Source organism: Acinetobacter sp. N1-1, from assembly GCF_056711485.1.
The window spans coordinates 1,153,432-1,614,804 of the sequence record NZ_JBWXUO010000012.1 but is presented as its reverse complement, the minus strand read 5'-3'; the positions used below and the strand labels follow the sequence as shown (position 1 = coordinate 1,614,804).

420 protein-coding genes, 9 tRNA genes, 1 other RNA gene and 8 pseudogenes (2 of these 438 cut by a window edge) are annotated in these 461,373 nt (G+C 35.8%); 201 read left to right on the top strand and 237 right to left on the bottom strand.

Going from position 1 to position 461,373, the window contains the following annotated elements:
* Nucleotides 1–19, top strand: the end of a protein-coding gene (locus AC1MPL_RS07965; RefSeq protein WP_479765259.1) for a GNAT family N-acetyltransferase. The gene continues 695 nt to the left of window position 1, outside the view; 19 of the gene's 714 nt are visible here — the last part of the coding sequence; the start codon falls outside the window, past its left edge; it ends in the stop codon at nt 17–19.
* 43 nt (nt 20–62) lie between these two features.
* On the opposite strand, the gene AC1MPL_RS07960 is transcribed toward AC1MPL_RS07965, so the two are convergent.
* The 11 genes from AC1MPL_RS07960 to AC1MPL_RS07910 form a co-directional block, all read right to left on the bottom strand.
* Nucleotides 63–827, bottom strand: coding sequence for an OmpA family protein (locus tag AC1MPL_RS07960; protein ID WP_479765257.1), 765 nt, complete (start codon nt 825–827; stop codon nt 63–65).
* 17 nt (nt 828–844) lie between these two features.
* Entirely contained in the window at nt 845–1,798 is a 954-nt protein-coding gene (gene tagF, locus AC1MPL_RS07955; protein WP_479765255.1) for a type VI secretion system-associated protein TagF, read from the bottom strand.
* Between the two features lies 1 nt (nt 1,799).
* Complete coding sequence (gene tssM, locus AC1MPL_RS07950; protein WP_479765253.1) at nt 1,800–5,549, bottom strand: type VI secretion system membrane subunit TssM; 3,750 nt, start codon at nt 5,547–5,549, stop codon at nt 1,800–1,802.
* Between the two features lie 21 nt (nt 5,550–5,570).
* Nucleotides 5,571–6,971: a hypothetical protein gene (locus AC1MPL_RS07945; RefSeq protein WP_479765252.1), complete on the bottom strand. Its 1,401-nt coding sequence runs from the start codon at nt 6,969–6,971 to the stop codon at nt 5,571–5,573.
* Complete coding sequence (gene tssG, locus AC1MPL_RS07940) at nt 6,965–7,969, bottom strand: type VI secretion system baseplate subunit TssG (protein WP_479765249.1); 1,005 nt, start codon at nt 7,967–7,969, stop codon at nt 6,965–6,967. Before tssG ends, AC1MPL_RS07945 begins: the two co-directional genes overlap by 7 nt.
* Complete coding sequence (gene tssF / locus AC1MPL_RS07935) at nt 7,933–9,741, bottom strand: type VI secretion system baseplate subunit TssF (protein WP_479765247.1); 1,809 nt, start codon at nt 9,739–9,741, stop codon at nt 7,933–7,935. The genes tssG and tssF overlap by 37 nt, the downstream gene beginning before the upstream one ends.
* A gap of 13 nt (nt 9,742–9,754) precedes the next feature.
* The gene (tssE, locus tag AC1MPL_RS07930; RefSeq protein WP_479765245.1) at nt 9,755–10,228 is read right to left on the bottom strand and encodes a type VI secretion system baseplate subunit TssE; all 474 of its coding nucleotides are present in this window, start codon (nt 10,226–10,228) and stop codon (nt 9,755–9,757) included.
* Between the two features lie 62 nt (nt 10,229–10,290).
* Nucleotides 10,291–10,794, bottom strand: a complete 504-nt coding sequence (locus AC1MPL_RS07925; RefSeq protein ID WP_479765243.1) for an Hcp family type VI secretion system effector — start codon at nt 10,792–10,794, stop codon at nt 10,291–10,293.
* A gap of 37 nt (nt 10,795–10,831) precedes the next feature.
* Nucleotides 10,832–12,313 (bottom strand): type VI secretion system contractile sheath large subunit, encoded by a 1,482-nt coding sequence (gene tssC, locus AC1MPL_RS07920; protein ID WP_479765241.1) that lies wholly within the window; start codon nt 12,311–12,313, stop codon nt 10,832–10,834.
* Nucleotides 12,306–12,815: a type VI secretion system contractile sheath small subunit gene (tssB, locus tag AC1MPL_RS07915; protein WP_479765239.1), complete on the bottom strand. Its 510-nt coding sequence runs from the start codon at nt 12,813–12,815 to the stop codon at nt 12,306–12,308. The genes tssC and tssB overlap by 8 nt, the downstream gene beginning before the upstream one ends.
* Nucleotides 12,816–12,831: 16 nt before the next feature.
* Nucleotides 12,832–13,410: a hypothetical protein gene (locus AC1MPL_RS07910; RefSeq protein ID WP_479765237.1), complete on the bottom strand. Its 579-nt coding sequence runs from the start codon at nt 13,408–13,410 to the stop codon at nt 12,832–12,834.
* A gap of 328 nt (nt 13,411–13,738) precedes the next feature.
* Between AC1MPL_RS07910 and tssH the strand changes: the two genes are divergently transcribed.
* The 8 genes and pseudogenes from tssH (at nt 13,739) to AC1MPL_RS07870 (ending at nt 26,286) form a co-directional block, all read left to right on the top strand.
* Nucleotides 13,739–16,384 carry a type VI secretion system ATPase TssH gene (tssH, locus tag AC1MPL_RS07905; RefSeq protein WP_479765235.1) on the top strand — a complete coding sequence of 882 codons (2,646 nt, stop codon included), beginning with the start codon at nt 13,739–13,741 and terminating at the stop codon, nt 16,382–16,384.
* 1 nt (nt 16,385) lies between these two features.
* Nucleotides 16,386–17,477 (top strand): type VI secretion system protein TssA, encoded by a 1,092-nt coding sequence (gene tssA / locus AC1MPL_RS07900; protein WP_479765233.1) that lies wholly within the window; start codon nt 16,386–16,388, stop codon nt 17,475–17,477.
* Between the two features lie 20 nt (nt 17,478–17,497).
* Nucleotides 17,498–18,862, top strand: a complete 1,365-nt coding sequence (gene tssK, locus AC1MPL_RS07895) for a type VI secretion system baseplate subunit TssK (RefSeq protein ID WP_479765231.1) — start codon at nt 17,498–17,500, stop codon at nt 18,860–18,862.
* A 9-nt stretch (nt 18,863–18,871) separates the two neighbouring features.
* Complete coding sequence (icmH, locus tag AC1MPL_RS07890; protein WP_479765229.1) at nt 18,872–19,675, top strand: type IVB secretion system protein IcmH/DotU; 804 nt, start codon at nt 18,872–18,874, stop codon at nt 19,673–19,675.
* Between the two features lie 130 nt (nt 19,676–19,805).
* Nucleotides 19,806–20,714, top strand: coding sequence for a M15 family metallopeptidase (locus tag AC1MPL_RS07885; RefSeq protein WP_479765228.1), 909 nt, complete (start codon nt 19,806–19,808; stop codon nt 20,712–20,714).
* A gap of 3 nt (nt 20,715–20,717) precedes the next feature.
* Entirely contained in the window at nt 20,718–21,794 is a 1,077-nt protein-coding gene (locus AC1MPL_RS07880) for a T6SS immunity protein Tli4 family protein (protein ID WP_479765227.1), read from the top strand.
* On the top strand, nt 21,787–23,484 hold the full coding sequence (locus tag AC1MPL_RS07875; protein WP_479765226.1) for an esterase/lipase family protein: 1,698 nt from the start codon (nt 21,787–21,789) through the stop codon (nt 23,482–23,484). Before AC1MPL_RS07880 ends, AC1MPL_RS07875 begins: the two co-directional genes overlap by 8 nt.
* A 63-nt stretch (nt 23,485–23,547) precedes the next feature.
* Nucleotides 23,548–26,286: pseudogene (locus AC1MPL_RS07870) on the top strand (type VI secretion system Vgr family protein).
* A 522-nt stretch (nt 26,287–26,808) separates the two neighbouring features.
* Here AC1MPL_RS07870 and AC1MPL_RS07865 read toward each other — a convergent pair.
* Nucleotides 26,809–28,275 (bottom strand): amino acid permease, encoded by a 1,467-nt coding sequence (locus AC1MPL_RS07865; protein WP_479765225.1) that lies wholly within the window; start codon nt 28,273–28,275, stop codon nt 26,809–26,811.
* A 669-nt stretch (nt 28,276–28,944) separates the two neighbouring features.
* Here AC1MPL_RS07865 and AC1MPL_RS07860 point away from each other — a divergent pair.
* The 4 genes from AC1MPL_RS07860 to AC1MPL_RS07845 all read left to right on the top strand — a co-directional run bounded on the left by AC1MPL_RS07860 (nt 28,945) and on the right by AC1MPL_RS07845 (nt 32,794).
* Nucleotides 28,945–29,235 carry an ArsR/SmtB family transcription factor gene (locus tag AC1MPL_RS07860; protein WP_479766194.1) on the top strand — a complete coding sequence of 97 codons (291 nt, stop codon included), beginning with the start codon at nt 28,945–28,947 and terminating at the stop codon, nt 29,233–29,235.
* A gap of 337 nt (nt 29,236–29,572) precedes the next feature.
* Nucleotides 29,573–30,775 carry a serine/threonine transporter SstT gene (gene sstT, locus AC1MPL_RS07855; RefSeq protein ID WP_479765224.1) on the top strand — a complete coding sequence of 401 codons (1,203 nt, stop codon included), beginning with the start codon at nt 29,573–29,575 and terminating at the stop codon, nt 30,773–30,775.
* A gap of 153 nt (nt 30,776–30,928) precedes the next feature.
* Nucleotides 30,929–31,465 (top strand): DUF2058 domain-containing protein, encoded by a 537-nt coding sequence (locus AC1MPL_RS07850; protein ID WP_479765223.1) that lies wholly within the window; start codon nt 30,929–30,931, stop codon nt 31,463–31,465.
* Nucleotides 31,466–31,579: 114 nt separating this feature from the next.
* The gene (locus AC1MPL_RS07845) at nt 31,580–32,794 is read left to right on the top strand and encodes a mechanosensitive ion channel family protein (RefSeq protein WP_479765222.1); all 1,215 of its coding nucleotides are present in this window, start codon (nt 31,580–31,582) and stop codon (nt 32,792–32,794) included.
* Nucleotides 32,795–33,087: 293 nt separating this feature from the next.
* Here the strand turns inward: AC1MPL_RS07845 and AC1MPL_RS07840 are convergent, their stop codons facing one another.
* Nucleotides 33,088–34,260: a lactonase family protein gene (locus AC1MPL_RS07840; RefSeq protein WP_479765221.1), complete on the bottom strand. Its 1,173-nt coding sequence runs from the start codon at nt 34,258–34,260 to the stop codon at nt 33,088–33,090.
* Nucleotides 34,261–34,595: 335 nt separating this feature from the next.
* On the opposite strand from AC1MPL_RS07840, the gene gcvH reads away from it, so the two are divergent.
* The gene (gene gcvH / locus AC1MPL_RS07835; RefSeq protein WP_479765220.1) at nt 34,596–34,970 is read left to right on the top strand and encodes a glycine cleavage system protein GcvH; all 375 of its coding nucleotides are present in this window, start codon (nt 34,596–34,598) and stop codon (nt 34,968–34,970) included.
* Nucleotides 34,971–35,011: 41 nt separating this feature from the next.
* On the opposite strand, the gene AC1MPL_RS07830 is transcribed toward gcvH, so the two are convergent.
* The 3 genes from AC1MPL_RS07830 to AC1MPL_RS07820 all read right to left on the bottom strand — a co-directional run bounded on the left by AC1MPL_RS07830 (nt 35,012) and on the right by AC1MPL_RS07820 (nt 38,714).
* Nucleotides 35,012–36,040 carry a 3-deoxy-7-phosphoheptulonate synthase gene (locus AC1MPL_RS07830; protein WP_479765219.1) on the bottom strand — a complete coding sequence of 343 codons (1,029 nt, stop codon included), beginning with the start codon at nt 36,038–36,040 and terminating at the stop codon, nt 35,012–35,014.
* A gap of 401 nt (nt 36,041–36,441) precedes the next feature.
* Nucleotides 36,442–38,313, bottom strand: coding sequence for a SurA N-terminal domain-containing protein (locus AC1MPL_RS07825; RefSeq protein ID WP_479765218.1), 1,872 nt, complete (start codon nt 38,311–38,313; stop codon nt 36,442–36,444).
* A gap of 128 nt (nt 38,314–38,441) precedes the next feature.
* A complete protein-coding gene (locus tag AC1MPL_RS07820) occupies nt 38,442–38,714 on the bottom strand; it encodes an HU family DNA-binding protein (RefSeq protein WP_195770755.1) in 273 nt (90 codons plus the stop codon).
* An 878-nt stretch (nt 38,715–39,592) separates the two neighbouring features.
* Here AC1MPL_RS07820 and AC1MPL_RS07815 point away from each other — a divergent pair.
* The 8 genes from AC1MPL_RS07815 (at nt 39,593) to fdx (ending at nt 45,682) form a co-directional block, all read left to right on the top strand.
* Nucleotides 39,593–40,240 (top strand): hypothetical protein, encoded by a 648-nt coding sequence (locus AC1MPL_RS07815; protein WP_479765217.1) that lies wholly within the window; start codon nt 39,593–39,595, stop codon nt 40,238–40,240.
* Nucleotides 40,241–40,356: 116 nt separating this feature from the next.
* Nucleotides 40,357–40,830, top strand: coding sequence for an Rrf2 family transcriptional regulator (locus AC1MPL_RS07810; RefSeq protein ID WP_479765216.1), 474 nt, complete (start codon nt 40,357–40,359; stop codon nt 40,828–40,830).
* 1 nt (nt 40,831) lies between these two features.
* A complete protein-coding gene (locus AC1MPL_RS07805; protein WP_479765215.1) occupies nt 40,832–42,049 on the top strand; it encodes an IscS subfamily cysteine desulfurase in 1,218 nt (405 codons plus the stop codon).
* A gap of 58 nt (nt 42,050–42,107) precedes the next feature.
* The gene (gene iscU, locus AC1MPL_RS07800; RefSeq protein WP_479765214.1) at nt 42,108–42,494 is read left to right on the top strand and encodes a Fe-S cluster assembly scaffold IscU; all 387 of its coding nucleotides are present in this window, start codon (nt 42,108–42,110) and stop codon (nt 42,492–42,494) included.
* Between the two features lie 18 nt (nt 42,495–42,512).
* Complete coding sequence (gene iscA, locus AC1MPL_RS07795; RefSeq protein WP_479765213.1) at nt 42,513–42,833, top strand: iron-sulfur cluster assembly protein IscA; 321 nt, start codon at nt 42,513–42,515, stop codon at nt 42,831–42,833.
* 79 nt (nt 42,834–42,912) lie between these two features.
* A complete protein-coding gene (gene hscB, locus AC1MPL_RS07790; RefSeq protein ID WP_479765212.1) occupies nt 42,913–43,425 on the top strand; it encodes a Fe-S protein assembly co-chaperone HscB in 513 nt (170 codons plus the stop codon).
* 38 nt (nt 43,426–43,463) lie between these two features.
* Entirely contained in the window at nt 43,464–45,335 is a 1,872-nt protein-coding gene (gene hscA / locus AC1MPL_RS07785; RefSeq protein ID WP_479765211.1) for a Fe-S protein assembly chaperone HscA, read from the top strand.
* Nucleotides 45,336–45,343: 8 nt separating this feature from the next.
* The gene (gene fdx, locus AC1MPL_RS07780) at nt 45,344–45,682 is read left to right on the top strand and encodes an ISC system 2Fe-2S type ferredoxin (protein ID WP_479765210.1); all 339 of its coding nucleotides are present in this window, start codon (nt 45,344–45,346) and stop codon (nt 45,680–45,682) included.
* Nucleotides 45,683–45,701: 19 nt separating this feature from the next.
* On the opposite strand, the gene AC1MPL_RS07775 is transcribed toward fdx, so the two are convergent.
* From AC1MPL_RS07775 to mfd, 3 genes are all read right to left on the bottom strand, one after another.
* Nucleotides 45,702–47,150, bottom strand: a complete 1,449-nt coding sequence (locus AC1MPL_RS07775) for an adenylate/guanylate cyclase domain-containing protein (protein ID WP_479765209.1) — start codon at nt 47,148–47,150, stop codon at nt 45,702–45,704.
* A 48-nt stretch (nt 47,151–47,198) separates the two neighbouring features.
* Nucleotides 47,199–47,633: an HIT domain-containing protein gene (locus AC1MPL_RS07770; RefSeq protein ID WP_479765208.1), complete on the bottom strand. Its 435-nt coding sequence runs from the start codon at nt 47,631–47,633 to the stop codon at nt 47,199–47,201.
* Nucleotides 47,634–47,762: 129 nt separating this feature from the next.
* Entirely contained in the window at nt 47,763–51,227 is a 3,465-nt protein-coding gene (gene mfd, locus AC1MPL_RS07765; RefSeq protein ID WP_479766192.1) for a transcription-repair coupling factor, read from the bottom strand.
* A gap of 392 nt (nt 51,228–51,619) precedes the next feature.
* Here mfd and rpsT point away from each other — a divergent pair, with 392 nt between their 5' ends.
* Nucleotides 51,620–51,889 (top strand): 30S ribosomal protein S20, encoded by a 270-nt coding sequence (rpsT, locus tag AC1MPL_RS07760; RefSeq protein ID WP_023271974.1) that lies wholly within the window; start codon nt 51,620–51,622, stop codon nt 51,887–51,889.
* Nucleotides 51,890–51,913: 24 nt separating this feature from the next.
* Here rpsT and AC1MPL_RS07755 read toward each other — a convergent pair whose 3' ends face one another.
* Both AC1MPL_RS07755 and AC1MPL_RS07750 read right to left on the bottom strand, forming a co-directional pair.
* Nucleotides 51,914–52,651, bottom strand: a complete 738-nt coding sequence (locus AC1MPL_RS07755) for a histidine phosphatase family protein (RefSeq protein ID WP_479765207.1) — start codon at nt 52,649–52,651, stop codon at nt 51,914–51,916.
* Between the two features lie 51 nt (nt 52,652–52,702).
* Complete coding sequence (locus AC1MPL_RS07750) at nt 52,703–53,575, bottom strand: 3'(2'),5'-bisphosphate nucleotidase CysQ family protein (RefSeq protein WP_479765206.1); 873 nt, start codon at nt 53,573–53,575, stop codon at nt 52,703–52,705.
* A gap of 184 nt (nt 53,576–53,759) precedes the next feature.
* Between AC1MPL_RS07750 and AC1MPL_RS07745 the strand changes: the two genes are divergently transcribed.
* The 3 genes from AC1MPL_RS07745 to AC1MPL_RS07735 all read left to right on the top strand — a co-directional run bounded on the left by AC1MPL_RS07745 (nt 53,760) and on the right by AC1MPL_RS07735 (nt 55,929).
* Complete coding sequence (locus tag AC1MPL_RS07745; RefSeq protein ID WP_479765205.1) at nt 53,760–54,206, top strand: RNA-binding S4 domain-containing protein; 447 nt, start codon at nt 53,760–53,762, stop codon at nt 54,204–54,206.
* A 143-nt stretch (nt 54,207–54,349) separates the two neighbouring features.
* Nucleotides 54,350–55,384, top strand: coding sequence for a recombinase RecA (gene recA / locus AC1MPL_RS07740; protein ID WP_479765204.1), 1,035 nt, complete (start codon nt 54,350–54,352; stop codon nt 55,382–55,384).
* Between the two features lie 68 nt (nt 55,385–55,452).
* Nucleotides 55,453–55,929, top strand: coding sequence for a regulatory protein RecX (locus AC1MPL_RS07735; RefSeq protein WP_479765203.1), 477 nt, complete (start codon nt 55,453–55,455; stop codon nt 55,927–55,929).
* Between the two features lie 12 nt (nt 55,930–55,941).
* Here AC1MPL_RS07735 and ffs read toward each other — a convergent pair.
* Nucleotides 55,942–56,038: signal recognition particle sRNA small type (gene ffs, locus AC1MPL_RS07730), an RNA gene on the bottom strand.
* A gap of 214 nt (nt 56,039–56,252) precedes the next feature.
* Between ffs and AC1MPL_RS07725 the strand changes: the two genes are divergently transcribed.
* Entirely contained in the window at nt 56,253–57,116 is an 864-nt protein-coding gene (locus tag AC1MPL_RS07725; RefSeq protein ID WP_479765202.1) for a YbgF trimerization domain-containing protein, read from the top strand.
* Nucleotides 57,117–57,169: 53 nt separating this feature from the next.
* On the opposite strand, the gene lpxA is transcribed toward AC1MPL_RS07725, so the two are convergent.
* The 12 genes from lpxA to rimO form a co-directional block, all read right to left on the bottom strand.
* A complete protein-coding gene (gene lpxA / locus AC1MPL_RS07720; protein ID WP_479765201.1) occupies nt 57,170–57,958 on the bottom strand; it encodes an acyl-ACP--UDP-N-acetylglucosamine O-acyltransferase in 789 nt (262 codons plus the stop codon).
* A 7-nt stretch (nt 57,959–57,965) separates the two neighbouring features.
* Nucleotides 57,966–58,445, bottom strand: a complete 480-nt coding sequence (gene fabZ / locus AC1MPL_RS07715) for a 3-hydroxyacyl-ACP dehydratase FabZ (RefSeq protein ID WP_479765200.1) — start codon at nt 58,443–58,445, stop codon at nt 57,966–57,968.
* 1 nt (nt 58,446) lies between these two features.
* Complete coding sequence (gene lpxD / locus AC1MPL_RS07710; protein WP_479765199.1) at nt 58,447–59,517, bottom strand: UDP-3-O-(3-hydroxymyristoyl)glucosamine N-acyltransferase; 1,071 nt, start codon at nt 59,515–59,517, stop codon at nt 58,447–58,449.
* A gap of 3 nt (nt 59,518–59,520) precedes the next feature.
* Entirely contained in the window at nt 59,521–60,009 is a 489-nt protein-coding gene (locus AC1MPL_RS07705; RefSeq protein ID WP_479765198.1) for an OmpH/Skp family outer membrane protein, read from the bottom strand.
* A gap of 43 nt (nt 60,010–60,052) precedes the next feature.
* Nucleotides 60,053–62,485: an outer membrane protein assembly factor BamA gene (gene bamA / locus AC1MPL_RS07700; protein WP_479765197.1), complete on the bottom strand. Its 2,433-nt coding sequence runs from the start codon at nt 62,483–62,485 to the stop codon at nt 60,053–60,055.
* A 40-nt stretch (nt 62,486–62,525) separates the two neighbouring features.
* Nucleotides 62,526–63,881 carry an RIP metalloprotease RseP gene (gene rseP, locus AC1MPL_RS07695; RefSeq protein WP_479765196.1) on the bottom strand — a complete coding sequence of 452 codons (1,356 nt, stop codon included), beginning with the start codon at nt 63,879–63,881 and terminating at the stop codon, nt 62,526–62,528.
* Nucleotides 63,882–63,884: 3 nt separating this feature from the next.
* The gene (gene ispC / locus AC1MPL_RS07690) at nt 63,885–65,084 is read right to left on the bottom strand and encodes a 1-deoxy-D-xylulose-5-phosphate reductoisomerase (RefSeq protein WP_479765195.1); all 1,200 of its coding nucleotides are present in this window, start codon (nt 65,082–65,084) and stop codon (nt 63,885–63,887) included.
* Nucleotides 65,084–65,908 carry a phosphatidate cytidylyltransferase gene (locus AC1MPL_RS07685; protein WP_479765194.1) on the bottom strand — a complete coding sequence of 275 codons (825 nt, stop codon included), beginning with the start codon at nt 65,906–65,908 and terminating at the stop codon, nt 65,084–65,086. The genes ispC and AC1MPL_RS07685 overlap by 1 nt, the downstream gene beginning before the upstream one ends.
* A gap of 3 nt (nt 65,909–65,911) precedes the next feature.
* A complete protein-coding gene (gene uppS, locus AC1MPL_RS07680) occupies nt 65,912–66,661 on the bottom strand; it encodes a polyprenyl diphosphate synthase (protein WP_479765193.1) in 750 nt (249 codons plus the stop codon).
* Between the two features lie 3 nt (nt 66,662–66,664).
* On the bottom strand, nt 66,665–67,219 hold the full coding sequence (frr, locus tag AC1MPL_RS07675; protein WP_479765192.1) for a ribosome recycling factor: 555 nt from the start codon (nt 67,217–67,219) through the stop codon (nt 66,665–66,667).
* 75 nt (nt 67,220–67,294) lie between these two features.
* Nucleotides 67,295–68,023 carry a UMP kinase gene (gene pyrH, locus AC1MPL_RS07670; protein WP_023271957.1) on the bottom strand — a complete coding sequence of 243 codons (729 nt, stop codon included), beginning with the start codon at nt 68,021–68,023 and terminating at the stop codon, nt 67,295–67,297.
* Nucleotides 68,024–68,053: 30 nt separating this feature from the next.
* A complete protein-coding gene (rimO, locus tag AC1MPL_RS07665) occupies nt 68,054–69,397 on the bottom strand; it encodes a 30S ribosomal protein S12 methylthiotransferase RimO (protein WP_479765191.1) in 1,344 nt (447 codons plus the stop codon).
* Nucleotides 69,398–69,749: 352 nt separating this feature from the next.
* Between rimO and glnL the strand changes: the two genes are divergently transcribed.
* From glnL to proP, 6 genes are all read left to right on the top strand, one after another.
* Entirely contained in the window at nt 69,750–70,850 is a 1,101-nt protein-coding gene (glnL, locus tag AC1MPL_RS07660) for a nitrogen regulation protein NR(II) (RefSeq protein ID WP_479765190.1), read from the top strand.
* A 1-nt stretch (nt 70,851) separates the two neighbouring features.
* On the top strand, nt 70,852–72,324 hold the full coding sequence (glnG, locus tag AC1MPL_RS07655) for a nitrogen regulation protein NR(I) (RefSeq protein ID WP_479765189.1): 1,473 nt from the start codon (nt 70,852–70,854) through the stop codon (nt 72,322–72,324).
* 107 nt (nt 72,325–72,431) lie between these two features.
* Nucleotides 72,432–73,244, top strand: coding sequence for a hypothetical protein (locus tag AC1MPL_RS07650; protein ID WP_479765188.1), 813 nt, complete (start codon nt 72,432–72,434; stop codon nt 73,242–73,244).
* 112 nt (nt 73,245–73,356) lie between these two features.
* On the top strand, nt 73,357–74,010 hold the full coding sequence (locus AC1MPL_RS07645) for a TetR/AcrR family transcriptional regulator (protein ID WP_479765187.1): 654 nt from the start codon (nt 73,357–73,359) through the stop codon (nt 74,008–74,010).
* 103 nt (nt 74,011–74,113) lie between these two features.
* Nucleotides 74,114–75,028, top strand: a complete 915-nt coding sequence (argF, locus tag AC1MPL_RS07640; RefSeq protein WP_479765186.1) for an ornithine carbamoyltransferase — start codon at nt 74,114–74,116, stop codon at nt 75,026–75,028.
* A gap of 404 nt (nt 75,029–75,432) precedes the next feature.
* Complete coding sequence (gene proP / locus AC1MPL_RS07635) at nt 75,433–76,911, top strand: glycine betaine/L-proline transporter ProP (protein WP_479765185.1); 1,479 nt, start codon at nt 75,433–75,435, stop codon at nt 76,909–76,911.
* Between the two features lie 43 nt (nt 76,912–76,954).
* On the opposite strand, the gene hrpA is transcribed toward proP, so the two are convergent.
* Nucleotides 76,955–80,806, bottom strand: coding sequence for an ATP-dependent RNA helicase HrpA (hrpA, locus tag AC1MPL_RS07630; protein WP_479765184.1), 3,852 nt, complete (start codon nt 80,804–80,806; stop codon nt 76,955–76,957).
* Between the two features lie 297 nt (nt 80,807–81,103).
* Here hrpA and ahpC point away from each other — a divergent pair, with 297 nt between their 5' ends.
* Nucleotides 81,104–81,667, top strand: a complete 564-nt coding sequence (ahpC, locus tag AC1MPL_RS07625) for an alkyl hydroperoxide reductase subunit C (RefSeq protein ID WP_479765183.1) — start codon at nt 81,104–81,106, stop codon at nt 81,665–81,667.
* Between the two features lie 74 nt (nt 81,668–81,741).
* Nucleotides 81,742–82,065: a DUF7709 family protein gene (locus AC1MPL_RS07620; protein ID WP_479765182.1), complete on the top strand. Its 324-nt coding sequence runs from the start codon at nt 81,742–81,744 to the stop codon at nt 82,063–82,065.
* A gap of 45 nt (nt 82,066–82,110) precedes the next feature.
* On the opposite strand, the gene aceI is transcribed toward AC1MPL_RS07620, so the two are convergent.
* The gene (gene aceI / locus AC1MPL_RS07615; RefSeq protein ID WP_479765181.1) at nt 82,111–82,527 is read right to left on the bottom strand and encodes a chlorhexidine efflux PACE transporter AceI; all 417 of its coding nucleotides are present in this window, start codon (nt 82,525–82,527) and stop codon (nt 82,111–82,113) included.
* A 93-nt stretch (nt 82,528–82,620) separates the two neighbouring features.
* Here aceI and AC1MPL_RS07610 point away from each other — a divergent pair, with 93 nt between their 5' ends.
* The 3 genes from AC1MPL_RS07610 to leuE all read left to right on the top strand — a co-directional run bounded on the left by AC1MPL_RS07610 (nt 82,621) and on the right by leuE (nt 85,282).
* Complete coding sequence (locus tag AC1MPL_RS07610) at nt 82,621–83,508, top strand: LysR family transcriptional regulator (protein ID WP_479765180.1); 888 nt, start codon at nt 82,621–82,623, stop codon at nt 83,506–83,508.
* A gap of 78 nt (nt 83,509–83,586) precedes the next feature.
* Entirely contained in the window at nt 83,587–84,567 is a 981-nt protein-coding gene (tal, locus tag AC1MPL_RS07605; protein ID WP_479765179.1) for a transaldolase, read from the top strand.
* Between the two features lie 58 nt (nt 84,568–84,625).
* Nucleotides 84,626–85,282, top strand: coding sequence for a leucine efflux protein LeuE (gene leuE, locus AC1MPL_RS07600; RefSeq protein WP_479765178.1), 657 nt, complete (start codon nt 84,626–84,628; stop codon nt 85,280–85,282).
* 28 nt (nt 85,283–85,310) lie between these two features.
* On the opposite strand, the gene AC1MPL_RS07595 is transcribed toward leuE, so the two are convergent.
* Nucleotides 85,311–86,534: an MFS transporter gene (locus tag AC1MPL_RS07595; protein ID WP_479765177.1), complete on the bottom strand. Its 1,224-nt coding sequence runs from the start codon at nt 86,532–86,534 to the stop codon at nt 85,311–85,313.
* Between the two features lie 104 nt (nt 86,535–86,638).
* Between AC1MPL_RS07595 and AC1MPL_RS07590 the strand changes: the two genes are divergently transcribed.
* On the top strand, nt 86,639–87,538 hold the full coding sequence (locus tag AC1MPL_RS07590) for a LysR family transcriptional regulator (protein WP_479765176.1): 900 nt from the start codon (nt 86,639–86,641) through the stop codon (nt 87,536–87,538).
* 4 nt (nt 87,539–87,542) lie between these two features.
* Here the strand turns inward: AC1MPL_RS07590 and AC1MPL_RS07585 are convergent, their stop codons facing one another.
* Nucleotides 87,543–87,848, bottom strand: coding sequence for a TM2 domain-containing protein (locus tag AC1MPL_RS07585; RefSeq protein WP_479765175.1), 306 nt, complete (start codon nt 87,846–87,848; stop codon nt 87,543–87,545).
* Nucleotides 87,849–87,915: 67 nt separating this feature from the next.
* Nucleotides 87,916–90,525, bottom strand: a complete 2,610-nt coding sequence (gene pepN, locus AC1MPL_RS07580) for an aminopeptidase N (RefSeq protein WP_479765174.1) — start codon at nt 90,523–90,525, stop codon at nt 87,916–87,918.
* A 221-nt stretch (nt 90,526–90,746) separates the two neighbouring features.
* Between pepN and AC1MPL_RS07575 the strand changes: the two genes are divergently transcribed.
* Both AC1MPL_RS07575 and thiM read left to right on the top strand, forming a co-directional pair.
* Complete coding sequence (locus AC1MPL_RS07575) at nt 90,747–91,907, top strand: hypothetical protein (protein WP_479766190.1); 1,161 nt, start codon at nt 90,747–90,749, stop codon at nt 91,905–91,907.
* 26 nt (nt 91,908–91,933) lie between these two features.
* Nucleotides 91,934–92,749 carry a hydroxyethylthiazole kinase gene (thiM, locus tag AC1MPL_RS07570; protein WP_479765173.1) on the top strand — a complete coding sequence of 272 codons (816 nt, stop codon included), beginning with the start codon at nt 91,934–91,936 and terminating at the stop codon, nt 92,747–92,749.
* Nucleotides 92,750–92,796: 47 nt separating this feature from the next.
* Here the strand turns inward: thiM and AC1MPL_RS07565 are convergent, their stop codons facing one another.
* The 4 genes from AC1MPL_RS07565 to cysD form a co-directional block, all read right to left on the bottom strand.
* Nucleotides 92,797–94,980, bottom strand: a complete 2,184-nt coding sequence (locus tag AC1MPL_RS07565; RefSeq protein WP_479766188.1) for a TonB-dependent siderophore receptor — start codon at nt 94,978–94,980, stop codon at nt 92,797–92,799.
* An 89-nt stretch (nt 94,981–95,069) separates the two neighbouring features.
* Nucleotides 95,070–95,444 carry a 5-carboxymethyl-2-hydroxymuconate Delta-isomerase gene (locus AC1MPL_RS07560; RefSeq protein WP_479765172.1) on the bottom strand — a complete coding sequence of 125 codons (375 nt, stop codon included), beginning with the start codon at nt 95,442–95,444 and terminating at the stop codon, nt 95,070–95,072.
* Nucleotides 95,445–95,508: 64 nt separating this feature from the next.
* Nucleotides 95,509–97,131 (bottom strand): sulfate adenylyltransferase subunit CysN, encoded by a 1,623-nt coding sequence (gene cysN / locus AC1MPL_RS07555; RefSeq protein WP_479765171.1) that lies wholly within the window; start codon nt 97,129–97,131, stop codon nt 95,509–95,511.
* 17 nt (nt 97,132–97,148) lie between these two features.
* Nucleotides 97,149–98,057, bottom strand: a complete 909-nt coding sequence (cysD, locus tag AC1MPL_RS07550) for a sulfate adenylyltransferase subunit CysD (RefSeq protein ID WP_237412801.1) — start codon at nt 98,055–98,057, stop codon at nt 97,149–97,151.
* Nucleotides 98,058–98,292: 235 nt separating this feature from the next.
* On the opposite strand from cysD, the gene nfsB reads away from it, so the two are divergent.
* Entirely contained in the window at nt 98,293–98,931 is a 639-nt protein-coding gene (gene nfsB, locus AC1MPL_RS07545) for an oxygen-insensitive NAD(P)H nitroreductase (protein ID WP_479765170.1), read from the top strand.
* A gap of 42 nt (nt 98,932–98,973) precedes the next feature.
* Here the strand turns inward: nfsB and AC1MPL_RS07540 are convergent, their stop codons facing one another.
* From AC1MPL_RS07540 to AC1MPL_RS07525, 4 genes are all read right to left on the bottom strand, one after another.
* Nucleotides 98,974–99,831, bottom strand: a complete 858-nt coding sequence (locus AC1MPL_RS07540; RefSeq protein WP_479765169.1) for an EamA family transporter — start codon at nt 99,829–99,831, stop codon at nt 98,974–98,976.
* 68 nt (nt 99,832–99,899) lie between these two features.
* Nucleotides 99,900–100,901 (bottom strand): class II fructose-bisphosphate aldolase, encoded by a 1,002-nt coding sequence (gene fba / locus AC1MPL_RS07535; protein ID WP_479765168.1) that lies wholly within the window; start codon nt 100,899–100,901, stop codon nt 99,900–99,902.
* A gap of 121 nt (nt 100,902–101,022) precedes the next feature.
* Nucleotides 101,023–101,235, bottom strand: a complete 213-nt coding sequence (locus AC1MPL_RS07530) for a hypothetical protein (RefSeq protein ID WP_479765167.1) — start codon at nt 101,233–101,235, stop codon at nt 101,023–101,025.
* Nucleotides 101,236–101,256: 21 nt separating this feature from the next.
* Nucleotides 101,257–102,441, bottom strand: a complete 1,185-nt coding sequence (locus tag AC1MPL_RS07525) for a phosphoglycerate kinase (protein ID WP_479765166.1) — start codon at nt 102,439–102,441, stop codon at nt 101,257–101,259.
* Between the two features lie 143 nt (nt 102,442–102,584).
* On the opposite strand from AC1MPL_RS07525, the gene AC1MPL_RS07520 reads away from it, so the two are divergent.
* From AC1MPL_RS07520 to AC1MPL_RS07510, 3 genes are read left to right on the top strand one after another with little or no spacing between them, the layout of a single operon-like run.
* Nucleotides 102,585–102,971: a DUF2237 family protein gene (locus tag AC1MPL_RS07520; protein WP_479765165.1), complete on the top strand. Its 387-nt coding sequence runs from the start codon at nt 102,585–102,587 to the stop codon at nt 102,969–102,971.
* Nucleotides 102,968–103,558, top strand: coding sequence for a Maf family protein (locus tag AC1MPL_RS07515; protein WP_479765164.1), 591 nt, complete (start codon nt 102,968–102,970; stop codon nt 103,556–103,558). The genes AC1MPL_RS07520 and AC1MPL_RS07515 overlap by 4 nt, the downstream gene beginning before the upstream one ends.
* Nucleotides 103,559–103,573: 15 nt before the next feature.
* Nucleotides 103,574–104,743, top strand: coding sequence for a ribosomal protein uL16 3-hydroxylase (locus tag AC1MPL_RS07510; RefSeq protein WP_479765163.1), 1,170 nt, complete (start codon nt 103,574–103,576; stop codon nt 104,741–104,743).
* A gap of 46 nt (nt 104,744–104,789) precedes the next feature.
* On the opposite strand, the gene AC1MPL_RS07505 is transcribed toward AC1MPL_RS07510, so the two are convergent.
* The 6 genes from AC1MPL_RS07505 to AC1MPL_RS07480 all read right to left on the bottom strand — a co-directional run bounded on the left by AC1MPL_RS07505 (nt 104,790) and on the right by AC1MPL_RS07480 (nt 111,594).
* On the bottom strand, nt 104,790–105,818 hold the full coding sequence (locus AC1MPL_RS07505) for an alpha/beta hydrolase (RefSeq protein WP_479765162.1): 1,029 nt from the start codon (nt 105,816–105,818) through the stop codon (nt 104,790–104,792).
* Nucleotides 105,818–106,930, bottom strand: a complete 1,113-nt coding sequence (locus tag AC1MPL_RS07500) for an ElyC/SanA/YdcF family protein (RefSeq protein WP_479765161.1) — start codon at nt 106,928–106,930, stop codon at nt 105,818–105,820. Before AC1MPL_RS07500 ends, AC1MPL_RS07505 begins: the two co-directional genes overlap by 1 nt.
* Before the next feature lie 12 nt (nt 106,931–106,942).
* Nucleotides 106,943–107,971, bottom strand: a complete 1,029-nt coding sequence (gene murB / locus AC1MPL_RS07495; RefSeq protein WP_479765160.1) for a UDP-N-acetylmuramate dehydrogenase — start codon at nt 107,969–107,971, stop codon at nt 106,943–106,945.
* An 8-nt stretch (nt 107,972–107,979) separates the two neighbouring features.
* The gene (locus AC1MPL_RS07490) at nt 107,980–108,489 is read right to left on the bottom strand and encodes a low molecular weight protein-tyrosine-phosphatase (protein ID WP_479766186.1); all 510 of its coding nucleotides are present in this window, start codon (nt 108,487–108,489) and stop codon (nt 107,980–107,982) included.
* Between the two features lie 65 nt (nt 108,490–108,554).
* The gene (dnaX, locus tag AC1MPL_RS07485; protein ID WP_479765159.1) at nt 108,555–110,597 is read right to left on the bottom strand and encodes a DNA polymerase III subunit gamma/tau; all 2,043 of its coding nucleotides are present in this window, start codon (nt 110,595–110,597) and stop codon (nt 108,555–108,557) included.
* A gap of 139 nt (nt 110,598–110,736) precedes the next feature.
* Nucleotides 110,737–111,594, bottom strand: a complete 858-nt coding sequence (locus AC1MPL_RS07480; RefSeq protein WP_479765158.1) for a hypothetical protein — start codon at nt 111,592–111,594, stop codon at nt 110,737–110,739.
* Between the two features lie 478 nt (nt 111,595–112,072).
* On the opposite strand from AC1MPL_RS07480, the gene AC1MPL_RS07475 reads away from it, so the two are divergent.
* From AC1MPL_RS07475 to AC1MPL_RS07460, 4 genes are all read left to right on the top strand, one after another.
* Nucleotides 112,073–114,106 carry a type I secretion C-terminal target domain-containing protein gene (locus AC1MPL_RS07475; protein WP_479765157.1) on the top strand — a complete coding sequence of 678 codons (2,034 nt, stop codon included), beginning with the start codon at nt 112,073–112,075 and terminating at the stop codon, nt 114,104–114,106.
* Between the two features lie 195 nt (nt 114,107–114,301).
* On the top strand, nt 114,302–115,738 hold the full coding sequence (locus AC1MPL_RS07470; protein ID WP_479765156.1) for a TolC family protein: 1,437 nt from the start codon (nt 114,302–114,304) through the stop codon (nt 115,736–115,738).
* Nucleotides 115,735–117,867, top strand: coding sequence for a type I secretion system permease/ATPase (locus AC1MPL_RS07465; RefSeq protein WP_479765155.1), 2,133 nt, complete (start codon nt 115,735–115,737; stop codon nt 117,865–117,867). The genes AC1MPL_RS07470 and AC1MPL_RS07465 overlap by 4 nt, the downstream gene beginning before the upstream one ends.
* Nucleotides 117,864–119,099: an HlyD family type I secretion periplasmic adaptor subunit gene (locus AC1MPL_RS07460; protein ID WP_479765154.1), complete on the top strand. Its 1,236-nt coding sequence runs from the start codon at nt 117,864–117,866 to the stop codon at nt 119,097–119,099. The genes AC1MPL_RS07465 and AC1MPL_RS07460 overlap by 4 nt, the downstream gene beginning before the upstream one ends.
* Before the next feature lie 48 nt (nt 119,100–119,147).
* Here AC1MPL_RS07460 and proC read toward each other — a convergent pair whose 3' ends face one another.
* From proC to AC1MPL_RS07445, 3 genes are all read right to left on the bottom strand, one after another.
* Entirely contained in the window at nt 119,148–119,981 is an 834-nt protein-coding gene (proC, locus tag AC1MPL_RS07455) for a pyrroline-5-carboxylate reductase (protein WP_479765153.1), read from the bottom strand.
* A 63-nt stretch (nt 119,982–120,044) separates the two neighbouring features.
* On the bottom strand, nt 120,045–120,356 hold the full coding sequence (locus tag AC1MPL_RS07450) for a hypothetical protein (RefSeq protein ID WP_479765152.1): 312 nt from the start codon (nt 120,354–120,356) through the stop codon (nt 120,045–120,047).
* A gap of 113 nt (nt 120,357–120,469) precedes the next feature.
* Complete coding sequence (locus AC1MPL_RS07445; protein WP_479765151.1) at nt 120,470–120,943, bottom strand: winged helix-turn-helix transcriptional regulator; 474 nt, start codon at nt 120,941–120,943, stop codon at nt 120,470–120,472.
* A gap of 139 nt (nt 120,944–121,082) precedes the next feature.
* Here AC1MPL_RS07445 and AC1MPL_RS07440 point away from each other — a divergent pair, with 139 nt between their 5' ends.
* The 7 genes from AC1MPL_RS07440 to AC1MPL_RS07410 all read left to right on the top strand — a co-directional run bounded on the left by AC1MPL_RS07440 (nt 121,083) and on the right by AC1MPL_RS07410 (nt 128,688).
* Nucleotides 121,083–122,342: a D-amino acid dehydrogenase gene (locus AC1MPL_RS07440; RefSeq protein WP_479765150.1), complete on the top strand. Its 1,260-nt coding sequence runs from the start codon at nt 121,083–121,085 to the stop codon at nt 122,340–122,342.
* A 23-nt stretch (nt 122,343–122,365) separates the two neighbouring features.
* Nucleotides 122,366–123,484 carry an alanine racemase gene (gene alr, locus AC1MPL_RS07435; RefSeq protein WP_479765149.1) on the top strand — a complete coding sequence of 373 codons (1,119 nt, stop codon included), beginning with the start codon at nt 122,366–122,368 and terminating at the stop codon, nt 123,482–123,484.
* Between the two features lie 221 nt (nt 123,485–123,705).
* A complete protein-coding gene (locus tag AC1MPL_RS07430) occupies nt 123,706–124,254 on the top strand; it encodes a lytic transglycosylase domain-containing protein (protein WP_479765148.1) in 549 nt (182 codons plus the stop codon).
* A 169-nt stretch (nt 124,255–124,423) separates the two neighbouring features.
* Nucleotides 124,424–125,404 (top strand): bile acid:sodium symporter family protein, encoded by a 981-nt coding sequence (locus AC1MPL_RS07425; RefSeq protein ID WP_479765147.1) that lies wholly within the window; start codon nt 124,424–124,426, stop codon nt 125,402–125,404.
* Nucleotides 125,405–125,580: 176 nt separating this feature from the next.
* Nucleotides 125,581–126,114, top strand: coding sequence for a hypothetical protein (locus tag AC1MPL_RS07420; RefSeq protein WP_479765146.1), 534 nt, complete (start codon nt 125,581–125,583; stop codon nt 126,112–126,114).
* Nucleotides 126,115–126,218: 104 nt separating this feature from the next.
* On the top strand, nt 126,219–126,854 hold the full coding sequence (locus AC1MPL_RS07415) for an alpha/beta hydrolase (protein ID WP_479765145.1): 636 nt from the start codon (nt 126,219–126,221) through the stop codon (nt 126,852–126,854).
* Between the two features lie 910 nt (nt 126,855–127,764).
* Nucleotides 127,765–128,688, top strand: a complete 924-nt coding sequence (locus tag AC1MPL_RS07410) for a CysB family HTH-type transcriptional regulator (RefSeq protein WP_479765144.1) — start codon at nt 127,765–127,767, stop codon at nt 128,686–128,688.
* Nucleotides 128,689–128,735: 47 nt separating this feature from the next.
* Here AC1MPL_RS07410 and AC1MPL_RS07405 read toward each other — a convergent pair whose 3' ends face one another.
* The 4 genes from AC1MPL_RS07405 to AC1MPL_RS07390 form a co-directional block, all read right to left on the bottom strand.
* Nucleotides 128,736–129,776, bottom strand: coding sequence for a type II asparaginase (locus AC1MPL_RS07405; RefSeq protein ID WP_479765143.1), 1,041 nt, complete (start codon nt 129,774–129,776; stop codon nt 128,736–128,738).
* A 203-nt stretch (nt 129,777–129,979) separates the two neighbouring features.
* Nucleotides 129,980–130,252, bottom strand: coding sequence for a hypothetical protein (locus tag AC1MPL_RS07400; RefSeq protein ID WP_479765142.1), 273 nt, complete (start codon nt 130,250–130,252; stop codon nt 129,980–129,982).
* Nucleotides 130,253–130,716: 464 nt separating this feature from the next.
* Nucleotides 130,717–131,577 (bottom strand): MetQ/NlpA family ABC transporter substrate-binding protein, encoded by an 861-nt coding sequence (locus tag AC1MPL_RS07395; protein WP_479765141.1) that lies wholly within the window; start codon nt 131,575–131,577, stop codon nt 130,717–130,719.
* A gap of 13 nt (nt 131,578–131,590) precedes the next feature.
* Entirely contained in the window at nt 131,591–132,625 is a 1,035-nt protein-coding gene (locus AC1MPL_RS07390; RefSeq protein WP_479765140.1) for an isopenicillin N synthase family dioxygenase, read from the bottom strand.
* A 482-nt stretch (nt 132,626–133,107) separates the two neighbouring features.
* On the opposite strand from AC1MPL_RS07390, the gene AC1MPL_RS07385 reads away from it, so the two are divergent.
* The 4 genes from AC1MPL_RS07385 to AC1MPL_RS07370 all read left to right on the top strand — a co-directional run bounded on the left by AC1MPL_RS07385 (nt 133,108) and on the right by AC1MPL_RS07370 (nt 136,588).
* Nucleotides 133,108–134,517 carry a COG3014 family protein gene (locus AC1MPL_RS07385; protein WP_479765139.1) on the top strand — a complete coding sequence of 470 codons (1,410 nt, stop codon included), beginning with the start codon at nt 133,108–133,110 and terminating at the stop codon, nt 134,515–134,517.
* Between the two features lie 22 nt (nt 134,518–134,539).
* A complete protein-coding gene (locus tag AC1MPL_RS07380; protein WP_237411547.1) occupies nt 134,540–134,938 on the top strand; it encodes a DUF1425 domain-containing protein in 399 nt (132 codons plus the stop codon).
* 12 nt (nt 134,939–134,950) lie between these two features.
* The gene (gene lpoB / locus AC1MPL_RS07375; RefSeq protein ID WP_479765138.1) at nt 134,951–135,550 is read left to right on the top strand and encodes a penicillin-binding protein activator LpoB; all 600 of its coding nucleotides are present in this window, start codon (nt 134,951–134,953) and stop codon (nt 135,548–135,550) included.
* 63 nt (nt 135,551–135,613) lie between these two features.
* Nucleotides 135,614–136,588, top strand: a complete 975-nt coding sequence (locus AC1MPL_RS07370) for a CsgG/HfaB family protein (RefSeq protein ID WP_479765137.1) — start codon at nt 135,614–135,616, stop codon at nt 136,586–136,588.
* A gap of 47 nt (nt 136,589–136,635) precedes the next feature.
* On the opposite strand, the gene AC1MPL_RS07365 is transcribed toward AC1MPL_RS07370, so the two are convergent.
* Entirely contained in the window at nt 136,636–137,403 is a 768-nt protein-coding gene (locus AC1MPL_RS07365) for a DeoR/GlpR family DNA-binding transcription regulator (protein WP_479765136.1), read from the bottom strand.
* A gap of 89 nt (nt 137,404–137,492) precedes the next feature.
* On the opposite strand from AC1MPL_RS07365, the gene AC1MPL_RS07360 reads away from it, so the two are divergent.
* The 5 genes from AC1MPL_RS07360 (at nt 137,493) to AC1MPL_RS07340 (ending at nt 141,935) form a co-directional block, all read left to right on the top strand.
* Entirely contained in the window at nt 137,493–138,125 is a 633-nt protein-coding gene (locus AC1MPL_RS07360; protein WP_479765135.1) for a TIGR00725 family protein, read from the top strand.
* Nucleotides 138,126–138,197: 72 nt separating this feature from the next.
* Complete coding sequence (locus AC1MPL_RS07355) at nt 138,198–138,977, top strand: ABC transporter permease (protein ID WP_479765134.1); 780 nt, start codon at nt 138,198–138,200, stop codon at nt 138,975–138,977.
* Nucleotides 138,974–139,990: an ABC transporter ATP-binding protein gene (locus tag AC1MPL_RS07350; protein WP_479765133.1), complete on the top strand. Its 1,017-nt coding sequence runs from the start codon at nt 138,974–138,976 to the stop codon at nt 139,988–139,990. Before AC1MPL_RS07355 ends, AC1MPL_RS07350 begins: the two co-directional genes overlap by 4 nt.
* Nucleotides 139,991–140,000: 10 nt before the next feature.
* On the top strand, nt 140,001–141,080 hold the full coding sequence (locus AC1MPL_RS07345) for an extracellular solute-binding protein (RefSeq protein WP_479765132.1): 1,080 nt from the start codon (nt 140,001–140,003) through the stop codon (nt 141,078–141,080).
* Nucleotides 141,081–141,110: 30 nt separating this feature from the next.
* Complete coding sequence (locus tag AC1MPL_RS07340) at nt 141,111–141,935, top strand: ABC transporter permease (RefSeq protein WP_479765131.1); 825 nt, start codon at nt 141,111–141,113, stop codon at nt 141,933–141,935.
* A 111-nt stretch (nt 141,936–142,046) separates the two neighbouring features.
* Here the strand turns inward: AC1MPL_RS07340 and AC1MPL_RS07335 are convergent.
* A protein-coding gene (locus AC1MPL_RS07335; protein WP_479764079.1) for an IS3 family transposase occupies nt 142,047–143,212 on the bottom strand; the annotation gives its coding sequence in 2 pieces (ribosomal slippage) (nt 142,047–142,954 and nt 142,954–143,212; 1,167 coding nt in all).
* A 529-nt stretch (nt 143,213–143,741) separates the two neighbouring features.
* Between AC1MPL_RS07335 and AC1MPL_RS07330 the strand changes: the two genes are divergently transcribed.
* From AC1MPL_RS07330 to AC1MPL_RS07310, 5 genes are all read left to right on the top strand, one after another.
* Nucleotides 143,742–145,322 carry a type I restriction-modification system subunit M gene (locus AC1MPL_RS07330; protein ID WP_479765130.1) on the top strand — a complete coding sequence of 527 codons (1,581 nt, stop codon included), beginning with the start codon at nt 143,742–143,744 and terminating at the stop codon, nt 145,320–145,322.
* Nucleotides 145,319–146,506 (top strand): restriction endonuclease subunit S, encoded by a 1,188-nt coding sequence (locus tag AC1MPL_RS07325; RefSeq protein ID WP_479765129.1) that lies wholly within the window; start codon nt 145,319–145,321, stop codon nt 146,504–146,506. The genes AC1MPL_RS07330 and AC1MPL_RS07325 overlap by 4 nt, the downstream gene beginning before the upstream one ends.
* Nucleotides 146,507–146,516: 10 nt before the next feature.
* Nucleotides 146,517–147,800 carry a GIY-YIG nuclease family protein gene (locus AC1MPL_RS07320; protein ID WP_479765128.1) on the top strand — a complete coding sequence of 428 codons (1,284 nt, stop codon included), beginning with the start codon at nt 146,517–146,519 and terminating at the stop codon, nt 147,798–147,800.
* 22 nt (nt 147,801–147,822) lie between these two features.
* Nucleotides 147,823–150,693 (top strand): type I restriction endonuclease subunit R, encoded by a 2,871-nt coding sequence (locus AC1MPL_RS07315; RefSeq protein ID WP_479765127.1) that lies wholly within the window; start codon nt 147,823–147,825, stop codon nt 150,691–150,693.
* Nucleotides 150,694–151,358: 665 nt separating this feature from the next.
* Entirely contained in the window at nt 151,359–151,502 is a 144-nt protein-coding gene (locus AC1MPL_RS07310) for a hypothetical protein (RefSeq protein ID WP_479765126.1), read from the top strand.
* 227 nt (nt 151,503–151,729) lie between these two features.
* Here the strand turns inward: AC1MPL_RS07310 and AC1MPL_RS07305 are convergent.
* Nucleotides 151,730–151,806, bottom strand: a tRNA-Ile gene (locus AC1MPL_RS07305).
* A 163-nt stretch (nt 151,807–151,969) separates the two neighbouring features.
* Between AC1MPL_RS07305 and AC1MPL_RS07300 the strand changes: the two genes are divergently transcribed.
* A complete protein-coding gene (locus AC1MPL_RS07300; protein WP_479765125.1) occupies nt 151,970–153,205 on the top strand; it encodes a tyrosine-type recombinase/integrase in 1,236 nt (411 codons plus the stop codon).
* Nucleotides 153,206–153,383: 178 nt separating this feature from the next.
* Here AC1MPL_RS07300 and AC1MPL_RS07295 read toward each other — a convergent pair whose 3' ends face one another.
* Nucleotides 153,384–155,345, bottom strand: a complete 1,962-nt coding sequence (locus tag AC1MPL_RS07295) for an ATP-binding protein (RefSeq protein WP_479765124.1) — start codon at nt 155,343–155,345, stop codon at nt 153,384–153,386.
* 125 nt (nt 155,346–155,470) lie between these two features.
* On the opposite strand from AC1MPL_RS07295, the gene AC1MPL_RS07290 reads away from it, so the two are divergent.
* Nucleotides 155,471–155,854, top strand: coding sequence for a hypothetical protein (locus AC1MPL_RS07290; RefSeq protein WP_479765123.1), 384 nt, complete (start codon nt 155,471–155,473; stop codon nt 155,852–155,854).
* Nucleotides 155,855–156,045: 191 nt separating this feature from the next.
* Here the strand turns inward: AC1MPL_RS07290 and AC1MPL_RS07285 are convergent, their stop codons facing one another.
* From AC1MPL_RS07285 to AC1MPL_RS07175, 23 genes and pseudogenes are all read right to left on the bottom strand, one after another.
* Nucleotides 156,046–156,336 carry a hypothetical protein gene (locus AC1MPL_RS07285; protein WP_479765122.1) on the bottom strand — a complete coding sequence of 97 codons (291 nt, stop codon included), beginning with the start codon at nt 156,334–156,336 and terminating at the stop codon, nt 156,046–156,048.
* Between the two features lie 5 nt (nt 156,337–156,341).
* Entirely contained in the window at nt 156,342–157,094 is a 753-nt protein-coding gene (locus AC1MPL_RS07280) for a peptidoglycan recognition protein family protein (protein WP_479765121.1), read from the bottom strand.
* A complete protein-coding gene (locus tag AC1MPL_RS07275) occupies nt 157,094–157,612 on the bottom strand; it encodes a PAAR domain-containing protein (RefSeq protein WP_479765120.1) in 519 nt (172 codons plus the stop codon). Before AC1MPL_RS07275 ends, AC1MPL_RS07280 begins: the two co-directional genes overlap by 1 nt.
* 207 nt (nt 157,613–157,819) lie before the next feature.
* Nucleotides 157,820–158,206, bottom strand: a complete 387-nt coding sequence (locus AC1MPL_RS07270; RefSeq protein ID WP_479765119.1) for a hypothetical protein — start codon at nt 158,204–158,206, stop codon at nt 157,820–157,822.
* The gene (locus tag AC1MPL_RS07265; protein WP_479765118.1) at nt 158,203–158,715 is read right to left on the bottom strand and encodes a glycoside hydrolase family protein; all 513 of its coding nucleotides are present in this window, start codon (nt 158,713–158,715) and stop codon (nt 158,203–158,205) included. The genes AC1MPL_RS07270 and AC1MPL_RS07265 overlap by 4 nt, the downstream gene beginning before the upstream one ends.
* The gene (locus AC1MPL_RS07260; protein WP_479765117.1) at nt 158,699–158,986 is read right to left on the bottom strand and encodes a phage holin family protein; all 288 of its coding nucleotides are present in this window, start codon (nt 158,984–158,986) and stop codon (nt 158,699–158,701) included. Before AC1MPL_RS07260 ends, AC1MPL_RS07265 begins: the two co-directional genes overlap by 17 nt.
* A gap of 73 nt (nt 158,987–159,059) precedes the next feature.
* Nucleotides 159,060–159,953 (bottom strand): hypothetical protein, encoded by an 894-nt coding sequence (locus AC1MPL_RS07255; protein WP_479765116.1) that lies wholly within the window; start codon nt 159,951–159,953, stop codon nt 159,060–159,062.
* Entirely contained in the window at nt 159,954–160,346 is a 393-nt protein-coding gene (locus AC1MPL_RS07250; protein WP_479765115.1) for a hypothetical protein, read from the bottom strand.
* Nucleotides 160,347–161,761: 1,415 nt separating this feature from the next.
* Nucleotides 161,762–164,660: pseudogene (locus AC1MPL_RS07245) on the bottom strand (TipJ family phage tail tip protein); the annotation flags it as partial.
* A gap of 53 nt (nt 164,661–164,713) precedes the next feature.
* On the bottom strand, nt 164,714–165,292 hold the full coding sequence (locus AC1MPL_RS07240; RefSeq protein WP_479765114.1) for a tail assembly protein: 579 nt from the start codon (nt 165,290–165,292) through the stop codon (nt 164,714–164,716).
* Nucleotides 165,285–166,043 carry a C40 family peptidase gene (locus AC1MPL_RS07235; RefSeq protein ID WP_479765113.1) on the bottom strand — a complete coding sequence of 253 codons (759 nt, stop codon included), beginning with the start codon at nt 166,041–166,043 and terminating at the stop codon, nt 165,285–165,287. Before AC1MPL_RS07235 ends, AC1MPL_RS07240 begins: the two co-directional genes overlap by 8 nt.
* 1 nt (nt 166,044) lies before the next feature.
* The gene (locus tag AC1MPL_RS07230) at nt 166,045–166,851 is read right to left on the bottom strand and encodes a phage minor tail protein L (RefSeq protein ID WP_479765112.1); all 807 of its coding nucleotides are present in this window, start codon (nt 166,849–166,851) and stop codon (nt 166,045–166,047) included.
* 29 nt (nt 166,852–166,880) lie between these two features.
* Nucleotides 166,881–167,774, bottom strand: a complete 894-nt coding sequence (locus AC1MPL_RS07225) for a pyocin knob domain-containing protein (protein ID WP_479765111.1) — start codon at nt 167,772–167,774, stop codon at nt 166,881–166,883.
* Between the two features lie 60 nt (nt 167,775–167,834).
* Nucleotides 167,835–168,173 (bottom strand): phage tail protein, encoded by a 339-nt coding sequence (locus AC1MPL_RS07220; RefSeq protein ID WP_479765110.1) that lies wholly within the window; start codon nt 168,171–168,173, stop codon nt 167,835–167,837.
* On the bottom strand, nt 168,173–168,502 hold the full coding sequence (locus AC1MPL_RS07215; RefSeq protein WP_479765109.1) for a hypothetical protein: 330 nt from the start codon (nt 168,500–168,502) through the stop codon (nt 168,173–168,175). Before AC1MPL_RS07215 ends, AC1MPL_RS07220 begins: the two co-directional genes overlap by 1 nt.
* A gap of 25 nt (nt 168,503–168,527) precedes the next feature.
* Nucleotides 168,528–172,325, bottom strand: a complete 3,798-nt coding sequence (locus AC1MPL_RS07210; protein WP_479765108.1) for a tape measure protein — start codon at nt 172,323–172,325, stop codon at nt 168,528–168,530.
* A gap of 72 nt (nt 172,326–172,397) precedes the next feature.
* Nucleotides 172,398–172,742 (bottom strand): hypothetical protein, encoded by a 345-nt coding sequence (locus tag AC1MPL_RS07205; RefSeq protein WP_479765107.1) that lies wholly within the window; start codon nt 172,740–172,742, stop codon nt 172,398–172,400.
* Nucleotides 172,743–172,826: 84 nt separating this feature from the next.
* Nucleotides 172,827–173,414 carry a hypothetical protein gene (locus tag AC1MPL_RS07200; RefSeq protein WP_479765106.1) on the bottom strand — a complete coding sequence of 196 codons (588 nt, stop codon included), beginning with the start codon at nt 173,412–173,414 and terminating at the stop codon, nt 172,827–172,829.
* A 123-nt stretch (nt 173,415–173,537) separates the two neighbouring features.
* The gene (locus AC1MPL_RS07195; RefSeq protein ID WP_479765105.1) at nt 173,538–173,792 is read right to left on the bottom strand and encodes a hypothetical protein; all 255 of its coding nucleotides are present in this window, start codon (nt 173,790–173,792) and stop codon (nt 173,538–173,540) included.
* A 136-nt stretch (nt 173,793–173,928) separates the two neighbouring features.
* Entirely contained in the window at nt 173,929–174,429 is a 501-nt protein-coding gene (locus AC1MPL_RS07190) for a peptidase associated/transthyretin-like domain-containing protein (protein WP_479765104.1), read from the bottom strand.
* 61 nt (nt 174,430–174,490) lie between these two features.
* The gene (locus AC1MPL_RS07185; protein WP_479765103.1) at nt 174,491–174,730 is read right to left on the bottom strand and encodes a hypothetical protein; all 240 of its coding nucleotides are present in this window, start codon (nt 174,728–174,730) and stop codon (nt 174,491–174,493) included.
* Nucleotides 174,731–174,762: 32 nt separating this feature from the next.
* A complete protein-coding gene (locus tag AC1MPL_RS07180; RefSeq protein WP_237413910.1) occupies nt 174,763–175,206 on the bottom strand; it encodes a hypothetical protein in 444 nt (147 codons plus the stop codon).
* Nucleotides 175,207–175,209: 3 nt separating this feature from the next.
* Nucleotides 175,210–176,139, bottom strand: coding sequence for a phage tail tube protein (locus AC1MPL_RS07175; protein ID WP_479765102.1), 930 nt, complete (start codon nt 176,137–176,139; stop codon nt 175,210–175,212).
* 123 nt (nt 176,140–176,262) lie between these two features.
* Here AC1MPL_RS07175 and AC1MPL_RS07170 point away from each other — a divergent pair.
* A pseudogene (locus AC1MPL_RS07170) lies at nt 176,263–176,440 on the top strand (DUF4236 domain-containing protein); the annotation flags it as partial.
* Nucleotides 176,441–176,698: 258 nt separating this feature from the next.
* Here the strand turns inward: AC1MPL_RS07170 and AC1MPL_RS07165 are convergent.
* The 29 genes from AC1MPL_RS07165 to AC1MPL_RS07025 form a co-directional block, all read right to left on the bottom strand.
* Nucleotides 176,699–177,094 (bottom strand): hypothetical protein, encoded by a 396-nt coding sequence (locus tag AC1MPL_RS07165; RefSeq protein ID WP_479765101.1) that lies wholly within the window; start codon nt 177,092–177,094, stop codon nt 176,699–176,701.
* The gene (locus AC1MPL_RS07160) at nt 177,091–177,510 is read right to left on the bottom strand and encodes a hypothetical protein (RefSeq protein ID WP_479766184.1); all 420 of its coding nucleotides are present in this window, start codon (nt 177,508–177,510) and stop codon (nt 177,091–177,093) included. Before AC1MPL_RS07160 ends, AC1MPL_RS07165 begins: the two co-directional genes overlap by 4 nt.
* A gap of 2 nt (nt 177,511–177,512) precedes the next feature.
* Nucleotides 177,513–177,887 (bottom strand): glutamate 5-kinase, encoded by a 375-nt coding sequence (locus AC1MPL_RS07155; RefSeq protein WP_479765100.1) that lies wholly within the window; start codon nt 177,885–177,887, stop codon nt 177,513–177,515.
* Nucleotides 177,888–177,889: 2 nt separating this feature from the next.
* The gene (locus tag AC1MPL_RS07150; protein ID WP_479765099.1) at nt 177,890–178,267 is read right to left on the bottom strand and encodes a hypothetical protein; all 378 of its coding nucleotides are present in this window, start codon (nt 178,265–178,267) and stop codon (nt 177,890–177,892) included.
* A gap of 4 nt (nt 178,268–178,271) precedes the next feature.
* Nucleotides 178,272–178,715 (bottom strand): hypothetical protein, encoded by a 444-nt coding sequence (locus AC1MPL_RS07145; RefSeq protein WP_479765098.1) that lies wholly within the window; start codon nt 178,713–178,715, stop codon nt 178,272–178,274.
* 43 nt (nt 178,716–178,758) lie between these two features.
* Nucleotides 178,759–179,715 (bottom strand): major capsid protein, encoded by a 957-nt coding sequence (locus AC1MPL_RS07140; protein ID WP_479765097.1) that lies wholly within the window; start codon nt 179,713–179,715, stop codon nt 178,759–178,761.
* A 20-nt stretch (nt 179,716–179,735) separates the two neighbouring features.
* On the bottom strand, nt 179,736–180,497 hold the full coding sequence (locus AC1MPL_RS07135; protein ID WP_479765096.1) for a DUF6651 domain-containing protein: 762 nt from the start codon (nt 180,495–180,497) through the stop codon (nt 179,736–179,738).
* A gap of 109 nt (nt 180,498–180,606) precedes the next feature.
* The gene (locus AC1MPL_RS07130; protein ID WP_479765095.1) at nt 180,607–181,287 is read right to left on the bottom strand and encodes a BTB/POZ domain-containing protein; all 681 of its coding nucleotides are present in this window, start codon (nt 181,285–181,287) and stop codon (nt 180,607–180,609) included.
* 30 nt (nt 181,288–181,317) lie between these two features.
* Nucleotides 181,318–182,355, bottom strand: a complete 1,038-nt coding sequence (locus tag AC1MPL_RS07125; RefSeq protein ID WP_479765094.1) for a minor capsid protein — start codon at nt 182,353–182,355, stop codon at nt 181,318–181,320.
* Nucleotides 182,333–183,787 carry a DUF4055 domain-containing protein gene (locus AC1MPL_RS07120; RefSeq protein ID WP_479765093.1) on the bottom strand — a complete coding sequence of 485 codons (1,455 nt, stop codon included), beginning with the start codon at nt 183,785–183,787 and terminating at the stop codon, nt 182,333–182,335. Before AC1MPL_RS07120 ends, AC1MPL_RS07125 begins: the two co-directional genes overlap by 23 nt.
* Nucleotides 183,784–185,034, bottom strand: a complete 1,251-nt coding sequence (locus tag AC1MPL_RS07115) for a phage terminase large subunit family protein (protein ID WP_479765092.1) — start codon at nt 185,032–185,034, stop codon at nt 183,784–183,786. The genes AC1MPL_RS07120 and AC1MPL_RS07115 overlap by 4 nt, the downstream gene beginning before the upstream one ends.
* On the bottom strand, nt 185,024–185,491 hold the full coding sequence (locus AC1MPL_RS07110) for a terminase small subunit (protein WP_479765091.1): 468 nt from the start codon (nt 185,489–185,491) through the stop codon (nt 185,024–185,026). Before AC1MPL_RS07110 ends, AC1MPL_RS07115 begins: the two co-directional genes overlap by 11 nt.
* Before the next feature lie 61 nt (nt 185,492–185,552).
* A complete protein-coding gene (locus tag AC1MPL_RS07105; RefSeq protein WP_479765090.1) occupies nt 185,553–185,873 on the bottom strand; it encodes a hypothetical protein in 321 nt (106 codons plus the stop codon).
* Nucleotides 185,874–185,923: 50 nt separating this feature from the next.
* A complete protein-coding gene (locus tag AC1MPL_RS07100) occupies nt 185,924–186,412 on the bottom strand; it encodes a hypothetical protein (protein ID WP_479765089.1) in 489 nt (162 codons plus the stop codon).
* Nucleotides 186,413–186,440: 28 nt separating this feature from the next.
* The gene (locus tag AC1MPL_RS07095) at nt 186,441–186,602 is read right to left on the bottom strand and encodes a hypothetical protein (protein ID WP_195772394.1); all 162 of its coding nucleotides are present in this window, start codon (nt 186,600–186,602) and stop codon (nt 186,441–186,443) included.
* The gene (locus AC1MPL_RS07090; protein WP_479765088.1) at nt 186,602–186,877 is read right to left on the bottom strand and encodes a DUF968 domain-containing protein; all 276 of its coding nucleotides are present in this window, start codon (nt 186,875–186,877) and stop codon (nt 186,602–186,604) included. The genes AC1MPL_RS07095 and AC1MPL_RS07090 overlap by 1 nt, the downstream gene beginning before the upstream one ends.
* A gap of 25 nt (nt 186,878–186,902) precedes the next feature.
* On the bottom strand, nt 186,903–187,118 hold the full coding sequence (locus AC1MPL_RS07085; protein WP_237413141.1) for a hypothetical protein: 216 nt from the start codon (nt 187,116–187,118) through the stop codon (nt 186,903–186,905).
* 61 nt (nt 187,119–187,179) lie between these two features.
* Entirely contained in the window at nt 187,180–187,353 is a 174-nt protein-coding gene (locus AC1MPL_RS07080; protein ID WP_479765087.1) for a hypothetical protein, read from the bottom strand.
* A gap of 96 nt (nt 187,354–187,449) precedes the next feature.
* Nucleotides 187,450–188,121: a hypothetical protein gene (locus AC1MPL_RS07075; RefSeq protein ID WP_479765086.1), complete on the bottom strand. Its 672-nt coding sequence runs from the start codon at nt 188,119–188,121 to the stop codon at nt 187,450–187,452.
* 654 nt (nt 188,122–188,775) lie between these two features.
* Nucleotides 188,776–189,330 (bottom strand): hypothetical protein, encoded by a 555-nt coding sequence (locus AC1MPL_RS07070; protein ID WP_479765085.1) that lies wholly within the window; start codon nt 189,328–189,330, stop codon nt 188,776–188,778.
* A 9-nt stretch (nt 189,331–189,339) separates the two neighbouring features.
* Entirely contained in the window at nt 189,340–189,624 is a 285-nt protein-coding gene (locus AC1MPL_RS07065) for a PDDEXK family nuclease (RefSeq protein ID WP_479765084.1), read from the bottom strand.
* Nucleotides 189,617–189,943: a hypothetical protein gene (locus AC1MPL_RS07060; RefSeq protein ID WP_479765083.1), complete on the bottom strand. Its 327-nt coding sequence runs from the start codon at nt 189,941–189,943 to the stop codon at nt 189,617–189,619. The genes AC1MPL_RS07065 and AC1MPL_RS07060 overlap by 8 nt, the downstream gene beginning before the upstream one ends.
* 2 nt (nt 189,944–189,945) lie before the next feature.
* Nucleotides 189,946–190,161: a hypothetical protein gene (locus AC1MPL_RS07055; protein ID WP_237413988.1), complete on the bottom strand. Its 216-nt coding sequence runs from the start codon at nt 190,159–190,161 to the stop codon at nt 189,946–189,948.
* Nucleotides 190,158–190,337 (bottom strand): hypothetical protein, encoded by a 180-nt coding sequence (locus tag AC1MPL_RS07050; protein ID WP_479765082.1) that lies wholly within the window; start codon nt 190,335–190,337, stop codon nt 190,158–190,160. Before AC1MPL_RS07050 ends, AC1MPL_RS07055 begins: the two co-directional genes overlap by 4 nt.
* Complete coding sequence (locus AC1MPL_RS07045; protein ID WP_237413989.1) at nt 190,334–190,546, bottom strand: hypothetical protein; 213 nt, start codon at nt 190,544–190,546, stop codon at nt 190,334–190,336. The genes AC1MPL_RS07050 and AC1MPL_RS07045 overlap by 4 nt, the downstream gene beginning before the upstream one ends.
* Complete coding sequence (locus AC1MPL_RS07040) at nt 190,543–191,283, bottom strand: ATP-binding protein (RefSeq protein WP_479765081.1); 741 nt, start codon at nt 191,281–191,283, stop codon at nt 190,543–190,545. The genes AC1MPL_RS07045 and AC1MPL_RS07040 overlap by 4 nt, the downstream gene beginning before the upstream one ends.
* A 5-nt stretch (nt 191,284–191,288) precedes the next feature.
* Nucleotides 191,289–192,227, bottom strand: a complete 939-nt coding sequence (locus tag AC1MPL_RS07035; protein WP_479765080.1) for a hypothetical protein — start codon at nt 192,225–192,227, stop codon at nt 191,289–191,291.
* Between the two features lie 50 nt (nt 192,228–192,277).
* The gene (locus AC1MPL_RS07030; protein ID WP_479765079.1) at nt 192,278–192,565 is read right to left on the bottom strand and encodes a hypothetical protein; all 288 of its coding nucleotides are present in this window, start codon (nt 192,563–192,565) and stop codon (nt 192,278–192,280) included.
* 23 nt (nt 192,566–192,588) lie between these two features.
* On the bottom strand, nt 192,589–192,837 hold the full coding sequence (locus AC1MPL_RS07025) for a helix-turn-helix domain-containing protein (RefSeq protein WP_196337979.1): 249 nt from the start codon (nt 192,835–192,837) through the stop codon (nt 192,589–192,591).
* Between the two features lie 114 nt (nt 192,838–192,951).
* Between AC1MPL_RS07025 and AC1MPL_RS07020 the strand changes: the two genes are divergently transcribed.
* The 11 genes from AC1MPL_RS07020 to AC1MPL_RS06970 all read left to right on the top strand — a co-directional run bounded on the left by AC1MPL_RS07020 (nt 192,952) and on the right by AC1MPL_RS06970 (nt 198,809).
* Nucleotides 192,952–193,659, top strand: a complete 708-nt coding sequence (locus AC1MPL_RS07020; RefSeq protein ID WP_479765078.1) for a LexA family protein — start codon at nt 192,952–192,954, stop codon at nt 193,657–193,659.
* Between the two features lie 251 nt (nt 193,660–193,910).
* Nucleotides 193,911–194,099: a hypothetical protein gene (locus AC1MPL_RS07015; protein WP_479765077.1), complete on the top strand. Its 189-nt coding sequence runs from the start codon at nt 193,911–193,913 to the stop codon at nt 194,097–194,099.
* A gap of 15 nt (nt 194,100–194,114) precedes the next feature.
* Entirely contained in the window at nt 194,115–194,702 is a 588-nt protein-coding gene (locus AC1MPL_RS07010; RefSeq protein WP_479765076.1) for a hypothetical protein, read from the top strand.
* On the top strand, nt 194,686–194,916 hold the full coding sequence (locus AC1MPL_RS07005) for an ABC-three component system middle component 6 (RefSeq protein ID WP_479765075.1): 231 nt from the start codon (nt 194,686–194,688) through the stop codon (nt 194,914–194,916). Before AC1MPL_RS07010 ends, AC1MPL_RS07005 begins: the two co-directional genes overlap by 17 nt.
* A complete protein-coding gene (locus tag AC1MPL_RS07000) occupies nt 194,906–196,642 on the top strand; it encodes a DUF2326 domain-containing protein (RefSeq protein ID WP_479765074.1) in 1,737 nt (578 codons plus the stop codon). Before AC1MPL_RS07005 ends, AC1MPL_RS07000 begins: the two co-directional genes overlap by 11 nt.
* A gap of 206 nt (nt 196,643–196,848) precedes the next feature.
* A complete protein-coding gene (locus tag AC1MPL_RS06995; RefSeq protein ID WP_479765073.1) occupies nt 196,849–197,010 on the top strand; it encodes a hypothetical protein in 162 nt (53 codons plus the stop codon).
* Nucleotides 197,010–197,219, top strand: a complete 210-nt coding sequence (locus tag AC1MPL_RS06990) for a hypothetical protein (RefSeq protein ID WP_479765072.1) — start codon at nt 197,010–197,012, stop codon at nt 197,217–197,219. Before AC1MPL_RS06995 ends, AC1MPL_RS06990 begins: the two co-directional genes overlap by 1 nt.
* The gene (locus tag AC1MPL_RS06985; protein WP_479765071.1) at nt 197,216–197,587 is read left to right on the top strand and encodes a hypothetical protein; all 372 of its coding nucleotides are present in this window, start codon (nt 197,216–197,218) and stop codon (nt 197,585–197,587) included. Before AC1MPL_RS06990 ends, AC1MPL_RS06985 begins: the two co-directional genes overlap by 4 nt.
* A gap of 2 nt (nt 197,588–197,589) precedes the next feature.
* Entirely contained in the window at nt 197,590–198,165 is a 576-nt protein-coding gene (locus tag AC1MPL_RS06980) for an ERF family protein (RefSeq protein WP_479765070.1), read from the top strand.
* A 101-nt stretch (nt 198,166–198,266) separates the two neighbouring features.
* Nucleotides 198,267–198,503: a hypothetical protein gene (locus AC1MPL_RS06975; RefSeq protein WP_479765069.1), complete on the top strand. Its 237-nt coding sequence runs from the start codon at nt 198,267–198,269 to the stop codon at nt 198,501–198,503.
* A gap of 36 nt (nt 198,504–198,539) precedes the next feature.
* A complete protein-coding gene (locus tag AC1MPL_RS06970; protein ID WP_023272330.1) occupies nt 198,540–198,809 on the top strand; it encodes a hypothetical protein in 270 nt (89 codons plus the stop codon).
* A gap of 680 nt (nt 198,810–199,489) precedes the next feature.
* Here the strand turns inward: AC1MPL_RS06970 and AC1MPL_RS06965 are convergent.
* The 4 genes from AC1MPL_RS06965 to AC1MPL_RS06950 all read right to left on the bottom strand — a co-directional run bounded on the left by AC1MPL_RS06965 (nt 199,490) and on the right by AC1MPL_RS06950 (nt 202,391).
* Complete coding sequence (locus tag AC1MPL_RS06965; RefSeq protein ID WP_479765068.1) at nt 199,490–199,876, bottom strand: hypothetical protein; 387 nt, start codon at nt 199,874–199,876, stop codon at nt 199,490–199,492.
* Nucleotides 199,877–200,005: 129 nt separating this feature from the next.
* A complete protein-coding gene (locus tag AC1MPL_RS06960) occupies nt 200,006–200,755 on the bottom strand; it encodes a YebC/PmpR family DNA-binding transcriptional regulator (RefSeq protein ID WP_479765067.1) in 750 nt (249 codons plus the stop codon).
* A 139-nt stretch (nt 200,756–200,894) separates the two neighbouring features.
* On the bottom strand, nt 200,895–201,416 hold the full coding sequence (locus AC1MPL_RS06955) for a DinB family protein (RefSeq protein ID WP_479765066.1): 522 nt from the start codon (nt 201,414–201,416) through the stop codon (nt 200,895–200,897).
* A 27-nt stretch (nt 201,417–201,443) separates the two neighbouring features.
* Complete coding sequence (locus tag AC1MPL_RS06950) at nt 201,444–202,391, bottom strand: 2-hydroxyacid dehydrogenase (RefSeq protein WP_479765065.1); 948 nt, start codon at nt 202,389–202,391, stop codon at nt 201,444–201,446.
* 234 nt (nt 202,392–202,625) lie between these two features.
* Here AC1MPL_RS06950 and mutS point away from each other — a divergent pair, with 234 nt between their 5' ends.
* Complete coding sequence (gene mutS, locus AC1MPL_RS06945) at nt 202,626–205,232, top strand: DNA mismatch repair protein MutS (protein ID WP_479766182.1); 2,607 nt, start codon at nt 202,626–202,628, stop codon at nt 205,230–205,232.
* Between the two features lie 170 nt (nt 205,233–205,402).
* Here the strand turns inward: mutS and AC1MPL_RS06940 are convergent, their stop codons facing one another.
* Complete coding sequence (locus tag AC1MPL_RS06940; protein WP_479765064.1) at nt 205,403–205,657, bottom strand: hypothetical protein; 255 nt, start codon at nt 205,655–205,657, stop codon at nt 205,403–205,405.
* Between the two features lie 366 nt (nt 205,658–206,023).
* Here AC1MPL_RS06940 and fdxA point away from each other — a divergent pair, with 366 nt between their 5' ends.
* The 4 genes from fdxA (at nt 206,024) to AC1MPL_RS06920 (ending at nt 208,161) form a co-directional block, all read left to right on the top strand.
* Complete coding sequence (gene fdxA, locus AC1MPL_RS06935) at nt 206,024–206,347, top strand: ferredoxin FdxA (RefSeq protein WP_023272338.1); 324 nt, start codon at nt 206,024–206,026, stop codon at nt 206,345–206,347.
* Nucleotides 206,348–206,464: 117 nt separating this feature from the next.
* Nucleotides 206,465–207,145 (top strand): D-Ala-D-Ala carboxypeptidase family metallohydrolase, encoded by a 681-nt coding sequence (locus AC1MPL_RS06930; protein WP_479765063.1) that lies wholly within the window; start codon nt 206,465–206,467, stop codon nt 207,143–207,145.
* Between the two features lie 71 nt (nt 207,146–207,216).
* Nucleotides 207,217–207,522 (top strand): Rieske (2Fe-2S) protein, encoded by a 306-nt coding sequence (locus tag AC1MPL_RS06925; protein ID WP_479766180.1) that lies wholly within the window; start codon nt 207,217–207,219, stop codon nt 207,520–207,522.
* A gap of 9 nt (nt 207,523–207,531) precedes the next feature.
* Nucleotides 207,532–208,161 (top strand): OB-fold-containig protein, encoded by a 630-nt coding sequence (locus AC1MPL_RS06920; RefSeq protein WP_479765062.1) that lies wholly within the window; start codon nt 207,532–207,534, stop codon nt 208,159–208,161.
* Here AC1MPL_RS06920 and AC1MPL_RS06915 read toward each other — a convergent pair whose 3' ends face one another.
* Nucleotides 208,162–209,508 (bottom strand): nucleobase:cation symporter-2 family protein, encoded by a 1,347-nt coding sequence (locus AC1MPL_RS06915; protein WP_479765061.1) that lies wholly within the window; start codon nt 209,506–209,508, stop codon nt 208,162–208,164.
* A 164-nt stretch (nt 209,509–209,672) separates the two neighbouring features.
* Here AC1MPL_RS06915 and AC1MPL_RS06910 point away from each other — a divergent pair, with 164 nt between their 5' ends.
* Complete coding sequence (locus AC1MPL_RS06910; protein ID WP_479765060.1) at nt 209,673–210,212, top strand: lecithin retinol acyltransferase family protein; 540 nt, start codon at nt 209,673–209,675, stop codon at nt 210,210–210,212.
* A gap of 46 nt (nt 210,213–210,258) precedes the next feature.
* On the opposite strand, the gene AC1MPL_RS06905 is transcribed toward AC1MPL_RS06910, so the two are convergent.
* Complete coding sequence (locus AC1MPL_RS06905; protein ID WP_479765059.1) at nt 210,259–211,983, bottom strand: glutamine--tRNA ligase/YqeY domain fusion protein; 1,725 nt, start codon at nt 211,981–211,983, stop codon at nt 210,259–210,261.
* A gap of 169 nt (nt 211,984–212,152) precedes the next feature.
* On the opposite strand from AC1MPL_RS06905, the gene AC1MPL_RS06900 reads away from it, so the two are divergent.
* The 3 genes from AC1MPL_RS06900 (at nt 212,153) to AC1MPL_RS06890 (ending at nt 214,768) form a co-directional block, all read left to right on the top strand.
* Entirely contained in the window at nt 212,153–212,662 is a 510-nt protein-coding gene (locus AC1MPL_RS06900) for a peptidylprolyl isomerase (RefSeq protein WP_195771907.1), read from the top strand.
* A 17-nt stretch (nt 212,663–212,679) separates the two neighbouring features.
* A complete protein-coding gene (locus AC1MPL_RS06895; RefSeq protein ID WP_479765058.1) occupies nt 212,680–213,396 on the top strand; it encodes a UDP-2,3-diacylglucosamine diphosphatase in 717 nt (238 codons plus the stop codon).
* Between the two features lie 76 nt (nt 213,397–213,472).
* On the top strand, nt 213,473–214,768 hold the full coding sequence (locus AC1MPL_RS06890; protein WP_479765057.1) for an HAD family hydrolase: 1,296 nt from the start codon (nt 213,473–213,475) through the stop codon (nt 214,766–214,768).
* 64 nt (nt 214,769–214,832) lie between these two features.
* Here AC1MPL_RS06890 and gabP read toward each other — a convergent pair whose 3' ends face one another.
* The 3 genes from gabP to AC1MPL_RS06875 form a co-directional block, all read right to left on the bottom strand.
* Complete coding sequence (gene gabP / locus AC1MPL_RS06885) at nt 214,833–216,233, bottom strand: GABA permease (RefSeq protein ID WP_479765056.1); 1,401 nt, start codon at nt 216,231–216,233, stop codon at nt 214,833–214,835.
* Between the two features lie 413 nt (nt 216,234–216,646).
* Complete coding sequence (gene grxB / locus AC1MPL_RS06880) at nt 216,647–217,282, bottom strand: glutaredoxin 2 (protein ID WP_479765055.1); 636 nt, start codon at nt 217,280–217,282, stop codon at nt 216,647–216,649.
* Between the two features lie 258 nt (nt 217,283–217,540).
* Entirely contained in the window at nt 217,541–219,253 is a 1,713-nt protein-coding gene (locus AC1MPL_RS06875) for an AAA family ATPase (protein ID WP_479765054.1), read from the bottom strand.
* Between the two features lie 173 nt (nt 219,254–219,426).
* On the opposite strand from AC1MPL_RS06875, the gene AC1MPL_RS06870 reads away from it, so the two are divergent.
* Complete coding sequence (locus AC1MPL_RS06870; protein WP_479765053.1) at nt 219,427–220,131, top strand: glutamine amidotransferase; 705 nt, start codon at nt 219,427–219,429, stop codon at nt 220,129–220,131.
* 248 nt (nt 220,132–220,379) lie between these two features.
* On the opposite strand, the gene AC1MPL_RS06865 is transcribed toward AC1MPL_RS06870, so the two are convergent.
* Complete coding sequence (locus AC1MPL_RS06865; protein ID WP_479765052.1) at nt 220,380–220,958, bottom strand: YceI family protein; 579 nt, start codon at nt 220,956–220,958, stop codon at nt 220,380–220,382.
* 209 nt (nt 220,959–221,167) lie between these two features.
* Between AC1MPL_RS06865 and trmB the strand changes: the two genes are divergently transcribed.
* Nucleotides 221,168–221,884, top strand: a complete 717-nt coding sequence (gene trmB, locus AC1MPL_RS06860) for a tRNA (guanosine(46)-N7)-methyltransferase TrmB (RefSeq protein ID WP_479765051.1) — start codon at nt 221,168–221,170, stop codon at nt 221,882–221,884.
* Between the two features lie 32 nt (nt 221,885–221,916).
* On the opposite strand, the gene AC1MPL_RS06855 is transcribed toward trmB, so the two are convergent.
* From AC1MPL_RS06855 to surE, 5 genes are all read right to left on the bottom strand, one after another.
* Entirely contained in the window at nt 221,917–222,705 is a 789-nt protein-coding gene (locus AC1MPL_RS06855; RefSeq protein ID WP_479765050.1) for a Rossmann-like and DUF2520 domain-containing protein, read from the bottom strand.
* A 56-nt stretch (nt 222,706–222,761) separates the two neighbouring features.
* A complete protein-coding gene (gene grxD / locus AC1MPL_RS06850) occupies nt 222,762–223,103 on the bottom strand; it encodes a Grx4 family monothiol glutaredoxin (protein ID WP_023272355.1) in 342 nt (113 codons plus the stop codon).
* Nucleotides 223,104–223,303: 200 nt separating this feature from the next.
* On the bottom strand, nt 223,304–224,212 hold the full coding sequence (locus tag AC1MPL_RS06845; protein WP_479765049.1) for a LysR family transcriptional regulator: 909 nt from the start codon (nt 224,210–224,212) through the stop codon (nt 223,304–223,306).
* Nucleotides 224,213–224,285: 73 nt separating this feature from the next.
* Nucleotides 224,286–225,107 carry a peptidoglycan DD-metalloendopeptidase family protein gene (locus AC1MPL_RS06840; RefSeq protein WP_479765048.1) on the bottom strand — a complete coding sequence of 274 codons (822 nt, stop codon included), beginning with the start codon at nt 225,105–225,107 and terminating at the stop codon, nt 224,286–224,288.
* A 110-nt stretch (nt 225,108–225,217) separates the two neighbouring features.
* On the bottom strand, nt 225,218–225,988 hold the full coding sequence (gene surE, locus AC1MPL_RS06835) for a 5'/3'-nucleotidase SurE (protein WP_479765047.1): 771 nt from the start codon (nt 225,986–225,988) through the stop codon (nt 225,218–225,220).
* 398 nt (nt 225,989–226,386) lie between these two features.
* On the opposite strand from surE, the gene AC1MPL_RS06830 reads away from it, so the two are divergent.
* The 7 genes from AC1MPL_RS06830 to AC1MPL_RS06800 all read left to right on the top strand — a co-directional run bounded on the left by AC1MPL_RS06830 (nt 226,387) and on the right by AC1MPL_RS06800 (nt 234,457).
* Nucleotides 226,387–226,809, top strand: coding sequence for an MCR_0457 family protein (locus AC1MPL_RS06830; protein WP_479765046.1), 423 nt, complete (start codon nt 226,387–226,389; stop codon nt 226,807–226,809).
* 108 nt (nt 226,810–226,917) lie between these two features.
* The gene (dacC, locus tag AC1MPL_RS06825; RefSeq protein ID WP_479765045.1) at nt 226,918–228,066 is read left to right on the top strand and encodes a D-alanyl-D-alanine carboxypeptidase PBP5/6; all 1,149 of its coding nucleotides are present in this window, start codon (nt 226,918–226,920) and stop codon (nt 228,064–228,066) included.
* A gap of 94 nt (nt 228,067–228,160) precedes the next feature.
* The gene (locus AC1MPL_RS06820; protein ID WP_479765044.1) at nt 228,161–228,652 is read left to right on the top strand and encodes an NUDIX hydrolase; all 492 of its coding nucleotides are present in this window, start codon (nt 228,161–228,163) and stop codon (nt 228,650–228,652) included.
* A 4-nt stretch (nt 228,653–228,656) separates the two neighbouring features.
* On the top strand, nt 228,657–229,790 hold the full coding sequence (gene mnmA / locus AC1MPL_RS06815; RefSeq protein WP_479765043.1) for a tRNA 2-thiouridine(34) synthase MnmA: 1,134 nt from the start codon (nt 228,657–228,659) through the stop codon (nt 229,788–229,790).
* A gap of 21 nt (nt 229,791–229,811) precedes the next feature.
* Nucleotides 229,812–230,558, top strand: coding sequence for a DUF489 family protein (locus tag AC1MPL_RS06810; protein WP_479765042.1), 747 nt, complete (start codon nt 229,812–229,814; stop codon nt 230,556–230,558).
* A 39-nt stretch (nt 230,559–230,597) separates the two neighbouring features.
* Nucleotides 230,598–231,989: an adenylosuccinate lyase gene (purB, locus tag AC1MPL_RS06805; RefSeq protein ID WP_479765041.1), complete on the top strand. Its 1,392-nt coding sequence runs from the start codon at nt 230,598–230,600 to the stop codon at nt 231,987–231,989.
* Between the two features lie 1,349 nt (nt 231,990–233,338).
* Nucleotides 233,339–234,457, top strand: a complete 1,119-nt coding sequence (locus AC1MPL_RS06800; protein WP_479765040.1) for an aldose epimerase family protein — start codon at nt 233,339–233,341, stop codon at nt 234,455–234,457.
* Here the strand turns inward: AC1MPL_RS06800 and AC1MPL_RS06795 are convergent.
* Nucleotides 234,408–235,573 (bottom strand): IS3 family transposase gene (locus AC1MPL_RS06795; protein WP_479764079.1). Its coding sequence is split into 2 segments (ribosomal slippage): nt 234,408–235,315 and nt 235,315–235,573, totalling 1,167 coding nucleotides; the frame shifts between segments, so codons are not numbered across the junction. The genes AC1MPL_RS06800 and AC1MPL_RS06795 overlap by 50 nt on opposite strands.
* A 65-nt stretch (nt 235,574–235,638) precedes the next feature.
* On the opposite strand from AC1MPL_RS06795, the pseudogene AC1MPL_RS06790 reads away from it, so the two are divergent.
* Nucleotides 235,639–235,767 (top strand): annotated as a pseudogene (locus AC1MPL_RS06790) (aldose epimerase family protein); the annotation flags it as partial.
* Between the two features lie 197 nt (nt 235,768–235,964).
* On the top strand, nt 235,965–236,660 hold the full coding sequence (locus AC1MPL_RS06785) for a pirin family protein (protein ID WP_479765039.1): 696 nt from the start codon (nt 235,965–235,967) through the stop codon (nt 236,658–236,660).
* A gap of 571 nt (nt 236,661–237,231) precedes the next feature.
* On the opposite strand, the gene AC1MPL_RS06780 is transcribed toward AC1MPL_RS06785, so the two are convergent.
* Together AC1MPL_RS06780 and AC1MPL_RS06775 are read right to left on the bottom strand one after the other, a co-directional pair.
* Nucleotides 237,232–237,579 (bottom strand): hypothetical protein, encoded by a 348-nt coding sequence (locus tag AC1MPL_RS06780; protein ID WP_479765038.1) that lies wholly within the window; start codon nt 237,577–237,579, stop codon nt 237,232–237,234.
* A gap of 141 nt (nt 237,580–237,720) precedes the next feature.
* Nucleotides 237,721–237,810, bottom strand: a tRNA-Ser gene (locus AC1MPL_RS06775).
* A gap of 586 nt (nt 237,811–238,396) precedes the next feature.
* Here AC1MPL_RS06775 and AC1MPL_RS06770 point away from each other — a divergent pair.
* Nucleotides 238,397–239,527 carry a transglycosylase SLT domain-containing protein gene (locus AC1MPL_RS06770; RefSeq protein ID WP_479765037.1) on the top strand — a complete coding sequence of 377 codons (1,131 nt, stop codon included), beginning with the start codon at nt 238,397–238,399 and terminating at the stop codon, nt 239,525–239,527.
* Nucleotides 239,528–239,559: 32 nt separating this feature from the next.
* On the opposite strand, the gene AC1MPL_RS06765 is transcribed toward AC1MPL_RS06770, so the two are convergent.
* Nucleotides 239,560–239,946 (bottom strand): SCP2 sterol-binding domain-containing protein, encoded by a 387-nt coding sequence (locus tag AC1MPL_RS06765; RefSeq protein ID WP_479765036.1) that lies wholly within the window; start codon nt 239,944–239,946, stop codon nt 239,560–239,562.
* Between the two features lie 139 nt (nt 239,947–240,085).
* A complete protein-coding gene (ttcA, locus tag AC1MPL_RS06760; protein ID WP_479765035.1) occupies nt 240,086–240,991 on the bottom strand; it encodes a tRNA 2-thiocytidine(32) synthetase TtcA in 906 nt (301 codons plus the stop codon).
* Nucleotides 240,992–241,775: 784 nt separating this feature from the next.
* On the opposite strand from ttcA, the gene AC1MPL_RS06755 reads away from it, so the two are divergent.
* The 4 genes from AC1MPL_RS06755 (at nt 241,776) to htpX (ending at nt 245,579) form a co-directional block, all read left to right on the top strand.
* A complete protein-coding gene (locus AC1MPL_RS06755) occupies nt 241,776–243,224 on the top strand; it encodes a mannitol dehydrogenase family protein (protein WP_479765034.1) in 1,449 nt (482 codons plus the stop codon).
* Nucleotides 243,217–243,630, top strand: coding sequence for a SemiSWEET family sugar transporter (locus AC1MPL_RS06750; protein WP_479765033.1), 414 nt, complete (start codon nt 243,217–243,219; stop codon nt 243,628–243,630). Before AC1MPL_RS06755 ends, AC1MPL_RS06750 begins: the two co-directional genes overlap by 8 nt.
* Nucleotides 243,631–243,761: 131 nt before the next feature.
* Complete coding sequence (locus AC1MPL_RS06745; RefSeq protein WP_479765032.1) at nt 243,762–244,550, top strand: lytic transglycosylase domain-containing protein; 789 nt, start codon at nt 243,762–243,764, stop codon at nt 244,548–244,550.
* 123 nt (nt 244,551–244,673) lie between these two features.
* Complete coding sequence (gene htpX, locus AC1MPL_RS06740) at nt 244,674–245,579, top strand: protease HtpX (protein ID WP_479765031.1); 906 nt, start codon at nt 244,674–244,676, stop codon at nt 245,577–245,579.
* 663 nt (nt 245,580–246,242) lie between these two features.
* On the opposite strand, the gene groL is transcribed toward htpX, so the two are convergent.
* From groL to AC1MPL_RS06725, 3 genes are all read right to left on the bottom strand, one after another.
* A complete protein-coding gene (gene groL / locus AC1MPL_RS06735; RefSeq protein ID WP_479765030.1) occupies nt 246,243–247,880 on the bottom strand; it encodes a chaperonin GroEL in 1,638 nt (545 codons plus the stop codon).
* Between the two features lie 57 nt (nt 247,881–247,937).
* Nucleotides 247,938–248,228, bottom strand: coding sequence for a co-chaperone GroES (locus AC1MPL_RS06730; protein ID WP_237410863.1), 291 nt, complete (start codon nt 248,226–248,228; stop codon nt 247,938–247,940).
* Nucleotides 248,229–248,417: 189 nt separating this feature from the next.
* Nucleotides 248,418–249,182, bottom strand: a complete 765-nt coding sequence (locus tag AC1MPL_RS06725) for a metallophosphoesterase family protein (protein WP_479765029.1) — start codon at nt 249,180–249,182, stop codon at nt 248,418–248,420.
* Between the two features lie 413 nt (nt 249,183–249,595).
* Here AC1MPL_RS06725 and AC1MPL_RS06720 point away from each other — a divergent pair, with 413 nt between their 5' ends.
* Entirely contained in the window at nt 249,596–251,431 is a 1,836-nt protein-coding gene (locus AC1MPL_RS06720) for a phosphoenolpyruvate carboxykinase (GTP) (protein WP_479765028.1), read from the top strand.
* Between the two features lie 129 nt (nt 251,432–251,560).
* Nucleotides 251,561–251,989: a hypothetical protein gene (locus AC1MPL_RS06715; protein WP_479765027.1), complete on the top strand. Its 429-nt coding sequence runs from the start codon at nt 251,561–251,563 to the stop codon at nt 251,987–251,989.
* 43 nt (nt 251,990–252,032) lie between these two features.
* Here AC1MPL_RS06715 and folD read toward each other — a convergent pair whose 3' ends face one another.
* On the bottom strand, nt 252,033–252,881 hold the full coding sequence (gene folD, locus AC1MPL_RS06710) for a bifunctional methylenetetrahydrofolate dehydrogenase/methenyltetrahydrofolate cyclohydrolase FolD (protein WP_479765026.1): 849 nt from the start codon (nt 252,879–252,881) through the stop codon (nt 252,033–252,035).
* A 152-nt stretch (nt 252,882–253,033) separates the two neighbouring features.
* Here folD and AC1MPL_RS06705 point away from each other — a divergent pair.
* Both AC1MPL_RS06705 and AC1MPL_RS06700 read left to right on the top strand, forming a co-directional pair.
* Nucleotides 253,034–253,107: transfer RNA gene (locus AC1MPL_RS06705), tRNA-Cys, on the top strand.
* 11 nt (nt 253,108–253,118) lie between these two features.
* Nucleotides 253,119–253,204, top strand: a tRNA-Leu gene (locus tag AC1MPL_RS06700).
* A gap of 132 nt (nt 253,205–253,336) precedes the next feature.
* On the opposite strand, the gene AC1MPL_RS06695 is transcribed toward AC1MPL_RS06700, so the two are convergent.
* A complete protein-coding gene (locus tag AC1MPL_RS06695) occupies nt 253,337–254,170 on the bottom strand; it encodes an undecaprenyl-diphosphate phosphatase (RefSeq protein WP_479765025.1) in 834 nt (277 codons plus the stop codon).
* A gap of 255 nt (nt 254,171–254,425) precedes the next feature.
* Between AC1MPL_RS06695 and AC1MPL_RS06690 the strand changes: the two genes are divergently transcribed.
* From AC1MPL_RS06690 to lon, 5 genes are all read left to right on the top strand, one after another.
* A tRNA-Leu gene (locus AC1MPL_RS06690) sits at nt 254,426–254,510 on the top strand.
* Nucleotides 254,511–254,884: 374 nt separating this feature from the next.
* Nucleotides 254,885–254,970 (top strand) — tRNA-Leu (locus AC1MPL_RS06685).
* Between the two features lie 194 nt (nt 254,971–255,164).
* The gene (locus AC1MPL_RS06680; RefSeq protein WP_479765024.1) at nt 255,165–255,746 is read left to right on the top strand and encodes a hypothetical protein; all 582 of its coding nucleotides are present in this window, start codon (nt 255,165–255,167) and stop codon (nt 255,744–255,746) included.
* A gap of 70 nt (nt 255,747–255,816) precedes the next feature.
* Complete coding sequence (locus tag AC1MPL_RS06675; RefSeq protein WP_479765023.1) at nt 255,817–256,410, top strand: 5-formyltetrahydrofolate cyclo-ligase; 594 nt, start codon at nt 255,817–255,819, stop codon at nt 256,408–256,410.
* A 127-nt stretch (nt 256,411–256,537) separates the two neighbouring features.
* Nucleotides 256,538–258,967, top strand: coding sequence for an endopeptidase La (gene lon / locus AC1MPL_RS06670; RefSeq protein WP_479765022.1), 2,430 nt, complete (start codon nt 256,538–256,540; stop codon nt 258,965–258,967).
* 40 nt (nt 258,968–259,007) lie between these two features.
* Here lon and AC1MPL_RS06665 read toward each other — a convergent pair whose 3' ends face one another.
* Complete coding sequence (locus tag AC1MPL_RS06665; protein ID WP_479765021.1) at nt 259,008–259,427, bottom strand: RcnB family protein; 420 nt, start codon at nt 259,425–259,427, stop codon at nt 259,008–259,010.
* A gap of 482 nt (nt 259,428–259,909) precedes the next feature.
* Between AC1MPL_RS06665 and rlmH the strand changes: the two genes are divergently transcribed.
* The 6 genes and pseudogenes from rlmH (at nt 259,910) to AC1MPL_RS06635 (ending at nt 264,969) form a co-directional block, all read left to right on the top strand.
* Entirely contained in the window at nt 259,910–260,389 is a 480-nt protein-coding gene (rlmH, locus tag AC1MPL_RS06660) for a 23S rRNA (pseudouridine(1915)-N(3))-methyltransferase RlmH (protein WP_479765020.1), read from the top strand.
* A gap of 25 nt (nt 260,390–260,414) precedes the next feature.
* Nucleotides 260,415–261,200, top strand: a complete 786-nt coding sequence (locus AC1MPL_RS06655) for a dioxygenase family protein (protein WP_479765019.1) — start codon at nt 260,415–260,417, stop codon at nt 261,198–261,200.
* Between the two features lie 372 nt (nt 261,201–261,572).
* Nucleotides 261,573–262,802, top strand: a pseudogene (gene trhP / locus AC1MPL_RS06650) (prephenate-dependent tRNA uridine(34) hydroxylase TrhP); the annotation flags it as partial.
* 95 nt (nt 262,803–262,897) lie between these two features.
* Nucleotides 262,898–264,063, top strand: a protein-coding gene (locus AC1MPL_RS06645; RefSeq protein WP_479764079.1) for an IS3 family transposase whose coding sequence is annotated in 2 segments (ribosomal slippage) — nt 262,898–263,156 and nt 263,156–264,063 — 1,167 coding nt in all. Because the reading frame shifts where the segments join, the coding sequence is not laid out codon by codon here.
* A gap of 124 nt (nt 264,064–264,187) precedes the next feature.
* Nucleotides 264,188–264,436, top strand: coding sequence for a YfhL family 4Fe-4S dicluster ferredoxin (locus tag AC1MPL_RS06640; RefSeq protein WP_479765018.1), 249 nt, complete (start codon nt 264,188–264,190; stop codon nt 264,434–264,436).
* Between the two features lie 68 nt (nt 264,437–264,504).
* Entirely contained in the window at nt 264,505–264,969 is a 465-nt protein-coding gene (locus tag AC1MPL_RS06635) for a GIY-YIG nuclease family protein (protein WP_479765017.1), read from the top strand.
* Between the two features lie 41 nt (nt 264,970–265,010).
* Here the strand turns inward: AC1MPL_RS06635 and ahpF are convergent, their stop codons facing one another.
* The 5 genes from ahpF to AC1MPL_RS06610 all read right to left on the bottom strand — a co-directional run bounded on the left by ahpF (nt 265,011) and on the right by AC1MPL_RS06610 (nt 269,538).
* Nucleotides 265,011–266,576: an alkyl hydroperoxide reductase subunit F gene (gene ahpF / locus AC1MPL_RS06630; RefSeq protein WP_479765016.1), complete on the bottom strand. Its 1,566-nt coding sequence runs from the start codon at nt 266,574–266,576 to the stop codon at nt 265,011–265,013.
* Between the two features lie 200 nt (nt 266,577–266,776).
* Entirely contained in the window at nt 266,777–267,370 is a 594-nt protein-coding gene (locus AC1MPL_RS06625; protein ID WP_479765015.1) for a nitroreductase family protein, read from the bottom strand.
* A gap of 182 nt (nt 267,371–267,552) precedes the next feature.
* Entirely contained in the window at nt 267,553–268,665 is a 1,113-nt protein-coding gene (gene ftsY / locus AC1MPL_RS06620) for a signal recognition particle-docking protein FtsY (RefSeq protein ID WP_479765014.1), read from the bottom strand.
* A gap of 80 nt (nt 268,666–268,745) precedes the next feature.
* Nucleotides 268,746–269,072 (bottom strand): hypothetical protein, encoded by a 327-nt coding sequence (locus AC1MPL_RS06615; RefSeq protein ID WP_479765013.1) that lies wholly within the window; start codon nt 269,070–269,072, stop codon nt 268,746–268,748.
* A 94-nt stretch (nt 269,073–269,166) separates the two neighbouring features.
* Nucleotides 269,167–269,538 (bottom strand): hypothetical protein, encoded by a 372-nt coding sequence (locus tag AC1MPL_RS06610; RefSeq protein WP_479765012.1) that lies wholly within the window; start codon nt 269,536–269,538, stop codon nt 269,167–269,169.
* Nucleotides 269,539–269,779: 241 nt separating this feature from the next.
* Here AC1MPL_RS06610 and AC1MPL_RS06605 point away from each other — a divergent pair, with 241 nt between their 5' ends.
* A complete protein-coding gene (locus AC1MPL_RS06605) occupies nt 269,780–270,013 on the top strand; it encodes a hypothetical protein (protein ID WP_479765011.1) in 234 nt (77 codons plus the stop codon).
* Between the two features lie 56 nt (nt 270,014–270,069).
* On the opposite strand, the gene AC1MPL_RS06600 is transcribed toward AC1MPL_RS06605, so the two are convergent.
* The 6 genes from AC1MPL_RS06600 to AC1MPL_RS06575 form a co-directional block, all read right to left on the bottom strand.
* Nucleotides 270,070–270,468, bottom strand: a complete 399-nt coding sequence (locus AC1MPL_RS06600) for a hypothetical protein (protein ID WP_479765010.1) — start codon at nt 270,466–270,468, stop codon at nt 270,070–270,072.
* Complete coding sequence (locus tag AC1MPL_RS06595) at nt 270,434–270,739, bottom strand: YcgL domain-containing protein (protein ID WP_479765009.1); 306 nt, start codon at nt 270,737–270,739, stop codon at nt 270,434–270,436. Before AC1MPL_RS06595 ends, AC1MPL_RS06600 begins: the two co-directional genes overlap by 35 nt.
* A gap of 59 nt (nt 270,740–270,798) precedes the next feature.
* The gene (locus AC1MPL_RS06590) at nt 270,799–271,944 is read right to left on the bottom strand and encodes a ribonuclease D (RefSeq protein WP_479765008.1); all 1,146 of its coding nucleotides are present in this window, start codon (nt 271,942–271,944) and stop codon (nt 270,799–270,801) included.
* A gap of 207 nt (nt 271,945–272,151) precedes the next feature.
* Nucleotides 272,152–272,748 carry a recombination mediator RecR gene (gene recR / locus AC1MPL_RS06585; protein WP_479765007.1) on the bottom strand — a complete coding sequence of 199 codons (597 nt, stop codon included), beginning with the start codon at nt 272,746–272,748 and terminating at the stop codon, nt 272,152–272,154.
* 16 nt (nt 272,749–272,764) lie between these two features.
* Nucleotides 272,765–273,094, bottom strand: a complete 330-nt coding sequence (locus tag AC1MPL_RS06580) for a YbaB/EbfC family nucleoid-associated protein (protein WP_023272422.1) — start codon at nt 273,092–273,094, stop codon at nt 272,765–272,767.
* Between the two features lie 18 nt (nt 273,095–273,112).
* Nucleotides 273,113–274,300 carry an O-succinylhomoserine sulfhydrylase gene (locus AC1MPL_RS06575; RefSeq protein ID WP_479765006.1) on the bottom strand — a complete coding sequence of 396 codons (1,188 nt, stop codon included), beginning with the start codon at nt 274,298–274,300 and terminating at the stop codon, nt 273,113–273,115.
* Between the two features lie 230 nt (nt 274,301–274,530).
* On the opposite strand from AC1MPL_RS06575, the gene AC1MPL_RS06570 reads away from it, so the two are divergent.
* The 3 genes from AC1MPL_RS06570 (at nt 274,531) to AC1MPL_RS06560 (ending at nt 276,284) form a co-directional block, all read left to right on the top strand.
* On the top strand, nt 274,531–275,403 hold the full coding sequence (locus AC1MPL_RS06570) for an NAD(P)-dependent oxidoreductase (protein ID WP_479765005.1): 873 nt from the start codon (nt 274,531–274,533) through the stop codon (nt 275,401–275,403).
* Between the two features lie 80 nt (nt 275,404–275,483).
* Nucleotides 275,484–275,753: a YARHG domain-containing protein gene (locus AC1MPL_RS06565; RefSeq protein WP_479765004.1), complete on the top strand. Its 270-nt coding sequence runs from the start codon at nt 275,484–275,486 to the stop codon at nt 275,751–275,753.
* Between the two features lie 102 nt (nt 275,754–275,855).
* The gene (locus tag AC1MPL_RS06560) at nt 275,856–276,284 is read left to right on the top strand and encodes an HIT family protein (protein ID WP_479765003.1); all 429 of its coding nucleotides are present in this window, start codon (nt 275,856–275,858) and stop codon (nt 276,282–276,284) included.
* Nucleotides 276,285–276,534: 250 nt separating this feature from the next.
* Here the strand turns inward: AC1MPL_RS06560 and AC1MPL_RS06555 are convergent, their stop codons facing one another.
* Genes AC1MPL_RS06555 through AC1MPL_RS06545 form a run of 3 tightly spaced genes read right to left on the bottom strand, consistent with a single transcriptional unit; the run spans nt 276,535 to nt 278,963 of the window.
* Nucleotides 276,535–277,671 carry an MFS transporter gene (locus AC1MPL_RS06555; protein ID WP_479765002.1) on the bottom strand — a complete coding sequence of 379 codons (1,137 nt, stop codon included), beginning with the start codon at nt 277,669–277,671 and terminating at the stop codon, nt 276,535–276,537.
* Nucleotides 277,672–277,675: 4 nt separating this feature from the next.
* Nucleotides 277,676–277,975, bottom strand: coding sequence for an ArsR/SmtB family transcription factor (locus AC1MPL_RS06550; protein ID WP_479765001.1), 300 nt, complete (start codon nt 277,973–277,975; stop codon nt 277,676–277,678).
* 58 nt (nt 277,976–278,033) lie between these two features.
* A complete protein-coding gene (locus AC1MPL_RS06545; protein ID WP_479765000.1) occupies nt 278,034–278,963 on the bottom strand; it encodes a LysR family transcriptional regulator in 930 nt (309 codons plus the stop codon).
* Nucleotides 278,964–279,166: 203 nt separating this feature from the next.
* Between AC1MPL_RS06545 and AC1MPL_RS06540 the strand changes: the two genes are divergently transcribed.
* Nucleotides 279,167–279,799, top strand: coding sequence for a LysE family translocator (locus AC1MPL_RS06540; RefSeq protein ID WP_479764999.1), 633 nt, complete (start codon nt 279,167–279,169; stop codon nt 279,797–279,799).
* 53 nt (nt 279,800–279,852) lie between these two features.
* Nucleotides 279,853–281,145 carry a C4-dicarboxylate transporter DctA gene (gene dctA, locus AC1MPL_RS06535; RefSeq protein ID WP_479764998.1) on the top strand — a complete coding sequence of 431 codons (1,293 nt, stop codon included), beginning with the start codon at nt 279,853–279,855 and terminating at the stop codon, nt 281,143–281,145.
* 37 nt (nt 281,146–281,182) lie between these two features.
* Here dctA and AC1MPL_RS06530 read toward each other — a convergent pair whose 3' ends face one another.
* Nucleotides 281,183–281,785, bottom strand: a complete 603-nt coding sequence (locus tag AC1MPL_RS06530; RefSeq protein ID WP_479764997.1) for a YidB family protein — start codon at nt 281,783–281,785, stop codon at nt 281,183–281,185.
* 420 nt (nt 281,786–282,205) lie between these two features.
* On the bottom strand, nt 282,206–282,673 hold the full coding sequence (locus AC1MPL_RS06525) for a DUF6231 family protein (RefSeq protein ID WP_479764996.1): 468 nt from the start codon (nt 282,671–282,673) through the stop codon (nt 282,206–282,208).
* A 36-nt stretch (nt 282,674–282,709) separates the two neighbouring features.
* Here AC1MPL_RS06525 and AC1MPL_RS06520 point away from each other — a divergent pair, with 36 nt between their 5' ends.
* Complete coding sequence (locus AC1MPL_RS06520) at nt 282,710–283,585, top strand: DUF2797 domain-containing protein (protein WP_479764995.1); 876 nt, start codon at nt 282,710–282,712, stop codon at nt 283,583–283,585.
* Between the two features lie 3 nt (nt 283,586–283,588).
* Here the strand turns inward: AC1MPL_RS06520 and lpxB are convergent, their stop codons facing one another.
* The gene (gene lpxB / locus AC1MPL_RS06515; protein WP_479764994.1) at nt 283,589–284,764 is read right to left on the bottom strand and encodes a lipid-A-disaccharide synthase; all 1,176 of its coding nucleotides are present in this window, start codon (nt 284,762–284,764) and stop codon (nt 283,589–283,591) included.
* A gap of 152 nt (nt 284,765–284,916) precedes the next feature.
* Here lpxB and AC1MPL_RS06510 point away from each other — a divergent pair, with 152 nt between their 5' ends.
* The 4 genes from AC1MPL_RS06510 to AC1MPL_RS06495 all read left to right on the top strand — a co-directional run bounded on the left by AC1MPL_RS06510 (nt 284,917) and on the right by AC1MPL_RS06495 (nt 289,846).
* On the top strand, nt 284,917–286,998 hold the full coding sequence (locus tag AC1MPL_RS06510; protein WP_479764993.1) for a TonB-dependent siderophore receptor: 2,082 nt from the start codon (nt 284,917–284,919) through the stop codon (nt 286,996–286,998).
* Nucleotides 286,999–287,190: 192 nt separating this feature from the next.
* A complete protein-coding gene (locus AC1MPL_RS06505; protein ID WP_479764992.1) occupies nt 287,191–288,063 on the top strand; it encodes a sulfite exporter TauE/SafE family protein in 873 nt (290 codons plus the stop codon).
* Between the two features lie 111 nt (nt 288,064–288,174).
* Nucleotides 288,175–289,266, top strand: a complete 1,092-nt coding sequence (locus tag AC1MPL_RS06500) for a 3-deoxy-7-phosphoheptulonate synthase (RefSeq protein WP_479764991.1) — start codon at nt 288,175–288,177, stop codon at nt 289,264–289,266.
* Between the two features lie 52 nt (nt 289,267–289,318).
* The gene (locus AC1MPL_RS06495; protein ID WP_479764990.1) at nt 289,319–289,846 is read left to right on the top strand and encodes a protein tyrosine phosphatase family protein; all 528 of its coding nucleotides are present in this window, start codon (nt 289,319–289,321) and stop codon (nt 289,844–289,846) included.
* Here AC1MPL_RS06495 and ispF read toward each other — a convergent pair.
* Entirely contained in the window at nt 289,840–290,325 is a 486-nt protein-coding gene (gene ispF, locus AC1MPL_RS06490) for a 2-C-methyl-D-erythritol 2,4-cyclodiphosphate synthase (protein ID WP_479764989.1), read from the bottom strand. The genes AC1MPL_RS06495 and ispF overlap by 7 nt on opposite strands.
* Before the next feature lie 92 nt (nt 290,326–290,417).
* On the opposite strand from ispF, the gene AC1MPL_RS06485 reads away from it, so the two are divergent.
* Nucleotides 290,418–291,065: an A1S_1983 family putative colistin resistance protein gene (locus AC1MPL_RS06485; protein WP_479764988.1), complete on the top strand. Its 648-nt coding sequence runs from the start codon at nt 290,418–290,420 to the stop codon at nt 291,063–291,065.
* Here AC1MPL_RS06485 and ispD read toward each other — a convergent pair whose 3' ends face one another.
* Genes ispD through AC1MPL_RS06460 form a run of 5 tightly spaced genes read right to left on the bottom strand, consistent with a single transcriptional unit; the run spans nt 291,066 to nt 296,000 of the window.
* Nucleotides 291,066–291,782 (bottom strand): 2-C-methyl-D-erythritol 4-phosphate cytidylyltransferase, encoded by a 717-nt coding sequence (ispD, locus tag AC1MPL_RS06480; RefSeq protein ID WP_479764987.1) that lies wholly within the window; start codon nt 291,780–291,782, stop codon nt 291,066–291,068.
* Entirely contained in the window at nt 291,751–292,149 is a 399-nt protein-coding gene (locus AC1MPL_RS06475; RefSeq protein WP_479764986.1) for a septum formation initiator family protein, read from the bottom strand. Before AC1MPL_RS06475 ends, ispD begins: the two co-directional genes overlap by 32 nt.
* Before the next feature lie 5 nt (nt 292,150–292,154).
* Entirely contained in the window at nt 292,155–293,444 is a 1,290-nt protein-coding gene (eno, locus tag AC1MPL_RS06470; protein WP_237413325.1) for a phosphopyruvate hydratase, read from the bottom strand.
* Nucleotides 293,445–293,484: 40 nt separating this feature from the next.
* The gene (kdsA, locus tag AC1MPL_RS06465) at nt 293,485–294,342 is read right to left on the bottom strand and encodes a 3-deoxy-8-phosphooctulonate synthase (protein WP_479764985.1); all 858 of its coding nucleotides are present in this window, start codon (nt 294,340–294,342) and stop codon (nt 293,485–293,487) included.
* Nucleotides 294,343–294,362: 20 nt separating this feature from the next.
* On the bottom strand, nt 294,363–296,000 hold the full coding sequence (locus tag AC1MPL_RS06460) for a CTP synthase (RefSeq protein WP_479764984.1): 1,638 nt from the start codon (nt 295,998–296,000) through the stop codon (nt 294,363–294,365).
* A 222-nt stretch (nt 296,001–296,222) separates the two neighbouring features.
* Between AC1MPL_RS06460 and AC1MPL_RS06455 the strand changes: the two genes are divergently transcribed.
* A complete protein-coding gene (locus AC1MPL_RS06455; protein ID WP_479764983.1) occupies nt 296,223–296,747 on the top strand; it encodes an internalin in 525 nt (174 codons plus the stop codon).
* A 56-nt stretch (nt 296,748–296,803) separates the two neighbouring features.
* Here AC1MPL_RS06455 and aspA read toward each other — a convergent pair whose 3' ends face one another.
* Nucleotides 296,804–298,249 (bottom strand): aspartate ammonia-lyase, encoded by a 1,446-nt coding sequence (aspA, locus tag AC1MPL_RS06450; RefSeq protein ID WP_479764982.1) that lies wholly within the window; start codon nt 298,247–298,249, stop codon nt 296,804–296,806.
* Nucleotides 298,250–298,536: 287 nt separating this feature from the next.
* On the bottom strand, nt 298,537–299,037 hold the full coding sequence (locus tag AC1MPL_RS06445) for an Lrp/AsnC family transcriptional regulator (RefSeq protein ID WP_479764981.1): 501 nt from the start codon (nt 299,035–299,037) through the stop codon (nt 298,537–298,539).
* A gap of 114 nt (nt 299,038–299,151) precedes the next feature.
* Between AC1MPL_RS06445 and putA the strand changes: the two genes are divergently transcribed.
* From putA to AC1MPL_RS06390, 11 genes are all read left to right on the top strand, one after another.
* A complete protein-coding gene (gene putA / locus AC1MPL_RS06440; protein ID WP_479764980.1) occupies nt 299,152–302,904 on the top strand; it encodes a trifunctional transcriptional regulator/proline dehydrogenase/L-glutamate gamma-semialdehyde dehydrogenase in 3,753 nt (1,250 codons plus the stop codon).
* A 106-nt stretch (nt 302,905–303,010) separates the two neighbouring features.
* Nucleotides 303,011–304,096, top strand: coding sequence for a tRNA (uridine(54)-C5)-methyltransferase TrmA (trmA, locus tag AC1MPL_RS06435; RefSeq protein WP_479764979.1), 1,086 nt, complete (start codon nt 303,011–303,013; stop codon nt 304,094–304,096).
* A 308-nt stretch (nt 304,097–304,404) separates the two neighbouring features.
* Entirely contained in the window at nt 304,405–304,632 is a 228-nt protein-coding gene (locus AC1MPL_RS06430; protein ID WP_479764978.1) for a hypothetical protein, read from the top strand.
* 120 nt (nt 304,633–304,752) lie between these two features.
* Nucleotides 304,753–305,655 carry a 50S ribosomal protein L11 methyltransferase gene (prmA, locus tag AC1MPL_RS06425; protein WP_479764977.1) on the top strand — a complete coding sequence of 301 codons (903 nt, stop codon included), beginning with the start codon at nt 304,753–304,755 and terminating at the stop codon, nt 305,653–305,655.
* 6 nt (nt 305,656–305,661) lie between these two features.
* Nucleotides 305,662–306,111 carry an MJ0042-type zinc finger domain-containing protein gene (locus AC1MPL_RS06420; protein ID WP_479764976.1) on the top strand — a complete coding sequence of 150 codons (450 nt, stop codon included), beginning with the start codon at nt 305,662–305,664 and terminating at the stop codon, nt 306,109–306,111.
* Between the two features lie 723 nt (nt 306,112–306,834).
* On the top strand, nt 306,835–307,104 hold the full coding sequence (gene fis / locus AC1MPL_RS06415) for a DNA-binding transcriptional regulator Fis (protein ID WP_005014868.1): 270 nt from the start codon (nt 306,835–306,837) through the stop codon (nt 307,102–307,104).
* 73 nt (nt 307,105–307,177) lie between these two features.
* On the top strand, nt 307,178–308,755 hold the full coding sequence (gene purH / locus AC1MPL_RS06410) for a bifunctional phosphoribosylaminoimidazolecarboxamide formyltransferase/IMP cyclohydrolase (protein WP_479764975.1): 1,578 nt from the start codon (nt 307,178–307,180) through the stop codon (nt 308,753–308,755).
* Nucleotides 308,756–308,836: 81 nt separating this feature from the next.
* Complete coding sequence (gene purD / locus AC1MPL_RS06405) at nt 308,837–310,126, top strand: phosphoribosylamine--glycine ligase (protein WP_479764974.1); 1,290 nt, start codon at nt 308,837–308,839, stop codon at nt 310,124–310,126.
* 407 nt (nt 310,127–310,533) lie between these two features.
* Nucleotides 310,534–311,409 (top strand): MetQ/NlpA family ABC transporter substrate-binding protein, encoded by an 876-nt coding sequence (locus AC1MPL_RS06400; protein WP_479764973.1) that lies wholly within the window; start codon nt 310,534–310,536, stop codon nt 311,407–311,409.
* Between the two features lie 74 nt (nt 311,410–311,483).
* Nucleotides 311,484–312,512 (top strand): methionine ABC transporter ATP-binding protein, encoded by a 1,029-nt coding sequence (locus tag AC1MPL_RS06395; RefSeq protein WP_479764972.1) that lies wholly within the window; start codon nt 311,484–311,486, stop codon nt 312,510–312,512.
* The gene (locus tag AC1MPL_RS06390; RefSeq protein WP_479764971.1) at nt 312,509–313,204 is read left to right on the top strand and encodes a methionine ABC transporter permease; all 696 of its coding nucleotides are present in this window, start codon (nt 312,509–312,511) and stop codon (nt 313,202–313,204) included. The genes AC1MPL_RS06395 and AC1MPL_RS06390 overlap by 4 nt, the downstream gene beginning before the upstream one ends.
* Nucleotides 313,205–313,239: 35 nt before the next feature.
* Here AC1MPL_RS06390 and AC1MPL_RS06385 read toward each other — a convergent pair whose 3' ends face one another.
* Entirely contained in the window at nt 313,240–313,896 is a 657-nt protein-coding gene (locus tag AC1MPL_RS06385) for a hypothetical protein (protein WP_479764970.1), read from the bottom strand.
* Between the two features lie 368 nt (nt 313,897–314,264).
* Here AC1MPL_RS06385 and dapD point away from each other — a divergent pair, with 368 nt between their 5' ends.
* The 5 genes from dapD (at nt 314,265) to AC1MPL_RS06360 (ending at nt 317,528) form a co-directional block, all read left to right on the top strand.
* Complete coding sequence (gene dapD / locus AC1MPL_RS06380; RefSeq protein WP_479764969.1) at nt 314,265–315,086, top strand: 2,3,4,5-tetrahydropyridine-2,6-dicarboxylate N-succinyltransferase; 822 nt, start codon at nt 314,265–314,267, stop codon at nt 315,084–315,086.
* Nucleotides 315,087–315,159: 73 nt separating this feature from the next.
* Complete coding sequence (gene queE / locus AC1MPL_RS06375) at nt 315,160–315,873, top strand: 7-carboxy-7-deazaguanine synthase QueE (protein ID WP_479764968.1); 714 nt, start codon at nt 315,160–315,162, stop codon at nt 315,871–315,873.
* A gap of 40 nt (nt 315,874–315,913) precedes the next feature.
* Nucleotides 315,914–316,582: a 7-cyano-7-deazaguanine synthase QueC gene (gene queC / locus AC1MPL_RS06370; RefSeq protein WP_479764967.1), complete on the top strand. Its 669-nt coding sequence runs from the start codon at nt 315,914–315,916 to the stop codon at nt 316,580–316,582.
* A 13-nt stretch (nt 316,583–316,595) separates the two neighbouring features.
* A complete protein-coding gene (locus tag AC1MPL_RS06365) occupies nt 316,596–316,997 on the top strand; it encodes a hypothetical protein (RefSeq protein WP_479764966.1) in 402 nt (133 codons plus the stop codon).
* Between the two features lie 63 nt (nt 316,998–317,060).
* On the top strand, nt 317,061–317,528 hold the full coding sequence (locus AC1MPL_RS06360; RefSeq protein ID WP_479764965.1) for a peroxiredoxin: 468 nt from the start codon (nt 317,061–317,063) through the stop codon (nt 317,526–317,528).
* Nucleotides 317,529–317,537: 9 nt separating this feature from the next.
* Here AC1MPL_RS06360 and AC1MPL_RS06355 read toward each other — a convergent pair whose 3' ends face one another.
* The 9 genes from AC1MPL_RS06355 to AC1MPL_RS06315 form a co-directional block, all read right to left on the bottom strand.
* Nucleotides 317,538–318,104 (bottom strand): YceI family protein, encoded by a 567-nt coding sequence (locus AC1MPL_RS06355; RefSeq protein ID WP_479764964.1) that lies wholly within the window; start codon nt 318,102–318,104, stop codon nt 317,538–317,540.
* Nucleotides 318,105–318,148: 44 nt separating this feature from the next.
* Nucleotides 318,149–318,703: a nicotinate-nicotinamide nucleotide adenylyltransferase gene (locus tag AC1MPL_RS06350; RefSeq protein WP_479766178.1), complete on the bottom strand. Its 555-nt coding sequence runs from the start codon at nt 318,701–318,703 to the stop codon at nt 318,149–318,151.
* Between the two features lie 61 nt (nt 318,704–318,764).
* Nucleotides 318,765–319,088 carry an NGG1p interacting factor NIF3 gene (locus AC1MPL_RS06345; RefSeq protein WP_479764963.1) on the bottom strand — a complete coding sequence of 108 codons (324 nt, stop codon included), beginning with the start codon at nt 319,086–319,088 and terminating at the stop codon, nt 318,765–318,767.
* A gap of 72 nt (nt 319,089–319,160) precedes the next feature.
* Entirely contained in the window at nt 319,161–320,048 is an 888-nt protein-coding gene (pstB, locus tag AC1MPL_RS06340; RefSeq protein ID WP_479764962.1) for a phosphate ABC transporter ATP-binding protein PstB, read from the bottom strand.
* Nucleotides 320,049–320,063: 15 nt separating this feature from the next.
* Complete coding sequence (gene pstA, locus AC1MPL_RS06335) at nt 320,064–321,431, bottom strand: phosphate ABC transporter permease PstA (RefSeq protein ID WP_479764961.1); 1,368 nt, start codon at nt 321,429–321,431, stop codon at nt 320,064–320,066.
* A gap of 14 nt (nt 321,432–321,445) precedes the next feature.
* A complete protein-coding gene (gene pstC / locus AC1MPL_RS06330; protein ID WP_479764960.1) occupies nt 321,446–322,825 on the bottom strand; it encodes a phosphate ABC transporter permease subunit PstC in 1,380 nt (459 codons plus the stop codon).
* Nucleotides 322,826–322,905: 80 nt separating this feature from the next.
* Entirely contained in the window at nt 322,906–323,937 is a 1,032-nt protein-coding gene (locus AC1MPL_RS06325; RefSeq protein ID WP_479764959.1) for a substrate-binding domain-containing protein, read from the bottom strand.
* Nucleotides 323,938–324,182: 245 nt separating this feature from the next.
* The gene (locus tag AC1MPL_RS06320; RefSeq protein WP_479764958.1) at nt 324,183–325,700 is read right to left on the bottom strand and encodes a pyridoxal phosphate-dependent decarboxylase family protein; all 1,518 of its coding nucleotides are present in this window, start codon (nt 325,698–325,700) and stop codon (nt 324,183–324,185) included.
* A gap of 3 nt (nt 325,701–325,703) precedes the next feature.
* Complete coding sequence (locus AC1MPL_RS06315; RefSeq protein WP_479764957.1) at nt 325,704–327,080, bottom strand: diaminobutyrate--2-oxoglutarate transaminase; 1,377 nt, start codon at nt 327,078–327,080, stop codon at nt 325,704–325,706.
* A 454-nt stretch (nt 327,081–327,534) separates the two neighbouring features.
* On the opposite strand from AC1MPL_RS06315, the gene AC1MPL_RS06310 reads away from it, so the two are divergent.
* A complete protein-coding gene (locus AC1MPL_RS06310) occupies nt 327,535–328,236 on the top strand; it encodes an SIMPL domain-containing protein (protein WP_479764956.1) in 702 nt (233 codons plus the stop codon).
* A 76-nt stretch (nt 328,237–328,312) separates the two neighbouring features.
* Here the strand turns inward: AC1MPL_RS06310 and AC1MPL_RS06305 are convergent, their stop codons facing one another.
* Nucleotides 328,313–328,750, bottom strand: a complete 438-nt coding sequence (locus AC1MPL_RS06305; protein ID WP_479764955.1) for an Ivy family c-type lysozyme inhibitor — start codon at nt 328,748–328,750, stop codon at nt 328,313–328,315.
* Between the two features lie 198 nt (nt 328,751–328,948).
* Between AC1MPL_RS06305 and AC1MPL_RS06300 the strand changes: the two genes are divergently transcribed.
* The gene (locus AC1MPL_RS06300; RefSeq protein ID WP_479764954.1) at nt 328,949–329,284 is read left to right on the top strand and encodes a hypothetical protein; all 336 of its coding nucleotides are present in this window, start codon (nt 328,949–328,951) and stop codon (nt 329,282–329,284) included.
* Between the two features lie 33 nt (nt 329,285–329,317).
* On the opposite strand, the gene AC1MPL_RS06295 is transcribed toward AC1MPL_RS06300, so the two are convergent.
* Both AC1MPL_RS06295 and AC1MPL_RS06290 read right to left on the bottom strand, forming a co-directional pair.
* Nucleotides 329,318–330,412 (bottom strand): fatty acid desaturase family protein, encoded by a 1,095-nt coding sequence (locus tag AC1MPL_RS06295; RefSeq protein WP_479764953.1) that lies wholly within the window; start codon nt 330,410–330,412, stop codon nt 329,318–329,320.
* A gap of 12 nt (nt 330,413–330,424) precedes the next feature.
* Nucleotides 330,425–331,498 carry a flavin reductase family protein gene (locus AC1MPL_RS06290; RefSeq protein WP_479764952.1) on the bottom strand — a complete coding sequence of 358 codons (1,074 nt, stop codon included), beginning with the start codon at nt 331,496–331,498 and terminating at the stop codon, nt 330,425–330,427.
* 155 nt (nt 331,499–331,653) lie between these two features.
* On the opposite strand from AC1MPL_RS06290, the gene fabR reads away from it, so the two are divergent.
* Together fabR and AC1MPL_RS06280 are read left to right on the top strand one after the other, a co-directional pair.
* Entirely contained in the window at nt 331,654–332,337 is a 684-nt protein-coding gene (fabR, locus tag AC1MPL_RS06285; protein ID WP_479766176.1) for an HTH-type transcriptional repressor FabR, read from the top strand.
* A gap of 89 nt (nt 332,338–332,426) precedes the next feature.
* Entirely contained in the window at nt 332,427–333,440 is a 1,014-nt protein-coding gene (locus AC1MPL_RS06280) for an AI-2E family transporter (RefSeq protein WP_479764951.1), read from the top strand.
* Nucleotides 333,441–333,484: 44 nt separating this feature from the next.
* On the opposite strand, the gene rapA is transcribed toward AC1MPL_RS06280, so the two are convergent.
* From rapA to betT, 7 genes and pseudogenes are all read right to left on the bottom strand, one after another.
* Nucleotides 333,485–336,319: an RNA polymerase-associated protein RapA gene (gene rapA / locus AC1MPL_RS06275; RefSeq protein WP_479764950.1), complete on the bottom strand. Its 2,835-nt coding sequence runs from the start codon at nt 336,317–336,319 to the stop codon at nt 333,485–333,487.
* A 113-nt stretch (nt 336,320–336,432) separates the two neighbouring features.
* Nucleotides 336,433–337,077, bottom strand: coding sequence for an RluA family pseudouridine synthase (locus AC1MPL_RS06270; protein ID WP_479764949.1), 645 nt, complete (start codon nt 337,075–337,077; stop codon nt 336,433–336,435).
* Between the two features lie 206 nt (nt 337,078–337,283).
* Nucleotides 337,284–337,373: transfer RNA gene (locus AC1MPL_RS06265), tRNA-Ser, on the bottom strand.
* Between the two features lie 111 nt (nt 337,374–337,484).
* On the bottom strand, nt 337,485–338,786 hold the full coding sequence (tcuC, locus tag AC1MPL_RS06260; protein WP_479764948.1) for a tricarballylate/proton symporter TcuC: 1,302 nt from the start codon (nt 338,784–338,786) through the stop codon (nt 337,485–337,487).
* Nucleotides 338,787–338,962: 176 nt separating this feature from the next.
* Nucleotides 338,963–339,385 carry a DoxX family protein gene (locus tag AC1MPL_RS06255; protein WP_479764947.1) on the bottom strand — a complete coding sequence of 141 codons (423 nt, stop codon included), beginning with the start codon at nt 339,383–339,385 and terminating at the stop codon, nt 338,963–338,965.
* A gap of 154 nt (nt 339,386–339,539) precedes the next feature.
* The gene (locus AC1MPL_RS06250) at nt 339,540–340,163 is read right to left on the bottom strand and encodes a MarC family protein (protein WP_479764946.1); all 624 of its coding nucleotides are present in this window, start codon (nt 340,161–340,163) and stop codon (nt 339,540–339,542) included.
* A 22-nt stretch (nt 340,164–340,185) separates the two neighbouring features.
* Nucleotides 340,186–342,263, bottom strand: a pseudogene (gene betT, locus AC1MPL_RS06245) (choline BCCT transporter BetT).
* 642 nt (nt 342,264–342,905) lie between these two features.
* On the opposite strand from betT, the gene betI reads away from it, so the two are divergent.
* The 3 genes from betI (at nt 342,906) to betA (ending at nt 346,762) form a co-directional block, all read left to right on the top strand.
* A complete protein-coding gene (gene betI, locus AC1MPL_RS06240; RefSeq protein ID WP_479764945.1) occupies nt 342,906–343,514 on the top strand; it encodes a transcriptional regulator BetI in 609 nt (202 codons plus the stop codon).
* Entirely contained in the window at nt 343,511–344,980 is a 1,470-nt protein-coding gene (gene betB / locus AC1MPL_RS06235) for a betaine-aldehyde dehydrogenase (protein ID WP_479764944.1), read from the top strand. Before betI ends, betB begins: the two co-directional genes overlap by 4 nt.
* A 75-nt stretch (nt 344,981–345,055) precedes the next feature.
* Nucleotides 345,056–346,762 (top strand): choline dehydrogenase, encoded by a 1,707-nt coding sequence (gene betA / locus AC1MPL_RS06230; protein ID WP_479764943.1) that lies wholly within the window; start codon nt 345,056–345,058, stop codon nt 346,760–346,762.
* Nucleotides 346,763–346,825: 63 nt separating this feature from the next.
* Here betA and AC1MPL_RS06225 read toward each other — a convergent pair whose 3' ends face one another.
* From AC1MPL_RS06225 to AC1MPL_RS06215, 3 genes are all read right to left on the bottom strand, one after another.
* Nucleotides 346,826–348,025 carry an amino acid aminotransferase gene (locus tag AC1MPL_RS06225; RefSeq protein ID WP_479764942.1) on the bottom strand — a complete coding sequence of 400 codons (1,200 nt, stop codon included), beginning with the start codon at nt 348,023–348,025 and terminating at the stop codon, nt 346,826–346,828.
* 128 nt (nt 348,026–348,153) lie between these two features.
* Nucleotides 348,154–348,567, bottom strand: coding sequence for a Cu(I)-responsive transcriptional regulator (gene cueR / locus AC1MPL_RS06220; RefSeq protein WP_479764941.1), 414 nt, complete (start codon nt 348,565–348,567; stop codon nt 348,154–348,156).
* A gap of 15 nt (nt 348,568–348,582) precedes the next feature.
* A complete protein-coding gene (locus tag AC1MPL_RS06215; protein ID WP_479764940.1) occupies nt 348,583–351,264 on the bottom strand; it encodes a heavy metal translocating P-type ATPase in 2,682 nt (893 codons plus the stop codon).
* A 133-nt stretch (nt 351,265–351,397) separates the two neighbouring features.
* On the opposite strand from AC1MPL_RS06215, the gene AC1MPL_RS06210 reads away from it, so the two are divergent.
* Nucleotides 351,398–351,592 (top strand): heavy-metal-associated domain-containing protein, encoded by a 195-nt coding sequence (locus AC1MPL_RS06210; RefSeq protein ID WP_479764939.1) that lies wholly within the window; start codon nt 351,398–351,400, stop codon nt 351,590–351,592.
* 263 nt (nt 351,593–351,855) lie between these two features.
* The gene (locus AC1MPL_RS06205; protein WP_479764938.1) at nt 351,856–354,264 is read left to right on the top strand and encodes a membrane-bound PQQ-dependent dehydrogenase, glucose/quinate/shikimate family; all 2,409 of its coding nucleotides are present in this window, start codon (nt 351,856–351,858) and stop codon (nt 354,262–354,264) included.
* A 55-nt stretch (nt 354,265–354,319) separates the two neighbouring features.
* On the opposite strand, the gene AC1MPL_RS06200 is transcribed toward AC1MPL_RS06205, so the two are convergent.
* The 3 genes from AC1MPL_RS06200 to AC1MPL_RS06190 all read right to left on the bottom strand — a co-directional run bounded on the left by AC1MPL_RS06200 (nt 354,320) and on the right by AC1MPL_RS06190 (nt 357,723).
* Nucleotides 354,320–355,819, bottom strand: a complete 1,500-nt coding sequence (locus AC1MPL_RS06200) for a cation:proton antiporter (RefSeq protein ID WP_479764937.1) — start codon at nt 355,817–355,819, stop codon at nt 354,320–354,322.
* 73 nt (nt 355,820–355,892) lie between these two features.
* On the bottom strand, nt 355,893–356,792 hold the full coding sequence (ypfJ, locus tag AC1MPL_RS06195) for a KPN_02809 family neutral zinc metallopeptidase (protein ID WP_479764936.1): 900 nt from the start codon (nt 356,790–356,792) through the stop codon (nt 355,893–355,895).
* Nucleotides 356,793–356,814: 22 nt separating this feature from the next.
* Nucleotides 356,815–357,723: a DUF808 domain-containing protein gene (locus AC1MPL_RS06190; RefSeq protein ID WP_479764935.1), complete on the bottom strand. Its 909-nt coding sequence runs from the start codon at nt 357,721–357,723 to the stop codon at nt 356,815–356,817.
* A gap of 195 nt (nt 357,724–357,918) precedes the next feature.
* Here AC1MPL_RS06190 and trpS point away from each other — a divergent pair, with 195 nt between their 5' ends.
* On the top strand, nt 357,919–358,932 hold the full coding sequence (gene trpS / locus AC1MPL_RS06185; protein ID WP_479764934.1) for a tryptophan--tRNA ligase: 1,014 nt from the start codon (nt 357,919–357,921) through the stop codon (nt 358,930–358,932).
* Nucleotides 358,933–359,185: 253 nt separating this feature from the next.
* Here the strand turns inward: trpS and lpdA are convergent, their stop codons facing one another.
* From lpdA to sdhC, 7 genes are all read right to left on the bottom strand, one after another.
* The gene (gene lpdA / locus AC1MPL_RS06180; protein ID WP_479764933.1) at nt 359,186–360,619 is read right to left on the bottom strand and encodes a dihydrolipoyl dehydrogenase; all 1,434 of its coding nucleotides are present in this window, start codon (nt 360,617–360,619) and stop codon (nt 359,186–359,188) included.
* A 73-nt stretch (nt 360,620–360,692) separates the two neighbouring features.
* The gene (odhB, locus tag AC1MPL_RS06175) at nt 360,693–361,913 is read right to left on the bottom strand and encodes a 2-oxoglutarate dehydrogenase complex dihydrolipoyllysine-residue succinyltransferase (RefSeq protein WP_479764932.1); all 1,221 of its coding nucleotides are present in this window, start codon (nt 361,911–361,913) and stop codon (nt 360,693–360,695) included.
* Between the two features lie 17 nt (nt 361,914–361,930).
* Nucleotides 361,931–364,753 (bottom strand): 2-oxoglutarate dehydrogenase E1 component, encoded by a 2,823-nt coding sequence (locus tag AC1MPL_RS06170; protein ID WP_479764931.1) that lies wholly within the window; start codon nt 364,751–364,753, stop codon nt 361,931–361,933.
* A 558-nt stretch (nt 364,754–365,311) separates the two neighbouring features.
* A complete protein-coding gene (locus AC1MPL_RS06165; RefSeq protein ID WP_023272505.1) occupies nt 365,312–366,022 on the bottom strand; it encodes a succinate dehydrogenase iron-sulfur subunit in 711 nt (236 codons plus the stop codon).
* 13 nt (nt 366,023–366,035) lie between these two features.
* A complete protein-coding gene (locus AC1MPL_RS06160; RefSeq protein WP_479764930.1) occupies nt 366,036–367,931 on the bottom strand; it encodes an FAD-dependent oxidoreductase in 1,896 nt (631 codons plus the stop codon).
* A gap of 16 nt (nt 367,932–367,947) precedes the next feature.
* On the bottom strand, nt 367,948–368,316 hold the full coding sequence (gene sdhD / locus AC1MPL_RS06155) for a succinate dehydrogenase, hydrophobic membrane anchor protein (RefSeq protein WP_479764929.1): 369 nt from the start codon (nt 368,314–368,316) through the stop codon (nt 367,948–367,950).
* Nucleotides 368,316–368,717 carry a succinate dehydrogenase, cytochrome b556 subunit gene (gene sdhC, locus AC1MPL_RS06150; RefSeq protein ID WP_479764928.1) on the bottom strand — a complete coding sequence of 134 codons (402 nt, stop codon included), beginning with the start codon at nt 368,715–368,717 and terminating at the stop codon, nt 368,316–368,318. The genes sdhD and sdhC overlap by 1 nt, the downstream gene beginning before the upstream one ends.
* A gap of 805 nt (nt 368,718–369,522) precedes the next feature.
* Between sdhC and gltA the strand changes: the two genes are divergently transcribed.
* Entirely contained in the window at nt 369,523–370,797 is a 1,275-nt protein-coding gene (gltA, locus tag AC1MPL_RS06145) for a citrate synthase (RefSeq protein ID WP_479764927.1), read from the top strand.
* A gap of 56 nt (nt 370,798–370,853) precedes the next feature.
* Here the strand turns inward: gltA and ftn are convergent, their stop codons facing one another.
* The 4 genes from ftn to smc form a co-directional block, all read right to left on the bottom strand.
* Nucleotides 370,854–371,318 carry a heteropolymeric bacterioferritin subunit Ftn gene (gene ftn / locus AC1MPL_RS06140; protein WP_023272510.1) on the bottom strand — a complete coding sequence of 155 codons (465 nt, stop codon included), beginning with the start codon at nt 371,316–371,318 and terminating at the stop codon, nt 370,854–370,856.
* Nucleotides 371,319–371,561: 243 nt separating this feature from the next.
* Entirely contained in the window at nt 371,562–373,610 is a 2,049-nt protein-coding gene (ligA, locus tag AC1MPL_RS06135) for an NAD-dependent DNA ligase LigA (protein WP_479764926.1), read from the bottom strand.
* A 55-nt stretch (nt 373,611–373,665) separates the two neighbouring features.
* Nucleotides 373,666–374,697: a cell division protein ZipA C-terminal FtsZ-binding domain-containing protein gene (locus AC1MPL_RS06130; RefSeq protein WP_479764925.1), complete on the bottom strand. Its 1,032-nt coding sequence runs from the start codon at nt 374,695–374,697 to the stop codon at nt 373,666–373,668.
* Nucleotide 374,698: 1 nt separating this feature from the next.
* The gene (smc, locus tag AC1MPL_RS06125) at nt 374,699–378,157 is read right to left on the bottom strand and encodes a chromosome segregation protein SMC (RefSeq protein WP_479764924.1); all 3,459 of its coding nucleotides are present in this window, start codon (nt 378,155–378,157) and stop codon (nt 374,699–374,701) included.
* A 229-nt stretch (nt 378,158–378,386) separates the two neighbouring features.
* On the opposite strand from smc, the gene AC1MPL_RS06120 reads away from it, so the two are divergent.
* Nucleotides 378,387–378,905, top strand: coding sequence for an alpha/beta fold hydrolase (locus AC1MPL_RS06120; protein ID WP_479764923.1), 519 nt, complete (start codon nt 378,387–378,389; stop codon nt 378,903–378,905).
* A gap of 14 nt (nt 378,906–378,919) precedes the next feature.
* Here AC1MPL_RS06120 and AC1MPL_RS06115 read toward each other — a convergent pair whose 3' ends face one another.
* The 4 genes from AC1MPL_RS06115 to AC1MPL_RS06100 all read right to left on the bottom strand — a co-directional run bounded on the left by AC1MPL_RS06115 (nt 378,920) and on the right by AC1MPL_RS06100 (nt 381,495).
* Nucleotides 378,920–379,987: an omptin family outer membrane protease gene (locus AC1MPL_RS06115; protein WP_479764922.1), complete on the bottom strand. Its 1,068-nt coding sequence runs from the start codon at nt 379,985–379,987 to the stop codon at nt 378,920–378,922.
* Nucleotides 379,988–380,087: 100 nt separating this feature from the next.
* Nucleotides 380,088–380,582 (bottom strand): BLUF domain-containing protein, encoded by a 495-nt coding sequence (locus AC1MPL_RS06110; protein ID WP_479764921.1) that lies wholly within the window; start codon nt 380,580–380,582, stop codon nt 380,088–380,090.
* A 111-nt stretch (nt 380,583–380,693) separates the two neighbouring features.
* On the bottom strand, nt 380,694–381,221 hold the full coding sequence (locus tag AC1MPL_RS06105; RefSeq protein ID WP_479764920.1) for a YecA/YgfB family protein: 528 nt from the start codon (nt 381,219–381,221) through the stop codon (nt 380,694–380,696).
* Nucleotides 381,222–381,291: 70 nt separating this feature from the next.
* Nucleotides 381,292–381,495: a PA3496 family putative envelope integrity protein gene (locus AC1MPL_RS06100; RefSeq protein ID WP_479764919.1), complete on the bottom strand. Its 204-nt coding sequence runs from the start codon at nt 381,493–381,495 to the stop codon at nt 381,292–381,294.
* 277 nt (nt 381,496–381,772) lie between these two features.
* Here AC1MPL_RS06100 and rpoD point away from each other — a divergent pair, with 277 nt between their 5' ends.
* The 6 genes from rpoD to AC1MPL_RS06070 all read left to right on the top strand — a co-directional run bounded on the left by rpoD (nt 381,773) and on the right by AC1MPL_RS06070 (nt 388,190).
* Nucleotides 381,773–383,719, top strand: coding sequence for an RNA polymerase sigma factor RpoD (rpoD, locus tag AC1MPL_RS06095; RefSeq protein ID WP_479764918.1), 1,947 nt, complete (start codon nt 381,773–381,775; stop codon nt 383,717–383,719).
* A 100-nt stretch (nt 383,720–383,819) separates the two neighbouring features.
* Nucleotides 383,820–384,107 carry a YbeD family protein gene (locus AC1MPL_RS06090; RefSeq protein ID WP_479764917.1) on the top strand — a complete coding sequence of 96 codons (288 nt, stop codon included), beginning with the start codon at nt 383,820–383,822 and terminating at the stop codon, nt 384,105–384,107.
* 57 nt (nt 384,108–384,164) lie between these two features.
* Nucleotides 384,165–384,839: a lipoyl(octanoyl) transferase LipB gene (lipB, locus tag AC1MPL_RS06085; protein WP_479764916.1), complete on the top strand. Its 675-nt coding sequence runs from the start codon at nt 384,165–384,167 to the stop codon at nt 384,837–384,839.
* Nucleotides 384,840–384,848: 9 nt separating this feature from the next.
* A complete protein-coding gene (locus tag AC1MPL_RS06080) occupies nt 384,849–385,373 on the top strand; it encodes a hypothetical protein (RefSeq protein ID WP_479764915.1) in 525 nt (174 codons plus the stop codon).
* A 5-nt stretch (nt 385,374–385,378) separates the two neighbouring features.
* Nucleotides 385,379–386,563: an iron-containing alcohol dehydrogenase gene (locus AC1MPL_RS06075; RefSeq protein ID WP_479764914.1), complete on the top strand. Its 1,185-nt coding sequence runs from the start codon at nt 385,379–385,381 to the stop codon at nt 386,561–386,563.
* 220 nt (nt 386,564–386,783) lie between these two features.
* Entirely contained in the window at nt 386,784–388,190 is a 1,407-nt protein-coding gene (locus AC1MPL_RS06070) for an APC family permease (RefSeq protein ID WP_479764913.1), read from the top strand.
* Between the two features lie 171 nt (nt 388,191–388,361).
* On the opposite strand, the gene AC1MPL_RS06065 is transcribed toward AC1MPL_RS06070, so the two are convergent.
* The 7 genes and pseudogenes from AC1MPL_RS06065 to lolA form a co-directional block, all read right to left on the bottom strand.
* Nucleotides 388,362–389,527 (bottom strand): IS3 family transposase gene (locus AC1MPL_RS06065; protein ID WP_479764079.1). Its coding sequence is split into 2 segments (ribosomal slippage): nt 388,362–389,269 and nt 389,269–389,527, totalling 1,167 coding nucleotides; the frame shifts between segments, so codons are not numbered across the junction.
* Between the two features lie 317 nt (nt 389,528–389,844).
* Nucleotides 389,845–397,680: pseudogene (locus AC1MPL_RS06060) on the bottom strand (YadA-like family protein); the annotation flags it as partial.
* Nucleotides 397,681–398,916: 1,236 nt separating this feature from the next.
* Nucleotides 398,917–399,390 carry a tRNA (cytidine(34)-2'-O)-methyltransferase gene (locus tag AC1MPL_RS06055; protein WP_479764912.1) on the bottom strand — a complete coding sequence of 158 codons (474 nt, stop codon included), beginning with the start codon at nt 399,388–399,390 and terminating at the stop codon, nt 398,917–398,919.
* A 36-nt stretch (nt 399,391–399,426) separates the two neighbouring features.
* Nucleotides 399,427–400,800, bottom strand: a complete 1,374-nt coding sequence (gene cysG, locus AC1MPL_RS06050; protein ID WP_479764911.1) for a siroheme synthase CysG — start codon at nt 400,798–400,800, stop codon at nt 399,427–399,429.
* Between the two features lie 56 nt (nt 400,801–400,856).
* A complete protein-coding gene (gene serS, locus AC1MPL_RS06045; protein WP_479764910.1) occupies nt 400,857–402,128 on the bottom strand; it encodes a serine--tRNA ligase in 1,272 nt (423 codons plus the stop codon).
* A 122-nt stretch (nt 402,129–402,250) separates the two neighbouring features.
* On the bottom strand, nt 402,251–403,045 hold the full coding sequence (locus tag AC1MPL_RS06040) for an RsiV family protein (RefSeq protein WP_479764909.1): 795 nt from the start codon (nt 403,043–403,045) through the stop codon (nt 402,251–402,253).
* Between the two features lie 108 nt (nt 403,046–403,153).
* On the bottom strand, nt 403,154–403,852 hold the full coding sequence (gene lolA, locus AC1MPL_RS06035) for an outer membrane lipoprotein periplasmic chaperone LolA (protein ID WP_479764908.1): 699 nt from the start codon (nt 403,850–403,852) through the stop codon (nt 403,154–403,156).
* Nucleotides 403,853–404,127: 275 nt separating this feature from the next.
* Here lolA and pstS point away from each other — a divergent pair, with 275 nt between their 5' ends.
* Complete coding sequence (gene pstS, locus AC1MPL_RS06030) at nt 404,128–405,153, top strand: phosphate ABC transporter substrate-binding protein PstS (protein WP_479764907.1); 1,026 nt, start codon at nt 404,128–404,130, stop codon at nt 405,151–405,153.
* Nucleotides 405,154–405,215: 62 nt separating this feature from the next.
* Here the strand turns inward: pstS and rpmA are convergent, their stop codons facing one another.
* Entirely contained in the window at nt 405,216–405,473 is a 258-nt protein-coding gene (gene rpmA, locus AC1MPL_RS06025; RefSeq protein WP_023272535.1) for a 50S ribosomal protein L27, read from the bottom strand.
* A gap of 18 nt (nt 405,474–405,491) precedes the next feature.
* Nucleotides 405,492–405,803 carry a 50S ribosomal protein L21 gene (gene rplU, locus AC1MPL_RS06020; RefSeq protein WP_023272536.1) on the bottom strand — a complete coding sequence of 104 codons (312 nt, stop codon included), beginning with the start codon at nt 405,801–405,803 and terminating at the stop codon, nt 405,492–405,494.
* A 357-nt stretch (nt 405,804–406,160) separates the two neighbouring features.
* Here rplU and sdsA point away from each other — a divergent pair, with 357 nt between their 5' ends.
* From sdsA to adeC, 5 genes are all read left to right on the top strand, one after another.
* On the top strand, nt 406,161–407,138 hold the full coding sequence (gene sdsA / locus AC1MPL_RS06015; protein WP_479764906.1) for an All-trans-nonaprenyl-diphosphate synthase: 978 nt from the start codon (nt 406,161–406,163) through the stop codon (nt 407,136–407,138).
* Between the two features lie 14 nt (nt 407,139–407,152).
* Nucleotides 407,153–409,210, top strand: coding sequence for a site-specific recombinase (locus AC1MPL_RS06010; protein WP_479764905.1), 2,058 nt, complete (start codon nt 407,153–407,155; stop codon nt 409,208–409,210).
* A 659-nt stretch (nt 409,211–409,869) separates the two neighbouring features.
* The gene (locus AC1MPL_RS06005; protein ID WP_479764904.1) at nt 409,870–411,090 is read left to right on the top strand and encodes an efflux RND transporter periplasmic adaptor subunit; all 1,221 of its coding nucleotides are present in this window, start codon (nt 409,870–409,872) and stop codon (nt 411,088–411,090) included.
* Nucleotides 411,091–411,096: 6 nt separating this feature from the next.
* The gene (locus AC1MPL_RS06000) at nt 411,097–414,273 is read left to right on the top strand and encodes an efflux RND transporter permease subunit (RefSeq protein ID WP_479764903.1); all 3,177 of its coding nucleotides are present in this window, start codon (nt 411,097–411,099) and stop codon (nt 414,271–414,273) included.
* Nucleotides 414,273–415,739: an AdeC/AdeK/OprM family multidrug efflux complex outer membrane factor gene (gene adeC, locus AC1MPL_RS05995; protein ID WP_479766174.1), complete on the top strand. Its 1,467-nt coding sequence runs from the start codon at nt 414,273–414,275 to the stop codon at nt 415,737–415,739. The genes AC1MPL_RS06000 and adeC overlap by 1 nt, the downstream gene beginning before the upstream one ends.
* Before the next feature lie 39 nt (nt 415,740–415,778).
* Here the strand turns inward: adeC and AC1MPL_RS05990 are convergent, their stop codons facing one another.
* Nucleotides 415,779–416,462 carry a hypothetical protein gene (locus AC1MPL_RS05990; protein WP_479764902.1) on the bottom strand — a complete coding sequence of 228 codons (684 nt, stop codon included), beginning with the start codon at nt 416,460–416,462 and terminating at the stop codon, nt 415,779–415,781.
* Between the two features lie 146 nt (nt 416,463–416,608).
* Between AC1MPL_RS05990 and AC1MPL_RS05985 the strand changes: the two genes are divergently transcribed.
* Complete coding sequence (locus AC1MPL_RS05985) at nt 416,609–419,512, top strand: valine--tRNA ligase (RefSeq protein WP_479764901.1); 2,904 nt, start codon at nt 416,609–416,611, stop codon at nt 419,510–419,512.
* Nucleotides 419,513–419,551: 39 nt separating this feature from the next.
* Here AC1MPL_RS05985 and AC1MPL_RS05980 read toward each other — a convergent pair whose 3' ends face one another.
* The 5 genes from AC1MPL_RS05980 to AC1MPL_RS05960 all read right to left on the bottom strand — a co-directional run bounded on the left by AC1MPL_RS05980 (nt 419,552) and on the right by AC1MPL_RS05960 (nt 425,212).
* Nucleotides 419,552–419,911 carry a YidH family protein gene (locus AC1MPL_RS05980; protein ID WP_479764900.1) on the bottom strand — a complete coding sequence of 120 codons (360 nt, stop codon included), beginning with the start codon at nt 419,909–419,911 and terminating at the stop codon, nt 419,552–419,554.
* 11 nt (nt 419,912–419,922) lie between these two features.
* Entirely contained in the window at nt 419,923–421,266 is a 1,344-nt protein-coding gene (locus AC1MPL_RS05975; RefSeq protein ID WP_479764899.1) for an ATP-binding protein, read from the bottom strand.
* A 15-nt stretch (nt 421,267–421,281) separates the two neighbouring features.
* Nucleotides 421,282–421,959: a response regulator transcription factor gene (locus tag AC1MPL_RS05970; protein WP_479764898.1), complete on the bottom strand. Its 678-nt coding sequence runs from the start codon at nt 421,957–421,959 to the stop codon at nt 421,282–421,284.
* A 19-nt stretch (nt 421,960–421,978) separates the two neighbouring features.
* Nucleotides 421,979–423,625, bottom strand: a complete 1,647-nt coding sequence (locus tag AC1MPL_RS05965) for a phosphoethanolamine transferase (RefSeq protein WP_479764897.1) — start codon at nt 423,623–423,625, stop codon at nt 421,979–421,981.
* A 180-nt stretch (nt 423,626–423,805) separates the two neighbouring features.
* A complete protein-coding gene (locus tag AC1MPL_RS05960) occupies nt 423,806–425,212 on the bottom strand; it encodes a DcaP family trimeric outer membrane transporter (RefSeq protein ID WP_479764896.1) in 1,407 nt (468 codons plus the stop codon).
* Nucleotides 425,213–425,738: 526 nt separating this feature from the next.
* On the opposite strand from AC1MPL_RS05960, the gene AC1MPL_RS05955 reads away from it, so the two are divergent.
* From AC1MPL_RS05955 to AC1MPL_RS05935, 5 genes are all read left to right on the top strand, one after another.
* Nucleotides 425,739–426,026: a lysophospholipid acyltransferase family protein gene (locus AC1MPL_RS05955; RefSeq protein WP_479764895.1), complete on the top strand. Its 288-nt coding sequence runs from the start codon at nt 425,739–425,741 to the stop codon at nt 426,024–426,026.
* A 61-nt stretch (nt 426,027–426,087) separates the two neighbouring features.
* Nucleotides 426,088–426,339 (top strand): lysophospholipid acyltransferase family protein, encoded by a 252-nt coding sequence (locus tag AC1MPL_RS05950; RefSeq protein WP_479764894.1) that lies wholly within the window; start codon nt 426,088–426,090, stop codon nt 426,337–426,339.
* A gap of 118 nt (nt 426,340–426,457) precedes the next feature.
* Nucleotides 426,458–427,324: a patatin-like phospholipase family protein gene (locus AC1MPL_RS05945; protein ID WP_479766172.1), complete on the top strand. Its 867-nt coding sequence runs from the start codon at nt 426,458–426,460 to the stop codon at nt 427,322–427,324.
* Nucleotides 427,325–427,425: 101 nt separating this feature from the next.
* The gene (locus AC1MPL_RS05940) at nt 427,426–427,905 is read left to right on the top strand and encodes an NfeD family protein (RefSeq protein ID WP_479764893.1); all 480 of its coding nucleotides are present in this window, start codon (nt 427,426–427,428) and stop codon (nt 427,903–427,905) included.
* 8 nt (nt 427,906–427,913) lie between these two features.
* Nucleotides 427,914–428,765, top strand: a complete 852-nt coding sequence (locus tag AC1MPL_RS05935; RefSeq protein ID WP_479764892.1) for an SPFH domain-containing protein — start codon at nt 427,914–427,916, stop codon at nt 428,763–428,765.
* Here the strand turns inward: AC1MPL_RS05935 and AC1MPL_RS05930 are convergent.
* Complete coding sequence (locus AC1MPL_RS05930) at nt 428,762–429,676, bottom strand: polyprenyl synthetase family protein (RefSeq protein ID WP_479764891.1); 915 nt, start codon at nt 429,674–429,676, stop codon at nt 428,762–428,764. The genes AC1MPL_RS05935 and AC1MPL_RS05930 overlap by 4 nt on opposite strands.
* Nucleotides 429,677–429,697: 21 nt before the next feature.
* Nucleotides 429,698–430,042 (bottom strand): zinc ribbon domain-containing protein YjdM, encoded by a 345-nt coding sequence (locus AC1MPL_RS05925; protein WP_479764890.1) that lies wholly within the window; start codon nt 430,040–430,042, stop codon nt 429,698–429,700.
* A gap of 223 nt (nt 430,043–430,265) precedes the next feature.
* On the opposite strand from AC1MPL_RS05925, the gene AC1MPL_RS05920 reads away from it, so the two are divergent.
* The 3 genes from AC1MPL_RS05920 to AC1MPL_RS05910 all read left to right on the top strand — a co-directional run bounded on the left by AC1MPL_RS05920 (nt 430,266) and on the right by AC1MPL_RS05910 (nt 433,176).
* Entirely contained in the window at nt 430,266–431,618 is a 1,353-nt protein-coding gene (locus AC1MPL_RS05920; RefSeq protein ID WP_479766170.1) for an amino acid permease, read from the top strand.
* A 55-nt stretch (nt 431,619–431,673) separates the two neighbouring features.
* Nucleotides 431,674–433,026 (top strand): amino acid permease, encoded by a 1,353-nt coding sequence (locus AC1MPL_RS05915; RefSeq protein ID WP_479764889.1) that lies wholly within the window; start codon nt 431,674–431,676, stop codon nt 433,024–433,026.
* A gap of 74 nt (nt 433,027–433,100) precedes the next feature.
* Nucleotides 433,101–433,176 (top strand) — tRNA-Arg (locus AC1MPL_RS05910).
* Between the two features lies 1 nt (nt 433,177).
* On the opposite strand, the gene AC1MPL_RS05905 is transcribed toward AC1MPL_RS05910, so the two are convergent.
* The 3 genes from AC1MPL_RS05905 to AC1MPL_RS05895 all read right to left on the bottom strand — a co-directional run bounded on the left by AC1MPL_RS05905 (nt 433,178) and on the right by AC1MPL_RS05895 (nt 435,732).
* Complete coding sequence (locus AC1MPL_RS05905; protein WP_479764888.1) at nt 433,178–433,789, bottom strand: HAD family hydrolase; 612 nt, start codon at nt 433,787–433,789, stop codon at nt 433,178–433,180.
* Between the two features lie 95 nt (nt 433,790–433,884).
* Nucleotides 433,885–435,072, bottom strand: a complete 1,188-nt coding sequence (locus AC1MPL_RS05900) for a sugar transporter (protein WP_479764887.1) — start codon at nt 435,070–435,072, stop codon at nt 433,885–433,887.
* Nucleotides 435,073–435,204: 132 nt separating this feature from the next.
* On the bottom strand, nt 435,205–435,732 hold the full coding sequence (locus tag AC1MPL_RS05895; RefSeq protein WP_479764886.1) for a GNAT family N-acetyltransferase: 528 nt from the start codon (nt 435,730–435,732) through the stop codon (nt 435,205–435,207).
* Between the two features lie 223 nt (nt 435,733–435,955).
* Here AC1MPL_RS05895 and AC1MPL_RS05890 point away from each other — a divergent pair, with 223 nt between their 5' ends.
* The gene (locus AC1MPL_RS05890; protein ID WP_479764885.1) at nt 435,956–436,687 is read left to right on the top strand and encodes a phosphoadenylyl-sulfate reductase; all 732 of its coding nucleotides are present in this window, start codon (nt 435,956–435,958) and stop codon (nt 436,685–436,687) included.
* A 136-nt stretch (nt 436,688–436,823) separates the two neighbouring features.
* Complete coding sequence (locus AC1MPL_RS05885) at nt 436,824–438,179, top strand: WS/DGAT/MGAT family O-acyltransferase (RefSeq protein WP_479764884.1); 1,356 nt, start codon at nt 436,824–436,826, stop codon at nt 438,177–438,179.
* Nucleotides 438,180–438,241: 62 nt separating this feature from the next.
* Here AC1MPL_RS05885 and AC1MPL_RS05880 read toward each other — a convergent pair whose 3' ends face one another.
* The 6 genes from AC1MPL_RS05880 to AC1MPL_RS05855 form a co-directional block, all read right to left on the bottom strand.
* A complete protein-coding gene (locus AC1MPL_RS05880) occupies nt 438,242–438,421 on the bottom strand; it encodes a PA1571 family protein (protein WP_479764883.1) in 180 nt (59 codons plus the stop codon).
* Nucleotides 438,422–438,549: 128 nt separating this feature from the next.
* Nucleotides 438,550–440,004, bottom strand: a complete 1,455-nt coding sequence (gene rng, locus AC1MPL_RS05875; protein ID WP_479764882.1) for a ribonuclease G — start codon at nt 440,002–440,004, stop codon at nt 438,550–438,552.
* Nucleotides 440,005–440,044: 40 nt separating this feature from the next.
* Nucleotides 440,045–440,611 carry a Maf family nucleotide pyrophosphatase gene (locus AC1MPL_RS05870; protein WP_479764881.1) on the bottom strand — a complete coding sequence of 189 codons (567 nt, stop codon included), beginning with the start codon at nt 440,609–440,611 and terminating at the stop codon, nt 440,045–440,047.
* The gene (mreD, locus tag AC1MPL_RS05865) at nt 440,599–441,090 is read right to left on the bottom strand and encodes a rod shape-determining protein MreD (protein ID WP_479764880.1); all 492 of its coding nucleotides are present in this window, start codon (nt 441,088–441,090) and stop codon (nt 440,599–440,601) included. Before mreD ends, AC1MPL_RS05870 begins: the two co-directional genes overlap by 13 nt.
* Nucleotides 441,077–441,934 (bottom strand): rod shape-determining protein MreC, encoded by an 858-nt coding sequence (mreC, locus tag AC1MPL_RS05860; RefSeq protein WP_479764879.1) that lies wholly within the window; start codon nt 441,932–441,934, stop codon nt 441,077–441,079. The genes mreD and mreC overlap by 14 nt, the downstream gene beginning before the upstream one ends.
* Nucleotides 441,935–441,956: 22 nt before the next feature.
* Nucleotides 441,957–443,003, bottom strand: a complete 1,047-nt coding sequence (locus tag AC1MPL_RS05855; RefSeq protein ID WP_479764878.1) for a rod shape-determining protein — start codon at nt 443,001–443,003, stop codon at nt 441,957–441,959.
* Nucleotides 443,004–443,134: 131 nt separating this feature from the next.
* On the opposite strand from AC1MPL_RS05855, the gene gatC reads away from it, so the two are divergent.
* The 6 genes and pseudogenes from gatC to AC1MPL_RS05825 all read left to right on the top strand — a co-directional run bounded on the left by gatC (nt 443,135) and on the right by AC1MPL_RS05825 (nt 448,397).
* Complete coding sequence (gene gatC / locus AC1MPL_RS05850) at nt 443,135–443,446, top strand: Asp-tRNA(Asn)/Glu-tRNA(Gln) amidotransferase subunit GatC (RefSeq protein WP_479764877.1); 312 nt, start codon at nt 443,135–443,137, stop codon at nt 443,444–443,446.
* 35 nt (nt 443,447–443,481) lie between these two features.
* Nucleotides 443,482–444,960, top strand: coding sequence for an Asp-tRNA(Asn)/Glu-tRNA(Gln) amidotransferase subunit GatA (gatA, locus tag AC1MPL_RS05845; RefSeq protein WP_479764876.1), 1,479 nt, complete (start codon nt 443,482–443,484; stop codon nt 444,958–444,960).
* On the top strand, nt 444,960–446,414 hold the full coding sequence (gene gatB, locus AC1MPL_RS05840) for an Asp-tRNA(Asn)/Glu-tRNA(Gln) amidotransferase subunit GatB (RefSeq protein WP_479764875.1): 1,455 nt from the start codon (nt 444,960–444,962) through the stop codon (nt 446,412–446,414). Before gatA ends, gatB begins: the two co-directional genes overlap by 1 nt.
* A gap of 78 nt (nt 446,415–446,492) precedes the next feature.
* Nucleotides 446,493–446,795: pseudogene (locus AC1MPL_RS05835) on the top strand (phospholipase D family protein); the annotation flags it as partial.
* Between the two features lie 64 nt (nt 446,796–446,859).
* Nucleotides 446,860–448,025, top strand: a protein-coding gene (locus AC1MPL_RS05830; RefSeq protein ID WP_479764079.1) for an IS3 family transposase whose coding sequence is annotated in 2 segments (ribosomal slippage) — nt 446,860–447,118 and nt 447,118–448,025 — 1,167 coding nt in all. Because the reading frame shifts where the segments join, the coding sequence is not laid out codon by codon here.
* Between the two features lie 21 nt (nt 448,026–448,046).
* Entirely contained in the window at nt 448,047–448,397 is a 351-nt protein-coding gene (locus AC1MPL_RS05825; protein WP_479766168.1) for a roadblock/LC7 domain-containing protein, read from the top strand.
* 923 nt (nt 448,398–449,320) lie between these two features.
* Here the strand turns inward: AC1MPL_RS05825 and sbmA are convergent.
* The gene (gene sbmA / locus AC1MPL_RS05820; RefSeq protein WP_479764874.1) at nt 449,321–450,514 is read right to left on the bottom strand and encodes a peptide antibiotic transporter SbmA; all 1,194 of its coding nucleotides are present in this window, start codon (nt 450,512–450,514) and stop codon (nt 449,321–449,323) included.
* Nucleotides 450,515–451,018: 504 nt separating this feature from the next.
* On the opposite strand from sbmA, the gene lpxO reads away from it, so the two are divergent.
* From lpxO to AC1MPL_RS05795, 5 genes are all read left to right on the top strand, one after another.
* Nucleotides 451,019–451,924: a lipid A hydroxylase LpxO gene (gene lpxO, locus AC1MPL_RS05815; protein ID WP_479764873.1), complete on the top strand. Its 906-nt coding sequence runs from the start codon at nt 451,019–451,021 to the stop codon at nt 451,922–451,924.
* Nucleotides 451,925–452,124: 200 nt separating this feature from the next.
* Entirely contained in the window at nt 452,125–453,483 is a 1,359-nt protein-coding gene (gene argG, locus AC1MPL_RS05810) for an argininosuccinate synthase (protein WP_479766167.1), read from the top strand.
* A 145-nt stretch (nt 453,484–453,628) separates the two neighbouring features.
* Nucleotides 453,629–454,663 carry a dihydroorotase gene (gene pyrC / locus AC1MPL_RS05805; RefSeq protein ID WP_479764872.1) on the top strand — a complete coding sequence of 345 codons (1,035 nt, stop codon included), beginning with the start codon at nt 453,629–453,631 and terminating at the stop codon, nt 454,661–454,663.
* Complete coding sequence (rnt, locus tag AC1MPL_RS05800; protein ID WP_479764871.1) at nt 454,648–455,310, top strand: ribonuclease T; 663 nt, start codon at nt 454,648–454,650, stop codon at nt 455,308–455,310. The genes pyrC and rnt overlap by 16 nt, the downstream gene beginning before the upstream one ends.
* A 19-nt stretch (nt 455,311–455,329) precedes the next feature.
* A tRNA-Glu gene (locus tag AC1MPL_RS05795) sits at nt 455,330–455,405 on the top strand.
* 71 nt (nt 455,406–455,476) lie between these two features.
* Here the strand turns inward: AC1MPL_RS05795 and AC1MPL_RS05790 are convergent.
* On the bottom strand, nt 455,477–458,395 hold the full coding sequence (locus AC1MPL_RS05790; protein ID WP_479764870.1) for a lytic transglycosylase: 2,919 nt from the start codon (nt 458,393–458,395) through the stop codon (nt 455,477–455,479).
* 202 nt (nt 458,396–458,597) lie between these two features.
* Between AC1MPL_RS05790 and dnaQ the strand changes: the two genes are divergently transcribed.
* Together dnaQ and AC1MPL_RS05780 are read left to right on the top strand one after the other, a co-directional pair.
* Nucleotides 458,598–459,938: a DNA polymerase III subunit epsilon gene (gene dnaQ / locus AC1MPL_RS05785; protein WP_479764869.1), complete on the top strand. Its 1,341-nt coding sequence runs from the start codon at nt 458,598–458,600 to the stop codon at nt 459,936–459,938.
* Nucleotides 459,939–460,107: 169 nt separating this feature from the next.
* Nucleotides 460,108–461,373, top strand: the 5' portion of a protein-coding gene (locus AC1MPL_RS05780; RefSeq protein ID WP_479764868.1) for a hypothetical protein. The gene runs 369 nt beyond the window's last position; the window shows 1,266 of its 1,635 coding nt (coding positions 1–1,266); the start codon lies at nt 460,108–460,110; its stop codon lies off the right edge, out of view.

The following is a 461,373-nucleotide window of genomic DNA, read 5'->3' as shown; positions in this document are numbered from 1 at the left end:
TGATCAGAAAAATTTATAGTTTTTGATATGTCCTACACGTAATAGTGTGTATGACATACAAGCTATATAACCTCAAACTCTATACGTCTATTTTTCTTACGACCCTCTGCAGTTGTATTATCTGCCACTGGTTTTTCTGGTCCTAATCCATGCGCACTTAAACTTGATGAATTAATCCCCTTTGAAATCAGATACTTTTTAACTGATTCAGCACGATCATAGCTTAATAGCGTATTTTTCTTTAAATCACCTGAGCTATCGGTATGCCCAATAATTTTAATATTCTTACCATTTAGTTTTTGTAGAGCCAATGCCATTTCATCTAAAATTCGCTGTCCTGTTACAGTTAAAATAGCGCTACCAGATTCAAACTCAATAATTCGATTTTTTAATGCATCATCAACAATTTTTTGCTCTTTCACATCTATAGATAAATTTGAATTAAAATCAAACATTGGATCTATAATAGACTGAAAAGCTGTCCGAATAGCTTTATCATTTTGATCAGATATTTTACCTGTCAACTCAACATATGTACCTTGAACCATGAGTTGCCCCTGTTTCACTTTTTTAAGATCAGTATTAATTAATTTTTCAACAGCACTTGTCCATTCACTGGGTACAGATACCGATCTCACCTCAATTTGATCAACTACCTGATCATTTCCATATACACTATGTAATTTATCTAGCACTGTTTTTTTACTGGCTTCGTTAGGTACAACACCCTCAATAATAATTGGCTGTGTATGACCGAATTGGGTTACCCCTAAGCTTGCAATCATAATACAATTGGTAATTACTGACTTTAACATCAATCTGTTCATTTTTTTTCAGCCATATCTTATATAAATATCTGCATAAACATTTTTATGCCTTGTCTTAAACTCATCTGACGATCACACAAAGCTTGTTTTAATCGAACTAACCCAATATTTTGGTCGAGATACTGCTCAATCCATGCTGTATCTTTTAAAGTAACCCATCGTGATGTTGAAAAATCCTGAATTAATATGTCGCTTAATGCACGAATGTCTGTTCCCTGAAAGCCAAATAATAATACTGGGCTTTCTTGATGTAGAACTCCTATAAGAACATCCGTATTTTGTTTACCGATAAACTGATTAATGAGACCAACCCAAAAAGCCGAAATTTCATATTTATATGTGTCATTGAAAATTGGAATCACCAACACTTTATTCAACTTACCCGTTCCATGCTGAATAACAGGTTGTAATAGAAGTCCAAGTGCGATCATCATTTGTGCAAGCTCAGCCATACTCATATTCATGAGTTTTGCAAATGAATAGACAGTATGTTCATCTAAAAAGTCAGTATGACTGTGCGCAGTAAAAACCTCTATCTGTGTATTCAGATCAGCCAAACGCTCCAATAATTCTGTTGAGTTTGTTGCTTTGCGCAGTGAGATATTTTCTCGAAGCAAATTCAAAAGTACCTGTTTATAAGCATATGGTGCATATAACATGTTCTCTAGAGGTGATTGCACCTCTAGAAACTGCCCAAGAACCATAGGAAACTTTCTACCCGAACTGTCTTCACTCGCCACTAAATTTGCAACTAAAAAGTTCTTACCTTGAGGATTTGCAATAAAGAAATCTAAAGGTGCAAGGTTATTATAACGTACTGAAAAATAATCTGATTTTATGCAGATATCCAATGCTTGAGTAATCCATTGATCAATTGTTTGAGTTAATGCATTTTGACCTTTACTCTTTATAAAATCTCCACGAGATGGATTTTTTCCATAATAAAATGGTGTCGAGATTAAAGTTTGCATATTACTTTGCTCCTGCCATTGACTGTGCAGAAACCACTCTTGCAACTTTATTCGCCGTTACTTGATCAACAAGTTTTAATCCTGCATAACCACGCCCAGAACCTACATTACTGGTTGTATTCCCACTAATTAAACGGAAGTTTAATTTCACATAAAGCTCTGAGTTTTTAGGGTTTGCCCAAGTCATTTCCATAACACCGTCATGTTGATTACGTTGAGCAGAATCAATTAATCGATTAATCCCATATTCACCCGGTGCATCAAAAATAGTATGTACTTTTCCTTCAAGATCAACCACTGTGATACGCACACCCGGTGTTGAACCTGGATTTGGCCAAACAAAACTTACCCATTGTTGAATCCCATTTTCATAGAACATACGTTGACCATCTATGTCTAACGTATACGATAAAAGTGTTGGATTCTGTAAAGGATAAAATTGGAAGTTAGATTGATTAGCTGCAACAGGTGCCTGATTAATTCCGCCCGTAGCAACACCATTTGCAGGTGCAACGTAACTTTGGAAGTTCGCAATAAATTGTGGATTTAAATTAACCCCTAAATCTTTCCAAGTTTTAGATGAAATAACATAACCACGGCGTACAATTAATGAGTCTAATGTTTCTTTTACAAAACGTGCAATACTGCCATTTTCTCCAAATATTTGACCAATTTCCGCACTGGTTGCCTGAATATTTGCTGTGCCATTAAATGGATACTTCTTCGCCAAGTTCTGATTAAATGGCTGAACGATCTGTAAATTCCATAGTTTATTAACCTCATTTTGAGCAGGTGTAAGTAAGCTCTCAAAACACTGTATAAATGGACTCACGATAATTTTATGCACAATTTGTTGATTTTGTGAGTTAAGGCCAACTGTTAATTTTTCATCCATATTTTTTTGAACTGAATTAAAAATAGAATTCTGATCATTTAATGTTTGACTCACTGTCATTAAAGCATTTGGCCCAATGTCTCCAGTATTCTTAAGGTTATTAAACTTACTCCGTACCTGTGCCAAATTGTTTAAATAATCATCTAGCAATGACTTGTTTTGCTGATCATCACGTTTTCTCACAAATTCATAAAAGAACGTAAACTCTTGAGAAATATAACCTTGTGGTTGTTGGGCAACCTCACGTGCAACTACGTTAGAACTTGTTTGATTAAGCACTGTGCGTTTAAACCATGCGACAAATCCTGTTTGAGGTGTCGCGAGTTCAGCCTGAACCACAGGATTATCCCAACTCGTTTCCTGAGCAATTTTTTCCATTAAAATACGGATTGGACTACGCTTTTGCTCTCCCAAAACATCTATAAATTGAACAGCAGTCGTAAAGTCATCTGTTTTCGCATAATGAACCTCACCTAAGAATTTTCTCCACTCATTCACATAATCCTGTTTATACAATTGTACCAATTGCTTTTGAATTTGGTCTGGACTACCACTTAGAGTGAGATCATCTGCACGTACACTATTTAAAACCCAATCTTTAGTATCGGTTGGTTTATTTGCAGCTTCATCAATTGCTTTAGAAACATACTCTTCCCATGCCTTTTGCGTAAAAGCACCTGATAACTCATAACCACCAAAAATTGTTTTTTTATTGTCGTTCCCAACAATTTGCGCAATAGTTAACGGAGGAAAACGAACAGCAGCACGTGTTTTAATTTGGCTATAAACACGATTGATCGCTGGTGTTGCTTGTACAACTGAAATAAGTAATTGACGTGTCTGATCTATCAAATGTGGATTAGACTGTAAAACAGGAAAATGCTTATCTGTAGATAATGTGATTAAGTAACTGAGTACTTGTTCTGCTTTTTGAGTCGTTTCTGCTTTAGGCGCACTACCCTTATTCTCATCTAACCACGATCTCCAAAATCGAGTAATCTGATCACTCAAATGTGTAGGATCAATATATTGAGGATTCCCCATCATAATATAAAGTTTAAGCGCATTATAAATATCTTGAGGGTCTGTTTCAGATGGGTCTAATGATTGTTTAGCTTGAGTTACTTGTGGTGCTTCAGTATGTTTAAGTAATGTATCTTCTTTCCCTTTTACACGTTTTAAATAGTCTTCAACTCTTTCATTGGTTGGTTGCAAGATAATCTTTTGAATACCCTTTAAGTATTCAATTTTCACTTTTTCATATAGCTTTTCGCCTTGGTATAGACCAAAAGAAAACTTATAAGAAGATTGCTGATTTAAATCATCTAATTGCTGTAGTCTATTTTGTAGAATCAATAATGCATCAAGTTGAGTAGGTAAATCTCTACTAGATACTTTTTCTATTTTTTCAACTTTATTAAAATCTGCCTGAACATCTGCAATCAATTGTTGATTGTTTTTATAAGACCAAACCCAAAGCCCAAGTATAGTAGAAACTGCCAGTAATCCAACAATAAATAAAATATGCCTTTGGCGCTTTCTATTCGAGTTAATATGCTGTTTTACAAGATTCTTATCTTTAAGCACAACCTCAGAGAAAAGACTTTTCAAAAAGTAACCATGCGTTTGTAAGCCCGCTTTATTGCGATTTATACTTTCGCCTAAAGCAACACGCTGTAATTGAAAATCTTCTGAAATTTTGTCTGTCATTGGACTTTCAATATGGCCATCTTGTAATGCACTTGTAAAGTAAAAGCCACGGAATACAGGTTTGAATTGGTATGGATTATCTTCAAATAAAGCACCAATAAATGATTTTAAAGCAGGTTTAATCATTTTAAATTCAAGTGGAAAGGTCATTACACTTGGTGAAACATTATCTGCATGTCTGCGACTTAGATGCGTTGTACTTAAGTTCTTTAACCCATCATGCAAAATCGTATAATGCTCATCGAATAATTGCATTGCGTTTTGAGACGATTCTGCATCATAAGCCAATGTTGCCCCCCAAACCTGATCGAACTCTTTGCCTTCATAACATTCAAAGAACTCTGTGAAGCCAGCAATAAGATCCATTTTTGTAAATACCACATAAATTGGTACAATTACTTCTAGACGTTCGGTAATATCTTGAATACGGGCACGTAGATTTTTCGCAAGTTGCAATGATTTTTCAGGACTTTGACTAACCAGTTCAGCAACACTGACCACCACTAATAATCCATTAATCGGTGCTTTAGAACGATTTTTCTTTAATAAACCAAGGAAATCTAACCACTCTTCTTTATCTTCGGCATAAATTGAATAACGTCCTGCCGTATCTAATAAAATTCCATCAGTAGAAAAAAACCAATCGCAATTTTTTGTACCGCTTTGTCCAGAAGAAATGGCTTGCTGATGCTTTTCTTCGAATGGAAAATTTAACCCAGAGTTATATATTGCAGAACTTTTTCCAGCAGCAGGATTACCAATTACCATATACCATGGAAGCTCATATAAGGCAGCATTTCCACTTTTATCACCTAGCTTAGATTTACGAATCAACTGAATAGATTCCTTCATCTGTTGCTGAATTTGTGCCAACTCTTCTTTGTCTTTGGACTTGCTATATTCTTTTTCTGTTTCATTTTGAATAATGTTTGAAAGGTCTTCCCCTTTAGCAATATTTCTTCGACGATCAATCAACCAATAAATGCCGTAACCAATTAAACCTAAAAGATAAAGCCCCAATAACAGCCAAAAAATACGGCGTGGTAAAACACTATAAGAAGATATAAGTGAAATAAATAATGAAAGTGCAATAATTGCCTTTGGATTAGTGATGTACTGCCAAAGGTATCCTAAAATTGTGTACATTTTACTCTCGTGAAAATTGGGTTAAATATGTTCGTGATCGTCTTCAGGTTTTGGTTTAATCACAACCTGAACCTCTGGCAGATCTAGACTGTAAAAAAAACCAGTAAGGGTATGAGGTATGTGTAACCCCGCGAGAAATCCAAAAACTTTTGATAGTTGCTCAGTACTGCCTAAGCTGAATTTGGTATAGATCAAATGATGAATCTCAATAGGCGTACTTTCAAAGTTCTTAATGACTTTTTTATTGGCCTTAGGTGTTCTCATATCATCAGGGATAATTACAAAAGGTTCATCCTCTTCATACTGAGATAAATCAGTAAGATGAAATGTACTTAATGTTTGAGCCAAGTCTTTTTGCTCAAGCTGAATAAAGACTTGCTTTAAAACTGGTATATTTTCAAATACTATTGACGCAGAAGATATACAACAACTCCCAATAAACTCAGATGGTATGTAATCTGCACCAACAGACATTACTCCGTCCAATGTGTCTTGATCAATCTCAGACTCTACAGCCAAAATAAAAGAAATCTCACTTAAATCTTGTGTGTTTGATTGGCATAATTCCACTAACTTGTGATAAGCAGAGCGTTCACTGCAATAGTGATACTCAATATTGATTTGTTCAGATAAGATACCCAACTCGTCTAAATAGCTTTCACACATTTCCGTTGTTGCGAGCTCATTCCACGAATGTTGAAGTGTTGATGGAAGAAGTATCAATAAGTTTAATTGATCTAATTTTTGGACTTTTTCTGCGATAGGCTCTTCAATATCTTCGGAAGCATCATAGTCTTCACCGATCCAAGCAGGATGCATTTTGTATTGATATGCCAATTGAGTATCATAAAAAAGTGCAGACTCCTTCAATTGTTTTGCAATTGAAGAAAATATATTACGATTTTCTTTGAAATGCGCAGTGATTAGATTCATCATTCTAACTTGTAAAGGTAAAACATCTAAATGTTGTTCAGCGACATCTTCAAAATATGTTTCATCTATACGGTAACTGAGTAAACGTTCTCCATCGTGTCCAATAAGATCTTTATCTAGATCTGGTGCTACACCTTTAGCTATTTTTGCGACTAATTCTTCATTACTTCCCAATTGGCTGAGAAGTGAAGCTGAATATATATTTAATTCGATTTGCTCTACTTCTGTTTTAGGCAATGGTTCATTGGCTTCAACCGCATTTTTCGCCTCATTCTGAGCGATTTCTTCTTTTTGCTTCTTATGTTGATACCATTTCCAAGCCAAATAAGGCATTAAGACCAAACATGAAATACCTAAAGGTATACATAGAAAATAAATAAGAATATCTTTTGCTGTCGGATCAAAATGCAAATCCCTCCAGTAAAAAACCATAAGTAGTGCTGTGGCCGTAAAAATACTTAATACCGTACTTAAAATAATTTTTAACATTCAACATCACCCAACAAGGTATAACATGTTTCCTCATTGTCAGAAAAGTGATCTGCCATTAAGGAAGCTCCCCAACCTAAGCCAATCGAATCCGTCATATTCAGTTGCAGTGGTTTAATCGACTGTTGGTCTAAAATCAGTCGAAGATCTACCTTCAACGTTGGACTACACCACTGCTGTAAAATACTTTTAAGTTTTAGACTCTGTGCTTTAGACGGGAGATAATCTAAATAATCTTCATAGCTCAAAGGTCCAATCGTAATTTCAACCTTATCGCCAATTTGGGTAATGTATTCACCACAAAATGTATTCACACCTAATTGCATATGGCTATTTTTAGAACTAAGTATGGTTCTTTGATCTTTTTCTAACCGAAACTGCTCTTCTACAAACTCTTTCACATCTATAGATGGATGAAAAATAGCTTTTAGAACCTTATTCAGTGCATGTGAGTTATTATTCTGTCCCTGCATTAACCCTGAAAATTCAGCAAAATAATGCTCAAATTGAGCTTTCTTATCTTCATCTTTTACGGTATAACCATTTAATGCATGTACAATATTAAGATAATGATTTTCTTCATTAATCTCATATTTTATAGGTAAGTTATATGCCAAACTTGCATCGATATATTGTGATACCAACTTATGGTTAAATAATCCGATAAACTTTTGTGCTTCATTTCGATACGCTCGAGGAGCCTGTCTAATCTTATTTGTATAAACATAAGGAAAAGCGCCCTGTATACCTGTTAAGCCCACCATAAGATTGATAAGCTCAATTTTAGAATCGGAAATTTTTAAACTTTCAATTTCTGAAGTCGGAAATTTCAAATTCAATGAGCTTTCAAATTGAAATGCATCTGCCCAAAACCTATGTTGTTTCACATAGGGAGTATTTCTCATTAATCGTACAGACTGTATCAACTCAAAACTGGTTGAGTGATGAAATAATTCGTCAATTACAGAAGATTCTTGCCACCAGCGCTCTGTATGCATTGGTATAACTCCTGACTAGAATTCTGATCAATCACCACAACTTCAACGAAGCTGTTCATCTGTACTTTTAAATTAAAAATCTCACTTAAAAGCTGACTAAAAATATAGAGACTATGTCCTCGGAATACAGATGCATCGACGGTAATACATGCTTTAATTCCACGAACAAATATTGGAAAGGGATTTACACCCATCATTCGACTGGTAGTTTTAAATTCGGTACTTTTAATCGAATCTATGAGTAAAAAGTTATCCTGTGTCTTAGGTAAATTATAAAGTTGTAGTAACTCTCTAATTTGATTAGTAGCGTTATCTCCCATAATCGCCAACATATTTAAAGATAAATGGGAAATGACACGCCACTGCTCTTGTTTAGTTTGTTGAAAATGATGTGTTTTTGAAGGTCTTTTTAAGGCAAAAGCACGGCGTGCAATTGCAGTATCATTCAAATTAAAAATATTGTTACTTGCAACTAAAACCTCATGTGGTAGGTCACCATTCGAGCACAGTAAAGTTGCACTCATAAAATCAGACCTTACCTCATCTGGATTAAGTTGTTTTGAGATAATTGAGTACGTATTTTCAATTTTTTTACCATAACTTTGTTTTTGGTTTAGCGTATAAAAAAACTGATTACCGTCGTCGGCATAATGACTTAGTGCAAAAAATGGTAATACTGGTAAAGCAACTTCATTTTTATTCGTTTTCTCGCGAATCATCGTCATATTTAAAACAGAATATAATTTATAACATTCTGGGTGATGAACATCCGTAACTAATGGATATTCTAATTTTTTATGATTAATCTTCTGAGGTTCAGCCTTTTTCTCGAATAAATTGACAATTGGTGTGGTAAATAACTTAAAGTTTTCCGTACTTAAATCTGAGTAACTATGAACAATCGCCTCGTCATTCAAATTAAGATTTAAATGAATTTGTATTTGAAAAGAACTCTTACCTAGTGGTAGATTTTTTAAAAAATCTAGGTTCATATTGATGTAATTAAACTTTTCAGGAAAGCAAAAATACTCCATTAACAATCTATATGCATGATGCGTATATTGGTCGACAGGCAATAAGCTTTCTGACTCTGAAAAACCCATGACTTCAAATGGGTTTTGAATTGAAATAATTTTGTGATCTATTTTTAAGCTAAAATGCGTACCTGTACGGAATATACCATCAAGCACATGTAAGGCAAAATTAGAAATCGTATCTAAGTAAATAGGTAATTTCTTTTCTTTTAGCCAAATATGGGGCTGATTAAATAATTCAAACCCTAAAGTAAGCGTTGCATTATGTTCGGCCGTTCTATGCTGTCCAGGATTCGTACTAAACTGAATTGTATTTAATTGAACAGGCAGTAAATCTACCTGTGTACTAGTAATAAACTCACACTGTATTCCATTTAAGCTTCTTGACTTCAATAAAGTCTTTGCTGGTATTTCGCTGGCTTCCGTCAGCTGTTTTATTTTATTTTTATCTTCAAAACTTACAATACTGCATGAAGGAAAATGTCTCAAATATTGAGGAAACATAATTTCAAACAAAGATTTCGTAAACATGTCATAACTGTCAGCAAGTTTCTTATCCATTCTTGCTGCAATTAATGAGAAAGACTGAATGAGCCTTTCAATATGCGGATCATCTATTTGCTCTTGATTTAAAGATAGCCTTTGAGCAATTTTAGGATATTTTTCAGCAAATACTCTTGATTGTTGGCCAAACTCTTGTAACTGCTTTTCATAATAAGGCAATAAATCTTCAATCATGTTTTTTCCTGTATTATCCTTTCGCAGAAATTACATATTGTTGAGTAACAGCATTTAGTAATGCATCAAAAACAATGGGTTCGCACAATGGATGTACATTCAGGTATGCCTGAATACTTAAACATAATGAACCTACATTATTTCTATCCATTAGCATTTCAACTTGAATATTACGTAATCTCGGCTCGTGTGCAGCAATAGATTCTTCAATAGAAAAACAAATTTTGTCTCTATCTTTTGGATTGGCAGTAGACAGCCCCACAAAGTCAATAATGCCAAATTGAGCTATTGATGATTTTGCTAATGGAAAATCTTCAAGATCCTGACTTAATCTAATCATGCGATTATTTAATAAGTCTTCCAAATCTGTAGCAATCGATTCTCTAAGCTCTTGTAAAGACAGACCATGAAGTTCATCCGTTTGAGGAATTAATCGGTCAAACAAAGTTGGTCTAAATCCAAATGGAAATAATTGATCTGAGTTCATTTTAAATTCTAAAAAAGAGCAAACCGAAAACAACGAATTGCTTCCGATTTGCTGTCTCATTATTATGCAGTGTAAGATGCGGTGTTATTCGAAAGCGACCACTTCTTCGTGACCGCTCCTTTCGCTGTACCATTAATATCTTGCTGGTTATATGTCCATTCAACCGCAGCATATTTCAGTCCAAATGACTCAGTTGGAACCCCTTCTTTGTCTACAACAGGGTTCACACTTGAAACAAGAACGTGCTTGAGTTTAATTTGAAGATATTTAATACGCTTATCGCCATTTGCACGATAAAAATCGATTTGAACTTCGTCGAATGTATAACCTGCAGAGCATGCTTCCCATAGCTTAGGACTTGTTGCATCTAAATCTTTTACAAACACCATATCTGAATGTTCTACACGTTCAGCTGTATGACCACCTACACTAGATGATGTTGCAGATTTAGGTTGACGAATATTATGAACCCAAGAATTTACCTCTAACCAACCTTTATGCTCAGAGTCTCTTGACTCACCGTCAACTTTATATTTACCGCGAAATTCAATATATATATCTTTCATATCAATACCTTTTATAATAAAAAATGTTACCTTCTAATTAGTTAGAAGACTGAGGTAACTCGGTGACAAGTCTTAATGAAACGGAAAGTTCATCCAACTGGAAATGCGGTCTTAAAAATACAACTGACTTGTAATGACCCGGTTCTGCTGGATTTTCTACAACTTTTACAGATGCTTCACGTAATGGAAATTGTGCTTTTGCTTCTTGGGATGCGCCATCATCTAAAAGTACGTATTGTGCAAGCCACTCGTTTAAAAATGCCTCTACATTTCCAGCAGATGCAAAGCTTCCCACTTTATCTCGCATCATGGCTTTTAAATAATGGGCAATACGAGAAACTGCCATAATGTATTGAATTTGGCTTGACAATGCTGAGTTCGCATTTGCAGCATCATTGTCATATTTTTTTGCTTTTTGAGTCGATTGAGCGCCAAAGAACGCCGCATAATCTGTATTTTTACAATGTACTAGAGGAATAAACCCTAAATCACTCAGTTCTTTCTCACGACGGTCAGTAATCGCAACTTCCGTTGGACATTTAAAAGTAACTTCTCCATCGCTTGTTTTAAATGTATGTACTGGTAAGCCTTCAACTAGTCCACCACCTTCAACACCACGGATAGCAGCACACCATCCATGTTTATCAAAGGCATCAGTGAGTCGTGTTCCAAAGGCATATGCCGCATTCATCCACAAGTATTCATCATGGTTTTGACCTGAAACTTGCTCGACGAAATTAAATCCATCTGTTTGAATACCATCTTTCGGATCGTAAGGTAAACGACCAAGTACTCTTGGCATTGCCAAAGCCACATAACGAGAATCATCACTTTCTCTGAAAGAGCGCCACTGTACGTATTCAGCAGTTTCAAAGATTTTAGATACATCACGTGGACGATCGATATCTGTAAAAGACTCTAAGCCTAAAATGTTAGGACTCGCAGCAGAAATAAATGGTGCATGTGCAGCAGCAGCTACATGTGACATTTGCTCAAGTAGATAAATATCTGCAGGCGTGCGATCAAACTCAAAGTCTCCTATCAGAGTCGCATAAGGCGCGCCACCAAATGATCCGTACTCTTCTTCATATACTTTTTTAAATAAAGTACTTTGATCAAAGTCTGTTGCGCTTTGAAAATCTTTAATTAATTCTTTTTTCGTTGTATTTAAAATACGAATTTTAATTAAAGGATTCGAAGGTGACTCTTGACAGAAATAATATAAACCACGCCACGTAGACTCAACCTTTTGAAATTCAGGGTTATGCATGATCTTACTCAATTGTTTTGAGATCATTGCATCAATTTCAGCAATACGCTTATCTAATGCAAGCGTCATGTTATCGGAAATTGTTACCGTACCTGCCATGACTTCTTTAGCAAGCTCACCAATCAGACTTTTTGCACGTGTATGCTCTTCATCACTACGTGCAATATGGCTTTGCTCTACGATAGAGTCTAATAAATTAGTACTCTCCTGATAGTTCGCAGTATTTTCGCTCAGTGATGTATTACTCATCGTCTACTCCAGCTTCTTTGCTTAACTGCTGTAGCTGTGCAGTGTTTTTAAGAACATCATCCAATAAGTCTTCAAGCTTTTCACTATTCGAAATTTTGTTACGCAAATCCGTTAACTTTTCACGTGCATCTACAAGTTTTTTTAATGGATCAATTTGCTGTGCAATATTCTCTGGTCTAAAGTCATCCATCGATTTAAATGTTAAATCGACCCCCATCGAACCGCCTTCTTCAGAAATGGTATTTTCTACACCAAATGTAGCGCGTGGTGCTAAAGAGGTCATTACCTCATCAATATTTTCTAGATCTACATTAATAAACTTTTTATCTTTCAGCTTTATCTTTTCAACTTGCGATGCTGCGGAAAAATCTCCCATTACACCTACGACAAAAGGTAATTCTTTGACTTCTTTGCCATCTCCAACTTCCACATCATATGTTAGTTGTACTCGAGGTGGTCGAACTCGTTGTAATTTCTTTTGAGCACTTTCTCTTTTAGCCACGTTTAACTCCCCAGCTTTAATTTAGTGTTGCGAATGGATTGCTGCTTGGTAAAGCAGGTTGTGAATCGACTGGTTTAGTAGTGACTTGCTTAACTTTCACTGGTTTAGCAATATGTGTTTCTTGTCTTCTCTGTCTTACAACAGGTTTTACATCAGACTTCACCTCTTCTTTTAGTACAGAAGCAGGTTTGGCTGCATTAATGCTAGCAACTAACTCTTTTCCAGCCGGATAAGTTGATTCTGATGCAAGGTATCGCATCTCTTGATTTCTCATTTGCTGAATCGAATCATTGGCAATTTTTGTAGCCGCCATAAATTTAACGTCAGTTAAAGTATTGCTGTGGACATTCAGGGATTCTAAATAGTTCACTAACTCCAATGCTTTGAACGCTTTATCAATTTGATAGAAACGCTCTGCCGCCAGTACTAAATAGGCATTCTTTTGCTGGTCTTCATTATTTTTGTCACAGACCTGAGCATACTTACTTAGTAGGATTTGATCTGTTTCCCCAACTACCAAAGGGTTATTTTTTAGACATTTTCTTTTTAAGGTAATTTCATTATTGTCTTCTGCATGAACATAGGTTATCCCCATACATCCGACGGCAAACAAAGATAGAATAAATGCTTTTTTCAAGGTAATTCCCCATACCTATAGTGACAATATCAAAATGACTGCCAACTTCCTTAAAAGAATGTCTTATAGGAAATGACACAAATATACAAAACAAACAAAAATGCCAATTTGTTCACATTTTAATTCATTTTATCACACTTTTAAACAATTTTAATGTAAAATAAAACACAATTCGTATATTTAATTTATTACATGATTCATTTTTTATTTAGAGAGTAAATAAAATAATTTATGAAGCAGACTAAATTAACCAGCTCAAGTGCTTTAGATTTCAGTGGGAATTGATGTGAACAGTTTAAAAGTTTTAATTACAAAGCTATCTGCACCAACACGTGCAGCTTTAGAAAAGTCAGCCAACTATTGTATATCACAACAAAATTTTGAAATTGAAATTGAACATCTCTTTTGTGAGTTGCTTCGAGATACATCTATTGACCTACATTTATTACTTACAAAATCTAAAGTTTCTTCAAATACACTACTTAATGACATTCATCAGAGTATTTCTGGCTTACCCAAAGGCAATACAAGAACACCTATTTTTGCAACTTCTATTATTCGTTTATTAGAACAAGCTTGGTTAATTGCTTCGGTAGATCAAAATCCTATTATACGTAGTAGTCATCTACTCATCGCTCTTCTTACAGCCGATGATCTTTATCAAATTGCTATAAGAGCATCTAAGCTTTTTCAAAACATTCCTATCAATACGATTAAGCATACTTTTATCGAAGTATGTAAAGGAAGTACTGAAGACATTCATTCGCCTGAACAAGAATTATCAACAGAACCTAAAAATCAACATCAAGTAGATGCTTCTGCTTTGGCTAAATACACAATTAATCTTACTAAAAAAGCACAAGATGGTGGCATTGACCCTGTTATTGGTCGTGAGTATGAAGTACGTTTAATGCTAGATATTCTAATGCGTCGTCGTCAGAATAATCCTATCCTTACTGGTGAACCGGGTGTGGGTAAAACTGCAGTTGTCGAAGGTCTTGCATTAAAAATTGCTCACAATGACGTGCCTGATGCATTAAAAAATGTTCAGTTACACACATTGGATTTAGGGCTATTACAAGCAGGTGCAAGTGTAAAAGGTGAATTTGAAAATAGGCTGAAACAAATTATTCAAGAAGTACAAAGTGCTGAATATCCTATTATTCTATTTATTGATGAAGCACATACCCTTATTGGTGCAGGTGGACAAGCAGGACAAAATGATGCTGCTAATTTACTTAAACCAGCACTTGCACGTGGTGAGCTAAGAACGATTGCAGCCACAACTTGGGCTGAATACAAGCAATACTTTGAAAAAGATGCCGCTTTAAGTAGACGTTTCCAAGTTGTCAAAGTTGAAGAACCTTCTGAAGACGTTGCAATTGATATGCTACGCGCCATGATCCCAGTTATGGAACAACACTTTAATATTAAAATTGATGATGATGCGATTATTACTGCTGTTAAATCATCTAAACGCTATATTACAGGTCGTCAACTTCCCGACAAAGCGATTAGTGTATTAGATACTGCTGCTGCCCGTGTTGCATTATCACAAAACGCTCAACCCGCAAAGCTTGATCAACTTCATGCAAAATTACATAATTTGGGCTTAGAGCTTCAAATTTTGCAAGATGAACAAAAACAAAATCCGATTCATAATGATCGTATTAAAAACATTGAATCTGAGATTCAACAACTAAATGCTGAAATTGAAGCGACTCGAAGCCAATGGCAACATGAGCTAGACACATTAAATAAAATTAATGAATTACAAACCGATGTCAATGGTAACCATAGTCAAGAAATTGCTCAACTCCGTCAAACATTAAACTTACAACAGCATGAACCTTTAGTATTTGAACGTGTAAATAGCACTATTATTAACCAAATCATTTCAGACTGGACAGGAATACCTGTCGGAAAAATGGTAAATGATGAAATTAAGCAAATTCTTACCCTAGAAGACAAATTAGAAGAACGTGTAATGGGGCAAAACTATGCCTTAGAAAAGCTTGCTCAAGGGATCAAAACTTCTAGAGCAAAACTAGAAGATCCTAATAAACCTCAGGGTGTCTTTTTACTGGTCGGCCCAAGTGGAGTAGGAAAAACAGAAACAGCACTTGCTTTAGCCAATGAACTCTACGGTGGAGAGTCTCATCTTATTACAATTAATATGTCTGAGTATCAAGAAGCGCATACTGTATCATCTTTAAAAGGTTCACCTCCAGGATACGTTGGATATGGTCAAGGTGGTGTTCTTACAGAAGCAGTACGCCGTAATCCTTATAGTGTTATTTTGCTTGATGAAATTGAAAAGGCTCATAACGATGTTCAAGAGCTATTTTATCAAGTCTTTGATAAAGGTACGCTAGAAGACGGCGAAGGACGTATTATCGATTTCAAAAATACAATTATTCTTTTAACCTCAAATGTGGGGTCAAGTACAACTATGCAGGCATGTATTAATCGGCCTGTTGAAGAGTGGCCAGATGCAGATACACTTATTGCTCAACTTAAACCTAATTTATATCAACAATTTAAACCTGCATTTTTAGGACGTATGCAAATTGTTCCATACTTCCCACTACACGATGATTTATTGGTTCGCATTATCGAACATAAACTGAACAAGATTATTCAGCGAATTGAAAGCCAGTATCAAACACAGGTCGAATATAGCGATGAACTGACAGAACTTCTGCTCAGTCGCTGTACTGAAGTCGACAGTGGTGCAAGAAACATTGACAACATTTTAAACTCATCAGTTTTACCTGCCATTGCAACTAAACTTTTAGTTGCTTTAAGTGAACAAAAACTTCCAAAAACCATTTTAATTGATGTAGATGAGGACACCATCATCTATAAATTAGACGATAAAAAAAAGCCTCAAGCCAAGAAAGTAAAACGTAAAGTTGCAGGAGATGAGTAATATGCAAAATATCGATTTAGCTCCCCTACTTCAACCTATTTCTCCTGAAAACCCATGTGGGGACGATCATTCTTTTTCAAATGACTTTCACGAGCTCAAAAAAGCACAAGTAGAAGATGACCCATTACTTGATTTAGGTGAGTGGGTTACGGAACCTAAACAAGCCGACTGGTCTTTCGTTTCCACAAAAACTGTAGAGTTGTTGACCAATACCACGAAAGATATTCGTCTACTTACTTGGCTTTCTTCAGCTTGGGCAAATATTTACGGATTTAGTGGCATTACCCAAAGCCTTGAGTTGTCACATCGAATGCTCGAACAATATTGGTCTAACATTCACCCCCTGATTGAAGATGAAGATTTAGACCAACGTCTCGGTCTATTACAAGGGCTTGTCAGTCAAATTCCACTAGCATTTAAAAAGCAACCCTTAGTTAATACAGCACCTTTTTACTCAATTATTGATTATGAGAAAATGTTGCATCAGCAAAATGCTTTCCTTAAAAATCCTGACAATTTTGAACATGATGAACATAGCAAAGACTTAGAGCTATTTGAAAAATCATTGGCTACCATGTCACACGATGAGCAACTGAGTAATTATCAAGATTTTCTAAAAGCACTCGAGCACTGGGAAATTTTAAAAGTAGTTCTTGATCAATTCATGGGTTTAGATGCACCAAGTTTTGCACAAATTGACTCCCAATTGGAAAGTGTCAAAACAATGCTTTCAAAAGTATATAAAACTGAGCAAATGCAAACACAATGCATTACAGAAAATAATGATACGCCTACTTTCGGCAACGAAGAAGTAAGACCTCAAGCTATTTCACAACAGCAACCAACTTTTGGGGCATTTCAACCTTCACCACAAAGTCACTTAGAAAATCGGGAACAAGCTATTGCCGCGCTTTTAAAAATAGCGGAGTACTTTAAGACAAATGAACCTCATAGTCCTGTGAGCTATATGCTTCAAAAAACCATTAAATGGAGCAAAATGCCACTACACGAATGGCTCACTCATGTCATTAAAGATGATCATCATCTTGGATCACTTCAAGATATGTTAGATATTCCTCGCGATTCTTATTAATTATTGTATTGGTTATAGCTATGTTTAAAGCGCAAAAAGTCTTATGGGGCGAAGGTTTATTTTTACGTCCTCAACACTTTCAAGTTCAAGATACATATCATGAACAACATCTTAACTACACTATTCGTTCAACTATTCCATTTTCATATGGAATACAAACACTCGTATTTGACCAAAATCAACTAAATTTAAGTATTTTGGCTTTAGAACGTATAGAAATAATTTGGCAAGATGGAGAGGTATATTCTGCACCTATGCAAGATCTTCTTCCAGAACCATTGCTATTAGATGATCTTCATTTAAAAGGAGATATGTATATCTATTTGGCATTACCTATTTTACAAGCCAACAAACAAAATGTTGCCTATGAAGAAACAAATCAACCACATCGTTATTATTCACACTTAACAGATACGCACGATATTTTTACAAATGCGCCACCTTCGCAGATTACTTTATTGCGTCGTCGGGCAGAGTTTAAATTACTCGATATAGATGTTCACCCAAGTGAAGTACTTGATGGCTTTATTTATATGCCTATTGGTAAAATTAAACCTCAAAGTGGTGGTAATTTAGAGTTAGACCCTACATTTATTCCGCCTATTTTGCATATAAAATCGAATAATCACCTTCAAACCAATTTAAAGAAAACGTTAAATGTTATCAAAGCTAAAATTAAAACCATTCAGACCAATAATAGAGAAAATGAACAAAAGATTGTTGAGTTTCGTTCTGGAGATATCGTTTCTTTTTGGCTGATTAATGCATTAAATACAGCCTACGCAACGTTAAACCATATTTCATTAAATCCACAAATCCATCCAGAACGATTATTTAGTGAATTGTTACGTCTAACTGGCTCTTTACTTACCTTTACAACAGCATATGAGGTTGATCAACTCCCACACTATAATCATCATCAATTGCACAATAGCTTTTATCAATTAGATGTTATTTTAAGAGAGTTATTAGATACGATTATATCAAGTCGTTATATAAATATTGCCTTGAAAGAAAATAGACCATCTTATTGGGTAGGTAGTCTAGAAAGCGATAAAATTACCAAAGATTCAAGATTATATATTGCTGTTTCAAGTACGGCTATCCAAACCCACGAACTCATCCGAACCATACCTTTACGCTTTAAAGTCGGCAACACCACAGATGTTGAAAAACGTGTTATTGCCGCACTTCCAGCAATTCCTCTACATCATTTGGTGCAAGTCCCTACAGCAATTCCTGTACGTTCAGGCATCAGCTACTTTGAAATAGAACCACACGACGAATTGTATAAAGACATGTTAGCAGCACAGTCTATCTGTATTTATGTTCCTAAAGGTTTTGACGACATTAGTATAGAACTGATTGCCGTGACCAATCACTAAAAGGAAGAGATGAATATGCAAAATAGTACACCATCCTTGTTTGATGATGGTCAGATTGGTACGGGTACGGAATATACTCAGAATATTCCGTCTACCATCTCTCGTAATTTAATAGACTTACTTTACGATGGTTTTTATCTGGTTTTCTTAATTCGAAATGGCTATATATCACATCAACCTGAACAATTTAGATTCAAAGTTATACAGCTACTTGAAAAATTTGAACATCACGCAAAAAAACTAGATTACGCAAGCCAAGATATACAAGATGCCAAATATGCATTTTGTGCATTGATTGATGAAACCATTGCGATTCAACAGGATAGTTCATTTTTTGACTTACAAAACTTTTGGCTAAATGACCCATTGCAACTTAAATTTTTTGGTAATCAACTTGCTGGAGGACATTTTTTTGAAATACTAGAACAGTTACGTATGCATGGTAAAGAAAGATTAGAAGCACTAGAAGTATTTCATTACTGCCTATTGCTTGGTTTTCAAGGTAAATACCGCATAGCATCTCAAGACAGTATTAACCATATTATTTCTAGAACTGGAGACGAAATTGATTTTCTGCGAGGGAAAAAGCATGAGTTTTCACCATTTGCCGCCCTACCTGACCAAGTAAGAAATATTTTACACAATGAGCTTCCATTTATTTGGATACTAGTCTTATTACTTGTATTTTCAATCCTTTCATTTGCAGGTTTAAAATTTACACTAAATAAGCAAAGTACAAATGCTTTAACGCCTTATCAAAATGTCATTAGCACACCAGTTGAACTGGCACATATTACAATACATCTTCCTTAGGCATAGTGAAATATGCCATGAAGCTTATCTATATGAACGTATTTCCAACTTTAAGAAAGGTATTCTTTAAAATGCCTTTCTTTTTCATAACTTTCCATTTGATCAATCATTGTTTCAGTCTAACAAGCACATGATTACATTTATTATTATTAGTTTTATTACTTTGGTCTGTATTCTTAGCTTACTGTTATTTCCAGATCTTCGACAAAAAATTCTCTCTACACGTTTAGATTTTTTACCTCAGAGTAAAAAGATTTATCAACAGTGTCTTCAGTTTATCGGACAATTGAATCAAGCAACCACATCCAATAAGCTTCAAACCCATTGGTATTTACAACAATGGTGGATTTTAATTGCTGGATTTTTTCTTATTCTCAGTATTCTTGTTTTTGTTATCACCCGACCGGTAGATACGATACATACCGAAGCAAGCTATTTAAAGAATGTAGATCCTCAAGTATATGCTTTACTCAATGGTGAAATGCTTACACCACCACCAGAAGTAGATGATCAACTGGTTGATGCAGCAATTGTACAAGCAATGCAAATTGAAAAAAGTTATCAAAATACCAATGCACATGTCACTTTTGACAGCTTTACCGCAGGTAAAACACTGATTGATCGTAAATGGGAACATATAAACCCACGATTTAAACAGCGACTACTGATGGTGTTTAAGATTATGAAAGAAAAATATAACTATGAACTAGTACTGCTTGAAGGTTACCGCAGCCCAGAAAGACAAAATATGCTTTCAAGCAATATGAATACAACGCACGCTCAAGCCTATCAAAGCTATCATCAATTTGGTTTAGCGGCAGATATTGCTTTTAAGAAAGATGGAAAAGTTTTAATTTCTGAAAAAGACCCTTGGACATGGCAGGCTTATCAGACTTATGGCGATGTTGCCGAATCAGTTGGACTCACATGGGGTGGCCGTTGGAAAAATCTTCACGACTATGGACATAGCGAATACCGTATGCCTGGACTTCAAAAAACTGCTGAAATGGCTGAAAAATTGACAAATGAGGTTGAGTAATAGATGAAAATTAAACATTTAACGCTCTGCTTCATGGCAATACTCTCTCTCACTGCGTGTTCAAATGAGCAAAAACAGCAAAAAGGTATTCAACCTATGAATTTTGATAAACCTAAAACCGTATGCTTCGGTAGTGTTGAATTAGATGTACCACAAGAAACAACAGTATATATAGGAAGGTTTAACTACAACAGCAGTACGTTTACGATAAATACCGATATTCAAAGCTATGCTGAATATCAAAAGTTTATTGCCAACCGTATTCAAGAATTTAAAAGCCAACCGCATGAAACAGAAGGTACGTTACTCAGTAAAGAAATGTCGGGCCCAACTAAAGACGATAGAGGACGCAGTAATAGCCATATTATTATATTTAGAAATAATAAGTATGAAGATGGTATATATGATATCGAAGCCTATATATATATTAGACCCGGAACAATGTTGGTTCTTAAAAGTGGCGCAAGTACAGACTTACTGAGTGGTGCATTAAAGGATTTAGACTATAACCTCAAAAATACACACCCACGTACTGCCGAAAATCACAACCAACCAGGGTACTGTTGGGGAGACTTCTTTATTTTCGATGATATGACCTTAAATCATGTTTGGGGTGGCGGAAAAATAACTTTTGAATTTCCAAGCTACCCTCAAGTACGCATGGCAATGGAGCATCGTGTTCGACTCGAGTCAGATGAACCCCTTATTCAACTTATTAAAAAACGTACTGCTCAAATACCTGTTCTTGCCAAAGCCTATTTTAAATACGATAACCTGAGAGAGCAGGAAAAAACCATCCATGGCTTTGCGGGTGAAGAGTATATTGATCATATATCTAGACGTGGATACTTCGAAAGAGGTTATGAAGATGGTGCTTGGCAATATTTAGGCGACCTGAAGAACAATAATGACCCATTTATTCAATTAGAACTTGAAAGTGCAATACAACAAGGGAATGATCAACATTTAAACTCGACAGTAAGCCAAAAATCGGTACTGCGCTTGTACGATTTTATTCGCGATAGTATTCGGCTCTCTAAACCTAACCAAAAACGTGTACAGGAGCATACTCATGAGTAAGAGTACAATTCGTCCATCTTCGGTAACTAGCCCAAGTTGTAATAAGCTTGGTACACCTGTGGAAATACAAAACCCAGACACCATACCTATTGTTTTTATACCCGGCATTATGGGTTCTAATATTAGAACTAATGAGAATCCCAAAACACCTGTATGGAAACTCGAAAATACTCAATTAGATTTATTATTTGGTTCAGTAAATACTAAAAGAAAAAAAACACCTGCTCAGTTAGAGGCAGAGCTTAACCCACTTACAACAGAGGTAGACGATACTGGAGAAATTAATATTAATTATAAAAATTTAGATTATCAAACACTAAAAAAACGTGGTTGGGGCACAGTGCATTGGGGAAGTTATGGAGATATTTTAGTCTACTTACAAAATAAATTAAATGATGTGCATCTAGAAGAAAGACACTCTGTTTCTGCAAAATATGGGAGACTTAACTCATTTACTGAAGTTTCAGAATGGAGTCGTTTATTAAACACTGACGAGGTAAAAAATTGGGGAGCAACCTCTTCTTTACAATCTATAACTGCTTCTGAAATTGAGCATTTAAAAAAATTCCATTTCCCCGTATATGCCAAAGGCTATAACTGGCTACAATCGAATGAGGATGGCGCACAGAACATTGCAAAAGAACTAGATAAGATTAAAAAAGAATGGGGAGATAAGTTTCATAAATTTATTATTGTTACGCATTCTATGGGTGGGCTACTTACCCGTCGCTTGGTACAACTTAGAGAGGCAGATATTGCAGGTGTGGTACATGGCGTTATGCCTGCAGAAGGAGCTTCTTTAGCATATAGACGCATAGTTTCGGGATGTGGAGATGCAGGATTACTCCCCTCTTTTGTCATGGGTCCCCATACCGAACACACCACAGCAGTGATTGCTAACTCGCCAGGTAGCTTAGAGCTACTCCCTACCCCACGCTACAACCAAGGCAAACCTTGGCTATTTTTAAAAGGTAAAGACAGCAACCAAAACAATTATACGGTTACCCTACCTAAACAAGACCCATATAGCGAAATTTATAAGTCAGATCGGGTATGGTGGGAAATGGTTAAAGAAGACTTCATTGACCCTGCAAAGATTGTAAAGGTAGAAAACAATCAAAGATTAAAAGATGTTTATTTTAGAAAAATTGATGCAGTAAGTGATTTTCATAACCAAATCTCAGACCACTATCATCCATGTAGTTATGTTTACTATGGCCACGACAAAAAAAACAAAAGTTTTGAATGTTTAACTTGGACACTGAGCCAACCCGTAACAGGCTTAAATGAAATACAGTTGCACTATTTACCCCCTGCTAACGCACAACAGCATGCAACAAATCTTAATAAAAAATCCGAAGCAATTTTAGATAGCTTTGAGCAACACAAAAAACTTCCAAGTCTAACTGATATTGATGTTGGTAAAGAGAACGATGGTACACGTTACATTGCGCTGAGTAATGGCGAGCTGGCTCACTTTTCTATTTCCTCTTCCGACTCTTTTGGCGACGGCACCGTACCGCACGTATCTGCCAATGCACCACAAGGTAAAAAAGGCGTACAGCAGGTATTTCGTATAGAAGGTTTCGACCATCAAGGTTCTTATAACAACGCACATGTTCGACGCTCGGTTCTCTACTCTATTGTTAAAATTATTCATACAAACAATATTCAGCCGAAGTATCGATAATTTTTTTATTGCTTTTAGTTAATTATGCATATGCCATATCTTATGTAAATATAGGTCACAGTCATGTTAGATCCAGATACTATTTTCAATACCTTAGACAAACTTGGGTTTGGTATTCAAAATCATGCGATCCGAATTCAATTTTCAGATATTGAACTCAATGCTCAAGTCATGTTGCAACATATTAATGGTCAGCATCGTATTAACAATGGTTTGTCTGCCGAATTAATTTGTTTATCTAAAAATCCATTTCTATCTTTAAAACAATTTATTGGTTGTAGGGTTGCTGTCGATCAAGTTACAGATAAAAATGAGCTTATAAGAACTACTGGCATTATTACAGGTGCAAGTCAGGGCAAAAGCGACGGTGGAATGGCAGTTTATCGTCTGACTTTACAAGATGCGACAAGCTTATGGCATAAAAGAAGAAACAGCCGTGTTTTTGTAAGTAAAAGTGTGCCCGAAATTATTCAAATTTTATTTAAAGAATGGCAGTCAAAAAGTACGTTGTTTGCTTCTAGCTTATTACTAGATATAAGCGGACTAACCAAAACATATGACATCAGACCATTTGTCATGCAGTACAATGAAACAGACTATGACTTTATTACCCGTATTCTGCGAGAAGAAACAATTTGTTGGTTGGTCGATGAAAGTAACCCTTTCGGTATAGCTTCCCGACAAATTGAAGCACAGCAACTCAAATTAATTGATGAAAATAATCAATTTCAATCATTAAAAAGAAGAAATATTCGCTACCATAACAGAAGCCAAGCTACTGAAAAATTTGATTGCATTACTAGCTTTACCTCGCAACGAGAATTACAGCCTACCTCAACTTATATCCAACGTTGGCAGGCAGATGAGTTATTACAAGAAGATGGTAGCGGTAGTGTTTTAAGTGCGCATGTACATAGCCAACAACTCGACAATGTATCACTTAGCTTAGAACAAGCTTGGTCTATATCTCCAGCTTGGGTGTCGGATTTAAAAGGAGAAGATCAGGCAACGTCTTCAACACATAAACAAATTGAGAAAACCAATCAGCATTTTTCTCAGCTACATGAGTTGCAATCTAAGTATTTTACTGCTCATAGCAGTGTACGAGATGCGCAAGTGGGCTATTGGTTTAAGTTGGAAAATCATCCTGAATTAAATTGGCAACATGCCGAACACGATAAAGAGTTTCTAATTTTAAATAAAAAATTCTATAACCAAAATAATTTACCTACCGATATTCAAGATCAATTAGATCACTTATTAAAACTTAGTCATTGGCATATCACGAAAGACCGCCAAGAAGAGCGCCAGTTTAGCAAATTAACAGTCATTCGACGCCACATTCCTGTAGTTCCTGAATATAATCCTCTAGTTCATCGCCCTACTGCTCATATACAGCGTGCAATTGTGGTTGGAACTGATAATGAAGAAATTTATGTAGATGAATGGGGTCGTATTAAAGTGCATTTCTTATTTACACGTCCTGAAGATCATGCACATGATGGAGGTGCAGGTTCTAATAATACCGATACTGACTCTGCATGGGTCGATGTCCTCACACCTTGGGCAGGTGAAGGTCATGGTGTGCGTTTCCTTCCTCGTAAAGGAGAAATCGTAGCTATAGATTTTTTTGAGGGGAATATCGATCGTCCATTTGTTATTGGACGTTTACATGAGGCACATCGCTCTCCTACTCAGTTTGACACTATAGGAAAACTTCCCGATACGAAAAAACTTAGCGGTATACGTTCAAAAGAGGTTTTAGGTCAAGGATTTAACCAACTTAGATTTGACGACACGACTGGGCAAATTAGTGCACAAATTCAAAGTAGTCATAGTAGTTCTCAATTAAACTTAGGCCTTTTAAGTCATCCTAAATAAAATTCGGAAAGTGAAAGTCGTGGTGATGGTTTTGAACTTCGTACAGACGCTTGGGGGGCGATTCGTGCATCTAAAGGAATACTATTTACCACTGAAGGAGATGGGCAAGCCTTAGGTGCACAACTGTCTAGAGATAAAATCAAAAAAAATATTGAGTTCCATACAAAATTTGATGAACATTTTAAAGAATTAGCGAAAGCTTACGATATTGATGAACCAGATTTAGAAACACAAACACAATTAAATGAAAAATTAAATCAATATGACAAAAATACTGAAGGATTAATGGCACTGCATAGTGAGTCAGGTATTCTTATTGATAGTCAACAAGGTACATTTGTATCTTCTAAGAAAAATATTGATATGAGTACATCTGAAAATTTACAGTTTTTTACTGAAAAAAATTGGATTGCAAAAGCACTAGATAAAATTAGTATTTTTGCAAAACATGCAAGTATAAAAATCAAATCTGGAGAAGGAGATGTTGATATAAGCTCGCAAAAATCTAATATAAATATTTCCTCTCGAAAAAAGTTACATGCATATGCACTAGAAGACCTATTGCATCTTGAAAGTGGAAAAGGGATTCTTATCAATGCTCAAGATGCTTATATCAAAATAGATGGAGGCAATATTGAAATAGGTTGTCCAGGTAAACTTGAGCTTAAAGGAGCACAAGTAAAAGTCTCTCAGGGAAGTACGCTATCTAGCCAACTACCTACGATGCCTGAACATAAAACAACCTATGATGAACATTTTATATTACATTATCCAGACGGTACACCTGCAAAAAATGTCAAATATAGAATGACAGGTGAAGATGGACAGGTCCATGAAGGAGTTTCTGATGAAAGTGGTAAGACCAATATATATAGCAAAGATACAATAAGTGCTATTAGCTTGGAAATTTTACAATCCTAATACAACTATCTATTAATAGATAGAGTGTCCTACATGCTGTTATATATAGGACACTTTCTTACAATGAATAACGAAATTTTATGTTTATTCTACTATCTATAAAAGTATCATAAAACCACTTACAATGTGGAAAAACATCTGAAAGACTGACTAACCCATACATATGTCTTTTAAATAGCATTTAAATTAGAGTTCTAGATAGGTAGTTACAGAATTTGACATACTTATTTCTCTAATAATGCTTTTTTACACAAACTTAAACTATTCATAACTATAAGTTTTTATCCTGACTTTAACCAAATGAAAGGAAATCGTTATGGCTCCATGATAAACTTAATTTTGATTTTACTTAGCAATTCTGCATTAAATTTAATGCAAAAAATATCCAAGAAAAGCCGTTTTTGACAACCAATATACTACAAAGTCTAAGTCTCTTTTCTAGCTATTTCTTATCCTTAACTCAGGCTAAATAAATCTTAATCATTAAAAAAAGCCCTTTATAAGGGCTTTTTTAGAAATTATTTACTCACGATCAATACGTTTACCATGTTCAAGAATCCAAGAACGCTCAACATCTTTTTTGCTACGATACCTATAAGCCATATAAAGACCACCAAACCAAAGAGGTGAACAGTACAAAGCAATTCTAGTATCATGATCCAAACTCAGAACAATTGTTACAAATAAAAGAAATACCAAGCATAGCCATGACATAAAAATACCTGCTGGCATTTTATAACTAGATTTTTCATGAAGATGTGGTACTTTTTTACGATATGCAAGATATGAAACCAACATCATTCCATATACAAATATAACAAGAACAGTTGTTAATGATGAAAAAATGGTAAAAGCTGTCATTACATTTGGGATAATAAACAACATACTTGTACCAACAATAATACACCCCATTGAAAATAAAAGACTATTTACAGGTACTTTACCTTTAGAAAGTTTTTTGAAATATTCTGGTGCATCACGCTCAACAGATAAACCATACATCATACGGCTTGTTGCAAAAATACCACTGTTCGCAGATGACATTGCAGAGGTTGTTACAACAAAATTAACCAGAGTAGCTGCAATTGGTAAACCAATGAGTGTGAACATATGCACAAATGGGCTTTGACTTGGACTAACTTGTGCCCAAGAAGTCACTGAAATAATACAAACTAAAGCACCCACATAAAATAGTATAATTCTTATAGGAATTGAATTAATTGCCTTAGGCAATGTCTTACTTGGATCTTTAGTTTCAGCTGCGGTTGTACCGACAAGCTCTATACCAATAAAAGCAAATACTGCAATTTGGAAACCTGCTAAAAATCCAGAGAAACCATGAGGAAAAATAGATCCAGTTTCAATTATATGAGATAAAGAAGCTTTTACACCATTAGGAGAAGTAAAACCTGTTGCTATTAAATAAATACCAACCAATAGGAAAGTAACAATTGCCAGAATTTTAATCAGTGCAAACCAGAACTCTGTTTCCCCAAACATCTTAACAGTCAGTAAGTTTAGTATCGTTAATGTGCTTACTGTAATAAAGGCAGGTATCCATGCAGATAAGTTAGGGAACCAAAACTGAAAATAACCTCCAATCACAATAATATCTGCAATAGCAGTTATAATCCATAACATCCAATACGACCACCCCATAAAGAAGCCTGCCCATGGACCTAAATAAGCAGTTGCAAAATCTGCAAATGATTTATAGTTTGTATTTGATAATAATAGTTCCCCCATTGCACGCATAATAAAATAAAAGAAAAAACCAATAATCATATAGGTTAGAACAATTGAGGTTCCTGACAAACTCAAGGTCTTACCAGTACCCATAAATAATCCAGTACCAATAGCTCCACCAATAGCAAGTAATTGAATATGGCGATTCGTTAAGGAACGCTGTAGTTTCTCTTCCTCCTTATCAAAGTGTCCACCAAATAAATCACCTTTTATATCAACTGGTCGTTCTGTATCTTTATTCATACATGTTACCCCTTACATACCTACTAAATTAGGTTAAATATTTAAATACTGTATACCTAAAGCAATATTCATACCAAAAACCAAAAACCAAAAACCAAAAACCAAAAACCAAAAACCAAAAACCAAAAACCAAAAACCAAAAACCAAAAACCAAAAACCAAAAACCAAAAACCAAAAACCAAAAACCAAAAACCAAAAACCAAAAACCAAAAACCAAAAACCAAAAACCAAAAACCAAAAACCAAAAACCAAAAACCAAAAACCAAAAAGTGTTAACTTTTGTAAATTAATTATCAAATTATTGATTTAATTTTACACTTAAAATTAAGATAGAGCTAAATAAAATTAAAATAATTGTTTAACTTCAAAAAGTTAAGTAAAAGATGAAAATTATAATATTTTTTTAATATTTATATAATTAATGTCTAAGTAATATATAATATCAAATCAAATTAACTACCCCACAATAAAAAATATTTATAAAAATCATAATTTTATATGCTTTTATGCCAAAATAATTATCAAAATAAATATATCATATATTATAAAAAATATAATTTTATAACCTAAGTATATTAAATCCATTTTTTATACATAGATCTTTTGTATATTGTTTTCTATAGTCCAAACAAAGAAATAAAAGGTTTAAAAATGGAAGCAACATTAGATATGAGCATGAATGTCATCCGTAACCAGTCAGATGATATCGTTGTAATGCTAAAATCACTTGCAAACAAAGACCGTTTAGTTATTTTAAGCCACTTACTTGTAGAGGAGCTGAACGTTTCTGAAATTGAAGAGAAAACAAAAATTTTACAGCCAACCCTATCTCAACAATTAATGATTTTACGTAAAAATGGAGTTGTTGCGACAAGACGCGCTGGTAAACAAATATATTATTCTATAAAAGATCAACGTTTTAATACTATTTTAAATCGTTTCTCACAGTTCTATCAATAAACCTCTAATAGAGAGATACAGATACTAGAAAACTGAGTATCTCTCTTTTTTCAAATCTACTAATTTTCAATGTCTACAAATTAAAATATATATTTATTTAAATTATACCTACATTTCTATATATAATAATCTGCCTTAAAATAGTGCATAAATATTTTATTTCGCATAATTACGCACAAAAACCAAACAAATCATTTTAATTTGATTGAAATATATCTATTTTCTGAGTAAAAGTATTCTTCCTAATACTGTTCTCCGTTTACCGTTAGATAGAAGTCTCCAATATCAGCATTAGCTTGCTACTTTTTGGTGCTGTGAAGACTTAAAAGGCTCCTTTATGCTGTCAGCTCTTAAACGATTAAGCTTAGTGACTCGAATTATTATTGCAATTATTCTAGGTGTCATTATTGCATTTCTATTTCCTGATATTGCACCTTATTTTAGCTTGCTTGGTGATGTCTTCATCAAAGCACTAAAATCAGTTGCACCTATTCTTGTTTTCGTTCTCGTTATTTCATCTATTACCAACTTTCAAGCAACTCAAAGTGCTAAAAACTTCAAACCAATTATGGTGATGTATACCATTGGTATGTTACTTTCAGCATTTAGTGCGGTTGTTGCCGATAAACTTTTCCCAACCTCCCTTATTTTGCATCTTGCGGCAGATCAGAGTATACAGCCACCTGGTAGTATCAGCATTATCCTAAAGAATTTAGTATTAAGCTTTGTATCTAATCCAGTTGTTGCATTAAGTGAAGCAAATTTTATTGGGATTCTTGCATGGGCAATTATCTTAGGACTTGCATTCCGTCACAGTTCTCACACAACAAAAACTTTTATTCACGATACCTCCGCTGCAATAAATAAAGTTATTAAACTTGTTATTTCGTTCGCACCAATTGGTATTTTTGGACTAGTTACTGTTACTTTTGCATCTGCTGGTGTTGACACATTTAAAAGTTACTCACATCTACTCGGTGTATTACTGGGTACAATGTTCTTTGTAGCTTTTGTAATCAACCCTATTATTGTAGGTATTGTAATCAAAGGGAATCCATATCCTCTTGTTTTTAAATGCCTAAAAGAAAGTGGAATTACAGCATTTTTCACAAGAAGCTCAGCTGCAAATATTCCAGTCAATTTAGACCTTGCACGTCGTTGTGGCGTAGATGAATCAACAACCAATGTTGTTGTGCCTCTTGGCTCTACAATTAATATGTGTGGTGCAGCTGTAACAATTACAACACTCACTCTGGCAACTGTAAATACACTAGGAATTCATGTCGATTTCTCTACAATGCTTATTTTATGTATTGTATCTAGTATCTCAGCATGTGGTGCTTCTGGTGTTGCAGGTGGTTCATTACTCCTTGTACCTGTGGCATGTGGTCTATTTGGTATCTCATCTGAAGTTGCAATGCAAGTTGTTGCAATTGGTATGGTCATTAGTGTTATTCAAGATTCTACTGAAACAGCATTAAATTCATCTACTGATGTTCTATTTGTCATAGCTGCTGATCAAGGCTATAAAGATAAATAATCCATATCATTTACGGCGTAATTAACTTACGCCGTATTTATTAAAAACAAATTGTGCATGCTCACCTTTCTTTATTATTACTCATCCTTATTCGGTGCTATTATTACCCTTTGAAAGCTTCAATTTTTAAATGAAAATTTTTTTGGGTTAATTATGGTTAAGAATGCACTTCAAGCTCAGTTACTTAAAGCAGGTCTCGTAGACAACAAAAAAGCTAAGAAGCTGAGTAAACAAGCTCAGCATGAGCAAAGAACAGGACAAAGCAATAAAGATGAGATTAAAGCACAAATAGCTCAAAATCAGCTGTCTAAACAAGAAAAAGACCTAACATTAAATGCAAAGAAACAAAAAGAAATAGAAGCAAAAACACTAAAATCTAATATACAGCAAATGATACAACAACATAAAGTGAAGGAAACTGATGGAAACATTAACTACCAGTTCATTGATGAGAATAAAGTAAAGAAAATTTATATTCATCAACAAGCCTATAATGCACTTGTATCAGGCAGTCTTGTAATTGCAAAAGATGCTTCAAGTTATGCTCTTTTACCAAAAGCACTTGCAGAGCGCATAGAGCAAAAATTAGAAGGTTTTATTATTTGGAATAAATCCAATCAAAATACAAAAACGACCGATGAAGAAGATCCATATGCTGCATATGTCATTCCTGATGATTTAATGTGGTAAGTCCTCACCTAATCACATCACTTACAGAGAATATACTGTAAGTGATGTTCATTTCTAAGATAAGAATTAAAATAGATTAATACTACTGAGCAGGTTTACAGGCGGATATTTAAATTGAAAGACATCTCAAAGTTTTTAGAAGATCTATTCGGTTGGACAGATAAATTTCCTTGGTTAGATATGGTTATTGGGCTAATTACACTTATTCTTACTGCATATATTGCCAATTTCATTGCAAAAAAAGTTGTGGTTCAAGGTATCCGAAAAATTTTAATGAAATTACCTTCAGCCAAAAACTCTGCGTTAGCACATCATCATGTCATTCATAGATTTGCCAATATTGTCCCTGCACTCATTATTATGAATGGAATTGACTCTGTACCAAACTTATCCGAAAAGATTGTTCATTTAATTCAAATGATTGCTCAGACTTCACTCTTCCTAAGTATTACCCTAACAATTAGTGAGATTCTAAACGTATTTAACACAATATATCAAAAGAATCCAAATGCAAAAAACAAACCCATTAAAGGTTATTTACAACTTATAAAACTGATGATTTTTGTAGTCTGCGCCTTAATGATTTTAGGTACATTTCTTAAAAAAGATGTATTTAATCTGTTGGCGGGTTTTGGTGCAATGGCCACCGTTCTTATGTTAGTTTTTCAAAATACAATATTATCATTAGTTGCCAGCGTACAAATCGCATCGTACGACATGATACGTATTGGTGATTGGATTGAAATGCCATCACTCAATGCTGATGGTGATGTTATAGACATGTCACTACATACTGTGACAGTACAAAATTTTGATAAAACAATTACGACTATTCCAACAAATAAATTAGTAACAGATACTTTTCGGAATTGGCGTAGTGTTAGAAATGCAGGTGTACGCCGTATAAAAAGATCTATTTATATAGACCAAAGCAGTATTAAATTTATGTCTACCGAAGAAATGAGTAAGCTTAAAGACTTTTTACTATTAAATAATTACCTAAATAAAAAAGAAACTGAAATTACAGCTTTCAACCATACACTTATGAATCAGTCTAAATATAACCAACGACGTTTAACAAACCTAGGTACGTTTAGAGCATATATCGACTTTTACTTAAAACAAAAAGATGGAATTGCAAAAGATGAGTTAATACTTGTCAGACAAATGCAACCAACAAGTGTTGGTTTACCACTCGAAGTATATGCATTCACAAATACTACTGTATGGCTTGAATATGAAACAATACAATCAGATATCTTTGATCATCTAATTGCTATTTTACCTGAATTCAATCTGAAAATTTATCAGGCCTCCAATATCAGTTAAATTTTAAACTGTATTGTATATAAGACTGCCTTTGCTTGAAATCAGGTTTTTAAAAAATTATTTGATTTAGTAAAGCACGGTTTCAACAAATTTTTAAAATACCTAATATATTCATGGTTTCTTAAGCATTAGAAGTTGCATTTTTTATAAAGAGGTAACAAACCATCCATAGCATCATATTTCGATTGCTGAATATGACGCTATGGATTATGTGAATGTATTCTACTTAGTCTATTGTATAAACTCAAAATAAGAAATATTGAAGTTTATATATAATTTATTTATAAAGTAACTTATGGAATAAACTTAATATCTGTAGGTTGACCAATTTGTAAAGCTATACGAGTTGGAGTTAATGCACCAGTTTCTTTATTTCTCTTAAATTCACTTACCGTATGAGAATGCACATTAGATATAAGTAGATATTCTCCTGTTTTATCCATCGAGAATGCTCTTGGCTCTACACCACCACTCGCATAACGCCCAACAAGAGTAAGCTTTCCAGTAGTATTATCTACTCTATACGTTACAATTTCATTTACATCTTTACGATTCCCAACATATAGAAACTTATAATCTGGTGAGAATATTAATCCTGAAGCACTTTTTTGAGACTCGTGATCTTTTTTAGCTAATAGTTCTTTCTGAATTTGAACCATTTTTTTGCCATTTTTTTCAAAAACAACAACTTCCGCATTCATCTCAGAAGTTACATAAGCAAATTTTCCATTTTTAGAAAACAGCATATGTCGAGGACCACTACCCTTTGCAAAAATTAAATCCAACGTTGGATCAGCACGCAATGGTAACTTATCATTTGCGTTATATTCATATGCACGAACTATATCTGCTCCTAAATCTGCAGCATAAAGTACTTTACCATCTGGTGAGAAAGTGACTGAATGTGCATGTCCTGAATTTTGACGCCCCACAACAACATTACTACCGTCAATAAATTTAATATTCTGAACTGCATCACCTAAAGCACCATTTGGCAATATAGGAAGCACTGTTATACCTGATTTTTTTGGCCCAACCGAATAGTTTGCAACAAACAGGAATTTACCATCATTAGAAAGCGTCGAATGAGTTGGATGGTCACCAAGACTTTTCACATGGTTAATCTCTGCTAACTTCCCATTACTTCCCACAGACACAGCACTTACAGTACCGTCCGCTTTTTCATTTGTTACATACGCAAATTTATGGTCTTTCGAAAAAGTGATCCAAGAAGGATCTTGCATTTTTAATTCACTCAAAGGAAGTAGAGTTCCATCTCTATTCAATTTCACTGTATAAATTCCCTGACTTGCAAAATCAGCTGATAATTTCGAATTATCAGGCATACCTGACCAAGTACCTACTAGAAATTTTTGTTCTGGAACCATAGTCTTATTCTCTGCAAACGATATATTGCTATATAACAATGGTACACATAAACTTAATGCCACTACAAACTTATTCATTTTTTGAATCATAATAAAGCCCTGATAAGCTACTTAATTAAAGAATTTTTATATAAAATAAGTACATCTAAGATATTTTATACAAATATCATAGTTTTTTATTTACAAATGAACAATACTTTAATGCTTAAAATTAATATTTTTTTAAGGAAAATTAATTCTATAATTTAAATAATCTACCCAATTTTTCTGTAGCCTATATTATACAAATATATATAATTTTTTATTAATATTATTCGCATCAGTACAAACTATTTTTTTATCTATTATCAAAATAATGCAATTAAATATAAAATTATATAAGATAAGTCAATAACTCCCTTTAGGAAACTTAAATGAATCATCCCAATAATCTAAAATATGCACCAACACATGAGTGGGTAAAAATTGATGGTGATCTTGTAGTCACAGGAATTTCTGACCATGCACAAGATGCGCTAGGAGATCTTGTTTATATTGAAATGCCAAATGTAGGATCACATTTATCAGCAAAGATACAAGCAGGCGTTGTAGAGTCTGTAAAAACAGCATCTGATATTCACATGCCAATTTCAGGTACTATTGTTGAAATAAACACAACATTAGAAGATGACCCTGATTTTATTAATGATGATCCATATGGGAAAGGTTGGATTTACAAAATAAAACCTGACAATATTAATGATATTGATGAGCTATTATCTAGTGAAGCATATCAGGCGGGGCTTTAAAATATTTAAAAGTACAGGAATCATCCTGTACTTTTATATTTTTATTTTGCCAACATTGAAGCAATCAATACTGTCATTTTTTCGGTTTTATCCCAACCTAAGCATCCATCAGTTATAGATTGACCATATACCATATCTGAAGTAATTTTTTGCGCACCGTCAACCAAATGACTTTCCACCATCACACCCCTTACATCAGTTAAATGGCGTTCTTCAATAATCTGCTTTAATATAGCAGGCTGTTTAAGTGGGTCTTTACCACTATTTCCATGGCTGCAATCAACAATAAAGGTCGGAAGCTCTCCTTTAATACCTGATTTAATTTTACCAATTGATTCGGCATCATAGTTGGAGCCAGTATTAGAGCCTCTTAAAATAATATGGGGGTATGGGTTTCCATGACTATGTTTCAATACTGGCTTTCCTGTTTGCCCAAGTGCAAAAAAGTCATGTTCTGCAGCAGCAGACTGTATTGCATCTAACGCAATTTTAGCAGACCCATCAGTACCATTTTTAAATCCTACGGCGAAAGGCAAACTACTTGCAATCTCACGATGAATTTGGGATTCAGATGTTCTTGCACCTATAGCACCCCAAGTAATTAGATCATCAAAATAGCCTGTCACCATTGGGTTTAAAATTTCACTTGCTACGGGAATACCTTGTCTAATTAGTTCAATATATAATGCTCTAGATTTTTCAATACCCTGTGCTAAATCAGCACTACCATCCAATGATGGATCATACAAGAAACCTTTCCACCCTACTGTCGTTCTTGGTTTTTCAATATATGCCCGCATCACAATAAAAACTTGATCTTTCACTTGTTCTTGTAATTTTTTTAACTTCTGTGCATATTCAATCACAGCTTGAGGGTCATGAATTGAGCAAGGCCCCATAATAAGCAGTAATCGCTTATCATGTCCTGCCAAAATATTTTCTACAATCTTTCTGTGATTAAAAACTTGATGTTGTAGTTCTGACTCTAAAATGAGTTTCTTTTTTAATTTTTCAGGTGTTATAAGTTCTAGTTCTTGCTGATTAAAATTTGGTAAAACTAAAGTATTCATTGCTTTTTCCTTTAGGGCATTTCGCCCAATTCTATTTTTTTAACAATCGTCTTTGATGTAAATTTTCCACGCCAAAACCAAACCAATATTGACCAAAGAAATATGTATTAAAGTAATTCATCATCTTAATTTCCTAAAAATATTCGTAAAAAAAACCTGATTGGTGGTTGCCAATCAGGTTATAAATTCGATGGGCAACCTACTTATTTTGCCCACATGCGTATAGGGCAACTATCTAAAGTACCAAAAATACGCGTATGTAAAAGTAGGTTGCTGAAATAACATTGCTATTCTTTCTAAATTAAAAACGGCTTAGATTTAAAATAGCGTATTTTAAATGACATAGCAATCGTTTATATCCCATGATAATAAAAAAATGCCTCATCTGAGGCATTTTTTTATTATTTAATTTTTGCATTTGACTTTAAATAGTCAACATATGCAGCCATTTCTTGTTCACCACGTGCTTGTTGATACACTTGTTTCACTTGTTGTAGCTGTTCAGGTGTTAATTTCTTAACTGCATCTTGATCAACATGAGATACTGCAACTACGAGTAACTCATTTGGCAATACTGTTGTTCCAACAGACCACATATCTGCTTTTGGTACAGGCAATGTAAATGCAACATCTGCAATTTCTTTCTTCAAGTTCTGACGTGTAAAAATACCTGCTTTTTCAAATTTCAGAGTGCTATTTTTAGCCAATACTTGTTTTGCAGGCTCTGATGCAAACTGTTGTAAAGCCGCTGATATTTTTGCTTTTGCTTCATCTGAAGCTTTTTGGTTAATTAATTTTGCTTTTACTTCATCTTTCACTTGAGCTAAAGCTTGAACACCTTCAGGGTAATAATTACGTACTTTTACCCAAATTGTTTCACCATTATTTAAAGCAATGCTTGTAGAGACATTTCTATCGCCATTTTTCACATCATCATTAAATATTTTTGCTTTAACAGCAGTATTACTTAAGTATGGATCTTTTGTCCATAAACTTACATGATGGGCTGTTTCAATATGCGCTTCTTTAACTTGCTGAGTCACAACATCTAATGCATCTGCACTAATAACCGTATCGTTTAGATTATTTACAGTATCTGTATATACATTATTCGCTTTAGTTTTTAACACATCAGCACGCAGTTTCTCTTTCATATTATCAAAAGATGCTATTGTAGGTGCATCAGACTGTACTTCAATAATATGATAACCAAAATGAGTTTTTATAGGTTGTGATACTTGACCATTTTTCGCAACCTTAACAGCATCATCAAACTCGGTAGAGCCTAATGTACCTGGTTGATAATTCGCAAGTAGTCCACCCTGTGCTTTCGATGTAGGGTCTTCTGAGTACTGTTTTGCTGCATCTGCAAAAGAAAGACCAGCTTTAATTTTTCCTTCAACTTCATTAATCAATTTAAGTGCATCGGCATCAGAACGATTGTCTTCTGTAACCAGAATATGACGTACATGTTTAGTCACATTTGCTTTTTGTGCATCAACATATTGTGTATATGCTTGTTGTAACTCTGCATCAGTCACTTGCTGCTGATTTGCAGTAAACATTGATGGTTTTAAAATGACATAATCAACATCTACAGAAGCACTACGTCTAAAGTCATTTAAATGTTGCTCATAATACTTTTCAATTTCTGCATCATTCACAGAAATAGCTTTTTTATAATCATCTAGCTTAATACTCGCAAGATACAGCTCTCGTTGTTCAGCTTGTAAGTTTGCAAAGTAATTAATATCTGCATTACTTACAATTGCATAATTAGAGATCGTTCCAGATAACATTTTTAATGCATGGTCTTGGCGTAGATTTGCAATAAGCATATCTTTTGTAATACCCCTATTTTTAAGGTAATTACCAAACAACTCATTGCTAAACTTTCCATTTACTTGAAAATCAGGAAGTTGAGCTAGCATTTGCACAAACTGTGCATCACTCATACTAATATCTAATTTTTTTGCTTGCTGTAAAAGGAGTGTTTTTGCAATTAGTGTATTTAAAGCAGCCTCTTGAATTGCATGCGTATTCAACAGAGACTCATCTCCCTGAACATATTGCAAATACTGTTGGCGATATGCTTTCATTAACTCATCAAGATCTTTATTTGTAATATCCTGACCATTTACTTTCTTAGCTACATCACCTTTTGAGGAACTACCAAAGTAACCTTCTATACCAACCAATGCAACGGGTGCTAGAAAAAGTACCAATAAAACCTTCCCTAACCAACCCCTAATGAGTTTACGAAACGAGTCCATAAATATTCCAATATTTTATTTTCGTGCAATTCTAACTGAAATCTATAAATGAATGAATGTATTCGCTTATATTTTTAATACCATCAATAAAAAACGCGCCATAGGGCGCGCTTTTTCTTCTACTGCAATTATGCAACAGCGTCTTTCAAGCCCTTACCAGCTTTAAAGCTTGGCACTTTGCTTGCCTTAATTTGTAGCTCTTCACCCGTTTTTGGGTTACGACCTGTGCGAGCTGCACGCTCTTTAACATTAAATGTACCAAAACCAACAAGAGTTACAGTATCACCATCTTTTAGAGCTTCCGTGATTGACGCAATAGTGGCATCCAATGCTTTACCTGCATCAGTCTTAGATAATCCCCCTTTTGCTGCAATTGCATCAATTAATTCTGATTTATTCATGAAGATTACATCCTCTAATTTCGTTTGTTTAAGATTTAAGGGTTTATATATCTTACCGTAGTGCATTTATAGCAATGCTTTGGGGGGAAACGCAATACTGATTAATTGCTTTTATTGGATTTTCATTTCAAAAAACCTAAAAAGCACCAAAATATTGACATCCAACCGATAAAAAGTATATTTCTTAGCCAAAAACTAATATCATAAATTTACCAAACTATTAAATAGTACTAGAAGTTAAATATATATGGATCATGTTCTCATTTAATATGGCTACTTAGATCTGACCTAGATCACCTGTTGGAAAAATTCTCATTCTAATAGCATGGTATTTTTATTAAGTTATAAAATCTTACTATTCTATTAAGAAGTTTATATATGAAGCAGATTATCAATCTTTATCTGTGTATAAAATTTTCTTCATCTTTAACACTGTGAACCATATATCATAATAATGATACATTGCCGATATTAAATCATTTAATCTCTACTATGATTACTTAACTAAAACACATTCATTATTGAAATATTTTTTGCAATATATAAAAGACACCAGTGGTAAGCGATATAAGAAATATTCAAATTATCTAGCAGAATATATAACGTATCGGCTTTATCCTATAGATAAATTGATCGTTGCTCATATCATAAAGCTTAGATTTCGACCAATCTTATGTTTACAATGTCCAAATAGTCATCATCAATTGTTTAATCATTTTTCAACAGCTTGCTATCTAATCTATTTTCATTTATTTTGTCATTACATATTGCCTAGATTAGAATTAGAGCTATCTAAACTTATGCCTTATTCAAATAAGGATATAGAAATAAATCACTTATAAACTCTAATTCACTCGCTTAATTAAAGGTCTTTTAAAATGAGTAGATCGCAACAACAAAGGAAAAAACCACCTCATTTGTTGCTAAACTTAACAATGATCATTTTAGAAACATTTTATAGTTTCATATTTAATAATGATAAACTTGTTCAAAAACAAGCAAAAATCTTTATAGAGGATAACCTTATTCTCAAAGTAAATTGCTATATCCCCTATACTGATTTTTATGTACATTTCACAAATAAAGGCATACTTTTTAATACAGCTAAACCTGAAGAAGCCATTAACTTAGAAATTAGCAGTACCATTTTTAGTTATTTTCAAGCGCTGGTTTTAGGAAACTATAAAAGTATGCGTAGTATTAAAATATATGGTGACGTAAAATATAAAGATCAAATGCGAGATCTACTCTTACAGCTATCTCTTCCAAAAATTGCAAGCGACTGGAAAAACTGGTTACCTATTTCACATTTTCAAACAGATATTACCTCGTCAAAAACACGCGTATCAGACCTGTTAAACAAAATAGATTATCAACGTACAAAAATTGATAATTTGCAAGTTGCAATTAAGCAACACAAAAATCAAATACATCAACTTAAAACAAAACAGAGGCATCTAAATATATTATATATAAGTATTATTATAGGTTTATGTATGGTTTTAATGTACAATTGGTTTTATTAATTCATATAACTTAAATAAATCGTCAAAATTCGATTAAGTTGATGTATTAAAAACTTGACTATTTTAGTCAGGATTCATAAAATTTAAATATCTTATCTAAACATGTGTATCGGGTCATGCGCTTAACTACTCGCGGTCGCTACGCAGTGACTGCACTTCTTGATTTAGCTTTACAGTCACCTAAAGACACTATTACACTTGCAGAAATTGCAACACGTCAAACTATTTCTGTTGCCTATCTTGAGCAGCTATTTGCCAAACTAAAACGCAATGGCCTTGTCTCTAGTGTCCGCGGTGCAAATGGTGGTTACCACCTTGCAAAAGGTGCTGACGATATTACAATTTTAGAAATTATAGAAGCCGTAAATGAAACCGTCGATGCAACACGTTGCGACCATAAGGGAAACTGCCAAAATGGTGCAATGTGTTTAACACATGATTTATGGCAAGGTCTCTCACACCATATTGCCGATTATTTAGCAAAAATCACACTTGCTGATCTCATTTCTCAAAAAAATGTACAAACAGTGGCGCTGCGCCAAAATTCAGTGAATCGCGATTCAGCCCTATTATCGGTTACAGGTATTTAACATGAAACGTCCAATTTATCTTGATTATGCAGCAACAACGCCAGTAGACCCGCAAGTTGCTGAACGCATGATGGAATGCTTAACTTTCGATGGTACTTTTGGTAACCCTGCATCTCGCTCTCATGCCTATGGATGGCAAGCAGAAGAAAAAGCGGAATACGCTCGCGAGCAGGTCGCAAACCTTGTTAAAGCCGATCCACGTGAAATTGTTTGGACTTCTGGTGCAACTGAAGCAGATAACCTAGCACTTAAAGGCATTGCTCAATTTTACAGCTCAAAAGGCAAGCACATTGTTACAAGTAAAATTGAACATAAAGCAATTTTAGATACATGCCGAGAGCTTGAAGCAGAAGGTTTTGAAATTACTTATATTGAACCACAACCACAAACAGGTCTTATTACTCCTGAAATGGTTGAAGAAGTATTACGTCCAGATACTATTCTTGTTTCATTAATGATGGTAAACAATGAAATTGGTACAGTGACAGACGTTGCTGCTATTGGTGAAATTACACGTAAGAATAAAATATTTTTCCATGTAGATGCCGCTCAAGCAGCTGGAAAAGTTGAAATTGATTTAAGCACCATGAATGTTGACCTTATGAGCTTTTCAGGTCATAAAATTTATGGACCTAAAGGTATAGGTGCACTTTATGTACGCCGCAAACCACGCGTACGCTTAAAAGCACAAATGCATGGTGGTGGTCATGAAAGAGGTATGCGCTCAGGTACACTAGCAACACACCAAATCGTTGGTATGGGTGAAGCTTTTGAATTGGCTGGAAAGAATCTAGTTTCTGAACAAACTCGCCTACGTACTCTACGCGACAAACTATGGAATGGTCTACAAGACCTAGAACAAGTTTTTCTTAATGGTCATCCAGTTTACAATGTTGCAAACTACTTAAATGTAAGTTTCAACTTTGTTGAAGGTGAGTCATTAATGATGGCGCTTAAAGATATTGCTGTTTCTAGTGGTTCTGCATGTACTTCTGCGACTCTTGAACCTTCTTATGTATTGAGAGCGCTTGGTCTATCTGATGAATTAGCACATAGTTCAATTCGCTTTAGCTTTGGTAAATATACAACTGAAGAAGATATCGACCATGTAATCACAGTAACTAAAGCTGCAGTAGAAAAACTTCGTGAACTTTCTCCTCTTTGGGATATGTACAAAGATGGAGTTGATCTTTCAACGGTTGAATGGGCTGAACACTAAGTTCTGCCTTCATAATTTAATATAGAACTCAGGTACGTCCCAGGTTTGGAGAAGTCTCATGGCATATAGCGAAAAAGTAATTGATCATTACGAAAATCCTCGTAACGTTGGCGTATTAGATAAAAATGCGAACAATGTTGGTACTGGTATGGTGGGTGCACCTGCATGTGGTGATGTAATGCGTCTACAAATTCAAGTTGATGACAATGGTATTATTGAAGAAGCACGCTTTAAAACTTATGGCTGTGGTTCTGCAATTGCTTCTAGCTCTTTAGTTACAGAATGGCTAAAAGGAAAAACACTTGATCAAGCTCAGGCAATTAAAAATATTGATATTGCAAACGAACTTGCTCTACCTCCTGTAAAAGTACACTGCTCTGTACTTGCAGAAGATGCAATTAAAGCTGCAATTGATGACTATCGTACAAAAAAATCAAGTATTTAAACCATATCTGGAGTTTTCATGATCCATTTAACTGAAAGTGCGGCAACCCATATTCGCAATTTTTTAGAAAATCGTGGTAAGGGTGAAGGTATTCGCATTGGCGTGAAAACTTCCGGTTGCTCAGGTCTTGCCTATGTACTCGAATTTGTAGATGAAATTGAGTCACATGATCAAATCTTTGAGCAACATGGTGTTAAAGTATTCGTAGACCCAAAAAGTTTAGTATACCTAGATGGTCTAGAAATGGATTATGCGAAAAATGGTCTAAATGAAGGCTTCGAATTTAGCAATCCAAATCAAAAGGGTGAATGTGGTTGCGGTGAATCTTTTACTGTTTAGTTACATCCTTTCACTATTTTAAAATCAATAAAACTGTGACATACCGTTTTATTGATTTTTTCATCGTAGAATCATTGCTATGAATTATTTTGAATTATTCAATCTGCCTGTAGAACTTTCAATTAATTTAGCTCAGCTAAAAGCAACTGCGCTACAACTACAGCAACAATATCATCCAGATCGCGCTGAAGATAAAGACAAAGCACTGATTCAATCTAGTGAAATAAATCATGCTTATAAAGTACTTTCTCAGGTAGACAGTCGAGCAGCTTATTTACTTTCTTTAAAGAAAGAAGATCATGACTTAGATCAATCTATACGTGACTTATTTTTCTTGCAAGAAGCATTAGAGCTCAGAGAAGATTTAGAAAATGCAACTTCAGAAAAGCAAATTCTAGCTGTTAAAAATCAGGTTAATCAAGCGATTGAGAGTTTGACAACAGCATTTCAAGGTGACTACCACGACGAACAGTGGGATAGTGCTAGAGAAAATGTCAGAAAACTTCAATTTTTTCAGCGTGTCTTAAATGATACAAATAAAGCTGAAGAAAAATTATTTGATGATCAATTTGATCTTAACGATGATTTTTAAAATTTAATATCATAAAAATTTATTAAGGATTGTATTCAATGGCGCTCTTGCAAATTGCAGAACCCGGACAGTCAAGTGAACCACACCAGCATCGTGTTGCAATAGGTATCGATTTAGGAACAACACATTCTTTAGTTGCTGCCGTACGCTCAGGTGAAGCCAAAGTTTTGCAAGATGAACAAGATCGCGTATTGCTTCCATCTATTGTTCATTATGCTCAACAGCCAAACCAAATACAGTATGGTGATGATGCAAAATCTTTTCTGTTAACAGATCCTCAAAATACAATTGTATCTGTTAAAAGATTTATGGGACGCTCTAAAGCTGATATCAAGTTTCAACATCCCTATACTCTTCTTGGTTCAGATCATGAAATGCCAACATTTCAGACAACTTCTGGTGAAAAAACACCTGTAGAAATATCCGCAGATATTCTTAACCAACTCAGAATTAGAGCTGAAAAAACCTTAGAACACCCATTAAATGGTGCTGTTATTACCGTTCCTGCATATTTTGATGAAGCACAGCGCCAAGCAACACGAGATGCTGCAGAATTGGCAGGTCTCAAGGTTTTAAGATTACTAAATGAGCCTACAGCAGCAGCAGTTGCATATGGTCTAGATAAAGACTCAAATCTGGCAATTGATCAAAACTATGTGATCTATGATTTAGGCGGTGGAACGTTTGATGTATCAGTTCTAAGATTTAGTCAAGGTGTATTTGAAGTCTTAGCGACTGGCGGTCACACGGCTTTAGGTGGAGATGATTTAGATCGACTCATTGTAAAATGGTTCAAAGAACAATTACAAATAGAAGAGCTTAACAACGAACAGTATGCCAATTTTATACTTTCTGCAAAAACTGCTAAAGAAAAGTTATCAGATGATCATACTGTAAATATTTCTTTAGAAAATAAAGAAATTATATTAGATAGAGCAACTTTTGAAAGTATTATCCAAACTGCCTTAGATAGAACAATACATGTCTGTAAGCGTGTATTAAGAGATGCAAAACTTACCATTGATGACATTCAAAACGTTGTTCTAGTTGGTGGCTCTACTCGTTCTTACGCCGTACAACAAGCAGTGGCAGAAGTATTTCAACAAGAACCTCTATGCACAATTAATCCAGATGAAGTCGTTGCAATTGGTGCTGCCATTACCGCTAATCAATTAGTCGGCAACAATAAAGATGGTTCACTTTTATTGGATGTTACTCCACTCTCGCTTGGTTTAGAAACAATGGGAGGGCTTGTAGAACGTTTGGTTTCACGAAATACAGCAATTCCAGTCGCTCGTCGTCAAGAATTTACAACATATAAAGATGGCCAAACAGCCATGCTTATTCATGTTGTTCAAGGTGAGCGCGACCTTGTAGAACATTGCAGGTCTTTAGGACGATTTGTTTTACACGATATTCCACCAATGACGGCTGGCCAAGCACGTATTGAAGTTACATTTCAAGTTGATGCTGATGGTTTACTTTCTGTTTCTGCAAAAGAAACAACTTCAGGTGTTCAAGCAAAAATAGATATTAAACCATCTTATGGTTTGTCTGATAAAGATATGGAACGCCTGTTGGTTGAGGGTTTCCAACATGCGGAAGAAGACAAAAATTTACGTCATTTACAGGAAACTAAAGTTGAAGCAAAAAGAGAACTAGAAGCACTCACTCAAGCTCTAATTGTAGACTCTGACTTACTTAACCAAAGTCAGAAAGAGAAGCTAGATCACGCTCAACAGCATTTAACTAAGACACTAGAAACCACAGATATAAAAGATATTGAACAAGCGATCGAAACGCTTAAACTATATAGCGATGAATTTGCTGCTTTGCGAATGAATCGTCATATCGACAAAGCCTTATCAGGCACAAAACTCGATGATTGGTCAAACTCAAGCTCTGAATAGGTAACCATATGCCACGTATTAAAGTTCTTCCTCATGCACAATTTTGTCCAGAAGGTGCAGAGTTTGAAGTTGAAAAAAGTAGTAACTTATGTTCAAGTTTATTACAAAACGGAATCAAAATTGAACATGCATGTGATATGTCTTGTGCTTGTACTACATGCCATGTTGTTATTCGTCGTGGGTTTGATAACTTAGATGAAATGAATGATGTTGAAGCTGATTTATTGGATCGCGCTTGGGGATTAGAACCTGACTCAAGACTTTCTTGTCAGGTTATTGTAGAAGATGAAGATTTAGAAGTTGAAATTCCTAAATATACTATTAACCATGCTTCGGAAAATCATTAAAAAAAAATCTACTCCCATACTATTCGGTATGGGGGTCAACTATTTGATCTTCTACTCTTAAGCGCGCAACACCTTTTTCAGTCGTTATACTTTTCTGATTTTCTATTCGTGTAATTGCTTTTTCCAATACAGTAACTAAATTATCATACTCATAGTGCTGAACTTCTTCTAAATTTAATAATAAATGAAATCCTTTATATTCATAATCAAACCATTTTTGTGTCTGTGATTTTATTCCTGTATATTTATCTAGCACTTGCCATGTATCTGTACTATTTTGTAAGCCTTTTAATTTAATAGACTGTTTAGGGATACAAATAAACTCATCTTTAATTAAATTATAAGTAGAATCTGCAATTAAAATTTCATCAATATCTGCAACACCCTGTAGTCTAGATGCTAGATTAACATCGTGACCAATAACAGTATATGACATCCTATAATCTGAACCATAATTTCCAACATGACAATAGCCAGTACTTACCCCCATACGTATATGTAGTTCAGGAAATCCCATTTTAAGCCATCTTTCCCGTAAGACATGCATTTGTTGACGCATACTAATTGCCATTTCGATGCAGTTTTTGGCATCTTTCTCAATACCATTACTATGTGGATCACCAAAAAATATAAGTACACCGTCACCAATAAATTTATCTAAAGTTGCTTCATATTTTTTTGCAATTTCAGTCATATGACTTAAATAGTCATTTAAAACAAATGCTAAATCATCAGGAATAAGTTTCTCTGATAACTCCGTAAACCCTTGAATATCTGAAAAAAATATTGTCATTTTTTTTCTTTTATACTCAATTTTTGCTTGTGTTTGCCCGCTCATAATTGATTGCCACAATTGATTAGGCGCATAACGACTCAATTGGGTAGAAAATTGAACATAGCGATTCATTTGTTCTTGATAGTAGTCTTTTGTATATTCTAAATAATGAATATATTGCTTATTAAAATAAAATCCTGAACCTAAATAAAGTAAAAAACAAACTAAACTATAAATTACTAATCTTAAGCTATCTAATTCAAAATAGTTTTCAAATCCAAAGAAAAAAATTGCATTTAAATAAATGACTATTAATGAAGCAATCAGTGCGCAACTGTAAGTAAAGAAGGATATTCTTGTTAAGCTCTTCACACACCAAAGTGTCGTAAATATTAAAGAACTAAATACAATAGAAAAATGTGTTGCAGTTAATGCAGCAGCAATAATTATTGCATCTAAAACAAAGAGAATCTGCCTCGCATAAAACTCATTAAACTCGTATTTAATATAGAAAAATAGTTTTAGTGATAATGGAAAAATAATGAGAGAAAGAATAGCTACAATTAAGTGCTGTAACCGCAGTGGTACAGAAAAATAATAAAGCAAGACACCTAAGGATAGCAATAAATATGCCATCAACCGATATAAGCTCTCAACAATAAAGCGGTTATTTATAATACGGTCAAATGACATTTTATTGCTGCCCTCTCACAACAGCGCTTTTCATTTAATTTATTAAGCTTAATCCATGCGCCAATCAAATGGCATATCGCCTTGTCCTCTCAGCGCAAGCATAAGTGTTTGGCGCATATGTGTAAGTACTTCATTATTATAAGGTACAGCTTCTTGACCCCATACAGGGTTCGGCCAAGCTGTATCATTTTGATAGCGCACGACATGATGAAAATGGAGTTGAGGAACGATATTACCTAATGCAGCAACATTCATTTTATCGGCACGAAATACACGTGAAAGCTGGCTAGATAACCAACTAGATTCGCGCAAGAATTGTTCTTGATCAGCTTGGCTTAACTCGTATAACTCTGTTACACCAGGAACACGAGGAATAAGCACTAGCCAAGGAAACTGCATATCATTCATTAAACGACATGTTGATAAAGGAAAGTCACCAACAAAGAAAGTATCTTGGGCTAACTGTGGATGCAGACTAAACATATCTTTATAAATTATCAAAATGAAAGTAAGTTAATCTTATCATATAGAATTTCTCATGAATATGAAGCAATTTCATTTGTATACACATTTAAATATATGTGAAGCCCTTTTCAGCACTTATTTGTTTTCTTAACGTGCAATATCTGAGGACAACTGCTTAAAGACATCCTTAATAAATTGAATTCGCTGATTATACTCTGAAAAATTCACCATAAGTTTAATACGCTGCCCACCATCCATACGGAAAAAATTTGGCTTATTTTGGATCATCTGAATAATACTAATCGCTTGAATAGGCGTATCTTGAGAAAATTCAATATAACCGCCGTGCATACTCATATCAATTTTAGTTACACCCAAGGATTCAGCTTCCAGACGTATCTCATGCACACTAAATAGTTGCTTTACTGTTTCAGGTAATAATCCGAAACGATCTATCAATTCCATCCGAATATTATTTAACTTTTCAGAACTATTTGTATTACTAATACGTTTATAAAACATTAAACGCTGATGTACATCACCTAAATAGCTATCAGGAATCAAGGCTGGCATATGCAGGTTAATTTCAGCAGTTAAGCTTAATGGCGCATCAAAGTTTGGTGTGCGTCCTTTCTGAATTGCCTTGGTTGCCTTTTCAAGCATTTCCATATAAAGACTATAACCAATCGCTTGCATTGAGCCACTCTGTTTTTCACCAAGTAACTCGCCTGCTCCACGAATTTCTAAATCTTCTGTCGCAAGCATAAAGCCTGCACCAAGATTTGATGCACGTTGAATTGCATCTAAACGCTTTTCAGCATCACCTTTTAAGCCTTTTATTGAAGGCACAAGTAAATATGCATATGCTTGATGGTGCGAACGTCCGACACGACCACGTAATTGATGCAACTGTGCTAAACCAAGCTTATCTGCGCGCTCAATAATAATTGTATTTGCATTTGGTACATCAATTCCCGTTTCTACAATCGTTGAGCAAACCAATACATTATAAGATTTATGATAAAACTGCTGCATCACATGCTCAAGCTCACGCTCACGCATTTGCCCATGCGCAACTGCAACACGAGCTTCAGGAATTAAATTACGAAGATTTTCTGCAGTTCGTTCAATAGTGTCTACTTCATTATGTAAGAAATAAACTTGCCCACCCCTCAGTAATTCACGCAATACCGCTTCTTTTATCGTTGCATCTGTCTCTTCCTGCACAAATGTCTTCACAGCTAAACGCCTAGCAGGTGGAGTCGCAATAATAGATAAGTCGCGCATACCACTAAATGACATATTCAATGTTCTTGGAATTGGTGTTGCCGTAAGCGTAAGCATATCCACATCTGCACGCATCGCTTTAATACGCTCTTTGTCACGAACACCAAATCGATGTTCTTCATCAACCACCATAAGGCCAAGGTCTTTAAATTTAATGTTCTCTTGTAAAATTTTATGTGTACCAATCACAATATCAACTTTACCCTCAGCCAAGTCTTCAATAACTTTTTGATGCGTTTTATTTGAACCAAACCTAGAAAGTACTTCAATGCGTATTGGCCAATCTGCAAATCTGTCTTTAAAAGACTCAAAATGTTGCTGCGCTAAAAGCGTTGTGGGTACAAGTACAGCCACTTGCTTATTATTTTGCACTGCCACAAAAGCGCCTCGCATAGCCACTTCTGTTTTACCAAAACCAACATCACCGCACACCAAACGATCCATTGGTTTAGCCTGTTGCATATCATGCAAAGTTGTTTCAATGGCATTTGCCTGATCTAAAGTTTCTTCATACGCAAAACCATTCGCAAACTGGCGATATAAAGACTCATCTAACTCAAAAGCAAAACTTGGCTTTGCCTGACGACGTGCTTGAACATGTAATAGCTCTGCTGCTACATCATGTATTTGTTCTAATGCCTTTCTTTTCGCTTTACTCCATGTATCTGTACCAATCTTATGAAGTGGTGCTAAATCGGGATCTCCACTGCTATAACGACTAATCAAATGCAAATTTGAAACAGGTACATAAACTTTTGCTTCGCCTGCATAATTCAATTGCAAAAATTCATGTTCTTGATTATCTATCTCTAAAGTGATTAATCCAGCATAACGTCCAACCCCATGATCAATATGAACAATAGGAGAACCAATATTCAATTCTGTCAAACTTTTAACTAGAAATTCTTCAGAGACCTCTTGCTGTCGTTTGCGACGCTGCTGCACAATTCGCTGTTCATAAAGCTGATTTTCAGAAATAATTGCAATATTTTTAGGTAAATCTAACCCCCTATCTAAGGGTGCATGTGTAATTGCAATTTTAGATGAATCACCGATAAATTCATTAAAAGAAATGACGTTTTTGATTTCACCAAAAATCCTTCTTAAAGAGTCTTTTAAAGACTCTCGACGACCTGCACTTTCAGCAACCAAAAGAACCCGTGATGATGTTTGATCAATAAAATTTTGAAGATGATAAAAAGGCTGATCTTGCCTTATATCTACAGGTAATTTTTGAGGCTGCAATGTCTCAAAGTTGACTACTCCAGCTTTGGGTTCACGCTTTTCTTCCGTAAATAAAATACGTCGGAATTGATTTAACTTCTCAAGCGTTTGAACAGGTTGAAGAAACAAATCCTCAGGAGGTAGAATGGGCTGGTCAATATTATGTCGACGATCTTCATACCGACGATAAACTTCTTTCCAAAACTGTGCTAAATCAGTATCTATTGACTCATTTGTAATGACAATAGCATTACTTGGTAAGTACGATGAAACATACCCTTGTTCGTTCATTACTTCTTTATCAAAAAATAAAGGAAGATAAAACTCTATGCCTGATGAAACAATGCCCTCTAATACATCTTTATAAATTAGGTTTTTTTTAGGATTTGCACGCGGAAAAGCTTCTGCATAACGATCTCTAAATGTGGAACGCGCATCTTTTAGAGGAAATTCTTTTGCAGGAAGGATTTGAAATTTTTCAAGCTGCTGTGTTGTTCTCTGCGTTTCTGGATCAAAAAATTTCAGAGTTTCTACTTCATTATCAAATAAATCTATTCGAATAGGTGATGTTTGCCCAGATGCATAAATATCCATGATACTTCCACGAACAGCAAACTCTCCATGATCATATACGGTATCTACTAAATTATATCCTGCTTGAATTAAATTCTTCTTTTGTTGTTCTAAGTCTAATCTTTGTCCTACACGAATATCAAAATGCTCACCTAACACCCAAAATGGCGGGGCAATTCGTTGTGTAAATGTTGCCGCTGTCATCAGCAATATACCAGTTGATGGCATATTCGATAAAATTGCTAAACGCTCCGAAACAATATCTTGATGTGGGGACAAGCGATCATAAGGTAAAATTTCCCAATCAGGAAATGTGACTGCCTTTTGACCATAAAACTCCAACTCACTCTCAAGTTGAGCAAGATGTTGATTATTTTTTGCAATAACTACAAATAACTGCTTTGGCTGATGCACCGCCATCTCTTTAAATAGCAGTGTACTTGACGAGCCAAATAGCCCCCCTAACCAACGTTTTTCATGTTGTTTAAATTTTGTGAGGTTTAGTTCTTCAATTTCTTTTTTAAAAATAGACATGGAATCAAGATTTAATCTGCATTTCATCATTTATAATTTTACTATAATTTTTGAAATACGTCTTAATTTTAGTAAGATGAATTAAACTTAGGCTATTTAAAATAAAGCTCACCATCATAAATAAGTAAATATTTGATGCTATCGTATTAAAAATTAAGCATCTAACTCTCATTCATGAAAATAATTACAATATAATGTTGTTTTTTTAGTCGAGTATTTTATAATTTGCATATCCTCTAAAAAATTCAGCAACCCCTTATAAGGGTTGACTTCATTGCGATGTTTCATCACAATATCGCACTTGTTTACGGGCTGGTTAAACAGTATTGAATTCTATTCAATATTATGCAGCCCGCCCAGACCAATCTAATTCAAGGAGTGCAAGAGTGGCAAACTCTGCTCAGGCTAAAAAACGTGCGCGTCAAAACGTTAAAGCGCGCAAACACAACGCAAGCTTACGTTCTATGGTTCGTACGTACATCAAACGTACTTTAAGTGCTATTGCTGCTGGTGACTATGCTGTTGCTTCAGATGCTTACAAACAAGCAGTTCCTGTAATCGACCGTATGGCTGACAAAGGCATTATCCACAAAAATAAAGCTGCTCGCCATAAGAGCCGCTTAAATACACAAGTTAAAGCTTTAGCTGCTAACTAAGTTGTATAAAAAAAAGCCCCTAAGTTAGGGGCTTTTTTTATAGGCTCTAATTTCTTCTACTGAAATACACCCCTTTTCCCCACGCCATATCCAATATATAAGACACGTATCAAATGAGCTTCCCTCAAACCAAATAAATACACCTTCCATCATATCTGGCCAATCACATTCTATTAAGTGAGTTTTTTTTGTAATAAATGCCAATATTGCAGCTAAAATTGTATCATGTGTTACTGCGAGTGCTAACTCGGCTTTATCCATTGGATGTTGGTTATATAGCAATTCTAAAATATCACACACACCAATCGATGCATATTTCATTCCTGGAAGTTCATTATTTATAAATCCATTAATAAACCCCAATGCTCCCTTTTCTTGAAAGAATGGTGAGGCTTTTCCAATATCTACAACTAAACTGCCAGGTTCTACAAGCAAACCTTGTGAAACCACTTCTACTTGTATCATACTTTGTCTATTTTCTTTAGCTCCTTCAATCATCAATGATGCCGTATCTAGACAACGCTCAATAGGACTAGAAATACATGAAACAATCTGCCGTTGAGTTATTCTAGATAAGAAAGTGCCCCATGCTTTTGCAAGTTGACAACCATCCTGTGTCAGTTGCAAATCATAGCCTGCCAGCCCCTTTCTTGTTGTAACATCACGTATTGAATGGCGTGTAAACAAGGTGACCGGTATATTATTTTCAGGTAATAACTCAATCGCTTGCAACATTGTTGGTGGCAGCAAAGTTAAAGACATAATAAGAATTCATCACTTTTTATTATAAAACTATAGTTAAAACATATTTTTTCATCTGTGCAAAGCATCTAATGCAAAAAATGCAATTTCATGTAATTTACTATTTCTAAATGCAATAAACCCCTGATTTAGTAAACTAGACCGTTGATTATATGTAAAGGCTTCTGAATTTAAGCTATATAATCCACCACCTATACATTCTAAAAGATATTGCCCTGCACTAGTATCCCATTCAAAAGTTGGATGAAATCTTGGATAGATATCAACTTCACCTTCAAGCATCAAACAAAATTTATATGCACTCCCACACTGTACAATTTCAACAGAATAATTTTTCGCTATTTCGTCAAAATAGGATTGATACAAACTAACTTGCATACTTTCCTTCTGTTTTTTTTTGCCTTGACTGACTGCAACTTTAAGTAAAGTATGATCATCATAAATCTTATCTGAAAAAACAAACCATTCTTGTGTATTATATGAATATTTAAAAACCTTTCCCTCAATTGAAGCAATATATATTGAGTCATACATTGGTGCCATAATCGCTGAAAATATAGTCTTTCCATCAACCACGCGACTTAAATTAATCGTAAATTGATCTCTCTTTTCTAGAAATTCTTTTGTACCATCTAAAGGATCTAATAGCCAAAACTCGCGCCACTTCTCTCTTTCATTATGTATTCCTTCCTCAGAAAGAAGAGGAATATTTGGCGTCCATAATTTTAACTTAGAAGAAATAACTTGATGAGAACAAATATCTGCTTCCGTTACAGGAGAATTGTCAGATTTAATATCAATATGAATATCTTGATATTTACAATAATGAAGATATACCTTTTTTATTACATGACTAGCTTCTTCAAGTAGTTCCGCAACTTTTAAAATAGTTATATCTTGTGGTTGACCTGTAGCTATGAACATAATTTAAGACCATATTATCATTTAAATATAGTTTATCTAATAAAACTCAATTATTTCGATGGAAACAAAAAATTATACATATGATTACTCTGAATCTATCGTTATAACCATAATTCTTATTTGATTAGAACGTCAATAATTGGTAAATATTAATAAAGTCATTCACCGCTGTTATAGGAAACATATGAAGCAAAGTGTCTCACCCAAAGAACTAGAGCATATGCGTATAGATAAATGGCTATGGGCTGCAAGATTCTTTAAAACACGATCTGTTGCAAAAGCTGCCATAGAGGGTGGTAAAGTACATCATGCTTCTGAGCGCGTTAAAGTATCTAAAGAAATTAGAGTTGGCATGGAGCTTACAATACAACAAGGTAAAGATAAGAAGACTGTTACAGTTAAAAATCTTTCCAACACACGTGGTCCCGCATCTATTGCACAACAACTTTATGAAGAAACACCTCTAAGTATTTCACGTCGTGAGCTTATTTCTGCACAAAGAAAGCTAGACAACCTTGCAAAACCTGAAAGTCGTCCTGACAAACGAGACCGTAGAAAAATCCATCAATTTAAAGAAGATAATTCTCAAAGCTACCATGAGCAGTGGAGCTATCATCACGACACTCACTAAGACGACATAGTATGTCGCAATGCAGATAAATCAATCTAGTGAAAAGCCTTAAAATCTGTCACTATAGTTAGATAGAAATTAGAACAACAAACTGAAATCAGATTGTTTGCTGTTCATGATATATCGTGTTTAGAGGTTATAAGATGGACGAAAACAAAAGTAAAGCGTTAAATGCAGCTTTAGGACAAATTGAAAAACAGTTTGGCAAAAATACTGTAATGCGTTTAGGTAGCAATACCGTACAAGCAGTTGAAGCAATTTCGACAGGGTCATTACAATTAGATATAGCCTTAGGCATTGGTGGTTTACCTAAAGGTCGTATTGTTGAAATTTATGGACCTGAATCATCAGGTAAAACAACAATGACGCTTCAAGCAATTGCTGAGTGTCAAAAAGCTGGTGGTACTTGTGCTTTTATTGATGCGGAGCATGCACTAGATCCACAATATGCACGTAAGCTTGGTGTAGATATAGATAACCTTCTCGTTTCACAGCCAGACCACGGTGAACAAGCACTAGAAATTGCAGACATGCTTGTTCGCTCAGGTGCTGTAGATCTTATTGTTGTTGACTCTGTGGCTGCACTTACACCTCGTGCTGAAATTGAAGGTGAAATGGGTGACTCCCATATGGGACTACAAGCTCGCTTAATGAGCCAAGCTTTACGTAAAATTACAGGCAATGCAAAACGCTCAAACTGTATGGTTATTTTTATTAACCAAATTCGTATGAAAATTGGTGTCATGTTTGGTAGCCCAGAAACAACGACTGGTGGTAATGCATTGAAGTTCTATGCCTCAGTTCGCTTAGATATTCGTCGTGCTGGGCAGGTTAAAGAAGGCGATGAAATTATTGGCTCAGAAACCAAAATTAAAGTTGTTAAAAATAAGATGGCACCTCCTTTCCGAGAAGCATTATTTCAAATTCTTTATGGTAAAGGTGTCAATCATTTAGGTGAAGTTATTGACCTTGCAGTTCAGCAAGACATCATTCAAAAAGCAGGTGCTTGGTACTCTTATCAAGGCAGTAAAATTGGGCAAGGTAAAAATAATGTCATTAGATATTTAGAAGAGAATCTTGCAATTGTAGAAGAGGTTGAGAAACAAATTCGCTCACAGCTGCTAGTGACTCAAAAGCCTGTAGAAACAGAGCAAGACCAAGATATAATAGACGCGTAAATCTACACAATTACTCTAGTTATAGCTACTATAACTAGAGAGATCCTCATATATATTTATTTTTCTATATGCAATACAAAACAAAGCCTCAAAAAACACTTACAGGCGCTCGCCTACGCTCATATGCTTATGCTCTATTAACGAGGAGAGAATTCTCTAAGACCGAACTCACAAACAAGCTACTTGAATATGCACAAGATGATCAAGAAGTAATTAAATTTATCCAAGAATTGCAGGAATATGGATATCAAAGTGACCAAAGAGCTGCTGAACAAGTTCTTAGAAGTCAAATATATAAAGGTCAAGGCCCTCATAGAATAAAACAGAAGCTACAACAAAGGGCTCTTGATACATCTTACATTGATGAACAAATTCAGGAAACTGACTGGTTTAATGAAGCATATAAACTAAAAGTTCGTAAATTTGGAGATAATGTAGAAAAAGATATGAAAAAAAGAGCCAAACAGATTAGATTCTTACAGTATAGAGGGTATGATTTAGATATGATATTTAAAGTTGTTGATTTTAGCGATTGTAATAATTAGATTTGGAGGTAATCCTACTAGCAAAAACTCGGCACATTGCAGATCTGCTACCGTTGCTACCTTCCGGTCCTGGCGGGGTTCACAGAGTACAATTGCGAGATAACCAGTAGGATCACCATCACAAGGACTAGTATAGTGATTTTTAGCTTACATGCAAGTACACTCCAAACATATTGATTATTAATAAAACAAATATAATAAAAAATAAAATCAAGTGCTTACTTTTAAACCACTATCATAAAAATGCTGAAAGTTTGTAAATACTTATTGCTTTATATCTTATAAAATTGATAAATATACCTAAGTCTTTTTTGGGTCTTAATATGAATTTTTCTAAATATAGTTATAGTCTTCTTCCTTTAATATTCACATCTTTAGTTTATGCAGCACCTATCGAAAGTGTAAGCTTAAGTCAGGTAGCTACCTCTACAGCACAAACACAAAATATATCAGATTCATCTACTACCCCAGAAAATATAGCTATTCCTGCAAATTTGAATTGGCAACTCATGCAACAGAATCAAAAGCTTGATGAGGAGGTTAGAAGATTAAGAGGGGCTTTAGAAGAAGATGAGCACACTATACAACAATTAAAAAAAGATCTTGATAGTCATTATTCCAACCTAGACCAACGCTTACAAATTGTCGAGCAGCGTTTAGATGCCGATGAGAAAGCAGCAGCTTCAGAACCAGCTCCAACAGATAGTAGTGCTTCAGAACCAACTACACAAGATCAGAGTAAAACCCCTAATTCACAATCAAAAAGCAATAGCACACCACAAAAAAAAACTGATATAAATACAGATAATCAAGAAAAACTAATGAGTGAAAAAGATGCATATACTCTTGCATTAACAGCATATAAACAAGGTGGAGCAAAACAAGCCATTTCTCCTATGGAGAAGTTCATTAAAAACTATCCAAATAGTGTATATATTGCTAATGCTCATTTTTGGCTAGCAGAGTTTAATCTAGCTATAGAACCTGCTAACTATGCAACAGCTAAGCAAAACTATGAAATAGTTGCAAAACAATACCCTCAGTCAGAGAAGGCATCCAGAGCGCTGTATCAACTCTATAGTATTGCTAAAGAAGTAGATCATAATGCTGTTTCTGCAAAACTATATAAACAGCAAATAGTAACAAAGTATCCAAAGTCCAAAGAAGCAGGCTATTTAAAATCGTAAACAAAAAAAGCTAAACTAGATCATAGTTTAGCTTTTTTTACTTTATATAAGTGTTATCTTATAATTCCACGCTTAGACTGCTCTAAAGAATCTAATAATAGCTGAGCTTCTTTTACATTTGGTAGAATTGTTTCACGAATTGCATCAATTGCTTCTTTGGTAGTAAGCCCATCTTTATAAATTAGTTTAAAGCAATTACGCAAACCACTTATAACTTCTTTAGACCAACCACGACGTCTCATGCCTTCTAAATTTAATCCAAATGCATGTGCGGGGTTTCCAGAAACCATCATATATGCAGGAATATCCTTTAGAATAAGTGATGATGCACCTATCATACTATACGAGTCTATCTTACAAAATTGATGAATACCTGAGTTACCACCAATCACAACATAATCGCCAATATGAACATGACCAGCAACGCCAACATTGTTGGCAAATATATTATGGTCGCCAACCTGACAATCATGCGCAATATGGGTATTTACCATAAGTAAGTTATGACTACCTATTTTTGTCAAACTTTGATCTTGTATAGTTCCACGGTGCAGACTTGAGTGTTCACGAATGATATTATGATCACCAATTTCCAACCAAGTTTCTTCACCTTTATATTTTAGGTCTTGACAAACTTCGCCAACACTTGCAAATTGAAAAATTTCATTATAGGAACCAATACGAGTATACCCGCCAACAACAACATGTGAGTGAAGCTTTGTTCCCGAACCAATTGTAACATGAGGACCAATAATACAATATGGTCCTATTTTAACATCTGCTGAAATTACAGCAGATGAATCAATTATAGCGGTGGGGTGAATATATTCAGTATTGCTCATGCCTGCTCTATATTTTCTGATGAGAGATAATAATTTCAGCTGTTGTTGCAACAACGCCATCTACAGATGCTGTACAGCTATACTTATAGATACCACGCTTTTGCATTACAAGCTCTGACTTAAGAACTAATTGGTCACCAGCAACCACTTGCTTTTTAAATCGAATTTTTTCTGCACCCGCAAAAAGAAAGAGTGAACCTGGCGCTGGCTTCACATCATTCATTACAAAACCTAAAATACCTGAAATCTGTGCCAAGGCCTCAATAATTAGAACACCAGGCATAATTGGATATTCAGGAAAATGACCTTGTAAAAACTCTTCATTAATTGAAACATTTTTATAGCCAACAATACCATTATCAGTAATTTCAACAACACGATCGACCAATAGAAATGGATAACGATGTGGTAAATATTCACGAATTTGCTGAATATTCATTGGCAATTCAGGTTTATTTTGACTTGTTGTTTGAGATTCTGTGACCATATTACTTACGCATCTTTAAAGTTGATTCAATAGACTCAATTTGAGTCTGTATATGATCTAATCGTTTGATTACTTTAGTCAATGGCACATCTGCTAATTGTCTTAATCTAACAATTGTTCTACGCCACTGCCCACTTTCAAATAATCCAGTTCCTGATGAATATGTTCCTGCCTCAAAAATGCTTTTTGTGACCATTGACATTCCAGTTAATGTCACATTATCTGCAATTTTGATGTGCCCTGCAATACCACAAGCGCCTGCAAATATACAATTTTTGCCAATTATAGTACTTCCAGCAATACCTGTTTTCGCCGCAATAGCAGTATTTTCACCAACTTGAACATTATGTGCAATTTGCACAAGGTTATCAATAATGACTCCATCACTTAAAATTGTATCATCTAACGCACCACGATCTATACTGCAATTTGACCCAATTCTGACTCTATTACCAATGTGAACAGACCCAAGTTGTGCAATTCTATGCCATGTCCCTTGATATGGTGCAAATCCAAACCCTTCTCCACCAATCACTGTATTCGCATGAATACGTACATCATTACCAACTTTAGAGAATCCTGTTAAAATCACATGAGAGTCAATAAAACAGTTCTTACCAACTTCCACACCTACATCTAACTTAGTATGCGACTCAATAACTGTTGCATCACCAACGACGCAATTCTCCTCAATAACCACATAATGACCAATATACGCTGTATCTGAAATAATTGCAGATGGATGAATTTTGGCAGTATTTTCTATCCCTACATTATTTTTCTTTAACTCGAAGGCATGTGTTAGTGTAGCAAATGCAAGATAGGGATTTTGTACAATAATAAAGTTAGAAATATGAGAAAGCTTATCTTTTAACTCAGATGTAATAATAAGTACACCTGCTTTCGAAGTTTTTGCTTGCTCTAAATATTTATCGCCATTCACAAAAGAAATATTATTTTCATTTGCAAGCTCTAAACTTGATAACCCATTGACGATAAACTCTGGTTCGCCAACTAACTCACCTTGAACAAGATGAGCTAGTTGTTGTAATTGATATTGCTTTTGATTCATTGATTATCTAATTGCATTAACCTTTTGAATCATTTTATCAGTTAAATCGTTGTTATTGTCATATGCAAGTGCAGCATTTTTATTTAAAACAACATCTAAATTACCATCTTTACGTAATTGCTCAGCTGCCTGTTGCACACGAGAAGTAAATGTTTGGCTTGTACTTTGTGATGTCGCTTGTACTTTTTGCTGGATACTCTGCTCAAGTGAGTTAATTTCATTAACCTTTGACTCATACTGAGCTTTCAACTGTTGTACTTCTGCTGGCTTTGCATTCGCTGCTTTTTCTTGTAAATCTTGAATTTCTTTATTTAATTGCTCGGCACGTGCTGTACTTGGTTTCACTGATTGTTGAAGTGAAGTGTTTTGTTGTTTCAGATAGTTACTATTATCTACAACACGTTGCATATCCACAACACCATAACCCGCAGCATTTGCCATTGTTGCAACCGTACTACTTGCCATTAAAAAAGCAGTCACTAATTTTTTCATTTGTATTTCCTTTTAAAGTTAAATTATAAAATAGGCGTACTTCTTAGAAAGTACGACCAATTTGGAATTGTACATTTTGCGTATTATCACCATCTTTTTTATTCAATGGATAAGCATAACTAATGGAAAGTGGTCCAATCATTGTATTCCATGTTAGTCCAATACCTGCGCTATAACGCAAATTGCTTAGATCAAAACCATAGTTATCTTTACAATATTGTTTGCCATTTACGCTTGTTGTTCCATCATAAAAATCTGATGTATTCTTACATTCAGTATCAAATGTTTGCCCCCCCTCAACAAAGAGAACAGGTCTTACATTTTGTGCCCAATCACCTTTTGATGGAACTGGAAGAATTAATTCAGAACCAAATTGTACAAGTGCATTACCACCAATTGGATCTTTATTAGAATCAGAAGTTTTTGTTTTACTATAATACTCACCAGGATAGCGAGGACCTAAAGTATTATCTTCATATCCACGTACTGATCCCCAGCCGCCAGCATAAAAGTTTTTCCAGAATGGTAAGTCATGACCATAACCTACTTTACCATATGCACGTGCACCAAAGCCTTTTCCTATAGGGAAAAAGACTTGACCGCTATATGTAAGTTTTTGGTATTCAGAATCACTACCTGGTAAAGCAACTTCTAAGTTAATTGCGTGCAATTGACCTGAAGTTGGAAACATTGGACGATCCAATGTATTAAATGACCAACCTAAATTTGCTAAATAGTTTAGGTATGTTCCAGAGTAAATAGAAACACCCGTTGTAGAGTCAGTACTTTCGCTACCACCATGATTTTTCAAATAAGCTCCATATGCTGTAGAGCCGTAAATATCAGTAGTAACTTTATTATTTTCTAAACCAAGAGAACCACTAATACTTTGATTTTCGTCAATTGGATATGAAAGACTCGCACTTGCACCAACAGCTTTAGAGTAGTAGTCACTTACATGATAGTCTTCATAAGGTTTTGTTTCACGATAGTATACGTTGTAACCAGCACTTATACCGTCAATCGTGAAGTATGGGTCTGTAACCGAAAGATTATAGTATGTAGAGTATGAAGACTTTGTAAAGTCCAGCCCAACACTATTACCTGTACCAAGAAAGTTAGACTGACTAATACCTGCTTGATAAGTAATACCACCACTTTGTGAGTAGCCAATCGCAAGCGTACTTGTACCTGAATGCTGCTCTTCAACATTTACATCTAAATCAACTTGATCAGGAACATTAGGAATACGTACAGGCTTAATATCTACGGTTTTAAAGTATCCAGTTCTTTGTAAACGTAGCTTTGAAAGGTCTATTTTTTCATTACTTGCAAGAGCACCTTCCATTTGTCTCATTTCACGACGTAAAACAGTATCAGCTGTTTTTGTATTACCCATAAAATTAATACGACGAATTGTTACTTGTTGCCCTGGATTAATATAGTAAACAACATTCACAACTTTGTTATCATTATCAATTTGTGGCACAACATTTACTTGTGCAAAATAATACCCGGCATTGCCATATTTTTTGAGTAATAGATTTTTAACAGCATCAATTTTTTCTTGTGAGTATACTTCACCCTCTTTGTATACTTGCAATGTTTTCAATTCTTCAGGCTTAAATAATGTATCACCTAAAAACTTTGTTGTCCCAACTTTAAATTGCTGACCCTCAGTAATAGATACATTTACAAAAATCTTTTGTTTATCATCATTAATATTTAAATCTGATGAATTGACTTCAAAGTTAACGTATCCATTATTTAAGTAAAGTGCTCGTAATGCATCTAAACTTGCTGTCATTCTTTCTCGAGCAAAATGATCATTTCTTGTTAAAATTGAATACCAAGCACTCTCTTTTAATGCAAATGCTTGCTTAACATCGTCATCGCTAAAAACCTTATTACCAACAACATTCACTTCAACAACTTTAGCAGCTTTACCTTCAATAAAGTTTAAAGTTAAATCTACACGATTATTTGGTCTTGCTGTACGGTCAATCGTTACTTTCGCATTATAACGACCTTGTTGTATATATTGCTGTTCTAACTCAGTTTCAATATTTTGTAATAGAGATGGTTTTAAGACTTCGCCCTCTGCAAGTCCCATTTTCTTCAGACCATCTTGTAAAGCCTCTTTAGGAATAAGCTTATTCCCCTTAAAGTCAACCTTAGCAATAACTGGTCGCTCAGCAACTTTGAATAGTAAAGTCCCATCGTTTTGTTGCACTGCTTTTATATCATCAAAAAGCCCTGTGTCATATAAAGTATGTATTGCACTGTTTAAAGTTGCTTCATTAACACGATCACCGCTTTTAATCGGCAACATACTAGATACATTGGCAGGTATCAAGCGTACTAGACCATCAAACTTTATATCACGTGCAATAAAGCCATCTGCTGCATAAACTTGTTGTACTGCCGCCATTGCACTAATAAGTGCCAAAGGCATAAAAAGATGTGTGTGACGCATGCCTATTTTTTTCCACTAAGTTGAATATTTGTTAATCCTGTTATAAACGCATAAAATCATTAAATAAAGCAAGGATCATCATGCTACCAAGCAACACCATACCGATTTTAAGACCGATTAACTGTACTTGTTCTGAAACAGGTTTGCCTCTAATTGCTTCTATAAAATAATAAACTAAATGCCCGCCATCAAGCATTGGTATAGGTAATAAATTTAAAACACCTAAACTAACACTCATTAACGCCATAAATGAGATAAATGTTTGCCATCCCATTTCAGCACTTTGTCCTGCTACCTTAGCAATTGTAATCGGGCCAGACAAGTTTTCTAGGCCAATTAAACCACGAATCATTTTTACAACAGAATTAAGCATCATGCCTGATATTTCTGTCGTTTTATTTATTGCTTTCGTAAACGCTTGCACAGGCGTGTATTTTATAACCTGCTTATAGTCATCAGGAATTATTAATTTCCCTATATGACTTTGAACACCAAGCATACCAACCACATTACCCATATCATCTCTTTTACCTTGAGGCATAACCTGTAAGTTAAGAAGACTACCTTGACGTAACACTTGAATATCTAATAATTTTTCAGGTGATTTTTTAACAATATCAACAACATCAAACCAGTCTGGCGTAAGTGTATGATCAATAGATACTATGCGATCATTCACTTGCATTCCTTGAAGTTTTGCTGCTCCACCTTCACTAAGACTAGAAATAATTGGATCAATTTTTGGTCTATATGGTAGAAAACCTAAAGTTTCTATGGATGATACAGATTGATTTTGTAGAAAATGTGAAATAGATAAGTTATATAATTTTAATTTACCATTGTGTTCGGCCTGAATTTGTATTGTGCCATTTTCACCTGCACGACGTACAAGTGCAAAATTCAATCCTTCCCATGTCGATACTGCTGCTCCATCTACAGAAACAATTTGATCGCCAGCCATCAGACCAGCAATAGCAGCTGATGTATTTGGAATTACTTTACCTATTTTAGTATTTAGCTGTTCTTGTGTAGGTAAAAATAACACCCAAAATAGTAAAATTGCAAAAATTAAATTAATGAGTGGTCCAGCTAAAACAATCGCTATACGCTTCCAAGGAGACTGCCTATTAAATGCGTATGGTAAATCCTCTGTAGAAACCTGCCCCTCTCTCTCATCTAGCATTTTTACATAACCACCTAGAGGAAGTGCAGATAGTTTATATTCAATTTTAGTTTTTTTTGATGTCCACTTAAATAATGTTGGCCCAAAACCAATGGAATAAACCAAAACTTTAACGCCTAAACGTCTAGCTGCCCAATAATGACCAAATTCATGAATTGCAATGAGTGGTCCTAAAAGAAGAATTGCTGCTAAAACAATAAAAACCACATTCACTACTTATTTTCCCATTTTTTTAACATATGATTGTGCAATATCACGCGCACGATTATCGGCATCTAAAATAATTTCTAGTGAATCAGCTTGAGAATTTTCTAACGAGCTGAGTGTCTGCTCTACTACATTCGAAATATTTGTAAAACTAATTCTATCTTTTAAAAATGCATCCACTGCGATTTCGTTCGCTGCATTTAGTATTGCAGGCGCCAAACCACCTGCTTGCATAGACTCACGAGCAAGTCTTAATGCTGGAAATTTTTTTATATCTGGTGCTTGAAAATCTAGTTTATTATTCACAAATAAATCTAAAGGTGGAACACCTGCATCTATCCTTTTAGGCCATGCTAATGCATGTGCAATTGGTGTACACATATCTGGGTTTCCCATTTGTGCAATAGTAGAACCATCAATATATTGAACCATAGAATGAATAATACTTTGAGGATGCACAACCACTGTAACAAACTGTTCTGAAATTGCAAATAAATGACATGCCTCTATTAATTCCAGACCTTTATTCATTAACGTTGCTGAGTCTATAGAAATTTTTTGTCCCATAGACCAATTAGGATGTTTGCAAGCCTGAACAGGTGTAACAGTTGATAACTCAGCAAATGGTGTATTTAAAAATGGGCCACCCGAAGCAGTTAATAAAATACGTGAGATACCCAGTTTAGGTTCACCATTATTATTTTCAACACTCATATATGTTTCAGGTAAGCATTGAAAAATTGCATTATGTTCGGAGTCTACTGGTAGCAAGAGCGCATTATTGTTTTTTGCTTCTTGCATCATAATATCACCAGACATTACCAATGCTTCTTTATTCGCTAAAAGAACTCGCTTACCTGCTTTAACCGCTGAAAGTGTTGGTATTAAACCTGCAGCACCAACGATGGCAGCCATAACAATATCTACATTGCTATGTGAGGCTACTTTTATTAATCCTTCTTCCCCTGTAAGAATTTCTATATTGTCTAACTGATGCAGCTTTAATAATTGGTATAACTCAGATTTTTTAGCTTCAGGTACAACTGCAACTTTAGGTGAAAATTTCTTACATATATCGACTAAATTATGCATTTGGTTATATGCAGTAACTGCAAAAACCTCATATTTATTTGAGTTTTTTTCAATCACTTTTAATGTACTCTGACCTATAGAGCCTGTTGCGCCTAATATACAAACTGATTGTTTCATTACAAATCAACCCCAATAAGCTTTAACAAATACACGCCCACTGCAAAAATAGGTGCAGCTGCTAGTAATGAATCTATGCGGTCTAGAACACCGCCGTGGCCTGGTAAAATTGTCCCAGAATCTTTTACACCAACACGACGCTTTATCATTGACTCAAATAAATCGCCCAAAACAGAGCCAAGTACTGTAACAACTGAAAGTAAAAGAAATAAAATATGATCTCGTAAACTTAAATGTAAATAATGCAATTGAACAATCATTACAATGATGACTGAGGTACAAATTCCACCAATGAGTCCTTCAACTGACTTATTTGGGCTAACATTCGGCACCATTTTACGGTGTCCAAGTTTACGACCAACAAAATATGCACCGCTATCTGCTCCCCATACTAGAAGGAACAAATACATTAACCACCAAGGAGAATTCAGCCAAACATAGTAAATTGATGTTACTGCAGCAGAAATAAGTACAAAACCAACAATATTTAATCCTTTATTATACCAACCATCAAATTTAGGATAATTTTTTATACAATAAATGCTTAATAACCAGATACAAACGGCAAGACACCATAAGAGAAAAGCAATATCTCTAAAATAAAGTGTTAGACCTGCTACTAGCAACATACCGACTGCATAACAGTAGGTAAAAATAGAATTGTCTTTTTGCTGATGCTTAGGCATAAACTTACACCATTCATACCCACCAACTGACGCCGCAATTAACATTAAAGCAAGCATCGGATAATGGGATGAGGTTGCAAACATACAACTCAAAACAACAGCAACCAAGACCAATGCGGTTTTTATCCGCTCAAACATGAATTAATTCTCAATTTTATCTTGTTGGATTTGTTCAGAAGTTTTACCAAATCTGCGCTCTCTCTCTGAAAACACATCAAAAGCCTTTTGTAACTCTTGAACATTAAACTCTGGCCACAATACCTTTGTAAAATACAATTCGGCATAAGCCAACTGCCAGAGTAAGAAATTAGAAATACGATAATCCCCGCCTGTTCGAATTAACAAGTCAACAGGTGGTAAATTTCCCAACGAAACATACTGACCAAATAAGTCAGCATCAATTTGATCGACACTCACTTTTTTATTCAGAACATCTTGCGCTATTCTTTTAGCACTATCTGCAATATCCCAATGGCCACCATAGCTAATCGCAATAGATAAGGTCATTTTAGTGAAATGTGCAGTTCTTTCTTCAGCTTCTGCAAAAAGTGCCTGTAAGTGTGGCGATAAATAAGACCTATCACCAATGAAACGCAAAGAAATCTCAAATTTAATCATTCGAGGAATTTGCTCATGAATTGTTTGCTCAAGCAAAAACATAAGCAAGTCGACTTCAGCCTGAGGTCTTTTCCAGTTTTCACTTGAAAAGGCAAAAACCGTGAGCGCTTGAACACCAACTTTACGACAATATTCAACAATTGGATCTAAAATTGTTTTACCTTCTTTATGGCCATCGCCTTTAGGTAAATGATTTTTTTTAGCAAAACGATTGTTGCCATCCATAATGATGGCAACATGTTGAGGTAAATGAATGTCTTCAAGCGTTGTCATTCATTAAACCTTCAATAATTCAGCTTCTTTATCTGCTAGGCGCTTATCAACTTCAGCAACATATTTATCTGTGATCTTTTGAATATCGTCACCTGCACGGCGCTCATCATCTTCAGAAATTTCTTTTTCTTTTAATAATGCTTTTACATCACCAAGTACATCACGACGGATATTACGTATCGCAACTTTTGCACCTTCAGCTTCACTACGTGCAACCTTTTGCATATCACGACGCGTTTCTTCAGTAAGCGCTGGTAATGGCACACGAATAGCATCTGCTGTAATTGGGTTTAAGCCAAGATCGCTTTCACGAATTGCTTTATCAATTGTAGAGACCATTTGACGCTCAAAAGGCTGTACCAAAAGCGTACGTGAATCTTCAGCAACTACGTTAGCAACTTGGTTTAAAGGAACATCTGAACCATAGTAAGATACCATTACACTATTTAAAATAGATGGGTGCGCGCGACCTGTACGTACTTTAGCAAAACCTTGCTCCAAAGCTTCAATAGACTTCTGCATACGTTGTTCGCTATCTTTTTTAAGATCGTTAATCATATGATCTTCCTTAAACTATTTAAAATATAAAACTAAAATTAATATTAGTATAAAGAGCTTTTGACCGCACGTACATTATTTCGTAACGTGAGTACCCTCTTTTTCACCCATAACAACAGAAAGTAGTGCACCTGATTTATTCATATCAAATACATGTAGTTGTGCACTATGATCACGGCACAAACAAATTGCCGTTAAATCCATTACACCAAGCTTTTCATCAAGCACTTGATCAAAAGTAAGGTGATCATACTTCACAGCATCATCATATTTACTTGGATCTTTATTATATACACCATCAACTTTCGTTGCTTTTAGAATTAGATTAGCTTCAATCTCAATCCCACGAAGACATGCTGCTGTATCTGTTGTAAAGAAAGGATTTCCTGTTCCTGCAACAAATACACAGACTTCACCATTATTTAGATGACGAATCGCATCACGGCTTGAGTATGGCTCAACAACCGTACCAATAGACAATGCAGACATTAAGCGTGTCTTAATATTACGGCGAACAAGTGCATCACGTAATGCCAAACCATTCATTACGGTCGCTAGCATTCCCATCTGATCGCCTGTTACACGTCCAACAAGTCCGTCTTTCTGTAATTGGCTACCACGATATAAATTTCCACCACCAACAACAATACCAACTTGAACACCTAAACCAACTAAATGTGCAATCGAGAGTGACATTTGATCAAGCACTTGAGCATCAATCCCCATATCACGATTGCCTGACAATGCTTCACCTGAAAGTTTTAATAAGATTCGCGAATAACGCGGACTATTTGTATCTGCCACTATACTTCTCCCAAACTCATGAATTTTGTACTAGTTCTTTTGAATCTCAATTAGCTTTGCAAATAAATCATATTCATCTGCTGCTGTAATTTCGACTTTTAGCCAATCGCCAACTTTTACCTGACTCTTATCTATGTCTTCGACAAAAACATTACCATCAATTTCTGGTGCATCTGCATATGAACGTGCAACAGCAACAGGATAATCTTCTTCTAAACTATCTACTAACACCGTCATTTGCTGACCAACGCGTTGTTGTAGTTTTGCCGCTGAAATTTCTTGTTGAACCTGCATAAAACGTTCATAACGGTCTTGTTTTATTTCTTCAGGCACATGATCTGGTAGATCATTTGCAGTAGCACCTTCTACTGGTGAATATGTGAAGCAACCGACGCGGTCTAATTGAGCCACTTTCAACCAATCTAGAAGCATTTGAAAATCTTCTTCTGTCTCACCAGGAAAACCTACAACAAATGTTGAGCGAATAACAAGCTCAGGACATTTCTCACGCCATACTTTCAAACGTTCTAATGTATTTTCACTATGCGCAGGACGCTTCATTAACTTTAATATGCGTGGACTTGCATGCTGAAAAGGAATGTCAAGATATGGAAGGATCTTACCAGCTGCCATCAAATCAATTACAGCATCGACATGTGGATATGGATATACATAATGTAATCTAACCCATATTCCAAGTTGACCTAAAGCCTCACACATATCATAAAATTTTGTTTTTACGGGCTGACCATTCCAAAAATCAAGCTTGTATTTTGTATCTACACCATACGCAGATGTATCTTGTGAGATTACTAGAACTTCTTTTACACCAGATCGTTTTAAAGCTGCTGCTTCTTCTAAGACAGAACCTACTGGTCTAGACACTAGGTCGCCACGCATACTTGGAATAATACAAAAAGTACAACGATGGTTACATCCTTCAGATATTTTAAGGTATGCATAATGTTTAGGGGTTAAGCGAATACCCTGTTCTGGAACAAGGTCAATAAAAGGATTATGCTTTGGTGGTGCAGGAACATATTCATGTACAGCTTCCATTACATCCTGATAAGCTGCAGCACCTGTCACTTTGAGTACATTTGGATGCATCTGACGAATTTTATCTTCATCTTTACCTAAGCACCCTGTAACAATTACTCGGCCATTTTCGCTCATGGCTTCACCAATTGCATCTAACGACTCTTGTACTGCTGACTCAATGAATCCACAAGTATTTACAACAACTAAATCAGCACCATCATAATCTGATGCTACTTGATAACCTTCAGTACGCAACTGGGTTAAAATACGCTCAGAATCTACCAATGCCTTAGGACAACCTAAAGAAACAAAACCGACTTTGGGGGACTTCATGAAACTCTGCACTCCACTAGAATGCACGTATTGTATGACTTTTCATGTCATAAGCATAGGTTTAAAAACTATAGATTTTGAATTGCACTAAAATATTACAAAATTTTGTACAAAAAATATATCGCACCAATATTGTGCATAGTAAAATACTCAGAGTTAATGCTCCTCTATTTGTGCACTAAACGAATATTATTCATATTATTATTGCACTAAAAATTCATTTATAACCACAAAAAGTTGGCTCAAATATTGCATTAACATATTCATTAAATCAATTATTTAGTATTCCACAATAGAGATAAAAGCAAGTCTACATGGTAATACGCACCATTTATAATCAGGATTATTAAACATGAACAGTACGCAAGTTATTGACTACCGAATGCTTGTAGATAGCCTTACAACAGCCGTATTACTTGTTGACGATAATCTAAATATATTTTACTTAAATTCTTCATGTGAAGCATTGTTCGACATCAGTCTATTGCGAGCATCAGGTATGTCTGTAGTGCAACTTTTAGAAACACCTACAGACCTATTTAATACCAGAGATGCTCTTACAAAGACACTATTACAAGGACAGGCATATACACGTAGAGAAGCGATTATTAATGTAAATTTCAATGATATACATGTCGACTACTCAGTTTCTCAAGTACAATCTTCTAAAAATACTCCACCTTTTTTAATTATTGAACTTACGCCAATTGAACGAATACTAAAAATCACAAAAGACGAAAACCTTATTCAACAACATCAAGTCACACGCCAACTAATTCGTGGCGTTGCACATGAAATTAAAAATCCACTTGGTGGAATAAGAGGTGCAACCCAACTCCTTGCAAGAAGTTTAAAAGATAATAAATATCAAGAGTTTACAGATATTATTATTAGTGAAGTAGACAGATTGAGAGTTCTTGCCGATACCATGCTTGGTTCTAGACAACTTCCAAGCTATATCGATGTAAATATTCACGAGCCTATTGAAAGAGTACGATCACTTATAAACAATCAAACAAAAAAGAAAGTGAAAATTATTCGTGACTACGACCTGTCTTTGCCGAGTGTAAAAGCAGATCGTGACCAACTTATTCAAGTCATACTTAATATCAGTATTAACGCCGTGCAAGCAATTCTAGAAAATAAAAGCTTTTTTCAAGCCCAAGAAATAATGCCAACGATAATATTCAGAACCCGTATACAAAGACTCGTCACTATTAATAGTGTTTTACATAGGTCGGCTATACGTATCGATATTGAAGATAATGGTCCAGGCATTCCTGAAGATATTTTAGAATCTGTTTTTTATCCACTTGTAACCAAAAGAGCGAATGGTACAGGTCTTGGTCTTAGTATTGCACAAAACATTATGCACCAACATAACGGCATGATTGACTGCCAATCTATTGTTGGCAAAACAACCTTTAGTCTATATTTACCTTGGGAGTCATAACATGACACAGAAAAAAATTTGGGTCATTGACGATGATCGTGCGATGCGTTGGGTTTTAGAAAAAACTTTCAAAGAAGAAGGTTTCGATGTCACCAGTTTTGAAGATGCTCAAAGCGCTTTAGACCACTTACTTATAAACCTTCCCGACGTCATTCTCACAGACATACGTATGCCTGGCATTGATGGTTTAACTTTTTTAGGAAAAGTAAAAAATAGTCACCCAGAGCTTCCTGTCATTATTATGACCGCCCATTCAGACCTTGAGTCAGCAGTATCAAGTTATCAAACAGGTGCTTTTGAGTACTTACCAAAACCTTTCGATATTGATGAAGCTTTAGCCCTAGTTAACCGTGCAATACTACATCTTGAGAAAATTCAAAATCAGGAAACAATAAAAGCGAGTTCGCCATTACAATCGACCGAAATTATTGGTGAATCGCCGGCAATGCAGGAAGTTTTTAGAGCCATTGGCAGACTTTCACAATCGCATATTACCGTACTAATCAATGGCGAATCAGGGACAGGGAAAGAGCTCGTTGCACATGCTCTACATCGCCACTCACCTCGTAAAGTAAAGCCTTTTATTGCACTTAATATGGCAGCGATTCCAAAAGATCTTATTGAAACAGAGCTTTTTGGTCATGAAAAAGGAGCTTTTACAGGTGCCAATACCCAGCGCCAAGGACGTTTTGAACAAGCAAATGGTGGAACACTATTCTTAGATGAAATTGGTGACATGCCATTTGAAACACAGACTCGACTTTTACGTGTCTTGGCTGATGGAGAGTTTTACCGTGTCGGTGGGCATATTCCTGTTAGAGTAGATGTACGTATTGTTGCTGCAACACACCAAAATTTAGAAAAGTTAGTCAAAGATGGTCGATTTCGCGAAGACTTATACCATCGTTTGAATGTAATTCGCATACACATACCCAAACTTGCACACCGTAGCGAAGATATTCCCATGCTTGCACAACACTTTCTGATTCAAGCAGGAAAAGAACTGAGCGTAAGCCCGAAAATTCTTCGTTCCGAAACAATTTCTTATATGCAAAAGCTTAGCTGGCCTGGAAATGTCAGACAGCTCGAAAATATTTGTCGTTGGCTTACAGTTATGATTACAGGGCGCGAAGTATATCCTGATGATCTACCAAGTGAGTTAAAGCAAAAACTGCCAAAAACAAATATCCACTCTCCAGAATCCAATGAAAATCTCGTAGACTTAAATAACAAAAATTGGGAGGACCTTTTAAGCCAATGGGCTTTAGAACAACTTAACCATGGCGAAATGAAAATCTTAGATATCGCTGTGCCAATTTTTGAAAAAACACTGATTAATTCAGCACTTAGTCAAACTAAAGGAAGAAAACGCCATGCTGCCGAACTTCTAGGTTGGGGTAGAAATACACTTACTCGTAAACTTAAAGAGCTAGGTATGGAAACATCTGATGAAGATGAAGAAAACATCTGTTAAATAACTAAAAATATGGGTACTTACAAATCAACTGTAAGTACCCTAGATTCACCATATAAAAACTGATATAAATAGTAATAATTATCATTTGCAATGGCAAGTTACTCATGGGTGCATTTCAAAATTTTAAACAAATTATAAAAAAGCAAGAGTTAGATATTCAGAAGCTTTATAATCAAGCATGTATTCTCATTCAAAATAGTTCTTTTAACGATGCTGAAGAAAATTTAAAAAAAATACAATCAATTTCAAATAAAGACACACGTTGGATGAGGGGCTTTGGTCACCTTTTCCATTACAAAGGTAATCCAACACTTTCATATCATTGGTATATGCAAGCAGCACAGCACAACGACGACCTCTCATTTTATCACTTAGGTCAAATTGAGTTTGACCGCCACAATTACACACTTGCAAAACATTATCTTCAGTGCTCTATTGATTTAGGTAATAGCTTAGCACTCGTATTAATTGGTAAAATTTTCCTGTATGAGTATCAGCTCAATCAAGCAATTACCTACCTACAACAAGCAATATTATGCAATCATAATGATGCTCTTATTCCTCTGGGACAAACATATATTTTATTGAAACAATACACAAAAGCTGAAAAGTATCTAACCCAAGCCTGCCATTTAGAAATCGAGTCTTCAGCTCACTATTTTGCAAAATTAAATCAGCATATAAACCAACTAGAACTTGCAAAAAACTGGTATATCTACTCTTTCCAAACCGAAAAAAACATATCTTCCCTAGACTCATTTGGACAAATTTTATGTACTGAAGGAAATATTTTAGATGGTGAAACTATTTTATCTATTACCCATAAACTAGAGGAAAACACCCCCTTATCTGATATAGAAATTACTGTTTTAAATAAAATTATGGGAACAGACACACACTTAAAGATTAATTTCTAAACAACCATTTACACTGTAAACCAACTACTCATATGAATAGCACATTTTATCTCGACAGAGTTTGCTATAATTAGCAACCAATACAGTATGTCTAACTATTTTCCATTTTATTATGTCAGACCCTAAAGAATGCTATTTCAATGAGCAACCTCATACAAAACGAGGCCAAGAACGCTGCACTGCTTTCTTAGAAACAGCAACGGATCTCTTTATGGAGAAAGGCTTTGATTCGGTTTCACTAGATGACATCGTACAACATGCTGGCGGGTCAAAAGCATCCTTGTATAAGTTTTTTGGCAACAAAGAAAGACTTTTCACTGCCATTTGCGATCATCGTCGAGATATTTTTCTGAAAGAAATTTATATGAATACCGATAACGAAGGATTAGACATTAAAACCTTTTTGGCAACCATTTTAAAAAATTTTCATCGCCATCTTGTAAAACCTAATAATTCAAAATTCTTTCGCTTAATGCTAGAAAGAACAAAACATAACCCCGAGCTTGCAACATATTTATATACACGTGGACCAGAAAAAATACTAAACAATATATCTGAGTATTTAAAAAGAGCAACTCAGCAAGGTCTCATCGTATGTGACCATCCAACAGCTTCTGCTCAAACTTTCTTGGGCTGCTTATGGAATTTTAAATGGAAAATAATTATTGGCGCGCCAATCCATGAAACATCAGAAGAATTAGATCAATATATTGAATACTATATAAACCTGTTTTTAAAATCGCATGAATATAAAGAAAGTTTTTGAGTTTTTATAAGCATTTAGTATATATTCAAAGATCACCTTTTCTTTTAACACACAATAACATAACTACATTTACTATAAACAAGTGTAGTTATGTGGAGTAATCATGGCTCTACGTCATTTCTTAACTTTACGTGACTTATCTTCTGCAGAGCTAGAACAAATTATTGAACGCGCGCAGGAGCTAAAAAAAATACAACATGCCAATCAAGTCTACCAACCTTTTAAAGGCAAGGTACTTGGTATGATCTTTGAGAAATCGAGTACGCGTACTCGTGTTTCTTTTGAGGCGGGTATGAGTCAATTTGGGGGCAGTGCCATTTTCCTATCGTCAAGAGATACTCAGCTTGGACGTGGAGAACCCATCGAAGACTCAGCACGTGTCATATCGAGCATGCTAGATATTGTAATGATACGTACTTTCGGACATGACATTGTTGAGCGTTTTGCATCTTATTCTAAAGTACCTGTCATTAATGCACTAACAGATGATCATCACCCTTGCCAACTCCTTGCCGATATACAAACTTTTGTAGAACATCGTGGAAGCATTAAAGGAAAAACTGTTGCTTGGATTGGTGATGGAAACAATATGTGTAACTCTTACATAGAAGCTGCACATATGTGGGGTTTCAAATTAAAAATTGCTTCACCAAAAGGCTATGAGCCTAAATCTGAATTTTTAACCGATTTCTCTCATTGTGTTGAACTTGTAGATTCTGCTGAACAGGCAGCTACTAATGCTGACCTTATTGTTACAGACGTTTGGGCATCTATGGGACAAGAAGAAGAGCAAAAAATTCGAGAGAAAGCTTTTGCTAACTATCAAGTCAATGAAAAACTGTTAGAGATTGCAAAACCTGAATGCTTATTTATGCACTGCCTACCTGCTCACAGAGGCGAAGAAATTTCTGAAACCATGTTAGACCATAAGAGCTCTGTTGTTTGGGATGAAGCAGAAAATCGCTTACATGCACAAAAAGCACTGATGGAGTTCTTACTTAATGAGAACTTTAAATAAGTTATAACCCATTAGACTAAAGTACTCTTGATAATTTTATATTAAGAGTACTTAATGACCTTAAAACCAAGGTAGCACTAAGTTCATAACAATTATATAAATAAATTATACAAAAATCAAACAAATATACAAAAAAAAACATTATTACCACAGTAAACACATAAAGTTCAAACATTATAAGAAGATCTTTTTTGTAGAATTATAAGTTCTTGAATTTTTTTCGCTTTTTAACGTGCTAAGAAAAAATACATGCTAACTTCGGTTTCAAATGCACCTATTTTCTCTTGTCATGTGAAAATCTTCATCTTTCAATTGAATTGTTTTTAGCTTAATGTTTAGAGTGAAAAATTACTCAAAATTAAAGCAATTATAAACAATTCTCACAGTAAACTTGGAATAATTACATGCGTGGATTTAGAAAGAAAAACAGGCCTGTAGATATTGATGATATTAGTATTGTCGATCAATCAAAATCTAAACAGGCAATCATTGCGGCAGCTTTAGGTAATGCCATTGAATGGTTTGACTTTGGTGTATATGGGTATGTTGCATACATTTTAGGTAAAGTCTTTTTCCCCCATGCAAGCCCTAGTATTCAATTAATTGCAGCTCTTGCAACATTCTCTGTACCATTCCTGTTCAGACCTCTAGGCGGTATAATTTTTGGTAGATTAGGCGACAAATATGGTCGTCAGAAAGTCTTATCAACAACTATTATCCTAATGACTCTAAGTACCTGTGCAATTGGTCTATTGCCAGGCTACGAAACCATTGGTATTTGGGCTCCAATACTACTACTTGTAATCAAAGTATTACAAGGTATTTCTGTTGGCGGCGAATACTCTGGTGCTGTAATTTTTGTTGCGGAGTATGCCCCTGACCGTAAACGTGGCTTTATGGGCAGCTGGCTGGATTTCGGCTCAATTGCAGGTTTCTTACTGGGTGCAGGCACAGTATCTCTACTAACGATAGTCATGGGTGCTGAGAAATTTAATGATTGGGGTTGGCGTATTCCATTTATCATATCTCTTCCACTTGGTTTAGTAGGCATGTACTTACGTCATGCATTAGAAGAGACTCCAGCCTACCAACAACATAGTGAATCGGACCAAAAGCAGAAGAAGTTTTCATTTAAAGAGCTACTCGCTACTCATAAGCGCAGCTTACTTCTTTGTATTGGTCTTGTTCTATGTACAAATGTTACGTACTACATGGTACTTACTTACCTACCAAGTTACTTTACACACAACCTTCATTACGATGAAGCTCAAGGTAATTTAATTATTATTGCTGTAATGATTGGTATGTTGTTTGTACAGCCTCTTATTGGTTGGTTAAGTGACAAGTGGGGACGCCGTCCATTTATCTTTATCGGCAGTCTTGCTTTAATCTTCTTATCTTACCCTGCATTTAAATTATTAGATTCTCATGAATCTTCATTAATTTTCTCAGGCTTAATTATCTTAGCACTTGCACTAAATATGCTTATCGGAGTAATGGCATCAACGCTTCCTGCTCTATTCCCTACAGCTATTCGTTTTAGTGCACTCGCAATTGCATTCAACATATCTATTGTTATTGCAGGTTTAACACCAACACTTACTGCAACACTTGTTGAAGCAAGTGGTAATTTAATGATTCCAGCATTCTACCTCATGGTATTTGGTGTAGTTGGTATTATTACTGCAATTAACCTTAAAGAAACAGCAAATAAACCTTTATTTGGTGCTGCTCCACTCGCAACAAGTGAAGAAGAAGCTGCTGAACTTTTAGAAGAGTTCCACGGTACGATTGAAGAACGTATTGAAAAAATTGACGAAAAAATTCTGGCATTACAGAAGAAACGTCAAAATTTAGCAGACAAACACCCAGAAATTGATTAATAAACCGATAAAAAAGGCCGTCAAATGACGGCCTTTTTTATCATTATAGAGAAAGCTCTTCCCACATTTTTTGTAACCTTTTGGGTGAAATAGGTTGTTTTGTTTTCATTGGTTGCGAGAATAAAGAAATTCTAAACTCTTCAACCATTTTATAAAATTCATATAATCGTGCATCATCTTTAAATTTAAAGAGCTTTTCCATCCATGGATCAACCTGATCGACTGCATCTAAATCACGATTTAAATTGTTCGGAAGACGCTCTAATCTTAACTCCAATGCTTGTAAATAGCGTGGAAATTCTTGCCATAAATGCTTAGGCTGTTTATAAGCAAAATTATCTAAACACATAAGTGCAAGCTGATCTTCAACATCATCCATACTTACACCGAACACGGCTTCATCTAAACCTAACAATTGACGGCGTATTGTTTGCCAACTAACATAAATATTGTTAAACATTTTTAAGATGTCTTGCCCTTCCAATAAAAAGTTCTTTTTCACTTTTTGCTGTAAGGTGTTAAATGCTTTTAGATCTTTAGGCAATACATCAATACACTGATCAAGCGTTGCATAGATCAACATATTTTCAAGCTGTGCTTTATTATCCAACGAGGAGTATGCAAGCAATAAAGGCTTACCAATTTGCTTTTTGAGCTGGCGAATCATATCCCCTAATTGCATATGCAATAAACGGATAACCCCTTGTTTATGCTGCTTCTCAGCTTCATGGAGATCATTGAAAGTTTGTACTACAACTCCACTTTCATCTTTAAGCTCTAACTTCCTAAAATCTTTTGTTGGAAAAAGCGCCTGATATTGCTTAACAATAACACCTGTTACTTTTTTCTCTGACTCAAACTGAAAAGCTTCAGGAAAGATACTAAACTCGCCTTTCACTTGTGTAACTGGCTGTTTAGATTCTATACGACAACGTGCTTTAAGCTCAGTAATATTTCTACCCTTTTCTATAAGCCGACCCTTAGCATCAGTTACATAAACAAAAGGCAATAAATATTGATCAATACGCTCAAAAGAAAAGTCTTGCTCTGTAATTTGCTCACCACGTAATACAAATGCCAAATACTTAAAGATATGTTCCCTTAAATGTCGCTCATCAATACCCTTTATAAGCTTTTCAGCTGTTGTTGGAATGGGCACAATATTACGGCGTTTTTCTTTTGGTAGCGTCTTTAATAAAGCTTCAACAAGTGTCCTACGCCATCCAGGTATACCCCATGACCAAATATTTTCATTAATTTGTGGTAGTGCCTGTATAGGAACTTTAACAACTGCACCGTCTTCATCATGACTTGGGTCAAAACGGTATACAGTCGATAAACGTAACTCTCCATTTCTTAAATAATCAGGAAACTGCTGTGTTGTTGGCTTATCATCTAACCAGAGTGTATCTTCATCCACAAATAAATAGCGTGGGTTCTGAGCATCTACTGTTGCAAGCCAATCTTCAAAACTTCGTCTGCTCGCAACCTCTTCAGGTACTTTACTTACATAAAACTGATAAATGGTTTCGTCATCAACAACAAGGTCACGGCGGCGTAGTTTATCCTCAACACGTTCAACTTCTTCAAGCTTTAATAAATTATGCTTTAAGAATGGCGGTGTAATCCCTAAATGTCCTGTCGTCAAAGCATCTCTTAAAAAGATGTCATGCGCAGCTTTTTGGTCTATTTTTTCGAAATTAACCAAACGTTTTGGTTCCACAATTAGACCAAATAATGTAATTTGTGCATACGCATTTACAATACCTGTCTTCTTCGACCAGTGTGGCTCAAAGTAGTGATACTTTAGTAAATCCCTTGCTCCAAGTAAAATCCATTCAGGTTCAATTTTCGCAAGCGTTCTTAAATAAACTTGTGAAGTTTCAACCATCTCAAAAGCCATTAACCAAGATGCGCCCGCTTTATGTAACGCACTTGCAGGAAAAATACGTGCTTTTTGTTGGCGAACAGCCATGTAAACATTTCTTTCATCGGTTTTATTAGCAACAAAAGATAGTAACCCTGTAAGTAAAGCTCGATGTAAGTTTTCATAGCTTGCAGGCTTTTCATTAAAAGATAATTTTAATCCTTCAGCCAATTCAACCAACTGCTTATAAGTTTGCTTCCATTCTCTTAAACGCAACCAACTTAGAAAATGTTGTCTTGCAAATTGACGGCGTTTATTTTCACTCATTTGGTCACGGTTTGACTCAAGTACATCCCATAGCTTTAAATAAAATAAGAAATCTGAATCTGCTTCTTTAAACAAAGCATGTTTTTGGTCTGCTTGTGTTTGCTTGTCAGCTGGTCTTTCACGCGGATCTTGTACAGCCAATGCACTCACAATAATGAGAATTTCTTTCAAAACACCAAAATGTGCACCACCAACAATCATTCTTGCAAGTCTGGGGTCGATCGGCATACGTGCCATCATTTGACCCACACGTGTCAGCTCACCTTTTTTATCATTAAATGCACTGAGTTCAATTAAAAGTTTTCGCCCATCATTCACTAAGCGATGATCTGGTGGCTCAATAAAGTCAAAGTCTTCTAAACTACCCAAACCTAAACTCTGCATTTGTAAAATAACAGATGCAAGGTTAGTTCTCTTAATTTCTGGTTCTGTAAACTCAGGACGGCTTAAAAAATCTTCTTCACTATATAAGCGAATACAAACACCCGCAGCAATACGACCACAACGCCCTTTACGCTGATTTGCAGCCGCCTGTGACACTGCTTCAATAGGCAGTCTTTGAACACGTGAACGATAGTTATAACGAGAAATTCGAGCAAAACCACTATCAATAACATAACGAATGTTAGGTACAGTAAGTGCTGTTTCTGCAACGTTTGTCGCAATAATAATTCGTCGACCACGACCACTTGGATTAAATATCTTTTGTTGTTCAGAAAGTGCTAAACGAGCATATAAAGGTAAAATCTCTGTATGTCTTGGGCCATACTTCTGTAATGTTTCTTGTAGTTCACGAATTTCTTGTTCAGTACTTGCAAATATAAGAATGTCGGCATGTTCAGGATGCCCTGATTTTTCTGCATCTTTAAAACATTCTTCTACGGCTTGTACAACAGCACGTGGTAAGTTTTCTTCAAAGTCATCAAATTCATCATCATCACTCCCTCCAATCGATAAATCTGATATTGGACGATAACGAACTTCAACAGGGTAACTTCTGCCTTCAACTTCAAAAATAGGTGCATGATTAAAGTATTGACTAAAACGGTTCACATCAAGTGTTGCCGATGTAATAATGACTTTAAGGTCTGGGCGCTTTGGTAAAAGTTGTTTTAAATAACCCATGACAAAGTCAATATTTAGTGAACGCTCATGCGCTTCATCAATAATAATCGTGTCATATTTCGTTAAAAAGCGATCATGTCCCAACTCGGCAAGTAAAATACCATCTGTCATTAATCGACAGATCGAATCCGATGAACCTTGCTCATTAAAACGCACTTTAAAACTAATTGATTGCCCTAAAGTTTCTCCTACTTCTTCAGCAATACGTTGTGAAACACTTCTTGCTGCCAAACGACGTGGCTGAGTATGACCAATCATACCTGTAAGACCACGACCTGCTAACATTGCAATTTGTGGAAGCTGAGTGGTTTTTCCAGAGCCTGTTTCACCTGCAACAATAATGACTTGATTTTCTTGTATTGCAGTAATTAACTTATCTGCATATTGCGTTACAGGTAATTCTTGGTTTAATTTTATCTGAGGTAAACGCTCAACTCTTTTTTGAACAATAGCATTCGATTTTTCAAATAACTCCTGATACTGCTGAGCATTTTTTGTTTTACCTTGACTCAACCGATTTAAACGATGCCGATCACGCGCCATAACCATTTGATCTACATTTAAATCTATTCTCACAGAGTACTTTTCCTAAATCTAAAAATGAAGAGGATCATTTTACGCAAATCTAAGACCGATAGAAAGAATTACAAATTAAAAGTTTTCTTTCTTTAGACTTGAAATAAACCGTCATAAACGCTATTTATAATAGTAAGTCAGATAAAATGATTGTGTATGTGGAAATAAAGTATATCTACCCAAAATCTAATTTTCCGATTATGGGTATTTAAAAATACTATTTCCTCAATGAGATATTTTTTCTTATTCTATTCTTATACATAAACAAGTACTCATATCCACTAATCGGAGCATATAATGAGCTTAATTAACACTGAAGTTAAACCATTTAAAGCAACAGCATATAAAAACGGTCAGTTTATCGAAATTTCAGAAGCAGATGTAAAAGGCAAATGGTCTGTATTCTTCTTCTATCCTGCAGACTTCACATTTGTTTGCCCAACAGAGTTAGGCGATCTTGCAGACAACTATGCTGAATTCCAAAAGCTTGGTGTTGAAATTTATGGCGTATCTACAGATACTCACTTCACACACAAAGCTTGGCACGATTCTTCTGAAGAAATCAAAAAAATCGAATACCCAATGGTAGGCGATCCAACATGGACACTTGCTAAAAACTTCGAAGTTCTTATCGAAGGTGAAGGTATTGCTGACCGTGGTACATTCGTTGTAGACCCTGAAGGTAAAATCCAAATCGTTGAAATTAACGCTGGTGGTATTGGTCGTGATGCTCAAGAACTTCTTCGTAAAGTTAAAGCAGCTCAATACGTTCACGCTCACCCAGGTGAAGTTTGCCCAGCAAAATGGAAAGAAGGTGAAGCTACACTTTCTCCATCAATCGATCTAGTTGGTAAAATCTAATTTTATTTCAATATAACGATTGAGAAGGTAGTCACATTTTGTGACTACCTTTTTTATATCTAAAATAAAAAATTATGGATAATCTCATGGATACCAATCAAAAATTATCAGAAGTGAATCAAAAAGTCTTACAAGAAAGTCAGAGCTTTCCAACAGTTAAATTAAAAGATGGTACACCTGTACAAACAGGAACTGTTGCAGCATTGCTATATAATATTCAGCTTTATAATCAAGGAGAACGAGGGCAAATTGAGGATGAGCTTAGACTTGCCATCCCTACACTTTTTAAAATTGGTTTTTTTGATTTATTTACACCAAATGAATGGATTTCATCAGATAATTTAGGAAGAAGTTTTGTAGGTCATGCTGCACAAGCATATTTAGTCACTCAATCTTAGTATACAAGCCAACAATTCTTCTGTTGGCTTTAATATAAATACAACCTATTCACCTATAAGCATACGGCGCTCAATAATGTCATAGCACCATTGAAAGATAAATGTATAAACTAAAATACATAATGTCATCGCTAAATCTAGAAAAAATGCCTCAAGGAGTGATATTTTTAAGGCATAAGCAACCATTGGTATGGTCGCCAACATTAACCCTCCCTCAAAACCAACTGCATGTAAAATACGTACAGGAATCGTTCTATTAAACTGATATTTCTCTTCAAGACCTTCAAATATATAATTAAATATCATATTCCATACAACTGAAGTCACTGCCATAGCAACACCTAATATACCTGTCACGTCCAATGGCATATCTAAAACAGTACTTAAAGCCACTGCAATAATGACCAAGAGAATAATTTCATAACTTAATGCATGAATTAACCTTCGTTTTGAAATAAACATATAAATCATCTTTAATAACCTAGAATATGATCTATTTTATTTTTATAATAATGATAGTTCTAGTTAGAACCTTTCAATAATTTTGATAGATATATGAATATTAACCAAGAACAACTCTCAATCTTTAAAACAGTCATGGAAACAGGTTCTTTCTCAGCTGCTGCAAGAAAGCTAGGAAAAGTTCCTTCTGCTGTCAGTATGTCTATTTCAAATTTAGAAATAGACTTAAATATTCAACTGTTTAAAAGAGTCGGTAGAGAACCTGTTCCAACGCAAGAGGCCAAACATTTATATAAAAAAACAGCAAACTTACTCATTGAAATTAACCAATGGAAACAATATGCACTTGCTTTAGGTACAGGTCTTGAACCATCTTTCAATATTGTTATTGCATCTGAGCTTATCCATACCCAATGGATCAAATACATACAAATACTAGAGCAGCAGTTCCCAACACTAGAAATTAATATATTTTCTGCACCTCAAGAAGATGCTATGAAAATGCTCATGCAGAATGAAGTACAATTTGCATTACTCTTTGAAAGAGAAATTCTTGATCACAGAGAATCTTTTGTTGAATTATTCTCAGAAACAATTACACCAGTAAGCGCCCAAAACCATCCCCTTTGTACCCTTCAGCAAATCACATTAGAAAAATTATCTCAGTATCGACAAATTGTAGTCACAAGTCGCGATAAAACAATTAAACCTGAACTTGTTTTTTCTAAAGATTATTGGCGCACAGACCACTACCATTTAGCACTCTCGCTCATAGAACAGAAACTGGGCTGGGGATTTTTACCGCAAGCATTTTTAGAAAGTTTAACTCAAAAAAAAGCGCATACTTTAGTACCACTTAATTTAATTGATTTCACGCCAAACCTGCGCTACTTTATTGATCTCGTATGGAACAAAGAAACAAGTAAAGGTTTAGCAGGTCAATATTTAATTAACTATGCAAGACAACAGCGTAATAAATAAAAACATTGCAATAGATGTAACAAAATATTGGTCTAGATATGTTATATATAGACAAAATAGACGTAAGAAGTGAATCTAATGACTAAATCTACTTTAGAACAAATTAAAGCGCTTACAACTATTGTTGTAGACAGTGGCGACCTTACAGCAATTAAGAAGTTTAAACCGCTTGATGCAACAACAAATCCATCACTTATTACTGCGGCTGCCTCTCAACCTGAAAATTTAGAGCTGATAGAAAGTTCATATGCCCAAGCTGTTCGAGAAGGCTATACATCAGATGAACGCATTGAACGCACAATTGATATTTTAACAGTGAAACTTGGTGTTGAAATCCTTAAAATTATCGATGGTCGTGTTTCAACTGAAGTTGATGCAAGTTTGTCTTATGATACTGAAGCCACAGTTGCAAAAGCCAAAGAGCTTTTAGCACTTTATAGTAGCTATGGTATTTCATCAGACCGTATTCTTATTAAAATTGCTTCAACTTGGCAAGGTATTCAAGCTGCAAAAGCTTTAGAAGCTGAAGGTATTCACTGTAACTTGACACTCCTTTTTGGATTACATCAAGCACGTGCATGCGCAGATGCTAATATCACGCTCATATCTCCATTCGTTGGTCGTATCCTAGACTGGTATAAAAAAGCTGATAAAGTGGATAACTATCCAATCGAACAAGATCCAGGTGTCCTATCTGTAAAAAGAATTTTTGAATACTATAAATCTCAAAATATTAAAACAGAAATTATGGGTGCAAGCTTCCGTAGTACAGCACAAGTGGTTGCGCTTGCAGGTTGTGACCTGTTAACTATTTCTCCAAATATTTTGGCAAGCCTTGAAAGCGAAACTACAGAAATTTCTTCTCAGTTAAATCAAGATATAGTGAAAGTAGAAAGAGAAGCTGCGATTTCTAAAGAAGAATTTAAAGCTCAAATTGAAAAAGATTTAATGGCTTTCCAACTGCTACAATCTGGCATTGATGGTTTTATTAAAGCAAGAGAACAGCTTAGTGCTTTACTACACCAATCTTTAGGCAATAGTGCAGAAATTAAAGGTTAACTTTTACTTACTAGAGGTCTATATTATGACCTCTAGTTTTCTCTTTTGAGTATCAACCGTGCTCGGCATTATAAATTTACCTACCTTTATTATTGGAACAGTTCTAATTATATTATTACCTGGTCCAAACTCTTTTTATGTACTTTCTGTTGCATCTAAATATGGTGTAAAAGCTGCTTACAGAGCCAGTTTTGGCGTAATTTGTGGTGATTTCATACTTATTCTGGCGACAATTTTTGGCGCAGCTTCCGCATTACATACATTTCCATTGGCTTTTTTAGCTCTTAAAGGTTGTGGTGCAATTTACTTGTCTTATTTAGGCTCTAAACTTATTCGCCATGCATACCAAACATGGAAAAGCCGTCACCAAAAGGTCTCAAAAGAACCTCTTGTATTTGGTGAAAAAGTTGAAAAAATCACACCATACAGAACAGCATTAACCATTAGCTTATTAAACCCTAAAGCAATTTTATTTTTCTTATCATTTTTCATTCAATTTGTAGACCCAAAAAGTGAATCTCCATTTTTAAGTTTTTTAGTACTCGCATTTATCTTAGAAGTAATTAGTTTAAGCTACCTCACTCTTATTATATTTTCAGGTATTAAACTTTCACAATACTTTTCACAACATTTAAGATTGACCAGTATTACCGTTCTTTTTGTTGGCTTATTATTTATTGGTTTTGGTATAAAACTGGCCACATCTACAATTTAATAAATTGAGAGTAACTTCATGCTATCTTCTATAATCTAATTTTCTGATTTAAGGTCAGTAATGTGGCAACAACAATTAAAATAAGTGCCAAGATAACAACAGCACTCCAACCACCATATTGCCAAGCATAACCACCTAATGAACCAACAATACTCGATCCTAAATAATAAAATAATAAATATAGTGATGTTGCATGCCCTTTAAGAGACTTTGCATTTGCACCCACATTACTGCTTGCAATTGAATGCGCAATAAAGAAGCCTGTGGTCACAAAAGCAACCCCAATAATAATTGCAAATAAGTTCATACTTAGCGTAAATAATGTACCAATAAACATGAGTACAAAACCAAAACGCATAATAATTTGGCGACCAAGTTTTTCTACAAGACCACCTGCAACCGATGAAGAAATAATACCAAAGCTGTAAGATAAAAAGATAAGACTAATCTGCGTTTGATTCAACGTATAAGGCTGTGCCGACAATCTAAATGTGATGTAATTGAATAGAGTTACAAAAATACTGGTAAGCAAGAAGCCTATACCATAAACCTTTAATAGCTGAGGATTATTTAAATGTGTTTTCCAAGCATTAATATGAAAAGAAAAATTAACTCCTTTTTTGGCAACAAAATTTTTGGAGGCAGGCAATAATTTTAAAAATCCAAATGCAGAGATCAAGCAAAGTACACCTAATATTGACATTGCCATGCGCCATGAAAAGTATTCGGTAAGTAATCCCATACCGACTCTTCCCATCATTCCACCAAATGCTGTTCCTGCAATATAGAGCCCCATTGTTTTTGCTAAATGCTTAGGATTAATTTCTTCTGCAATCCAAGCCATTGCAACAGCAGGAACCCCACCCAAAATAAATCCCTCTATCGCACGTTCAATGAGTAGTAAATGCCAACTTGAGGACATCGCACACAAGATATTTAAAACTGCTGCTAAGCTCATAGAGCAGAACATTAACCCTTTACGTCCAAGTGCTTGTGAAAATGCACTTGAGAGAACTATTGAAAAAGCCAATAATCCTGTCGTTAGGGACAGTGCAAGCGCACTCGTTCCAGGTGTCACATGAAATGTTTGTGTAAATGCAGGCAATAGAGGCTGCACACAATAGATGAGAGAAAAACTTGCAAAGCCCAAAAGAAATAGTGCAATCCCCGCCTTTTGAAAAGATTTAGTACCAAAACTGATACCTAAATAATCTTCTTGCACCAAAGGCGTCGCATCTGCTTGCGCTTTCATTTGAATAACCTAAATATAAACTTATTGTTGAGTATTATTTAGATTAGCAAGCTAATAGATATATGTATAATATATAATACTATAATAGGCTATATATAAAAAATATGGACTTACGACATATAAAATATTTTATTGCTGTTGCTGAAGAACAAAGCTTCTCAAAAGCTGCACAAAGACTAAATATGAGCCAGCCACCTTTAAGCATGCAAATCAAACAGCTTGAAGAGGAAGTGGGTACTGAATTGTTTTATAGAACATCACAAGGGGTATCGCTTACGCCTTCAGGAAAAGTTTTTCTAAAATCTGTATTACCCATACAAAATCAAATTCACCATGCCATTCGACAAACACAAAGCACAGCAAATGGTAATATGGGAGAATTACGGCTAGGCTTTACAGGCACAGCAATTTTAAACCCCCTAATTCCTAAAGCTATTAAAGCTTTTCAAGAACAATACCCTGCTGTCAATCTCATTTTAACAGAGGCAAACTCTCTTCTTCTCATTGAAGCAATATTACATAATGAGCTTGATATTGCTGTTATTCGACCACCAAAAACTCACTTTAATGGGGTTTATATACAGCATCTAATTGAAGAACGCCTTGTTGCAGTACTTCCAAAAAACTATTTACTCTCTGATGGAAAGTTAAATTCTTTAGAAGCACTTAAAAATGAACGGTTTATTGTTTCACCATATGAAGTGAGTGCGGGATTATTTGAAGCGACGGTACATGCTTGCCAGCAAAGCGGCTTTGAACCTAAATTTGGCCCAAGCGCGCCACAAATTGTTTCAATACTCTCACTTGTTGCAGCAAATATTGGGGTTTCTCTTGTACCCGAATCGACACAACAGCTAAATATTAAAGGAATTCAGTATCAAACACTCGATCCCAAAATTTCTAAAATTGGCTTAGGACTCGCATACAAAGTAGACCATCACTCTCAACCTGCCATTAACTTTTCTAGCATTCTTCACTCACTTTTACACCGTAAATTGAAATGAATGCTTATCCATACTTACGGGTAAATTGCTCATCAGAAGAACATAGGTAAATAATTCCTTCAATAAATGCGACAAATGAAGGCAAAAATGTCCAACAAAAAATAAGATACAAAAAACCCTGACCCACTCTCCCTAAATAAAATTTGTGGATACCAAAGCCACCGAGAAGAAATGCCAGTAAGGCGGCTACCAATTTATTCTTTTCCCCTATAACAGGTGGATTGGTCTGACGTACACCACATTTAGGGCAAATTTCAGCACGCGCATCTATAGACTGACTACATGCAAAACAAAATTTTGTCTGATTCATAAAAATACTTACTCAAAATAAAAAGCATTGTGCAGTATTAAACTGCACAATGCTTATTCTATATAAATTACACAGCTAACATACTATTTAATGTTTCTACAACATTTTTAGACTTCACGTTTACTTTTAGTGCTGTCAACGCATCTTTAACCTCAGTTCGTTTTGGCTCTGCCAATGTATACCAACGTGAAAGCACCTGAAGTAAACGTGAACCAACAATTGGGTTCTTTTCATCTAAGTATTTTGCAAGATCGATAAAATGAGCTACACCATAGCCCCACGCATTTACAGGGTTGCTATTTAAACCACCACTTACCGCACGAATACGGTTTGGTGTACCCAAATCATAATCACGATGCGATGTCAGATACTCAATCGTTTCTTTAGTGGCTGTTGGATTCGCTGCTTGCAACATAAACCACTGATCTAATGCAAGTGGTTCATCCTTAAAACGAGTATAAAAGGTTTTTAATGCTTCTTCCGCTTGCGGAGCATCATTCCAAACCAATACTTTTAATGCACCTAAACGCTCAGACATGTTTGATGTGGTATTAAATTGATGTTTTGCTAATTCAAATACTGCTTCATCACCTTGACGAGCCATATAACTAAGCATGATATTTTTTAGCGCACGCTCACCCATTGCCTGAGAAAACTCAGATTGCAACTCAGGATTTAGGCTTAAATACGTTTCTTTAAAGAACCCACCCAGTGCTTTTGCAAATGCATTCAAAAGTGCATTACGCTTTTCTTGAATGACTTCAGGCTGATAGTTTTCATCAATACGACTTGCTAAATAACTTTCTGATGGCACATCCAGTAAGCGAGATGCCAATAAAGGATCTTTTTCAACAATTGCTGGCAATGTATTTTTCAATGCCTGAATGTATGGTTCTGCGACATGATCATCTAATAAAATACGCTCAAGTAGTGTTTGTGTCGCTTGCCACTGGTTAAATCCATTGGTTTCATGCTCAATCAGGAAAGCCAACGCATCATCTGTATAGTCAAAATCTAAATTTACAGGTGCTGAAAAGTTACGTAACAATGATACAACAGGCTCATTTGTTATATTTTTAAATGTGATTGTTGCTTCTTCAGTATCAAACAGATATACGCCGTCTTTTACTTTGTTTTCTACAAGACCGTCAGCATCAAGTATAAACTGCTCACCTGTCTCTGTATTAAACAATGCAAGTGCAACAGGTATCGGTAGCGCTTTAAGCTGAGGATACTTGTCATTTTTTCTAAGTGACTGTTTAAATTTAAGCGTATAAGTTTGATGTTCTGCATCATAATTATGGCTAACGTGTAGCTTAGGCGTACCTGGCTGGTTATACCAACGTAGAAATGCCGACACATCTACACCTGAACCTGCGGATAATGCAGAAATCCAGTCTTCCACAGTGACTGCTTGCCCATCATAACGGCTAAAATACTCATCTGTACCTTGACGATACTTTTCTTTACCCAGTAAGGTCGCCATCATTCTGTTAATTTCAGCACCTTTTTCATATACAGTTGCCGTATAGAAATTATTAATCTCTACAAAGTGATCAGGTCGTGGTGGATGAGATAATGGACCTGCATCTTCAGGAAATTGATGAGATTTTAATATAGATACATCATCAATACGCTGTACTGCTGCCGACTGTAAATCTTCGGAAAAAGATTGATCACGAAATACTGTTAAACCCTCTTTCAAACAAAGTTGGAACCAATCACGGCAAGTAATACGGTTTCCTGTCCAATTATGAAAATATTCGTGTGCAATAACTGACTGTACACGCATAATCGCGCCATCAGTTGTATATTCTTCATCTGCTAATACGCATGAGGTATTAAAGATATTTAAACCTTTATTTTCCATTGCCCCCATATTAAACTGACTAACCGCAACGATCATATAATTATCTAAATCATACGGACGACCATAATGCTCTTCATCCCAACGCATAGAGTGCTTAAGTGCTTCCATAGCGATTTTACATTTTGGAATATCTTTTTCTATTGCATAGATCTCTAACGCAACATCTCTCCCTTCAGACGTCACATAATGGTCTTTTAGTACTGCAAGATCACCAATCACACATGCAAATAAATAACTCGGTTTTTTAGTTGGATCTTCCCAAATTGCATAATGGCGTGATTCATTCACTTCGCCTTTTTCAAGTAAATTACCATTTGCTAAAAGAACGGGATACTTTTTATCTGCTTCAACACGTGTTGTAAATACAGAAAGAACATCAGGACGATCTGGATAAAAGGTGATTTTTCGGAAACCTTCAGGCTCATTTTGAGTTACAAACAGATCTCCCGCCTGATAAAGCCCCTCAAGCATTGTATTTTTTTCAGGATGAATAATAACTCTCGTTTTAATCACTGCTATATCAGGTACATCAATAAGTGTGAGTTGCTCTGTATCAAGTTGATATTGCTCACTGGTAAAGACCTGATCATTCACTTTAATTTCAGTCAACTCAAGATCACGTCCTAGAAGGACAAGATCACCTTCCGTTTGGCGCTGTACATTTAAAACACTATCTACAATGGTATAATCTTGAAAGACTTGAATATCTAAATGAACTGAATCCACTAAAAATGTAGGTTTCTTATAATCTTTTAAATATACAGTTTGATCTGCACTTTCAACCGTTGGATTTGCAGCTATATTCATCTTTTATCCCTACGTTATTCATCATTTAACACAATTTAAAATTAATATTGGGCAATCATCTGTATTTTTCAAATGAAAAATGAGGTTTTTACAAATACTTCACTCAATCTAATAAAAATTAGGCATTTAGTAGATTTAAGCACATTCAGAAACAGAAGTTTTTAACTTCTATGCTTAAGATTTGTATAATGATAGACCATTTTGAAAAATTGAGCCTACGTGTGTTTATTCAAATCATTAAAAAACAGTTAGATAGCAGTACATTGTGTCCACTGTGTCATGCTGCAATGTATTGGGTAGATGCAGAGCAATTTGATACCGATCTCAACTTTCATCAATGTAGCCATTGCGAACATCGTGTTTTCCAAAATAGTTCTTTCAGTTGCCACTGTGAAGCATGTACTCAAAAGCGCAAAAAAATGCTTAAAGAAACACGCTTACAAGAAGTGAGAAAGTTTCGTAAAAAAGATATTGAAGCGCCATCACTTCACCAACTCTCTTTTGTCAAAAAGTTATTTTTGTTGGCACTTTTAGATGACTATGCCCGGGAAGATGCACAGCATGACGAATATATTTATTGGGACAAGATCAAATATAGTCCAATTTCACCTAACATTCCCTTTCAACAGCAAATTGTAAAACAGCTAGAAAAAGAAGGAATTTTAGTTCGTAAAAATATAAAAGATGAAGATACCAATATTTATTACATTAATATACGTTTAGACGGTTATGCTGAACCGAGTTTATTTAGCATTGCCCAGCAACTTCGTTTTTGGTTTTATGAGGATTTAAGTCAAGGTGTACCTTTCCAAGACAGTAACGAAGTTAAAGATGCTATTTATCTCATGTTATATCAAGAGATTATGCAGTTTACAATAGCTGTTTGTCGCACTTGGCAAGTGCAAATCTCAGGACATAAATCTTTTCAAATCCTTTGCTATCGCCTACTCGACCACCTTGCTGTTGAACAAATTTTTTATCTTATTCATACAGCTCTTGCTTACTTAAATGAACAGAAAGCATTACAACCCCGTAATGATGGCTTTATTAATACTCATAAACTTAAAAAAACAATTATACAATACCGTGAAAATGCATTAAAAAATAAATGGGAAACACCAAACTTTCCACGCCCTGATCATTTACCTTTTAATAGAATGGGAGAAATTCTTTATTTCAAATTTTTAAATTACGACCAACGTATATTAAGCCAACCGATATGGCATTTATGGCAAAAAGTTTCTCCTAGACTCAGCTTTTACTCAGACAAACGCTGTATGCACTGTGGCTCTAACGATTTAGAAGTTGAGTATGATGCAGGAGATTACGTCTCTTTACGCTGTAGAAAGTGTAAACAACAAGATCACTATTTTACACAATAATTTTTTCATTTAGAGCAAATCGAATAATGATGCAAGTAAGTACCTTAATAGACCAAGTGGTTTTTGCATGGCAAGAATTACAGCAAAAATCACCACTTATTCAATGTATTACAAATAAAGTTGCAAGCAACTATGCTGCCAATGTACTCTTGGCATGTGGTGCATCGCCTGCGATGATTGATAATCCTTATGAAGCAGAGAGTTTTACACGTATTATTGGTGCATTAAGCATTAACCTAGGGACTCCTTCTTCTGAGCAAATGCAGGCAATGAAAATCTCCGCAGCAACAGCACATAAAGAAGGTATTCCATGGGTACTTGACCCAGTTGGTTATAGCCCTGTGCTCAAATGGCGAAGTGATATGGTCGACTCACTACTCACTTTTATGCCAAGCGTAATTCGGGGAAATGCTTCAGAGATTAGTACACTTGCAGGTGAGCAAAATATTTCTAAGGGTGTAGATAGCATATTAAATAGTCAAGATGTCTATCAGCATGCTAGAGTACTTCTTAAGCATAGTGAATGTATTGCAATTTCAGGACCATCAGACTTTATTTTATCTCAAAAATCAAACCAAGTAATTGAAATTAAAGGTGGCTCAATATTACAACCTAAAATTACAGCAACAGGCTGTTCACTAGGAGCATTAATTGCAGCATATTGTGCCGTTGCACCCATACATATTGCAACTATTGCCGCACATGTACACTTTGCAATTGCAGGAAAGCTCGCTTATGAAAGAGCACCTACTTTGGGTCAGTTTAATGTGGCTTTTATCGATGAACTATTCACTTTAAATGCTGATAAGATTAAACAGCATATAGATATTCAGATACACTAAGATATTACATAGAACGGCGCATTTAGAATATACGCCGTTCTTTCATTTTAAAAATGTATGGTTGCAGATAGCTGGGCAGTTCTTGGGTTACCTAAGAATAAATAGTCATCGCCCATAAATTCACCAACATCACGCCAATACTTGGTATTCATCACATTATTAATATTCAAACGAATATCTGTTTCATAACCTGCAACCGGTAAGTGGTATGCTGCACCTGCATTAAAAATACTATAGCCTGCAACTTTTACAGTTCCCGCTCTGTTTGCATACTTGCTTGAGCTCGCCTGAATACCTGCCAATAATCTTAATTGATCATTCAATACAGGCAATTTATACGATAAATAGCCACTAAAACGCCATGTCGGACTATTTTGTACCTGATGCCCTACATAACTTAAATCAGATACATTATCTAATCTTGCTCGAATATAACTTAAACTCGTCAGCATATCTAAACGATCTGTTATAGCACCATTTAATGTAAGCTCTACACCTTGGTTATGCTGTTTTCCTTCTTGTACAAAAACTAATTTACTCGTATCTGAAGGCATAGATATTGTGTATTGATTATCTTGTTTTAAATCGAATACGGCTGCTGTAAGCAAAAACTGTTGTATTTGCTGTTTAAGACCAATTTCATATTGCGTAGAGTTTTTTGGTAAAAGTGTCTGTCCTTTATTAGTTGTATACAATGGTGCTTCCCCACCATCTGACAAACCTTTGGCATAACTGGTATAAATCGTTGTATTTTCAAATGGTTGATACATTAAAGCCGCTTGTGGTAAAAACTTACTTAAATGTGTATTTCGTGCAAGTACAGCATCCTCATTAAAACTCTGCTCATCTAGATGAAGCCATTTTGTACCCAATAATACAGACCACTGATTATTTAGATTTACTAGGTCAGAAACAAAAATACTTTGTTGATGGCTTTTTAAAGCAGTATATCGACCATCTAAAACTGTTGGTACAGGTGAAAAACCTACTGTATCTGTATAAATATTGGTTGTACCAATATAACTCCCTTTTTCTTTATCCAAATAAACCACTTTATTGCGCTGTCGATTTTTATTGGTTTCTGCAACTTCTGTACGTAGGTTATGCTTCAAGAATCCAGTTTCAAATTCACCATTTAAATGTAGTTTAAATTGGTCTGTGACTCGCGCATCATTTGGATCACGATAGTCGTAAATATCATAATTACCATTTTGGTCAAAGGTATTTCCTAAACCTGTATATTGACATGTTTCTGCATAACAGCCATAAGGAAATGTTGAATAGTCATCAATTACAACACGACTATGCGATGCTGTTAGGCTCATATTCCATTGAGAATTAAAAGTATAACGATAAGTAATATCTGTATTTAAACTTTTATTTGTTACAGGATTACTCCAACTTTGATAACCCAATAATCTCGACCAATCGACGTTTTGTGGTATTTCTTTTCCATCTAGAAGTTGATACCCAGGTACAGAACGCTGCTTTTGTGACTGAGCTTCTAAGTTAAACTCAAGTTTAGACTTATCATTGATATTCCAATCTAACGCCACAGAACCAAAGTAACGCTGACCATTTGCATGATCAACATATGGTTTAATATCTTCATGAGCAAGATTAATTCGATAACCAACCTGATGGTTTTTTCCAACAAATCCACCTAAGTCTGTCGAAACTGTCTTATCTCCGTATTGATCTAAATCAAATGTTAAGGTATGTACATCCGCAGGACGTTTTGTCACAAAGTTAATTATACCGCCAGGTGTAGACATACCACTCTGTAAGGCAGAAATTCCCTTTAAAATTTCTACACTTTGCTTATTGTCTAATGCAATATTTTGTTCACCACGAACCACATTACCATTAATTAAATAACTAGATGCTGTATCAAGTGCAAAACCACGAACCATAAAGTTTGGGTAATAACCTATCGCGGCATAACCATCTCCAACACTAGCATCATTTTTAACTACATCTGTTAAAAGTTTTGCATGCTGGTCCATAAGTACCGCACTGGTAATTGAGGAAATAGATGCAGGAATTTGGTTAATTTTCTGACCATCATAGCCAGTAATTTCTGTTGAAGAAGCACGATATGTAGAAGATGGTTCGCTTTTAAGTGTAATTATAGATAACTGTTCAACATCTGCTGCATTTGCATGACTCATTGTAATTGAGCCTATTGAAACCAAAGCGCATCCCCATAAATGCCAATGCATTTTTTGCATAACATGCTTCATAAATCGTGCCTAAAAGGAATTTTTACAATATTATATCATAAATTTAATTGATTCAATTCAGCGTTACTACTTGAAATTTAGGAGTTGGATATTGCAAACTTTTTATATGTTTCTCTGTTCATTTCCACAACTTCTATAGAAATATGAATTTTTTTAATCAAATCTTTATGCATAAGTGACTGATTATCTTTAATAGTTTTAAGCAATGCTTCATTTAGTTTTTGTAATTGCGCTGTTGTTCTACCCGTAAGAACACACACTTTTAGATGTATAAACGCATCTTTTTCACGGCCATCCCCAATAAGGAACTCATCAAACTGAATTGCTCTAGACTTTATATCATGTTTATATTCAAATAATTTTGAGTCAAATAAAACTTGATGCAGTTCAAGAAGTAACTCTTGAGTATCTATGTCTAGATTCCCTGTATATTCTAAAGTAAGATTTGGCATATTTATTTAATCCTTAGTATTTTTTAATAAAAAGCCCAACATGTGTTGGGCTCTCTTAAAAATTTTATAACTGCACAAAACTTTTAATTTTAATGACTAGATCATCGAGTTGATCTAAATCTATAAAGACATCAGCATCCTCTTTTTGTGACTCGCCAACAATGAGTAGAATACCTGTTTCTTTTAACAGTTTAATTTCATGTTTACTTAGGCTATCATTAGCAAAAGAAACAATACCATCCGTAAGTAAAACACGCTCTAACTCTAGCTTATGAGAAAAAGCATTTTTGGAGATTGCAACAACAGCAGGCTTTTGTCCCAATCTTGCAGCACGTTCGTCTACACTGACTGCACGTTTGATATCACTCAATTGTGCAGTATCTTCAATCATTGCCGCACCAACAGTTACGTTGGTTAAACGATCAATAAAAATAAAGCTACCTGTAAAGCGGCTGTCTTTATAATCATCAAATACAATTGGACGGTCAAACTCTACTGTTACATCTGCAATACCATTCAGTGCAAGCGCTTCAGCAACTTGCCCTTGCTCTAAGGTATTTACATCAATTGTATGATTAATCACACTCACTTTTGCAGGTACACTTTGAGTACCTACTTTCACATTATACAGCTTCCCTACAACAAGGGGCTGTTCAGCCATCCAGACCACAGTTGCTTTTACAGCACGTGATTGCTGAGGTAACGCACTTGGATGAGCAATTAAGTCACCACGGCTCACATCAATTTCATCTTGAAGTGTAAGTGTAACTGCTTGACCAACCACTGCATCTTCTAAATTGCCATCATATGTGACAATTTCTTTAACACGACTACGTTTACCCGAAGGCAATACTACAATTTCGTCATTTACAGCAACACGACCAAGTGCAATTGTACCTGCAAAACCACGAAAATCTAAATTTGGGCGGTTCACATACTGTACTGGAAATCTAAAATCTTGATGTTCAGTTTCACGCTTAATATCAATCGTTTCTAAGATTTTCATTAGCGTTTGACCTTGATACCAAGGTGTATACTCAGAGGCATTGACAACATTATCGCCATTGAGTGCAGAAATTGGCACAAAATGGATATTGGTCGGCTGACGATTGCCTAAATGCGTAATAAATTCTTCATAATCTTGACGAATTTGATTGAATTTTTCTTCAGAAAACTCAATTAAATCCATTTTGTTAATTGCAACAACAATATTACGGATACCCAATAACGCAGAAATAAACGTGTGACGGCGTGTTTGTGTCTGCACACCATAACGTGCATCTATCAAAATAACAGCAAGATCACATGTCGATGCGCCCGTTGCCATATTACGCGTGTACTGCTCATGCCCTGGTGTATCAGCAATAATAAACTTACGCTTATCTGTTGAAAAATAACGATATGCAACATCAATGGTAATACCTTGCTCGCGCTCTGCTTGCAAACCATCAACAAGTAACGCAAGGTCTACTTTCTCGCCCTGTGTACCCGATTTTTTACTATCACGTTTTACTGCCTCCAATTGATCTTCATAGATCATTTTAGAGTCATGCAGTAAGCGACCAATTAATGTACTTTTACCATCATCAACATTACCGCATGTTAAAAAGCGGAGAAGATCTTTTTGCTCATGTTGTTTTAAGTATGCCAAAATATCCTGGCTAATGAGCTCGGATTGATGAGACATGTATTTACTCCACTAAATTAGAAATAACCTTCTTGCTTTTTCTTTTCCATTGACCCTGCTTCATCATGGTCAATCATACGGCCTTGTCGTTCTGAGCTTGTTGTAAGTAGCATCTCTTGAATAATCTCTGGCAAAGTATCTGCTGTAGACTGCACTGCACCTGTTAAAGGATAACAGCCTAATGTACGAAAACGTACCGATCTCATTTCAGGTACTTCACCTGCTCGCAATGGGAAACGCTCATCATCAATCATAATAAGCGTACCATCACGTTCTACGACAGGACGTTTCGCAGAGAAATAAAGTGGTACAATTGGAATTTGCTCAAGATAAATATATTGCCAAATATCTAACTCTGTCCAGTTAGATAAAGGAAATACACGGATACTCTCGCCTTTATTCACTTTACCATTGTAGATATTCCACAATTCTGGACGTTGGTTTTTAGGATCCCAACGGTGTTTATTGTCACGGAATGAATAAACACGCTCTTTCGCACGCGACTTTTCTTCGTCACGGCGCGCACCACCAAATGCTGCATCAAACTGATACTTATCCAAAGCTTGCTTTAAGGCTTGCGTTTTCATAATGTCAGTATATTTAGAACTACCGTGGTCGAATGGGTTAATATTTTGTGCCATTCCCTCAAGGTTTTTATGTTCGATCAATTCAAGACCATGTTTCTGTACCATGTCATCACGGAACTTAATCATGTCCTTAAATTTCCATCCTGTATTAACATGCATTAATGGAAATGGAAGCTTGGCAGGGTAAAAGGCTTTCATTGCCAAATGTAACATCACCGCAGAGTCTTTACCGATAGAGTAAAGCATAACGGGATTTTCAAATTCCGCAGCCACTTCTCGAATAATATGAATACTTTCAGCTTCAAGCTGTTTAAGGTGAGTTAATCTTTCCTCAGTCATTGATATACCCAGCTAAACGGAAATTTTAAGGCAAACATATTAGCATGCTTAATCAGAGCACGTATGTGTATGTCTAATGACGATTTTTGAATAACTAAATCATTTTTTCTACTTTAGAAAATTTTTCAGTTTTAAGCTGAGAAACAATAAGTATATGAATTGTAAAATGATCTTTTTATTCAAAATGAAGTGTCTATACTAAATTTAACTCTTTATACCACTTTGGTGCGTTCACATGGATATACTTAAAGTTGCACAAACTCGCTACACAACAAAAGCATATGATCCAGAAAAAAAGATTCCAAAACACACTTTAAATAAACTCCTAGAAATACTTCAACTTACCCCATCATCTGTAAATATTCAGCCTTGGCATTTTTTTGTGATTGAAAGTGATGAGGCAAAAGCACGTGTTGCAAAAACAATGCCAGGGAACTTCAGTTATAATGCAACAAAAGTCTTAGAGTCATCTCATAGTATTGTGTTCTGTACTAAAACAGATATTAGCCATGAACATTTAGATGCTTTGCTTAAAGCTGACGATGCTGTCGGTCGTTTTAAAGATGAGGAAACTCGGACTTCACAAGCAGCACTACGTGCAGGATATGTTAAGAAGAAATCTATTCCCGACTGGCTCATTCGACAAACTTATATTGCACTTGGACAGTTCTTACTTGGCGTTGCCGCTGAAGGTATAGATTCAACGGCGATGGAAGGTTTTGATACAGAAGCTTTTGATCAAGAATTTTCATTAAAAGAAAAAGGCTTACAAAGCTTAGTCGTTGTTTCATTAGGTTATCGAAATGAAAATGACTTCAATGCAACACTTAAGAAGTCACGCTTACCGCACGATACTGTCTTTACACATTTGTAAGCGATAGACTGAGTGACTACAGAATAGTGTGTCACTCTCTCACTACATTGCATTCATTAAAAACAATACTGCACCTAAAGCTAAAAATAGACTCAACAGCATTTTAAGGTTAACTTTTTCTTTAAATAACACAATACCACTTAAAACACCGAATATGACCACAAAAATATTCATTGACGCAAAGACAATTGCCGGTGAGCTTTTCAACGCAATATGTGCATTTACATATAAAGCAATATTTGTAAAATTCAATACTCCAAGGAATAGACCCGCACAAATATTCTTTCTTTTCCAAAGGGCACTTTTTTGCTTAATCAATCCATAAATTAATGAAAAAATAAACGCTGTAATAAATATTAAGTTTAAGCTTTGGGCAAACCCTTGCCCTAGACTACTATTATACTTGAGTAAAATATCTACAAGTGCATACCCACCCCATACACTTAGTAATGAAAATACTGCCTTTTTATGAATTACTTTATTATCAATATTTCCGCGGCTTAAAATGAGTAAACTCACTGCAACTAAGCCAAGTACCACACCAAATATTTTAGATGTTGAAAATTGTTCATGAAATATAAAATATGCTGCGATGATAGATAGTATGGCAGATAACCGTTGCGCAATTTCTGTTTTTACAATACCTGCATAGGTCAAAGCACACGATAACGCTAAGAAAATACTTGGCAATACAATACCAAGTACAGCAATAAGCCACCAAGGAACTTGTTCAATGTGTATATTAGCTAAGGCAGGTTTAAACCATAAAAAACATAGAATACTGGCACAGGCATAATTCCACACAACCATTGCAAGCGAATTAAACCCTGCTCTTGTTAAATGTTTCAGTAAAACTGAAACTGCAACGCTACATAGTGCTGCAAATAAAATAAAGATCAATATGCTATCCCCATAAATGAATAAAGCTCACCTTTGTGAGCCTTATCTTAATCTGAAATGATAAATAATTAGTAGCGTTCAACCATCTTTTCTAATGAAATTGGGCGAATTTTGTTTGCATTTCCAGCTGTTCCAAATGCCTCATAACGGCTAATACATACTTCTTTCATCGCATCAATCGTTTTTGCAAAATACTTACGTGGATCAAACTCTGCTGGGTTTTCTGCAATAAACTGACGAATTGCACCTGTAGATGCTAGACGTAAATCTGTATCAATATTAATTTTACGCACACCATGCTTAATTGCATCAACGAGTTGATCAACTGGCACACCATACGTTTCGCCAATTGCACCACCATGTGCATTAATTACTTGCAACCATTCTTGAGGAACAGAGCTAGAACCATGCATAACCAAATGAGTATTTGGCAATGCTGCATGAATTTCTCTAATACGTTCAATCGCTAAAATATCACCTGTAGGTGGACGTGTGAATTTGTATGCACCGTGGGAAGTACCTACAGCAATCGCAAGAGCATCGACATTAGTATCTGCAACAAATTTTTTTGCTTCATCAACAGAAGTGAGAAGTTGACCATGATCTTCATCAGTTTGTTTTTCTAAACTTCCTAAACAACCAATTTCGCCCTCTACTGAAACACCACATGCATGTGCCATTTCAACGACTTGACGTGTTACTTGTACATTGTAGTCATAACTTGTTGGCGTTTTACCATCTGTATTTAACGAACCATCCATCATTACAGAGCTAAAGCCTAACTGAATTGAACGCTGACACACCGCAGGGCTTACACCATGGTCTTGGTGCATTACAATTGGAATGTGTGGCCATTCTTCAATTGCTGCTGCAATGAGATGACGTAAAAATGCTGACCCCGCATATTTTCTCGCACCCGCAGATACCTGCACAATAACAGGTGAATTTGTTGCATCTGCTGCAAGCATAATTGCACGCATTTGCTCTAAATTGTTTACATTGAATGCTGGAACACCATAACTATGCTCTGCTGCATGATCTAATAACTGACGTAACGATACTAAAGCCATAACTCTCTCCCCAATTTGCGTGCGGTATTCTACATGCCAACTAGAAACAAAACTGTACTTTAAATAGTCGAGTCTATAAAAAACCCCGCAATTGCGGGGTTTTTCTTAGAATTATATTAATTTATTGTGCTTTTGCGGGAACATCTGTATTTTTTGAATCTAATACAGGCTTATCTATCGCATCTATTTTAGCTTGCTGCTCTGGGCTCGTTTCTGAAGAAACTGCCGATGTAGTTGTACTATTTTCAGTCGCTGCATGATTTTCACTTTTACTACATGCAGTAAATGTACCTAATGTCACTAACCCAAGTGCAATAATAAGTAACTGTTTCAAAAAATATTCCTTTTAACTTAATTAAGCCCGATCAATTAAAGCAGCAACAGCAGGTAGCGTTTTGCCTTCTACAAACTCTAAGAACGCACCGCCACCTGTTGAAATATAACTAATATGAGAAGCCACATTATATTTATCAATTGCAGCTAAAGTATCGCCACCGCCTGCAATTGAAAATGCATCACTTTGAGCAACTGCCAATGACAATGCTTTTGTTCCTTCTCCGAATTGATCAACTTCAAACACACCTACAGGCCCATTCCATAAAATGGTTTTTGCTCCTTGCAACAATTTTGCAAATGTCGCAGCAGTTTCAGGCCCAACATCAAGAATCATATCAGTATCTTGCACATCAGCAACTTTTTTCACAACTGCGTGGCTATTACTTACAAAAGCCATAAAGTCCTCACCAATATTCGATGCATCAGCAACAATAACATCAGTTGGTAAAGGTACATTTACTTTTGCAGCAATTTTTTTCGCTGTATCTACCAAATCTGCTTCATACAATGATTTACCAACGTTAAATCCAGCAGCAGCCAAGAAAGTATTAGCAATACCACCACCCACGATAAGCTGATCACACACCGTAGAAAGTGAGTTTAAGACATCTAACTTTGTAGAAACTTTAGAACCTGCAACAATTGCAACCATTGGTTTTGCAGGAGTCTTTAATGCACGACCTAAAGCATCCAACTCAGTCGCAAGTAATGGCCCTGCAACTGCAAGCGGTGCTTTGCGTGCAACACCTTCCGTAGATGCTTCAGCACGGTGGGCTGTTCCAAAAGCATCCATAACAAATACATCGCACAATGCTGCATACTTTTCTGCAAGCTCCGGTGCATTTTTCTTTTCGCCATGGTTAAAACGAACATTTTCAAGCAGTACAACTTGTCCTGTTTTGACATCTACCCCATTCAAATAATCAGTTTCTAGTTGAACGGTCTGACCTAAAGCATCTGAAAGATATTTTGCAACAGGTGCTAAAGATTGCTCAGCCTTTGGCTCACCCTCTACAGGACGGCCTAAATGAGAACATACAATGACTGCTGCACCTTTTTCTAATGCCAACTTAATTGTTGGTAATGCTGCTCTTAAACGAGCATCACTTGTAATTACTCCATTTTTTACAGGTACATTTAAGTCTTCACGAATAAGGACACGCTTTCCTTGTAAATCAAGATCCGTCATACGCTGAAACGTCATTTTATTGCTCCCTTGTGTTATTCAGTATTTTCAATAACAATATCTTAGACGAAGATATTTAACAACATTAGCTTCTTTAGTATAAGAGATGTAGAAAACTAATTTTGTTTACTCACAAATTCACCTATTAAATCAGAATATTTATGTCTATTCATCCAGATCCTAAAATTAATCGCTTAAACATATTTGGCGAACCACTTGCAAGCTGTTGCTTTGATCCGATCACAGGCTATTTTCGTAATGGTTTTTGTCATACTGCACCTACAGATCTCGGTCAACATACTGTATGCGCACAAATGACATCAGATTTTCTAAATTTTTCTCAGAAAATTGGTAATGACTTAACTACCCCATTGCCTGAGCTAGATTTTCCAGGGCTAAAGCCTGGTGATTTTTGGTGTATTTGTGTAGAACGCTGGGTAGAAGCGTATGAACTTGGTCATGCACCAAAATTAAAACTACATGCTTGTCATCAATCTATACTTAGCTATGTCCCTCTGCATGTTTTAATGGAATATTCTGTTTCATGACAAAAAAAATTATTCTTGCTTCAAGTAGCCAAACTCGTAAATCGTTGATGGATAGATTACTTTTGCCATATCAAAGTATTAGCCCTGATATAGATGAAATACCCAAAGGTGAAGTACATGCAAATGAGCTTGCCAAACGCCTTGCTTTTGATAAAGCCGCTGTTATTGCAAAAGACCACCCTGAAGCAATTGTAATTGGCTCTGACCAAGTTGCATGGCATGCGGAAACACCTCATTTATTTTTAGGCAAACCTAAAGATAAATCCCACGCGATTACTCAACTACAACAGCACTCAGGAAAAATATTACGTTTTAGTACAGGTTTAAGCGTTCAATGCTCAGCTCTAAATCAAAACTCCACACTTGTTGCACATTATGAAGTAAAATTTAGAGAACTTTCTCTCGCAGAAATAGAGCGTTATATTGAAAAAGACCAACCATTTCACTGTGCAGGTAGCTTTAAATGTGAAAGCTTAGGTATTTCATTATTTGAACGTATGGTAGGTGAAGACCAGACTACACTCATGGGACTTCCACTTATTCAGCTTACTCAAATATTGCGCCAACTCAATTTTCAAATTCCTTAAATTACAAGGGCTCAAATGTCACAACCTCTTACTGTCTTAGGCAATATTACCGCAGAACAATTTCTTCGTGAATATTGGCAAAAAAAACCGCTTCTTGTACGGCAGGCTATTCCTGAAATTGCAACTTTTCTTGAACCTGAAGATATTCAATCTCTTGCTTTAGAAGATACTGTTACTGCTCGCCTGATTCAGCAAACAGGAAAAAATCATGATCAATGGCAAGTAAAATCTTCTCCGCTTGAAGAAAAGGATTTTAAAAACCTCCCTCCCTATTGGACACTTCTCGTTCAAGCTGTAGACCACTATTCAATGGACTTGGCAGAATTATGGAAGAAATTCCACTTTATCCCTCAATGGCGTAGAGATGATATTATGGTTTCCTATGCGCCTAAAGGTGGCTCGGTAGGTAAACACTTTGACTTTTATGATGTATTTTTAGTTCAAGGATCTGGACACCGTCGTTGGCAGTTGGGGCAACACTGTAATGAAAATACTCAATTTATTGAGGGTCAACCACTTAAACTGCTACCCGAGATGGATATTAATTTTGATGAAGTGCTTGCACCGGGTGATTTGCTCTATGTGCCACCGGGTCTATCGCATTACGGCGTTGCGGAAGATGACTGCTTAACGTACTCATTTGGTTTTCGCATGCCCAATCTGGCAGGTGTAATTGATCGCGTAAGTGACCAATTTGCAGACAATGATCATCTCAAAAATCCAATTCAAGACATAGTTCGTGAGCATTCAAATGCAATTGGTGAAATAACGGCTGAAGAAAGACAATCAATAAAAAAACATCTTCTTGAAAGGCTTATGACTACTGATCATTTTGACCATGCAATTATGGCATTAATGTCTGAACCTAAATATCCAGACAATATTCCTGAGTCAGATGAAATTGAGCTAGAAGACCTCAATGATTTGTTAGATACAGATTACTCCATCCAACTTGAGCCTGCTTCTCGTCTACTCTATTTAGAACAAGAAAATACGCTAAAGTTTTGGGCTAATGGTGAGTCCCTCAATATAGCAATTGAAACTGCACCTATTCTCAAGAAAATTGCAGATGGAGATATCATTTACTTTAGTGAAGAAGTTTTCAACACGAGTACGATGCTTGAAGATATATTACCTCTCATTAATGATGCAATATTAATGCTTACTTCGCCTGAACAAGAATAAAAACCAAAGCCATTGCCATTTTTATAACTACTATGGAAATGGCATATTAGTAATAATGACTACTCGATTTGGCATGTAAGAATGCAGGAATAAGACCTGTTAAAGCAGCACGTATATCTTCACGCTCATTAATGAGTTGATGAGATCCTTCTTCTAAAATAAGTAGTGTCTGCAATCTAAATTTTTTTCTAACAAATTCAATATTATATCGCCAATCTACAGTCTGATCCAAAGCACCTTGTGCCATCCATACAGGAATGCGACATGATGGACGACTCTCCATAACTGGCATCCATTTAGACATTGCTAAAATCCAATTCATTCCCATCATTTTAGGCTGTAGAGGGTCTTTTAAACGTACAAACCTCAGAAACTCTGGATTATGATTATTTCTTCTAAAATGTCTTGGTACTTGTTTTTTTATTCTACGAATAATCCCCAACCCCAAAGGATTATGCCACCATGCAGACTTTGCAGGTCGCAATAAAGGAGAAAGTAATAATACTCTATCTACAATCGGGTTTTTTCTTTGCTCTGCATATGCCAATATATGATGCATCAAAATTGCGCCACCTGTACTTTGACCAATGCCAAGCCATGGTTTAACAAGTTGAGGAGCATTTTTTGAATAACGATAAACCGCATGCAATACATCTTGATAATGATCAAAATTCTCAATATTTGCAGGTGATCCACTACTTAAACCATGTCCAGGTAAATCAAAAGTAAGTACACTAAATTTTTGAGATAGTATTTCTTCAATAATAGGTTGATAAATTCCACTATGTTCTAAATAACCATGCAGCAAAAATATTGTGCCACGGCTTTCCCTACCTTTAGGCTGAAATACCTGAGTATGCAATTTAAATCGTTCTGTCTGAATATATCCCTGCCAATAGTAACAATCTAACAAGTCCAATCCATATAACTTTTGATATGAATACAACTCACCCTCAGGCTTATATGGTTTATATAAATTAAGCCCTTGTAACTGATGAGGTGTTGTTTCCCGATTTGGTATGGGTAAATTAAGTTGCTTCAGAGCTGTTGGTGTTAAAAATGGTGTCTCTGGCATTAAGGCACCTCACGACAATCATTTGTACCCAAAATAACATCTCTCATGCTTGCCAATAACTCGTAGTTTGCACGTCGGCTATGATCATAATTTGATAAAGCAGGCTTCCAATTGGTTAAAGCTGTTGGCATTGGTGCATCTACAGGAATGGTCGCGATTCCATTTTGAGCAAAAAGTCGACGTGTTCGTGGCATATGATATTCATCTGTCACTAACATGATTTGTGGTGCACCACCTTTTTTTTGCAAAAGTAATGAGCTGAACCTTGAGTTCTCACAGGTATTCATACTTCTATTTTCAAGCAATTTTGCATCCACACCATGGTCTTTCAACCAAATTTGCATATATGGTGCTTCAACTCCACTCAGTACAATAGGTAGGTGACTTTTTTGTTCAATTTCTAATGTTTTTTCCAAACGCAACCTTGTATAGCTATTCACCACAATCTTATGTGCTATACGATCAAAGGTTAACCCACCCCCCAACACCACGATTGCAGAAGGCTTTGAGGCATCTGCTTTTTGCTCATCCCTTACACTATTTACTTGCTGTAAATCTTGTGAAACTTGCTGACTAATTGGTTCTTTATCATTCACCTTTACAGGATATGTTGTTAAAAATTGGCTATATTTCTGCATTAAGATATTAGTATCTAAATCATTTAAATTAGCAATATCGTGCACAGCCTTTAATTCAGGTTCTGATGAGGATTTATCTTCGGCTGTTACAGGCTCACTTATACTATCCTCTGTATCATCTTCATCTTCCTTTTTCTGAAGCTCTTGTTCTAATACTTTATATCTTGCTTCAACTAAATTTAAGTTAGCTGCATCTTGTCTTTGTGCAGTTTCTTGTAGAATTTTTAAATATGCTTGACGGGCAATCCATAAATGTGACCCCGGTTCTAAATCATCATGTTCACTCAGTGCAGCAATTTGCTGGCTTTTTGCTGCAACCATATTTACTTCTATAGGTACAAAAGAGTTGAGTAAAAATAAAATACTTTTTGAATAAAATGGCGTATAAATAAATACAATGAAAGCTGTGAGAAGTACTGCCAGTACCGCGATCATTTTCACTAACCTTACCATAAAAGGTTGTTTTTTTGCCATATTCTCGTCCATTTACAAATGGCCTAATCCATTTTCCTCAAAGATTATTGGTTCGGGCTCTAATAATATATTAAATTTTTGTTGCACATCATTTTGAACAGCAATATAGGTTGCTTTAACTTCTTCCAAATTTGCATCTGAATAATTCACTAAAACCAATGCTTGTTTAGCAAACATTCCAACTTTACCTAAACATTTTCCTTTCCATCCAGCCTGATCTATCAACCAACCTGCAGCGAGCTTAACACACCCATCCATGTGTTTATAATGTGGCATGTTTGGAAATTGTTCATGCATTTGTAGAAACTGCTCATAACTAACTATAGGGTTTTTGAAAAAGCTACCAACATTTGGATATTGTTTAGGATCAGGCAGTTTAGAGCGGCGAATACGAATTACTTGATTTTGTAAATTTATTGGTGTTTTATCATCACCAACGGCTAATGCTAAATCACCATAACCTAACTTCAAATCAATATTTTTTTTCAGTTTAAATACAACTGAAACAATAATATACCTTTTTTGATTCTGCTTAAAAATACTATTTCGGTACTCAAAATAACATTCATTACGAGATAGAGTCAGAAACTCTTTTTCAATACAATCATATACAAAAACATACGAAATGAACTCGCCTACTTCCACACCATATGCACCAATATTTTGCACAGGTGCAGCCCCTACCTTACCAGGAATTAAAGCTAAATTTTGTAGCCCATACCAGCCCTGCTGCGTTGAGTATAAGACAAAATCATGCCAATTTTGACCTGCACCAACTTGGACAAGTACATCTGTTTCATCTTCTTCAATACACTGTATACCTTGGATATTGATATACAAAACACATGCATTTAAATATTCAGGCAATAATATATTGCTACCACCTGATAATACAACAACCTCTGCATTTTCTTTCTTAGCAAACTGTAAAGCATCAATTAAATCTGTTTGAGTATTAATTTCAATAAAATATGCAGCAACAGCACTTAAACTTAATGTATTAAATCTTTTAAGTTGAAAATTATATTTAATATTTAACATTAAAATATCTATCCAATGTGATGTTGCTGAAAGTAACCAGCCCAAGCACGACTTGCCGATTCACACTGATCTAGTACATTTTCAAATCCTGCACCGCCACCATAATATGGATCTGCAATTGCTACATTATATTGAGACTTATCTTCTCTTGTCATCATAGCCAATTCAGCTTTTAATACAGATGCACCAAACTCTTTTTCTGCAATATTTTTAAGCTGTTCAATTTGATATAAGTTATCTTCATCCATTGCTAATATAAGATCAAATTTAGTAAAGTCTCGTGTCGTAAGCTGTCTTCCACGTAAAGCAGAAAGGTGATAACCACGCTTTTGTGCATGTAATTGACTACGACTATCTGGTGCATCTCCAATATGGTAATTACTTGTACCTGCCGAATCGACAATAATTTTTAAGTTGTTCTTTTCAACAGCATGTCGCAGTACAACCTCTGCTGTAGGAGATCGGCAGATATTACCTAAACAAACACACAAAATACGATAGGGTTCTTTATAAGTCATCATGATTTCAACATCTTACTTTCATTTATTCACAGTATATATATGATTTAACTAATAAATATTAATTATATTTCATTTTTTAGATGAATATTGTGAACATCAGCATCAAAAGTTTCAAGTAGAGACCTTACAACTGGCTCTTCTCTGAGCATAACCTCTGCACGTTTATGTGCTTTTTCCTTTCTCTCATGCTGTAATATGAATGGTGTCACCTCTGATATCTCTTCATATCTCACAGTTAAACTAGTATTTCCCCACGTTGTTTTAAGTGCATGTTCCAAATTATATTGCTGTTGCTTTAATAATTGCTCATACTCTTGAGGAATATGGAAGACGCAAGTACCATTAATTTCACCTGACATCAATCCATATTGCGCAAGCTCTTGTACAGCAGGAGATAATTCACTTTTCCTAAACCAATACTCCCACTTTTCCACATTCCACTCACCTTCCAATATTTGCTTTGGTAAGCTTAAAATTTCTTGTGGAGTTAAAAAAGATTCAGATTCAGATTCAGATTCAGATTCAGATTCAGATTCAGATTCAGATTCAGATTCAGATTCAGATTCAGATTCAGATTCAGATTCAGATTCAGATTCAGATTCAGATTCAGATTCAGATTCAGATTCAGATTCAGATTCAGATTCAGATTCAGATTCAGATTCAGATTCAGATTCAGATTCAGATGATGTGTGACTTCCGATAAATTGTATATCATTTCCATCTAGTGAAAATGGAAAAACATCATCTGTATTATCTAGTTTTATATTATCTAACTCTTTATGACTTGATGGCACATCTACAGCAATCAAGCTATGTTGATCACTTACATTAAAGTTAATAATAGTAGTATTTTCTTCTAAATTTGACTGCTCAGATATTTCATCTACACTTCCAATCTCTTCAGAAGCAAGTACCTCTGTATTAGACGACTTTATTTTTGGATCGATGATATGTTGAATTGAATCTTCTGGCGTTAAATCAGTATCATTACTTTCTATAACAACAGGTCTCTCATGTACAGCTAAAGGCTTAAAAGCAAGCATTCGCAATACACACATTTCAAAACCTTGCTCTTGTGTCACTGACCATGAAATTTCAGAGCGCCCTTTACTTGCAATTTGATAATACAACTGTAAATCTTGTGCTGAAATTAAGTGCGCTAGTTTCTTAATCTTTAAATTAATTTCATGACTGTATTTTAAACTTAAGTCCGGCAAGTACTGTATAAGTGCCAATTCATGTAATGTAGAGACCAACTGATCTAGAACTAAGCTCACATCTAATGCTTGCTTTCTAAATTGCAATAATAATTGAGATACCTGTTGGCTTTTATTCTGATGGATAGCTTCAATTAAATCATAAATAATTGATTTATCAATTAAGCCCAGCATATCTTTTACATCTTGCTGTGTAACTTTTCCTTGTCCATAGGCAATTGCCTGATCAGTTAAAGACAAAGAATCTCGTAAAGATCCTTGTGCAGCTTCTGCTATTTGCCATAATGCTTCAGATTCATATTGTATTTGTTCTTTTGCAAGAATATTGGTCAGATGTTCACTAATTTCTGTAATATCTAAAGGACGCAACGTAAATTGTAAACAACGTGAAACTACTGTAATTGGTAGTTTCTGAGGGTCTGTTGTTGCGAATAAAAATTTCACATGAGAAGGTGGTTCTTCTAAAGTTTTAAGTAGAGCATTGAATGAGTGTGTAGATAACATATGCACTTCATCGATCAAATAGACTTTGAATCGACCTTGAGTGGGTGCATACGGAACGTTATCTAATAGTTCTCTTGTATCTTCTACTCTTGTTCTTGATGCAGCATCAATTTCTATAAGATCAATAAATCGACCTTCATTAACTGCACAACACGTATCACAGACCTCACAAGGTGTTGAAGTTACACCCGTTTCACAATTTAAGCACTTGGCTAAAATTCTCGCAATAGTGGTTTTACCAACACCACGGGTACCTGTAAATAAATAAGCATGATGCAAACGACCACGCTCTAAAGCACTCGTTAAAGCTCTAGATACATGGTTTTGTCCGACCAATTCATTAAAGTTACGTGGACGATATTTTCTTGCTAGAACCTGATACATGTATGCTCCCTTTTCCCCCATCAAGCATACTGTTTTTTGAGTCAATAGTGAATGGAATACCTATTTGATTAACTTAAATTCAATCAACTTATTGAAATTTTATTCATATTGGAATACCTAATATTTAAAACTAGGCCATCTAGGTATTTACAATAATTTCACCAACAACATACTGTGTTCCTTGTTCTTCATCTTTTACACAGAATTCAGTTACTTCTGCATTTTTACTCCAAGTTAAAAGCTGTAAAGACGATGGAAGTGATAATGGTTTTTTAAACTGAGTATATATTTGATAATTCGTTGGTAAATCTAAACTTGCTAAAACACGTGCCTTCAACCACAGGTCATGTACTATCATTTCCGAATAACCAAATACTTTTGCACTCCATGAATGTAAATAAGCAGGATGAATTACTCCTGAAATTTGAGCATACTTTCTTCCAATATTTTTCGGCACATACCACTGTTTCACCAATTTTTTAGGCAGAATTCTATCAAAAGCGTTATTTTTTATCTTTAACTGGGAGATGTCTTGCTTTTTACATTCAATAATATAATTACTTTCACATTCTAAAACAGTTTTATCATTAGCTTGCACAACTGTTTTATACAAAAATTGATTTTGGGATAGAAAGCTAAATTGGCATGACATTCTATATCGTTGGTTGGCAAAGAGAGAACATCTTTGTTCCATCTTATGAGAAATATGTACTAAATCGCTTATAGAAAAAGAAAAACTTTCATTTCCAATCATTTGATTCTGAAGTATTTCGGATAACATTGAGAAATAAACTGAGGGAATAAATTTACTGTTTTCAAAACCACAGATTTTTTTATACGCAACTAAGTTCTTAGCATCAATATAAAAATCATCTACTATATATTTAACATTTTTATTGTCTACTATTGATACTTTACTTTTTTTAAAATTATTTTTTAAAACAATTGGATATATTAAATAAGGTTTTGGGAACCATTTAAAGTAACAAACTTTCATTATTAAAAGCCATATTATTATAGGTTTAACTTACCCTATATAGTAAGTTAATTTAGGCAAAATGGAAAACATACCTTCTGATTAATTTAATTAACATAGATTTAAAGCTCTTACCCATCAAGTAGTATTCATTTAAATTAATATACTAAATTTTTCATAATCATCTAAAATATAGATTTTATTTTAGATGAGCAACTAACTATAGTCAATCTTGCTTTATATTACCCTGCAACAATCTGAATATTTTTATAATAATCATTCTTATATTAATATTAGAAATTCTACTTTTAAACTGATTTAGTTTAAATAAGCATTCTCATACTATTACAGACTTATAGAAGTATTTTATATATTACTAAATATAATACAAACATATTAATTGATTACTTTTAGACCAAAAAATCCACACAATTATAAACTTATCTGTATAATATTTTTTTATATTTTATTTTTTATATATTTCCTAGGAAGTTTACCAGTGAATCAGCTTAAAATTGTTACGAATAATGGATATAAACAGAATTTTGACCTTTCTCAAGTAAAACATATTAACAAAACTAATGAGGGGTTAAAACTTCAACTATCTAATGGCGACACCATATTAGTAACAAATGAACAAGCCTATAAACTAGATATTATTAAAAATGGTAACACAATTACACAATTAACACCAGAATCAACATTAGAGGAGGTTAAAGAAGCTGAAAACACTATATATCAAGGAGAAATAAGTAGTGATTCTTGGTTATCTACACATCAAACAACGGTATATACTTGTGGTGCACTTGGCGGAATTGGTGCTTTAGCAATTGGTTTAGGTGGTGCAAGCTCCCACAAAACAATTACCAATAATTCAGGTACACAACAAAAACCAACCGAATCAAATTCAACTAACTCTCAAGAAAGTAACAGTTCAAACACTCAAAAGCCAACTGAATCAAATTCAAATAACTCTCAAGAAAGTAACAGTTCAAGCGCTCAAAAGCCAACTGAATCAAATTCAAATAACTCTCAAGAAAGTAACAGTTCAAACACTCAAAAGCCAACTGAATCAAATTCAACTAACTCTCAAGAAAATAATAGTTCAAGCGCTCAAAAGCCAACCGAATCAAATTCAAATAACTCTCAAGAAAATAACAGTTCAAGCGCTCAAAAGCCAACCGAATCAAATTCAAATAACTCTCAAGAAAGTAACAGTTCAAACACTCAAAAGCCAACTGAATCAAATTCAAATAACTCTCAAGAAAGTAACAGTTCAAGCGCTCAAAAGCCAACTGAATCAAATTCAAATAACTCTCAAGAAAGTAACAGTTCAAACACTCAAAAGCCAACTGAATCAAATTCAACTAACTCGCAAGAGAATCAGAATTCAGAAAATCAAGACCAAAGTGATTTATCGAATGAAGATACTGATGATGAAACTATAACTTATGATGAGATAAAAACATTACACATTTTTCATGCTAATTTAACTATTGATGGTAAAACTTTATTTGGCATGGCAAAGCCCAAAACATCTTTCAAAGTTTTATCAGAAGATGGAAAAATTATTAAAACGGTTTATGTTGGGACAGATGGCATCTTTAAAGTAGATCTAGGATCTGTACACTCAAGTATCAAACTAGATGTTAAAGATAGCTCAAACATTTGGGACAATAAAGTAGTAACATCTGAAATAGATGGTATTTCTAGTATAGACTCCTCAACATTTGCTTTTTTTGATGTAAATTCTACAACTGGTGGTTTAAATCAGTCCTACGTCCAATCCAAAATAATTGGAAACCTATATAATAGTTTTGGTGACAACCATAATACCGATCAATATACATCTATGGTACAAAATGGCAAATATGCAATTACATTAAATGATCAGACTCTAACTTTAAATGCAAATGATAAAAACATTAAAACTATAGAACAACAACTTTCACATGGCAAACTCACTGTACAGTCTGATGGTTTCTTTTATTACGAAGCTAGTAAAGAAACTACGAGCAAAATAGGAACAAGCAATGAACTACAACCTCTATTAAATGTAAAAATTACAGATTTAGAAACAAATAAATTAGTTCATTCAGATACAACTCGATTTGACTTTCATGCAAGTAAGTCAATATTAGGTAGTAATGAAAAAGATACTTTCACTGTTGATGGACAAGGTGACGATTATAGTCTGTGGTTAGGAACTAATGCAGATACGCTTGTAATAAAAAATAGTCATCAAATTAAAGGATACTCCCAAAATGATATCTTTTGGGAAGATTTTAATATTAATGAAGGTGACAAAATTGATCTTCATGAACTATTACCTGAAGGTCTTACTGAAAAGAATCTTGCTGATTACATAAGTGTAAACCTTTCAACATCTGGTAAAGATACGATCATACATATTGATACTAATAACCAACATGATAAAAATGTTACTTATGACTCACCTCATTATGTAGTTTCATTAGAAAATACAAAAACCTCATTAGATGAATTATTAGACCACCACGCGCTAGTTTACTAAAAAACTATCCAATATTGATAAGTGTGTAGACACTTATCAATATTTGTATTACACCCATCATACAAAACGAACTTATTCTATATAAATAGTACATAAGATTTGTTCCAATCTATTCAATATATAATGATCACATCTAAATACTTCATCCCTTTTAGCCTCATTCTCCCTATAGTCTACGTCCATGCAGACTCAACAATGAGTTGGAAAGATATACATTCTTCTAGCCTGATCCAACCTCAGCCCAATGATGACTATAAAAAAATAAATATGGGTAAACTATCCCAGTTTACATTCGAACCGGATAAACAACTGCAAGAAAATACAAACCTGCCAATTGTTGGACGTTCTAATTCCTCAAGTACAGATTATTTATCAGATCATCTCATCAAAAATGCACCACCACAGCAGATGAGTATTCAACAGGCTGTTATTCTGGCTGTACAACGTAATCCGACAATCAGTCAATCATTAGCAACGCTTGCTGAACAAAATTCAAATATCGACTATGCAAGAACAGGATATTACCCACAACTCTCTGCAGGTCTAACCACAGGAAACTTTAATTCATCGAGCCGTGGACAACAAGTTTATACCCTTAAAGCGACCCAACTTCTTTATGACTTTGGCAAAGTTAAATCAAGCGTAGACTTACAAAAAGCAAAACTCATTACAGAACAAGCCAGCACCTTGGCTTCAATTGATGATATTGCCACAGAAACCAGTCGTAATATATTGGCACTTTTATATTATCGTCACCTAGTTTCAATTGCACAGCAACAAATAATAGGCATGCAACGACTCTATGAAATTGCCCTTTTACGCTCAAAAGCAGGTATTAGTAGTAAAGCCGATCCAGTACAAGCAGAAAGCTACGTCACCTATGCACAATCTTATTTAATTTCACAGCAAAGCAATGTACGCCAAACCGAACAAAAACTAAAAACACTTCTTGGCATTGATGTTTCACAGACACAATTTAATTTACCCACAAATATGATTCAACAGGCAGGTTTATATGAGCCAATTACATTTAATAGCATTCCTAAAATGATTGAATCCCAAGCAGAAATTAATGTTGCTGCTGCACAGAAAAAGCAAATACAAAAAAGTATTTATCCAACAATTTCTTTAGTTGGTGATGTGAACACTGCGGTAAATGGGACGAACCCAGATACAGGAAAGCATAACGGTACAGACTCTACAATTTATTTATCAGTGAGTAGTAATTTTTACCAAGGTGGGCAAACAAAAATTCAACAACAATCTGCTAGCTATGCTGAAGATGCTGCACGAGCAAAACTCAACGCAACCTACCTAGATATTTTAGATACAGCTAGAACATCTAAAGCGATTATTGACAATACACAGCAACAAATTGCCTTCCTCAATAGTCGAGAAGAATCAACAAAACAAACCCGTGAACTTTATGAAGATCAATATAAATTGGGAACTCGCTCAATTCTAGACCTTGTTTCTGCGGAGCAATCTTATCACAGCGCACAAATGGATAAAGCACAAGCCATTTATAGTATTGATGACACACTTGCAAAATACATTAATGCCACAGGCAAAGCACGTGAACTTTATCAAATTAACAACATGAATATTCAGGGGGTTGAGCTTCAGCCATGAGTCAAAATACAAACCAACAACAATGGCTACATGCATTAATGATGATTGCTCATCACTATCGTATTGATATTGCAGAAGAGAGTCTTCGCTTAGAGTTACAATGGAATCAACCCGAAAATAAAGATGAAGTGATTTCTTTAGCCACAAAACAACTTGGCTTAACATCAAAAAAATTAAATTTATCTCAAACCGAGTTTAGCCCTTGGCTTTTACCCTTAGTGGTTGAACTTGATCATACACAAGTCGCTGTCATTGAAAAATTAGATGCAGAAGGAAATGTATTGGTTCGCTTTAGTTCAGATCAGGGCTTAGCGCAAACACTATCTTTCAATGAATTAAAACAGCATGCGACTGCTTTATATATTTTTAGACCTGAACATGCCGTGCAAGATGTTCGTGTTGATGAATATATTAAACCTTTTGAAAAGAATTGGTTTTGGAAGATCGTACTTACCGATTGGAAACGCTATCTTGATATTATGTTGGCTTCTTTAATTGCCAATATTCTTGCCTTGGCGGCCATTGTCTTTTCTATGAATGTCTATGACCGTGTTATTCCAGCACAATCTTATCCTACGCTTTGGGTACTGGCAAGTGGTGTACTCATTGCAGCAATCTTTGAGCTGACATTACGGATGTGTAGAACCTACCTGTCAGACAAAATTGGTAAACAAGCTGACTTACGTGTTTCAGACCGTGTATACGGACATGCATTACGCATTAAAAATAAATATCGTCCCAAATCCACAGGCTCTTTTATTTCACAAATTAGAGAGCTTGAAAGTATCCGAGAAATGATTACATCCACGACCATAGGTGCGATTGCTGATCTTCCATTTTTCTTTTTCTTTTTAATTATTCTTTGCTTTATTGGTAGCCATGTTTTTTGGGTTGTCGTCTTTGTTGTTCCTTTAATGATTTTACCTGCAATTTTATATCAAAAGAAATTACAAATTTTAGCAAATGAAGGAATGCGTGAAAGCTCCATTCGTAATGCAATGTTAGTTGAGTCTGTACAAAATATTGAAGATATTAAACTTTTACGTGCTGAAGCAAGATTTCAAAATCAATGGAATCATATGAATGAAACTGCCGCAGACATTAGTATGCGTCAACGTAAAATTACTGGTTTTTTAACTTCATGGACAATGCAAATCCAAAACTTGACTTATGTTCTAGTTATCTTAGTTGGATGCTTTGCCGTCATATCAGGAGATATGACAACAGGTGCTTTGGTTGCATGCTCCATCCTTTCTTCTCGTATGCTCGGCCCTATTTCAAATATCAATAATATTTTATTGAAATGGCAAAATGCAAAGGTTGCAAAAAATGGTTTAGATGAACTCATGAAAAAACCCGTTGATCATCCAGAACGTGCTCAGCTCATTCATAAAACCGCACTATTTGGTCATTACGAGCTAAATCATGCCATGTTTAGATATGCAGAAGATGCTGCTGAACCAACACTTGCAATTAAAAAGCTAACTATTCGTGCAGGAGAGAAAATTGCGATCTTAGGTCGAAATGGTGCGGGCAAATCATCTTTACTCCAACTCTTATCAGGAATGCAGTTCATTGACTCAGGACAACTTACACTAGATGGTTTAGATATGACCCTCTTAGACCCTGATGATGTACGTCGAGATATGGGATTGTTAAACCAACACTCACAACTCTTCTTTGGTACAATTCGTGAAAACTTAACCTTAGGTGCTCCCCTTTCTTCAGATGAAGAAATTATTAAAGCACTCCAATTAACCAATGCTTTAAATTTTGTGCTTGAAAAAAAAGAAGGTCTAGATCATTTGGTTCTAGAAGGTGGTCTTGGCTTTTCAGGTGGTCAGAAACAAGCACTTTTACTCACCCGACTCATCTTAAAAAACCCACATATTGTTCTGCTTGATGAACCAACAGCCTCTATTGATGATGTATCTGAAAAAGTGTTAATTGAAAACTTAAAAAAATGGATTAGTCATAAAACTTTAATTGTTGCAACTCATCGTCAACCAATCCTTCAACTTGTTGATCGTGTTTTAGTCGTTCATCATGGAAAAATTGTTCAAGATATCCCCAAACATGAACTCTTTCTCAATCAGAATAAACCTTTAACAGAGGGAAATCCGTCATGAGTGATCATCAAAAGAATGAGATTCAACAGGTTTCTCCAAATATAGGTCTACCTACTCAACCACAGCAAAAGCAAAAATCATTTAAACTACAAAGTTCTCATACTCCACGCTACTCTATCGTGATTTGGGTGGTTGCTTTGCTTATTATTGTGTTTGTCGTGTGGGCAGCCAATTTTAAACTTGAGGAAGTCTCAACAGGAACAGGTAAAGTAGTACCATCGTCTAAAGACCAAATCATTCAATCTTTGGATGGTGGTGTCATTACTAAACTTGATGTAAAAGAAGGTGATATTGTTGAGAAAGGACAAATATTAGCTCAACTTGACCCAACACGTTTTGAATCGCAAGTGGGAGAAAGCCGTTCTAAGTTGCTTGCCTCTCAAGCAAAAGCGGCACGACTCACGGCAGAAGTAAATGGTACACCGTTAAAATTCCCAGCAGATGTGATGGCAAACCCAAATCTTGTACATGCAGAAACGGCTTTGTATCATTCACGACGTGAAGACTTAGAACAAACGCTTAAAGGACTTTCACAAGCCTTACAGCTTTCTCAAAATCAGCTGGCGATGACTGCTCCTTTGGTTGCTCGTGGTGCTGCTTCTGAAGTTGAAGTGCTTAAAATTAAGCAAGATATTAATAACTTCCAAAGTCAAATGAATGACAAACGCAATACATACTATGTCAAAGCACGTGAAGATTTAGCACAAGCCAATGCAGATATTCAATCATTACAACAAGTTATTAATGGGCGTGATGATGCTGTAAAACGTTCTATTTTTAGAGCGCCTCTACATGGCATAGTTAAAGAGTTAGATGTCAATACCATTGGCGGAGTTGTTCCTCAAAATGGGAAAATTATGACAATTGTACCTTTAGATGAACAACTATTAATTGAAGCACGAATTTCTCCACGAGATATTGCATTTATTCACCCAGATCAACGTGCTCTAGTGAAAATTACTGCCTATGATTATTCTATCTATGGCGGGCTTGAAGGAAAAGTAGTAATTATCTCACCCGATACAATCCGTGATGAAGTAAAACAAGATCAGTTCTATTATCGTGTTTATATTCGAACTAATTCTGACAAGCTCGTTAATAAGTTAGGGCATACATTCCCAATTACACCTGGTATGGTTGCAACTGTAGATATTCAAACAGGGCAAAAAACCGTCTTAGAGTATTTATTAAAACCATTTAATAAAGCCAAAGAGGCTTTACGAGAAAGATAAAATTATTTTAATAAAAGAGAGTCAGAGGACTCTCTTTTATTTATATTTTTAATCTTTCAAGAAATTTTTTTCCATTACGCCTGCACGATCAATAGCTGCTTGCATTGCTTCATCAACCGTATCATAAATACCATTTTTCTCAAATACATTTACAGCTTCAATTGTTGTACCGCCTTTAGAGGTTACATTATTTCTTAACTGCAAGAAAGGAATCTCTTTTTCATGCTCTGCAAGTTTCACGACTCCCTTGGCAGTTTGTAAAATAAGTTCTCTAGCCTGCTCAGGTTCAAACCCTAAAGCTTCTGCTTTTCGTTGCATTGCATCTAAAAACAAAAAGAAATAACCTGGTGCACTACCTGAAATTGCAATAATATTATTAATTTCATGTTCTTGCTCAACCCAAATCGTCTTACCTACCGCACCCATTAAAGTTTCTGCAAACTTTTTATCTTCTTCAGATACAAGTGCAGCAGCAAATAAACCGCTTACACCCTCACCAACTAATGACGGAGTATTTGGCATTACACGAATAATTTTTAAATCATCGCGATTTAGTACTTTTTTATAAAATTGGACTTGTGTTCCGGCAGCAATCGTCAAAAACAATTTGTTAGATAAATCTACCTTTTGTTGAATTGGGGTACATACTTCTTTCATTAACTGAGGTTTAACAGCTAAGATAATGACATCTGCATCACTTACTGCCTGTATATTATCTGATGTTGTATGCACACCGTATGCTTCATGCAGTCTTTTTTTGGTTTCTTCACTTGGTACAGAAACAGTAATGCTCTGCTTGTCATAACCAGAAGCAATTAAGCCTGAAATTATGGCAGATGCCATATTACCACCACCAATGAAAGCGACACTACGTTGGCTCATCTTATAATCTCCATGTAATTTAAATACTTATATAATATATCTATAAACAGTAATATTATGCCCTTAACTTTCAGAACACATTCCTTTATATTTACTGGCAAAACTCTCAATAGCCACTTTCTTTTGTTGCTCATCATTAACAGCAGGTACAGCAAAAGCATCCTTTACCAATTGAAGAAATAAGTCTTTTTGCTTAGAATCTTCTATATGCGTTACTTGTTGTTTAAGCTGCTCATATTGCGTTCCATTTTGGCGTAATTTCATTACACCTTCTGCAGCATTCATTAAATGTTCACAGCTTGATTTTGTTACTGTCTCTGCATGAGAGACCATACTTCCCAAAGCAATACAAAACCCAAATACAATCTTTTTCATAACCAATCATCATCACAACAAGAAAACTTAGCCATCGTATCAATACAAGCTTATAATCTACATAAAGGTTTGTTTATTTCTGTTTCTTTTATCTGCAAAAGCGTATATTTTAATCAAAACTTACGTTTCAAGTCTAAATAAAGTGTTTCTTTTATTTCTTCCATAACAATATAACTATGTGATGAAGCAGATGCAGGTAACTTTTTAAGAATATCTGCCAATAAACGGCGATATGCACCCATTTCTTTCAATCTAGCTTTGACCAAATAATCAAACTCACCTGAAATAAGATGGCATTCTAGCACTTCTGGAATTTCCGACAGATTCATAGCAATACTATCAAATACATCCCCAGACTTTGCAGATAGCTTAATTTCCAAAAACACTAGTAAACTACGCTCAACATATGCAGGATCTAAACGTGCATAATATCCTTTAATTACACCATCTCTCTCCAATCGCTTTACTCTTTCTGAGCAAGGTGTTGTCGATAAATTCACTTTAGAAGCTAACTCACTAATCGCAATACGACCATCTTTTTGCAGAATATCAAGAATCATATAATCCGTACGATCAAGCTTACGCATATAATTGCCTTACATTTACAATATCCATATTAAAAATTATGGAATAAACTGAATTATAGGTTTAAAAATAGTGAAATAAACTAGACTATTGTCAATATACTAGAAAAAATCACAAAGAATGAGCCATAATGGAGTAGATATGCATGTCATCATTTTAGGCAGTGGAGTCATAGGTGTTACAAGTGCTTACTACCTTGCAAAACAAGGAGCAAAAGTTACTGTATTTGATCGTCAACCTAGACCTGCAAAAGAAACAAGCTTTGCAAATGCAGGTCAGATATCTCCTGGCTACTCTACTCCTTGGGCTGCACCTGGTATTCCACTTAAGGCCTTTAAATGGATGTTTCAAAAACATGCACCTCTAGCTATCGGGCTAGATGGCAGTCTTTGGCAGCTTCAGTGGATGGCGAAAATGCTCGAAAACTGCAACCCTAAAAGCTATGCAATTAATAAAGAACGAATGACTCGTGTTGCAGAATATAGTAGAGACTGTTTAAGAGATTTACGCCATAAAACAGGAATCCAATATGAAAACCGCGCCAAAGGTACATTACAAGTTTTCCGACATATGGCTCAACTAGAGGCAGTACAACGCGACATTCAGGTATTAAAAGAATGCAATGTTGATCACCAACTTCTAGATAACCAACAGCTAGCAAATATCGAGCCAGCATTAGCATTTGCCAAAGACAAACTCGTAGGTGGACTTCATTTACCTAATGATGAAACAGGAGATTGTTATTTATTTACCAATGCATTAGCGAAACTCGCAATGGAGAGTGGTGTCACATTCAAGTTTAATCAAAATGTTGAGCAACTTATTGTTGAAAGCAATGAAATTAAAGGTGTAATTGTTGATGGTCAAACATATACAGCAGATAAATATATCCTTGCATTTGGTAGCTATTCACGGCGCTTTTTAGAACCATTGGGTCTTGATATTCCTGTTTATCCTGTAAAAGGATACTCTTTAACACTACCTATTATAGACTCTAAATTTGCACCACAATCTACAGTACTCGATGAAACATATAAAATAGCAATTACTCGCTTTGAACAACGTGTTCGAGTAGGTGGAATGGCTGAATTAAATGGATTTAACCTAAAACTTAATCTAAAAAGAAGAAATACTTTAGAGATGGTTACACAAGACCTTTTCCCATGTGGTAATACAGAACATGCAACATTTTGGACTGGGTTAAGACCCATGACGCCTGACGGTACGCCCATTATTGGTGCAACAAAGTATAATAATTTATTTCTAAATACGGGACATGGTACTCTAGGCTGGACAATGGCATGTGGGTCAGGAAAGTTAATTAGCGATATTGTGCTCAATCAAACACCCGATATCTCTATAGAAGGGTTATCATTACAGCGCTATCAACACTTTGCTTGATCTGATTTGGAAGGAAACATCTCATGCCTCGCCCAATACAGGCTATTATTCACCATCATGCACTTACACATAATTTAAATATTGCACGAAAACTAACGCATCCCAATAGCAAATTATTTGCAGTTGTGAAAGCAAATGCTTATGGACATGGTATAGAAAATATATATCGTGCTTTTAAAAATGCAGATGGATTTGCGTTATTAGATATTGATGAGGCCATTCGTCTTCGATCACTTGGTTGGGAGGGTGAAATTTTACTTTTAGAAGGTCTTTTTAATGAAAGTGACCTCATGGCATGCGATACATACAACCTTAGCTTTACAGTTCACAGCCCTCACCAACTCAAATGGCTAGAAAATTATCAAGAAAGTGCGCAGTTTAAAGTTTTTTTAAAAATGAATAGTGGCATGAACCGTTTAGGCTTTAAGCCACAAGCATACAAAATGGCATGGAAATCTATTTCACAATTATCTCATGTTGTTGATGTTACACATATGATGCATTTTTCTGATGCTGATGGTGAACGCTTAGGCAAAGATGGTATTGAATATCAGATGATAACTTTCCAAGAAACAATACAAGATATACCAGGATTATGCTCTTTAAGTAACAGCGCTGCATTATTACGCCATCATGCAGAAATACATTCAGACTATGTACGGGCTGGTATTTTACTATATGGCAGTTCACCCGACTATCCATCACACACCGCAGATGATTGGAATCTTAAACCAACCATGAGCTTACGTAGTGAGATTATTGCAATTCAAGAAATCAATGAAAAAGACAGTGTGGGATATGGTTCACGGTACATTGCCGACCATCCAATGAAAATTGGTATTGTTGCATGTGGCTATGCAGATGGCTACCAACGCATCTCGCCATCTGGTACACCCATTTTGGTAAATGGGCAACGTACTCAACTCATTGGAAGAGTCAGTATGGATATGCTAGCCGTAGATTTAACACATATTAAAGATGCAGAAATAGGTAGTGAGGTTGTCTTGTGGGGTATTTCATCTTGTGGGGTAACACTTTCAATTGATGAAATCGCAGAAAAATCAAATACGCTTGCCTATGAACTCATGTGTGCTGTTACATCGAGAGTACCTTTTTCTATTGAAAAAAAAAGCCACGTCTAGGAAACGTGGCTGTCCTAAAAAAGGACATAAAAGTGATAAAATAGTCACAAAATTAATATAAAATACCTAAAAAGTCAATATAAATCATTACTGCTATATAATCAGTCAGAAACTATTATTTTGTACATAATTGGTGATAAAAAATTGACGATAGTAATCCTGTATTTTATGATCTGCATCATTTCAAAATGTTTGGCTTATAGATTGCCGCTATAAAAAGCATGAATATACTCAAAAAAAATAAAACTTGTAGTTATTTAACTATTGCTATTTTTAGTATTATTAGTGGCTGTAGTAGTCTAGGGCCACATAGTGGTTCTATAGCAACGCGCTCTTTTCGATTATCGCAAGCAATTCAAACTGCATACTACGTTCCTGCATATAAAGCAGACCGTTTATCTCCAATTATTATACAAAGTGCAGATAGATATAATGTTCCACCTGAACTGATAGCAGCAACTATTAAACAAGAATCAGGTTACCGTACAGGGCTAAGATCTGGTGGTGGTGCAGTAGGATTAACTCAAATTATTCCAAGTTATTGGGCTTCAAGGTGTCCAGGCGATTTAACAAATGACTATACTAATATTCAATGTAATGCATATATTTTAGCAAACTATCATGATATCTCAGGTAGTTGGTTTAAAGCTTCTGCATATTATAATGTGGGTCCAGCAGGTTATAAATCTAGCTTTTGGACACGCCACAAAGGAAAAAAATACGCAAGATCTGTAAGGAATTATAAGAAAATTCTTAAAAAAGCACTTTAATATAAAATTTATAATTGGCTTATTTTTTAGAATTGAGCAAACGTATGCTCAAGACATGATGGCGTATTTCTGACAAAGATTAATATATTTTTAATACATATCCTTAAAATCGGAATATGATTGATGGCAAATCTTGCATTAAACCCGAATAAAGGAATACAAACACTCCATGGCTCGACCAAAATTTCTACCTGATAATTTCAGCTTAATGATTGTAGGTATGCTTCTTCTTGCAACATTTTTTCCTATTCATGGACAAGCTGCTCAGTTTTTCAGTCATCTAACAGATCTAGCAATTGCACTTCTCTTCTTTCTTCACGGTGCAAAACTTTCACGAGAGGCAGTGATTGAAGGCTTTACCCATTGGCGGTTACACCTTATCATTTTTGCAGCGACTTTTGTTTTATTTCCAATTATTGGCTTTATCCTAAAACCAATAATTGAGCCACTACTCGGACAACAACTTTATTTAGGCATTTTATATTTATGCTTACTACCATCTACAGTACAGTCATCTATCGCTTTTACATCTATTGCAAAAGGAAATGTCCCTGCCGCATTATGTAGTGCTTCTGCCTCTAATATATTAGGTATGTTTATTACACCATTTCTAGTTGGCATTTTTATCACCCAAAATACTACAACAGGTCAGCATAGCTCTAATTTAGGGTCTGCATTAAATATCATTTTATTACTATTTGTTCCTTTTATTCTTGGTCAACTCTTTCGTACAAAAATGATCCCCTTCCTCACTAAATATAAATCTAGTGTAAAAATGGTAGATCAAGGATCAATCTTAATGGTTGTTTACTCTGCATTCAGTGCTGCAGTAAATGAGGGTATTTGGCATCAAGTTTCAATCATGACACTTATCTATTTAGTGCTTACATGTTCAGGCTTACTTGCTATTGTAATGCTACTTATTCGTTTCGGCAGTAAGAAATTTGGCTTTAATGAAGCCGATCAAATTACAATCTTATTTTGCGGCTCAAAAAAAACTCTTGCTAGTGGCGTACCTATGGCAAAAATCTTATTTGCAGGTCAGCCCTTTGGTCTTATTTTACTACCACTCATGCTATTTCATCAAATTCAGCTTATTACATGTGGAATTTTGGCAAATCATTTTGCAAAAAAAAGGGATAATTCTTAGCTAATACATACAGTGATGTTTGAGTAAACATAAAACTTTCTCAAACATCATGCAATACACGTAAAACCCTTATCTATTTTATTCATATCAAAATTATTTTTTATTATTTTTTATGCTTACTTATCGGCGGTATTCTTCTTTTTAGCATTAGATCTAATATCACCTAGGAAAGCAAAATGCCATTAAATCAAATTAAAGCTGGGCTTTTCACAAAAATACATAAGACTCCATCATTCCATTTTAAAGAGAATACTTTCTCAAGTATTTCTTATGTACCAACAAGTGAAACTAATAGCGATATAAATAGATCCTACGGCGATTATTGGAAGCAAAAAACTGAAATTTATGGTGGCTCAGGAAAGAAGGTACGCGCCGTAATTGATGAAATCAATACATCTACAAAAACAAAAGGTTCTCTTAATTGGCAGCAGTATCAACATCGTTCAATCAATATTCTTTTAATTATTAAGGACAATCTAAAAAAAATTAGTCGTGCATATACCAAATTATTCAGCTTAGATACATGTGGAGCAACCGTAACATTCGTAGAGCATGGTATGAGTGATATATTTATTACATGGCAACATGAGGCTTACAAACAACCAAATAAATTTAAGAGTTCAATTTTTGCAAATCCATCTGTTGCTGTTATAGCTAAGAATATTGAGCAAACTAACTGTCACTCACCTAAAAACCTCTTCACTCCATAACTCTTTATCAAGAGTTGGATAGTTTATCTAAATTTCAAAAACTTCATTGTAATCAGATTATTAAAATAGACCAACAACGCTCTAAATCATAGGAGAAACTTAAAATGAACACAACAATACATAATATTATTGTCCCTGGTGTTGGTGGTAGCAATGAGCATCATTGGCAGTCATTGCTTGAACAACGTTTAACAAATTGCACACGTGTACAGCAAGATTGGCAACAACCTATTTTGAACAATTGGATTGAACAATGGTTTAAAACCATTAACACCTTAGACAATAAAGCTTCATTACAAATTATTGCACATAGTTTTGGGTGCTTGACGAGTATTGCAGCACTAAGTAAATACCCAGAAATTGCTTCACGTGTAAAAAATCTTATTCTTGTTGCACCTGCAAATCCTGCTCGTTTTAGTGAAGCAGGTTTTAGTCAAAATAGTGCAAACAGCTACTTCGAAACCTTTAAAGAACTCAAACTATCTGTACCAACAAAAATGTTTATCAGCGAAAATGATCCTTGGCTAAATTATGCTGATGCAATATATTTTGCAGCACGTTGGCATGCTCCAACAGTGAATTTAGGTCAAGTTGGACATATTAATGTTGACTCTGGTTTTGGAGCTTTTCCTGAGCTTATGCCTCATCTTTTACTCAATTCTAAAGAACGAGTATTTGGATACACATCATCTTTATTAAAAAATACTCAACGCCAATATGTAGCACAATCAGGTTTATGAAATCTTATAATTTTATACGTAATAACCAAACCGCGTCTTGGTTAAGAAAAATTTTATACTTTACTGACACTAGATGGATAAATACATAAAATGATTTATATTTTTTCAAGGCATAGCACTAATTACTTAAGCTGAAATTTTAGTGATTCTTATGCGCTAGAAGTTACGGAAAAACAATACTTTAAACGAATGCATTTAGGCTAAATAGTTTTATAAGCCAATAATGTAAAAAATTCATATCAGAGAAACATAGGCTTTAAAAATACATGGTCTTTATTAGTAAAATTGCTATCGATTTAAAAGTTCATTCCAAAGTAACATCTTCATTAGATATAAAAACTTTTAAACATATTCATAAGTTCATACAACTCGATTTTCTAGCTCATTTTGCTAGCAACCAGAGCCAATTTATTTCTATTCCATTATTTATAATAAAACTATTTGATAAATTAGATGTAAAAGTTAGAAACGATCTTATTAAATGGTTAACCAATTTACATGATAAATCACATATTACTTCCATTTTTATAGCACATGACTACACTAATAAGAAGTGTTTGAAGTCACTACTGAGATTATTGTAATGATTAAATGAAATATTAAGCAAATCGCCTCAATATATAACCTTATGAAAATTTACCCCATTTATTCTTGATCTTATAGATCAAGTAAATAAATTTGAAGAGACTAAACAGAATGGAGTGAAGCCTTGGTTAAGATCAATTATCTTTACTATTGTATACGTAAAAAAGCTATTTTATTGCTTTTACTAGACCGCATGAATTCGACATCTATAATGTATTCCAATAAAAGAAATTTTTCGTCTTTACGTCTGGATATTTGCTGAACATTTACATATTTTTTGAGACACCCCAAATATTTGCTTAAAGTGAGTGAGAGTAAAAAAATAATGAACTTCCAACAACTACGTATCATTAGAGAAACTGTACGTCAGAATTTCAATTTGACAGAAGCATCTGCAGCATTATTTACATCACAGTCAGGTGTAAGTAAACATATTAAAGACTTAGAAGACGAGCTTGGTGTACAACTATTTATTCGTAAAGGTAAAAGACTATTGGGGCTTACTGAACCTGGTCAAGCGTTGCTAAGTGTGGTTGAGCGTATGCTTATTGATGCAGATAACATTAAACGTCTTGCCGATGAATTTAATAAAATTGACGAAGGAACACTCACAATAGCAACGACGCATACTCAAGCACGATACGTACTCCCGCCTATTGTAAATTTATTTAAAAAACAATTTCCAAAAGTACATCTGGTTTTACAGCAAGCAAGTCCTGCTGAAATTGTAGAGATGCTCCTGCAAGGACAAGCAGATATTGGAATTGCGACAGAATCTTTAACGGCTGAAGAAAACCTTGCAGGTCTTCCATACTATACATGGCAACACAGCATAATTACTCAACCTGACCATCCATTAACTCAAGTAGATAAAATAACATTAGAAGAATTAGCCAAATATCCAATTGTTACTTACCACGAAGGATTCACAGGCCGATCCAAAATAGATCAGGCTTTTAAAGATGCAGGAATTGATGCAGATATCGTAATGTCAGCTTTAGATACAGATGTTATTAAAACTTATGTTGAGCTAGGTATGGGTATTGGTATCATAAATAGCATTGCCTACGATAACAAACGCGATATACACCTCTCACAGGTTAAAACATCATTATTCGATATAAATACAACATGGATTGCCGTACGTAAAGGTCACTTACTTCGAGGTTATGGGTACGAGTTCATCTCTCTATGCTCACCTGATGCAAATATTATTGAACTTAAAAAAGCTGCATACCCTGAAGAGTAAAATAAAAAAGCCCAAATCATTTTGGGCTTTTTTATCACATAATATGTTTAATATTGATTAAAGTATTGTTGAATCTGTGTAGGATCATTGGTTTTTGTAAGTGCTGTCATCAGTAATATACGTGATTTAGCAGGATTTAATGTACCAGAAACTAAACCCGGTTCAGAGCTATCTACAGGTACACTACCGCCACCTGTACGTGATGATCTTACAACAACAATTCCTGCTTTTTCTGCTTTCTTAATACCCGCATCACTACGTACAGAGACAGATCCTGCACCAGTTCCCGCATATACAATTCCTTTTACATGATGCTCAATCGCAGCATCATACATATATTCAGGATCATCTTGATAACCATAAATAATTACAACAGATGGTAAAGCATCAAGATTACGTACATCAAATACAGATTGTGTCGTATGTTTTTTCTCTACACGGTTATTATATTCGATATGACCATCAATAATCGTACCTAAATAGCCTTCTTCAGGTGCTTTAAATGTATCAAGTGAATTGGCATTTGTTTTTGTCATAAAACGTGCTGCACCAATTTTATCATTAAGCACAACAAGAACACCTCGACCTTTAGACTGCTGGTCAGAAGCAACTGTAACCGCTTCTAATAAGTTCATTGGTCCATCTGCACTAATTGCAGTTGCAGGTCGCATCGCCGCCGTAAATATAACAGGCTTATCACTTTTTACTGTTAAGTTTAAGAAGTACGGCGTTTCATCTAAAGTATCTGTACCATGTGTAATTACAACACCATCAACATCTTTTTGTGCCAATAGCTCATTTACACGCTTAGATAACTTTAATATGACATCACTTGTCATATTTTCACTACCAATATTTGTAACTTGCTCACCTGTTACGTGTGCAATTTTATTGACCTCAGGCACAGCATTAATTAAATTCTGAACACCAATTGCACCTGGTTTATAACCCGTTGTTTGAGTATTACTTGCTGCTGAACCTGCAATCGTTCCACCTGTTGCTAAAATAACAATATTCGGCAACTTATCTGCAAATGTAGTACCACTCACCACAAGTAGTGCTGTAACAAGGAAAGCTTTTAATTTCATTCTAAATCCTTAAAACAAGGTTAAATAATCTGCATACATTACGCGTCTAACAAACGTCATATATTTGTCATATTCATAGATACTAATGTTTTAAAATTGAATATACAAAGAAATCTGTCTTATACCTAAGTCTAATACAGTGATATCTCTAATAAAAAAGCGACTAGAAACCAATCTAATCGCTTTTTAAAATATCTTTCCTATTAGAAACGATATCTTAAAGTAAACTGAGCATTGACTGGATCACCAATGAGCGCTCCTGTACTCGATAGACCATGGGCAGAAATATAATAATGTCGATCAAATACATTATTTAAGTTTACACTCGCATCATAACGCTCACTTGTATAACCAACTGCTGCATTCATAATTGCATAACCAGGTAATCTGAGTGCATTATCTGGCGCTGCATACTGGTAGGTTTGTGCTTTACCACCTAATGCTGCGTACCAATGATCATTCAATTTATATTTCACTCATACATTCGCAGAGTTTTTGGGAGTAAGTGCTGCTCTTGCACCCACAGGGATAAAGGCAATCTGGTTTTTATTTCAAGTAAGTACTATATTTTTTAAATGAAGTTTAAAAAATATAGTCATTGCCTTGTGTTAGCTCTCATATTTTGTATTTTAAATTAGAGGATTGACAAAAGCAGCAAGCATTACCATCAACAAGAGTAGCTGCTTCTTGCCCCCCTTACTGCCTGCATATGCAGAAAATATAATAGAAACCGCGCCAAATCATCTATTATTATTTGCGTAATATCAGTATGTATATGAGTTACCCTAGAACTTTTAAATCGGCTTATTGTGATTCATTTCTACCGTAATATTACTCTTGTTTAATTTTTCTATCAGCTTTTTTGCAACTTTTTCTGTCCTACTAGTAACGAATAAATGACCCATGGTTTCTCCTTACCTCTACCAACAATAATTTAGATTTAATTAGGTAAATCACTGATAGGTTTATTTATATCTACTTTTGTACCCGCAAAATTCTTTTGAATATATTGTTCTACAAACAGTTGATGGTATAAAACACCTAACTTTTTAAATGTTTTATCATTTAAACGTGACCTATTTACTACCAAGACATTGATATTTTGTGCTGTATTATCACTTACATTTTCATGAACTAGAGATTGTGTCAATACATTTAAGCCACCGTCTAAAGCTACCGTATTCCCTATAGCAGCAAGATCTACATCCCCTAGTACACGTGGAATCGTTGACCCTTCTACAAGCTTAATTACCAGATGCTTAGGATTACTTGTAATACTTTCAATATCTCCTGTAATAGAGTTAAAATTGTCCGAAAGCTTAATCAATTTTGCTTGCTCCAATAATCTAAGAGCACGTGCTGTATTTGCGGCATCATTGGGAATAGCAACAACAGCTTTTTCAGGTAAACTTTTCAAACTATTATATTTTTTCGAATATAAACCCATTGGCTCCAAATAAGTTGTTGCAATAGCTACAAGCTGATTATGATTAAGTTGATTAAATGCTTTTAAATACCCCCAAGACTGAAATGCATTTACATCAATTTCATTATCTAAAGTCGCTCTATTCAATGCAACACCATCATTAATTTCTTTAACTTTAATATTCAAGCCTAAATGTTTAGCCTCATCAGATTGAGCAATATACTTCCAAATCTGTGCATCTGAACCTGTAGTCCCCAAAGTAATTACCTGACCTTTCTCCTCAAACACCGTAGTATTTTTCTTAAAATAACTAGAGCAACTTACCACAAAAAATACTGAAATAATGGCGAGTAATATCCACTTATTATTTTTCATATGATTCACCAATTTATTTTCTATTTAGTTGATTATAAATTTCAGGATAGAATTTTTTAGTCACTCCCAAATGAGACCTAAAACGGCTTTTCATATTGTTTTCTGCTACATTACGAAGTAATGGATTATTAGGATCACTAGTCGGCCCTTTGGCAAGTGCCTTCAAATGTGCCGGTAAATTCAAGATAGGAACATCACCTGAAAAAATATTTGGTGAAATAAAATAAGCAATTGAATAACGATCTTTATACCTTGGTGACACTACTCTATGTGTATTTGCAACTAAATATCCATTTGTTGCTAACTCTAGAGTTTCACCGACATTTACGATAAGCGCACCCTCAATATGTGGAACATCTATCCATTTATCATGAATAAGTACCTGAAGACCACCAACTTCATCTTGTAGTAATAGAGTAAGAAGGTTTGTATCCTTATGTGCTCCAACACCTTGTGCACTTTTTTGAATATTAACCTTTGGATAATGAATGAGTTTAAGAGACTCATTTGGACTATGAGCAATAAACTCATCTAAAACATTCTCTTTTAAACCAAGTGCCAACATAAAAGCATGTAGTAAATCAATAGAAATTTTTCTAGAATCTTTCAACCAATTCTCAACAACCTCTTTAAACTCAGGCCACTGATTTGGCCATTGATTCGGCCCTTGCAATCTTATCCATATAGGTTGCCCCTTTCTCAACTGAATTGCTTGGCATTCTGGTCCAATATCTATTTGCTCTCTTTCATCTGGAATATTTTGTGTATTTTCACCATTTATTTTTGTATAACCTCGAAAATGCGGAGAATTTTCAATGGAAATCTCATCTTTTTCTTTTTGATCTAATTTAAAAAATTGATGTGTATATTTTTTAATTTCATTGATTCTACTTAAATTTAATCCATGACCTACTAAGTAAAAAAAACCATAATTACGTGCTAAATACTGTAATTTACTTAAAAAATCTTGTCTTTTATCTAATTCATGGAATTGACTAATATCTAAGATAGGTAGCTTATTGGAATCAAATTCATATATTGTACTCATTATTTTTTATCTCGCATATTTATACAATAAATAAGATTACAGTTGGTTTCTATTTTTCAAAAATAATAAAAATGAAATTGCTTATAAATTTAATATATTTAATTTAATACAGTTCTTTAAAAAATATTAACCCATATATTTTTTTATAAAGAATATAGAGCAATTTAAAAAATTATAAATCAATGAAAAATATAGAAATATATTTTAAATTATTACAATTACTGAGTCAGGCATCACAAAAATAGTAAAAACAACAACCAAAAACTCATTAAAAAACACTTCCATTATATAAAAAACAAAATTCTATAAAAAAAATATTATCTAGTTTTTCATTTTAATAAATTTCAAAATATTTCATTTAAAATAAATACGATATAAAAGACTAAATATTAAATTTCATTAATTTACATAAATTAACACTTGAAAAAATATATTATCTCATTAGAATTAGCACACAGCTAAAGTATAACAAGTTGAATCAGATGGTTTTTTCTAAATACATTAAATTTACAAGTAGTATTTTACTTACAATCTTCTTAACAAACCATTTACATGCAAGTACATTTAAAACATATACAGATGATAGTAATAGTTTTCGTAGTGTTCTAAATGAAAATGATGTAAACCAATTACCTGATAAATTGAAAGATAAAGACAGTGGAAAAGATGCTGTTTTATATATTTTAGAAAGAGCGCGTATTTACCAAGTAAATCAACAATATCAAGAAAGTTTGGATACATATAAAAAAGCTTTTGAACTTATTGAAAAACAAAATAATCGGGCAAAATTTAGTGTTTCTCGTGTAGGATTTAAAGCACTTTCTATGATGAGCAATGACTCTGTTGTTCCCTACCTTGTACCACCTTATGAACAAGTACTTGCTCATATCTCACAAGCAAAAAATTATATTTTTCTCAAAGATATAGAAAATGCTGGTGTTGAAATGCGTATTGCGCAACAAATACAGCGTGAAATAGAGCTTGATCATGAGAAAGAGCTTGCACGAAAAGAAGAAAAAATGAAATCAAAAATGTCTTCTAACAATACCAAAAGTGAAGATGATGATATAGAAGATGCTAAGGCACCATCTCAACTGAATGATGCACTTTCAGGACTTGATACAATTGCAGGAAAAATTAAAAATACATATCAAAATAGTTATGCATTTTATATGGCTGCAAATGTATGGGAAGCTCTTGGCGAATTTAATGATGCACTTGTAGATTATAAAAAAGCATATGAGCTTCAACCTGATGAGCAAATTGCTCAAGATATTAAGCGTGTAGATCAACTTAATTTACAAAAGACATCTGCAACCACACCTGTTGTTATTTTTATTGAACAAGGACTTGTTCCACAAAAAATTGAACACAAACTCACAGTTCCTGTACCAAATGGTCTGATTAATATTGCATATGCAACATATGAGCCTAAAACATACCAAACACCTCAAACCATAAGTATCTCGCTAAACAACCACAAAGTACAAAATAGTTATGTGATGAGTGATATTGGTGCATTGGCTGTTAAACAACTTAAAGAACATACCTTATCTACTGTATCAAGTCAGGTTGCTAGAGCAACAACAAAATATATTGCACAACAACAGCTTGGCCAACAACTTGGAACTTTAGGTCAAATTGCAGGTAATTTACTCAATGCGTCTACAGAGCATGCAGACTTGCGCTCTTGGTCAACGCTTCCAAGTAACACGCAAGTTGCTCGTTTAAACTTAGCACCTGGTACATATAGTTTACAACTTGACCGCTTCGATAATTCTGCAAGCATTCCCCTTACTGTACAAGCAGGAATGAATCAGCCTATTTTTGTCTATGCTTATGATGTAAATAATAAAATTTCAATTTCAAGTAGTAACCTTGTAAAACCTTAATATTTAAATGGCAACTTAAACTATGAAACTACTAAAAGTACTCATTCCTAGCCTATTCGTTTTTGGGTTAACCGCATGTACAGCACCGAACTCGCTATCTACTCAAACACAGAGTAATGGTTCGATGTCTATTCAAACAAAAACCAATAATCCTGTGCTATTAACAGAAATTGGAATAGATCGCATTAATACTGTAGATGTTGGAAACCTTAAAAAGGTTGCTATTGCAATTAAAAATCAGCGATTCAACGACAAACATTTTTTCTACAAAATTGTTTGGGTAGATGCTCAAGGTATTGAAGTTAATCCTGAAGGATCTATTTGGAAACCCATTGACTTAACTGGTCGTGAGATTAAAAGTGTTCAATCTCTTGCACCAAATCCATCAGCTGTAGACACAGTAATTTATTTAAAGAAATAAGTGAGATTTAAAATGAAATTAAAAGCTTTTGCTGGAATTGTTATTGGAACAGCACTTTTAGGCGGTTGTGCAACAACTGGAAATGTAAGTTATGGAGATGCTCAATCCGTTGAAACACTTACCAAAGATTTTGGTTCAACTGATTTACAAATGATTGCCAACAAAATGGTTGACGATATGTTGAGCTTCCCACCTATCGTACAAATGACTCAAAATCGCCGCCCTGTTATGTTTGTTGATCGCATCAAAAACAAAACTCAAGAGCATATTGATACAGAGTCAATTACAGATACAATTCAAAGCAAACTTATCAATTCTGGAAAATTCCGCTTTGTAGATATGACAGCTGCAAATGCAATGGCAGAACAAATTGCATACCAAAAACAAAGTGGCATGGTAAACCAAGCAACGTCTGTACGTGCAGGTGGTCAAATTGGTGCTGAATATATGCTAAACGGCAACCTCTCTAGCATTGTTAAAAATGCTGGTGGAAAAAGTGATGTTTATTACAAATTTACTTTAAAGCTTCAAAACCTACAAACTGGTATTGTTGAATGGACAAACGAAAAAGAAATTCGCAAATCATCTAAACGCCCAGCTTTCGGTCTTTAATTTCTATATCTTCAAGATGGTTTCTTAAAGCCATCTTGACCTCTCTCTTATACTTTATAAATTATGAAAAAACTTTTATCTACTTTATTTATTTTATTGGGGCTAACCACATCTGCTTTCGCATCTCTCAAAGAAGTTGCAAAGGAAACGACTGGTTCAGGTCCTACACAACAACAAGCAATTGCTGAAGCTCTCCTCACAGCAGTTCAATCTGTAAATGGTACAACTGTTGCTTCTCGTGTGGACTACCAAGAAACTGTTTCCATGTCTGTAAGCAAAAGCCATTGGAGCTATAAAAGCTCAACTTCGCCTGTATTTAGTGTAGATACAACAGGGTCAGGTGCTGTAAATCGTTATCAAGTACTTAGTCTAAGTGGCTCTCAAGGTAACTATCACGCACATGTACGCTCTTATATCAATAAATTTGAGTCTAATGTACAAGATCAAAATATGAGGCGTATAGCTATTTTACCATTCCGCGTAACAAGTGGAGCTGACTACGATAGTGATTTCAGCAGTGAACTTGCCGATCTTGTTGGTACATATCTTACTCAGTCTGGTCAATTAAGTGTATTAGATCGTCAATACATTTCTGAAATGCAATCTGAAAATAACTTTTTGAATTGGGATGGTGCTCCACAAGAGCTTGCACGTATTGGTCAAAAAGTTGGCGTTGATTATTTAGTCGTTGGTAAAATTACACAACTTGGAGAAGCAACAAATAGCCACCAGATGTATGGACTCAATAAAAATGCACAACAGGTACGCTTGACATGGCGTGTGATTGAGGCAAATACCAGTAAAGTTGTGGCAGCAGGAAACTTAAATAAAACAATTTCACAATTCTCAGGACAAAATCTCGTTTCAGGAGAAACAAAAACAACTGCCGATGTAGTTGCCCAAGAAGTCTACCAAGACATATTAGTTGGTTTAAAACTCAAAGCGAAGAAAGATACCGTTTCTGGTAATAATCCTGTAGATACTTCTCCAGGCTATTCAATGACTCCTGGTTCTAGTGACAAGCCTGTTCAATGGTAACCTGAATTAAAAAAAGAGAGCGTTAAGCTCTCTTTTTTATTTTATGATCAATGAGATTTAGCAATAATGAGACAAACATTATTTTTCTCAAGCATATCCATATATTCCGCATTAGGCTCTTTATCTGTAACTAAATAATCAAAGTCTGCAATTTGTGCAACTATTTTTACACCTGTTTTCTTAAACTTATCCGAGCTCAATAATAAAAACTTTGTTGTTGATGCCTTCATCATCGACTTCTTAACTTCTACTTTTTCAATATCAAAGTCTAAAACTCTACCCGCCACATCTATACCTGAAGCTGCAATCAAAGCAACATCGGCAAAATAAGCTTTAATTTGTCTATAAGTTTCATCACCTGTAACAGCACCATCATTACCTCGAATCACACCTCCCATTACAACAACCATATGCTGATCTTGCTTTGCTAAAATAAGTGCTGCAGATAAATTGTGGGTAAGTATTTGCTTTGGTAAAGCATGAACAAAAGTATGTGCGACTTGATCACATGTCGTTCCTGTATCTAAAAAAACACTTTCCACATGATTAATTTTTTCTAAAACTGCCTCTGCAATAGACTTTTTTTCTTGAACCATATGTGATGACTTAAATTTATAACCAAGCCTAACATCATCAACATGTAACAAACTTACACCGCCATGAAACCGCTGTAGCAAATTATCATCACATAACTTTTTTATATCTCTTCTTATGGTCGGTTGTGAATATCCCAACTGTTCAGCCAATGTTTCAATAGAAGTATAGCCATTATTTTTTACTAAATCGAGCAACTGTTGATGCCTAAGCTTTGACACAATAATTTCCTTAAATTGTCATAATGATCATTTATGATCAAAATTATAAATCTATATGATTACATCTTAATTATTTGAGTGAAATAACTGTGTGCTTTAAATTTACTGTAAACCCAACAAGTCATGAAATATTACGCAATCAGCATTCAACACAAATACGTGTTGTAGAAATAGATAACACACTTACTCAGAAGATTCAAAGCTGTCAAAATGATCAAGATATCCTAAACCTAATTAAAAGCTACCCTTCATCTTTCCAAATACCACCTATTGGTGTAATTGGCCCCAAAGAAGCAACTCCTGAAGAATATAAATTTGCAGAAAAACTTGGCGAATCCCTTGCTCAACTTGGTATAACTGTCATTTGCGGTGGACGAAATGGTGTTATGGAAGCTGTATGTAAAGGTGTTTATATGCAAGATGGTACAAGTATTGGACTTATTCCTAGTGACCACTGGAAAGATGCAAATAAATATGTAAAACAAATAATTACTACAAATATGGGCCCGACTAGGAACTCTTTAATTGCACTTTCAGCATTTAGCTTAATTGCAGTTGGCGGTGGTCTTGGTACGCTCAGTGAAATTGCATACGGATTACATTACGACAAGCCGGTTATCGTCACAGATACAGCACCTTATGTAGACGGCGTCATCGTACTTAATAATATTTCAGCAATTATATCGCAAGTTTTAGCAATCTTGCTGAATGCAAAAGAATGATCAAAAAACTTTCATTTTTTTGTAATAGAAAATCACTATGATCAATATCAATCAATTTAATCAAATTCGATCATGAAAAAAGTAACCTACATTTACTTGATCTATCTATTTTTACCGATTGCCTTACTTATTCTAGGGTCATTTGGTCAGAACTGGACAAACACACTCCTACCCAGTGGTTTTACAACGCAATGGTACTTAGAAATTTGGGATTCAGTGGTTTATAAACGTGCGCTATCAACAAGTCTTATTGTCTGTTTAAGTGCATGTATACTCAATTTTTTAATTATTACACCGTTAGTTTACCAGTTACAAACCAGTGAAAATAAATCAGCTTTAAAAGTAACGCGCTTATTAGCTTTACTCCCTATCGCTGTGCCAGAGCTTATTCTAGCATTTGGCTTTGTTTTATTTTTCAGTCAGGAAAGTACACCTTGGTTAGGTTCTACATGGCTACTAATCATTGGTCATTGGATTATTACTTTTCCTTACTTTTACTTTAGCGTGACTTCAGATATCTCTCGTTCACCCCTTATTTCTTTAAATAAAGTTGCCCAATCTTTTGGAGCAAATGAGTTTACACGCTTTAGAACAGTCTTTTTACCATTAGCATCTAAATCTATTTTTTCAGGATTAGTTACTGTTGCTGCAATTTCATTAGGGGAATTTCAGCTTAGTAATTTAATCGCTGGATTTATGAATAGAACTTACCCAACGTTGTTATTACAAGCCTTTTATGGCGCAACGGGTCTGGCTTGTGCTGCTACTGTCATTTTATTACTTATGGCAGTCACGATGTCCTTGCTATCTGCTTGGCAACCTTGGAATAAACGTAAGAGTTTTGAATCATGATAGAATTTCGTTCGGTATCTTTTACCTATCCTAATAGTCAATCGGGTGTAAAAGATATTTCTTTATCGGTAGATACAGGTGACCTCGTTGCAATTTTAGGAAAAAGTGGATGTGGAAAAACCACATTATTAAAATTGCTCGCAGGTTTTGAATATCCTAATCACGGAGAGATTTGGATCAATCAAAAAAATCAGGAAAATCTATCCTGTGCAGATCGAAAACTAGGGATTGTTTTTCAAGACTATGCACTCTTCCCACATTATACAGTCGAACAAAATATTGCATATCCTCTAAAAATTAACCGAGCTAAGAATATTCCGACAAAAGTTAAGACTATGATTGAACTTGTAGGCTTAGGAGGAATGTCACATAAATATCCACATCAACTTTCAGGTGGCCAAAGACAACGTGTGGCTTTAGCAAGAGCATTAATTTTTGAACCTACAGCGCTACTGCTTGATGAACCTCTTTCAGCATTAGATGCTTCTTTGCGTGATGAAATGCGTACAGAAATAAAACGCATTCAGAAAGAGTTAAATATCACAACTTTCTTAATTACGCATGACCAAGAAGAAGCAATGACTATGGCTGACCAAGTTGCTGTAATGTCAGATGGTCAAATTCAGCAATGTGCTTCACCTTTAGAAATTTATCACCATCCTAACTCTACCGCTGTTGCCAAATTTGTGGGTAAAGCAAATATCCTTAAAGGTAAAATAATTTCAAATACTACCGTCCTAACAGATCTTGGTACATTAGAGATTTCACCCACCACACGCACATTAAATGAACATGTAGATCTTCTTATTCGACCAGAAAAATTTCTAATCAACCCAAATACAGAAGAAAAAAATGTGCTTTCAGTAACGAAGGTATTGAACTCCCAGTTTCTTGGAAATTTTACAGAATATACCGCTGAAATAAGCCAAAACTCTATCAAACTTCATACACCTTTCCCTTGCAATACAATCAATCATATTGCAGTTCCACCACAGTCTATACATATTATTTAAGGATAAGACGATGAAATCTACATTACTTAAAGTAATGCTTAGCAGTGCACTATTTATGTCTTCTGTCAGTGTTTTTGCCGCCCCCCTAGAAGGTGGTGAGCTTTATCCTCACGAGCAACAGCAATATGAAAAAGCACAAAAAGAAGGTCTTGTCGTATCTTTTGATACAGGACCAACTTGGGCAAACTGGAACAGTTTATTTACTGGTTTTAAACAGCGCTACCCAGGTGTAGACATTGTTTATAATGACTTAGGTTCAGCTGCAACAGTCGTGGCTTTAGACAAGTCAAAACATCGTCCACAAGCAGATACAGCCTATTACTTTGGTGCATCAGGTATAGATGCAATGAATAAAGGGTTAGTAACGTCTTATAAACCAAATAACTTCGACAAAATTCCAGCAGTATTTAAAGATGCAAATGGTCAGTGGTTTACTGTTCACTCTCTCACAGTTGCTATTCTAGTAAATAAAAAATTAGTAAAGCATATTCCTCAGTCATGGGCTGACCTACAAAAACCAGAATATAAAAATAGTATTGTATATCAAGATCCTCGCACAACAGGTCAAGGGCAAGTTGTGGTTCTTGCGGCAAATATGAGTCAAGGGGGAAGTATGAAAAATATTAACCCAGGCGCTGAATATTTTGGAAAATTACAAAAATCAGGCAACGTCTTACGTGTTGTTGGTACAACGCCTTATGCACAGTTCTTAAAGGGTGAAATTCCTATTTGGATTGGTTATGAAAATGATGGTTTTAAAGCCATGACTAAAGATGGCATGGGTGATGATGTTGCCGTTGTTATTCCTAAAGAAGTTTCTCTTGCAGCGCCATACGCAATGTCACTTGTGAAAAATGGTCCGAATCCTGAAGCTGCAAAACTATGGGCAAATTATGTTATGTCTCCAAAAGGACAGGCACTTTTTGCTGAAGGCTTTGTACGCCCAGTTGTTGCAAATACACCTTTACCTGAAAGTGTAAAAAACAAGCTTGTAACTGCCCCACAAATTAAGCCATTAGATTTAAAAGCTGCGGCTGAAATTAAGCCAGAGTTAGATAAGCGCTGGGCTTCTGCTGTTCTTTCAAAATAACCATCACATTATCATTTTAGGAGCGCCATTGTGAAACAAACAACATGGAAAAAGTGGCTTATAACTTTACCTGCATGCCTTGGGTATTTACTTTTCTTTATGTTACCAATGGTGTTCATTTTTTATGAACCATTACATGCACCTGTCGAAACATTTAATAGAATGATTTCAGATAGCTACTTACTTAATAGCATCTCTGGCAGTCTTATACTATCAATATCAGCTTCTTTTGTTTCATTAGTCATCTCATTATTTATTGCTTTTTATCTCAGTCACTGTACCGACCGAGTTCGACAAATTCTAAGTATTATGATTTCTCTACCACTCGTATTTAGTGGTCTAATTGTGGCATATGGTTTTATTTTAGCGTTTGGTCGCGCAGGGTTTATCACCAAAACACTAGGTTTAGTCGGCATCCCTGAAGCATCTTTTGGTAACCTTATATTTACGCCCGTTGGTTTAGGTATGGCATATTGTTATTACCTCATTCCACGAGCAGTGTTTATACTACTCCCAGTCTTTCAAAGTTTTGACTGGCAACAAATTAAAGTTTCTCAAAGTTTTGGAGCTTCGAAATTACAGAGCTATCGTTTTATTTTATTTCCACAAATTTTACCTGCAATGGTAACATCATTATGTGTCATGTGTTCTGTTGCACTCGGTGCCTATGGTACTGCTCTTGCTCTTTCAGGCACACAGCTAAATATATTACCCCTCACGCTATACAGCAAAATATCTGATGGTGGAACAGATTTTCCTGTGGTAGGTATGCTTTCTATTATTCTTATAGCCTTATGTCTTATATTTACATTTATTGCAGAAATTATTCAAAATAAATATACAGAAAAACAGTAAGTTTCAAGAGTTTTATACCATATTTTAAATTCCCTGCTTCAGATGACGCTTTGCTCTGATGCAGGAATTTGATGTGTGCTGAATTATCAGGAGACTTTCACTTGGGAGATTTTAGGCAGCCAACTTGCAAAAGTCCTCTGCCATTTGATTTGGTGTCTTAAAATCCAAACCTTTTTGAATTCTTCGTTGATTATAAAATAACTCTATGTATTTTGTAATCTCCGCTTTGGCTTCTTCCCTCGTTTTATAGCTATGATGATGCACCAATTCGTTTTTGAGTATGCCCCAGAAGCTTTCAATCGGTGCATTATCGTAACAATCGCCACGCTTGCTCATTGAACCCTGAAAGCCACATTTTTCAAGTAAGTTTCGATATTCATGACCGCAATATTGGCTGCCTCTGTCTGAATGCACAATGAGGTCCTTAGTTGGTTTTTGATTGCGAATAGCCATATTCAATGCATCACAAACAAGCTTGGCTGTCATACGCTCATTTAAGCTGTAGCCAACCACTTGTTTCGTGTAAAGGTCTTTTACAGCTGCTAAGTACAACCAGCCTTCAGTTGTCCATATATACGTAATATCACTCGACCACGCTTGATTTGGTTTAATCATTGAGAATTGTTGTTCAAGCAAATTTGGATAGATCGCTCGGTTATGGTCACTGTTCGTTGTTCTTTTGAAACGCTTGTGGCGCTTACAATACAGCTGATTTAACTTTTTTATCTGACGAACGGCATAGGCACTAATTTTTACGCCCTGAGCCTGTAAATGCTTGGTTAAACGAATATAGCCATAGCTCTGTTTCGTTTCCTCATGTGCTATTTTGACCAAAATTGCTTGTTGATTTCGCTGAATTGATTGTTTACTCACACCTTGTTTTAGCCAATCATAAAAGCATGAAACTGATACGTGAAGTAAGCGAGCCATCAAAATAATAGGAAATAAGTGTCTTTGCGATTTCATATAGGCGTACCTTACTGACTTTCTTTGGCAAAGTACGCTGCTGCCTTTTTTAGAAATTCACGTTCCATTTCGGCTGTTTTAAGCTGCTGTTTAAGTTTTTTATTTTCTTCGAGTAAAGCATTTAGATCAGGTGAATACTGTTTTGTACCGGCTAAAGTCCCTGCCTTTGCCTTTGTATTCCAGTTCGAAAGGGTTTGCATGGAAATGCCGAGTTCTCTAGCTGTTTGGGATACATTGCCTTGATTGGCTTCTATTGCTTTGATCGCTTCAGCTTTAAATTCTGCCGTATACGTCTTGTGTTTCTTGCTCATGGTAAACTCCTGATGAGTATGTATAGTTTACCAAGTTAAACCCTCCTGTTTTTTCAGCAGACATCAATTTATGCAAATCTGTCTTTAAATACCAATTTAAATAAAACAGATAAAATGGGATTCTAGGTCAAAATAGTTTTATTACATAGCTCTATAAAAGTCATATTTAGCCTTATACTTCTTAGGTGAAAAAACCATACTCTACTATTAAGCCATATATAATTATGATTATTTAATACCTTGCACTTAAAGAATAACTTGTAAGATTGAACATACTTTTTTCTAATCATTTATATTTCACATTTCTTGTATTTTTGAATAATAAATACATTCTAAACCACCAAACATATGGTCAAGTTTGAGATAACACTTCGTCATAATTTAAATACCTTGGTTATTTTTTCATAGAAATAATAACTTTCTTTCTAAGAGCGACAAAAGCTGTCGTTTTCGACCACTAAAACAACTACAGACCTTTAATTTTTTTGTACAATAGACCAAATTTAGAATGATTAGAGAAGCGTTACCTATGTCTCAAGCCCAACTACAAGAACTTAAAAAGCATCTTTGGAATATTGCCAATGATCTTCGTGGCACGATGGGTGCAGATGAGTTTCGAGACTACATTTTAGGATTCATTTTTTATAAGTACCTTTCTGAAAAAACCGTTAACTTTGCCAATGCTCTACTGCAAGAAGAAGGCATTAATGAGCAGTATTACCAACTTGATGAAAATAACGCTGAGCATTTAGAGTTTATTGAAGCCATTCAAGACAATGCCATTGAAGATGTTGGTTTTGCACTTGCACCGAAACAACTGTTTCATACACTTGCTGAACGTGGTCGTCAGGCAGATGGCTTTATTCTTGATGATTTAACCAATACATTTAAAGCCATTGAACAGAGTACCGCAGGTACAGATTCAGAAAATGACTTCGCAAATTTGTTTGAAGATTTAGATCTCAACTCAACAAAACTAGGAAGTAATGCGACAGATCGAAATACTTTAGTCACTAAAGTTCTCTCTCATTTAGATAAAATTGATTTCGATTTAAGTAATACCGAATCTGATGTTTTAGGTGATGCTTACGAGTACTTAATTGGTGAGTTTGCCAGTGGTGCAGGTAAAAAAGCAGGTGAATTTTATACACCGCAAGCCGTTTCAACCTTACTTGCTAAAATTGTTACCGATGGTAAAACACAACTGCGTTCAGTATACGACCCAACATGTGGTTCAGGTTCTTTACTTTTGCGTGTAAAACGTGAAGTGAAAGATGTCGATATGATTTACGGTCAAGAGATGAATCGTACAACATATAACTTGGCACGTATGAACATGATTCTTCATGATGTGCATTTTTCTAAATTTGATATTAAGCAAGACAATACCCTGACACGACCACAGCATTTAAACCAAAAGTTTGAAGCTGTTGTCGCAAATCCTCCCTTCTCTGCCCATTGGTCGGCCGATCCTTTGTTTTTACAAGATGATCGTTTTTCACCTTACGGTAAACTTGCCCCAAAAACCAAAGCAGATATGGCTTTTGTTCAGCATATGCTGTATCAACTCGATGAAGATGGCACAATGGCAGTGGTTCTTCCACATGGTGTATTGTTCCGAGGCTCAAGTGAAGGTACGATTCGTCAGCACCTCATTGAAAAAATGAATGTGATTGATGCCGTGATTGGTCTTCCTTCAAACATCTTTTATGGTACAAGCATTCCAACCTGCGTACTCGTGTTAAAGAAAAACCGAATCAACGATGATAATATTTTATTTATTGATGCCAGCAATGAGTTTGAAAAACAAAAAACACAGAACTACTTAAACCCTGAGCATATTGCAAAAATTGTTGGTGGCTACAGTACACGTAAAAATGTAGACAAGTTTGCACACGTGGCAACATTGCAAGAAATTCAAGACAACAACTTTAATTTAAATATTCCTCGTTATGTAGATACCTTTGAGGCAGAGGCAGAGATTGATTTAGCAGACATTGCCAAGCAACTACAAGAATTAGAGCAACAAAGCCAAGCAACCGACCAAAGCATTAATGCATTTTGTGCAGAATTAGGGGTTGATTCACCATTTGCGGAGGTGAAGTCATGAGTACGCCTAAATTAAGATTTAAGGAGTTTAGTGGGGATTGGGAGAGTAAGAAGTTAGGTGATGTTGGTGAAAATATAATAGGTTTAACTTATTCACCTACAGATATTGTATTAGATGGAACGGGAATATTAGTTTTACGTTCATCAAACATTAAAAATGGACGTTTAGATAAAACTGATTCTGTACGGGTAAAAATGACCTTAAAAAATAAATTAATTATTAAGCCAAATGATATTTTAATTTGTACTAGAAATGGTAGTCAGAGACTTATCGGTAAAAGTGTAATAATTAGTGACAAAGAAAAAATGACTTTTGGGGCATTTATGTCGGTTTATAGGAGTAATTATAATAAATATATTGCATATTTATTACAAACAACTTGGTTCTTTGAACAGGTACAAATGAATCTTGGTGCACGAATTAATCAAATAACAACAGGCACGTTAAATAACTTTACTTTTAGCTTCCCTACTCTTCCAGAACAAAACAAAATCGCTACCTTTCTCACCGCAGTAGATGAAAAAATTAACCAACTGAGCCAAAAGCAAGAACTGCTCAGCCAATACAAAAAAGGCATGATGCAGAAGCTATTTAGCCAACAGATTCGCTTTAAAGCAGATGATGGGAGTGAGTTTGGGGAGTGGAAAATAGTAAGTCTAAGAAATTTTATAGAAGAATCAAAGGATAAGTCTAAATATCAAGATGAGTATGAGGTATTTACTTCATCGAGAAAGGGTTTAGTAAAACAAAAAGATTATTTTGAAGGGAGTAGATTAATAGATCGCAAAAATATTGGATTTAATGTTATTAAACCTAATGAAATTACCTATCGCTCACGTAGTGATGATGGCCTATTTTTTTTCAACTTAAATGTTTTAAACACTATTGGCATTATTAGCACATATTACCCTGTCTTCACAATGAGAAATGGAGATAATCGTTTTTTTATAGAAATACTAAATTTTTATAAATGTGAGTATATTAAATATGCAGTTGGTACATCTCAACTAGTATTATCATTAAATGAATTGAGAAAAGTTAAATTTCAAATTCCAACCCTCCCCGAACAAACCAAAATCGCTAACTTCTTATCAGCTATCGACCAAAAAATAGACCTCACTACCCAACAACTCGAACAAGCCAAACAATGGAAAAAAGGCTTGCTACAACAAATGTTTGTCTAGGATTTAGAAAATGGCACATGGTAAAAGCGTTAAACTGTTCTTGGTCGATGGTACACCAAACGGCATTCTCACCGCAGAAATTATAAATTGGACAGGTCATATTCTTTCTGCACCACGCAGTAAATTAAAAGATCTGATACAACGAGAAGAATGCCAACAAAGTACAGGTATTTACTTTCTAGTCGGCTCTGATGAAAGTAATTCTACCCTCTCTCTGGTCTATATTGGTGAGTCTGACAACATTGCTCAGCGTTTAGCACAGCACAATCGAACAGAAGAAAGTGGTGGTAAAGACTTTTGGAATAAAGTGTGTGTGGTCACAGGCAAAGATCAAAATATTACTAAAGCCCATATCAAATACTTAGAAAGTCGTTTAATAGATATTGCCCTTTCAAATGGTCAATGTCAGCTTAAAAATGGTACAGCACACATCTACAATAGACTACCTGAATCAGATATTGCAGATATGGAGTATTTTTTAGAGCAAATACAAGTCATTTTGCCTGTTTTAGGTTATGAGTTTTTGAAAGAACAAAAACGACCAAGCGAACTTAAAACATCAACCATCACCCCACCTACACCTCAAGTACATGAAAATAGCTACCCTTCTGAAGTAGAGAGCTTAGTAGAGCAACCTGCTGAATTTTACCTTAGTGTAAGAGGAGTTGAAGCAAGAGCTAAGGTTATAGATGGTGAGTTTTATGTACTCAAAGGCTCACAAGTTAGGCAAGATATCAGTCAATCAGAAAATAGCTATATGCAAACGCTTAGACCAAGTTTGCTAGATAATGAAACTATTGATTCATCTGCATTTACTTTCACCAAAGACTACTTATTTAATAGCCCATCAGCAGCAGGTTCTGTTATTTTAGGTCGGTCTTGTAATGGACGTAAAGAGTGGAAACAGGTCGGCACAGACTTAACTTTTGGTGAATGGCAAGAAGATCAGGTCAATGGCGAGTATGAAGAAATCCTTCATCTTGAAACTAAAACTTCACAAATACAAAACCTTTACCATCAGTTTAAAGACGCATTTCTAAATTTAAATGTTGGTTTAGATATAGTCATTAAAAAGAAATACATTGCTTTTAAAAAGAATGATTTCAATGTCGTGACCATGTATGTATTCCCATCAAAAATTCATATTAATCTTCAACAACGAGAAGGTATCTTAAAAGATGAATCGGGGCTTTTAGAATACAATACAGCACAAAAACATCCCTTTTACACGGCAACAAGTAATAATGACCTTGAATACATTACAAACATTGTAAAAAAACTTGCTGACTTTTAATCTGAGAATATAGATAACAAACATGACTACACAAAGCGAATACCAACTCGAAAATCAACTATTAGAACAACTCAATCAACTTCATTACGAACGTGTCAGCATTCATAACGAAGCCCAACTGATGAGCAATCTAAAACTACAGTTAGAACGAGCTAATGGTATTCCAACTTTGTCTGATACCGAGTGGAAACAAGTCTTTAACCAAATTAGTCAAGGCAATGTTTTCGAGCGTGCAACTAAACTGCGCAACAAACTTCCGATCAAACTAGATGATGGCACAAGTCGCCATATCGACCTACTATTTAAAGAACCCCATAAAAATAGATTTCAAGTTACCAACCAAGTGACCATTGACCCTAAGTATGACAATAAACGAACCTACCGTTTTGACGTTACTTTATTGGTGAATGGTTTACCACTAGTTCAAATTGAACTCAAAAAACGTGGTATGGAAATGGCTGAAGCCTTTAACCAAATACAACGCTACAAACGAGAAACGTACCATACAGGCTATGGATTATTTAATTTTGTACAACTTTTCATTATGAGTAACGGCGTAAATACACGTTACTTTGCACATGGTACAACCAACGATGCCTTTGCCTTTCCTTGGACAGACAGCAAAAATAAACAGATTAATGACATTTCAGCATTTACAAGCAGTTTCTTAACACCTGATTTTTTAACAAAGATGCTTAATGAATACATGGTCTTGCTTAAAGATGCCCAAGTATTAATGGCACTACGCCCTTATCAAATTTATGCTGTACAACAAATTACGCAACAAGTTAAATACAGTAACAAAAACGGCTACATTTGGCATACGACAGGATCAGGTAAGACACTAACCTCATTTAAAGCCAGTCAAATTATTATGAACATACCTGAGGTTGAAAAAGTACTGTTTGTGGTAGACCGCAATGACTTAGATACACAAACAGCCAAAGAGTTTAATGCGTTTCAGCCTGACTGTGTTGATCAAATTAAAAACACAAAGAAACTCATCGAACAAATAAACTTACCGCATGACAAGCTAATTGTGACTACCATTCAAAAGCTCAACAATGCCATTGGAAAAGACAAATACAGCCAAGAGATTGAACATTTACGCGACAAAAAAGTTGTATTCATTTTTGATGAATGCCACCGTAGCCAATTTGGTGAAACTCACCTAAAAATTAAAAAGTTCTTTCAAAAAGCCCAAATGTTTGGTTTTACAGGTACACCCATTTTAGATGACAATGCAAAAACAATAGCAGGATTAAAACTCACCACAAGTCATCTGTTTGATGAACTATTACACCAATACGTCATTGTAGATGCCATTCGAGATAAAAATGTACTCCCCTTTCAAATTGACTACCGTGGAAAATACAGTTTAAAAACTCATTCATCACATCAATCTATAGATCAGGTTGAAGGCATAGATACACAAGAGTTATTGGAAGACCCAAAACGCTTAGAACAAATTGCACAGTATATTTTAGATACCCACGATACAAAAACCAAAAAACGTGAATTTACAGCCATGTTCTGTGTCAGTTCAGTAGACACCCTCATAGAATACTACGACATCTTTGAACGCTTACAAACTCAAAAGCAACAACAAGATGCTGAACATGGGCGTTTGTTTAAACCTCTCACCATTGCCACCATTTTCTCATACGCAGCCAACGAAGCTGTCAACGATGATGCAAATGGTTTACTAGATGAAGAAAATACTGACATTCCAAGTACAGTCAATCCATCTAAACGAGATAAGCTCGACCATTACATTGCCCAATATAACCAACAGTTTAAAACCAATTACAACTCAGGTGATCAGTTCTACGATTACTATAGAGATATTGCTAAACGTGTCAAAAATTGTGAAGTTGACATATTACTGGTAGTGAACATGTTCCTTACAGGCTTTGACTCAAAACGGCTTAATACTTTGTATGTAGACAAAAACTTAAAGCATCATGGACTCATACAGGCTTTTTCACGTACTAACCGCGTGTTTAACAGCAACAAACCCTTTGGCAATATCATTTGTTTCAGAAACCTAAAACAAGCCACAGACGAAGCACTTAAAATTTTCTCTAACAAAGAAACACCTCAAGTGGTTTTAGTCCCTGAATTTGCAGAGATTCAGCACAACTATGAAACTTCGGTTCAAAAGCTATATGACTTAACACCCAACTGCCAAGACGTAGATGATTTACTGACAGAAGACGATCAACTAGAGTTCATTAAAGCCTTTCGTGAAGTCATGCGTACTAATGCTCAATTAGAAACCTTTGTCGAATACAATCAAGACAATACAACCTTAGACAAACAAAGCTTTGCTGATTTTGCATCAAAGTACAAAGATTTGTGTCATCAAGTCCGTAAAACATCAAGCAAAGAGAAAGTATCTGTTTTAGATGAAGTTGATTTTCAACTTGAACTATTACACAGTGACCGCATTAACGTGGGATACATCATCAACTTACTACAACTTGCAGTTGATAACCCAAATGTAGAGAAAAGACAGCAATATCAAGCTGAGGTCAATGACCTTATTGAAGGTGAAGTGAGTCTACATGACAAACAAGACTTAATTAAAAAGTTTATCGATCAAAACATCCCTAAACTCATTACAGGGCAAAAGGTCGAAGATGCCTTTAAGTCTTTCTGGGATATAGAAAAAGAGCAAGCCTACCAACACATTTGTAAAGAAGAAAACCTAAAAGCCGATGAATTTAAGAAAGTACTCGAACAGTACGAGTATACAAAAAGAATGCCTGAGCGTAATGACATCTCAAAATTACCAACTAAACCACCAAAGCTAAAAGAACGGCAGTCTGTATTAACCAATTTAGTCAGTAAGACAAAATCATTCATTGAAAAGTTCTATAAAGGACTATAATACATCGCCCTTGCCCCCATTGTGGGTAAAAGGGCATAACAATGTAGTTAAAGTAATGCACCAATATTAGAAAAGTACTAGTAATTTCTTTTACTGATCAAAAAGGTGTAACAAATATTGTGAGATTAAAGCATGAAATGTTTTACTTATTACACCTGTGATTGAGAAACATACTGAAAATAGCGTTATGAAACTTTCGGTTCGTTCACAAAATGATGTCATAGAGATTGTAAGTATTCTTAAGGTAGAGCCTAAAGCATTAATTGATGGAATCAAAGCAAAACAGTATAAAGAAATAGATGATAGATAGCGGATGACTTGCACGTCATAATACATAGCTTTCGCCTGTAACCTTTCTATTTGGAAACTACTGCCCTAACAAGGTATGAACGAGTATAAAACATCATAACCTTTAAGATCAACAATCAAAATACTGATTGATAAATGAAAGTCTGTGTCTACACATTTAAATGAAATCTGTAAGTTGACCATACGATCGCAAATAACTTTTAACCAGTTAATGAAGGTTAAGTTACTTGGGTAAGACTGAGTGCAGTGCCAAATGTAAATGTGGCAAAAATTTGTATCAAACTGAATAGCTTAGGCTCTATAAATACAACTGTAAAATATTTTGTGCTACAGATAGGTTAGGTATACCTTTTGAAATGAGAACAGTGAATACACCAAATAATGAAACGTTGGTTTATTCAGTAGCCTTTTACGATAAAGAAGTAAGTAAAACCACTAAGGATTCAGACTTTCCGACAGGTATGTTAAATGGTAAACATACCATTTATGCCCGCCCATAAGATTAACTATATAGAGGGAGATATTGATACTTTATTTTGCACTAAATAGATTAAGCATAAAAATCGTTAGAATTTAAGGTTTAGTGCAAAATAACTGTAAAAAAATGGTGCAAAATGAAATGTAAAAGAGTGCAAAATAAATCGGCAACTTACAGAATAAAGCATAAAAACTGGATATCTAGAGACTAAAAAACCTCATAACTCAATCAGTTACGAGGTTTAATAATTGGTGGGCCCACCGTGACTCGAACACGGGACCAACGGATTATGAGTCCGCTGCTCTAACCAACTGAGCTATAGGCCCTTAAGCGTTTCAACTACTTGTATTTACAAGATTTCGCTATGAAAGGTATACTATCCAAACTTAATACGCTTTGCAAGCTTTTTTTATCAAGTAGACGCATAGTAGACTATAAAATATATTGCTATATGTTGTAATATATTGCAAAACATGGGAATTCTACAACATGAGCACATCAAGAGTAAAGTTAACCAAGTCTTTTATTGATAGTCTCACATTAGAACCAGCCATTTATAGAGATAGTGAACTTATCGGTTTTGCCCTTCGAGTAAATACATCTTATAAAACTTATATTGTAGAAAAAAAGGTAAATGGAAAGTCTACTCGGTCTACTTTGGGTATACATGGCCAAATTACTCTTGCTCAAGCTCGTGTACTTGCACAAGAAGTTTTAGTGCAAATGTCTAAAGGTATTAATCCCAACGAGCAAAAAAGACAACAAAGAGCTGACATAGAAAATCAAGATAATTTAGTTAGGCAACAGCCTACCCTACAAATTGCTTTTGAAGCTTATATAAATGAAAGGGCTTTAAAGGATCGTACGCTTTCTGATTATGAAATAGTTTTAAACAAATACCTTGCCGATTGGAAAGATTTAAAACTTGCCTCTATTACTAGAACTATGATTCAACAACGTCACCAAGAGTTATCTACAAACTCTAAGGCTCAGGCTAATATGGCTATGCGCGTCTTTAGAGCTATTTATAACTTTTCTGTTGAACATTACCTTGATGATAAAGAAGAACCCATTCTACCCTTAATCAATCCAGTAAATACTCTAAATGCTAAACGTGCATGGAATAAGATTAAAAGACGTAAAACTTATATCAATGAAGATAAACTACCTGATTGGGTTAATGCAGTTTTAGCATACAAAGATCGTGGTCAAGTCTTAGAAACGAATAAAGATTTTTTACTTACATTGATTTTGACAGGATTTCGTAGAAATGAGTGTGAGTCTATAGCTTGGGCAGATGTAGATTTAAAATATGGTTTTATTACTTCTGTTGATCCTAAAAATGGAGAACCACATACTTTGCCTATGGGAGATTTTCTTTGGGAATTAATGCGGAAAAGAAAAAGACATATTGTAGATAGTAAATGGGTGTTCCCTTCTGCTAAATCCGTCTCTGGTCACATTACAAATATTTCTAAAGTACGTGCAAAAATCAATAAGTCTTGTGGTATTCAGTTCACTTTCCATGATCTGCGTAGAACGTTCGGATCTATTGCTGAAAGCTTAGACTACGGAAAATATACCATTAAGAAGTTACTTAATCATCGCGAAGAAGATGAGCGTGATGTGACTGCTGGATATGTACAGGTCAGCGATAAGAAGCTACGTGAAGCTATGAATGAAATTGAAGGGTTAATACTTAGTAAGAGACAGTATCTAGATTAATAATTTTAAAACTATTTCAAGTAAATATAAAAACCCTACTCCAAAAGTGAGATTTTTATATTTCCTATAGATACCCTTAATTATAGAGACCAATTCTTCAAGTAAAATATTCTTTGCCTTAGCTTTAATTTAATAAATACGAAGTGTTGGAAACAAACAGGATAAATTTTTCATAGTTTCAGCTAGGATAGTTTATTCCTTCAATATATTCCGGAAAGTGCTTATTTATATATTCGAAACTTGAGACAGCTTTTGCTTTATAGTTAAGCCTTTCTTGAAAGAATTGCAATCTAGCTTTGCATTCATCAAAAATTTCAGCCCAAGTTTTCACTAAAATTTCATAATTATCTTTTTTATTTAAGATACCATTTTCAATATCAGTATATCTTGTAGCTAGACTCACATCCCTTTCTAAGCTGATAGCAATGAAAGTCCACTTAGCCTTAGTTTTACTAAATCTAGCATCACTCATTATTGCATCTGAATAATCTAAAATTTGCTCTATTTCTTTTCTGCCTATTTTTACACTAGGTCTTTTCAATTCAATAATCAGATGATGTGCAGAATTTGGTTTGTTCTGTCTTGTCGCTTTAGAGAGCATTAAATCAACTATGCCCTGGTTTTTTGTAGGATGTTCTACAGATTCTAAAATATCAACATCTTCTGATAGAACTTTTTTGTGCTGCTTTAAACATTCTGTAAGAGATTGATCATCTACAGAGATAAAGAACTCATCACCAAATATCCAACAATTATTTACTAATAATCTATGTAGCTGGGAACGCTCTTTTAAATGTTTCTTACCACTCTTATCATTAATAATATTTTCTAAGCCGTTGATAAAATTTAATCGATCTGCTACCACCTTCGAAGCATTTATAATTGAAGATAATGTAGTATTTTTTAAAAGGTCAACAAAATCCTGTCTTTCTTCTGAAGTTAGGGTTAGAACCTCTTCCATAATAATTCTTAAATTATCAGGACAGCTTTCTAATGCCTGTTTGAGAAGCTTGAATTGAAATTTTTTATTTTTATAGCTAGTTTTATTAAAATTATCAATATGATAAGATACACTTGAAGCTAGAATATTAAATATTTGGCGTTCAACAGCCTCAACAACATTATTTGGATTTTCTGTACTATATGGGTATATATCATCTTTTTTCCACTTTGCAACTAAATTTTGATTCTCGAAATTTTCAAGCTCCCTAAAATACGCTTTAATTTTTTGCTCTGCTAAAGATAAATTACTCATTACTGATGAATTCATATTAGAAAATTCAATCTGCTGAGTATTTAATAAATTTAAGATTGCTTCACTTTTTATATAAGCCGTATAGTTCCTATTGGGATATGACTTTAGCTCTACTAAACTATAAGGAAAACCATGATTACAGCATAGATAACCATTATTCTTTATTTTCTTATTCCATTCAGTCACCTCCAACATAGTGCTATATTTCTTACCATCCACTTCAATACAATCTAATGGAAACTCTTTAGTGCTAAGAATACTCTCTTTAGGATCTAATTTTTTACCATTTATATTTATACAGATTCCCTCATACTCATGTAGATAAAAAGAAAAAATTTCATTTAATTTATATATTCCCTGCTTACTAATTTTTTTTAGACTTTTCGGAATATTTACAATTTCAACACGTACTCCTGTATTTGTATTACTAACTTCTTTGGGCTCACTGAATTTGACCTCAGATGGTCTATTTAAATCCATTTGAATAGAATAACTAAATTTCTTATTAGTTTCATTATCTTCAAATATAATATTCCAAGTAACTAATGCACCAATCGAGAGGGCTTTTAATCGACCTTTTCCTTCTTTCCCATGTAAAAATCTTGAATATAGGTCTGTTTTTAACTTATTTTTCTTTTTTGACCCACCAAGGTTTTTGAAAACTTCCTTCGCATCAAAAAAACTAATACCTGTTCCATCGTCCACTATAGAAACTGTATCTATAACTCCAATAACATTTTCTTTTACAGAAAGGTATACATTAAGTGCATCCGCATCTAACGAATTCCAAATTAGTTCTACAACCGCCTCTACTAGACTAGTTTTCCCTAGTTTACTAATTAAATCATCCTGAATAGTCAATTGACGTGAGTGTATGAATTCCATAATATGTAAATGAATTAAAGTACCACAGGTAGCATATATTATATTTTCTTAATTGACTAAGATTTATTAGCAATTAACCTCATAGCATTAATTAAACTATCTCACTTTTAACAAAAGGCTTTTGGATGCACAATAAATATTTTGAAGTATCTTCATCGGTTATTACTTCTCATAACTCATTTGTTTGTAGAACAATAAGTAATAATGCAGCTACTTTGACCTACAAGTGTAATTTTTTAGGTAGAGAGCTAATTGAACTGACTATTCTAAGTAACTCAGGTAATGGAAAGTTTGAAAAATCTCCAATAGCAGGGGATCTATTAAAAAAAGCTGTTACAAAAAGCTCTGCTTTTCTTTCCGCTAAAAAGTTAATCTCTAAAGAGAATAATAGTTTTTCCAAAAATAATAATACACCAGCATTTTTATGCGCGATTCTACTTGATCTTGGAATTTTAGAAACAGATAACTCTTTATCACACCCCAATCCTCCAAAATTTAAATTAAAATAGTATCAGTTGAAGCCTTTAGTCAGGGTTTTCTCTCCACATCAGCTTCGTGCCCATCAGCTCTTTCTGCCACTTTTCGATATTCTGCGACACATTGATCGAATACGTTTGAGAGCTTTTAGGCATATTTTTAATAGATGTTGCTAAAAATGTTTTTTAACTAAAATAATTTTTAGATCTAAAATCATGCCAAACTAATATCTAAATAGATTTTCACATTGTTTAATATCTGTTAAGTCATAGCGGTAATAGCATAAGTTTCTGAAATCAATTTTACTATCTTCATCTAAAAGATCGTATTCAAAAAAATCACACTCGCCACACTTCACCCAATTTCGAAAAATAAATAAACTTGTTGGGTGTTTTTTTATAAAAAAACTATATTCATAACCTTCTTCTCTGCCAATAATTTCATTACCAACAAAAAAATAGAATAATGGGGAAAGTAAAAGTACAGTTAAAATAACATATTTAAACTTTTTCATTCATATCACTTATGAGGGTAATTAGATTTAGAGGGTGCAACAAAGCCAAAAGTCTTTCTCATATTTTTGACTAACTTCATCCCTTCTGTACCAGGACAAGCTCGCCCTTCTTTATTTGCTAGGACTTGAAATTCTCGATGCCCACCTAGAATATCAATCGCAAAATACTTTGTTAATGCTGATAATAATGCAATTAAAGCCTTTTCTTGTGGTTGGCTTACGGTCTCATAACTAGTATCAAACTGATCAAAAACCAAGCTCTTTAAGTTTTTAACTTTTTGTATAAAACTTTTACTTTTATATTCCTGCTCATATGCTTCTCCACGATGGCTTAAATCCTCTAACATTACAATGCCAATCACTTTAGTATTACCATTGTCTATATGTGAGCCTTTCCAACGAATATCCAATAGCTCATATACTGTGCCATCACAAGCAATCGCATAGTGATAAGTTAATTGTTTAAATTTATCACGATCAATTTCTTCAATTTTTTTAAGTAGTTCTTGAGCATCTGAATTACAAGCAAAGCTATTGCCTGCATGGTGAAGTGCGATGGATTTATACATCCATTCTTTTTTCACTTTTTCAGGTGGTTTTGCTCCCCACTCAGAGCCTTCAACTACGCGCACTTGCTGTTTCTTGATGAAATTGAGAACCGCCGATCTCGTAGCCGCACGATCATCAACCTGAACCTCAGTAGGGATACACTTACCTGCTGATGCTCTAATAGAGGTTGTAAAACGATCCATATTCATTAGTGAATATCCTCATGTTTGACAACATCACCTTTTGGAGAGGTAAACAAAAAATTAATACTTACTTTTTCATCCGGTTGAGCATTGATAACTTCAGTCAGTCCATTTTCATCTGTTTTACCATAAATTTTTTGCCCACTTTCAAGCGTTAGAACATAGTTTTTATTCTTTATGGGTTCATTGGTATGTTTATCCGCACATTTAAATTGTGCTGTATGTTTTTGAATAGCTTGGGTATTGTTTTGAGAGCTATTTCCACTATCACCAGCAACATGAGTTTGTTGAGGTAATATCTTTGCACCACAAGTTAATTTATCACCTTCATAAGCAACAGGCTGGCCAAACATGATCATATGATCATGGCTTTTAACAACGGTAGACCAACATTTACACTTTGGACAATAGTGTCCATCTCCAGCTCTTACAAAGGGTTTCCCCTCTTGAAATACAGTTGAGAGTGTTGATGGAATCACCCCTCCATGATCTGTGGGAGCATTATGTATTGCAAAACCTTTCATATGTGTAATATGTCACATAAATATATATATAATATAAATATATCACAATTAAATAATCATTAGCTATGCAAACTGACTGCTCTTGCTAATGCTATATGCTTATCTTTACACTCATTATATTTATTAACCGTATCCACCGACCAAAGAATCCATGCCTTGCCTGTATTTTCATCTAATGTTTGAAGATTAGGGCAAGGCTGTAATAAGTTACTTGGTATCTGTACTGGTGGTTTGACTTGATTTGATGAGATCATTGAGCTGCACCCGACCATCGTCATCGATACACACATTACGATAGACAGGGCGATCAATGTATTTATTGATTGTCCTTGTGACATATTCAACTTTCGTTGTTTGCTCAGCTTTAAGTTTTTCATAGTCTGCACTCACCTTATTCATTTCAATTTGCTGTTGTTGAGCAGCTTCTAAATATTTTTGTTTTTGTTCCTGTATATAAGCAATATGCTCTTGCTTCTGTTTTTCGATCACTTCATCTTTATGATTCAAAATCATAAGTAAGCACAGGATTAAAAAAGCGAGTAATGCAATGAAGCACTCTCGCCAGTACTTTAGAGCCAGTAATAGATAGGTCATTGGTTTGCCTCCATGCATTTCTCATAACGGTTGTTTTGACGTACATACACGCCATAGCAGTTGTTGGATCGAATTGAACAATCACGCCCTGCCACGTATTTATATTTCAGAAGTGCTTTACAGGCTTGAATGTAATTGCCTTGAAGTAGATTTGTTCTGATCGATGACTGGTTGAATGTACCGATGCCAAATTGGTACACGAAATTAATGTAAGCGTCATACTCACTTTGAGCGAGTTTCACGTGCGGAATGGAGTGCTTGAATTGCTTCTCTACTTTTGAGATATGGTCTTTTAAGTAGTAGTCGGCAGTCTGTCTTGAGATGGGTTTGTCATGCATCGTGACTGCTTTACCATTCGGATAAACCGTGGTGCCGTGACCAATAGTCGGAACATCACCCTGTGTTGGACGAACAGGTTTTGATGTGAACCCTTCATCTGTTCGTACACCATAGAACAGGGCGCTTGATGCGGTGAGTAATGCAACAGCGACTTTATTTCTTGTATTCATTGAGTTCTGCCTTCTTTTTTAGTAATTCAAGTTGATGTAATTCTTCGGCTCTTCGGTCTTCTTTGTATTTGTAGTACCAGTTCATCAGGAAGCTAAAAACGGTAAAAGAGAGACTTAATAATGCGATTGAGATACCGATCTTTGCCACAATATCCAGTTGTGTAACCGCTGAAACAAGACTTGCACCTGTTGTTGTTATTCCTCCGGTTACTGTGGTTTTATTTGTAAATACTGTGTTTGCTGTATCTACAATCTGTTGCTTATCCGCCATTTTTCCCTCTAGTTTTTGTTAATTTTTAGGTATAAAAAAAGCACCTCGAAAGGTGCTTAGATAGGTTGATTATTTAAGGTGTTAAGGTGGTTATCCCTTCAGGAAAAGGACAATAGATCAAGGTCTCAAAAAACTGATTAAAGCTTGAATTGGTGTCTGAATAACTCACCACATGTTCAGCTTTAATATCAATCTTGAGCGTATTTGAACTGACGGTGAGTGTTGGATAGTAAAAGGTAAAATCAGCACTGACACCACCACGATTAATTTGTGATGCGCCATAATATGGCAATGGGCTTTTACAGCTAATAAATAGAAAGTCAGCATTTAAATTTGCTGGCAACGTCACTGAATAAGAACCAGCAATGCTTACACCACTCCCTACTTTAATTCCACCTGATAGAGTTTTTACATGCTGTAAGTAACCCTTAGTGCCATCGAATAAGAGTTTGCTTTGTGCATTAAAAACCAATATGCCACTCTTCGCAGGAATCAATGGTGCTGTGGTATATAAGGCAATCAAGGCTTCAAAATTCTGCATATTTGCATATAAAATGATTTGAATCTCATAATATCCATCATCACTTTTATACACACCAAGTTCGGCTTGTTTGAAATCGGAGCCGGTTGCCATTTTGAATCTTGGCTTCACATTTACGTGATAGACCGCACCTGATGTGATGGGCTTGATGAAAGCAAGGATATTGTCTGCAAACTGTCGAACCGTATCATCTGTGGTATCCATATCTATACCAATGCTTCGGAAGTCCTTAAACTTTAAGAAGCTATAAACACTGCGGTATTTTAGATATTTCTGATAATCAAGCCGAACAAAGGTATCACCAACCACTGTGCCTGTTTGAGTCAAATTATTAATACGATATTTCCCTAAGAATTTAGGGCACTCAAATTGATCATCAATGGCAACCTCACCACTGGCACCATTGACTTGAAAATAGGTCGTCATTTATGCCCCTCGATAGCCAACAACAAGCAATTGCATACTATTCCTCATGATCGGATCAGGAATATCAACGGTACTCATATTGCTTTCACGATAGTTCGCAACTAAAGTCACACGCCAATTACTATTGCCTAAATCTTCCATGTAGAAGTTTACACTTGGTAAATAACGTAAGTTTGTGACACTACTGCCCGATCCCATGCTAAATCCTGGATCACCTTGCAAATAAAACGTAGGATTTTTAATATTTGGATCAATACTAAAATCATATGAGGCTTTATCCCCAGTACGATTTTTATTGGGCAGTTGGATTTTAGTTGCGATATAAGAAATCGCTAAATCAAATTCAAGTGGTGAGAATAACTCACCACCAATATTGCAAACCAGTTTATCCATTACCAAATCCCCATTTTTACACGTGTAACACCATTCGTATCTTTCACTTCAATACTTGTACCCTGAATCGTCATCGTGCCTTTATCATTAGATGTCGTAAATGTACCTAGGTCCGCAGAAAGCGCACTCAGCTTCTGTACATAAATTTTACTGGCATCAATCTGGTCGATATAAGCACTATCCAAATACAAGCCTTTTGGAATCACTGTACCGTTGGCCAATGTCGTGGATGTAGAGCGATATACAAAAGCATATGCTGGTGTTTGATCATCAGCGGTTACAGGTGGTGCAATTGCAAAACTATTGGCGCGCCAAATCGCATCTACAGTTTTACTATTATTTTCAACACTCACACCACCAATCACATTGCCCGATTCAATTTTTAGACTTGCCCTTGCGGTTAGACCATCAATAGACGTTTGCTGTGATTGAATCGATGCTGTGTTATTGCCAACAGTAGTTTGTAAAGTATTTACAGACTGAGCCGTTGCTGAATTACTATTTGCTACCGTGCTCACTTCTTGCTTAATTGCAGCAATACTTTTCTGTAAATCTGTGCCCACTTGTGCCTGTAGTGTGGTGATTTGCTGACTTAAAGCACTATCCGCATTTGCACGTGCAGTTTGTTCTGATTGAATCAATGCAGCATTGTTGGCCACACTTGCTTGAGTCACATCAATACGTTGACCGAGTGCACTATCTGCATCCGCTTGAGCAGATTGAATACTCCACGATGAAGCCTGATTACTCATGCTATCAGCTGTAAGCGTTGTACTATCTGCCGTAATTGGCGTGACTTTGGCATATACACCATCTAATTTCTCAGACTGTGCTTTTTGCTGTGTGGTCAGTGTATTGATTGAAAGCGTCGCCCCTGCCACCGCCTTATCATTTTGTGACTTATAATCACTCAATGCTTTAGCATTGGCTGTATCTGCATCCACACGTGCATTTTGCTCTTGCACAATTGAAGCAGCATTGCCATCTGTTTTAGCAGAAATCGTATCAAGGCGTTGGCCAAGTGCTGTATCAGCATTGGCACGTGTGGTTGATTCAGTCGTGATTAAAGCCTTGGCATTGTCTGCTGTGCTTTGTGCTGTATTGATTTGCTGTGTCAGTGTCGTATCTGCATCACTTCGTGCTTTTGCCTCCTGTTGAATTAACGATGCATTGTTTGCCGTACTGGCTGTCACGGTATCAATACGTGTTGCAAGTGCTGAATCTGCATTGGCACGTGCAGTTTGTTCAGACTGGATTAAGGCTTTGTTATCGGCAACACTGGCTTGCGTTACATCAATACGCTGACTTAGCGCATTATCCCCATCTGCAATAGCCGATTGTACTGTCCAACTAGATGCTTGATTACTGGTGCTATCTGCCGTGAATGAGGTTGAGTCAGCCGTAATTGGCGTGACTTTGGCATACACACCATCTAACTTTTTAGCCGTTGCCGTTTGTGCTGTTGTGACCAAATCAATGGAGGTTTGTGCAGATGCAAGACTCTGATCTGTACTCGATTTATAGGTCGTCACCGTATTTAAAATACTTTCATCAGCATTCTTACGTGCAGTCTGTTCCTCGGTCAAACCATCATTCAAAGTGCTGATTGCAGTAGCACGTTGCTTGCCTTCCTGATCAAGAGAATCTTGTAAATTCTGTACGTCATTGGCACGATCTTGAGCTTCTTGCTGTGCTTTGGATAAAGCACTGTCAGCCGTTTGCTGTACCTCATTCACTTTATTGATGATGTTGCCCACATCACCATTTAACCCTGCCACCGTATCAATTTTATCAATCTTGGCTTTCAAATCTTTATCAAGCTGTGAATCAGTAATTTGACCTGAAAGCGCATCTAAAATATCAGCCGTTTGTGCGGTGGATGTACCACTTACCCAATCTGACCAATCGCCTGTATTACCAATCCGATCAATTAAACGTGCACGATACCAAAGGGTTAAATTGCCTGATAATCCTTGCTGTTGCATGCTTGTGGTTGGATAAGCATACGAACCTAAAGACTGAACATTTGCCCCATTGGATGTACTCGAATATTGGATTTCTGTATAAGCCGTGTCGAGTGCTCCCACACTTGGAAAGCCCCACTGCACTTTCATACCAAACATCGTGCCTGTGGCTTGAAGGTATGCCAATTTTGGTGGTTTACCTTGCTTGCCTGAAATTGCAGTCAGAGTCGAAGTGGTTGCCAATGATGCAGCATCAAATGCCGAATATGCAGTAATCCGTGCCATATAGTTACCCGCATACACTCCTGCAACTTCAACAGAAGTATTACCAGTCAGTGGCATCTTAATCCAAGAACCATTATCTTTTTTCCACTCAACAAGATACTTCACTGCATAGTCTGCTTTATCCCAAGCAATCACCATGGTGGCAACATTAATGCCTTGTTGTACTTGGTCATACGATGAAACCTGAACATTTTGTACCGCAGCTTGTGTACTCGGGTTCACAATAGATACAGGTGCAGTAGTATCTACATACGCACCATTATCAATGGCATCATACTTATCTGCATTGTATTCAAGGGCTGAAATGGAGAACTGATGCTCTTCATCTTGTTTAACTGTCAACACACGAAACTTACGTGTTGCAAGGATACTTGAGTCAATACTCCATACATTTTGTACAGCTATCAACCCTTGATCAAAAGGCTGTGTCAGGGTAATGACTGCACCATTTACATTGGCAATATAACGTGTGGTGGCTTGCCCTTGCTCACTATTGACTAAGAACTTATCGCCATTAATTGCAGTCACTTCACGATCTAGGGTGATGGTTTTTAAATCATCTGCAATGGCTTTAATTCGTCCACCAATAAACCGCCCTGCATAGTCATTGTCTGCAACTGCAATCACTTTACCCGGTACAGGGATATGACCGTCTAAACCGACTTTGAAATTGACGGTTTGAGTTTCGAGCTGTTCAGATTTTAAAGCCCAATGCCCTGCACGTTGAGCCTGACCACGTGAGGTACACCCCCATGCTTCAATATCAACACTGTTAATCCCATTTTTGGCAATCGCATTTTCATCACGAATCACTTCATATTCTGTTTTATAGCGATTGTCCGGATTAGACCATGCCACTTTCGCTACGGTATGACGATCTCGTGCACGTGTACCTGAATATTCAAACTTACCGTCAATCACATTGGCATTGGTATAGTTAAAAAATACATCTTGTGGGATATCTGCATCACAGATAATCGCATCACCATCCCAGTAGCTAATGGCTCGAAATACCCCTGCCAATTTACTTAAAATAGAATAAGCATCTTCGGCAGATTGAATATAGATATTGCAAGTAAAGCGTGGCTCTTGACCACCTTGGCCATCACTGACCATTTCATCACAATACTGCCCTAAACGATATAAACTCGCCTTATCAAGCATATTGTCTGTAATGCGCTCACCAAGGCCATAACGTTTGGCAGTACATAAATCAAAGTAAATCCATGCTGGATTGTTTGAATAGACGCGCTGAAATGAGCCGTCCCAAATGCCTGTATACGTTCGTTTGACAGGATCATAGTTACTTGGCACCCGAATCTTTAAACCTTTCACTTCCGCTGAAACTTGCACCACACTTGAGAAGTTTTGTGCATCGTACTGTAGACCAAGCAATGCAGTATTGGGATAACGAAACTTGGCATCAATCACTTCTGCATACGATGCGACATACATTTGGTCGGTCACATAGTCTGAATTTGCCGGGGGGCGTAATTCGTCTAACACGTACATTCCAACCACTTGTTGCTTGCGGTAAGTTAATCCGATGGGCACGTTCATAGTTTGATGAAGTCTTATCACTGACCTGTGTATTAAGCATCTCAACATACGGACCACCATCTGTAGAGATATCAATTGCATATTGAATGGTGACACCAGTCACATCACCATTACTGGCATTGGTCGTTCTGAGTGCGCCCCAACGCAAACGCACACGAACTGCATCAATGTCTAAATTGGTAATTGAGCGAATCCAAGGGTTAGTTTTTAGCTCCACCCCTGCTTCAATATCATTGGAAGTTTCAGGAAATCCCTCAATATAGGTTTGATCATTGGTCCCTGGTCTAAAGTCAGCCGTCACATTCTTATAGTTATCATTTCCCTTGCTGTCTTGCAAAGGTGTATCTGATAAAAAGATCGACTGTAAACCATTCGCCAAACCCTCAATTTCACCTTCAGATATACCAAGCAAATATTTAATATAGGTTTTTGATTGTGCGGAATCATTGGCGACCACCGCTTGGCGTGTACTGCCTGATCCAGCTTTAGCACCTTGTACTTTCATTGAATTTTCCCAATAAAAAAGGCGCTCTATGCGCCCAATCATTTCGTATTTATTTACAGCATATCTTCAGGATATTGCCCTGCACTAATCACAAAGCCACCCACTTCGCGCTGGCCATATAGAATCGGTACTGGATTGCCTTGAGCGACTGTGGTGACAGCAGAGCCAAAGCCATAGTTGGATTTATTCGCATCATTGGAGTCTGAAGCATTCACTTTTGGCATTAGCATTGAAGTTACACCACCAATCGCCATACCTGCCCCTGCGCCAATCAGTGCTGTTTGTGCCAGTGAGCTCATGCCTAAAAATGCAGGGTTCCATATTGCAAGACCAATCATCACCGCACCAAGTACCGTTTGTAATGCACCCCCTGCACCTTCCACAATGGGTACAATACGAATCAACTCAGCGTTGTTCTGCATACCGAGTTCTTCTTCAGCCAAGGTTTTACGCTTATCAATAAAGATTGCAAAACGTAATCCTTGTTTATGTGCATTTAAAAAGAACTGTTCAAGACCTTGAATCTGCACCGCAAGTAAACGCATACCCTCTTGTACTGAATTGACTTGCAAGCGCCATTCTTTACCGAACTTCTCACGTAACACGCCATGAAAGCGAATGGTCTTATACATGCATCACCTCTTTATGCCTTAGCACTTTTACGGTTCGCTCTAACCAATTCGGACCATAGATTTCACGCTTTGAACTTTGATTATATGGGTGATGTAAAAACAAGCTATTGCCATGACATGGTTCGGTTGTTTCACTTTTCAACTGCCATTGATCACCTAGCCAAATGAGTGCGTGATTTGGGTGTTCAGTGCGTCCTACATTGCACAGCAGCACATCACCATATTGTGGTTCACTCACCTCAACAAAGCCTGTCTTGGCATAGTTATCTAGATATAGTGAGGCATGGTCTTTGGCTTCCCACCAACAATCATCACGTTCAAAGTCAAGCAGCTCAATCCCCATCTCACGACTGTAAAAATCACGAATCAATGCATAACAGTCTTGCCAACCGTGGTGATACAAACGTCCAACGAGAGGCGCTTGATAGCCACATGGCGCATGTGCTTGAATATCGACTTCTGGATAGGCACAGATCAACCAAGTCTTACCGTGCTGTTCGATCTGATGCTTATCCAATGCTGAAGCCACCGCTGTACCATCAGGATGACTATGTACATAAGCCTCAATCTCACCCTGATCTTCTAATCGAGCTAATCCTTTTGGATCCATTTCAAAATGTTCACGTGGATGTTTAGATATATTCTCTAAACGAATAAACTCACCTTGAATCACCACACCACACATTTCATCGGGATAAGCATCACGACTCGCAACAATGATTTGCTGTCTCAGACTTTCAGAAATATTCATATTACTTTCCTATCAGGCTTGATGCAGCAAAACCGCCAAAATTGGCTTGATTGTTTCTCGACTTACATGCTTTCAAATTGCCTATACAACTGTCTTGGCTTGGATCAGTCGTTGGTTCATTCTTATCGGTAAAATACTGCATCCCTGTATATTGGCACTCTTCACCACGATAACCATCAATCGCCCATTGGCAATAACCTGTAATATTGCGTACAGGGATTTTTAAGCCTTCAAAGTCAATCGGGTTAGACAGCTCAAACGCCACAGTTTGAATGTTCTCAGAAGTCTTTTGCTCGATGTACCACACTTGTGTTTTGGATTCATTTACATCGGCATTGGGGTTGCTCTGACTAAAGTTTTCACTATCTAAGTATTTCGCAAAGGTACGAATGACTTTGAGCTTTGCTCCGACAAAATCTTGAAACTTTAAGCAATAAGCAGAAACTGCACCCTGTACCCCATTAATATTATTGGCCATTGTGAGTGTGGGTGTAGAGGCTTTACCTGTTGAACTCATTTCTAAGCCATCAACTTGTAGGGCCATCGGCTCATACGTCTGACCATTAAATACAATATTGCGATACCACACTTGCTCAGTGCCAGTATCAAAAACCTTATCTGCATGTAATGTGGTGGAATCAGCGGTGATATTGGTATGGTCTACTGTTGCATAGATACGTTGCCAATCCTGATAAGAAATATGGCCATGAAATCTAAGCACTCCAGCACCTAAACTCGTGGCATCTAGTTCAAACAGTGTAATCAGCCCATCAACATAGAGCTTTTGTACATCAGAAGCTAAAGACATGATTGACTCCCATTAAAAAAGCCACTCGGTTAAGAAGTGGCTTCAGGTGTTGGTTGTTGTTCGGTGACTGGATAATCATTGAAACGTAAATCAACCCAACGATCTGTTGGAATATCCATTGGGTTGTCATGATCTGCAACAATCGATGCAGTATCCATATCAAATTTCTTTTTATAAGTTTTAACCGAAATATCTTTATTCTCTAGCTGTGTATATTCAACAAAAACCAAGATATTGCCGTTTAAATCTTTTGGTGTTTCGATATACCAACCATCATCATCACGCAGACCAGTTGTGTTTTTAACGAGATAATTACCCACACCAAGTTTCTCAAAAGTAATTGGCTGACCAACCGCTTCATTAATCAGTTCAACCTTATCTGCATACAAACGAACGACTGGTGAAGATGGTTTTAAATAGCCATTGCCGTCTACAGTTGTATTGGCACTACAATATATTTTTTTCCAATCAGAAAAAGTTCCATCCATATACTTTCTAAAGTAAAGATTGAATGAAGTGTTAGATGAACCATGCTCTAAATAAATTTGAAATGCACGATTCCATTGTTGCGGTCGAAAAGATAATAAATGTCCTGCACTTCCTTCTGGACAATCAGATGCATTGGCAACAAATGTAAAGCGTGCATCTTTAATGTTATTTGGACTGACTGGCCCATCTATTGCTCTTAAATAACTATCATTACTACTATTTACACCAAGATTAACCCTTGCTGTCGCAGCATCACCAGCACCAGTACCACCCTTAGTGATAGGCAATGCACTTGGTAAATTACCACTCGCATCTGCCCCAAGCTGACTATATAACTCACTGTCATTTTGATTCAGCTTATTAAATGCTGAACGTGCAGCATCACCTGAACCATCATTGGCATTTGCACCAATATTTACGTTTTGCTTCGCCATATCGACTCCAAAATTTAGACATAAAAAAAGCACCTTTCGGTGCACTCAATTGATTTGATTTTAAAACTGCTGTTTAAATGTGGTTGAGATTCGCCACACACTACCGCCTAAACATGTTGGTGTGTAACTCGTATCTGTTTTAACTCGGACAGTGCCATCTAGTGGTGATTCCCATAGAAATGAATCTGCCCCTTGATGGTCATCAAAGAATGCCTTAATCGCGATAATCTCATCTTTCAAAGCCGTTCTTTGATAATTCCACTGCCCTTTTTTATTATTCAATCCAATAGACGCATGTTGCTCATATCCGTCACCGAAAACATTTGAAGCCACGTTAAAGGTTTGGGTATTTGAGTTGCCATCTAAATCAGATTTGAATGTGAATTGTCTGTCGCTCATTAGGATAATAAGCCCCCTTGCCATTTTTCATCACGTATTACTTTTCGTACCGCATCACGGACTATTGTTCGTATATTGGATGTTTTTACTTCAATAGAATGTAGTGCTAAAAATTCGTCATGACTTAGAACTACAAGCTCTTTGTTATTTTTCTCAATAATCCAGTCACCAAAGTGGATTATTGCATTGAAGTCATTACGTCTATAAGAGATGGTTATTTTTTGTGGTGTACGGGTTCCAACATAGCTGATCTGACCACCAAGTAGACTCAACACTTCGTCATCATTACCAACCATTCCAATTGGGTTCTTAAATTGAATTACCTTCATAGTATTCTCCAGATCATAAAAAAGGCTATTTACTCAGTAGCCCTCCTTGTCGTTGTTCTTGCCGAATGACTGTACGTACAACATTTCCAATCATTTGCCCTAGCTGTTTTTGGTTATCTGTACTTGCCCCTGATGTTGTCACACCTGAATCAGCCACACTCACAGAGATATTCACATCACCTTGTGATTGACTACTATTGCTACTCAACTGACTCGAAATTGAGCTAGAAGCACCACCTACAACACCACCATCGGAATAGCCACGAATACCCTTTCGGATTCCTTCAACGGCAGACACACCGCCTAGTCGAGCAATATCAGCTTGTGAAAATACAACCTCACCTTTATGCACCACACCTGCAGGTTCAAACACGCCACCATCACCAGTGTAACCACCGCTTGAGAAGCCTGCTATGGTCTGAGCTGCAATCATCCCAACGTTAGCCATCCCCATTCCAAGAACGACGCTAGCTGCTGTTTCTTTACTGACAACATCTAAATACCACTCACTACCCATAATTTGAGAGTATGCTTGAAAAGCATTGATCGTAGCGGAAGCAATGGCAAAAGCCTGTTGCATTGCGAACATAGTTTTATATACTCCACTTTGTTCACCAGCTTTATCTTTGATAATGCTTGTCATACTAGACCAAGCAGTAGATGTAGAAGATACTAATGAGTTCAAGGAAGAAAGCTGTTTTTGCATTACTTCATTTGAGGCATTATCACGATCTTTTGCGCCTTGTAATGCAATGGCTGTTCTTTGGTCCTCAAAAGCCTGTTCAACTTTCAATATCTCAGCATGCTTTTCATCAGGGCCAAGTGATGTGTCCCTAGCTATAGCACCATTCATCTTAGTTTGATCATCATAAGATTTATTTGTAGAGTCAATTTCAATCTTATTAATTTGTTTGAGCCTACCTTGTAAATCCACAGGTTTAGTAAACTCAACAATCGCATCTATATTTTTTCTAGCATCTTGAGATATTTGCGATATTTGAGCATTGAATTCAGCGATCTTAGCTTGTTGTGCCTCCTTAAATTTTGTTAAATCATAGGCATACTGAGCATCAATACCTTTTTTAGCAATTTGCTTCTGCTTCTCCGTTAAATCTACTGAAGCATCAATGGTTGCTTTCTTTACATTTGCATCCATCTCAAGTTTTTTCTGCCCAACCCAAGACCAACCATTTACAGATTGCTCAAATTGTAGATCGTTTAGCTTCTTCTGATTCTGAAATTGCGCTTCAGATTGCTCTAACTTTTCTTTTTTCTCAGCACCAGTATAGGTCAAACTAATATCACGAAGCTCTTTATCGTGATCTTGTTGCAACTTTTGATCTTTGGTGTAGAACTTTTCGGCAAGTTGGAGTTTGATTTCATAAAGCTTATCTTCATCTGCACCAAGCTTACTAATGTCAAGATCACTTGAATCACCATTTTTATTAACTATATTGGCTAACTGATCTCGATAGTTTTGCTCCTTTGCTTTCGCACCTTCTGCCTTACTTGCACCAATTTTATTGCCGTTATAATCCCACCTAACGTAATTGGTTCCAATGATCTTAGACAATTCAGATTGGCTCAATGAGTCATTAGTTAGGGCGTTCTTAGTCTGCTTATATGAACCATTTGTTGTGATTTCACGGATTGCAAATTTTGCTTGTGCATCAATAGCACTCTGATTGTTTTTAATCGTGCCATCATCATTCAATAAATCTTTTGAACGTAATTCACGTATAAGATCAGTTGCTCTATCTCCTTGATACGAAAACATACCAACATTTGTTTTTTTATTATTCGCATCAGTATGAGAACCAAACAAATATTTGTCATTAAAGTCATTTTCACGACCAACCTGTGCAGCCATTGCAAGAGCTTGGTTTTTTCCTAGACCAGCTTTTAAAAAAGCTTGATAGATTTGATAACCTCGAGCAAGTTGCTCATTTGCACTGAGATCAAGAACAGCTTGACGCTCTTTTTCTTTTGTTAGTTCTTTAGCAGCCTTGGCATTGTCATCTTGGCTATTTTTGAGCTTTTCTTGAAGTTCAAACTGCTTGGCAACAATATCGTTTTGCTCTTTGGTTAGAGACTGTGTGAAAGGAATTTTATTATCTTCCCTGAACTTCAAAATGTAATCATTAAAACGTTCACCGCGCTCAGTACCACCATTCAGCTTTTCATTATTTAACTGATACTGAGTTTTTAAATTCTGAGTATCTGTTAGCTTTTTCAAGTCACGTATTTTTTGGTTATACATTTCTTGGTTTGCTGCTGCTTGTCGTGCTGCCTCAGAACTTTGATCCATTCCTGTTTTTAATGAATCTAGTTTACCCTTAACATCTAGAAGCGTTTTGCTTGTATCAGTGTACTGGTCATATAAATCACTTAATTTCTCAATTTGATCAGGCGTAACTGTTGGAATCTTATTTAATTCTCTTAAAGCTTCACCTTTACTGATAATGCCTTGTCGAACCTTGTTAGAGATTTCAACAACCTGATAGTTTTCTTTATTGCTGTTTTGAATATCAATAACTTGAGCATTGTACTGACCAGACAGCTCTTTCATCTTTTTAGCTAAATCACCGTAGGTCTTACCTAAATCTTCTTGTGCACCTCGCTTTTGTGCACCTTGTAATTTAAGTAAATCTGCTGTGGTCTGTTGAGCATATTTAGAATTTTCTATCAATGCTTGGGTTGACTGATTGGTATTGTCTCTCATCAAAAGATAAGCTGCTGCCGCACCTGCAACCGTTACGCCTAAACCTACAGGGCCGCCAAGTACACCTATTAATGAGCGCCCAACTGTAAGGGCTGTCATTTTTGCTGCGTTATTTGCAAGTACAGCACGTGTTTCAGCATTCCAAGTAATAATGCTTGTGCCTATAGCAATAGTTTGCTTGACGATTTGTGCCGTAATCATGCCCATAAGCGCAGATATACCAAGCGTAGCAAAGGTATTGAAATTGGTTGCAATAAATTGAATACCATCTGCAAGTGCTTTTGCACTACCGCTTGCCTTACCTGTTTCACCTACAAACTTTGTGACTTCATTACTTAATACTGTAAATGACTGACCAAGCGTTGGTGATGTCTTAGCAAAAAGTTGATCTACAGATGCTTTAGATTTATCAAGTGCTTTAACGATTGCTTCAGAGGTAATTGCACCTGTTGCAGCAACAGTACGTAGCTGACCAACTGTAATTCCCATACCTTGAGCAACAGCTTTTGCAAGTCCGGGAGCCTGTTCAAGAACAGAGTTTAAATCTTCACCACGCAATGCGCCTGCTGATAAGGCTTGGTTGAACTGAACCAATGCTGCTTCAGATGCCATTGCACTAGATCCACTAATCGCAATCGCTTTAGATACGGTCTCAGTAATTTGTGCTGTATGTTGCATCGTTAAACCAAGCACTTTTGCATTGTTTGCAAAGCCTTGATATACCTGTGCAGCACTTTCCCAAGATTGATGTGTATTCTGAGCAATTTTAAAGGTATCAGTCATTGCCTGATTTAGCTCAGATTGACTTTTCGTTACTAGCTTTAGTCTGTTTTGTAGCCCTGTATACACATCTGATTTTTGAATCGCTTCAGATATAGAGAGATACCCACCCATAACCACTGCAAGCTTTTTTGCAGATGCAGTAAGTGCACCCACACCTTGGCTTGATTTATTGGCATTCTCACCAAAAGTTTTAACAGCCTTACTCGCATCATCACCACTTTTGGTTGTTTCTTTTAAGGCAGCAGCTAAAGCTTCCGCATTTTTTTGGGCATTTTCACCACTAATCTCAATAACCAAACGGCTTTTAGCTTCTGCCATGAGTTGTATCTCCAAATTTTAGGCAATAAAAAACCCACCGTTTGGTGGGTTTTATTAATCATGTAATATAGTTTAGTCATCTTTCATGACTTTAACGCATCTTAAGTACTTCTGATTTGCAAACTCATTAACAGCATTTTTCTTCGCTTCCTCTGTTTCCCATCTCGGCTCAGCATATGCACTATAGACGATATTTCTATAGTAATCTTTTAACGAATCTCTAATATTGGGAAAGTCATTAATAAAGTGAATATCATTAGAAATACTCCCATCTGTTTGACGCGATTCCATAATTGTACGGGCAAAGTCTGCCATGCCACTACAAAATTTATCAATACGTTCCTCGTCTACTTTTGTTCCAGCGAAAGCATTACTAACAGCAAGAGAAATTAAACACCCTAAAATTATTTTTTTCATATTCACTCCTGATTATTAAAGCAAATATAATTTATTGGGCAATAAAAAACCACCCATAAGGGGTGGCCTTTATAATCTTAAATATTAGAAATTATATCTAAGACCCACATTATAAGTGACTCCATTAAAATCACCTGCTTTGTCATTATAATGATTAATTCCACCATTAGATGAACAAGTACCACGACCTGTACTATTTGACTGTGTACCATTATTACATGTCGTTGGCTTAGTTACTTCCCATAGGAATTTATAACCAAGACCACCATATACAGAAAATTGTTGTGTCAGACTATAACCTGCTTCCAAACCAACAGGTAAAGTAATGAAGTTTACATTGTTCTGTAAAGCTGAACTACTTGCAGTCGCAAAACCTAAGCCTAATGTACCTAAAAGATAAAATTCATCATTTGCGATAAAGTTATACTGAGCACCACCAGCAATATCAAAGTAATCAACATCATTTTTATTTGCATGTTGATACTGTGTTTTAGCCCATAATCCATGATTTGTGGGATTGCTAGATATTCCTAAGCCAATACCACTCAGGTTTGATTTACCATTATTATCTTGAGATTTAGCATTAATACCAGTGTATTCAAGTGATACTGATGCAGCGTTGGCAAAAGAAGCTAGCGCTATTAATGATAATCCAGCTATTATTTTATTCATTATGTAACTCTTTGTTAAATTTCGCCCAAAATATAACAACAATGTGAATATATAGTAAAGAAATATTCTTTTAAATTTTGAATAAAAAAACCACCCGAAGGTGGTCTTTTTTAATAGCTTGACTTAATAACTCGGAACGCGTGTTCCCTCTTCTCCAGTATAAGGATTTGTATTTCCTATGCTGCTATAGTTATCTCTTTGAGTATTATTTTCCGAACTACGATGATATGGCTCAACATATGTTCCATTGCTGCGTGTATAACCTGATACTTCAGTATCATGACTACCATAAGAGTAGCCACTATAAGAAGATCCATTACGAGCAAATGAAGCTGTTGTTATTACACTTAAAATAGTGATCAGTAGTATTTTTTTCATTGTTAAGACCATTCATATAATGAGAAGCAAACTTAGCATTCTAATCTTAAATTAAATATTTTCTTTCCTAATATTTATAGTGCTTATGATTAAATAAAAAAATCCCTCATTTGAGGGATTTTTTTATTTAAAATTCTTATTTTAAAAGATTAGCACGTGCCATTATTTCTTGAGGAACATCCTGTTTTAAAACAACAGTTAGAGACTTTGTATTGGCAGTCGTTTTAACATTATTTGCCTCTAAAACAGCATTAACATCTTCAGGGCTTAAGCTATACATTGCACCTGTTAATGGATCCACAATTAATAGACCAATCAGACCACCAAATAATAAGTTTGCTACATACCAACCACTCACACCACCAGTAACCATAACAGTTTTTGTCTCATAACCATCTTTCGAGAAAGTTACCTGATACTGTTCTGATTTAAAGTAACCAGCTCCTTTTTTTAACGTAACTGTTGCTGGAGTTTGACCTGTATGAATCTTTTCACCACTACGGTTAGTAATTGTAATTTTAGAGTTATCTGGTACTGATTTAAATGACAACGTTTGAGTTGATCCTGAAATAATACTTGCACAGCCAGTAAAGCATAATGTTGTTGAAATTAGAGAAGCTGTTAAAAAACGTTTCATTTAATACTATCCATTCATAATATACATTAATTATCATATATTATAAGCATTGTTACAAATTTTACAATTTACCTCTACAATCTTTTAAAAACCTATCATCTAAAGCAAAAATACCCTCTACAAATACCACCGTTTCAATATCACAGCCATATACCTGAAAGTACGCCTGAATATCTTGTAGTGATAGATCAAGAGGTATTGCTTCGATATAACGACGTGAACGAGAAATAATGTTAAACGCACCTAGAATATAAGATGCGGTAAAACTTGGTTTGATTGGCTCAGGAGCTTTAAGCCCCAAAGCCTCACGTTGTTTTCTTTGGTGCTCAGTCGTTATTCCGTACTTTCGTTGCTCGTAGAGTCTGAGGACTTTCCCACTTCTTCAGCCAGTGTAGTTGTACGATCCTTTTCAAGCTCAAATGCTTTATTGATAACAAATGTCGCTATCTCTAATGACTCTTGCGTTTGTGTACATAGAATCTCAGCATTTTTAGCACTGTATTCAAATGGCTTGTTCGGCTCTGCATCGATACCAGTCCAACCAAGCAATAGATGTGAGATTGCACGATTAAAGGCTAACTTAGAACCTTCTGCCGTATCATCTGTAATTGCTTTGGCACCTTGCAACTCTTGTTCAGCTTGCATGTTATTTAGTTCAAGTGCACGGTTAAATGATGGCTTATTTGAACTAGCAATGAGCAGTCGAACCCCATCTTTATAGTCATACCAAACTTGTGAGAACTCAGCTTTAGGCGGTTGTTCAATCTTGATTAGCATGTATTAACCTCCTGTTTTAGCTAACGTACGTGTGATGGTTGGTGACACTTTGATATGGTTATAGTTGATACTGACGTTAATCATATCTTCTGCACCACCATCAGGGTGATTGGCTTCTGCAACTTCAAGCTGTGGGAAATCAAAGGTGTACTTATTCCCTTTTGGATCTGCAATTTCAAAGTGTACTGGCATCGTTGCGCGAGTTTTGATGTAATCGATGTAAGTCGCTGATTGAGCAGAAAATGAATACGACGTATTAAGAGTAATATCGATCATCTTTTCTAAATACGTTTGAGCAGATAGTTTCTGGTTACCAATACAACGGATTGCTTCAAGGTTGTTATTAATGGTCAATTCAGCAGATTGTAGACAAGCTGTACCCACAACACTTTGACCATTTACAGTCAATGCACCTACATTCAAAGCCGATACAATGACAGAATCAGCAACAGGTTGAGGGTTGGTGACTGGATTTGCTGAGGCACGTTCAAAGTCAGTACCCATCAAGTTAAACTTCGTTGAAATCTTACCTGTGGTTTGAATACTGAGTGTTGCTTGATTAAAGCGTACACCACGGTAAATAAAGACCTGACCAATATCATCAAAGACTTTGACGAAGGTAAATGTTTTACGTGTATTACCACCGAAATTTAGTACGTCACTGTTCCAATCATTCATTGCCACGGCTGACAAGAACTCATCGAATAGACCCACAGACAATTCGACTTCTAACGTACCTGTAATTTCTGATTCAGTGGCCATACCGCCTTGACGGAATCGTGTTTCCACAACACTGTCAGATTTTGCAGTAGTGACATTCTCAGTCAGACCATCATTAACACGACGTACGGTTTTCCAAACTGGTGTGCTTGGGGTTGTGCCCGGTGTATCTTCGGCACAGTAGTAGAGTTTAATACGAGCACCTGAGCTCATGGCATTCTCCAAGATTTAGACGTAAAAAAACCGCTAGATGCGGCAATAAAAGTTTTGTAGCGTATCAAGTTATTTTCTTACATTTACTGCTATGCTATTTGAGGCAAATACAAGGAAAATAAAATGGGATTTAGGTACAGAAAATCATTAAAAATAGCTCCCGGACTAAAGGTAAATATTGGGAAAAATGGTTTTACAAGCGTATCGATTGGAAAGAAAGGCGCTTCAGTAAATATTAATAAGAAAGGAACTCGCTCAACAATTGGCATACCTGGAAGCGGATTGTCTTACAGCTCATATAAGCCTCACTCACAAAATCATAATAAGGTCGATAATCCACCTAAACGACCTAGCCTCTTAAAAATACTATTCACACTAGTATTTATTTTCTTTATGGGCTTGATTGTAATTGGGCTATTTTCAAATAAGAGTGATACTTCTATAAATAAAAATATCAATACACAAACATCTAATGACCAAGGTATTGCTAATAGCCAAAATCCAAATGATACTTTAAGTATTAAAACCTCTATACATCAAAAAACAGATTAAATATCTATTAGTTAATACGATAAGGCACCCGAATATATCGCAGGATGAAATCTGTATTTTCATCCTGCACGACTTCGCCATTTAAACTTTCAAGCTGCTCTACTTGGTAATACTCCAAATGACTTAACCAAGCATCAACCAGACTATTCAATGCATTTAAACCTGTGTTTGGTCGTGCATAGCATGTAATTTGAATGATTGATGTTCTGCGTGTCTGTGGGGCATCTGCAATGCCACTTATCAGCGATTGGCTTGCAAGAATATCAACTGAACACCACAGACCACTTGTTGGCACTGTAAATGGCTGTTTGCTTTGTGGGTATAAGATACGGCTTTGATCTATGCCAGTGAATTGACTCACACGCTCAAGTAAAGCGGTATGAGCCTGTGTGAGTGTCATCATTTATATTTCTCTTGTACGAGTTGGAATGTAAGACCGTATAAGCCTTGGGGTGCTTTCTTTGAATAACCATTAATTGTTTTAACTGTTTCAGGCTTTTCAGTGAATGTACCGTATTCAATCTTCATTGCCTGTGGTGCATTGGTTTGAATATATACCGTGGTAAATGGCACAAGACCGTTAAGTTTAGAAATCCCTTTCGAGATGGTTGATTGTCCAGTCTTATCGGCATTGTTAGGGTTATAGTTGTAATCAGGTTGTCCAATACTCAGATTATGAGAGCCACGAAATATGCCCTTATCTACAGGTGATTGGTAAATCACACCTGTTAAAGCAGTTAAGGCAATCGCTCGTTGTCTTTCAGTGAAATCAGATTCGATCATTTTTGAAAATTCACTCGGATCTAATGTCCAGCCCATAATCACACCTTCCTCAACTGAACTTTCCAAATACTGTCCGTTGGGTCGGCACCAATATTGATAATCTTAAAATTACCCTTACTGGTTACCCAAACATCGTTTATTTGAGGTTCTGCCGTGACTTCATTTTGCAGAACTGTAGCCTTTGCATCGTCCGCCTGATAATCGTTTGGCTTTACTAAATCTTTTTGGTACGAGCCAAACAATACCCCACGACCTTGATACGTTACGGTTTGTTCACCTTCATATTGTTCAGTGACAGGATTGTATTTGCCTGAGTAAGTCACTTTTGAACAGGTAAAGGTATTTATGGCATCAGCCAAATCATCATTAAAAGCTTCTGCTAGTTCTGATTGAATATCATCACGAATACCCATGATTAGTTCCTTGTCATTGGAATAGTGAACATTGGCTTTCTGATCTGCTCCGCATCAATTAACGCTAATGCAATCTGTTCAAACTTAGAAACTTTACGACTATTTTCAGCAAAGGTTTTGGCAACACTTGTTCCTGTTTGTGCAGATACTGTTTTACTTAAAACCTTTTCGGCCTGACCTGAATATAGATCCCCTGATAGAACTCCCTTAATGATTTCAGATGCAGCAACTTTTAAATTGTCGGAAATCACCTTCGGCTCAAAACCAATTTGATTTTTCATCCAAGTATTTGCAAGTAGAACTAAACGAGCTTTATCACTGTCCGGTGCAAAGCTCATTCCTAAAATATTGTTTGCATCATCAATTGAGATAAAGCCCATACTTTTAACCCTGCAATAGCGTAATCAGTTCATCTTTTAATGCACCTGACTTAAATTCGATACCCTTTGATGCGAGTAGTGCCTTTAAGTCATCAATTTTTAAATCGTTGTAATTCGCACTTTCAAGCAAAGCAACTCTCGCCTTCATAGCATCAACATCATTCTGAAAAGTCACAAATTCAGACTGAGCCATTACCAGTTGTTGTTCTGTCTCCTGTAACTTTTTGGATACTGCATCAAACTGTTCAAGTGGTACAAATCCGTCTGTATCAAAAGTAGGTACTGTATTCTTATACTGCTCAGGCACATCACCACCGACCTCATCGCATACTTCCACTGTATCTGAGGCATGACAAGCGGATGCTTTACGCAGTAACCAACCTTCTGATTGTTTTTCTGCGATATGTTCTGGTGAGAAATCATCGGTAAACCAAAGTTTCTTTTTCATTCTTCATATTACCCATTAAAAAAGCCCCTTTCGGGGCAATGTATTACTTCGACTTAACCAAAACACCTGCAGTATCTTTAATACTTGAGGCTGTTAAATCCCAATTGGTTGGCGTTGCAATTGCTGTATCACTTGGTGATTTACCACCATTGGCTTGATCCCACGCATAACCTTTCACACCAACGTTATAAGACCATTCAGCTTGATAAGTATATTTGAGGTTTTCACCACCTGTTGTTGGTACCAATTCAGCATTAAAGTCTTGATTATCACTAATCACCAATGCACCTTCAACAAGACCAAGAGTGTTGTAATAGGTATTTGCACTTGCAGTGGTTGATAGTGCTGGAGAATCTGTCACAACGAATACACGGCCAAATGGATCTCGTACAACATTGATACCATCGTAAGAGAACAAGCGCTCCGTATTGGTTAATGCATTATCAAATAAGTTATGCATTGTTGTTGAGTGAAGAATCCAAGAGCGTAAAGCACCTGAACGGTCTCCCATGCGTGAAGCACCTTTATTTAACAGTCGGAAGCTTGGATCAGATGTACCATCACCTTCTACAGCTGTAGTATTTCCTGAGATAGCCGATGCTGCACCCGACAAACCAGCATTTAACATATCGCCTAGTTTTGCCTTAGCAAGTTGCTCACCAATCATGAGTGCAGCCAATTCAGGATTTTGTTGTACCCATAGATATTGCTGCTTTTCATACTCGATAGGCGGTGTTCCTGCTGCTACTTTCACTGCAACATTTAACAGCTGTTCTAACTTTTTGGCTTGTACTGTACCATCACCATAGGCATTACGACGACGCACTAAACCGCTAATGTTTTTAAATGATGCTTCAATATCGAAATCACCATTCGTTGCTTTGTTTAATAGAACAATTGAGCCTTGTGAGCTTTCATTAAACTTATCTACATCTTGAGCAATCGTTTCAGTCATTGCAAGATAAGTTTGTTTATTAAATACTTGTAAATCAAAAGGCATTTGCCTTCTCCTTCATTCAATTATTGGTTTTCTGTCGCTTGCTTGAGATAAGCAACTTTTTCATCTTTCGTTTTGCATTCGCTTAATGATTTTGGTCCATGAGATTTACTCCCCTGACCACTAAAACCGCCACCTGATGACTGATTGCCTTTAAGAATTGAGTCCTTATATTGGTATCCACCCACTAAGGTTTCTAATGCTTCATCAAAGCCTGCAATTTCGCCTGGGCGAGTACGTGAATAGAGCTTTTGACCATTTGCGTCATAACCCACCACTTTTCCATCTTCAATTTTGAAGTTATTGCCAAAAGTGGCTTGAATCATGTCAGTAGGAATCGCGATATTGTCTTGAATAAACTTAGATCGGGCGAAACCACCACCGATTAACTCTTGGTGTAATTGGTTCTGTACTTGATCTCGTTCTTTTGTGAGTTGTTGAAGTTGAGGTTCATACGTTTGTTTTAGTGCTTCTGTGAGTTCAGTTTTCACTTTCTCAATTTCACCTGCATCCACAAGCTTTTTAGCATCAAGATTTTGAACGGTTTGTAAGGCTTGTTTTGCCTTGCTTGCATCTAAGCCTTCAAATGCTTTGAGTGATGTTTCTGCCTGTTCTTTGGCTTCACGATGGTTTTTTACTTCCGCATTCAATTGGCCAATTTTTGCAACTGTCTGCACAGCATCAAAACCAACCTCTTTGCCATCATCATGCACATAAACAGGCAAACCTTGATCACTTAAGACCGCATATGATTTACCTTCAATTTCAACTGTTTTGATTTTCATGGGTTATCCAACCTTTACTATTTAATGAGTTTCCACTCGGTTCGCTGTTGGCATCCGCTTTCAGCAGGCATAAAAAAACCACCCGAAGGTGGTGATATATATTTAGAATTTAAGATCTACTTACTTTTAAAGTTTTTTCCATGAATCGAGTTAAAAATCGGTCTTTTAAAAACCAAGCGAAAACTTTTAACCCTAAAAGAACTATTAGCAGCATAAGACTTATAGCAAGCAAGACTAAGACCAACTGAATACTTTTTTCCTTACTTATAATTTTTATAAAATCCAATGAATAAATTAAAACGCCATAACTGAGGCCTATTATTAATAAATAAATAACTAATCCTATCCACATTTTCTTAGAGGATCTTTTAATAAAGTCTGCATCGATTGTCTCTAAAGGCTCAAACTGTTTAGTTTCAGCATTAAACTTTAATTTTTTATTGCATTCTTTATATAGCCAAACAATATCAGTAACATTTTCATAAGCATGTAAAGCCTGCAAAATTGGTAATGTTTGACCCTTAAGCTTTAGGAGTTGCTCATATTCTAATTTTAATAAGTCATATTCAAATATAGCTCTTTCTGATTCTGTTAATAAATTAGAATCTAGCATTTTTTTCAGCTGTTTCTTATATTTCTCTCTTTCTCTTATTCCCCACAGATCTTTGATCAGCTCAGCATTCTTAACTTTTGCATAGAATGCCAAAAAACCTAAAATTCCAAAAGATAATATATATGCCAGTGACCACCAAGAATTTAGACTGTTAATAACCCCATTAATATCAAACATTCTGCGACCCTAATAAAAACTGCCAATATATTAGGAGTTATCTAAAATCTCTAGCTCTTTCAACGTAAAAACTTGCCCCGACAACGGATCAACAAACTTGTCTAAGCTGTACTTACCATCTTTATATAACCTATACCGTGCAGGTCCTAACCAGTTCTTTTGAAACGCTTCATCTTGTTTATTAAACCATTCCTTAAATGATGTATTGCTATCCACTGTTTTAATGTCTTTACCATTATTTGATGGACGTTGCCCTATCGTTTCACCCGATTCATCTACACCAACCAAAATAGACCTACAATGGGGATGTAAAGGTGGCTTTCGTATATCAGGGGCTCCAACTTTCCAAATCGTGCCATCAAGACTCGCACATATTTTTGATGTTCTGCTATCAAGTACAGATACAAACTTAAGATACTTCGCACCAAGCGCTTCAAACGTACTAACGTATGTAACATTGGAGACATGGCTTCTTGCTGTCCTTACCATGGCATCAATACTATTTCTCGACTGATTCAGTAATCCATCTTGATAGTTAAACTGCTTTGTACCTCGTATACGTTGCATTATTTGCTGATTCATCTGTCCTTGGTTAATCCCATCACGGATAACATTTTCAACCTTTAGCCTTGTATCATCTGCAATCTTACTAAATAGCGAATCAACCAAGGTACCACCCGTTAAGGGCGTATTTTGAACCTGACTCATTAAAGCTTTTCCATCTGCCTTAATTACCTGATCTTCAAACTTTCTTGCAATATACTGTGCCTCATAGATTGCTAATGCTGTCGCACTAACATTAAAACCATCAAGTAAGACTGCACTTAACTTTTGTTGCCATTCTTGGATTAGAGTTTGAATGTCTTTTAGGTTATTGGTGGTGTACTGACCTGACATTAATGCCGTCTTTTCGGCATCACTTAAATCATCAAGTAAATCTCTTAATTGTGAAAGCATCTGACTCGTATTGCTATCAAATGCCTTTAACAATGTCACGACTTCACTTGAAGACAGACGATATAGATATGCTTGATGTTGTATTAGATCATTGAGATTGTCCTGATCCATTGCTTACTCCATTAGGCTGATAACCACCAAGTGGCGCATTGACCTGTTCTTCTTCAAGCAATGCTTGTACTTCTTCCCAAGAATAATCAGGCACTACACCAGTACGCTGATACTCATACCAACCTTTGTACGGATAGCGATTGGATAAACACGCTTCCCATAACTGCTTGGCACGTTCAGGATCAAACTGAGGTTTACTAAAATCTTGATCGATACTAAACATGAGGTCTTCGCTATTTGGCAACATAAACCGAGCTATCCACCCCAATGCTTGTGTAAATGCACTACTGATATTGACTGTACATAAAGATAAAACTGAATGCTGCACAGCATCATCATTATTGGCTTGTGTTGCTGTCTTTGTTGCAGAGCCTTGTTCAATTAGACGTGCACCAATTTCCTTCATTTGCTCCCATTTCTTATCCATAGCAGTTTGCGACAGTGTATTTGGTTGTGCTTGAACCATTTCAATCTTTGTGGGAAACGCATTTTTACAGCCGATATATAAACCATCTTTTTTAATGAGCTCATACATATCCTCAGTAACATCAGGCATTGAAAATTGAGGTTGTCCTACAAAATAAACCGACTCTTGAAAGTCTGCCGAATCTTGGTAATGAGCAAGGTTTAAATCGACTAGCTCTAATAAAGGCGGATTATCTAAAGCTGTTGAATTATCTATAGCACCAATAAAAGTAAATGGAATATAGCTCCATGTATTACCGTTATAGTCTGTTGGCGTGTACTTCTCTTGAGGTGAGAATAGACTGTCATCAGTGCTTTTATAAAGCTGCACAGTAAAGACATATTGGCCATTTAAGTTTTCAAGACGCAATACTCTGTACTGGGATGATGTAGTCATCTCAAAATCATCATTCTCACGTACAGTCACTGTTTCTTTGATAACAACCAATGAAAGCTTTTGCTGATTTCCCACCATGACTGTATCCCAATTGATTACAGCAACAGCAGGTAGAACATGCATCATGGCATAAGCGTTCTTTTGCTTATCATCTTGGCGTGTTTTAGACGGCTCAACTTGAGGAAAGTCTACATATAACGCACAACGATAATGCTTCAATAAATAACGTAAGGCGGTCTGTGTCAGTTGATAGACACTCATACCTTGCCCATTGGCATTTATATCTAAGTAATCGAGTTCATTGGGTCTTTGGAAATCTGGGAGTTTTGCGTATGCAGCACCAACCAAACTACCTAATGTTTTTCCTGTCACACCATAGAAAACTGCATGTTCAAGATACGTCTTATATTGTTGTTGCGCTTCAACTGATGTGTCTTGCTTGTTATGTCTAGAAAGGTAGGTTTCACCTTTCTTTTTAACTTGGCTTTGCCCCTGACAAACATCATCAACCTTAACCCATATTGGTAGGTTAGCAATATAGTCAGGATGCGGAAATGAAACGTCTGTCATCGTGCAAATCCTATTTTTAATGAAGTGAGTTTCTTAACAATCGGGAATCGTTTAACAACGTAGTAACCAAACGCATCTAAGGCATGATCAAAACCACCTTCTTTATCAGGCATACCATGCTTGTCATACGCCTGTTGTTCTAATGCCTCTGTAAGATTTGGACACTTATCCGTATTTACAAATAATCGTCTTTCGCCTTGAGCATTTAGGATCATGGCATTACATGCATTCAATCTGTCCTTAATTGCAGGGTTTGTACCGTCAACAACCAATGAGAAGCCTGCTTGTCTTAAAATGCTGTGGTCAGATTCACTACTGTTCTTAGATGATTTCGCTTGCCCTGCTGCATCTGGATAAATCGTAATATGATGATTGGGATATCTTGTTTTGATTAACTCAGCCATTGCAGGCGTATCCCGAACATTAATCAATTCATCTACCACATAAGGCAAACCATCACGAACCACAAAAACCACTGCTGCCATCTTTAATACGTTGAAGTCCATACCGATATGCAATGGCTCTTTATCGACGATACTGACATCACTGTGATTCAATGTGCGATTAAACTCAGGATACACAGCACCACTAGTTAAGTTGACAAAACGACCTTCTAAATAAGCATCTAGCAACTGTGGTGAATAGGACTCTCTTAAACCCTCAATATAGCTTTCAGGTAAATACGGATTAGATCGCGTTGGTGCTCTATAAAGTACATATTTGCTACTGGCTTTCTTTTCCCAGCGTTCATAACAGAATCTAAATCCTTCAGGTGTTGTTCCCACTGCACAAGTATTTGCAATCTTATTTGGCTTACGTTGACGGCATCGAGCTATGATCTTGTTCCATGCATTCTGAGCATGTTCAGTTTTTAAAGTATCTAGCTCATCAATGACAGCATCTGCAATTTCAAAACCTACAATCGAGTCGGCATTCTCCATACTGCGACAAACAATCTCGCCATACCCAGCAATATAAAAAACCTTTTCAGCCTTGTTCAGCTTAAAACTAAGTCCACATTCTCTAAGCAATTCAGAGATACGTGGAAATGCAATCAATCGAATAAGGTCATGTGTCGGTGCAAAATAGCCTTGGTTGAGTTTGGGATAAGTTAGCTTTTGTATAATCAGGCGCTTGAATAGACTTTCTGATTTCCCTGCACCAAAACCACCAACAAATAATGGATATTGAGCTGTACTAAATACAAAGTCATCTTGTGGAGCAGTGAGTGTGAAGTCAATTTGCATCTTTCCCCACCCTAACAATGTTTATCTGGACTGTATTGTCGCCATCTTCATTATTTTCTGCTTCGATTTTAGCAATCTCTAATTCATGCTTTTTAGCAACTAATTTTGAAATCCGATCTAAGCCAAGTATTTTAGCTTTTCCCATTGTTGCTGCAATCATCACATTAGCTTGGGGTCTGCGTGTTTCATCACCTTTAGCGGCAAGTCGAGCTTGTTCTAATTCATCAAGTAGCATATCAACTGTGATGTTATGTCTTACTTGGTGATGTGTTCTTATTTGCTTCAACCTTACCGTAATCTTACCGTTCTTTAGCAATTCACTTGCTTTGGTATTTACTGTGCCCTCACTCATTGAATCCGCATCGTAGGCTTGTCGATACGCCTCCGAAGCGTTCCCCAATTCAATATAGAGTTGGCAAAATTGTTCTTGCTTCGGAGTTAATTTTAACTCCGTCATGTTTCTATCCTGCAGATGTTAAAAAACCACCTCGAAAGGTGGCTTATTGAAAAATAAAAATCTAATCCAAATTAAAACCAACTGGATCTGATAAGTCCCAATATTCACTATTGGCAAGCTTCTCTTTTAAATGCTCTTTATTTATTTCATCAATATGCACATAAAAGAATCTTGTTTCGCCTTCTTTGCTTAGCATCATTAAATTATATCGCTCTAGGTTGTCTTCAACTTTACGCATACCCATATGTATTGCTCTTGGGAAGCTTGAATTATTTGTAACCTTTTTATCAAAAGCAACCCAATCTAAAGGATTCGAGCGAAGCTCATCTTGTACATTAACCACCTTTCCTTCGTATGGGCCACCAAGCCAACCTATTCTCATGTTTTTATAATCTCTTGTTTGAATGAGCTTTGATAATGAACCCAACTAGACTAACTTTCAACCACCCACATCAAATCATCAGGTGTTTCTAAATATCTCCCCTGCACCACACAAAAGTCATGAATGCTATTTAAGTACTCACTCATCTGAGCAACACTTGCTTTAGTCGTACTAGTCATCCGAATAACATGCTGAGCTATTGCTTCATACTCTTCTTGCTCATTCTTTTTAAGCTGCTTAATCGCCTGACACATCTCAGCAAATTCAGCATCATCCCTATTATATATCCCTATGAGAAACTTCTTCTTAAAATAGAAATGCTCTGAGTCTTTATCAGATCCAATATGCTTGGACCACTCATTAAGCCATTTCCAGTACAGTCTATTTTGTGCTGCACTTCGATCTTCTTGTTTAGTTGATACTTTAACAATGAGAGGTGTCTTATTTTCTAAAGCTTCCTCTCTATTTCTGCTTAAGCAGTCTTGAACTCGTAACTGGTCAGTATGAGACTTGATGACGAATGTTTGTTTTAGATCCATCGTCATTTCCCCACGTTTAGTTACCCAGTTACTTGTCTTCTAATTGTTGCTTCACGATCTTATAAGGTACGCCACGAAATAGGATAGTTTTCCCATTTTCAGCAGACTCTCTAAAATCTGCATAGCAATACGTAAAACCCACAAAGAACGCTATAGCAAGTAAAAATAAAACACCCAATACTTCTAACATTAGAAAATCTCACTCTCGTCCATTACTAACATACGATTCGTCTTAGCCAACATCTGTTCAAACCACAACTTCGACTCATCGCGTTTCATGCTTGAGTACGTGTCGAATTCGTAATGGCATTTATGGCAAAGCGGTATCGTGTATTCATCACTAGCCTTAATACCTCGACCTTTCCCATGCTCAGTAAAATTGCTATGTGCTGCTTGGGAGTAAGGACCACCACACTTCACACAAGGCAATGATCTAACCGCGTTTAAACGTTGATTACTTCGCATAGTTGCTCGTCCTTGAGCTGTTGGATTAAAGAAACTTAATCGCAAGTGTTAAAAGTTCAGACTTAGCATCAGGGCCTAGTAGATCAACACCGTGCTGAATGAAGTTGTATGCTGCTTCTAAATCTTCAACACCTTTTTTAATTACGCCTTCCGCTTCTGTTGCGATAGTCGTAATTGTACTTTCTGCAGATTGTTCTGTTGTTGGTTGTGCTGTTTGTGGTTGTTGCTCTAAATCAGTCATGATGACTTCCTTTTGTTGGGGTTTAAAAAACTGTATGAAGAATGCGAATATGCTGAATATCTTAGTGAGCATTGATCTGTTCTCTAATGTTCGCTATGCACTTCTTGAAATAAGTAATCTTCTTATCTGTATGAATTAAATCGTCATAGCCCATTAATTCACGAGATAAGCTTTGGTATTTGTTGAGTTCTACTTGGTATTTTTTTAAGTGCTTACGTGCTTCTATGATGTTCATAAGCACTCCTTTACTATTGAGTGAGACAGATTGTTAGTGACAATAAAAAACCACATTGCCAAAACTGAAAATGTGGTTATTAAATTCAAATTATCTTTAAAAAGCGCTTTCTATTTCTTCACAAAATTTTTTAATTGCTTGTCTAGGCTTAGTATAAATGACTTTGCTTTTGTCTTCTTCATAGCCAAAATCCAAATGTTTTATTCTATTATGCAATTTAGTTTTCTCTAATGTTAAAGTTAGTTGTTTATTTAGAGGGTTTTCATCATGAATATCAAGCAAGGGACTAATCTGTTGTACATAATATTTATAGTCCTTAAAAATGTTTGTCATAGATGCTGATTTTTCGTAAACATTTTGCGTACCATCTTTTTCTATTAAAAAATAACTTAATAGTATTTCATAATAGATGTCATCATATAATGAATTGTAATTTAAGATTTCTTTGCCAAATTTATCCATTACTTGACTTGTAAACTTTATACGTTCTTGATGATCACCTTTCTCGCCAATACTTTCATAAAGTCTATGTATTTTTTGGATTGAACGCTCATATTTAATATAAGTATGAAATACCTTTTCAGTCCTTTCTTTGCACTTTTTTATTTTTTCATTTTTTTCAGCAGTCTGATTCTTTTGGCCTTCTTGCCATTTCCAAACATATATACCAAAGATTAATGTCATGGGAGTTGTTAATGGTGAAATAAAACCGCTGAAATTATTTATCAACAAGACCATAATGATCACTATATAGGCTATATAACCCATAATCACTATACCTAACGAACATTTTAATTGAATCCAATCAGTTATCTTTTCCATCTATTTTTATTGATAAAAATGCATTATCTCAATTATACATTAATTAAAAAACCGCACTACCAAAACTGATAGTACGGTTAAGCTAGCCTTAGCATTCGACATATTAGCTCGGCCAACTGCTAATACACCGCTACTCACAATCACATAAACCTAACATGCACGGCCTGCTTTACTTGCTTTCGTTCCTTTATGGTCGGGCGTACCAATAGCCCTAGTTTGGGGTTTTACTCGATGGCATGTTCTGTAGGTGGTAAACCTACAGGCAATAAAAAAGCCCAACAATTGAATGTCAGGCTTTTGTTGTTGATGGCAAGTTGCGAACCTTGCTTGCGGTTATTTCAGTAACACTTTTCGGATTTCATCTGCCATACGTATCAAGGTACGCATCTTCGTATAGCTGTTACCATGCACCACTAAATTCATGTGTCGTCAATTCGACTAACTAGTACCTACTAGATTAAACTCGCTGTGCCTCTCTAAACCGAAGTTTAGACCTCCAAGAAACCCTGTATCGCCTACAGGATGCATCAACAAAAATAGTCAAACCAAAGTAAGACCATCTTAGTAAAACTATACCTTAGTTTCCGATAAATTGGAAACTTAATTTTTTGCTTCTTTTATTGTTTCTTTTTTATACTTACCCATGACTTCATTGGCTTCTTCGATTGCACTTTCCATAGCTAAAACCATAAGCTCCTCATAAGGCTTCCATGTTTTTCTATACACATCAGTATCCATTTGAAAACTACGAATACCTGAATAGAATAATCGTGCTTTTATTGTCTTGTAGGATTCATCCATTTCAGGATCTAAAGCAAAATCAATTACCATTCGAGCAATCAACCATGCCATGTGATACATCGCTATACCTTGTGGCTCTCTCTTCTTATCCTGTGTCGCATTTAAGATCATCACATTCGCCAAATGATTACGCACATATTCATAATCACTCTGCGACTTATACCCAAATAACACCAGCGAAGCCACCGACTTAGCAAGTTGTGTTTCAATCTTAGCAATTACGCCAAGTCGGTCTTGATAATCCAAAGGTTTTGCTCCTGTACCGTGTATGTTTGGCTCAAAGTTTGGAGATGAAGCAGTCAACCCCTTCATATACCACTCAAAGTTTTCAAATTTTTCAGCAACTGCGTTCATCTCTAACCCTTATCCTTTTTGTATTACTGTTATTGCTTGATCTACACTCTCAACCACGTAAACCCGACCACGCCATGTTTCATGCCATACCACCTGATCAGGCGTTAGCTTTCTACTTGATTTTGGCTTACTTCCATCCTTCACTTCGAGTAGGTAGTTATTGTTCCGAAACCCACACAACAAATCGGGACAACCTCGCCCCACCGAGTGCAAGTGTTCTACTGTGCACCCGATCTGACGTAATGCCTGAACAATCTCTGTTTGATTGGCATCGACTTTGGCAGCTCTACGCATCTTTATCGCCTTGTAGTGCTTTTTCTAATTCAGCGATTGAGTATTGAATTTCCGTACATTCATCCCATGTATTCAGATTTTCAAATTCACTTAAGACTTCTTTTTTTCCCTTAATGATGTTTCGAACTGCATCAACTTGTTTCTGCAATACATCAAGTTTCTTTTGCTTATCCTGCCAAACGAACCAAGCTCCATTTACAAACTGCTCAGAAAAATCCGAGCCACCTATACTTTCAAAAATCCCATGATCTTCGTTATATCTATATTCATTAGTAAGCCCATATTCATCTAAAAACTGTGCTTGGTCATGTTTATTCATGTCTACTTACCCTCACATGCGTAAGTCGTGCCACGAACCATATAGGTTTTTTGGACTTTACAGATGTTAATAACATTTTCTCTTTCTTGATCTTGCAGGGCTTTAAATCGCTCCTCACCACGTTCATGACTAATAACAACTATGGGAATTGTGAAAATAAAAAGAGTTACACACAAAATTTCACCAATATACTCATTAAGAAACTCATTCGCTTTCATTCCCCACACCCCACTAGCACTTCTTCCAACTCAGTTAATGAAACGCTACTTTCACAACGTATATCGTCATAACAACGCTTCTCTGCATCGTAATAAACTGCCCACTGAGGTGCTGCTTTAGCGATTCGAGATGCTCTTGCAACTCCCTGTGATTGGATAAAATCTACTGCTTTCATACAACACCTACTTGTTGTGCTTGAGCTTTAATTACCTTTCTCAATTCAGCTCTTTGATCACTGAGTTCTTTTGCCTTGATACAAAACTCACATCTGCATTTATGCTTCTTGTAAGCTGTGACAGTCCCATGTTTTATCTCTTGCTTGTAAGTAAGTCCAAATAGATCTTCACACCAATCAACGGTTTGTTGGTCATTCTTATTTTTCATGCACTCAACCTCGCATCTGCCCAATTACACTCAACTTGAATCAACCCATCATGCTGTAAACGAGACCACAGACGATCCCCTAAGCTGTTTCTCAATTCAGCCAATGTGAAGTTAGAAATAATCATTGTTGGTCTCTTTGCGTCATAGCGTGAGTACAGAACTTTGTGCACCAGTTGCAATCTTGATTCATGCTGATCATGCAATCCATACTCATCAATGATTAACAAGTCGTACTCTGTATAGCGATAAATGGCACTAGCTTCGCTGTCATCGGCTTTTTTCCATGCGTTTGATACATCGGTAGCCATGTCTTCAGAAGTGATGTATCTCGCGTATTTTTTGTTGTTCATCACGTTTCTTGCAACAGCACATGCAAGGTGTGTTTTCCCTGTCCCTGTTCTACCGGTCATCACAAGGTTTTTACTTCCACCTGAGATAATCGTCCTCGCAAAATTTAAACATTCAACTTTGGAAATTCGCTGACCATCGTTCGTGATGTTGTAATTTTTGAAACCGCAATCTGCATGTCGAGTTGGAAGCATGGCACTTGCAAAGTGTTTTTCACGAATGCTGTGATCAACCTGATCTTGGTGTTTTTTGTTCCCAACCTGAACCGACTCGATACAGCAAGATTTACACACCGTACGACCACCAATCTGAATTTTTGATTCGTTGTGTTTCACGCAATATTCCGAAGTCTTTTGGAAATCAAGCTGAAAGCGATGTTGTGTATTCAAGGCGTTCACTCCATGTCTCCTAGCTCAAGATCGTCCACAGCAGGTGCGTATTGTTTTACTTCACCCCATGCATCGTTGACGTTGCGAGATTTGCTTGTCGGTTTGTTTTCGTGAGCAACAGGATTGGTTTTTGAGTTCTTGATCCAGTTCAACCAAGTCGTCATCCATTTTTGTGGTGTTTGCTTGCTAGCCGATAGTGACCATTGGCAGAGTTTGTTGAGTTCAGCCTTGAGGTGTTGTTCAGAGAATTCAGGAAATGAGATTTTTGCTTGAGCTAAAAAATCACTTCCGATTTTGTGTTGCTTGCTGAGGTCTTCAAGTGAGTAAAATTTTAGGTCGTCGTTGTGGTATTTCACGAACTGCAACAGAGCGATGTTTTGAGCTTGAAATTCCTCGCGCGCTTCCTCCTCATTTTGTTTAATATTTTTATTTAAATATATTTGTTTAACAGGGTGACATGCCATGTCACTAGTGGTGGGTACATGGCATGTTACTGGTGTAGTATCATCGTATGTACCTAGTGCATCGCATGTACTAGGTACATCGTGTGTTACCACTTCAACAGGAATTCTTTGCTCAAAAGTAAGCTCATATACACTACTTTTACCTCTCTGTTTGGTGATAGAAATCAGCCCAAATTTAGCCAATTCTGTCATGTATTTTCTTACCGTACGCTTGTCACCAATACCAGTAATTTTCATTACTAATGCCTCACCAAGAGCACTCGCTTCTTTATGAAATCCTGCGATATGACGGTTAAGAAGCACTAAACATTTCAATGCATGACCATCAAGCACAGCAAGATAACCTTCATCACAAATAAAATTTGGTAAAGGCGCGAATCCTTCAGATTTGTTTTGCACCGCTTTACGCTCTTTTTTTCTTGGGAAAGAAACTACTTCGCCTTGAGGTTGTTGTAGTTCTTGTGCTAAATTACTTTGCATATTTAATTTCTCTTACCGTGAAGTTGAATTGAAAAGCCTGATCTAGTACATCAGGCTTTTTTATTGCGTTCTTTCCGTACGGATTGTTTACTTTGTTCAAATAATTCAAAGCGTTCTCTAGGTACTCCCGATACTTCCGCCATAAGATTCTTATCATCTTCACAACGTTCCATATCTTCTATGGCTAACCAACGTAAATACTGGCTATTTGACCAGTGGCGCTCATACGCTTCTCTTGCAATATGCTCTGCAACTTCTTCAGGTAGATGTGTAGGCATACAAACTGACTTCTTTTTACTCTTAACTACTTCTTCAGTTAAGTTGCTTCGACTTCTCATGTGTTATTCCAATCTAGTTTTGTTTAAGCAATTAGCGGCTGGCTTCGCAAATATCCAAAATCAACACCTGGGCAAAGCTCACTACATGAGATTTTTCCCTTACTTGCTTTTTCAATTTCAATTGCTAAACCTGCACCACATTTTTTATTTACATAAATAACTTGGTTTAAGTTTCCAACAGTTGTTCCACACTTTTCAGCAAATACTTTTCGATCGTTAGGTGTCATGTTTGCAAGATAATTTTTGAGGTTTTCTATGTTCGTAAAATGCATGTTGTTTCTCCATTACATTATTTAGTAAATACTAAATTTAACAAACAAAGAAGTCAAGATTAATTTAGCAAATACGAATTTACTTTTTACTAAAAACTATATGAAATACTAATCATGGATATCATCGCTTTAAGACGCAGAAATTTGCGCGCAGTTATAGATACTGCTATCAATTCAGGGAAATCTAAATCAGATGCAGCCTTCTGTGAGCACTTTGATTTAAACCCTAGTCATATCTCTCAACTTGTTAAAGGTCATGGAAGTTTTGGTGAAAGAGCTGCTAGAAATTTAGAAAAGAAAATTGGATTGGAAGTAGGCTTCTTGGATAAAGAAAACACTCCATCAACTGAAATAGAAAAATTAGATAACAACATAGTTCCAGTAACATCAAAATTATTGCCAGTACTCTCTTGGGTACAAGCAGGTACGATGACTTCTGTTGAGACAGTAAATAGATTAGAAATTAGTGACTGGTTACCACCTTTAAGCATGGATGATCCTGAAGAGTGTTTTTATTTAAGAGTTGTTGGCATTAGTAATTTCCCAACATACATGGAAGGCGATTACATTCTTATAAACCCCACTCTATGCGCCTCAGAGCTTATCTCAGGCGATCTAATTGTTGTTCGCCACAATACTGATGCCACATTTAAAAAATTAGTTATAGAGACGGATGGGCGCAAATACTTACAAGCACTTAACCCTAATTTTCAACCGAATATTATTGAATTTGAAGAAGGTGCTGAGTTAGTTGGTTTAGTGATTGATGCATTCAGACCACTAGGTGGTTCAAGATCAAAAAGAGAAAGAAAAATTAATTAACTATCAGAGGGTTTATGAAAAATTTAGCTTTAAGAATTGATACATTTATAGCACTAGGCTGTTCAAGACCAAAACGTGATAGAAAAAGTTGAAAAACTGTCTAAATTGTTGGTGATATCTATCTCATGGTTATTTAAACGATCAAAAATGCTATTGAAGACTTCGAATAATGGCCAGTATATCTTCTTTGGATTTTTGGTGAGTTTGGGAATAGTACTTAATAACTTAATTTTTTTTAGAGGGCCAGAGTTATGGATTTTAATTTTTCACATCAAGAAATTGCCACGATGATTGGTGGTTTCATTGCACTTGGTATCGCACTACTGGCTTTTTACAAAAAAGGTGGCACCAACCATTCAATCAAAAATATTGGCGACAATAACAATATTGTTAATGGTAATGGCGATATCAAAACCAAAAATAATAAAAATACTAAGTAGAAAAGGATTATTGATATGAGTTTCGGTAAAAACAACCACAGAACAGGGAATATAGGAAATAGTAATGTTGTTGTTAACGGTGACGGAACTATCAATATCTACAGCGAAAAAAAAGTATTAAACGAAACTATACTTTTTAAAGTCTTAGATAGAATCACAGATCTTATAGAAAATACACAAATTGTGCCCAATCCCTGTCATAATCTTCCATATGATATCAAAGATAAAATTGTTTACAACGAAATTGATTGTTATGCAAGAGACCGAGATATTTATGAAGATGGAATGTATTGTGTAATCATACGATTAAATGAAATTGAAGGTAACTCTGATGGCAATATCAAATTAAAGCTCTTCAACTATGTCAATAGTATTTTTCGCAATATCAGAAATAGAAATCCTGATTACTCATCAACTAAAATTGTTTTCAGTGTAGAAGATAGGATTAAAGAACATCTAAAAAATGAGGATCAACAATCTTTCCTATCCCCTGAAGACTTAACTTATGTAGAACATATCGTGTATTATGTTTTTGCATCGTGTAAGATTTTCGATAAACCACCCCAAGCATTTATAGATACAAATAATGTTAATTCTGAATGAGACTAGACCTAGCATTTCTTTGTATTTTCTAGGTAGTAAATTAATTCGCCTAATGACTTCAAATAGGGATAAATATTTTTATCTTATGGACTTGTATGAGCTTTTTAACAAGAAAAACCCTATCCCTTTTAATAGATTTATGCTCACTCTGGATTGGTTGTATGCTGTAGGTTTTATTAATATGTCTCCTGAAGGTAAAATTTATGTATCTTAAAAATATTGTAATTACTAAAAATACAGGAGAAGAAATTCAGAATATAACTTTTTACAAGGGCTTAAATATTGTATTAGGTTGTACTGATGGATCATCAGATACTAATAACTTAGGAAAAACAACTTTAATTAGATGTATTAATTTCTGTCTTGCTGGAAAGTTTGAAGAGTTTTTTAAAGATCCCGAGAACACGCATATTGAAAATACATGCGTCAAAAATTTTTTAATAGACAATGAAATTTCTTTTAAATTAAGTTTCTGTGTAGATTTGGATAAAGCTACGCCTGAACGAGACTTTTATGTTTGTAGAAAAGTTGTTAAAGATAACTCGCCAAGAAGAAAAAAGAATTTTTTTAAAGTTATAAATTATTTTAATAACACTAAAGAGATTGAAGAGGATGAATATAAAGAACGATTATATCTAAATCTTTTTGGTAGAGTGTCTCCTGAACCTTCTTTTAGGAATCTAATTACTAAATTTGTTCGTAAAGACAGCCTACAAATAGAAAATATTTTAAGATATTTAGGTAGATATATTAATAACGATGCATATTCAATACTCCAATTTCGCCTATTTGGTCTTCAGGATCTAGAGGTAATGGATGAAAAAGTTCAAGTTGATAAAGAATTAAAGCAATTAGAGAGTAATCAATCATCTTTAAAAAGTATGTTGCCTGAAGGTTTAAGACAACGAATAGATTTATTACAAAGCGAATTAGATGAAAAGCAAGCTTTGAGCAATTCTTATCAAATCAGAGAACAGTATAATGTTGATGAAGATGAACTAAACAACCTAAATAATCAACTTCAGAAAATAGATTCAACAATTAATAATTTGATTGCCAACAAATTAACTTTAGAAAAACGTTTTGGAAGTTTGGAAGATAGTAAATTTGATGATAACTCGCAAAATATTGCATATATGTATGAAGAAGCCAAACTTTTAAATGTAAGTTTGGAGCAAGAATTCGAATCCACAGTAAAGTTCCATAACACAATGTTGGATAACGAAGCGAAATACCTTAAAAAACGTATTCAGCATTTAGAAATAGAACTTGATAATCTAGGAAAACTACGGAGCAACATCGCAGAACAATATAATATGCTATTGAAACAACTCGGTGCGCAGGGTGCTTTAGCTGAATACGCTAAGTTAAATGATAGTATTATCAAACTTTCGACAAAGATTGCTAACGATGAAGCACTTTTGATTAGATTAGAAGAAGCTGAGACAAGAATATCAGAACTAAATAAAGTTAGAGATGGTTTGATTGAAAAATTACATACGAGCTTAACTGAGTTTGAAACAAAGAATATATATTTATTTAACCAATATTTCGCCAAGTTCTCGCAGCAGCTTTATGAGGAAAAATGGTATATCGCTTTTGTGCAGGATAATGGAAAATATAAATTTGATGTGAAAGTTATAGAATCAAATACAGGAAGTGGAAAAAAACAAGCATTAGTTGCTGCTTTTGATATTGCCTATATGGCTTTTATTAAAGATAGTCGAATTAATTTACCTTTTCCGAACTTTGCTACACAGGATAAAATTGAGATTATTGATTCACGAAAACTTCTAAAGTTATCTGAATTAATTTTAGAAGCAGATGGTCAAATGATTGCTCCCGCTATTATTGATAAATTTGAAAGTTTTCCAAAAGAAGAATTTAAAGGTAAAATTATTCTAAAGTTAGACTGCAATAATAGATTCTTTGGCATCTAGTTCAAAAATAACCTCCATTCAGCCCTGCACTATGCGGGGCTTTCTTTTAGGTATATTACCAAACACTAAATAATAAAAGTAAATAAATTTAGTAAACACTATTGACATAGTATTTAGTAAATACTAAATTATATCTCATCCAGACAACAAAAAGCCCACGTCAGTCGTCAAACAAATCGTGGGCTTTCCATCGGAACGAGGTAATTATGCAACAGAACAATCTAGCAAATCAACAGCGATTAGTTAAAAAGCTAATCCGCAATCAAAACAAGAAGTTATTTAAAAAGCGTCTGATTGAGGATGCTAAAACTCTAACGGCCTTCTCTATTTTGGTTTCTATCGCTGTGTTTTTGGGAGTGAATTTCTAATGAATGTTCAAGACTCTCAAGCACAACACGTTCTTAACGTATTCAAAAACGATACGTGGCAAGAAAAACAAGCCGTTGTCGAAACACTCTACATGCTTGGTCACTTAACCAATGCTGAGCATACCAAGCTCACCCAAGAATCGATGCACATTAAAGACCAGGTGCGTCAACAAGAAGAAGCTGAACTATTTGGTGAGGTCTACGCATGAAAATGTATCTAGTGACTACTGCATTCACAGGCTATGAATTTATCAAAGCTGTAAAAGAGAATGGGAACTTCAAAAACCTAGATGGTGAGGTTATCCCTAAATCACACATTCAATCACTTGATGTTGTTACTCCCGATCAAGCTGAGTTTGAGCTTACATATAGAAAATACGAGCTTCATGTAGATTTTCATAAGCATGACAACTTGGTTTATGGAAATCCTAAGACACAGGCTATCTATAGTTTATGGCGTAATGCAAAAGGATTACCTGTTTCAGATCCGAATTATATTCGTGTTTCCCAAGAGTTGGCTGAGAGATCTACTCAAAAACCTGAAATCTACTCATCAAGAAAATATAAAGGGGATTAATCATGAGTCTTCAAGTAATACAAAATGAATTAAAAGCCCCAAAGTCAAAATATAACAGCTTTGGAAAGTATAACTATCGTTCTTGCGAGGACATTCTAGAGGCTGTAAAACCTTTACTTGCGAAGCATAACTGCAATTTATTTATTTCAGATACATCTAAAGAGCTATGTGGTGTGCCTGTAATTATTGCAACTGTGACGTTTATTGATTCTGATGGTAAGCAAACCGTTGTCACTGCTGAGGCTGCTGTTGATCTTACGAAGAAAGGTATGGATAACGCTCAAACATTCGGTACTTCAAGCTCATATGCTCGTAAGTATGCATTAAATGGACTATTCCTTATTGATGATACTAAGGATGCAGATACTGATGAATATGTACATCAGACAAGGGTTAATCAAAAAAATATAGCGCCTAATCCACCACAAAAACAACCAATCAATCAAAAAGCTTTTGATGAGGCGTGTTCTGCTGTTTCTAGTGGTCAATTCACTGTTCAGCAAGTTGAAAGAAAGTATTTTTTGACTGATCAACAGCGCAATCACCTTCAATCGCTTGCTAAAACAGTTACTACATAAATGAAATTTGAATACTGCTTCCACTGTAAGCAACTCATGCAAGCAGATACGAAAGGTCGATGTATCGCTTGTTATACATATATTGTTTTTAGGAAATGAGTATGAGGCACAAACAGAAAATTGAGGCATTTTTTAATATTTGCTTAGAAACAGTACAAGCTGTGAAAAACAATCCTGTTTGTACTTCTCAATTGGTATCAGATGCAACTGGTGTATCTAAAAGATGTGCTCAGAGGTACTTAGTTACATTAGAAAAATTAAACATCGTACGAAAGGTTGGAACTACTGAATATAGATGGTTCTTAACCGAAAAAGGCGAAAAGATTTTTAGAAATTAGGTAGGAATATTGGAATGATTGATTTAGAGAAAGATCATGGCTAAACGTTTAAACAAACTAGATCGAATGACATCTGAAGAAAAAGTGGCTGAAAGTTTACGTTTTTGGGAAGCTGGCAATGATGCACTCTTCCCTCCTGAAACAATCGCTATTGTATTAGGTATGTCATTAGCTTGGTTACAAGCAAAACGATGCAATGGTGGAGGAATTAGTTTTATCAAACCGAATGGAAATAAGATTATTTATTATCAGAAGTCAGATGTAATTAGTTTCATTAAAAGAAATAAGTTGGCAAATACAGCTTAATCAAAAAGGGGGTTTAGCCCCCTTTAATTTTGCCCAAAAATTACAAAATCAAGTAGACTCTGAGTAGACCAATCCGAGTAGACCGTGAGTAGACTTAGGGCATGTTGTAATATAGGGTAATCTATTGCGATATATTGCGATGTATAATTGAATATTAATAAAAACAGTGGTTTATATGATAAAAATAAGAGGAATTGTATGTTTTTTCTTGCTTTTTTGAGGAGGCTTATAGAATTATGAGTCCGCTGCTCTAACCAACTGAGCTATAGGCCCTAATTTTATATCTAATCTAGCCATAAAATCAATATTGGCAATATTGATTAAGTTATCTCAAAAAAACAAGAGCATAGACCATAAAATATTACGATTAATTATCATTTGAATATATTTTACCCAAATTTTTCTTATAAAAATAAATGTACTGTACGAGTCGCTGTTTGAGCAAACCAGTAAATTAGAAAAACAATTACGAGTACCGAACTAGATGTTACAAATAGCTCTATTTTAGACATAGTATTCACCATTCTTATTTTTATTGCTTATGTACAAATACTAAACCATTTTTACACAAGATACAAATAAATAAAATTATTTACCAATTATATTATAATAAAAACAATTAAGAAGATCTAAATCTCAGAAAACAACAATAAATTTATTTGTTATAAAAATAGTAAACATTATTTTATATTTCTAAGTTGAGCAACATTAATCATCAATTTGCCATCTTTCTCTATTTGCTGACCAACTATTTGTAGCTTCACACCATTATATAAACTTCCATAGGGAGCTAAGCTCGGGTCAATATAAGCATACAAAATTCTAAAGTGATCGTTCAATACATAAACATTATTATCTAGCACATAATCAATCTTTGCATTTAGTTTTACAATACTCCCTACTGGAAGTCTACTGGCTTTTAAAACACTAACAGATTTCTTATGTAGTGCCAGTGCCCTTACCTCATCTTGACTGTACTGATCTTTTTCTACAATGGAGGACTCTGCAAAAACAGTAGAGCTATTAAAAGAAATTAGAATGATAGGTAGTATTAATTTTTTGAACATTTTTATCTCCTTTTTTATCATTATTACTAAAATATATAACGAATACTTTATTGTTTTTGTTATTTAAATTTTACTCTTACGTATAAAAAATGGCGACCAATACTGTCGCCATTTTCTGTGTTTTAATACTTAAGCATCAAGCTGCTCAAGTATCTCATCAGGAATTTCTACATTTGTATAAACATTCTGAACATCATCTAAATCCTCAAACATATCAATCATTTTCATGATTTGTTTTGCTTGATCTACATCAGTAATTTCAGCTTTTGTTGATGGACTCATAACAACTTCAGCATTATCAGACTTTAATCCTGCTGTTGTAAGCGCATCTTGAACTTCACCAAATGTTTCAGGTGTAGTAATCACAAGAATACCATCTTCTGTGATTTCAATATCTTCCGCACCTGCCTCTAATGCAACTTCCATAATCTTTTCTTCCAAAGATACATCTTCAAAAGAAATTTCACCACGTTTTGTAAACAGATAAGCAACAGAACCAGATGTACCTAAATTACCATTTGTTTTGGTAAAACAGTGACGTACATCAGGCACTGTACGATTTAGGTTGTCTGTCATTGTTTCTACTAAAACAGCAACACCACCCACACCATAACCTTCATAAGTTACTTCTTTTAAATCTTCGTTATCTTCACCACCTGCACCGCGCTGAATTGCACGGTTGATAGTATCGCGTGTCATATTTACAGAAAGTGCTTTCTCTACAACAGCACGTAATCGTGGATTTGCTTGTGGATCTGGCCCACCTAATTTCGCTGCTGTCACAAGTTCACGAATATACTTAGTAAAAACTTTACCGCGGCTTGCATCTTGTTTTGCTTTACGATGCTTAATATTGGCCCACTTAGAATGACCCGCCATGCAAAATGCTCCTAAAAGATTGGTCTTTTATGCAATATAAAAAGTTTGGCAATTCTAACATAAGCACGAATGTTAGAAAAATAGTCACTTTCACTTTAATTATAAATTGTAAAAAGAACCACGCCACAGTGTTTAAATACTATACATAATTCAGAGTCTTAGATTCTTCAACTAGCATATAAACCAAATCTAATTCAGGGCAAGGATAGCCCATTATAGTCAATGCTGCTGTGATTTGCCCCCGATGATGTGTACTATGCTGAAATACATGCAGCAATACATCTTCATAAGGCAAACTCATAAGCTTGCCTGCAGAGGTTATATAATCAAGTTGATTTGGAAATCTATTATCTTGAAATTGTGCCAAAAATATAACCCAATTATGTGATTTTTGGTTCAGCTGATTTAAAAGTTCTTTTTTATCCGTTTCAATAATACTATTCAGCTTTAAGCCGTCGGATATTGACAGTTTTTCAAATCGACTATACCAAAGATAATGTTCACCGACGAGTACATGGTTTAACGTGCCACAAATGCTATTAAAAAATAATCCACATGGTCGTGAAAAATCACTTTCTGAGACATTCAGCAATGCTTCAGTCAATTTTTTAGTTGCCCAAACATTATAGCGTGCTAACACCTCAAATTGCTTCATATCCATGTAGAAATATTTTAACCTCAAATCTATTTATAATGGTGTAACTAATGGTTCTTTATTAAAAAAATGAATCAAGTTTTCGCAAACAAGTTCCGCCATCGCCAAACGCGTTTCATGCGTCCCACTTGCATAGTGCGGTGTAAGTACAACATTATCCATTTTAAATAATGGGCTTTCTGTGCATGGTTCTGTTTCAAATACATCCAAACCCGCACCAGCTATTTTTTTGTCTTTTAAACTTTTAATCAATGCCTTTTCATCAATAACCGAACCACGTGCAATATTAATAAGATATGCAGTAGGTTTCATTTTTTCTAAAATACTCGCATTAATAATATGTTGTGTTTCACCCGTACTTGGTAGCGCTAAAATGAGAAAATCTGCTTGCTTTGCCAACTCTTCCAATGTTGCGATATATTGATAATCCACATGATTTTTTTGAGTACGGTTGTGGTAAATAATTTTCATCCCAGCTGCTTCAGCACGCTTCGCGATAGCCTCACCAATATTCCCCATACCTAAAATGCCACATACTTTTTTTGAGATACTCGTTGTTAAAGGAAATGATGCTGTCCACTGCCCTGTTTTCACATAAGTATTTGCTTGAATAAGTTGTCTTGCAACAGCATATGTCAACATCATTGCAGTATCTGCAACACAATCATTTAATACATTTGGCGTATTGGTCACTTGTATACCACGCTGCTTGGCATAATCAACCTCTATACTGTCATACCCAACACCAAAACTTGCAATGACCTGAAGCTTTGGTAAAGCATTTATCATTTCTTTAGACATTCCAACACTATTACTTGTTGCAACAGCAATAACCTCTTCGCCTTTGTCTTTTAAAAACTCTTCTTTATTGTCGATATAGGCCAGTTCATAAATTTTTGAAAAAGATTTCTTTAGTAAATTTAGAAATATATCTGACTGTTTACCTAGCACTAAAACTGTTGCTTCTATTGGTTGATCCATTCCTTTCTCACTTATACTTTCAATTTATTTTATATACATACTAATCTAACGTAACTTGCTATACCTGACCTTAATATTTTTTAAGCAACAGATAAAAAGACGCTGTACAACATGCTTGGATTTATTCAAAATGAAGATGTTTTAAAATTCTAAATTCTCCTACTTTCTCAAATGTAAGGCGTTCGTGTGTCCAACTTAGATCAGATCATACAAAATATCTCATCCCATACTCCAATGATGCAACAATATATCAACGTAAAAATGGAGCATCCAAACAGCCTATTGTTCTATCGTATGGGAGATTTTTACGAACTATTTTTTGACGATGCAAAGAAAGCAGCCAAACTTCTAGGGATTACTTTGACCCATCGTGGAAAAAGTAACGGCGACCCTATTCCCATGGCAGGCGTGCCTTTTCATGCAGCAGAAGGTTACCTTGCACGCCTTGTAAAAAAGGGGGAAACCGTTGTTATTTGTGAACAAGTTGGTGAGGTTACAGGCAAAGGGCCTGTAGAGAGAAAAGTTGTTCGAATTATTACACCAGGTACACTTACAGATGATGCGTTACTCAATAGTACACAAAACTCTAATCTTGTCTCTTTAAGCATACAGCAGAACCAAATTGGTATTGCACTTCTCGATTTAAGTGCAGGTATTTTTAAAGTTCAACAACAAGAATTTAAACCTGAAATGCTCACCATCGAGTTAGCACGTTTAATGCCAAGTGAAATCTTAATTAACGAAGATTTAGTCGATCAAAATATCATTGAAATAATAAAAAAACAGTTAGAGTGCCCCATTACTAAGCGCCCAAATGTCGACTTTAACCAGAAAAATGCAGATAAAACATTATGCGACCAGTTTAATGTGTCTACCCTTGCAGGTTTTGGTATTGATCATCTACCTCTTTCTAAGTCTGCTGCTGCTGCACTCATTCACTATGCAAAAGAAACACAAAAAACTGCTCTACCGCATATTAGAAATATTACACTTGAGCAAAGCCAAGACTTTATTGCATTAGATCCTGTTACACGGCGCAATTTAGAAATTATCGACCCTCTCTTTGAACATGGCACATCACTTTTCAATTTAATTAATGACTGCCAAACTGCAATGGGTAGCCGACTACTCGGCCGCACACTCATGCAACCCGTTCGAGATTGTGCCATTTTAGAGGCACGCCTAGAAGCCACAAGTCAGATTTTAGAAGGCTATTATGAGTCTCCTATTCGTCTCGTACTTAAGGAAATAGGCGATATTGAACGTGTTCTTAGTCGCGTTGCTTTAGGCTCTGCTCGCCCTAGAGATTTAGTGCAACTTAGACAAGCTTGTGCTCAAATTCCTGACTTGCATAAGTCAATTGCACCATTACTTCAACAAAAAGACTCGCCTAAGCTACTTGAACAACTCAATGATGATTTAGGTGATGTACATGCACTACATCAACATTTAAGTGTAGCAATTGTAGAAAACCCACCTGTTTTACTACGTGATGGCAATGTAATCGCTGAAGGTTTCGATGCCGAGCTTGATGAGTTAAGACAAATTCGTGACCATGCTGGACAATTTCTCATAGATTTAGAAATTAAAGAAAGACAAGAAACAGGAATAAATACACTTAAAATCGGTTACAACCGCGTAAGTGGTTACTACATTGAACTAACAAGATCACAGGCAGAACAAGCTCCGAGCCACTATATCCGTCGTCAAACACTAAAAAATGTTGAGCGTTATATTACTCCTGAACTCAAAGGTTTTGAAGATAAAGTTTTATCGAGTGAATCTCGTGCACTCGCGCGAGAAAAAATGCTATTTGAACGGCTTTTGGAACAATTACGCGCAAATATTGCAGAATTGCAGATTATGAGTAGTGCTATTGCACAAATAGATGTACTCACTAACTTTGCACATCAAGCACGCATACGTCATTGGGCACGTCCCGACTTTAGTCCGGAGGTTGGTGTTCATATTATTGCAGGCCGACACCCAGTTGTTGAAGCATTAAGTAAAACACCTTTTACACCAAACAGTACACAGCTCAATGCTCAGCATCGTCTTGCAATTATTACTGGGCCAAATATGGGCGGTAAATCGACATTTATGCGACAAACTGCACTGATTAGCTTATTGGCATATTGCGGTAGTTTCGTACCCGCAGAAAGTGCAACACTTGGACCTATCGACCGAATTTTCACACGCATTGGTTCTGCCGATGACCTGTCTACAGGCAAATCGACCTTTATGGTAGAAATGACAGAAACATCTCAAATTTTGCACCATGCCACACAACAATCTCTTGTTCTAATGGATGAAGTTGGACGTGGAACAAGCACCTATGATGGTTTATCCCTCGCATGGGCTTGCGTGCTTGATTTATCTAAACGAATTAAATGTTTATGCTTATTTGCAACACATTATTTTGAGCTCACAGAACTTGGGCATGAAAGCATGATTGATAACTACCATGTGACTGCCAAAGAACTCAATGGGAATCTGATTCTTCTACATAAAGTACAAGCAGGTCCTGCAAGCCAAAGTCATGGTCTACAAGTTGCAAAGTTAGCAGGAATTCCTTCAGGTGTAATTAAAGAAGCTCAAAAACGATTAAAAATTTTGGAAAAGCAACAAATTTCTTCACCAAATACGGTGATACAAAGCGATCTATTTTCACAAGAAAAAGATTTCGCAGAATCACCTATTATAGAAACTATTGAAAAAGTTGTAGAAGTTATTCAACCCTCAATAGTTGAAGACAAACTATCTAATATAGACATTGATGATCTGACCCCACGTCAAGCATTAGAGCACCTTTATCAACTTAAATCACTGCTGAAGTCTTAAAAATTTTTAAGGCATATCCTCATTTGGATTTAGACCAAATGAGGATACGAACTCGATGTATTGAATTAAAATGCCACGTAGATTAATAAATAGTATAGATTCAAAGCTCAATGCAAAAAATATTATCGACTAAACTAATTCCTTTCCATATTAAAACACCTAGACTAGTACTATTTAACTCGTAAAATTTCTACAAGCCTATTTTGTATATGGCTAATTGCATTTGCATACCCCTGATCGTACATCTCTGAGCTTTGCCTCCAAAACTCCCAATGCTCAATATATTCGCTTTCTAACTCTTTAATTAATTTTTGTACTTTTTGAACTTTATGTTTATTTACATCTTTTGCAATATTCGGTTTGTGCCCACCACGTTTTGCATTCTTCATTTGTTTTTGATAATTGAGTTCTGCTTTAATATTCATTCTACCTTCCGTATGTCTTATACACAGTTGAAAGTTCAATTAAAATCAACTTCATTCTCAGGATTACGCATATTTTTGAAAAAAATATGACAAATAAAAGAAAAATTTATGACAAGCCAAAGTGAAATACCGTATTTAATAAATTTAGATCAATGTCTTATCTTGTAGTTTTACTTAGCATAACCATTATAAATAAAATGCATAACTATTGATATTAATTCTCATTATCAGTAAAAATTATATAGAAACGGGTATTTCATAGATTTAAATAATTAATATCAATAAAAGGAATTGTTACTTGACCCATTTTTTGCCTACAATATAGAAATTAAAGATGAACACCAAATTTTTTAGGTAGCTGTCGCTATGGCCTTTGTTGTCACTGAAAACTGTATTAAATGTAAATATCAAGATTGCGTTGAAGTATGTCCTGTCGACTGCTTCTACGAAGGTCCTAACTTCCTTGTCATTCACCCAGATGAGTGTATTGACTGTGCATTATGTGAACCAGAATGCCCTGCAAATGCAATATTTTCAGAAGATGAATTGCCTGCAGGACAAGAAGTCTTTATTGAGCTGAATGCTGAACTTGCTGAAAAATGGCCAAACATCACAGAAATTGGTGAACAGCCAGAAGACCGTGAGGAATGGAATGGTAAAACAGATAAGCTTCAATACTTGGAAAAATAAAAAAAAAGATCAGCAATGGCTGATCTTTTTTTATTTAAAATTACTTAATTTAAATACCTTATTTAGAGCTATAACCGTACAATAATTTTATAAATAAAATAGTTGAAATTATGGTCTATGTATAATCTTCAAAAATTTAAAAGAACTCTTTTAGCATTCGCTTGTGTAATTTCAGGAACATCTATTTTTGCAAAAACACCTGCTCCACTTATTGTGACAAGCATTCCTAACTATTATTTCACTAAAAAAATCCCATCCTCTTATTTTTTATGGGTTTCACACAACCATCACCTACAAAAAGTAAAAGCTTATGAAGATTTCCTCCGAAAAAATAATGTAAATAATATCGTTCCTACGTTTGAGCTATTAAGAACAGCACGAGATTGGAAACAATGCGGGAGAGAAGAATACCTTATTCCCCCTAAAGAGCTTTGGAAAAATCAAGTACCAACACTCAAAGTATTTAGATATCTAACAGCAACAAAAGCATTGACTAATTTCGAGGTAACATCTGCTTATCGTGACTTTAAAATGAATCGCTGTGCAGGTGGTGCAGTTTCTTCCCGCCATATTCTTAATGCTGCAATGGACTTTCGTATTGGGCCTGAGCATCCTACAGCAAAAGATTATATACATATCGAAAAAACCAAATTTAAATTATGTCAATTTTGGAAGCAATATGGACCTGAGCTAAAAATGGGTCTAGGAACATATTCATCAGGACAAATTCATATTGATACACAGGGCTATCGAACATGGGGACCTGACCATACTCAGTCATCTTCTATCTGTCTTTAATCTTATCTTATATGTTAAAATACACATTCAACTACAACAAGGAATGTGGTGGAAGAATGCTAAAAATATGTATGACTGATGATATCCCTGAACGAGAAGCACGTACATTTGATAACGAAACTCTAGGCACATTTTTTATTACCCAACGTAATGGACAATTTTTTGCGTATAAAAACATTTGCCCACACTTACAAGTAGAGCTTGAAATTTTAGAAAATCAATTTTTAGATCAAGATCAAGAATTTATTCAATGTTCAACACACGGCGCATTATTTAGAGTGGAAACAGGAGAATGTATTTTTGGCCCCTGCTTAGGTGAGGCACTCACCTCAATTCCCATTCAAATTCACTCAGATGGTGGTATTTATCTCGCGTAAGTATATATAATGAACAATAGCTTAGATAACTTTCTACAAAGCCCAGAACTAATTCCATTTCATTTATGTGTAATTACATTTGTTTTACTGAGTGTCTTTGAAACACTCGGTTTATATATTGGAATATCGCCATTTCGCTTTCTAAAACGGCTCATTCCTTTTCGTCCTAATAATCCACTTTTACAAATCAAGTTTTCTAGAACACTTATTGTTATTTTCTTTCTCATTAATTTTAGTTTTGCAGGCTACTTTTTCCAATTTGCTTATTATGCTTATGAGCAAGCATTTGCTTCCAGTATATATGTACTTATTCCAACGCTAATTATTGCACTTTTCTTCACTATTTTTATGATTCACTGCCTAGATCAGGTAATCAAACCTAAATTTATTCATAGAGAACTCAATTTAATTGGCCGCTTAGCAACCATTTCGACAAACAGTACAAATCCTAAAATCACCGCTCAAGCGAGAGTAAGAGATGAATACGGTCAAATTCACTATGTAACTGTTTGCTCAGAATTTGGAGAGATCCCCTTACATACACAGGTTATCCTTATTCGTAAAAAAGATAATCTCTATATAGTTAAGAAAATAATTGAATCTAACTACTTATTAGATCATGAAATCTTTCCTAAATAATTACTTATGAGTAATTAGAGATGGTTTAACCCTAGTAATGGATCTTTTAACAACTAAATGATTAAAGAAGATGTTTAATACCACAGCAACTACACATGTAATGCTAATCCCTGAATGGAACATCATTTGAACCCATTTAGGAAAATGAATAAAAAAATCATGATTAATCATGGGAATCATGCCAGCAGAAAGTGCAACAGCAACGATTATTAAATTCTTTTGATCGCTGAATTCTACTTGAGCAAGTGTACGAATTCCACTTGCAGCAACAGAACCAAATAATACAATGCCCGCGCCACCTAAAACAGGTGTAGGTATTGCAGCAATAAAACGCCCCATAACAGGGAATAATCCGAGTAAAATAAGAATTGCACCGCCTGATGCCACCACAAAACGACTTTTTACACCAGTAATCGCGACCAAGCCTACATTTTGGGCGAATGCACTTTGCATGAATGTTCCAAAAAAGGGGGCGATTGCAGATGAAAGCATATCTGCACGCAAACCATTAGCAATACGTTGTTGAGCGACCTCACTCCCTACAATTTCCCCCACTGCTAAAATATCTGCGGTGGTTTCTGTTAGTGTAACAATCATAACAATACACATCGCAATAATTGCAGGAATATTGAATATAGGCAAACCAAATGAAAATAGACTTGGAATAGCAATCCACTGCCCGTCTAAAACTTGCGAGAAATTACAATATCCGAGTAAATATGCGACAATTGTTCCTATAACAATTGACAGTAATATAGCAACCCGACGTAATTCAATAGAACCAAAGCGACTAAATAATAATAAAATACATAATGTGAAAGCAGCTAATCCTAAATTAGACAAACTTCCCCAATTTGCTAATTTATTATTTCCACCCATTATCCAATTTAGTGCAACAGGTAATAAAGAAAAGCCAATAATCGTAATTACACTTCCCGTAACTACAGGTGGAAAAAATCTTATAATCCGAGAAAAAAATGGTGCAATGACCAAGCCAATAAGTGAGCTTGCCAATACTGCACCTAGAATCGCTTGAAAACCTCCGCCTGTTGTCCCAATAGCAATCATACTAGCTACACCTGCAAATGAAACACCTTGAACAAGGGGTAGTTTTGCACCAAACCACCTCATACCAAGTGTTTGCAATAGTGTTGCAAACCCACCAACAAATAAAGAAGCAGTAATTAACATGCCTATTTCAATATGACTTAAACCAATTGCTGAACCAACGATAAGTGGTGGTGCAACGATTCCACCATACATAGTCAAAACATGTTGTAAACCATAGGCTATACTCTTATTTAAGCCTAGATATTCATCTTCATAAGCGATTTTACTCTGCTTCATAACCTTTTCCTTGTTATTTCTTCAATATAAATAAAAATAAGCAAGGCATATGCCAAGTTATACTTTAAAACGTCTTTTATTAGGCATTTATAATGAAACACTTAGAAAACTAAATAATTTTGTTATAATCATCTCGCTTTCATATAGATACTTTTGTTTCTGCTATGAGAAAAAAACAAAATCAATCCTTAAACATTCCAATCGGTTCACACCTTTTGGTAAAACATTTTGGCTATACACATCATGGCATTTATGCAGGTAAAGGTCGTGTGATTCACTATTCTGGATTTGCGCATTTTTTTAGAAAGCGTCCTATAGAAATTACAAAACTTGAAAAATTTTCACATCACAAACCTCTTCACATTCGTACCTATAAAAACCCCAAATTTAAAGGTCGTGCAGTTGTTCGACGGATGCGTTTACGTATGAATGAAAACCACTATCACCTCATCATGAATAACTGTGAGCATCTGTGCTCATGGGCAATTACAGGAATCGAAGATAGCCCTCAAGTAGAAAAGATGATGCGTCGCCTAACCACTATTGGCTATATCAGCTCTCTTATGAGTTATATGAATGGTATTTTTATTACTGTTGCCACTGCTAGCTTTGCATTGGTCTTATACATTAATAAAAAACTAAAAGACAAAGCAAAAATGGAAGGTCCTATTTACCTCTTTTTAAAGCAAATGAACAAAAAATAAAGCCCTCATCATCCTGAAATAATGAGGGCTTATCTACTTACTAAAATTATTTAGCTGGTTTAAAGCTATCTCGCAAATCTAAAATACGGTTAAACACAGGCTTTTCAGTAGAGTGATCATAACGATCTGCTACAAAGTAACCTTCACGCTCAAACTGAAAACGCTCTTCATTTTTTGCTTGTGCTAAAGCAGGCTCAATTATCGCTTGTACAATTTTTAATGAATCTTGATTCAAGTTCGCTAAGAAATCATCACCCACCTCAGGATCGGCTTCAGTGAACAAACGATCATAAATACGTACTTCCGCAGGAAGACCATGATCTGCAGATACCCAGTGAATTACACCCTTCACTTTGCGACCTTCAGGCTTTTTACCTAATGTATCAGCATCAATCGAACATTTAAGCTCAATCACTTCACCATTGGCATCTTTAATCACTTCATCACACTTAATGACATAAGCATGACGCAATCTTACTTCACCTTCAGGCGTAAGGCGTTTAAAGCCTTTTGGTGGAACTTCTTCAAAGTCTGAACGATCAATATAAATTTCTGATGTGAGTGGAATTGTACGATCACCCATATCTACATTTGGATGACGTGCATGTACTAAATCCATCGCTTCAGGCAAGTTAGTCAACGTCACTTTAAGTGGGTTCAGCACTGCCATACCACGTGCAGCTGTATTTTCTAATGACTGACGAATACAGAATTCAAGCATTGCAACATCAACAATACCATCCGTTTTTGAAACACCCACACGCTTACAGAAATCACGCAAACCTTCAGGAGTAAAACCACGACGGCGCATACCTACAACAGTTGGCATACGAGGGTCATCCCAACCATTTACATGATTTCCTTCAACCAAACGGCGAAGCTTACGCTTAGAGGTAATTGTATAATCAACATTTAAACGAGATGATTCATACTGACGTGGTACTGCATCTGAATGTACTTTTGCGACAACCCAATCATAGAATGCACGGTGATCTTGAAACTCCAACGTACATAATGAATGAGTTACACCTTCAATAGCATCTGATAACGGATGTGCATAATCATACATTGGATAAATTTTCCATTTATCACCTGTTTGATGATGTGATGCATGTAAAACACGATATAAAATCGGATCACGCATATGTACATTTGGACTTGCCATATCAATTTTAGCACGTAATACAGCTTGTCCTTCACCATAACCACCATCACGCATTTTTTCAAAACGTGATAAGTTTTCTTCTACTGTTACATCTCTGTAAGGCGAATTTTTACCAGCTTCGACAAAATTACCACGATTCAGCTTAATTTCTTCAGGTGATTGTAAATCGACATACGCATCACCTTGCTTAATCAGTTGAACGGCCCATGTATATAGCTGATCAAAATATTTTGATGCGTAACGTGCTTCGCCATCCCATTGGAAACCTAACCACTTCACATCATTTTCAATACCTGTTACATACTCTTGTTCTTCTGCATCAGGGTTTGTATCATCAAAACGTAAATTACATACGCCTTTAAATTCTTCAGCAACACCAAAATTTAGACAAATTGCTTTTACATGACCAATATGTAAATAGCCATTTGGCTCAGGTGGGAAACGCGTAACGACTGAGCTTGTACGACCTTGTGCTAAATCATCAGTGATCACTTGACGTACAAAATCTAAGCCGGGCTGTTGTTCTTGCTGCACAGAATCAGTAGAGGCTTGACTGTTTTGTGTCGGGTGATTTGGCAGATCTGAAACAACATCATTTGGCTTCATAATAGATAATTCACTTCTATAAAGTTAAATTTTGACTGAATGAAACGTTATCTTAACTTTTTTTATAAGATAATTAACGTTTATACTTGCTATCTAGTTTACAGTTTGCTTATGCTTCTCTCAACCAAAAACCCATGGCTAATTTAGTCCATGTATAGGAGATATAAATATGAGCCTGCCTCAAGTTGAATTAAATACAAATAAAGGACGTATTGTTCTTGAGTTAAATAGCGAAAAAGCACCAAAAACTGTTGCAAATTTTTTAGAATATGTACGTGATGGTTTTTATGATGGCGTAATTTTTCACCGTGTAATTGATGGCTTCATGGTACAAGGCGGTGGCTTTGACGAAAACTTCAAAGAAAAAGTAACACGTGATTCTATTGAAAACGAAGCTGACAATGGCTTAAGCAACGATGTAGGTACAGTTGCTATGGCACGTACTCAAGCACCTCACTCTGCTTCTGCACAGTTTTTCATCAATGTTAAAAATAACAGCTTCTTAAACCACAGCGGAAAAACAACACAAGGTTGGGGCTATGCTGTATTTGGTAAAGTTGTTGAAGGTATGGATATTGTGAACGAAATTAAAAATGTTCGCACTGGAAATCGTGGCTACCATGCAGACGTACCATTAGAAAATGTTGTGATTGAATCTGCTAAAATTATCGCTGAATAATTTTAATTGAGCATCAAGTGACTTATCTGTTTATCTCAGATTTACACTTATCTCAAAATCACCCTCGACTTGTTCGAGGGTTTTTCGCATTACTTCAGCACTACCAAAATAAAAATACCCAACTTTATATCTTGGGCGACTGGTTTAATGCATGGATTGGTGATGATGATACCTCTCCATGGTTAGAGGAAATTGTTCAACAGCTTAAATGCTTTACCCAAGCAGGTAATACAATTTATTTTCAAGTAGGCAACCGCGATTTTGCACTTGGACAAAAATTCTTAGATCAGTTTTCAGGTCATTTATTACCCGACACATACACACTCACGATCGATCATAAAAAATACCGTTTAGAACATGGTGATTCGCTATGTACCGATGATATTTCCTATCAGCGCTTTAAAAAAATTATTCGAAACCCTCTACTCCTTGGATTACTTAAAAGAACGCCCTTAAACTTCCGCAAAAAACTTGCCAATGGCTTTCGTAAAAAAAGCACATCATCACAACAAGAAAAAAGTTATGATATTATGGATGTAAACCCTAATGCAGTGAGTCAAGCCTTAGAAAATAACCATATTCTCATACATGGACATACGCACCGCCCCGCACAGTATAATGATCAGAGCAAACAACGTATTGTTCTTGGAGACTGGAGAGAGATAACTGGTGAAGCTCAAATTCTAGAGATTTCAGACCAAGGGCAACAGCTTTTCTATATATGGAAATTTTAACTTTCATATTAATCATAATGTCATAGTGATTTTTTATATTAATGCGCTTATTCCATAGAAAAATTTATTACGCAATATGAGCACTTTTAAAAAATCTCTTTCTTTAGCCATTGCTTTAAGTACAATCATTCCTTTAACAACGCATGCACAAGAAACAAAAGCTGAACCTACATATACTCAAAACACAAAACTTTTGGCAGAAGGACACTGGGATCAGTTTAACCGACAACAAATAAATTCACTTATTCTAAAATACGGTAAACAAAGCCCAAACTACAACCCTGCCAAACCTTCTTACATTGTTGCAGATTTTGATAACACATCTGTGTTCTTAGACATTGAAGAAGCAACTCTGATTTACCAACTAGAACACCTTCTATTTAAAGTGACACCTGAACAACTCAACAATATTATCCGTAAAAATATCAGTGATAAAGACTTTGTCGCTGACTATAACAATGCTCAAGGACAATCTGTAAATATTGAGAAAGTTGCGCCTGACATTATTGAAAGTTATACGTGGCTATATCATCATTACAAAGGCTTAAAAGGTACAGAAACACTCGAACAAGTCCGCCAAAATCCAAACTATAGTAATTTTATTACAAAAATGCGTTACCTTTATGCTGCTATCGGTGACACATTTGAACATGAAGTGTCATACCCTTGGGTAACCTATCTATTTACAGGATTCAAAGCACCTGAAGTTAGAGATATGGTTAAACATACCGTAGAGTGGCAAAAGCAACAAAAAATTGAACCTGTAAAGTGGACTTCTCCTGAATCACTTTCAGGTAAAGCAGGTGTTGTTTCAATTAGCTGGGAAAATGGCTTACGTCCATACAAAGAAATGCAAAATTTATTTGCAACATTCCAAGAAAATGGCATTCAAGTTTATGTATGCTCTGCATCATTTATTGATGTAGTTAAAGAAATTGTTTCTAACCCTCGTATTGGCTACGGCGTAAATGAAAATCATGTACTTGCAATGGAACTAGAACGTGATTCTCAAGGCAAAATTTTACCTGAATTTAGAAAAGGATACTTCCAAACTCAAGGTATTGGTAAAAGCCAAATGATTAAAAAGTTCTTAGTCAGTAAATATGGTTATGGTCCTATATTCATTGCAGGTGACAGTGAAGGCGATCAAAACATGATGCAAGACTTTAAAGAAACCGAGAAAGTACTCATTGTAAACCGTCTAAGAAAGCCAACAACAGATATTGGACGCTTTTCTAAGCTTGCTGTCGATACATATGGTCAAGACAATGCCAAATATCTACTACAAGGTAGAGATGCAAATACTGGCGAGTTTGTGCCATCGTATAAGAGTATTTCTTATGGCTCTACAACACCAAAAGCTTTAAAATAAATAAAAAATGGCATGAGGTGGAGTATATCCTCATGCCATAATAACTTGCTACAACGACTTATTATTATAAATGATCTTGTGCTGTATTATATTTCATAGACTTTTTTGTACGGTGTTTTTTTGAAACAATTACACCTGAAATCACAACAAATAAAGATAATATTCCAGTTGAGGTAATCTCATGTACATGCTTTGGATCGAAAGCCATAATACCTAAAGCTGCAACAATAAATAAAATAACAGCCCAAGTTAAATATGGATACAACCACATTTTCATACGAATTGGCTGACCTGATTGTATTAATTTTTTTCTCATTCTTAATTGAGAAAATGCAATAACTAAATATACAAGTAATGCAATTGCACCAGAGCTATCTAATAAAAAGTTAAATACTTCTGCAGGTGCAGCATAGTTTGCAAAGGTACAAATAAAAGCCACAGAAGTAGATAACAATACCGCATACACTGGTGTTTGCTTGCTATTCAATTTTTGTACAAAATGAGGCGCATCTCCACGTTGTGATAGTGAAAACACCATACGTGATGCTGTATATAATGCTGAGTTCAAGCAACTCGTTACAGCAGTTAATACTACAATATCAACAATGAGTTTTGCATGTGGAATATTCAATAATTGTAAAACAGCTTGATAGGAACCAATTTTTGCTAATGTTGGATCATTCCAAGGCACTAAGCTAATAACAATAAAAATTGAAACTAAATAAAATAGACCAATTCTCCAAATAACAGAGTTAGTCGCTTTTGTAATTTGCGTTTCAGGATCTTTCGACTCACTTGCCGCAATCGTTACAATTTCCGACCCCATAAAAGAGAACATTGTTGTAAGTAATGCACCTAATACTGCACCCCAACCATTTGGTAAGAAACCACCATGATCGTATAAATGTTGTACGCCACCTACCGAAGGATTCGAAGAAAATCCAAAAATTGCCGCGCATCCCAATACAATAAATATAATAATTGAACCGACTTTAATGGTTGCTAACCAAAATTCAAACTCACCATAGTTTTTCACACTAAATAGATTAGTTACTGTAAGAGCTATTGTTATAAGAAAAGCCAATAACCAAACAGGTGCATCAGGTATCCATGAATGTAAAATTGTCGCTGCTGCATTGGCTTCAAATGGAATAACAAGTACCCAAAACCACCAATATAACCAACCAATAGTAAAACCTGCCCATTTTCCAATAGAGCGATCTGCATATGTGGAAAAAGAACCACTATCGGGTTGTGCAACTGCCATTTCCGACAGCATACGCATAACAAGTACAACCAATGTACCTGCTACCAAATAGGATATTAAAACAGCAGGACCTGCTGCTGCAATTGCGTGTCCAGATCCAACAAATAAGCCTGCTCCTATCGCTCCTGCAATAGAAAGCATCGTAACATGCCTATTTTTAAGGCCCTGTGAAAGATTGTTCGACTTTTCTTGTGTCATAAACACACCTAATTATCTTCTTAAATATTTGAAATTTTCACTACTCATCTACATAAAAGAATGCATATATAATGCCAATCTTAGTTTTAACGCAATAATCTGAGATGAAATGGCGATTTCCTGTTTAAATATACTTTTTCTTTCCTTAGAAATATTAGAAAAGCTCAGGTGTCTCCTTCTTTTATTACATAAGCATTACAATACGCTGTTTTTCACTTTGGTCAACAAATCGAAACAAAGAATATTTTTATTTTTTTAATTAACATTCAATAACTTATATTTTAGTAAAACTAAAGTATATAGATACTCTAATAAAAAGATACGTCCATTTTATGTGCAAATTATAATAAAAGCGCTATTTCTGTGCAAAAAAACCAGCATCTTAATGCTGGTTTTGAAATATCTATTTAATATTATATTGCCTGATCAAATAATAAATTTACTTTCGCTGCTGTCGCAATTCTATTCATATAGTGTTTGGTATGATATTGAAAATCTAGACCCTTCACGATACTTAAACAACGTAACCACGGGAAAATAATAAAATCAGTTATATTAATCTCCGTATGATCTTGAATTAATATTTCGATTTTTTTTAATTTTTCATTCATAGAAACAATATCTTGTGCACTTTCAGAGAAAATCTGATCTAAATCTCCAAAAGAAGCTGTTTCTCTTTCAATAAATGCTTGTCTTGCCTCAGGGGTTGAAATCTCTTTAAAATCACTACGTGTAAAACGCGGTACAATTAATCTAAAAATTAGATTTGAGCTATCTTTCACCCAAGCCTGAACCTTTGGATCAATGTTACCTGTTGCATATGCAGGTAGCGTTAGACTATCTAGATAATGCACAATATCTAAACTTTCAGTCATATATTGACCATCTGTCTTCTGTAATATAGGCACAACCTTTTTACCTACAAGATAAGTCGGCGTTTCACTATCGCCTTCCATAATAATACTGTACTGAATTGGCAAGTTTTTAAAACCTGCGATCATACGCGTTCTTAAACAAAATGGGCAATGCTCATAAATATATAATCTCATCTATCTTTATCCTTCCACTCTTATCTTTCTATTTCCTATTATTCATTACCACTTATAAAAATATCCAACATATAAGATGAAAAATCTAAGGCAATTTCAGATAATTTTTTTATTTGTAGCATTTAGGAAAATTAAATGACTTTCAAAATAAATCATTTCAATAAAATATATAAAATACAGCATACGCTTTCGTAGTAAACCTGTATAAATATTTTCTGTTACAGGTTTGCCATATCATGTAATTTGAAGATATAAAACTTACTCTATAAATAGTAAAGCCAAACGAACTTGGTCATATCCCATACGTGGTTGAGTTGCCTCAACAATGGGGCGCAATCTAATTGAACCATCATCATTAAAGTTTTCAGCACGTTTAGTACGTTGTAGCTTTTTATAAATTTTACGCACCTGTTCCACTACTTCATCTCCAGGATGAACCACAGAAATATCTAGCCCTTCTTTTTGTAACTTCCCTAAATGGTTAATAATCGTTGCAGGTGTTAAATGTCTTTCTTGAGCAATATCTTGAATCTCATACCCATCTTCAAAAAGCGCTTTTGTTTCCTCTAACGTTGCTGCACCATAACTTTTTTGTGCTTGTCCCTGCCCTAATCTTCGTTGGTTACGCTCAATCTCTTTTTCATTTAGTGTTCCACCACAATGACGAATAAATGCTTTATGTTGTACTGTGAGATCAACATGTTCAAAGTTATCTTCTGCTTCTTGCGAAAGTTCTTGAAAACGGCGATCTGCTTTTATTGCTAACGTATCTAAAGCCAGCGCTTCATCATTAAAGCCCAACAAACGTAACCCATCTAAAGACTTTAAACGAGATAAAGCCACATAACCTTGCCCTTTTTCAAAAGTATGTTTTAAATTAATTTCGGCAGCATCTAAAGTCATACCTTGGCTTTTATGAATTGTAATTGCCCAAGCAAGCCTTAAAGGAACTTGTTGAAAACTCGCAATAACTTTTCCTTCATCATTTTCCACAGACCATGTTTCAGGTGGAACAATAAGTGTCGTGCCATCTGTTAACGTGACTTTTGGTAACAAACCAAACTCATCATCATCTTCAAAACCAACCACTTCACCTAAGCTACCGTTAATATAGCCCATGTCAAAATTGTTTTTTACAAACATAACTTTAGCATGTTTCTTTAGACTTAATGCTTCAGGGGCACGTACAGAAGATTTGAGAGTTTCGATCAGTTTTGCATTACCATCTAGCGTTGCCGTGAATTCATGTGATTTACCATCTAAATCACTTAAATGCTCGGTATTTAAGCTATCTACATCCATATTATGTGTATAAAGACGTGTAAAAGTTTCACCAATATCTTGCTTTGTGGTCGACATCAATGCTTGATAATGCTGATCTGTTAAATTCTGTGCTCGAATAGCATTTAATATCTGATCTAATATTGCATCTTCTTGTCGATGTTGCTCTGTCAAATAACAGATTCTAAATTTTGCTTCTACCCATGCATCTGACATGAAACAAAACTTATCTCTATTTTTTTCACCATTTCTACCCACAGGTGGCAACTGAAAGAAGTCACCAGCAACAATTACCTGAACGCCCCCGAAAGCATCATCAGTTTCTTTAAAATACTTTAAAACTTGATTCACCAGATTCAGTTGCTTTGCATGCAACATTGAAATTTCATCTATGACAAGGACTTGTGCACTTTCCAAGTGTTCTTTTAAATATTTACGTTCTTTCATACGTTTTAGATCATCATCAGATAAATGATCTTTAATACCAATGCCTGCCCAAGTATGAATAGTCATACCATTCATATGTGTTGCTGCAATTCCTGTAGAGGCTGTAATTGCAACTGTCACTTTTCGAGCTTTCAAATATTGAATATATTGATTTAACGTATATGTCTTGCCAGCACCTGCTGACCCCGTCAAAAACACATTTTCACCAGCTTTTAACAGTTTCAATGCAGTTTCTTGCTTCATAAGACCATGTTCTAAAAATGAATGCTATAGCCTAACTATTTTTGATGAAAATGTTAAGTTTCCATCTCCAATTTTAACCACTATCTTATTTCAAAACTTGTAAAAAAATTGATTTATTCAAGAATAATGCTAGTCTAATCATCTATTTTTCTTTGATTATCACAGGTCATACCATGCAAAATTTTGCTAAAACAATTTACGCAATTCAACATCTTGCATTTGAAGACCTTGGTTCACTTGAAGATGTCTTTTATCAGAAAGGTTATCGCATTCGTTATTTTGAAGCGGGAGTCGATGACTTGGCTAAGGCTTTGAACTACGATGGTCTTACAGTTATTTTAGGCGGGCCCATTAGCGTCAATGATGTTAAAGATTATCCATTTTTACAACAAGAAATAGACCTACTCAAAAAACGTTTAGATGATAATAAACCAACTTTAGGTATCTGTTTAGGTGCACAGCTTATTGCTAAGGCACTTGGTGCAAATGTTTATGCAGGCGATATAAAAGAAATCGGTTGGAGTACTCTTAGCCTTCCATATCTAGACCAAAATATATTATCTCCTCTTTTAGACATTCCTGTTTTACATTGGCACGGCGATACTTTTGATCTGCCTCAAAATACTAAACATTTAGCCAGTTCAGATGATTACCCAAATCAAGGGTTTCAATTTAAAAATGCGCTTGCCTTACAGTTCCACTTAGAAGTAGATGATGAACATTTGGAAAAATGGCTCATTGGACATACTTGTGAGCTAAGACAAGCAAATATTAATATTAAAAAATTAAGAGAAGACAATAAAAAGTATGCCCCTCAACTGATGCAAGCTTCAAAATACGTTATACAGAACTATTTAAAACAAATTGAAACTGCGTAATCATATCTTAGCTGTAATGACCTACTATAGATAACCCCTGATCTATATAGGTCAAAATATAATAAAATATCAATAATAAAAGAATTATTATTTCCATTTTCCTCTGTAAACGTATTTTGTGATTGAGAACAAAAACTTGTATTTCTTAAACAAGCAAAGCCCCTACAAAATATTTTGGCTCGATTCTTCTCACTTTTTATATAAAAGCAAATCGCTTAGCTTCAACTAAGCCAAGCGACTTTTATATTTTATTTTAAAACAGATGCTTCAGTTGTAATATTTACAGTGATCTTATCACTCACATTAGGGATATATTTTCCGATACCAAATGCAGAACGGTCAAAAGATGTTGATGCATTAAATCCAATTGATGGTACTTTCTTCATTGGGTGAATACCTTCTTTATTTAGTACTGCATCAAGTACAACTGGTTTCGTTGTACCCTTAACCGTTAAATCACCAAAGATTTTAAAATGCTTCTTATCTTTGGTTTCTACACGTGTACTTTTAAATATGATATTTGGGTATTGTGCTGCATTAAACCAAGCTGCTTCTTGAAACTCTTTATCTAAAGCTGGAACATTGGTATTTACACTGCTTACAGGAATAATCACATTGACTGAAGACTTTTCAGGTTGTACATCATCCACATTGATTTCACCTTGAATATCTGAAAAGTTGGCTGTTGGGGTAGAAAAGCCAAAATGATTCCAAGAAAACAAAGTTGCCGTATGTTCAGGGTCTATTTTATATGTGGTTGGTAATGCAAAAGTTGTGACACTTACAACTACTAAAAAAGTTCCTAAAGCAAATTTTTTACTAATCATGGTTATTTTTATTCCAGTAATAAGCCGTTGCTTTTATCTTAAAGATATAAAATCTCAGAATACACTGCAATTTATGAAACATTTTGTACTAAAAATAGAACAATTTATAGATATCTTCGTTATTTTAAGATTATTTAGCTAATCAATTTGACTTACTCGTCCTAGTACTTAAAATAGCATTTTTCTTATATTGTAATGATTCCAAAGTTATGAATAACGATCAACTTGAACCTCAAATTGTCGACCTAGATAATTTGCACGAGCATCGTGAGATTGTGACATTTATGCGCCGTTCATCTCCGCTAAATACTTCACAACGTGCCGCTTTAGAGCAGTATCGTGACCTGATTTTGGAATATCCTGTCGGCGATTTACGCCAACACTTTGAACATCCTGAACGCCCACTCACTGTAGAAATTGGTTTTGGCATGGGTCGTTCTTTAGTTCTTATGGCAAAAGCAAATCCTGAACGCAATTATGTTGGTATTGAAGTACATGTACCAGGTATTGCTCAATGTGTTTACGAAGCAGGTATAGCTGAAGTTAGCAACCTAAAAGTATTAGATGCGGATGCTATTAAAGTACTTAAAGAAATGCCTGACAACAGCATTGACTGTATTCAACTTTACTTCCCTGATCCTTGGCAGAAAAAACGTCATTTTAAACGCCGCTTTGTTGCACATGAACGTATGGAACTTGTAGAAAGTAAACTAATGCTTAATGGTACATTCCACAGTGCAACAGACTGGGAACCATATGCTGAATGGATGTTAGATGTACTAGATAACCGTCCAAATCTTGAAAATATGGCAGGTAAAGGAAATAGCTACCCTCGTCCTGAATGGCGTCCACTTACTAAGTTTGAACGTCGTGGTTTAGAGTCAGGCCACAAGATTAACGACTTTATTTTCAAAAAGATCAGATAAATTATATACAAGCCCGAAAATTCGGGCTTTTTTTAACACTTCTTATTATGACGCTTTTGTATTTGTTCACTCATTAACTCATATACTTTTAAAAACTCATATTGCTCATTTTTTTGTAGCAGGCTTTCTTGTAATGCCAATATATTTGCATCATGGCGTACAGCAGGTCCTGTTTGAACAGTTTGAGGGAGAAAGTGAGTCGCTTTATTTGCAGTTTCTAATATCAGCGGATACAACAGCTTAAAGTCGACACCTTGTTGTTCAACAATTTGTTGAGATATGTCATAACAATAATTGCTAAAGTTACATGCAAATACAGCAGCTAAATGTAAACTTAAACGCTGTTCTGAATTATACAAGTAAACTTCTTTAGAAATTTCAGCAGCCACGCTTTTTAAAGTCACCATATCTCTATGATCATTGGCTTCAATAAAAATAGGTGTTGTTTTCCAGTCGACCTTCTTTTCAAAGCTGAATGTTTGTAATGGATAAAAAACACCTGAACGGCGATAATACTTTTCTAAAACCTTTAAGTGCGTACTTCCCGAAGTATGTACAATACATGTATCTACAAACCCACACGCAACCAATGCCTGAATGACCGGTTCAATTGCTTGATCTTTTACCGCAATAATAACGAGCTCTACAGCCTTATCTAACAACGAATATGAATCTACTGGCTTAGCAAGCACTTGGTCTGCTAATGTTTGCGCATTTTGCAAATTAGGACTGAATATATCAACAACTTCATGACCTATTTTAAACAATCCTGTTGCAAGCTGTGTAGCGACTTTACCCGAACCAATTAAACTAATACGCATTTTTTTATACCCCTATAAAGGAAAAGCGCCATTATTGGCGCTTTTCCTTTTAAAAATTATGCCTCTGGTGCAGGGCTATTTTCTTCGATAAGTGGTTTAAGTTCACCACTTTGGAACATTTCTAAAATAATATCACTGCCACCAATTAACTCACCTGCAACCCATAGTTGTGGAAATGTTGGCCAGTTTGCAATTTTAGGCAATGTTGCACGAATATCTTGGTTCTCTAAAATATTTACATAAGCAAATGGACGACCAATTTGGCTTAATGCTTCTACAGCACGCGCAGAAAAACCACACTGTGGAAATTGCGGTGTACCTTTCATATAAAGTAATACAGCATGTTTTGCAATTTGCTCGCGTATTAATGCTTCAGTATCTCGTGCTTGTTCAGTCATAGATAAATCCTCAATTATTTGCGCGTATTATACCTAAAAGTTTTTAATATCGCTTGTCTGACTATCTTATATTGTATAAGCCTTTTGATTAAACAGATACCTATACAGATCTTATTTACAGTGATACCGTTGTTTTTTTAGCCATCACATCGTTTTTTATACTAAATAGCCTTTCAAAATACTATCTTTTATAATCAATACTACAAAGTAAAAACATACTGAAAGTAATGTGTTAGAACATTTAAACAGCGTTGTAATTTTTTATTGGCTTTCCAGTCTTGTTGTTGAGGAAGTGCATATAAACAAAGTAAATCCATTTTCCATTCAGGTAAAATTTGAATTAACTCTCTCTTCAATAGTTCTTCTTGAACATTTATAGATAAGGTGCGTGCCACTCCAAAGCTTTTTTTACACAATGTTGTAACCACTGATGCATCATAACTACTCAGCTTCACTGGCATATGAATCGTAACATCTTCATTATTCTTTTTCATATTAATATACTCGCACTGCGGTATTGACTTCATATTTATAAGTGTGTATTCAAGCAAATCTTGTGGCTGAAGAACTTCTATATTTTTATTCAAATACATTGGCGAAGCCACCAATACTTGACGAAATGATGCCAAATAAACTTTTTCTATAGAGTTTTTAATATTGTCATTATCTAGCCTAATAACTAAATCAATATCATTATTATTTGGTAAATTATTCAAATTACTCTGTGTTTCAATAATAATATCTAGCTTCTGATGTGTAGCCATCCAATCAGATAATGCAGGAATAATATATGTCGTTGCTAACTCTGGTGTTGTAAGAATTTTTAAAGAACCCGTTAAATTATATTTAAGTTCAAGTAAGTTTTTTTTTGCACACTCTGCTGCGGAAAGCATTTGCTTGCAACTTTGAAAAAATACTTTCCCCTCCTCTGTTAAACTTATTCTACGTGTTGAACGACGTAATAATGTTACTTCCAAAGCCTGTTCTAACGTACGAATTTGTTGACTTACTGCACTTGTTGTAATGCCAAGCCTTTTTGCAGCCCCACTAAAAGACCCTTGCTCAACAACACAAGAGAATACCCCCATAGCACGTAATTGGTCATACATATTTTAAATCACTTCAACAATCTAAACTTATAATAAAAAACCCGCCATAAGCGGGATTCTTATTTTTCTAATTTTAGTTTACTGGAATAATCCGTGCAGGGTCTATTGCTTTACCATCTGCTCTCACTTGAAACTCTAACATCACACGATCTGCACCAGAATTACCCATTTCAGCAATTTGTTGACCTGCTTTCACATATGCACCACTTTTTACAAGCATTTTGCTATTGTGTGCATATGCTGTGATATAACCATTACTATGCTTAATAAGCACCAGATTACCAAACTCTTTTAAGCCATCATCTGCATACACTACTTGACCATCAGCAGCAGCATAAATTGGGTCACCAACTTGCCCACCGTAACGTATACCTTTGATATTATTTGTAGGATTATATGTTGCAATTAATGTATTATTAGAAGGTTTTACCCATCGTAAACCACCAATTGTAGAAGTTGTTTGTGTTTGTATTGGAGGCGTTTTAGGTTGTACTACGGTTGAATTTACTTGCGACGGCAAGGGAATACTTTGTGTCTGAATTGGTGGGGCACTTGGTCTAGATACAACAGGGGCAGACGTTGATACTGAAGTAACCACACCACTACCTTTTAGCTTTAAAGACTGACCAACAAAAATTGTATAAGGAGCAGGAATTCCATTTATTTGTGCAACTGTTAAATAATTTACTCCATAACGTGCTGCTATACCGCTCAGCGTATCTCCAGACTTTACAGTATAAAGGTTTGGAGCAGGCAATGCGCGCATAGTCATTACCTGTGGCTTCGATGCACATCCTGTAAAAGCAAATACAGACAAAGTTAAGCAAGACATAAGTAAAGGCTTAAATATTTCTTTATGAATATTTCGGGTAAACTGCTCTTTTAACATCCGCATTGACGTCCCTCTCTATCTTAATGGCTAATTAGTTTTATAATTTGCTAAGATTAACAAAAAAACACTGCAATACAATTAATTTATTTTTTGTCGTCCTATAAAACACACATTTAATCTCTTATTTGTGCTTCAAGTTGATCTAGTATGTCATAATTTGTGGCATCCATCTGAATAGGTGTAATACTAACATACCCATGATTTACTGCATAAAAATCTGATACACTACTACCACTATCTCTCATCGGCTCTAAAACTGCTTCGCCAGAGAGTCCAATCCAATATACATGGTGGCCTCTTGGGTTAACCTGACTCGTAATCGGCTTAGATTGCATTCTACGACCCTGATAAGTCACTAAAGCCCCCTTAAGCTCTTCAGCTTCAGGAATATTGATATTTAAAATATGGCGTTCAGGAACTTGAGGCAACCCTTTTACAATAAAGTCATGTACCCATTTTGCTGCAGCTCTAAAGTTTTCTATTGATAAATAATGACTTGCATCTTTTCCAACCAAAGAAACTGCAATAGCAGGTTGGCGCATTAACCTTCCTTCAAAAGCCGCACCAATTGTCCCTGAGTACAAAACATCATCACCTAAATTAGCACCACTATTAATACCACTAACGACTAAATCAAAATCAAAATCGAAAAGTCCATTCATAGACAAATAAACACAATCTGCAGGCGTACCATTTACAGCCCACACATCAGGCATAATTTCAATAGGTCTTAATGGTCGATCTAAAGTTAAAGCACTCGAAAACCCACTTCGCTCAGACTCAGGTGCAACAATAATCACCCGACCTAATGGTTTTAATGCCTGTGCCAATGCCTGAATACCTGGTGCAAAAACACCATCATCGTTTGCAACTAATATATTCAATTTGTACATCCCTTAATTTTTCTAACTTATGTTTTTAAAATTGTTGACTTACTATAAGTATAACAACCCGACTTTTATTTTATATTTAAAATATTAATAGTTTAGGTCAGTAACTCACACTTATTTCATATATAACTTAAAATATAATAAAAAATCATTTCATTTAGAGCTATTTTTATTAGAACTTAATATTTTAGAAAAATTAGTATACCAATCCTATAATTTTTAGGAATGTTTTATTTCATTCAATTATTAAATAAGTGAAGCATACGATTAACGCATCGTTGCACATTTATTTCTTTATAACTATACACCTTTTATACAGTTTATTTCTTTTATTATTAAAAAAAGTGTTTAACATCTTAAGTATGTTGAAAAAAATGATTGTCTAAAAACTTATGATCACATCTTATGTAAGTAAACGCCTCGCCACAGCATTGGTTGCAAGTCTTCTTATGGTTTCTGTTCCAACACTTGCTAGTGCAAAAGAAAAAAAATCAACAGACAACTCAACAAATATTGATGTTACGCCAAATCAAGGCGGTGTTACGCAAGAAGAACTTGCCGCAATTTATGTTCTTTCCGAGCTTTGCCCTAGCTATGGCTTTAAAAAAGATCCTGCTTATCAGGCAGGTTATAGTGAACTTGTTAAAGAAAATATGCCAGGCATACAAAATCCTGTGCATGCTTTAGAAATTAGAGCGAAACAAAAAGATTTTAAACCATTCTTAATCCAAGCCCGCGAAGATGCGAAAAGGGCTGGTGAAATCCAAAACAAAGAAATTTGTAAAGAAATTACAACACTTAGTAAAGGTTCATAACCTCTTTACAATACACAGTAAAATAAGTGAGTACTGTATATAGCAGTTCACTTATCTTTATCCTAAAATATGAATTCAAATAGACGCTAACCATTGGAATGACCCTAAATGAGCAGAAAAAGTACCTTTGCTGCACTTCTACTTTTACCTTCATTTACTTTTGCAGCAACTGTCTTATCTTCGCCACCAGAATTAGATAACAAGTCGTATGTCTTGATGGACTACCAAACGGGTCAAATTTTAGCAGCGAAAAATGAGAACGAAAAACTCGCACCTGCATCTATGACAAAAATGATGACAAGTTACATCGTCGAGCAAAAACTTCTAAAAGGACAGTTAACAGAAAATGAAAATGTCCGTATGAATGAAGATGCATGGTGTCGTGGGAACAGATCAGAATCTTGTATGTTTGTACCCTTAAATGGCACTGCAACCGTCATGCAAATGTTGCGTGGTATTATTATTCAATCGGGTAATGATGCGGCAAAAGCAATGGCTGAACATATTGCAGGAAATGAAGGTACGTTTGCATATATGATGAACCAAGAAGCAAAACGTATTGGTATGGTTAATACAAATTTTGTTAACTCTACTGGTTTACCTGCAGATGGTCACTACTCTACTGCAAAAGATATGGCAGTATTGGCACAGCACATTATTCATGACAGTGCAAAATATTATCCTATTTACTCTGAAAAAGAATTCACTTTCAATAATATTAAACAGGGTAACCGCAATCCACTTTTATATACAGACCCAACTGTAGATGGTTTAAAAACAGGTCATACAGATGAAGCTGGCTACTGCTTAACAACATCAAGTAAACGTGGCCCAATGCGATTAATCACCGTAATTTTTGGTGCGCCAACAATTAATGCTCGTGCAAATCAAACACGAGAACTACTCGCTTGGGGTTATGCAAACTACGAAACGGTAAAAGTTAAATCTTCTGATCAGCCACTGAAAAATGTAAAAGTTTGGTTTGGTACAAAAAATGAAGTACCTGTAGGTCTTGCAGAAGACTTTAGTGTAACTATGCCAAAAGGTCAGGCAAGTGACATTAAAACAGATTTACAAATCTCTCAATCTATTAATGCCCCACTACAGCAAGGTCAGATTGTTGGTAAATTGGTTGCGTCTTTAGATGGTAAAGTGATTTCTGAAAAACCTGTTGTTGCGCTTGAAGCTGTGGAAGAAGCTGGTTTCTTCTCAAGAATGATCGACCACATTAAACAATTCTTTAGTAATTTGTTCTAAACTTAAAATTATTTTAAGTTTTCGACAACAAACATAGCATCATGTATCTAAATTGCGTAAAATACGTTTTTTGACTCATGATGCTTTTTTCTTTATGGCAAATGACTGGACTGCACACGTTACTGTTGCTACGGTAATTCAAGAATCAAACCAATATCTGTTTGTAGAAGAACATTCAGAAGGTTTTGTGCACACAGTATTTAACCAACCTGCTGGACATGTTGAATGTGGTGAAACGCTAATAGATGCTGCAATCCGAGAGACTTTAGAAGAAACAGGTCACTTGGTTGAAATTGATTATCTTATTGGTATTTATACATATCGCCCACCCATGGCACCAAATAAAACTTTCTTTCGTTTTTGTTTTGCTGCACATATTGTACAAGAGGCTGTTTCGGATACACTAGATCCAGACATTATCCAAACAATATGGCTTTCCTCAGAAGCATTAGACCATTCAGCACGCGCACGTAGTCCATTGGTCAACCAAGCCATTAAAGATTTTGAAGCAGGAAAAAAATATCCTCTTTCCATGATTCATGAACATCCTTTTACTCCCCTTTTAACTCCAAATTTGGATGCCTAGTCCTATGCAACAACGCGTCATCGTCGGTATGTCTGGTGGTGTAGACTCTTCAGTTTCTGCCGCTTTATTACTTCAACAAGGATACCAAGTTGAAGGTCTTTTCATGAAAAACTGGGAAGAAGATGATGGAACAGAATACTGCACAGCACTTGAAGACCTTGCCGATGCTCAAGCCGTCGCTGACAAATTGGGTATTAAATTACATACAGCAAATTTTGCAATGGAATATTGGGATCGTGTATTTGAGCACTTCCTTGCTGAATATGCGGCAGGCCGTACACCAAACCCAGATATTTTATGTAACAAGGAAATTAAATTTAGAGCATTTATAGACCATGCTTTAACCCTAGGTGCAGATTTTATTGCAACAGGTCACTATACCCGTCGTGGGCAGACACAACAAAATACCAAGGGTGATACCTATGCACCTCTTTTACGTGGCTTAGATCAAAATAAAGATCAAAGTTACTTCCTCCATGCCGTACATGGACGTGAAATTAATAAGACACTCTTTCCTGTAGGCGAAATTGAAAAGCCTGAAGTACGTCGTATTGCCGAAGAACTTGGTCTTGCAACTGCTAAGAAAAAAGATTCAACAGGTATTTGTTTCATTGGTGAGCGTCGCTTTAATGATTTTTTAAAACAGTATTTACCTGCACAGCCCGGTAAAATTGTATTAGAAAATGGTGAAGAAGTTGGTGAACATCATGGGTTAATGTACTATACCCTAGGTCAACGTGGTGGCATTGGTTTAGGTGGTATGAAAAATGCGCAAGAAGGTGCATGGTTCGTATTACATAAAGACATTGAAGGTAATCGACTTGTTGTTGGTCAAGGTCATGATCATCCTCTCATGCAAAGTACCAAACTTTGGAGTAAAGATATTGACTGGGTTGCTGGGGAACAATTAATTCCACCAGAAGGTTTTCGTTGTACTGCGAAAACACGTTATCGTCAACCTGACCAAACTTGTACTGTATTTATCGATCAAAACATGAAAAATGGTATTTATGTCATTTTTGATGAACCTCAGCGTGCGGTTACTCCCGGACAAAGTGTGGTCTTTTACACAGATGAAATTTGTTTAGGCGGTGGAGTTATTCATTATACAGATGCTCCTAAGCCTAGTTTTCTATAAAGTAAAGAGGAATGATAAGGCATGGTTGATGTTCCCTTTCAACAGCCTAAAGACTTAACCCATCGTCAAAATAGATTATTGGCATTGGCTGGCGTTTTTCAAGCGGCTCAGCTTACCCATATGACTGCAATGACAGGGTTAGGTCGAGTTAATGACAGTGGCAACTTCTATTTTGAGCAGCTTATTAAAGCAAGCCTGAATATTCGACCAACACAGTCACCCCATGAAAGAAGCCTAAAAACATTAGACTTCTTTCATGAAATTAATGACCTTATGCTCGGCCTCAAAAATTTAGAAGAAAGCATTCATACACCATTTAACAAAAGAACTATTCGTAAAATTCCTAAGATGCCCGTTGCAAAATTACCAACGAGCTATGCCCTTTCATTATTACAACTCGAAAAAAAGGTGTATCAAAACCCTGAATACGTCAAAATTATTACGCAAACACAAGAAAAAATATTAAAGCAGCTTTCTTTTTTCGATCAAAATTACATACATCCAAGCATTATTGCCAATCTAGCACAAGCATATCTTGATACAGCCGCTCAAATTGAACCCCGCATATTAGTACGTGGCAATGCAGATGCATTTAAAGACAGTCAGCATACCAATCGTATTCGTGCATCTCTCTTTACAGGCTTACAGATGGCACACCTATGGCGTCAAGTCGGTGGTCGATCTATACAGCTTGTTCTCGGGAAATATAAGCTCGTTCGAGACCTACATACAATCGCACGTACACAATTTAAACTTTTAGAGAAGTAACCACTTTTTAGGTGTTTGCACCATTTCAAAGGAAACCTTATGAACGCTTTAACCGCTCTTTCACCATTAGATGGACGTTATGCAAGTAAATGTGATGCTTTACGTCCTTACTTATCTGAGTATGGTCTTATTCATGCACGTGTTACTGTTGAAATTCGTTGGTTGCAAGCACTTGCAAAACACAATGAAATTACTGAAGTAAAAGAATTTAGTGATTCAACAAACCAATTTTTAGATGCAATTGTTTCTGATTTTTCAGAAAATGATGCTTTACGCATTAAAGAAATTGAGCGTACAACAAACCATGATGTAAAAGCTGTAGAATATTTCCTAAAAGAGAAAATTGCGCATCTTGATGAGTTAAAAGACTCAGGTGAATTCATTCACTTTGCATGTACTTCTGAAGATATTAACAACTTGTCACATGCACTTATGCTAAAACAAGGACGTGATGTTCTTCTTGAATCAATGAAGCAAATTCTAGCGTCAATTTCTAACTTGGCGAAAACGCATGCTGCACAACCAATGCTTTCTCGCACGCATGGTCAAACTGCAAGTCCAACAACACTTGGTAAAGAGTTTGCAAATGTTGCATATCGTCTAGCACGTCAGATCAAACAATTTGAAAATGTAGAATTGCTTGGTAAAATCAATGGTGCTGTAGGTAACTATAATGCTCACCTTTCAGCATATCCAGATATCAACTGGGAAGTTCATTCACAAGCATTTGTAGAATCTCTTGGTTTAAGCTTTAACCCATATACTACTCAAATTGAACCACATGACTATATGGCAGAACTATTCGATGCCCTACGTCGTTTTAACACCATCTTAATTGACTTCAACCGTGATGTTTGGGGTTATATTTCTCTAGGTTACTTTAAACAACGCCTAAAAGAAGGTGAAGTTGGTTCATCAACAATGCCGCATAAAGTAAACCCAATTGACTTTGAAAATTCAGAAGGCAATTTAGGTATTGCAAATGCTGTTCTTGCTCATCTTGGCGAGAAATTACCTATTTCACGTTGGCAACGTGACCTCACAGATTCAACTGTACTCCGTAATATGGGTGTTGGTTTTGCACAAAGCCTAATTGCATTTGAAGCATGCTTAAAAGGTGTTGGTAAATTAGAGTTAAATGCTCAACGTCTATTAGAAGACCTAAACCAAGCACAAGAAGTTCTTGCTGAACCTATCCAAACAGTTATGCGTCGTTATAACGTTGAAAAGCCATATGAGAAGCTTAAGGCTCTTACTCGTGGTCAAGCCATGACACGTGAAATGATGGTTAACTTTGTAAATGGAACAGAGCTTACTCAAGTTCCTGCTGATGAGCGTGCTCGCCTTGCAGAGTTAACACCTGCAACTTACACAGGCAATGCATCTCAACAAGCAGAACAAATTGAAAACCACATTAAAAACATTAAATAATTAAGTCGCTTTTACATAAAGCCGAGTGATTTTCCACTCGGCTTTATAACCAATTTAGCTTTAATTAATAGACATTTTGCAGAATAAATTCAAATATTTTATTAGCTAGTTTTTTAGTATAGATTTATAAGATACTTGCTCAGTTAATTGTTTAAAATTTATGTTAAATCTACTTTGTATAAGAACTTAATACATAAAACCAAATTACGAAACTAGTTTGTATTTTAGATAATTTTTACAAGAAATTTAACACAAAATTAGAAATATTCCTGAGTGTAGATCAAAAAACATGTCAAAGAACATCAAAATTAAGCCTGTCTAAATCAATGACAACCATCATCTTATTTCATAAATGTTAAAATTATGCCAAGTTATTTACAATCCCTAATAATATTCTTCCATCAAGTTAAGGACCAAAATACAGGTGTCAGCATCATTTATTCGACAAAATTACGATCTATCACAATTTAAGAATTCAGAGGTATCGTGTTTTTAAAGATATAGTTAAGAGAGGTACAAGTAGTATAGGTCGGCTTTATTGATTTAATTTACATCTAATTCTGACTTCAAAAAATATGCATGACACAGCAATTATAGCGCAATGACTACATGAACTAAAATGGGTGAATTACTCGATGATAAGGACTATCCGAGTAAAGCAAAAAATGAATTCTTAGCCTCAAGAGAATTAAATTTGATCCCCAAAACGTCGAAATATGAAATAAAACAAGTCTGTGAATGCTATTGATAAAAGTATTAATTTCACAGCATAGACTGATTAAAATAGTAAATGATCAACTTAAAAACTTACACTATATTAAACTTTATAGCGCATATGATAGTTAGGGTTTCGCATGTTAACTGAATCCAAATAAACGTAAATCTCAACGAATGATTCAAATTTTACGTGTTAACATAAAACTCCTTTTAGATAATTTAATCGTTCTAGATGTATAGCTCAAATATTTTTTATGTAATAGTTAGCACCACTCATATTAATTTTTATGTATTTCAATAAAGAATAAGCACTTAAACTTGTATACTATATAATCTATCAATTAAAATATAAATGTTTTTGTTATTCCAAAATTAAACAATATATGACCTATTTTTATAGTTAAAATTTAACCAAAATTACCACAAGTTGTTAATATAATTATATTTTTAATTTAAAAAACTATATTGTATTTAGTGAGAGATCTATACATACGAATTATTTTATACACTATTGTAAAAATATTGTTAATATAGCCAAACTATTAAACGAATTTGGAATCGTTTAAACACTTTAAAAGAAATTATAGTGTGAATAATTAATAGATTATATGGATGTTTAAAAGGATCATTTAATGAAAGCGAAAAATATCTTTCTTGCAGGATTTGCAGGACTGACTCTCTGTGCAACTGCCAGTGCAGCAACACTTACGAGCCAACCCTACGGCACAACTAAAAATGGACAAGCCGTAGAACAATATACCATGACTAATAAAAATGGCGTTTCTGTGTCATTTATTAGTTTTGGTGGTGTAATTACACATATCATTACCCCTGATGCTAAAGGCAAAAAAGAAAATATTGTTTTAGGTTTCGACAACTTACATGGATATGAAGTTACAGATACTAAAGAAGGTATTCACTTTGGTGCGCTTATTGGTCGCTATGCTAACCGTATTGGAAATGGAGAGTTTACTTTAGATAATAAGACATATCATTTAGAAAAAAATAATGGACCTAATACACTACATAGTGGGAATCCAGGTTATGACAAACGTGTTTGGCAGGTAGAGCCAACCATTAAAAATGGTTCAATAGTCCAAGCTGTTTTAAAACTGACAAGTCCTGACGGTGACCAAGGCTTCCCTGGAAAATTAAACGTTGAAGTCATTTATAGTTTATCTGACAACAATGAGTTTAAAATTGAATACAAAGCAACAACAGATAAACCAACTGTTATTAATCTAACAAACCATAGTTATTTTAACCTCGCTGGTGTTAAGAACAGCCCTTATGGCGTGTTAGACAACATTGTACAACTTAACTCAGACTATACACTCCTTACAGATGAGAACTCACTACCAACAGGAAAACTTGCATCTGTAGTTGGTACACCATTCGACTTTAGAAAACCTAAAGTAATTTCTAAAGATATCCGTGATGGTAATCAACAATTGGCATATGGCTATGGTTATGATCAAACTTGGGTACTTAAACAAGACAACTCAAATACCTTACAAAAGGCTGCTTTGGTTATAGATCCAAAATCGAAACGTACATTAGAAATTTCAACCACTCAACCAAGTATTCAGTTCTATACAGCAAACCACTTACTTGGAAATGTAATTGGTGCAAATAATACACTTTACCGTCAAGGCGATGTGATGTGTGCTGAATTATCAGGAGACTTTCACTTGGGAGATTTTAGGCAGCCAACTTGCAAAAGTCCTCTGCCATTTGATTTGGTGTCTTAAAATCCAAACCTTTTTGAATTCTTCGTTGATTATAAAATAACTCTATGTATTTTGTAATCTCCGCTTTGGCTTCTTCCCTCGTTTTATAGCTATGATGATGCACCAATTCGTTTTTGAGTATGCCCCAGAAGCTTTCAATCGGTGCATTATCGTAACAATCGCCACGCTTGCTCATTGAACCCTGAAAGCCACATTTTTCAAGTAAGTTTCGATATTCATGACCGCAATATTGGCTGCCTCTGTCTGAATGCACAATGAGGTCCTTAGTTGGTTTTTGATTGCGAATAGCCATATTCAATGCATCACAAACAAGCTTGGCTGTCATACGCTCATTTAAGCTGTAGCCAACCACTTGTTTCGTGTAAAGGTCTTTTACAGCTGCTAAGTACAACCAGCCTTCAGTTGTCCATATATACGTAATATCACTCGACCACGCTTGATTTGGTTTAATCATTGAGAATTGTTGTTCAAGCAAATTTGGATAGATCGCTCGGTTATGGTCACTGTTCGTTGTTCTTTTGAAACGCTTGTGGCGCTTACAATACAGCTGATTTAACTTTTTTATCTGACGAACGGCATAGGCACTAATTTTTACGCCCTGAGCCTGTAAATGCTTGGTTAAACGAATATAGCCATAGCTCTGTTTCGTTTCCTCATGTGCTATTTTGACCAAAATTGCTTGTTGATTTCGCTGAATTGATTGTTTACTCACACCTTGTTTTAGCCAATCATAAAAGCATGAAACTGATACGTGAAGTAAGCGAGCCATCAAAATAATAGGAAATAAGTGTCTTTGCGATTTCATATAGGCGTACCTTACTGACTTTCTTTGGCAAAGTACGCTGCTGCCTTTTTTAGAAATTCACGTTCCATTTCGGCTGTTTTAAGCTGCTGTTTAAGTTTTTTATTTTCTTCGAGTAAAGCATTTAGATCAGGTGAATACTGTTTTGTACCGGCTAAAGTCCCTGCCTTTGCCTTTGTATTCCAGTTCGAAAGGGTTTGCATGGAAATGCCGAGTTCTCTAGCTGTTTGGGATACATTGCCTTGATTGGCTTCTATTGCTTTGATCGCTTCAGCTTTAAATTCTGCCGTATACGTCTTGTGTTTCTTGCTCATGGTAAACTCCTGATGAGTATGTATAGTTTACCAAGTTAAACCCTCCTGTTTTTTCAGCAGACATCAATGCTTTTGCACTTGAAACGCAACATTATCCAGATAGTCCCAATAAACCGAACTTCCCCTCTACACGTTTAAACCCAGGTCAAACGTATGACAATATAACTATCTTTAAATTTGGTATTGCCAAATAATTTGATAAAAAGCCAATGATGAGCTATAAAAAATAGCTCTCATTGGTATCGGTATCTATACGTCATTTTTCCTAGTAAAATTATCACTCATTGCTACCCTACAAATAGAACAATACGTTTTATACATGTTATTTAAATAAATGATGAAAAATATAAAATAGACTATAAGAAATCAGTGATAAAATATAGGATATCTCATGAAAATGTATTTACATCGCAATGAAAATCGCGGACATGTCCAAGCAGATTGGTTAAATACATATCATAGCTTTTCATTTGGTAGCTGGTATGATCCACGTTTTATGGGTATCAGTGCCCTACGCGTCATTAATGACGATACTATAGCACCACATAATGGCTTTGGGACTCACCCACATGACAATATGGAAATCCTTACTTGTGTCTTATCAGGTACTGTAACTCATAAAGACAGTATGGGTAATGAAGGACATATTCATGCCGGAGAATGGCAATTAATGAGCGCAGGTACAGGTGTTCGCCATAGTGAAATAAATAATCAAGATATCCCTGTTCATCTATTACAAATATGGATTCAGCCAAATATACATGATGCAGAGCCAACATATCAGCAGATTAAACAAGATCCTCGTAAGCAACCTAATCAATGGCATCTTATTGTAGGACCTAACCAAACGGCACCTATGCATATCCGTCAAGATGCTGAGGTTAAAACAACCTATCTTACCCAAAATAATCAGTTACCTATTGCCACGACACAAGGTTTAAACTATGTTCATATCATCTCAGGTAAAGTAATAATAAATAATGAAGTTGTAAGTGCTGGTGATGCACTTACTTTTTCTGAAAAATTTGATGTCACAGCATTAGAAGACAGCCAAATGATTTGGTTTGATTTACCTAAAGTACAATAATACCTTATATAAGTAGGAGATATATTTTCCTACTTATTAAATTAAATCTTACAATCAAAGCTAGCTATGGCTAGAATTATTATAATTTTAAATATTTATCTCTTATGCTGATCAATCATTATTTTTAGAAATATGACAATTGAGTACTTTTGATTTATAGAAATAAATCTAGAGCATAAATATTCAATCAATTTTTTTGGGCGTAACATCAGATAAACAATTGTTCATTTATTAGACAGATGTAAGCATACAAAAGAATTTTATACTCACGTGGTAGCCAAATTATTGAATTTACAAACGAAAAATATTCATACTTGATTAATCGAATATGAATCCGAAACATTTATAAGCAATAAAGTTTCATACTCACTATTGAGTTTTGTTAGCGGTCTTTGCGAAAAATATTTTTATAGCTGCTATGACACTCTATAGTTTGATGTGATTCTTAATTGTCTGCTCACATCAGATAACAACTGATCTAGTCTTTGTTTATTGCACATACATAGTCTACTGTTACTGTTTTCATTTCTTGTCTTACTTTCATCTCATCTCTTAATATTTGGTCTTCTTGTTATATGTGTTGTTTATAGTTTTCTTTGGCGATTTTTATATTTTCTCTTGTTTCTATAAATCTTTTGTCCTCTTTTGAGAGTTGTATCATTGCTTTAGCTTTGTATGTTTGATCAAGTAATTCTATAAATTCACGTGTTAGTCTTCTTTTCTCACAAATTAGTTCGATTTTTTTACTTGCTGTAGATTCATTTATTTCCAATTCTAGTTTCTTAATTTTTGTTCTTATTATGTTTATCTCATTATTATTTTTTAATAGAAATTCATCTAGTTTACTTTGTTTTTCCGCATGAGATATTGCTGTTGCAATACTAACAAGTATTACTAATAAAAAAGCTTTTTTATTCATTTGTTTTTTACTTTCTAATATACATACAACTATTCGGAGATGATTACTGCCTGCCATTTTAATAAATACAGTTATCTTAAATATTAAAAATAAGAGAATAAAAAAATCCGTGAGACTACTGTCTCACGGATTTTTAAAATTTGGCGGAAGCGGTGAGATTCGAACTCACGGAGGGGGTAAACCCTCGTCGGTTTTCAAGACCGGTGCATTAAACCGCTCTGCCACGCTTCCAATGGTGGCTATAATATAAATATTTTTTTATTTTAGCAACTCTATTTTTAAAAATAATAATTAAGTGAATAAAAATAATACGATATAGTGATTTAGATAGGTAAATAAGCATACAAACCTAACCATATATTCTACAAATACAGCGTAATCTAGTCTTTTAATATCTTATACTAAATAAAACATACATAACATATAAACATTTTTTGTTTTCAATATAACTAGGCCTAAAAAACCTTTACGTTTACAAAATATTTTTTAATTACTTTTTTAACGTTAAATATCAGTAAAAACGTATATTTAGCTAAAACAATCGCATATATCGATCAATAAGTATATTTATCATGCATTTGACTTTTCTTTACTATCTCTTTATTATTCACTGTTCAATTTAACTGTATTTTTTTTAACCTATATTTACGATTTGTTACAGACATTTCTAAAAAGTGTAGGTTCTATTGTTAACTTATGCCATTACTTTAAATGGTGATATCCCCTCTATTTTTTAAATTGCTCTTTTTAGCAATCACTTTGATCATATTTATTTTTATTTGGTCATGGGGATACTACTTCCTATTGCGGAGCTAATATGCAAAGTAAGTCAGTAGCTATTACGAGGCGCTTGCGCCTTAAATTTAAATCTAACTCTCTCCCTATACGTTTTTCTATTATTGCAGCAGCAATGCTCCCCCTCTTACCTTTACATGCATTGACTGCTACTAAAAAGGATAAAACACAGTATGCTAACGTTATAGACCATAATAAACTTACGGTCGTTGCTGTCAAAAATCCTAGTACAGTATTTGATAATGGACAAAATCTACATGGTTTTGGTTATGATCTTATGCGTAACTATGCAAAAAGTTTAAATGTTCAGCTAGATTTCAAGGTTGTTAATGACAACTCTGCTGCTTTAGATTTAGTTGCACAAGGGAAAGCAAATATTGCTTTAACCAATGCCTCTATGTCCTCTATCGAAGAAAAAAATCTAAGTTTTTTCTCTGCAACATGTGGCAATTTTAATGCACTTTCACAAAATGGTTTAGATACCAACATTAACTTAGTTGTTAATAATGCGGAAGATCCAATTGCACAAACTGCAAGTGGTTTTACTTGCGAAGCAAAAAATGATGGTTCAATCGACCAGCTTGCTTCATTTTACAATCACAATATTGTTGAACCTACAGCATGGGAAACTATTGAGCGTGACTTAAAAGCAAGAATGCCTATTTATAAAGCAAGCTTCCAACAAGAAGCAGATAAATACAACTTAGATTGGCAATTTTTAGCTGCAATGGGTTATCAAGAATCTTATCTAAAATCAGATTCTGTTTCACCAACTGGCGTCCGTGGTTTAATGATGCTTACAAGCAGCACAGCAAAAGCTATGGGTGTAACCAACCGAAATGATCCAAGACAAAGTATTCAAGGTGGTGCAAAATATTTAGATCAACTGCTTGAGCAGTATGAAAATATTCCTTATCCAGACCGTGCTTGGTATGCACTTACTGCATACAATATGGGGCCTGGAGCAGTTTCAATTATCCAAAGTAAGATAGAAAAGCAAGGCAAAAATCCTCAAGAATGGATGAATTTATATAGCTATTTGCAAAAAAATCAAAATACAAATGCTCGCTATAAACAGGCACTACAATATGTCACACGTATTCGTGCATATTTAGAACATATTCAACAATCAAACCAGCCGATTGAAGTTTAGAATAAGAAAAGGCGAACTTAGTTCGCCTTTTCTTATAATGTATGTTTCAAAATTTCTTTAAATAATGACTTTTGTTCAGGACTAGGTTTTGCCGTCTGCAAAGCCATTAGCTGAGACATATCACCTTGTACTTTTATTTTTCCTGTCATAAATGCTTGCATTGCTGCCGTCATGTCGAACTCTAAAAAAACTCGTCTTAAAGTATTCGAATCCATATTTAATGTAGTTTTTGCATTTTCTGCTAAACCTTTTCTAAACTTACCACCTGCAAGAGCTAATTCAGTATTTTCAACTGCGCCATCATTTACAATTAAATTTATTGCTAAACTCTGCAATGCAGGTGATAGATTTAGATTCCCAGCTTGCTCTGTTAACTCATCAACTTTGGAAAACCATGCGTCTGTTAAAAATGCTGGCATTTTTATTCCTCTAAATGTCTATTCATGCGATATCAAGAATAATATCTAATATTTTAAAATACAGGATTTTTATTTATCGTCACAACTTAAATGAGAAGACATATCATAAGTTACAATATGTCTCTTATAAAAATTGAGATTATTCTACTGCAAATCCAAGATTAACAACGTCTAAACGTTTTTTCATCTCTTCAGTATCTTTTAAATCAAACTCTCGCTCTTCATCTAGCTTTTCAAAATCAAAAAGATCTCTGTCGGCAAGTTGCGATGGTGAGACATTCTGTAACGCACCAAAAATACTATGCAAACGTTTCGGATATTCTTTATCCCATTCTCTTAACATATTATTTAACATAGCACGCTGTAAGTTTTCTTGCGAACCACATAAATTACATGGAATAATTGGGAATTTACGCATTTCTGCATATTTAATAATGTCTTTTTCTTCCACATATGCAAGAGGACGGATAAGAATATTTTTCTTATCTGAAGACAAAAGTTTCGGTGGCATTGCCTTTAAGCTACCACCATGAAAAAGGTTTAAAAAGAATGTCGCAATAATGTCATCACGATGATGCCCTAGAGCTACCTTTGTTGCACCAATCTCTTGAGCAAACCCATAAAGCGAGCCACGGCGTAAACGAGAGCATACAGCGCAATATGTTTTTCCTTCAGGAGTCAGACGCTTTGTAATACTATATGTATCTTTCTCTAAAATATAATAAGGAATATTATTGGCTTCTAAATATGCTGGTAATACATCCTCTGGAAAACCTGGTTGCTTCTGATCTAGATTTACAGCAATCACATCAAAATTAACAGGCGCTACACGCTTAAAATTTAAGAGTATATCTAATAAGGTATAGCTATCCTTTCCACCAGAAATACATACCATTACCTTGTCACCTTCTTCGATCATTTTATAATCACGAATAGCATGGCCAACCTGACGGCGTAACTTCTTGAGCAATCGATAATAAGATGAACTGGTTGGTAGCTCTGGCTTAAAATTAAATCCTTGCTGGGACTCAATTGGAGAGTACATAGACGATACAAACCCTAAAAAAAATATCGCACGATTTTATATTATTCTTGTCCAATACGCATTAGCTCATTGCTAATTATTACGATAATTTTCTTAAATTTGAGCCAGATATTTATAAAAATAAACTCTTAATCTAATTTATTAAATTTCATCAAAATTTAATAATATTTAAAGTATAATTTTCTAGATATTACTTCTATTTATAGCAATAGATTTCATATCTGAAAGCTTTAATATAGTTTTCCACAAAACCTGTGGATAAGTTTGTGGATTCTATAGGTATTGACAAAAGTTTCCCTTCTCACTGTAAGGCTTTCGATCAAATTGATTATTTTTTAATCTAAAAAAAATATCAATTAAAAACAAAAACTTATGCAAGTCAATAGTGCTGTATAAAAAAAATTATATTATTTTTTTTCATTATTCTTTAGCTATTTTTCTTGATTTTTTACCTGAGTACTGTTACATAAAAAGTATATTTTTTTCTATAACACACTTGCGAAAAGATCAAATTTATTACAACATTGTTACTAAATCTAACAAATTTTTTGTTACATATAATTTATTTTTAGATTAAACAAGATAAATACAAGTACATGATATAATTAAATTTATTTAAAAATAAAGTTAATTATTCTTTATTATAAAGACATAAAAACTTCTACTTAAAACTCTATAATCCGCAATCATTCAACCTATATACGACTTAAGATAGCATTTCACCATCAAATCTTATGGTAAGCTAAAAAACAAGCAGAAAAACCTTAATAAGGAAGGAGTAAGTTTGAATAAGCAATTGCTTAAGTCCGACTCACCGAGTTTATGGTTGCATTTAGGGGCTAGTGCTTTTTTTAGAGCACATCAAGCGTATTACTTAAATAAGCTACACCAACTTGGTGATTCATCATGGGAAATGCACTTAGCGAATATTCGTAACAGTCACTCTCAAAAGATACTAGAACGACTGAAAAGCCAAAATGGTTTTTATACTTTAGAAATTATTTCACCTCATGGTCATATTGAATATGAGCCAGTTCATAGTTTAAAAAACATTATTTTGTGGAATCCTCAAATTTCTAATATTGTAGAAGTTGGTATTCATTCAAATACTAAAATTATTTCTTTTACAGTTACAGAAAGTGGATATTTCCTTACTGATCAAGGTCATCTAAACCTCTCCCACCCTGATATTCAAAATGATTTAAATAGTCATAATGAAATACAAACTCTTTATGGTGCGTTATACCTAATTTTGCATCAACGTATGCAACAACTTGGACAGCAAGGTGCTATCACATTGCTTAGTTGCGATAACCTTAGAAATAATGGGGACAGTTTTAAAACAGGCCTTCTCGATTTTATTAAAGCCAAGAAAGATGATCTATTATTTTTATGGGTAACCCAATATGTTTCAACACCAACCAGTATGGTAGATCGAATTACACCTAAATTTGATGCTAGCATTCATACTCGTATGCAAGCTGTAGGTTTATCAGCTGACCTAGAGCCTTTAACCTGTGAACACTATACACGCTGGGTAGTTCAGGATAATTTTATTCATGGAAGACCTAAATTAGAACGTGTTGGTGTTGAGTTTGTTAAAGATGTTGCACCATATGAAGAAGCGAAAATTCGCCTTTTAAATGCAAGTCACAGTGGAATTGCATGGATGGGTGCATTAATCAATAAAGTATTTATTCATGAAACATTAGATAACACCTATATAAAAATGCTGATTAAAGAATATGCGGAAAAAGACGTTGCTACAGCTTTAGAAATGCATGATATTGAAATTGATACTGCATTAGAAATTGCAACCATCTTAGAGCGTTTTAAAAATCCTTATGTAAAAGATACAGTTGCACGTGTTTCTTCTGACAGTATTTCTAAACTACACGGCTTTATCGTACCAACGATTAAAGATAGATTTTCTCAAGATCAAATACCAACAGCTGCACTTAAAATTGTTGCACTTTATTTTTTATTCTTAGAGAAACACTATACCCAACAGCTCAATTTTACATATGAAGATCAAGTATTTGACACAATAGATTTAAGTGAAATCTTTACTCATGCGATACCTGAAAAAGCATTTGTAGAAACAGAAGTACTTTTTGGCTCACTCACGACACAGCCTAAATTTCGTGAAAATTTAATTAGAGCAATTTTAGAAGTGAAAAACTACTTTGCTCTGCCTAGGCAGAGTAATAATGAGGAACTTAAAAATGAATAGTCAGTATAAAAAAGATATAGCTATTATCCTTGCGACAATTATTACAGTTGCAATCGCAGTTGCCATTCTTTATCAATGGCCTGTTGCTCTTGGTGCGCTTGCAGCATGGGTTACAACTGGATCTTTTTTCCTGCAAGTCATTCACATGATGCGCAAAAAAGATACTACAGGTGTATCTTTAGGAATGTATGCTGCTCTATTTTTTGGTGTAACTAGCTGGACATTTTATGGTTATAAAATGCATGATATTCCTGTCATGACAGCAAATGGACTTACTGCTATTTTAGCACTTACCGTTATTGTACTAAAGCTATATAATGAACGTCCTATTAGACAAAAAGTTGCTAAGAAACGTCTTATGACCAAGTCTAAAATGCGTGCAACTATGAAACAACAGATTGGTTAATACATATTAGTACTAATGATGTTATAAATTTAAATAAAGCTTATAACATCATTAGCAACTAAGTTTTATCTTGCTTTTAGAGGCTAAATTGCTAAAAATCTCTTTTCTATCCTATCTTCTTGAAAAATTAAATGCAGATATTTAAGATCATTCTACCTATATCTTTTTATATAGGTTTAAATACGTTCACACATGCTGGTCATATTTATACTTATGAAGATAATGATGGGTCTTATTTATTTACTAACCAACCTCAAGCAAATAAAAATCTTACAGCTGTTAAAGTAACATACTATCCTGACAGTAATATTCACTCATACCGAAATTGGGGTAGATCAGAAGCCTCCGTACTTCCAACATTCAGTAAAAATAAAAATAGTTTTGATGATATTATTTCTACCTCAGCACAACAGCATGGTATTCCTGCAGGTTTAATTAAAGCAATTATGCATACAGAGTCAGGTTTTAATATACATGCAACATCGCCAGTTGGCGCACAAGGCCTAATGCAACTGATGCCATCAACAGCTAAACGCTTCCATGTTAAAAATAGCTATGACCCAAATGAAAATATACATGGTGCAGCTCAATATTTAAGTACACTTCTAAAAAGATTTAATGGTAATACTCCTCTTGTCCTCGCTGCATATAATGCAGGAGAAGGCAATGTACAGAAATATGGCGGTGTTCCTCCTTTTAAAGAAACAAAAGATTATATAAAACGTGTACTCGATAGATATCATAATTTGTATCGTTCAGAACTAATACTTACAACCAAAGAAAGTATACAAAGCAGTCACCTTAATACCTCTAGCTCTATATCGCCATCTGTTGCACAAATAAATCCTAATCAGAAACATGAGTATAAAATTATTCAGTTATCTGATGGTACTTATACGTCTGTGACAGTACACAATTAAAGTCAATCCTTTATCATTTATGTAATCCCCACTTGAATTTTCAAATATCAAACTACATATTACGAAGAAGACTCGCAGGTTTTTGGCTGAGTTTCTATTTTTAATTATAAGAGGATATGCTCAATGATGCGGATTGGTTTGTTTTTGCTAACCAACCTCGCGGTACTGGTTGTCGCTGGTCTTATTTTGTCAGTATTAGGGGTCGGAAGTTACCATGGTGCTCGTGGTTTAAACTTAGGCAACTTACTTGTGATGTGCTTCGTCTTTGGTATGGTTGGTTCTTTAATTTCGCTATTCATGTCTAAATGGATGGCAAAAAATACAACTGGCACAGAGCTAATTAACCCAAATGCACCACGTAACCAAGCTGAGGCATGGTTACTACAAACGGTTGCTGAACTTTCTCAACGCGCTGGAATTGCAATGCCTGAAGTAGGTGTTTTTCCATCATACCAATCAAATGCTTTTGCTACAGGCTGGAATAAGAACGATGCTCTCGTCGCCGTTTCAAGTGGCATACTTGAAAACATGAGCCAAGACGAATTGCGTGCTGTTATTGGACATGAGATTGGACATATCGCAAATGGTGATATGGTTACAATGTCATTAGTACAAGGCGTCGTCAATACATTTGTAATGTTCTTTGCTCGGGTTGTCGGTGATTTTATTGACCGTAATATATTCGGTCGTGAAGAAGGTGATCCACCAGGTATCGCCTATTTTGTAATTACAATGATACTTGATCTTGTTTTTGGATTTCTTGCAAATACAATTATCATGTGGTTCTCAAGATATCGTGAGTATCGTGCAGATGAAGCTGGTGCGCAACTTGCTGGTAAACAAGCCATGATTAATGCTTTATTGCGCTTACAAGCAGAAAGTAATGTTCCGGACCAAATGCCAAAAGAAATGAAGGCACTTGCTATTACTGAAGGTAAGACTGAAGGATTTAGCTTTGCAGCACTTTTTCAAAGTCATCCAAATATTAACGATCGTATTCAAGCATTGCAAAATTACAATTGCCCATAATATAAAATAGTTAAAGGCCTCCATAACTTGGGGGCTTTATTAATTTTTTTGCAAAAAAAAGCCATACTCTGTCAGTAGGAGTATGACCCAAAGTAGGAAATTACAGCATAATTCCTATGCATCATAGGTTAAAAAGAATAACTTAAAAAAAACTTAATTTATTTCTATTTTTTAATAAGATTGATATTTAAATGAAAAATAGAATAAATAGATATAAAAATAACTTCGCTGGGCCTATAACCATGAAGAGAATAGAAAAGATTATATATTTAATAGTACTTATACACCGATTTTAGACAGAGTTGTGGATATTCGAGCCTCTAAAAATTACAAATAGTTCTGCTCAAAAGCCTCAGGGATTAACTACTTGTACAATGTCTGTTTTCTTAACTCGATTGTAGTAAATTTCAATATACTCAAACAAGACTGTATTAGGCTCCTTTCTTATAGAAAATATACTGTCATATACAGTATTCCCCTTTTAGAAAATGGATTGCTTAAATCACTTAACTACGACTAATGGTTATATCTATAGAAAAGGCCGCTAATTAGCGACCTTCTTTTTTTACTACAAAAACATTTGTGAGTAAGATTGTGAATAGCTATTCATCAATAATTAAATTAAATACTATAATTTAACTACTTAAATAGAAAATGAGTGGCTTACATCATACCGCCCATACCACCCATACCGCCCATATCAGGTGCAGCAGCAGGTTTTTCTTCAGGAATTTCTGTAATCATTGCCTCAGTAGTAAGCATTAAGCCAGCAACAGATGCCGCATGCTCAAGTGCAGAACGCGTTACTTTCGCAGGGTCTAAAATACCCATTTCGATCATATCGCCATATTCACCAGTTGCAGCGTTGTAACCATAGTTACCTTCACCTTGCTTAATTGCATTAATTACAACAGAAGGTTCATCTCCTGCATTCGCAACAATTTGACGTAAAGGCGCTTCAATCGCACGGCGTAGAATATTAATACCCGCTGTCTGATCTTCATTTTCACCTGTTAAACCATCAAGCGCGTTTACAGCACGTACAAGGGCAACACCACCACCTGCAACAACACCTTCTTCAACCGCTGCACGTGTTGCATGTAAAGCATCATCCACACGGTCTTTTTTCTCTTTCATTTCAACTTCAGTTGCTGCACCAATTTTAATAACAGCAACACCACCAGCAAGTTTAGCAACACGTTCTTGCAGCTTCTCACGGTCATATTCAGAAGTTGATTCTTCAATTTGCGCACGAATTTGTTGAACACGCTCATCAATCATTGCAGCATTACCTGCACCATCAACAATTACTGTGTTCTCTTTAGATACAGTCACTTTATGTGCAGTACCTAAATCTTCTAAAGATGCCTTCTCTAAAGACATGCCCACTTCTTCAGAAATAACATTTGCACCTGTTAAAATTGCAATATCTTGTAGCATTGCTTTACGACGATCACCAAAGCCAGGTGCTTTCACTGCACATACTTTAATAATACCGCGCATGTTGTTTACAACAAGTGTTGCAAGCGCTTCGCCTTCAACATCTTCAGCAATAATTAATAAAGGCTTACCTGTTTTAGCAACAGCCTCTAAAGTTGTGATTAACTCACGAATATTACTAATTTTTTTATCAACAAGAAGGATAAATGGATTTTCTAATTCAGCAGTTAGAGTTTCTTGCTTATTAGAGAAATATGGGCTGAGGTAACCACGGTCAAACTGCATACCTTCAACAACATCAAGAGAGTCTTCAAAACCTGAACCCTCTTCAACAGTAATCACACCTTCTTTACCCACTTTTTCCATTGCTTGAGCAATTAATTTGCCCACAGTATGGTCAGAGTTTGCAGAAATTGAACCAACTTGCTCAATTGCTTTAAAGTCATTTGCAGGGGTTGAGTTCTTACGAATGTTCTCAACTGCAACTTTAACAGCAATATCAATACCGCGTTTTAAGTCCATTGGGTTCATACCTGCAGTTACAGATTTAACACCCTCATTTACAATTGCTTGAGCAAGTACGGTTGCTGTAGTTGTACCATCACCTGCAACATCATTTGTTTTTGAAGACACTTCACGTACAAGTTGCGCACCCATGTTTTCAAATTTATCTTTTAATGTAATTTCTTTTGCAACAGTTACACCATCTTTTGTAATGTGTGGTGCACCAAAAGAACGGTCGATTACAACATTACGACCTTTAGGGCCTAAAGTTACCTTTACAGCATCTGCAAGGATATTTACACCTGCAATCATTTTTGAGCGTGCTGAATCACCAAATTTTACGTCTTTAGCTGACATTGTATTACTCCAAAATCTTTTATTTATTTCATCTGATACTTACAAAAGTTTGTCTACTTAGCCTTCTAGAACAGCTAAGATGTCAGACTCTTTCATAATCAATAATTCTTCACCATCAACTTTAACTGTCGTACCTGCGTAAGTACCAAATAGTACTTTATCGCCTACTTTCACATCTAAAGCACGAACACCATTTTCAGTAATTTGACCATTACCAACAGCAATTACCTCACCCTCAGATGGTTTTTCTGCTGCTGAACCAGGTAGTAAAATACCGCCTGCTGTTTTTGTTTCTTCTTCAACACGGCGAATAACGACACGATCATGTAATGGGCGAATGTTGCTCATATGTAAAACTCCATCAGACTAAGTCTTGTTTCAAAAATTAATAGTAGTGTTTTCAGTATGATTTATACCACTATTAACATATTGTTCCGATGCCATTTTTTTGGGGGTTTAAATAAAACCTTCAAGGGCAAAAATTAAAAATAAATATCTTTTGCATTTTTTTTAATCACTTCATGTATTCTTATATCTTTAATGAGTTTCTCTCAAAGTAAACTCTTTAGATATTTCATCAAATATATAATGTTGAATAGAACCATCTTTAAAAAGAACATTAAAACCATTTGGTTCATTTTTTCGTAATCGCCATGAAGTTGCTGTTCCTGCATGAATATCAAAAATAGGACCTGCACGTAATTGATATACTTGGGTCAAGTTATACACCCCCATTAAGTGTAAGTGACCATGTAATAAACCAAATAATCCATATTTAGACCATTGCTCTAATGCAAACCGCCCTCTATTAGGACAATCTCCTAAACCATGTCCTTTTTCTTGTGCAACATAAAATGGTTGGTGCACTACAACAAGCTTTAATTTATTTTCAGGAGCATGCTTTAACTTTTGTGAAACTTCATCAACTTGTGCTAACGAAATATGACCTTTAGTATGATGATGGCGGCGAATACTATTCACCCCAATTAAATAAAAGTTCTCCGTTTCTAAAGTGTCCTCAAGTTCTCCAAAAAATGTTTTATAACTATGAAAAGGGCTAAAAAATCGCTGCCAAACATGATAAAGCGGAATATCATGATTACCAGGGACTACCAAATAAGGAATACTAAGCCCATCTAGAAATTTTTTACAATTTAAAAATTGAATAATTCTCGCTCTTTGTGTGAGATCACCACTCACAGCAACAACCTCGATACGATATTGCTCACAAAATTTTTTAATTGCTAATAAACATTCTTGTTTTTCTGTCCCAAAATGTAAATCGGATAAATGAAGTAGCATAATGCACCATTAATATTAATAATTTCGTCCTGAATGTGCTCCATTTTTCTATAAACATCATATAGAGTCTGAGCGTCTTATTACTATTACTTTAATAAGTATATAACTATCATTTAAAGGAAATATTAAAAACAAAATATGTGTTTTATATAAATATTTGTTAGCACCAATCACCCCCATAAGCAACTGATTTATATTAATATTTAAAAAATAAATGAAATTAATCTATGTATTTATAATAAAAATGTAACGTCCATTATAATCTTAACCTATTGTTTTAAATACTTATTTATTTCACTTATGTATAGACCCAATTCGAAATAAACAATTTTTATATATTAATTTCCTATACTAGATATGCTCTAATATTTACACAGAAAAACACCTCTATTTATATTTAAGGTATAAGCACAATGCAATTAAATACACCTAAGTTCGTTAACCATCCAGAATTAATCACTTGGGTGGAAGAAATTGCTAAACTTACAAAACCTGCAAACATTGAATGGTGCGATGGTAGTGAAGAAGAATACAACCATCTGATTCAACAGATGATTTCTAATGGTACCATGCAAACACTGAATGAGGAAAAACATCCTGGTTCATATCTTGCTAACTCAGATCCATCAGATGTAGCTCGCGTGGAAGACCGTACTTTCATCTGCAGCAATAATAAAGAAGATGCTGGCGCAACAAACAACTGGGAAGACCCAACAATTATGCGTGGCAAGCTTTCAAAACTATTCGATGGCTGTATGAAAGGTCGTACAATGTACATTGTCCCTTTTTCGATGGGACCTCTTGGCAGCCACATTGCACACATTGGTATCGAAATTACAGATTCACCATATGTCGTTGTAAGTATGCGTAAAATGGCACGTATGGGAAAAGCTGTATATGACGTACTAGGTACAAATGGTCATTTTATTCCATGTGTACATAGTGTAGGCATGCCTCTCCTATCAAATGAGAAGGATGTTGCATGGCCATGCAATAAAGAAAAATATATTGTTCATTATCCTGAAACACGCGAAATTTGGTCTTTTGGCTCTGGATATGGGGGCAATGCACTACTTGGTAAAAAATGCCTTGCATTACGTATCGCATCTGTAATGGGACGTGAACAAGGTTGGCTTGCAGAACATATGCTTATTCTGGGCATCACTAATCCAGAAGGTAAAAAACACTATATCGCTGCTGCATTTCCATCTGCATGTGGTAAAACCAACTTTGCAATGCTCATTCCACCAAAAGAATATAACGGTTGGAAAATAGAAACTGTTGGAGATGACATTGCTTGGATTAAACCAAGTGAAGATGGCCAACTTTATGCCATTAACCCTGAAGCTGGTTTCTTTGGCGTTGCACCTGGTACAAATACAAAAACCAACCCTAATTGCATGGCGACTTTGCATAAAGATGTCATCTATACCAATGTTGCTGTATCCGATACAGGCGAAGTATGGTGGGAAGGTCTCACAAAAGAAGTTCCCAACAACCTTACAAACTGGAAAGGTCAACCTCATCAAAATGATGAAAAAGCTGCACACCCAAATGCACGCTTTACTGTTGCTGCATCACAATGTCCATCCATTGATGCTGACTGGGAAAATCCAGCAGGTGTTCCAATCTCTGCTTTCATTTTTGGTGGTCGAAGAGCAGATACAATTCCTTTAGTATCCGAAGCTTTTGACTGGGTAGATGGTGTATATAAAGCGGCGACAATGGGTTCAGAAACAACAGCTGCTGCAGTGGGTCAACAAGGTGTTGTACGCCGTGACCCTTTCGCCATGTTACCTTTCACAGGTTATAACATGGCTGATTACTTCAATCACTGGTTACAAATTGGTGAAGACTTACATGCGAAAGCAACAGCTCGTGGCAATCAGCCTCCTAAAATTTTTAATGTAAACTGGTTCCGCCGTGATGAGCAAGGTAATTTCATTTGGCCTGGTTTTGGTCAAAACATGCGTGTATTAGAATGGATTATTAATCGTTGTGATGGTCAAGCAAATGCAACAGAAACACCTATTGGTCTAGTTCCTGAATATAAAGACATTAACTGGACTGGAGTTGACTTTTCACTAGAAAAATTTGAACAGATAACAGATCTAGATGAAGAATTATGGGTTCAAGAACTTGAAAGTCACTATGCCTTATTTGAAAAATTAGGTAATCGTTTACCTAAAGCATTATCAGATAGACAACAGCAGCTTTTAAAAAGATTTAAAGAAGATATATATGCATAATTAATAGCTTTATATCCCTTTATATATGGCCACATTATTGTGGCCATTTTTATAAAATGCCTATAGAAAAACTAAAACTTTCAGCTTAATATGACATGCATTAAACACAAAAATAGAAATGGATCATACATGATGAAAAAGGTACTTTTATTTATTGGTATTGCTACAGTCGGTCTAACTCTAACTGCATGTCAAAATACTCCTCAGAAATATAATGGTAATGCAGGTTATACAATAGAAAGTAAAACAAACAATACTGCAATTATTAGTTATACTTTAGCTGTTCAACCAAACCATGCACTTAACCAAACAAAATTAGAAAATACATGTAAAAAGGCATTAACAGAAACTTTAAACTATAGCGTAAAAATTCTAAGTACAGATGAAATTATAAACCCTGCCAATACACCTCAAAAGACAGGCATAAACATTGGGCATAGCCAAACAACTTTTGGTCTTGCAAATACGAGTGCTGAAAATAACAATGCATCACGCACAGCACTTGGCATACACCCAAATACACTTACTGTTGTTCGCTATGAATGCACACCTAGATAATAAAAAAGCACAGCTAAGCTGTGCTTTTTTATATTTTCATCTATTAACCTAATGCTTTTTCTGCGGCTTCCACAGTTTGGCGAATTAGTGTTGTAATGGTCATTGGACCCACACCACCTGGTACAGGTGTATAAGCAGAAGCAACGTCTTCAATCCCTACAAGCTGGATATCGCCTACACCGCCATTTTCACGCGGATGAAAACCCGCATCAACAACAACAGCACCTTTTTTAATCCAATCTTTTTTAATAAGTTCAGCCTTACCTACCGCACCTACAACGATATCAGCCTGCTTCACAAGATCAGATAAATTTTGAGTACGAGAATGGCAAATCGTTACCGTAGCATTCGCTTGTAGAAGCATCATTGCCATTGGCTTACCTAAAATTGAAGAACGTCCCACAACGACAGCATGCTTACCTGAAATTTCAATATTATTTTCTTTAAGAATAGTCATAATTCCCGCTGGTGTTGCAGAGCCATATGCTGACTCACCCATTGCCATATGACCAAACCCTAAACAAGTCACACCATCAACATCTTTTTCTAAACGGATTGCATCAAAACATGCACGTTCATCAATTTGCGCAGGCACAGGATGTTGTAGAAGAATACCATGTACATCAGGATTGGCATTTAGTTTTTCAATTTCCGCAAGTAACTCTTCAGTTGTTGTTTGTTCAGACAATTCAATTTTTAATGAATCCATACCAACACGGCGGCATGCATTCCCTTTCATACGCACATAAGTAGCAGATGCACCATCATCACCAACTAAAATTGTTGCTAATATAGGAGTACGACCCGTTTTTGCCTTTAATACCTCAACTCTTTCTAGTAAATTACTTTCAATTGTTTTTGCTAAAGCCTTTCCATCTAAAACAAGTGCCACAGTGCATCTCCAAGATCATTTTTAAACTAATTTCGTAATAATACATGATTATTTTAGCAATTTTACTTTATATGCCGAATTTATGAACATATATTCATAGTTATCTATTGTGTTTTTTCAAAAGGTTGCTAATATGTGCATCACCAAGACATGGCGGGGTGGCAGAGTGGTCATGCAGCGGACTGCAACTCCGTGTACGCCGGTTCGATTCCGACCTCCGCCTCCAATCTTGGTAAAGCCCGGGTGGTGAAATAGGTAGACACAGGGGATTTAAAATCCCCCGCCCACAAAGCGTGCCGGTTCGAGTCCGGCCCCGGGCACCATTCTAAATAACATTAGAATAGTGTAAAAAGAAAACCAGCTTGAAGCTGGTTTTTTTGTATTTATACTTTAAGTAAAATATAAAAATGGGCTGTAATCATACAACCCACTCCTTTTTAAGCCAAAACAAAATATTAAGATACAATAAGTACAACTACTGCAAAGCACATACAATAAATCCCAAACAAGTGCCAGCGTCCACTCTCAAGCCACGATGACAACCACTTTAATGCAGCTAAGCCCGCAATAAAGCTTGCAATCATCCCTACTAAACTTGGAAAGATGAAATGACTAATCTGTACATGTGCTGCACCTTGGGTATGTAATAAACGTACAAACTCTTTAATAATAATGACAGGTGTGAGTACGACTGCAAGAGCAAAACTAAATTCTTCAACTTTCTGACGCGATAAACCTAATAATAAACCTGTCGAAATAGTTGCGCCCGATCTAGAAAAACCACGAAATGGAAGACAAAGTGCTTGAACCGCACCAATAATAGATGCCTTCTTTAAATCTAGTTCATGCTTTTGATCTTGCTTCAAACGAGAGGATAAAATAATAATAATCCCTGAAGCAAATAAGGCTGCTGCCATTAACTTTGAATTACTAAATAAATGCTCGATCTCAAAACTATCTGCATTACCAAAAAATACATGCTTAATAAAAGATTGTAATGCCAACCCAAGAAAACCCGTCACTGCAGTTGCAGCAATAATATAAAGCGCTTGTTTTTTGAAATTATCTACTGATGAAAAATATGTTTGCTTCCATGATTTCCAAAAGTAAACAATTACAGCAAACATTGTTCCTGTATGTAGCATGACAAGTAAAAAGGTCATTTCAGGAGCAGATGGATCAAAACCCATTAACTTTTCAGCAAGAATCACATGTGATGAACTCGATACTGGCAATAGCTCTGCAAGACCTTGAATAATTGCAAGTAAAATGACATGGACTAAATTCATAAAACGCTCTTTTTAACATTATTGCTGTTTTATACGAGGAATTTCTTATAAATAGATTAAAAAATCTAAATCATTTCACACCTGAAACAATATCTATGCTTTGACTTAGATATTTCTATTATAAATAATATGTTACAGCAAAAGATAAGTTTGCTCTTATTTCAGACAATCGCCTTATATTTGCATAAAACATCATCAACAAAAAGTATAATTACTTGCTATTACCTACATAATTCACTAACATCACTTCCACATGCCCGGGTGGTGAAATAGGTAGACACAGGGGATTTAAAATCCCCCGCCCACAAAGCGTGCCGGTTCGAGTCCGGCCCGGGCACCATTCTAAATAACATTAGAATGGTGTAAGAAGAAAACCAGCTTTAAGCTGGTTTTTTTATTTGTACTTCTATTTCCCAACCTTAAAATTAAAAAATTCTCAAGCTTTCCGACTCAACTGAAAATGTATTTTCTTCAATAATATTTATTATGTTTCATATAAATTATACATAAAAAAACTGCCTCAAAAGTTGCCAGCAGTAAGATTATTCTCTCTAAATATGCTAGAACAATTTATGCAAATCATAACTTGTAGTAATACACATACTTCATATAAACAAAAGCAGCATAAATTATTTTTTAATTTTGTATAAAATACCTACATTTAAAATAAAAAATCTTGATCTTTTTAAATGTTTTATCTATTATTGCGCACATGCCCGGGTGGTGAAATAGGTAGACACAGGGGATTTAAAATCCCCCGCCCACAAAGCGTGCCGGTTCGAGTCCGGCCCCGGGCACCATTCTAAATAACATTAGAATGGTGTAAAAAGAAAACCAGCTTAAAGCTGGTTTTTTTGTATCTATAAGTTAACAAATCCATACAAGTGAATATATTTTTTATAAAAATAAATGAAATACCAAAATACAAGAACTTACCATCATAATCTGGAAAGTGATATATTGTCCTCATATTAAATTTAACACTTGGTGTCTTATGAAAAAATTAATACTTGCAACATTATGTGCATCATCTATTATGCTCGTCGCTTGCGCAAAAAAGCCAGATGCGACACCACAAGCTGAACAGCAAACACAGCAAACACAGCAAACACAGCAAGTAGCTACCACTCCTGCAAGTTTTACTCATGACAATGTTGCAGATATCAAAACTGACCTAAAAGCTATCCAAGAACTATCGAATAAAAAAGCACAAGAAGGTGTTAAATTCCAAGAAGAAGCTATGGAAGTTGCTAAGTCTGGCAAAGAGGAACAAATTCAAGCAATGGTTGGAAAAATGAAGATGTTTGTCGACAGCTTTAATAATGAACTAAGTGCTTTAAATCTAAAAAGTGCAGAAGTAAATGACCTACGTATTAAAATGATAGAGTCTAATAGTTATGGCCTACAACTTGCACAAGAAAGTGTTGCAAAGACACCTGACGAAAAGAAAATGAATGACTTACAAAAACAGGCTACTGATGTTCAACAGCAAATGCTTGATATTATGCAAAAAATTCAAGCAAAAGTTGGAGCTTTAAAACAAACAGCTTCTGAAGTAAAAGCAACCAAATCTTAAAAGCTTCTTATTTGTGTAGCGTATTATATGTGCGCTACACATTTCTTTAACTACTTGCAAATAACATATTATGCAGCCACTTTCTATCCTACGTAAAACACTTCGAAAAAAAAGAAAAAGTTTGAATCAATTTGAGCAAGCTCAAGCTGAGGTGGCATGTTTACATCAAATTATACATAGCCATTTATTGCATCATGCACAACATATTGGACTTTATTTAGATGCATTTGGAGAAATTCAAACTCGCCTTCTTTTACTCTATTGTTTCAAAAAAAGAAAAAAAGTTTATTTACCTAGAGTCTGTACAATGAACCAATGCTTGTACTGGGTAAAAATATCAAGAAAACAATATTTAAACCATCGCTTTAGTAAACATAAACTTGGAATGTATGAACCTCAAAATGGTATAGGTATCCAAGCTAAAGGTTTAGATATTATTTTTATGCCACTGCTGGCATGTGATTTATTAGGTACACGATTAGGTATGGGAGGTGGTTTTTATGACAGAACACTTGCACAGACCCCAAAAAAACCATACCGTATTGGTTTAGCACATGATTTTCAAGTCTTAGAAACACCTATTCTACGTAGATCATGGGATCAACCCTTAGATGCATTATTTACACCCTCAAAATACTATCAATTCACATATAATTTAAGATAAGAGCTGTTTTTTTCAACAAATCCCAACTTTTTTAGTCTTTTTTATTTTTTTAGCCCTTGTAATTTAAAAAAAGTACATCACTATAAAATATTATGGCAACAATGTTGTCACTCATTAGGAGTGCCCCATGACTGAACAAATTCTGAATAATGAAAGTTCTCAGGAACTTACAAATATTCCAAACACATTACCTCTTTTAGCGTTACGTGATGTGGTTGTATATCCACACATGCAAATCGCGCTTTTTGTTGGTCGTGAAAAATCGATAAAAGCTGTTGATGTGGCGCGTAACAGTGACAATTTAGTATTTGTGGTTGCACAAAAAGATTCTCTTACAGAAGATATTGATCAAGAAAACTTATATCAATATGGTACTGTTGCGAAAATTGTCCAAGTCGTTAACCATGAAAATGACGAAAACTGCATTAAAGTTTTGATCGAAGGTTTATACCGCTCAAAATTAGAAAAAATTTCAGAGCAAGAAAGTCATTTCACAGCAGAGCATGCGCTTAGCCCAATACACGTTGGACTAGATAAAGAAACACAAGCAGATCGTTTACAAGAATTGCAAGGTCTATTTGCGCAATATGCTGAAGCAAAATTACGTAATGCGCGCGAGTTAATTGCTGCTGCAAATAAAATAGATGATTTATTACAATTACTATTTTTTGTTGCGACTCGTGTACCACTAAATATTGCTGTTAAACAGACCTTCCTAGAAGAAGATTTATTCGAAGCACATCTTAAAGAGCTTATGACTTACCTTCTTCAGCAATCTGAAGAACAGCAAATTGAGCAAAACTTGCATGAAAATGTAAAACGCCAAATGGAAAAGAATCAGCGTGAATACTTTCTAAATGAAAAAATGAAAGTCATTCAGCGTGAATTATCCGACATGAATGGCGGTGCTGAAGATGAAATCGCCGAATTGGAAAAGCGACTTGCTGAAGCAGATCTGCCTGAGCATGTGCGTAAAAAAGCCGAAGTTGAATTTAGAAAACTCAAGGCAATGCAACCTGCATCAAGTGAAGCTGCTGTTGTCCGTAACTACTTAGATGTTATTTTAGATACGCCTTGGAATACAGCAAGTAAAGTAAGTATTAACCTAACCAAAGCACAAGAAATTCTAGATAAAGACCATTATGGCTTAGACGAAGTTAAAGCACGTATCGTTGAATATCTCGCAGTTCAATCACGTGTGAAAAAACTACGTGGCCCAATTCTTTGTTTAGTTGGCCCTCCTGGTGTGGGTAAAACATCACTTGGTGAATCTATTGCAAAAGCGACAGGTCGTGAGTTTGTACGCATGGCTTTAGGTGGTGTACGTGATGAAGCAGAAATTCGTGGACACCGTCGCACCTATATTGGTGCTATGCCAGGTAAAATTGTGCAATCTTTAACAAAATCAGGAGTTAAGAATCCTTTATTCTTACTCGATGAAATTGATAAAATGGCACAAGATTATCGTGGTGATCCAGCATCGGCTTTACTTGAGGTACTAGATCCATCACAAAATAGTAAATTTAATGACCACTATTTAGACTTGGACTTAGACTTATCTGAAGTTATGTTTATTTGTACTGCAAATAGCATGAATATTCCTGAAGCATTACTTGACCGTATGGAAGTTATTCGCTTACCAGGATATACCGAAGAAGAGAAAGTAAATATTGCATCTCGTTATTTAGTACCAAAAGCGATTAAAGATAATGGCTTACGTGCTAAAGAACTTTCTGTACATGAAGAAGCAATTCAAGATATTGTTCGTCGTTATACACGCGAAGCAGGTGTTCGTAGCTTAGAGCGTGAAATTTCAAAAATTGCACGTAAAGTTGTTAAAGAAGCTGTAAGTAAAAAAGCGAAAAACTTGCATATTGATGTAACAAATCAAAACTTACCTGACTACTTAGGCGTACATAAGTTTGATTATGGTATTGCTGAAGAAAAAGCACAGATTGGTCGTGTCAATGGTCTTGCTTGGACATCGGTAGGTGGCGAGCTTTTAACGATTGAAGTCGCTGCTGTGAAAGGCAAAGGTAAGTTCATTACTACGGGTTCACTTGGCGATGTAATGAAAGAATCTATTACTGCTGCAATGACCGTTGTAAGAACACGTGCAGATGAGCTTGGTATCGAGTCTACCCGCTTTGAAGAAACAGATGTTCATGTTCACTTACCTGAAGGTGCAACACCTAAAGATGGTCCATCAGCAGGTTTAGCATTAACAACTGCTCTTGTATCTGCTTTTACAGGTATACCTATTCGTGCAGATATTGCAATGACAGGCGAAACGTCTTTACGTGGTCATGCATTACGTATTGGTGGGCTAAAAGAAAAACTTCTTGCAGCACATCGTGGTGGTATCCAACTTGTATTTATCCCACAAGAGAATGTTCGTGATTTAGCTGAAATTCCTGACAATGTAAAAGAAGGGTTAGAAATCAAAGCAGTCAAAACAATTGATGATGTCTTACCGCTTGCATTAACAGAAATGCCTAAACCGCTACCAACACCTTTGGTCAAACCAGTTACTGAAAATAAGGTAACTCGTCACTAATTGTAAGTATAAAAAAAGCCACTCATAAGAGTGGCTTTTTTTAATGATGTAATAAAATACTAGTAATAATACCTGTTGCAGCAGCAACTAAAATATATTGGCCATTTACATGTAACCAACGATGTCCACTTGGTGGTGGTGGTAGACCATTATCTTGCCAATTATTTACACGATAATTCGGCCCTCTATATGATCTTGGCACATACCCTCCTCTTTTCCATCTGCCACCTTCTGGCGCATGGTAATATTGAGGATACTGACTAATATCAGGATTATCTCTTGCATCTTGTTGTGGTCCATGACGATGAGGACCATCATTTGAAATAGGAGGTTGTCCACCTTGAGGACCACCATCACGACCTGGACCATTATCCCATGGCTCAGCAGATACAATACCACTCATTAATGTACTCGTACATAATATTGCGGCACCGATTAAACGTTTATTAAATTTTAACATTTCAATGCTCTTTTAACTTTTCATAGATAGATTAGTAATAAATATAAGAGTTTCGATGAATAGTAATATGAAGCACTGTAAACAATTAAGTAAGAAATGTATCATTTGCAAATATTTTATAAAAATATCTAGTGGTGTCTAAAGGGTTATGATAAATAAGAGAATTAGCAATAGAATACTTTAAAAAATACTGCAATAAGTGCCTATATATTCGGTTAATAAGAATGATCTCTCTAATAAAATTTATAAAATCGAAGTTAAATAGAATTTTGTCATTAGTGATATTTGTCTAGTGAGTAATTACTAAGAGATCTTTGAAACAATAAATAACCAATAGCTATAAGATCAGGGATAATCCCTCAAATATCTACAATATTTTATAAGGTATGATTCAATGATATTTCATTTTTATTATCTAAATATTTATGATTTTCTCATTCTCAAGTTATAATTATTGGCTTTTTAATAAATAATTTTTACTTATGAAAATCCGTATTCTTACCATTGGTCAAAAAATGCCTGCGTGGGTGCTTACAGGAGTGAATGACTACCTAAAGCGTATTCAGCCTTTTGTACAAACTCAATTTATTGAAATACCTATGGCTAAACGAGGAAAAAATGATTCTGAGGCAGATATTTTTAAGTATTGTCAAACGGAAGGTGAAGCAATTCTAGCAGCGCTAAAACCAAATGAAATTTTGATTGCTCTTGAAGTCAATGGTAAAGAGTTGAGTACAGAAAAACTTGCTGAAACAATGAAAGAATGGATGCTCGAAGGGCAAGATATTGCTCTAGCAATTGGTGGACCTGATGGCCTGAGTCACCAAGTTCGACAAGCAGCCAAGTGGCATTGGTCACTATCTAAACTTACATTACCTCACCCACTTGTTCGTGTAATGCTTATTGAACAACTTTATCGTGCAATGAGTATTAACCATAACCATCCATACCATCGTGCTTAAGTTTAAACGTATTTAAAGGATAACTATGACTTTAAAGATACAGCAAACGCTTCCAGGTTTATTTATTTCTCATGGTTCGCCTATGCTTGCCCTAAACCCTGAGCAAGTTGGACCTGCATTACATCGCTTGAGCATCAATCTTCCAAAGCCAAATGCAATTATTATTATGTCTGCACACTGGGAAAGCGACACTTTGGAGGTTAGTACTTCAACTAGACCTGAAACTTGGCACGATTTTCGTGGCTTTCCAGCAGAGCTTTATGATATTCGCTATCCTGCATCTGGAAGTATTGAACTGTCAGAGCGTCTTTTAGAAATTTTTGCGAATGCAAATATTCACGCAAATGCAAATAGCACTAGACCTCGCGACCATGGTGTATGGATGCCACTACTTCATATGTACCCTGAAGCAGATGTTCCTGTTATTGAAATATCATTACCCATGAAAAACAGTGCTGAAGATATTTACAAAATCGGTCAAACTTTAGCTCAGCTACGTCAGGAACAAATATTATTGATTGGTTCAGGTAGTATTACACATAACCTTTCTGAGCTCTCATGGAACAGTCTTCAACTAGAAACTCCTACTTGGGCTTCTAGTTTCAGAAATTACATTGTTCAAAAACTACAGCAGCATGACTTTGAAACTGTTTTAAATTGGAAAAATCTACCATATTTAGAAAAGAACCATCCAACCATTGAGCACCTAGCACCTTTATTTTTTTCAATGGGTACAGGACATAGGTTTAATATTGTTCATAGTAGTTTCTCTATGGGCTCTCTAGGTATGGATATTTACAGATTCGACTAAAATAGATTTTTTCAATCGCATAACAATATCGTCTAAAACATTACTTTAACCATAGGTATGAAATGAAATATTTTCAGCGATAAAATTCAATATCAAGATATTGATATGCTAGCCCACTCTCTTCTCTATCGTGCAAATAGAAAGTTAATACCTTAACTCAGTACGTACTATCACAATATCTCAATCATTTTAAAAAATTTATACCATAGGAATATGAGCTCTAGGATTATTCACTTTTATGAATCCAAATAAAACATCATCAAAAGATATCTATGTATCGTATTCATAAATCCCGACAAATTTACTTGGTTGAGTCCATTACACAGACCACATAAAATAATCCCTTATTTTTTATAAGACTTTATTTTTATCATGAGAACAGAACTATTATCTCCCGCAGGCTCATTAAAAAATATGCGCTATGCTTTTGCATATGGTGCAGATGCCGTTTATGCAGGACAACCTCGTTACAGTCTTCGAGTCAGGAATAATGAATTTGACCATGAAACACTAGAAATTGGTATTAATGAAGCACATCAACAAGGAAAAAAATTCTATGTGGTTGTAAATATTCAACCACATAATAGTAAACTCAAGAACTTTATTGAGCATATCAAACCTATTATTGCTATGCAGCCCGATGCACTAATTATGTCTGATCCTGGCTTAATTATGCTTGTACGTGAGCATTTCCCCACAATAGACATTCATTTATCTGTACAAGCAAATGCGATTAACTGGGCAACTGTTAAATTTTGGAAAAATTATGGTTTAACACGAGTTATATTATCTCGTGAACTATCGGTAGAAGAAATTGAAGAAATTAAGAAATATGTTCCTGATATTGAACTAGAAGTTTTTGTACACGGGGCATTATGTATGGCATATTCAGGACGATGTATGCTTTCAGGATATATGAACAAACGTGATGCAAATCAAGGAGCTTGTACCAATGCATGCCGTTGGGAATATAATGTACTCGATGCAAAAGAAGACCTTTTAGGTGAGCTTATTCCAACAAAAGAAATAAAAAGCCCTCCTACACACTCAGCTTTATTGCAACATACCAATGAAGATATGTTCTCTGCCGAAGAAGATGAACATGGCACATATTTCATGAACTCAAAGGATTTACGTGCAGTTCAGCATGTAGAAAAGCTCACTCATATAGGTATTGCATCACTAAAAATTGAAGGTCGCACTAAATCACATTTTTATTGTGCTAGAACTTCCCAAATTTATAGAAAAGCTATTGATGATGCAATTACAGGTCAGCCATTTGACCAAAACTTAATGTACCAACTAGAAGGGCTGGCAAATAGAGGCTATACCGAAGGATTTTTAAGACGCCACGTACATAGCGAATATCAAAACTATAAAAATGGCTCATCAAACTCTGACTATCAACAATTCTGTGGTGAAATTATCCAATATGAGGATGGTTATCTTACTGTAGATGTTAAGAATAATTTTATTGTTGGTGACTCACTTGAGCTAATGACTCCTCAGGGAAATATTGTATTTACATTAAATAAATTATTTAATCAAAAACTTCAACCCATTGAAAGTGCAAAGGGTTCAGGACATATTGTAAAAATACCTAGTCCTATTGCAAACTTAGATGCTCAATTTGATGTCTGCTGAAAAAACAGGAGGGTTTAACTTGGTAAACTATACATACTCATCAGGAGTTTACCATGAGCAAGAAACACAAGACGTATACGGCAGAATTTAAAGCTGAAGCGATCAAAGCAATAGAAGCCAATCAAGGCAATGTATCCCAAACAGCTAGAGAACTCGGCATTTCCATGCAAACCCTTTCGAACTGGAATACAAAGGCAAAGGCAGGGACTTTAGCCGGTACAAAACAGTATTCACCTGATCTAAATGCTTTACTCGAAGAAAATAAAAAACTTAAACAGCAGCTTAAAACAGCCGAAATGGAACGTGAATTTCTAAAAAAGGCAGCAGCGTACTTTGCCAAAGAAAGTCAGTAAGGTACGCCTATATGAAATCGCAAAGACACTTATTTCCTATTATTTTGATGGCTCGCTTACTTCACGTATCAGTTTCATGCTTTTATGATTGGCTAAAACAAGGTGTGAGTAAACAATCAATTCAGCGAAATCAACAAGCAATTTTGGTCAAAATAGCACATGAGGAAACGAAACAGAGCTATGGCTATATTCGTTTAACCAAGCATTTACAGGCTCAGGGCGTAAAAATTAGTGCCTATGCCGTTCGTCAGATAAAAAAGTTAAATCAGCTGTATTGTAAGCGCCACAAGCGTTTCAAAAGAACAACGAACAGTGACCATAACCGAGCGATCTATCCAAATTTGCTTGAACAACAATTCTCAATGATTAAACCAAATCAAGCGTGGTCGAGTGATATTACGTATATATGGACAACTGAAGGCTGGTTGTACTTAGCAGCTGTAAAAGACCTTTACACGAAACAAGTGGTTGGCTACAGCTTAAATGAGCGTATGACAGCCAAGCTTGTTTGTGATGCATTGAATATGGCTATTCGCAATCAAAAACCAACTAAGGACCTCATTGTGCATTCAGACAGAGGCAGCCAATATTGCGGTCATGAATATCGAAACTTACTTGAAAAATGTGGCTTTCAGGGTTCAATGAGCAAGCGTGGCGATTGTTACGATAATGCACCGATTGAAAGCTTCTGGGGCATACTCAAAAACGAATTGGTGCATCATCATAGCTATAAAACGAGGGAAGAAGCCAAAGCGGAGATTACAAAATACATAGAGTTATTTTATAATCAACGAAGAATTCAAAAAGGTTTGGATTTTAAGACACCAAATCAAATGGCAGAGGACTTTTGCAAGTTGGCTGCCTAAAATCTCCCAAGTGAAAGTCTCCTGATAATTCAGCACACATCAATTTGCTCTTCTCATTCGAAACATACCAAATCGTACACAAGATTTACCTAAATCTTCTTTAGCATATGAAATAAATTAGACTATGGCACTAACAATTACCAATGATTGTATTAACTGTGATATGTGCTTACCTGAGTGTCCAAATAATGCAATTTCGGAAGGAAAAAATATTTATGAAATTGAAGTTAAATACTGTACCGAATGTGTTGGCTTTTATGAAAACCCGACATGTGTCGCAGTATGCCCTATTCGCTGTATTTTACCGCATCCAGCATATAGAGAAACAAAGGAGGAGTTGATGATCAAATTTAGATCACTTAATACTGTATAAGCCTTTAACTTCTAAGTCCTTCTAGGTTATTTATGCATATAATCATAAAAATTTAATGAAGGTTATATATGAATATCACTTTAGACTGGCATGAACCTATTACGTTAGGCAGTTCATCTACTCTACTAAAAAATCTAAAAACATTTGATTTCTCAATACTTCCAGAAATTGCAGGTGTATATATTTTTTTTCGAGAATATGGTGATTATAAAGAGGCTTTATATGTAGGTCGTTCTGAAAACATTCGTAACCGCATGAAAGCACATTTTAATAGTATTAAACTTGTAGATGGTCTTATTAATACCAAAGTTGGCCAAAAGAAACTAGCTTTTGCTGAAGTCATTACAAGAGGTCACTTAAGTAAAGCACTTGCTCAAGCAGAAAAAGGGCTAATCAATGAGCTAGATAGTTTAGACCATCCTCTTTTGAACCATCAATTAATGAAAGATCAATATGATTATATAGTATCTAAAGGTGCGGTCATTGATATTATAGACACTGAAATTTCAGTATTTTGCTCAAATAAAAACTAAAAAAAGAGCTAAAGAAATATCTTTAGCTCTGTTGAAGTAACTTAGTTTCCTGAACGGATAATATAGTCAAATGCAGATAATGCTGCTTTTGCACCCTCACCAGTAGCAATAATAATTTGCTTATAAGGCACAGTCGTACAATCACCTGCTGCAAATACACCTTTTACATTTGTTTCATTACGCTCATTTATAACAATCTCACCACGTTTTGACAACTCTACAGCACTATCTTTCAAAAAGTCTGTATTTGGCAATAATCCAATTTGTACAAATATTCCTGCTAAATTTACTGTATGTAACTCATTAGTCGTACGATCTTTATATTTTAGACCTGTAACTTGTGCACCATCACCAATTACTTCTGTAGTTTGCGCACTCATAATCACTGTTGAATTAGGTAAGCTATGTAATTTATTTTGCAATACTTGATCTGCAAGTAAATGATCACTAAATTCAATCAGTGTTACATGCTCAACGATACCAGCCAAATCAATCGCTGCTTCAACACCCGAGTTACCACCACCAATAACAGCAACGTGTTTTCCTTTAAATAGTGGACCATCACAATGTGGGCAATATGCAACACCACGTGTGCGGTATTCTTTCTCACCAGGTACATTTAACTCTCTCCAACGCGCACCTGTTGAAAGAATAACTGATTTTGACTCTAGCTTTGCACCATTTTCTAGCTCAACCGAAACAAGACCATTTTCTGTTTGATCTGCACCAATAATTTGGCTTACACGTTGTAGATTCATAATATCTACATTGTACTCACGCACGTGTTTTTCCATATCACTTGTAAATTGTGGACCAACCGTACGCTGAACCGTCGTAAAGTTTTCAATATCCATGGTATCCATAACCTGACCACCAAAGCGTTCAGCAACAATACCTGTTTTTATCCCTTTACGAGCTGCATATATTGCAGAAGTACCGCCTGCTGGTCCACCACCAACAACAAGTACATCAAATGCTTCTTTTGCATTTAATTTTTCAGCTTCTTTCTCTGCCGAATTCGTATCAAGCTTAGCAACAATTTCTTCAAGCGTCATACGACCCTGACCAATATGTTCGTTGTTTTGGAAAACCATTGGTACGGCCATAATTTTTCTTTCTTCTACTTCATCTTGGAAGAAAGAACCATCAATCATCGTTGCTGTTGTATTTGGGTTATAAATAGCAATTAAGTTTAAAGCTTGAACTACATCTGGACAGTTATGGCAAGTTAGAGACACGAATACATCAAAATTTGCTTTTAAGTTTAAGCCCTTAATTTGATTTAAAATCTCATCTGACACTTTTGGCGCATAACCAGAAACTTGTAATAATGCTAGAATAAGAGATGTAAATTCATGTCCCATTGGCAAGCCTGCAAAATATACACGTGGCTCTTCACCAGTTTTTGCAATACCAAAACTTGGACGACGAATGTTCTGACCATCTAAACGAACAGTTACTTGATCAGAAAGTTCAGCGACTTCTGTCACAAGCTCTTTAATTTTAATGGCTTTATCTGATTCATCTAACGATGCAACCAATTCAATTGGGCTTTCTAAACGTTCTAAATAAGATTTTAACTGTGCTTTAATATTTTGGTCTAACATTATTTAGTCTCCAGTGGAGTAATTTTTAACTAAGATAATCATATCTAGAATATAACAATAGTTAAAACAGAATATTCACATAGATACAATCGTTTTTTCAAATTAATACTTAAATTACAAGTATCAATATATACTTTTTTATAGCAACCAAATAAAAAACCAAGCATATTTAATATACTTGGCTCTTAGCTTATATCATTTTATTTAAATGTTTTAAAACGTGCATCATCTTCCATAAACTCTTTTTCAACTGCTGGTGCTTCTATTGAACCGAATACAAGCTGTGCACGTAATTTCCAGGTTGAAGGTACTTCAAATACTTTTGCTGTTTCTTCATCTATAATAGGATTATAATGCTGTAAAGAAGCACCAATGCTTTCTTCAGAAAGTGCAGTCCATACTGCAAACTGCGCAATAGCACTTGAATGTTCTGACCAAATTGGAAAATTATCGGCATACGCAGCGAACTGCTCTTGAAGCCCTTTTACAATATCTTGATCTTCATAAAAAAGAACTGTTCCTTTACCAGCTGCAAAGCTACTAATCTTTTTATTTGTACCCTCAAATCCAGCTTCAGGTACGATTTTACGCAGAGTTTCTCTTACAATTTCCCAAAACTTTTTGTGTGAGTCATCAAATAAAATGACTGCTCTTGAAGACTGAGAGTTAAATGCAGAAGGACTTAAACGAATGGCTTTTTTAATTAATATTTCTAATTCTTCATTAGACTGTTGAATATGATTACCAACTGCATAAATCGTACGACGTTTTTCAATTTCTTGAATAAATGACATTATTTTCTCCACACGATACTTTATTTAATTAAATAAACTTATTTATTAATACTATTTTATAAGGAAGTTAAGTTATAAATATATGATACTCTGTCAACACAGTGTCCTATTTTTGCAATAATGAAATAAAAAAGCGCCAATTTATCATTGACGCTTTTTAAATAATCAAATTTTCAATCTAGTTATTTCTCAGTTTCAAACAGTGCCGCCACAAAAGATTTTGCAGAAAAGGGACGTAAATCATCAATCTTTTCCCCCACACCAATAAAACGAATTGGCACATGTGTACGGCTTGCAATATTAAAGAGCACACCGCCTTTTGCAGTACCATCTAACTTGGTAATTGTAATCCCTGTAAGACCAACTGCTTGGTCAAACTCTTGTACCTGATTAATCGCATTTTGACCTGTGCCAGCATCAACAACTAACATAATTTCATGTGGCGCGGTTGGATCCACTTTTTGCATCACACGTTTTACTTTCTTTAGCTCTTCCATTAAATTGCTTTTATTATGTAAACGACCTGCTGTATCTGCAATTAAAACATCTACACCTTTAGCTCGCGCACTCTCAAAAGCATCATAAATCACTGAAGCACTATCTGCACCATGCCCCTGAGCAACCACAGGAATTTCATTACGCTCACCCCAGATTTGAAGTTGCTCTGTTGCTGCTGCACGGAAAGTATCCCCTGCTGCAAGCATCACCTTTTTCCCTTCACCTTGTAACTTTTTAGCAAGCTTACCAATTGTTGTTGTTTTACCAACCCCATTTACACCCACCATTAAAATTACATAAGGATTCTTTTGTGTATCAATTTCTAATGCTTCAACACGTGGTGCTAACAAATCAACAAGTTCTTCTTGTAGCGCTTTATATAAAGAATGAGAATAAATTAAATCGCCACGCGCCGTACGCTCAGTTAAATTGCTAATAATTCTTTTTGTAGCATCTACACCAATATCTGCAACAAGAAGTTGCTCTTCTACTTCCTCTAATAACTCATCATCAATTTCTTTACCACCAATTAAAATATTCACCATACCATCAGCGAAACTTTTTCTTGTCTTAGTTAAGCCTTCTTTCATACGACTAAAAAAGCCACCTTTTGGCTTTTCTTCAGGCTCTATACTTTTAGGCTGATTCGAAGTATTTTCTAGCGCATGGCTAGATTCAGATTCTTTTGTATCTACAATTGGGACATCAACAGCAGGTAAGTTGGGTAATGTCACATCATCATCACCAATATCTGCATCAATTAGAAACTTATTAGACACATTATTTTGCTCGTGCATGCTGATCCCTTGAAAAACAGTGCATTATTTAAAAAGAAAATTTTAACATAATTTTAAAAGAACCGCCCACTCAATCTACTTTAACGCCCTTCAGCGGGATAGATTTTAATATTTGCAATTTCAAACTGATACGCTCTGACTAAGCGAAAATAATCACTTTTTTGGATATTTTCTTGTGTAAGTAGTTGATACGCCATTGCCTGCGTCTGAGGATATAGCGTTTGTCCAGCTATAGCTTTCACTTGACGATACTGCTCATCTGTTACAGAACTGCATAAAAGAAATAGGCAAAATAGTAAAACACCCAAAATAGTGAGTACAACGCCCCAGCAAACGTAAATGTCAAAGGATAGATGACTATATGATTTTTTCTTTAAAATACTAAAAAATTTTTTAAATTTATGCATGACCAACCTCAATTCAACATAAGTTTAAGGTGATCATGCATACAGTACAATAGCTTAAATCATATAATAAACGAAAATATGATTGTTATATGGTTTAGGTAGTTGGAACAATATGGTGAACAAAAACAAAATATAATACAACAGCTAAACAAGCTAAAATTATCATAAGTAATAAAGGATTCACTCCTTTTTCATGATGATGGTCTTCCTCATTACCTTCTACTACAGAAAGCTGTTTTAGCTCCCCATTGTAAATATCATAGAATTGCTTTTGGCTGTTCATATCTAATACTTTTGTAAAAGACAAGATATTTGCACGCTGGGTAAGACCTATATTTCCAACGTTATCATTTTTATGGTATACTGCTTCGTGTAACTGCTTTCTATGAAACTTAGCAAGTGCTTTTACTTGGTTTGTATTAATCGGAAGATCAAAGTCAAATCCGTCTATTGTATATGTATTCATTTTTATAATCCTCTGTTGCCATATTAAAACTAACGTATTTTTTTAATCTTTTAACCTTAGTATACACCCCTTTTTTCTGTTTAGGGTACTGTTCAGATAAACCTGAAAAATTATCATCAACATATCTAACAATTGACAAAATACAATTAATGTAATATTAATTTAACAAATTAAAGTTAAATTATTAAATACTTGGACTTGTGAGAAGTCCTTAAATCATAATGAAAATAAGGAGCTTAATATGATTCAACAACTCTCTCAACACGATCTAGAAACTGTATATGCAACTGCTGTACATACGATCCAATCGCAAATGAACTTTTCAGATGCGGTGAATGACTTAGAAAATGCTGCACGTGCAGGCCATGGGAAAGCTGCTTTATTTTTAGCAGAGCTATACAATCAGGGCTTTCGTGTAGAACGTGATAGCTATAAAGCCCAATATTGGCAAAAGATGGCAACCATGGTTGCTTAATAAAACGTCACCTAGGTGGCGTTTTTTTTGATTTATTTTTCTAATTTAAATACTTCTTATTTTCTTTTTTCTAGAAATTTCAACAAGAAAAATCCAACAATAAATCCTAGCCCAATAACAAATAAAATTGAAGCCAAGTTTATCCATATAAGTGCCTGATCTTTTGTAACTACACCAAATAAGAGTCCAAAAATCGCAGGTGACAATAATGCATTTGTCCCTTCTGAAACTGTTGGTGTAAAAAAGAATGCAAACAATATAAGTGTAGATATCGAACAAAACCGTGAATACGGTTTTGTTATCAGATACCAACAAAGTAAAATAAGAAATGCGCCAATGCCGTAGACACTAATTGCAATCATCTCTTCTGGGAATACATCAAGTAAAGAAAGTACCTGATGTAATATCCCAATGTTTTCACTAGGCACCGCGCAAGCCCTCAGGTGCAACCGCATTCGGGTTAATTAGACCCTCAGGTGGCATTTGCAGAAAGAAACCTTTGGTTTCTAGTGAATCTATCACATGTAAAACATTTGCACGAGCCAGTTTTCGCCCCTCACTTAACTCTAAATGCATTACAAAAGTTGCTCTACCAAATGCTTGACGTACAGCTTCAGGAACAGCCTCTAAGGGATCATGCCCTTCAGTTTTTTTTGCCTCAGGCTGAGATGTAACGTAAATATACATTTCATCTTTTTTACTTGAACGATAAATATCACAGTGCATAAATAGTGCTCTTCATCTTTTAAATATAGAATTTGGTATTTATTGTATCTGAAATTTCTTTATTTGCGTATTTTCATTTGCTGTGTCAAATTTAATTTATCTGTCTGTAATATTTCGAGTAATGGTTTAACTAATAATGGGTAACGCCAACCCGTTAAATAACAAGATAGATGATCTATTTCTTGATGATGAAAAACAACATAATGGTACAACTCATTAAGCCATTTCTTTCGCATAAGAACTGCGCGAGGAACTTCTGTTTCCTGTGCAATACGGTCAATAAGCTCATCAACTTGCTCTGCAACGTCTTTAGAAATTTGTTTTACAGGTCGTGCAAGGCTTAAAGGCCATAAATCTTTTTCAGGTAAAAACTTCAAAAGATCTAAAATAACCTTACCATATTCACGAATAATATTAGGACGCATGCCTTTTATATTTGAAAGCTGAAATTGGTTTTTAGGATTTTTTTCTACAAGCTCAATCATTACATTATTTTTAAGCACAAAGCTTCTTGGAATATTAAGTGCTTTAACAAGTTGTTCACGCCAAACACTTAATTGCTGTAACTGCATCAACTGACGGCGAGAGTGCCTATAATTACCCACATCTTTGTATAGTTCATCTGTAGGGGTTTCTAAACTAATTTCATACGCTAAACTTCGACAATCTTCTTCCACATATTCCAGTAATTTTTTATCTTGCAAATCCTGTTTTATCTTTTCTGCCAATATAGGTAGAAACTCTACGTCATTCGCCGCATAACAAAGTTGCTCTTGGCTTAATGGTCTTGCGGTCCAATCTGAGCGTGTATGATCTTTTTCTATTTCAATATTTAAATAGAGCTGCAATGCATTTTGATAACTCACTTGTAACCCATGCCCTAAAAATGACATTGCTAACTGAGTATCAAACACATTATTAAGCGGTTTTATTTTTGAGTAATGATAATATAAGTCAATATCTTCACTACAAGCATGAAAGATATTTTGCTTTGCTTTTTTTAATTTTGTCCAAAATTCTGTTAGATCTAAATTAACGCCATCCAATAAATAGACGTTCCCACTTACATTAATTTGAAATAGGCCCAACTTTGGCCAAAGTGTATCAACTTTCACAAATTCACTATCTAGTGCATAAGTTAAAGTCTGCTCCATCTCACTTAAAATATGAGATAGTTCATTTTGTTTCTGAATAAGTTGATACATACCGCTGTCTATTACCTAGCTATTAATGAGTATATTTCAATTGAACCACTGTCTTTTTTACTTCTAACGTAGAAAAATGTTTGAGGTACAATCAAATTGTGCATTAGTTTATTCTTTTATACATTAAAAAATTCTTTTTTCATTCTGTGATATACAAAAATCTCATGCCTTTGTATATTTTTTAATAAATGATCATTTAAATTAATATTATTTAAACAGCATACGCTGATGCACAGCTTGGCTTAATGTATGACTATCGACGTACTCTAGCTCACCACCCTGTGGAACCCCCTGTGCAATACGAGACATACGTACAGGCAAATGTTTACATGCTTCTAATAAATAATGTGCTGTCGCTTGCCCCTCTACAGTCGCATTAGTTGCAAGTATAACCTCCTGTATTTTGCCTTCACTTAAGCGATGAATAAAACGAGGAATACCTATTTCATCTGGTCCAACACCATCTAATGGAGACAAATGCCCGCCCAATACATGATATTTCCCATTAAAGCTACCTGTTTGTTCAATTGCCATAACATCCGCTGGCGACTCAACAACACAAATAACGGTTTCATCACGATGATGTGATGCGCAAATATCACAAACCCTATTTTCTGTCAAAGAGTTACAAACTTCACAACTATGAATATGTTGAGCAGCTTCACTCAAAGCATTTGCTAATAGCATAGCACTCTCACGATTTTTCATCATAAGATGCAATGCCATGCGCTGAGCCGACTTTGGCCCAACACTTGGCAAACGGCGTAATGCGTGTACTAAGTCATCAAATTTATGACTAAACATGCATAACCCCTCTCAATTAAAATAGGCCTGCAAGACCAGGTGGAAGCCCTGTACCTGAATTAGCATCTTTCATTTTTGCTTCCGAAATTTCTTCCGCTTGACGAGATGCATCATTCATTGCAGCTGCAATTAAGTCTTCAACCATATCTGCATCATCCTGTAAAAGTTCAGGATTAATTTCAATACGTTTCACTACATGACGACAAGTCATCGTAACTTTTACCAAACCACCACCAGCTTCTGCATGAACTTCTGTTTGTGCAAGTTCTTCTTTTGCTTTTTTCGCATTCGCTTCAACATCTTTTTGCATGCGTTGCGCTTGCTGCATCAGCATATTAATATTCATACCAAAAGCTCCAAACTTTTAAATCAAATCTAAACCACGAGATAAGTCACGAATAATATCATGAATATCTTCTAAACCAACAGAAAGTCGAATCAAGCCATCACTAATTCCTGCCGCTTGCTGTGCTTCTTTTGATAATTTTCCATGTGTTGTCGTTGCAGGATGGGTAATGGTCGATTTCACATCGCCTAAATTACCTGTAATAGAAATGAACTGCGTACTATCGATAACTTTCCATGCAGCATCTTTTCCACCTTTCACTTCAAATGAAACAATGCCACCAAAACCTGATTGCTGTACTTTAGCTAACTCATGACCAGGATGGCTTTCAAGACCCGAGTAATATACTCGTTCTACTTTTTCATGCTTTTCTAGCCAGTTTGCAACTGCTTGTGCGCCCTCACAGTGGGCTTTCATTCGTAACTTTAATGTCTCTAAGCCTTTTAGAAAAACCCATGCATTAAATGGACTCATAGAGGGTCCTAATGTACGAACCACACCAAAAATTTCTTCTAATAAATCATGGTTTCCAACAACTGCACCACCTAAAGCTCGTCCTTGCCCATCAATATATTTAGTTGCTGAGTACACAACTAAATCTGCACCAAATTTAATTGGCTGCTGTAAAACAGGCGTACAAAATGTATTATCTACGACTAGAAGTGAATTATTTTGGTGTGCAATTTCAGCAATTGCTGCCATATCTCCAATCATCGCCAATGGGTTTGATGGTGACTCTAAGAAGAAGAGCTTTGTATTCTCACGAACTGCTGATTTCCATTGGGTCAAATCAGTTAAGTCAACATAAGTTACTTCAACACCAAACTTTGTAATGTAGCGATCAAACAAGCCAACAATAGAGCCAAAAATATCTCTTGAGCATACAACATGATCACCTGCCTTTAGATAAGCCATCATAATTGCCAAGATAGCCCCCATGCCTGAGCCTGTTGCAACAGCACGTTCACCACCATCTAATGCAGCCAGTCTTTTTTCAAACATACTAACTGTCGGGTTGGTAAAACGAGAGTAAATATTTCCTTTTTCTCTACCCTGAAACTTATCAGCCGCTTCCTGTGCATTTTTATAAACAAAAGATGAAGTTAAAAAGATTGGCTCTCCATGCTCACCTTCATGTGTACGAGTATGCCCAGTTCTAATTGCTAAAGTATCCAGTTGAAATTGGTCATATTCTTCTTGGTTCATAGCATTTCACTCATGTTATTCACTTATATTCCATTCATTGTGAGTGCCAACTTATAAACTGGTCAAGTAAAAAAAAAGAAACGACTCATTAACTCAAAAAATTTCATGTTTATAAGTGTAAAAATGAAAAAAACTATAAAACTTCGTTTATGATTGTTGAAAAACACCCAATTCAGTAGACTGAAAATATAACTTTTAAATCAATTACAATCAAAACATCAGAGGTAGCTATGACACAAATTGTTTCTTTTATTGGACTTGGTGCAATGGGTTATCGCATGGCAGCACATTTACCAAAGCATTTCTCGAAAGTACTCGTATGGAATAGAACCTCAAAGAAAGCTGAAGAACATGCCACAACATATGGTACACAGGCCGTCACCTTACAAGAAGCTGTGCAAGCAGATATTATCTTTTCATGTTTGCCTACAAGTGCAGATGTAGAAAATCTTATTCAGCCTTTAAATATCAAATCAGGTGCAATTTGGATAGACTGTACTAGCGGCGTTTCTGAAAGTGCTAAAAAGCTAGAAATTCAATTAAAAGAAAAAAATATTGTGTACTTGGATGCACCTGTCAGTGGACAGACGATTGGTGCAGAGAATGCAACACTTACATTTATGGTTGGTGGCAACATAGATGCTTTTGAAAAAGCATTACCTGCAATGCAAGCACTAGGGAAACTTATAAAACACGTTGGCGACTCAGGTGCAGGATTTGCAGTTAAAGCTGTCAACAATATGCTAATGGCCGTACATTTATGTGCTGCATGTGAAGGAGCTTCCACATTAAAATCTCACGGCGTAAATCTACAAGAAGCTTTTGAGTGTATTAATGCTTCAAGTGGGCAAAGTACTGTCACTTCTTCTGTGTTACCACAACGTATTTTTAATCGTAGTTTCCCAAATACTTTTGCCTTGCCTCTCCTTGCTAAAGATACAGGCATTGCTTTAGACCTCGTACAAAGTGCTAAGCTTTCAGCACCAGTTATTGCGGCCTCACAAAGTTTAATTCAAGCTGCAAGTAATCTTGTAGACCCGAATAGTGACTTCTCGAACGTTGCAAAAATGTATGAAATGCTCAATAAAGTGACTATTGAATAAAGCACTTGATTTTGCGTATTCTTTACCCATATAAATAGCATGTGTTATAAAGCACAATTCATTTGTTTGAGGAAACGCTCATGAAAAAGTTATCTGCTGTACTTACTGCAACTGTGCTTAGCTCACTTGGCACATATGCATTTGCAGCACCTGCAACTCAGGCGTGTCAGAAACTACAAGATGACTATAATCTTATTTATGCAGCAAAAGGGTTCTGTTTTAAAGATAATGAAGCAATAGCAAAATATGGCAATGATAATTGCTACACAACTAAACCTAAATTTTCTGAGCGTGAACAAGCACGTTTAGACCAAATTAAAACGCAACAAAAATCACTTAACTGCGATTAATACTATTTTAAAGGTTCACTGCAATGTGGTGAACCAAGACTTTCCCTTCCCCCCTTATATCGTATACTCTATTGTTTTAACCTTATAATTAAGTGCTAAAACATGCCTACACATTACGATACTCAAAATATATTTGCTAAAATACTTCGTGGCGAAATTCCTGCAATTAAAGTTTATGAAGATGATCGTACACTCGCATTTATGGATATTATGCCTCAGGCTGCAGGACATACACTTGTTATTCCTAAAGCAGAAGCTGTGACTTTATTAGACCTCTCTGCAGACGATGCTGCCTATACTATCCAAATAGTACAAAAAATCGCTAAAGCTATTGAAAAAGCATTAAGTAAATCTGGTATTGTTCTTATGCAGCTATCTGGTGAAAGCGCAGGTCAAACCGTCCCACATATACACTTTCATCTCATTCCAAGCTCTATACATGAGTTACGCAAGCACGCTACTGAAATGGGAGATCAAGAAGAAATAAAAGCGATTGCTGAAAAAATTAAGTTGGCTTTAGAGCAAATATAATCTTGGTAGGTTGAAGCTTTGCCTATAAATATAAGGAAAAGCTTCAAAATTCCTTTAGTATTTAAACTTCAAGTGGATTAACTAACATAGTAACCTTATTGTTTTACACCTACTACATATTACGTATTTGCTTAGAAGACTATTCTTACATCTGTACCAATATACCAACCAGATAACTAACCCACTAGATACTAGTAAATCGTTTTATCTAAAGCTTTCTACCTATAGATTTTATTTAATAAAAAATTAGTTATATACCATCAACTCCCATATCTCTGTGGCGGCAATGTATATATAAAGTTAATCCTAAAACAAGGATTAAGATAATTGGTAATTCTTGTAACCATTGCATATATGCAATAAAAGAAGCCAATGCTGTACCCAATGCACCGCCCAAATAATTTAAAGAAGAATTTAAAGCCAATATATTCTGATGAGATATTTTTGAAATGGATGTTAAGCGATGCTGTTGAGGAGCAATACTAGACCAACCTGCATATCCCCATATAAAACAAGCAAAAACTATAAGCTGCCATTGCCCTGAAAATAATAAAATAAAACTTATGATAAGAAGAAATAGAACCAATATTGTCATTGTCTGACTTGAGATATAATTATCCAATAACTTTCCAACCGAAAATGCACCAATACACCCTCCAATTCCCCACAACCACATTGCATAAATATCAACTTTCATGAGACCTTGAATAAATAATAGCTGACCTAAATAGCTGTACAGTCCAAGTGATGTAAACCCAGTCAAAAATGTCACCATTAAAATAGGAACGGTCTTAGAATTAATTATATTCTTACTAAATATTGATGCTCTAGTAGTGATCAATGGAATACTTGAGCGGTTCAATAACAATGCCAATAGACCTACACTTGATAGTCCAATAATACAAAGAATTGTAGTTTTCCATGTATATATCTGAGACAGCCATAAGCCAAATGGAACTCCGAAAGCAGTTCCAACACTCAATCCTGCAAGTACAATTGCTATTGCCTGACCTTTATTTTCCTCACCACTCAATTTAATGGCTGTTGCAAAAGCAAGTGGTGAAAAAATACCTGCTCCTACACCAGCGACTAGGCGACCTAATATAAATACAGAGAATGAGGTTGCACAAACTGTAAAAATATTACCAACAATAAAGACACTAACTGCCAATTGTAACAAATAAGAAGTATAGATACGCTGAAAAAGCTTTCCAAAAATTGGCGTACTTAATGCATAAGCGAGTGTAAATATAGCAATGCCTAAACCGACCTGTTCAGGATGACTTCCTATACTTTGTGCAATAGATGGGAGTAATCCTGAAAGTACATAAGCATCTAACCCTAAAGCACAATTCATTAGGCAAAGAAACCAAAGCTTTTTAAACATGCTTCTACTCCTTTAACAGAAGTAGCATTAACTCAGGATACTTCTGTTCAAAGGTTTCTTTACGAATAGAAATCCAACAATTTCTACCTTCAGGTTGAGTATAAGTAAGCCCTGCTTCTCTGAGCGTTTTTGTATGATGTGTAAGTGTCGACTTTGGAATATTAGGCACTAATTCCAGACTATTCATTTTATCAACACAGAGTAATTTCTTAATAATTTCTAAGCGTATCGGGTCACTTAATGCAAAAAGAACTTGGCTTAATACAAGTTCATCTAATTTAGGATGATTATAAATACGTGCCATATTATTATTCCAAAATACTCGAACAATAATACTGTTCCATTTTTATCGAACATACAAGCTATTTTTCTAAAACAGGTTCAAGTGCCAATTTCTCCGACAAAAATTGAAGTAAAACACGAAGTTTAATAGGTATATAACGTGTAGGCGGATATAAAAACCATGCGTCACCACTATAATATGTTTCAAAATACCATTCAGGAAGGACATGAACGAGCTCACCTGTTGCTAATGCATTTTTCGCAACAAAATAAGGTAAACTCGCAATACCTAAGTGCTGTAATGTTGCACTAAGTCGAATACTCGTATGGTTTGCAAAGTATCTTCCCTTCACATTCACAGTCACCATTTTATGATTTTTGACAAATTTCCATTTTGCATCAATTGGTTGCTCTCCCAAACAAATGCACTGATGCTCTTTCAAATCATGAGGATGCTCAATAGGTGAATGTGTTTTGATATAATATGGTGTCGCAACAATTACATGATCAATCGGCAAAAGCTTTTTACCCATTAAAGCACCCGAAGGAGACTTTGTAATGCGAATTGCTGCATCTACATTGTCATCAATAAAATCAATATAACGATCTTCCAACAACATTTGCACATTAATTTGCGGATATTTCTCTAAGAACTCGGGTAAGTGTGGATGAATTAAATAATGTCCAATCGCCTTAGGCACACTAATACGTACCGTACCATAAGGTTCATCATTAAATTTTCCAGAGCTTTCCATCACAGCTTCAGATGCATTCACCATATCTAAACAATGTGCATAAATATGCTTACCACCCTCGCTCAATCTTAATTTTCGAGTTGTTCTATGCAATAGCCGTGTTGCTAATACTTTCTCCAACCGAGAAACAGCACGACTCACTGCAGACGGCGTTTGACCAATTTGACGGGCTGTTTCAGAAAAACTTCCTGTTTCAACAACTTTTACAAATACAGCCATCTCTTGCAAGAGGTTCATACTTCTATTTGTGCTCATGAGACAAAAATGTTTTGATTTTTAGATAGATTATCACGAGTCATATTCTCTTATACACTCTATATATCTAATGTAGAGAGTATTCATATGTATATTTATTTTATTAAACAAGGTCTTATAAAAAATCTATCTCATATTTCTAAATAGCAATTCAATAGAACATTATAAAAACTTCTTACCTTTATTTATTGTAGAGCATAACCATGTGGCTTCATGAATTCCTTATCTTAGCATGCGTACATTTTCTAGCTGTCATTTTACCAGGACCAGACTTTGGGCTAATCGTACGCCAAAGTATTCGATATGGCCGAAAAATGGCTTGTATTAGTGCGATTGGTATCGGTTGCGGTATATCTGTGCATGTTTTTTATACACTTATTGGGCTTAGTTTTCTTATTAAGCAAACACCTTGGCTGTTATTTACATTAAAAATTCTAGGTGCTTGCTATCTTTTATACTTAGGTATTTTATTTATACGTAGCTCTCCTACACCCCAAGTTGCGATTCAAGAAAATAAACCTCTAGACTCGCAAGAAATGAGCAGATGGCGTGCATTTTACTTAGGCTTTATTACCAATGCACTTAACCCTAAAGCGACGCTCTTCTTTTTATCTATTTTCACAACACTCATTAATCCATCAACACCACTGATTATTCAAACATTTTATGGTGTTTGGATGTGTAGCATTAATGCGCTTTGGTTTGTTTTCGTGAGTTTTATTTTTTCTAATACAAAGGTAAGAACTGCATTTCTCAATCAAGGAAAACTTTTTGAGCGTATTATGGGCATTATTTTTATTGTTATTGCCACAAAGCTCATTTTTAGCCAAATTTAATTTTGGAATAGTTATTGCATCTATTCTCAATAAATATCAGATTGGGAATAGATATGCTACAACTACTCAAGAAAAACCTATTTTTACAGGTCGTCATTGCATTAATACTTGGTATTTTTTTAGGTATTACAGCCCATCCATTTGCCTTGAGCCTAAAGCCACTTGGTGATGGCTTTATATCCCTCATCAAGATGCTCATTGCACCTATTGTTTTTTGTGTCATTACCCTTGGCATTTATGGTGCAGGTGATATTAAAAAAATGGGCCGTGTAGGCACAAAAACTATTCTTTACTTTGAAATTATTTCAACAATTGCACTGGTACTTGGCATTGCTATAGCTTACATATTTAAGCCTGGTGCAAATATGAATATTCAACTCACAAGCTTACATAGTAATGACTTGAATACCTATGTTCAACGCGCACAGCACTTACAATCTATTCCTGATTTTTTTCTACACCTTATTCCAAATACAATCTTTGATGCATTTACCAAAGGCGATATTTTACAAGTACTCATTATCGCTGTTTTATTTGGCGTAAGCATGCTACTTGTACCCCAAAATATTGCAATGCCAACGAAAGCATTCATTGAGTCTATTTCTGAAATTTTATTTAAAATGATGGGTCTGATTATTCGTTTAGCACCTTTTGGTGTACTTGGATCTGTTGCGTATACCACAGCTCAATTTGGTTTAGACTCTCTATTTAAATTAAGCTATCTCATCATACTTTTTTATATTACATGTACGATTTTCATTGTCTGTATTCTTGGCTCTATTTTAAAAATTTCAGGTTTAAATATTTTTAAATTTCTTCATTATTTTAAAGAAGAACTTCTCATTGTATTAGGTACAGCCTCATCGGATGCTGTACTGCCACAAATCATGCAAAAATTAAAAAATCTAGGTATTAAAGACAGCACAGTAGGACTTGTCATTCCTACAGGCTATTCCTTTAACTTAGATGGCTTCTCAATTTATTTAACCCTTGGTGTTATTTTTATTGCGCAAGCTTGCAATATAGACCTCAGCCTATCTCACCTACTACTTATACTTTTTGTATCCCTACTTACATCAAAAGGTGCACATGGTGTTCCTGGTTCAGCAATTGTTATTCTTGCAGCAACCCTTTCAATTATTCCAGATATTCCAACCATTGGGCTTGTATTATTACTTTCCATAGATTGGTTTATTGGTATTGTAAGAGCAATTACCAATCTTATTGGAAACTGCGTGGCAACTGTTTTCATTGCAACATGGGAAAAAGATATTGACCTTACAAAAGCCAAAGATGTTTTAAAAACACATCCCAAAAGTTCAGCAATCCCGATTATACAGAAATAAAAAAGGTGGCCTAAGCCACCTTTTTTATTTTATTAAATTACTTCAAAAAACCTGAAACCATACCTAACACTTTTTGAATATCATCATTTGCTTCTTGATTATTGGTTTGCTCACCTTTTGGTGTTAAAGCATTAATAATTTGTGGTAATACTGTACCAATTGCACCATAAACATCTTGCTTATCTGTTTGAGTTTGCTCTGCAACCTGCTCTACTTCTTTGTCGTTAAACAAATTTTGTACATGGTCACTTGCGACATCTGAATGCTCAGACGTTGATGGATCGACCCAGTTTTGTACTTGGCTTGTCAAACCAGAACCACGTAATTTATCCAAAGCTGCTTGTAATCCACCTTGTTGTTGAATCCAAGAAAGAATTAAAGGAACAACAGCAAATAAAAGTGATTGTGCACCAGAGGAACTATTACCTTGTTCACTTCCAGTATTTGAACCACCAGTTAGTGATCCCAAAACACTTCCAAGCATTCCACCTAAACCACCACTAGATGAATTACTTTGGTTGCTACCAAGTTGCCCCAAAACTGAACCTAGCATACCTCCAAGCCCTGAACTATCTTGACTCGATTGCCCACCCAATGCTTGTTTTGCTAAACTTTCCACAATGCTTGTTAAATCAGTCATTTATAACCTCTACAACTTATAGTTAGATGTTGAAATATTATCGTATTTTACAATAAGCTTCTGTTGTTTTTTGATATAGGTAACAACTGTAACTTAAATAAAATGTATTTCTTGTTTAGATAAATTTATATCGTTTATATTTTAGAGATTACAATAATATTTAAAAAAATCATAGTCATACATATAAAATAAAGTAGAAATCAAGCTCAATAAATAAAAAAAAGATGAATACACAACTAAGTTGTCAAAGTTTCCAATAAAGTTCAAAAGTACTATAGAACCTTTCTTACTTTTAACTCTTGTTCTAGGAACTATAAGCACAAATAACTTTAGATACATATATTTTTGGTAAAGCAAATGTACCCTTCAACTCAAATAATTTCTTTAGAAATATTGACTTATCTTATTATAAATAACGAATTACCAACGAAATTTATTCCAATTCTCTGGGTTGGCCCAAAACTTTGAATTGAGCCAATCTGGAGTATTTTTATAGCTTAAAATATTAAACTGCCAAATCGTTTGATGTGAATTTTGAAATGGATTATCAGCGATTTGTGTTAACCCCAAAGATCGCATAAAAACATCATCTTCTTGCGGTGCAATAACAACAACATGCTTTGCCCATAAATCACGCAGCTTTACAATAATCTGACCACGCTCTAATTGAGAGTAGCGATCTAGATCATCACTAAAAACCACAAAACCCAAATCATAACGCTGTGTAAATGGCAGACTTAAAATTTCAGATGCGTTAAAATACTGCCATTGTATTTTTTTATTCAAATCATATTGGGCAATATCTTGCCCAATACATAATGCAGTTTTTAATGACTGTATCCGAGTTAAATCGTCTAGCAAAGAAGCAATGACATTTTGCTCACTCATAAACTGCACCCTTTAAAATCTTAGCGAGAATTTTGTATGGAATTTCAAGGCATTTGCCGTAAAATGCATGCTGATTTAGCCAACCACAGTATTACACCACATGATACAGAGCAGGCAAATGTTGAATATACCTTTATTTTAGATAACTCAAAAGTAGATATACCCTTTTCAGTCGGTCAGCATATAGAAATATCTTGGACAGGAAATATCTATTGCACATCATGTGGAAAAAAAACACCTAAATCTTACTCCCAAGGTCACTGCTTTAAATGTTTTAAAACAAAAGCGGAATGTGACATGTGCATTATGAAGCCTGAAACGTGTCATTACCATATGGGTACATGCCGAGAAGAAGATTTTGCACAACGTATTTGCTTTCAGCCGCATATTGTTTATCTTGCAAACTCAAGCGCGCTTAAAGTCGGTATTACACGTCTTGGTCAAATGCCAACACGCTGGCTTGACCAAGGTGCGACCCAAGCACTTCCTATTATGAAAGTAGGTTCTCGTCGTTTATCTGGTCACTTAGAAACAATGTTTGCCGAACAAGTTGCCGATAAAACAGATTGGCGAAAACTTCTGAAAGGTGAAGCAGAACCTCTCAACCTGATACAAACACGAGATGAATTACTTGGAGAGTTCCAAGATCAAATTGAAGAAATCAGCGATGAATTTTCTTTAAATATAGAGTTTGATGAAGATGTTAAAATTCTTGCAAATGAAAAACAGCGTGAATTTATTTACCCTGTGCAAACCTATCCAACGAAAATAAAATCACATAACTTAGATAAGACCCCTATTATTGGAGGAGTCTTACAAGGTATTAAAGGTCAATATTTAATCTTTGACACAGGTGTCATTAATATTCGCAAATATACAGGCTATGAACTTAAACTTCATTTCTCACTTTAATTTTCAATGCTTTACTAGGTTTAGAATAGCTTGCACAGGATCTTCAGTATTGCCTGAAATAAGCTGTTTATGTGCTGTTAGATGTTGCATTTTCTGAATTTGTGCAGTTTCTTGGTTCACTAATTTTTTGAGCGCTTGTGCAAGACTTTCTGCCGTTGCATTTTCTTGTACAAGCTCCTCAATTACTTTTTTCCCTGCAATAATATTAGGTAATGAAAAGTAAGGAATTTTCACCATTCTTTTTGCAATCTGATATGTAAACCAATTTAACTTATAAAATGTGACCATCGGTTTATGGAGTAGCATTCCTTCAAGTGTTGCTGTTCCTGAAGCAAGTGCCACAATATCACTCGCTGCCATGACCTGCCGACCTATTTTTGACTCTGTATGTGTATTATCTAAGATATGTACTTTATTCTGAAAATCTAATGAATATGTAGATAGCACCTCTTTAATTTGTCCTTTTCTCTTTTCATTAATTGCGGGCACTAAATACTCATAATTTGGATAATCTCTTTCCAAAATTTCCGCCGCACCAAATACCAATGGCGCTAAACGCTCAACCTCACCACGGCGACTTCCGGGTAATAATGCAATATAGTCAGTTTCTGTATTTAAGTTTAAATCTACTTTAGCACCAGATACATCATTTTCTAGAGGCATATTTTTCGCAAGCGGATGTCCAACAAAAATTGCAGGAACTGCATGCTTTATATAAAACTGTTTTTCAAATGGAAATAAACACAAAACCAAGTCAATCGTTTTTTGAATGCCTAAAACGCGCTTTTGTCGCCATGCCCAGACAGATGGGCTGACATATTGAACTGTCTTAATTGGTAGATTATTTTGCTTAATTTTCTTAGAAAGGCGTAAATTAAAATCAGGTGCATCAATACCAACAAATACATCTACAGGATCTTTTTTCCATTTTTCAACTAAACCATCACGTATAGCAAATAAGGCCTTTAGGTCTTTTAAAACTTCTACAATACCCATCACAGATAAAGTTTCCATAGGAAAAAAACTTTGAAAGCCTTCCGCAATCATTTGTGGTCCACCTACTCCTTCAAATATGGCTTCAATACCTTGTGATTTAAATTGGCGTATAAGCTCAGCACCTAAAGTATCGCCTGAAACCTCACCAACCACCATACCTATTCTTAAAGGCTGCTTTTGCACAAATGTTATTCCCTTATCGTATTCTCTCACTATTATACGCATTCGGTATAAGACATAAAGTCACCCTTTTTAAATAAAAAAGATATTGATAATCATTATTGATTGAATAATAAAAAAATATATAATCATGTTTTATTTTTGGTGAAATTATAATGACCAAACACTTACTTTATACTTGTATTATTAGCTGTATATACAATACTGCTTTTGCAGATAATCAGACTCTCCCAACTATTTCGGTACAATCCCAATCGAACACGCAAAGATATTCTGACAACCAATCAAGTACAGCAACCCGTACAAGTACACCAATTCAAGATACACCTCAAGAGATTGTAGTCATCAACAAACATATCTTAAATGATATTCAAGCAACACGATTATCAGATGGCTTAGATATTGCAGGTATTGGACGTGGTAATAATTTTGGTGGACAAGGTCTAACCACATATACTGTTCGTGGTTTTACAAGTGGTGAATATTTTAAAAATGGTTTTCCAATTAATCGTGGCTACCCTAATTCACCCGATAGCGATACAATTGAACGCATTGATATTATTAAAGGCCCTGCTGCAACATTATATGGTCGAACAGATCCGGGAGGTACACTAAATATTGTGAGCAAAACCCCTCAGAATAAGCAGTCTACAGAACTTAGCGCGCTTATAGACAGTGAAGGATTATTTAGAAGTACCATAGATACAACAGGACCTATAAGTCAAACTTTTAGTTACCGTTTAAATGCAATGTCTGAAACAGGTGACACCTATAGAGATGATGTTAAAACAAAAAGATGGGATATTTCCCCTGTTCTGCAATGGCAACCTTCCGATCAAACAAAAGTCATACTTGAGGCTGACTTTCTAAGAAACCAACATCCATTAGATCGAGGCTTTACAAGATACTCAGGACAGAGTAAGACAAACTTTGATCCAAGCACGTACTGGTGGAAGTCTGGCAAAAATAGAAATAACTTAACCAATAACAACGATATGCTACAGCTACGTTTAGAACAAGCACTAAGTCCAAACTGGAAACTCAATATTGGTGGACAATATTTAAAAGGTGACTTACAAGGTTATGCTGTAGAAGCATATGGTTTGAAAGCAAATACCAATGGTAACGTCATTACACGTAACTACAATTGGCGTCATTTATCATGGGAAGATAAAGATTTCCAAGCGAGTGTTACAGGTCAATTTAACTTTCTTAACATGCAACATACACTTATTACAGGAATCGAGCTTGAAGAGTATGACTACAGCTCTTTAATTATTCGCTCTCCTACCAGTGCTAATTTTGATTTAAATATAAATCAGCCAGCTCTAGGTCAAACACTTCCTGCACTGACAAATGTCACAACACGTGATCATGAAAATTTACGCAGTCAGGCATACTTCGTTCAAGATCAAATTTCTCTATCTTCACAGTTAAAAGCATTATTAGGTCTGCGCTACGAAACATACAAAGATAAATATACAGATTTTCTAACATCTTCAGGCTGGATGGCAAATGAAGATGCGCTTATCCCTCGCTTAGGTTTTATTTATACGCCAAATGATGACTTCAGCATCTATACAAGTGTAAGTAAGTCATTTAAGCCGAATATAGGTGCCGATCGCTTTGGTAAAGGGTTCGCTCCTGAAACAGGTATTTCATATGAAATAGGTTCTAAATGGAAAATTATTCCCAATCGATTAAATATAGATGCAACAGTATATTACACAAAGAAAAATAATGTACTTACTCTAGACCCAGCAGATACAACCAAATCCATTGCAGCAGGTGAAGTTTCTAGCAAAGGGATTGATTTAAATATTATAGGGCAAATTACAGATGCACTTAAAATTATTGGAAATTATGCCTATGTAGATGCTTCCGTAGTTAAAGATAATACTCTGAAGAAAGGAACGCGCCTTGCAAACATTCCTAAAAACACTCTAAATATTTTAGCAATGTATGACATTCAATCAGGACAATTCAGTGGATTAAGTTTAGGGGTGAATCAACACTTCATAGACCGAAGAAAAGGGGTCACTTCAAATACAAGCTATGATATGCCCGCTTACGCCACTACAGATTTAATTGCAATATATAAAGCAACTGAGAATTTAAAGTTTAGTTTCAATATCAGAAATATTTTTGATAAAAACTATGATAGCAGCTCATTTAATATGTATGTCTATCCTGGACAAGGCAGAAATGCACAGCTTGGTATCACCTATAAATTTTAACTTCATCTATACCTCATATACTTAAAGCAATATGAGGTATATTTAAAAATTCGTTGTGGTCCCTTACTTTTAAATAATAAATAATTCTCATTTGCTTTTTAGTTTTTAAGATAAGTAAATGAATAATCAAGACAACTTAACTCCAAAAAAAGTCATAAGATATGCATATTTTAAGATACTGGCATAATCACAATGTATGACGCGCTTCAATTTATATTTGCAGGGATGGTCGTTGGCTTTTGTGTCGGCATTACAGGTGTGGGTGGCGGATCCCTAATGACACCTATGCTTATAGGTCTATTTAAAATAGAACCACATATTGCTATTGGTACAGACCTTATTTACGCTTCTATTTCCAAATTTTGTGGCTCTTTAGTACATGCAAAAAAATTAAATGTAGTTTGGCCAATTGTACTTTGGCTATCGCTTGGTAGTATCCCAGCATCATTTGCAACGCATTGGGTACTTGAACACTATCTTAGCCAATCAACAGTCTATAAATCAGTGCTAACAATGGTACTTGGTTTTATGCTCACACTTACAGGTGTTTCAATTATTTTTCGAAATAAAATTGAAAACTTTTTCAAACGGTTTCATGGTAACAACAATGAAGCTCACCCTGTTGAAATTACAAGTAAAAAAAGAATTTACATTATTTTAATGGGCGTGGTTCTTGGAGTGTTTGTCACGTTGTCCTCTGTAGGTGCAGGTGCATTTGGTGTTATGGCACTCATCTTACTTTTCCCTAACTTACCTATGATCCGTATTATAGGTTCAGATGTTGTACATGCTGTATGCCTAACCTTTGTTGCAGGACTTGCACATATGAGTTCTGGTAACGTAGATTTTCATCTACTTGGTTGGCTCTTGGTTGGTTCTATACCATCTATTATTATAGGCACCCTTATTAGTAGCAAAATGCCCGAACAATTTATTCGTAAAATTTTAGGTATTACACTTTTACTATTAGGCATCAACTTTATGCTGCATCCAACAAAAACTAAACCTGTACAACATACAGCACCACAACAAACTACCATCATTAAAAATCAACATTCAACTTAACTAATAAGCTCATGTACTTAACTATTTAAGACACAACAATTATATTTGTCTTTTTAATACATGAGCTTTATAGTTTAAAATTATTCTTAACCTTCAAGATCACTAACGGCAATGAATACTGAACAACAAAATTCGACTACCCTAAATGATATTGACGACGTCAATGTTAGTAGCATGCAACCACTTATCACCCCAGCTCAACTCAAAGCTGAACTACCTTTATCAAGCAAAGCACACGAAACCGTGCTAAAAGGTCGAGAACAAGTTCGTAAAATTCTAGATGGCGAAGATAAGCGCATATTTGTAGTCATTGGTCCTTGTTCTATTCACGATCCAAAAGCTGCACATGAATATGCTGACCGCCTAAAAGCACTCAGCGAAAAAGTAAAAGATACACTTTATATTATTATGCGTGTGTACTTTGAGAAACCAAGAACAACTGTAGGTTGGAAAGGTCTAATCAATGACCCTAATATGGATGATTCGTTCGATATTGAAAAAGGCTTACGTATCGGTCGTCAACTTTTGTTAGATTTAAATGAAAAAGGGCTTCCTTGTGCAACAGAAGCACTCGACCCTAACTCACCGCAGTATTTACAAGATCTCATTTCATGGTCAGCTATTGGTGCACGTACAACAGAAAGCCAAACTCACCGTGAAATGTCTTCAGGACTTTCTTCACCTGTTGGCTTTAAAAATGGTACTGATGGTAGCTTCACTGTTGCTATTAATGCAATGCAAGCTGTAAAACACGGTCATAATTTCCTAGGTTTGAACAATGACGGACAAGTTTCTATCATTCGTACACGTGGAAACCAATATGGACATGTTGTGCTACGTGGTGGCAATGGTAAACCTAACTATGATGCAACATCTGTTGCTGCAGCTGAAGATGCACTCACAAAAGCAAAAGTTGCACATCACATTATGATTGATGCAAGCCATGCAAATTCAAATAAAGATCCATACTTACAGCCATTGGTTTTAAAAAATGTAACAGAACAAATCCAAAATGGTAACCGCTCTATTATTGGCCTAATGGTAGAAAGTCACCTTAAAGGTGGGCGTCAGGACATCCCTCAAAACCTATGTGATCTTGAATATGGAAAATCTGTTACTGACGGTTGTATTGATTGGGACACGACAGAAAAAGTGCTTTTGGAAATGCATCAAGCATTAAAAGATGTTTTACCAAAACGATAATATCATGCACACTATACGCCATCTATGATGGCGTTTTTTATATAAAATACTTATGAATAATCTTGAAAATGCATTGTGCCAGATTCCAAAATTTCAGTATGTTCACGAACATTTATTTTCTTCAGGACAACCAACAGAGAGTCAGCTACAACAAATTAAAGAATACGGTATAAATACTATTGTAAATCTTGCACTAAGTGATTCATCTAACCACTTAAATAATGAAGATAAAATTTGTCTAGGTTTAGGACTAAATTATATTCAACTTCCACTTTCATGGGATATGCCAAATACTGACCAAGCTTTATTTGCATTAGACACCATCGACTTTCTTGTTCGCGAACAGATGGTCTGGATACATTGCTCACAAAACAAACGTGCAAGTGCTTTAATGTTTTTATATCGACAATACTATATGAATCTTGATATTTCGATTGCACAACCATATCTAGAACAGATTTGGGAACCAAATGAAACATGGACTGGCTTAATCCATAGTGTTGCTCTACAACTTAAAGGAAGAAAAGCAACACAAGAATTACAGCAAGAATTACAGCACAATAATGAAGCTACTTATTGATGTTCAATAAGTACTGTTGCGGTTGCTAAGATTCCTTCTTGGCGACCTGTAAATCCTAACTTTTCTGTGGTTGTTGCCTTAATGCTAATTTGAGAAACATCAACACCTAATACACTCGCAATACTTTCACGCATTTCTAAATTATATTTGGCTAGTTTTGGTCGCTCACATGCAACTGTAATATCCGCATTGCCTAGCACATACCCTCTATCTTTAATAAGCTGATAAACATGCTTCAATAGCACCCGACTGTCTGCCCCTTTAAAATTAGGATCTGTATCTGGAAAATGTTGCCCTATATCTCCTAGTGCTAACGCACCCAATAAGGCATCACTTAAAGCATGCAAAACAACATCACCATCTGAATGGGCTTTTAAACCCTGTGTATGCGGTATTTTTAAACCTGCCAATGTCACAAAACTACCTGCTTCAAAAGCATGAACATCTATACCCTGACCAATTTTAATTTTTGCAACCAATGTAAAAATTCCTTTCTTCTAAAATGATATCTTGTCTTTTTACTCAATATTTCGCTATATTAACGTGAGTACTATATAACTAAGTATAAGCGATGATGTCGTTGCACAACTCTCCCCTCACAAAAAATATACTCTTACTCTCGATTGCAATTATGCCAAATATTGCGCTAGCTAATTTTTCACAATCTGAAATATGCCAGCATATCGAGCCTAAGAAACCATTATTTTGCCAAGATAAATTCCAAGAAGACCGAGATAATTTAACTACACTTTTTAGAAACACACAAAAAAGTACAAATGCACCGCTAAAGTTAGTTAATGATACGCAAAAACTTTGGCTAAAGCGTATTTATAACTGTAAAGAGAAAACATGTATTACTCATGAAATTTCTTTACGTACAGATGAACTGAACACTTATGCTTCACTCAACCAAAGCCTAACTCAACACTTTTTTCAGTATTCACATGGAAAGATCACTTCACCCAACCATTATTTACAAATACACCAATTAGATCAAAAAAGAGTTAAAATAGAAGGGTTTGCTTATAACTCAAAACACCATCATAAAGGGAAATTCTATTTAACTGCATATGCAACCAATACAGCAAATCCAATTACATTAAAAAATACCGAAGATCGATGCATATACAATATTAAAATATATAAAGCTTTACTTACATTGAATAGTCAGCAAGTTGAATGTCGTCAGTATTCTGGAATATATCGCTTGTATGATTAACTATGAATTGCATGCACGAAGAACAAGTTCTGCAAACTGTAAATCTTCTGGATAAGTAACTTTGATATTATCTGATCGACCTTGTACCACATGTACTTCCAGATTAGCCAACTCTAAAGCACTCGCTTCATCTGTTACAGTAAAACCAGCATTTAAAGCCTGCTCCAAAGCAAATATCAATGTACCTAATCGTGCCATTTGAGGTGTCTGTGCTTGCCATAGCTGACTACGATCGACAGTTTTATTAATCGTATCGCTGCTATCTACACGTTTTAGTGTATCTCTCACAGGTGTTGCTAAAATTGCACTCACGTCAAACTTCAATACATGATTGACTAAATCTACTAGACTTTGCTGTGAAACACACGGTCTTGCTGCATCATGAACAAGCACATAATCATTTTCATCTGCTATTGAGCGTAAGTAATATAAAGCATTTAAAACTGAATAAACCCTTTCTTTTCCACCATCACAAAAGTGTATTCTGAGATCATCATCAAACTGTTGTACTTTAGCAAAATCATCAGCAGGATTAACAGCCAACACACAACCAGCCAAGGGTAAACTAAATAAAGCATTCACACTATGTTGCAATACCGTCTTTTCTTGAATCATTTGATATTGTTTTAATGCTGTTTTAGAAAAACGGCTTCCAGAGCCTGCAGCAGGCACAACTGCCCAAATTTTAGTGGAGGTCTGGGCTATCTTCATCTTCATTATCTAAGTTTTTATTTTCAGGGGATACAATATAGTTTTCTTGCACTTGTGGTGATGTAAGTGTACTCATTTGAACAAATGTTTCATTCGGCTTAATCAAGCCTAAATCTAGGCGCGCATGTTCTTCAACTGCTTCTGCACCATTCTTTAAGTCATATACTTCAGCACCTAAAATACGATTTCGCTCTTGTAAATCTTTATTTGTATCTTGCTGCAGTTGAATCTGTTGCATCAGTCTTTGATGGTCATAATAACCACCTTCCCCAAACCAGTACATATACTGAAAGCCTGCTATCAAAAAGATAGCAAGCCCCAATATAAGTCGACTTGAAAAAGAGTTAAAGACTTCTTTTATAAAAGTCGTCATATATTTTAGTTTAGACCTTTAAACTCTGCACGGCCACGATATACAGCCTTTGTTAATTCTTCAATACGTAGCAATTGATTGTATTTAGCAACACGATCTGAACGCGACAATGAACCTGTTTTTATCTGACCCGCTGCCGTACCCACTGCTAAATCAGCAATGGTGGAGTCTTCAGTTTCGCCCGAACGGTGTGAAATCACAGTCGTATAACCATTCTGTTTAGCAAGATAAATTGCATCAAGCGTTTCACTTAATGTACCAATCTGGTTATATTTGATTAGAATTGAGTTACCAATTTTCTCATCAATACCACGTTGTAAAATTTTTGGGTTAGTTACAAATAGATCATCACCAACCAGCTGAATTTTATCGCCAAGAATTGATGTTAAATACGACCATCCTTCCCAATCTGACTCATCTAAACCATCTTCAATAGAAATGATTGGATACTGTTTAACTAAGCCTGCCAAATAATCAGAGAATTGATTACTCGTAAATGCTTTATTACCTTCACCCGCAAGAATATATTGACCATTTGAATAAAACTCAGAAGCTGCACAGTCTAGTGCAAGCATAATATCTGAACCTGATTTATACCCAGTCTGTTCAATTGCTTCTAAAATAACAGTAATTGCTTCTTCATTTGAACGTAAGTTTGGTGCAAAACCACCCTCATCACCTACCGCAGTATTGAGTCCTTTTTTCTTTAAAACAGATTTTAAAGCATGAAAAGTTTCAGCACCTGCACGTAAACTTTCAGCAAAAGATGTAAAGCCAACAGGCTCAATCATAAACTCTTGAATATCTACAGTATTATCTGCATGTGCTCCACCATTAATGATATTCATCATTGGCACAGGCATAGATAAAGTTTTTTGACCACGTAGATTAGCAATATATTGGAACAATGGAGTTTTTTGTTCTTCTGCTGCTGCACGAGCAGCTGCAAGAGATACTGCCAAAGTTGCATTCGCACCCAGTTTAGCTTTGTTTTCTGTACCATCCAATGCAATCATCACATCGTCCAAGCCTTTTTGATCAAAAACATCATGACCAACAAGCGCTTTTTTGATTTCAGTATTTACATTTTCAACCGCCTGACGAACACCTTTACCTAAGTAACGAGATTTATCACCATCACGTAATTCTAAGGCTTCACGTGAGCCAGTTGATGCACCAGACGGTGCGCAAGAACGACCAACCACACCAGATTCTAAAATAACGTCTGCTTCGATAGTTGGATTACCACGTGAGTCTAAAATTTCACGTGCGCGAATATCAACGATTTGGCTCATAAAAACTCCTATGTATTATAATGCTAATGCATTCTGTGCATTAGTGTGTATCTAATTTATCAAACCCTTTTACCAACGTATCTAATTCTTTAGTCTGTTCTAAAAATGGCTCTAACTGAGACAATCTAAGCGCACATGGACCATCACATCTTGCCTTATCTGGGTTGGGATGTGCTTCTAAGAACAACCCAGCAAGACCTGTTGCCATACCTGCACGTGCTAAAGTACTAATTTGTGCACGACGCCCGCCTGCCGAGTCAGCACGACCGCCTGGTTTTTGAAGTGCATGTGTTACATCAAAAAATACAGGAACATTCATTTCCTTCATGATGTCTAAACCAAGCATATCAACCACAAGGTTGTTGTAACCAAACGCAGAACCACGTTCGCATAAGATTAGCTTATCATTACCTGCTTCTAAACATTTTTGCAAGATATGATTCATTTCTTGAGGAGCTAAGAACTGTGCTTTTTTAATGTTAATAATTGCGCCTGTCTTTGCAATTGCTTCAACAAGATCTGTTTGGCGACTTAAAAATGCTGGGAGCTGAACGATATCTGCGACTTCTGCAACAGGAGCAGCCTGATATGGTTCATGTACATCTGTAATGATAGGAATATTCAGTTGTTTTTTTAATTCGCCAAGCCATTCGATGCCTTTTTCTAAGCCCGGACCGCGAAATGAGTGCAAACTAGAACGGTTTGCTTTATCAAAACTTGCTTTAAAAACGTAAGGTATTTCAAGACGTTTACAAATTTCAATATAAGACTCTGCAATTTCAAACGCTAAATCTTTCGATTCAAGTACATTCATTCCGCCGAATAGTACAAATGGCAAGTGATTTGCCATTTGTATATCGCCTAAACGTACAATTTCTTGAGGTTTTAATTGTGACATTTAAACTTCCTAGAGTAACTTTATTTACCTTTTTGGTTCTGCTTTTTAGCAGCATCAATAAAGCTAGCAAATAATGGGTGTCCATCACGTGGTGAACTTGTAAATTCCGGATGGAACTGTACAGCAATAAACCATGGATGTGCAGGAATTTCAACGGTTTCAACTAAATGTTGTACAGCAGAATAACCAGATACCAACATACCTGCTTTTTCAAGAGGCTCGATGAAGCGATCGTTCATTTCATAACGATGGCGGTGGCGCTCTGTAATTTCAGCTTTACCATACACTTCACGTGTTTTAGTGCCTTCAACCAATTCAGATTTTTGTGCACCTAAGCGCATTGTTCCACCTAAATCTGACTCGACATTACGTTGCTGTAACTCACCACGCTCATCTAACCATTCCGTAATTAAACCAATTAATGGATATTTAGTTGAACGATTAAATTCTGTAGAACTTGCTTCAGGCATTTGAGCAACATTTCGAGCATATTCAATTACAGCCAATTGCATACCCAAACATATACCTAGGAATGGAATACCTTTTTCACGTGCATAGCGAATGGCAGCCATTTTTCCTTCAGTACCACGCTCACCAAAACCACCTGGTACTAAAATTGCGTCAGCTGTATCTAAAATAGCAATATCTTGACTTTCAAGTGCTTGCGCATCTACATAGTCAATTTGTACTTTTACACGGTTTTGAATACCTGCATGTAGTAATGCTTCATTCACAGATTTATAAGCATCTGGAAGTTCTACATATTTACCAACCATTGCAACACGAACAGTATATTCTGGGTTGAATAGTGCTTCACATACCTGATCCCAATCAGATAAATCAGCTTCAGGCAAATCGTTATAACCAAAACGCTCACAAATTATATCGTCAACATTTTGCTCATAGAAATTACGTGGAATTTGATAAATCGTTTTCGCATCTTTACATACAACAACTGCACGTGCTTCTACATTCGTAAATAATGCAATTTTTCGTGTTGTATCAGCATCGACATCATGCTCTGTACGACAGATTAAAATATCTGGTTGAATACCAATAGAAAGTAGCTCTTTTACAGAGTGCTGTGTTGGTTTTGTCTTCAATTCAGCAGCAGAGCTAATATATGGAAGTAGTGTTAAGTGCATTAACATACTACGTTTATGACCAAGTTCAACCATAAGCTGGCGAACAGACTCCATAAACGGCAGTGATTCAATATCACCAACCGTACCACCAATTTCAACAATCGCAACGTCATATCCTTCACCAGCGCGAAGTACACGTTCTTTAATGTTATCAGTGATATGAGGAATTACTTGTACAGTACCACCTAAGTAGTCACCACGACGTTCTTTATTTAAAACATCTTGATAAACACGACCACTAGTAAAGTTATTTAGCTTGGTCATTTTTGCACGGCGAAGAAAACGCTCGTAGTAGCCCAAGTCTAAGTCAGTCTCTGCACCATCTTCAGTAACAAAAACTTCACCATGTTGAAAAGGGCTCATTGTACCTGGATCAACATTAATATACGGATCCATTTTCACCATGGTGACACTGAGGCCGCGAGCTTCAAGAAGTGCTGCAACAGAAGCGGCTGAAATACCTTTACCTAGTGATGATACCACACCACCAGTAACGAAAATAAAATGGGTCATTCGAGTTCTCATACAATCAGGCCTAAATAGGCATGCAATGTTGGGCAATTTTACTTTACTCTGCCCCTATAAAGCAAAGTCATTCAGCATCTATTCACGCAACAATAAACAATTGTTTATATTATCACCAATTCATTTTACATTGAATGCAATAAGATTACATTTCCAATATTGAATTTCTTGTTATAATATCTAGGTCGTAATTTAAATTAGAATCAAAGAATGATGAATAAAAAGCTTCTTATATGTGGTGTTATTACAGCAGGCTTAGTTTTAACTGCTTGTTCTAAAAGAGAAGCACCTCAAAATAATGATAAACAAGGGGAAGTAACATCGCAAAATAATGTTGCTTCAGAACAATTACAATCAATTAATAAAGATACGCCACCTGCGCCAATGGCAGAGCCTGAGCAGCAAAAACCACATGAAACCGTTCCTCCTGAACATCATAGTGAGCTTGCAGCAGAAAAACCACCTAAAATGGTTGAAGTAGAAAAAGAGCAAACGGCGAATACGACAACCGAAATTCGCAGAGAATATAAACCTGAACAATCTAAGATTGAAACAGCTGCAAATGTTCCTGTACATGCAGAACAAGTTTCAACAACTTCTGCTACGAGTCCTGCACCTGAAGTCATTAAGCCAAAACATCATCATGTTGTGAAGCCACAAAGTACAAATGCAAACCTCTCAGAAGACGATGCAATTGCTGCCGCAATGTCTGCTGCAAAACCTGCACTTAACTAAATAAAGCTCAAATAAAAAAGCCAAGTTATAACTTGGCTTTTTTATTGCATTTATAATCAACTCACTTGTACAACTTCATCATCTGGAATAATTGAAATTTCAGAAACAAGATTTTCAAACTTAAAAATTTCATCCAACTCATCTTTTGAAAGTAAACCACGTTCCAAAACTACTTCAGGAATCGTTTTATTTTCAGCAATACATTGCTTACCAATTTCATCACATAATGAATGACCTAATAAAGGATCAAGTAACGTCACAATTCCAACACTTCGCATTACCTCATTACGACAAACATCTTCATTTGCAGTAATTCCTTGAATACATTTTTCATCTAATGTACGAATTGCTTGCGTTAAAATTTCAATCGACTCATGTGTAGAATATGCAATCACAGGCTCCATTGCATTTAGTTGCATCTGGCCCGCTTCAGCCCCAAACGTAATTGTCAAATCATTACCAATCACTTTAAATGCAATTTGGTTTACAACCTCAGGAATAACTGGGTTCACTTTTGCAGGCATAATTGAAGAACCTGCTTGCATTTGTGGTAAATTAATTTCGTTTAACCCTGCACGTGGCCCTGAACTCAATAAGCGTAAATCATTACTAATTTTAGAAAGCTTAACAGCCAAGCGCTTTAAAGTACTAGATACAATAATAAATACACCACAATCGCTTGTTGCTTCAACATAATCTGCCGAAGGCTTTACTTTTAAACCTGTTACTTGTTCTAAATGCTTCGTGACTATTTTTGCATAACCAGGCACAGTATTTACACCTGTTCCAATTGCTGTTGCACCTAAGTTAATTTCCAAAAGCAGTTCACGTGTTTGCTTAATTAAGCTCATGTCTTCTTTTAATAAAGTTGCAAAAGCATGAAACTCTTGACCCAATGTCATTGGAACAGCATCTTGTAACTGAGTACGTCCCATTTTAATTACGGTTTTAAACTCAAGTGCCTTTTGACCAAGAGATGCAATTAGATTTTGTAATTGTTCAAATAATTCATCTAATACACTGTACGTTGCTAAACGCAATGCAGTTGGGTAAACATCATTCGTAGACTGAGATTTATTTACATGGTCATTTGGGTGAAGTACATCATACTTACCCTTACGCTGCCCCATCATTTCTAATGCAATATTTGCAATAACCTCATTGGTGTTCATGTTAATTGATGTACCAGCACCACCTTGATACACATCTAATGGAAAAGATTCTGCCCAATTTTCAGGATGTTCAATAAGCAAATCACAAGCTTTTTGAATAATTTCACTGTTTTTTTCAGTTAAACGGCCAACTACTAAGTTCGCTTTTGCTGAAGCTTTTTTTACCTGTGCCAAGGCACGAATAAAATGAGGCTGCTGCCCTATCGTTAATGTTGAAATATTAAAGTTTTCTAATGCTCTTAATGTGTGAATACCGTAATAACGATCTGCAGGCACTTCTTTTGTACCTAGTAAATCCTTTTCTATACGAGTTAAAGGTGACGTATTCATATATTACCCTTTTGGTATTGTACAGTCATAACAAATAAATTTTTATCATCATATATTAAGCATATAAACAATAAAATTTTTTTCATAAATTTAAAGAAATAAGTCTATATTTTCATTTAGATATCACTCAAAAGCTATTCTTTATTTATTTTGGGCTAGTTAAAAAAACTACTTTTTTGCTATTTTTACATTTAAATATTAAAAAAAATGCTTTCTCCTCTTTTCACTAGATTATAAAAAGTATCGAAACTCTATTTTTTACATGAAAATGCATATATTTTTATAGACTATAGTCTTATTTTTTCTGCTTTTGTATTTAATTTGAGTTGGTGTGTTTCTTTTACCATTTGCATCACTGGATAGCTTCTAGTTTCTTTTACACCCGGCAACTTCCATAGTACTTGCCCTGATATACGGCGAAAATCTTCCATGTTTTTACAACGTACTTTTAACACGAAATCAAAACCACCACTGGTCATATGACACTCTAATATTTCAGGAAAATTCCCAACAGCCTCTACAAAATCATCCAGAGCATAAGATGTTGTTTTATCTAGCAAAACCTCAACAAAAATCAAGAAACCTGCATTTAATTTTTCTGGATTTAAATGTGCGTGATAGCCCAAAATATACTTTTCAGTAACAAGCCTTTGAACTCTTGCCAAAACAGCAGTTGGGGATAAATTCACCAAATCAGCAAGTTTCGTATTAGAAATTCGACCATCTTTTTGCAGTAAGTCTAATATTTTCAAGTCAATGCGATCTGGTTGGAATGTGACTTCAGGCATAGCATAATTCTCTAAAAAGAGCCCAAAAAATAGTGAGTTATTCTGTCACGATTTTGCAATGATTCGGCTTATTAAGCAACGCCAATTTGTCACATATTTTTAGGACGTGATGATATGAGTACACAACAACACAATGTATTTTTTCGCCCTGCTACTTTTGAAGATATTACACCTCTTCATGGTAAGACACTGCTTGAGAATGCCATTAATTCAAATTGGCGTCGCACCGAAACTGAAGCCGTTGAAACACTTCTAAACTTCACTCAAATCGACCCAACATTAGATAAAAAAATCTATGATTTAGCTTTCCAACTATCACAACATTTACGTGAAAATAATAAAGCATCAGGAAAAGCAGGTATCGTTCAGGGGCTACTTCAAGAATTCTCTCTTTCTTCTCAGGAAGGTATTGCACTTATGTGCCTTGCAGAAGCATTGCTACGTATTCCAGATACAGCAACACGTGATCAGCTTATCCGAGATAAAATAAACCAAGGGAATTGGAAATCTCACGTTGGACAAAGTAGCCTTGTTTTTGTAAATGCCGCGGCATGGGGTCTTATGCTTACAGGTAAGCTAATGGCACCGCCTGCGCAAAAGAGCCTTTCAGGCATGCTTACATCTTTACTGGCTCGTAGTGGACAAGGCATTATTCGTAAAGCCGTAGATGTTGCTATGCGTATGATGGGCGAGCAATTTGTTACAGGTGAAACTATTGGTGAAGCATTAGAGAAAGCAAAAATTCTTGAAAAAGAAGGCTTCCGTTATTCTTATGATATGTTAGGTGAAGCTGCACTTACAGACCATGATGCAAAACGCTATATGGCCGACTATGTCAATGCAATTCATGCGATTGGTAAATCTGCACAAAACAAAGGCGTTTATAACAGTGCAGGTATTTCTATTAAACTATCTGCAATTCATCCGCGTTACTACCGCGCACAATATGATCGTGTGCATGATGAACTATATCCTCGTATTGTTGAACTCGCAAAAATTGCAAAACATTATGACATTGGCTTAAACATTGATGCAGAAGAAAGTGAGCGTCTAGAGCTATCATTAGAGCTTCTTGAACGTCTTTGCTTTGAACCTGAACTCTCAGGCTGGAATGGAGTTGGTTTCGTTATTCAAGCCTACCAAAAACGCTGTTTCCCTCTCGTAGACTACATTGTAGACCTTGCAAAACGTAGTGAAAAACGCCTTATGATTCGTTTGGTTAAAGGCGCATATTGGGACAGCGAAATTAAAAAAGCACAGGTTGAAGGACTATCTGACTATCCTGTATTCACCCGTAAAGTACACACAGACCTTTCTTATATTGCTTGTGCTAAAAAATTATTGGCCGAGCCTGAATATATATATCCGCAGTTTGCAACACACAATGCGCAAACACTTGCAACCATTTACGAATTAGCTGAACCTAAAAACTATGTTGCAGGGCAATACGAATTCCAATGTCTACATGGTATGGGGGAACCTCTCTACAAACGTGTTGTAAGTAAACTTGGTATTCCTTGCCGTATCTATGCACCTGTTGGTAACCATGAAACATTATTGGCTTACCTTGTCCGCCGATTACTTGAAAATGGTGCAAATACTTCTTTTGTTAACCGTATTGCCGACAAATCAATTCAAATAGATGACTTAATCCAGTCACCAACTGATGATATTCAACGTCAAGCAATGCAAGAAAAAGTTATTGGTGCTAAACATCCCAATATTCCTTTACCAGAAGATTTATATGGCATTGATCGACTCAATTCGGCAGGTACAGACCTAGCAAATGATCATTGTTTATATGAACTCAATGAAGTTGCTAAAGCACTATATGAACACCAATGGATCAGCAAACCGCTTATTGCAAATGTTATTATTGATAAAATAGAACAAGAAAAAGCGGTACTAAATCCTGCTCAACACAATGATATTGTTGGTCACGTCGTAGAAGCTGACGAAAATGATGTTGAAGATGCATTAATTCAAGCTGAAGCTGAACAAGCTCAATGGGCAAACTTACCTATTTTACAACGTGCAAAATATTTAGAGGTTGCTGCCAATGCAATGCAATCGCAGCTTCTAGAACTTATGGTTTTACTATGCCGGGAAAGCGGAAAAACCTATATGAATGCAATTGCAGAAGTACGTGAAGCAATAGACTTCTTACGCTACTATGCAAAACAAGCACATAGTTTCTCTGCAACACAACCGTTAAAACCATTAGGTACTATTCTATGTATTAGCCCATGGAACTTCCCACTGGCTATTTTTACAGGGCAAATTGCAGCAGCACTTGTTACAGGTAACTGTGTAATTGCAAAACCAGCCGAACAAACTCCTCTTATTGCACATGAGGCTGTCAAAATTCTTCATGAAGCAGGTATTCCTGAAGCAGCATTACAATTCTTACCTGGTCAAGGTGAAACTGTCGGAGCAAAACTCAGCGCAGATGCACGTATTCAAGGAATCATGTTTACAGGTTCAACTGAGGTTGCAAAAATTCTGCAAAAAACAGTTGCAAAACGCCTTACTCCTGAAGGTAATCCTGTAACTCTCATAGCAGAAACTGGTGGGCAAAACGCCATGATCGTCGACTCATCTGCACTTACAGAACAAGTTGTACTTGATGTCGTGAGCTCTGCTTTTGACAGTGCAGGACAACGTTGCTCAGCATTACGTATTCTATGCATTCAAGAAGACTGTGCTGATAGTGTAATGACAATGCTTAAAGGTGCAATGAAACAGCTTCGTCTTGGCAATCCTCATTATCTAAAAACAGATATTGGTCCTGTAATTGATCTTGAAGCACAAGAAAATATTGAGCGCCATATCACTAAAATGAAATCTAAAGGTTATCCAATACATCAACTTACCTTAGATGAGCCACAACAAAAACAAGCAATTGAACAAGGTACTTTCATTCCTCCAACAATGATTGAACTACCTAATTTAGATGACTTAGAACGTGAGGTTTTCGGTCCTGTATTGCATGTGATTACATACAAGCAAAATGAGCTTGAACAACTCATCGGTCGCATTAATGCAAAAGGCTATGGACTTACTATGGGTGTCCATACACGTATTGACGAAACCATTCAAAAAGTCATTGATCTTTCAGAAGTTGGAAACCTATATGTCAATCGCAATATTGTTGGGGCTGTGGTGGGTGTACAACCATTTGGTGGTGAGGGATTATCTGGAACAGGACCAAAAGCAGGTGGACCACTTTACGCATACCGTTTAACACAAGGGCATGCATTTAAAAATGTTCAGACACCTTTTGCTGTAAAACGTGAAATTACAGCTACACCAAGCCACTATTTTGAGAATTTTCATACATTTAAAGCATGGGTGGAAAAAACATTCCCTACATTGAATATTCAGCATCACCAACCATTTATGGTGGGTCGTACTTATGAACTCCAAGGGCCTACAGGTGAAAGTAACCATTACACCATGCAGCCACGTCAAAGAGTTCTAAGTATAGCGAATACCGAGCAGGAGTTTGTAGATCAACTACTGGCTATTTTCTCTGTAAATGCACAGCCTGTTATTCAAAAGGGAGCGCCTTTATTTGAAAAATATCTGTCTCAAATGCCAAAAGAGATTGCATCACGCATTGCTGTTATTTCATCTTTAGATGAAGAAGTTTTTGATGCAGTTTTACATCACGGCGATACAGAGCAGCTTATGCAAGTCCAGCAGGCTATTGCATCACATAAAGGGGCTATTATCTTTATTCACCACTTAACCCCAAATAGTCGTGAGATTCCTGTCGAGCGCTTAGTTATTGAACATGCTGTAAGTATTAACACCACAGCAGCAGGTGGTAATGCAAGTCTTATGACTATGGAAGAATCTGCATAATCAGATTTTTCTTGAGGCAATCTTTTCAGACAACAGATGACTAGGCTTAGTTGACGTTGTTTGTTAAGATTGCCTCTCTTCTTTCCTAGCATGTAATCATCCATTTATGACATCTGCATATCAGCAACAACTGCAAGCCAAAATTGAGCGTATTACAGCCCAATTCCAAGCATTTAACCCACCAAAATTAGAAGTTTTTGACTCGCCGAGCGATTACTTTAGAATGCGTGCAGAATTTCGTATCTGGCACACAGATAGCGATATGTTTTATGCAATGTTTGAACGTGATGAAACTGGAAAAAATAAAAAAGCTGTTCGTGTCGATCACTTCCCAATTGCATGCCATGCAATTAATGACTTAATGCCTAAACTATTAGAGGCTTTAAAGTTACATAAAAATTTACATCATCGACTCTTTGAAGTTGATTTTCTTGCAAGTTTAAGTGGTGAAATGCTTGTAAGTCTTATTTATCACCGCAAACTTGATGAAGAATGGCAAGCACTCGCTCAATCTCTTTCAGAACAACTTAACATTAAAATTATTGGTCGTAGTCGTGGTCAAAAGCTCGTGCTCAGTGATGATTTTGTTGTTGAAAATTTAACAGTAGACAATAAATCTTATCTATATAAACAAATAGAAAACGGCTTTACCCAGCCAAATGCCATTGTTTGCCAAAAAATGTTGCAATGGGCATGTGATATTGCAACCGAGTGCAAAGGTGACTTGCTTGAACTTTACTGTGGTAACGGCAACTTTACCCTACCACTTTCCACAAAGTTCGAACGTGTTTTAGCAACAGAGCTTGCAAAGTCATCTGTCTATGCTGCCGAATGGAATATCGAAAAAAATGCTATTCATAATATTCAAATTGCAAGACTTGCAGCTGAAGAGTTTACACAAGCCTATCAGGGCGAACGTGAATTCAGACGACTCCAAGAAGCAAATATCGACATTGCTAGCTATGACTTTGGTACTGTTTTTGTCGACCCACCACGTGCAGGAATTGATAATGACACGCTAGAACTGCTACAAAACTTCGAGCATATTATCTATATTTCTTGCAATCCAGATACACTGGCAGACAACTTAGAAATACTAAGTGAAACCCATCAAATCAAACACTTTGCAATTTTCGATCAATTTCCACATACACACCATGTAGAAAGTGGTGTATTACTACAAAAAAAGTAAGTTAATAAAATAATGAGAGGTCTAATATTGACCTCTCAATTCATCACCTTTTCTTATAAAAAATACAAATTAAATTAGAAAAACTTTTAAAAAAAACTAAGACATTTTTCGACTTAATTAAATATGTTTCAAAATATTTAAATAATTAGCATCACTTTTTTCAATTAATTATTTGTTTTTACGATAGTTACATTTTACGTCATCATCTATCAAAAATAATCTACATATGTATAGAAAACTAGAGGGTCTTGTATTTTTTATTTTTTTATTTATATTTCGAGAAATGTTAGGTTGCAATGAACGCTCTTATGAGTATTTGGCAAAAATTATTTACTTCAAAAGACAGACAGAACAGTCAAAAAAACAATATGGCATGTATTGAAAACGACTGCTCATGTAAAAGCAATGAACAACTTATTCAAACGCTAAAAGCAACGCATGATGAATATGTTGTGAAAGGAATCAAACGTGTTTTAATGTCTAGAGGATTTAGTCGGAAAGAGTTAGATATTTTACAGCAGCATACTATTCACTAATATTCAAAAAGCGCTCTACAATTAGATCGCTTTTTATTAAATACTCGGTTAGCCCTCCCTAAGCGAACAGGTTTTCGTTACAATAGCTGAAATTATTTCCCAAACAATTAGGTTATTTTCGTGAAGTGGTTACAAATTCATATTACTGTTGATCAAGCACAAGTTGATGCAACTGAAACGCTCCTGCTTTCTCTCGGCGCTGTTAGCGTAACTTTAGATGATGCCGAAGATCAGGCACTTCTTGAGCCACTCCCTGGTGAAACACCACTTTGGAATAAAGTAATTGTTACAGGAATCTATCAGCAAACTGATGAAGCACCAATCGATGCAGATGCACTAGTCTCTTTTGCTAAGTTACAACTTCCTGAGAATACACCTATTCATTACGACGAACTTGAAGACCAAGTTTGGGAACGTGCTTGGATGGATTACTATGAGCCAATCGAAATTGCAGACAATTTTTGGATTGTTCCAGAATGGCTTGAACCACCGAATAAAAATGCAGTTAACTTAAAGTTAGATCCTGGACTTGCATTTGGCACAGGAAACCATGCCAGTACATTTTTATGCTTACAATGGCTTGGAAAAACAGATTTAAAAGATAAAGTTGTTATTGATTATGGCTGTGGCTCAGGTATTTTAGGCGTTGCTGCGCTATTGCTTGGCGCGAAAAAAGTATATGCAACAGACATAGACCCTCAAGCTGTACTTGCTACAAAACAAAATGCCGAACTTAATGGTGTTCTCGATAGGCTATATGTCGATCTTCCTGAAGCATTTAATAAATCACTAAATCAACAATCTGATATTCTTATTGCAAATATCTTAGCTGCACCGCTTATTGCACTTGCGCCTGAATTTAGTAAGTTAATCAAACATGGTGGTGAATTTGCACTTGCAGGTATTATTGAAGAACAAGTTGAAGAAGTAAGTAATACCTACAAGAACTTCTTTAACGTGACTGAAATAGAAAAACGAGATGAGTGTTGGTATCGTATTTCAGGAACTAGACATACTTCTTAGTATAATATGGAAAGTATCCAGACCATCTGTCCTACATGTCAAACAAAGTATTTTGTTTCAATGATGCATCTATCTGTTGCTCAAGGCACCGTATGCTGTGGTCAGTGTAATTCTACATTTAATGCTTACTATCATATGCCTAGTAAGCATTTTTCATCTTCCCCAGAAAATAATACAGAACGTACATTCAAACTTGCAAAATACTCAGCATTAGAAATATTTCATACGCAAAATAACGGGAATAAAAATTTATTAAATCACTTAAATCATATAAATCACAGTGAAGTCTCGTCTAATACCTCACAAAAAATTACCACGAATCCAACTAAAAAAAGATTACCGACTTGGATATCTCTTATATTATTTATTATAAGTTTTACTTTAGTCATCGTGCTTCTTATTCATATTATGCACTATAATACGCACCCATTCTCAAAAAATTCTATTGGCAAATAACATTCATATCATAACTGTATACAGAAATTTTGCTTATTCATAAGAATATCCCTATATAACAACCATCAGAAGCTCAATCCAGAATTTAGACTCATTCAACGTTATTACTAAACTTACAAAAACACTTACCATATTCCTTTTATTTTAAAAATAAAAAACAACTTATTAAAAACACAAAAAATTGATTTCCTCATCGATATCCCTTTTTCTTATAACACTATTCATTGCACTCAACTAAAAATAGCAGATACAACGCTTCCATAATTTAATAATTCTTAAACATATCTTAGTGTAAAATATCAATCTAATATTAACTTTTAGAAGCAATAAATAGAATAAACAATTAAAAAATAATAATAATTCAAAAAAACGATTAAAAAAACAAAAAAATCTGCCTTATATTTACTCACTTTTTTGTCGACAGTGTTATCATACGCGCCATTAATGCTTGACCAAACATATATCTCGTATAATTCCCATAACTAAAGAAATTCTTAGATGTGCATTTATTCATTTTGCGCATAGAGCATTTTTTTTGTTCCTGAAAAGTCAGGCTGTAACAATTTCTAAATATTTGTTACGCTTATTTTTCAATCAAACGAGTAAAATTATGGCAAGCTGTATTGAATTTTATAAGTATTACTTTTAGTAATGCTTATTTTGCCCTTTTAAATATAACCACTCGCCCCCGAAGTGGTCTTGATTAATTTCGGATTAAAACGCATGAATAGCAAATCTCCTATTTTTACTGCACAATCTGATGTAGCGCTTCGCATCCATGTGGACCGCGCGGTTCGTCACTATTTTGCATCTTTGCAAGGTGAGCAACCATCTCAGGTGTATGACATGGTGCTAGCAGAAATGGAGAAACCTCTTTTGTCTGTGGTTCTTGAATACACTCGCGGCAACCAAACACGTGCTGCAGAGATTTTAGGACTAAACCGTGGTACTTTACGTAAAAAGTTAAAAGCTCACGGTTTAATGAGTGAATAAATGATAAAATGCTCACGTCTTCGTGGGCATTTTTTTTGCCTTTTGTTTTCTAACTTCAAAGACTAAATATATCATGACAATCAAACGCGCTTTAATTTCCGTTTCCGACAAAACCGGTATTGTTGAATTTGCAAAAAATCTCTCTAATTTAGGAGTTGAGATTTTATCTACGGGTGGAACATATAAATTATTAAAAGAAAACAACATTGCCGTTGTTGAGGTTTCTGAGCATACAGGCTTCCCAGAAATGATGGACGGCCGTGTAAAAACACTACACCCAAAAATTCACGGTGGTATTTTGGCACGTCGTGGCATCGATGAAGCTGTTATGCAAGCACATGACATCGCTGCTATTGACCTTGTTATTGTTAACCTATACCCATTTGCTGCAACTGTTGCAAAACCAAACTGTTCACTTGAAGATGCAATTGAAAATATTGACATTGGTGGACCGACAATGGTTCGTGCTGCTGCAAAAAATCATGCGTCAGTTGGTATTATTGTCAATGCATCTGACTATGCAAATGTCATTCAAGAACTCAAAGATGCAGGCTCACTTTCACAAGCAACTCGCTTTGACCTTGCTGTAAAAGCATTTGAGCACACTGCTCAATATGACGGCATGATCGCATCATATCTTGGCGCACGTGTAGGCAAGAATGAAGATGAAGCAGCAGACACATTCCCACGTACATTTAATACACAGCTACAAAAAGCACAAGACTTACGTTATGGTGAAAATCCACACCAAGCTGCAGCATTCTACGTAGACCCAACTGCAACAGAAGCAGCAGTTTCTACATCTAAACAACTGCAAGGTAAAGAACTATCTTATAACAATATTGCAGATACCGATGCAGCATTAGAATGTGTAAAATCTTTTGTTAAACCTGCCTGTGTTATTGTTAAACATGCAAATCCATGTGGTGTTGCAGTTTCATTAGATGGCATTCATGCAGCATATGACCTTGCTTATGCAACTGATCCAGAATCAGCTTTTGGCGGTATTATTGCCTTTAACCGTGAGCTAGATGTAGAAACTGCAAAAGCAATCGTTTCTCGTCAATTCGTTGAAGTTATTATTGCACCAAGTATTGCCGAAGGTGTTTTAGAAGTTACAGGTGCTAAAAAGAACGTTCGTGTATTAACTTGTGGTGAGCTTCCTGAAATTAACGAACGTGTGCATCAACTTGATTATAAACGTGTAAATGGTGGCTTACTGGTTCAAGACCAAGATTTAGGCATGATTACAGCAGATGAGCTGAAAGTTGTGACTAAACGCGCACCATCAGAACAAGAAATTGAAGATCTAATCTTTGCATGGAAAGTTGCGAAGTATGTAAAATCAAATGCGATTGTTTATGCGAAAAACCGTCAAACAATTGGTGTGGGTGCAGGTCAAATGAGCCGTGTAAACTCAGCTCGTATTGCTGCAATTAAAGCAGAACATGCAGGTCTTGTTGTTGAAGGTGCTGTTATGGCATCAGATGCATTCTTCCCATTCCGTGATGGTATTGATAATGCTGCAAAAGCAGGTATTAAATGTATTATTCAGCCGGGTGGTTCTATGCGTGACGAAGAGGTCATTGCAGCAGCTGATGAAGCCGGTATTGCAATGGTGTTTACTGGTATGCGCCATTTCCGCCACTAATAACAACAATTAATACGCATATTTAATAGAAACATCCTCATATTTATACCATGAGGATGTTTCATTTATGGAGATTCACCTATGAATATTTTAGTTTTAGGTAATGGCGGACGTGAGCATGCACTAGCATGGAAAATTGCTCAAGATAGCCAAGTCAGTCAAGTTTTTGTTGCACCGGGTAATGCTGGAACTGCTACAGAAGAAAAATGTAAAAATATACAACTTAATATTTTAGACAATGATGCAATAATCACTTTTGCTAAAGATAATAAAATTGAGCTAATTGTGGTTGGTCCAGAAGCACCTCTTGTCAATGGTGTTGTCGATGCCGCTCAGAATGCTGGTTTAAAGATTTGGGGACCTACCCAATATGCAGCACAATTAGAAGGCTCAAAAGCATTTGCAAAAGATTTTCTACAAAAACATGAAATTCCAACTGCTTTTTATGAAGTATTCACAGAAATTGATCCTGCAAAAGCATATGTAGAAAAGCATGGTGCTCCTATTGTCATCAAAGCAGATGGTCTTGCTGCAGGTAAAGGCGTTATTGTTGCAATGAGCAATGAAGATGCTTTTGATGCGATTGATGACATGCTTTCTAGCAACAAATTTGGCGATGCAGGTAGCCGTGTTGTTATTGAACAATTCTTAGCAGGCGAAGAAGCAAGTTTCATTTGCATGGTAGATGGCAAAAATATTTTACCAATGGCAACCTCGCAAGATCACAAACGTATTTTTGAAGGTGATCAAGGTCCAAACACTGGTGGTATGGGTGCTTACTCTCCTGCACCAGTCGTTACACCTGAAATTTTTGAGCGTGTAATGAATGAAATTATGCGTCCAACCGTCGAAGGCATGGCAAAAGATGGACACACATATACGGGCTTCTTATATGCAGGTTTAATGATTGATGATCAAGGCCAACCGCGTGTAATCGAATTTAACTGCCGTTTTGGAGATCCTGAAACACAACCAATTATGATGCGACTACAATCATCTTTGGTAGATTTGATTCAAGCAGGAATTGACGGTAACCTTCCTTCCGAAGCAAAATGGGATGAACGCAAATCGATTGGCATTGTACTCGCATCTGCAGGGTATCCTGAAACAGCGCATAAAGGAGATATTATCTCTGGTCTAGGTCAGTCGCCTGAAGGAACAAAAATATTCCATGCAGGAACAGCAACTACAGAAGATGGGCACATTACTACCGCAGGTGGTCGTGTTCTTTGTGTAACTGCACTTGGAAATACAGTTTTAGAAGCTCAAGTGAATGCACTTGAAGTTTGTGGACAAGTTACATTTGACGGTATGCAGTATCGTACAGATATTGGCTATCGTGCAATTGCACGTGAAACTCCTAATCAATAATTTATACGGAGATAGTGCTAATATTAGTACTATCCCCTACCTTTCTGCTGATCTAAATGAAAAAAATTCATAACTATTGTGAATTTTATTGTTTTGACTTATATAATGAACACTTTATACTGCGTTTAGATTAAGAAATCTGAGATTTTCATATACAAACAAAGTAATTCTTTAAATGCTTTTCTCTATATTAAATAATGATTTCTTGATATGATAATGGCAACTTCATACTGAATCACACTATATTTATCGTTTTACATTCATCTAGGGGTACTAGATAATTCATAGTACTGTAATTCAAATATACTTTTGACTACAGTCAAATGAACAAAATGTAAGAAAAACATAAATTAATCAGTCAATGCCTTCCGTATTTATAAACATTTTTATCAGGATTATTACCCCTCATGAAAAAATTATTGGGTGTTGTTTTTTTAGGTGCAGGTCTTACACTTGCTGCAGGGTGCAGTAAAACTCCTACAGACCATAATGTAGCACCAGCAGATACTAATAAAGAATTAAAAACAGTTGTGCTTGGTTCTGATGGTTCAGATACAGATGTATGGCGTTACATTGCAACACTACCTGCAACAAAAGAAGCTGGTATCAAGTTAGACGTAAAAAATATGCCTGATTATGTTGCAATGAACAAAGCAACTGCAGCAGGAGAAATTGACGTTAATGCATTCCAGTCTTATAACTACCTTGTTGCATATAACACTCAAAGTAAAGATAAGCTAGTTCCAATCGCAACAACTTACATTGAACCAATGGGAATTTACTCAAGTAAGTATAAAAAAATAGACCAAATTCCAAATAATGCAACGATTGCTATTCCAAATGATACTTCAAATGAAGCACGCTCATTATCTCTTCTTAAAGCTGCGGGACTTATCCAGCTTAAAGATGGTTTCGATCCAATTCACGGCGATCTAAAAGATATTACTGCAAACCCAAAACACCTTCAGCTAAAACCAATTCCTATGGCAACAGCTGTAAGAGTTATGGGTGATGTTGATGCCATTGCTTTAGGTAATACACTTGCAATGGAGGGTGGCTTAAATGTACTTAAAGATGCACTATTCTACGAGCCAGTTAATCAATCAACCAAGCTGAACATCAACTTACTTGTTACTTCTGATGCAAAAAAAGATGATCCAAAATTGCAAAAACTTGCAACGATCTATCACAGCGAAGAAGTAAAGAAATTTATTACTGACCACTTTGGTGGTACTAAAATTGATGTTAATAAGCCTATCAGCTACTTAACTGAAAACCAGTAGTAATCCTATTTCAACTAAAACAGGTAAAGTGATCAACTTTGCCTGTTTTTATTTTTAGCATAGTTTTTGACAAAATGATTCAATTTAAAAATATCTCAAAGCACTATACGCTTAAAGGTCAAACCGTCCATGCACTCAAGCAAATTAACCTAGAAATACCTGAAGGGAGTATTTTTGGAATTATTGGCTATAGTGGTGCAGGAAAAAGTACATTAATTCGTTTAATTAACTTACTTGAACGTCCAAGCGCAGGCCAGATTATCATTAATCAAAAAGATTTTACCGCTTTAGATGCAAAAACTTTGCGTCAAGAACGTGCTAATATCGGTATGATTTTTCAGCACTTTAACTTACTACAAACAAAAACTGTTGCAGAAAATATTGAAATGCCAATGCGCCTGCTTGGTTACAGTAAGGTCGAGCGTAAAAAAAGATTAGATGAACTACTCCATTTTATTGATTTAGAGCATAAAAGAAATGCTTATCCTGATGAGCTGTCTGGTGGACAAAAACAGCGTGTAGGTATTGCTCGTGCGCTAACTAATCATCCTAAAACTCTATTGTGTGATGAAGCAACATCTGCTTTAGACCCTCAAACTACTCAATCTGTACTTGACCTACTAAAAAAAATTAATCAAGAACAAAATATTACAATTGTCATGGTTACACATGAAATGGATGTTATTGAAAAGGTCTGCGACCATATTGCTGTCATGGAAGCTGGGCATGTCATTGAGCAAGGTTCAACTGTTGAAATTTTCAGCAACCCTAAGCATCCAACAACGCAGACATTTATTCAGACTGTTTTACAACAGCACTTACCAACGAATATTTTAAGACAATTAGAAAACCAACATCACCACAGTATTTATCGTCTGCAATTTTTAGGAAAATCAGCACAAGAACCTGTTATTCAGTCAATGATTAAATCATTTGATATCAGTTTAAATATTCTATTTGCATCAATGACAGAGATCAACGGGACTGTCATTGGTCAAATGTTTGTTCAAGTTCTTGGTGAAGCCACAACAGTAAAAGCAGCAATTCAGCACCTAGAAGAACACGGTGTATCTGTTGCCTCGCAAGCAGGAGAACAAAAATGAGAGACTTATTTGTTCAGTGGCTCACACAGATTACCCACCCTTTTTGGAATAGTATTGTATCTGTAGATGACTTCGTATCTGCCCTCCAACAAACTATTTATATGGTTGTTATTGCATTCTTTTTTGGTGCAATTTGGGGCTTCTTACAAGCAATTACACTACTTGTTACGCGACCAGCAGGTATTTTACCCAATCGTATTATTTACCAAGTTTTAAATCCTATTGTAAATGGACTGCGCTCATTACCATTCGTTATTCTAATGATTGCAATTATCCCCATTACGAAATTTATTACAGGTAAAACTATTGGTACAGCAGCAGCAATTGTTCCTTTGGTTGCATATATTGGGCCATATATGGGGCGACTCATTGAAATCTCATTGCTTGAAGTGAATGAAGGTATTATCGAGTCTGCTCAAGCTATGGGTGCATCACCTGCACAAATTATCTTTAAATTTATCCTACCTGAAGCACGTAGCTCACTTATTTTAAACTTAACAAGTGCAAATATTAGTTTAATTGGTGCAACTGCAATGGCAGGTGTTGTTGGTGGGGGTGGAATTGGTGATTTAGCTTACTCATATGGTTACCAACGTTTCGATACCTTTATTATGATTGCCACAATTATTGCCCTACTTGTCCTTGTACAAATCGTTCAAATGTTTGGTGATTGGTTATCCAAAATTAGATAAGATACAAAAAAGCACCTTTTATAGGTGCTTTTTTATTAAAACTTATATGTTACACCTAGTTTTGCAACAGGTAGCCATTGATATTTACTGTTATTTTTTAAACTATATTGATCATTATAAGTGTCTACATCCATTCTAGAAGAAGATACTAAAGGATGATCTACATAATATGTCCCTACCTCTCCAAAAACACCCCAATGTCCTGCAAAAAGAGATTGTGCTCCAAAACCTAAATAAGGTGATATCGCATCGCTATAACTCATCTCTACTTTTGTTTGAGCTGATGTTACTAAGTGCAAATCATTTTTTTGACTTATATATCCCACACCCGTAACAATATAAAAAGATTTCAACAATGAATTATGGCTCTCACCCCAAGGATGAATTTCAGCATTCATATATGTGTTTTTGTTTTTTATCTTATCAAGTTTATACCGTCTTGCATTGACAGTAATATGATGTTTCCAATCTATTGTACGACCTTCATAACCAAGTACAAAACTTACATAGTTATTTACATCCCATAGTACTGCGCCACCATAACCATTTAACCCAGCATCGAGTCTCAAGCCACTAGGTATATATTGTGTTGCAGTCGACTCCCCTCCTTTTATAATTTGCTCATCAGCAAATACTGCATTTGCTTTTAAAACAAAGTAAAGTACAATGAGGAGCATACTTTTATTTCTCATTATCTATCCAAGTTTCATCGTAATGTATTTTACTTATCATATCTTTTTTCATTGAATATACGATAAGATTTTATATTGGCTTCATGGTACATAATCTAAATTAAAACTAGGATAAGAACATAAATACTTCTCTGGATACTTTAAAAAGTAGTTAAAAATACTTACATTTTAAATAACTAGAAATGCATTACTGACTACACCATATAAAAACCAACAATTTATTACTAAACAATTGACTTTTTTGTATATAAAAGCACAATCAAATAAACCTCAATCATAGGTCATCTTAAAATTTACCGTCCACGATGGACAGTTTTTAGTGTAAAATTAAGATAGTTTTTAAATTAAACAAGATTTGGAAGAATATTATGTCTGAACTTTCAACGATAATTGAACAAGCTTTTGAAAATCGTGCGAATTTTACAGCTACAGATTGCCCTGTAGAAGTACGCAATGCTGTTGATGAAGCACTTAAAGGTTTAGACAATGGTTCATTACGCGTTGCTGAAAAAATTAATGGGGAATGGACAGTTCACCAATGGCTAAAAAAAGCAGTTTTATTATCATTCAAACTTAATGACAATAAGCCTGTTGAAGCTGGTGATCTTGCTTTCTTTGATAAAGTAGATACTAAATTTGCAGGTTGGACAGAAGAGCAATTTAAAGCTGCTGGTGTACGTGTTGTACCACCTGCTGTTGCACGTCGTGGTAGCTTCCAAGCAAAAAATGTTGTACTTATGCCATCTTATGTAAATATTGGTGCGTATGTAGACGAAAATACAATGGTAGATACATGGGCAACAGTAGGCTCATGCGCTCAAATTGGTAAAAATGTACACCTATCTGGTGGTGTTGGTATTGGTGGTGTACTTGAACCATTACAAGCAAATCCAACAATTATTGAAGACAACTGCTTCATTGGCGCACGTTCAGAAATCGTTGAAGGTGTCATTGTTGAAGAAGGCTCTGTAATTTCAATGGGTGTCTATATTGGTCAGTCAACACGTATATATGATCGTGAAACTGGTGAAATCCATTATGGTCGTGTACCAGCAGGTTCAGTTGTTGTTCCAGGTAGCCTTCCATCTAAAGATGGTAAGTACAGCCTATATGCAGCAATCATTGTAAAAAAAGTTGATGCACAAACACGTGCAAAAACAAGCTTAAATGACTTGCTTCGCGCCGACTAATTTTTATATCTATTGAGTCTCTACAACCAATAGGTTGTGGAGATTTTTCTTTTTTAATATGGTTGATTTTGCTATGAATTCTCCCCTTCGCTCGACAACAATTCCTGTAACGGATCCATCATCTGGACTGCGTATTACAGAGATTTTTTATTCTTTGCAAGGTGAGGCTGATACCGCAGGATTACCTACCGTATTTATTCGCCTAACAGGCTGCCCTTTACGTTGTACCTACTGTGATACAACTTATTCTTTTGAGGGTGGTAAAAGACAAAGCCTAGAAAGCATTATTGCTGAGGCACAAAAACACAATACGCCATATATTTGTGTGACAGGAGGAGAACCTCTTGCACAACCAAATTGTATTGCTTTACTCAACCAGCTCTGCCATTTAGGGTTTGAAATTTCACTTGAAACGAGTGGTGCACTTAGTGTTGCAAATGTAGATAGTCGTGTATCTAAAGTATTAGATTTAAAAACACCAACTTCTGGTGAATCACATCGTAATTTAATTGAAAATTTTGAGTACTTGACAAAGAAAGATCAAATTAAATTCGTAATCTGTAATCGTGAAGACTACGAATGGTCTAAACAACAAGTTGAAAAGTATCAACTTGACAAACAAGTAAATACAGTTTGGTTTTCACCTGCTTTTGCAGTAGAAAAAGGAAATGCTAAACTCCCTGCTTTTGCAAGAGAGCTTGCTCAGTGGGTACTCGAAGACCAACTACCTGTACGCTTTCAACTACAGCTACATAAATTACTTTGGCAAGATGAAACTGGCCGTTAATTAAACTTTAAATTGAATCGATATAATTTTGGAGAAACACATGCGCCCTCGTGCTATTGTTCTATTGTCTGGTGGATTAGACTCAACAACTTGTTTAGCTTGGGCGCAATCTCATTATGACTGCGTTGCTCTGAGTTTCCAATATGGACAGCGTTCATCTACTGAACTAGAAGCTGCAAAAAACTTAGCACAACAAGCAAATATTCCGCATAGAATTATTAATATTGATCTTGGTAACCTTGGCGGCTCTGCACTTACAGATCATACAATAGATGTACCTGAAGAAGCACAATCTGGTATTCCAATTACCTACGTTCCAGCACGTAACACGATCTTTTTATCATATGCACTTGCTGCTGCGGAAGTTTTTCAAGCAGAAGCTATTGTTATTGGTGTAAATGCAGTGGACTATTCAGGCTATCCAGATTGTAGACCAGAGTTTGTTGAGGCATTTGCAAATCTTGCAGCACTTGCAACAAAGGCTGGTGTTGAAGGAAAACCTTTAAAAATTGAAACACCGCTGTTACATTTATCCAAAGGGAATATTATACGTCTAGGTATAGAACATGGTGTAGACTACAGTCAAACCGTTTCTTGCTATCAAGCAGATGAACAAGGACGTGCCTGTGGTAAGTGTGATAGTTGTCGCTTGCGCAAAGAAGGATTTCTTGAAGCGAAAGTTGATGACCCTACACGCTATGTTTCATAAAAAGGTAAATTATATGAATTTGTTAAAATCAAAATTAATTCTATCAACATTATTTACGTCAATTGCTTTTACAGCAACTGTTTCACATGCTGCACAAGATCCTTCAAAAAGTACCAATGTGCATGCTGCTCTTGTAAGTAACTGTAAAGAGAGTGCTGGTAAAGCTGGTAAACTTACAACAGCTGAAGCTGAAAAATTCTGTCAATGCCAAGTTGAAGCTGAAGGTAAAATGACTAAAGCTCAAGAATGGCAGATTATTAGCACAGTCAACCAGAAGAAAAGTCCAAGTACTTTACCATTCATTCAACAGCAAAACAGAGAAATCCAAAACTGTTTTGGTCCTCAGTTAACATCTAAGCTTAAAGCGCTAACTGAAGAAGCAATGAAGCAACAAGCTCAAGCTTCTACAAAATAATTTGACCTAAATATAAAAACTAGCCACTATATGTGGCTAGTTTTATTTAGGAATAGTTAACTTATGTCAGATCAAATCTCTTTACCCAATCATAATTTTCAAACAACCTCTAGTCACATAAATCTTTCTAAATACCCACATGAATGGCTTATTATCTACTTTTATCCGAAAGATTCTACACCCGGCTGCACAACACAAGCTGTTGGCTTCTCTTGCCTGAAAGACCAATTTGCAGAACTAAATACACAAATCATTGGTGTATCACGTGACTCTGTAAAAACACATCAAAACTTTACTGCAAAGCAAAACTTAACAATTGAACTAATTAGTGATAAAGAGGAAGTACTTTGTAAACATTTTGATGTGATTAAAGAAAAAAATATGTATGGTAAAAAAGTTTTTGGTATTGAACGATCTACCTTTATTTTTCATCATGGAAAGCTTATAAAAAGCTATAGAAAAGTAAAAGCCGCAGGCCATGCCGAACAAATATTAGAAGATATAAAAACACTTCAAACGGTAAGTCAGTAACTCACTGACTTACTTCTTTACTAGTGCGCCATCTACAAAAATATCAACATGATCTGTTAATGAACCAAATTTTGATTGCATAGCAAAGTTTTTTGTTTGTATCTGCGTTGCAGCTTTAAATTCAAAATTACCATCTTTTTCAGGCGAAATAGTTGTATAAAAAACAACTTGTTTTGTTTTACCCTTAATTGTCAAATTACCAAAAACATTGTATTTACTACTTCCGAGAGATTGTATTTGCGTACTATCAAAAGTAATTTCTTTATACTTAGCAACATCAAACAAATCTTCACCGAGTAAAATGTTATGCAATGTATCATTACTTAAATCAATACTTGCAACTTGAATAACAAAGTGAATTTGTGTTTGTTCCAAATGATTCGGATCAAAATGTATTGTGGAATCTACTTGCTGAAAATCAGCATCAATAACTTTCATACCTAACTTTTTAATATAAAAGCCCACTTCTCCATCATCTGCAAACTTCAGATCTGTTGCATTAGCAATACTGATCAGCGAACAAAATAATGTAAATAATAAGAAGCTCTGAATAATTGCCTTTTTTATATTAAGCACACAATGCCCCAATAATTAAAATATGCCATAGTGTAATTGTATTTTTAAGCTTGATCCTTAAAAAACTGTGTTCGTAATTGCTCATAAGGTTTTTTTTTCTTAAAATTTTTTAAGAAGCTAATCGTACCTTGTGGAAAATATTTTTCTTGTATTTGACCTTTATAAAAATCTTCTCGCATTGGCGTTGCAGATAAGGCATTTTCTAAGCTCTCTAATTCAATAAGTTGCCATTCAGGAAAGAGAGTTAAATAATATGATGAATTATCTTTAAAGTGACCAATTAAACCGATCTGTTGGGCTGACCCTGTCTTTTCTAACACTTTAGATTTAACTTGATTTACCCATTTTTCATCATTATACACATCAATAATATGAACAAAAAGTATTCTTTCTTGCTGTGCTAGATTAAAGTTCGATAAAATCATTTCCTCTCGCTCTTTTGCAAGAAAAGGGTTTTTTACACTCCTCTCTTCTTGTGCAGAACCTAAAGCAACAACAACATAGCAACTTTTCTCTAAAGCCATTTCAATAGTTTTCATATGTGCAAGATGAAATGGTTGGAAACGTCCAATAAAGACAACATAATCTAAAGACAACATAAGCATTTTTTCAATCATTGTATTTTCATAATAGAAAATATATTTAATTGATGCAAATAATTCAGTTTTCAATAGTTAAATCATATAACTTTATAAACTCAAATGCAGGTTCTTCATAAGGATGAGTATCTAATAATGCATTCAATATCTGTTTTGCATTCTCCTCACGAACAATAGTTTCAACACGCCACTCCTCCACATATTCTATTTGCTCAATTTTACCTAAAAATGGTTCCGATCCTTGCTTTGCTTTAAACTGACCTAGACCTTTTACCTGCCATACACAATGTTCATATTTATCACTTTCGCCTGCTTTAGCAAGAAATATTGCTTTCTTAGTTTGTTCTAAATGTGAATCTGGAACGAAATATATAAACTTAAGCATTTTCTCAATCTCTTCAAATAAAAAAGCCTCTAAATTTTATTAGAGGCTTCTATACAACATATCATACTAACATTAACCAAAACGACCTGTAATATACGCTTCAGTCAATTGATGGTCAGGCTGAGTAAATACTTTTTCAGTAGAATTTACTTCAATCAAATCACCCAAATGGAAGTATGCAGTACGGTTAGATACACGTGCTGCCTGTTGCATTGAGTGAGTTACAATTGCAATGGTATATTGTGTTGAAAGCTCAGAGATAAGCTCTTCAACTTTTGCAGTTGCAATTGGATCGAGTGCGGAACATGGTTCATCCATAAGAATAACATCTGGACTTACTGCAATTGTTCGTGCGATACATAAACGCTGTTGCTGACCACCAGACAAACTTGTGCCTGGTTGGTTTAAGCGTTCTTTTACTTCTTCCCACAGACCAGCCTTACGCAAGCTATTTTCAACAATTTCCTCTAAATCATATTTATTACGTGCTAAACCATGTAATTTGGGTCCATAAGCAACATTATCGAAAATTGATTTTGGAAAAGGATTTGGCTTTTGGAATACCATACCTACTTGTGCACGAAGTAATACAACATCTAAATTTGGATCATAGATATCTTGCTGATCAAGCATAACTTTACCAGTTACACGACAGCTTTCGATGGTATCGTTCATACGGTTAAGCGTACGTAAAAATGTAGACTTACCACAACCAGATGGGCCAATAAAAGCCACTACTTCATTTTGGTAAATATCAAGATCAATACCCTTTATTGCTTCACTTTCACCATAATATACATGTACATCTTCGGTACGTAGCTTAACTTGCTTTTGTGAGTTCTCAGATGCTGACTCAGCATTCGCTTGTTCAAAACTACCAATACTAATATGGGGTTGTGTATCTGCTGTCATATCTGTTTGATTCTGCTCTAGGGTACGAGTTGGATCTAATGTATTCATATCTAAACGCTCCACTTACCAACGTACTTCAAATTTCTTTCTTAACCAAATGGCTAAACCATTCAAACTAATCATCATTGCTAAAAGTACAATAATGGCTGCTGCTGTTCTTCCCTCAAAGAAGTTACGCAACTCATTTCCTTGCCATAAAAACACTTGTACTGGTAATGCAGTTGATTGATCTATAGGCGTTGTTGGTACACTCGCTACAAATGCACTCATCCCTATAAGCAATAATGGCGCTGTTTCACCTAAAGCTTGTGCAACACCAATAATTGCACCTGTTAAAATACCCGGTAATGCAAGTGGCAATACATGATGGAAAACGGTTTGCACTTTAGATGCACCTAAACCTTGCGCTGCTTGCCTAATTGATGGTGGCACAGCTTTTAAAGAAGCACGCGTTGTAATGATGACTGTTGGTAAAGTCATTAAACTCAGCACTAGACCACCGACAAGAGGTGCAGATAATGGCAAGTGCATCCATCCAATAAAAATTGCAGCGCCAAGCAAACCAAATACAATTGATGGAACTGCTGCTAAGTTATTAATATTTACTTCTATAATATCTGTAATAACACTTTCCTTAGCAAATTCCTCTAAGTAAATTGCGCTTGCAACCCCAATTGGAATCGAAACAAAGATTACAATTAGCATCATAAACAGTGAACCAACAAAAGCACCTGCCAAACCACTACTTGCTGGGGAACTACGAGAGTCTGTATTCGTAAATATTTGAAAATTGAATGTATTCTTTAAAATATCTTTAGCCTTTAATTCATCTGCAAGGTGACGAATTTCAGGGCTCAACTGCTGCCTATCATCAGGTAGAGATCTGTCAATTTTCCCAGAAAGCCATACATCAATATTTGCATCTGCAAGCAGTTTAATATCTACCGTTTTTCCAACTAAGCTAGGGTCAGCAAATATCATGTCTCTTACACGATAAGTTTCTGAGCTCGTATAAATGCTATTTAATTCACTCTCTTTACTTTCCAAACTTTTATTTTGGGCAACAATTGACTTAGAGATTAAAGCATCCCAATCAACCATTCCCATTTTAGTTTGCCAATCAATATAACGTTCTTGAAATACTGCTGGAGATTCATTACTTTCCTGTATAGGTGGTGGACCTGCATCAATAATTTTGGGGTCAAAATACACAGGAACAGTCATACTTGTTTGCCAAAATGCTGGCAGACCTTTATATAAGATACTACCAAATAAAATAGCGACAAACATTAGACCAATACAAACTGCACTAAATCCAAAAACTCTAAAGCGCTTTTCTTTGCGATGTCGCTTACCTAAAGATTGTATGACCATTTTCTTACGTTGATCACTCAGCTCTTTGGCAGTCAACATTTCAGCTGATTTATTCATAGATGTATTCATGCTCATTCGTATTGCTCGCGATATTTACGCACGATATACAGTGCAACAATATTTAGGCCTAAAGTAATTACAAATAACGTTAGACCCAATGCAAATGCGACTAAAGCTTGCGGACTCGCAAAATCTGTATCACCTGTTAACTGGTTTACAATAGTTACTGTAACTGTTGAAACGGCTTCCAAAGGATTAATTTGAAGAAGTGGGCTATTCCCTGCTGCAAGAACAACAATCATTGTTTCCCCTATAGCACGAGAGGCAGCCAATAAAAAAGCTCCTATAATCCCTGGTAATGCCGCAGGTAAAACAACTTGACGAATTGTTTCAGATTTAGTTGCACCTAAACCTAGTGATCCATCACGTAAGGTTCTTGGCACCTGAGTAATAATGTCATCTGATAATGAAGAAACAAAAGGAATAATCATTACGCCCATAACAAAACCAGCAGTCAGTGCACTTGTTGCATTAATATGTAATCCAACACTATCTCCAATCATTTTGAAGAAAGGACCAACAACCATTAACGCAAACACCCCATAAACAATTGTTGGAATACCAGCAAGAATTTCAATTGTTGGTTTTACCCAAGACCTTAAACGTGGCGTTGCATACTCAGCAAGATAAATAGCAATAAACAATCCCACAGGAATTGCCACAAGAAGTGCAATAATACTTACTAAAATAGTACCCCATAATAGCGGTAATAAACCATAACTTCCTTCAGCATTTCCTGATGTGCTAAAGCCAGGGTTCCACTCACGGCCTAAGAAAAAATCTGTTGGACTAACAAAATGAAAAAACCTTAATGCTTCACTTAACATTGACATAACAATACCAATTGTCGTTAAGATTGCTACGCCTGAACATAATGCAAGACTTACACTAATAATTCTTTCGACATAGTTACGAGCACGGAATTTTTTATTAATTTTTCTATTTGCAAATACTAATCCAGCTAAAGCAATACACACCACCAAAGTAAATTGTGCATATTTTCCAATGCTCAATGCTTCAGCATACTGTTTCGCAATAACTAACTCGTACTGCTGTGCATGATCTGTAATACCAAAACCTGATGCGATTGCTTTTACTCTATCAAGTAAAACGGATTTTCCTGCCGGATCCAAGTGAGATAAAACATCTGCTGGAAGTTGATTAAAAACCATATGACTTAAGATCATAGGTTCAAAAATACTCCACAATAGAAAAATTAGACATGATGGGATACCGCACCACAATGCAACGAGCGTTCCATAATATCCAGGTCGTGAATGTAATACAGCTGAATTATTTCCTTGGCCTGCAATACTACGGCTTTTTTTTAACCCTAGCTGATAACCAATAGCAATTAAAGCAAGCAATACACCTATTAGAAGCAGATTCATCTTCTCTCCGCTATTTATGTCTACAATATAAAAAAAGGTGTGAATGAGCATTACCCCACTCCACCTTATTTTATAACTAATTACTTAACAGATTTACCTGCTTTAAAGTCAGCTAATATTTGAGCACGCTCAGCATCAGACATAGCAATTAAGCCTGCTTTATCAAGTTTTGACCCCTTGCCTGAAGTTTTCTTATTTAAGAAAAACTCAACATACTGCGGTAAGCCTTTAACAATTTTAGCATGCTCACCTTTCACATAGAAATAAAGTGGACGCGATACAGGGTAAGTTCCATCTAATACAGTACGTTCACTTGGAACAACATTATTTACTGTTGCAACACGTAAACGGTCTTTATTTTGATCATAGAAACCTAAACCAAATACACCTACAGCATTAGGAGAAGTTTTTAAACGTGCCAATGTTTCAGTATAGTCACCTGAAATTTCAACAACACGACCATCTTTACGGAAACTAGAACATGCCTTTTGTTGATTTTCTTTTGACAGCCCCTTGAAATAGCTATAAGTTTCACATCCTGCTTCCACCATTTTTTCTTGGAAGACTTCACGTGTACCATGATTAGATGCAGGAATTACCAATGTAATTGGTTCATTTGGTAATGTTGGATCAATCTGATTCCAATGTGTGTATGGATTTGCGACAAGCTTACCATTTGATGGTAACTCAGCTGCCAATGCGGTAAATACATGATATGGCTTTAAGTGAAAAGCTGGCTTAGATGAATTTGACGCAAATACAATACCATCATAACCAATTTTTACTTCTTGAATCTTTTTCACACCTGCTTTATTACAGCTTTCTACTTCTGATTCTTTAATTTTACGTGAAGCATTTGCAATATCGATTGTATTATCGCCAACGCCTTGGCAGAACTGTTTCAAACCGCCAGAAGTACCACCAGAGCCTACAACTGGTGGTTTAAATTGAGGAAAAGTGTTACCAAACTCTTCAGCCACAATGCTTGCATATGGTAATACAGTTGAAGATCCTGCAATTTGAATTGTTTCACGTGCTGCATTTGCATGTACAGTACACACTGCGCCTGAAACAGCTAATGCAAGTGCTGCATATTTTTTACTTAATTTCATTGTCATCTCTCAAAACCTCAAATTGATATCACTGATGGTACTGAGTAATATCTTTATCATATTCGCTTGGAATACATTTTGGTTTTTTTAAATGACAGTTTAGTTACAAATTTATTACACTTTAATTATAAATTAAAATAGCAACATTATTTTAATTTTCCAATATTAAATAAACCTTAAATTAACACTAAATCAACAATATAAAAGGCCACCATAAAGGCAGCCTTTTATTTAAAATCAACTAATTAATCTATTGGTGGTGTATATGTACCTGAAACAATATCATCTTTAATACGATTTGCTTCTGCTGTAATTTGAGATAATAGATTTTTCACATTATCTAATGTTACTACAGGGCTCAGTAAAGTCATTTTCAGAGACTGAGTTTCACCAACTTTGGTTACACCTACATTTGCTTCACCACGTGCAAATAGCTCATCTGCAACATTTTGATTCAAACTATCAATCAACTCTGCTGGATATCCTTTAGGAACTAACCTAAAGAGTACTGAAGCAAATTGTGGTTGTACCAATAGTTCTAACTCTTCATCAGCTTGAATATAATCTGCAACTTCACGTGATAACTTAATACCATGATCAATCATTGAACCATAAAGTGTTTCACCTAATGCTTCAACTGTCATCCACAATTTTAATGCATCAAAACGACGAGTTGTTTGCAATGATTTAGAAACAAGATTTGGCACACCATGCTCTTCATCATATGCAGAATTTAAATACTCTGCTTCATAATGCATAAAGCGATAATTCGCTTCATCTTTTAATAAGAATGCACCACAACTAATGGTTTGGAAATAATGCTTATGAAAGTCCAACGTCACAGAATCAGCTAGCTCTAAACCATCTAACCAATGACGATAGTCATTAGAAAGAATAAGCGCACCACCCCATGCTGCATCTACATGCATCCATGTACCGTAAGCTTCAGTAATTGTACGAATTTCTTTTAATGGATCAATTGCACCTGCATCTGTTGTACCTGCTGTTGCGACAACACATGCAACGATTTTACCTTCAGATTTTAATTGCGCCATTGTTTCTTCAAGCGCTTTTGTATCCATCTGAGCATTTTCATTTACAGGAACAGTAACAACTGATTGGAAGCCCATACCCATTAATGCCATATTTTTCTGTACAGAAAAGTGAGCATTTTCAGAACAAATAACTTTCACATTTTTCATGGCATCACTTGGAATACCATCACGTTGCACTGAATGTCCATTCCAATGAGTAGCTATACACTTATCACGTGCAAGTAAAACGCCCATTAAATTAGATTGTGTGCCGCCAGATGTAAATACACCTGCTTGACCTGTACCATAGCCTACTTTCTGACGCAACCAGTCAATAAGTTGAACTTCCATTAAAGAACCCGCGGGACTTTGATCCCATGAATCCATAGATTGGTTCGTTGCATTAATTAGTACTTCGGCAACTTGGCTAACAACCATTGTAGGACAATGTAAGTGTGCTAAAGAATGTGGGTGATGCACCTTTAAACTTTTATTTAAAAAAAGTTCAATCATACGCTGTAGCGCAACTTGTACACCTAAACCTTCTTTAGTTGCATTAAAAGAGATTGCAGATCGCAATTCCTTAATACTTCCACCTGTATACATTTTGTCATTTTGCAACCAAGCACTCACAGCTTCTGTTGCTTTCTCCATTGCTGACTCATAGTCAGCAATGGATTGCGCATCATTGCAAAGCAATGATTGACGATGTTGTGCAAAATCAACCATAGATTAAGCACCTCGTACAGCAGTTAGAGCTTCAGCAACTGCTTTTTTGAAGCGTTTAATTAACTCTTCAGTTTCTTCTTGATTAATAATAAGTGGGCAAAGTAAGCGGATAACCGTACCGTTACGACCACCTTTTTCAAGCAATAATTGATTATTGAAACATGCAGTCTGGATTGCTGCAGTTAGTTTGGAATCCGCAGGGAAAGAACCCATATGGTCTGCTGGCAAACGTTCATCAACGATCTCAATACCAATCATCAAACCACGACCGCGCACATTGCCAATGCATGGAAACTCTGTAGCAAGTTTCTTAATTTCAGCTTGAATATAATCACCACGCTCTTGGGCATTTTGTGCTAAGTTTTGCTCTTTAATCACTTGTAATGATGCAAGACCTGTACCCATTGCGAGTTGGTTACCACGGAAAGTACCTGTATGTGCACCTGGTGACCATGCATCAAACTTACGCTTAATACCAAGTACAGCTAATGGTAAGCTACCACCAACAGCTTTAGACATTACAATAATATCTGGTTCAATACCTGCATGTTCAAATGCAAACATTTTTCCTGAACGTGAGAAACCAGCTTGTACTTCATCAAGAATTAATACAATACCGTGCTTTTCAGTCACTTCACGAATCTTACGTAACCATTTCGTTGGTGCAACAACAACACCGCCTTCACCTTGAATGGCTTCAAGAATAACTGCAGCAGGCTTAGTTACACCACTTTCTACATCTTCAATAAACTGTTCAAAGTAGTAAGTTAATGCATCAACACCAGCCTCACCACCCACACCAAGTGGACAACGGTATTCATGTGGATATGGTAAAAACTGTACACCAGGCATCATATTACTTACGGCATTTTTTGCACCTAAGTTACCTGTTACAGACAATGAACCATGTGTCATACCATGATAACCACCAGAGAAGCTAATTACAGCACCTCGTCCAGTATATGTTTTTGCAAGTTTCATTGCAGCTTCTGTTGCATCTGCCCCAGATGGACCACAAAATTGTAAACAGTACTCTTCTTTACCACCTGGTAAATAAGATAGTAATGTTTCAGAAAACTTATCTTTTAATGGTGTTGTTAAATCTAAAGTATGCAATGGAACACCACTCGCAAGTGTGTCTTGAATACTTTGGATCACTGCAGGATGGTTATGGCCCAAAGCCAATGTCCCTGCCCCAGCTAAACAATCGAGGTATTCTTTACCTTCAACATCAGTAACCCAACAACCTTGTGCTTTCGCTATTGCTAACGGCAATTTACGTGGATAACTACGAACATTCGACTCCATCTGACTTTGGCGAGTCAGGTAGTATTCGTTAGTAGAATTATTAGTGGCTGGATTTACAGAATTAACGCTCATATCGGATTACCATCTCTGATAAGGGTTGAAAGAAATAAGTCTGGTGACGTGTGGTCTTTTGACTCGGCGCTTTAGAATTTCCAGTTAAATATCAAGATATAGAACTTATTAACTAGGAGGGGGATGATACGCTTTTTTATATAAAAATAAAGACCCTTAAAAACTTTATTTTATTAAATTAAGCAATCATTTTCATCAACTCTATACTTAGTGTAAACATGCTTATATCTAATCTCCAAATTAAAAATTAGAATTAAAAATCATATCCAATTATTTTAAGAAGAGAAACCTAAAAAAATAAAAATAAATTTATTTAAGCTATTGTTTATAATAATCTTTAGATCATTTCATTTTTATGAAAAATTATCAAAATTCTAACAAATGCGCTACAAAAATAATCTGTTTTAGAAAAAACTATAGGTAGTATTTTATATTAAAATAATAGGATATTTTTATGCGTTTTTTAGTATTATCAAGTGTTTTTTTTGCTATGTCTTCGTCAATATTTGCAGCAGAGAGCACGCCATTGAACTACGATGTGGTTAATATACAAGCAGATGCTTCAAAAGATGTAAATAATGACCAAATGCAAGCAACTCTATTTATCGAAAAAAGTAGCAAACAACCTAGTGAGTTAGCAAACCTGATTACATCCATAATGAATCAAGGAATTTCGATCACAAAAAAATATCCCCAAATTCAGACAAAAACAGGGACTCAAAGTACCTACCCAATTTATGATGATAATCAGAAACTAAAAGAATGGCGTGGGCGTGCAGAAATACTATTACAAAGTAATGATTTCAAAGCCATGAGCATTTTAATTAATGAACTACAGTCAAACTTCCAAGTTTCATCAATTCACTTTAATGTTTCTGATAGTCAAAGAAAGAAAGTAGAAAATGAGCTTGTATTAGAAGCATCCAAAAACTTTCAAGAGCGTGCAAATGCGCTTACGCAGGCTTGGAGAAAAAATACGTATCAATTAATTAACTTAAATATAGAAACCAATAATAATCAACAGTTTTCTCAACCCATGATGCTACGTGCAAGCTTTGCAAAAGCAACAGCAATAAATGCCGATACAACGCAAAATTTTGATGCGGGTAATACCAAGATTACTGTCAATGCAAATGGCAGTATTCAGTTTAAATAGATCATTAAAATCATAAAGTAGCCTACCTATAGGCTACTTTAATTTATAAAATGCATTATTGATCTTCTAAATTGTATTAAAAATTGAATTTTTTAGGAAAATTTTCCAAAGCCCCTGTAATAGATGCAAGTAAAACAGTTTTTTGCTCTATTGATATTTCTGCTTGATTCGTCATCCAAGTAAGTTGCTCTATCCCCTTCTTATCATCAAACTTAGAGTATACTGATGATATCTCCTTACTTGATGGTGAGTAAATAACTGCTACTTGTTCTGCAAAGCAATTATGTGGTTTACATGCATTAAAAACTGAATATTGTTTCCCTGCTATAGTCACTGTTTTAATCGGTGAAGACGTTGCTTCATATTTAGTCCAACTTGGAAGTGCTTTATTTGCACTAATTTTCTTAAATTCTGCTTGAGCACTTCTATCAGATAATAGGCTACTTACCTCTCCTGCATGTAGCGTTGTAATAGTCACTGTAGCCAAAAAAGTTAAAAGCATTAATTTTTTCATTTTCAACCTCTTTATAGGTTTTTAAATTACCATTATTCCATTTTTTAATTCTATATCTTTTACGATTATGTATCTTTTATTTTCCAAAATGCAAATAATGTCCAAGCCTCAATGAAATATATCGGCTTTTAAGTCACCCAATTAAATTTGAGGCTATAATATATTTATCTTTCAAATACATTGTAGACTTTTATTATCATGAAATACTTTCATGCTCATCATGTAAATCATCTTCAAGAAGACATTTATCCATCCATTGCATTTTATGATGATATAGATGACCCTATTGACTTCGTTATTCTCAATCGAAGTGCAAATAACGAGCTCATACTAACTTTAAATGATACAGATAGTGAATTTATAGATGTTATTGAAAAAATTAAGTTACTTCATAATACCATTATGATTCAAATTAAATCTCGTCATACAGAGCTTGTCGATTACGATTATATTGAAATTGAATGTGATGAAAACATGAATGATATCCGTATATCTCTTGAAACCGTATGCCAAGATCATAATATTCTAGTATAAAAAAAGCGCAGTATATAACTGCGCTTTTTCACTCTACTTTTTAAATGGGAGTGCGTATTTCAAAATACGTCCCATTACTTGACTAGACTGCTTAAATAAACTTGCATTATTGTAATTCAAACCATATTTCTTACATACAGCTTCCACTTTTGGTGCCATGCCTCTGTAACGGCGTGCAGGAACATCTGGAAATAAATGATGTTCTATTTGGTGGCTTAAATGACCCGTAAGAATATGGAATAGTTCTGAACCTTTTAGGTTTGAAGAACCACGAATTTGGCGCATATACCAATGCCCTTTGCTTTCATTTTGCAAAACTGTTTTTGGGAATACCTCAGCATCTTTTGTAAAATGACCACAGAAGATCACACTGAATGTCCAAACATTGCGAATACCATTTGCAATTAAGTTTCCAACAAATACAGGCGCTGCGCTTGGTCCTGCAATCAAAGGAAAAAATACATAATCCTTAAATAATTGCTTCGCAACTTTATCTTGAACAGGCTTCCATTCATCCCATAACTCTTTTTTCGTTTTACGTCCTAAAAAGAATTTTCCAAGTTCAAGGTTTTGTATAGCAACCCCCCATTGGAATAACGCACAAAATGGAAGACTATATAAAGGTTGCAATAAATGACCTTTCTTCCATCGTTGCTCAGGAAAAAGTCTTAATAAACCATAACCAATGTCATCATCCATACCTTTAATATTTGTATATGTATGATGCGTATAATTATGTGTCTGACGCCAATTATCCGCAGTACCTACAATATCCCATTCGTAGTTTTGACCCATAAACTTTGGATCATTCATCCAGTCATATTGCCCATGCATAACATTATGACCAACTTCCATATTTTCTATAATTTTAGAAATACCAAGTAAGCCTGCACCTAAAATAAGTGCTGGTGGAAACCATCCTGCAAACAATAATGCACGTCCAGCAATACCTGTATAACGAACAGCAGAGTATACTTTACGAATATATTTTGCGTCTTTTTCGCCTAAATCATCCAAAACTTCTTGTTTAATCTGATCTAACTCTTTTGCCAAAGCATCCAACTCTTCTTGAGTTAACTCACGATTTTTAGGATTTTTAAAAAATTCTGTTTTTACCCGCATATTCATGATATTGCTCTCTTATAAATCTAAAACGAGGTCTGACTTTGCAGAACTAATACAAATTCGCAATGAACTGCCAGGCTCTGAGTTTTCTGACTGTGTAGCTATACTCTTTGTTGTTCCTGTAACTTTATTGCAAGAACACTTATTACAAATTCCCATACGACAACCGGAAATAGGCTTCTCGTTTGCATTTTCAAGCGCATCTAAAATAGATTGCCCTTTCGGAATCTCAATTGTACGATTTGAACGAGTAAGCGTTACTTTTACTGTTCCAACCTCTGTGTTTTCAGTAGGAGATAAACTAAATGCTTCACTTTCAAAGAATTTTGCATCTTGAAAAACCTGTTGTGCTAAATGAACAAATCCAGAAGGTCCACAAGCAAATACAACTTTATGATCAAGATTTTCTATTTCTTGTGCATGCTCTTCATTTAAACGCGATGCTGTTGCTGTTTCAGATTGCGTATAAAAAATATCAAAGGTAAATTGAGAGTATTTATTAGACCATTGCTCAAAAACATCTAAAAATGCAGCCTGATCTTCATACTTAACCCAGTACAATAAATGTATTTGATAATTTGCTAACTCACCAGATTTTTCCAATGCATATAACATACTATACATTGGCGTAATACCACTTCCTGCCGCCAATAAAATTAACTGCTTATCATCATAATTTTGCGGTAACATTTCGCCATAAGGCTGACCGAATTCAACAACATCACCAATTTTAGATGTTTCACACAGCCAAGTACTCACTAGACCACCAGGTACTTTTTTTAGTGTCAATTTTACATGTTGCTCATCTAACTGAGTCAAACTATATGTTCGCTCTAATCGACGGCCATCAATTTCAACAATAACAGGATGATGTTGACCAGCTATACCAAAGTTCATACGTTTACTACAACGTATTTTTAATGAAACAGTATCGGCAGTAATATATTCTTTGTGACAGATCTGTCCTAATATTTGGTGTGTAGACCATAATGGGTTAATTTTTTGCATCCAAAAATTAAGCAGATTGCTATCACAAACACTACCTGATAAAAAATCTAAAGTTTGGCTTTTTCGCTGTACTACATTCATCTAGGTCATCTCTAATTTATGACTTTTTAATTATTATACACATGTATATATATATGTATAGTATTGACTGCCCTTTAAAACATTTCGTTACTCTATTCCTTATTAGATGGATATAAGGCTATAATTCAAAATAAAGATGATTTGCAATGGATAGTATGACCTCTTCCTCAATAATAAACTCTGATGCGCTTAATGTATCAGCAAGCCCTATAAAAACTTCAACACGTACCGTGGGCAGAAAAGCTACCATTACGAAAGAAGAGCTATTCCAAGCTACACTTAATCTTATTGGACCACAAAAAAGTATTTCTTCTCTAAGCCTACGTGAAATCGCACGTGAAGCGAGTATTGCGCCAAATAGCTTTTATCGTCACTTTAAAGATATTGACGAGCTTGCAATTGAACTCATTAATCGTGCAGGTCTCGTTCTACGTCAAATTATTCGTGAAGCTCGGCTTCAAGCAACCCAGCAAGAAAGTATTATTCGTTCATCTGTCGAAATATTCTTACAACAACTTGATACAGATGAAGGTTATTTAAGTCTACTATTGCGTGAGGGATACACAGGATCTATTTCATATAAGCAAGCTGTAGAACAACAACTCAACTTTTTTCAACAAGAGCTGCAAGAAGATTTAATTCGCCTAGAAGAATTGCATAATAGTAAAATGGCACACCCTGAAATTGTTGCGGTTGGTATTACACAGCTTGTATTTAATATGGGTGCAAAAGTTTTGGATCTACCACTTAAAGAACGCCGTAGAACTGCTGAACAAACCATGCTAATGATACGTATGATTTTAGAAGGTGCTCGAATTTTAGATCAGAAACACAAATAAAAATTAACCTCTTTAAGTCATATTTCATAGTATATCTATTACTATAAAGAAGCCTTATTACTCATATACCAAATAAAAGCCGATAAACTATGAACCTATTCAGTGATCGTCAATGTGTTATTGCAAGCTATATTATTGTATTTATTGCATTAATTTGTATAATTCCACTACATTTACTTTCTAGCTTCTTTGCAGGTTTTTTAATTTACGAAATTATTCGCTCATTAAACTCTATTATTGAACGCTACACCAAAAGCAATAAAACCAAAGTCATTTCAAGTATTGTTCTTAGCCTACTGATTGTATCTATTCTTATTTTAGGTCTAACAAGTTTAATCAATTTCGTACTCCATGACCTACAGGGCTCTGGATTAACAGCTTTTAGTAATCAGATTGATAAAACTTTGGCAAGCATTCAACAAGAAATAGCTCACTACTTACCAAGTTATATTCCAGATGATGTTTCAGATACAAAAGACAATATTGTTGATTTTCTAAAAGACAATATAGAAACTTTGCGACATGCAGGTACAGACTTATTACATAATATTGCAACAGCAGTCATCGGGCTTATTATTGGAATCTTAGTTTCAATGCAAACCCGTTCAAAGGAAAATGAACCTGCATTTAAAACTGCTATGTTTAACCGTGTAATCTATCTTTCAACTTCATTTCGTAATGTAGTTTTTGCACAAATTAAAATTTCACTCATTAACACAGTACTATTTATTATATTTGCCTTTATTTTACTTCCTGTGTTTCATGTCACCTTACCATTTATTAAAACACTCACTATTTTGACATTTATTTTTGGTCTAATTCCAATTGCAGGTAATTTAATCTCAAACTCACTGATTGTTGTTGCAGGATTAACAATCTCCTTACCCGTATCTACAGCATGTTTAGTCTACTTAGTACTTATACATAAACTTGAATATTTTATTAATGCACAAATCATTGGTACCAAGATTAATGCAAAGGCTTGGGAAGTATTACTTGCCATGCTTATCTTTGAAGCAATTTTTGGTATGGGTGGGCTCATTGCTGCCCCTATATTTTATGCATATTTAAAACTCGAGCTTAAACAAGCAGAAATGATCTAAATAAAAAAAGCCCTCATATTGAGGGCTTTTTTTATTATTTAGGCCTATGCTTTTACTGTAACTAGAATCTGAATTGCTTCAGGCGTTACAGAAAGATGATCCAATAAACTTAAACCTTCTGCTTGTAATCGCTGTAATCGTTCAATTTCATCTTGACGAATACTTGGATTAAATGCTTTCAAATACGTTAAACGATCAATCTCATATTGCCACTGTTTTCCATAGTTCTCTTTGGCTTGTTCTTTCAGCATCGGCAACTTTTCTTTTGCTAAACCTAAAGCTTGTTCATAACGTTCTTCAACAGTATCACGGCGAGCCTTAACAATTTGACGGCAACTATTACCATCTAAATGTTTAAGGTGTGGACGCAAAATTTCAGGAGCAATTTTCTGTGACAAATCTTGTCCATTTTCACTCAGTAATACACGAATTAATTGCGTTGGCAAACTTGCAGGAAGATTTAATGCTTTTGGTGCAATAACATCTACCTTAAACCACACTTCAACCAATACAGCACCCGGTTTAATCGCATTTGATTTAAGTAAAGCAACATTCGTACTACCAAAAGATTGTGTACGAATCATTTCCATCATACTTTCAATGAACGGATGCTCTAAGGTTAAATACTGTGCATCTTCACGAATTTGCGCTTGATCTCGATAGAACGTTGCCGTCATACCATCTTCTTCAAGTGTTAAGCCCTGCACTTGCATTTGATCAGTCGGCTTAATAATCACCGTGCCATTACTTTGTTCATCAAAATCTATATTTGTAGAGGACATGAATCTTTTTACAAACATTGGTAATGTTGAGTTGTCATCATAGTCATCTAACGCTTGAACAATATTTTGAGCTACGACAGGACGACATGAATTATATTCAAGTAAACGATCTCGACCTTCTTGCAACTCTTGCTCTAATGCCTGACGTTGAACAGTCACACGTGTTAAAAGATCTTCAAATTCCTGACCTTTATCTTCGAGTAAGGAATCTTTCAACTCTACAATAAAGTTCTCTTGTAACGTCTGTGCTGTTGGTGAAATATGATTAAAAATATTTAATGCTTCATTATACCAACGGAACATTCTTTCTTGTGCTGTCCCTAGCAAATAAGGTACATGAATTTGAATACGGTTTTCCTGACCAATCCGGTCAAGGCGACCAATACGCTGCTCAAGTACATCAGGGTTTGCGGGTAAATCAAATAAGATTAAATCGCTTGCGAACTGAAAGTTACGCCCCTCCGAACCAATTTCAGAGCATAGTAAAATTTGTGCACCACCATCTTCAGCAAAATATGCTGCAGCCTGATCTCGCTCTAACAAGCTCATGCTCTCATGGAACATTGCTGTACGAATACCTGCATGCAGACGTAAAGCATTTTCTAATGCTTCCACTACAGGACCACTGCGTGCAATTAGTAAAACTTTATTCTGTTTAAGATCTTTACGCAAAATTTCCATGAGCCACTCAACACGTGGATCATTTTGCATCCAAGCACCATCAATCTGAGCTTCTTCAGGCCACATCTGTTCACGCAATTTACCAGTTTTAGACCATGTGTTTGGCGCAGGTAATGGTGCAGGTTGACAATCACGACCAGGGAAACCTTGAATGGCTTCACGCGTATTCCTAAATAAGATACGTCCTGTACCATGACGATCGAGAAGTTCTTGAATCGCTTGATAACGTTGGTCTTCTTGATCTTGTATGCGATGCCCAAGTAGCTTTTCTACAATTTGTAGATGATCTTCTGTGAGCGGTATATCAGACATTAAAACTTCAGCAATTTTTGCAGTATGTTTATACTTTTCTTCTTCATCTAAGAAACGATCTAAACTACTAAAACGCTGTGGATCTAATAAGCGTAAACGTGCAAAGTGGCTTTCTACACCCAATTGTTCAGGTGTCGCAGTTAAAAGTAAGACACCTGCGGTTTGCTCTGCGAACTCATCCACAAGATCATAACGGTCATTACCGCCTTCCTCTTCATTCCACATCAAATGATGTGCTTCATCGACAACGAGTAGATCAAATCCTGCTTCTAACGCTTGCTCACGTAAATCTTCGTGATCGACCATTAAGTCTACGCTTGCAATAATACATTGTTCCGTATGGAATGGATTTAGCTCAGGATCATGTTCACGAATTGCTGCTGTACGCGTCAAATCAAAAATAGAGAAATTTAGATTGAAACGGCGACGCATTTCAATCATCCACTGATATTGTAATGAATCAGGAACAAGAATAAGAATCCGCTCAGCACGTGCTGTTTTGAGCTGCTGATGGATAATTAAACCCGCCTCAATTGTTTTACCCAAACCAACTTCATCAGCTAAAAGTACACGCGGTGCAAAACGCTTACCCACTTCATGTGCAATATAAAGCTGATGTGGAATTAAGCCCACTCGTGCACCAATCAAACCACGTAGTGGATTCGATTGCATATTTGCTTGCATTTGCAATGCTTCAATGCGCAAGTCATACCAAGATTTCGCATCAACTTGACTTGCAAGTATACGATCCAATGGTTTAGAAAGTTGAATATGCGCGCCTAGACGTGTTTCATTCAGTGTCTTTCTCTCAACTTCACCATTTTCTAATGTACGCACAGCATGATAACGGATAACACCAAATCGCTCTTCAGCAGACTCAACATTCCAAATTAAACCTTCTTGGTCATGTAACTCATCTTTCGTATTAAAAATAATACGAGATAATGGCGCATTCATTTTTGCATAAACACGCGTCTCATCACTCTTAGGAAATAAAATGCTGACAGAACGCTCATCCACATCAATAACAACACCTAGACCGAGTTCCGTTTCTGTATCGGATAGCCAACGTTGACCAATAGCGAACTGTTGCAATTTTCTCACCTTTTTAAATTCATACTAAGAACAATGAAAGTGTTCTTAGTTTTAATACAAATATTTTCGCACAAAAACCACTAAAAAGTGAGTTTGAAATACGATCAATTTTTTAAAATATGTTAAAACGGTACAGCACACTCAAAATGTAACTGTTTGTTTGTATACGGATGGTAAAAATCTAATTGGTATGCATGTAAGCATAAACGATCTGACCATGTTTGCTGTTCAGCCGATGAATATAATGTATCACCAACTATAGGATGCCCCAAATACTGCATATGAACACGCAACTGATGAGCACGACCTGTAATAGGTGTCAATTGAACACGCGTCACCCAATGACCATTAAGCTCAAATTGCTCTAATACTTCCCAATGTGTAATCGCAGGCTTTTTGTGAGATTCATCTACAATATGTAATGGTGGGCGCGTTTCATCGTAAATTACTGGAATATTAATTTCACCTTTGCCTGTTAATTTTCCAACAACCAAAGCTTGATATATCTTTTTTGTTTGACGTTCCTGAAACTGTCTAGAAATTTTATTTTGCCCAAGTCTTGTTAAAGCAAAAACTAAAATCCCAGATGTATCCCTATCTAATCTATGAATCAATAATGTTTTTGGTTCTAACGCAGTCAGCCTTGTAAGTACACTGTCATACAATGCTTCACCTTTGCCCGGCACACTGAGCAATCCCGCAGGCTTATGAATAATCATAAAATCTACATCACGATGAATCAAATGTTCCGTTAGAAAATTACTCAAAACTTAATCCCAAGCCAGTCGCGAAAAATAAGGCGTGTCATCATAAAAATCTTAAATTAGAAATACAATAGAAAATATCTTACATATTGTATTTTTTAAAAATTTATATGGTTTTCATACATAAGTATATATGTAATATCTCATACAAACGATTTATTCAATAGCATAAAAAAAGCCACTGAGGTTTTCAGTGGCTTTTTAGAATTTGGCGGAAGCGGTGAGATTCGAACTCACGGAGGGGGTAAACCCTCGTCGGTTTTCAAGACCGGTGCATTAAACCGCTCTGCCACGCTTCCATGTGCGGTATATTATAAATATTCCTATCTTTGATCAAGCTGTTTTAAGCAAAATACCACTCAACTGAATATTGTTTCGCCAAATCATGAATTTATGATTAAAAAATGACTTCACGAATACCGTTTTGGTATATTTTTTGAACTGTAATGCAACTTTGCAACTGAGAATATATATAAGCAAGCAATCAAACTGAGTACCGCAGAGCTCATAAGCCAAAATGCTGGTGTACTTTGACTTCCCGTTTGTTCAACAATATATGTTGCAATTACAGGTGTTAAACCACCAAATACCGATGTAGCTAAACTATATGCGATTGAAAACCCTGCTGTACGTACAGATGCAGGCATAATTTCAGTTAAAGTAACAACCATTGCACCATTATAAAAACTATACATTAGAGAAAAGCAACTTAGGACAATTAACATTCTTGTAAGTGTAATTTCTGTAGTAAGCCAGTTTAATAATGGATATGCAGAAAATAAAATTAGAATTGTCATTGTCATTAACATGACTTTGCGTCCATATTTATCTGCAAGTACTCCACCAATAGGTAAAAGAATAAAATTACTTACTCCCACAACAATAGTCGCAATAAGACTCTGTTTTGTTGTGAGATGTAATACTTCTTTACCATATGTTGGTGTATATACCGTAATAAAGTAGAACATCGTTGTTGTTGTTGCAACCATCAACATTCCTGCAATAACGACTTTCCAATTAGTGCATAAAGTCGCAAATATTTGCTGTATTGTTAGCGTTTCTTTTCTATTTTTAAATGCTTCTGTCTCTTTTAAATTCCCACGCAAATAGAAAATTGCTGGAATAATGATACAACCGACAATAAATGGGATTCTCCATGCCCATTGTGAAACCTGTTCTGTTGTAAAAATTTGGTTCACAGCAAAACCTAATAAGGCTGCAAAAATAACAGCTATCTGCTGACTCGCAGACTGCCAACTGGTAATAAACCCTTTATTATGATCATCTGCGATTTCTGATAAATATACAGATACGCCACCTAATTCTACGCCTGCAGAAAATCCTTGCGCTAAACGACCAACCAATATGAGTAATGAAGCTGCAATACCAAGCGTTTCATAGCCAGGTGTAAAGGCAATAATTAAAGATCCAAAAGCCATAATGGTTAAAGTCACCATTAGGCCCTTTCTTCTACCTATACGATCAACATAGGGCCCTAATACAAGGGCACCAATAGGTCGCATAAAAAAACTGACTGCAAAAATTAAAAATGTTTTAATAAGTGCTGCATAAGTACTCTCTGAATGAAAAAATGTTTCTCCAATAAATTTGGCATATAGTCCGAACAGAAAAAAATCATACTGCTCTAAAAAATTTCCACTCGTGACATTAAAAATATCACGTATACGAGATTGCTGACGTCCTGCTTGCATCTCGACACTCCTAGTCTTCGTACTAAATCAACTTTAAAATATACATAAAGTGTTGACTAAAACTTAAAAAACACCCTATCTTAGACTAAAGAATGACCATTTTTATACCAAAGTAGAATCCATTCTACTCAAGTAAAAAAGGATGGCTTAGCCATCCTTTTCTTACGTTTGTACTATTAATGTTTATCTAAAGAAATTTCACCAGGGCCTGTTACTGCCAACAATAAGAATCCACCCATAATACTAATATTTTTATAAAAATTAATCATATTCATTTGAACCGCATCACCCGTCATCGACCAATAAGCATGACCAATAATTGCTGTACCTAAAGTATAAAACACAAATATAATTGCTAATGGTCGAGTATAAAACCCAACTATAATCAGAATTGAACCAACTACTTCAATCAGTACTGCAATTGCAGCTGAAACAGTTGGTAATGGTGCATGCAATGATGCCATATAACCTACTGTGCCACTAAACCCCATCATTTTAGGTAGTCCAAAAAGAAGGAATAAAACAATTAGTAGGATACGTGCAACAAGTAAAACCAATGATTTTGACGATCCAAAATCGAAATAACGTAGATTATTCATCTTAGTAGCCTATATTCTTAACTTATACGATATGTAGTTATTTTACTGATACATAGTTCTAATAAAATATTATTAAAAGTATTCTCTGTTTCATTTATAGAACGAAATAATTTTTACTTACAACTTATTTAAACAAACACTTTTTATAAACCGATTAATGTATTCCTGCATTTTGTACCAAACGTGTAATACCTGTAACAATCATGTCTATCGCAATTGTTCCAATAAGCAAAGCGGAGAAGCGCCCAACAATATCAAAATAATAATCAACATATTTTGCATGCTTATAACGCAAATTATCATGCAAAAATTTCATTAGCATTAAAATAGAAGATGTCAGCAATAAGGTTATTGCAATAACAGCTATTGCACCCCAAATTTTAATCTCCATACCCATTACAACAGCAGCACTGATTGTACCTGGCCCTATCATAAAAGGCATAGCAACCGTTCCTGCTAGATGTTCAGGTGCAGCACGAATATCACCAATCGTATCTGCACCTTGAAAGACATAGCGATAGCCAATCACCAAAAAGATGATTCCCCCAAATATTTGAAACGACTCAAAACGTACATTTAAGTACCTGTTAAAAATCGCCTCACCACCCCATGCAAAAAATACAAATACTGCATACGCAATAAGACTGCCTTGTATTAGTGCCTTATTAAATATTTTCGCATCTGTGTTTCTAATCATTCCCACCATATAAATACTCATAAGGAATGGGTTTAGAAGCGAAAACAACAATGCAAACGAGTGAATATAAGAAGTAAACATCTTATGGCGTTACTCAAAAATACTAGTCTTTAGGGTCAGGGAAACTTAGCGTTTTACCTACCGTTGTTTCACGATTCAAATGCAAGAATGTTAAATGACGTTCATACTTATCTAAAACATCATTAATCACTTGCTCTTTGTCATAGCCCATTAAGTCATTCCCCTGACTACCCTCAAACAAGAATGTTTCTAGACGATAGTAATAAGTATTACCTAACTTGCTACGTTTACTGAATTCAGGTGCATGATAACGCTGTGGCCAAATTTGGTAAACAAAATTTTGCTCATCATGTAAATCTACAGTTAAATCAATATGGTAAAGTTCGCTATCCAACTCCTCTTCCATATTACTAATCGATAGATTAACAGCAACACCCTTTTCTTTCAGCTCTTTCATTACTTCTTCTAATGCTGGATTACATACCTCATTCAGCATCTGTAATGTTGCTTTTTTCCCAGGATGGTGCATTACACGCGATAAACGTTGTTTCCAATTCAAAATATCGACATTACCTACAACAGGTGCAGCATTTAATAATGCACTTTGTGAGCGATGATCTTCCAATCTTAATGACTTTAGAATACCTATCATTACAAAGATCATGACGAAGCTAAATGGCAAGCCCATAATAACTGTCGCTTTTTGCAATGTGATAATACCATTAGACATAAGCATGGCAATTGTAAGAACACCAATAACTACAGACCAGAAAATACGAATCCAGTTTGGAGCATCACTATTTACATCTTTTAAACGATAGCAGAAACTACCAAGCACAATTGCCCCAGAGTCCGCTGAAGTTACATAGAACAGCAAGCCTGTAATAAAAGCTAAAACAGCAGTAAACGAGAACCATGGGTAGAAAGATAGAAGCTTATAAAAACCAAGTTCAGGCTTTGCTAGAATTTCTTGTGCAAACTGCAAATTACCATGAATAATTTGGTACAACGCACTATTACCCATGACAGATAACCATGCAATTGTGAATAAGATAGGAATGATTAAAGTACCTACGACAAACTCACGAATTGTACGACCTTTGGAAATACGTGCTAAGAACAAACCAACAAATGGTGCCCAAGCAATCCACCAAGCCCAAAAGAATAGCGTCCAGTCACGAACCCACTCTGTCGTATGTTTATTCTGATCTTGGTTATATGCAAAGGTATCTAAAGTCATTGATGTAAAATGACTAAGATAATCACCAATATTTAGCACTAAGCCATTGAGTAGAAACTTCGTATCACCCAAGAATAAAATAAATAGTAAAAGACCAATTGCGAAGTAAATATTTAATTCGGCGAGGAATTTTACACCCTTATCTACACCTGTTGTCGCAGAAATAATACTAATACATACGGCAAAAACAACCAGCCATGATTGCACAGTTAAACCTTCGTGCACACCAAAAATAAGTGATAAACCATAGTTTAACTGTACAACCCCAATACCACAGGTCGTTGCAAGACCAAAAATAGCACCTAAAATTGCAGAAATATCTACAAGATGCCCAATCGTGCCATTCACTCGATCTCCAAATATTGGATAAAGTGCAGAACGAACAGTCAGTGGTAAATTATAACGGTAAGCAAAATAGCCAAGTGCAATACCAATTAAGGCATACATACACCAGCCCGTTAGGCCATAGTGAAAAATCGTAAATGTAATTGCTTGACGTGCAGCATCAATAGTTTGACCTGATCCAACAGGTGGTTGCATATACTGTGTAATTGGCTCTGCCACTGAGAAGAACATTAAGTCAATGCCTATCCCTGCCGCAAACAACATAGATGCCCAACTCACCATATAAACTCAGGCTTAGAGTGTTTAGGCCCTAATTTAATTTCTCCATAACGAGAACAAGCAAGAAAAAGAACAAAAACAATATATAAGGAAGCTATTGCAAAGTAATACCAGCCAAATGTAGATGTTACCCAATCTAATACCATATCTAATGCTTTTGAAGCTTCAGCATTAAAAAAAATGGTAAACAGGGAGAACACCACTACAAGTCCCGCAGAAAAATAAAATACAACATGGTTGAGTTTATCTTCAGTTGGTACAATCTTGTGAGTACTGGAGGAGTTATCTTGATTCATACAATCCTCTTTTTATTGATAAAAAATAACTTTCACTTAATGTAAAAGTTTTAAATGCACAAACTTGTGTCTAACTTATAAGCACGTTCATTCACTATAATCGCAGATTATGAACATTTAGGCACTTATACATTCGATGTAGCTACTGCACTTTATTTTTCGAAGATGTCACACATCTAGGACAGGTTTGCAAACCTGATGGTTCATCTAAAAAGCAAGAAATGAATGAATCTTTCATACTTATTATAAAATTAACCCATTGAGTTAAAAATATAAAACAACGATATGACAGAACATAGATCCAATGAAAAAAATATTTATTGAATCTTATTCGGCTTATACCAACTTTAATACTTTATAAAAATATTAAAGGATAAATTATGGCATACAGTACATCCTACTGTATTTAAAAACCCTCATAACTTTAATGTCCCACCTAAGTTAATTTCATATAACTAACCTAGCCCTAATAACTAAACAATGACGCATTTAGAAACGAAAATACAGTAAATCAACAACATTTTCATGGTCGATTATACACCAATTGATTGAACGTTCAATCAATGATATATTATTGTGCAAATCAGGCGATATTATCGTTAAAATACATCATTTCTTAATATGAAGATGGCATTAGGTAGTATGAATACAAGTCGAGTAAAACCTGAGCATGTTCGTCGCGAACAAATTATGAATGCTGCTTTCGATGTCATTTATGAGCTAGGCTTAACCAATACGACCATTGCCAAAATTGCTACAAAAGCAGGGTTATCTACAGGTATTGTGAGCCACTACTTTGGTGATAAACAAGGCTTAATTAATGCTTGCATGCGTGCAATGCTCAATGAGTTAAGACTGCAAACAGATCAATATAGGGCAGATTCAGATGATCACCCTGCTGAAACGATTAAAGCAATTATCGACTCAAATTTTGATGCAAGCCAAACAAGCGCAAAAGCAATGCGCTTATGGCTTGAATTCTGGGCAGCGAGCATGCACACACCAGAGTTACAACGTTTGCAAAAAGTAAACGATCAAAGATTATACTCTAATTTAAGGTATTACTTTCTTAAATTATTACCAGAACAACAAGCAGATACTGCAGCACGAGGTATGGCAGCACTCATTGATGGCCTATGGTTACGAGGCAGTCTAATGAGCTATCAAGACACTTTCGATGCAGATCAAGCACGCCATATTGCTTATAACTATTTAAATACACAGATTAAGTTGCAGGAGATTGAATCATGAGTAACACACCTGTTCATCAGCTTTATATTCACGGCGAATATGTAAATTCATCACAAGATAAAACCTTTGATACAATAAACCCTGCAACTGGTGAGGTTATTGCACACATTCAAAGTGCCTCTAAAGAAGATATACAAAAAGCCGTTGAAAGTGCACAACAAGGGCAAAAAGTTTGGGCTGCTATGACTGCAGTAGAGCGTGCACGTATCCTACGTCGCGCTGTAGATTTACTTCGTGAACGTAATGATGAGCTCGCAGAACTTGAAACTTTAGATACAGGTAAAGCATATAGCGAAACCTCTACAGTAGATATTGTTACAGGTACAGATGTTTTAGAATATTACGCAGGTCTAGCAACAGCAATCCAAGGTGAACAAGTCCCTTTACGTGACTCTAGCTTTTTCTATACACGTCGTGAGCCTTTAGGTGTTGTCGCAGGTATTGGTGCTTGGAACTACCCTATTCAAATTGCGCTTTGGAAATCTGCACCTGCTCTTGCAGCAGGTAATGCTATGATTTTTAAGCCAAGCGAAGTTACGCCTCTCACTGCATTTAAATTGGCTGAAATTTACACTGAAGCAGGTATTCCTGCTGGTGTATTTAACGTTGTTCAAGGCTTCGGTGAAGTTGGTGCAATGCTTGCAGAGCATCCTGTAATTGAAAAAATATCATTTACAGGCTCTGTACCTACAGGAAAAAAAGTAATGGCAACTGCTGCAAGTTCTTCTTTAAAAGAAGTAACTATGGAGCTTGGTGGTAAGTCACCGCTCATTATTTGTGAAGACGCAAATATTGACCGTGCAGCAGATGTTGCAATGATGGCCAACTTCTTTAGTACAGGTCAAGTATGTACAAATGGTACGCGTGTATTTATTCCTAAATCACTCAAAAATGATTTTGAACAAGCACTTCTAAAACGCGTTAAAAATATTCGTCTTGGACATCCAATGGATGAACAAACCAATATGGGGCCTCTAGTCAGTTTCCCACATATGGAAAAAGTACTTTCTTATTTAGATAAGGGTAAAGCACAAGGTGCAACTGTACTTTGTGGTGGTCAGCGTGCAACCACTGAGTCACTTGCACAAGGCGCTTATGTAGAGCCAACAATTTTTACTGATTGTTCAGATGATATGGACATTGTAAAAGATGAAATTTTTGGACCTGTGATGAGTGTACTCACTTATGAAACAGAAGAAGAAGTGATTTCTCGTGCAAACAATACACATTTCGGTCTTGCTGCAGGTGTTGTAAGTGAAAATATATCACGCGCACATCGTATTATTCACCAAATTGAGGCAGGTATTTGTTGGATTAATACTTGGGGAGAGTCGCCTGCAGAAATGCCTGTTGGTGGATACAAGCAGTCAGGTGTTGGGCGTGAAAATGGTATCTCAACTTTAGAACACTATACACGTATCAAATCTGTACAGGTTGAAATGGGCGAATACGCGTCTATTTTCTAAAGTATCCCCTCATTAAGAGGTATACGATATATGTATACCTCTCTCCTATTACCGCGAAACAATAAGGATAGAATTATGTCAAATCAAGAATATGACTACATTATTGTTGGTGCTGGTTCTGCAGGTAATGTACTTGCAACACGCCTCACTGAAGATAAAGATATAACTGTTTTACTTTTAGAAGCTGGTGGTCCTGACTACCGTGCCGATTTTCGTACACAGATGCCTGCTGCTCTTGCTTATCCACTGCAAGGTCGCCGTTATAACTGGGCATATGAAACTGACCCAGAGCCAAACATGAATAACCGCCGCATGGAATGTGGTCGTGGTAAAGGCTTAGGAGGCTCATCATTAATTAATGGCATGTGTTACATTCGTGGTAATGCTATGGACCTTGATGGCTGGGCAAAACTTCCCGGCTTAGAAGATTGGTCATATGCAGACTGCCTACCTTACTACCGTAAAGCTGAAACACGTGATATTGGTCCAAATGACTATCACGGTGGTGAAGGTCCTGTGAGTGTAACCACACCAAAAGCAGGAAACAATGTTTTATTCCATGCCATGGTTGATGCTGGTGTTGAAGCAGGTTATCCACGTACAGACGATTTAAACGGCTACCAACAAGAAGGTTTTGGCCCAATGGATCGTACAGTAACGAAACAAGGTCGCCGTGCAAGTACTGCCCGCGGTTACCTCGATACTGCAAAAAAACGTTCAAATATTACTATCGTGACACATGCTGTCACAGATAAGGTTTTATTTTCAGGTAAACGTGCAACAGGTGTGCAATATCTTAAAGGTGAAAGCACAACACCTATCGTTGTAAAAGCACGCCGTGAAGTTCTTATTTGTTCTGGAACAATTGCATCCCCACAAATTTTGCAGCGTTCAGGTGTTGCAGATCAAGCATTTTTAGAAGAGCTTGGTATTCCAGTTGTTCACCATTTACCAGGTGTTGGTGAAAACTTACAAGATCACCTAGAACTTTATCTACAATACGCAGCAAAAAAGCCTGTATCTCTTTACCCTGCTTTGCAAATGCATAACCAACCTGCAATTGGTGCAAAATGGTTATTCTTAGGTGAAGGCGTTGGTGCATCAAACCAATTCGAAGCAGGTGGTTTTATTCGCAGTCGCCCTGAGTTTGAATGGCCAAATATTCAATACCATTTCTTACCTGTTGCCATTAACTACAATGGTAGCAACGGCGTACAAGAACACGGCTTCCAAGCTCATGTTGGGTCTATGCGCTCACCATCTCGTGGTCGAGTACGCATTAAATCATTGAACCCACATGACCACCCAAGTCTATTGTTCAACTACATGTCTACAGAACAAGATTGGCAAGAATTCCGTGACTGTATTCGTTTAACACGTGAAATTATGCATCAACCTGCTTTAGATGAATATCGTGGTCGTGAAATTAGTCCGGGTAAAGATGTTGTCACGGATGAACAACTTGATGAGTTCGTGCGTAACCATGCAGAAACTGCTTACCACCCATGTGGTAGCTGTAAAATGGGTACAGACGATATGGCTGTGGTAGATCATGAAGGTCGTGTACACGGTTTAGAAGGCTTACGTGTCGTTGATGCATCAATTATGCCTATTATTATTACGGGTAACCTTAATGCAACGACAATCATGATTGGTGAAAAAGTTGCAGATGCAATACGTGGGCAAAAACTACCGCGTTCAACTGCACCATATTATAAAGCAAATGACAAACCTGTACGCCAAGCACCAAAACGTGAATTTACTGAAGATATGATGCAATAGTTTTTGTTGCTTTCATAAACTAAAAAAGGACTGCACAAGCAGTCCTTTTTTATAATTTAAATATTAGTTAGCTAAAACTTTTGCGATAGATTCAGCAACATAATAAACATTCTTTTGATTTAAGCCCGCAACACACATACGACCACTACGAAGTAAATAAATTGCATAGTCTTCACGCAAGGAATCTACTTGCTCAGGCGTTAAACCCGTATAGCTAAACATACCACGCTGTTTAACAAGATAATCAAAGTTTTTATTCGGTAAACGTTTTACAAGCTCATCACGTAAGATCGTACGCATTTTTGCGATACGCTCGCACATACCTTGTAACTCTTCTTCCCAATCAGCACGTAACGTATCATTTTCTAATACGGCATCTACAAGTAATGCACCTGTTGTTGGTGGATTTGAGTAAACACGACGTACAGTTGCTTTTAACTGACCAAACACATTCTCAGCACTTTCAACCGTTTCTGAAACAACTGTTAAGCCACCAACACGCTCACCATAAAGTGAGAAAATTTTAGAGAAAGAGTTACTTAAAATAAATTTCGCACCAGCCTTATCTAGGGCACGAATAAGGTAAGCATCTTTATCTAGACCTTCAGCAAAACCTTGGTATGCAATGTCTAAGAAAGGAATAAGTTTACGTTCAAGTAATACCTCAATCACTTTATCCCATTGCTCAGGTACTAAGTCCGCACCTGTTGGGTTATGACAACAAGGATGCAACAATACGATATCATTCTCAGGAAGTTGTTTTAAGCAATCTAACATTGCATCAAATGCAACACCATTCGTTTCTGCATCAAAATATGGGTACTCTGCTGTTTCAAAACCTGCACCTTGGAAAATTGAAATGTGATTTTCCCAAGTTGGCTGACTCACCCATACTTTAGATTTTGGAAAGTATTTCTTTAGAAAATCTGCACCAATTTTTAATGCACCTGAACCACCTAGTGTCTGAATCGTAACAGCACGTTTTTCAGCTCTTGCAGTACTTTCTTCACCCAACAACAAAGCTTGTGTTGCATCACAGTAGCTTTTTAGGCCAGACATTGGTAAATAAAGTTTTGCCTTATCTACATTTTTACCCACCTCTAAAGCGGCTGTCTTTACTGCATTAAATTGCGGAACAATACTTTCTTCATTGTAATATAAGCCAATACTTAAATTAACTTTATTGTCACGCTCATCTTTTTGGAACTTTTCCATTAGACTTAGAATTGGGTCGCCTGCATACGGCTCAACATGCTGAAACATAACTCACTCTTTCCACTCTATCGTTTCATCATTATATACACAGATTTATATTCAGGTGTGCATAGATTTCATACAAATACAAAAAAATATGCTCAACTATAGTCTTATTGTTTTACAAATATAAATGCTTATTTACTGAACCAAATATTTTTTTCACCCTGCTCTATCTTTTCTAAAATTGGGCATTCAGCATTTTTATTCCCTGAACAACATTCAGCAGTTTCAGTCAGTATAGATACCATAGATTTTAGTTGCTCAATTTGAGTATTTAATTGTGCAATATGCCTGATTGCCAATGCTTTCACCTCTGAGCTATGACGGTCTTTATTACGCCATAGCTGTAAAAGTGCTTTAGTTTGCTCAGTTGAAAAGTTCAATGCCTTTGCATGCAATATAAACTGTAATGCTTGAATATCTGCCTGCTCATAAAAACGATATCCTGCATCTGTTCTTTTTACTTTAGGTAAAAGTCCAATAGATTCATAATAACGGATCATCTTACTAGACAGTCCTGTTTTCTTTGAAACTTCACCTATATTCATATGTATATCTCTATGTCATACCTTATAACTAAAGCGCTTTAAACGTAATGCATTTGTCAGTACAAATACTGAAGACAATCCCATTGCAAATGCAGAAATCATTGGTGACAACAATATATGATAAAATGGATATAAAGCACCTGCAGCAATTGGAATCAGTGCAATATTATAAATAAAGGCCCAAAAAAGATTTTGTTGTATATTACGAATTGTTGCTTTGCTTAATGCAATTGCCTGCGTTACTGTCTGCAAATTACCAGACATCAATACAACATCTGCCGACTCTATAGCAACATCTGTTCCCGTACCCACAGCTAAACCAATATCTGCAATCGCCAAAGCAGGAGCATCATTAATACCATCGCCAACATAACCTACCTTTCCATAGGTTTGCTGTAATTTTTGAATAGCATCTACTTTGCCTTGTGGTAATACTTCCGCAATCACTTCATCTATCTTCAATTTTTGTGCAATTGAGCGTGCCGTTTTGTAATTATCTCCACTAATCATCACCACTTTCAGCCCAAGCTCATGTAACGACTGAATTGCTTGATAAGTCGATGGCTTAATATCATCTGCAACTGCAACAATAGCAACTACCAAATTTTCAATTGCAATATAAAAAGGTGTCTTTCCATCTTGAGCAAGCTGTTCAGCTTTAACCGCAAAAGGCTTTATATCTAAATCTAATTTTTCCATAAACCGGTCTGCACCAATATATACAGATTTCTCATTAACAACTGCTTGAATACCATAGCCTGCAATTACGCGTACTTCAGATGCGTTAAGCAATGGAATTTTCTGTTCTTTTGCATGGTTTACAATTGCTTCTGCAACAGGATGCTCCGAATATTGCTCGACGGATGCCATATACTGCAATATCTCATCTTTATTTTGATGATCTATCGTATCTAAATCTGTTAGTTTTGGCTTACCTTCTGTCAGTGTACCTGTTTTGTCAAAAGCAATGACCTTTGCTTCTTTCAGCGTTTGTAGCGCCTCACCTTTTCTAAATAAGACCCCCATTTCTGCGCCACGACCTGTACTCACCATAATAGATGTCGGTGTTGCTAAACCCATAGCACAAGGACATGCGATAATAAGTACTGCAACTGCATTCACAAGTGCAAAAGAAAATGCTGGACTTGGGCCAAAAGCCAACCATGCAATAAAAGTTAAAATTGCTAAACCAATTACTACAGGTACAAACCACATAGTGACTTTATTCACAATACTCTGAATAGGTAACTTTGAGCTTTGTGCCTCCTCCACTAAACGAATAATTTGGGAAAGTACAGTATCATTCCCTGTTGCATTAACTTGAATATGCAAAATACCTTGCTGATTTACAGTTCCTGCAACAACGCGACTGTCTTTATCTTTCTTAACAGCAATCGGCTCACCTGTAATCATAGACTCATCTACAAAACTATGACCATCAACCACAACACCATCAACGGCGATCTTCTCCCCTGCTTGTACAACTACCGTCATGCCACTGTATACATCTGTAATGTCTACTTCTTTTAGTTGACCATTTTGCAGAATTCGAGCTGTTTTAGGCTGAATACCTATAAGACGCTCTATAGCCTGTGATGTTTTTCCCTTTGCTTTTGCCTCCAAATAACGTCCTAACAAAATTAAAGTTACAATGACAGCCGCAGCTTCAAAGTAAACATTGATCGTATTGTGAGGTAATAAATTTGGTAGAAATGTAGCAATACAAGAAAAACCATATGCAGCCAAAGTACCTAAAGCAACCAAGGAGTTCATGTCTGGCACTAAACGCCATAACGCAGGTAATCCTTTTTTATAAAATCTTATCCCTGGAAATATTAGAACAACCGTCGTCAAAATAAATTGCAAATACCAACTCAGTTGTTGCCCAATGTAGGTTAAGACAAATTGATGAAAAGACATTGAGAGATGTGTACCCATCTCTAAAATAAATATAGGCAAGGTACAAATTAATGCAATAAACAAATCCCGCTTAAGCACTTGCGCTTCCGCTTCTCTCCTTACATTCAATGAGTCATCTTTTTCATTATCTTTTATTTTAATATTGGCATCATATCCTGCCTTTTCTACAATTTGAACTAATGCTTTAGGATCTACATCTCCACTTGTTTCAATAGTAGCCGACTCAGTTGCCAAATTTACATAGACATTTTTTACGCCTTCTACTTTATGCAATGCTTTTTCTACGCGCCCTACACAAGAGGCACAAGTCATACCTTGTACTGCTAAATCAATCATTTTATTCTTTGAATTAATCTGTGATGCTGTATAACCCGCTTTTTCTATTGCTTTAAGCAATACTGAAGGTTGTAAATTTACACCTTCTATAACTGCTTTTTCTGTCGCTAAATTTACGGAAACTGCCTCCACACCCTGTTGTTTTTGCAATACTCTTTCAACACGCCCAACACAAGAGGCGCATGTCATTCCTTCAACATTAAGTATGACTTGCATCGTTTGTGGCATGATTGCCTCATATCCTGCACGTTCAATAATTGAAGCTATTTTGTCTTTATTTAAATCCCGCCCTAAAACTGCAACTTTCTCAGTTGCCAAGTTCACATTTACATCTTGTATATTTTCTTGTTTATGAAGTACTTTTTCTACTCGACCTACACAAGATGCGCATGTCATACCATGTACTGTAAACTCTAACCTTTCATTTTTTTGAGCGCTCATATACGCCTCTATGCCTTTATTTAATCATTAAATACAAGTTTAAACCTTTACATCATGTTAAGGTCAAGCTTGACCTTCTCCCCATGGTAAGGTTTAAACTCATCAAACATAATCAACTCTAAAGGTGTTTAAAATGCAATTCGAAATTCCAAATATGACTTGTGGTGGTTGTGCTCGTGGTGTAACAGCCATTATTAAAGATCTTGATGAAAATGCTGAAGTAGATATCAATTTAGAAAAAAAACTTGTTACAGTAAATACTCACGAAACTGAAGAGAATATAAAAGCAGCTTTAGCAGAAGATGGATTTCCTCCTGTTACAAAATAATACAATCCTACAGATAATATAAAATATATATTATCTGTAGATTTTCCAATATTGAATAACAGTTTATATCTATATAATAAAAAAAATATTACTTACACTTATATTCTTCAATAAAGAAATTAGTGAAATAATTAATTATTTAAAATAAATCTTAAAAGATACCAAAAAAGCACTTAATAAAATATAAATTTACTTTGTATTTTATTAGTTAAATTTTTTTTAAGGAATATTTAATAAAATAAATAATCTCCTAGGAGGGTTATATGGAAATAGAAACAACAAAGGGTAGTTCTATGCCCGTTAAAATATTTGCAATTATTTTAACATTATTTGCTTTACCTCTACTGTTTGGCGGTATTTACCTCAGCACACTGGGTGGCTCTTGGTATTACTTAATTTCAGGATTGGTACTTGTACTTTCAGGCATACTACTTTTCAAAAATAAACTCATCGGCGCCAAAATCTTTGGCGTTTTCTTTATTGCAACTATAATCTGGACAATTTACGAAACAGGCTCACGCTTTTGGGGCTGGATTCCTCGTCTCGCTGTGTTCGCTGTATTCGCTTTTTTTCTTACATTATTACTGCCTAAAATCGGTCATGGCGTAAGCAAAAAAATATCTCGTATTCTTACAAGTATTATCGTTATTTGCTTTGCAATTGCACTTGTATGTGCATTTGTACCACATTATAGCTATAGTTCAGGTCAAGAAACTCCAGATCAACCATTGGTTAGCGGTGACATCAGTAATGACCCAACACAATCAGATTCTGATTGGAAATACTACGGTCGTGATGCTGATGGCACACGTTATTCACCATTAAAACAAATTAATGCAGATAACGTAAAAAATTTACAACGCGCTTGGGTATATCACACAGGTGATTTACCACCTGCAGGTAAAAAAGATGTTTGGGCTGCCGAGCATACACCAATTAAAGTTGGTAACGGCTTATATGTATGTAGTGCAACCAACAATGTAAGTCGTATAGATCCTGCAACAGGTAAAGAGATTTGGAAATTCAAATCAAATGTCGCTTACAATAGTATTCCATATACAGCTGCTTGCCGTGGCTTAACATATTACGAGTCTAAGGTCACTCCACGCGATCAAGCTTGCCATACACGTATTGTAGTTGGCACATTAGATATGCGTTTAATTGCCTTAGATGCAGAAACAGGTAAACCATGTGAAAACTTTGGTGACCATGGTACAACTGACTTAAATAAAGGTCTTGGCTACACTGTACCAGGATTTGTTTCAGTAACTTCACCTGCTACAATTGTAGATGACACAATCATTGTCAATCACGAAGTGCGTGACAACCAACGTCGTTGGGCACCATCTGGTGTTATTCGTGGCTACGATGCAGAAACTGGTAAATTCAAATGGGCTTGGGACATGAAACGTCCGAATGACCATAGTGAACCAAAACCAGGACAAGAATACAGTCGTGGAACTCCAAACTCTTGGGCTCCAATGATCAGTGATGAAAAGCTTGGTCTTGTTTACATTCCTATGGGTAACGCTGCTGCCGACCATTACACAGCAATGCGTAGTCCTCAAGAAGAAAAAGTAAATGCGGCAATGGTTGCACTGGATGCAAAAACAGGTGACTTACGCTGGGCATTCCAAACTGTGCATAAAGACGTATGGGATCAAGATTTAGGTTCTCAACCAACGCTTATTGACTATCCTGATGCAAATGGTAAGTCTGTACCTGCAATGCTTGTACCTACAAAACTTGGACAAACATTCTTATTAAACCGTGAAAATGGTAAACCACTCTCACGCGTAGAAGAACGCCCTGTACCTACGACTGGAGGTGTAAAAGATGATCCACGTTCACCAACTCAACCATTCTCAGTTGATATTCCTCGTTTAGGCTTCCCTGATTTAAATGAAACTAAAATGTGGGGTATTTCACCTATTGATGAAATGATTTGTCGTATTAAATATCGTCAAGCAAACTATCAAGGTATAGATACACCACCAAGTTTAGATAAACCGTTCATTATGTACCCAGGCAATAATGGTGGTAGTGACTGGGGTAGCTATTCTTATGACAGTAACCGCGGTATCATCATTGCGAACTGGAATAATAATCCAATGTATGGTCAACTTATTACACGTGCTCAAGCCAACAAAGATGGTTTAGAGTCAATGGATGCGAAAAACTATAAACCTGTTGGTGGTATTGGTCGTCCAATGGCAGATACTCCATATGGCGTAGAAATTAGTGCATTCTTTAGTCCTACAGGCATGCTATGTAGTGAACCACCATACGGTATGATCACTGCTATTGACTTACATACGAAGTCAATTTTATGGCAACATCCTTTAGGCAGTGCCGAACGTAATGGTCCATTTAATCTACCAACTCACATGCCTATTAACATTGGTACACCAAACAACGGTGGCCCAATTACAACAGCTGGGAACATTATCTTTATTGCTGCAACAACTGACAATAAAATCCGTGCTTTAGACCTTCGCACAGGTAAAGAACTATGGGGCGATACCCTTCCTGCTGGTGGTCAAGCAACACCTATGACCTACTCAATTAATGGCGAACAATACCTAGTTATTATGGCTGGGGGTCACCACTTTATGAGAACTGGCGTAAGTGATGCACTTGTTGCATACAAACTTCCAAAAAATATGCAATAACATCACATAAAATAAAAAGCCAGCATTTATGCTGGCTTTTTATTTGCAAGTAACACTAAAAATTATTTGGATTTTCTAACTTATTCACTTCACTTGCTTTATTAGGGTCATACACAGCGGCTACACCATCAGCATCAACAACATCAATATTTTGTTCAGGACTATAAATACTAATCGTTTCATTCCCTTCTGTATCTTCACCTACAATATATTTAACACCTGTACGATTCATTTTATGACATAGATGTTGATACCATCCTTTTAAACCCGTCGTTTCTTCATTTGGATTATGATAAAAAGCATTCATTACTGCTGGTAATCCTAGACCACATACCAAGCCTGACATAAGTACACTAATAAATGTATAGCCAATAAGAATACTGCTATAGGGGCTAAGTGAAGGATGGTTTGCAACTGCAAGAATTAAGGCTAAAGAGATACCACCACGTACGCCACCCCAGCTTAAAATGGTTAAACTGCCATTATAGCTATTTTTTCTAAAGGCAGGAATGAAAGCAAAAGAGAGAAAGTTTGCTGCAAACCGTGAAATATGCAAGACAATAAAAGCAACAATACCACCTAAAATCATATCTACATTTAAATCTAGAATAAACAACTCTAGACCGATTAAAGTAAATAAAAATGAGTTAATGATCCCTTCAACAGTATGCCAAAAATGATTAATTTCTCTTGTTTCACTTTCCCCTAAAATCTCTTCCCACTTATTACCTACAATTAACCCACCAATAACACAGGCAATTGGTGCTGATGCGTGTGCAAATAAAGCGACCAAATAAGAACCACAAGCCAATAATGCTGTCGTTAAAATAAGAGATTCATGCTCATGCTTGCCACGCAATAAGCGTAAAATGGCTGTACCAAATGCCCAACCAATTAAGACAGCCACAACAATCTCATAAAGCAAAGTTTCTATTGTGCCAACTAATGTAAAATGATTGCCTTGAATTACATTAAGTAAAGTCATAAAAACGGCAATACACATTGCATCATTAAATAATGATTCACCTTCTAGCTTTACAATAAGATGATGTGGAGCTCTAACCGAACTTAAAACACCCTTTACACCAATAGGGTCGGTGGCACCAAGTGCAGAACCCAATAATAATAAAACTAATAAAGGAACAGGACTGCCAATAAGAAACTGAAAACCATATAACATACCACCAAAAAGTACAGCGCAAAGTACTAAAGAAATTGTTGCTAAAATACCAATTGGCTTCCAATGATTCCGTAAATCTGAAATTTTAAACTTGAGTGCAGAAGATGTTAAAATAAAGCAAATTACGCCATTAATTAAAAAATCATAAAAATCAATATGTCGAACTGCATTTTCAATATTATGAATATTAATCGTAATAAATTGATTACCATTAAGTAAGCTTGCACCCCATTGCAATATAAATACCAATAATGCTGAAACAATAGGTACGCCTATGGCTTGAGGAAAACCTAATATACGTTTATTAAATATTGTCGTTGCAATAGATAATGCAAAAATCACAGCAAATAGCTGTAATATAAAATAGCTTCCCATAAGTATACCTTTTACTTAGAAGTAAGATCGCAATATAGCGCGCTCATGAAGCATTATTTATGCTTTACTCACACTATATTGCTGAATTAAATGTATCGCAGTCATGGATATTGCCTGATTGAAATCCTTTATCAAACCAATGCATACGCTGTTGACTTGTTCCATGCGTAAAGCTGTCTGGAACAACTTGCCCAGTAGCACGCTTTTGCAAATAGTCATCTCCAATTTTTTCAGCAGCATCCATTGCTTGGTGAATATCACCTTCATCTAAAAACTTCACTCGATCATTTGTTCGTTTTGCCCAAACACCCGCAAAACAATCTGCTTGTAATTCTTGTTTAACCGAGAGTTGATTCCCTACTTTCTCACTCGACTGACGGCGCAAGTTATATACCTGATCAGATATACCGAGTAAGTTTTGCACATGATGTCCCACCTCATGTGCAATCACATAAGCCAGTGCAAAATCGCCCGCCTGATCTTTTCTTGAGAATTCGGTATTATTACTACTGCCCGTAATTCCCATTTTACTTTTCATTTCTTGAAAAAAAGCTGTATCCAAATAGATTTTCTGATCTGTTGGACAGTAGAAAGGACCCATCGCTGCACGACCAGCACCACATGCTGTTTGTGTTGCACCACTATATAAAACAAGTTTTGGGTCAGTATATCGTTTCCCATTCTCTTGAAAAATTTGCGTCCAAGTTTTTTCAGTATCCGCTAGAACTGTGGCTGCAAACTGCTTTGCTTCAGCCTGATCGACAGTTTGATGTTCTAATGGCTTACTTACAGTTTGTCCCTGTTGCTGAGTAACCTGTTTTGTCACCTGATAAGCTTGCTGAGGATTCACACCAAAAAACTTCCATGCAACAAATGCAACAACAATACCAAGAATACTAATACCACCCGCTTTTAGACCACCACCACGACGGTCTTCAACATTATTGCTTTCCTCTCGATCTTTCCAACGCATTGATTTACCTTCTCTATATCTACTATGCTTTTTTTAATACTTTTTGAGCAACCCAAACCACAAGAAAGACAAGCAATCCTGCAACAAATCCAAGTAATAAGTTAATAAGCACTGGGGTTGTACTACTTAATATTGTACCAAAGTTTGGAATTGACCCAACATAACCAACTGAATCTTCAGTCAAATGATGTGCTTGCGGTACAGCATGTGTAATAATACCCCCACCTACAAGAAACATTGCAACAGTTCCAACAATAGACAGAAGTTTCATTAGCTGTGGAGCAAATACCAAAAGCAAACTTCCTATCTTTTGCTGCCATACTTTTGCTTTATTTTTTAAATACAAACCTAAATCATCAATTTTCACAATTAAAGCAACAAAACCATATACTCCAATCGTCATCACAAATGAAATTAAGCTCATTACAATCACTTTATCCGTCAATGGTGCATCTGCAACTGTACCTAAAGTGATAACAACAATTTCTGCTGACAAAATAAAATCGGTTTTTACTGCGCCTTTTATTTTTTCTTTTTCATAACGCTCTAAATTTTCTACATTAATCTGATCTAACTTTTCATCAGACTTTTCTTTTTTACTTTGGAAAACGTGCAATACTTTTTCTACACCCTCATAACAAAGAAAGAGACCACCAATCACCAAAAGCGGATTAATCAACCATGATGCAAAAACACTAATCACCAATGCTAGTGGAACAAGGATACACTTATTAATAAAAGAGCCTTTTGCAACAGACCAAACTACAGGTAACTCACGGTCGGCTTTAACACCTGTTACCTGTTGTGCATTCAATGCTAAGTCATCGCCTAACACACCTGCTGTTTTTTTTGCTGCAACTTTGCTCATGATGGCAACATCGTCTAAAGTAGATGCAATATCATCTAATAAAAGAAGTAGACTACCAGCCATTAGAATTCCTTTTTTTGGTTTTTATACTTTATTTTAAGCTGTTTTCTTGTTATTTAAATAGTAAATATCGCAATATCCATACAAAGCCTATTTATTGATATGCATTCGTTATGTCATTTATACATAATGCACTTTTATGGCGTACAATATGGGCATTTCCAAATTAAAATAGCTCATTCATTTTAGGATTATAGTATGACAGTAGAAAATCAACGTCCAATTATTTTAACTGGGGACCGCCCAACAGGACAGTTACATTTAGGACATTTTGTTGGTTCTTTACGTTCTCGCGTGGGCTTACAAGACTCTCATCATCAGCATATATTACTTGCAGATGCACAAGCACTCACTGATAATGCAGACAACTTTGAGAAAGTTCGTCGTAATATTATAGAAGTTGCAACCGACTACCTTGCTGTAGGAATTGACCCAAGCAAAACAACCATCTGTGTACAGTCGCACTTACCTGCTCTAAATGAACTCACAATGTTGTATTTAAACTTTGTGACTGTTGCTCGCTTAGAACGCAATCCAACAATTAAATCTGAAATACAAATGCGCGGGTTCGAACGCGATATTCCTGCCGGATTTTTATGCTACCCTGTTGCACAAGCAGCAGATATTACTGCATTTAAAGCAACAGTTGTTCCTGTCGGTGAAGATCAAATACCAATGATTGAACAAACAAATGAGATTGTTCGTCGTGTAAATAGACAAATTGGAAATGATATCCTTCCTGAATGTAAAGCACTTTTATCTAATGTTGGACGTCTTCCTGGCTTTGATGGCAAATCAAAAATGTCTAAATCGCTTGGCAATACCATTGTACTTAATGCAACAGATAAAGATATTAAGAAAGCCGTAAATTCCATGTATACAGACCCGAACCATCTTCGTATTGAAGATCCAGGTCAGGTAGAAGGCAATGTTGTCTTTACTTACTTAGATGCCTTCGATACAAACAAAGATGAGCTTGAAGAACTCAAAGCACATTACCGTCGTGGTGGTTTAGGTGATGGTACTGTTAAAAAACGCTTAGAAGGTATTTTAAAAGAGCTTATCGAACCAATACGTGAACGTCGCAATGAGCTTTCTAAAGACCCTGATTACATTATGGACGTATTACAAGAAGGGACTAAAAAGTGTCAAATTATGACTCAAATCACATTAGATGAAATAAAGTCTGGTCTTGGTATGTTTAGATTCTAAACAGTGCAAACCAATTCATATATTAAAATAAATATATGAATTATTTGAATTTTAAAATTACAGACAGTCACATTTAATCACATAACTATGACTGAACAATACGACTACTGGCGTTATTCTGCTCATATAAAGAAAACGATTTTAGTTTTGTTATTATACGCAGTGGCTCCCCAACCATTGCGTATTTTTTTATCTATCTTTCGCACAAAAAAAGCAGCCTATATAAGACTGCTTTTCAAATCAAAAATATTCTTTATTTACGCTTACGTTGAATAGCATGAATAGCACGACCATCTACAGCAAGTGCAGCTTCATGAACAACTTCTGAGAATGTTGGATGACCAAATGTCATTAGCTGTAAGTCTTCCACTGAAGAAACAAACTCAAGTGCAATCATACCTTGATGAACAATATCAGATGCTGCAGGGCCAACAACATGCATACCAAGTAAACGATCTGTTTTTGCATCTGCAACAAATTTTACAAAACCTGCACTTTCACCTGCCGCAAGCGCGCGCCCATTTACAGCAAATGGAAATTGGCCTGCTTTAACATCATAACCTTGCTCTTTCGCAGCTTCTTCAGTTAAACCAACCCATGCAGCTTCAGGATGTGTATAAATTACACTAATAATTGTGTCATAGTTTACTTGCGCTGCATGACCATGCATACGCTCAACAGCCATTACGCCTTCTTCCATCGCTTTATGTGCAAGCATTGGACCACGTACAAGATCGCCAATTGCATATACACCCTCAACCGATGTTGCACAGTGATCATTAACTTCGACAAAACCGCGATCTGTAACTTTAACACCTGAATCTTCTGCAAGCAGACCTGCTGCATACGGCTTACGCCCTACACAAACAATAAGCTTATCAAATGTTTCAGTTTGCTCCTGACCATTTTGAGTATATTTAACAACAACTTCACGGTCATTAACTTCTGTACCAGCAACTTTTGCGCCAATACGAATATCTAGCCCCTGTTTTTTCAGAATTTTTTGATATTCTTTCGCCAATGCTTTATCTGCCATTGGTAAAAATGCATCCATTGCTTCAAAAACAATAACTTCTGCACCTAAACGACGCCAAACAGAACCTAATTCCAAGCCAATCACGCCAGCACCAATTACACCTAAACGCTTTGGTACTTCAGGAAAACTTAGCGCGCCTGTTGAATCTACAATTAAGTCTTGATCTACAGGAGCAACAGGAATATTTACAGGTACAGAACCTGAAGCTAAAATCACATACTTAGGCGATAAGATTTGGGTTTCACCTTCATGTGGAACAAATTCTACTTTTTTACCTGCAAGTAATTTACCCGTACCTTGTAGCCACTCAATATCATTACCTTTAAGTAATTGAGCAACACCACCTGTAAGTTGATCTACAACCTTATCTTTTCTAGCAAGTAATTTTGCAAGGTCAAGAGATACTTCACCTGTTGTAATCCCATGGTCTGCAAGTTCATGCTGTGTAGATTCAAAACGGTGCGACGAATCCAACAATGCTTTCGATGGAATACAGCCTACGTTTAAACACGTACCACCTAAAGATGGTTTACCATTGTGAATACGCTTCTCAATACATGCAACTTTAAAGCCGAGTTGTGCTGCACGAATTGCAGCCTCATAACCACCTGGGCCACCGCCAATCACAACAAGATCAAACTGTTGAGACATATTTATCTCCATAGACCACAATAAGTGGTTTAACTTATTGTGGTTTTATTACTATTCGTTTAAAAAATTAAAATTAAAGGTCAAGAATCAATTTTGCTGGCTCTTCTAAAAGCTCTTTCACTGTTACTAAAAACCCAACAGCTTCCTTACCATCAATCATACGGTGATCATAAGACAATGCAAGATACATCATTGGTAAAATAACCACTTGACCATTTACTGCCATAGGACGTTCTTGAATTTTATGCATACCTAAAATACCAGTTTGTGGCTGGTTTAGAATAGGTGTCGAAAGCAATGAACCAAATGTTCCACCATTGGTAATGGTAAATGTTCCACCTGTCATTTCATCAATTGATAGCTTACCATCTCGTGCTTTTTCAGCATAACCGCGAATACCTGATTCAACTTCAGCATAACTCAAACGGTCAGTATCACGAAGTACAGGAACAACTAAACCACGCTCAGATGAAACAGCAACACCAATATCATAATAACCATGATAAACAATATCATCGCCATCAATAGATGCATTTACAGCAGGATAGCGCTTCAATGCTTCCGTTACTGCTTTTACGAAGAAAGACATAAACCCTAAACGTGAACCATGACGCTTTTCAAACGCATCTTTATATTGCTTACGCATGTCCATGATTGGTTTCATGTTGACTTCATTAAATGTCGTTAACATTGCCGTTTGTTGTGTTGCAGACAGCAGTCTTTCAGCAACACGTTTTCTCAAGCGCGTCATTGGTACACGTTTTTCAATACGCTCGCCAACAGCCATACTTAACGGCGCTGTTGTAGGTGACACTACAGTAGCAGGCTTACTTTGATGATTTACAACATCTTCTTTTGTAATACGCCCGCCACGTCCTGTACCTTGTACTTCTGCTGCTGCAATTCCTGTTTCAGTTAATGCTTTACGTACTGAAGGTGCTTGATCCTGTATTTGTTCACGTTCAACAATAGCAGAAGCACCTGCCTCTGTTTGTGCTGTCGCAGCTTTTACAGTTTCTTTAACATCAGCAGATTGAGGTGCAGCCTGTGCAGCAGCACCCTCTTCAAACTGTGCAATCACTTCATTTGAAAGTACCGTGTCACCTTCATTTTTGACAATTGCAACCAAGCTACCATCTGCAGGAGCAACAACTTCAAGCACCACTTTATCTGTTTCAATATCACAAATAACTTCGTCACGTGATACAGTTTCACCTACTTTCTTATGCCATGTAGCTATTGTTCCATCTGCTACTGACTCTGGGAATACCGGTGCCTTAATTTCGGTTGCCATTATACTACTTCTCCTGATTATTCAGCTTCAAGCGCCAGCGCGTCAGAAATAAGCTGAGCTTGTTGTTTTGCATGCAAATATGGTGAACCACATGCAGGGGCTGCTGATGCTTCGCGTCCTGCAAAATGAAGTTTAATTTGTTTTCCAGCAGTCATGAAACCATCGAATAAACGCGGTGCAATAAAATGCCAAGCACCTTGGTTTTGTGGTTCTTCCTGACACCAAACCACATCTTTTGCGTTTGGATATAATTCAAGTACTTCCGCAAGGCGTTTTTCTGGGTATGGATATAACTGCTCTACGCGTACTACTGCAACATTGTCTAAGTTTTCTTCACGGCGTTTGTCTACAATATCATAGTAGACTTTACCACCACATAATACAACGCGACTCACATCAGACTTATTCAGTGCATCCACTTCATCAATGACCGTTTGGAATTGTCCTTGTGCAAGTTCTTCTAAACTAGATACCGCCTGTTTATGACGTAATAAAGATTTAGGTGACATCACAATCAGTGGTTTACGAATTGGACGAACAACTTGACGACGTAAAAGGTGGAAAATCTGTGCAGGTGTCGTTGGTGTAACCACTTGCATATTATCTTCTGCACACAACTGTAAAAAACGCTCTAAACGTGCAGATGAATGCTCAGGTCCTTGCCCCTCAAATCCATGTGGTAATAGCATAGCCAAACCACACACACGCTCCCATTTGGTCTCACCAGATGCAATAAACTGATCAATTACAACCTGTGCACAGTTAGCAAAATCACCAAACTGTGCCTCCCAAACAACCAATGCATGTGGTTGAGTCGTTGCATAGCCATACTCAAATGCAAGAACAGCTTCTTCAGAAAGCAAAGAATCCCAAAGTGCAAAACGTGGCTGATTTTCTTTAATATGGCAAAGCGGTAAATATTCAGAACCATCTTTTTGGTTATGTAGTTTTGCATGGCGATGTGAGAACGTACCACGTCCAACATCTTCACCACTAATACGTACAAGATAGCCATCATCTAAAATGGTTGCATATGCTAAAGTTTCCGCAGCACCCCAATTTAGTGGTGTTTCACCTGTTTGCATTTTTAAGCGTTCATCAATGACTTTCGATACTTGGCGCTGCATTTCAAACCCTTCAGGTAAGGTATGCATTCTACGTCCAAGCTCTTTTAAACGCTCAATATCAAAAGAAGTATCCCAGTTGTCTGTATAATCTAAACCAAGATAAGGCTTCCAGTCGACAAACATTTTTGTATTTGGCTCAAGTACAAGTGCATTTGCAACATGCTTACCCGCTTCCAAATCTGAGCGGTAATACTCAATCATCTTGTCCGCTTCATTACGGTCTAAGATTTGATCTTGTACCAGCTTATCTGCATATAATGTACGTGTCGTTGGTTTCTTACTAATGACTTTATACATCATTGGCTGAGTTGCAGATGGCTCATCTGCTTCATTATGACCACGACGACGATAACAGAATAAATCAATCACTACATCTTTACGGAATGTATGACGGAAGTCATGTGCAAGCTGAGAAATAAATACAACAGCTTCAGGGTCATCACCATTTACATGGAAAATTGGTGACTGAACCATTTTTGCAATGTCTGTACAATATTCAGTTGAACGCGCATCTTTAGGGTTAGATGTTGTAAAACCAACTTGGTTATTTACTACAATATGTACTGTACCACCCACCGTATAGCCACGTGTTTGTGACATTTGGAAGGTTTCCATATTTACACCTTGACCTGCAAATGCAGCATCACCATGTACAATAATTGGTAAAACATCATCACCGCCAATATCTTTACGACGTACTTGACGAGCTCTCACCGAGCCTTCAACCACAGGACCAACAATCTCTAAATGCGATGGGTTAAATGCCAATGCAAGATGGACTTCTCCCCCTGGCGTTACTACATTTGACGAAAAACCTTGATGATACTTTACATCACCAGAACCTTTTTTCGTCAATGACTTCCCTTCAAACTCGCCAAAGAGATCGGCAGGGTTTTTACCCATAATGTTGACTAAAAGGTTTAAACGCCCACGGTGAGGCATACCAATTACAACCTCTTTACATCCCACCGCACCTGCACGTTGAATAAGCTCATTAACCATAGGTATAAAAGACTCACCACCTTCCACACCAAAGCGCTTTGCACCAACAAACTTATTACCTAAATATTTTTCTAAACCTTCCGCAGCAGTCAAGCGCTCTAACACGTGCTTTTTCTGGCTTGCTGAAAAGTCAAACTGACCTTTTGCACCTTCTAAACGCTGTTGAATCCAACGCTTTTCAACAGTATTTACAATGTGCATATATTCAGCACCAATAGACTGACAGTAGGTTGCTTCCATCGCATCTACCATTTCGCCTAAAGTAGCATCACTTTTACCAATCGCCAGATTACCTGTATTAAAGACTGTATCTAAATCTGACTTCGTTAAGCCATGTGCTCCTAGCTCAAGATCTGGTACATCTTCACGAATTGCAATACCTAACGGGTCTAAATGTGCTTTTTGATGTCCACGATTACGATATGCAGCGATGAGTTGTAAAACACCAACTTGACGACGCTCGTGCTCTGTACTTACTGTACTTTGGCCAATTGGTTGCCCTCGCTTGGAGTTTCGACCGAGTAATAAAAATTGTTCACGCACAGTTCCATGTGGTTGATCGCCCTTGGGATATTTATCGAAATACTTACGCCAGTCTTCACTGACTGTAGATGGAGAAGTTAAGTACTGCTCATATAATTCTTCAATATATGCTGCACTATCAGCTGAAAGTTCAGTATCGAGACGCAATGCGTCAGCAACTTCTTGCATTTTTGGACCCATTTCCTTGTTGCAAAAACATTTACAGGCTACTCATGAGGCAACCCATGATCGATCGTGTCAATAATGTAAAAATACACTTATTATTATGCCCGACTAAAATAAAGTATGGAGAACACAACCCTCATATTAGATCAAATACTCACCTAACACGCTTAATGAGAAATTAATCTCATTCTGTAATTACACCACTTATTTATACGTTATATAAAATCGTGCAATTTTTACTAATCGACTTAGAAAAAATAAACCACTATTTAGCTTTTCTAAAGCGACTCAATCCTTGTGTACACTTTACTATTCTCTCACACTATATAGCATGGCTAAGATGGCTTTTTTCAATATTCTTGTTCGGAAATTCTATCACAGCTACTTTCGCTTTTTATGCCTTTTGTCATCAGGATTTCATGAATAAATAACTCATGATTATCACTATTTCTAATGTTGAGCCGACCACACTATTTTTTCAAGAAAAATACGCTATTCACGACCATTAAATTACATAAATAAAATAAAAGCGCACCAAAGTGCGCCCTTACTTACAACAGATTAACCCGCTTGATCTAGAAGCATATTACGAATATGACCAATCGCCTTTGTTGGGTTCAACCCCTTAGGACAAACAGAAACACAGTTCATAATTCCCTTACAACGGAATAAGCTGAATGGATCATCTAAACGTGCTAAACGGTCAGCAGTCGCTGTATCACGAGAATCGATAATAAAACGATACGCATTAAGCAATGCTGATGGCCCTAAGAATTTATCTGGATTCCACCAAAATGAAGGGCAAGATGTCGAACAGCATGCACATAAAATACATTCGTATAGACCATTCAAATGCTCACGCTCTTCTGGCGTTTGTAAGCGTTCTTTTGGTGGTGCAGGTTGATTGTTAATTAAAAATGGTTGAATCTTGTCATACTGATCATAAAACTGATTCATGTCTACAACAAGATCTTTAATTACAGGCAGACCTGGAAGCGGACGAATAACTATTTTTTTTGGCAAATCATTTAAATTTTGCAAACAAGCCAGACCATTTTTACCATTAATATTCACGCCATCCGAGCCACAAATACCTTCACGACAAGAACGTCTAAATGTTAATGTTTCATCTTGAACTTTTAAAGCCAACAACGCATCTAGTAACATTCGATGCTTGTCTGTAAGCTCTAACTTAAAAGTTTGCATGTACGGCGCTTTATCCTTATCAGGATCATAGCGGTAGATTTCGAAAATACGGGTTCCCCTACTCATTTCTATCTCCCAATTAGAATGTACGTGGCTTCGGTTGAATGGCATCAACAGTTAACGGCGAATACCGTACTGGCTTGTACTCTAAATGGTTATCTGCGGCATACCAAAGTGTATGCTTCATCCATTCATCATCACGACGTCCGTAAGAGTACGTTGGATGGTCTGCAGGTAATTCATAGTCTACAACCGTATGTGCTCCACGACATTCTTTACGTGCTGCCGCAGAAATAAGCGTTGCTTTTGCAACTTCATACAGATTTTCAACTTCTAATGCTTCAATACGTGCAGTATTAAATACTTTAGATTTATCTTTTAAATGAATATTTCGAACACGTGGTTCAAGTGCCAAGATCTCTTTTACACCCTTATCGAGTAATGCTTGAGTACGGAACACCCCAGCATGATCTTGTACAATGTCACGAATTGCATCAGCAACATCTTGTGCATTTTCACCTGATGCAGAACTATCCAACTTATTTACACGTGCCAGTGTTTTTTCTAAAACATTGGTTGGCAACGGCGTGTATTCATCTCCATGATGTTTGGTCACATAATCAATGATATGCTCGCCTGCTGCTTTACCAAATACAACTAAATCGAGTAAAGAATTTGTACCCAAACGGTTTGCACCATGTACAGATACACATGAGCACTCGCCAATTGCATATAAACCTTTTACAGGTTGGGTAAAGTTACGCTGACTATTACTTTCATATTTATCTTCAGCAACATCATAACCTGCTTCAAGTGAGGCATCTTTTTCACCAACAGGAATAACAACCTGACCGTGAATATTGGTCGGAATACCACCCATTTGATAATGAATAGTTGGAACAACAGGAATTGGCTCTTTTGTAATATCTACGTTTGCAAACTTTTTACCAATTTCAAAAACTGATGGCAAACGCTTCATAATCGTATCTGCCCCCAAATGCGTCATATCTAACAAGATATAATCGCCTTTTGGCCCACATCCACGACCTTCTTTAATTTCTTGGTCCATAGAGCGCGATACAAAGTCACGTGGTGCAAGGTCTTTTAGTGTTGGTGCATAGCGCTCCATAAATGGTTCGCCATCTTTATTTCTTAAAATAGCACCTTCACCACGACAACCTTCCGTCAGAAGTACACCTGCGCCAGCAACACCTGTTGGATGGAACTGCCAGAATTCCATATCTTGTAACGGAATTCCTGCACGTGCAGCCATACCCAAACCATCACCTGTATTAATATAGGCATTGGTCGATGCACGGTATACACGACCTGCGCCACCCGTTGCAAACAATGTCGCTTTCGCTTGGAATACCGCAATATCACCCGTTTCTTGATCGTAGGCAGTAACACCAAGAACATCACCCTCTTCATTACGAATCAGATCAAGTGCAATCCATTCTACAAAAAACTGTGTACCCATTTTTACATTGCTTTGATATAGCGTATGCAATAAAGCATGCCCTGTACGGTCTGCTGCCGCACATGCACGTGGCACAGCTTTTTCACCATAATTTGCAGAGTGACCACCAAATGGACGCTGATAAATCGTACCATCATTATTACGGTCAAATGGCATACCCATATGTTCAAGTTCATAAACTACTTTAGGTGCTTCACGACACATAAATTCGATAGCATCTTGGTCACCCAACCAATCTGAACCTTTTACTGTGTCATAAAAATGATAATGCCAATTATCTTCTTGCATATTTCCAAGCGATGCACCAATACCGCCTTGAGCAGCAACAGTATGCGAACGTGTTGGAAAAACTTTTGTAAGTACAGCAACTTTCAAACCTGCTTGAGCAAGTTGATACGCCGCTCTCATACCCGAACCACCACCACCAACGATGACAGCATCAAATGTTAAATTTTGAATATTAGAATAATTTTCTTTGGGAGTAATTGCGCCCATGATGATGTCTTCCTATCTATCGGTTTGCCCAAAAAATTTGGATACCCCAAATTGCATAAACGAATACAGCAATAATGACTGCTGTCGTCAGAACCAAGCGCAAACCCGATGCAGATGGCCCCATGTGACGTGTAGTAACATAGTCTGTAAAGACTTGCCACATACCAATCCACCCATGAGCAACTAAAGAAAGAATCGCAAGTAATGAGAAAACCTTCATTGGAAGCATCATCATAAAGCCAGACCACTGCTCATAGCTAAAACCGCTATGAAGCAATATCCATCCAAATACAATGACAGTATATGCCGCTAATACGATTGCGCTTATACGTTGAATAAACCAATCGCGAGAGCCTGAACCTGTTAAACCTGTAGCACTTTTCATTAGATTACAATCCATATAAACGCTGCGATTATCCCAATCACAGACAAGCCCAATGAAACTGTAGCTGCCACTCGACCACTCTGTAGTTCCTCATTAAATCCGAGATCTGCAAACAAGTGCTTAACTCCCATAATAAAATGGTAAATCAAGCCTGCAACAAAAGCCCAGACAATAAGGCGTACGAAGAAACTTCCAAAAATTTGTTCTTTCACATAAGTAAAGCCTTCAGGAGAAGACAATGACTTATCCAATATCCATAAAAGTACTGGAACCAACAAGAATACGATTACACCTGACAAACGGTGTAGGATTGATGCAATAGCCACGGGAGAGCGTAAATTAACCGCTAACACCTGTCCCATGGACAAATTGACAGGTCTGTTGCTTTTCACAGCGGGCATCCTGTAAGTAAAAACTCCTTCTGGAGTTTGTTAGATTAATTCAAAGGAAAGCTAGCATATTATTCAGGCATCATGCCTAAATTTTTTTCTACGTATTGGAATTATAGAACGGGTCTTGACAAATTTCAAACAAGCAATCTGATCTAAAAACAAACTATTTTATTTAAATAATAATCATTTATAAAATCACAAATAAGATAATTTTCAAATTTAAAGCGTCAAAAATCAATGATCTATTCTTATTTTTAAAATCTTTTATTTTCTCATATTTTGATATATCACGTGAATTTATTGACTTTTTTGCATATTTATTTTTTTTGCATTAAATTTATTCACCCTTTTTAAATAAGGTTAGCCTTTGTTTTAATTCACCTTATCTGATAAATATGATCATTTAATGAAATTGAGTGTATTTTTTTTAATCTTTTTCTTGACAAAAAATACCATCCTTACAAAAAAGTTTTACTAAATATTTCTAAACCAAAACCCTTTATTTATCTACATTCTCAAGCCTTTGCAGTTTAAAAAAACATCTATTTATGTCTAGTTTTGGCATTTTTTCTATTATGCTTAACACACAAAAGACTATATTTTTCCCCTTATATTGCTGTACATTGAAAGGAATAAGGACAAGATATGTTTATTTTGCATACAATATTAAAAATAAAAGTTTAATTTTTATCCAAATATCGGATGCAAACTGTAAATGCACAGGTAGTGATTACAAGCAACTCTATCCAGCACAAGCAAGATAAAGCAGCTAAACACATATCAAATTACATTCACCAGGACAGGAGATCTATGAATGTCTGAAGCAAATGGTAAGAAAGCCACACTCAAACTGAATGGAAAAGAAATTGAACTTCCAATTTACAGTGGAACATTAGGCCCAGACGTTATTGATGTTAAAGATGTCCTTGCATCAGGACACTTTACTTTTGATCCTGGCTTCATGGCAACAGCATCATGTGAATCAAAAATTACTTATATTGATGGCAATGCAGGTATCTTATTACATCGTGGCTATCCTATTGATCAGTTAGCAACAAAAACAGATTATCTAGAAACTTGTTATTTATTATTAAATGGCGAACTACCAACAGCCGAACAGAAAAAAGAGTTTGATAGCCAAGTTCGTAACCACACAATGGTTCATGACCAAGTTAGCCGTTTCTTCAATGGTTTCCGTCGTGATGCACATCCAATGGCAATTATGGTTGGTGTCGTTGGTGCACTTTCTGCGTTTTACCATAACAACTTAGATTTAGATGATGTAAACCATCGCGAAATTACAGCAATTCGTTTAATCGCAAAAGTGCCAACGCTCGCAGCTTGGAGCTATAAATATACAGTGGGTCAGCCATTTATTTATCCTCGCAATGACTTAGATTATGCAGAAAACTTTTTGCATATGATGTTTGCAACGCCTGCGGACCGTGACTATAAAGTAGACCCTATTCTTGCTAGAGCAATGGATCGTATCTTTACACTACACGCAGATCATGAACAAAATGCCTCTACATCTACAGTACGCTTAGCTGGCTCTACAGGTGCAAACCCTTACGCATGTATTTCCGCAGGAATTGCAGCACTTTGGGGACCTGCACATGGTGGTGCCAATGAAGCTGTACTCAAAATGCTTGATGAAATTGGTTCAGTTGAAAATGTTGCGCCATTCATGGAAAAAGTAAAGACCAAAGAAGTCAAACTCATGGGCTTTGGTCATCGTGTTTATAAAAACTTTGACCCTCGCGCTAAAGTAATGAAAGAAACGTGTGATGAGGTTCTTGGTGCATTAGGTATTAATGACCCTCAGCTTGAACTTGCAATGGAACTTGAACGTATTGCACTATCAGACGAATACTTCATTAAACGTAACTTATATCCAAACGTAGACTTTTATTCAGGAATTATTTTAAAAGCAATTGGTATTCCAACATCAATGTTCACTGTAATCTTTGCACTTGCACGTACTATTGGTTGGATTACACACTGGTTAGAAATGCAATCTACTCCTCATAAAATTGGTCGTCCACGCCAGCTTTATACAGGTGAAAAACAACGAAATATCGACCGCTAATCAAATTTACAAATATAAAAAAGCTGCCAATTGGCAGCTTTTTTATAGTCTTACTTTTACATTTGAGATTGGATATAATTTTGCTCGCCAATTAATTCTACAAGGCGAATTTGTTTTTCTAACCAATATGTATGGTCTTCTTCTGTATCAGATAATTGCTGGCGCAACATATCACGACTCACGTAGTCGCCATGCGTTTCACAAAGTGCAATACCTTGAACGAGTTTTTCACGTACATGATATTCAAGTGCCAAATCTGCTTTTAAGCAAGAGATCACATCTGTACCTACATCAATATCATCACGTCCCATATCTGGCGTACCACCTAGGAACAATACACGGCGGATAATATCATCTGCGTGAGATGCTTCTTCTTCCATTTCATGGTTAATGCGTTCGTAGATCTTACTTAAACCCCAATCTTCATACATACGAGAGTGAATTAAGTACTGATCTCTAGCAGCCAACTCACCGCCAATAAGCATATTTAAATAATCTATAACCTCTGGATTGCCACGCATATGAATTCTCCTAATTTAATGGCTATATTATGCTTATTTTTTATTACACTTGCAAAACAAAATAATTTATAAGTTACTGATTTTTATAAAATTAAAATGAGAAGCATACGCATTTGCAATTAAAAAAACATTTTCCTATTAAAAAATAACCCCTTAACAAATATCAAGGAGTTATTTATATTTAAAAACGGTTTAGTCAGACAATGATCTTTTTTGTAACCAATAAAAATGCTTCTTATTCATTTACTCTATCGGTTGTTGTCCATAACCTGCCATCAATGTTAAAAACTCAGTTTCAGATAAAATCTGAATACCTAAGTTTTGTGCTTTATCTAATTTAGAGCCCGCTTTTTCACCAGCAACAAGACATTTTGTTTTACCAGATACACTACCACTTACACGTGCACCTAAGGCTTGCAACATTTGAGTTGCTTGGTCACGGTTCAACTGCATCAATGTACCTGTAAGTACCCAACTTTCACCATTTAAAGGCTGTGTAGTCGATGCACTTGGTGCATCCCAATGAATACCACTTTCAAGAAGTTTATCTATCACTTCTATATTGTGTTCCGCCTGAAAAAAGTCAGCAATCCATTCTGCTGTAATATCACCGACATCTGGTGTCTTTTTCAGTGCTTCACTATCTGCTTTACGCAAGGCTTCTAATGTTGTAAATGTATTTGCAAGCATACGTGCAGTTGTTTCGCCCACACCACGAATTCCTAAAGCATATATAAAGCGTGCTAATGTCGTCTTTTTACTGGCTTCAATCGCATTAAATAAGTTCTGAACGGACTTTTCACCCATTTTTTCAATACTTAAAAGCGTTTCTTTATGCTTATTTAGATGATAAATATCAGATACATCTTTCAAAAGTTCCAAATGTAAAAGAGATTCAACCCAACGATCACCTAGCCCTTCAATATCCATTGCTTTTCTAGACACGAAGTGACGTATAGCCTCTATACGTTGTGCAGCACAATAAAGCCCACCTGAACAACGCGCAAGAGCCTCGCCTTCAGGCATCACAACAGGTGATGCACAAACAGGACAGCTTTTAGGAAGCATGGTTTCTGGCAAATCATCTACACGCAACTCTTGCCATACTTTCTCAACTTTAGGAATCACATCTCCTGTTCTGTATACGCTAATTGTATCGCCAATACGTACATCAAGACGGTGAACTTCACCAATATTATGCAATGTTACATTAGAAACGGTCACACCACCGACTAAAACAGGTGCTAAACGAGCAACAGGAGTTAAAGCACCTGTTCTACCTACTTGCCAGTCAATCCCTTCAACTTTAGTAAGTGCAGCAACAGCAGGAAATTTATAAGCTGTTGCCCATCGTGGCTCTCTACTCAAAAAACCAAGTTGTTTTTGTTGTTTTAAGTTATCTACCTTAATCACCATACCATCAATTTCAACAGCTAGAATCTCTCGCTCTAGTTGAATTTGCTCATATTTTTCTTGAACTTCTTGAATAGACTGACAAAGAAACTGACGTTCTGCTATTTCAAAACCAAGTTGAGTCAACCATTGTAAACTATCGTGCATCGTTTCTAAGTCATTTGCAGGTTCACACTGCGCAATACCATATGCATAAAATGCAAGTGGTCGAGAAGCTGCAATATTCGGGTCTAACTGTCTTAGACTTCCTGCTGCTGCATTACGAGGGTTCGCAAAGGTCTTTTCACCTTTTGCTTCATTTATTTTATTTAGTTTTTCAAAGCCAGATTTAGGTATTAATACCTCGCCACGCACCTCTAGTAAGGCAGGTGGTTGAAACATATCACTATGTAGTATTTTAGGTAAATTACGAATCGTTTTTACATTTTGTGTAATCTCTTCGCCTGTTTCACCATCACCACGTGTTACCCCTTTTACCAACACGCCATGTTCATACCATAAAGAAATAGCAAGACCATCTAGCTTTAATTCTACATCATAATTTACATACTGATTTGGCAACCTTTCTTCGATACGGCGTGCAAAGGCAAATAAATCTTCGCGATTAAACACATTCCCCAATGACAACATTGGTACAGCATGTTCTACACTATTAAACTTACTCAGTGCTTCACCACCTACGCGTTGTGTCGGTGTGTCATTTTGCACATAGTCTGGATATTGTTGCTCTAAATCTTTCAACTGGTGAAATAGCTGATCATATTCGTTGTCTGAAATTGTTGGTTCATCCATGACATAATAAGCATGATTATGTTTTGCCAACAATTGAATAAGCTGTCGCATACGACTTACAATTTGTTTTTTATCTATATTCACCATAAAAACCACCATATAAAAAAGGCGGAGAAAATCCGCCTTTTATTTTTAAATTAGATTAGGCCGATGCTGTCGGTTTAAAGTCGATAACCTGACGGCGCCAATACTCTTTCAACTGCATAGACAACTCATCATTATTTTCATCAAATACTTTTCCATCAATTTCACGTGCAATTAAGCCTGCTGTACTTACCATCGTATCAAAACCTTCTTGCGCATATGTATTGGGTAACGCTAAGAAAAATGCCAAGCCATTCACTTGCTCAGTAGATAAAGTTTCTAAGTCAAAACCAACTGGACCTTCATCCGAAATTTTTAGTACAGAGAACATCAATGGTGCTACTTTTGCTTGATCACCTTGTGCATCATTTAAATTTTTATAGCGATGAAAGCAAGATAACTCTCCAAAACGTAATCCATATTTAAGCAGTATTTTTAAAGTTTTATCACCAGACAATATACAACGTGGACCCGGATAAACATTTAGACTAATAATATGCTGTGCATTTGCCAATGAGCATTCATCATCGTAGCGTTGCTGCTCATTGAGGTGCATATCCAAAATAGAGCTCTCTTCATCAAACTCTTTAATTTCTGCTTTTTCAATATCTTTGTTTAAGTGATAAACCGCTTCTTTTTTCGGCTTCTCTTCTGGCTGTTTTTCTGTAGCAGATTGAACAGCATCAGCCTTTTGAGCATTAGTTTCTTGTTTATCTTCAACACTCGAAGTTGCATCTTTCAGCTCAGGTGCTTTTACATCAGCATTTTGGGTAACATCTTCTAGTTTTTTATTTGGTTCTTCAGCAGAATTCTGCGTATCTTTAGTTTCTGCAATTGTTTCAGCCTTCTGCTCAGTAGCTTTTTCTTTCACCACTTTAGCTGATTTTTTTTCTGGTGTTTGACCAAATTCAATCATGTTCAACTGCTGTCTAACAAATCTCGGTAAAACTGGCTGATTTGTTTCAGGATTAATATGTAGCTCAGCGTCTAGCGATGGTACAAATTCTCTTGGTTTTCTTAACAGTATATACAATGCAAAGATAATAATACCTACTGCAATGACAATACCAATAATTGTTGTTGTTTCCATGTCAAGACTCCGCAACTAAGCCGTATTCTTTCGCTTCTTCTAAATTCACAGTAACTAGTTTTGATGTTCCTGGCTCAGGCATTGTAACACCAAGCAGATCTGTCGCCATCGTCATTGCTAGTTTATTATGGGTAATGTAAATAAATTGTACTTGTTCTGAAAGTTCTTTCACTAAATTGCAAAATCTGCCGACATTTGCATCATCTAATGGTGCATCAACCTCATCTAGCACACAAAAAGGTGCAGGATTTAATCTAAAAATTGCGAAAACAAGCGACAATGCTGTTAATGCTTTTTCACCACCAGATAAAAGTGCCAATGAACTATTACGCTTACCTGGTGGACGTGCCATCAGTTTTACACCTGACTGCCAATCGCCATCTAAACTTAAACTTGCTTCACCACCACTAAATACTTTTGGAAAAAGCATCTTTAATTCGACATTGATCTTATCAAATGTTTGCATAAAAAGCTTTTTTGTTTCTTGATCAATACTTTTCATCGCAGCATGCAACTGCTCAATCGTATTTTCTAAATCAGACATTTGATGCGTCAATTCTTCATGGCGCTGCTTCACATCATTATATTCAGCAGAAGCAACCAAATTCACTGCGCCTAACTTAGCAAATTTAGTTTGCAGTTTTGTCAGTTTTTCCTGATGCTCAGCAACATCAATAATGACATCTTTAAGACAGTTTGCATTTAGGTTTTCCAACTGCTCACCATAATGTGATAAATCAGATTTTACCGCGTGCCATGCTAAACGCTTCTCTTCAAGTAAATCACGTAAGCGCTGATCATCAATTTCAAGCTGATGCCTTTTTTCTGTTAATTGCTGTTGTTTTGCCTGAATGGTATTTAATTCATACTGCCATTCACTTAATTGCTTTTGAAGCTTATCAACACAAATTATTTGCTCCTCATATTGCTGCTGCAATAAAGGAATTTCATTAGTAGATGGCTGAATTAATGTCGTTAAATGTGAAATTTGTGTATGTACTTGCTGTAACTGTGCAGTTAAAAATGATTGATCTTTATCTAAAAGACCACTTTCTTGCTGACAAGCATTTAATTTTTCACGAACATCATGATAATTTTGTTCCCGCTGTTTTAAAGTTTCTGTAAGCACTTCAAGATCATTCTCAGATGCAAATACAACTTGCTGTGCCCGATCGTATTGAGGTGCTAGAGCAGATACCTTCATTGCTATTGCATGTATATCTATTTCTAGATCATCTTTTTGCATTGCATCTTCTTCAAGCTGAATCTCCACTTGCTTTAACTGCTCATGCAACTGCTGATGTTGTGCTATATATGCTTGATGCTTACTTTGTAACTTAATCACTGAAACATTAAGCGCTTGTGCTTGATTCTGCTGTTGCTTTAACTGCTGCTGCTGCGATGAAATGACGTGCTGATGCTGTTCAAGCCGATCTTTCACCTCAGAAAGATTTTTTTCACCTACAGCATACTTTTCCTCGAGTACCTTTAACTCATTGATAATTTCTTCAAGACGAATCTTATGACTCAGCATTCCCTGTGCAACTTGACTGTCTTCATCATAAAATAAAGCAACCACCCAATCTAAGCCAAGCCAATATCCATCAAGCGTTAAAATCGTTTGCCCTACCTTCAACTTACTTTGTAGCGCCAAACCATTTTTAAATGTATCTACAATGGCAATATCATTACAGAAAGAAAGCTGTGGATGTTCAATCCATGAAGCAAGCACAGGTAAGTCTAAAATTTTATGGTTAAGCCTATCTTCCTTATTTAACACGACTTGTCTAGCGACATCTTTCCTAAGCTGACTATCACTTTCTAATACCTCAGCAGAAAGCCATTTTGCTAAAAACTTCTCTATTAAACTCGCATATGTTTTTGCTTCAGACTTTAACTCTAGAATTTGTATTAATTGCTGATATGAGTTTTTTTGCTTTGATACAGTTGTTTTTGCGAGCAGTTTGTCTAAGTTAATTTTTTCTTGTCGTAAAATCTTAATTTGCGAATGGACATCATCACAAGTTGTTTTTGCTTCATCATATGCTTGTTGAAGCTGTTTTAACTTTGATGCATCATCACTTAAAATTTTTTCAGTTAAATCAATGCCTGCCAGTAAATCTTGATACTCTTGCTGTAACTCTTGGACTAAACCATCATCATTATCTTTATTTAGTCTTTTAAGCTGTAACAGTAAAACATCTTTTTGTTGTTGTCCTCTTTGAATGTTTTTATTGAGCTGTACTTGTTGTGATTGTAAGGTCTGCTCTCTTTGTTTTTGTTGCTCAAATGTTTGGGATAATACTTCTAATGCTTTTTTCTTATCTTTATATAAAAGTTTGACTTTTTCTATTTCAGCTTTACTTTCGGAAACCTCTTTCTCACACCGAACCACTTGCTGCTGAAAAGTATCTTGTCCTGTATATAAATCATCAAGCTGAATATCAAGCAATTGTATTTTTTGTTTAATTTCCTTTTTTTGGTCTTCTAACAAATGAAGTTGGTTTTTATTCTGCTCAAGCAACTGAATCTTCTGCTCTAATTGCATTTGCATAGATAATCTTTTGTTATCTGCAAGTTGCCACTCTTGCTGTAAAGGTGAGGAGTTTTTTATCAACCGTTGAAAAATTTTACTTACATCATTTAAATCATGTTCAACCGTATTTAGCTCCGAACGTGTTTGCTTAAAAGACTCACCAAGCTCATCCATTTGTAGCGTATATTCTTGCTGTAGCTGAATACTTTTTTCATACTGAAATGATAAAATTTCCACTTTCACTGTCAGTATTTCTTTTTCTAACTCTTGGTATTGCACAGCATTTTCAGATTGACGCTTTAATGTTTTAAGCTGTGTTTTTAGTTCACTTTCAATATCTTCTAAACGAGATAAATTTTGGGTTGTTTGTTCTAAATGGTGCAGTGTTTCTTTACGGCGTGACTGATAACGAGAAATACCTGCTGCTTCTTCAATAAAAACACGCATCTCATCAGGCTTCGCATCAATCAAACGATTAATCATCCCCTGCTCAATCACTGCATAAGAGCGTGGCCCAAGACCTGTTCCTAAGAAAATATCGGTAATGTCACGACGTCGGCAACGTGTTCCATTTAAAAAGTATTCAGATTTCCCCTCTCTAGTCACTTGCCTGCGTACTGCCAACTCATTATAAGCATTGTACTCACCGCCAAGCTTTCCATATGTATTATCAAAGCGTAATTCTACACTTGCAACACCAACAGGCTTACGTTTTGCTGTTCCTGTGAAAATGACATCTTGCATACTTCCACCACGTAATTGACGAGCACTAGACTCCCCCATTACCCAACGAACAGCATCAATAACATTCGACTTTCCACAACCATTGGGTCCAACAATCGCACTACGGTTTGCTTTAAATTTTAATGTAGTCTGATCTGCAAACGACTTAAATCCAGAAAGCTTTAAACTGCTTAAACGCATACAATACCAATATTTTAAAAAACTTATCTTTTCTCGCTATAAATGATTTATAGCTATAACTAGGGGTGCTATTCTTGTTGAAAACACCGTATAAATAAAGTGCTTTTTTAAACTTATTCAATTAAAGTTAGAACAATCATTAAAATTAATTAAAGATATGCACTATTTTTATTTTCTTCCCGGCGCTTCAGGCAATACAGATTTTTGGCAGCCTCTTTTTCAATACTATATGAATAATACGCCATATAAGGGCAAAGTAATTGCATACCCTGGCTTTTATAACGCACCATGCGAAACACACATTCAGTCTTTTGAGCAATTGAGTGATCATGTTTTATCTCAAATTGTAAAACCAAGTATTCTCATTGCTCAGTCAATGGGGGGTTTATTTGCAATACGAGCAGCATTGGAAAAGAATAATTTAGTCAAAGGCTTAGTTCTTGTTGCAACTTCAGGAGGTATTCCTTTAGACAAATTCGATGTGCAAGACTGGAGGACAGACTATCACCAACAACAAGCCCATACACCAGACTGGTTTATAAAAACACAAGCCAATTATGAAAAAGAACTGGCATCCATAAAAATACCCGTTCTTCTCATTTGGGCAAGTGCAGATCCTATTAGCCCCCTACCCATTGCATTAAAACTACAGTCTTACTTACCTCAAGCTGAACTAAAAGTTATTAAATCTACAAGCCATCACTTCGCATCCATGCATACTCAAGAAATAAAAGATTATATTAACTAATTTCTTACTTTACTCTAGAACTGATACTGCGCACCAATACCTAAGTTATAGTATTTAGAGGAAATACCTGCATTACTTTCTGAAGTATCCCCTTTAATTGTCATTGTTGCAGGAGCAAATTTATAAGCATTCCAAGTAACTTCACCAAATATTTTTACTTTAGGAGCGATATAGTAGCCTCCATTGAGTGTTACAGAATAATAATCTGAGATTTCACCTTTGCTATAAAACGTAATATCTCTAGCATAATGCTCATCTTGATCACGTGCTCTCACCCACTGACTCATTTTTGCAATTGCATTAAACTCATACTTATCATAAATATAAGTCGTTACTAATCCCACATAAGGTGTTCTAAAATTTTGCTGATACCCAATACCAGATTCATTTTCAGGAAAACTTCCTTCATATAACATGGCTGTACCTCTAATATAATTTCCTGAGGTATCTGTTGCGCCATAATGATACTGACCACCTTTGGCAGTCCAGCTAAATCGGCTTTGTTCATACCCTACAAGCAAGCCCATTTTATAATTTGATGTTTTAGCAAACCAAGAAGTAAAATTGATATCAATTTTATTAGCAGAATTTAAAGAAGTGTTTGGATGATGTGACCAGTCCGTCTTAAGCGATCTGGCTTGTGGATCTCTCCAATCGTAATCATCCATTTGTACAATACTTGAAGATAATGTCGTCCAACCATTAATACTTACGCTTAACCATGAGTTTAAATCCCATGTAAAATCTGCCTTTATTGTAGGTATATTTTTTATCTCCCAGTTTAGCAAACTAAGCATATCTCTATTATTACCCGTAAAAACATACTCTTTAGCTTCACCACCAGTAAGAATAGAAGGGGTTAAACTAAAATACATAGGTCTTACAGAATTTTTTTCTTTTTCTTCTACTTGCTGTATATTCTGTTGATTCAGATAATTTTTAGATACAGGCTCTGCTATAACTTCTGATTCATTTACAACTTCAACTGGATCTAATTTATCCCATGAAGTTGCATAAATAGATGTCATTGGGAAAAAACTAAAAATAAACAAGTAATTTAATGGCTTCAATTGAAAGTGCATTTGGTTTACTTCGTAAAAATTATTAACCAAATAATAACAAAATAATAAAACATAGTATATTTTTTATTATAATTTAAATAATTAATAATATCCCTATTAACTAAATATAATTACTGTAGCCTCGTTTATATCCTCTAGAGTTATTACTAGATACTTTCTTATCTTTACTTGTTTCTTTTAACATCCCTTCCTGCGCACTCAATAAATAGTTAATAAACTCAAAAACTTGAGAAGTATTAAGCTTTGTAGGCTGAAAGTAATCATAGTTTTTTTCTTTAAAGAACAAATCAACATCTTTATTGGTTTGAACATATTTCATTGACCAGTCACCAAATTCAATTTTTTGTATTTCTTTTTTTGTAAGTAATAATACATCCTGATGTCTTCTATCTTTTTTTATATTCTCAAAAAGCTGCTCTACAATACTTTGTTCACCTTCCAAACATTGGAAAAAGGAATTATGAGCATAGTATAAAACACCATTAATATTATTAGATCGATTAAATCGAATAGTTTCCGTTAAAATATCCCTCAAATCTTGTAAAAGCTCCTGATGACCTTTACGCGTGCTTGCATAGCATAATTGTATTAACATAAGTCATTCTCACCAAATGGATTCCTAACCATTTTAAGATAATATTAATGCGTAAATTACTTTCCTTCTATGTAAAAATGCCTCACATTTTCATGGAGGCATTTTTGTCAATTATGCATTTGGCGTATGATACATCAAGTATAATTCATTAAGGTTATTTGGTATTTCTTCTGCAATTTCATCCATAAGTTGTCCATTTCTACGAAATGACTCCATCTGAGGATCTTCTTCATCAATACCACTAAAAACCATCATTGGTAAAGTTAAATCGATAAGCTGCTCTTCAAACTCAGGAGTAAACCAAGCTTCTTCATTTAAGAACATTGCATCAACAAATCCCACCGACCAATCACCAAGACTTGAATCCACATCTGCTTCTTCTACCTCAAATGGGAAATCTATACCTTCCTCATTTGCAAGATTTTGGCGAATATCATCTAACCACAGCTTAACTTGTTCAATAATATTCTTTGGGACAGATTGCTGTTTTTGATCAAATAATTCTTCTAACCATTGTTTAAATAGTGGACCAACTGCAATTGCACTAAGAAAACCATGAGTTGCAGCAAAATCTAGACCATGTTCGTTTTGGTCACCATCTAAATATTCAGCCAAGAGATCTAAATCTAAAGCACTCATATTTTCTATCACTCATTTTAACTCTCTAATTAATAGAGAATAACATTGATTTATGACAATCGTAAAAATTTTACGCTTCATCATCATCGAAGTCATCATCATCGAAGTCATAATCAAACTCTTTAAGTTCTTTTTCAAGACGACGCTGTGCGAGTAGATCGTCAATTAAACGACGTTTCTCTAATGATTCTTTTGCAGTAATTTTACTTGATGATTCGTCAAAACTGGAATCATCATCATAACTTTCATCTAATTCAAAATCTGTAGAAGACACTCAACTACACCTCAGTAAAATAATACCCTTAAAGCCGCTATTTATCTTGGTTCTTAACTTTTGTCAAGAATAATATATCTAAATTCCTTCGTTATTATAAAAAGTGCTTTTTTTATAACAAATTTGATATATTTTTATATAACAGACATAAACATATCATGTATAACTTGAAAAAAAAGCATATACCCTTATATATCATACAATACTGCATCAGATTTGATATAATGTCAGACAAGACATATCATTTCTCAAAAAAATATTCGTAAATTGTGCTATAATGCACGGTTTTTCACTGCCACAGATTCAACTAAAGAGTAAGCATAAGATGAGCGATATGAATTCCCCTACTTCTCAAGTAGCGGCTCTGATTAGCCGAGGCAAAGAACAAGGTTATTTAACTTACGCTGAGGTTAACGATCATCTCCCAGACTCGATTACCGAAAGCGAACAGATAGAAGACATTATACAAATGCTTCAGGACGTTGGTATTCCTGTCCATGAACGCGCTCCTGAAACTGATGACACTGTGTTTGGTGAATCTGCTGATACTGGTGACGAAGTTGCAGAAGAAGAGGCTGCTGCCGTTTTAGCATCTGTAGAAAGTGAACCTGGCCGCACTACCGATCCAGTACGCATGTATATGCGTGAAATGGGAACTGTAGAACTTCTAACTCGTGAGGGCGAGATCAGCATTGCAAAACGCATCGAAGAAGGTATTCGTGATGTATTGCATGCTATTGCTTATTGGCCAAATGCTGTTGAAGTTGTACTTAAAGAATATGAAGATTATGGCAACGGCGAACGACGTTTAGCTGATATTCTATCAGGTTACTTAGACCCTGAGTCTGATGAAGAAATTCCTGAAGTTTTAGAAGAAGAAAGCCATTTAAATGATGATGAGGAATCAACGACTTCAACAAAATCTAAAAAAGACACTAAATTAGATGATGATGAAGATGAAGACGAGGAATCTGACTCTGACTCAGATGATTCAGAAGGTGATTCTGGACCTGATCCTGAAATTGCACGTATACGCTTTACAGAGCTACAACAATCATGGGCAACGGCAAAAGAAATTATTGCTAAGCATGGACGTGAGTCAAAAGAAGCTGATGTTGCATTGCAAAATTTAGCAACAGTCTTCATGATGTTTAAATTTACACCCCGCCTATTTGAAATTATTTCTGAAATGATTCGCGGCACACATGACCAAATTCGTCAGTCAGAGCGTGAAATCATGCGCTATGCTTTACGTCGTGGTCGTATGGATCGTACTCAGTTTAGAAAAAGTTTTCCTGGACGTGAGTCAAGCTTAACTTGGTTAGATGAACAAATTGAAGTTACGCCTACTGAAATGCGTGGTTATCTAGAAAAAGTACGCCCTGATATTCTTGCTTTCCAACAAAAAATTGCAGATACAGAGAAAGATCTTGGTTTATCTGTTGTAGAAATTAAAGATATTTCTAAGCGTATGACTGTTGGTGAAGCCAAAGCACATCGTGCTAAAAAAGAAATGGTTGAAGCAAACTTACGTCTTGTAATTTCTATTGCCAAAAAATATACCAACCGTGGTTTACAATTCTTGGATCTTATTCAAGAAGGTAACATTGGTTTGATGAAAGCTGTTGATAAGTTTGAATACCGTCGCGGTTATAAATTCTCAACTTATGCAACATGGTGGATTCGCCAAGCAATTACACGTTCAATTGCAGACCAAGCACGTACCATTCGTATTCCTGTACACATGATTGAAACGATTAACAAAATTAATCGTGTATCACGCCAGCTTTTACAAGAAATGGGAAGAGAACCAACACCTGAAGAACTTGGTGAGCGTCTAGAAATGGATGAGGTTCGCGTTCGCAAAGTGTTAAAAATTGCGAAAGAACCAATTTCAATGGAAACGCCTATTGGTGATGATGAAGACTCTCATTTAGGTGACTTCATTGAAGATGCAAATATTACATCTCCTGTAGATGCTGCAACTTCAGAAGGTCTAAAAGAAGCAACACGTGATGTACTTGAAAACCTTACAGAACGTGAAGCACGTGTGTTAAAAATGCGTTTTGGTATCGATATGCCAACGGATCATACTCTTGAAGAAGTTGGGAAACAATTTGATGTCACACGTGAACGTATTCGTCAAATTGAAGCGAAAGCATTACGTAAATTACGCCACCCTTCACGCTCAGAACACTTACGCTCATTTCTTGAGAATGACTAATCTGTAAGAGTTGAAAAAAATATGATAAGCCCCAATATATGGTTTATCTGATATAAAAACGTCTGCATATCTGCAGGCGTTTCTACATAAAGAGGCACATATGTTAGACCGTACCCCATCAAGAGAGCTACAAGAAGACCTTTGGGTATTTCCAATGGACTATCCAATTAAACTCATTGGCGAAGCAGGCGATCAGTTACATACAGCCGTTGTTGAAATTTTGGTAAAACACTTCCCTAATTTCGAAAAAGAAACGCTTACTGTACAACCATCACGTACTGGAAAGTATCACTCGATCACTGCCCAGTTACGCTTTGATGAATTAGAACAAGTCCATGCTTTATATGCAGACCTTGCAGCTTGCCCTTTAATCAAAACTGCACTGTAACATAAAATAAACCAGTACATTAGCGACTGGTTTATTTTTTATATTTAGGGATTTCACATGCGTGAGTCTAATACTACCATCTCTCATGAGATTAGAATCCGTTGTTTTAATCATTTTCAAGATTACAAACAAATTTTCGAATCTATGAAAGAGTTCACAAATTGTCGGGATGACAATACACCTGATGAAGTTTGGCTTTTACAACATAATAATACTTTAACTCAAGGCCAAGCAGGAAAAGCAGAACATATCCTAACCTCTAGCAATATTCCCATAGTATATACAGACCGTGGTGGGCAAGTTACATGGCATGGACCAGGTCAACTTGTCGCTTATTTCCTATTAGATCTTAATCGTTTATCTTGGAATGTACGCACACTTGTTAGTTTTGTTGAAAAAATGATGATTGACTTACTTTCTAAATATAAAATTCAAGCATATGCGAAGGCAGATGCGCCTGGAGTTTATGTAGATGAGAAAAAAATTGGATCATTAGGATTTAAAATACGTAAAGGTCGTAGTTATCATGGATTTGCATTAAATATAAATTGTGAGCTTAGTGCTTTTCATACAATTAATCCGTGCGGTTATGCAGGTCTTGAAATGACTCGTATCCATGACCTCATTCAAGCAAAAGATAAACTACCAACCATAGAAATGCTTTACGAGGATATAATTGAGTATTTATCAAACTGTAATTACTTTAAAGAAGTTCAGGTAAATAACCTATAAGGATCTGTCATGCAAAAAAACCATATCAAACCTGCTATGCAGCATGCTTATGTTAAATTTATGATGGATATTATTGGTCGTGGTCTTGTTATGGCTAACCAAGTCGATACAGAAATTCAGCAAGAAGTGAAAGGTTTTCCAGTTGGTTTTATTTTTGCAATGAAAGTATTCCCAAACGGGCCATCATTTACTCTAAAAGTTCATAAAAACGGTCTACTTGAGCAAGCAAATAAAGATGAAAAACCTCACTTAAGTATAATATTTAAGCACATTTATCATGCTTATTTAGTCTTTTCATTTCAAGAAAGTACAGCACGTGCTTTCGCAAATGATCGTATGATTGCAGATGGTGATCTATCACATGCCATTCGATTAGTTCGATGCCTAAACAAAATGGAAGCTCTAATCTTGCCAAAGCCACTTGCAAACTTAGCGATTAAGCATTATCCATCTCAATTAAAGCTAAAAGATAAAGTAAGCCATGCAAGCCGTATTTATTTGAAACTTGCACAGTCATTTGTAAAACGGAGTTAATATCTATGACAAAACCATATTATGAGTTTTTTTGTCCCGTTAAAATCATTGCTGGGCATGCTGCTTTAGAAAATATTCCTTTTGAGCTACATACACTCGGCTCAACAAACCCAATGATTATCACCGATGAAGGCATTCGCAAAAATAACCTTATCTCTCCTATTGAAGATATTTTTATTGCTGCAAATTATCAAATTGGTCATATTTTTGATAATGTACCTGCAGATTCCAGTTTAGAAACTGTGAAAGCAGCAGCAGATGCCTATAGAGCACACAATTGTGATTCAATTTTGGCAATTGGTGGCGGTTCAGTAATTGATACAGCTAAAGCAACCAATATTTTAGTTTCAGAAGGTGGTCATGATTTATTAAAATATTCAGGTGCACATAACCTTCCAAAGCCTCTTAAACCTCTTTTCGTCATTCCAACCACATCTGGTACAGGTTCTGAAGCAACTATGGTTGCTGTTGTCGCAGACAAAAAAAATAATGTAAAACTTGCTTTTGCATCGAATTATCTGATGCCAAATGCTGCCATTCTAGACCCAAGAATGACTTTAACATTGCCTAGACATATTACTGCAATGACTGCAATGGATGCACTCACACATGCTATTGAAGCATACACCTGCATGGCGGCAAATCCTTTAAGTGATGCATATGCAACAGCTGCCATTAAAAAAGTGACAACTCACCTTTTTACTGTGCTCAAGGCCCCTAAAAATGAACAGGCAAGACTGGAACTTGCACAAGCCTCAACAATGGCAGGTATTGCTTTTTCAAACTCAATGGTAGGCCTTATTCATGCTTTAGGTCATGCGCTTGGTGCTGTTTCGCACTTACCTCATGGGCTATGTATGAACCTATTTTTGCCATATGTACTCGATTATAACCTATCTCATAATTCACAAAAGCTTGCAGAACTTCTGTTACCTATTGCTGGCTCCGAAATCTATGCTGCAACGCCTCAAGAACATAGAGCCGAACATACTATTAGTATGATTTTGGCAATGCGTGATCAGCTCTTTGATATGGTTCAACTGCCTAGAACACTTCGTGAAACACATAAAGTTTCTCATGAACAGTTTGATGAAATTGCAGAGAAAGCACTTAATGATGGCTCCATTATCTATAACCCTAAAGAAGCTACACTTGAAGATTTAAAAAATATTCTAGAAAAAGCTTGGTAAATCTCATCTATAGAAAAGCTCAAAATCGTTTGTGTTTTGAGCTTTTTTTGTTATATAAATAAAAAAGCAATCCGTAAGAAAAAACAAATATTGTTAAAAAAACTATTTTTCCTTACAAATTTAAGAATCTTACTATAAAATTGCGCGCTTCACTCAAAAGTAGGGAGGATCGTTCGTCCTAAACGATCCTTAATTTATAGCTGATCCTTGATCAAAAAACATGAGGATATCGCCGTTGGATAATACATCTGGGACTCAACCGGCAGCATCACTGCAAAAATCTCTTCTCCTTGGACACATTATCGTTATTGGTTTGGCATATATACAACCCATGACTTTGTTCGATACCTTTGGAATGGTATCTGCAGCAAGTGTTCAACACGTTCCAACATCTTACTTTTTTGCTCTATTAGCAGTACTATTTACTGCAATTAGCTATGGACATATGATTAAGCGTTATCCATCTTCGGGTTCTGCATATACCTATGTTCAGCGTTCTATTCATCCAAATGCAGGCTTTATGGTGGGTTGGTCTTCTCTCCTCGACTATATCCTTAGCCCTATGGTCAATATTCTTCTTGCTGTTATTTACCTTACAAGTATGTTCCCAGATGTAAATCATTGGATATGGGTTATTGGTTTAACTCTATTTATGACTTGGGTAAATCTTAAGGGCATTAAATTTGTTGCAAACTTCAATGGCTTAATCGTACTTTTTCAAATATTAGTCATTGTTATTTTTACATTTTTAATTATTAAACAGCTACTCTTAGGTAATACTGCATTAAATACACTTGGTCTTTCTCAAGCACATGATGCAAAAATTTGGTCAACCACACCATTTTTTAGCGATCATGCACAAGTCAGTGCTCTTATTACGGGTGCAACAATATTATGTTTTTCATTCACAGGATTTGATGCATTAAGCTCTCTTGCAGAAGAAACGCATAATACAGACAAAGTACTACCACGTGCTATTTTCCTTACTGCACTCATTTCAGGCTTAATATTTATTGCAGCAACATACTTCATGCAATTATATTTCCCAGGGAATCCTAGCCAATATTTCTCAGATGTTAATGCAACTCAACCCGATATTTTACGTATCGTCGGTGGTGAGCTATTTAAATCAGTTATTCTTGGTTTTGCAATTATTACGGTAATGGCTTCAGGTATCTCAGCACATGCAGGTGTATCACGCTTAATGTATGTAATGGGTCGTGATGGTGTATTTAATAAAAAATACTTTGGTCAAATTAGCCCTAAAACAGCTGTACCAAAATTCAATATTATATTGGTTGGTTTAATTGCATTATCAGCAGGGTTTACAGATTTAGATCACGTTGTATCTTTAATTAGCTTTGGTGCCCTAACTGCCTTTAGTTTTGTAAACCTCTCAGTAATTTCACAATACGCACTTCGTGAGAATCGTGTTAAAACACCTAAAGAAATTTTCAACTATATTGCCATACCAAGTCTTGGTTTTATTGCAGTAGGTCTACTCTGGCTACAGATCGATCACACTGCATTGAAATGGGGAATTGTATGGGCTGTTATTGGTGTTCTATTTCTAGGTTATAAAACAAAAGGATTTAAAATCCCACCACCACAATATAAAAACGACTAAATTAAAAAGCCAGCGATTTCTATCGCTGGCTTTTTTAAAAATAAAACTAGACTATAAATTTTATATAAAGACTTTGACTTATTTAATTTTTCCTTTCCTATCTATTAAAAGAAAATAATTAAGACCATCTGATGTGTGCTGAATTATCAGGAGACTTTCACTTGGGAGATTTTAGGCAGCCAACTTGCAAAAGTCCTCTGCCATTTGATTTGGTGTCTTAAAATCCAAACCTTTTTGAATTCTTCGTTGATTATAAAATAACTCTATGTATTTTGTAATCTCCGCTTTGGCTTCTTCCCTCGTTTTATAGCTATGATGATGCACCAATTCGTTTTTGAGTATGCCCCAGAAGCTTTCAATCGGTGCATTATCGTAACAATCGCCACGCTTGCTCATTGAACCCTGAAAGCCACATTTTTCAAGTAAGTTTCGATATTCATGACCGCAATATTGGCTGCCTCTGTCTGAATGCACAATGAGGTCCTTAGTTGGTTTTTGATTGCGAATAGCCATATTCAATGCATCACAAACAAGCTTGGCTGTCATACGCTCATTTAAGCTGTAGCCAACCACTTGTTTCGTGTAAAGGTCTTTTACAGCTGCTAAGTACAACCAGCCTTCAGTTGTCCATATATACGTAATATCACTCGACCACGCTTGATTTGGTTTAATCATTGAGAATTGTTGTTCAAGCAAATTTGGATAGATCGCTCGGTTATGGTCACTGTTCGTTGTTCTTTTGAAACGCTTGTGGCGCTTACAATACAGCTGATTTAACTTTTTTATCTGACGAACGGCATAGGCACTAATTTTTACGCCCTGAGCCTGTAAATGCTTGGTTAAACGAATATAGCCATAGCTCTGTTTCGTTTCCTCATGTGCTATTTTGACCAAAATTGCTTGTTGATTTCGCTGAATTGATTGTTTACTCACACCTTGTTTTAGCCAATCATAAAAGCATGAAACTGATACGTGAAGTAAGCGAGCCATCAAAATAATAGGAAATAAGTGTCTTTGCGATTTCATATAGGCGTACCTTACTGACTTTCTTTGGCAAAGTACGCTGCTGCCTTTTTTAGAAATTCACGTTCCATTTCGGCTGTTTTAAGCTGCTGTTTAAGTTTTTTATTTTCTTCGAGTAAAGCATTTAGATCAGGTGAATACTGTTTTGTACCGGCTAAAGTCCCTGCCTTTGCCTTTGTATTCCAGTTCGAAAGGGTTTGCATGGAAATGCCGAGTTCTCTAGCTGTTTGGGATACATTGCCTTGATTGGCTTCTATTGCTTTGATCGCTTCAGCTTTAAATTCTGCCGTATACGTCTTGTGTTTCTTGCTCATGGTAAACTCCTGATGAGTATGTATAGTTTACCAAGTTAAACCCTCCTGTTTTTTCAGCAGACATCAATCAGCCAAGTAACAATATATATCTAAAGTAAGATCTATCTAAATAGATTAATTAAATAATATTGAGAATTTCTTTAAGTTAGATAGACTTAAAAATAGCTTACAACATACTCCAAAGATATTTACTTAGAATCTATACGTCTTTATATATAATAAAGAAACCTTTTGGCTTACCAATAACTCAGATTTATTATCCACTAAAAATCCCAAATAAATTGGGATTTTTAGTACAACTTTCTTACTAGATTATATTATTTCCATTGATATCCAACAGAAATTGCACCACTTACATTGTTTCTTGTATCGGCAGAAGCACCAAACTTCCAGATATATTTATTACTATTTGTGATTGCGCTCACACCCACAGATACTGCACCCTCACCACGATATCCACCTACACCAGCACTCACCATACTCATACCAGCTTCGCTAGGCTGTGGTAAGTTGCCAACTGCCATGGCACCAGCAATACCTGCATTAGTTTGATTTCTTAATTTATTAATTTGCTCACCAGTCTGAACAAATGCACTTTCTAAATTGCTTACTCGGTTATCTACAGACGATACTGCACTACCAACATCATGATATGTTTTACCATCTGATAATGTGTAACTTGGAGCAGTAACTTGTCCATCACTACCAACTGATGCACCACCCCCCAAATAACTCGCAACATTACCATTTGCTGTATATAGTTGTGAACCATTAACCGTATCTGATGAAGTGGAGCTCAGTGTACCATTAGCAACGCCTGTAATCTGACGATTTCCAGATGTTCCAGATACATCAACTTTAGTACCTCCTGTCGTTTTACCAATATTAATATCACTACTATTATCAGCCTGTTGAGTCACACCTGATTTACCACTAGTCAAATCACTTACTGTACTTTGAATACTACTAATACTATTACTATTTGTTGTAATCTGAGTCTGTAAATCATCTCTAACTGCTGCAACTTGACCACCATTTACAGCATCTTTTGAGCCATCTTGAATTTTACCATCTGCAACATTTGTAATTGTAGTACCTGTAGATCCACCGCCTAATGTAATTTTATCTTTATTCACACTACCATCAGCATTCTTATCATATTGAACAGATGAGTTCGAAAGATTACTTACAGTAGTATTAACATTGGCAACCGCTGAGTCTAACTGACCTTTATTAACAGCATCAGTCGCTTTTGTACCAGCAGCAACATTTGTAATTGTGGTACCTCCTGCATCTATACCACTCTTACTAACACTAGGACCTGTAGTGTTTCCTGCTGAATCTTTAAAGTTCAGGCCATCTGTACCAACATATGTACTTGAACCATCTTTAGAGGTATAAATAGTACTATCTGCATTATATTTTGCATTTGTACCTGTTGTATTATTTACAACGGTTATACCAGATGCATTTGTCGTTGTAGTATTTCCACTACTGTCTTTTAATGCAATATTTGAAGCGGTCATTGAGGATGTATTACCTGAGCTATCACTCATAGAAATACCATTCTTGTCTAAAACCGTATTTCCTGCTGTAACACTTTCAACATCTATCGCTTTTCCAGTTGTATTTGCCTCTTGAACTGCTGTATTCAAGGCATTTAGAGCGCCTGAAATAGTGGTTTGTGTTTGCCCTGATATATTGTAGCTTGGTGTAGTAATCGAGCCATCTGTATTTACTTTAGAGCCCCCACCAATAATGCTCACAATAGAGTTAGTACTTGTATCAACTTTATTATTTACTGATTTTAACTGAGATACGTTAACTGCATCACTATCTTGCGTACCTGCGGCCACACCTGTAATTTGACGATAAACTCCATTTGTTGAGTCACCCACTGCTACCGAACCAGTCGTTGAAGTGGTTGCTGAAATTGCTTGCTTGTCACTACTCGCAACAGTTGTTGGTGTATAACCACTGACTTCTCCAGCTGTTCTTGAAGCAGAGCCCGTACCTAATACAACTGAACCATCCGTAGTTTGAGTAATATTATTACCTATAGCAAAAGTATTATTAGTAGATACAGTATTATTATTACCTACGCTATAGCTGTTATTACCACTTACTGTACTTGGATCACCAAATGCACCAGCATTATTACCAGAAACAGTATTTCCTGTACCAATACTAATTGATTGATTCCCTGAAGCTTTTGCACTGTCTCCAATCGCAATTGCAGACTCTCCACTTACTTCAGATTTATTACCAATCACTACTGAACTAACCGCTTTACTGTCTGCTTTCGTATTGACACCTAAAGCAACTGCATTATCTGCTGCCGCATCAATAATCGCATTAACACCTATAGCTGTAGAATAAATACCACCCGCACTAGAATCGTTAGTCAAACCATTAATTTTACTCAAATCACCATTGGTATGCGCATATTTAATACCATTCTTATTCATACTTTGAATAGTTTCACCGATAGTAGCTTGGTCAGTTACAGTTTGGCCTGATTTATCATAAGTTAGAAATAAAGACGCATCGTTTAAATTACTAATATTTTTATTAACTATCTGATTAGTAATATTAACGCTGTTACCAGTTCCATCTGTAACATTAGTAACACTATTGCTAATATCTGTAGCTAAGGTATCTAATTGACCTTTATTCACTGCATCTGAAGCATTTACACCATTTGCAATATTCGTCAGTGTTGTTCCACCACTTGTAACTACACTATTGCCTTTACTATCTGTACCAATAACAGCTGTTGTGCCATTCCCTCCGCCAGCAGTAATACTGTTGTAGTTAACTGTACCATCCTCATTTTTATCATATTGAACAGCATTCCCTGAAAGTTTGCTGACACTACTGGTTACTTGATCGATTTCACTATCTAACTGACCTTTGGTCGCTGCATCTGTAGATGCTGTTCCATCTTTTAAGTTGCTGATGGTAGTACCGTTGGCATCAATACCTGTCGCTGTTACGCTTGGTCCTGTTGCTTTACCACTCGCATCTGTAAAGCTTAGACCTGTTCCACCAACAACTGCTGTGCCTGTAGCCGTACCATTGGTATAGTTCGTGTATGTGCTATTGTTCGCACCATATACTGCTTGTCCTGTCGTATTGCCACTGCTGTCTTTCGCAGTTACCGTCGTACCTGAAGCAGTAGTTGCTGTGCTACTGCCTGTTGTACCATCAGTTAATGTATTGGTCGTTGCTGTCGTTGTGTTGGTATCACCAGAAGCATCTTTAATGGTTGAACCTGTTAAACTGTAATTGGCACTAATGCTATTGCCACTACTGTCTTTGCCAGTAATACTTGTACCTGAACCTGACAGTACAGCTTTATTTCCACTACTGTCTGTCGTGGTAATCCCTGTATTATTTTGTACTGTATTGCCTGTCGTAACACTGCCATCACTACCTAAATCAATTGCTTTGGCAAGCTTAACCGTTAGGCCATCTGTACCATTTGCAACCACACCAATATTATTATCGGTCAATTTAGAGGTATCTGTCACACCACCTTTTACCGTAATGGTTTGACCCAATTTACGAGTAACATCGGTTCCTGTATCTCCACCAAATGTAATTGGTTTCACAACTTGACTATTCAGATTTGTTAATGCATCGCCAACGTTGTTTGCACTGCTTGTTGTTCCATCTGTATTCGTTGTTGTATAAGTCGGTGTACTAATCGTACCTGTACTTGAGTCGTAAGTCGCTCCACCACCTAAAGCTGAGGCTGTGCTTGTACCTGCTGTATTAGATTTATCACTTCCTGCAGATGCAATAGCATCTAACTGACCTTTGGTCACTGCATCTGTAGATGCTGTTCCATCTTTTAAATTACTGATGGTAGTGCCGTTGGCATTAATTCCTGTCGCTGTTACGCTTGGTCCTGTTGCTTTACCACTTGCATCTGTAAAGCTTAGACCTGTTCCACCAACAACTGCTGTGCCTGTAGCCGTACCATTGGTATAGTTCGTGTATGTGCTGTTGTTCGCACCATATACTGCTTGTCCTGTCGTATTGCCACTGCTGTCTTTCGCAGTTACCGTCGTACCTGAAGCAGTAGTTGCTGTGCTACTGCCTGTTGTACCATCAGTTAATGTATTGGTCGTTGCTGTCGTTGTGTTGGTATCACCAGAAGCATCTTTAATGGTTGAACCTGTCAAACTGTAATTGGCACTAATGCTATTGCCACTACTGTCTTTGCCAGTAATACTTGTACCTGAACCTGACAGTACAGCTTTATTTCCACTACTGTCTGTCGTGGTAATCCCTGTATTATTTTGTACTGTATTTCCTGTCGTAACACTGCCATCACTACCCAAATCAATTGCTTTGGCAAGCTTAACCGTTAGGCCATCTGTACCATTTGCAACCACACCAATATTATTATCGGTCAATTTAGAGGTATCTGTCACACCACCTTTTACCGTAATGGTTTGACCCAATTTACGAGTAACATCGGTTCCTGTATCTCCACCAAATGTAATTGGTTTCACAACTTGACTATTCAGATTTGTTAATGCATCACCAACGTTGTTTGCACTGCTTGTTGTTCCATCTGTATTCGTTGTTGTATAAGTCGGTGTACTAATCGTACCTGTACTTGAGTCGTAAGTCGCTCCACCACCTAAAGCTGAGGCTGTGCTTGTACCTGCTGTATTAGATTTATCACTTCCTGCAGATGCAATAGCATCTAACTGACCTTTGGTCGCTGCATCTGTAGATGCTGTTCCATCTTTTAAGTTGCTGATGGTAGTACCGTTGGCATCAATACCTGTCGCTGTTACGCTTGGTCCTGTTGTTTTACCACTTGCATCTGTAAAGCTTAGACCTGTTCCACCAACAACTGCTGTGCCTGTAGCCGTACCATTGGTATAGTTCATGTATGTGCTGTTGTTCGCACCATATACTGCTTGTCCTGTCGTATTGCCACTGCTGTCTTTCGCAGTTACCGTCGTACCTGAAGCAGTAGTTGCTGTGCTACTGCCTGTTGTACCATCAGTTAATGTATTGGTCGTTGCTGTCGTTGTGTTGGTATCACCAGAAGCATCTTTAATGGTTGAACCCGTTAAACTGTAATTGGCACTAATGCTATTGCCACTACTGTCTTTGCCAGTAATACTTGTACCTGAACCTGACAGTACAGCTTTATTTCCACTACTGTCTGTCGTGGTAATCCCTGTATTATTTTGTACTGTATTGCCTGTCGTAACACTGCCATCACTACCTAAATCAATTGCTTTGGCAAGCTTAACCGTTAGGCCATCTGTACCATTTGCAACCACACCAATATTATTATCGGTCAATTTAGAGGTATCTGTCACGCCACCTTTTACCGTAATGGTTTGACCCAATTTACGAGTAACATCGGTTCCTGTATCTCCACCAAATGTAATTGGTTTCACAACTTGGCTATTCAAGTTTGTTAATGCATCGCCAACGTTGTTTGCACTGCTTGTTGTTCCATCTGTATTCGTTGTTGTATAAGTCGGTGTACTAATCGTACCTGTACTTGAGTCGTAAGTCGCTCCACCACCTAAAGCTGAGGCTGTGCTTGTACCTACTGTATTAGATTTATCACTTCCTGCAGATGCAATAGCATCTAACTGACCTTTGGTCACTGCATCTGTAGATGCTGTTCCATCTTTTAAGTTGCTGATGGTAGTGCCGTTGGCATCAATACCTGTAGCCGTTACGCTTGGTCCTGTTGTTTTACCACTTGCATCTGTAAAGCTTAGACCTGTTCCACCAACAACTGCTGTGCCTGTAGCCGTACCATTGGTATAGTTCATGTATGTGCTATTGTTCGCACCATATATTGCTTGTCCTGTCGTATTGCCACTGCTGTCTTTCGCAGTTACCGTCGTACCTGAAGCAGTAGTTGCTGTGCTACTGCCTGTTGTACCATCAGTTAATGTATTGGTCGTTGCTGTCGTTGTGTTGGTATCACCAGAAGCATCTTTAATGGTTGAACCTGTCAAACTGTAATTCGCACTAATGCTATTGCCACTACTGTCTTTGCCAGTAATACTTGTACCTGAACCTGACAGTACAGCTTTATTTCCACTACTGTCTGTCGTGGTAATCCCTGTATTATTTTGTACTGTATTGCCTGTCGTAACACTACCATCACTACCCAAATCAATTGCTTTGGCAAGCTTAACCGTTAGGCCATCCGTACCATTTGCAACCACACCAATATTGTTATCAGTCAATTTAGAGGTATCTGTCACACCACCTTTTACCGTAATGGTTTGACCCAATTTACGAGTAACATCGGTTCCTGTATCTCCACCAAATGTAATTGGTTTCACAACTTGACTATTCAAGTTTGTTAATGCATCGCCAACGTTGTTTGCACTGCTTGTTGTTCCATCTGTATTTGTTGTCTTATATGTTGGTGCACTGATCGTACCTGTGCTTGAATCATAAGTTGCTCCACCGCCTAAAGCTGAAGTTGTAGAAGCCCCTAAATTTGAAGTATAAGTTCTAGCCTGCTTTAACTGAGCAACATTGACAGCATCAGTATCTTGTGTACCAGCTGCAAGTCCTGTTATTTGGCGGGTAATGCTATTACTTGTATCCCCTACAGATATCGCTCCGTATGTAGATTTCCAAGTCGATGTTGTAGAACTAGATGTATTACCAGTAAGTGGGTTATACCCAACTGAACCGGCTGCTGTTGAAGCAACAGAACTTGCACCAAGTGCAACACTATTATCTACAGATGCCGAGGATGATGCTCCTAGTGCTGTTGAGCTTGAACCACTTGCTACCGCACCTGTACCAAATGCCGCTGAATTACTTGCAGAAGCATTGGCTCCAGATTTTTTTGTACTACCCGATCCTATAGCAACTGCATTTGTACCATCTGCATAAGAGTTAATACCAACTGCAATAGAGCCACTTTGATATGCTTTGGATACTGCACCAACTGCAATAGAACCTTGTCCATCCGCTAAGGATGTAGTACCCAGTGCAAGTGAAGCATTACCATTTGCTGTAGATTTCATTCCAAGCGCACTAGAAAATGCTCCTGCAGAAACTGCCTGTGCACCTAACGCAGTTGATGCAGCTCCACTAGATGTTGTACTTTGCCATTGGCTCTTTGTTAACGTATCACCTGTTATACTTGTATATGTTGCACCTGCGGTATCAATTGCACTATTAATATCATCTGAACCAATTGCAATACTAGAGTTACCCGTTGCTTTAACATCATTACCTAAAGCTGTAGACTGGTCGCCCGTAGCCTCTGCTTTTGAACCTACTGCAACTTGCTGACCATAACCACTATTAGATGAATTACCTGCAACACTGTGCTCACCAATTGCTGTAGAATTTGTATTTGAATTTACAACCTCTGATGAAGCACCTATGGCTAACCCATTTGCGCCAGAACTAGTGGCTTGATAACCAACTGCTGTAGCACCCTGTACAGTTGCAGATGCACCCGAGCCGAAGCTAGCACTATTTAAGCTAGTTGCACTTGATGAAGTACCAATCGCTATCGCATTTGTCTGTGCGCTTGAAGCACTAGACCCAATCGCTATAGATTGATTCCCCGTAGCTGATGTTCCTTTACTCGTACTACCATCACTCGTTGATGTTTGAGAGGAGCCTATTGCTATAGCATTTACGCCAGCACTTGCATTAAGTGTAGATACACTCCCTATTCTTGTTGAATAAGTACCATTCAATATATCTGTAATACCAGCTCTCCCTCCATTTACATAGAGGTTTTGCCCCAAACTTAAACTAGAAGATGCTCCACTACTGTCTTTAGCCGTCCCACTAGGCCCAAAAAAAAGAGACTCCGTTGTCTGTGTAGATGGCGTCACATTACAAGCAGAATTAACTCCCTGAGTTGTTCCACCTGAATCTACTAGCTGCATACATCCATTATCTACCCCATCATTAATATATACACCACCTGCTGCAATAGCAGATGATATAGACATATAATTACTTAAAGCGATTATTACTGCGGTTAAAGTAAATCTTAACGACTTCTTTATTCTTTTCTTATCATTTACTGTCGTATTTATTGTTTTAGACTTTCCTTTAGATTTCGCAATTTCAGAAACAACAACCCAAGAATTAGTTATTTGATTCCAAACAACTTTATATATTTTATTCACTTTTATACCTCTATTTGTTTTACATTGTGGTTTTAATTAAATTTTAGTTTTAATGTTATTTTAGTTTTAATATTATTTTATAAAAAAGCAAATAATAAAAAAATATATAAAATTAATAATACTTATCACATCTAATAAAAAAGTATAAATATGTGATTTTAATTAACAAAAAAACTATTAAAAATACAAAAAAACTAGGAATAATATCAATATCATTAAAAATAATACATACAATAAATCAAATAATAATTTCTATAAAATATTAGTAACTAAAAATACATTTTATAAAAAAATCAAGATCTTATAGTATATTTTAGATTACTATTTTTTTATTTAGGATGTTTTATTATAGAAATAGAAGCTTGATTACTACACATATCTATAAATATAAATTTTTAAATATCATAACCTTAAACCCAAGAAATTGTATTTTAATTTCTAAATACTATTGGTCTACCAAAATCAGAAGAGGATTGATATAGATATCGGTTTTTTGACTTTGATCAATAATCTGATCTTAGTACTAGAGCCAAAGCATCAATAAAAATGGTTTCAATTACCTAAATAACAAATCGTTTATTTACTCAATTCACACCACTTAAATACTTATTATTTTTATTAATTAAATCAAAGGAATAAATACATATAATATAAATTATATGTAATAATAAGTACTGACGATAAACTTAGTAAAATATTTTACAGCAGATGTAAAATTATATTGAAATTACACCAACTCCAGTATTAAAAAAAATTTAAATTAGACTTAACTATTTTAATTACTCATTGAATTTTATATTTTTTTAGAAAAAAATAATATATCATCATGGTATCACATACAGTATTTTTAATACTCCTTACAGATTTAATTTATTCAAAAGTATAAAATAATTATTTCAAATCATTTTAAGGATGAAACCTCAGCCTTTACTCTACTAAAATTATCTTTATTACAAAGAAATATATCTTTGATTCTACGTATTATTTATTCTATAAATGCGGTATTAAACATATTTACTAATATTATCTGTCACAAATAAATTTTTAAAGTACGATATCTTTAGATGTAATTTTTATTGGCCATTTATATCAGTCCAGAGTTTTTCATCAATCCTTGATGTAAATATTTCTCTAGCATTTAATCATCTAGTTAATAAAAGCCCTATCTTTATAATCGATATATTACAAATTTTAAGGCTTTTTGCTATATAACTTATATATTTAAATCAAAGGTTTAAAACCTTGCTGACGCCATGCCTCATATACAATTACAGCCGTCGCATTGGACAAATTTAGGCTACGTGAGTTTGCGGCCATAGGTAAACAAATCCATTGTTCTTCAGGAAACATTTTCCGTACGCTTTCTGGTAACCCTCTTGTTTCAGGCCCCATCAATAATGCAACAGGCTGATTTAAATTGACTGTATGAGGTGTTGCTTTCCCTTTTGTTGTTAAAGGAAAAATATGTTTAATACCTTGCTGACCTAAGTAACTCAAGCACTCTTCAAAATGATCCCAAATTTTCATACGTGCATACTCATGATAATCCAGACCCGCACGTCTTAATTTTTTATCATCTAGCTCAAATCCTAAAGGTTTTACTAAATGTAACTGCGCACCTGTATTTGCACATAAGCGAATAATATTACCCGTATTACTAGGAATTTCAGGCTCAAATAAAACAACATGTATCACAAATTTTTCTCTACTTTTCTGTTTAGCTAATCTAGATTACTGCCATTGCAACTGCTCTCTTAATTGCACAACTTCACCAATAATTGTCAGTGTAGGTGCTTGTACTTCATACTGCATCACTTTTTCTGCAATATTTTCTAAGTTACCCACAACCACTTTCTGTTCTGGCGTTGTTCCTTTAGAAATAAGTGCAACAGGCATATTTGGTCTTTGCCCATGCTCTATCAAACGCTTGCAAATTTTTTCTAATCCAACCAATCCCATATATAAAACAAGTGTTTGGTTTTCATATACAAGTTCTTGCCAAGGTAACTCAGGAGATCCTTCTTTTAAATGCCCTGTTAAAAAACGAACACTCTGTGCATAATCTCTATGAGTTAACGGGATACCTGCATAAGCTGAACAACCCGATGCAGCTGTAATTCCGGGAACAACCTGAAAAGGAATATCTGCCGTAACTAATTCTTGGATTTCTTCCCCACCTCGTCCAAAAATAAATGGATCTCCACCTTTTAAACGACAAACACGCTTTCCCTCTAAAGCATATTGAATTAAAAGTTGATTAATACCTTCTTGTGGTACCGCATGATTTGATCGTGCTTTACCGACATAAATCTTTTCAGCATCTCGTCGACATAATTCTAAAATAGGTGAAGAAACCAAGCGATCATAAATTACAACATCTGCTTGCTGCATCAACCGAAGTGCTTTTAAAGTCAATAACTCAGGATCACCTGGCCCTGCCCCAACAAGATAAACTTCGCCTTTTGGTGTACTCCACTTGGAAAGCGCATCTTCAATCATTTGATTTGCAGTCGATAAGTTATCGTTAAAAACCTGCTCTTTTAATGGACTCGCATATAAATCTTCCCAAAATATACGGCGTTCATCAGGATTATTTATTTTCTCTTTAACCGCTTTACGCCATCTTCCAGAAAATTCTGCAAGCTTTCCCATACCATGAGGAATAAGCGTTTCAAGTTGTGTTCGTAACTGCCTAGACAATACAGGCGAGGTTCCATTTGAAGCAATAGAAATCACTAGAGGTGATCTGTCAATGAGTGCAGGCACCATAAACCGACAGTTCGGAATATCATCAACACTATTAACCAATAAATTCTTTTGTTCACATGCAACAAACACATGATGGTTTACATCTGCCTGATCTGTTGCTGCAATCACCAATTTATAGGGTTGATCTAAATCTAACTCATCAAAAGGCTTTTGTTTAACTTCACCATTTGAAGATGCAACTAAGTTTCTTAGATTTACATCTACTTCTGGTGCAACAACATGAAGTATTGCACCAGCTTTGGCTAATAATGATGCTTTACGAAAAGCAATACTTCCACCACCAACGATAAGACATAACTGCTGTTTCAATTTCAATGAAATTGGAAAAATATCCACAAAAACCCCTTAATTACAACTTACCGTATACTGTGAAAACTTGCTATAACATCTATTTAGTCAATAAATGTTAAACCACCTAAATAAGGACGAAGTACTTCAGGCACTTCTATAGAACCATCTGCACGTTGATAGTTTTCCATTAATGCAAGTAATGTACGACCAACAGCAAGACCCGAACCATTTAATGTATGCACAAGTTCTGTTTTCTTTTGCTCATTACGGTAGCGTGCTTTCATACGGCGTGCTTGGAAGTCACCCATATTTGAACAACTTGAAATTTCACGATATGTATTTTGACTTGGTACCCACACTTCTAAATCATATGTTTTTACTGCACCAAAGCCCATATCGCCACCACAAAGTAGTACTTTACGATATGGCAAACCAAGTGCCTGTAAAATACCTTCTGCATGTGATGTCAACTCTTCTAAAGCATCCATAGAAGATTCAGGCTTAACAATTTGAACCATCTCAACTTTATCAAATTGATGCTGACGAATTAGACCACGTGTATCTCGACCATAAGAACCCGCTTCACTACGGAAACATGGTGTATGTGCTGTATATTTTAATGGAAGACGAGCTGCATCAATAATTTCATCACGCACAAAGTTCGTAATAGGTACTTCTGCAGTGGGAATTAAATAATACTCTTTCTCACCTTGTAATTTGAATAAATCTTCTTCAAATTTAGGAAGTTGACTTGTTCCTCTTAGGCTATCTGCATTTACTAAATATGGAACATATGCTTCTGTATAACCATTTTTAAGTGTATGCGTATCAAGCATAAACTGTGTAAGTGCGCGCTGAAGACGTGCTAATGGACCTTTTAAAACACTAAAACGAGAACCTGTAAGTTTTGTTGCAGTCTCAAATTCTAGACCACCCATCCACTCACCTAAATCTGTATGATCTTTAACTTCAAAATCAAACTGTCTAGGTGTTCCCCATTTGGCAATTTCAACATTGTCCGCTTCATCTTTACCTTTAGGCACAGATTCATCAGGTAAGTTTGGGATTGATAATAACTTTTGTTCTATTTCATTTTGTAACTCTGAAAGTTCAACCTCAGCAGCTTTAATTTCATCACCAATAGCCTGCATACGTGCCATAACTTCAGATGCATCGCCACCAGATTTTTTAATTTGACCCACTTGCTTCGCACCAGCATTACGCTCTGCTTGCAAGTTTTCTGTTTTAGACTGTAACTCTTTACGGTGTGACTCTAAAGATGCCCATTCATCTACATTAAGTTGAACACCGCGTTTTGCTAACGCTAAATTTACAGCTTCAATATTATTTCTAAGTAATTTAGGGTCGATCATAGCTCATCTGATTGTATGAAAAAACTAGATATAGTGTAATCTGTTCATTCATAAAAATAAACGTACTTCGATGTATTCACCTACAGTACACCAAAGTTCATGAGTGACTGTAGGTGTAATAATCACTTTGGTAGGTATTGTGAATTTATTAGCCCTTTTGCTGCACTATACGGCAAAACTAGCTCAGTCATTCCCTCTGAATATGGCGCCAACTCATATAATGGATAAACAAATACCAAGCCCTTACCATTATAATAAAAATTATCAGTTGGTTCTAAATGACCTGATTGTATTCCATGCGCTTCTAGCCAAGATTTATTGGCATTAAACAGTGCTTGATAAACTGCTATTTGTTTATCTGAACCAAACAAGTCTGCTACTGTAATACGCTTACGGGTATTTAAATCAAAAACAACATATTCATGATGATACATTCCATGTGCAGCACCTACAGCATACGTTGTCGTATCTAAAGCAAAAATGGCTAAATTATCTCTCTGTCCTAAAAATCGAGCTCTGTAACTACTTTGATTAATTTGTGAAGATACTGCTGTCGATGCAGGTAAATGTATAGATTTCTGAAAAGCTAAAGGTGCATCTTTTTGAAGACGCCTTACAAAATAATCATTAATCCAATCTACATTTGTTTCAATAGTATCTACTTTATATTCGGTACATTCATCAGATTCACATGATACTTTCTGTGGCAATGCCATTGACATTGTCTCAGCATGAATTTTTATTGGTGTATCTGAAATAATTGCTGGTACACCCTCTGAGGCAGATGTCTTCTGCTCTGAAACAGCTGTTGTTTTTTCATCAGAAGTAGGTTGTTTATGTTCACAACCAACAAAAACTAGTGTGAATGCACAACTCGATAAAATTAAAGCCAATCGTATTTTTTGCTGTAAATACATATAAAACAACCTAAAATTGATTTCTCTACACTATACAAAGTTTTAATAAAAATGTATGCCATAACAAAAAAACGCTATAAAAAATAGCGTTTTTTTATTCATTTTTCATTATTGATCAATAATATCTGTTCCTTTAGGTGGGACAAAATGAAATACAGACGCAGGAATATCAACATTTTTGGAAACATTATTAAAACGCACTGTTGTAACTTGCCCCAGTGAGTCATTTAAAATCATAAGTGTTGGTGTACCTTGTGTACTAAAACTAATGGTTAAATCTTGAAAAGCTGTATCTTTCGCTCTAGGTAAAAGTGTGTAATAGTTTTTTGTTTGATCAGGCTGTGTCACTTTATACGCTTGCATAATCGTATTGGTATTTCCTGATAGTAAAAGAGCTGGCGTATTTGCCACCTGATCACTTACATTTTGACGTACAACTTGCTGTAAATCAGGGTCATAAATCCAAATTGTCTTTCCTGTCGTGATAATAGACTGCTTAGATGGTTGTGTTGTTTCCCAAAAAAACTTACCCGGACGCTCAACCTTAATGACACCTGTAAATGTTTGATTTAGATGCTGTGATGTTAGACCTTTTTTCTGTGTAAGAGTTGTTTTACCACTTGCTTTAGTTGTTTGCTCAAAATTTGCAGTAAAACTACGCAACCCAGAAAGTTGCTTTACAAGGCTTTGTGTTGCCTGTTGCTCAGACGCAGGTGTAGACGCTGCAAACACTGTTGTGCTCAAGACAGGGGAAAATGTTACTAAAGTTACTGCAACAGCACCGAATGTTTTACGAAGCATCTTCATTTTCTCACCTTTGATTAAATATGCGAATTATATTTATATTAAGGTTTATATTACCTGAGCACAAAAAATCTAATAACATAAAAAATAAAGATTTTTGTATCATTATGACTATTATTTATATATTTATATGCAAACAACTGTAAATCTATAGTGATAATTAAAAGAAAGTTAATTAATTTAATTTTTTTTAATTATATGCATAACAAATCACACTTTTAACAAATAATAACACATATAATACAATTAATTAAAATTACCTCTATTTAGGAACTTTTATGACGAACTTCACAAAGAATTTTGTAAAGTTATTCTTACTTAAATTATTTATTCTTCTTACATTATCCTCAGGGCATGCAACCGAAATTAAAGGTGCAGGATGTAGCTTTATTTACCCTATCATTTCTCAGTGGGCTGCCACATACACTGTAAAAACAGGCCACCAAATTACATATCATTCAGTTGGTTCAGCATTAGGCATTACAGACCTTCGGAGTGGCAACCTAACATTTAGTACATCTGACATACCATTAACATCACATGAATTAAATAAAGCTAACTTAAAACAATTCCCGATCGTTATTGATGGTATTGTTCCTATTATAAATATTGAAGGTATTTCTGCAGGAGAATTACGCCTAACAGGACCTATTCTTGCAGATATTTTTTTAGGAAAAATAACAAGATGGAATAACCCAGAAATTCAAAAAATAAATCCAGCAATTAAACTACCAGATCAGCGCATTTTTGTAGTACGTCGATCTGATGGTTCAGGAACGACATTCAACTGGACAAATTATCTTTCTAAAGTGAGCCCTACTTGGAACAATCAAGTTGGTGAAGGTACATCTGTATCATGGCCTATCGGTACAGGAAGCCAAGGGAATGAAGGTGTTGCTAGGTCTATTAAACAAATTAGGGGATCAATTGGTTATGTAGACCTCGCATATAGTATAGAAAATAAAATGAGTCATATTTCTCTACAAAACAAAGATGGCAAGTTTGTACAACCTAATGTGGCATCACTTCAAGCAGCAGCTTTAAATACGAACTGGAATCAAGATTCAGATTTTTATAATATTATTACCAATGCTTCAGGCAAAGAGGCTTGGCCAATTATTACTACAACATTTGTGATTATGCAAAAAAAGGGAAGCTCTGCAGAAGAGGTTAATGAAGCTTTAAAGTTCTTTAAGTGGTCGTTAGTCAATGGTCAAGTTTATGCGGGAATATTGAAATATACTCCCCTCCCAAATGAGCTAGTTAAAAATATTGAATCATATTGGTCAGCTAACATTAAATAATAAATTTCCATAAAAAAAGCTCGCAAATATGCGAGCTTTTTTTTATGTGAACTCTTTAAATCTTAAACAGATTCAACAGTTACATAACGACGGCCGAACTGACCTTTTACTTCAAACTTCACTACACCATCAGATGTAGCAAATAAAGTATGGTCACGTCCCATACCAACGTTTGCACCAGCGTGGAACTCTGTACCACGTTGACGAACGATGATGCTACCAGCTGCGATAGCTTGGCCACCGTAAACTTTAACACCTAGCATTTTTGGGTTTGAATCACGACCGTTACGTGTCGAACCACCAGCTTTCTTGTGAGCCATGTCTCTTACTCCTCGTGATTAGCCTGAAATACCAGTAATTTTCAACTCAGTGAACCATTGACGGTGACCTTGTTGTTTACGGTAATGTTTACGACGACGCATTTTTACAATACGAATTTTGTCGTGACGACCATGACTAACCACTTCTGCAGTTACTTTAGCGCCAGCTACAACTGGAGCACCGATTTGAACGCTGTCGCCATTTACAACCATTAATACATCATCAAATGTAAGAGTTGTGCCTGTTTCAGCTTTCAATAATTCAACTTTAAGGGTTTCGCCTTCAACCACACGGTGCTGTTTACCACCGCTTTGGATTACTGCGTACATAAGTGTACTCCAACTTGCCCGTGTCGTCGTGCCGATAAAGGGATATATCGATCTTAAAACGAACGCCACTGGGGGTATCTATCTAAAGGGGGGTTATTTTAAGTAAATTTAAGCAAAACAACAAGTGCTATAATTTGTTTTTTTCTTATACAGGCATTTTTATTATATAAAGTAATTTAATTGGTTATTTTTAATAAGAATAATAGTGAAGAAAGAGAAGTTTTATAAAGAGTTAACGTTTTTATGGTATAAAACGAATGTTTTAAAGCTAAAATCTAAAAGTGTAATTAAGTGTCTTAATTTATGCTTTATTGATCTTGAAAAAATATCTTCACATCCTTAAAGGTTTTAAATTCTATGGCCATCGACTTTAAGCACGATATTCTTGCACCTGTTGCTGCTGATTTTACTGCAATGGATAAATTTATTAACGAGGGGATCAGCTCAAAAGTTGCATTGGTCATGTCTGTCAGCAAACATGTCGTGGAAGCTGGTGGTAAACGAATGCGCCCAATTATGTGTTTACTCGCTGCACAAGCATGTGGTGAAATAGATTTGGCCCGTACTCAACGCCTAGCAGCAGTTATTGAAATGCTACATACAGCAACTCTTGTTCATGATGATGTGGTAGATGATTCTAACTTACGCCGTGGTAAACCAACAGCAAATGCGACTTGGAATAATCAAACAGCTGTATTAGTAGGTGACTTTCTTATTGCTCGTTCATTCGATCTTTTGGTTGATTTAAATGACATGGCATTACTTAAAGAGTTCTCTACGGGTACTTGTGAAATTGCTGAAGGTGAAGTTTTACAGCTTCAAGCCCAACACCAACCAGAAACATCTGAAGAAACTTATCTTAATATTATTTATGGAAAGACTTCTCGCCTATTTCAATTAGCAACTGAAGGTGCAGCAATGCTTGCTGGCAGACCAGAGTACCGTGATGGCTTAAAACGCTATGCTGGACATTTTGGTAATGCTTTTCAAATTATCGATGATATTTTAGACTACACATCAGATGCTGAAATATTAGGAAAAAATATTGGTGATGATCTGATGGAAGGTAAACCAACTCTTCCTCTTATTGCTGCTTTAAAAAATACAACTGGCTCAGCACATGATGTTATTTATAAAAGTATTGCCACAGGTGGATTAAACGATCTTGAGGAAGTCATTTCTATTGTACAAAACAGTGGTGCTTTAGATTATTGCCGTCGCCGCGCTCATGAAGAAACTCAAAGTGCTATAGATGGTTTAAGCGTACTACCAGATAGCCCTGCTAAAAAAGCACTATACAACTTAGCCATGATGGCTTTAAATCGTATTCAATAATTAAAGTTCAACCTATGAAAAAAAAATCATTTGATGTGGTTTATCAAGAAATAAAACAACAGCTTGAAACACCTCAAGCTGTTTTAAATGAACACCCTCTTGTCCAACTTATTGCCAATATTCGTCCTAGAACCCCTAAAAACACACAAGAAGTAAAAAAAAATATTCAACTTTTTATACAGGTATTAGAACAAAATCTAGACTTTCGTAATGCATTAAGCCAATACCTTATCAAGCTAATTACACAATACAAACAAGCTAACCTATATGCTGATAGTGGAATACTTGCTTTAGATGGTTTCTGGAATCAACTAAGTCAACGAATGATGTACCATCTACTGCCACCTATTATTGACCATGCTGAAATTAAAGAGCTAATCGGGAAAGTATTTTACTTATCTAGCGACAAATATTGGTTAGATCGAATTGAAAAAGATGACTGGACTACAATTTTTCAAAATTTATCTATAAATCAGGACTTACAAAATGAAAAATTTCAAATTAAAGAAAATCTATTAAAGGCAATCAACATATTAAGTTATCGCATCAGTGGTATTGGGCTTTTCCCTGAACTCCTTTATGCAGAGCCAAAATTAAATGAGCAAGAGTCCCCTTTTCTGGCCCAAAATAGAGAAATTACAGACTTTATTTCAAAATATAAAAATAGTATAGAAAGCGCACAACAAGTCAGTGTATCTATTCCACCAGATGCTGCACAAGCTTTTGTAATGATTGAGCAATGTCAAAACGTTGTTAATAGCATTCGTCGAGCAACCAAAAGAATTGGTGTGAGCCTTACACTTACCTATTTGCTAACAGTATTAGAACAAAGTCTCGAAAGACTTGAAATCCTCTTACAAATTGTAAGCAATCACGCCAATACCCAAAAACAAGCGACTCATGATTTGTTATACGATCTTGTCAAAGCCAATCATAGTGAAAAACGTGTTGGTGCTTTGCTTTCTACAAATAGTGAGTTACTCGCATTACAAGTGACAGAAAATGCAAGCAAAACGGGTGAACACTATGTAAGCACAGATAAAAAAGGATTCTTTGCAATGTATAAAGCTGCCGCAGGTGCCGGCTCTATTATTGCAGCCATGTCCGTTATTAAAATTTTACTTACGCGACTTTCACTTGCACCTATTTTGCATGCTTTCACTTACAGTATGAACTATAGTCTAGGTTTTGTATTTATTCATGTATTAAATTTTACAGTTGCAACAAAACAACCCGCCATGACTGCTGCGGCACTTGCATCAACAGTACAACAACGTAAAGGTTCAAGAACAGCTCAACTTGCAGAGCTTACCGAACTCATTGTAAATATTATTCGTACTCAGTTTATTGCAATACTCGGTAATATTTCCGTTGCTATTCCTGTTTCAGCTATCATTACACTTTCATGGCCCACTTTATTCGGTGAAAAGTTACTAAGCAATACCAAAGCAACAAGTCTTTTACATACGTTAGACCCTTTTACATCTCTTGCAGTACCTCATGCAGCAATTGCTGGTGTATGTCTGTTTCTATCAGGTTTAATAGCGGGTTATTTTGATAATATGGCGATCTATCGAAAAATAGGATCTCGCTTAAAAATGCATGCTGGGCTAAGAAGAATTCTTGGTGAGAAAAGACAAAATAAATTTGCAGATTATATTCAGCGTAACTTAGGTGCAATTTCGGGTAACTTTTTATTTGGTATCATGCTTGGTAGCATGGGAACGCTTGGATTCATTTTGGGACTACCACTTGATATTCGCCATATTGCTTTTGCTTCAGCAAACTTAATAGAAGGTTTGCTCTCCGTAGGTGGCTCTCCTGATATTGGTCTTATCCTTATTTCATGCTTAGGCGTTGCACTAATTGGTATTACAAACTTATTTGTAAGCTTCAGCTTAACTATTCTTGTTGCTCTAAGAGCAAGACAGGTAAGATTTGAACAATGGAAGCCTTTGGCAAAACTTGTTCTTACTCATTTCTTTACACGACCAAGTGATTTCTTTTGGCCACCTAAGGAGAAAATACCATTAGAAAATCACGTAAAACAAACACAAAAAAAAGATAACTAAATTTATTTTCAGTTATATTTCTAGAGTATCTTTACATAAATTATGTAGAGTATATTTGTCACTTGAAAAAAAGTGTACTGACAAGTACACTTTGAACAATCCTAACAATTTGCGCTAACTTTATAGGTGTAATACATGGTGTATTACTTATTTTTCATAGGTAGTATTCTTTTTATGTGTAAGCATTTTTTGCATTACACCCATAACATTCAGCCTAAATATCAAAAATATAAATCTAGTTTTGATAGTAAGAAACTTAAAAGATTCTTACATGTAGGTATATATTTATATAGTGTAAGATTAATTGGCAATAACTTAAGATTTTTAAGAAAAATAGATTGCTTCAGTTTTATATTTAGACCATTTAATCTATGTATAACCTTATTTTCTTACATATATAAAAACAGTAATTTTTATTATCTCCTGGCTATAACCATACAATCATTTTGGGCTAACACCCTAAATATAATTGTATTTACTATATTTTTTAATTTTTCTTGGTTTAGCAACTTAATAGACCTTCGGCAGAAATCTAAGGCTATCCATTATGCATACTAGAGAAAGAGCTATATTTATTTTTTTACTTAATGATTATATTTATTATCATAAGTAAACAAAATCTAATAATGAAATTTAAAAATCAAAATGAGGTGAAAAGAATGAGGTCAGCTAAACTTTGGGCACCAACCTTAAGTGCTTGTGCTTTGGCTGTAAGCTTAGCCCTAGTTGGCTGTAGTAAAAACACTTCCACAGAAGCAGATGCTGGTCAACAGCAAGCCCCTGCTCCTGAAGTAGGTGTAATTACAGCACAACCACAGAATGTAGAGCAATCTATCGAATTATCAGGGCGTACAACAGCTTACCAAGTATCGGAAGTTAGACCACAGACCAGCGGTATTATCTTACGTCGATTATTCACAGAAGGTAGTTTTGTTCGCGAAGGACAAGCTCTTTATCAACTTGACTCTCGTACCAATAAAGCAAGTGTAGAGAACTTCAAAGCGACATTACTACAACAAGAGGCAAATCTAAAATCATTACAAATTAAACTTAATCGTTATAAAGAACTTGTATCTAGCCATGCTGTTGCAAAACAAGATTATGATGATCTTGTGGGGCAAGTCAATGTAGCAAAAGCACAAGTAGAGGCTGCACGTGCACAAGTGAGTAATGCAGAAGTTGACTTAGGCTACTCAACAATTCGTTCACCAATTTCAGGTCAATCAGGTCCATCGTCTGTAACAGCAGGTGCACTTGTCACAGCCAATCAAACAAGTTCTCTTGTTACCATTCGACAGCTTGATCCAATATATGTGGATATCAATCAGTCTAGTACCGAGCTATTGCGCTTACGCCAAAATCTTAGTCAAGGTAGTATAGACCGTAGTAATAATACAAAAGTTAAGCTAAAACTTGAAGATGGTAGTTACTATTCAACTGAGGGTACATTGGCATTCTCAGATGCAAATGTAAATGAGCAAACAGGAACTGTAACTGTACGTGCTGTATTTCCAAATACAAAACATCTACTTCTTCCTGGAATGTATGCAACTGCTGAAATTAGTCAGGGCATCATACCAAATGCTTATCTAATTCCACAGCTTGCCTTAAGTCGTACTCCTTCTAATCAGGCGATTGTACTCGTTGCTAATGAAAAAGGTATTGTTGAATCTCGCAATGTAGAAACATCAGGTACTCAAGGTCAAAACTGGATTGTTACCAAAGGATTGAATCCAGGAGATAAAGTCATTGTTGATGGTGTTGCAAAAGTAAAAGCTGGTGAGCAGGTAAAAATTAAACCGTATCAAACTAATGAAACACAACCCGTGACCAGCGCACAATCACCGTCTACATCCAACCAAAATACAACTAAAGGGTAGGATACGATGGCCAAATTTTTCATACACCGTCCTATTTTCGCATGGGTTATTGCACTAGTTATTATGTTGGCAGGGATTATTTCTCTATTCAACATGCCTATTGCACAGTATCCAACAATTGCTCCACCTAAAATTTCGATTACTGCAACTTATCCAGGCGCATCCGCTCAGACTATTGAAAATACAGTCACACAAGTTATTGAACAACAAATGAATGGCTTAGATGGTCTACGCTATATTACATCAACAAGTTCAGCAACTGGATCTGTAGAAGTAGATGTCAACTTTAAGCAAGGTATCGATCCTAACATTGCACAAGTACAAGTACAGAATAAGATGCAAACAGCTCTTTCTTCGTTACCAGAATCTGTACAGCGTCAAGGTGTGACTATTAATAAATCTGGTGCAAGCTTTTTACAAGTCATCTCATTTTACTCACCAGACGATAGCTTAGACGGTGCTTATATTAAAGACTATGTCAATAGTCATCTCTCAGATCCTTTAAGTCGTGTTGCTGGTGTCGGTGAACTTCAAGTTTTTGGTGGCTCATATGCCATGCGTATTTGGCTCGACCCAAACAAATTGACAAGTTATCAACTAACTCCTTCTGATGTATCTACTGCAATTCAAGCACAAAATACTCAAGTTGCTGGTGGTCAATTAGGTGGAGCACCAGCTGTTGCTGGACAGGTTCTAAATGCAACTGTAAATGCACAAAGTCTACTGCAAACACCTGAACAGTTCCAAAATATCATTTTAAAAAATAATACTGGTGCAATTGTTCGCTTAAAAGATGTTGCTAAAGTAGAACTTGGTTCATCGAACTATGCATTTGACTCTAAATATAATGGTAAACCTGCTGCAGGTATTGCTATTCGTCTTTCAACAGGTGCGAATGCGCTTGAAACTGCAAAAAACATTGAGACGGCTTTAGAGAAGCTAAGACCAAACTACCCTCAAGGTCTAAAAGACACCATTGCTTTTGACAGTACACCATTTATTAAAATTTCAATTGGAAATGTTGCTCACACTCTCGTAGAAGCGATTATTCTTGTATTTCTTGTAATGTTTTTGTTCTTACAAAACTGGCGTGCAACTATCATCCCTACTCTTGCCGTTCCAGTCGTTGTACTCGGAACATTTGCAATGATCAATGTATTTGGTTTCTCTATCAATACACTAACCATGTTTGCAATGGTACTTGCGATTGGTCTGTTAGTCGATGATGCAATTGTTGTAGTTGAAAATGTTGAACGGATTATGACAGAAGAGCATTTAGACCCTGTCATTGCCACTGAAAACTCTATGAGTCAAATTTCAGGTGCGCTGATTGGTATCACAACTGTACTGACAGCTGTATTTGTTCCAATGTCATTCTTTTCAGGAACAACGGGTGTAATATACCGACAATTTTCTATTACTCTTGTTACAGCAATGATTTTATCTCTTATCGTTGCTTTAACATTTACACCTGCACTTTGTGCAACCATTCTTAAAAAACATGATGAAAATAAGCCTGCAAGTAATTCGATTTTTGCTCGCTTCTTTAGATGGTTTAACCATAGTTTTGACCGAATCGCACATCGTTACCAAAATGGTGTGAACCGTATGACCCACCACCGTCTGGTGTCTGGTATTTTCTACATTCTTCTTATTGTCGTCTTAGGGTTTTTAGTTAAAACATTACCGACTTCATTCCTACCAGATGAAGACCAAGGCGTAGTGCTTACCCTTGTACAATTACCAACAAATGCAAGTTTAGAACGTACCGAAAAAACACTAGGAAAAATCAGTGACTATTATCTTAATAAAGAAAAAGACACTGTTGCTTCGGTCTTTAGCGTATCGGGCTTTTCATTTACAGGACAAGGACAAAATCAAGGTATTGCCTTTGTTCGATTAAAAGATTGGAGTGAACGTAAAACACCTGAAACTCAAATTAGTGCTTTAACCAAACGTGCACTTGCACTAAATGCAATTATCAAAGATGCAACTCTTATATACCCTCTTCAACTGCCAGCAATGCCTGAACTTGGTACAAGCCAAGGTTTTGACTTTATGTTAAAAGACTTAAATGGCCAAGGTCATGAAAAACTTTTAGCAGCCCGTAATGCTGTACTGGGACTCGCATCAAAAGATAAACGTATTGGTATGATTCGACCAAATGGTATGGAAGATGAATCCCAGTACCAAATTAATATCGATCAAGCAAAAGCAGGTAGCTTAGGCGTTAGTATTTCAGATATTAATAATACAATGGGTATTGCATGGGGTGGAAGTTATATCAATGACTTCCTAGATCATGGTCGTGTGAAGAAAGTTTATCTACAAGGACAAGCAGACGCACGTATGATGCCTGACGATATCAATAAATGGTATGTTCGTAGTTCTACTGGCAATATGGTGCCATTCTCAGCATTTACGTCTGGTCATTGGACATATGGTTCACCAAGTCTAATACGCTATAATGGTGTTTCTGCAATGGAGTTACAAGGCTCTCCTGCGGAAGGTGTAAGCTCAGGTGAAGCAATGCTTGCAATGGAACAGATTATGCAGAAGTTACCATCTATGGGGCTTTCTGGCTTCTCCTATGAATGGACGGGTCTTTCCTTAGAAGAGCAAGATTCAGGCTCACAAGGTGTATATTTATACGCACTTTCATTACTTATTGTATTCTTATGTCTTGCGGCGCTTTATGAAAGCTGGTCAATTCCATTCTCAGTATTATTAGTGATTCCACTTGGTATAATTGGAGCAGTTTCACTGACTTATTTTGGATTCTTTATTCTCAAAAATCCAAACCTAGTCAACAACATTTATTTCCAAGTTGCGATGATTTCAGTGATTGGCTTATCCTCAAAAAATGCGATTCTTATTGTTGAGTTTGCCAAAGAACTGCAAGAAAAAGGACAAGACTTATTTGACGCAACATTACATGCAGCAAAAATGCGTCTAAGACCAATTATTATGACAACCCTTGCTTTCGGTTTTGGTGTACTTCCACTCGCACTTTCTACAGGTGCAGGTGCAGGTAGTCAACATTCCGTTGGTTTTGGTGTACTTGGTGGCGTAATTAGTTCTTGCTTACTAGGTATTTTCTTTATTCCAGTCTTCTTCGTATGGATACGTAGTATCTTTAAATATAAACCAAAAACTGCAAATACTCAGGAGCATAAATCGTGATGCAAAATATATGGTCGATTACAGGTCGTAGTATTGCAGTCTCCTCTCTTGCGTTTGCTTTGGCTGCATGCCAAAGCATGCGCGGGCCAGAGCCTGTTGTAAAATCTGATATCCCTACTCAATACGCTACTGAGCATAACTCTGGGGTATCAATTGCAGAACAAGGGTATAAAGACTTCTTTTCCAACCCTCAACTGATAAAAGTTATAGATCTGGCACTGCAAAATAATAGAGATATGCGTACAGCAATCTTAAATATTCAAAAAGCACAAGCACAATACAACATTACAGAAAACAATCGCTTACCAACTCTTGGTACAAGTGAGGAATTCGAACGCTCACGCTCTAAAAGTGTACTTACAGGCCTACCTGTAACTGGAAATGTTTATTCAGCAGGGCTTGCTGTAACATCCTATGAATTAGATTTTTGGGGACGACTCAAAAGTTTAAAAGATGCAGCACTAGATAGTTATCTTGCAATGCGAAGTACACGTGATGCAACACAAATTAGTTTAATTAGTCAAGTTGCAGAAGCATGGTTACAGTATTCGTATGCAAATGCCAACCTAAAACTTGCAGAAGATACACTAAAAACTCAGATGCAAGCATACAATCTGAATAAAAAACGATTTGATGTCGGTATTGATAGTGAAGTACCTTTACGTCAAGCACAAATTTCTGTAGAAACGGCTCGTGCAGATGTAGGTACATATCGCACCCAAGCTGCTCAGGCACAAAATGCACTAAACTTATTGGTAGGCCAACCTGTACCAACAGAGCTTCTACCCAAAAGTACAATTCGTAGTGTGACAAATGAAATGACGTTTGCAACTGGATTAAGCAGTGATTTACTAAATAACCGACCTGATATCCAACAGTCGGCTTATAGTTTAAGTGCAGCTGGTGCAAATATTGGAGCTGCAAAAGCACAACTTTTCCCAACAATTAGCCTAACTAGCTCTGCAGGACTTGCTTCATCTGAGCTTTCCAACTTATTTAAATCAGGTTCATTCATTTGGTCAGTTGCTCCCTCTCTAAATTTACCAATTTTCGACTGGGGAACTCGCAAAGCAAATGTTAAAATTTCTAAAGTAGATCAAGAAATTGCTCTTGCTTCATATGAAAAAACCATTCAAACAGCATTTAAAGAAGTAAGTGATGCATTAGCAACACGTGCAAATATTGGTGAACGTTTAGATGCTCAACGTAGCCTTGTATCTGCAACCAATCGTACTTATCAACTGTCTGATGCCCGTTATCGTGCAGGTATAGATGGCTATCTAACCGTGCTAACTGCACAAAAAGATGCTTATGCTGCTCAACAAGCACTCCTTAGCTTAGAATTGACAAATCTAAACAATCAAATTGAGTTGTATAAAACATTAGGTGGTGGTATCAAAGCATACAGTACAGATCAAACCTATCATCAACCTTCTAGTGCAGAAGCCCAATCAAACAATAAATAATAATCAAAAAAACCCACATGATTAATGTGGGTTTTTATTTTATGCTTCATGATGCAAAAATTGTATAAAATGGTCGATATAATATGGTGCTGAAGTCAGTTCTACTTCCTTCCCTAGTAACGACAGACGCTTATATGCCATATTCGTACTCACTTGAATGACACCATTCAATGTTTTATCTACAACCAAATTAAATTTTAATAATGCTTTTGGTTTTCGAATAAGCTGATCTACACCCGTATCAATCACTTCATTTAAACAGTCAAAAGCAAGTGCTATTTCAGATGCATCTCCCTGCTGAATTGCCTTTACTTTCTTTAATATCTTTTCTGCTAAATCAGACGCGACATGATATCTCACATAAATTTCACCATTTTCATGATGAACCATTTTTGAGAAATACTCTACAATTGGCTGTAATCGTTCATTACCAAAAAGTGCAATTGCCCACGGTAAGTATTTTTTAAATGCAGAAAGAACGTGTTCAATCACTTTCTCCGAATCTGCTGCAACCTTATGTCCTTCAGGTCTTGTTAAACGGCGCTTCTGTTGTTCAAGCAAATCAATAAAAGCTTGCTGAATAATTTGTACAGAAACATCTGCCAATACATCACCTAGCTCATGCGCTAGCTTCTGTTTTTCCCCTGCATTAAGACGTTCTTGAATAGAAATAAATTTTTGATAGGTTTGTGCTTCTACTCGTAAATACACCGCATACGACATAAATCAAAAATCCAAAATTATATTGCTATAAGTTACCACGTTATTTACTTTGTTGTTATATATCACAGAATGATACATGTCCGCTCAAGCATTATTTTTTTTGCTACAATACATTTAATTATTCATTCACTTTTGATCTGTTTACTATGACTGACTCACAAGCTACTTCAGCTCAGAATATTGCAACAACGTATGATCCAACCGAGATCGAAAAAAAATGGTATAAAACTTGGGAAGAAAATGGTTATTTTAAACCATCAGGCCAAGGCGAGTCTTTTTGTGTGATGATTCCACCCCCTAATGTAACAGGAAGTTTGCACATGGGTCATGGTTTCAATAATACAATTATTGACGCTTTCACTCGCTATAACCGTATGATGGGTAAAAATACCCTTTGGCAACCTGGTACAGACCATGCAGGTATTGCAACACAAATGGTTGTAGAGCGCCAACTTGCTGCTGAAAATATTAGTCGTCACGACTTAGGCCGTGAAAAGTTCATTGATAAAGTATGGGAGTGGAAAGAACAATCTGGTGGTAATATTACTCGCCAAATTCGTCGCCTAGGATCTTCTGTAGATTGGTCACGTGAGCGCTTCACAATGGATGAAGGTCTATCACACGCTGTAAAAGAAGTGTTCGTTCAACTGCATGAACAAGGGCTTATTTACCGTGGTAAGCGTCTTGTAAACTGGGATCCTAAACTTCAAACTGCCCTTTCCGACTTAGAAGTTGAAAACCATGAAGAAAAAGGCTCTTTATGGCATTTCAAATACTCCTTTGAAGATAAATCTCTACAGACTCAAAACGGCGAAAATTATCTTATTGTTGCAACAACACGTCCTGAAACATTACTTGGCGATAGTGCTGTTGCTGTACACCCTGAAGATGAACGCTACCAACACCTGATTGGTAAAAATATAGTGCTTCCAATTAGTGGTCGCCTTATTCCTATTGTTGCCGATGAATATGTAGAAAAAGACTTTGGAACAGGCTGTGTAAAAATCACACCTGCACATGACTTTAACGACTATGAAGTTGGTAAACGTTGTAATCTACCAATTATTAATATCTTTAATAAAAATGCTGAAGTACTTGCAGAGTTTGAATACATTGCAAAAGCAGGTGAGCAGATTTCAAAAACAATTGCCGCACCAAATGATTATATTGGTCTAGAACGCTTCGAAGCACGTAAGAAAATGGTTGCTCAGGCTGAGGTTGAAGGTTGGTTGGAAAAAATCGAACCTTATGACTTAAAAGCACCACGTGGTGACCGTTCGGGTGTTATTGTAGAACCATTACTTACCGATCAATGGTATGTAAAAATTTCTCCTCTTGCAGAGCCTGCTGTAGAAGCTGTAAAAGATGGTCGTATTAAGTTTGTTCCAGAACAATACACCAACATGTATATGGCTTGGATGAACAACATTCAAGACTGGTGTATTTCTAGACAACTCTGGTGGGGTCATCGTATCCCTGCATGGTATGATGCTGAAGGTAATGTATATGTAGGTCGTAATGAAGAAGAAGTTCGCCAAAAACATAACATTGCAAACCATATCGAACTCAACCAAGATGAAGATATTCTCGACACATGGTTCTCATCAGGATTATGGACGTTCTCAACATTAGGTTGGACAGGTGATGCAGCAAAAGATGCACTCAATGATGCATTAAAAACATTCCACCCGACAGATCTTCTTGTAACAGGCTTTGACATCATCTTCTTCTGGGTTGCCCGTATGATTATGATGACTATGCACTTCATGAAAAATGAAGATGGTACACCTCAAGTACCATTTAAAACAGTGTATGTACACGGGCTTGTACGTGATGGTGAAGGTCAAAAAATGTCTAAATCTAAAGGAAATGTTTTAGATCCTTTAGACCTTATTGACGGTATTGATCTTGAAAGCCTTGTGAAAAAACGTACTTTTGGCTTAATGAATCCAAAACAAGCTGAAAAAATTGAGAAATCTACCCGCAAAGAATTTCCAGACGGTATTAACTCTTATGGGACAGATGCTGTTCGCTTTACTTTCTGCGCACTTGCAAATACAGGACGTGACATTAAGTTCGATTTAAAACGTGTCGAAGGATACCGTAATTTCTGTAATAAAATTTGGAATGCAACACGCTTCGTTCTAATGAATATTGAAGGTCAGGATGTTGCTCAAACTGCGAATCCAGACTTATGGGAACTTCCTGAAAAGTGGATTATCAGCCGTCTACAAAAAGCTGAAGCAAATGTACACCAAGCATTTAAAACACACCGTTTAGATATCGCTGCACAAAATATTTATGACTTTATTTGGAATGAATACTGCGATTGGTATGTTGAACTCACAAAACCTGTTCTAAATGATGTAAATGTTTCTGCTGAACGTAAATCAGAAGTTAGACGTGTACTACTTAGCGTAATGGAAACATCTTTACGCCTTGCTCATCCACTTATGCCATATCTTACAGAAGAAATTTGGCAGACTTTAGCACCAATGGTTGGTCGTGAAGGTAAAACCATCATGACAGCAAACTACCCTATTGCTGAAGAAGACAAGATCAATGAGCAAGCTGAAACGGATATGAGCTGGTTACAAGGCTTAATTGGTGCAGTCCGTAATATCCGTGGTGAAATGGGTCTAGGTAATGCACGCCTACTTCCTGTATTGCTTAAAAATATTACAGATGCTGAGCAAACACGTATTCAACGCATTGAACCTTTATTTAAAGCCCTTGCTAAAGTAGAAAGTATTGAGTTCCTCAGTGACTCACAAGAGCCACCGCTTTCTTCATCAAGTGTGATTGGTCATGCATCTGTATTTGTACCAATGAAAGGCTTAATTGACCCAAAAGCGGAGCTTGCACGTCTACAGAAAGACTTAGACAAAGTTCAAAAACAACACGATCAAATTGCAAATAAACTTTCAAATGAAGGCTTTGTTAAGAAAGCACCACCTGCTGTTGTAGAAGGTGAAAAAGCTAAACTTGCAGAGTTTGTAGCGCAACTTGAAAAAGTAAAATACAACATGGAACAAATTGCAAATCTATAAAAACATAAGAAAAAGGGGCTGATCATTCAGCCCCTTTTTTTATACAAAGAATGTGATTATCAGCAAACAGCCACATAATACACTTATCATTGTAAGAAACATGGGTAAATCTGTCCTATACCCCTCAATCATTTCACTTTCTGTGAGTGATTTCAATGCAGTTTTATACTGTCGGACAGACCATAAACTAATAATCACGCCTAATAAAACAATAACAATTGCAAAGGCTTTACTTAACAGTATCTTATGTGCCTCTCCACTAGGATTTAAAAAGCCCCCTAAAACAGTCGATCGTTCTAGTACAAAACCAAATGCAATTAACCCTAAACCACTTCTATTCCATGCAAGCAAAGTTCTTTCTAAGGCCAGTAATACACGAGGATCATTTAAGTTCGACATAACTATTCAACTTATTGAAGATTATTTTCGCTAACTATAAGTTTCATCGGTAATTTAATTAAAACTTTTAAACCACCAAGCTCTTTACTCTCACCTAATGATAAAGTCCCCCCTGCACGCTGAGTCGCTTTTTGTACAATAGAAAGCCCTAAACCACTACCAACCTCTAAATGATGATGCACACGATAAAAACGCTTTAATACTTCCTCATATTGCTCTTGAGGAATACCTGGACCACTATCTTCAATACATACAAAACCAAACTTACTATGTGTATCCTCATACACTGAAATATTAATCACACCAGAGTTGGGCGTGTACTTAATTGCATTATCAATTAGATTATAAATAATAGAGTGAATTGTTGGCTCAAAACTTTGGATAATGACTTCATCATTACGTTCAAAACCCAAATCAATATCTTTTTCCATTGCCAAATTCATCAACTGTTCAACACAATTGAGTGCAACATCATTCAGTAAAAATCGTTTTGGCTGTTCAAGTACATGTAAAGAGGTATCTTGTTTAGCCAAAGACAATAACTGGCTAACTAAATGTTGAATACGTGCAAGTCCTTTACTTAAATTAATTAATGCGGGATTTTCAGGAAAATCTCTAAGTAAAATTTTTGTCTGTAAATTCAGTGCAGTAATAGGCGTTCGTAACTCATGTGCAGCATCTGCAATAAATTGCTTCTGCTCTTGTTGTGTTCTTGAAATTCTATCAAATAAATAGTTAATCTCTGTTATTGCTGGTAAAAGCTCAATAGGATACTGTGTATTTGTTAAATGAGTGAGTTCATTAGAATCACGTTGTGCCAGCTCACTTTTCAAATCATCTAATGGTTTTAAACTTCTTTTAATGATCCAAACAATAATTAACATTGCCAATGGCATAATTAAAAGAAATGGTAAAACCATACTACCTGCAAGTTCAAGTGCCAATACTTTACGAACCCGTTGATGCTGACTTACCTGAACTTGATAATCTTTCGTAGGTAAAACATAGGTATACCATGTTCCTGACTCGGTTTCATGTTGATAAAAACCAGCTTTTTTAACCTGCGGGACAAGAAGTTGGTTTCTATCTAATTCATCTAAATCATCATATGACCAAATATCAATAAATAGCTCTTCTTGTTGCTTATCTGGATCTAAATTCAACTGGCTATGCGTATTTTTCAAATTGAGCATTGTTGCACGACTTGCTAAAAACTGCATTTGCGCATCTAAAATCCGAGTAAGCTCCCGAAGTGCAATATGATAGGTTGAGAACATGAGTACACATGCCATTACAATACTCAATAGCGATGTCAGCACTACAAGTCGAGTATTTAACGAGCTATGTTTTTCCATTTTGTAGCAACCTAATTAAGAGTTATGCCCAAGACGGTAACCAAGACCACGAATCGTTCGAATAAAATCTTTGCCAAGTTTGGTACGCAAGTGGTGGATATAGACCTCTATCGTATTACTCGATACTTCACTATCAAAGTCATACAATTTATCTTCTAAATTTGCTTTAGAGAAAATTTTATTGGGGTACATCATTAATGGAATTAAAATTGCCCACTCACGATTAGATAACTCAATAACTTGACCTTTATACTTAGCAATATGCTGTTCGATATCTAAAATAAGTTCACCATTATTTAGAATTTTATCTGCTGGCGTATTCTGAGCATCTATGCCTGCCCGTCTTAACAATGCATGAATTCTTGCTAACAACTCTTCAAATTCATAAGGTTTTACAAGGTAGTCATCTGCACCCTGATTTAAACCATCTACACGATTTTCTAGCTGATCTCTTGCGGAAATAATTAAAACTGGTGTCTGCGTCTTTTGACGAATTTGCTTTAACACCTGCATTCCATCCATCATTGGCAAACCTAAATCCAGCAAAATCATATCATATTGATGCTTTGCCAAATCAGATAGACCATCTAAACCATTGTTAAACCATTCAACTTCAAAACCATGATACTTCAACAATGTAATTGTCGATTCCGCAATCATGAAATCATCTTCAATGATTAATATTTTCGTCATAATTTACTGCTCTAGTGCTTTATTGGCTGTGACAATACGACAGCATATTTAAATTTGGATTAATCACTTGCGTTTTTATGTCAAGTAAACCCAACATTGTTGGAAATAAATTATCTTGCCCAACTGATTTATTTTGTTGAGATTTCAAACAACTTACTTGATCCATATTATTTTTATTCCAATCATCTGAAAACCACATCATCATTGGAATATGCGTTTGTTGAGATGGTGCGAATGTGTAAGGTGCCCCATGCAAATATAGCCCATTTTCTCCTGTAGACTCTCCATGGTCAGACAAGTACCAAAAACCCGTTTGATACTTTTGATTTTCCTGTAAGTTTCTAATGACCTGACTTAGAATATAATCTGTATAAACAATACTATTATCATAAGTATTGATCAATATTTGATGGTCACAGTTTTGAATAGTATTGGTATGACAAATAGGTTTAAAAGGCTCAAATTCAGGACGTGTGCGTTCATAATACGCTGGCCCATGGCTTCCTATTTGATGCAACACTACAAGCTGGGGTGTAAGATCATCTTTATGAATACTTTTAATATATTCTTTTAAACTTAAAAGTAAAATCTCATCGTCACATTCCCCATCTGCTTTGCAGTATTTTTTTTGTAATTTCTCTGGAATATCATATTGATGTACACGATCACATGCACCTTTGCATCCCGAGTTATTATCAATCCAAGTGACTTTATAACCCGCACGTTGTGCTATGTCGAGCAATCCCTCTCTATGCGATACTAAACGGCTATCGTAACTTGTTCTTGGCATTCCAGAAAACATGCAAGGTACCGAAACGGCTGTTGCAGTACCACATGAATGGGCATCTTTGAAGTTAATTAAATCTGATATTTTAGAAAGCTCAGGGTTAGTATTTCTCTCATATCCATCTAAAGAAAAACTTTCAGCCCGTGCTGTTTCACCAATAACTAAAACCAGAAATTTAGGTTTTTCCTGTTTAACGGTAAGTTCTGCATCTTCACCATAACGTACCAATGGCAATGGTTTATAAGATAATTTCTTGTAGTAACTTAAACCTGAATTAAATAGATTATTCGGAGAGATCAAGTCTCTTATTTCTCTATGACTGCGGAACAACGAGCTAAAGTCAATATAGCTAGCATATATAAGAGTGCCTGCTATAACCAATGCAGAGATAATACTGATTATTTTTTTTAGAACAATTTTTCTAAAATTTTCTTTTCTTATGGGAATAATACAAAATAAAATACTGGGTAGAACAGCAAATAAAAAAAGCCATCTAATAAGATCACCAGATACAAGTGCAAATGCCTCTTTTGTATCTGTCTGCATCATATTCTGAATTTGCTCAGGCGTAATCATAATGCCCATACTATTTACAAAATATGCAGTACAACCACTAATTACAATAAGCAAAACAGCAATAACTTTTTTAGACCAAGACCATGAGATTAATTGAAGAACAATAAAATAATATGCAGTTAAAACAAATATTAGTGAAGCAACCCAAAAACCAGCATAAAAACCATGTAAACCTGAATAGCTTAAAGCTTTTTTAAAAAAATTAATATTTAAAGCACATGCCAACCAAATAGCGAGAACTAAATTAAACTTCCCTAATGTGAGGGCAGGTATTTTACTTCGGATAAACTGTAAGAAAGGCATGAAAAACTACTTCTACTTAAATGATTACAACTTATGTTTTCTTGCAAAAAGACAAACATAAATTTTCACATACATTGTCACATACAATGTAGGTAATGCACTTTAGCAGATTTAAAATAAAAAACCGCAACAGACCAATCTATTGCGGTTTTTTTACTCAGCTAACTAATATAGTTTAACTTAGAAGCTATATTTAGCCATAAAGTTTATACGTGAATAGTCACCTGTTTGATTCGCAAATGTTTTACGCTGACCATATGTATATTCAGCGCCTAAATCAAAGTCTTTTACTGGTGTATAGAATGTATTTACAAGTACATTATAGAGTGATTTGTTATTTGAAGTTGATTGTAGAGCTGTGGTACTCGTATTATATCCATCTTTCTTATACCAAATTGCACCACCTAATACAGATGATTGGAATTGCTTATTCCATTTATGTGTGTAACCAGCAAAAGCTGCATCCATCTTAGTTTCAGCAATTGTATATGAATTACCTTTGACTGTAGCAAAATAAGCATCAGAGTTTTTATAAAGCATATATTTACTATCACCAACAACGTGATAATAGTTTGCTAAGATTGCATCATTATCTGTGAGGTTATATTTACCTCCAATACCTACACCCCAGCCAAGATCAGTTGCTTGCTTCGTATCTTTTTGTGCAACACGATTTTCATGTAAAAAACCAACTGCCTGTAAAGAAGCTTTTTTATCAGCTGTCGTTGCAGCATATTGCGCTGTCAAAGAAGGTAGTCTATTTCCACCACTAGTTTGACTAGTACCACTGAAGGTATTTGGATCTTTATAATTACCCTCTAAAGCTACTAGTAGTTTCTGATTCTTTGTAATAGGCTGTGTATAACGTACTTGTACAGGTTTTAATGATGCTGCACCCATAATACCATTAGGGTCAACAGTATTTGGTGTATCTGTTACAAAAGGAGATACCGTCTGACCAACTAGCCAGTTACCTAGAGACACATAAGCATGACGCAATCTGAACTGCCCATTACCATTCGTATATGTGCCATCCATGAAGTCTGCTTCAACTTTTGCATTTAACTGACCATACTCAGTCGCACGAGTAACATCAACACCTAAGCGTGCATTTGCTGCTGAAGCATTTAAAGAGTCCTTCGCACCTTTAGTTTGCGTATTTAACGGAACAGTATTTGTTTTATTATAAACATCATTTACAACACCTTGCGTGTCATAAGTTACATCTGTACGGACGTTACCATAAATTTTTAGCTGTGTTTTACCATCAGCGAGAGCAATCCAACCTGGCTTAGCACTTGCTTCTTTTGGCGCTACTACTGGCTTTTCTAAAGACTGAATTGCTTGTTGTTGAAGTTGTACTGCTTGCTGTTGCTGTTGTCCAGAGAGCTGATTTTGCTGGCCAGCAAGTTGCTGCTGTTGACTAGAGAGCTGTTGAACCAGCTGTTGTAATTGAGCTACCTGTGCCTGTAGGTCTGATACTTGCTGTTGTTGTACTGTTGTCTTCGTTGCAGCTTGTGCAGACCCTACAGTCCCCAAAATTAAAGCCGCACTAATAGAAAGTGCTAGTTTATTTACCTTAACCACAGAGTTCTCCATCCTCAAAATGAGTAATCGCTATCGAAATTAGCCTTAATATTGCAAATAAAAGTAACAAAATTATGACAATCATTACAAAAATTAATAATATTTCTATTTTTGATCTTTTTATATACACCAAAGGTCTTATTTCTATTGAAATACTTCTTATTGGTATATACAAAGTATAAGAAACCTTATCTTTTGTAATAAATGTTCTTGCTAGTTAAAAACTAGCTCTTTCGTGCGACAAATAAAAACAATATTTTATTACAGAGATATGAAAAAAATAGATATTCACATCTAAAATTTATCTGAAATTTCACTAAAATACTTCGATTTATATTTTTTAACCATATTAATCAGAAATTTATTTTTAGCACTTATATAAACTTAATTTTTCCTGAAATATATAAATTACAGAAAATATTTTACGTAACAAGTATACCAATGCTGTATTTTTTATTTTTTTTAGGTCAGATACAATCCAAAAATTTATCCCTTAATTTCATATATATTTCAATCTTAAGTCCAGATGAGTAAAAAACTTTGCCCTGTATTACCTCCTAATCTTGCAATTAGAGGCAATACATACTCTCATTGTTTCTTTCAAAGTATATTACATATACAGGGATGGAAATTTGAAGGTAGTATTCCAAGTATACCTAAAGATATTGCAATCTTATTACCGTATACTTCAAGTTTTAATGAATGGTATGCAATGATTGGTACTTTAGATTTAAGGGTTAAAATTTCTATTTTTGCGAAAGGTGATCTTTTTAATACCCCACTAAAGCCATATTCCAATAAAAAGAAACAGTAAAAGTGGTTTTACTCAACAAGCTATTGAAACTTTAAATAACAAAAAATATATTTGAATTGATATGGCTCTTGAAGGAACTCGACAACAAGCTTCTAGTTTGAAAAGTGGTTTTTATCGCATCGCTGATGGTGCAAAAGTTCCTATTGTTATATTCTGCCTGAATTACCAAACAAAAACACTGAGCAGCCTTGAAAGCTTTATGCCTATTGGTAATTATAAAAAGATTTATCAATTATCTTATCTTTTTACACCTCTCAAAATTACTACCCCAAATATCTCTCAACTATCTCTTTACCGTTACAAAAACAATTAAAAATAAGCTAGAAAACTTATATAAAATCTGATGATATGTGCCACCAATTCCTTATCTTGAAATGCTACTTACTATGGCAAAATTTCGTCATCTTTCATTTCTTTTTGTTTTATGCACTATGCTTTTGGGTTGTACAACAGCAGAAAAAACACAAAAGCAACCTAGAGAACCTATCATTGCACTCGCACTAGGTGGCGGTGGTGCAAAAGGCTTTGCACATATCGGGGTAATCAAAGTTTTAGAGTCACATGGTATTAGACCAAAAATCGTTACAGGTACAAGTGCAGGTAGTTTTGTAGGAAGTATTTACGCTAGTGGAAAAACACCTTATCAACTACAACAAATTGCATATCAGCTTAAAGAGTCAGATTTAAGAGACCTAACATTTAGTCGTCAGGGCTTCTTAATAGGGCAAAAACTGCAAGACTATATTAATACCCAAGTTGAGAATAAACCAATCCAACAATTACCCATTCGCTTTGCAGCAGTTGCAACACGCTTAGATAATGGGCAAAAAGTTGACTTTATTCGGGGTAATACAGGACAAGCTGTACGTGCCTCTTGCAGTATTCCAAATGTATTTATTCCTGCAAGAATAGGAGGAGTTGACTATGTTGATGGAGGTTTAGTCAGCCCTATACCTGTAAAAACTGCAAAAGATATGGGTGCTGATATCGTCATTGCTGTGGATATTTCTGCACGCCCTATGGGTACAAAAAATACTGCAAGTAATATGTGGGGTTTACTTGATCAAACAATTAATATTATGGGACAACAAAGTATTCAAGATGAACTTAGATATGCAAATATTGTCATTCGTCCTCGAGTAGACCATATTGGTGTTATGGATCTAAATGTTGCTAATCAAGCAATTATTGAAGGTGAAAAAGCAACACAATCACAACTAAAACAAATTGATGCAGCTATTGCTCAATTTAAGCACTCTCCTGCTGCATATATACCTGCGCCAAAAGCAAAATTTTAATTCCCTCATATTTATATATGCTTTCCAAGCATCATTTGATAAATTAATAAACTAATGATGCTTGTATTTTTAATATATCTTTTCCTATATGAGAATATTAGATGAATATTATGCTTGAGCCATGGCATTGGTTTGTTCTCGGCATCGTGCTCATTTTACTTGAACTTTGTTTAGCAACTTTTGCTATTTTATGGTTTGGTATTGCAGCCATTATGCTTAGTTTTTTATACTGGCTTTCGCCTTGGATGAGCACAGCCACTCAAATTTTAATTTGGGCTATCTTCTCTATTCTCAATACTATCTTATGGTTTAACTTTATTAAACCATTCACAAAACGGCGTAATCAGAATCCCTCTAACACTCAAAAGATACTCGGACAAACAGGTACTGTAATACAAACTTTTTCTAATGAAAGCTGTGTTAAAGTTCGTTTCGTTGTTCCCTTATTAGGCTCGGAGGAGTGGTTAAGTGAATGTGATAGGCCTCTTCATGTTGGTGATCGCATTGAAGTCATAGGAATTCAAGGTGAAAAGTTACTCATTAAATTACATAATGCATATGAAAAATCAAATTTAAATTAGGATATAAAATGTCAGTTACAACAATTATTAGCCTCGCCTTTTTAGCATTTGTTGTTATTACCCTCCTAAAAGGTGTTCGTATTGTCCCTCAAGGGTATAAATGGATTGTACAAAGACTAGGAAAGTACCATACGACACTAAATCCAGGCTTAAATATTATTATTCCTTACATTGATGAAGTCGCTTACCGTATAACAACTAAAGATATTGTTTTAGAAATCCCTTCACAAGAAGTTATTACGAAAGATAATGCAGTTTTACTAATGAATGCAGTTGCGTATATCAATTTAACAACACCAGAAAAAGCAGTTTATGGTATCGAAAACTTCAATTGGGCAATTCAAAACCTAGTACAGACTTCGCTACGCTCTATTGTCGGAGAAATGGACTTAGATGATGCTCTATCCTCTCGAGATCATATTAAAGCAAAACTTAAATTAGCAATTTCGGAAGATATTTCTGACTGGGGAATCACGCTTAAAACAGTGGAAATTCAAGATATTCAACCTTCTGCAACAATGCAAACTGCGATGGAAGAACAAGCGGCAGCAGAAAGACAACGACGTGCTGCTGTTACCAAAGCAGATGGTGAAAAACAAGCTGCAATTTTAGAAGCAGATGGTCGCCTAGAGGCTTCTAAACGTGATGCTCAAGCACAAGTCGTGTTAGCTGAAGCATCTCAAAAATCCATTGAGCTTGTAACGTCTGCTGTAGGTGATAAAGATGCTCCTGTCACTTATTTACTTGGAGAGCAATATATTAAAGCAATGCAGGACATGGCAAAATCGAACAACTCAAAAACAGTCGTTCTTCCTGCAGATGTGCTTAATACTATTCGTGGAATTATGGGGAAAAATTAATTTTCCCTTTTCAATAAAAACTGCGTAATCTGATGCAGTTGATCTGCATCTTTACCAAAATATGCCAATGCTTCTAAAGCACGTTGATGCAATGTATTCGCATAGACCCTTGCCTGCTCTAAGCCCATAAGTGCTGGATAAGTAGACTTTTCAACTTGTATATCTTTACCAGCAGTTTTCCCTAATACAGAGGTTTCTGCAACAATATCTAAAATGTCATCTTGTACTTGAAAAGCAAGACCTATTGCTTGACCAAATTCTCTCAGCTTTGTCATTTCTATAGCAGGTATTTCAAAAATTGTGACTGCTGCTAGCGTAATAGCTGCTGAAATTAAAGCACCTGTTTTATTATGGTGTATCTTTTCTAAATGCTGTTGATTAACTTGGATACCTTCTGCCTGTAAATCCAACATTTGCCCATTTACCATTTTTGAACTGGCTGTAGCAAGGATACGTGTTTGTTGTAAAACAATGCGATCACTTACTTCACTTATAGACTGATTAAATAGTTGACTAGTAAGTACTTCATAAGCCATAGATTGTAATAAGTCACCTGCAAGTAATGCCGTATCTTCCCCAAATGCGACATGGCATGTCGGTTGACCACGGCGTAAAGAGTCATTATCCATACAAGGCAAGTCATCATGCACAAGTGAGTAACAATGAATTAACTCTACGGCCACAGCTGCACGACGAATTGCCGCCCATTTCAAATTATCATTGCGAAGTCCACCAACTGCATAACATAATGCAGGTCGAACACGCTTTCCTCCTAACATCACTGCATGATAAATTGCTTCACGCAATGGTTCAGGTATGGAAAAAGAATCCAATGCAAGTTTTAAATCTTGTTGGATTTGGTGCTGGGCAGACTTTAGAAAATCTGAAGATATTTCAGCTAATGATGACACTGTTGCCTCGTATGTGTTCAATTATGCTTTCTTTACGAATTCTGATTTTAACTTCATAGCGCCAATGCCTGAAATTTTACAATCGATATTATGACCATCAGTTGCATCTGCAACCAAACGAATTCCTTTTACTTTTGTTCCTACTTTTACAACAGACGAAGATCCCTTAATCTTCAAATCTTTAATTACAGTCACATTATCGCCATCCTGTAATGGCTGACCATGTGCATCAACAATAAGGGTTTGTGCATCATCTGTAGCTTGTTCTCCTTCTCTCCATTCATGCGCACATTCAGGGCATATAATTAAATCACCATCATAGTATGTATATACAGACTGGCATTGAGTACAAGCTGGAATAGTCATTACGAAATCTCAGAACAAACAGTTATTATCGCGCTAAATCTATTTTTTTTCAAAAGTTATCTCAAATCCTTTGAATTAGATAAGTTTTTTATCATTTTTTGCCACCTTATATACAAATTATGCAGCAACTCATATATCTATTGTTGTATAGGCTTTTATCTTCGCTATGAGATTCACTTACAATCACTTACAATATGCCAAATTTTTAATTGAGCGTATTTTGGTGAGTAATACATCATCTAACCTAAAGCGTGGTCTCAAAAATCGGCATATTCAGCTTATTGCTATGGGTGGAGCTATTGGTACGGGTCTATTCTTAGGCTCAGCACATATTATCCAAACTGCAGGACCATCTATTATTTTAGGTTATGCAATAGCAGGGTTTATTGCATTTCTGATTATGCGCCAACTTGGAGAAATGATTATTGAAGAACCTGTTGCAGGTTCATTTAGCCATCTTGCATATAAATATTGGAGTCCATTTGCAGGTTTCTTTACAGGTTGGAACTATTGGATTGTTTACTTACTGGTTGCAATGACAGAATTAACAGCTGCTGCACAGTATGTTAATTACTGGTGGCCTCATATTCCTGCATGGGTATCTGTACTTTTTTTCTTCACTATTATTACAGCCCTAAACCTGACAAGCGTAAAAATATTTGGAGAATCAGAGTTTTGGCTTGCTCTCATTAAAGTTATTGCTGTAATTTCCATGATTCTATTTGGAATATATTTACTCAGTACAGCAACACTAGCAACAGGTGAATCAGTTTCTAATCTTTGGGCATATGGTGGTTTTTTTCCACATGGGTTTGAAAGTCTATTTTATATGCTGGCTTTTATTCTTTTTGCATTTGGTGGTATTGAACTTATAGGAATGACCGCAGCAGAGGCAGATGATCCGAAAAAATCTATTCCTCAAGCAATTAATCAGGTTATTTTTAGAATACTTATCTTTTATATATGCTCACTGACTATTTTATTATCTCTGGTACCATGGAATCAATTACAGTTAGGTAGCTTAGAAAAGAGTCCTTTTGTACTAATCTTTAGTAAACTTGGCTTTCAATGGGCAGCGCATTTACTTAATTTTATTATATTAACGGCTGCTTTATCAGTATATAACAGCGGTATGTTTGCAAATAGTCGTATGTTATTTGGTTTAGCAGAGCAAGGAAGTGCGCCAAAATTTTTATTAAAAACCAATGAACAAGGTATACCTCACTACTGTGTTCTTGTGTCAGCAGCACTCATATTCTTCTGTGTAATACTAAACTATTTTGTTCCTAAAGAAGCATTAAGCCATCTCATGTACGTTTCTGTTGCAGGTTTAGTTTTAAACTGGACAATGATTACAGTTACTCATTTAAAATTTCGTAAACTTAAACAAACTCAAAGTGAAAAGACATCATTCCCTGCACTATGGTCGCCTTTAAGCAACTATTTGGTACTTATTTTTCTTGTATTAGTGCTATATATCATGTGTCAAAAAGGCTTTGCAGAGTCCGTAATTTTTATGCCAATTTGGACAGTAATTTTATATTTACTCTATCGTTTCAAAAGATTATCAGACTAAGCACTACTTACTCATATTTCACTTTCATCTTAAAACTTAATGGGTCATATTACCTGTGAGCAACAAAACATCTGAACTCCACCGTGGATTAAAAAGCAGACACATTCAGCTCATTGCAATGGGTGGTGCTATTGGCACTGGACTATTCTTAGGATCTGCACAAGTCATTCAGTCAGCTGGACCTTCTATTATTTTAGGTTATGCAATTGGTGGCTTTGTAGTTTTTCTAATTTTACGTCACCTTGGAGAGATGATTGCATATGAGCCTGTTACAGGGTCATTTAGTCATTTTGCATATAAATATTGGGGAAAGTTTCCAGGATTCCTAACAGGTTGGAATTATTGGATTTTAAATATTTTAGTTGCTATGACAGAACTAACAGCAATTGCAAAATATATTAATTACTGGTGGCCTTATATTCCTGCTTGGGTCTCTACCCTTTTCTTCTTCACTATTATTACCATTGTAAATACACTTAACGTCAAGTTTTATGGTGAATCAGAGTTTTGGCTATCGATTATTAAAGTTATTGCTGTTATCGCCATGATTATTTTTGGCGCATACCTTATCGTACATGCAGCACCAAATTCAAATATAAGCGTTTCTAACTTATGGACACATGGTGGCTTTTTCCCTCATGGGTTCGATGGTCTATTTTATATGCTGGCTTTTATTATGTTTGCATTTGGTGGTATTGACCTGATTGGTACGGCGGCCGCAGAAGCAGAAAATCCTAAAAAGACAATTCCAAAAGCAATCAATCAAGTTATTTTCCGAATCTTTATTTTTTATGTTGGTACACTTACAATCTTATTATCACTCGTTCCATGGAATAAATTACAACTGGGTAGTTTAGATAAAAGCCCATTTGTCATTATTTTTAGTCAGCTTGGTATCGACTGGGCTGCACATCTACTTAACTTTATTATTCTCACCTCTGCACTCTCTGTTTATAACAGCAGTATGTTTGCCAATAGCCGTATGCTATTCGGCCTAGCAGAACAAGGGGATGCCCCTAGTTTTTTTGCTCGTATTAATAAGAACGGCACACCGATTATTGCAACACTTTTTGCCTCTGCAATAATTTTTGGTTGCATAATTCTTAACTACTTTGTTCCAGAACAAGCACTTGGGCATCTTATGTATATTGTTGTTGGTGCTTTAGTTTTAAATTGGGCAGTTATTAGTCTTATACACCTTAAATTCAGAAAAGCAATGAAATCTTCTCATACGAAAACCAATTTCCCTGCTCTTTTTTCCCCTCTCAGCAACTATCTTGCACTTGGCTTTATTGCACTTATTCTAGTTATTATGTGGATACAAGGCTTTAAAGAATCCGTACTGATGATTCCTATTTGGATCATGTTGATGTTCATATTTTTTAAATATTTTAAGAAAAACAAATAGCTCAAAAAAAAGTTATTTTCACAATAACTTTTTTTTTCGCACTAACTAAGCTACATTATCTGCTATTCAACAATACGCCCTTAGCTTAACTGGATAGAGCAGTTGCCTCCTAAGTGACAGAAGTGGGTTCGAGTCCCGCAGGGCGTACCAATCAGAATATTAGACCGAAAGCCTTAAGCTGTTGTTCAGCAACATCAGCATTCGTAAAGTGAATCGTTTTAAACCCAATCTCTGATGCTGCTTGTACATTTCCAAGCATATCATCTAAGAATACTGTACGCTCAGGAATGACTTGATAAGTATCCATTAAATACCAAAATATTTCTTTCTGAGGTTTCATTGTACCAATTTCAGCAGAAACAACATGTCCATCAAAAACATTCCAAAAAGAATACATCTCTCTTAAATGACTAACTGTTTCTCTTACATTATCTGTTAAAGCATATAACCGATAATTTGCCTTAGATAACCGTTCTAATAAAATAGTTGTATTGTAAATTAAAATTTGTGTTTGCTTCACATAATAAAATAGTGCATCCAATATCACTGGACTAAAATGATAACGTTCAGCATATTCTTGTTTTGCTTCAGCCTCGGTCAACTTACCTAAATTAAGATTTTTCCAGATATCACCTGCAAAAACATCTTGCACTAACTGTTCTAAATTATCGGGAGAACTAAATGTCAAATTGATAATTTCTTTAGGTGCCCATCTTACAAGCACATTACCAAAATCAAAAACCACCGTATCTATTTTAGACATTACTATCACTCTTTATCTTTATATTTTTTATATTAATTCAATAATTTGACATCTATATTAAAAGAAAAAGAGCCATATTGGCTCTTTTCTAATCACTAATTATCAACTGGCATAAAGTCTTTTCGTCGTATCATTAAAATGGCAAGGCATAGACCTATTACGGCAAGAATACCACCGACAACACCAATATATTTCATACCTAGATTTAAACCCACAATACTACCCAGTAAAGCACCGCCACCAATGCCAACATTATAAAGCCCAGAATATAAGGACATCGCGACATCCGTTGCATCAGAAGCAAGCTGTAACACCTTAGACTGCATCACTAAACCAAAAATCATAATGAATATGCCCCATGCAACAGATATTGCCATAATTCCCCATACACTAAATGCGAGAGGCAATAACAACAACATACATATAGCTAATCCCGCAATAGAAATAACAGGGAAACCCTTTGGTAATTTTCGACTAAGACGGCTAAATAAAATTGAGCCTAAAATCCCAGATCCACCATAAACCAAGAGTAAAGTTGTGGTCTGATCTGCTGTGAAATGTGCAATTTCATCCGTAAATGGTTCAATATAACTGTATGCCGTAAACTGCGCGACAACAACAATAACCGTTGTAATAAACAGAAGCATTAATGCAGGACGTTTAATTAAAATAGGCAAACTTTCAATAGATCCAGTATTTTGACTTGGTAAATTCGGCAATGTTTTCCACAAAATACCTGCTGCAAGTACCGCAAGCACTGCAACTATACTAAATGTAATACGCCAACCAAATAATTCACCAATGACACGACCAAATGGAATACCAAGCACTAAAGCTAAGACTGTACCCGTAGAGAGTAACCCTAACGCTTGAACTCCCTTGCCTAAGGGCGCAACACGCACAGCAAGTGAAGCTGTAATTGACCAAAATATTGCATGAGCTAATGCAATACCAATACGGCTGATCAATAAAATTACGAAATTTGATGCAAAACTAGAAATTAGATGACTAAATATAAATAATAAGAAAATAGAAAGCAGAAGTTTTTTCCGTTCCATATGTCGTGTTACCAACATCATCGGTAACGATGCAAGTGCAACAACCCATGCATAAATCGTAATCATTAAGCCAACATGCGCAGCCTCCATATTAAAACTTTTTGCAATATCAGTCAGTAATGCAACAGGTACAAATTCTGTTGTATTAAAAATAAACGCTGCGAGTGCTAATGCAATAACACTCACCCAGCTGCCATCTTGGGCTGGTTGAGGAGTTGTATTCATAGGGCTTTATATATGAGATTAAGATTTTAGTTCGTATTTGTTATACGGCTTATATACTTATCAGTATACAAGTCTATGAATAATAAAATAAGGCAGTCTAATAAGAAAAATGTAAAAATCATACTTGGTTTTTTAATTTTGATTACAATAATCAAACTTCATAATATTCATCCCAACATCATAACGATCTGTACTATAAGGAATGCTTGTTTTGCAAACAAAACCATGATGTTCGTAAAACTTTTGTGCTCTTATATTACTTTTTAAAACACTTAAATACATACTTTTCTGATCTTTTTCTTTTGCAAAGTCTAAAAGAAACGCTATAAAATTTTTAGCATAACCTTGACCCACCGCTTCTTTTAAGAAATAAATTTTTTCTAATTCTGCACCTTCACATTTTATATTTGGCTCATATTGATTCAAATTTACCTTCGCAATCCCAATACACTTCTGAGGTGATTGCATATATAGGAACCAAAACTGATGATCATCTTCAATTGAATACAATATTTTTTTCTTTGAAAATGAACTATTCAAAAAATCTTCAATACCCTCATCTGTCCATATTGTGGAAAAATGTTCAACATAACTCTGCCTACCAACCTTCTGAATGAGGCTTAAATCTTCAGATATCGCCTGCTTAATTAGTATACTCATCTAATTTCCTTGTTTTTCATACATTCAAAAAACATACTCATTGCCTTTTAATTAAATATATTTTACAAAGAACATATTCGCTAAAGTATATAGAGAAAACTAAATCTTTTTTAAGAATAAGCTTTGATTTTTTAATGCTAAATATTTTTTAACATTTACTTTAGAATACTTGGGCTTCTACCCTGTCTCTTTTTTCGCTCCAAGCCGACAGCCAGGAACATATATGACTACGCCAATTCCTTCTATAGACTTAATAGATGCTCTTACTCAAGAATATACAGAAAAATCACCAAGTGAAATTTTAGAATTAGCATTAAACCAAGAAGGTGAAATTGCAATTTCCTTTTCTGGTGCTGAAGATATTGTTCTTATTGACATGGCATACCGCTTACGGAAACCATTTCGAGTATTTAGTTTAGATACGGGACGTTTACATCCTGAAACTTACCAATTTATAGATACTGTACGCAAGTTTTATAAAATTGAAATTGAAATCTGTTCACCTGAAGCAAAGCCACTTCAAGAACTTGTTACGAAAAAAGGTTTTTTTAGCTTTTTTGAAGATGGTCATAGCGAATGCTGTGGTATTCGAAAAGTACAACCGCTTCGTAAAAAACTCGCAACGCTTGATGGTTGGATTACGGGTCAGCGTAAAGACCAAAGCCCAACACGTAATGATATTCCAGTCATTCAATTTGATGCTGGCTTTTCAGGACCAAATAAACAGCTCATTAAATATAATCCACTCGCAAATTGGAGCAGCACCGATGTGTGGAGCTATATTCGTATGATGGAAATTCCTTATAACCCATTACATGAGAAAGGCTTTATTTCTATTGGCTGTGAACCATGTACCCGTCCTGTATTGCCAAACCAACATGAACGTGAAGGTCGCTGGTGGTGGGAAGAAGCCACACATAAAGAGTGTGGATTACACGCTGGAAATTTAAAATAACCTGTTTTTATTTGCCACTTCCAAAGTGGCATTTTTATTATTAGCCAAACAAAAACAAATTAAGGATTTAAACTCTGTGTCTTTCACCTTAAACTTACCCTCTTTAAATCATTGAAATGACCAAGAGATTCATAGCATGCGTCCATTACATCCGATAGATCTGATATTTTTATCATTGGAAAAAAGACAGCAACCGATGCATGTTGGAGGATTATTTCTCTTCAAAATACCCGAAAATGCACAAGAAAATTTTATTCAAAATTTAGTTGCAGACATTAGAGCATCTCAATCTATCCCAATATCTCCATTTAATCATAGATTAAATGGGCTTTTTTGGGATAAAGACTCTGAGTTCGACCTAGACCATCATTTTCGCCATATTTCCCTCCCTCATCCAGGACGTGTTAAAGAATTACTCGTACATATTTCACAAGAGCATAGCGTGCTATTAGACCGTGCTAAACCACTTTGGACATGCACACTAATCGAAGGTATTGAAGGAAATCGTTTCGCACTTTACTTTAAAATACATCATGCTTTAGTAGATGGTGTGGGTAGTATGCGCCTTATGGAAAAGTCTTTCGCCAAAGACCCAAACACCCACTATATTACGCCACCTTGGAGCATTGAAACTACGTCAAAAAAAATAAAGAAAAATAAATTTAAGACTGTATTTAATTCAGTTAAAAACCTTAAAGAACAAATTTCAACAACCCCACAAGTCGTATACCAAGAGCTTAAACAAGCCATGCTACATGATAGAAGGTTTGACCCCAATTATGTCACAAGTTTCCAAGCACCTAAGAGTATACTCAATCAGCGTATTAGTGCATCTCGAAGATTTGCCGCACAATCTTTTGAGCTAAAACGTATACGAGAAATATCTAAACGTTTAGATGTCACTCTAAATGACACCATCTTAGCAATTTGTTCAGGTGCACTTCGGCAGTATCTGCTTAACCTAAACCAACTTCCAGAGAAACCACTTATTGCGATGGTACCCGCTTCTATACGAACAGATGATTCAGCACTCAGTAATCGTATAACGATGATTCTTGCAAATTTAGCAACTGATACCCCTGATCATTTAGATCGCCTCTACACCATATCTAACAGTGTTCATACAGCAAAAATGCGTTTTAAGCGAATGACTCAAAATCAAATCTTGAGTTACAGTGCTTTTGTATATGCAGCAGCAGGACTCAATATTATTTCAGGAATAATGCCTAAAAAGCAGGCTTTTAATATTGTAATCTCCAATGTTCCAGGGCCTAAAGAAACGCTATATTGGAATGGTGCACCACTAGAAGCAATATATCCTGCATCAGTTATTTTTGATGGGCAAGCTTTAAATATTACTTTAACAAGTTACTTAGATAAACTTGAGGTCGGTCTTGTTGCATGTAGAAAAACCGTACCTAGAGTACAAACATTATTATCATTCTTAGAAGATGAAATTCAGCAGTACGAAAAATTAATTAACCATAAATAAAAAGCCTTCTTTTTTATCAGAAGGCTTTCTTTGGGGGACTTTCGAAACTAAAACGAGTCCCTTTAATTCTTAACAGTACGACACTGCTTAAGCAGTTCAATACACATATCTTGTACCATAGTTGTTGTAATTTGTACTTCTTTGCCGTGCTCATTCACCATGTAGCAATGATTTTGAACTGTTTGGCTGTCATTTAAATTTTGTATATTTGTTTGCATATAATTCTCATCAAAATATTGCATAGTTGCCCCCTCGATTGGCTAAGACAAAATACTTTATCTTTGGCTAGCTTAGAGTCATAGTATTGAGAAATCATACATAAAAGTAAACAGTCAGTTGTAACAAGGAATAATCATATATTGTTACAATTCTAACCAAAAATGATATCGTATTGCTCTTGTGTATAAAGTGTTTCTACTTGCAACTTTATACTTCTCTCAAGTAAATGAGATAAATCTTGCACAGCAACTGCCTCTTCTGTCAGTAAACGATCAATAACGACGGGGCTTGCAACAACAACAAAGCCTGTCTGATGAGGATATGTACGTGTAAATCGCATAATCTCACGAAAGATTTCATAACATACCGTTTCGGCAGTTTTTACAAATCCACGACCATGACAAGTTGGACACGAATCGCACAATAAATGTTCTAACGATTCTCTCGTACGTTTTCTTGTCATCTCAATAAGACCAAGTTCAGACACCTGAGTAATCTTTGTCTTCGCATGATCTTTTTCTAATACAGCTTCAAAATACTTAAGCACCTCTGCACGATGTATTTCTTCCTGCATATCAATAAAATCAATAATGATGATGCCACCTAAGTTTCTCAGACGTAATTGACGTCCAATAACTTCTGTTGCCTCCATATTAGTACGATATACCGTATCCTCTAAGCTTCTTCCACCTACATAAGAGCCTGTATTTACATCAATTGTAGTCATCGCTTCAGTTTGGTCTATCATAAGATAGCCACCTGATTTTAAAGAAATGCGAATTTGTAGTGCTTTTTGAATATCCTCTTCAATATGATGTACATCAAATAAAGGCTTATCCTCAACATAATGGATCAGACGACTCTCCATTTGAGGCATAAATTCTGAGATAAACTCTTTAAGCTTAATAAATACATCATCTGAATCGACATAAATTTTTTCTGTTTTATCTAAAGATAAATCACGCACTATACGCTGTGGTAAAGGTAATTCTTCAAAAACCAAAGAAGGTACAAGCAGACTTCTTTTTTTACGCTGAATATAGTTCCATAACTTACTTAAATAAGCCATATCTTGATCTATAGCAGTTTCATCAATTCCTTCTGCTGCTGTACGTACAATGACACTTCCAGGCAACAAATACTTTGTTTTTATATTTTCAATAATATGACGCAGTCGTTCTCGCTCTGCTTCAGATTCGATTCGCTGTGAAATACCAATATGATTACCAAAAGGCATTAAAACTAAATATCGTGAAGGTAAAGAAATATCCGTTGTTAAACGTGCACCTTTTGTACCAAGCATGTCTTTCATGACCTGCACAGTAATAATTTGACCCTGCTGTAATAGCTCAAACACATTAGGTGTAGTTTTTCCTTTAGGCCACACCATATCATTTATATGTAAAAAAGCCGTCCGTGATAAACCAATGTCTACAAATGCTGCTTGCATCCCAGGCAAAACACGTACTACTTTCCCTTTATATATATTGCCAACTAACCCCCTTTTTAAAGTTCGTTCGACAAATACCTCATTGACCACTCCATCTTCAGTTAATGCAACACGACATTCCATCGGTGTAGCATTAATGAATAGCTCATCAGACATAATTAACTCAAAATGTTATAAAAATATTTTTTTTAAGCAGTTAATTTAGTGCCTTAACTGCTTTTAATAATTTAACCGTCTCATGCAAAGGTAATCCAACCACATTCGTATAACTCCCTTTAATTGAGGGAATATATTTTGCTGCGATACCTTGTATCGCATATGCTCCCGCCTTATCTATAGGCTCGCCTGTTTGCCAGTAACTTTCCATATCACTTTGGCTAAGTTGCTGAAATGTGACTTGCGTTTTTACGACACAGTCATACATTTCATTTTCAGCAATGACACAAATACCAGATAAAACATCATGCTGACGTCCAGACAATGTACTCCATATATGGAAAGCATGCTCTTTAGATTTTGGTTTACCAATAATAGAACCATCTAAAGAAATACAGGTATCTGCTGCCAAAACAACCTTATCAGGAAATAGCTTAGAAATACTAGCTGCTTTTTCACGAGCAAGCCTAATCACATATTTATCAGCTACTTCATTTAATTTTAAGGATTCATCAATACTAGGACTATAAATCTCAAAATCTAAACCTAAACGTTGCAACAATTCAGAACGTCTAGGAGAACTTGATGCTAAAATTAAGCTCGCCATTTTTTTAAACTAAAATATAGAATAGGCCAAACAAAAATGCTACTTATCAATGGTTGCCAACATCTTATCAAAGAATAATCGACATTAGCCATGATTTGTGCAACACATATTAAAAGAATATAGAGTGCAACAGTTAGAATAGCAATTACCCATAAATTCAAAAATGTGAGAATTCTTTTTTCTCTGACAAAGTAACGAGTTCCAAATGAAATTAATATATATACCAATGCATTTTGACCAAGTGGAGCATCTATCAATAAGTCAGTAAAGATTCCCATAGTAAAGGCGAACCAAACACCACACCAACTTGGCTGACACAACACCCAAAAGAGCATCACCATCATCATCATAGCGGGTCGCCAAGCTGCTACATCATAAGATACGGGATAAACCGTAATTACAGATGCCACAATTACAGAAAGAATAATAAAGATTAAAGGGTCTTTTCTTTTTGCAGGCTTATAGTTAGCTGTTAACATATGGCTGCTCCTTAGCTAGAGAGTCAGAAAATAGAACAACCACATAATGACCACCAGCCAATTGAGCAGATGGCGTTACATCAATTTGAGCAAATTCACCAGAATTTTGTCGCTGTATCTTGGAAACTGTACCTACAAGATATCCAGCAGGAAAATGCTCACCTAAACCTGAGCTGTAGACATTATCTCCAACCTTTAGATCGGCACTAGTTGGTACATATTGCATTTTTAATGTACCCAGATCGCCTGTCCCAGACACAATGGCTCTCATTCCAGTTCGCTCTATACGTACAGAGAGAGAGCTTTCCTTATCTGATAAAAGTAAAACACGTGCATTATGCTGTGAAACATTAATGACCTGTCCCATAATTCCTTTATCATCAAGCACAACTTGTCCTTGGCGTAAATGATCTGCAACACCACGATTAATCACAATAATATGTCTTAAAGGATCTGTATCCGTACCAATAACTTCTGCAATTTCCATACGACCATCAATAATCAATGGAGTATCTAACAACCCGCGTAAACGGGTATTTTCAGCAGACAATTCTGATAGTTTTTGTAAGCGTACTTGTGCTTGTAATAATTCAGCCTGCATGGCCGTATTTTCACGGCGTAATTGTTCTTCAGATTTTGTTTGCTGACTTAACCACTCTCGCGACATTATTGGATAGCTTGCAACGGTATAAATTGGATTATACAGCGAGTACATAACATCCCTTGCAGGTTGTACCACATGTGGCATGCGCCAGTCGAAAAATAACACTGCTACACATGTGATGACTGCAATAATAAATGAGCGAAAAGATGGCGGTTGTCTTGAAAAAATATTCGGTTGCACCGCCTCACCCTATATTGATGAATTATCCAACAAAAAGCATGTCATGGTTTGGATTATCAAAGAACTCTAATACTTTACCACCGCCACGAGTCACGCATGTTAAAGGATCTTCAGCAGCAACAACTGGCAAACCAGTTTCTTTTGCCAATAGCTTATCTAAATTACGTAATAGTGCACCACCACCTGTCAGAACAATACCACGTTCTGCAATATCAGAAGAAAGTTCTGGTGGTGTTTGCTCTAAAGCAGACTTTACAGCACTTACTATACTTTGCAATGGATCTGTAATCGCTTGCATTACTTCATCAGATGTAACCGTAATAGAGCGAGGAACACCCTCTGCAAGATTACGACCACGAACTTCAATTTCTAGTTTTTGATTATTTTCTTCAGCAACTGCCATACCTACTTCTTTTTTAATTAGTTCAGCTGTTGTTTCACCAATCACACAACCATGTGCTTTACGTACATAATTAATAATCTGCTCATCAAAAACATCACCACCTATACGCAGTGAATCTGCATATACACAGCCTTGTAATGAAATAATTGCAATTTCAGTTGTACCACCACCAACATCAACAATCATTGAACCACATGCCTGCTCTACAGGTAAACCTGCACCAATTGCTGCAGCCATTGGTTCTTCAATTAAACGTACATCACGCGCACCCGCATTATATACAGCTTCGCGAATAGCACGGCGTTCAACAAGTGTTGACTTACATGGCACACAAACTACAACTCTAGGCGCTGGTGGAAAAAGACGCTTTTCATGCACTTTACCAATGAACTGATTCAACATTGTTTCAGTTACTTCAAAGTCGGCAATAACGCCATCTTTCATTGGTCGAATTGCAGAAATATTAGCCGGCGTACGACCAAGCATCTGTTTCGCATCCAAACCAACAGCAGCCACAATTTTTTGTGAGCCACTATGGCGAATTGCCACAACAGTTGGTTCATTTAATATAATGCCTCGTCCAGGCGCATAAATAAGTGTGTTCGCTGTACCTAAGTCAATAGCGAGATCTGGCGAAAACAAGCCAATTAGTCGTTTTAAAATCACGGGTCGTTCCCAGTTTCTACAAATATGGACGCAAGTTGGCAACTTTAACTAAATGTGATGATTTGAACAAGTCAATCGCTTATCATATAACACGATATTTCAATTTTTTTTGATACTGACTAGGTGATGTTATGTCTACACCAGATGCACAGCATTCAGATTTTAATGCTCAAACCATTGCGAGCATTGCCAATCTTGCTCGATTATCGCTCAATGATACGCAATCTAATGCATACGCACAAAGTCTAAATAAAATTTTAGACATGATGGATACATTAAAAGAGATTAATACAGATGGTGTTGAACCACTAAGAAGTCCATTTAATAGCCCACAACCATTACGCCAAGATACGATCTCAGAGAGCAATCATCGTGAGGAATATCAAAAGGTTGCACCATCAACACAAGATGGTCTATACCTTGTACCTCGCGTTATTGAATAATACTTTCCGATCACTTTAATTATACAGAATATACTATGACAGATTTACATCGCTTATCTATTCGCGAACTTTCTCAGGGATTGCAACAACGCCAGTTCTCGTCTCGCGAATTGACAGAACACTATTTAAAACGCATTGACAAACTTGATACACAACTTAACAGCTATATTACAGTTACAGCAGAGCAAGCACTCAATGCAGCAGATACAGCAGATGCCTTAATCAAATCTGGTCAAGCATCTGCTCTTGCAGGTATTCCAATTGCACATAAAGATATTTTTTGTACAAAAGGAGTTCGTACTTCTGCAGGTTCAAAAATGCTTGATAACTTCATTTCGCCATATGATGCGACTGTAGTTACAAAAACCGAACAATCTCATCTTATTACTTTAGGAAAAGTAAATATGGATGAGTTTGCAATGGGTTCAACGTGTGAAAATTCATATTATGGCGCAACTAAAAACCCTTGGAACTTAGACTATGTTCCAGGTGGTTCTTCAGGAGGCTCTTCAGCTGTTATTGCTGCAGGTTTAGCACCATTTGCAACAGGTACAGATACAGGAGGCTCTATTCGCCAACCTGCATCATTTTGTGGTCTTACGGGTCTAAAGCCTACATATGGTCGCGTTTCTCGCTACGGTATGATCGCATTTGCATCATCACTTGACCAAGCAGGCCCTATGGCACACTCAGCAGAAGACTGTGCTTACCTAATGAATGTAATTGCAGGTCATGATGAAAAAGACTCTACATCCGTTGAAATACCTGTAGATGACTATGTTAACAACCTCAATAAAACTTCATTAAAAGGTTTGCGTATTGGTATACCAAAACAGTATTTTGAAGTTGAAGGTTTAAACGCTGAAGTTAAAGCACGTGTTGAAGAAGCATTAAAGAAACTTGAAGAACTTGGTGCAATTCTTGTTGAAGTTGACTTAACTATGGTTGAATCATATGTACCAACATACTACCTAATTGCACCTGCAGAAGCTTCTTCAAACTTATCTCGTTATGATGGTGTTCGTTTTGGACATCGCTGTGAAAATCCACAAGACCTAGATGACTTGTATAGACGCTCGCGCTCTGAAGGATTTGGCGAAGAAGTACAACGTCGTATTCTTATTGGTACATATGCCCTCTCTGCTGGTTTCTATGATGACTACTACGTCAAAGCACAGAAAGTTCGTCGTCTTATTCAGGAAGACTTCTTAAAAGCATTTGAACATGTTGATGTAATTGCCGCACCATCTGCACCAACAACAGCTTACAAAATTGGCGCATCACTCTCTCCAGTAGAAATGTACCTAGGTGACCTATACACACTTGCTGTTAACCTTTCAGGACATCCAGCAATCAATGCACCTGTTGGTTTCGATCAAAATAATCTTCCTGTAGGTCTACAACTTATAGGTAATTATTGGTCTGAATCTCAACTACTTTCAGTTGTACACCAATATCAACAAGCAACTGACTGGCATAACAAACGATCTGCTATTGCTGAGGAGAATGTATAATGGCAAAACTTATTGATGGTTGGGAAGTTGTCATTGGCTTAGAAATCCACACTCAGCTCAACACAAATACAAAAATATTCTCTGGTTCAAGCATCGAATTTGGTGCTGAACCAAACACTCAAGCAAGCCTTGTCGATTTAGCTATGCCTGGCGTTCTCCCTGTCCTCAACAAAGAAGTTGTAGATAAAGCAATTTGCTTTGGTTTAGGGATTGATGCAGAAATTGATCGTGCTTCTGTCTTTGCCCGTAAAAACTACTTCTACCCTGACTTACCAAAAGGCTATCAAATTAGTCAAATGGATAACCCTATTGTGGGCAAAGGTCATATCGACATTCACCTTGAAGATGGTACAACAAAACGTATTGGTGTAACACGTGCCCACCTTGAAGAAGATGCAGGTAAATCTTTACACGAAGATTTTGAAGGCATGACAGGTATTGATTTAAACCGTGCAGGTACACCACTGCTTGAAATTGTTTCAGAACCTGATATGCGCTCAAAAGAAGAAGCCGTTGCTTACGTACGCGCCATTCATACGCTTGTACGCTGGCTAGGCATTTCTGATGGTAATATGGCTGAAGGTTCTTTCCGTTGTGACTGTAACGTATCTATTCGCCAACCGGGCGATGAATTTGGTACACGCTGTGAACTGAAAAACATCAACTCGTTCCGTTTTATCGAAAAAGCGATTGAAGTTGAGATTGAACGTCAAATTGATGTTCTAGAAAGCGGTGGTAAGATCATTCAACAAACGCGTCTTTTTGACCCAAACAAGTTAGAAACACGTGCAATGCGTACAAAAGAAGAAGCAAATGACTATCGCTACTTCCCTGACCCAGATTTACTGCCTGTACGCATTTCAGAAGAGCAAATTCAAGCGATCCAAGCAGATATGCCTGAACTCCCTCAAGCACGCCGTGAAAGATTCATAGAAGCATACCAGCTAACTGAATACGATGCGCGTGTACTAACACTCAGCCGTGAACTATCAGATTTCTTTGAAGAAACAGTAAAAGCATCAGGTGGTGCAAAAAATGCAAAACTTGCAGCCAACTGGGTTATGGGTGAACTTTCAGGCGCACTCAATAAAGCTGATTTAAGTATTGATCAATCACCTGTTTCAGCAATCCAATTGGGTGGTATGATTGCTCGTATTATCGACAACACAATTAGTGGGAAAATTGCAAAGCAAGTTTTTGGCTTCATGTGGGAAAGCAATGGTTCATCTGCCGACCAAATTATTGAAGAAAAAGGCTTAAAGCAAGAAACTAACACAGGTGCAATCGAAGCAATCATTAAAGAAGTACTTGCTGCCAACGAAAAAATGGTTGAAGAATATAAATCTGGCAAAGAAAAAGCATTTAATGGCTTAGTTGGTCAAGTCATGAAAGCATCTCGTGGTAAAGCAAACCCAGCACAAGTAAACCAGCTTATGAAGCAGTTGCTTAACTAATTATTTATTTTTATTATAAAAACCTCGCTTCGTGCGGGGTTTTTATTTTTCTAAATATAATGGGGCTTCATTCATACTATGGCAAAATTCTTAAATACAAGTGCAACAAATTACTACCTTGAAGAGCTTATAAAATCAGCAAAAGAACGTGTTATTTTAATTAGTCCATTCCTAAAGCTCAATGACCGAATTAAGGAACTACTTGAAGACAAAAACCGTCTAAAAATCGATATTCGAATTATTTATGGAAAAAGCGAGTTACAGCCTGAAGAAATCAATTGGTTAAAAGAACAAGAATATATACGCACAAGCTTTTGTAAAAACTTACATGCAAAATGCTATCTCAATGAAGATCGTGCAATTATTACTAGCCTAAACCTGATGTCTGCTGAAAAAACAGGAGGGTTTAACTTGGTAAACTATACATACTCATCAGGAGTTTACCATGAGCAAGAAACACAAGACGTATACGGCAGAATTTAAAGCTGAAGCGATCAAAGCAATAGAAGCCAATCAAGGCAATGTATCCCAAACAGCTAGAGAACTCGGCATTTCCATGCAAACCCTTTCGAACTGGAATACAAAGGCAAAGGCAGGGACTTTAGCCGGTACAAAACAGTATTCACCTGATCTAAATGCTTTACTCGAAGAAAATAAAAAACTTAAACAGCAGCTTAAAACAGCCGAAATGGAACGTGAATTTCTAAAAAAGGCAGCAGCGTACTTTGCCAAAGAAAGTCAGTAAGGTACGCCTATATGAAATCGCAAAGACACTTATTTCCTATTATTTTGATGGCTCGCTTACTTCACGTATCAGTTTCATGCTTTTATGATTGGCTAAAACAAGGTGTGAGTAAACAATCAATTCAGCGAAATCAACAAGCAATTTTGGTCAAAATAGCACATGAGGAAACGAAACAGAGCTATGGCTATATTCGTTTAACCAAGCATTTACAGGCTCAGGGCGTAAAAATTAGTGCCTATGCCGTTCGTCAGATAAAAAAGTTAAATCAGCTGTATTGTAAGCGCCACAAGCGTTTCAAAAGAACAACGAACAGTGACCATAACCGAGCGATCTATCCAAATTTGCTTGAACAACAATTCTCAATGATTAAACCAAATCAAGCGTGGTCGAGTGATATTACGTATATATGGACAACTGAAGGCTGGTTGTACTTAGCAGCTGTAAAAGACCTTTACACGAAACAAGTGGTTGGCTACAGCTTAAATGAGCGTATGACAGCCAAGCTTGTTTGTGATGCATTGAATATGGCTATTCGCAATCAAAAACCAACTAAGGACCTCATTGTGCATTCAGACAGAGGCAGCCAATATTGCGGTCATGAATATCGAAACTTACTTGAAAAATGTGGCTTTCAGGGTTCAATGAGCAAGCGTGGCGATTGTTACGATAATGCACCGATTGAAAGCTTCTGGGGCATACTCAAAAACGAATTGGTGCATCATCATAGCTATAAAACGAGGGAAGAAGCCAAAGCGGAGATTACAAAATACATAGAGTTATTTTATAATCAACGAAGAATTCAAAAAGGTTTGGATTTTAAGACACCAAATCAAATGGCAGAGGACTTTTGCAAGTTGGCTGCCTAAAATCTCCCAAGTGAAAGTCTCCTGATAATTCAGCACACATCAGATGAACTAGATGGTTTTATCGCAGCATCACTTGTAGATAGCGAAAGTGGTTTACCCCTTGCTACAGAAGGCACAGCAATCGATCTAGATCTTGCATCTGCAGGAAATACTGAAGTAATTCGTGCAAAGAGAAAAGTAGCTCAAGCACTTGGATTAAATGATGACATTGAAGATATCTTAATTACTTTAGCTGAACAGTATCACTTACTTCGTCCATTAAAAGGTAATAAAGATTTATTCTTATACATCGCTTTAGATCGTAAAAAAGCGAACCTTGCTATGGCTCGCCATATATTAAAGAAATTTGAAACTCAATTAGATTTTTCATAAGTTTCATTATAAATATAAAAGCGAATAATTATTTATTCGCTTTTATACAATCAAAATTCTGTTTAGACTAAAGTAAGTATCCATAACCTAACTTTTATCTCATTATTTTTTTGATATGACCAATCACTCTCTCTTACTCATAAATAAATTCTAGTTAAGTAGCTTAATAACTCCTTCCTGATTAAGTATCTTTATATTTCACTTAGAAATAAGTATTTTAAAATAAATTATTCTTTATTGAAGATACTAATTTATCTATATTCCTATATCTTTCAATTCACAAAGAATATCTAGCAACAAATTCTAAACTATGAAGATTCATGGTTGAGTTGCTTACATGCAGGTAAGAGCTCAGTAAAGATATAACATGGCTAGATATTTTAAAAAAATTATGAAGCAGTTTAAATTAAGAACCTCTATTCATTGATGGAAGGAAGCTACTCGTTCATTAATTAGCATACAAACGGAGCTCAGCACAGTTTCAAAAAAGCAATTTGGAAAATTGCATAGTAAATACTCATCAAAAATTCATTTTATAGCCGACTTAAACGGATTATCTATTGATTTTAAAATCGCTCGTGTTAACAGCCAAGTTATAGATCTATTTAATAGCAGATAAAATATATAATGCTAATGTTAGAAACAGAAAGATGTTTTCTATAATGCACAAATAAACCACGAACTTGAATAATTTTCTAGCAAAAAGAACAATTCTAAAATTATTTTAATAAGACACTTTATATGAAATAGTAAGGAACACTATTTCATATAAAGTTAGCTTCAGTGGCAATATGCACTTAAAAAATTTAAATTATTTTCAAACATCATACTACAAAGTAAAGCAACCATATCAATCAGGATAATTATAGCTATGAACAGCTTTTAGTTGCTCAGCTTATGAAAATAATACTTACACGATCACACTACTTTAAAACAGACTCAAAGGCTTTTAAACGCTTATAGATTGAAAGTAATTCAATGATAGTTTTCCAAGAACTAATCAGATATTGAAAAGATCCTCGAACTTTATCAAATACATTAGAAACTTGTTGCATCAGCCCTAAGGTGAATGCACCAGATGCAATAGAGGGAAATAATATAACCAAACTAAATAATATATCTAGTTGCATATACCAAATACTAATCAAATTAAAATATGTATAGTGAAAGTACAATTTAAAATAATTAACTCGCACACTAGAAAATAGCTCTCGTAGCTTTACAGGTTGTGCATACGCACTACTGTCTTCACCATAGACAAGTTCTTTACGATATGCGGCTTCCACTTTTTGATTGTTAAACTCAAGTCCAGGTAATTTAACGCCAACTACCATCATTAAAACTGTTCCAAAGACAGACCAAACAATAGCAGCCCAGAATAATGCATGTGGAATTTCACCAACCAGAGGAAGTACTTTCACATGCTCTGAAAGCTGAAATAAAATAGGTAAAAATGCTATCAGTACCATAATAGCATTGATAAAACTTACGCCTAGACCTTCCATAATAGATGCAAACCGCATTGTATCTTCTTGTACACGCTGAGATGCACCTTCCATATGCCTTAAGCTTTCCCAGTGCTTGATATAATACTCATTCATTGCCATACGCCAACGAAAGACATAATGGCTAGTAAAAAATGAATTAATAATCACAACTGTGACATAAACCATAGCAATATAGAGAAATGCCAATGTTCCAGTATAAAGATCTTGAATATTACCACCTTTATTTGAAAGCATATTTTGGATTAGATCGTAAAATGGGTTATACCATTCATTTAGAGCTACATTTACCTGAACACTAAACCAAATATTAAATAAGATAAATGCAGACCCCCAAATCGACCATGCATGCCATTTATGTTTTGCAACAATTTTCCAAAACAGTGCAAAAATAAGTACTGAGATAAAAAACCAAATATAAAACCAGATAAAAGTTGGATATAAAAAACGACTAATCCCTATAGGTAAAACTGCTTTATCATAACCAGGAGTAAATCCAATGTAAGTACCCCAATGTTGCCCGCCTAAATACCACATACCAACACTTATAGCAGCCCATGCAAGCACAGATAAAAAAAAGCGACGAGGTGCGGGGAAAAAAGACTCAAACATAAATTAAATTATTCCGACAAATATCTTATATATAACGAGCAGTAGTAAAAATCATAATTTTTAATATGCATAAATACTTATTACTATTCTGACATTAATTCCTAATACATCAGAACCATTTTTGTAACTGTCCTTATCATATACTCACATTTGGATTTAAACCTTCAAAGCCATAGCCTAATCACTTTTATCAAACTTCAATCAAGTTTCTACTATTCACAGATATTTTAGTTTTTGACAATGTTTTCTAATTATTCATGCGTATGTAGTAAAACTTTTCTATTAGAAATAGGAGTCCATATCATTAAAAAGCTATTTAATCTTATATTTTTAATGATCATTTTTCAAATAAGTAGCTTTATCTAGTGTTTTTTATTAAATTTAACTATATTAATCTCAAACGATTATCGTAATTGAAAACTTTACAGAACAAAAATTAAGATATGGTTTATAAGATTAGTCCCCTTTTAACGAAATTTACTAAGTTTCTAAAGCGAATTTTCTATGTATGCATTCATTATCATTGGAATATTTTTTACAAGCCTAGTGTATACCTATTTTCATGGTCATGTACGCCTAAAACTTTCTAGACAACTATTTGACCACTCAACATTTTTAGCTCCAGTGAATATGTTCATGACTGGATTTTCTAAACTACCGAATCGACCTTTTTTCGACTTAAAAGATTTTCCAGAGTTAAAACCACTGCAAGACCACTGGCAAATTATTAGAGAAGAGGCACTTCAACTAAATACACATATTAAAGCTGCAGAAAGTAATAATGACGCAGGATTCAATACTTTTTTTAAACGAGGATGGAAACGCTTTTATCTAAAGTGGTATAAAGAAACTCATCCATCTGCACAACAGCTTTGCCCAAAAACAGTTGAAATACTAGAAAAAATTCCCTCAATAAAAGCTGCAATGTTTGCAGAACTACCTGCAGGAAGCTATCTAGGCAAACACCGTGACCCATATGCAGGATCTATACGTTATCATTTAGGATTATTTACACCCAATAGTAATGAATGTTTTATTGAGGTAGATAATGAACGCCATAGTTGGAGAGATGGTAAGGCTACTCTATTTGATGAAACTTATGTACATTGGGCACAGAATAAAACAGAGCAAACACGTATTATTTTATTTTGCGATATTGAGCGCCCAATGAAATGGGCTTGGGCACAAAGTTTCAACCATTGGTTTGGTAGAAACATTATGGCTGCGGCTAGCTCCCCAAATGATGCCCAAGACAAAACAGGTGGCATCAATAAAGCATTCAAGTACTTATATGCTATTCATATGAAAGGGCGCTCCCTCAAAGAAAAAAATCGCTCTATGTACTATTTTACAAAATGGATGCTGTTCTCTACGATCATTTTACTGATTCTCTTACCAAGTTTCATTTAAAATATAACGAAAAGCAAATGCAATACTTTGTATCTGCTTTTTTTTAAGTAATAATATATAGAAAGATACACTGATTTTAAAAGATCAGATAAACTCTTATTAGTATTTTTACTGATGTTATCATTTACCATCACAAATGGTAAATGAAGTCTATAACATACAACGCTTTTGGTGATACTCTTTACAATATTGAGTTCATAATATTAGGATCCACAATGACTGATAATGCAACAATCTTGCAAAACATACCTGTAGGGCAAAAAGTTGGTATCGCCTTCTCTGGTGGTTTAGATACATCTGCAGCATTACTTTGGATGAAGCAAAAAGGTGCACAACCTTATGCTTATACTGCAGACCTTGGCCAACCTGACGAAGATGACTACAACGCTATTCCCAAAAAAGCTGAACAATATGGTGCTGATAAAGCCCGATTGGTTGACTGCCGACTTCAACTTGCTTTAGAAGGTATTGCTGCAATTCAATGTGGTGCATTTCACATCAGTACAGGTGGTGTACCATATTTCAATACAACACCTTTAGGTCGTGCTGTTACAGGAACAATGCTTGTTACAGCAATGAAAGAAGATGATGTAAATATTTGGGGTGACGGTTCTACATACAAAGGAAACGATATTGAACGTTTCTACCGCTATGGTCTACTAACCAACCCTGCACTTAAAATTTATAAACCGTGGTTAGACCAACAATTCATTGATGAATTAGGTGGTCGTGCTGAAATGTCACAGTTCCTGATTGATAACGGCTTTGACTACAAAATGTCAAAAGAAAAAGCCTATTCAACAGATTCAAACATGCTTGGCGCAACACACGAAGCAAAAGATCTTGAATCCCTGAATGCAGGTATCAAAATTGTTGAACCAATTATGGGCGTTGCTTTCTGGCGTGACGATGTTGAAATTAAACCAGAAATTGTAACAGTTACTTTTGAAGAAGGTATGCCAGTTGCACTAAACGGTACACGCTTCGATAACCCTGTAGACCTTATTTTAGAAGCAAATAAAATTGGTGGTCGCCATGGTTTAGGCATGTCAGACCAGATTGAGAACCGTATTATTGAAGCAAAATCTCGCGGTATTTATGAAGCACCAGGTATGGCACTACTTCATGCTGCTTATGATCGCCTAGTTACAGGTATTCATAACGAAGATACTATCGAGCAATACCGTATTAATGGTTTACGTCTAGGTCGTCTACTTTACCAAGGTCGTTGGTTCGACTCACAAGCACTCATGCTACGTGAAACAGCTCAACGTTGGGTTGCAAAAGCAATTACTGGTCAAGTAACACTAGAGTTACGCCGTGGTAATGATTACAGTATCTTAAATACAGAATCTCCAAACCTTACTTATGAAGCTGAACGCTTAACCATGGAGAAAGGTGATTCAACATTTACACCTATGGATCGTATTGGTCAATTAACAATGCGAAACCTAGATATTATTGATACGCGTGCAAAACTTGGAATCTATAGCCAAACTGGTTTGCTTTCAATTGCACAAGGTTCTGCTGTACCTCAACTTGAAACAAAAAAGAAATAATATGAAGAAAAAACTGCTCTAAGTGAGCAGTTTTTTTTATCTTTAATTTTTAGTTTCTGCCATGTGCATCAATTCAAGATAGACAGCATTATGCTTTTTTGAGTTTATGCATTATTATTTATTTTATTTTTAGTTTGAAAAGACATTGAAGACAATAACGCTAACGCAGCCAGATGACTGGCATGTCCACTTACGTGATGGTCTTGCACTTAAACGTACCGTACCTGATTTAGCAAAGCAGTTCCGCCGTGCAATCTGTATGCCAAACCTAGTACCACCAGTAAAAACTGTAGAAGAAGCTATCGCATACCGCAATCGTATTATGCAACATGTACCAGAGGGAAATTTATTTGATCCTCGTATGGTTCTGTATTTTACAGATCAGACATGCCCAGATGAAATAGCTAAAATAAAGGCATCAAACTGTGTAAATGCGATTAAACTTTACCCTGCTGGTGCGACAACCAACTCAGATAATGGTGTCAGTGATATCCGTAAAGTTTATGCGGTTATTGAAGAAATGGAAAAACATCAAATTCCATTACTACTTCATGGTGAAGTAACGCATAAACATGTTGATATTTTTGATAGAGAAAAACGTTTTTTAGATGAAGTTCTCTCTCTTCTAATTCAACAGTTCCCTGATTTAAAAATTGTACTTGAGCATATTACAACAAGCGATGCTGCAAACTTTGTACTTGAACAAAGTAAAAAAGTAGCAGCAACAATAACCCCCCAACATTTGCTATTTAACCGCAATAACATGTTAGTTGGCGGAATAAAACCTCATTTTTATTGCCTGCCAATTTTAAAGCGTCAAACACATCAAGAAAAACTATTAGAAGTCGCGACAAGTGGAAACCCTAAATTCTTTTTAGGTACAGATAGTGCGCCTCATGCACAAGATGCCAAAGAAAATGCATGTGGCTGTGCAGGCTGTTATAGTGCGCCAACTGCAATCGAGCTTTATGCACAAGCATTCGATCAAGTCGATCGTATAGAACGCCTTGAAGGATTTGCTAGCCATTTTGGTGCTGATTTTTATGGACTACCTCGAAATACAGATACCATTACACTCAAAAAAGAAGATCAAGTTATTCCGCAGCATCTAAACTATTTAGAAGATCAGAAAATTATTCCACTTTATGCTGGAAAAACCATTCAATGGAGAAAAGTGTGACAGCAACAGAAAATGTCCCTGTTATTGGCCAACGGTTTCGTGGTTTCCTGCCTGTTGTTGTAGATGTTGAAACCGCAGGGTTTAACGCTCAAACAGATGCTCTGCTTGAAATTGCATGTATTCCGATCGTGTATAACGATGAAGGTATTTTTGTACCAGGTAAGGCCATACATGCACATATCAATCCTTTTGAAGGTGCAAACTTAGATCGTCGCTCTCTAGACTTTATTGGCATTGACCCATTCAATCCATTACGCATGGCAATGGCAGAAGATGAAAAAAGTGCATTAAAACGTATTTTTAAATCATTGACAGAAGTTAGACGTCAACAAAAATGCTCGCATGCCGTTTTGGTTGGGCACAATGCGCACTTTGACCTTGGTTTTTTACGTGCAGCAGTTGATCGTACAGGTACAAAAAATCAAAATCCATTCCACAGCTTTTCTGTATTCGATACCGTTACACTAAGTGCTGTCATGTTTGGACAAACTGTGCTTGCTAAATCTTGCATTCAAGCAGGTATTGAATTTGATGGTAACGAAGCACATTCTGCACTCTATGACACAGAAAAGACTGCAGAATTATTTTGCTATATTTTAAATAAGTTAGCACCTCACGTACTTGACAACCTACTATCTTCAACATAGAATAGCGCCACTTCTATACGTCCCTATCGTCTAGAGGCCTAGGACATCGCCCTTTCACGGCGGTAACCGGGGTTCGAATCCCCGTAGGGACGCCAAATTTTTAAAGCTCACATCAAATATGTGAGCTTTTTTTATAAAAAAAGGAGGCTAAGCCTCCTTCTTCATTTTATTTATTAGGTACTTGAATTATTGCATCTAAACGTAATTGGGAGGTAGATTGTAAATCATTCATCTCTGCCAATTCTTTTGGTTCAATACCATATTTATTTGCTAAACGAATTAAGTTATCGCCTGACTTCACTTTGTAATCAACTGTTTTCTTTGGTACATCCAATACTTGACCACGACGTAAGTTTGTTCTTACAGTAAGATCATTCATTTCTGCAAGCTCTTTGACAGTCACACCATAGCGTGCTGCTATAGTATGTAAAGACTCGCCTGACTGAACTGTATAGCTTTCTGTTTGTTTTGTACCTGCAACTTTCTCTTTCGTACGTGGTTCAACCTGAGACTGCTGTATTACCTTAGCATTATCATCAATATCATCGTCATTTAATTTAAGACGTTGGCCAATACGCACCCTAGAGCCTTTAGATAGACCATTAATACTCGCAAGATAGTCTAGCTGTAAGTTATAACGTGCTGCAATATTTGACAGTGTATCACCACTTTTTACTGTGTACTCAGTAGGGGTTTGTGTACCTTCAGGCACTTGAATGACTTGCCCTACTCTTACTTGATAACTACTACGGACATGATTTAACTTTGCAAGATCACTTAATGAAATATTTGATTTTGTTGCAATTGAATTAAGAGTATCACCACGTTTTACTTTATACTTTTCAGGTAATGATACTTCCGCACTATGACTCTTTTGTTCCCTTTCTTCGGTTATTGGGACATTAATTTTCTGACCTACTCTTAAACTATCATCGGCTGATAAGTCAGGTGTTAAATCTGCAAGCTCCTGATTAGATATGCCATAACGATCGGCAATTAATTTTAGATACTCACCACGTTTTACACTATAAACTTGTGTTTTTACTTTGATCGCTTTTTTCTGCTCAGATACTTCTTTGGGTGCTTTTAAAATAAGTTTCTGACCGATCATTAAATTACTTGTAGGTGAAAGGTTATTCCAATCAGCCAAGTCTTTTACAGACAAGTCAAATTGGCTTGCCACAGCAGTTAAACTATCATTTGCTTTTACAATATAATTATCTGGTTTTTCTACAGATGGATTTTGTGATTTAGCATTATAAAGATATAAAGTATTTCCAACATATAAAGGTGCATTTGGATCAATCTGATTCCACTTTGCAATATCTCTCCAATTTACGCCATTTTTCATCGCAATTGTAGCAAGAGTATCACCAGCAACTACAGTATAAGTACTTCTATCTCCTTTTGGAGTTACAGCAACAATATCTGTATCCGTTTTAATATAGTCTCTATTTTTATTACGCCTTGCATCATCAGAATCTTTCGAAACTGTATCTACAACATTTTTAGGATAAGAGAAGCTCTTTGTTACTTCTTTACCTTCACTATCTGCAACAGATTGACTGGTCTGAATTGCAGTTAATTTAATTTTACCATCTAAAGGATCGACCACTTGAGTACCTGCAGGTGCAATCGCTTTAATCTCATTAATAACTTGTAACTGCTCAGAGCTGTCTGCAACAGGTTGTACAACATTATTCACTGTTTCTTTTGCATCATCAGCTTTAATCTCAGCTAAAATCCGATCACGCTCATGAATAGAAATAGGTGGCTCTGTATTAATTGGACGTTTTAAATCGTTTGCTGTTGTCACTGCAACAGGGATACGCGGCGCACTTGGTACATCGGCATTATTTGCAAAAGCAGCAAGCGCATCTGGGCTTGCTGGCGTATTTGCTCTACTTCTATCAGGAATTGGTGTAGAACTGCCAATAATCACGGGGCTTGTATTTACTACAGTTGTTTTCACAGGTGCGACTGCTTGCCATGAATTATTACCTGTATAGCCTGTGCCTTTCAGTGCCATTAATCGACGATCAACCGCAGGACTCACATCTGAAGGAATTAGAATACGGCCTGGACTATCTGTATCTATATATTCACCACGATATCCTGGGTTAAGTGCATATAACTCTGTACGTGAAAGACCAGATAAATCGGCAATTTGTGTCATAGAAACACCTGGCTGAATCTGAATCTCTCTAAAGTGAGGTCGATTAGCAATAGGTGGAAGCGTAACACCATAAGCACGTGGATTTTTAACAATTTGAGCAACTGCCAAAAATCGCGGCACATAATTCATTGTTTCTGCAGGTAGTTTTAATGACCAATAATCTGTAGGTAATCCAAGTGATGCATTACGATTAATTGCCTGCTGAACACGTCCGGGGCCTGCATTATATGCAGCAAGCGCAAGCTCCCAAGAGCCAAACTGATTATATAAACTCCCTAAAAACTCATAGGCTGCACGTGTCGATTCAACTACATCACGGCGCGCATCATATGAGCCAGTTTGTTGCAAACCATAAATTTTCCCTGTACTCGGGATGAATTGCCATAGACCTGTTGCAGATGCCGAGCTCGTTGCAGCAGGGTCATAAGAGCTTTCAATTACAGGTAGCAATGCCAATTCAGTTGGCATACCACGGCGTTCAGCTTCTTTTACTGTATGATATAAATAACGGCTGGCACGTGCGCTTAAACGATCTAAATATGGCTGTCTTGAAATGAACCAATTTCTTTGCGCATCAATACGAGGGTCCCAATGCCCCTCATCCATTTTAAAACCGACAGTCATGCGCTTCCACACATCACCATGCTTTAAAATCAGGAGTCTATCTCCCTCTACAGCACGCATATCTGTTGCTGAAAGTAAGTCTTCTAATGAGTCAAGCGAACTTGCGTCTAAATAATCAGAAGTATTACTACCGACTTGTTTAGGATGAATTGTTGTTTGTGTTCTAGTTGGCGTTGAACTACATCCTGTACTTAAAATTAAGGCTGCAACCGTTGAACCTAATAGTGATACTTTGAAAAGTTGCGGTGCAGAAATTGGCCACAATACCGTGGTAGGTCTAAACATATACAATCCCAAACAAGTCGTGAGGTATTTAATTCTTCATTTCCATTTTATTAAAGCTGACCTAAGGTACAACACTCTAACTTATGCTAGTCTACCTTAAATGTTACAAGAAATTAAAAAATCTTGTGAAACTACTGAAACATAGCATTTTGCACGGTAGAATAATGCTTTTCACTACAACTTTTAGTTTGGATTTTGTATCATGTCACAAACAATTACACTTTATGTCGACGGTGCTTGTCGAGGAAATCCAGGTCTTGGAGGTTGGGGTGCATATATAATTACCGAACAAGGCGAACATAAGCTTTCAGGAGGTGCAGAACTTACAACAAACAACCGAATGGAACTCACAGCAGCCATAGAAGGTATTCAATTTTGCCCAACAGATGCTAAGCTCATAATCTGGACAGATTCCAATTATGTAAAACAAGGTATTACAGAATGGATTCATAACTGGAAAAAGAAAAACTGGAAAGATGTAAAAAACCCAGATCTATGGCAAAAACTAGATGCAACATGCCAAAATAGAGAAATTGAGTGGAATTGGATAAAAGGTCACGCAGGCCATGCAGGAAATGAAATGGCAGATCAACTTGCAAATAGAGGTGCTGATGACTTCCTAAAAGAACAAAATACAAAACAGCCAAAAATAGAGAAAAAAAAAATTGAAGATGATTGGTTACTGAGCGATCCTTTTGGTGTAGATATAACAGATGAAGAACATAATGCAGAAGATTTTAACAATGGCAATGATGATATCAAAAGTGATCAAGATGAAATTCGTCTAAATACTCAGCAGCACCCTCACATCAAAATTACACCTGCAACAGTAAACCTACACGGCCCCCGCCAACTTATTTTAGATACAGAAACTACAGGTTTTTACTTTCAAGACGGCGACCGCATTATTGAGGTTGGGGCTGTCGAAATGATTAATAGAAAACTTACTGGGAGTTCTATTCATATTTATATCAACCCTGAAAAACCTGTGGGCGATTCAGTTGAAATTCATGGTATTACAGATGAATTCTTAGCAGATAAACCCAAATATCATGAGATTTCAACTGTATTATTTGATTATCTTAAAGGTGCAGAAATCATTGCACATAATGCATCATTCGATATGAATTTCTTAAATACAGAATTTGAACGTGTTAGGCTACCCAAGCTTTCAGATGTATGTGAAGTAACAGATACATTAGCAATGGCCAAAAACAAACACCCTGGGCAAAAAAATTCCTTAGATGCACTTGTACGAAGATATGAAATTCCTGCGCGTGATAGAACATACCACGGGGCACTACTTGATGCTGAAATACTAGCCGATGTCTATCTTGCCATGACAGGTGGTCAAGTTTCTTTTGATATGGACTCACTCTCTCAAGACAACCTGACTTCAGGCATAACGCAGAATAACATATATATTCATGCTGACTTACCTATCATTTATGCAGTAGAGTCAGAGCTAGAAGAACATCAAAAATGGATGGAAACAATTGCAACAAAAAATGGGAAACCAAGCATTTTTGAAAAGTCAGAATAAGTAATTTTTAGTATTTTTGACATAAATATGTTATATAATATTTCACTTGTACTGAATCTTTTGCATAAATTTAGTTTATTTTTTATTTTACTATTCATGCTTTAATTGTATTATCTTCGTAAGTAACAGCTCACTTATTCTGCTTCAAATTAATAGATAGGTATATTTCATGTCGGATCAAATCTCTACATCTTTCAATCCAACAGCATTACTGATGGTCAAATCAGAAATAGATAATTCGATCCAACAAATAGCTACTTTAATTTCGAGCTTAGTTGACGACCAGCAAGTTCCTTTTGGTCTTGATGATGCATTAACACAAATGAATCAATGTGCGAAAGTTCTCTACTTAATTAAGCAAGAAACTTTAGGTAAAATAATTAAGTATAGTGCCGAAGCAACACATCAAGTTATTGAAAATCCTAATAATATCAATACAAGTGAGATCCACCTAATTAGTAATGCACTACTCAGTGCAAAACGCTATATTGAGTTTAGTTGCTTAGAAGAAAAGAATGTTTCTGTATTTTTGCTTGATCAGTTAAATCAGCTAGAACAGCATTTAAAATATCCTATCACACAAGAAACTGCTGATTTAGAAGCAAAGCTTTCTAGCTATCCTCAAATTGATATTCAAATTGATAACGTTGAAAAATCTGCCTACACTCACCAGCTTTACAAAATTTGCTTAAAACAACTCTTGCTCCATAAGACAACAGGTATTAATAAAGTTGCATTAATTGCTGTTGCCGAACAACTGGCTACACTCTCAGTGGGTACACCAAGCGAACTATATTGGAAATTTGTATTTGAAGCATTTAATCATATTGAACAAAACTTTTTCAGCACCTCTCGTCTAAGAACTTTCATTCAAATTGAAAAGAATATTAGTGAGTTCTTTACAGCAGTAAATACATTTGAACCCACTAAAATTGAGTTTGCAAATGTTATTCGCATTTGCCTTGGACAAAGCTCAACTATTGCAGAAAAATTATCATCGCAGCTTCAATATAAAGTGATTTCTGACGAAACATTAAATCTTTTAGAACATAAATTCAGAGCACCTGACTACAACACCGTTACAACAGTTGCTCAACTACTAAGTGATGAAATTACAACTGTTCGCCAAGAAATTGAGTTTAATTATAAAACGATGGATATCGAAAGGTTTGAGAACTTACTGAAGCATCTTGTAGATATCAGAAATACACTTGCTGTTTTAAACTTAACATCAATTGCACAGACCATAACAACTCATTTAGATAAACTGCAGAACCTTGCAGAACTACACAATGAACATATAACTCAAGAATTAATGCAGAGCTTAAATCAAGCGCTTAATGAACTTGGTCTTTATATTCGCAAAAATACTCCAAACCTATTGCAACGTCCTGTAATAAATAAGAATATATCTTTAGATCGCTTAGACAATGCA

What these genes read in the sequence shown, in the direction of transcription:
- AC1MPL_RS07960 (WP_479765257.1), bottom strand. Translation starts at nt 827, where the DNA reads ATGAACAGATTGATGTTAAAGTCAGTAATTACCAATTGTATTATGATT.
- tagF (WP_479765255.1), bottom strand. Translation starts at nt 1,798, where the DNA reads ATGCAAACTTTAATCTCGACACCATTTTATTATGGAAAAAATCCATCT.
- tssM (WP_479765253.1), bottom strand. Translation starts at nt 5,549, where the DNA reads ATGTACACAATTTTAGGATACCTTTGGCAGTACATCACTAATCCAAAG.
- AC1MPL_RS07945 (WP_479765252.1), bottom strand. Translation starts at nt 6,971, where the DNA reads ATGTTAAAAATTATTTTAAGTACGGTATTAAGTATTTTTACGGCCACA.
- tssG (WP_479765249.1), bottom strand. Translation starts at nt 7,969, where the DNA reads ATGCATACAGAGCGCTGGTGGCAAGAATCTTCTGTAATTGACGAATTA.
- tssF (WP_479765247.1), bottom strand. Translation starts at nt 9,741, where the DNA reads ATGATTGAAGATTTATTGCCTTATTATGAAAAGCAGTTACAAGAGTTT.
- tssE (WP_479765245.1), bottom strand. Translation starts at nt 10,228, where the DNA reads ATGAACTCAGATCAATTATTTCCATTTGGATTTAGACCAACTTTGTTT.
- AC1MPL_RS07925 (WP_479765243.1), bottom strand. Translation starts at nt 10,794, where the DNA reads ATGAAAGATATATATATTGAATTTCGCGGTAAATATAAAGTTGACGGT.
- tssC (WP_479765241.1), bottom strand. Translation starts at nt 12,313, where the DNA reads ATGAGTAATACATCACTGAGCGAAAATACTGCGAACTATCAGGAGAGT.
- AC1MPL_RS07910 (WP_479765237.1), bottom strand. Translation starts at nt 13,410, where the DNA reads ATGGGGATAACCTATGTTCATGCAGAAGACAATAATGAAATTACCTTA.
- tssA (WP_479765233.1), top strand. Translation starts at nt 16,386, where the DNA reads ATGCAAAATATCGATTTAGCTCCCCTACTTCAACCTATTTCTCCTGAA.
- tssK (WP_479765231.1), top strand. Translation starts at nt 17,498, where the DNA reads ATGTTTAAAGCGCAAAAAGTCTTATGGGGCGAAGGTTTATTTTTACGT.
- icmH (WP_479765229.1), top strand. Translation starts at nt 18,872, where the DNA reads ATGAATATGCAAAATAGTACACCATCCTTGTTTGATGATGGTCAGATT.
- AC1MPL_RS07885 (WP_479765228.1), top strand. Translation starts at nt 19,806, where the DNA reads ATGATTACATTTATTATTATTAGTTTTATTACTTTGGTCTGTATTCTT.
- AC1MPL_RS07880 (WP_479765227.1), top strand. Translation starts at nt 20,718, where the DNA reads ATGAAAATTAAACATTTAACGCTCTGCTTCATGGCAATACTCTCTCTC.
- AC1MPL_RS07875 (WP_479765226.1), top strand. Translation starts at nt 21,787, where the DNA reads ATGAGTAAGAGTACAATTCGTCCATCTTCGGTAACTAGCCCAAGTTGT.
- AC1MPL_RS07865 (WP_479765225.1), bottom strand. Translation starts at nt 28,275, where the DNA reads ATGAATAAAGATACAGAACGACCAGTTGATATAAAAGGTGATTTATTT.
- AC1MPL_RS07860 (WP_479766194.1), top strand. Translation starts at nt 28,945, where the DNA reads ATGAGCATGAATGTCATCCGTAACCAGTCAGATGATATCGTTGTAATG.
- sstT (WP_479765224.1), top strand. Translation starts at nt 29,573, where the DNA reads ATGCTGTCAGCTCTTAAACGATTAAGCTTAGTGACTCGAATTATTATT.
- AC1MPL_RS07850 (WP_479765223.1), top strand. Translation starts at nt 30,929, where the DNA reads ATGGTTAAGAATGCACTTCAAGCTCAGTTACTTAAAGCAGGTCTCGTA.
- AC1MPL_RS07840 (WP_479765221.1), bottom strand. Translation starts at nt 34,260, where the DNA reads ATGAATAAGTTTGTAGTGGCATTAAGTTTATGTGTACCATTGTTATAT.
- gcvH (WP_479765220.1), top strand. Translation starts at nt 34,596, where the DNA reads ATGAATCATCCCAATAATCTAAAATATGCACCAACACATGAGTGGGTA.
- AC1MPL_RS07830 (WP_479765219.1), bottom strand. Translation starts at nt 36,040, where the DNA reads ATGAATACTTTAGTTTTACCAAATTTTAATCAGCAAGAACTAGAACTT.
- AC1MPL_RS07825 (WP_479765218.1), bottom strand. Translation starts at nt 38,313, where the DNA reads ATGGACTCGTTTCGTAAACTCATTAGGGGTTGGTTAGGGAAGGTTTTA.
- AC1MPL_RS07820 (WP_195770755.1), bottom strand. Translation starts at nt 38,714, where the DNA reads ATGAATAAATCAGAATTAATTGATGCAATTGCAGCAAAAGGGGGATTA.
- AC1MPL_RS07815 (WP_479765217.1), top strand. Translation starts at nt 39,593, where the DNA reads ATGAGTAGATCGCAACAACAAAGGAAAAAACCACCTCATTTGTTGCTA.
- AC1MPL_RS07810 (WP_479765216.1), top strand. Translation starts at nt 40,357, where the DNA reads ATGCGCTTAACTACTCGCGGTCGCTACGCAGTGACTGCACTTCTTGAT.
- AC1MPL_RS07805 (WP_479765215.1), top strand. Translation starts at nt 40,832, where the DNA reads ATGAAACGTCCAATTTATCTTGATTATGCAGCAACAACGCCAGTAGAC.
- iscU (WP_479765214.1), top strand. Translation starts at nt 42,108, where the DNA reads ATGGCATATAGCGAAAAAGTAATTGATCATTACGAAAATCCTCGTAAC.
- iscA (WP_479765213.1), top strand. Translation starts at nt 42,513, where the DNA reads ATGATCCATTTAACTGAAAGTGCGGCAACCCATATTCGCAATTTTTTA.
- hscB (WP_479765212.1), top strand. Translation starts at nt 42,913, where the DNA reads ATGAATTATTTTGAATTATTCAATCTGCCTGTAGAACTTTCAATTAAT.
- hscA (WP_479765211.1), top strand. Translation starts at nt 43,464, where the DNA reads ATGGCGCTCTTGCAAATTGCAGAACCCGGACAGTCAAGTGAACCACAC.
- fdx (WP_479765210.1), top strand. Translation starts at nt 45,344, where the DNA reads ATGCCACGTATTAAAGTTCTTCCTCATGCACAATTTTGTCCAGAAGGT.
- AC1MPL_RS07775 (WP_479765209.1), bottom strand. Translation starts at nt 47,150, where the DNA reads ATGTCATTTGACCGTATTATAAATAACCGCTTTATTGTTGAGAGCTTA.
- AC1MPL_RS07770 (WP_479765208.1), bottom strand. Translation starts at nt 47,633, where the DNA reads ATGTTTAGTCTGCATCCACAGTTAGCCCAAGATACTTTCTTTGTTGGT.
- AC1MPL_RS07755 (WP_479765207.1), bottom strand. Translation starts at nt 52,651, where the DNA reads ATGTCTTTAACTTTGCTGCCACCAACAATGTTGCAAGCGATTGAGTTA.
- AC1MPL_RS07750 (WP_479765206.1), bottom strand. Translation starts at nt 53,575, where the DNA reads ATGTTCATAGCTACAGGTCAACCACAAGATATAACTATTTTAAAAGTT.
- AC1MPL_RS07745 (WP_479765205.1), top strand. Translation starts at nt 53,760, where the DNA reads ATGAAGCAAAGTGTCTCACCCAAAGAACTAGAGCATATGCGTATAGAT.
- recA (WP_479765204.1), top strand. Translation starts at nt 54,350, where the DNA reads ATGGACGAAAACAAAAGTAAAGCGTTAAATGCAGCTTTAGGACAAATT.
- AC1MPL_RS07735 (WP_479765203.1), top strand. Translation starts at nt 55,453, where the DNA reads ATGCAATACAAAACAAAGCCTCAAAAAACACTTACAGGCGCTCGCCTA.
- AC1MPL_RS07725 (WP_479765202.1), top strand. Translation starts at nt 56,253, where the DNA reads ATGAATTTTTCTAAATATAGTTATAGTCTTCTTCCTTTAATATTCACA.
- lpxA (WP_479765201.1), bottom strand. Translation starts at nt 57,958, where the DNA reads ATGAGCAATACTGAATATATTCACCCCACCGCTATAATTGATTCATCT.
- fabZ (WP_479765200.1), bottom strand. Translation starts at nt 58,445, where the DNA reads ATGGTCACAGAATCTCAAACAACAAGTCAAAATAAACCTGAATTGCCA.
- lpxD (WP_479765199.1), bottom strand. Translation starts at nt 59,517, where the DNA reads ATGAATCAAAAGCAATATCAATTACAACAACTAGCTCATCTTGTTCAA.
- AC1MPL_RS07705 (WP_479765198.1), bottom strand. Translation starts at nt 60,009, where the DNA reads ATGAAAAAATTAGTGACTGCTTTTTTAATGGCAAGTAGTACGGTTGCA.
- bamA (WP_479765197.1), bottom strand. Translation starts at nt 62,485, where the DNA reads ATGCGTCACACACATCTTTTTATGCCTTTGGCACTTATTAGTGCAATG.
- ispC (WP_479765195.1), bottom strand. Translation starts at nt 65,084, where the DNA reads ATGAAACAATCAGTTTGTATATTAGGCGCAACAGGCTCTATAGGTCAG.
- AC1MPL_RS07685 (WP_479765194.1), bottom strand. Translation starts at nt 65,908, where the DNA reads ATGTTTGAGCGGATAAAAACCGCATTGGTCTTGGTTGCTGTTGTTTTG.
- uppS (WP_479765193.1), bottom strand. Translation starts at nt 66,661, where the DNA reads ATGACAACGCTTGAAGACATTCATTTACCTCAACATGTTGCCATCATT.
- frr (WP_479765192.1), bottom strand. Translation starts at nt 67,219, where the DNA reads ATGATTAACGATCTTAAAAAAGATAGCGAACAACGTATGCAGAAGTCT.
- rimO (WP_479765191.1), bottom strand. Translation starts at nt 69,397, where the DNA reads ATGAAGTCCCCCAAAGTCGGTTTTGTTTCTTTAGGTTGTCCTAAGGCA.
- glnL (WP_479765190.1), top strand. Translation starts at nt 69,750, where the DNA reads ATGAACAGTACGCAAGTTATTGACTACCGAATGCTTGTAGATAGCCTT.
- glnG (WP_479765189.1), top strand. Translation starts at nt 70,852, where the DNA reads ATGACACAGAAAAAAATTTGGGTCATTGACGATGATCGTGCGATGCGT.
- AC1MPL_RS07650 (WP_479765188.1), top strand. Translation starts at nt 72,432, where the DNA reads ATGGGTGCATTTCAAAATTTTAAACAAATTATAAAAAAGCAAGAGTTA.
- AC1MPL_RS07645 (WP_479765187.1), top strand. Translation starts at nt 73,357, where the DNA reads ATGTCAGACCCTAAAGAATGCTATTTCAATGAGCAACCTCATACAAAA.
- argF (WP_479765186.1), top strand. Translation starts at nt 74,114, where the DNA reads ATGGCTCTACGTCATTTCTTAACTTTACGTGACTTATCTTCTGCAGAG.
- proP (WP_479765185.1), top strand. Translation starts at nt 75,433, where the DNA reads ATGCGTGGATTTAGAAAGAAAAACAGGCCTGTAGATATTGATGATATT.
- ahpC (WP_479765183.1), top strand. Translation starts at nt 81,104, where the DNA reads ATGAGCTTAATTAACACTGAAGTTAAACCATTTAAAGCAACAGCATAT.
- AC1MPL_RS07620 (WP_479765182.1), top strand. Translation starts at nt 81,742, where the DNA reads ATGGATAATCTCATGGATACCAATCAAAAATTATCAGAAGTGAATCAA.
- aceI (WP_479765181.1), bottom strand. Translation starts at nt 82,527, where the DNA reads ATGTTTATTTCAAAACGAAGGTTAATTCATGCATTAAGTTATGAAATT.
- AC1MPL_RS07610 (WP_479765180.1), top strand. Translation starts at nt 82,621, where the DNA reads ATGAATATTAACCAAGAACAACTCTCAATCTTTAAAACAGTCATGGAA.
- tal (WP_479765179.1), top strand. Translation starts at nt 83,587, where the DNA reads ATGACTAAATCTACTTTAGAACAAATTAAAGCGCTTACAACTATTGTT.
- AC1MPL_RS07595 (WP_479765177.1), bottom strand. Translation starts at nt 86,534, where the DNA reads ATGAAAGCGCAAGCAGATGCGACGCCTTTGGTGCAAGAAGATTATTTA.
- AC1MPL_RS07590 (WP_479765176.1), top strand. Translation starts at nt 86,639, where the DNA reads ATGGACTTACGACATATAAAATATTTTATTGCTGTTGCTGAAGAACAA.
- AC1MPL_RS07585 (WP_479765175.1), bottom strand. Translation starts at nt 87,848, where the DNA reads ATGAATCAGACAAAATTTTGTTTTGCATGTAGTCAGTCTATAGATGCG.
- pepN (WP_479765174.1), bottom strand. Translation starts at nt 90,525, where the DNA reads ATGAATATAGCTGCAAATCCAACGGTTGAAAGTGCAGATCAAACTGTA.
- thiM (WP_479765173.1), top strand. Translation starts at nt 91,934, where the DNA reads ATGATGCAAGTAAGTACCTTAATAGACCAAGTGGTTTTTGCATGGCAA.
- AC1MPL_RS07565 (WP_479766188.1), bottom strand. Translation starts at nt 94,980, where the DNA reads ATGCAAAAAATGCATTGGCATTTATGGGGATGCGCTTTGGTTTCAATA.
- AC1MPL_RS07560 (WP_479765172.1), bottom strand. Translation starts at nt 95,444, where the DNA reads ATGCCAAATCTTACTTTAGAATATACAGGGAATCTAGACATAGATACT.
- cysN (WP_479765171.1), bottom strand. Translation starts at nt 97,131, where the DNA reads ATGTCTCATCAATCCGAGCTCATTAGCCAGGATATTTTGGCATACTTA.
- cysD (WP_237412801.1), bottom strand. Translation starts at nt 98,057, where the DNA reads ATGACTGAGGAAAGATTAACTCACCTTAAACAGCTTGAAGCTGAAAGT.
- nfsB (WP_479765170.1), top strand. Translation starts at nt 98,293, where the DNA reads ATGGATATACTTAAAGTTGCACAAACTCGCTACACAACAAAAGCATAT.
- fba (WP_479765168.1), bottom strand. Translation starts at nt 100,901, where the DNA reads ATGGCTTTAGTATCGTTACGTCAGTTATTAGATCATGCAGCAGAGCAT.
- AC1MPL_RS07525 (WP_479765166.1), bottom strand. Translation starts at nt 102,441, where the DNA reads ATGACGTTTCAGCGTATGACGGATCTTGATTTACAAGGAAAGCGTGTC.
- AC1MPL_RS07520 (WP_479765165.1), top strand. Translation starts at nt 102,585, where the DNA reads ATGTCTATTCATCCAGATCCTAAAATTAATCGCTTAAACATATTTGGC.
- AC1MPL_RS07515 (WP_479765164.1), top strand. Translation starts at nt 102,968, where the DNA reads ATGACAAAAAAAATTATTCTTGCTTCAAGTAGCCAAACTCGTAAATCG.
- AC1MPL_RS07510 (WP_479765163.1), top strand. Translation starts at nt 103,574, where the DNA reads ATGTCACAACCTCTTACTGTCTTAGGCAATATTACCGCAGAACAATTT.
- AC1MPL_RS07505 (WP_479765162.1), bottom strand. Translation starts at nt 105,818, where the DNA reads ATGCCAGAGACACCATTTTTAACACCAACAGCTCTGAAGCAACTTAAT.
- AC1MPL_RS07500 (WP_479765161.1), bottom strand. Translation starts at nt 106,930, where the DNA reads ATGGCAAAAAAACAACCTTTTATGGTAAGGTTAGTGAAAATGATCGCG.
- murB (WP_479765160.1), bottom strand. Translation starts at nt 107,971, where the DNA reads ATGTTAAATATTAAATATAATTTTCAACTTAAAAGATTTAATACATTA.
- AC1MPL_RS07490 (WP_479766186.1), bottom strand. Translation starts at nt 108,489, where the DNA reads ATGACTTATAAAGAACCCTATCGTATTTTGTGTGTTTGTTTAGGTAAT.
- dnaX (WP_479765159.1), bottom strand. Translation starts at nt 110,597, where the DNA reads ATGTATCAGGTTCTAGCAAGAAAATATCGTCCACGTAACTTTAATGAA.
- AC1MPL_RS07480 (WP_479765158.1), bottom strand. Translation starts at nt 111,594, where the DNA reads ATGAAAGTTTGTTACTTTAAATGGTTCCCAAAACCTTATTTAATATAT.
- AC1MPL_RS07470 (WP_479765156.1), top strand. Translation starts at nt 114,302, where the DNA reads ATGAGTTGGAAAGATATACATTCTTCTAGCCTGATCCAACCTCAGCCC.
- AC1MPL_RS07465 (WP_479765155.1), top strand. Translation starts at nt 115,735, where the DNA reads ATGAGTCAAAATACAAACCAACAACAATGGCTACATGCATTAATGATG.
- AC1MPL_RS07460 (WP_479765154.1), top strand. Translation starts at nt 117,864, where the DNA reads ATGAGTGATCATCAAAAGAATGAGATTCAACAGGTTTCTCCAAATATA.
- proC (WP_479765153.1), bottom strand. Translation starts at nt 119,981, where the DNA reads ATGAGCCAACGTAGTGTCGCTTTCATTGGTGGTGGTAATATGGCATCT.
- AC1MPL_RS07450 (WP_479765152.1), bottom strand. Translation starts at nt 120,356, where the DNA reads ATGAAAAAGATTGTATTTGGGTTTTGTATTGCTTTGGGAAGTATGGTC.
- AC1MPL_RS07445 (WP_479765151.1), bottom strand. Translation starts at nt 120,943, where the DNA reads ATGCGTAAGCTTGATCGTACGGATTATATGATTCTTGATATTCTGCAA.
- AC1MPL_RS07440 (WP_479765150.1), top strand. Translation starts at nt 121,083, where the DNA reads ATGCATGTCATCATTTTAGGCAGTGGAGTCATAGGTGTTACAAGTGCT.
- alr (WP_479765149.1), top strand. Translation starts at nt 122,366, where the DNA reads ATGCCTCGCCCAATACAGGCTATTATTCACCATCATGCACTTACACAT.
- AC1MPL_RS07430 (WP_479765148.1), top strand. Translation starts at nt 123,706, where the DNA reads ATGAATATACTCAAAAAAAATAAAACTTGTAGTTATTTAACTATTGCT.
- AC1MPL_RS07425 (WP_479765147.1), top strand. Translation starts at nt 124,424, where the DNA reads ATGGCTCGACCAAAATTTCTACCTGATAATTTCAGCTTAATGATTGTA.
- AC1MPL_RS07420 (WP_479765146.1), top strand. Translation starts at nt 125,581, where the DNA reads ATGCCATTAAATCAAATTAAAGCTGGGCTTTTCACAAAAATACATAAG.
- AC1MPL_RS07415 (WP_479765145.1), top strand. Translation starts at nt 126,219, where the DNA reads ATGAACACAACAATACATAATATTATTGTCCCTGGTGTTGGTGGTAGC.
- AC1MPL_RS07410 (WP_479765144.1), top strand. Translation starts at nt 127,765, where the DNA reads ATGAACTTCCAACAACTACGTATCATTAGAGAAACTGTACGTCAGAAT.
- AC1MPL_RS07405 (WP_479765143.1), bottom strand. Translation starts at nt 129,776, where the DNA reads ATGAAATTAAAAGCTTTCCTTGTTACAGCACTACTTGTGGTGAGTGGT.
- AC1MPL_RS07395 (WP_479765141.1), bottom strand. Translation starts at nt 131,577, where the DNA reads ATGAAAAATAATAAGTGGATATTACTCGCCATTATTTCAGTATTTTTT.
- AC1MPL_RS07390 (WP_479765140.1), bottom strand. Translation starts at nt 132,625, where the DNA reads ATGAGTACAATATATGAATTTGATTCCAATAAGCTACCTATCTTAGAT.
- AC1MPL_RS07385 (WP_479765139.1), top strand. Translation starts at nt 133,108, where the DNA reads ATGGTTTTTTCTAAATACATTAAATTTACAAGTAGTATTTTACTTACA.
- AC1MPL_RS07380 (WP_237411547.1), top strand. Translation starts at nt 134,540, where the DNA reads ATGAAACTACTAAAAGTACTCATTCCTAGCCTATTCGTTTTTGGGTTA.
- lpoB (WP_479765138.1), top strand. Translation starts at nt 134,951, where the DNA reads ATGAAATTAAAAGCTTTTGCTGGAATTGTTATTGGAACAGCACTTTTA.
- AC1MPL_RS07370 (WP_479765137.1), top strand. Translation starts at nt 135,614, where the DNA reads ATGAAAAAACTTTTATCTACTTTATTTATTTTATTGGGGCTAACCACA.
- AC1MPL_RS07355 (WP_479765134.1), top strand. Translation starts at nt 138,198, where the DNA reads ATGAAAAAAGTAACCTACATTTACTTGATCTATCTATTTTTACCGATT.
- AC1MPL_RS07350 (WP_479765133.1), top strand. Translation starts at nt 138,974, where the DNA reads ATGATAGAATTTCGTTCGGTATCTTTTACCTATCCTAATAGTCAATCG.
- AC1MPL_RS07345 (WP_479765132.1), top strand. Translation starts at nt 140,001, where the DNA reads ATGAAATCTACATTACTTAAAGTAATGCTTAGCAGTGCACTATTTATG.
- AC1MPL_RS07330 (WP_479765130.1), top strand. Translation starts at nt 143,742, where the DNA reads ATGTCTCAAGCCCAACTACAAGAACTTAAAAAGCATCTTTGGAATATT.
- AC1MPL_RS07325 (WP_479765129.1), top strand. Translation starts at nt 145,319, where the DNA reads ATGAGTACGCCTAAATTAAGATTTAAGGAGTTTAGTGGGGATTGGGAG.
- AC1MPL_RS07320 (WP_479765128.1), top strand. Translation starts at nt 146,517, where the DNA reads ATGGCACATGGTAAAAGCGTTAAACTGTTCTTGGTCGATGGTACACCA.
- AC1MPL_RS07315 (WP_479765127.1), top strand. Translation starts at nt 147,823, where the DNA reads ATGACTACACAAAGCGAATACCAACTCGAAAATCAACTATTAGAACAA.
- AC1MPL_RS07310 (WP_479765126.1), top strand. Translation starts at nt 151,359, where the DNA reads ATGAGAACAGTGAATACACCAAATAATGAAACGTTGGTTTATTCAGTA.
- AC1MPL_RS07300 (WP_479765125.1), top strand. Translation starts at nt 151,970, where the DNA reads ATGAGCACATCAAGAGTAAAGTTAACCAAGTCTTTTATTGATAGTCTC.
- AC1MPL_RS07295 (WP_479765124.1), bottom strand. Translation starts at nt 155,345, where the DNA reads ATGGAATTCATACACTCACGTCAATTGACTATTCAGGATGATTTAATT.
- AC1MPL_RS07290 (WP_479765123.1), top strand. Translation starts at nt 155,471, where the DNA reads ATGCACAATAAATATTTTGAAGTATCTTCATCGGTTATTACTTCTCAT.
- AC1MPL_RS07285 (WP_479765122.1), bottom strand. Translation starts at nt 156,336, where the DNA reads ATGAAAAAGTTTAAATATGTTATTTTAACTGTACTTTTACTTTCCCCA.
- AC1MPL_RS07280 (WP_479765121.1), bottom strand. Translation starts at nt 157,094, where the DNA reads ATGAATATGGATCGTTTTACAACCTCTATTAGAGCATCAGCAGGTAAG.
- AC1MPL_RS07275 (WP_479765120.1), bottom strand. Translation starts at nt 157,612, where the DNA reads ATGAAAGGTTTTGCAATACATAATGCTCCCACAGATCATGGAGGGGTG.
- AC1MPL_RS07270 (WP_479765119.1), bottom strand. Translation starts at nt 158,206, where the DNA reads ATGACCTATCTATTACTGGCTCTAAAGTACTGGCGAGAGTGCTTCATT.
- AC1MPL_RS07265 (WP_479765118.1), bottom strand. Translation starts at nt 158,715, where the DNA reads ATGAATACAAGAAATAAAGTCGCTGTTGCATTACTCACCGCATCAAGC.
- AC1MPL_RS07260 (WP_479765117.1), bottom strand. Translation starts at nt 158,986, where the DNA reads ATGGCGGATAAGCAACAGATTGTAGATACAGCAAACACAGTATTTACA.
- AC1MPL_RS07255 (WP_479765116.1), bottom strand. Translation starts at nt 159,953, where the DNA reads ATGACGACCTATTTTCAAGTCAATGGTGCCAGTGGTGAGGTTGCCATT.
- AC1MPL_RS07250 (WP_479765115.1), bottom strand. Translation starts at nt 160,346, where the DNA reads ATGGATAAACTGGTTTGCAATATTGGTGGTGAGTTATTCTCACCACTT.
- AC1MPL_RS07240 (WP_479765114.1), bottom strand. Translation starts at nt 165,292, where the DNA reads ATGTATAAGACCATTCGCTTTCATGGCGTGTTACGTGAGAAGTTCGGT.
- AC1MPL_RS07235 (WP_479765113.1), bottom strand. Translation starts at nt 166,043, where the DNA reads ATGAATATTTCTGAAAGTCTGAGACAGCAAATCATTGTTGCGAGTCGT.
- AC1MPL_RS07230 (WP_479765112.1), bottom strand. Translation starts at nt 166,851, where the DNA reads ATGTCTTTAGCTTCTGATGTACAAAAGCTCTATGTTGATGGGCTGATT.
- AC1MPL_RS07225 (WP_479765111.1), bottom strand. Translation starts at nt 167,774, where the DNA reads ATGGCGAAGCAAAACGTAAATATTGGTGCAAATGCCAATGATGGTTCA.
- AC1MPL_RS07220 (WP_479765110.1), bottom strand. Translation starts at nt 168,173, where the DNA reads ATGAGCGACAGACAATTCACATTCAAATCTGATTTAGATGGCAACTCA.
- AC1MPL_RS07215 (WP_479765109.1), bottom strand. Translation starts at nt 168,502, where the DNA reads ATGAAGGTAATTCAATTTAAGAACCCAATTGGAATGGTTGGTAATGAT.
- AC1MPL_RS07210 (WP_479765108.1), bottom strand. Translation starts at nt 172,325, where the DNA reads ATGGCAGAAGCTAAAAGCCGTTTGGTTATTGAGATTAGTGGTGAAAAT.
- AC1MPL_RS07205 (WP_479765107.1), bottom strand. Translation starts at nt 172,742, where the DNA reads ATGAAAAAAATAATTTTAGGGTGTTTAATTTCTCTTGCTGTTAGTAAT.
- AC1MPL_RS07200 (WP_479765106.1), bottom strand. Translation starts at nt 173,414, where the DNA reads ATGAATAAAATAATAGCTGGATTATCATTAATAGCGCTAGCTTCTTTT.
- AC1MPL_RS07195 (WP_479765105.1), bottom strand. Translation starts at nt 173,792, where the DNA reads ATGAAAAAAATACTACTGATCACTATTTTAAGTGTAATAACAACAGCT.
- AC1MPL_RS07190 (WP_479765104.1), bottom strand. Translation starts at nt 174,429, where the DNA reads ATGAAACGTTTTTTAACAGCTTCTCTAATTTCAACAACATTATGCTTT.
- AC1MPL_RS07180 (WP_237413910.1), bottom strand. Translation starts at nt 175,206, where the DNA reads ATGCTAATCAAGATTGAACAACCGCCTAAAGCTGAGTTCTCACAAGTT.
- AC1MPL_RS07175 (WP_479765102.1), bottom strand. Translation starts at nt 176,139, where the DNA reads ATGAGCTCAGGTGCTCGTATTAAACTCTACTACTGTGCCGAAGATACA.
- AC1MPL_RS07165 (WP_479765101.1), bottom strand. Translation starts at nt 177,094, where the DNA reads ATGATGACACTCACACAGGCTCATACCGCTTTACTTGAGCGTGTGAGT.
- AC1MPL_RS07160 (WP_479766184.1), bottom strand. Translation starts at nt 177,510, where the DNA reads ATGGGCTGGACATTAGATCCGAGTGAATTTTCAAAAATGATCGAATCT.
- AC1MPL_RS07155 (WP_479765100.1), bottom strand. Translation starts at nt 177,887, where the DNA reads ATGGGTATTCGTGATGATATTCAATCAGAACTAGCAGAAGCTTTTAAT.
- AC1MPL_RS07150 (WP_479765099.1), bottom strand. Translation starts at nt 178,267, where the DNA reads ATGGGCTTTATCTCAATTGATGATGCAAACAATATTTTAGGAATGAGC.
- AC1MPL_RS07145 (WP_479765098.1), bottom strand. Translation starts at nt 178,715, where the DNA reads ATGAAAAAGAAACTTTGGTTTACCGATGATTTCTCACCAGAACATATC.
- AC1MPL_RS07140 (WP_479765097.1), bottom strand. Translation starts at nt 179,715, where the DNA reads ATGCCTTTTGATTTACAAGTATTTAATAAACAAACTTATCTTGCAATG.
- AC1MPL_RS07135 (WP_479765096.1), bottom strand. Translation starts at nt 180,497, where the DNA reads ATGAAAATCAAAACAGTTGAAATTGAAGGTAAATCATATGCGGTCTTA.
- AC1MPL_RS07130 (WP_479765095.1), bottom strand. Translation starts at nt 181,287, where the DNA reads ATGTTTGATATTAATGGGGTTATTAACAGTCTAAATTCTTGGTGGTCA.
- AC1MPL_RS07125 (WP_479765094.1), bottom strand. Translation starts at nt 182,355, where the DNA reads ATGGATCAGGACAATCTCAATGATCTAATACAACATCAAGCATATCTA.
- AC1MPL_RS07120 (WP_479765093.1), bottom strand. Translation starts at nt 183,787, where the DNA reads ATGACAGACGTTTCATTTCCGCATCCTGACTATATTGCTAACCTACCA.
- AC1MPL_RS07115 (WP_479765092.1), bottom strand. Translation starts at nt 185,034, where the DNA reads ATGCAAATTGACTTCACACTCACTGCTCCACAAGATGACTTTGTATTT.
- AC1MPL_RS07110 (WP_479765091.1), bottom strand. Translation starts at nt 185,491, where the DNA reads ATGACGGAGTTAAAATTAACTCCGAAGCAAGAACAATTTTGCCAACTC.
- AC1MPL_RS07105 (WP_479765090.1), bottom strand. Translation starts at nt 185,873, where the DNA reads ATGAGAATAGGTTGGCTTGGTGGCCCATACGAAGGAAAGGTGGTTAAT.
- AC1MPL_RS07100 (WP_479765089.1), bottom strand. Translation starts at nt 186,412, where the DNA reads ATGGATCTAAAACAAACATTCGTCATCAAGTCTCATACTGACCAGTTA.
- AC1MPL_RS07095 (WP_195772394.1), bottom strand. Translation starts at nt 186,602, where the DNA reads ATGTTAGAAGTATTGGGTGTTTTATTTTTACTTGCTATAGCGTTCTTT.
- AC1MPL_RS07090 (WP_479765088.1), bottom strand. Translation starts at nt 186,877, where the DNA reads ATGCGAAGTAATCAACGTTTAAACGCGGTTAGATCATTGCCTTGTGTG.
- AC1MPL_RS07085 (WP_237413141.1), bottom strand. Translation starts at nt 187,118, where the DNA reads ATGACTGATTTAGAGCAACAACCACAAACAGCACAACCAACAACAGAA.
- AC1MPL_RS07080 (WP_479765087.1), bottom strand. Translation starts at nt 187,353, where the DNA reads ATGAACATCATAGAAGCACGTAAGCACTTAAAAAAATACCAAGTAGAA.
- AC1MPL_RS07075 (WP_479765086.1), bottom strand. Translation starts at nt 188,121, where the DNA reads ATGGGTTATATAGCCTATATAGTGATCATTATGGTCTTGTTGATAAAT.
- AC1MPL_RS07070 (WP_479765085.1), bottom strand. Translation starts at nt 189,330, where the DNA reads ATGAACGCAGTTGCTGAAAAATTTGAAAACTTTGAGTGGTATATGAAG.
- AC1MPL_RS07065 (WP_479765084.1), bottom strand. Translation starts at nt 189,624, where the DNA reads ATGCGTAGAGCTGCCAAAGTCGATGCCAATCAAACAGAGATTGTTCAG.
- AC1MPL_RS07060 (WP_479765083.1), bottom strand. Translation starts at nt 189,943, where the DNA reads ATGAATAAACATGACCAAGCACAGTTTTTAGATGAATATGGGCTTACT.
- AC1MPL_RS07055 (WP_237413988.1), bottom strand. Translation starts at nt 190,161, where the DNA reads ATGAAAGCGAATGAGTTTCTTAATGAGTATATTGGTGAAATTTTGTGT.
- AC1MPL_RS07050 (WP_479765082.1), bottom strand. Translation starts at nt 190,337, where the DNA reads ATGAAAGCAGTAGATTTTATCCAATCACAGGGAGTTGCAAGAGCATCT.
- AC1MPL_RS07045 (WP_237413989.1), bottom strand. Translation starts at nt 190,546, where the DNA reads ATGAAAAATAAGAATGACCAACAAACCGTTGATTGGTGTGAAGATCTA.
- AC1MPL_RS07035 (WP_479765080.1), bottom strand. Translation starts at nt 192,227, where the DNA reads ATGCAAAGTAATTTAGCACAAGAACTACAACAACCTCAAGGCGAAGTA.
- AC1MPL_RS07030 (WP_479765079.1), bottom strand. Translation starts at nt 192,565, where the DNA reads ATGAGAAGTCGAAGCAACTTAACTGAAGAAGTAGTTAAGAGTAAAAAG.
- AC1MPL_RS07025 (WP_196337979.1), bottom strand. Translation starts at nt 192,837, where the DNA reads ATGCATTTTACGAACATAGAAAACCTCAAAAATTATCTTGCAAACATG.
- AC1MPL_RS07020 (WP_479765078.1), top strand. Translation starts at nt 192,952, where the DNA reads ATGGATATCATCGCTTTAAGACGCAGAAATTTGCGCGCAGTTATAGAT.
- AC1MPL_RS07015 (WP_479765077.1), top strand. Translation starts at nt 193,911, where the DNA reads ATGGATTTTAATTTTTCACATCAAGAAATTGCCACGATGATTGGTGGT.
- AC1MPL_RS07010 (WP_479765076.1), top strand. Translation starts at nt 194,115, where the DNA reads ATGAGTTTCGGTAAAAACAACCACAGAACAGGGAATATAGGAAATAGT.
- AC1MPL_RS07005 (WP_479765075.1), top strand. Translation starts at nt 194,686, where the DNA reads ATGTTAATTCTGAATGAGACTAGACCTAGCATTTCTTTGTATTTTCTA.
- AC1MPL_RS07000 (WP_479765074.1), top strand. Translation starts at nt 194,906, where the DNA reads ATGTATCTTAAAAATATTGTAATTACTAAAAATACAGGAGAAGAAATT.
- AC1MPL_RS06995 (WP_479765073.1), top strand. Translation starts at nt 196,849, where the DNA reads ATGCAACAGAACAATCTAGCAAATCAACAGCGATTAGTTAAAAAGCTA.
- AC1MPL_RS06990 (WP_479765072.1), top strand. Translation starts at nt 197,010, where the DNA reads ATGAATGTTCAAGACTCTCAAGCACAACACGTTCTTAACGTATTCAAA.
- AC1MPL_RS06985 (WP_479765071.1), top strand. Translation starts at nt 197,216, where the DNA reads ATGAAAATGTATCTAGTGACTACTGCATTCACAGGCTATGAATTTATC.
- AC1MPL_RS06980 (WP_479765070.1), top strand. Translation starts at nt 197,590, where the DNA reads ATGAGTCTTCAAGTAATACAAAATGAATTAAAAGCCCCAAAGTCAAAA.
- AC1MPL_RS06975 (WP_479765069.1), top strand. Translation starts at nt 198,267, where the DNA reads ATGAGGCACAAACAGAAAATTGAGGCATTTTTTAATATTTGCTTAGAA.
- AC1MPL_RS06970 (WP_023272330.1), top strand. Translation starts at nt 198,540, where the DNA reads ATGGCTAAACGTTTAAACAAACTAGATCGAATGACATCTGAAGAAAAA.
- AC1MPL_RS06965 (WP_479765068.1), bottom strand. Translation starts at nt 199,876, where the DNA reads ATGTTCAAAAAATTAATACTACCTATCATTCTAATTTCTTTTAATAGC.
- AC1MPL_RS06960 (WP_479765067.1), bottom strand. Translation starts at nt 200,755, where the DNA reads ATGGCGGGTCATTCTAAGTGGGCCAATATTAAGCATCGTAAAGCAAAA.
- AC1MPL_RS06955 (WP_479765066.1), bottom strand. Translation starts at nt 201,416, where the DNA reads ATGGATATGAAGCAATTTGAGGTGTTAGCACGCTATAATGTTTGGGCA.
- AC1MPL_RS06950 (WP_479765065.1), bottom strand. Translation starts at nt 202,391, where the DNA reads ATGGATCAACCAATAGAAGCAACAGTTTTAGTGCTAGGTAAACAGTCA.
- mutS (WP_479766182.1), top strand. Translation starts at nt 202,626, where the DNA reads ATGATGCAACAATATATCAACGTAAAAATGGAGCATCCAAACAGCCTA.
- AC1MPL_RS06940 (WP_479765064.1), bottom strand. Translation starts at nt 205,657, where the DNA reads ATGAATATTAAAGCAGAACTCAATTATCAAAAACAAATGAAGAATGCA.
- fdxA (WP_023272338.1), top strand. Translation starts at nt 206,024, where the DNA reads ATGGCCTTTGTTGTCACTGAAAACTGTATTAAATGTAAATATCAAGAT.
- AC1MPL_RS06930 (WP_479765063.1), top strand. Translation starts at nt 206,465, where the DNA reads ATGTATAATCTTCAAAAATTTAAAAGAACTCTTTTAGCATTCGCTTGT.
- AC1MPL_RS06925 (WP_479766180.1), top strand. Translation starts at nt 207,217, where the DNA reads ATGACTGATGATATCCCTGAACGAGAAGCACGTACATTTGATAACGAA.
- AC1MPL_RS06920 (WP_479765062.1), top strand. Translation starts at nt 207,532, where the DNA reads ATGAACAATAGCTTAGATAACTTTCTACAAAGCCCAGAACTAATTCCA.
- AC1MPL_RS06915 (WP_479765061.1), bottom strand. Translation starts at nt 209,508, where the DNA reads ATGAAGCAGAGTAAAATCGCTTATGAAGATGAATATCTAGGCTTAAAT.
- AC1MPL_RS06910 (WP_479765060.1), top strand. Translation starts at nt 209,673, where the DNA reads ATGAGAAAAAAACAAAATCAATCCTTAAACATTCCAATCGGTTCACAC.
- AC1MPL_RS06905 (WP_479765059.1), bottom strand. Translation starts at nt 211,983, where the DNA reads ATGAAGCCAAATGATGTTGTTTCAGATCTGCCAAATCACCCGACACAA.
- AC1MPL_RS06900 (WP_195771907.1), top strand. Translation starts at nt 212,153, where the DNA reads ATGAGCCTGCCTCAAGTTGAATTAAATACAAATAAAGGACGTATTGTT.
- AC1MPL_RS06890 (WP_479765057.1), top strand. Translation starts at nt 213,473, where the DNA reads ATGAGCACTTTTAAAAAATCTCTTTCTTTAGCCATTGCTTTAAGTACA.
- gabP (WP_479765056.1), bottom strand. Translation starts at nt 216,233, where the DNA reads ATGACACAAGAAAAGTCGAACAATCTTTCACAGGGCCTTAAAAATAGG.
- grxB (WP_479765055.1), bottom strand. Translation starts at nt 217,282, where the DNA reads ATGAGATTATATATTTATGAGCATTGCCCATTTTGTTTAAGAACGCGT.
- AC1MPL_RS06875 (WP_479765054.1), bottom strand. Translation starts at nt 219,253, where the DNA reads ATGAAGCAAGAAACTGCATTGAAACTGTTAAAAGCTGGTGAAAATGTG.
- AC1MPL_RS06870 (WP_479765053.1), top strand. Translation starts at nt 219,427, where the DNA reads ATGCAAAATTTTGCTAAAACAATTTACGCAATTCAACATCTTGCATTT.
- AC1MPL_RS06865 (WP_479765052.1), bottom strand. Translation starts at nt 220,958, where the DNA reads ATGATTAGTAAAAAATTTGCTTTAGGAACTTTTTTAGTAGTTGTAAGT.
- trmB (WP_479765051.1), top strand. Translation starts at nt 221,168, where the DNA reads ATGAATAACGATCAACTTGAACCTCAAATTGTCGACCTAGATAATTTG.
- AC1MPL_RS06855 (WP_479765050.1), bottom strand. Translation starts at nt 222,705, where the DNA reads ATGCGTATTAGTTTAATTGGTTCGGGTAAAGTCGCTACACAGCTTGCA.
- grxD (WP_023272355.1), bottom strand. Translation starts at nt 223,103, where the DNA reads ATGACTGAACAAGCACGAGATACTGAAGCATTAATACGCGAGCAAATT.
- AC1MPL_RS06845 (WP_479765049.1), bottom strand. Translation starts at nt 224,212, where the DNA reads ATGTATGACCAATTACGTGCTATGGGGGTATTCTCTTGTGTTGTTGAG.
- AC1MPL_RS06840 (WP_479765048.1), bottom strand. Translation starts at nt 225,107, where the DNA reads ATGCGGATGTTAAAAGAGCAGTTTACCCGAAATATTCATAAAGAAATA.
- AC1MPL_RS06830 (WP_479765046.1), top strand. Translation starts at nt 226,387, where the DNA reads ATGATCACATCTTATGTAAGTAAACGCCTCGCCACAGCATTGGTTGCA.
- dacC (WP_479765045.1), top strand. Translation starts at nt 226,918, where the DNA reads ATGAGCAGAAAAAGTACCTTTGCTGCACTTCTACTTTTACCTTCATTT.
- AC1MPL_RS06820 (WP_479765044.1), top strand. Translation starts at nt 228,161, where the DNA reads ATGGCAAATGACTGGACTGCACACGTTACTGTTGCTACGGTAATTCAA.
- mnmA (WP_479765043.1), top strand. Translation starts at nt 228,657, where the DNA reads ATGCAACAACGCGTCATCGTCGGTATGTCTGGTGGTGTAGACTCTTCA.
- AC1MPL_RS06810 (WP_479765042.1), top strand. Translation starts at nt 229,812, where the DNA reads ATGGTTGATGTTCCCTTTCAACAGCCTAAAGACTTAACCCATCGTCAA.
- purB (WP_479765041.1), top strand. Translation starts at nt 230,598, where the DNA reads ATGAACGCTTTAACCGCTCTTTCACCATTAGATGGACGTTATGCAAGT.
- AC1MPL_RS06800 (WP_479765040.1), top strand. Translation starts at nt 233,339, where the DNA reads ATGAAAGCGAAAAATATCTTTCTTGCAGGATTTGCAGGACTGACTCTC.
- AC1MPL_RS06785 (WP_479765039.1), top strand. Translation starts at nt 235,965, where the DNA reads ATGAAAATGTATTTACATCGCAATGAAAATCGCGGACATGTCCAAGCA.
- AC1MPL_RS06780 (WP_479765038.1), bottom strand. Translation starts at nt 237,579, where the DNA reads ATGAATAAAAAAGCTTTTTTATTAGTAATACTTGTTAGTATTGCAACA.
- AC1MPL_RS06770 (WP_479765037.1), top strand. Translation starts at nt 238,397, where the DNA reads ATGCAAAGTAAGTCAGTAGCTATTACGAGGCGCTTGCGCCTTAAATTT.
- AC1MPL_RS06765 (WP_479765036.1), bottom strand. Translation starts at nt 239,946, where the DNA reads ATGCCAGCATTTTTAACAGACGCATGGTTTTCCAAAGTTGATGAGTTA.
- ttcA (WP_479765035.1), bottom strand. Translation starts at nt 240,991, where the DNA reads ATGTACTCTCCAATTGAGTCCCAGCAAGGATTTAATTTTAAGCCAGAG.
- AC1MPL_RS06750 (WP_479765033.1), top strand. Translation starts at nt 243,217, where the DNA reads ATGAATAGTCAGTATAAAAAAGATATAGCTATTATCCTTGCGACAATT.
- AC1MPL_RS06745 (WP_479765032.1), top strand. Translation starts at nt 243,762, where the DNA reads ATGCAGATATTTAAGATCATTCTACCTATATCTTTTTATATAGGTTTA.
- htpX (WP_479765031.1), top strand. Translation starts at nt 244,674, where the DNA reads ATGATGCGGATTGGTTTGTTTTTGCTAACCAACCTCGCGGTACTGGTT.
- groL (WP_479765030.1), bottom strand. Translation starts at nt 247,880, where the DNA reads ATGTCAGCTAAAGACGTAAAATTTGGTGATTCAGCACGCTCAAAAATG.
- AC1MPL_RS06730 (WP_237410863.1), bottom strand. Translation starts at nt 248,228, where the DNA reads ATGAGCAACATTCGCCCATTACATGATCGTGTCGTTATTCGCCGTGTT.
- AC1MPL_RS06725 (WP_479765029.1), bottom strand. Translation starts at nt 249,182, where the DNA reads ATGCTACTTCATTTATCCGATTTACATTTTGGGACAGAAAAACAAGAA.
- AC1MPL_RS06720 (WP_479765028.1), top strand. Translation starts at nt 249,596, where the DNA reads ATGCAATTAAATACACCTAAGTTCGTTAACCATCCAGAATTAATCACT.
- AC1MPL_RS06715 (WP_479765027.1), top strand. Translation starts at nt 251,561, where the DNA reads ATGATGAAAAAGGTACTTTTATTTATTGGTATTGCTACAGTCGGTCTA.
- AC1MPL_RS06695 (WP_479765025.1), bottom strand. Translation starts at nt 254,170, where the DNA reads ATGAATTTAGTCCATGTCATTTTACTTGCAATTATTCAAGGTCTTGCA.
- AC1MPL_RS06680 (WP_479765024.1), top strand. Translation starts at nt 255,165, where the DNA reads ATGAAAAAATTAATACTTGCAACATTATGTGCATCATCTATTATGCTC.
- AC1MPL_RS06675 (WP_479765023.1), top strand. Translation starts at nt 255,817, where the DNA reads ATGCAGCCACTTTCTATCCTACGTAAAACACTTCGAAAAAAAAGAAAA.
- lon (WP_479765022.1), top strand. Translation starts at nt 256,538, where the DNA reads ATGACTGAACAAATTCTGAATAATGAAAGTTCTCAGGAACTTACAAAT.
- AC1MPL_RS06665 (WP_479765021.1), bottom strand. Translation starts at nt 259,427, where the DNA reads ATGTTAAAATTTAATAAACGTTTAATCGGTGCCGCAATATTATGTACG.
- rlmH (WP_479765020.1), top strand. Translation starts at nt 259,910, where the DNA reads ATGAAAATCCGTATTCTTACCATTGGTCAAAAAATGCCTGCGTGGGTG.
- AC1MPL_RS06655 (WP_479765019.1), top strand. Translation starts at nt 260,415, where the DNA reads ATGACTTTAAAGATACAGCAAACGCTTCCAGGTTTATTTATTTCTCAT.
- AC1MPL_RS06640 (WP_479765018.1), top strand. Translation starts at nt 264,188, where the DNA reads ATGGCACTAACAATTACCAATGATTGTATTAACTGTGATATGTGCTTA.
- AC1MPL_RS06635 (WP_479765017.1), top strand. Translation starts at nt 264,505, where the DNA reads ATGAATATCACTTTAGACTGGCATGAACCTATTACGTTAGGCAGTTCA.
- ahpF (WP_479765016.1), bottom strand. Translation starts at nt 266,576, where the DNA reads ATGTTAGACCAAAATATTAAAGCACAGTTAAAATCTTATTTAGAACGT.
- AC1MPL_RS06625 (WP_479765015.1), bottom strand. Translation starts at nt 267,370, where the DNA reads ATGTCATTTATTCAAGAAATTGAAAAACGTCGTACGATTTATGCAGTT.
- ftsY (WP_479765014.1), bottom strand. Translation starts at nt 268,665, where the DNA reads ATGCACGAGCAAAATAATGTGTCTAATAAGTTTCTAATTGATGCAGAT.
- AC1MPL_RS06615 (WP_479765013.1), bottom strand. Translation starts at nt 269,072, where the DNA reads ATGCATAAATTTAAAAAATTTTTTAGTATTTTAAAGAAAAAATCATAT.
- AC1MPL_RS06610 (WP_479765012.1), bottom strand. Translation starts at nt 269,538, where the DNA reads ATGAATACATATACAATAGACGGATTTGACTTTGATCTTCCGATTAAT.
- AC1MPL_RS06605 (WP_479765011.1), top strand. Translation starts at nt 269,780, where the DNA reads ATGATTCAACAACTCTCTCAACACGATCTAGAAACTGTATATGCAACT.
- AC1MPL_RS06600 (WP_479765010.1), bottom strand. Translation starts at nt 270,468, where the DNA reads ATGCGGTTGCACCTGAGGGCTTGCGCGGTGCCTAGTGAAAACATTGGG.
- AC1MPL_RS06595 (WP_479765009.1), bottom strand. Translation starts at nt 270,739, where the DNA reads ATGCACTGTGATATTTATCGTTCAAGTAAAAAAGATGAAATGTATATT.
- AC1MPL_RS06590 (WP_479765008.1), bottom strand. Translation starts at nt 271,944, where the DNA reads ATGTATCAACTTATTCAGAAACAAAATGAACTATCTCATATTTTAAGT.
- recR (WP_479765007.1), bottom strand. Translation starts at nt 272,748, where the DNA reads ATGTTTAGTCATAAATTTGATGACTTAGTACACGCATTACGCCGTTTG.
- AC1MPL_RS06580 (WP_023272422.1), bottom strand. Translation starts at nt 273,094, where the DNA reads ATGAATATTAATATGCTGATGCAGCAAGCGCAACGCATGCAAAAAGAT.
- AC1MPL_RS06575 (WP_479765006.1), bottom strand. Translation starts at nt 274,300, where the DNA reads ATGAACCAAGAAGAATATGACCAATTTCAACTGGATACTTTAGCAATT.
- AC1MPL_RS06570 (WP_479765005.1), top strand. Translation starts at nt 274,531, where the DNA reads ATGACACAAATTGTTTCTTTTATTGGACTTGGTGCAATGGGTTATCGC.
- AC1MPL_RS06565 (WP_479765004.1), top strand. Translation starts at nt 275,484, where the DNA reads ATGAAAAAGTTATCTGCTGTACTTACTGCAACTGTGCTTAGCTCACTT.
- AC1MPL_RS06560 (WP_479765003.1), top strand. Translation starts at nt 275,856, where the DNA reads ATGCCTACACATTACGATACTCAAAATATATTTGCTAAAATACTTCGT.
- AC1MPL_RS06555 (WP_479765002.1), bottom strand. Translation starts at nt 277,671, where the DNA reads ATGTTTAAAAAGCTTTGGTTTCTTTGCCTAATGAATTGTGCTTTAGGG.
- AC1MPL_RS06550 (WP_479765001.1), bottom strand. Translation starts at nt 277,975, where the DNA reads ATGGCACGTATTTATAATCATCCTAAATTAGATGAACTTGTATTAAGC.
- AC1MPL_RS06545 (WP_479765000.1), bottom strand. Translation starts at nt 278,963, where the DNA reads ATGAGCACAAATAGAAGTATGAACCTCTTGCAAGAGATGGCTGTATTT.
- AC1MPL_RS06540 (WP_479764999.1), top strand. Translation starts at nt 279,167, where the DNA reads ATGTGGCTTCATGAATTCCTTATCTTAGCATGCGTACATTTTCTAGCT.
- dctA (WP_479764998.1), top strand. Translation starts at nt 279,853, where the DNA reads ATGCTACAACTACTCAAGAAAAACCTATTTTTACAGGTCGTCATTGCA.
- AC1MPL_RS06530 (WP_479764997.1), bottom strand. Translation starts at nt 281,785, where the DNA reads ATGACTGATTTAACAAGCATTGTGGAAAGTTTAGCAAAACAAGCATTG.
- AC1MPL_RS06525 (WP_479764996.1), bottom strand. Translation starts at nt 282,673, where the DNA reads ATGAGTGAGCAAAATGTCATTGCTTCTTTGCTAGACGATTTAACTCGG.
- AC1MPL_RS06520 (WP_479764995.1), top strand. Translation starts at nt 282,710, where the DNA reads ATGGAATTTCAAGGCATTTGCCGTAAAATGCATGCTGATTTAGCCAAC.
- AC1MPL_RS06510 (WP_479764993.1), top strand. Translation starts at nt 284,917, where the DNA reads ATGACCAAACACTTACTTTATACTTGTATTATTAGCTGTATATACAAT.
- AC1MPL_RS06505 (WP_479764992.1), top strand. Translation starts at nt 287,191, where the DNA reads ATGTATGACGCGCTTCAATTTATATTTGCAGGGATGGTCGTTGGCTTT.
- AC1MPL_RS06500 (WP_479764991.1), top strand. Translation starts at nt 288,175, where the DNA reads ATGAATACTGAACAACAAAATTCGACTACCCTAAATGATATTGACGAC.
- AC1MPL_RS06495 (WP_479764990.1), top strand. Translation starts at nt 289,319, where the DNA reads ATGAATAATCTTGAAAATGCATTGTGCCAGATTCCAAAATTTCAGTAT.
- AC1MPL_RS06485 (WP_479764988.1), top strand. Translation starts at nt 290,418, where the DNA reads ATGATGTCGTTGCACAACTCTCCCCTCACAAAAAATATACTCTTACTC.
- ispD (WP_479764987.1), bottom strand. Translation starts at nt 291,782, where the DNA reads ATGAAGATGAAGATAGCCCAGACCTCCACTAAAATTTGGGCAGTTGTG.
- AC1MPL_RS06475 (WP_479764986.1), bottom strand. Translation starts at nt 292,149, where the DNA reads ATGACGACTTTTATAAAAGAAGTCTTTAACTCTTTTTCAAGTCGACTT.
- eno (WP_237413325.1), bottom strand. Translation starts at nt 293,444, where the DNA reads ATGAGCCAAATCGTTGATATTCGCGCACGTGAAATTTTAGACTCACGT.
- kdsA (WP_479764985.1), bottom strand. Translation starts at nt 294,342, where the DNA reads ATGTCACAATTAAAACCTCAAGAAATTGTACGTTTAGGCGATATACAA.
- AC1MPL_RS06460 (WP_479764984.1), bottom strand. Translation starts at nt 296,000, where the DNA reads ATGACCCATTTTATTTTCGTTACTGGTGGTGTGGTATCATCACTAGGT.
- AC1MPL_RS06455 (WP_479764983.1), top strand. Translation starts at nt 296,223, where the DNA reads ATGATGAATAAAAAGCTTCTTATATGTGGTGTTATTACAGCAGGCTTA.
- aspA (WP_479764982.1), bottom strand. Translation starts at nt 298,249, where the DNA reads ATGAATACGTCACCTTTAACTCGTATAGAAAAGGATTTACTAGGTACA.
- AC1MPL_RS06445 (WP_479764981.1), bottom strand. Translation starts at nt 299,037, where the DNA reads ATGCCTGAAGTCACATTCCAACCAGATCGCATTGACTTGAAAATATTA.
- putA (WP_479764980.1), top strand. Translation starts at nt 299,152, where the DNA reads ATGAGTACACAACAACACAATGTATTTTTTCGCCCTGCTACTTTTGAA.
- trmA (WP_479764979.1), top strand. Translation starts at nt 303,011, where the DNA reads ATGACATCTGCATATCAGCAACAACTGCAAGCCAAAATTGAGCGTATT.
- AC1MPL_RS06430 (WP_479764978.1), top strand. Translation starts at nt 304,405, where the DNA reads ATGAGTATTTGGCAAAAATTATTTACTTCAAAAGACAGACAGAACAGT.
- AC1MPL_RS06420 (WP_479764976.1), top strand. Translation starts at nt 305,662, where the DNA reads ATGGAAAGTATCCAGACCATCTGTCCTACATGTCAAACAAAGTATTTT.
- fis (WP_005014868.1), top strand. Translation starts at nt 306,835, where the DNA reads ATGAATAGCAAATCTCCTATTTTTACTGCACAATCTGATGTAGCGCTT.
- purH (WP_479764975.1), top strand. Translation starts at nt 307,178, where the DNA reads ATGACAATCAAACGCGCTTTAATTTCCGTTTCCGACAAAACCGGTATT.
- purD (WP_479764974.1), top strand. Translation starts at nt 308,837, where the DNA reads ATGAATATTTTAGTTTTAGGTAATGGCGGACGTGAGCATGCACTAGCA.
- AC1MPL_RS06400 (WP_479764973.1), top strand. Translation starts at nt 310,534, where the DNA reads ATGAAAAAATTATTGGGTGTTGTTTTTTTAGGTGCAGGTCTTACACTT.
- AC1MPL_RS06395 (WP_479764972.1), top strand. Translation starts at nt 311,484, where the DNA reads ATGATTCAATTTAAAAATATCTCAAAGCACTATACGCTTAAAGGTCAA.
- AC1MPL_RS06390 (WP_479764971.1), top strand. Translation starts at nt 312,509, where the DNA reads ATGAGAGACTTATTTGTTCAGTGGCTCACACAGATTACCCACCCTTTT.
- AC1MPL_RS06385 (WP_479764970.1), bottom strand. Translation starts at nt 313,896, where the DNA reads ATGAGAAATAAAAGTATGCTCCTCATTGTACTTTACTTTGTTTTAAAA.
- dapD (WP_479764969.1), top strand. Translation starts at nt 314,265, where the DNA reads ATGTCTGAACTTTCAACGATAATTGAACAAGCTTTTGAAAATCGTGCG.
- queE (WP_479764968.1), top strand. Translation starts at nt 315,160, where the DNA reads ATGAATTCTCCCCTTCGCTCGACAACAATTCCTGTAACGGATCCATCA.
- queC (WP_479764967.1), top strand. Translation starts at nt 315,914, where the DNA reads ATGCGCCCTCGTGCTATTGTTCTATTGTCTGGTGGATTAGACTCAACA.
- AC1MPL_RS06365 (WP_479764966.1), top strand. Translation starts at nt 316,596, where the DNA reads ATGAATTTGTTAAAATCAAAATTAATTCTATCAACATTATTTACGTCA.
- AC1MPL_RS06360 (WP_479764965.1), top strand. Translation starts at nt 317,061, where the DNA reads ATGTCAGATCAAATCTCTTTACCCAATCATAATTTTCAAACAACCTCT.
- AC1MPL_RS06350 (WP_479766178.1), bottom strand. Translation starts at nt 318,703, where the DNA reads ATGTTGTCTTTAGATTATGTTGTCTTTATTGGACGTTTCCAACCATTT.
- AC1MPL_RS06345 (WP_479764963.1), bottom strand. Translation starts at nt 319,088, where the DNA reads ATGCTTAAGTTTATATATTTCGTTCCAGATTCACATTTAGAACAAACT.
- pstB (WP_479764962.1), bottom strand. Translation starts at nt 320,048, where the DNA reads ATGAATACATTAGATCCAACTCGTACCCTAGAGCAGAATCAAACAGAT.
- pstA (WP_479764961.1), bottom strand. Translation starts at nt 321,431, where the DNA reads ATGAATAAATCAGCTGAAATGTTGACTGCCAAAGAGCTGAGTGATCAA.
- pstC (WP_479764960.1), bottom strand. Translation starts at nt 322,825, where the DNA reads ATGAATCTGCTTCTAATAGGTGTATTGCTTGCTTTAATTGCTATTGGT.
- AC1MPL_RS06325 (WP_479764959.1), bottom strand. Translation starts at nt 323,937, where the DNA reads ATGAAATTAAGTAAAAAATATGCAGCACTTGCATTAGCTGTTTCAGGC.
- AC1MPL_RS06320 (WP_479764958.1), bottom strand. Translation starts at nt 325,700, where the DNA reads ATGGTTGATTTTGCACAACATCGTCAATCATTGCTTTGCAATGATGCG.
- AC1MPL_RS06315 (WP_479764957.1), bottom strand. Translation starts at nt 327,080, where the DNA reads ATGAGCGTTAATTCTGTAAATCCAGCCACTAATAATTCTACTAACGAA.
- AC1MPL_RS06310 (WP_479764956.1), top strand. Translation starts at nt 327,535, where the DNA reads ATGCGTTTTTTAGTATTATCAAGTGTTTTTTTTGCTATGTCTTCGTCA.
- AC1MPL_RS06305 (WP_479764955.1), bottom strand. Translation starts at nt 328,750, where the DNA reads ATGAAAAAATTAATGCTTTTAACTTTTTTGGCTACAGTGACTATTACA.
- AC1MPL_RS06300 (WP_479764954.1), top strand. Translation starts at nt 328,949, where the DNA reads ATGAAATACTTTCATGCTCATCATGTAAATCATCTTCAAGAAGACATT.
- AC1MPL_RS06295 (WP_479764953.1), bottom strand. Translation starts at nt 330,412, where the DNA reads ATGAATATGCGGGTAAAAACAGAATTTTTTAAAAATCCTAAAAATCGT.
- AC1MPL_RS06290 (WP_479764952.1), bottom strand. Translation starts at nt 331,498, where the DNA reads ATGAATGTAGTACAGCGAAAAAGCCAAACTTTAGATTTTTTATCAGGT.
- fabR (WP_479766176.1), top strand. Translation starts at nt 331,654, where the DNA reads ATGACCTCTTCCTCAATAATAAACTCTGATGCGCTTAATGTATCAGCA.
- AC1MPL_RS06280 (WP_479764951.1), top strand. Translation starts at nt 332,427, where the DNA reads ATGAACCTATTCAGTGATCGTCAATGTGTTATTGCAAGCTATATTATT.
- tcuC (WP_479764948.1), bottom strand. Translation starts at nt 338,786, where the DNA reads ATGCAAGCAGGACGTCAGCAATCTCGTATACGTGATATTTTTAATGTC.
- AC1MPL_RS06255 (WP_479764947.1), bottom strand. Translation starts at nt 339,385, where the DNA reads ATGAATAATCTACGTTATTTCGATTTTGGATCGTCAAAATCATTGGTT.
- AC1MPL_RS06250 (WP_479764946.1), bottom strand. Translation starts at nt 340,163, where the DNA reads ATGTTTACTTCTTATATTCACTCGTTTGCATTGTTGTTTTCGCTTCTA.
- betI (WP_479764945.1), top strand. Translation starts at nt 342,906, where the DNA reads ATGAATACAAGTCGAGTAAAACCTGAGCATGTTCGTCGCGAACAAATT.
- betB (WP_479764944.1), top strand. Translation starts at nt 343,511, where the DNA reads ATGAGTAACACACCTGTTCATCAGCTTTATATTCACGGCGAATATGTA.
- betA (WP_479764943.1), top strand. Translation starts at nt 345,056, where the DNA reads ATGTCAAATCAAGAATATGACTACATTATTGTTGGTGCTGGTTCTGCA.
- AC1MPL_RS06225 (WP_479764942.1), bottom strand. Translation starts at nt 348,025, where the DNA reads ATGTTTCAGCATGTTGAGCCGTATGCAGGCGACCCAATTCTAAGTCTA.
- cueR (WP_479764941.1), bottom strand. Translation starts at nt 348,567, where the DNA reads ATGAATATAGGTGAAGTTTCAAAGAAAACAGGACTGTCTAGTAAGATG.
- AC1MPL_RS06215 (WP_479764940.1), bottom strand. Translation starts at nt 351,264, where the DNA reads ATGAGCGCTCAAAAAAATGAAAGGTTAGAGTTTACAGTACATGGTATG.
- AC1MPL_RS06210 (WP_479764939.1), top strand. Translation starts at nt 351,398, where the DNA reads ATGCAATTCGAAATTCCAAATATGACTTGTGGTGGTTGTGCTCGTGGT.
- AC1MPL_RS06205 (WP_479764938.1), top strand. Translation starts at nt 351,856, where the DNA reads ATGGAAATAGAAACAACAAAGGGTAGTTCTATGCCCGTTAAAATATTT.
- AC1MPL_RS06200 (WP_479764937.1), bottom strand. Translation starts at nt 355,819, where the DNA reads ATGGGAAGCTATTTTATATTACAGCTATTTGCTGTGATTTTTGCATTA.
- ypfJ (WP_479764936.1), bottom strand. Translation starts at nt 356,792, where the DNA reads ATGCGTTGGAAAGATCGAGAGGAAAGCAATAATGTTGAAGACCGTCGT.
- AC1MPL_RS06190 (WP_479764935.1), bottom strand. Translation starts at nt 357,723, where the DNA reads ATGGCTGGTAGTCTACTTCTTTTATTAGATGATATTGCATCTACTTTA.
- trpS (WP_479764934.1), top strand. Translation starts at nt 357,919, where the DNA reads ATGACAGTAGAAAATCAACGTCCAATTATTTTAACTGGGGACCGCCCA.
- lpdA (WP_479764933.1), bottom strand. Translation starts at nt 360,619, where the DNA reads ATGTCTCAACAGTTTGATCTTGTTGTGATTGGCGGTGGCCCAGGTGGT.
- odhB (WP_479764932.1), bottom strand. Translation starts at nt 361,913, where the DNA reads ATGGCAACCGAAATTAAGGCACCGGTATTCCCAGAGTCAGTAGCAGAT.
- AC1MPL_RS06170 (WP_479764931.1), bottom strand. Translation starts at nt 364,753, where the DNA reads ATGCAAGAAGTTGCTGACGCATTGCGTCTCGATACTGAACTTTCAGCT.
- AC1MPL_RS06165 (WP_023272505.1), bottom strand. Translation starts at nt 366,022, where the DNA reads ATGAGTAGGGGAACCCGTATTTTCGAAATCTACCGCTATGATCCTGAT.
- AC1MPL_RS06160 (WP_479764930.1), bottom strand. Translation starts at nt 367,931, where the DNA reads ATGGGCGCAATTACTCCCAAAGAAAATTATTCTAATATTCAAAATTTA.
- sdhD (WP_479764929.1), bottom strand. Translation starts at nt 368,316, where the DNA reads ATGAAAAGTGCTACAGGTTTAACAGGTTCAGGCTCTCGCGATTGGTTT.
- sdhC (WP_479764928.1), bottom strand. Translation starts at nt 368,717, where the DNA reads ATGCCCGCTGTGAAAAGCAACAGACCTGTCAATTTGTCCATGGGACAG.
- gltA (WP_479764927.1), top strand. Translation starts at nt 369,523, where the DNA reads ATGTCTGAAGCAAATGGTAAGAAAGCCACACTCAAACTGAATGGAAAA.
- ftn (WP_023272510.1), bottom strand. Translation starts at nt 371,318, where the DNA reads ATGCGTGGCAATCCAGAGGTTATAGATTATTTAAATATGCTTATTGGC.
- ligA (WP_479764926.1), bottom strand. Translation starts at nt 373,610, where the DNA reads ATGGTGAATATAGATAAAAAACAAATTGTAAGTCGTATGCGACAGCTT.
- AC1MPL_RS06130 (WP_479764925.1), bottom strand. Translation starts at nt 374,697, where the DNA reads ATGGAAACAACAACAATTATTGGTATTGTCATTGCAGTAGGTATTATT.
- smc (WP_479764924.1), bottom strand. Translation starts at nt 378,157, where the DNA reads ATGCGTTTAAGCAGTTTAAAGCTTTCTGGATTTAAGTCGTTTGCAGAT.
- AC1MPL_RS06120 (WP_479764923.1), top strand. Translation starts at nt 378,387, where the DNA reads ATGAATAATACGCCATATAAGGGCAAAGTAATTGCATACCCTGGCTTT.
- AC1MPL_RS06115 (WP_479764922.1), bottom strand. Translation starts at nt 379,987, where the DNA reads ATGCACTTTCAATTGAAGCCATTAAATTACTTGTTTATTTTTAGTTTT.
- AC1MPL_RS06110 (WP_479764921.1), bottom strand. Translation starts at nt 380,582, where the DNA reads ATGTTAATACAATTATGCTATGCAAGCACGCGTAAAGGTCATCAGGAG.
- AC1MPL_RS06105 (WP_479764920.1), bottom strand. Translation starts at nt 381,221, where the DNA reads ATGAGTGCTTTAGATTTAGATCTCTTGGCTGAATATTTAGATGGTGAC.
- rpoD (WP_479764918.1), top strand. Translation starts at nt 381,773, where the DNA reads ATGCACGGTTTTTCACTGCCACAGATTCAACTAAAGAGTAAGCATAAG.
- AC1MPL_RS06090 (WP_479764917.1), top strand. Translation starts at nt 383,820, where the DNA reads ATGTTAGACCGTACCCCATCAAGAGAGCTACAAGAAGACCTTTGGGTA.
- lipB (WP_479764916.1), top strand. Translation starts at nt 384,165, where the DNA reads ATGCGTGAGTCTAATACTACCATCTCTCATGAGATTAGAATCCGTTGT.
- AC1MPL_RS06080 (WP_479764915.1), top strand. Translation starts at nt 384,849, where the DNA reads ATGCAAAAAAACCATATCAAACCTGCTATGCAGCATGCTTATGTTAAA.
- AC1MPL_RS06075 (WP_479764914.1), top strand. Translation starts at nt 385,379, where the DNA reads ATGACAAAACCATATTATGAGTTTTTTTGTCCCGTTAAAATCATTGCT.
- AC1MPL_RS06070 (WP_479764913.1), top strand. Translation starts at nt 386,784, where the DNA reads ATGAGGATATCGCCGTTGGATAATACATCTGGGACTCAACCGGCAGCA.
- serS (WP_479764910.1), bottom strand. Translation starts at nt 402,128, where the DNA reads ATGATCGACCCTAAATTACTTAGAAATAATATTGAAGCTGTAAATTTA.
- AC1MPL_RS06040 (WP_479764909.1), bottom strand. Translation starts at nt 403,045, where the DNA reads ATGTATTTACAGCAAAAAATACGATTGGCTTTAATTTTATCGAGTTGT.
- lolA (WP_479764908.1), bottom strand. Translation starts at nt 403,852, where the DNA reads ATGAAGATGCTTCGTAAAACATTCGGTGCTGTTGCAGTAACTTTAGTA.
- pstS (WP_479764907.1), top strand. Translation starts at nt 404,128, where the DNA reads ATGACGAACTTCACAAAGAATTTTGTAAAGTTATTCTTACTTAAATTA.
- rpmA (WP_023272535.1), bottom strand. Translation starts at nt 405,473, where the DNA reads ATGGCTCACAAGAAAGCTGGTGGTTCGACACGTAACGGTCGTGATTCA.
- rplU (WP_023272536.1), bottom strand. Translation starts at nt 405,803, where the DNA reads ATGTACGCAGTAATCCAAAGCGGTGGTAAACAGCACCGTGTGGTTGAA.
- sdsA (WP_479764906.1), top strand. Translation starts at nt 406,161, where the DNA reads ATGGCCATCGACTTTAAGCACGATATTCTTGCACCTGTTGCTGCTGAT.
- AC1MPL_RS06010 (WP_479764905.1), top strand. Translation starts at nt 407,153, where the DNA reads ATGAAAAAAAAATCATTTGATGTGGTTTATCAAGAAATAAAACAACAG.
- AC1MPL_RS06005 (WP_479764904.1), top strand. Translation starts at nt 409,870, where the DNA reads ATGAGGTCAGCTAAACTTTGGGCACCAACCTTAAGTGCTTGTGCTTTG.
- AC1MPL_RS06000 (WP_479764903.1), top strand. Translation starts at nt 411,097, where the DNA reads ATGGCCAAATTTTTCATACACCGTCCTATTTTCGCATGGGTTATTGCA.
- adeC (WP_479766174.1), top strand. Translation starts at nt 414,273, where the DNA reads ATGCAAAATATATGGTCGATTACAGGTCGTAGTATTGCAGTCTCCTCT.
- AC1MPL_RS05990 (WP_479764902.1), bottom strand. Translation starts at nt 416,462, where the DNA reads ATGTCGTATGCGGTGTATTTACGAGTAGAAGCACAAACCTATCAAAAA.
- AC1MPL_RS05985 (WP_479764901.1), top strand. Translation starts at nt 416,609, where the DNA reads ATGACTGACTCACAAGCTACTTCAGCTCAGAATATTGCAACAACGTAT.
- AC1MPL_RS05980 (WP_479764900.1), bottom strand. Translation starts at nt 419,911, where the DNA reads ATGTCGAACTTAAATGATCCTCGTGTATTACTGGCCTTAGAAAGAACT.
- AC1MPL_RS05975 (WP_479764899.1), bottom strand. Translation starts at nt 421,266, where the DNA reads ATGGAAAAACATAGCTCGTTAAATACTCGACTTGTAGTGCTGACATCG.
- AC1MPL_RS05970 (WP_479764898.1), bottom strand. Translation starts at nt 421,959, where the DNA reads ATGACGAAAATATTAATCATTGAAGATGATTTCATGATTGCGGAATCG.
- AC1MPL_RS05965 (WP_479764897.1), bottom strand. Translation starts at nt 423,625, where the DNA reads ATGCCTTTCTTACAGTTTATCCGAAGTAAAATACCTGCCCTCACATTA.
- AC1MPL_RS05955 (WP_479764895.1), top strand. Translation starts at nt 425,739, where the DNA reads ATGAGTAAAAAACTTTGCCCTGTATTACCTCCTAATCTTGCAATTAGA.
- AC1MPL_RS05950 (WP_479764894.1), top strand. Translation starts at nt 426,088, where the DNA reads ATGGCTCTTGAAGGAACTCGACAACAAGCTTCTAGTTTGAAAAGTGGT.
- AC1MPL_RS05945 (WP_479766172.1), top strand. Translation starts at nt 426,458, where the DNA reads ATGCTTTTGGGTTGTACAACAGCAGAAAAAACACAAAAGCAACCTAGA.
- AC1MPL_RS05940 (WP_479764893.1), top strand. Translation starts at nt 427,426, where the DNA reads ATGAATATTATGCTTGAGCCATGGCATTGGTTTGTTCTCGGCATCGTG.
- AC1MPL_RS05935 (WP_479764892.1), top strand. Translation starts at nt 427,914, where the DNA reads ATGTCAGTTACAACAATTATTAGCCTCGCCTTTTTAGCATTTGTTGTT.
- AC1MPL_RS05925 (WP_479764890.1), bottom strand. Translation starts at nt 430,042, where the DNA reads ATGACTATTCCAGCTTGTACTCAATGCCAGTCTGTATATACATACTAT.
- AC1MPL_RS05905 (WP_479764888.1), bottom strand. Translation starts at nt 433,789, where the DNA reads ATGTCTAAAATAGATACGGTGGTTTTTGATTTTGGTAATGTGCTTGTA.
- AC1MPL_RS05900 (WP_479764887.1), bottom strand. Translation starts at nt 435,072, where the DNA reads ATGAATACAACTCCTCAACCAGCCCAAGATGGCAGCTGGGTGAGTGTT.
- AC1MPL_RS05895 (WP_479764886.1), bottom strand. Translation starts at nt 435,732, where the DNA reads ATGAGTATACTAATTAAGCAGGCGATATCTGAAGATTTAAGCCTCATT.
- AC1MPL_RS05890 (WP_479764885.1), top strand. Translation starts at nt 435,956, where the DNA reads ATGACTACGCCAATTCCTTCTATAGACTTAATAGATGCTCTTACTCAA.
- AC1MPL_RS05885 (WP_479764884.1), top strand. Translation starts at nt 436,824, where the DNA reads ATGCGTCCATTACATCCGATAGATCTGATATTTTTATCATTGGAAAAA.
- AC1MPL_RS05880 (WP_479764883.1), bottom strand. Translation starts at nt 438,421, where the DNA reads ATGCAATATTTTGATGAGAATTATATGCAAACAAATATACAAAATTTA.
- rng (WP_479764882.1), bottom strand. Translation starts at nt 440,004, where the DNA reads ATGTCTGATGAGCTATTCATTAATGCTACACCGATGGAATGTCGTGTT.
- AC1MPL_RS05870 (WP_479764881.1), bottom strand. Translation starts at nt 440,611, where the DNA reads ATGGCGAGCTTAATTTTAGCATCAAGTTCTCCTAGACGTTCTGAATTG.
- mreD (WP_479764880.1), bottom strand. Translation starts at nt 441,090, where the DNA reads ATGTTAACAGCTAACTATAAGCCTGCAAAAAGAAAAGACCCTTTAATC.
- gatC (WP_479764877.1), top strand. Translation starts at nt 443,135, where the DNA reads ATGTCTACACCAGATGCACAGCATTCAGATTTTAATGCTCAAACCATT.
- gatA (WP_479764876.1), top strand. Translation starts at nt 443,482, where the DNA reads ATGACAGATTTACATCGCTTATCTATTCGCGAACTTTCTCAGGGATTG.
- gatB (WP_479764875.1), top strand. Translation starts at nt 444,960, where the DNA reads ATGGCAAAACTTATTGATGGTTGGGAAGTTGTCATTGGCTTAGAAATC.
- sbmA (WP_479764874.1), bottom strand. Translation starts at nt 450,514, where the DNA reads ATGTTTGAGTCTTTTTTCCCCGCACCTCGTCGCTTTTTTTTATCTGTG.
- lpxO (WP_479764873.1), top strand. Translation starts at nt 451,019, where the DNA reads ATGTATGCATTCATTATCATTGGAATATTTTTTACAAGCCTAGTGTAT.
- rnt (WP_479764871.1), top strand. Translation starts at nt 454,648, where the DNA reads ATGGAGAAAAGTGTGACAGCAACAGAAAATGTCCCTGTTATTGGCCAA.
- AC1MPL_RS05790 (WP_479764870.1), bottom strand. Translation starts at nt 458,395, where the DNA reads ATGTTTAGACCTACCACGGTATTGTGGCCAATTTCTGCACCGCAACTT.
- dnaQ (WP_479764869.1), top strand. Translation starts at nt 458,598, where the DNA reads ATGTCACAAACAATTACACTTTATGTCGACGGTGCTTGTCGAGGAAAT.